The following is a 461,373-nucleotide window of genomic DNA, read 5'->3' as shown; positions in this document are numbered from 1 at the left end:
GAACAACTCCCGTATTTTAGGGTTGCTCAAAACAAGGATGCCTTCAACAATCATTACTTTTCTTGGCTGCGTAAGAATAGTCTTTTCTAATCGGGTTTCTTCAACAAAGGAATAAACCGGTTTTTGAATGGATTTATTTTGCTTTAATTGATGTAGATGTTCAATCAAAAGTTCAAAATCAATTGAATTCGGATGGTCAAAATTCACTTGACTTCGCTCTTCTTTCGTCATATGTGATAAATCATTGTAATACGAATCTTGAGAGATTACCCCAACAACGTTATCGGGTAATTCATTTACAATCTGATTTACAACAGTGGTCTTACCGCATCCTGTTCCGCCAGCTATACCAATTATAAGCATTCAAAAGAAGTTTGTTCAAAAGTAATAATTTGAATGTAGACAGACTTCTTGTTCCAACAAATAATAAACAAACAATTTAAGGGCAAATACATGCTTTTACAACGTCTGATTGGGTATCATATAACTACTTTTGCCGAATGCAATCTGAAAACCAAAAACCTAATTTTGAATTTGTAGCTCTCATGGCGTCTTTGATGTCTATAGTTGCTTTGGCCATTGATGCCCTATTGCCCGCAATTTCTGATATTGGAATCGCCATTAAAAGCGAAGACCCAACGGTAAATCAACTGTTGATTACCATGATTTTTTTGGGTTTGGGAGTGGGTCAGTTATTTTTCGGGCCACTTTCAGACTCCTACGGCAGAAAACCGATTGTGTATCTGGGTTTCATTGTATTTGCCATTGCTAGCGTTATCTGTTTATTTGCCCCTAATATTGAAATAATGGTTGTGGGGCGTATTTTTCAAGGTATTGGTCTTTCTGCACCACGTACAATAACGATATCGATTATTCGAGATTCATATAAAGGTGATTATATGGCAAAAGTTATGTCTTTTGTTGTGGCGTTTTTTATTCTTATCCCAGTTGTGGCACCTGCCATTGGAAAACTTATTTTAGATGAATTTGGATGGGAAGCTATTTTTTATGTTCAACTATTTTTTGGGTTGTTAGTGGCTATTTGGTTTTGGAAAAGGCAGAAAGAAACCCTCAAACCAGAATATAAAATTCCTTTTGCGGCTCGTGTTTTTATAGATGGTACAAAAGAGTTTTTGAAGTATAAGGAGACCATCGCTTTTACCATGATTTCAGGATTGGTAACTGGTGCTTTTTTAGTCTATTTAAGTGCTTCACAGCATATTTTTGAGAATCAATATGAGCAAAAAGAAGCATTTCCGTATATTTTCGCTGGGTTAGCAATTTCCATTGGTCTGTCTACCTTTCTAAACGGAACTTTAGTGCTCCGTTTCGGTATGCGTAAGCTATCCTTTATGGCGCTCTGTACATTTTGCATCATTGCATTGCTATATGTTATAATTTTTTGGGGGACCCCCAACCCAAGTATCTATATTTTGGTGACTTTTCTTTTTGGGCAGTTTTTCTGTTTGGGTTTTATGTGGGGCAACTTTCGTTCCATAGCCATGGAACCTATCGGCCATATTGCCGGTATTGGCGCAGCGATAAATGGCTTTGTCTCTACCTTACTATCTATACCTATTGCGACCTTGATCGGTTATTTTGTAGATGACACGGTTTGGCCGATGTTTTTAGGATTGGCATTGTGTGGGTTAGGGTCTTTTATTGTTTTTATGATGTCTAAGAAATTTAAAAAAACCGTAATTACATAGAGGGGGAGAAAACTACACCACTACAAGAATCGTTTGATGCCCCTGTTACCGAAGACAATACATTAGTTTTGCCCTCCATTTTTAAAACACCCATTAGGCCAAAAACCAACGCCTCTTTAAAATTAATGAGTTGTTTTGATGGAATAATCACTTCAGTATGGGGAAGTAATTTTTCACGAAGTGTTTCAATAAAAAAGTCGTTTAAGGCACCCCCACCGCAGACCAATAAGGTATTGACCTTCTTTTCCATATTTTCGGTGATAGCCAAGGCTATTTTGGAGGTATTATGCTGAATAAAAGTGTGCAATAAGTCTTCGACACTAGCCTTGGATTCCTCAATTAAAGGGATTATCTCTTTACTAAACCATTCATATCCAGTAGATTTTGGGAATGGAAGTTTATAGTATTCTAGTTTATCTAATTGAGAATGAAGAGTATCATTAAGCACTCCAGAGGCAGCTAACGTACCACCTTTATCATATTCCAGGTTTATTTTTTGCGTAATGTAATTCAACGGCATGTTTGCTAGGCCGATATCGTAGGCTATGCGTTCTCCATCTTTTTGAAATGAAATATTACTAATACCACCCAGATTGAGGCAGAAATTATAGTCGCTGAACAACAGTTCATCACCTATCGGAACCAACGGCGCTCCTTGACCTCCTAGTTTCACATCTAAAGAGCGAAAATCGCAAACCACTTTTTGTCTCGAGCTGTTGGCAAGCTCTTGCCCATTTCCGAGTTGAAAGGTGTATCCTTCCTCAGGTCTATGATGTGAAGTATGTCCATGACTGGCTATAAAATCAATATCTAAATTGTTCTTCTGAATGAATGCCTTTGCTTGCTCGCCCAGCCATATACCATAAGCTTTATCTAAAGCTTCGTGTGCTGAATCTGAAAGATATATCGCGTTTTTAAGCTGTAATTTCAAAGCTGGGGAATAGGAAATAGTTTCGGCCTCTAGAATTTTGAAGTTCCATAAAGTCTCAGTTTCTTGCCAAATATGACAATAAGCAATGTCTAAACCATCTAATGAGGTTCCAGACATCATACCAAGGATTTTATAAGTATTCATTATTACTGTAAAATATAAATGATTGATAAAGGTTGATGTTCTGAGTTCGTTACCTCTTTTACTTTCAGGATTTTCAAACTACTCTTTTCAAAAACAGTAGTCCAATCTTCAAAAGTTCTGGCATACCAAGAATGTCCTTCAAGAAAGTTGCCAGGTAGTCCTTTCCACGAATCTTTAAACCACTGCGATTGGTAGCCATCACCATTTTTTTCTATAAAAGTGGGGTGTAAGGTTTGTATAATTATCAGTCCCGTTTGCCGTAAATGGTTTTTCATATTTTTTAAAAGCAAAGCCATTCCTTTTTCTTGGTAAAGGCAGAAATTAAAAACAACGGCATCAAAAGGGTTTTCAGGAATAACTGCTCCATCCATGATATCTTCATAACTCATTTGATAAAAAGGCTCATTTCCTTTTCTTTTTGCCTCTAACAATAGTTTTTTGGTGCTATCAATACCGATAGCTATTTTTCCTAGAGCTGTCATTTCTCTGGTAAGCCATCCCTCACCACAGCCGCAATCCAAAATTTTGGAAACATTAAGTTCGGTCAATGTTTCTATTATAGCTTTATTCGTAAATTTTCTTGAAGGAATTTCATTGGCTTGAATTACCCTATTCCACTCTTCTGCATTTTTGTCCCAAGAATCTTGAATATCAGTTTTCATTTGCGATATTTTTAATATGTACGGGCAGTTTTCCTGTCGCTTTTAAATTCCCAGAAAAATGTGCTTTTGCCACATCTCGAAATTCCTTGAAATCTTGATATGCAACAACTACAGCCCGTGCATTTTTAATATTTATCTGATTCAGAACATAAGGATTGCCAAAAAGATAAAGAATAACATTTTTTTCAAGCATTACATCGTTCAGGAAGTTGATTTCTTCTTCTAAAAGACCAAAGCAGTTGGTTGGTTTAATTTGTGGAGGAGTCAACAGCACCAATATATTTTTCTTATCGGCTATTTCGGACTTTAGTTTTTCCAAATCCTTTAAAATTTCTAATGCTTCTTGATTGGAAGATCTTTTTAAAGCTAAAGTGTAATAATCAGTTTTATTAAAGGCTGCAATTTCTGCTTCTGTACCTTTACATAGTGTGATGCTTTTTTCAGCTATTGCTTTATTCAAGATGCCGCTATTGCTTAATTCGGTGATGGGATTTACTCCTTGCACCTTTGTTTTTAACCTCCATATTCTTTCAAAACTATCTTCAATTTGTTCTTCGGTTGCGTTCTGTAAAATAGCTGCAATACCTTCTGTAATGTTTTTGGGAAAACATAGAATATCATTGCCGGCATCAAAGGCCAACCATTCTAATTCACCTTTTTTAGGATAGTTTTTGGATACCGCATGCATATTTAAGGCATCAGAAATCACTACCCCACCAAAACCCATATCTTTTCTTAGAATACCTTTAATAACCTCTTTAGAAATGCTGGATGATATTTTTTTGCCATTGGTAAGTGAGGGGACCGATAAATGGCCAACCATTACCGAGTCTACTCCTTTGTCAATCAATTTTTGAAAAGGATATAGTTCGTTTATAATTAATTCAGCTTTGGATTTACTAATTAGTGGAAGCCCTAAATGCGAATCTGTCTCAGTATCTCCATGACCGGGAAAATGTTTTATACTGGTTAAAACTAGTTCACTTTTTGTTCCTTCAACATAAGCTAAAGCTTTTTCGGCCACTTTTTTTACATCTTCCCCAAAAGAACGGTATCCTATTACTGGATTATTTGGATTGTTATTGATATCTACACATGGTGAGAGATTCCAATGCACACCAGCCGCTTTGCAGTCTTTTGCTATCTGTTTGCCCACTTCAAAAATTAAATCATGGCAATTTTCTAGTGCTCCTAGTGTGATTGCATAAGGATATCGGGGTGTGTTCTCTACACGCATCGCCAAGCCCCATTCTGCGTCAATGGCAATAAGTAATGGATATTTAGCTGCTTTTTGGTAACGTTTTACTAGTCCTTGTAAAGTTTTAAAGCTTTCTTTGTTATGGACTACCTTTTTTTTGCCTTCAAAATTAGTAGCGGCACTTGCCCTACTATGAAAAAAACAAAGACTTCCAATGTTATTTTGTTTGATGAGTTTTTCTATCTGCTTTATTTCTGATTCGCTATCGTTTATAAAAACTGCGGGCATAAAAAGCTGTCCTACTTTTTCTTTGGTAGATAACTGTTTTTTTGCATTTATATAGTTGATAAAATCAGTCATCCGATGCTTTTGTTTTTTTACCAAAATCAGCAGGATATTTTATGAATTTCATCAAAAATACTGCCGGCAATGCTGCAATTACAACCCATACAAAGAAACCGCCATAACCCAGCCACTCTTGCATATAACCGCTTATCATTCCAGGCAACATCATACCTAATGCCATAAAACCAGTTGCAATGGCATAGTGGGATGTTTTTGATTTACCTTCTGCGACATAAATGAGGTACATTAGAAACGCGGCAAAACCGAAGCCATAACCAAATTTTTCAAAAACCACGGTAGCTGTAACTGCAATAATACTTGTAGTTTTGGTAATCGCTAAAATGGCGTAGAGAATGTTAGGAAGGTTTAAGGAAAGAATCATTGGAAACATCCATTTTTTAAGACCATCCCTTGAGATTAAAATACCTCCAAGAATACCTCCAATGGACAACATAATTACCCCGGCCGTACCAAATATGGTTCCCAATTGCTCGGTAGAATAGCCAAGGCCACCTTGTTCAGGACTGTCCAATAAAAAAGGGGCGGCCATTTTCACCAATTGTGACTCGCCCAAACGATATGTTAGAATAAAAGCTAGTGCTATGCCAATATTGGGTTTATCAAAAAAAGATTTGAATACTTCTAAAAAGCTTTTCGGTTTTTCTAGCAATACGTCCCCCGAAGTTTCATATTTTGGAGTTGCAAAAAAGTTGGAAACTGTTAATAGCAACATCAAAAAAGCCGCGGCGGTCATAGTAATGCTCCATGCTTTGGAATTATCACCATATTTATTTTCCAGAAAGCCTGCTAAAACAACAATCAATCCTTCTCCAGTAACCATAGCAAGCCTGTAGAAAGTACTTCGCATACCGACAAAAAAGGACTGTTTTTTTTCAGTCAACCCCAGCATGTAATAACCATCTGATGCTATATCATTTGTCGCCGATGCAAAAGCAGCCATCCAAAAACAGGCAAGTGTAGTAGTGAAGAACATATTGGTAGGTAAGGTTAGACCCACCCCCAAAAGGGCAATAGCTATTAGTAGTTGCATAACTAAAAACCATTTACGTTTTGTACTTTTTAAGTCTACAAAAGGACTCCACAAAGGCTTTAACACCCATGGCAAGTATAATAAACTTGTATAAAGCCCTATATCTTCATTGCTTACACCAAGTTTTTTGTACATGATTACAGAAACAGTAACCACCAGCACATAAGGCAGTCCTTGGGTGAAATAAAGTATAGGTACCCATACCCACGCTCCTTTGTCTTTTTTAATCATTTAGTTTACGTCTATAATCATAGGTTGGCTTTCAAAACCAAATTTATCCAATAAAGTTATCGCTATTTGTTTGTTCCCTTTAATTTGTTTTTTTGAAATTGAAAAAAAGTCGCTGCCATCCAAGAATTTTTTTAAAATCAATTTGCTCATCGGATAGTTGGGTAAGGGCTCTCTACCTGACTTATATAATAGCGCATATCTTTGGTTTTTCAGAGAAATGAAATTTAATCGAATACTGTCTTTTGTCACAGTATTTGAAAGGATTTTAGGTATATTATTTGCCTTCTCGCCAACAATTGGTGAGATTGGTGTTAGCGCTTCATGCATGTAAAAATTTCTTTTAAGTTTTCTTACAACATCTCTATTTTTCTGCATTAGACTTTTTGCACTAAAAAAGATATTACCCGACACTCTTTTCTTTAAACGTGACAGTTCTATCTGATTTGGAATTTCTTTTTTATTGTACCAAGCTTTATCACTATTATTTCGGATTTTATAAGTGCCATTACCCATGTATAGGTTAGTATTTTCGCTATTTTTTGCCCACCAATTTGTAATGGTTTTATGTGACGCTACAGGAAGCTCCATGCTCCAATAAGCCTGTGGTGCTATATAATCTATCCAGCCTTGTTTCAACCACAATAATGGGTCGGCATATAAGTCTTCATAAGTAGTCTGCCCTGCTTTTGTTTCGGAACCTCTCGGGTCGGTAGATTTGTTTTTCCATACACCAAATGGACTAATTCCAAATTGTACCCATGGCTTTTCTGATTTAATGGACTCATGGATATTCTTCACCAAAGAATCTATATTGCTTCTTCGCCAATCATACAATCCTTGGTTTGGTAAAGCATATTTTTGGTATGTAATTGAATCTTTAAATACCTCGTCCTTTATCTTATATGGGTAAAAGTAATCGTCAAAATGAATAGCATCTATATCATAGTTCTCGACTATTTCTTTCATTACAGAAACCAACTTTTCCCTGACTTCTGGTGAACCTGGATTATAGTAATATTTTTTACCATATTTTACCATCCATTCAGGGTGTTGATTAAAATCGTGCTGGGGACTTAAAATAGTAGTGTCTAAATCAAAAGTAGCACGATACGGATTTAACCATGCATGAAACTCCATTCCTCTTTTATGGGTTTCTTTTGTCATCCATTTTAATAAATCTTCATTGGTGTCAGGCGCTCTGCCCTCTTTTCCTGTAAGGTATCTGGACCAAGGGGCATATTTCGAATCGAAAAATGCATCTCCAGCAGTTCTTACTTGAACAATTGCGGCATTAAAATTGAGTTCATCATAAAAATCCAAGATTTCTAAATAATCTCTTTTCTGTTTTGTAACGATGTCTTCACCACTTTTCGGCCAATCAATATTTGCAACCGTAGCGATCCAAACCCCCCTAAACTCTGTCTTTGGTTGTGGTACAGATTTGTATGGAGAACAAGCAGACAGTATAATTATAAAAACAAAAAATAGTTTTTTTTTCATTTCTTCTAAATAATTAAAGAGCTGGTTATAAAATAACAGGCCTACTATTCACTAGAATCATGTAGGCCTGCTATAAAACTAAACTAAACAAATATTATAACTGTGGATCCGTCGGTGTATTTGGATTGCTGTTTCTCTCGGTATCGGGGTAGGGATAAAAATTCCTGTTACGCTCCTCAGTGTAATTCATCGCTGCTCCGCTTGGCGTAGGTCTGTTGAAACGTCTACTGTCCTCCAAACTTAAGCCTGTCAAAAATAATTCTGCTCTTCTATTTTGATATACTTCATTCAATAGCGCTTCAACTGTTGTAGCACCAGAATAGGCTGCAATGTTTGCATTTACTCCCAATGGGTCGTCATTATCAGTACGTACTTCATCGATTGCCGTGATAGCTGTGGCAGTGTCTGGATTACTTTTTCTTAAATTGGCTTCAGCTATTATTAAATTCATTTCATCTGGTATGTAGAGTGGAAGTGAGCCTGTATTTACGTTAAAAAAACCAGCTAAATCTTCGATGGGAAGTCCATTTTGGTTTGTTTCATCTAATGGCGTTAAATAAAAAGTAAGTCGGCCATCTGCAGCATCAAAAATAAATTCAGCTGGTAATCCAAAATTATCCCTTGGTTTAAAATTTGGGGCATCGTTTAAAAACACTCGACTCCAAATTGGGTTTAAATTCTGTGAATCATAGGCAAAAGTAGATGTTGAAGACTGGTCCACATCATTTGCAGCCATAATGGCTGCATCATAGTTGCCGGCAAAAAGATTGTATCTGGCCAACATGGCATCAATGGTATTTGCAATATCTATGTTGCCTAAAGTTACCTCTTCGGTAAATTCTGTAGAAACTGGAGTTGCAGAGATAGCTGACTTGGCTTCTTGTAACAGCCCTATTGCCGTTTCATATCCAGATTGTCTTGGTACAAATTCGGCATTGTTATCATTACTGGTTTGTACGATAACTTGCTCATAGTTCTGTGATAAGCTACCAATCGCAAGAGCTTTAAACAACTTTGCATGGGCAATAAGGCCACTTTGTGTACCTGGGTCAAGTTCTACATTTGCTGTGTTGGCCTCAATATCTTCGGCTATCTTAATAACTCTGAGCATAGTGGACCATAAGCCTTGAACGTTGGAATTAAAGTTTGGTAAGGCAGTTCCACCATCTTCTAACTCTATCATGTTTTGAAAAGTTGTTGTAATGCCTCCTTCTCTAGTTGTTATGGCAGGTGTTTCAGCAATCCAACGAACACCAGTTGTCGAGTATAATTGCTGAAGACCTACTGCTGCTGCCAATATTCCTTCCCTAGAAGAAAATGTTTGTTCGGCTGTTGCTGAATTAGGATTGTCAAAATCGGTTTCGCATGAGGTTAATACCAACAAAATTGCTGACATAACCATTGTAATTGTTTTATATATTTTGTTATGTTTCATCTTTTTGTTTTTAGAAGTTGACGTTAACGCTAAATTGATACGTTCGAGGAATTGGTACTCCTGCAAAATCGAACCCTCTTACTCCATTACTTTGACCAGCTGAATTTATTTCCGGATCCCAGCCCGAATAGTCGTCCCATGAAACTAAATTTCTTCCAATAAGACTCAATTTAATATTGTCTACAGATTTAAAAGGCGATTTAAAATCGTAGCTAATAGCAAGTTCCCTTAACTTTACAAAAGAACCGTCTTCAACAAATTCTTCAAAAATACCGGCTTGAGCTCCACCAAATCCCTTAGGTCTATTACCAAGCAATTCTTGACCAACGTTTGACCCACCTCCAAAAATAACGTTGTCCAAAAGTCTTCTATTCCAATTGAATACATCAAAACCTTGTACGGCATCAAACTGTATCCTTAATGAGAAATCTTTATAAGAAAATTCATTTATCAAAGAACCAAACCAATCCGGATTGGGATCACCGATTACTTTTGATGAAGAACCATCATCATTTGTTCCTCTAAAAGGATAACCGTTTTCGTCAAGAGAAATACTACCGTCAGCATCCCTGGCATAAAATTGTCGGTAAAAAACACCTAATGGTTCTCCTTCGATAACAAAATTGGTCGCAAAACTACCTGCTAGGGCGAATTGACCACCACCAGCGACACTGGTTACGGTGTTTTCGTTTTTCGAATATGTTGCGGTGACATCCCAAGTGAAATCATTTGTCTTTACCGGAGAACCTTTCAATAACAGTTCAATACCTTTATTCTCAAGATTACCTACGTTTTCAATTCTAGAACCAAACCCTGTAGAAGGTGCTAACTCTCTTGGTAAAAGAAGATCTGTCACATCTTGCTTGTAATATGTGAATTCTACACCTAATCTATTGCTTAAGAAGCCTGCATCAAACCCAAATTCAAATTCTTCTTGACGTTCGGGCGCAATATTTAAATCTCCCTGTTGTGTACTAGGTATTAAGCTAGGAGACCCATTTATCGCAGATGGATTCAATAGTGTAAAACGTTGAAAAGCGGACAGTGCGGTTAGATTACCTGCTTGTCCCCAAGAACCTCTTAACTTGAATACATTAAAAGCGTCACCAAAGGTTTCTTCCCAAAAACCTTCTTCCGAAAGAACATAAGATAAACTTGCTTTTGCATATAGTTGATTTCTTTCATCTTTTCCAAAAGTAGAGGCACCGTCCATTCGCAAAGCTCCGTTTAGGTATAGCTTATCCTTGTAGCTGAAGGATTGTTGAATAAAAGAACCCCAATACGATATCTGTGATCTACCTTCTCCTTGTGCTAAAATACTTCCGCTTTCAGCAGTTTCAACAATAGGAGGTAGACCATTAGCACTTATACCTACGCGATCAAACTCTTCATATTGCCATGACCCTCCGATTGTCGAGGTAGAAGAAATGTCTTCATTAATATCAAATCTATAGGATAAATTCAAATCGCTATTGTATTGAAAGTTATTGATATCTGAACGTCTTGCAAATCCGTCTCCGTTCGGAGAAGTATTATTTATTGGAATAAATGCTGTTGCAGATTGATTGAAATAGTCAAGCCCTAAAGTGTAATTAGCCGATAGGCGTTCCGTGATTTTTGCATCTAAAGATACGCTGGTAATAAATCGATTTGTTTTTTGACCAAAATCAAACCGATTTACAGCTTCTAATGGGTTTGTTCTAGGAACAAGTAGTGATGTTATCGGGAAAACACCAGATTCATTCGGAAAAGGATTAACGGAGTTATCACTAAAAACAAAACCAGTAATTGCACCATATGCAGAGTTTATACCACCGTTAGGAATATCCTGACTTTGACTACGCACATAATTTAAGCCTGCATTAATGGTCAACCAATCAAATGCTTTTTGGGTTAGATTGGTCTTAAAGCCAATTCTTCTAAAATCTGTATTTTGAATTATCCCTTCGTTGTCTAGTTGCGAAGCGGAAATAAAATAAGAAGTTTTATCGTTGCCCCCAGAAACGGATAGATAATTTTCCAATCCAAAACCAGAACCAAAGAACTCATCTTGCAGGTCATATCTAGTAACCGGAACTGTTTCTAAATCAGTTCTGTCAAATGGATTTACCCAAGCTAAAGGCGCGGTGTTGTAATCTATCTTTTTTCTAAGTTCGTTTACCCTGACGCTGGTAGAGAAGCTAAATCGGGGCTCTCCTGACTTCCCCTTTTTAGTAAAAATTTGTACGACACCGTTACTCGCTCTAGATCCATATATAGCTGCCGCTGCTGCACCCTTTATTATCTCAATACGTTCAACATCATTTGGATTTAGATCGGCAAGTCTATTTTGTGCATTCCCTCCTAAGTCAATAAGCTGGTTACTTGAATTACTTATTATAATACCGTCCACGATATATAGAGGATCAGAATTACCCAAGACCGTACTTGGACCTCTTAACCGGATGCTAATTCCACCTGCAGGGTCGCCGGAATTTTGTTGTACCAATGCCCCTGTGATTTTTCCTGAAATTGCTTGGTCAACCGCAGTTGCCCCGTTATTGACCAAGTCTTCGGCTTTTACGGAAGAGATAGCGTTACCCAATGTTCTTTTATTTACTCCAACAGTGTTTCCCGTAACGATTACTTCATCTAGATTAAGTAAATCTTCATTGAGCGATATATTGTTTGTGATTTCAATTGATGAGCCAATAGAAATAGGAGTTTTTTTGGTAGAATATCCCAAATAACTTACTATTAAAATATAATCACCAGGATCTAGGTTTGCCGTGAAAACGTAGTTTCCATCAAAATCTGTTACCGTACCATTGCTAGTGTTCTCGATAAAAACTGAAGCTCCGGGAATGGGACTTCCGCTTTCACCGTCAGTGACATTCCCCGAAAAGGAATAACTTTCTGTCTGCCCTAAAACAGATCCGCTAGTCAAAAAGAGCAGCACTAAAAGTAAGTGTAGCAACTTTTCTTTGACAAAGTTGTTTTTTTTCATAAAGTGTAGTTTTAATTTAAGTTCAATTAGAATTAAGATGTTAAGTAGGATTGTTTTTACAAAACATCTTCGTATTCTCTTTAAAAGTATGCAAAAAATTGCATCAATATTTTTTTTTGCAATATTTTTAATTAAAAACTTATCATATGCCCTCAGATTTGCAATATTTTGCAATATTTCGCATCTTGTGCATACCAACCACTATTTATAATGTTAAAAGAAGAACGCCACCAGATTATTTTGAACGAAGTTAGAGTTCATAATAGAATTTTATTGACTGATATTGCAAACCTTTTAAATGTTTCTCCTGATACTATTCGAAGAGACATTAAAAGCTTGCACGATAATAATAAGTTAAAGAAGGTTCATGGAGGTGCAGTTTCTTTGGGGTTTAATAACTACAATAATGCTTTTGAGGATATTTATGCTTTGGCTGAAAAGAAAATAATTGCCAAAAAGGCCATACAACTTTTAAAAGACGGTCAGGTAATTTTATTAAGTGGAGGGACGACCAATATAGAAATTGCCAAATTAATTCCACCAAGATTAAAATTAACATGTTTTACCCCAAGCCTCCAAGTAGCCATACAAATGCTTAATAAGCCACACATAGAAACTGTTTTCGTAGGGGGAAAGCTGTCAAATAATTCTCAAATCGCCATTGGTGGTAACGCTATAAATATGCTTGCTCGCATAAAAACAGATATATGTTTTTTAGGAACCAACTCAATAGGCTGTAGTGATGGCCTAACAGAGTTTGATTGGGACATTGTTCAAGTAAAAAGAGCTATGATAAGAACTTCTAAAAAAGTTATTTCACCTGCGATTTCTGAAAAACTGAATTCTACGCAACGTTATAAAATATGCGAGATAGAAGCTATAGATATTTTGATAACGGAGCTATTACCTTCAGATCGTATTTTGAAGCCTTTTTCTGATAGAGGATTGACAATTATGTAAAGAATTTATCGAAATAAAAGTGCTAGTCGAATTTGTAACGCACAAAACCCTCCATAGCTTCATATTCTGCCATGCCCAAAGCATTATATTTATGGGCTGTTTCTTTATTACGTTGCTCTGCCCGCTGCCAAAACTCACGCTCATCGTTCCCTGGAAACATAGCTGCATCTTTTTGCGACTGGTGCTTAAAAATGGCGCTTATTTTTCTTGCCATGTCTTTAGGTCCGATAGGCACGGTCATTTCCATATCGGAAATATCCCATTCTTGCCATGCCCCGCGATAAAGCCAAACGTAGCAATCCTTAATCCAGTCCACGCTATCTTCTACTAATCTATCCAAAGCCTTATATACAACTTGTAAACAAACCCTATGTGTGCCGTGCGGATCTGATAAATCACCTGCAGCAAAGATTTGATGTGGTTGTATTTTATTGAGCAAATCATAGGTGATTTTAATATCTTCTTCAGAATGCGGTTTTTTCTTGACCGCTCCGGTTTCATAAAAGGGCAAGTTCAGAAAATGCGCGTTTTCTTCAGGAACACCACAGTAGCGACATGCTGCCAGTGCTTCTCCTTTTCGTATCAAACCCTTAAACTCCTGTATTTCGGGGCTGTCAATTTGCCCTGGTGACTTATTACTTAAAAACTGGCGCACATTTCTAAAGCGTTCTTGCAACTGTTTATCCTCTTTTTCTATATCCGTAGCAAAATCTAAAAAACGAATCACTTCATCATCAAAGACCGCAATGTTGCCCGAGGTCTGATATGCAACATGCACCTCATGTTTTTGGTCCACTAAACGCAAGAGCGTGCCGCCCATTGAAATAACGTCATCGTCAGGGTGTGGACTAAAAATCAAAGAGCGTTTTTGATGCGGTAATTCCCGCTCTGGGCGTTGACTATTGTCAGCATTTGGTTTGCCTCCCGGCCACCCGGTTATGGTTCGCTGTAATTGGTTGAAGACCTTCAGGTTTATCTGTTCTGCCGAACCTATTTCTGCAACTAGACTGCCCATTCCGTATTCGTTATAATCCTCATTAGTAAGTTTTAGAATGGCTTTTCCTAGTTTTTCCGATAACCAAATTGCAGCTTTTTTGATAAGCTTCTCATTCCATTCACAATCGCCAACTAACCAAGGTGTCTTTACTCGGGTAAGAAAAGATGCGGAAGCTTCATCTAAAATAAAATCACAGTTGTTATGGTGTTGTAAAAAAGTAGCCGGCACAGATTCACGTATTTCACCTTCAACAGCTTCTTGTACAATTTGGGCCTTTCCCTCGCCCCAAGCCATTAATAAAATGCGCTTTGCGTTCATAATGGTACCGACCCCCATAGTCAAGGCCCTTGAGGGCACGTTTTCTTGACCAAAGAAATCACTGGCAGCGTCTAGTTTTGTGACACGGTCTAATCTAACCAGTCTAGTTTTACTATGCATTGAAGAACCTGGTTCATTAAAACCAATATGACCTGTTCTTCCAATCCCCAAGATTTGAATATCCAATCCTCCAGCATTAAGGATTTTCTTCTCATAATTTTCGCAATAGGTCCTTACCTGTTCTTTTGATACCGTACCGTCAGGAACATTTGCATTTTCTTTTTTAATATCAATATGGTCGAACAGATGCTCATTCATAAATCGTACATAGCTATGAATAGAATCGGGTTGCATGGGGTAATACTCGTCCAAATTAAAACAAATGACATTTTTAAAACTTAAACCTTCTTTACGATGAAACTTTACAAGAAAATCATAAACCTTAGTTGGGGTAGAACCTGTTGCCAAACCTAGAACAGCCATTTTACCTTGTTTTTGTCGTTCCCTGATTAATGATGCTATCTCTTGTGCCACATAAAGCGACGCATTTTCTGAATTACTATGAATCAGTGTATTTATTTTTTCAAACTTTTTTTGTTCGTCATTGGGTTTGACTACTGAATCTTTAGATGAGGTCTTTTGTGCCATTTTTTGATGTTTTTGAAATTGAAAACAGCACAAAACTACATAATTTTTCTATATTTTGCTGTTTCATGCCATAATAATTGCTGTTTTTTACTGTTTTAAAGAAATTTGCAACATATATCAGGATAAAAACAGCATGTAATTCAAATTACTATCTTTGACTTTTAATTCTTATTTGGGATAAATGCTAAAGGAAGAACGTCAACGGGTTATCCTTAATGAAGTTGAACTTCATAATCGTGTGCAGTTAATCGATATTGCAGAAAAGCTCAATGTTTCTATTGATACTGTGAGAAGAGATGTAAAGGAGTTGGATGCAGAAAGTCGACTTAGAAAAGTTCATGGCGGCGCAATTTCTTTAGGCTTTGCAGCCTACAGTCCCAAAAGAAACAGTGTTTATGCCTTAGATGAAAAAATTGTTATTGCTGAAAAATCAGCTACACTCTTAAAAGAGAACAGTGTAGTTCTAATTGATGGAGGAACTACTTGTTTAGAATTAGCCCGACTTTTACCGCCAAAGTTAAAATTAACCTGTTTTACTCTAAGCCTACAAGTTGCCATGGAGTTGCTGAACAAACCAAATGTTGAAATAATTTTTATTGGAGGAAAACTGTCTTCTGATGCACAAATAAGCTATGGAGGTAACACAATAAATAATTTGGCAGAGATAAAAGTGGACTATAGCTTTATCGGTACTGGCTATGTGGATACCGAATTTGGACTTACAGAATTTGATTGGGATATCGTACAGACCAAGAAAGCGGTTATCAAAGCTTCAAAAAAGACCGTTTTACTTTGTATATCTGAGAAATTGAACTCTCAACATCGATTTAAGACATGTTCTTTAAATTTAATTGATACAATGGTTACTGAATTAGAGCCAGATCATTTATTATTGAAAAATTTTAGGAACCAAGACATACAGCTTTTATAATATGGGTGAATACCAAAAGATAACAGAAAGAGCTTCTTTATATGATAATCTTGAAAGCATGAATTCGGAAGATCTATTGCAAAAGATAAATCAGGAAGATAAAAAAGTGGCCGATGCCGTACAAGATGTCATACCCCAAATCACCAAATTGGTAGATGCTTTGGTAGTACGTTTTGAAAAAGGGGGGAGGCTTTTCTACATAGGCGCCGGTACCAGTGGTCGATTAGGCATTTTAGATGCTTCTGAAATTCCACCGACCTTCGGTATGCCGCATGACAAGGTAATTGGTATCATTGCGGGTGGTGACGGAGCAATTAGAAAAGCGATTGAATTCGCAGAAGATAATACTTTACAAGCTTGGAAAGATCTTCAAAAGTTCGATATAAATGAAAATGACACCTTGGTCGGGATAGCTGCATCGGGCACCACACCCTATGTTTTAGGCGGTATTAAAGATGCCAAAGCAAATGGATTGTTAACGGCAGGTATTACCAATAATCCTGGGTCACCTCTGGCCAACGACACGGATATACCAATTGCTATAAATGTTGGCCCTGAGTTTGTTACAGGTAGTACAAGAATGAAAAGCGGGACTAGTCAAAAACTAGTCTTGAATATGATTTCTACCGCCTTAATGATTAAAATAGGTAGGGTTAAAGGAAATAAGATGGTAGATATGCAGTTGAGCAATAATAAGCTTGTAGATAGAGGCACCCGTTACTTGGTAGAGGCTTTGAATATGCCTTATAAAGATGCTGAAAAAGCATTGAAAAAGCATGGTTCTGTGAGAGCGGCAATTGCAGCAATTGGTTAATGCTTAGCTCTTATTTTTGCAACAGCCTCTTTTGTGACGCTCTTTTTGTTTTTATTGCCCCACGAGTTTTGAATGAAGTTCATAACATTAGCAACTTCAAGGTCGGATAGTTTTACTGCTTTCATTTTACGGTTATAGTTAACCCCATTTACAGTGATTTCCCCTTTTAGACCGAATAAAATACCGCGTATACTTGATTCTTGATTGTTTGCCAAGTAATCGGAATTTGCTAAGGGTGGAATACGCTTTTCTTTCCCTAAGCCATTTTTTCCATGGCATGCCGCGCACTTTCTGAGGTATATTTTTTCGCCTAAGACCATGCTATTTTTTAAACTCGATTGTGCGTAAAGATGTGAACATCCAAATAATAATAGAACCAATAACAGTTTCATTGATTTTTCGGGATAAGCTTGTAAACACCTTTTCCTTCAACACCAACATATATATACCCATCAGGCCCTTGTCTTACGTTTCTTACCCTTCCCAAACCATCCAAGAGCTTTTCTCGGTAAACTACCTTATTATTCTTGAGCTCCAATCTTTCCAAATATTGAAAGGCCAAAGAACCGACCAATAGGCTTCCTTTCCAACCTTTGTATTTTTCAGATGTTACAAATGTCATACCGCTCGGGGCTATGGATGGGGTCCATTGATAAAGTGGTTGTTCCATTCCGGGTCTAGAGGTCTCATCTGTTATTTTTGTCCCAACGTAGTTGATTCCATAGGTAATAATAGGCCAACCATAATTTCTACCTTTTTTGACAATATTTATTTCATCACCGCCTTTAGGGCCGTGTTCGTGGTTCCAAATGTCTCCGGTTATAGGATTTTTAACCAAGCCTTGCTGATTTCGATGCCCATAACTGTAAATAGCTTTTTTTGCCCCTTTTTCGCCTATGAATGGGTTGTCGTTTGGAATTCGACCATCATCATGAATTCGGTATATTTTGCCCCCGTCTCTGGTGATATCCTGCGGATTTACATCTCTGTTGCCCCTGTCTCCAATTGAAAAATAGAGAAAACCGGCATCATCAAACTCTAGTCTAGAGCCCCAATGCTGCCCTTTAGTAGTGTTGGGTACTCCTTTATAGAGTGTTTCTTTAGCAACCAGTTCATTGTTTTTTAGCTTGGCACGCATGATGGTTGTATTTCCGCCATTCCCATCGCCATCAGATGAAGAATATGAAAAGTAGATCCATCCATTATTCTCATAATCTGGATGTAGTTCAATATCTAAAAATCCACCTTGACCACGCTCGTAAATATTCGGTAACCCCTGAATTTGTGTCTTTTCTCCATCTTTAACCAAAATGAGCTTTCCACTCTTTTCTGTGATTAAAATGCTATTTTTTGAAGGAAATACCATACCCCAAGGGTTTTGTATTCCCTCAATGATTAATTCATCTGAAAATGAGTTAGTTACGGGGTTTTTAATGGTTTTATCCGTTGTCTGAGCACAAGATTGGGTGAGCAGTACAACGAAAAAATAGAGACAAATTGGGTGGTTTTTCATAATTTTAACGTTCTATGGATACTTTTTATAGTTAAAACGTAGTTATAAAGGTACCAAACTAGTGACTAATTGTATAAAATAGATTTTATTGTTTAGAAAATTATAAACTAAGAATGTAAGATCCCAAATCTAACTATTCTACCTTAACCTAAATTGACCTATGCTGCCCCAAACCACAAGGCGTCTTTTGTATGCCGTGCTACTGATACTGTTATCGGTAGGCACTATTTCTGCGGTTGCAAAAAACAATATCCCCACATTTTTTGATGCATTAACTTCTAAAGTTGAAAAAACTGAAGAACAGTCTGTAGCATTAGAGAGAGCAACAACCTATTATAAGTCTGAAGTTAGTACTGCGTCTGCTCCAATGTTTACTACTATTATTCAAGGAGCTGATGAAGAAGTAGCCTGTAGTAACAATGGTTTTACCATAGCCCGTTTTAACTTATGTGGTGATTCAGATGATAGAACGATATCGCTTTCAGGAGGACCTTATGGTTCGGTAGAATGGCAAATTTTAGGAGGTTCGTGCTCACCTGATATCAATGAAGATTGCCCGAATACAACGACCTCTTGTTATTCAACTGTCAGCACATCTCAAACTTTTAATATCGATGCAAGTTCGATTCCTGCTGCTTCTGGCGCAGAGTTTAGAGTCATTGCAGATGGAACACAGTATTTTTTTAAGGTCAAAAAGAGTACAATTACTCAAACTCATGTCAAGAGAGATTTTATTTGCGGGGTAGATGGGCGTATACAGATAACAAACCTTTCTAGTTCATATGAATACAGTATTGATGGAGGCGCTAATTGGCAGACTTCACCAATATTTGATGGTTTATCTCCTGCCACCTACAATATTACAGCACGTTTACAGAATACACCCAACACTTGTGAATACCCGTATGACCCAATAGTTATTGAACAGTTGGATATTAGTATGGATGTCGAGTTCGTTGATGCACAATGTTTTGGAGATACAGGTAGTATTACGGTAACGGTTAATGACGTGCCAGGCCCTTATAAGTATACCTTATTAGATGAAAATGGGGTTCCTCAAGAATTCACCACATTCATTACGACCAATCCATATACTTTTAGTGCTGTTGGTTTTGGCACTTATAGTGTACAGGTCGAAACTCAACAATGTATGGGTGACCCTGGAAATGGAATACCGCCACCTAGGCAAAATTTAGATATTAATGGCAATCCTATCAGCATTGGTGATGGTATAACGCCATTATCGGCTTCAACCGAGGTTAACGAAAGTTTAAGCGCTGAACCTTCATGCGGAGCGACGAGTGTAGCTATAATTGTTCGGGCATCTGGTGGTTCTGCTCCATATACGTTCACTGTAAGTGATGGTGGTACTTCTGCAGGATCCTTTACAACTGAGACGACATATACCGTAAACACTGCGGGTAGTTATGATTTCGAAATCACCGACGCTAATGGTTGTACCATAGATGCTTCCGCAAATGTTGTTGAACTAACCCCACCTGATGTTACTGCTAGTGGAATAGACGGCACTTGTACTAACGGAGGTGCTAAATTGGATATTAACGTAGTTGATGGAAAAGGATACAATCTATCATTTAGGGCTACCCCAACAGACCCTTGGAGTACTGATCCTTTATTGACTGTTCCCGCAGGTACGTACGCAAATATTGAAGTAAGATACCAACAAGGTAGTTTCGATTGTATTTATACGATACCGACTTCTGTAACCGTGAATTCCGTAGGTACAATTAGCGGTAACGCAGTTAAAATAGCTGATAGAACTTGTGATGGAAGTGGTGGAACAGTAGGTGGGATAATTGAGTTTCAAGGTCCTTTTTCAGGAGGCTCCGGTAGTGGTTACACGTTTAGTATTTCTGGTGATAGCCCATCGAACTTTACAACCCAAACGCTTTACAATAATTTAGCCCCCGGTACGTACACACCAATAATTAGAGATGGTGGTGGCTGTCGCTTAGAGTTGACACCGATCACAATATTAGATATTGATCCTCCAACGGCGTTGGCTTTCGTGCAAAGTGATACCAACTGTTCGGCCGGAACATCTGATGTGCAGCTAACGGCAACAAGCACGAATCCTATTGTGAGATATGAAATTATAAGCCCAGCTTATTTTGATAATGGAACAAACGATACGTTTGATGATATAAATGTGAACACTGCCTATGAATTCAGGGTAACAGATGACCAAGGTTGTACCTATACGGATAGTTTCACACCAGCTGTAATCAGTTCTATCCGTGCTAGGGTAAAATCTGGCGGAGATTTAAATGTTTGTACTGGGGCGGCTGATGGTGATGGAACTTTTATCATCGACGGTTTTGCGAATAATTATACCTTTAATATTGATGGTGGTACCGAGAGTGCCCCCCAAAGTGATTTGGAGGTTGATTTAAATGGCTTGGCCGCCGGCAGTTACGTTATTACCGTAACTGATGCCGATACGGGTTGTCAAGATACGGCAACACTAACGGTTCAAGAACCTACAACTCCCTTAACGCTAACAGGTAATGTAACACCAATGAGTTGTGCAAATGGCAATATTGGTCGAGTTATTGCTAGTGCAACAGGTGGTTGGGGAAGCTATAGTTATACATTGACTTACCCATTAGGAACTGTTGTTGGTCCCCAATCTGGAGTTACTTTTGGAGGTTTAACTGAAACAGGTACCTATACTTTGGATGTCGAGGATGCTGAAGGATGTACGGATACATTTACATTTGATTTAACTCCTTTAGATGCTCCTGTAATAGATTATGATGCAACAGCTTCAGATTTATGTTTTGAACCAGTGGCAGGAGCTACTCTTGGTGTACAAGTAACTACTGATGGTACTGCCGGTGCACCTTATGAATATCGAATAAATGGAGGAGCGTGGCAACCAAGTCCAGTTTTTTCAGGACTTTCTCCTGGTAATTACAATGTTGAGGTGAGAGATGCTAATAATTGCGGTGATACGATAAGCCTTAGTGTAAATCCTCAACTGCGGGTAAGTGCGAGTTTAGTGGCAGAAATACCTTGTGGAGGAGGAGATGGCACAATACAAGTACAAGTTAATGGAGGTTATACAACCGGGGCTGGAACAAAACAATATGAAGTAAGTGCTGATAACGGTGCCACATTTGGAACGCCCATTCCATTGACCGCAACAAGTTTTACTTATGATACGAATGCACCCGGAACATATATTTTTAGAGTTACTGATAACGAAGGATGTGTTGCTGAGTCCAATCCGTTTGTACTAGAACCACCTGTCAATATTGATCCTGCTTCAGCAGAAGTTTTTCCACCGGTTTGTGGAGAGACAAATAGTGGTAGGGCTATTATTACCCCAGATGCTACAAGTGGCGTAGCACCGTATGAAATCAGTTTTGATGGTGGCGCTTTTTCAAGTCAAACAAACTTTTCAAATTTAAATCAAGGGCAGACTTACAGCTATATAGTAAGAGATGCAAGAGGGTGTGAAACGATACCTCAAAATTTAACCATTCCGAATGCAGGAACTGCTCCTGATGCCACCGTTGGCGTTATTGATGCGGTCTGTAATGCTACCACGGATGTTATTGGAGGACAGATAGATGTTACCGCGGTAACCGGTGGCTCACCAGACTTCACCTATGTGTTACAAGATCAGTTTGGGGTAGAAATAGAAAGAATAGGACCGACATCTAGTACAACGGCCAGCTTTACAAATGTTCCTGTTGGTTCATATACTGTTTTTACCATTGATAGAAACGGTTGTATCGACCAAGATCAAGTAAGAGTTGATGATGGCGATTTAGATGTTATACCAGATGCAATAACTCCAATAACATGTGACCCAGGTGGTTTTACAAATACGGTTACCATTGTCGGCGGTGTTGGGCCATTCGATATCAGATTGGTTACTGATCCGCCTAGTACTTTTGTTCCGGTTAATCTTCCCCCCGATAGGCATACTTTTACCGGATTGCAATATGGGGTATCTTATACAGTAGAGGTTTTTGATAATGGCACGGGTTGTACACATATAGAAACTATAGACCCAATTGACGGACCTTCACCACTTGATGTTACAGCGGTTTCAACTCCTGGTTTCTGTGATGCTTCACGAAATGGACAATTGGAATATACCATTACTGGGTTTGCCCCCGGTGATGATTTACTGATTGAAGTTTATAATGTTGATGACGGTAGTCTGTTAACTTCTGAGAACCCGACAAATGTGACCACCATTCCATATGTAAATACTTTTGATACGCTGCCAGGCAATTATCAGGTGATTGTGACCAACCAAACCGATGATTGTAATGATGGAGCTTTAGTAACAATTGATAGAAATTTACCTGCTATATTTATCTTATCCGAGGAGCCTGCGAACTGTAATGCAGACGGACAGATAACCGTAGTCGGTTCTGGCGGGTCCGGTGGACCATATGAATTTGCCTTTGGTGCGACAGGTTTTGATCCAACAGGTTTATATTCGAGCACTACAACATATACCGGAGCGGCAGGAAGCTATGATATTTACGTTAGAGATGCCGCCGGTTGTACTTCATTTGATATCGCAACCATAATTCAGCAGCAGGCTGCCCCTGTACTTAATACTCCAGTGGTAGACAACCAATGCGATGTAACTGCAACAGTCTTCCAAATTACTGTTAGTACACCAAATACAACGGATACCCCTCGTTTCACAATTAACGGTACAACCCAACTTGGTACTTTAAACGGAGCGGTTTATGAGGCAACATTTACGGTCAATACGCCAGGAGATTATAATGTGTTTTTAGAAGATGCCGACGGATGTTCAAGTACCGGTATCGCCCAAGTATTTGAATTTTTATCCGCATCGGGCGGTTTTTTGGTAGAACCTTCTTGTAATAATACAGACGGTACAATAACAGTTACCACAAATGGTGGTAGTGGTAACTTTACCTATGAATTAAGAGATGGAGCAAGCAATCCGACCGGAAATACAACGGGGGCCATAACTGGTATTTTTACTGGTGTAGGTCCTGGAGATTATGAAGTTATGGTAACCGATGATATTGCTAACGACGGAAGTATATTTTGTCCGTTTTTAGTAGACGGAATTACTTTGGAGGCAGCGATACCTCCAGTTATTGCCTCAATCATTGAAGAAGATATTACCTGTAATGGCGATGATAACGGTAGTATTGATGTTATTCTTGCTGCTGGAACCGATGTTGATAATCCTATTACATACACTTTATATGAAACTGGTACAGCAACTGTTGTACAGCAGAATAATTCAGGGTCATTCTCAGGTTTGGTGCCTGATATTTACGATGTAGAAGTAGTTACGGCAAGAAATTGCGCTACAAGACAAAATAACATCGAAATAGAAGAGCCACCTACATTTTCTATTTCGGCAAGCGCTCCAGATTTCAATTGCGAGCCAGGTACAAATACCTACAGTTCTACCATTATTACCGCCACCATAGTAAATCCGGGTACGGGTACAGGCGGATATCAGTATAGTATTACTGGTTTTGAGAACTACCAGGCCAGTAATACATTTGAAATAATTGATAACGGTTCGCCACAGAACATTACGGTATATGCTATAGATGGCAATGGATGTCAAACGACTTTTACCTTGCCCACAATTAATCCACCTACCGATGTAGTACCATCCTTAAGTGTAGAAAGTGTTTTGGATTGTGCTAATCCAGAAAGGGTTCGAATAGATGTTACGGGCACTACTAATTTTACCATTGTGACCAATTCGGTGACATCGGTAGCAAATGTAGATGTAGTTGGTGCATCATTTGGTTTTGTTGATTTACCGGATGCAGGAGATTATCTGATTGAGATTATTGATAATATCGGCGGTTGTACCTATCCGTTACCTAAGCATGAAGTTGAAAATCCAATTATACCTACAATTCTAATTGCTGAAGCCCAACCCGTACGTTGTGCTGTGCCAGGCAATGATGGTGAATTGTCAATCGAAGTTACCGACTACACCGGAACATATGCATATGAAGTATTCGCTGTAGATAATCTTGGAAACGAGACTACTACCGGTATAACAGGTAATTTAGATACAACTAATAATCCAGAAACAATAACAGGGCTTACAGGGGGTAATTTTGTAGTAAGAATAACTTCAACCCAAGACCCATTTTGTGCTAACGTCAGTAATTTGGCAACAATTCGAACGCCGAACGGTCCTTTAGTGCCCAGTGCCATAGAAATTGGAAATGTTAGTTGTGCCGATAATGCAGGTAAGATAGAGGCAAACTTGACTGGAGGTTGGGACGTTTCTCCATATGAATACCGTCTTTTATTGGATTCAGATAATGACACTACCTATGAAACCGAAGTATTCACTTGGGGTACGGTCAACGAATTTGAAAATTTAGCTAGTGGTAATTATCGTGTAGAATATAGAGATATCGAGAGTTGTGATACATTTTTTGATATTACTTTAGACGCGATCCTACCGATTCAAGCAGGTATACGCGAACCACAAGCTTTGGTATGCCCAGATGGTAATAATGCGGTTTTAGAAGCCTATGACCCAACAACCGGTGATGTGCTGACTGCATTGGCCGGTGCCACTGGTGGAGTACCAGGTGCAGGTTACAAATATCAACTGATTTATTTGGGCAGTAATGATATCACCGATGAGATTTCACGTAGCGGATTGCAAGATTCACCAACTTTTACTGGAGCTGGAGGAGGTTTTATAAGTCAAGGATGGTATGCCATAGAGGTATCCTCGAGTTTCGGATGCGTCGGAGTAACCATTCCTTATTATGTTGACCCGCCGCCGCCGATTATTCCAAATTTAGTTCAGGTTCAAGCCCCTGGATGTGGTGGCCTAGGTCAGATGCGTTTGACCATCGAAAACCCAGAAGCAGGTTTTGAGTATGAATATAGACTTACGGATATTGCTGGCGGAAACATAGCCGATCCTTTTATTCGAATGGAAGATTCAGCAGGTAATGCCGCTACTTTTGTCATAATCGATGGCGGGCCAAGTTTCTATCAGTATGAGGTTAGGAAAATTAACGCTACCAATACCTGTGGAGTAATCAATTCAAACGGATTAACACTAGTTGATGCGCAGGATATTGATTTGGTCGTGAATCAACCAGATGATATTTCATGTGCTTCCGAAACCGATGGACGTATAGAATCTTTCTCATCGGGAGGAGTAGGAAACAACACCTATACGCTTTATCTAGGCGACCCGGTGGATGCATTTAACCCGTCAGCATCAGCGACCATAGTGGCTTCTAATGATTTTGGTACTTTTGAGGGACTTTCAGATGCAACAAATTATTACCTGGCCGTTACCAGTGGAACTACATGTCAAGATATTGAAGGGCCTTACGCAGTAACAAGACCGGCCCCAATTGTTTTTCAGGCCAACTCTACTTCAATAAGCTGTAGTGGTGAAAATGATGGTACGATAACCGTTGAGGTTACTAGTGGTGGAGAAGGTTTGCTACAATTTGCAATTGGTCCCAATTTTAATGAATTTTTTAGTGACCCAGACAATCCTACTACATATACTTTTGAGGATTTAGAAGGTGACGCAAACGGAAGAGAATATACTGTTCTAATACAAGACTCTCAGGGTTGCTCTGAATTAACAACAGTAATGGTCTATGAACCAGATGAGATACAGATTTCTTCGGTAGAGACTCCTGAAATTTGTCTTGGTTTTGCTGATGGAACAGCCCAGTTGACCATAACAGGAGGTACACCTTTTGTTGATGCCAATGGAGTGACATATTACGAAACCAGTTTAAACTCAAATGACGATGCCGATTTCGTGCGTAATGACAGTCTTCTCTTTGAGAACCTTTCAGGAGGTGAGACCTATGTGGTATTTGTGCGTGATGCGAATGGTTGTGCCGACAATATTGTAATACCTATTGAAATAGGGGTTGATATTATGGCAGAAGCTATTGTTGAATATGGCTGTGATGGAATTTTCCCGAATAGCACGGCGCGAGTAGAAATGCAAAATCAAGCTGCATTGGCAGAGGTATTATTTTCATTAGATGTCGATGATGTATCAGTAGCTTCTACCGAAAGAATGTGGGGTGATTTGCCGGCCGGTGACCATACCGTATATATCTATCATCCAAACGGTTGTACGACCATGGTAGAATTTACAATCGATTTCTATGAACCTTTGATGCTTGAAGTTCAAAAAACAGGTCCAGATGAAATTACGGCAATCGCCACTGGTGGTTTCGGCGGATACGAATATTTCTTCCAGGGCGAATCGATGGGAGCGGATAATATATTTAACGTGAACATAGATACAACAATCAATGTTAGGGTTGTTGATGAAAGAGGCTGTGTGGTTGAAATGGTCTTTCCTTTTGATTTTGATGGTATGGTAGATATACCTGGTTTCTTTACCCCGGATGGAGATGGCTTAAACGATTCGTGGTATCCAAGAAATCGCGAATTTTTCCCAAACATAGAGGTAATCATCTACGACCGTTATGGTAGGGTAGTGGCAACACTAGATCAAGTTGATAAGTGGGATGGAAATTATGACGGAGCACCATTACCCACAGGAGACTACTGGTACGTTGTTAATGCCAACGATAACGAAAAACAACAGTATGTAGGTCATTTCACATTGTATAGATAATTCTTTAAATCAAGTAACAATACAAGGTTTTAAAATTACCGTTTAAGTGATATTTTATACACTTCAAATAAAAACTTAACTGTTGTGTAATACTTTTGATTTATTTTGTAGGACAATACCTATAAATTAATTTAGCGACAATCTGCTTTAATGAAAAACAACTTATCCAAAGGCTCGCCCTCATTCTTGTTTGAAGAAAACACCAAAGTTTGTAAAGATTCATTGATTACACTTAATTTAATCCTCAATGGATTGGCTAGTGAAAAAAAACCATATCAAATTAATTACCATACCCTTTTGATGAGTTATTCGCTTTGGCAAGGCACCGACCTTGATGAATTTTGTCATAAACAAGCATTAAGTTATTTTCTATTTAATCCCCAAAACGATTCTGAAGTTGCCCGAGAAGCGCTTTTTATTGAAATAAGGGAATTTCTCGCTGGGTTTTCGAAAGTATAGAAATCGAATTATTCTTTCTATAATTTTATCAATAAAGTTTTCACTTTAAATAGTTATTTTTGCCTTCCTAATTTTGGAAAGTGGCCAACTTGATTTTATTCAAGATAAACTGCACCACAGCATATTCGGGGTGAGTTTAAAAGCCGCAGTACTTAACTTTGTTAAGTGATATTTAATTTATTTCGGGATGTGGCGCAGTCCGGTTAGCGTACACGGCTGGGGGCCGTGTGGTCGCAGGTTCAAATCCTGTCATCCCGACGAACCCACTTTTGGCAGTCATTATTACCCTGCTAATTTATTGATTAGCAGGGTTTTTCATTTTTTCTGCAATCATTTGATATCGTTTAAAACCACCTTTCTGGTGTGCAATTCGGTGTACAAAACTGTATACAATAAGTGCTAACTTTAAGTACCATTTAGAGCAATTTAGATGTAGTCTTTGAACAAAATTGTTTAACCAAAAGACTTACAAACATGCGTACGGAAAGCACATTAGGAGTGATTTTCTTCACTAGAAAAAAAAGAAGCAATCCCGAAAGATTGGACATCTATGTCCGGATCACGGTCAACAAGGAACGCGCAGAATTCAGTATTAAACGTGACATTGCGGTGTGCAATTGGGACATTTTTAGGTGCAGGGCCAAAGAAACCAGTGAAAACCTGATTTTATTCAACTGTTATTTGGATGATGTATATGCCGAAGTCCTCAACGCCCACAAGCAATTGCACTCGGAAAGGAAGCTTATCACAGCAAAGGGAATCAAACTAAGGTACTTTGGGGAAGACGAAGAACGAATGGGTCTGATGCAGGCCGTGGCCTATCATAACAGGAACATCAACAACGAGCTCAAACCAGGAACGTTAAAAAATTACTTTTCCACGGAGAAGTACTTAAAAGAGTTTTTGCAAGAAAAACTAAAGACCAATGATATTTATTTGGTACAGCTGAACTATAAGTTCATCGTGAACTTTGAAAACTATATAAGGACCTATAAGCCCAAGACGATAAGAAAGACCTGCACCAATAATGGGGTAATGAAACATATGGAACGATTGCGAAAGATCATCAATCTTTCCTTAAGAATGGAATGGTTGGAAAAAGACCCATTTAGAAATTATAAGCTCAGATTTATAAGAAACGAGAGAGACTATCTCACCGAAAGAGAACTAAAGCTATTGGAAGACACTTCTTTTATGACCCGAGGTCTGGAAACGGTAAAGGATGTCTTCTTGTTCAGTTGTTATACAGGGCTCTCATACATTGACATCAAAGAACTAAAGCCGGACCAAGTCTTGATAGGGATAGATGGTCACCAATGGATCTATACCAAAAGGGCCAAAACAAATGAAACGGTTAAAATTCCATTATTGCCCAAGGCCAAAGAAATATTGGAGAAGTACAAGGAAGAAATGCAACTAACAGGAGAATTGTTACCAGTGTTAAGTAATCAAAAGACGAACAAAAACCTAAAGGAAATCGCCAAGGCCTGTGCTATCCATAAGAACATAACCTTCCATGTCGCACGCCATACATTCGCCACAACGGTAACATTGTCCAATGGAGTACCCATAGAGACAGTTTCCAAGCTTTTAGGACATACAAAGCTATCCACCACCCAAATCTATACAAGAGTGGTACAGAAGAAAGTAGGGGAGGATATGCAAGAGTTGATGGAGAAGTTAAAAAATAAGAACAAGATTGAAAGAAGCACAGCCCCCAAATCCTTTAGATTAGCTTCTATATAAAAACCAAATAAAAAATCATTTTAATAATGTTGAAAAGAGGGGGTCTGGGGGAGACTCATAACTTCCTTTTTTGTGGATAACTTTGGTTTATTGAAAAAAGAATGGGGTGAACTCTCCCCAAATCTGGGTTAACGACCCAAGGTAAGTATTAGTCCCCATTCTTTCTTAATCCGGTTACAAGGACCAAATAGAATTTTAGGTAATACCTGTTAAAGGTTTTAGTCAAAGTAACCATTTTAAAAGCAAGATAAAGTTATGAAAATCAAAGAGACCATCGGTATCGATGTAAGCAAGTTGACCCTTGATGCCTGTATTCACTCGAATCAACAATCTTCAAAATTTGAAAATTCCAAAAAAGGTTTTGCCCTTCTAGTGAAATGGGCTTATATTAATAGTGAACATTCCAAGGAACATATTCTATTCGCATTTGAGCATACTGGACTGTACTCCGAAAAGCTCAACGAACACCTTACGAAAAAGGGAATACCCCATACCGTAATATCGGGATTGGAAATCAAAAGGTCATTGGGCATTGTCAGGGGAAAGGACGACAGGATAGATGCTGCAAAGATTGCACGTTACGCCTACAGGATGAGAGATGAGATAGCATTGTCCAAAGCCCCTTCAAAACAAGTTGTGACACTGAAAAAACTATTGTCCCTTAGGGAAAGGCTCATCAAACAAAGAGCGGGCTACAAAGCCAGTCTTAAGGAACAGAAGAAAGTGCTTGTTCAAAAAGACTTCAAATTATTGTTCAAAGTGCAGCAAAAAATGGTAGTGGAGCTCACCAAGCAGATAAAGACCATTGACCTAGAAATGGAATCCATCGTCAAAGCTGATACAGAGCTTTTGCGCATCTACGGCCTTTTACTTAGCATCAGGTGCATCGGAAGCCAAGCTGCAATGCTCTTTATCGTTCATACCGAAGGGTTCACAAAGTTCAAGAATGCAAGAAAGTTCGCTGCATATTGTGGAATCGCGCCTTACCCAAACCAATCTGGAACAAGTATCAGGGGAAGGACTAAGGTCAGTCCGCTTGCCAACAAAAAAATCAAGAGTTTGCTGAACATGTGCGCCATGTCATCCATTATCTACAATGCGGAAATCAGAAAGTACTATGACCTAAGGGTAGCGGCTGGAAAGAACAAGATGAGCACCATCAACATTATACGCAACAAACTTGTATCAAGGGCATTCGCAGTCGTCAATCGCGGCACACCATACGTTAACGTATATGGACATGCCTCTTAAACATTATTTTTCCTTCAAATCGCCCCCACTAAAAGACAGGGTGGGTTGAAGGAAAAATAATATCTCAAAAAAAGTGCTGATTTTATTTGGAAAGTCCATAGAATACTTACCAAAACTAAAAGCGCATGGTTCCTGTCCGGTTTTTTTAGTGTTCGGAAAGATAAGCGTAAAGAAAAAATCGGATAGAGCGCGACCTACTTTTTGAATGAAAGGCACTGAACAAAGTTTACAAATTTTAATAGCGTAGCGGATAAGGTTTGTAAAGCAAGAGGGTAACACGCTAAAGCGATGTTACGTTGTTCAAACCATTGATTTTCAATGAATTGAAAATAACATCAAAATAATTTTTGTTGCAAAAACTATAAAAAGAGCTGTCAGACCCAATAAAACCTCAAAAAAATTACTGTAATGGAAGATGGAAAGAAGAAAAAAAGTGAATTCTCGGCGATAAGCGTCAATCGGATTACAGCTGAAAGATATCGTGAGTTTTCAAAGAAAATATCCAAGTCTCATACGCTTACCTTGGAACTCATGATGGACTTCTTTGAGGGGGCTAAGATTTCCCCAAAGGACAAATATTTGATGGACCACATGGGATTTGAGCATCGATTGAACAAACGCTTTGATTATATAGAAGAGCTGCTACGAAGAATGGAACGGGAACAATTAAGACCGACCCATGATAAGCTAAAAAAGTTGTTTGAATACGCAGAAAATGAAGAAAGGGACAGAAAGGAGAGTTTAGAGTTTGAAAAAAGAATGTTTCAGCAATCCATCAAAAAAGATAGAATTACCCAATACGACAACTATATGCTCAAAGAAAACTGGAAAAATGAGCGAAACAAAGTATTGGAACTACTTAATAAAGTGAAGCTAGAGAAACCAAGATTTGGTAAAGCATATTTTAAATTGGAAATTGAACAAAGTGATTTGGAAGGTTTGAAGGAATCACTTAAACAAGAATTGTGATTTACCTCGCAAAAAGATAGGATGAAGTTTGGTAAGTATTCTATGGACTTTCCAAATAAAATCAGCACTTTTTTTGAGATATTATTTTTCCTTCAACCCACCCTGTCTTTTAGTGGGGGCGATTTGAAGGAAAAATAATGTTTAAGAGGCATGTCCATATACGTTAACGTATGGTGTGCCGCGATTGACGACTGCGAATGCCCTTGATACAAGTTTGTTGCGTATAATGTTGATGGTGCTCATCTTGTTCTTTCCAGCCGCTACCCTTAGGTCATAGTACTTTCTGATTTCCGCATTGTAGATAATGGATGACATGGCGCACATGTTCAGCAAACTCTTGATTTTTTTGTTGGCAAGCGGACTGACCTTAGTCCTTCCCCTGATACTTGTTCCAGATTGGTTTGGGTAAGGCGCGATTCCACAATATGCAGCGAACTTTCTTGCATTCTTGAACTTTGTGAACCCTTCGGTATGAACGATAAAGAGCATTGCAGCTTGGCTTCCGATGCACCTGATGCTAAGTAAAAGGCCGTAGATGCGCAAAAGCTCTGTATCAGCTTTGACGATGGATTCCATTTCTAGGTCAATGGTCTTTATCTGCTTGGTGAGCTCCACTACCATTTTTTGCTGCACTTTGAACAATAATTTGAAGTCTTTTTGAACAAGCACTTTCTTCTGTTCCTTAAGACTGGCTTTGTAGCCCGCTCTTTGTTTGATGAGCCTTTCCCTAAGGGACAATAGTTTTTTCAGTGTCACAACTTGTTTTGAAGGGGCTTTGGACAATGCTATCTCATCTCTCATCCTGTAGGCGTAACGTGCAATCTTTGCAGCATCTATCCTGTCGTCCTTTCCCCTGACAATGCCCAATGACCTTTTGATTTCCAATCCCGATATTACGGTATGGGGTATTCCCTTTTTCGTAAGGTGTTCGTTGAGCTTTTCGGAGTACAGTCCAGTATGCTCAAATGCGAATAGAATATGTTCCTTGGAATGTTCACTATTAATATAAGCCCATTTCACTAGAAGGGCAAAACCTTTTTTGGAATTTTCAAATTTTGAAGATTGTTGATTCGAGTGAATACAGGCATCAAGGGTCAACTTGCTTACATCGATACCGATGGTCTCTTTGATTTTCATAACTTTATCTTGCTTTTAAAATGGTTACTTTGACTAAAACCTTTAACAGGTATTACCTAAAATTCTATTTGGTCCTTGTAACCGGATTAAGAAAGAATGGGGACTAATACTTACCTTGGGTCGTTAACCCAGATTTGGGGAGAGTTCACCCCATTCTTTTTTCAATAAACCAAAGTTATCCACAAAAAAGGAAGTTATGAGTCTCCCCCAGACCCCCTCTTTTCAACATTATTAAAATGATTTTTTATTTGGTTTTTATATAGAAGCTAATCTAAAGGATTTGGGCTTGCAGCACGAAACAGAGTTTCGCTTGCTCATCGGTAAAGAAAATTCTTATTTGACCAAATGCTACCTCTTGGGTCTTGCATATGAAAAGTAGTGGGTTTAGCGCTACCTTTCATTCCGATTAGTATTTTGTTTCTAAAATGTAATAGTTTTCATCTTCTTAACTATAAACTACTATTTTTATATATACCTCGTAGGCAGTTCTTTATTTTATTTCGTTTAGCAATATTTTCAATATTGTCGTTCTAAACTTTTCTTTAAACACGCCAAAATGTCCAATTCTTTTAACTCCAAAATCAGTAGGTTTTTAATGAATTGATTTGATTTTTGATACAGATTGGCCATGCATTCTACCGCTTTTTTTGGTGCATAATCATCATCTTCAATACTAAATGCACTAATTTCAAGTTCAGTTTTATCATAGTATTTTAAATCTATTAACTTATCGCTTTGTATGTAATTTGGCTTTTTACCCCAATTTCGCCATTGGTTAGCCACATTTTTTGGTAGATTTTCCATTCCACTCAGCTTTTACTGGAGGAAATTACAATTCTTACCTACTTTATGGCAAGAGTACCCCACCAAACGAGATGATCCCGAAGTTTCTATTAAATGCGGTTGAATAAATCCGAACATAATAGCACCTAGTGCTTTATACCACATTAGTTCAACCTTCTGTATTTTTTTAAAGTCTTGACCAATAGTTCATGGGGTAAGGCATAGGCCTTATTTCCGTTGATTCCTTCCATATCATCAGCAGCCAACATAGCGTTGATGATCGCCTCTTCAACGGCTTGGGAAGTGGCCTCGAACAAGGGGGTCATTTGATCATTCGGAAGCGTATGAACCGTAGTCATGACCTCTCGGTCAAACGCCTTTTCATTAGCCGTGGAAAAAGCGATAAAGATATCACCGGATCCATTGCTTCCATAGCCTCCAACGGCCCTAATCCCCAATGGAACGCGTTGTGCTATCCGTTTTAACTGGTGGGGAAGCAAGGGTGCATCTGTTGCTACGACAACGATTATGGAACCATCTCCAGGTTGCCGCCTTGACTTTGGAGCATCTTTAAATACATAATTTAAGGTATCCCTTAATTCCTGACCAACGGGAACCCCGGCCACGGTCAAATTTTTCTTGGCACCAAAATTTGCCTGTACCAAGGCTGCAAGGGTATAGGTGCTATCCTTTATTTTTACTATTCTCGAAGAAGTTCCCGTTCCTCCTTTAAAACCTAAACACATCATTCCTGTGCCACCCCTTAGTTTGGAATCATGAAATCGATAGCGCACGGTTTTCGGGAACCCATGATAAAGAAGGAAAGACTTATGATTACGAAATGGTATACGAAGCCAATGCAGCCGATAATATTTTGACCACTGTTGAAGATTTTAGCAAACTTGGCAAAAACAAACCTATGGAGCAAATATGGGGGAAACTGCACCACACCCTATTGAAGACCCGCTAAATGCAAATAAAAGGCGCATAGAGCTAGGCCTCTTAGAACCTGTCGAAGTTTATGCTTTGTATCACGGTATCGAATACGATATACCTGAAACTGAAGATGTAAAAGTGGTTTATCTACAAGCACAATCCGATAATAAAAAATTTGAAGCATTCGCTAATCGGAAAATTGTGGACTCAGCTAATGCATACATTAGAAAAACAATAAAGTCTTATGGTGATATTTCAAATGAGCAACTCTATCAGGCAGCCGTTGGTTTAGCACAATTGAATAATGAACGTTCTGAACAGATGAGCTTAAAAATTTTGAAAGTTTTAATTTGGGAGAATGGGATTTTAGATTTGAAAGAATAAACCCTAAATCATTTAAAAATCTGCAAAATGAAAATGGCTGGCTTGAAGTTGAGAACTTGATGTCATTAAGTAAGCAAAGAAAATAATGGAGTTAATAACCGACTTATAAGCATTGCAACTCTTCGTTCTAAAACTCAAATTGAATTATATATCTTTAAGATCAGATAAAAATAATTCGTCAATGCACTCGCTTTATCAACACATTAATAAACAAGTACCTTTGGATGAAACCGCTTTCGAAAAATTACTATATCTTTTTAAGCCTTTCAATCTAAAAAAAGGGGAAAGCTTAATCGAACAAGGAAGTATTGTAAATCATCAATATTTTGTACTAAAAGGTTGTTTAAGGACGTTTATGATTGATTCAGAAGGTAAGGAGCATACCATACAATTTGCAACGGAAAATTGGTGGGTGAGCGATTATATATCGTACTATAAAAAGGTCAAGTCGCTTATGGTTGTTGAGTGTCTCGAAGATTGTCAATTATTGAAAATAAATAGAACCGATTTAGATGACCTCTTTGATCAGTTCCCATTAGTGGAGCGGTTCTTCAGAAAGCAATTGGAAAACGCATTCGTGGCATTTCAGATACGGATTTTATCAAGTCTTCACCAAACAGCGGAAAATAGATATTCCCTTTTTATTAAAAACTACTCTGACATTGAACAAAGGGTCAAAAACTATCAAATCGCATCTTATTTAGGTATTACACCAGAAAGTCTAAGTAGGTTAAGGAAACAACGTTTGCAGTCAGAAAAATAACCCCACGTACATTTTTCTTAACATACATCAATTTTTGAAATACATTCCGCGGTTAATTTTGTCAAAAAATAATAATTAAATTTTTTAGATAGATGAGAAAAGTACTATTCATTATTACAGCCTTTTTTACACTTACCGCCATTAATGCGCAGAAGCTTGAAAAAAAATGGGAAACTTCGGGCTTGGAAGCTCCTGAATCAGTAGTAGGATACAAAAGTTTTTACCTTGTATCTAATGTAGCTGGACAACCTGCTGAGAAAAATGGTCTCGGTTACATATCGCAACTCAATAAAAAGGGTGAAATAATTATCAAAAAGTGGTCCATTGGTTTTAATGCACCAAAAGGTTTAGGCATTCATGGCGAAAACTTATATGTAGCTGATATAGATGTAGTGGCGGTTGTAGATCTCAATACCGGAAAAATCAAGAAAAGATTCAAAGCAGAAGGAGCCACTTTTTTAAATGACATCGAAATAGCTTCAGATGGTGCAGTGTTCATTACGGATACCTTTGGCGGAAATGCAATTTATCGGATAAAGGATGGGGAGATTTCATTGTGGTTAAAAAATGACTTGTTGAATTATCCCAACGGACTGAAAGTCAAGGGTGATGAACTTTTTGTGTCTTCTTGGGGCGTGGTTACGAATCCGAAAACATTTGAGACCGAAGTTCCTGGAAAACTTTTGTCGGTAAACCTTAAAGATAAGAGTATAAAAACACTCACGGAACCTTTTGGCAATTTGGATGGATTGGGCATACTCGGTGAAGGCTTCTTGGTTTCAGACTGGATTACAGGTGAAATTATGACCATTGATAAAAACAATAAGACTCAGGTAATTCTAAATTTAAAACCGGGATCTGCTGACCTAGGTCTTTTCGAAAACCAAGAAATTCTTATAGTTCCACAGATGCTAGAAGGTAAATTAACCGCGTATAGCGTGAACTAGAAAAATAGCAGATAACGATTTATACATGTCAAATAAATCTCTTTAGTAATCAGAAGAATGAAACGGTTATGAGAAATTTTGAATTATATGTGCCCACTAAAATGATTTTTGGTGAGGGAGAAATCAAAAAGTTGGCCACCGAAGCGCCCAAAGATAAGAAAATACTATTGCTTTATGGAGGTGGCAGCATAAAGAAGAACGGTATTTATGACCAAGTAATCAAAGCGCTAAAAGACCATACCTTTATCGAGTTCTCGGGAATTGAGGCCAATCCTGAGTATAAGACCTTACTAAAGGCGTTAGAAATTATTAAAAGGGAGGACATTGGTTATATGCTAGCCGTTGGTGGTGGATCCGTTATAGATGGAACTAAATTTTTGGCATCTGCAGCACTTTATAATGGGGATAATCCTTGGGATATCCTTTCCAAAAAGATAAGGACTTTTAAAGGACTTCCTTTTGGTGCTGTATTGACATTACCGGCTACTGGAAGTGAAATGAACAGTGGCGCAGTGGTCAGTAGATCTGAAACCAATGAAAAACTGGTGATGGGCGGCCCAGGGTTGTTTGCTGAATTTTCAATTTGTGATCCGACGGTTGTTCGGAGTATTCCCAAAAGACAATTGGCAAACGGTCTTGCTGATGCCTATACCCATGTATTAGAGCAGTATATGACCTATCCAGCAGATGGCCCGCTACAAGACCGTTTCTCAGAAGGAATCTTGCAGACTCTATTAGAAATTGCACCTGAAGTCATAGAGGATCCCACAAATTACAGAGCAGCCTCAAACTTTATGTGGTGCTGCACTATGGCACTTAATGGTTATATCCAGAAGGGAGTCCCTACGGATTGGAGCGTCCACGTTATTGCACATGAACTTACAGCCATTTATGGCATAGACCATGCCCGTACTTTGGCCGTTATTCTTCCAAAGGCTTACGAAAAGAAATTTGAACAGAAAAAAGAGAAATTGGCCCAATATGCCGAGCGAGTTTTGAACATTCAAGAAGGTTCTTTAGAAGAAAAGGCAAGAGCAGCAATAGAGGGAATAGAAAAATTTTATAAGTCTCTTGGAATAGACACACGATTGAGAGATTATACGGATTCTTATGAGGGATTTGCTCAGCATGTAGAGAAAAGTCTTTTAGAACATGGATTAACTGCCTTGGGAGAGCATCAGGATATAACCCCAAAAGTAGCTGCCGAAATTGTGGAGATGTCATATTAAGAATTGGATATTAATAACCCTTGTTTTCTGTATATATAATCATTAATGTAGTTATTTTACAACGGAAATGGTGATAAATAGTTGATTTTGAATCATGCTATTACTATACGTGCTAGCTAGCAGTTATTGAATTAGTAATTGTGAAGAAATATGATTTTATCATTTTTATTTCGGTAGTACTCTATTTTTATGTTTTAATCATTTTGGCCAGTATCATTAACACCTGAAAGGAACTATTATTTATATAGATATGCAGAAAATAAGGTTTATTTAGTATAGTGCAGATCTGTTATAATGTTTCTTCCTCTATTTTATTTAAAGTGTGAATGGTGAAATGTTAATTTCATCTCTTCCTTATGTGCTATTAAGACTTTTGAAAAAAAGTAAAACTATGACAAGAGGAATTCATTTCGAATTGAATTGATTCCAGCATTTTAAAATAATCTAAGACATTCTATGCATATAAAAATTATGATGATTGTATAATTTAAATTGAAAGTTTTATCTGGAGTTTAAATATATTAAGAATATTATTTAGGCCTCTACCTAAATGTACAAAATCAAGTCGATGATTTTTAATAGGTATGTATAGGGCCTTTATGGGTCTTACCATCAATTTTTAGTGAATATAGAAAGACATTGTTCGTTATATCGAATTTTTGAAGATCGATAGACCCTTTTATTTCTTGTTTTGAAGAGATTCCGTCAAAAAGCGTCTCCACTACATTACCATAGTAATCCAATAATTCTAAAGTAGCAGGTGTTGATTTAGCGGTTTTGCAGGTGATAAGTACTTCATTTTCTTCTTTGTTGGTCTTGATAGAGATTGATACCTTTTTATCTGCTACAGTAATTTCGGCAAGTACATCAGAACTATAAAGTACCAACTCATCCACATTTTTGGTGTTGAAAAGCTTCACATAAATAGTTTCACTATTAATGAAATAACTCGTTCTTTTATTTGTCATGAGTTCCTCAGCACTTGAGCTTTGGTCAATTAAGTTTCCGAAAGAATGCATGGCAAAAGGTTTTTTATGTGGATAGGGTACTTTCAAAACAATCCAATTGCCTGGCGCGCTTTCCCATTCAAAGCTTAGGTCAAAAAAATTCATTGCTTCTTCACCCAGTTTAAGTTCATATACATTTTTGCCCGCCGTAAAAAGAGTAGTTCTATTGGTGGGCTTTTTTAGGGATGTCGTTTTGTGCGTGAAGTTATTGACAAGGTCAAGCGTATTAAAAGAATAGGAATGCTCATGAACAGGATCTAGAAGGCCATGACCGGTAGATATAATTAAAGTTCCGTATGAATCTCTAGGTGATTGATATATTTCTGCATTTTCGACCAAGGGCTTACTGTTGTTCGTGAGTAAAGGTGAATCTTGATGAAAAAGTAGATAACCTTTTTTCTTTTTAGGTTTAACATGGTGTGCATGGTGACTTTGGCTCACCTTATGGGTCATGGAACTTTGATTTGGCTTATTCTCTGATTTTTCTTCTTTAAAACCCTTTGTAACAATGATACTTTCTGGGTCTAAATTTCCAAAACCTAAAGTGGTGGTATTTTCTGAAGTGATTTCCTCAAAATAGTTTTCAGATGCAATTAGCCCTTCATAAAAAATACCGGTCTTATAATTACGGATTGTAATATTACTAAGTTTTGGGGCCGATTTCCCTAAAGAGTCGGTTGCCCAAATGGCTTTCGAATTTAAATCAGGATTCAGATGGGTACGAATGAATCTTGAATTTTGTACGTAGGCAGTTCCTGGGTAAATTCCGATTAAATTTTCTTTAAAATCATAATCGGAAAGCACAGTATTTTTACTTTTTATAATTGCTCCAACGGGGAAATTAACTATCGCATTGTGTGAAGTTCTCCAAATACCCAAATGATTAAAAGCATCAATAAATAAACCAATATTTTGATGTTCTTTGTTTGTTGAGCCATTAAGTTCAATACTATTATTGTTCAAAACAAAAAGCTTTGAAACCGTAGACCATTCTTTGTCTTTGGTAGGATTAGGCTTTTTTATGGCGATACCATTGGCGCTATTTGCAACTTTGACCTTATTTTTTTGAATAGACTGAAAGGGATTGCCAGCCAAAAGGGCATAAGCTCCTTTTTTGTTACTGTTGATTAGTAGATTGGATTCTATCTTATTTTGATATCCCTTTCCATTTTTTGAACAGATAATGGAGCTTCCGTTTGCTGAGATGAAAATATTGTTTTCAATACGAGCCGAGGTGTTTTCTAAAACCAGATCATCGCCTTTTGAATTGACAAAAACGGAATTTGATAAACTCGCTTTAGCTTCTTTATTGCCTTTCCATAAAAAGGCTGGTTCGAGAGAATCCCCCATGTTTTTAAATAGCACTCCCGATAGATTGACTTTTGACGCTTTTTCCAAACGTATCAAAGCTTTGACAGTCTTATTAACAGTTGATATAACAATGTTCTTAGCAAGTTGTTTTTCTTTACCAGCTCCGCTTGGATATTCTATTGATGGAGCGATAGCCGGGGGATTATAAAACAACAGATTTCCATCATTGATTACTTTTAAGCCCGATGAAAGAGTTCCCGACGAATGGATAAATGTTATCTGACATTTGTATTTTTTTTCTTTTTGTTCCGTTCCAATTTCAAAGGTGCCACCATCAATTACAATTTGGGCAACCTGAATTTCAATATCCTTAACATCAGCAACTCGCAAAACACCCTGGACGGTAATCTTTTCTAATGGCGAGGGATTCTTCTTTAAAATAAGCATCTTGCCTTTAGGTATCACCAACTCACTTTTGCCTTGAGCTTTTAAAAAGTGAATATTTAAAGTGATTAAAAGAGCAACAGATAAATAGCGAAATAATTTGATCATAATGCTCCTATTAAGGTTTAATGATTTTAATAGGTACTGAAATATCATCAACCCGCACGTTAAGGATATAAACTCCAGATTGCACGACTACATTCTCTAAGGATAGGGTATGATTACCCGAATCCCTTTCGCCTAAAAATAATTGCTTGGTTTTGCGGCCCAACATATCAAAGACTTCAACAGATAAAAACTCTTTTTGGTTTAGGGTATATTGCAGTACGGACGATGAAGTTAAAGGGTTTGGGTATACATTGATATCCCTAAAATAAAGGTCTGGGCTGTTGTCTGGCAGGCCATAGTTATTACCCGTTTTTTCTCCTTTCGGAATTAGATTTACCCACGAATACCCTGTTTCATCGGTCACCATTTTAACGTACACGGCTCCTTCATCAGCGTTAAAATAGTAAGAGGTCGTTGGTTGGTTGTCTAAATCTGTTAGAGTGTTGACCTTGGTTATCGGAAAATCATTTTCATCTAGAACCTCGACGCCCGTGTAAGGGAAAGGATGCTTAAAAATGGCCCATTCACCTTCTTTTTCCAAAACACTTCGCAGCTCTAGAAGGTTTCGTCTATCATCTATCTCCCATTGGCCCAAAATGGTGTAACGCTGATTTCCAAAAAAGCTATAATAGCGTTGCTTCGCTCTCTGCATTTTAGGAATACGGTGCTGATCATAATCACGTATCAAAGCAACTTCTTGCGGCAGGTCGAACCCAATATCGACCATTTTCAACTGCATGGCACCTTCAGCCTCTAAAATATAGGCCTGCCATTCTTCTCTATATTCAATAGCGTCATTGGCAAATGAAGAATAGGGGTGTGCAATTAGAACAGGTCGATTATAACCCGTCAAACTACCATCTTTATCTAAAAGAATAGAAGAATTTTCGTTTTTACCCTTACTTCCCCTAGTGCTCATCCATAGGGGCAAGGTTTCTCCTTTTACCTGAATATTTTCAAAAAAATTGTATTCTTTATGACCTCCATGCCCTATTATGGCCGCGGCCACTTTACCTTCTTCAACATCTTTATTGATATCTATAAAGGTCACATTGCTCAACTTGGGCTCTTTACTTCCGCCTTGGGCTATGGAATAGTATCCTGCCCTTCGGTCTCCATGTCTCAAGTGTCTGTTTTTGCCCCCTATTTCATTTTTTGATTTACCAATAACGAGGGAGTTTTGCACATAAGACTCCGATGATAAGAGTCCTATAGCATTGTCGGCCAAAATAAAATTATCTAGAGTGACATTGGTTATCTCGGTCCATGCCCCGCTCATGGCATTTTTGTAGCCTGTGAAGTTGTTAAAGGTCCACATCAAATCCCCATTATGAAAAGTTGTCATGAAAAAACCATGACCATGGCCTACTTGTCCATAAAGTGCGGTATTGGAAATTCCCTCGTTACCTAAGTTCCCTGGAACTGAGCAAGAATGGGCAACATTATCGTTGAATACAATTTCTCGGGGTAATAAGTCGTAGTCTCTAAATTCTTTGCCTCGACTACGAGTATCAAAGAAAAACCCAGTGCCGCGTTCAGAACCCGCAACATGATTGCCGATAAGGTTATTATGCGGGTTTCGCATCCAAAAACCACCTACCCTTTGCTCGCCTTGCGTACTTCCGCCAGCACCTTCTCTAGGAAAGGCAAAAAAGCCTTTGTCTGGTCTACGAACTAGCATAGCAAGATTGTTCTTAAAGGTATTGTTCAGCTCATTACCATCTTCTGCGGGTACAAAAGCATGATTTTGTATGTTAAAAGCAACAACATTTTCTACAAGTACATTGTCCGTTTGATGCAGTACGACCGCTCTTTGCATGCCATGGTGAATACTAGAGTTTTTTATATAATCACCTTCTCTGTCACCTGCGAGGTGCCAATGAAAATTATATCTCGCTTCTTTACCTGGTTGACCTGTTTTGGTAAATTCGACCCCTTCAACATGAATTGGTCCTGAGTCTACCATAACCATGATATGCGCTCCAAACCGGAGTTCGGCTGAATCATCTGCGCCTTGAATTCTTATATTTCGTGTCAACATCGCCACTTCGGCACGTTCATCAAGAATTTTTCCTTCATATTCTTGTAGTTCTCCGTAATGGACATATTGCAAAGCAGGCGTAAACGAAATGGAATTTCCACTAATACCGGTTATAGTAAGCTCTTCAGCCTCGTAGGGTTCGTAACCACTAGGGGCAATAGCAATTTTATCGCCTATCTGCCACCCTTTTGGTTCAAGGTCTAATGTGAGCGAGGTCGCCCCGACTTCAAGACTGCCTTCTAATTGGCCCCAACTCAATTTTGAGGCACTTGCGCCATGAATCTCTAAGGAACCGCCCATCATGGTGGTCAAAAAGCGGCCTCCCATGGTATTTACATCTTCCTCGGGTCCATTTAAGATAATAGTAGCTTTGCTCTGAAAAGGATTCTCTTTTGTTCCTATTTGCAGAAGGCCGTGCACCATTATCCATCTGGCGGTCAATGTCACATCGCTATCTTCAAAAATAAGTTTTCCATTAACGATTAAGCTACCAAGATTAGGAGTGCTGGTATCCAATATGATGGTTTTTCCATTGGGGATGACAATATTTTCGTTAGTTGAAGGAACTTTTCCATTGGGCCAAGAAGAAGGATTGGACCAATAAGTTTGGGCATAGCTGGTACCCACAACTAGAAGGATAAACAATAGGTTATTGAATAGTGAAAGTGCTGATTTACAGCTAGTAGATTTAGGTCTCATTATAATAGCATTTAGGTTTATTAACATAGAAACACCTAAAATCGGATAAACCCTACCAAATATTCGATGAACTGCACAAATTTTCATTTGATTTATACTTTAGGGCAGCCAAAACTCATTTGTTAAGTTGAATTTCAGTCATAAATAATTTAGTTCAGTATTATTTGGATTATTTTTTCTAGAATTTTCGGATAAATTAATAAATCAATCCTTTGACCTTTAATTACTGAGATTTGGAATACTACTTTTAATGAGAGAGGAGCTATGAAATAAGAAATATTTTCATCATTAATACTTACTATGTCGCAAGAATTGCATCAAGTTTCAGTGCCTCATCTAATCAATGATAATAATTTCTATGCTTTGAAAAAGCTTTCAGTTATTGAGGTTTTTTTCCGATAGGAAGTTAGTTATTCAATGAAAAAGTTATACGTTAAATTAAACACCTTTTTGAAAAAATAATAGTAAGATTAGTAAAAGAGAAACAAGAGCTTAACAAGCTAAAGCCCTAATATCTTTACAGTAATAGTGATATTTCATGCATTACTTTAACTAGCAGTTTAGTCTTTCATGGTTATAAGTTTAGTGTGCAAGTGTTTGTTTTAATACTGCTGCAATTCAAGTCGATTTATTTTACCGAGAGAAATGCCCAGGATGGAGTCATTAAAGTTCAGGAAAGAAAGATTTATATAATCTTTTGTGTATGATGCTTATCTAAAGGAATATGGACTAAATATTTTTTTGTAAAGCGTTTTTTATTTTTTCATTCTTGAATACTTCATTTGCTATGTCCTTCCCCCAAATCTGATAAGTGAGTTTAGAAGGGTGAACACCATCACTAAAAAAAGCATCCTTTTTTTCACTTAATTGAAATTTATCAATCCACCCATTTAAAGTAATTTTTCCTCCAAAGTAAAATACATCTTGAAATTGGTCTACGATTTTTTGCAATTCTTCCCCTAAAACTTCAACAAGATTTCCTACCGTAAATTTTATAAGTGGAGTAAATGCGGGAAATTCTTTTATTGGCGGCATGTTACAAAAAACTATAATTGCTTTTGGAAATTTTAATCTAATCGATACTATTAACGAACGAATTTCAACTTTCCATTTTGAAGGGCGATTAAGGGTAAAAGCATCATTGCCTCCTAATCCAATAACTATTAAATCAACTTGTTTCTCTATAATTTTTGGGATTATTTTCTTTTCTACTTTTCTTGCTGTGTATCCGCTACGTGCATAAACTTTCCATTTTATATTCGAATTAAATAACCGGGAAATTTCTTTTGCAAACGTTCCTGTAAATCCTTCTTCATGAGTTTGAACACCAACACCTGCAATCGTACTTTCGCCAATAGATATAATATTTAAATTGATATTTGTACTTAGATTGTATGCACATTCTCCCTCAATACCTTTGGCTTGAGGTAATTGCGGCACACTTGCTCTGATTCGTTTACCTTGGTAATACATGATAGGTAACAACGGAAAAGAAATTATTGCTCCTAAGAAATATTTAAAATTCATAAGTGATCTGTTTTATACTTACTGAGAGTTTGTTTATGAACTATTACCCAAAAGTGCACGATTAATTTCTGTAAAACAATATAGTGAATTGTAGAAATATCTTCTTCTGGGATTAAAATCTAAATTATCTATATGTTTTTTCAACTAGCTTTAGTTAATTTCATTGACCTTTCTATACTTTTAAATCTTTGTTTTTTCGAGAAGTCCGAGTTCGTTTAAAATAAAAATTAGTTCTTTTTCGGTATTGTTTGATCATTGCTTCTTTTTTTTAATCGGTGATGATGTTTGTTTGAATTTCTGATAAAGATAATGATGTCTTAACGGTAATTAATAAAATGTGAATATATGAAATAGGGCAGTATTTAGAACAATTAAGCCTATATTGCGTTTTAATTGATTGGTATTTGGTTTATAACTTCTCAGAAATTATATTTTGACTTACTAATTGCAATTCTAATTGAGGTTTTTTAAAAAAGTAATACAAAAATCAACAGTTAGATTAGCGCTATTTCAACTTCATCTAAGTATTTAGCCTACCGAAAGCCAGAAGATTGAAACAGAATTCAAACGTAAAGTATTAAGGTTTGAATAAAAGGTTAATGCTGTCTTTGTACTAGTCTGAAAAAGTCTTAATTTAAAACCTTATCTATAAACTCAGCCTTCTTAGATCTAGATACGTTCAAATGTTTTCCATTGGACATAAGCACTTGAGGCAGCTTGGTCATTATTATTTTATCTATATGCTTTTCATTAATTAGGTATGACTGGTGAATTCTTAAAAAATTAATGTTATGCTTTAATTTTTCTACATAAGACTTTAGCGTTTTTGAAACTGTTATTTTACGGTTTCCTGATAGATGAACGATACAATAGTTCTCATCCGCTTCAAAGTATATGATATCTTCAATATTCATTAGTTCTGTATACCCTTTGTGATAAAAGGCAATTCTCTTACTACCAGCCTTAATATTTAAAAGTGGAAGTATCATTTCCATTTGTTTTTTTTCGTTCCAGAAATCGAAAAAGCCCTGCAAACTGGCACTTAAGGCCTCAACGCTAACAGGTTTCATCATGAAATCGAATGCCTTCACTTTAAATGCATCAACTGCGAAACCCTCATGAGAAGTAATAAGAATTGTATGAAACTCGTTAAATTTTGTTTGTTCCAGAACATCAAATACCGAACCTGAAATCAAATCGACGTCTGATAATAGCAAATCTGTTTGAACTTGATTTATTTTTAGAACGGCCTCGTCTACATCTCTTGCCGACCCACAGATAGTTAATTTTGAAAATTTTGTCTCTACAGTATTTATCATCCAGTTTAATATAATGGGGTCATCTTCGATGATAAAACATTTTATCTTATCCATAATTTATTTATTCAGTTGTTATGTTACTACGGTATCAAATAATTATTAATCTTTTATGCAGTTAATTTGATTATGATTGAATTTCAGTATATCAGCCTTGAAATTGAATGAAGAATTATTAATAGGTGCCTTTTTTGTTATCTTAGAAACATTTTGCTTATTATTCGGAGAAACAGACTTGTGAAAATTATTCTGTATTTATTGTTATTGAAAAACACCTATGTTCTTTCTTACTTCTATATTTCTTACATTTAAAATGTGAAAAAGCTTAGATGTATCATTATTGATGATGAAAAAACTCCAAGAGAGTGGTTGGCAATAACCTTAAAAAAAAGTTTTCCCAATACTTTTGTGGCGGGCGTGGCTTCATCTTTAGCAACAGGTTTAGAACTTATCAAAACTACTAAGCCTGACATTATTTTTTTGGATATTGAACTTGGCGACGGTACTGGGTTTGATCTTCTAAAAGAGCTGGTTGAGTATAGTTTTGATGTTATATTTACTACTTCTCATGAAAAGTACGCGTTAAATGCAATTCGCGTTAGCGCTCTAGATTATTTGATAAAGCCTCTTGATATTTCTGATTTAGAAAGGGGCATAAAAAAAATAGAGGCAAAAAGAGAAACAAAAAATGGCTTACATCACCTAAAAATATTAAATGAAAATCTTGGAAGAGGCATTAGTCAAGAGAACAAAATTGCATTAGCGAGCATATCAGGGTTTGATTTTGTAAAAATTGCAGATATTATATACTGCCAATCTGATGTTAATTATACCATTGTTAAAACCGTCACTAAAGAAATTATGGTGTCAAAATCTTTAAAAACCTATGATGAATTACTCTCAGATTATAATTTTTTTCGCATACACCAGTCTTATTTGATTAATATGACGCATTTAGAGAAGTATCATAGAGGAAAAACCCCAGTGGTGATAATGAGTAATAAAGATCATCTTAATGTTTCAAGAAATAGAAAAGAAGAATTTCTGAATTTTTTAAAAGCAATCTCTTAAAAAGACAATCCAATATCATTGATTATTAGCTTACAACCGATGGATTGCTTGAAGTCAAAAATGGAATGGGGCTAACGTTACCATAGAGTTTAAACAAGATGTAGCGGCCTAGATGTTTAGTGTAAGGGTGCTTTTTCTGATAGCAGCTTTTTTCGATGGACGAAATTGGTAGGCCCCATAAACTTTATTTCGCTTCTAATGTTTTCTCCAAAAAAGGAAGTATTTCCAATCCATTGTCACTATTTGTAAAAAATACATAAGCAAATCTTTTTTCAGGCACCATCATATAATATCCTTGAAAACTAGGATTTATAACACCATGTGCGATTTTAGGCCATTTATGGTCTTTGACCTCATAAAACCCAGGCCCCATGAATCGAATCCATTCTCTGTTCGTAATGACTCATCTTGAGGCAGAACTACCTGTTCCCTAAACATTTCATCATAGGTTGCTACCGAGAGTATTTTCTTATTTAAAATGGTTATTAGAAAATTTGAAAAATCATCAATAGTAGCATGAAAGCCAAATGCGGCACCGAAATAAGGTAGTTCATCAGGAAGTCCTTCATCTATTTCATAACCACTATACCCCAATGACTTGTTCTGTTGCATGTTATCTGAAAGTACAAAGCCTGAGTTTTTAAAATCTAGGGGTCCATAAAACTTTTGATGCAATACTTTTTCTAAACCAGTTCGATCCGTCTGGTATAGGTGCGCGACCACTTCTGCTAGATACTCGTACCCTTCACCAGAATAATTAAAACTTGTACCGGGGTCAAAAGCTAAATTTAGTTTACCATCCTCATTTAAAAACCTCCAATTTGGCAATCCAGATGTGTGGGAAAGCACCATACGAGTGGTTATCAATTTCATTCTCTCATCTTCTATATCATCTAGGGGTAGGTACTCAAATAAGGGTTTATCTAAATCAATAGCATCGCGATCGACCATTTGCATAACAAAATAGGCGAATACTGATTTCGAAATTGATGCTGTCTCAAAAACGGTTTGAGGATCTACCGGTACTTGTAGTTCTAAGTTTTTATACCCAAAATAATTACTGTAGACCAATTTTGAATCATTAATAATTCCAACTCCAAGGCCAGCAATTTTCAAGGAATCCATTTTTTTTTGGATTCCTGATTCGAACAAGTTGATAGCCACTTTTTTGCCCTTGACATTTCGTACGTCACTTGTACAGCTTAAAAAAAGTACCGTTGAGATGAGTAAGGTCAATAGGGCTGTTCTATTATGTATTTCGTATTTATTATTCATTTAATTTGATTTTTATGGTGTCGTTGCGGGTCAAAAATTTTATTTGTACCTGGTTTTTATCTTTTGGGTATTGTGCAATAAAACTGATGTAAGTTTCTTTGCTTCGAATTTCACTGTACCGGTTAGCTAGTATTTGGCTTGAACTTTTCTCGACAGTACTATTGATTACCATATGGTCAATGGTAAATAGGCTATCCAAATAACGAAATCGACTGCATTTTTCTTGATATACTTTTTGAATATACGCATTGGAAATGGCGAAATTGGTATGGAACAGATAAGGTTTTCCTGTCTTGTATTCAACGATATTATTTTTTGAACACTCTAAGTCCAGTGTTTTATTAGCATTGATGAACATCAAATTTTGAGGGGCCCCAAGGGGAATTTTTTGAATATAACTCGTTACCTCTTCAAGGGTTTGAAAGGTCAATAATTTTCTTATCATGAAAGGAAGCGGTAATCCATTGGTATTTAGCTGGAGTTCCGGTAAGGAGTTTGTGGTTACCAAAAATTTTTGATTCATACCGCCAGTGCCAAGTATCCCAGGAAATCCATAAACTACCAATTGCTTGTTTTTTAGAATAAATGGTTTGTTGATTCTCAAAAAATCTGGTAAGTCCAGGTTGTACCCGATATAATTTGCCTTTTCTGTCATCAAACTAACATTCGTACAGCTTTGATAACCCTCAGAAAAGTATAAGATAATTTCCTCGGCCATATTAAAGCATAGCAAGTCTTTCGTAGGAACTTGGGCACCTATTGCCATGCCTTCAATTTCTTCTAAAAACTCAGGAGTGTATTTTTTGATGGCCTCAATAAATCCCGTATTCTTTTCAATATTTTCAAAGAGTTCTTCTTGTGATAAATTCAGTTCGTTTTCAATAAGTGCCCTCCAGTTTGCTATTTGTTTTTGAATATCGGTCTGAAGTTTCCTTCCTATAATTTTTCCTCTTGCGTATGGAGATTGTTCATATTGAATTATACTAAAGCTATTCGGTTTTGTTTCTGTTTTACAACCCAAAGAAAACACAGTGGCAATAAGCAAAACAGACAAAAATTGGATTTTCATTGTCAATAGATTATATAAGTTTAAATGGGTTTTTATAAGACTTCGTGAAGTATCTTACTTGTTTGTTGCTTCCCTTTTTTGTCTAGTTCAATAAACCATACGTAAGTTTCACAGTTTGCATGGGCAATATTGGTAGCGTCACATTTTTGGGTTGTACCTTTAATAAGGAAACCTGTGTTCGTTTCTTCGGCGGTATAGCCATAGTCGTTATAGGCATATCCGGATACCGTATTCCATTGTTCTTTACCTTCACTATCAACTTTTATTACATAGACATCATAGTTTCCCTTACCAAAAGAACTGGTTGATCCAATAATCAAATAGCCCCCATCTTTGGTTTTAATAAGGGAACTGGCCTTGTCATAAGACTTTCCTCCAAATTGTTTGGTCCAAATTTCATTACCATTTTCGTAGTTTTTGGTCAAAAGTATGGCTGAGGCTTTTTTTGCCGATGGTATGGTCGTGACCTGTATTGAGGCATTTTTTAGGTTGATTTTAGGTTGATTTTAGGTTGAAATATGAGATTTGTTTTTTTTGTGAATCGAACATTTTTTAAGCGATTTGTGGTCAGTAGGATTTCTTTGACCCGATTAAAAATATCACGCTTTATCATCAATTTATAATCAGAGACTAAGAAGTCATCGGGTGTAAGTATTTCAACTTTTTGAGGCCTTTTGTAATTTTTTTGACTAATAAAAATAGCGTTGTCTTCTTTTGTTATTTCAAATGAAATATTCAACTCTTCATTTTGATATTGCCCAACAAATGCGTCTAGCTGGTGACCTTGCAATTCCACTTCAGGCAGTTTTGTATGGATTCGTGGCTCGTTTCCAGGTCTGTAAAGTGAAAATTTTACCATGCCCCTGTTTTGGGTAAAAACAATCTTGATACTTGGTAAAGGCTCAACGGCATAATAACTTGTTTTTTCTTTAATAAGCTTAAAGGGATTGTTATTGTCCACTTGATAATAAAGGACGCCTTCTTTTTCTATGATTCGAACGATTTTACCTTTACTAGTTTTATACAACCCTGGAAGTTGATTGGAATCAATAGCCTCGATTTTAGGTATTTGAGCTAAATAATCATCTTTCTTTTTCAAATTGGTGCTGGACACCATTTTGGAAGCGATCTTGTCAGCAATCGAACCGCTCCAGATTCGACTATTACTGCTCATAACAAACACGCTCAGCTTTTCTTCAGGAAACCGAATGGTTTGTGCGTGGTACGAACCCGTGCCTCCAGAATGGTGAACGGCTTTTCGATTGAGGCGATCGGTAAGTTCCAATCCAAATCCGTAAGTAGTAATCTCACTATTTGGAATTTCTTTTTGACTTTTTTGTAATAGTTCATTATTTGTTTGTTCTGCATTTTGAATGGCTTTCTCGAATATCAGCTGGTCTTCGAGGGTTGTGAACAAGAAACCGTCTCCGTATAGATTCGTAATCATAGGAAATTGTTGCCATATGCCATTGCCCCAATCGGAGTATGGTAGTACTTGATTGGGTATGACCGCCATATAATTTTTTAAAAACTGCGTATTTTTCATTCCTAGTTCTTCAAACAATTGTTTCGAATAATCGTGAAAAGATACCTCGGAAGCAACCGCTACGATCTCAGTCAATAAAGTATAATTTGTGTTGCTATATAAGTATTCTGAACCCGGAGGGAAGTTTAGGTCATTCTGTTTTTCTATCAGTTCGATTACATCATCGTTATCCAATCCTTCTTGCCGCCACCATGGGTTTTGTTGTAAACTCATTAAATCGGCATAATCCCTTATACCGCTTGAGTGATTTAGAAGATGTCTTATCTTAATTGAATCGGTAATATTGGGATATAGTTTTGGGAAGTATTTACGAATATCATCTTCAAGACTTAGCTTGTTTTTTAGACTTAGTTTTAAGATGCAGAGTGCCGTAAACTGTTTTGCCACTGAAGCCACGTTTGAACTTGAAGCTGAATTCGCTTGTACCTGATGTTGTAAATTCGCTAGCCCACGAACACCTGAATAGATGACCGTACCGTTTTTAACGACACCTATAAATAAGCCTGGATCTTTTTCTCCAATAATTTCCGTTAGTAGTTTTTCGATTTCTGGGGAAGTTACCGTCTGAGAACATAAGACTGAGGTAATAAAAAGGGATACTAAAAAGAATTTTGTTTTCATAATAATCAATTGAATTAGGGTGTAAAAATCCAATTATCATTACTGTTTTGCGCTTCAAATCTTGATTTGAGACCTATTTTGAAACTGATTTTTCAATATAGTCTTTTGGAGAAAGGCCTGTACCTTTTTTAAAAGCCCTGTTAAAGGTCGCTTTACTATTGAACCCTGAGTCTAAAGCAATACCCAATAGTGTTGAACTATCATGTTCTTTTGCTTTTATTTTGTCTTTGACTGCTTCAATTCGATAATGATTGATAAAATCATTAAAATTCATCTGAAAACCCTTATTCACCACTGAAGAGATAATTTTGGTCGTGGTCTGTAATTCGTTGGCGACATCTTGTAAAGTTAATCGATGATTCTCATAAAGGCGTTTTTGGGTAATCAAGTCCGCCAGTTTTACCTTCCAAACATCAATATCTTTTTCTATTGAAGTGTCTTGTACAATTCCCTTTGATTTTTCTTGCACAAAAACATTGATTTCCCCATTTTTTCGATCTGTAAAAAAAGCGGATTTAACAGCATTGGTGTAGCCATTTATAGAGATGTAATAAAATACCAAAGAGAATAAAATATAATGCCAAAATTGACTACCAAACTCTCCCCAATCAGGATTTAGGATAAAAAACAATAACCGCAGCACCAAAATCCCCAAAAATGCCACCATAAAGCTTCTTATCCATCTGAACAAAATTGTTTCTGCATAACTGACCGTGTCGAATATCAATTTCTTATAATTCGCATAGTAGCGTAGACTATGTATTAAATAGATACTCATTGATAGTAAACCGGCGATTTGGTACCATGTTGCCAAATCTTTGTCTCGACCATCTGCGTAAAAATAATATTCGCTTAGTATGAATTTATCGGTGATAAAAACGACCAGGGAATAAAGGGAATAAAGAATGAAGGGTGAAAAATGGACCCAATCTTTTTTGGTTAGTTGAAAGGTCGTGTTGAGTAGGCTCTGGGTGTAAAAATATACTACCGGGCCAATTAATAAAACCTGCATAAATGGAATGAAGAACAAGATTTCCCGAGTGATTTTTTGGCTATACCAATTCGCATACCCCAGCATATAGGGGGTAATGTACATGGCGGACAAGAACAATAACAAACTAAGCCATTTAATGGATTTTTTGCCGTGAACGATACCTTTGATCAGCAATAACAATGAAAAGATAATCAGATGAAAAAAGAAGATAAGTAATAGTGAACTTTTTTGTCCGAAACTAAAAGGAAAATCCATCAATTAATTAAGATTATGAGATTTTGATTGATGCTTTTAAAAGTATCATTTTTTTTGAACTTGTAAAATAGCTTAAGATTAAGGTCAAAACCAATATTTCACCTCTTTTATGGGGTTTGAAATTTTACCGTTTTTTAGCTAGACTATGGCAATACCTGACTTTTATCGAATGTTTTAGTACTGGTGCAAAATGAATTTTCCTTTTCGCGTTGGCATTACAAATACTGGTTTCATGAGAAATCTTTTAAGTCTAGCCATGTACTTTACAATCTTGTAGTGGCGCAGACGAAGCGCCTAAAGAAGGTGACATGATGGACGATTCTGTAGATGATGTAGAATCTACAGACCAAGGAAACGAATGTCCCGACTCAACCGGTTTTGTTTTTGATGAACAGAATGGTATTATCTCCATTGAATTTGAAGACAACGATTTTCCTGAAGGTTGGATACTGAAGAATGATGTTACCGACGTTTCAAGGAGTATATGCAATAGGAGGGCAATCCAGGTAATGGAATGGTAACTTTTCCGGTTAAGATTACCAATATCAGAACCGATAGATTTATTTGGAAGTCTTTTTATAGAAAGGGGAACAATGGAACGGAGCACAACGATTCTTGGTTGCGGTTTCCTGATGCTAATGATTTCTTTGGAATGAAGAACCATGGTAGTGTAGCTTATTCGAACGGTTCGGGCAAAGAACCAAACCCTAATTGAGCTTTAAAAGAGGGTTGGTTTAGAGTATATAGAAGCAGAGACCATAATGAATTCAAGTAGCAGTCCAAAACTTCTGACAATGATGCCCATGATGTCTATGTTAGCTTTGAAACCACAGGAATCTACTTAATGAAAATCTCCTCGCGCTCAGACTTTCATGTGATAGATAGAATATTACTGCACCAAGCAGATATTTCACTAAATGAGGCCATCGACCAGGCAGATAATTTTAGTTCTATAGTAACCTATAACTAAAGTATTTGATTTAAACTTAATAATAGGCGTTGGAATATCTATGCCAAAATAGCACTGCAAAAGGTTACCTTAAAACATTATTGCGACTTTCTTCGGGTAAGCAACAAGTTCGATGTAAGAAACTTGATTTTCACAGAACAAAAAAGGTGGAATATTTTGGAAATTTAAGTGTTGATTTTCAATTCACTAAAAAATATTCCACCTGAAATTTCTCCTTTCAAAGTTACCGAAATTTTTGTTCCATAGATGATTTTTGCCTTGAATTCATGCCCTTCTGGCAAAAAAAGCCTCCTTGCCAACGACAAAAAGCGTATCAGGTCGTGCAAGGCGAGCCTATCTGAGGTAATGACCAGTGCTGTCCTATAGGGCTACAAGACCTTCAAGGACTTTTACAATGATCATGTGGCACGGTAAATTACCGAATACTTTGCAAAATTGGTCGGCTCCAACCGTATTGTGGGGCTCAAAAAGGAAAGTTTCATACCCTTGGCCATATAACTGAATACCTACGGGTTGGCCAACTGTAAGGGGATCAGTTTCGTGGACACCACGCCCCTGCGTATCTTTGATGGGAAAAGCATAGGTCAGCACAAAGTTTTCAGGGAACTGGCGAAAAGGGGACAATTTTCCCTGATATGGTTCTACGGATTCAAGCTGCACATCATAACAAATGACGAAGTGGGCATTGCCGACTTTATGCTTATCACGGGCAATGTGGACAACAGAAAACCCCTGCACTTTAGGGCGTTCGTAAAGAAACTCTTCGGGGACAAGTGTTACATATCAAAGGACCTTTTTACCGAACTCTTCGCTAATGGGGTGCACTTGGTCACCAAGCCGAGAAAGAATATGAAAACAAAACTGTTGACAACTAAGGAAGACGCATATCACTTGAGAAAACGGTCAATCATCGAGACCATCTTCGACCAGCTCAAGAACATATGCCAAGTTGAACATTCAAGGCACGGGGGCGTTGCAAACTACTTCAACAATATCTTCTCAGCCCTAATAGCTTTTAATTTCAAGGACAGAAAGCCGTCACTCAAAGTGAACTTTGTCGACACCAAACAATTATATTTGGCCATCTAGTTATATCGAATTCGCGTTAGTTTAATGATTTACGTAATAATATTTCAGGTAGCTAACGAGTTAAGTTCAAATTTTCATATCATAGTTAGCAAATAGTACATTGCAGCCAGATATACTATGATTACTAAGATTTCAGGAAAGATAAGCTTCAAATTCCCCCATATTTTTTTTGTTTTTTTATTTTCCATTCTGAAAGGGTTTTAGGATTAATTCAAACATGGTGTGTTTTAAGCCATAGTTTGTGTTGCAAGGCTTAAGTTTATTAGAGGAGCTTCGTAAACACATAAAAAATTCAAAGCTTTGTTAAATAATTTGAAAGAATCCTTAATATTCCGACGGAGAAAATTTATAATGCCTAGTGCATTATAATAGATGGCCAATTCAGAGATTGGATGAAGTTTATGGTCATATCCCATAATTATCTTTTTTCTATTTTTTCTAGTTCTAAAAATATTCCTTAATTCCCTCTCAACCTGATCGAAGATATCTTCAGAAAGCCTTACAAAACCTAAATTGTTTTTTATAGTTGTAATGGTCGCGGTCTCTAGGGTAAGTTCATAGATAATAGCTGAAACAATCTCTTCTTTGGAATTTTGCGTGATGAAGAAATTGTCTTCTAAATTTTGTTTTGATATCACCATAGTTCTAATTCTTAATGTGTTGTTCAAATTGATATTCATACACAAAAGAACAACGATACCATTACAGAATTAAACGATATCTACTATACGGTTACTTTACCATATTATTTGGGAAAAACTTGATTTCACAAGAACTGAATTGTAAAAATTGTGTTTTCATAAAATGAGGGATAAAGGATGAAATCACAAGATTATTCACCCTGATGAAACGAGTTTGTGCCTATTTTCTGAGTATGAAAATATAGAACACACCCTTGTTCGTACCCTAAATGGGGCATATTACGAACATAGACTTTTATTGGTTTTTTAGCGCAATAAACATGTTTATCGCTAGTATATTCATAAGCTATTAAATGGAACCTGTTGTGTATTTTGATAATCGGGCATTAAAAAAAGATAGGACAGTTACAAGATGCTTTCCTACTTTGAAACCAATTGAACTCAAACCTCATAAAAATCTCATGAGACCCATTATTAAACGCTCCTAAACCTTGGGTGTTCAAATCATAAGAATATCCCAAAAACCAAGCTTCATTTATTTGAAAACCTGCTAAGGCACTTATTGAAGCCCCGAATCGGTAGGAAGCACCAAAAGCAAATCTCTCATGGTATAAGAAATTGGTGGAGATATCAGTAGAAATAGGACTGCCTGATACTATTCTTGTTAAAATAGCGGGTTTAAACCTCCAGTAGTGATTTAAGTTAAAGTCATAACCTGAGATAAAATAAAATGTACGTCTTTCTCCAGCTTGCAGTCGGTCAGCACTATTGAAAAATTCAGTTTCCAAAATATTGGGGATGGACATTCCTAAATACCACTGGTCTGAGAAATAATATATTCCAGCTCCAAGGTTTGGGGAAAAGCCATCTTCAATATTTTCCTCAAAATTAGGATCATTGGAATTAAAAATTTGTAATTCATTAAAATTTGCATTTAACAGATTAAACCCCGTTTTGATTCCAAATGCCAACTTATTTTTTCTTGAAACCTGAATTTTATATGAGGTATCTACATTGAATAATTGTTCATTAACCGGGCCAATTTTATCATTTACGAGACTTATTCCCAATCCTAAACCTGATGTCCCTATTGGCGTGTTGATATTTAGTGTTTGGGTTTGTGGAGCTCCATCCAAGTTTATCCATTGTGTTCGATTAAATGCAGTAATATTAAACATTTCTCTCACCCCAGCATATGCGGGATTTATAATGTTAGTATTGTACATATACTGGGTGTACATCGCATCTTGCTGTGAAATAACCTTATGAAACGGAAATAATATTGCCACTTTTAAAAAAAGGATGATTGCTATTTTCTTCATGTAGGATTTTTGTTTTACTGGTTTCAAGTTATTGCCCAAACTTTTTATTTATATAGTTTAACGTAAGTTCGACATAAGAAACCTGTCACTTATTTGGTTTTTCGCGATTTATAGACTTATGTCAGGTTGAGCAGTCGAAACCTCTTTAAATGTATATTTTTTCAAGCCTTCGACTGCCTGCCCGTCCGTCCGGCGGGCGCTCAGGGTGACAACTGTCTGTTTTTGTCAACATTTGTTCTCTTTTGGACCGATTGTTACGTCGAACTCACGTTAGTTTAGAATTATCTTGATAAATACAGGTATCCACTTTTAACCCCAGTTTCTCCATTTGTATACTCATAATTCAGTATATAGAAATAAACACCTGTGGGTAATCCGTCTTTCACATTTATAGTAGCGCTACTTTGCGATATTCCTCTGAAAAAATTATCGTTTGATGTATAGTTTTTGGTTTCATATACTTTTTTACCCCATCTATTATAAATACGAAGATTGTTTTCCGTATTTTCTAATCCGGTAATCATTAATACATCGTTTACACCATCTCCATTTGGAGAAAATCCATTGTAGACAATTATCTCTTCATCTTCTTCAATGTCAGGAGTATCCACACCATCGCCGTCATCGTCAGGGTCGAGATAATCTGGGACGCCATCATTATCCGTATCGTCGTTCGATGGGTCTCCGTCTCCGTTGGTGTCCTCATCTGCCGTGTCCACGCCATCGCCGTCATCGTCAGGGTCGAGATAATCAGGTACGCCGTCATTATCCGTATCGTCGTTCGATGGGTCTCCGTCTCCGTTGGTGTCCTCATCCGCGGTATCCACGCCATCGCCGTCATCGTCAGGGTCGAGATAATCTGGGACGCCATCATTATCCGTATCGTCGTTCGATGGGTCTCCGTCTCCGTTGGTGTCCTCATCTGCCGTGTCCACGCCATCGCCGTCATCGTCAGGGTCGAGATAATCAGGTACGCCGTCATTATCCGTATCGTCGTTCGATGGGTCTCCGTCTCCGTTGGTGTCCTCATCCGCAGTATCCACGCCATCGCCGTCATCGTCAGGGTCGAGATAATCAGGGACGCCGTCATTGTCCGTATCGTCGTTCGATGGGTCTCCGTCTCCGTTGGTGTCCTCATCCGCAGTATCCACGCCATCGCCGTCATCGTCAGGGTCGAGATAATCAGGGATACCATCATTATCCGTATCGTCGTTCGATGGGTCTCCGTCTCCGTTGGTGTCCTCATCTGCCGTGTCCACGCCATCGCCGTCATCGTCAGGGTCGAGATAATCAGGGATGCCGTCATTGTCCGTATCGTCGTTCGATGGGTCTCCGTCTCCGTTGGTGTCCTCATCTGCCGTGTCCACGCCATCGCCGTCATCGTCAGGGTCGAGATAATCAGGGATGCCGTCATTGTCCGTATCGTCGTTCGATGGGTCTCCGTCTCCGTTGGTGTCCTCATCCGCGGTATCCACGCCATCGCCGTCATCGTCAGGGTCGAGATAATCAGGTATGCCGTCATTATCCGTATCGTCGTTCGATGGGTCTCCGTCTCCGTTGGTGTCCTCATCTGCCGTGTCCACGCCATCGCCGTCATCGTCAGGGTCGAGATAATCAGGGATGCCGTCATTGTCCGTATCGTCGTTCGATGGGTCTCCGTCTCCGTTGGTGTCCTCATCTGCCGTGTCCACGCCATCGCCGTCATCGTCAGGGTCGAGATAATCAGGGATGCCGTCATTGTCCGTATCGTCGTTCGATGGGTCTCCGTCTCCGTTGGTGTCCTCATCCGCGGTATCCACGCCATCGCCGTCATCGTCAGGGTCGAGATAATCAGGTATGCCGTCATTATCCGTATCGTCGTTCGATGGGTCTCCGTCTCCGTCCAAATCTTCATCATCATTGGTAACACCATCACCATCAGAATCAGAATCAAAAGAGGTGAAAATCACGGTAACAGGACTACCATTGGTTACAGGCTCTTGTGGGGTATTAAAATCGCTATCAATGTCTATGGTAGCAGTGACTATAGCAGTTCCTGAGATTAGACTTGTAAGTACCACGGTTGCCGCACCATCTGTATTTGTTAGGGCTGTCGTGGAATTAAAAACACCAAGATTACTATTGAATGTTACCGAAATACCTGGCATGGAAATATTGTTTCCATTGCTATCCCTTAACTGAACGGTTAAGGTCGCCCTTTCTATTCCGTTTGCTTGTCGCATGGTGTCAATACCGCTCAATAAAGATCCGTTTATTCCGGTATCGATTCCTTGTGTAACGAACTCCACTTGTGCATCATCAGCTATAGGGCTTCCACCGAGTGTCCCGGTGATGGTCACGGTCTCCGCAACGATGTTGGTCGCCGTTGCCGTATAGGTACCGTCATTGTTATCGGTCACCGCACTGATGATCGCACTACCCGTTGATGAGAGTACGACGGTGCCACCGCTCGATGTCAATGGGTTGCCGTTGGCGTCTGCGAGCTGTACGGTGATGGTACTGGTCGCTATACCGTCGGCCGTTACGGGACTGGTAGCCGTAATCGTGGTGTTTGGGTTCATTGGGTCAGCGCTATCCGCGGTAAAGGTGATATTGGCATCGTCCGTGATGTCGGTACCGTCGAGTGTCCCGGTGATGGTCACGGTCTCCGCAACGATGTTGGTCGCCGTTGCCGTATAGGTACCGTCATTGTTATCGGTCACCGCACTGATGATCGCACTACCCGTTGATGAGAGCACGACGGTGCCACCGCTCGATGTCAATGGGTTTGCATAGGCATCTGCGAGCTGTACGGTGATGGTACTGGTCGCTATGCCGTCCGCCGTTACGGGACTGGTAGCCGTAATCGTGGTGTCGCTGTTGGTGGGGTCGGCAGCACCCGCGGTAAAGGTGATGATCGCATCGTTGGCAATGTTTACGCCGTCGAGTGTCCCGGTGATGGTCACGGTCTCCGCGACGATGTTGGTCGCCGTTGCGGTATAGGTACCGTCATTGTTATCGGTCACCGCACTGATGATCGCACTACCCGTTGATGAGAGCACGACGGTGCCACCGCTCGATGTCAATGGGTTGCCGTTGGCGTCTGCGAGCTGTACGGTGATGGTACTGGTCGCTATGCCGTCCGCCGTTACGGGACTGGTAGCCGTAATCGTGGTGTCGCTGTTGGTGGGGTCGGCAGTACCCGCGGTAAAGGTGATATCGGCATCGTCCGTGATGTCGGTACCGTCGAGTGTCCCGGTGATGGTCACGGTCTCCGCGACGATGTTGGTCGCCGTTGCGGTATAGGTACCGTCATTGTTGTCGGTCACCGCACTGATGATCGCGCTTCCCGTTGATGAGAGTACGACGGTGCCACCGCTCGATGTCAATGGGTTGCCGTTGGCGTCTGCGAGCTGTACGGTGATGGTACTGGTCGCTATGCCGTCCGCCGTTACGGGACTGGTGGCCGTAATCGTGGTGTCGCTGTTGGTGGGGTCGGCAGTACCCGCGGTAAAGGTGATATCGGCATCGTCCGTGATGTCGGTACCGTCGAGTGTCCCGGTGATGGTCACGGTCTCCGCGACGATGTTGGTCGCCGTTGCCGTATAGGTACCGTCATTGTTATCGGTCACCGCACTGATGATCGCGCTTCCCGTTGATGAGAGTACGACGGTGCCACCGCTCGATGTCAATGGGTTTGCATAGGCATCTGCGAGCTGTACGGTGATGGTACTGGTCGCTATACCGTCGGCCGTTACGGGACTGGTGGCCGTAATCGTGGTGTCGCTGTTGGTGGGGTCGGCAGTACCCGCGGTAAAGGTGATATCGGCATCGTCCGTGATGTCGGTACCGTCGAGTGTCCCGGTGATGGTCACGGTCTCCGCGACGATGTTGGTCGCCGTTGCGGTATAGGTACCGTCATTGTTATCGGTCACCGCACTGATGATCGCACTTCCAGTTGATGAGAGTACGACGGTGCCACCGCTCGATGTCAATGGGTTGCCGTTGGCGTCTGCGAGCTGGACGGTGATGGTACTGGTCGCTATGCCGTCGGCCGTTACGGGACCGGTGGCCGTAATCGTGGTGTTTGGGTTCATTGGGTCAGCGCTATCCGCGGTAAAGGTGATATCGGCATCGTTGGCAATGTTTACGCCGTCGAGTGTCCCGGTGATGGTCACGGTCTCCGCGACGATGTTGGTCGCCGTTGCCGTATAGGTACCGTCATTGTTGTCGGTCACCGCACTGATGATCGCGCTTCCCGTTGATGAGAGTACGACGGTGCCACCGCTCGATGTCAATGGGTTTGCATAGGCATCTGCGAGCTGTACGGTGATGGTACTGGTCGCTATGCCGTCGGCCGTTACGGGACTGGTGGCTGTAATTGTGGTGTCGCTGTTGGTGGGGTCGGCAGCACCGGCGGTAAAGGTGATGATCGCACCGTTGGCAATGTTTACGCCGTCGAGTGTTCCGGTGATGGTCACGGTCTCCGCGACGATATTGGTCGCCGTTGCGGTATAGGTACCGTCATTGTTGTCGGTCACCGCACTGATGATCGCGCTTCCCGTTGATGAGAGCACGACGGTGCCACCGCTCGATGTCAATGGGTTTGCATAGGCATCTGCGAGCTGTACGGTGATGGTACTGGTCGCTATGCCGTCGGCCGTTACGGGACTGGTCGCCGTAATCGTGGTGTTTGGGTTCGTTGGGTCAGGGACACCGGGAACAAAATTCACTTCAGCAGGGCTTCCATTAACAACGGCAACTTCAGGTGTTGTTCCGCCATCATTATCATCATCTATTGTAGCGGTTACATTCACTGTTTCTGCGACCGTATTCGTAATTGTGATAATTGCTTGACCATTTATATCGGTCAAGGCCGTATTACTAGAAAGTACTGCGTTGCCAGTAACCTGAAAAGTGACTTGCACTCCACTAATCGGAAGGTTGTTTCCTACAGCATTTCTAAGTTGTACTGTAATAGCCTCAGTATCTAAACCATTGGCAATTGCACTTTCATCGTTAGAACGTATAAAAGAACCTGTTGTATGAACAGAAATGACATCATCATCGCGTATGATAGCATTGGCCGTATTGATATCAATACTTCCTATGGATACATTCGAAATGGTAGCGATTACAGTCTCGTTACCTTCAATCAAAAGATCTTCAATCACAGGTATAGAAATACTTGCTCCTATACCACCACCAAATGCCCCTGCAGAAGCTATAGAAAATGAAGTGGGTCCGGTATTGTAATCCGTTCCTTCAGTCGCTGTTCCTGAAAAGCTGATATCTCCGGTAATAGGGCTTCCGGAATCATTGGAAAGCCCTCCCCTTATACTTACATTAAAGCCTACGTTCGTTGTAACACCAATATTTCTTTCAATACCGTCAGTAAGTTTGTATATATAAAATTCTGGAATATCATCATTACTAATCGTATAGGTATGGGTATCTATAAAAGTACCATCGGCAACTTCTTTTAATACAAGAGCCCCTGAAGGATTGGATAGCGTGATGTTGATCGTTTCATCATTTTCTATGAACAAATCTGGTAAAATGGAGAAATTAATAGGGGTCACGCCATCTGCCAGGGCCAAACTACCCATCGAAATTGGATTTGTTGCGGTATATACCCCAGCCGGAATAATTACCGAAATTGTTTGTGGTAATGTTCCAGTTACGCCTCCTAATGTGTAATCAGTACCGATAGTCGCAGTTCCTGCATTATTGACCAAAATATCTATTGCAGTATCTACCGGTAAAGTACCTTCAATCAATAAATTTGGCAAATTTCCCCCGTCATCTTCAAGATCACTGGCTGTCGCCAATTCGAATTCAATGCCTACTTCTATTTTGAAGGCCAAGGTAAAAAAGGTGGCATCACCAAGGGCCACACCCGTTATTTCACCCGTACTTGACAATCTGCCCAGTTCTATGGCGCCAGAACTAAAATCACCTGTGGTGCTGGACAATAACACATAATCATCACCATATCCGTCAAATTTTAGGTTTGCATTGGTGACATTGCCCGTATTTGCTACTTTCCATTCTCTAGACACCCTATCACGGTATCTAGAAATATCCATTTCGGTAGTTTGTAAGGTCGCTGTAGCCCCATTATTACCTATAACTAGAAACTGCCCGTCCAGTAACGAAGTGTGGGAACCATTTGTATCGGTAAAATTGGTATCAGTTGAAAGGGTTACGATGCTTCCTTCATTTATTGATTTTGAAATTTGTTGGTCCAAAGCTTGGGCAGTTTCATTACCAATACCAAAAACATCATGCCAATCTGCTATGCCGTCATCTGCAATACCACCATTGGTGCCATCATCCAAATCAAATATTGATGCTCCTGAAGCGTTTAGGTAGTCGTTTACCGAACCGTCTAAGGTTATACCGTATTTTAAGGCCAAATAAGATTCTATTCGTTGCCTAGCCGTGCTTGAAATTGCGTCAATATCATCATTGTACACAATAATCTCTGAAATGGTGCCAGCGTAATTTTGCCCATTGCTTTCAATAGAGAAACCACCAATAGTGAAAGGTCCTGAGGATGTGCTTTTCAGGGAACCCTCATCAATCTCATTTGCGGTAATTTGAGAAAGTGTTATAGGCTCCTCTCCTGATTTTTTGCCTTGTATATAGATTGATTGATCTGATTCAAAATCTATAATACCAGACGTAATAAAAGGGTTGCTCCCAGGGGCGAATGGATCAGAAATCGCTGGAGTAGGTACTGTATTGCGTTTTCCGCCAAAATCAGTTGGGGTCTCTAAAGTAGTTGATAACCTGCCTTGAATCAATGAATATCGGGTTTCACTTTTTGTGCCAAAACCAAGCATTGTTCTAGATACTGTCGACCTTGGACTGGAAACAACAATAAGCGATAACCCCTCTTTATTGGCATAGATATAATCATCACCCAAAGTAAGGGTGTTTTGGCCGGTATTGGTAAAACGCATGACTGGGTTAAAGTTGACGTTTTGCGTGGCATCATCCCGATAAAGGGTTCCATTTGATGTAGGGTCGACACTTGTGGCGTCATTGGTGCGTACCCCAGAAAAATCTTTCCAAGACTGTGCCAATTCGCCATCTGAAGCCAAGACAGTACCCGTTTTGGTATCATTACGATCTGTAAAAACCCCATCATCAGCCTTTAGCCATAATGAAAGGCTATTAAAAACGCCGCCCGGAGCGACCCCACCTGAAATAAAGGTTACCTGTGCCGGGCTGCCATTTACAACAGCTATTTCTGGGGTGGCTAAAATATTATCGTGGTTGACCGTGGCCGTAATGTCAACGGTTTCTTGAACCGTGTTACTAATGGCTATAGAAGCAATGCCCTGCGCATTGGTAACGACTGTAGCAGGACCCGAGATGACGGCACTGCCCGAAACGCTAAAAGTGACCGAAATACCCGTGGTATTCAAATTAGTACCCGAATCATCTCTTAACTGTACTTGAACCACTTGGGTGTCGCCACCTTCTATACGGGCAAACTCACCTAAAGGATAGATAAAAGATCCATTGGTACCGGTACCTATACTACTAAAATTAATACCGATACCGCTATTGTAAGGTACAATGCTACCTGAATTCACTACCTGGGCCGCCGTACCATTAACAAAGGCACTATCCGTAAAGGAAAACTGCAAATTGTTTACATCATGGATGTCTTTATGGTCGAGGGCCATGCCCGTGAAATTTAAGGTGGCCTGAGTATCGTTATTCGATAAGGTGATCTGCGGTATTAAGCCCGTGGGTAGATTGGGCATGATGACTTCGGCACCAATATCCAATATATCATCATTATCGGTATCTTGAAAGGTATTTCCGTCAAGAATGATGACCATAGGCGAACTATCATTCACGAGGGTGCCGTTATCAGAGGTAATATCTTCATTGTAATTATCCAATTCCAATTCATATCGATCAACCTCCTTGGCAAAAAAATCAAGAATAAATAGGGCATCACCATTTTTGCTTAAATCAATTCTTCTAGAGCCAGGCGAATTTTGAGAGATATCCAAATTTAAAAGGTTATCGTATGTTGCTGAAGAAAGTTGATAGGGCGCGACTAGATCATAGGTAATCACCTCATTTATTATATTTCCAAAAAAATCCGTTGAAGTAACAGGAACAAAAAGCTGGGTGCCAGTTGTATTGAACTTGATGCCTCGTGGAGTAAAATTGTTCGGTATTGACATGCTTTGAACAAATACCCCGCTGCCAACATCATATGGTAAGGTGAGATTATATTCTGCAATACCTTTACCGGTACCTAAGTCACCAAATAAAAATAATTTTAAACCATCTTGACTAAAGGCAAGGTCTATCAAAGAAGAAATTTCAACAAAATCGGTGGTACTTAATAGTGCCCCAATGGTGTTGATATCGAACGGAGTACTCAAGGGATATGCCCTTACAAAATCAAGGGTATTCGTAGAATAAGAAACAAATAAGATAGTACCATCGGCACTGAATTCAAATTCTGTATGGTTGTCGCCCACATCTATAGCACCGGCGAAATTTGCCAATGAAACTGCATAGGGCGTGGCCAAGTCATATTGAGAAATGTCGGTAAAGCCATTCCTAATAAAAAAAAGGCGTAAACCATCGTTACTAAAGTTAAAACCAAATGTATTAGATGCGATAGGATAACTGTTGGTATAGGTAGCTTGATCTATATTAATGGCATCTTGCCCGCTGTAGATAAGGGTTCCTGATTGTGCACTATTTTGCCAAAAATTACAGGTACATAGTACTAAAAGAAGTAACAATCTTAGGTTTTGGGTTTTCATTGGGTAAAAAATTATCATATTTAGAACAAAGCTAGTTGGTGAACCATGTCTCAAGAAAAGCATATATATTATTTGGAAGAGCGTTATTATTATTTGGTTGAAATGTCCCATGTTTTGAAAAAGACCATTTTCAAAATAAACTGACTTTGAAATTGGTCAAACAGGAATGGCCATTCTATTTTGAGTGATATTTTTGACTTAAGCAAAGCGGCAACTACCTTCACTTTATCAAGCCTTTATTTCCATTGGATTATTTGAACATGAGCATATCCATACCCTATTTCATATCATGCGAGATTTTTACCTAGCCATACGGATTTATTGGTTGCAACAAAGTGTTCTTTGCATCCTAGGCGCTAAGTCTGATTTTCGGGTTTTGGATGCAGTATTATGGTATAAGATTAATTGTTCTTTCTACTATTTGTGTACTTTCTTCAACAATAGAAGAATCAAAATCTTTAATCAGGTATATAAGAATTGCAAGAATATACAGAATCCCCAATACCATAGATGACTTAGGGATGCCCCTCTTGGTTTTAATCATTTTCATTGTTTTTTTAATTAATATCAGTTTCGATTTAAATATTTGACATCCCTTAAGACCAAGACCGTGCCACTTAACATTTATTTAACATTTTAAAATTTAAATACTGATTATCAAATACTTAATAAATGAAAATAAATACGAAGACTCTAAAAAATATAAAAAACCCTAGTGCTCGTTGTTTATATGACCGAAAGATTTATGTAGTTTTTGGATGTTTTTATAAAGAAGCTCCCAAATAATAAATGTGTTGAACCAGATAATAAGCACTTGCTTTAAATAAGGTATTCCTGAAATATTTTTGTCGCTAAATTGCCACAATGGCCCATTTTAGTATACCATGAGGAATACAAAAACTACTGCAGATAAGACACTCTCCATTCAAGAGGTATTTTTATCGGAAAAGAACCGAAAAGAACTATTGCAAGTTATTTTTGAGACAATTCAACCCATTTTTCCTTTTGACCTTCCTGGGCTCTTTATTATTGATCAAATAAACAATGAGCACTATGAGTTGTTAAATGTTTTAGATACTTACAAGGGTATAGCCCACAAAAAAATATGCGAGAAAACATGCTCTCTACAAAGATTCGAACATAAAGGCACAGCTGTTGATTTTTTATCGCGCGGCGAATTTCCAAAACTAGGTTACATTAATAAAAGTGGGGCAACATGGCCGCACCCACAAGCCCAAGTATTGTATAAATTGGGTATTCAACAGGTAATAGGTATTGGCCTGCGCAACGAAGATACCACATTTGGCGTGCTCTGTTTTTCGAGTAAAAAACCAGACTTGTATTCTGATAAAGACTTTGCCCTAATGAAAGTCATTTCAAAACAACTGTGCAGTATATTAATACATATGGTCAAGAATGAAGAAGTTCTGCGACAACAAAGACAGACTGAACACTTGTTAAAAATAAGTGAAGCGGTGGCCAATATTGAAAGTGGTCCTAGGCTGGTAGATTCTATATTTAATATGGTTAATCGTTTTTTTCCTTTTGATGATGCCGGTTTATTCGCATTAGATTTACCAAACAAAAGGGAACGCGACTTAATCATTGATTATGATTATAACACAGCGACCTTAACCGATATTCAAAATTCTGGCCATGTTGGATGGTTGCCACTAAGTGAAATTACGATCTTCCTTGCAGAGAAGGTTGATGTGATTTCAACGGTAGAAGAGCTTTTTACTAGGTTTGAACATGCACATTTTGAGGTTTTACAAAAACAGGGGTATCGAGAAATTATTTCGGGACCCCTAAAAAATGGAAACAATCTTATTGGTATGTTATGCTTTTGGACCAAAAAACAAAGTGGTTTTAGTCGAGAAAGTATTCCTTTTTTTAAATCCATTTCTAATCTTATTGGGCCTGCATTGGGCGGTGTTTTAGCTCAGGAAGAAATCTTACGCCTTAATAATGAACTGCGCTTAGAACGTGATTATTTGATCGAAGAGGCAAAAGTAGTGCACAACTTTGAAGATATTATTGGTAACAGTCCTTTGATTTCGGAAGTGTTTGAAAAAATAAATATTGTAGCAAATACGGATGTTACCATCTTGGTCGATGGTGAAACTGGTACGGGTAAGGAACTGGTGGCACGCGCCATACATAATAGGTCACTTCGAAAAGATAAACCTATTATCAAAATTAATTGTGCGACGCTTCCAAAAGAGTTAATAGAGTCAGAACTTTTTGGGCATGAAAAAGGAAGTTTCACAGGGGCGAACGACCGTAGAATAGGCAAGTTTGAATTAGCCGATAAGGGTACTCTTTTTTTGGATGAAATCGGTGAGCTTCCCGTTGAACTCCAAGCCAAATTGCTAAGGGCTATTCAAGAAAAAGAGATTGAACCCTTAGGTGGTTCAAAAGTCATAAAAGTCGATGTAAGAATTATAGCGGCCACCAATCGCAATTTATTGAAAGAAATTGACAAAGGCCATTTTCGGTCTGACCTATTCTATAGGCTGAATGTATTTCCTATAAAGGTCCCGGCGCTTCGTGAGCGACAAGAAGACATTCCACTTTTAGCAGCTCACTTTGCAAATAATATGTGTTCAAAATTGAAAGTTCCATTTCACGGAATAAAAGAAAGTGCCCTGTTGGAACTTATGACCTATGATTGGCCCGGAAATATTCGGGAACTCCAAAACTTGATAGAACGCTCCTGTATATTGAGACTAAGTAATCGTTCGGATAAAAACTCAAAGTTAACACCTCGTATATTCGATGCCATGGAAGGCAACATCGCCCCAATACAGATGAAGAAAAAAAAGCAGGTCAGTCTAAAGATACTTCGAGAAAATGAGGAGAAGGAAAAAATATCACATGCCTTAGAACTTACAAATTGGCGCATAAGAGGAGAAAAAGGGGCCGCTAAAGTTTTGAAAATGAAACCAACGACCCTTGAATATCGAATGAAGAAATATGGCCTTGCCTGAAAAACGAACATCGATATGTTGCCCAATAAAGCGGGCTTTTCAATATCAATGCTATGAAACTACGCCCATTTCAAAAAAATTACTCTTTAAAAAGATAATCTTGATTTCTTAATACGATCGTGCGTTCCCCCTCTCTACTTTTTATCTCCAATTTGGCATCAATCCGCATGTAACATATCTTTAATCAACATTAATCCTATTCCCTTACCATTTTCGCCATTTGTACCTCTAGAACTAACATTTGAATGCCCTTCGAATAAGGAATTCAATTTCTTTCTCGGGATGCCCAATCCATTATCTTTTACGGTCAATTCTATTATTCGAACATCTTTGCGGACTATACGCAGAAATATTTTTCCGTCCCTTTCTAGAATATTTTAAGATATTGTTTGTCAGATTATTGACAGCTAATAGTAACATTAAGCTGTTTAAAGCGATTTTTGAGTCTCCCTGGATATATTGCTTTTACTGCTATTTGTCAAACTAGCCAATGTCGTGTGGTTATTTTCTACTATTTCCAGCTCCTATTATGATATTTTATTATCTAGTCAAGACCTTAGCTTGTTGTCGACCTGACTGCTGGCAAGTACCTTTTCTTTTTGAAAAAAACTCAAACTGACGGTTTGTTGATATCCGATTATCAAAATGTACAGCGGGTTAAATGACAAACCTTATGTCTAACCCATTTTAAATAACAAGCTTGATCCGCACCGATTGTCAAGATTTTAAAGAAGAGGGTCAGGCTATTGAAAAGACGCTTATGTTTTGTAATTGCCCTAAGCGAGGGAGTAAAATCAAACTATCTGATTTTTTAGTTTTTTTATTTCGACTTTATACGAAAAACACAAAAATTCATAAAATCCCCAAAAAAATTCAAAGTTTAAAAAGTCACTTCTAAATAACACTATTTATTGTAAACACCTGTTTATCAAGCAGTTAATTTTTTATTATTTCAAGATATAACTGTGGCATGGTATTAGGATAATAGGGTCAAACGGATAAGCAGTAACAATCATACACTTTTTAAAAACCGTATAAATAAACCAAGCCCAATAATAAATAAATAAAAATCTAAAGATGACACTATTTCAAATAAAAATGTATAAAGAGTTGGAAAGACTCTTTGAAGACATTACGACCAAAGACTATTTATTAGAGTTTGAAAAAGAACTTTTGATTGACATCATAAAGTGGTGTTATATAAGCACAGATGTTCAAATTAAAAGAAAAAATAAAAAAATTTCGATGAACATCATTGCTGATGTTAAGGAATATAAGAATAGTAAAGCTAATTTTGATTTGTCGACAATACCTTTTAAAATAAAATATGATAATCTCAATAAATTCATGAATTCTTGTTTAATATGTAATTCTCAAAGCTCTGCGTTCTATAGAAAGTGCTTAGAGCGTTATTATTATAAAATGGCTTTGACTACTATCGATGAAAGCGTATTAAGCAACTAGAACAATGCAAAGTTTTATCGTGTTCAATAAAGAAAAGTGTTCTATTTTTAGTGTTCTCAGTGTTTAGTTGAATGGAGAGAAACCCCAAATATGGCCTTGTGGCTTTTTGGGGTTTTTTGAACTTCTGATTTAGATAGCTTTTAGTTTTTCAAACCAAATAAATTACGATTCATGACGATTTTGTTTAAAAAAAACAATTGTATACGCCTATATTTTAAAAATAAAAAAAAAGGTTCAAATGTTTGACCCAAAAAAGAAGTATTGTTCTGGTAGTGGCGTATGTTTTAAAAATAATAACAGGCTTTTTATAGGCATTTTGTGCTTGTTCTTAGTTCAAATAAATTTTGCCCAAACCATCGTTTCTGGAAAAATAGTTGACATCAATAACGAACCATTACCATTTGTACATCTGCGCATAGAAAATACAAGTATAGGGACAATATCCAATGATTTGGGCCTTTTTGCCATCGTATCCAATTCGGCCAATAAAAATGTAACCATAGTTGCTTCAAGCCTAGGTTACAAGACCAAAGTTGTAACCTTAAATGCGGGATATCACATTCTTTCAATGAGCCAAGACATCATCGAATTGGTAGGGGTCACCTAGGGCCTAAAGATTATGGAAAAGAACTGATACAGAAAGCCATAAATGCCATTCCGAAGAACTATCCGGCGAAAAAAGAAAGGCACAGGGGCTTTTTCAGGGAAACCACCAGCTGGGAAAATCAAGAAACTCCTATTTATATTGCAGAGGCTGTCATTGAATCAAACAAAAATACTTATGCCAAAACCTACATGTCAGGAGATGTAAAACTGGTTGAGTTTCGTAAATATGAAAGCGAACAATTAGATTCGTTAACAGCACGTATTTATGCCGGAAGCCATCATATCCACAGATTTGATATTGTTGCCAGAAGAGCTGCTTTTTTAGGTAATCCCAATGGGTACAAGTATAAAATCAAAGATACTTTACGACAATATGGAAAAGATGTCTATAAGATTTCTTTTGAAAAGAAGAATAAAATATCAGGACACGTTTATATTATAGATTCTTCCTTTGCTATTTTGAAAGTAGATTTGAAAAAATACTCTTTCTTTAAACCAGCTATACACAATCGTCAATTTTTGAGTTATACGGTTGAGTACGAGTCGGACACGGCTAACATATGGAGATTTAAACGCTCACAGTACAAAACCGCTTTTAAGAAAAAGGGAAGGATACTAAACTTGGCCAGTGAATATGTCACTACTGAAGTTCAAAGTACTGAGGTCGGTATTCCGTACCGTGAAAAACTGGCATTCAGGGATGTTATTTTACAAGAATCAAAAGAATACAACACAAACTTTTGGAACAGCTATAACATCATTTTGCCAAATGAAGGTTCAGAGGCTTTATTCAAGTCTATTGACTATTCGAAAAAAGATGCGTACGGAAAACCGTTTACCAATAAAATAGATTTTTTTAGTCGCCTAAAACAAGAAATCGCTGTTACCTGGACATCTATAAACACTCGTCAATATGAATTTAATTATAACAATTCAATTTTAGATATTGAACAAAATGGTACGGCCACAAAAAACAACTCATGGGGTCTGGCATATTCGCTCTTATATCAAATTAAACCTAATTTTCTAATTGGTTATGGTGGCGATACCAAAATTTCTAAAACCGGAATCAGATCACATGACCTCATCATATCGGGCGAGTTCAATCTTAATCAGAACAAGCTACCAATTTTTATTTCTACTCGTTTGAATTTCGGTTATCAAGAAATAGATTATTTTATTCGAGGTTACCGTAGTGAAGAAGATTTTAAAATCAAAGGCAAATCGTTCAATAGTGATAAAACAAATGTATTTCTTTCTCAACAGGGTATTAGAATAAAGCCGAGTATATCTTTAAGTATAGAAAGTAATCGCAATTTAAGCTATTTTATAACTGTAGGTTATAATTTTCAATTAAATAAAAGAGTGGGACTCTTGTTTCAAGAAAATAACAATTTTCTTCTTTTTCGAAAAAGATCTTTTCTTGAAAACGGTCAAGAAAACCTTCTTATCCAATATGGTCAAGATAATTTGTTGGAAAATGTAATCACTATAGGCACAGGTATTTCTTTTTAGATTTTCACATGTTTTCTATTTGATAATTCTAAATCTACCCGTAGTAACCGATAGCATTTTGATGGAAATTGGTCAATTCGAGTGGTTTTTCTGAATTGAATTCAGAAAAAATGTATCGAGAATCAAAATTTTAGAACCAAAAACCCCGTTCGCGACCTGCTTGCCGGCAGGCAGGTACTTCTTCTTTTTTAAAAAACTCGAACTAATGGTTTTTTGATGTCCGATTATCAAAATGTACTACGGTTTAAATCAAACCATACTTTTTCATTCTATATTCTAATGTGGTGGGCTTTACACGGAGTATTTTTGCTGCTCCCCGCTCACCACGTATACGCCAATTGGTTCGCTCAAGTACTTGTAGTATTTTTTCCCTTTCACTTTGATTACGCCGTTCTTTTATTGATATCTGTGCAAAAGTTCTATGATCTACCCTATGCTGAAAAAAAATGGAATTATCCTCACCCATTGATTTGATCAAAGTGTTCTCTGTATCAAGGTCAATGTCATCAAAACTACCAATAAGACAAGCTCGTTCAACCACATTTTGTAGCTCACGTATGTTACCGGACCAATACCAGTTTTTCAGTTTTTCCATTGTATTTTCTTTAATTTCCAAATGGGGAAGATCATGCTTTATGCAGAATTTTTCAATGAAGTGTGTCACCAATAAGGGGATGTCGTTACTGCGCTCCCTAAGTGGGGGCAATGAAATTGGAAAAATATTCAGGCGATAAAAAAGATCTAAACGAAACCTCCCATTTTTAACTTCCTTTTTCAAGTCTTTATTTGTAGCCGCGATGATTCTTGTGTCTAATTTAATAGGTGAGTTGCCGCCGACCCTTTCAATTTCTTGTTCTTGTAGGGCTCGGAGTAATTTGGGCTGTAAGCTTAATGGTATTTCACCTATTTCATCTAGAAAAATCGTGCCATTATTGGCCAATTCAAACTTACCTATTTTTCGTTCTGTTGCACCAGTAAAACTTCCTTTTTCATGCCCAAAGAGTTCTGATTCAAAAAGTTCGTGGGGCAATGTGGCGCAATTTACATTGACCAATCTTTTATCTTTTCTTTCTGATTTTTCGTGAATTGCCCTGGCAATAAGTTCTTTTCCTGTACCCGATTCGCCTAAAATCAAAACAGTAACATTGGTCTGGGCCACTACCTCTATATTTCTGAATACGTCACTCATTTTAGAGTCGTTTCCAATGATTTTAGTAGACATAGAAGTTTCTCCTATATTTTTAACTTCGACTTCTTTTTGATGCATGGTGTTGTGTTTTAGGGCATTTGAAATTTTCTCTGTCGCTACTAAATCGGCAATTCTAAGTGCTGTAGGATCTGATATTTTCTTCAAGAGACGCAAATCACTATTATTATAAAACGCTTTTCTTCTAATTCCTAAAATGAGCATGCCTATCACTTCTGTATGGGTTTCGACGGGAACACAAGCAAATTCCCTCAATCCAACTAATTTCGTAGTTCGAAGAACATTTTTTTGGATATTTGATTTTGTGCCATCGGTCATGGCAATAATACCCGCTTTTTTCTCAAACCCGTCTTTATATAATTTTAACCAAATCCAACCATTGTTATCTTTGGTGTTTTGTGATATGGAAATAATCTCGTCATTGGTTTTCTCCTCTGATTTGGTCTTTGCCCAACCATAAACATTTTTATCGAACAAGGTTATGCTCATGTCATCGTATAACAATACACTTTTGATTTGTTCGGCTAGTGTTATAAAAAGATCTTCTTGGTTTTTTATTTCGAAAATAGCGTTTTTTATAGCTGAGATTTTATCATTCATATGTCGCTCTTCGAGGTATAGATCTCTATACAAAAGGTTGCCGAGTGCAACCGACAAATTGTAACATATAGATTTGAAAATCAAGCTTTCAGAGCCTTCATAAGCATCATAAGATTTGCTCCAAAGGCAAAGCATGCCAATTGGTTTATTACGATCAAGTAATGGTCTTGCTAAAAAAGAACGGTACCCCTCTTTATTCATATGTTTAAAATGGGGGTGTTTAAATTTTGAAAATAAGGCTGCTACCGAAATGTTGACAAAATCATGCTTAACAATCCACTTCACTGGTTCAGACAAAGGTTGCCAGCCTTGAAGGCCATCATTGTATATGGACGAAGCTGTTATTGATCCTTCGTACTCATAATCAATAATCAAATCACGTTCGATACTTTCTTCAATGTCTATTGCAAAAAAGCCAACATCGTCAAAGGGCAAAATTTTGTTTACTTCATCAAATATGATTTTTATCAAATCAGCATTGGTTTCAACTTTCGATATCTCTTCGTTGATATGCAATAGAATAGTATTTTGTTCTCTCGTGGTCATTTAGTTTAGATTAAATAAACGGACATTTAGCAACAACCCTTGAATGGCGAATGAACAAATATGGACTTACCTAAAAAGGCAACATCGACATATTGACCATAAAACGGTCTTTTCAATATAAACGCTATGAAACTGCGCGCTCTTCAAACAATTTCTCTTCCAAAAGGTGATTATGATGTCTTAATAAGATTGTACATTCGGTACCTTCCCCCTCTTTACTTTTTATCTCCAATCTGGCATCAATTGCGTGGAGCATATCTTTAATCAACATTAATCCGATTCCGTTGCCATTTTCACCATTTGTGCCTTTAGTGCTAACATTCGAATGGCCCTCAAACAAGGAATTCAATTTCTTTCTCGGAATGCCCAGCCCATTATCCTTTACAATCAATTCTATTTCTCCGGTATCTTTACGCACTATGCGGATAACTATTTTTCCGCCTTTTTTAGAGTACTTTATGGCATTGTTCATCAGATTATTGAGTGCTAATACCATTACTTCGCTGTTAGAGTCAATTTTGGGATCTCCTTGAATATATTGCTCTATACTGATATTCTTCAAATTAGCCAATGTTTTATGGTTGTTTTCTACCATTTGCAACAAAGAGCTTAAATCGACCATACTTGTCGTAAGGGTTTTCTTTTGATCGACCATCCATCCCAACAGTACCGAGGAAAAACGGTTAAGTTGTTTTGAAGTCTTCTCTAGGTCATCCATAAGTGCATGAACTCGTTCAAGGTTTCCCTCGTCCCAGTAATGCTGTACAATATCAATGCTCATACTAATATTTGCAATAGGTGATTTTAGGTCATGTGAAACAACATTTAATAATTGCTGTTTCCAGTCATACAACTCTTGCAGCCTGTCGCGCTGCAAACGTATCGATAAGTTAAGGCGCTCGATTTTTTTGTAGGCTAATTTCTTGGTCTTAAGGTTGATAAACATGAGAAAGGAAAGTCCGGCAAGGAAAACAAGGCCTAGCAGGTAAACCCCAATTTGCCTCCTTTGAGCATTCAACCTAGCAGATTGTAGTTCTACCTCCTTTTCTTGAGTCGCCAATTGGGCCTCTTTTTTTTCCGTGTTATACTTACCCTCCATCTCGGTAACCTTAAGAAGGTTTTCCTCTTTCGAAATAGAATCCTCTAACCGTTTAAATTCCTTGTAGTTTTCTAAGGCTTTACTGTGGTTCCCAACTTTTTCCCATATCCCACTCTCTATTTTGTAAACTTCGAACAACCTACGGAGCTTTCCATTGCCTTTTAAGCTTTTTGCTTTTTGGGTAATATCCAAAGCTTTTAAATATTTTCTTTGCGTGACATATAATTGGGCCAGACTTAAATAATTGGCAAAGATGGCATACCTATTATTCAATTTTTTCGAATTTTCAAGACTCTTTTTGTGAAAATGTAATGCTAGATCGTATTTCTTTTGACTAAAATAATAGCCGCCTAAATTTGATTGAACGTAAAGAAGGTCTCTTGGTTTTTGGGTTTTTTTTGCTATTTCCCAAGCCCTATTATAATATTCTTCCGGGGTTCCGATTTCCTTCAGCTTATAAAGTGAACGACCGATACTTACCAATGAAGATACCTGACAACTGTAATCCGCCAAGGCAATGTCCAGCTCCAAAGCTTTTTTAAAGTGGTCAACAGCATTATGATAGTTCTCAAGGAAAAAATGTAAAGAACCAATATTGTAATGCACGTTTTTTATACCTACAGAATCTTTCAGAGACACATACATATCAAGGGATTTGTGGTAATGCTCCAAGGCTTTTTCTGTATTGGATTTTTGAAAATAATTATTGCCCAAGTTTTTGTTGTTTTTGGCAATTTCTTTAAGGGAACCAATTTTCGTGTTGATTTTTAAAGATTTTTTACAATAATGAATTGCTGAATCTTGCAACCCCTTGAAGTAGAAGACCTTTCCTAAAAGGGTAAAAGAAGAAGCGACCCCTTGGTCATATGCTATTTTTTTGGAAAATTTGAGAGTAATTCTTAATAGGGAATCTGCGGTTGCAGGTTCATTTCGTAAAATTGAATCGGCCTTAGCTAGCATGTCGGTGATTTGAGTCCTATCTTGTCCTAACGCCAGGTTATGCCAAGCAATGCCAATAAAGAATATTAAAAAGAATTTAGCTATTGAGGTTCTTATGGTTAGGTCAGTTATCATATACCATTTATTTAATTTCTGGTTGATTAGGAGTAAATAAAGACCTATGGTACGATTGAATTTGGTAGTAATGAATGGAGAATGTACATTCTGTATCAATACTTGATTATTCTGCACCATTGATTGATTATTTACATTAAGCTCATAATGTATTTCATCAATTTTAATAGAGGAAAAGTACCCTGTACCAAATAGATCAGATAAGTAATACTTAAGGTATTAAGCAAGTTTATAACCAATTTTTTAACTAACTAATGACCTACGATAACTAATAACTTTTACACTTTGGTTTTACATCGGCCTACTTTAATTGTTGGTAAAATTACTTTGGTTGTTTAATGAAAAGATGTGACCAATATCACACGACAATGTTAATTATGTGTTAAAAAATAGAACTGCCTAAAGACATGTAATTGAATATCAGTAAATAAAGATGAGGTTCAACATAAGGGATTGAGATTTTTTTTACTGTTGGAGTTGTCTTTAAAACAAATTTATCAAATACGCCTTATTTGGAATACTTAGTATTAAACTCCATAGACATCTTACTTACAAGCCATTACAATTAGAAATTAGGGAAACAATGGTGTCATTAAGAAAACCCATCACATGCGGCTGAAAAGCTCAATCAAGCACTGATTCAAGCTTAACAAGGTTTACTAAATTAAGAAGATATTGTTCGTTATTGAATTGAGAGAATCTGTAAAATCAGATAAAAGATACTTGATAAATACTCTTATTAATATAGCAGCTTAATTTTTAGAAAAATATTCGGAGTAGTTCAATGTGATTTGTCCTTTTCCGGTTTTTATTATATTATTAGTTTCTAGTTTTTTTATTAATCTCGTAATAACTTCACGAGAGGTACTCAAATCTTGGGCAATTATCTTATGGGATATATGAACTGTGGGATTACTTTTCAAGGATGCCTTCGTACTCAGGTACTTTACTAGTCGTTGTTCTATTTTACAAAAAACGACTTCTCTGGTAGTTAGTAGTAGGTCTTCGAATATTCTTTGATAATTTTCTATAATTAACTTACAAAAAGCAGTGGATTTAGACATCCATTCTTTAACGCAATGACCGGGCAATATCAATACTTTTGTAGGTTCTTCTGTAATTCCTGAAAATTGAACGGGCTCCTCGCTAGAAATATGGTTGAAATTGAGAATACATGTCTCCCCAGGATTTATATAGTATAGAAGAAATTGAGAGTCAGCTTCTTCGGTATACATTTTTATAATACCTTCAACTACAATTGGTAAAAAATCAATGTATTTGCCTTGATGAACTAGTAAATAATCTTTAGGGAGTTCTTTTAATTCTGATTTTATAAGTATCTCATGATACAATTCGGAAGGTAAAGACGGCAAACATTTTCTTAAAGCGTCAACATTTCTTCTTTCCATAATCTCATTTGTTTAATAAAATAAAATTTTTTTTAAACAAAGTAAAGTTTTTTTATTAATAAATAATAAAAATTAACAATACTTTTTGTTGTAGATTTTATTTTGTAAAAAGCATTTCTACAATTATTTAATAAAAAAACGGACCAATATTTATAAGCTATTTTTGAACATTTCGATATAGCTATGCTTACGGTCGATTTATTGAGATAAGTTTAAAAGGCAATATTCCATAAAAGTAAAAGATGTTATTTTCCTTGTACTAAAAAAAATATCATCAATTTGAGTGCTAAATTTTATATCTAGTTAGAAAGTTGGTAATGCTATGAAAGCCATGTTGAGCAGCCAACTCCCAGTTGTGGTGATGGTAATCTGAAAAATCAAATCTTTTTAGATCATTTTACATTTACTTGTAAAGTATTCGGCAAACTATATTGTAGAAAACAAGCAACGGATAGGGTGTTTAATTCTTCTTTTACCTTCTCTATTGCAAAAAAAAAATCAGAAACCCTCAATTGAAAACAAAAATAGGATCCAATGATTTTCAATTTACTCCCAAATAGTAGATTATGGGTTTTAGATAATAAGCTGGAGTTTTTTTAAGTAGTCTCTGACAATAGTTTTGTTCATATATAAAGAAAGTTATATCAACGCTTTCGAGAATAAAAACCTATTTAAAAGACCTCATAGAATGAAAACAAAAATCGCAAAATACTATGTTCTTGGTTTATTTGTACTGTCAAGTTGCTCAAAAATTCCTTTAAATGATGACCCGATTTTAGGTATTTGGACGCTTGAACAGGAGTCTGTCGATGATAAAACCGGTTTATTTAGAAGAGAATGGATATTCAACGATGCCTACCTAGGTAGGTATCATTATTATGCTAACAATGTTATTATAATTGAAACCGATTATCGATGGATCAAAGAAGATACTTTGTATTATATCGACTATAACGACGCAGATGTACCGAATGAATATTTCCGTATTTCTGAAGAAGATGGTCACCAAGTCATCGTAAATACCGAGAATAAAGTAGTAGGCCGAAGAGAGCTTCAAAGATAACGATTAGATTATGTTTATGATTTCTAGTTATTGGGTTTGATTAAAAATATTAAATAAGATATATGGTCATTTCTTTTGAACACCTTCAACCTGGGGCATTATCTTGGATAAGTACCTATTGCAACCTATCATAATATATCAAGGATTACATTGGCAACTTCTTCAAGTTTTTCGTTCCCTTCACTTGATTGGAGGTCAAAAACTAAAAGTAAGATAAGTAGAATTAAATAAGCTCTATAGGGCATGTTAATGAAATTATTATTGAAATTTTTTAGACTTGTGAGAATCTTTTTGTGCTAATTTTCAGAACGAAAATAGAAGTACCCGTCAAATATTGGTGTATCACTTTTTGCAGTAAAAAGTGCAGTTAAATTAATTAATTAATCTTTTTTTGTTTTACTACCTCGATAGCGAAAATTCGATTTCTTGCTCTTGCGCGCTCTCAAAGTAGGAAAATTATTATGAAGTTACATGATACCTGCAAAAAGTATTGATATCTAGCGGGTTGTAATTTTGATATTTGCTCATCATTAATTCGTATTAAGCGCTTGATACGTAGAATTTTGATGGATGATATCAAAATGTTCTTCAAAAAGAATTCACTTTGAGTTCATTTCCAAATTTGTTCCATCAATCGTAGTGTATTATTTCGAACCCTTAGCAGAAGAACGATAGTCTTTAATGCTTTATGCAAGACAGAATTATCAATTCTGATTGAATCGCCTTTAATGATATGGCTAACACCTTTAATTAACAGGCTTTCTATGCAAAACTAAAATAAAATGAAAATGAAAAAATTAAAGTTAATATTTGTAACAGTCATGTCGCTAGCTGTTTTTTTTACAGGTTGTGACGGTGAAGACGGGCTTGATGGTACCGATGGTCAAGACGGAGCACAAGGTCCACCGGGAGCCGACGGTGAGGATGGCGAAGATGGAGCCGGTCCAATGATGGTAGATGCAGCCGCTTCATTATTGGCGAGCATTGAAACAGATGGCGGAGTACCCTATAATGCGAACAGCCCGGCACTTAGCTTTACAGCTGAGGAGAATGTATTTATACCAAGTGTTTTAGGTATCGATTATCGTGTCGATAGAGCTGTTGTGCCAGCAGGCCCTACAGTTAGATTACCAATGTTCCAAGGTTGGGAGACATTGCCCAACGGAGAGCGAAGAGAACTTTACTATATAATTACCGAAGCATCCGACCGGGGGCTAGCTAGACTACTAGGTATTATTTATGCCCCTAGAATGGCAGACGCAATAGGATCTGGAGGTGAGCAAACCGCTGAATGGAGTGATGATGGTAGGCTTATTTTTGAAGGGTCCGTAGATTTTTCCCCCACTAGATCTTTAACTCCTGGTGGAGCGGACGGACAATTATTTGGATTTCCTCCAGCGTCAGTTACTCCGGGTGCCGTTGCAGATGCAAATTGGTCATCTTACGTTGTTTTACCGGGAACAGATGTCATCATTAATGCACAACCAGTAGCAAACAGTACAGGTATACATGATAGAATTCCTAACCCAAACGGAAACAGTCAAGCAGATGAAGATGATTTTGACAATCCGAATTTGGCGATAGATCAAGCATCGGTTGTACTGCAACTTTTAGATGGATGGCACGATGGTAAGAAATTTTTCTTTCACATTGTGACCGATACCTCTGATCCGGGACCGGCTACAATCGAGTTGGGAGTGTATGCGCCGAGATTGGCACAACTACCAACATTTGGTCTGTTCCCGGGAGGCTCAATGCTGCCTTTTAGTCCTACGGCAAATGGTAGAACTACGGACAACGGTGATGGTTTTGGAGTACAAGGGTTAAATACGGCTTCACTAAGTGATAGGCAAGTACAGGATCCTACAAATACATTTCCGATTGACCCAAGAGATCCTGCTTATTCACCCATGTGGGACGCACATATTACAGAATTCACAGTTCCAGAGGCAGAACGGCCTATCTTAAGGAGTTTTGAGCAAGTAAATGATCTTTTGGAACAAGGCATTTTAATCCCCTTCAGAGGGAATGCAAACCCAAGTCCTTTATCAAACTCATTATCAGATTTATTGACTGCAACAGGTGCGATCATTAACTGTCCTGTAGTTACTCAGCCAGATGAAAGTGTCATTGGTACTCAAATTGGCTCACCACGTAATTAGTTCATTAGTATAAAATAAATTTGTTACCGAGCGCTGGTCTATTTTATATAGACCGGCGCTTTTATATTATGCTGTTCCCCCTCCTTTATTTTCTAGTATGCATATATTGTCAGAGCCTATTCATATAGCTGAAAACATCCATAATTTGAACAAAATTTCGCCCATATATAATTGACCTAAAATAGTTGAATATTGGTATTTATCTTTTGTATCGCCTTTTCGAATGAAGGTAATTACAGATTTATAATAGGTCACTTCGCGACTATTGAGGTGTTGTTTGTTGTGGGAAAAAGACCGTCATTTGACACCTCTATAAGACGAAATTAATTAATAGGTCTAAACTGCTTTAATGTCAAAATTCACATAATTAATTTAATAATCCCGTAAAGGAACTGACTGGGGTTCTACAATGCCGTTCACGAAGTGGTACTTTTTGTCGTAGGGGTATAAGGGCAACAATTTTAGGGATAGACTTCTCCATTGTATCTGCAATATTACTAAATCTGGGTTAGTCTTAGTGCTACCTAGTATAGCCTTTAGGCGCCGCAATTAGGACATTGATTTTGTTGGGGGTAGGTTTCTCTTTCTTGCGTATTTTATGTTCCAAGATATTCTTTTCTGCCATACCGTCATATTTTAACAGATATTACCGAATCTATTAATAAGTGCTGTATTATTTTTTTCAATGCAATTGGGTCGTACAACCGTTTTATATACTGTGCTTTGGCATGCAAAATGGTTTGTTTTTAATAGCACTAGAAATACTCTCAAAAACGCGCCGCCACGCCCAATGTTCTCGGTGTCAATTTTAAATCCCAGGACACTTTTTTTGAGTTGTCGTTATATTTCTCATCATATCTGCGATCTAGGTAACGGTCTATACTTTCAACGGTCGCAATACTAATGATAGCACTAAGCGCAACATCGGTCAGCCAATGTGCTCCTTCCCAAACCCTTGATATGGAAGGTATCGCACCTACCAAGTAAATACCACTTTTTACCCAATAGCTTTTAAACTGCTTCGCAATAGCATGTGCATTGGTCATGGCCAGCATCGCATGCCCTGAAGGGAAGGAATGGTACCGATTGTCCCTCGCGAACGGCACAAAATGATTCGGGGAAAAATTATCCCGAGGTCTTCCTCGACCTGCTGCCGATTTTAGTACCTGTTGCAAAAATCCAGCAGCCGCGGCGGAAGAAACCAATAAAACACCGGTTCTTCTTAGCTTTTCGTCCTTGATGGCCAATCCGGTAACATAGACCGCCCCGGTTAGCAGAAAGTTATTTTGGGGGCTACCGTATTCGTATCCGAAATCACTGATAGCTTCTGGAACATCATCCTTACGTTTTCTAAAGAATCGACTTGTTTCATCATCAGCAAAGTGCAACAAGGTCGTGCCGACGGCAACGGCCCCGAAAGAGGTCCAATCATCTTTTTGCCAATGTAAAGGGCGGCTGTAGGTATAGCCCATGCCTCCAAATATGCTGCCCATATCATGTTTCAAGTAATTCCAACGTGAATCCTTGTTTATGGTGTCTTTGGATTTATCTTGCCCGTAGTTTTGTAAATGAAAGGCTAGAGCGAATAATAAAATGAGTGCTATTTGACGTTTTTTCATTGTTCCTTATTTAAAAACTAAAACCAAAACCTACTTGAATAAGATTGCCTTCCGTTGAATTGAAGTAGCCTACGTTGAGCCCAAAATCATTGAGTCCCCCAAACCAAAGGCCACCACCTTGGGAGGTGTGCCAAACGTTGGAATCATCGTTCGACAGCCAAACGCGACCGTAATCGAATCCGCCAAAGATTCCCAATGTTATAGGTATTATGGCAGTTGGATATCGCATTATGCGTAATCTGAGATCGGAGCTTTGATAGAAATAGGATTTACCCGTAAACCGTTCATCCCTGAACCCCCGTAATCCATTAGTGCCCCCAATCGAAGGTGCGTGATAGTAAAGAAAGTTATCTCCGATATTCGTCTTGCCTTCCAGTTGGGTACTGAGCACTAAACTGCCTGAAGCGACCAACTTTCGTGTCAAGGACAAACTTCCCATGGCATAGCCAAAATTGATATTCGATATGTTGGTGTTGGCTTTATACCCTCCGGTTAGTTCAATACCGAAAGCCCTGGTCGGAAAGCTTATCGCATCTTCATTTCGATACCTCAAGGAAATTTCACCACCTAGATAATCCTGTGACTCAAAAACCAACGGATTAACATTATTGGGAACGAAAAAACGGTCGTTCAGTTGTCTAACCTCATAGTTCTCGTAGTTAGCAGAGAATTTGAAGAGACGCGTTGCGATACCCACTTGCAAGTTTAATTGTTTGAGTCTGGATCGGTAAAAATCTCGCCCAAGGTCGTTATCGTTATTCACAGTCTCATTACCAAAACCAAAGAAGTTATTTGAAAACCCATCACTGCTATAGCTTCCTTCCAATTCTAGATTGATGTTAGGGAATAGATTTGCAAATACACCCTTATAACTTAGTTGTACCGCCTCAAAATCAAAAAAGTAGTTACCGGCGAAGGTGTGCTGCTGCCGAAACGGATTACCATTGATACCGTTTACCGTGTAGGTGTCAGTAGCACCGATAAAAAATCCATCATCCGTTCTAAAGCCCGCGGTCGGAATGAATATGTTGTGATTCTCCTGAATGTTGCGCCAATGGAATAGATTGGTTTCATAATTGTCGGTCAAATGCCTTCTAGGGGTTTTTTTATCAAAAATTATTTCTTCGTATTTGTGGTCATAGACCTTAAGCCCTTTTTTGTTGCTTATCGAGAAGGAATCTTTGCCGTAGCCACCTATTAAGCGTATGAAGATTTCATGGTCGCCTTTGCCGTAAACCTTGAAGGTATCGGTATCGTTCAATCCGTAGAGCCATATTTCTTTTGTGTTTTTCTTTTCAAAAAGATATTCCTTGACTTTGGATGTACCATTTTTATTGGTCTTACCCGTTATCTTAATTTTGGTAATTCCATCGGGCATTCGCTCTATCTCAATTGTATCCTCTTTGTGTGTTCCATAAAGCACCGCCCTTTTGTTTAGGTAGCTACTATATTGGGATGCATACTCGTGAAGATCGGCAAGACGTTGTTTTAAACTTTTCTTTATTTGGTCAGAAGTGGCATCCTGCATTTCTGAGGGAAGTACGGAAAATGCAGCCTCGATATGGGCATCGCTAAGGTTGGCTTGCATGGCCTTGGCTTCCTCGATCCAAATTTCGGCACTGGTTTGGCTTAGCAAAACATTGTCTAACATATTGCCTTTGTCGTTCAGCCATTTCAGGTTTTTGATAATAGGTTCATAGGTTTGCCAAGAACGGATAAGTGGCGTAAACCATTTTAAAAAGGAGATAGCTGGCCCTTGAAATTTAGGAAAGGCATTGTCCCTATCTCTTGGTATGGCGACAAAGCGTTTATCGTTTTTGTTTACTTCGTATTCGGCCCAGCGGTATTGGTCGGCATGGCGGTCCCAATCTCCAATGAGCATATCGAAAAGACGTGCTTTTACGAACGAGCGTTCATCTACGGAATAGCTGTCGTTTTTTTGTAGCTTTTCCAACATATCTACCGTACTACTGAACTTTGTGATTTTACCGTCCGCATCTGGCAATGACCTTGTATAGGCTTCCTCATTTACCCAACCTTCGGAGGGCCTTTCTTCTATAAAATAGAGGCCATCGCCATACACCTCATTGAATTCGCCAAGTGCGTTTTGTTTAGGAACATAGAATATATTCGCATTGGCATGGTTGACCTTGGCCGCTTTTGCCAATGGACTAATGGTCAGTAGCATGTAGGGATGTGAGGTACTGAAGAAGTCGTAAATGATATTTTCAGTGGCCGTTCCTTCAAATTCATCGATGTTGTAAGCCGTACCGAAGATGTTCGATTCTAAGATGCGAAGGGCGTTTTTATCCAAACTGCGCATGGCATATTGCTTGCCTTGTTCATCTTCCAACCGTAATGTCCAAGACTGATGTCCACCACCTTTTTTTACGACTTTTAGACCACGGTATAATGTATCTAAAACCGCTACGGGCACTGTGGCCGATCTTGAAAAGTAGTCCCTGTATCTTTTGCCCCAAAGCATTTTGTAGAAAGCGGTTTTATCCAACTTTTCCTTCTCTTCATCGTCGAGTATGCTAGTAGTAATTTGTGTCTTCGGTGCGATTTCGAAATTCCAATCGGTTGGGGATGAGTGTTCAAAAGCTCCTTGAACGGGAAAGACCTCCGTTTCTCCGTCTTCGGAAATAAAGGTTACTGTAGAAGATCCGTTAGAAAAATAATCCAGACGTGCAAAACCGTTTTTAGAACTTGTATAAACGCCCTCGTACATCAACGTTCCCCCAGAGGTCGAGATGGAACCGCTAGAGCGGTTCGTCGCTTCTGTTTTTCCCAACGCACCGCTGATAACCTGGTGTGTGCCATTTTGTCCTATTAAGTACTGAAGGCTTTTTTCGTGCCCCGAAATAAAAGTTACCCTATCGGATTCTTGCGCTATATAACTCATGAGTACCCGAAAAGCATTGTATCTGGGATTGGATGTAAAATCGTCCGATAAGCCAGCAAGACTTTCAATATTCGTAATCATCGAACCAATAATGGGCAAGGGTAGCATTTGGCTCCCAAGGGTATATTCGCCCGAATAACGACCATTGCTGAATACGGGATGATGCGTGGCTATAATCAGGTTTTTGCCTTGGGCATCGTTGATATAGTTCTGCAATTGCTCTAAAAAACGTCTAGGCGAAACAATATCAGTGCAAGATTCGTTCATGCCTTTCACGGCATCCCAATCAGCGGTAAACCAAGCTGAATTGACCAATATAATATCAAGGGAATTATCGATACGAATCTGTTCCAAGGGGCATTTATCCTCAGAATCGACTCTTTTCCTCTTTTTGAGGTAATCCTCGATGTCGTCGATTTTTTTTATATCCCCACTTTTCCATTCATTGTCTCCCGGTAAAAAATAGGTTTTACCCTTAAAGTTTTTGATAAGTTCCAACTGCCTGTCGAGCAATTTATAGTCCTCGGAAACCTCGGTTGCCCCTTTTGTTATATTATCGCCCGTAAAAAAGAGCAGGTGATTTTTGTTGGCTTTCTCCAAGTGTTTTTCCAAAAGCTCAAGCGTTGCCGGACTTGCCCCTTTGGACTGATTTCCGAAACCACCTGCTATGAATATAGAACGTTCAGGGGCCTCCGTTTGCAATTGAAGCGGCACACTACTTTTGCGTATTTGTTCCTTATGTGTGGCGCAACTAAAAAAAGTGAATATGAGCGAGATAGACGCAGTCTTAAAAAAAAAATGTGGACTTTTTTTATTTTTCATTTTCTTGCTATTTTATTTCTGGTCGTTTGTGGTCATTATTTGAAATACAAAAGTGCACTACCTGTGTATATATCTAGACATTAGTGAATAGTACCTAATAATAAACTGACAATCAGTATATATATAGTGTATTTCGAAAGGTATGAAGATGAACCTTTTTTAGGGTAGTACTTAGTTAAGTATTGATAGTACTTTTGGGGATATTGGGGAAGCCGTTACATCGTTTCGAATGCGCTATGGAGCTTTTTTAATTCTGGGTTATCAACAATAATTTCGTCTTCTAGTTCTTTAGTATTTCGTTGTTTTTTTCCATAAAAATCTCTGTTGAGTTCGTTTGTTACCTTGATAACGTTTCTGTCCATGCTGATACCCGCGAACAACCCTCGACTTCGGGAATATGAATACACTTCGGTTGTAAGTTCATCGTTCGTTTTTGCCGATGAATTTCTCCCAACTGGACCAGCGGCTATGGAAATATCGCCACCAAGCGTAAAATCCGATTTTCCAAGATTTTTAAATGTGCTGGTTTTCGTGAAAACTAAAATCAAATCTATTTTTTGTACTCCTGCTTGAAAACCTAAACTGCCGCCTGTTCAAGGAACAAATATGGGATTGCTCCATGAACTGTTTTTCTGCTTGATAATGGCAATGCGTTTCCCTCTTTTCCACCCACAACGAATCTAGCGTTGAGTAGATTAGAGACAATAACCTAACCTTTGGCATCTTGAATGATTTCAGAGGGTATAGTATCTTCTATACCTCGTATGTCAAGAATTACCTCCACAACATCTTCGAGCTTATTGTTGGCCTTTTCTTGAGCGCTTGTAAAAAGGCCAATAAAAAAAATGAATATAAAGAGGCTTGTTTTATGTTTCATGGCTAATCTTTAATTGGGATGTTGATTTTAATCATAATTGAATTTCATAAATGAAGCTACATGATTCATCTAACGTTGAGGCAATCCTTTTACAGAATTTATAGCAATGTCAATTATTCAACCTTTTCAGGTTTTATTTCCTCGATTGCGGAAATCCAATCTCTTGCTCTTTTGCTCTCTGAAAGCGGAAAAATTTTAGTTTCAAGGCCAAGCAATTTCGTTTTTACAAAGGGTAGATGAAAACAGTCTTTATCATCGGCTACAATGGCTATCCGGCCTATTTTTTTGAAGTTTTTTAAATCGAAAATGAACTTTTCAGCAAGTGCCCAGCGTGTAATGTCTATATAATCACGGCACTCGCAATAAAAATTTATCTTTTCTGAGAACTTGCTTTTCTCTTTGAACAATGCTGCAATCCCCAAGATATCACGACGGGTCACAATACCTGTAGTAACAGTCATTAAGATGTGTTCTTCACTATGTAGAATTTTAATCATATCTATAACACATGAATATTTTTGATTTCTTCCTTTCGCAAGGTCTTTTTTACCGTGGAAATGGGGTGGGGGTGGGCTATAAAATCGGGCATAAAGCCAATGTTGGCAATTAAATTTTCGATGATTTGTTTCACTTCTGGTTTATCGCAACTGAAGGGCATTCGGTTCATCGTAGCCAGGTTCATATTACCTGTGCTATTTTTCAGTATTTCATAATTGTGGTAATAGAATGCTTTGGCCATAAAAGCGTTTGGAAAAAGTTTTTGAAGGTATCTGTGACTTTTTTGAACCGTAAATCCATTTTCCAAAAGTTTTTTCTCGTCTTTCAGACAGGGCCTTGTTGCATCTATAATAATTTTATCATTGGTAAGTGCAACCATCTTTATGGCTATGTTGGGAATTTCTTTAAAGGGCAAAGCCAATATAAGTATCTCGGCAAATGACGCGGTTTCATCCAAAGAACCAAAGGATGCATTGGTACCAATAGCATTCGTTAAGGCATGGAGTCGCTCTGGATTTCTGCTAGTGAACATGACCCTGTGCATATTCTTTACAAATAGCTGCCCTAGAATACTCCCCAATTGTCCAGCTCCAATGATTCCTATTTTCATCTTTCTTTTATTTAAATGGAATTATTTTTTTGGTTAAAACATTGAGGATCTTTACACTTGTGCAAAACACTAAAACAAAGATGAGTGCCAAATCTTTGAATTGTGAGAACAACTTCAAAAATTAAGATAAATAACCCTCAATGTTAACCTAACCAACCACTTAACTAAAGTTGAAATAAAGATAACAACGTATTCTTACGGTAAATAGGACAAATTCAATCATTTATAGCACTCCTTATATTTTAAATCGTACGCCGCTCCTAAAATAAGTGCCATTACTTTGATCCAATGATAAAATACTGTTCTTTTTTTCGTTCCTAAGATTCACATTTTTATGCAAAATATAGGAATCACGAAAGAAGAACTCATAATGCTTAATGAAATGAAATTCATATTGAAGACTCGCCAAAATAAGTGACATGTTAATACTTTCAGATATTCGACCATCATTGAGTAAAATCCCGTTCTGAATGTTAGCGGTAAACCCATCAAGTTCTGCGTTGACCTTTAACCGGTGCTTTTCGGAAAAGTGATATTGCAAATTGGTTCTTGGCACACCCAAATTATATGACCATTTAGGATGAAATTTCCGATAGTAACTTATAAATGGAAGAGGGTAAGGAAAACCACGATTTCCCGCATAAGATATACCGAATATGAGTCGGTAGGGTTTTTTCAAGCTTTCATCTTCCTTTCTATCTTTAATAAAAACAACTTCTCCTGATAAAACAGCGTCATCTAATGTAAGACTATTTGCTGAGAGGTTGGAGCTGAGTCCTGGGGCAAAACGCGCCGCGATTCTCCAAGTATTTTTTAATTTGTAGGTGTAGCCAAAATTAAAATCGAAAATCTGAAAACTATCTATCGATGATTTATCGAAAGCTTGTGGTTCTGGTCCAAAGGTCAGGTCAACATTGGCATATCCTATACCCAAAAAAAAGCGTTGCCCTTCTTTCAGTTTGAACGGATAATTAAAAAGTACCCGTGCAGCTTTATAAGTAAAACCCTCGTTATGGGAAGGTAACAAAGTATAATCTACTCGTGCTAAATCGCCAAGTTGTGAGAACATAACAATAGGACAAAGACCTATGAATGCTATGTATCTTAAAATGGCACCATGTGTTTTGGACTTTCGCATTTGTCAATTTCGTTCTTAAATTGAGTTTTTCTAATCGCAGTTAGGTATAGTGTTAACTTTACTGTAAAAAGTACCACACTTTTTTGAATATGGGCGAGGCATTTTATATTCAAATAAAAACTCCCCTGAATTTGGAGTTCAGGGGCTTATACGCCATGTTCTTGAAGCTACCTGTCTTTGACATTGTTGATGGCCAACCCTGTCAATGTGGTTGAAAGTGCTATGTGAATCATAATATTCAGCCAGTTGCCTGAAGGAATATGTACTAAAACCAGTGCCATAAGCATGGTAAACGCGAGAAAGGCATAGGCATAAAAGGTCTTTCGATTTATGATGACTAAAATTCCAGCCACCAACTCGAAAAGTGCCAATAGCGCTCCTACAAAGTAGGTGCCTGAATCACCTAAAAATGCTAAGCCGCTACTGGCGAGGAAATTTGCCATATTTTGAAGACCAACGCCACCTAAAAAACCTTCAAAAAATTTCTCTAGGCCACCCCATATAAAAAGTAGACCAAATCCTATTCTAATAATTAAACTACCTCAGTTCATATTATTTTTATTTTAGTGATTATTGTTTGATACAAAGCTAAAACGGTGTATAGGCCTTTGAAATGGCCATAATTCCTGTTGAATTATATATTTTTCCTATCTATCCAAATCGCTGTTTCAAAAACCAAGATTTCAATTTTTGAGTCCTAATTCTGTTTTCCTGAGTATTTCATCTTTGTTGTATTTCTTTTCCCAGTAGTCAGTTCTAGTGTCTTCAATTCGCGATGCTTTGGTGGTCATCAATTTTGATTCCATGCCCCATCCCTTTACAGTTTTGAAAGTCTCTTCCCAGCTTACTATTTTATATGGAAATTTGGTTTCAAAAGTGATGGATAGTTTTCTGGGTATAGAACTGTATTCAAGCTCGTAGGTGGTTGTGTTACTATTGTACAAAATAATGCCGCTGGCATTTTCTACCCTTAACTCATTATGAACTAACTCTTGTGTTAAAATACCTGGTATGATTTTAAAAATACCTTGGGGCAATCGTCTTGGATTTATTCGTATTTGATTCCAGATTTCATCTTCTAGAATATTCAATTCTAGGGATACCGATTTATTCTCTTCACCTTCAAAATAGGAATTGTAACCAACGCTGTAAGCCTCTCCCTTTAGTTCGGCCCTAGTAAGAAATTGTCCGCACCATTCTATATTGCTCGTAGTGACACGAAGTGTGTTCGGATGATTTGTTTGATCAATAGGGGTAAACACCGATTGCATTAGGGCATAATCGTATATCCCGGTTTTGAACTGTTTATTAAGGTTGAATTTTAAGATTTTTACCCTGTCAGTCGGTGATTTTTCCGGGTAGTCTAGCTTAACCAATTTTGATTTGCTAAAATCTTCAGTGACAAATACTGTAATAGCTGTTCCTTCTCTAATTTCGCCATAATGTGCTTGTTCAAGTTTGAAGCTTGTTAGTTCGGCCTTTCCGTCATACCAGTATTTTGAGAAATCATTTGAAGACGTAATTTCATGATGATCATGGTAGTTTTTATTTGCACTGTTAGTGTCTTTGACGCAATAGGAAATCGTTACAAGTCCTAATGGTATCAGAAATATTAAAATCTTATTCTTCATGATTATGTATTTTAAACTAAACCTCGATTAATCAAAGTTCAGCTAGATTTGTTTCGGCCCCTATTGACCTTAATGCATTAAAACTTTATTTCTGCCGTTAAAACAGTATGAAACAAAGTTTCGTCCAAACCACTAAGTGCTAAAAACCCCCTTGGTAAAATTAGGTTCGTTTCTATTTCAAGAGCTACAAAGTCATTTACGGTAAAGCCAGTTATGGTCCCGAATTGATGCCCAATAAAACGCGCTTCATTGGTTGAAGGATATTCCAGATTTAAAGACGGCCCGTATACACCATCTTCTCTAGAGAATCTCCAAAAGGCAACATAATCCAATTCAATTGAGAATTTCCCGATTTCTGTATTCATATAGGGATGAACATCTATAAGATTTGAGGGGCCAAAACGCGCCACTCTTCCGAAATAAGCGCTCCTCGGGTATAGCCCATCAAAGGTATTAAGTGTATTATCGTTATTGCTTTTATCCCCACTAATGGCCTCTGTCTTTAGGCCTACAATTATTTGTTCGTCAGATAATGTGATAGGATATTCAATATTAAATGAAGCTGTCCAAGCACTTATATTCTGTTCATCAAAACGACCTGCCTGATAAACAAACTCATTGTTGTAGTTCAATCCTTTCCATTCCCCAAAATGTCTTAGTCCAATGGAAACTCTGCTGTCATTGCCAGCTCCATTGTTCCAAAACTTGGTTACCTCTTCTTTAAATATTATATAGGTATCAGTATTTGTTTTTTTATTCCAGTATTGTGTCCAATATAGTACGGCAAGTGATTCTCTAAAATCCAACGCGTCATTATCAAAAAGCCCCTCTTCAGTTTGGACGGGAACCGCATAGAATGCCTTCAATGACGTATTTGTATCGGAAAAGCTGAGTTGTGCCATATCAAAAGATAGGCGTACATTTGGGCCTTCGCGTATATCTATTAACCTACCTGTTCCCAGTCTTAAATTTTGACGACCCATCAACACATTCCACCTCGTATTGAAATGATATTTCGCGAAGAATTGATTTACATTTAGTTCATCCTTATCTACTGGGGATAATTCGTCCTTACTATCAACTAAACTGGAATTCAATTCAGCGAAAATTTCAAATTTGTTGGATACTTTGAGATGGGAATGCGCTTGAAACCTATGCAAAAACCAAATATCATTTTGATCCTCTTCCGAAGAAAATTGCTCATTGATAAAAGCTTCTGCTTGAAATCGGTAACTTCCCCCAAAACTTAATGAAACATCCGAACCCAGGTCGATTTGTTTAATTTTTCCATAAATATTTTGGCTTTCATCTTCTAATGAAATAATATCATTTTGTCGTAGCAAACTAAAATCGAACTTCGCAGTGTTGTCCTGTGCTCTTGCGAAAACTGTTAATGAAAAAAACGCTACAACAGTGAAATATTTCATAGCCTTTAGAACCGTCTAATTAGCAAAACACCAGCGATTATAAATACTATCCCGACTAACTTTTGCCAATTAATCTCCCTAACTGGCAATCCTAATAACCCATAGTGGTCAAGAACCAAGGAGACCGTCATTTGACCTGCGACAACCAATACAAAGGTTAAAGTTGTCCCAAGCCTTGGCGCAAGAATGATTACGGCCGCAACATAGAAAGCGCCGAGTATCCCGGCAATCCAGACAACGGGTGAAACTGATTTTGTTAGAGCTATGGAGGAAAAATCGAATTTTAAAATGAATAGGTAAATAACCAACCCTACAGTTCCTATCAAGAAAGATGCAAATGCGGCAAAAATTGGTTGATGTACCGATTTTCCCAGTTGCACATTAAGGCCAGCTTGGAGCGGAAGAACCGCGCCCGCAATTATTGCGAGGAGTATAAGTAAAAACTGAGATTTCATTTTAATTGTTTTTTAAAAAGCGATGGTCAAGAGAGTACTTTCCCGCTCCCAAGAAAAAGATGAGCATATAAGAAAGGGAATACATTAACGGAACATCTTTAACTACCCAAGGATCAGCAATGTGTACAACAAAAAAGCCGATCAAGGTTATGCTGAGTATGGGTAGTACGGCCAAGCGAGTACCGAAACCCAAAATCACTAGTAGCGGACAGATAATATTTGCAAATAAAGCAATCCAAGTGCTAGCTTCTCCGCCAATCCCAAAAGGATCAGGTATGTGTTTTATAGTTTCTTCGTAATGAATAATCTTTTTTAAACCATGGGTATTTATCATAGATAGAGAAACCAAAACCCTAAAAAGCAGCAGTGCAAGATCTTTGGTTATAAAAGAGGTTTCCGTACTTACAATATTTTCTTTGAAGGTAGTTTTCATGATTGTTGTTCATTTAAAAGTATTTTAATGTCCTTGATAAGTCTATGGGTATCTTTTTGTTCAAGTCCATTGTAATATCCTCTTATTCTTTTCTGACCATCAATCAATACAAAAGTGCCATCATGAATTAGGTTCATTTTATTTGAATTACCGTCATTAAAAGCTCTTACCTTATAACCTTTCGATAATTCAAAGATGTCTTCACTATTGCCTGTTAACAGGGCCCACTTTTTAGTATTTATGGCGTAATCCTGACCGTATGCATTTAGCTTTTCTGGAGTATCATTTTTAGCATCAATGGTAAAAGAGATGATGCTCACTTTATCTTCATTTGAAAATTCATTCTCCACAAGTTTTAAATGCCTGGTCATTATAGGGCAGATGGTAGGACAACTGGTGAAAAAGAAATCTACTACTTGAATCTTATCATTAAAATGTGTTTGGTCAATCAATACTTTGTTCTGGTTTAAAAGTTTAAAATCAGGAGCCTTATAGAATATGGTATCCTTTGTAATAGGGTCTATGGCGGTCTCTCCCAAAACTGGAAGAGAAGCCGCTGCTAAACCGATTTCTTTTACTTGTTTACAACTCAATAGCACAAGGGCAGTTAAAATCACTAGACAGTTTAAATATGTAATTATAAAGTTTTTCATAACTACATCAACTTAAGGGTTACGTTATCGAGTTTTATTTTACCTTCAGGAATATTCCTATTAGGGAGTGGAACTGGTTCAAAGATTACATTCACCTTAGCTCCTGAAGCGATAGCTTCAGCAACTTCTTTTTCAATTTCAATCTGTAAATGCACTCCTGTGGCAAGAAAAAGGGAATCCAGATCTTGAATGGGTAATATGGTAAAAGTGCCTGTGTACTTACTTATCTCCTGGCCTTTATAAGTGTAATCAAAATATACCCTGGCGCAATAGGCATGATAGGGCAATTGAACACGAGTAAAGTGTATAACGATATGTGTTCTTTCCTTGTTGTTGAGTTCCTTATAGATGGCATTCATTTCTGATGAATGTGTATCCAATGGCATCACGGCATCATTTTCCGTTATACGACGGGTAGGAGTATCAATTTTTTCCAAAGGGTTTGAGCATACTTTATTAAAATCTAAATTTTCGAATGTATAGCCTAAGTCTTCGGTATTTAGTATTTCTCTTATCTTAAATTCAACAGGAGTGCCGTTGCCATCGGTTACATACAATTTTTTATCAAGCCATTCTTCGGCATCTGGTAGTTTATTGATAGTATCATAAGCCTGCCAAGCATTCCAAATTCGGTCGCAGTTACCATGATGGGCATAAAATATGGGGTCGAATCCAGATTCTGCGAATGTGGCCATTTGACCGCCGATCCAATTGTGAATATTATTGTGAAAGGTTTGTTCCGCTATTCCGTCAAGTTGGGGTTCTCCTTTCTTCTTTATCGCTGGATGACCACCAAATGTATAGTAATTCGCCGCTCTAAATGCTGCTCCGACATTCATAAAATCTAATGGAATCGTATCATCAGGACCAATTTCACGTGTCGCATTGGACAATGGGTTATCATCTCCCCAAAAATGCTCAGGAATTTTGTTCACTTTAGTCCAATCCCAATAATGCAATGCTAATTTAGGTTCTCCTACGGCCTTCTGTAATTTTTGTTCTAAAGACCACAAATAAAGTCGGTGCCATGGCCATACATACCAGTTGTAGTGAATTTGATTGGAGTAAATACTTGTAGCACAAAAAGTAGTGTGCAAAAGACCTTGGGCATTCCATCCCATAGGGTCAAGAGGAGAACGGGCTGAGCGCTCCTTCAAGATTCTCAATCCATCTTTTATTAGTTTTATTTCTGGATCGTTGATCGGAATATCCGCAATATTCTTTCTGGTAACAATTGAACTGGAAAACAAGCCGCTATCGCTCCCATTTCGCCTATAGTCTTGTGTTCTATCACCAACTAAAGATGAAGATATCAATGGAAATCCTAAAGCTGTTATGCCTGCCTTTTGTAAAAACGCTCTCCGGGAAGTATTCTTGGATTTTTTCATTTCTAGTTGAATTTAGTACAGCTATTTTACAGCTTGCTCTCCTTGGCTGGTATTTAAGATTCTTTGATAAACTGAAGGTCAATAACAAGCTTTACGGTATCGCTAACCACAATGCTTCCCGTCTCGGTAACAGCACCCCAGGTTAGGTTAAAATCCTTTCGATTGATTGTACCTGTAATTTCAAAACCAGCTTTTGTTTGTCCATAAGGATCGGTGGCAATACCATTAAAGTCTGTATCAAGTGTAATTTCCTTGGTAACATCTCTTATGGTCAAGTTGCCCGTAATTTTATCGCCATCAAAGCTTTTTGATTTGAAGGTCATTTCTGGGTATTCCTCAACATTAAAAAAGTCATCGGATTTTAAGTGTGAGTCTCGATCACCGTTCTTGGTGTTTATAGAATCTATACTGGCTCTGAAATTAAATGATGCTCTTTCAAAACTATCGCCCTCAGTCTCTACCGAGGCCTCAAAATCTTCAAAAGATCCTGTTACTGTAGAAATCATCATATGCTTAACCTTAAATGCAATTTCTGAATGTGCTGCATCTATATTCCATTTTGTTTTTACTCCTGTTTCCATAATTCTATGATTTGTAGGATGTGTACATCCAAATTATTTTTTCTTGTTTGATAATGAATTCACTTAAAAGGGAAGAGGTGCCAACATCATTATGTTGCTCCGCAATTTGAACTGTTTCCCGTTGAAGATGCAATAGGACCCTCAGAGCATTTATGATATCCTCCACTCCGTTAGTACCAGATACCATTTGTTATTTCGATTCTTTAATGAGCGCTCTGGTAAAATAATCTGAATAATTATGTTCGGGCAGACCGCCCAGGGCCAATATTCTTTCTGCAATCTCATCTATACTTTCGTAGAGATATTGATATAATTGCTCAAACCTTTCATGCAGTTCAAAAAAAGACTTCCCCTTTATTTTCCAATGATACCCCCTAACGTTTTGGTATAAAATGGAATAAGATGCAAGTAGGGTTGCTAGTTGACCATTAATTTCGATTATTGATTTCTTATCCAATCCAATATGATGTTCTTCAGTCATTTTTAGTTTGTTTGGTAGCCCCCATAATATTTTACTGGGGACCAATTCGGTATTACTTCGGGCAATTCAGGATTCAAATTCTTGAATTCTTTGTCACCAAATACTACCTTGCCACCCACAACGGTGAGAACAGATGTTAAATCATTAATTTGCTTTTCCGGTATGGTGAAATAATCGTCGGATAGAATTGCAAAATCCGCATACATACCATTTTCAAGTGTCCCTTTGACATTCTCTTCCTTGGAGACCCAGGCGCTACCTTGCGTATATAAATGCAAGGCCTCCTCACGTGAAAGAAGATTAGAAGGCTCTGCCAATTGAAAATCCCCGGCAGTCTTTCCGGTAACCAACCAATATAATGCTGGCCAAGGATTGTAACTTGCAACCCTAGTGCCGTCCGTTCCCGCTCCTACTGGAAGTTCCATAGCTATCATTTTTCTTACCGGCGGTGCTTGTTTTGCCTTTTCAGCTCCATAACGCTCTACAAAAAACTCACCGGCGTATGCCATACGCGCTTGTATGGCAACACCCCCATTAAGGGCTTTAATGCGTTTTAATTCACTTTCTTTAACAGTCTCAGCATGATCAAATAGCCACCTTTCCGATGCTAGCTTTCCGTTCGTTTCTTTATTCACATCCTCTAATACATCAAGCATATTGGCAATGGTCTCACCATAGGTCGCATGAATTCGAAATGGCCACCCCTTGTCTACATGTAACCGAACAATTCTCTTTAAGTCTTCTCTCCATGTGGGCCTGTCCTTCAGTAAAGGTTGTGGAGCAAGAAAATTTTCAAAGTCGCCAGCACTCCAAGCTAGAAACTCTCCACCGCCTTCCAACTCATAACCGTGATCTAAATGAATTTCTCCATTGTTGCCTACTTCATTGGCGGCCATCCAATCTAAAAACTCTTGATATTCTGAACCCTTATTTTGAGGGAATAGGTAATAGGATAGACGAATGGGCATTTCCCCTGAATCGGCAATTGTTTTTGTACCCGAATAATCTTTCGGGAATTTATGGCCTCCGCCACCCGCATCTATACCGCTGGTAATGCCGAAGCTATTAAGCTCTCGGTAAAAGTGTCTCGTGCTATTGACCATTTCAGCTTCCGATAATGGGGGTAATGCACCAATTCGGGCATATAAAATAGTGGGATTGGGCTCTGCCAGAAGTACCCCCGTCAGTTTGCCATTCTTATCTTTTTCAAAGCTGCTTCCCATCGGTGCCTTCGTGTTCTCATCAATTCCTAAAAGATCAAGTCCTGCTTGGTTCAACCATGCACGACTGTATAGAAAAAGTACATATGCAGGCACATCTCCAGTAGCTTCGTTGATTTCCTCGGGAGTGGGAAAACGTTTCTCGGCAAATTGGAATGGACTCCACCCACCAATAACTCTTACCCATTGTCCTTTTGGTGTTCTGGCAGCTTGCTCTTTGAGCATTTCCAATGCACGTTTTAGCGTTTTAACTCCATCCCACCGCAATTCTGTATTGAAGAATCGCCCACCCCTTGTAAGGTGTAAATGTGAATCATTAAGCCCTGGTATGAGTGTTTTTCCATTGGCATCGAGTAGCTGTGTGTTTACTCCTTTCAACTTTAAAATATCTAAAGAACTGCCTGTATCGAGTACTTTGCCGTCTTTGATCGCAATGGCTTCAGCAATAGTATTTCCTGAATTCATAATTGCGACTTTCGCATTGGTAACTATAAGGTCCGCTCTGTTCTCCTGCTTTGCTTCCTTAACATTTTTTGCGTCTTTACAACTAAAGGTGCAAACTATGAGCAAAAGAAGTATTCGTATATTTTTCATGCTAAAGATTTAGATAATACCCCCTTGCTTATTCTAACAAGGGGGCATTGTTATAATTTAATGTTCACTGCCACCTTCCTTCATCCAGTCACTCATTGTTTTGATATAATCTATGCCCAACCCATAGGCCCCACCGTATCTCTTAGAGATTTTTACCACTTCTGCATATTGATCACTTCGTGCCCAGTCTCTGTGTATCTCTAAAAGATATTGAAGAGATGTAATTGGTTTTACACCAGCTTGTATCATTCTTTTAATGGCCATATCGTGAGCTTCTTGAGAGGTTCCTCCGCTGGCATCGGTAACCACATACACTTCATAGCCGTCTTCCATGGCGGATAAGGATGCGGTAAGTACACATACCTCCGTCCATAAACCGGCAATTACCAATTTTTTCTTTCCCTTATCTGCTACGGCTTTTACTACTCGTTTGTCCTCCCAAGAGTTCATAGTTGTTCTATCTATATATTCCTTTTCATTTGGAAAATATTCTTTGATTTCTGGGAAAAGTGGTCCACTAAATGATTTTTCCGCTACTGTCGTTACGACAGTTGGGATTTCGTACAATTTGGATGTAGCGGACAGTAAGCCTGTATTGTTTCTCAACTCCTCTATGGGTTGTGACTCAACTGCGAAAGCCATTTGACTTTCGTGGTCGATCATCATTAAGGTATGATTTGTAGGATTCAATAACTCTTTAGAAGCGTTGGCCGGATCATTGTTGGGATTCGGATTGTATTGATCCCATTGAGCGAATATTGCAGCGCTCATTAATAATGCTAAGACTGTTACTTTGATAGTTCTCATTTTATTAGTTTTTATGTCATTATGACGATTGATAATTATGATTTATGTACTTATTTCATTGGGACTTCCATAAGAAGTAGTTCGGTATAGCTATTTGCCTTGATACTTAATTTTTCAATATCCCATATTCCTAATCCATCTCTTTCCTCTAAAGGTTGATGATTGATGGTGGCCTTCCCTTTCAGAACAAAGGCATAGACTCCATTTTCAATGGGTTTGTTTAAATCATGAGCGAGCTCTTTTCCTTCATCTAAATTCGTCATATGAAACCAGGCATCTTGATGAATCCATACACCAGCATCTTCTATGTTAGGAGAAACTACTTGTTGTAATTTATTCTTTCGATCAGCTATATCGAGCGTGATTTGGTCATATCTAGGAGTGACATTATTTTTATTTGGAAAAACCCAAATCTGTAAAAATTTCACTTTTTGGTCTGGGTTATTATTATATTCAGAATGCTGAATTCCCGTTCCGGCGCTCATTATCTGCACATCGCCAGATTTGATGACAGTTTTATTACCCATACTGTCTTCGTGCCTTAGATCGCCTTCTAGCGGAATAGAAATAATTTCCATATCCTTGTGAGGGTGGGTTCCAAATCCTTGAGCTTCCGATACGGTATCGTCATTCAAGACTCTTAGAAGACCAAAATTCATCCGCTCTGGATTGCGATAATTTCCAAAACTGAAGGTGTGTTTTGAATACAACCAACCGTGATCCGCCGTGCCCCGCGTGTCTGCTTTATGAAGTATTTTATTCATTGCTTTAAGTTGTTTACCATGTTAATGTTCTGTTTATCCTACAGCAGCAAGGCTTATTATATTTGAGTTGATACCGCTTGAAATTTCTCGTTCTCTAAATGTTGTCCTAAATCGCAATGGTGAAATGCCAAAGCTATTTTTAAAAAAACGTGAGAAATCATCCGGCTTGCCAAGCCCGATACGCATACCAATTTGTATCAAATTCTCATCTGACTCGATTAGCAATTTCTTGGCATATCCTAATTTTACGTTCATTATATAGTGATAAGGCGTTTGACCTGTGCTCATTTTCAACCTGCTTATTAAATCATATTTGCTTAACCCTGTTATACTGGCCAGACTGTCGGTATTGATTGAACTATTCATTTGGTTTTGGATGTAGGTCTTGATTTGGTTGACTTGAAATGGAGCTAGACATGCTTTTTTGTCTTTTTCTTCCAATAGGTCATGCTTGTAGATACTTTTTATCAGATATTCTGCTAAAGAGACAATCATATTTTTCAGATGGTCTTTATCTTCATGTGGAGAATGGAGCATTTCTTGAATAATATAAATGGCAAGCTGATTACTCACTTTGTTATCCAATAGGTGCTGTGAAGTAAATTTTTCGGGATAAAGAACATTCTCCATGATTCCGAAGACACCATTGCGCAGGCCTATGAGCAACGGTCGGTCAGTTTTAAAAGATTTTGTGGTCTCTAAATTGAAAAATGTACGAAACGTTTTTTCTTTTGATGCATAAGGGCCTTCTTTGTCTTTATCATTGATTAAAAACAAGACAACCGGATTACTGGGGAGAAGTGATGCCACTTCTTTGTTCGTACCCAAAATACTTTTTAAATCTTTAATGTAGTGCATAGCTGTTGCTTTTTAAAGGCACTTTAACCGGGTTAATAGAACTTGGTAATTCTTGATGCATAAACCTAAAAAGGTTTTAATTCCTTCCATCTATAGAAAGTCAAGTTTGTATTTCACTTTTGTTTATTTATTGTATTCCTTTTGTTGCAAAGGAGTGTCTGTTTTAGTTTGGTGCGGTTAAGCGGTAAGACGTTGTGCTTTTTTAAATTCTAACGGGGTCATCTGCTGGTATTTTTTAAAGAACCGTATAAAGTAACTAGCGCTTTCAAAGCCAAGGTTATACGCAATTTCCGAAACTGTATGATCGGTGTGCAAAAGATGGCATTTGGCTAAAAGTATGGTGCGTTCATCAATGATGGTCTTGGCAGATTTACCACTGGCCTTACGAATGCATTCGCCAAAATAGGTGGGGTGCATATGCAACATTTGTGCATACTCTTTAACCTTTAGCGGTTTCAACAATTCTCCTTTTGAAAGTTTTTTGTAGGAATCATTCAGCAAATCTAAAAAGCGGTTGTAGATATATTCCAAGGAGCCTTCAAGTGGTGCTTCTTCTTTAACATCCAACTGGTCGGCATACATTCTGTTAGTCTTTATCAGAAGCTCAAAAATCCAAAACTTTACCAATTCCTTACCATGTTTATCAGGGTTGTTGAACTCGTGGTATATATCATTAAAAATGGTCTGGAACGTATCGAGTTGCGATTTTTCGAGTTCAAATTTTCGTTTTACGTTCGTTATTAAGTAGTCGAATGTATTGATGAGATTTTTGTTGTCAACTGCTGTCAGTAGAAAATCTTGGGTAAAAACCACTAGAAAACCTTTCGGAGAAACTATTTTATTCCATGTTTTTACCTCACCCGGTTTTGAAAAGAAAATTTCATTCTTCTTTATACTGTAGCTATTAAGCTGGTTTACCTTATCTATTTGACCTTCTTTTAAGAAGTAAATCGTAAAAAAATCGCAAATGCGGGGAATGCTGGTAAAATTATTTGTGCCCTTGATATCTTCTAATCGACAAATGAAGAAATTACAGTTGTTGTCCAAGTCCGCATGTTCCGTTCTATTGGAAGGGGGCAAGATATAGTTGACAAAACTCTTTATTTTCAAATGCACGAACAGATTTATATTATTTGGCATGATTTTTTATTTTATTCTTAGTTATAAGGCATAACCATGCCAAGCCAAAAGAATCTATTTATAAATCATAAATAACTGATAAACAAATAGTTATATATTAAAAACTATTTGCATACATTTGGAAAGATTTTGTTTTCGTGATTTTTTCACGAATAAATATCCCGTATTTCGTGAAAAAATCATGAATAACATGCTATGAAAATAAAACCGCAAACCGCTTCTCAACTCTCTAAGCAACAATTGGAAGGCCTGCTTACTATTGGCGCGGAAATAACCACTACACAAAATAGTCAGGAACTTTTAAAGGTAATCTATGGGCAGATACAGTCCATTTTCCCATTTGAAAGCTCTGGATTATTTGTGATAGACGAAGCCGCTGATCAACATTATGAAATAATCGATGAAGAAATCTTGCCTGATGGTCTAGATTCATACCTGTGGAAAGAGGGTGGCTCTAATCAAGGACCTTTTCCACATAAGGGATCTGTGGTTGCATTCATCTTGAATCAAGATCCTCAGGTATATAATATTGAGCATCTGATTAAAGTATTTGACCACCCTCAATTAAAACCCATGTATGATGCCGGGCTTCGCGAAATGTTAGCAGGTCCCCTTATTTCAAGAGGCAAGAAAATAGGAATGCTTGCTTTCAATTCAACCAAAGATGATTCTTTTTCGGATACAGATTTGTTGATGTTTCAATTGCTGTTAGAACAAGTGGCTATAGCGGTAGCAAATATATTGGCGAACGAAGAAATAGTATTGCGGAAAAAGCAGACCGATGAACTGCTTGAGGTTACTTCGGCCATCTCTAACATTAACTCTGGGCCAGAACTTGTTAGGGCGATTATTGATAAACTACAGCACGTTTTTCCCTTTGATGATGTGGGCCTATTTCATCTGGACCTTGAAAACGGAAAAGAACGGGATTTAATCGTAGATTATGACTACGATACCCATACCCTTGCTACAAAAAGTATTCGAGATGCTGGCATTATAGGTTGGATGCCTATTCAATCTGGAACTATGTTTATTGTCGAAAATGGACCAATTGCCGTATCTGTCAAAGAATTTTTTGCAAAGGTTGACCATCCCCATAAAGAATTTGTTTTAGCGCAAGGGTTTGAACAGCTAATGGCAGGGCCATTAAGAAAGGGTATAAAAACAATAGGCCTTTTATACTTTTTTAGTAAGACCAAAAACTTCTTTGATGATAAGCTGCCGCTTTTTTCTTCCATAGCCGATCAATTGAGTTTGGCACTGAACAATATCTTGGCCAATGAAGAAATCATACGGGAAAAAGCTTTTAAAGAGACTTTATTGAGTATTAGTGAAGCGGCTACCAACATTCGTGATCGTGAGAATCTCTACCAAACTATAATGGGTCAAATTCTACCCATAGTACAGTTTGATGATGCGGTATTGTTAATACTTTCAGAAAATTCAAAAAATTGCACCCACATACTTACAATGGCTTCTGAAAAGCGAAAAGAACACCAAATTTATGGTCAAGCTGTTCGGCAAGCCCTTCCTGTCGAAAACAATGCTATAGAAGATTTTTTTAATGGGAACGGTTTTAAATGGTATCGACTTGATGAACTAATCAAAAAATATCCGAATGATCCAGGTTTGATCTTAATGCGTGATACAGATTTAAATCATACCCTGGTACTCAAGTTAAGAAGGTCGGGCGAAACATTCGGAATACTTCAATTTCATTTTGAGCAATATCAAGACGAAAACGCTTTTACTGACAGACTTTTATCCAATATTGCCGATCAGCTTGCGGTTGCGGTAAGTAATGTAATGGCCAATGAAGAAATCATACGAGAAAAACAAAAAACGGAAGAGCTTCTAAAAATCACAAAATCTATTGCAAACATTAGTTCTGGTCCAGAATTGGTTCGAGCTATTTTTAATAAGTTACAATCGGTATTTCCTTTCGATGATGCCGGGTTATTTCAAGTAGATTTTGATGCCGATTGTGAAAGGGATTTAATTGTTGATTACAATTACAAAGGAACACTTTCAGAAGAAACATATAAAGCAGGTATCGTTGGTTGGCTGCCCCTACATAAGTTAATTCGCCATTTTTCAGATAATGGGCCACTTATTATGAAGTGTTATGAAATGTACAAAAATTTTGAGCATCCTCATTTTCCGATACTACAAAAAGAAGAATTTCAAGAAATCATTGCTGGCCCTCTTATGCAAGGTGCCAAATCTATTGGTGTACTCTGTTTTTTCAGCAAATCTGAAAATTTCTTTAATACCAAAATGGACTTATTCAATTCAATAAGAGACCAACTCGGTTTAGCCTTGCAAAATGTGCTTGCCAATGAAAGCCTTCTGCGTCAGAATAAATGGCAAAGTCTAGAGAATAATCTGGCACGTACCATCATACAAGATGAGCCCTTAGAAATTATTTTTAAGCAAGTACTCGGCCTTTTAAGAGATAGTGTTCCCTTCTATTGTGCACACGTATTAATCAAAAATCAGGCAGATGGCACCATGAAAGAGCCCCATAATTTTGAATGGCTTGCCAAAGATGAAATCAGGTCGCTTTCCAATACAGATTTCACGGCCACTTATAAACTAGATATCAAGGCTTGGCTTGCTCTGCAGAAGTATCTGGGCCATTCGGAGCTTTTAGACACCCTACATCTTGTAGCTGACAAAAGAAAAGTTAAAATACTCGAATCTTTAAAAATTGATTCTTTCTTAAAACTCACATTGGCATTGAGCAATAAGAGCGAAATAGTCTTTATACTCTGTTCTAAACAACCCAATGCACTTACGACAGAGCATCACGATTTATTGGCATATCTAAAACAGACCTTAACCTTATCCTTTGATAATGCTTCTGCAAATGAGGCTGTAAAATCACTGTCAGAACAATTGGCGCTGGAAAAAGAGTACTTGAATACGGCTGTAAAAGAAGCCTACAATTTTGACCAAATGGTAGGTGAAAGTGATGTGATGCACTCGGTCTTTGACCAGGTTCAAGAAGTATCCTCGGTAGATGCCAATGTATTGCTACTGGGCGAAACAGGTACCGGAAAAGAATTGATTGCCAGGGCCATTCACGATAACAGCAATCGCCACGACCGCGTTATGGTAAAGGTAAATTGCGCGGCGATACCTTCTCAAATTGTGGAGTCAGAACTTTTTGGTCACGAGAAAGGTGCCTTTACCGGCGCGGTAAAGCAACGTATCGGTAAGTTTGAGCTCGCACATAAAGGCACCATATTTCTAGATGAAATAGGAGAAATGCCACTGGAACTACAGACTAAATTACTACGCGTACTTCAAGAAAAAGAAGTGGAGCGTTTGGGGAGTAACGAAACCATTAAGCTAGACTTTAGGCTTATTGCGGCGACCAACCGAAACCTGGAGGAAGAAGTCAGTAAAGGAAACTTTAGGGCAGATTTGTTTTATCGTCTTAGTACGTACCCCATATATATACCGCCTTTAAGTAGTAGGGATGACGATGTGTTTTTATTGGCAGATTTCTTTGGCAGGCAACTTTCAGAAAAAATGGGAATTCCGTTCAGAGGATTTACTTCCCAGACACGTTCGGCTTTTCTCAATTATGAATGGCCCGGTAATGTGAGGGAGCTTCAAAATATGGTAGAGCAGGCGTTCATTGGTCAAAAAGGAAAAGTGCTGGATATTTATCCAGGTAGGAATAGGGTCCCCGCCTTTGTGACAGCCAACTCTGAAGGAAAGCAGACCTCAAGTGCTTTTCCCATAAAAGAGTCCTTTGATATGGAGGATATCAAAAAAGAAAAAGATAAACTTGAACGAACTTATCTTCTACAGGCCCTTAATGAGAATAATTGGAAGGTAAGCGGTAAAAATGGGGTCGCTCAATTATTGGGGGTAAATCCTTCGACCCTAGAGTCACGTATGCGTAAATTGAATATACAGCGATGATTCTTTTACTATGACTTCTATTTTCAATAGCTAAATGTTTCTTATCTTCTGAAGATTTAAGACATAGATTTGAGTTTAAGATAAACAATACAATTGTGACAATAATCACAGAAATCGTAGTTGAATTTTGATAATTTCATAGCCAATAAAAAGCTCAAAAGAATTGTACTCAGAAAATGAAGTAGTACTTCGGAATACGTTAGACAAATTTGACATCCTCAACGATAAGGAGTTTTCAGAATTTTTGAATGTCTGCGTTTACAAGAAGTTCGCCAAAAAAGAATATATTTTAGAATCCAGCAATTACAACCACGGTATTTACTTTGTAATTTCTGGGGCAGTTGGCCTTTTTGAACTGATTGATGGTAAAGAGATGTATCAAAATTTCTTTTTAGAAGGTGAATTTGCCAACGAACTAAAAAGTTTGACTACCCAAACACCTACTACAAAAAATCTCATTGCCTTAAGCGATACAACTTTGTTTTATTTAAATAGGAAGAAACTTCTCGACCTCTATGAAAAATCGGTTACATTTGAACGATTGGGGCGCAAACTTCTGGAGCATATCTTGAACGGTCAAAATGAAATATCTTATGTTCTTCAATCCTTAAAACCCGAAGAGCGCTACGAATACTTAGAAAATAAAAGACCTAATCTACTAAGTTCCATTCCTCTTACCTATTTAGCATCTTATTTGGGCTTAGCTAGAGAAACCTTGAGCCGAATAAGGGCGAAAAAATAGCCAGCATCATTTTGTGATTTAAATCACAGATATTCTTTTTTCCTTACGATAGTTTTACCTCATAATTTAAACCCAAAACATTATGAAAAAATTATCGATAGCACTTTTGACTGTTATTTGCTTTGCCACAAGTTGTAAATCCCAAATTCAAAATAATTCAATGAAAACAGAAAAAGAAATAAAAAATGTAATAGAAACCTTTGTTAAGGCGGGCGAAGAAAGAAATGTTCAATTGTACGATGATATTTTGCATGAAGATTTTAGGGTGATTGCCAATCGATATCCAACGCCAGACAAAACTTCTATAATTCCGGCAGCAAATTATATCGCGTTAATTACTAAAAAGGTTATTGGTGGAACAAAGTACAAAGTGACTTTTAAAAGTATTGAAATTGCAGAACATTCTGCGACGGTCCGAGCTGAATTGAACGCAGAAAAAGGCGGGCAGTTGGTGACTTTTCTCTTGATTCAAAATCCAGAGAGCAAATGGCAAATCATTACAGATATGGTCGTGCAAACAAAATAACGATTTACTCTGAACAGAAAATAGGAAGTGATGAGCATAGTAATCATTGAAGTTGACAATTGTCAACATAATTTATCCGCTAACACGACTATTGTAAAATTGAGCGGTTTTTATAGATGAATCGGATTCAAAAAATTAAATCAGGAACGGATTTACTGACGCAAGGTTGAATGTACTTCCTGAACTTGCAGAGAGTATCGTATTTAGTAAAGGGAATCCTGATTGATTGTAATTACAGGTTTTCTGAATACAGACTATACAAAAGGGTCTGGTCTTAACCCGACCATGGCTAAAGCTGACTAGTTTCTTTAAACGATTTGCCAAACACTACAAATATTCCTATAGATTTTATGGGTGCACCTACCCTAAAACAGGCGATTCAATCAAAAAGGGTTCATTATCTAAAATGAACCCTTTTTTAGAAAATGAATCAGAAAAGACTTTTAGATCAAATATAAAGCCGTTTTCATGTAGGGCTTTATGCCAATTCAGAGGTGTCTAAAAGGAAATGCTCTAAAAACGGTACGGATTTCTATTTTTAAAACTAACATGATTACTGGAATTTGTGCCCATCCATTCCCATATTCAACCACTAATTTTATTCATAATATTAATTGGAACCTGTATTGCCAGGGGCTGAGGACATTTTATGAATATCGAGATACATAAATCTGAAACGCGGGGTGTAGCCCATTTAGATGGAATACAAATTAAACACACCTTTAGTTACAAGAATTATTATAACAAAGATAGAATAGCTTTTGGCGGCTTAAGGGTATTAAACGATTACACGCTTGCACCAGACAAAAGCCTGAAAAAACGGGCTTTGAAAAATATGGAGGTGCTCTCCATTGTACTTAGCGGAGAGCTGATCTATTCTGATTCAATGACCAATGAGCAAGTGCTGAAAAAAGGAAGCGTTCAAGCCATAAGTGCGGGTACTGGACTCGATATTTTAATTGGTAATAACAGCCGCAACAACGAAGTGAAGTTTCTTGAATTATGGGTATTTCCAGCGGTGGCCAATGTTGGGCCTAAAAACTTTAGTGATGAACTGCCATCCGAGTTGACTCGGAATGAACTAAAAGCTATTTGTACTCCAGGCAATAAAGTGGGGTCTATTTGCAAGAATTTAAATGCATGGGTCTATATGTTGCATCTGGATCCTAACGTGACACTGCAATACAACTTGAATAACACCGATGATGGTGTTTATGTATTTGTGATAGCCGGTAAAGTTTGGATAGAGGGTCATGAACTTTTGACACGTGATGGCTGTGCCATAACGAAGACCGATACGATTAGCTTTAAAGGCAAGGAGTTGACACAACTTTTGATTATTGAGGTGCCCATGAGATCGAGATAATGAAAAGGCAGCATTTGATTAGGAGCACCAAAAAGGGAAAGACATCAATTGAGCATGATTGTAATACTCGACTATTTAAAAATATAGAATCAGAATAATTATGAAATCAACAAAAAAAGCACAAGACGGTAAGGCGGAAGCAAAATTACCCGTGTCGGGATTTGAGATAGATGCCACAACAGCGATAGTCATTGTAGACCCTCAAAATGATTTTTTAAGTGAAAATGGAGTTGCATGGGGCGCCGTAGGAGCAAGTGTTGTAGAAAATGATACCATCAATAATCTTGATATACTCTTTAAACTGGGTGCTGAAGCTGGCATACATATTTTTGTGTCTCCGCATTATTATTATGAACATGATCATGGTTGGCAGTTTGAAGGTGCTTTAGAAAAGTTGATGCACGCGATAAAAATGTTCGACCGTGGCGACCAATTGAATGTAGATGGCTTCGAAGGTTCGGGAGCGGATTGGCTTCCACAATACAAAAAATACATTGCCGATAAAAGTAAGGTTACCGTAGTGGGACCTCATAAAGTCTATGGGCCTACGAACAACGATTTGATGCTTCAATTACGGAAGCAGCATATCAATAAAGTAATCCTGGCCGGTATGTCCGGGAATCTATGCGTGGAGTCGCACATGCGCGAATTGCTGGAGCACGGTTTTGAAGTGGCCATAGTTGGTGATGCCACGGCCTCTGCTAAATTACCGAATTTGGATGGAGACCAGGCCGCACAGACAAACTTTGCGATGATGGCCAGCCAAGTGTACACCACTGATCAGTTAAAAGCGATTATTAAATAATGGAAGCAGGTACTTTACATTCACTTGAACCTACAAAATGGGTAGCTTCTTATAGTGCACTGCTATCAAATTACGCGCGTTCGAGGGTACATGACCATTTGGTCATTGAAGATTTAGTACAGGAAACGTTTTTGTCAGGACTAAAATCGCAACATCGTTTTCAAGGGAAGGCCAAGGAAAGTACATGGCTCATCGCTATTCTCAGACATAAAATTATAGATCATTATCGAAGTGTTAATAGCCGAAAAGGGCAAATCAAAAAAGCGATGATCAGCGAGACTGATTTGCTCGAAAACTATAACCTGGAAATAACTCTAGATACTTTAGAGGATAATGAAACAATGAAAAATATTATCGCATGGGAACTGGAAGGTATTATTGACGATGGTTTTGACATTCTCACGAAGAGAGAAGTTGAGGTCATGAAATTAAAAATGAAAGGATACGACACCAAAGTGATTTGCGAAAGACTGAAAATGAGCAGAGAGAGCTTCTGGGTAACTACCTTTAGAGCCAGGCAAAAATTAAAAAAGTATCTCAATTTAAATTGGGCCATGATTTCTTAGAAAGTATTCGAAAGTGTATCATTCATATAATGTCTTTACAAAACCGCAATTTTTGAACAGCACCGTGAATTACTAAATAATAGGTTAATTAAAGTAGTCATCTTCGAAGTAGTATGATTTACCATCTTAAAACCATTGCATATGCAAACGAATACCCATCAAAATAGATTTTTACTAGTCGCAAAATGCGCTTGTGAGTATTTAAAAATATATACCCTTTTCTATGTGGTACGACCTATTTTTTTAGTGTTCGCGCAATGGCGAAAATCTAATCCATTACGTGAAACGAAATAATCGTAAACCATAACGGGCAATGTCAAAAAGTACGTTACATATTTTTCTCATATGCCAGCAAGATGAGGAAAGGAATAGAAGTTGTAGCGGAGAACTCCGCTTAATAGATAAAAGTTAGTTTTGATTGGTTTGGTTGCTAATAAGGGCTGTGGTGGCCCTTATTTTCTTTTCGGGAGTTATGTGCAATATCTGGGGAAATTAGTATAAGCCGAAAGGTCTTTGTTTAAAATACTTTTACACTAATGTTAAAACAGCTTAAGTAGATAATCAAACTAATCTGGAAATCGATGAGAGCCTATTATTTCAGATAATCTCTAATTATGGACTGATACGGGATACCGGCATAATGCCATATCTGACAGATTCAAACGAATTAGATTCTTAAAATAGTGAATGAATAAAAATTGTAAAGAAACCTAAAATCAACAACAATGAAAATAGCAATCAACGGAATGGGACGCATCGGTAGAGCTGCGCTCAAAGTAATATTAGAAAATAAAGATTTAGAACTGGTAGCGGTAAATGATATTATAGATATCGAGAACGTTGCTTACTTGTTGAACTATGATACCGTGTACGGAAAATATGAGCATAAAGTCACATACACCGGCACGGCATTGGAAATAAACGGAAAAACAATTCCTTTTTACAGCGAGCGCAATCCCGAAGAGTTGCCTTGGGAGGAACACAAGGTAGACTTAGTCATAGAAAGCACTGGTGTTTTTACGGGCTATGATGACGCAGAACGGCATATCAAGGCAGGAGCAAAAACAGTCATTATCTCGGCACCTACAAAAAGCGTAGAAGCACCCACGGTTGTACACGGTGTAAACACGGAAGCGGGGCATACTTCAGTATTTTCTTGTGCCAGTTGTACGACCAATAATATTAGCCCTATTGTTGAAATTTTAGGAAGGCGACTCGGTGTCAAAAAAGCCATAATGACGACAGTGCACGCATACACCGCTTCGCAAACCGCGGTAGATGGACCCAGCAAAAAGAACTTTAGAATGGGGCGTGCGGGAGCAGCTAATATTATCCCAACCACAACGGGAGCAGCCATTGCAACCACTAAAGCATTGCCAGAATATGAAGGAAAATTTGATGGGGTTGCCATAAGAGTTCCTATTCCAGTTGGCTCTTTGTCTGATATGACCTTTGTAATGGATAAAGATGTAACCGTGGAAGAGGTAAATGAGATTTTACAGGAGGAGGCAAAAACAGACCGATATAAATATGTTATTGATACTACTTACGACCCCATTGTATCATCAGACATTATAAAAAGCCCTTTTGCATCCACCGTAGATCTGAGTATGACCCGCGTCGTAGATGGAGATTTGTTGAAAGTAATGACATGGTATGACAACGAATGGGGCTTCACCAATCAAATGGTACGGCAAATTTTGGATATAAATAAGTCTAAACAATGAACAGGAAGGACATTATTCACTGTATGGTCAAAGATAATCGTAAACCGCCAAGTCGGGTCAAAAAAACGGATGCCGAATTGAAAGAACTGCTTACGCTCGAGCAATACCAGATAACCTGTAAAAAAGAGACCGAAGCAGCCTATTCCGGAACATTAAGTAGTATCTTCGAAAAAGGCGAATACCAATGTGTCTGCCTTGATACGCCCCTTTTTCATTCCTCCGGTAGATTCAACTCGAGTTCAGGATGGCCTAGTTTTACCGAGCCGATTGAAAAAGGTGAGATTAAATACGGGATAAACGTAAGTTTTGAAACGGTCTGGCTTGAAACGCTTTGTAATATCTGCTATGCCGATTTAGGCTATGTTTTTCTCGATGGCCCTGAATCTTTGGGACTGAGATTTTGTATCAATTCTGAAGCTATAAAGATAAAGAAATAACTAAGCTGGGATGAAAGGTATTTCCTCTCATGCGTCACATTATTAAAACAATAAAATGAAAAGAATTTTATCTATAGCGGTTTTCTTAATCAGTCTTTATACAATGGGCCAAGAGCACCATTTACATTCCGAACGAAGTACGCCCGATTATTTATCCGATAAAGAATTGACAAGAGTCAACTTATTCAAAAATGTATCCGCCAGCGTCGTAACGATTTTTACCAAATCAGAAGTAGTATCTGAAAGGGGTATTGGGCAGGGCGGAGGATTAGGCTCCGGTGTATTGATTTCCAATGAATGCCACATTTTGACCGCTGCGCACGTCGTGGCCGGAAGATCCGATATTAAAGTGAAGACGACCAATGGCAACATACGTACCGCGAAGGTGCTGTTTAGTGATAAATCTGCCGATGTCGCTTTATTGCAACTAGAAGTGCCTGACGGCCGTTTATCGCATGCAACTTTGGGTGATTCTGATGAGTTGGCCGTGGGACAAAGTATTTATGCAGTTGGAAGTCCATATGGTATGGAGAACTCTTTTTCGGCGGGAATCATTTCTGCTTTTCGAGGCTTCGATAGAATCTATGACGGCACAGTAAAAGTTGAGTTTATTCAGACGGATGCTGCTATCAATTCGGGAAATAGCGGAGGCCCGTTATTCAACTCTCAAGGCGAAGTAGTGGGTATTGCATCAAGCATATTAACGGTTTCGGGTGGGTTTCAAGGAATTGGCATAGCCGTAACCAGCAATACCGCTAAATCGCTGTTGTCCTTTGAAGATCGACCGTGGATTGGGGTTGATGGTGTCTTACTCCAAAAGGATGAGTTTGCCCTCCTGTTCAATCTAGATACCGAAGGTGGAATCTTAGTACAAAGTGTCGTTAAGGGAAGCCCTGCCGATAAAGCAGGCATACGTGGTGGTTCGATAAAGACTACTATCAATGGGGCCGAGGTTTTATTGGGAGGAGATATCATTACAGTGGTCGGAGGCCATCCCACTTGTCATATCGGTTGTATGGAAGAAGTTAAAGAAGAACTGTCAGCCCAAAAAACCTTGGAAATCTCTTATTTGAGAGAAGGCAAAAGTAGAACTACGGTACTCGATCTTTCGGATACAAAGCGTAATTTTTTAACAGTAAATAAAGAGACCAAGCACTAATTACTTTTTGTGCCTGGACTAGAACATGTTACGTGTAGTGTTTTTTGGTAACATTGTTTCAATTGAAAATGGTGCGCCTATGGCAATATATAAGCCGTGTTTCAATTCTTGAAATGAGGCTAGAAAATATTAAATTTTCAGTTGTTTAAGATTTTGTATTTGTACCTAAAATGAAAGCTCCCATATGGATTATAATTTTAAGAAAGCTTATTTTTCCATGGTATTGGGCAATTTTTATCATGGTCAACGTTTGGTGTGCAATCAAGATGTTTTATACGAAGAGTGTTAAATAATTTATACAAAAGTGTTTCAATCGTTAGCGTCTATGAATATACTATTTTTGAAAATAGGTTCTGAATGATATAATTTTCTTTGAGTATAATCTTTTCCAGTAGTTTATAAATTGTCATATTCAAATCGACTTTGTCTTTGTCACCGTAATCAAAGTCTTTTTGTTAAAACTTGTGGTTACAATACGTATCGTCTTTCCTCCTTTGCAGCTATGTCAATAGCATGGGAACTCAAAATATGGGAGGGGTGGAATGTCTGACACTATCTTTAATTCACCCAGATATTGGTCAATACGATGAATACAATTTTCTAAAAATTTAATAAATGGGTTTTGACAAAAGAATAATTCTAGAATTTCACACGTTATGGTACTGAAATTTAGTATCATCAGTTAATTTTTCATCCTTATCAAATCAAACAAAACATAAAAATTAGTTATGTATCATAAGCTTTCCATTATTATTATTTTATCTGTGATGGTTATTGTTTCCTGTTCTAGGGATAATTCGGGAATGGAGGAATCTTTTCGAATCGACGAAATTAATGGCCGTTTTAAAATAGAAGGGGCTTTACTACTTGAAAATGAAGTAGCTAAACACTACAAGGGTGTCAATGCCCTACAAACATTTGGTTTAGGAGATGCCGATCTAATGAGCCAGTGGAACGTCGAAATAGTTCGTGAATTTATAGGAAATTTAAGGGAGCAACCCATTTCGGGAGAACCTATACAAGCCAGTGACGGTGTATGGTACCATCCGTTAGAAGAAATTGTAGCTAATAATCGGAAAGGCAATAGAATAACAATTCTATGCCCTTTTGGATGGGTAAACGAAGAAGGGCAAAGAACACTTCTTACTGGTCTAAATCCCTCATCCCAATCGTTTTATGAGGATTACAAAAGTAAAATGAGGGCACTGGCAGATCATTTTAAAGATCAATCTGATGTGTGGTTGGAAATTTGGAACGAGCCATATCATTGGAACAATGAAAAGGGTTATAGTCACGATCTTTGGATAAATGATATGAAGGATATGGTAAACAATTTAAGATCAGTTGACGGCTTCCAAAATATTATCGTTGTCCCAGGAAATGAACAGGGGCAATCTGAAGATGCTATACTAGACAAAGGAAAAGAATTATTGAAAGAACAGTATAATATACTTTTTGACCTTCACGCTTATGAGAAGTGGCTTTTGAATAGCACAGAAAATGAAATTACCGATAGAATTCAAAATATCAATAATCAAGGTTTTGCCTTGATTATTGGAGAAATTGGAACTCAAAACGTTGGAGAAATTATGCCTGTACAGCACTTTTTAGACGCTGTTCAATCTACGGAAACCACTACGTTGGCTTGGCTTTGGAATCTTAATGCTGATGACAACAATGCACTACTCACCAATGAAGGCAAACCAAATGATAATGGTATTAATGATGGGTGGGGTCATAAGTTTTTAGAATTTCTTATCAATTGAACATCATTCATCTACGTCGCATAATATACAACCTACGGATTGATAATGAATTCAAGATAAATACTAGATATGTTTTACTCACTGAACAAATCAGAAAGTTACTTTTCTTTACTGCAATGGGGACTATAAAAAAGCCCTTATAGGTTTACTAAAGTCCGGCAATCAGATTGTTCGACTTTAAACCTTGGCTTGAGGTCAAAAAAGCATAATCAATAGCACTTTGTGAAAAAGAGGAATTTATTCAGCGAAGAATTTTCAAAGAAGTTCAAGACCGTCCATGGGTTCAACGGTAATTTCTTTAATGAATTACCGAAACGCGGTATCGAGAATATGACCCAGGGCCCCGTGGATTATGAAAAAAATTAAAGGTCAAAATGCATCCTTCACTTACACCTAAATTCTTTACTCGATATATCCAAAACTGAATAATAATGTTGTCGAATACCAATCTCCATCTTTTGAAATATCCAAATGTATTTTCAATTCTTCACAAAGTCGTTTTACAATTTTTTCACCTAGACCAAAACTATCTTTTTTGTCTTTTCTATGTCTATTGGATATCAAGTTAGAATTAATCTTATTTTTTATTAGAAGTTTGGTCTTATTATTGGGCGATTCAGCCATCTGAATTACAACCTCACTTCCGGGTTCTTGATATTTCTTTACATTTTCTAAAAGATTATCGAATATAATGGCCATGGCATCGTAATTACCTATAATAGTTTTATCTGATGTGATAGTACTTGAAATATCAAACTTCATTTCTTTAAAGTTTGCAACCCGCTCCTTAATAAGATCTTCAAGTCTTACTTTTTTAAAATTGGTGTTTTCTTCACTGTTCATCCTATATTTAAGTAAACTGAGCACAATTGAAATTCGGTTTGATAACTCAGATGTTGTGTCTGATATAGTTTGTATTAAAAAATTGGCTTGTTCATCACCAGTCGATTTCAACAAGTTCTTTAGATTGCTTAAACTATAGTACAATTGGTTCACCGGTTTTTTGACATGGTGACTCAAAATGAGTAGCATTGCCTCATATTCATTTGCATATTGTTCTAATTTAACATTGGTAGCACTTATTTTTTGAATCAGTTTCTGGTTCTTTTTTTTCTGCTTGATTGTTTTAAAAAAAAGGAAAAGAACCATTAAAAAACTAAGTAAAATGATAATGGAATAAACTAAATATACCCTATTGATTTTTTTTGCCCGTAAAAAGGCAGCTGTAGTTTGGTCAAGCTTAAAACCACTTTCAAATAACTGATCTTCATAATAGTTCAATTGGGCATTTAAAAAATAGTTGGTTTTAATCTGATTTTTTCTTCTTGAAGAAAACATAAGTGAGTCACTTTTGCTAACATATGAAGTATAAAGGCCCAGATTTTTCATTTTGAGTGCTGCCTCTTTCATTTTTGAATAAAATACTTTTTTCTGGCCAACAGTAAAAGTTTTAAGATTTTTTGAATTCGTATTGAAACGGTCAAGTGTGCTTTGCAATAGGTCAACACTATTACATTTGGGAATAGTGTTCATTAATCTTAAAAAATCACCTGTAGGTCCATTGATTACTGATGAATACATTGGTATGGGATCATCTACAGTGAACAGATTTTCATATTTTAAGTTTCTATTGGGGTCAGAAAGATAAATTTCCATCCATAAACGATTCTGAAAATCTGCTCTTTGGTTTGCATTGCTTGCCTTGATAAAATTTTGCATTCCTAGTTCTAAATTTCCTTTCTTGACTTCTATTATTCCTTTCTTTAAAAGAAAAAAACCGACTATTCCTTCGTGCCATTCACGCTCATTTGCAAGTACAAGGTCAATAATTTCTTCAGCTTTATCTAGACCAGAAGCTTGTATATATTCATTTACCAAGGTCATTACTGCATAAATGGTATTGATATCGTTGAACTGTTTATCTTTAATAATAACATCCCAAAGACCTTCAAGACCAGCTAAATAATCTCCCTTTTTAGTATTGTAGTTAGCTCTTAATAAAAGACACTTGTTGTTGGTACTATCTACTTTTAAACAGCTATCAAGGTATTTTAACTCTGAATCAAAATCTTCTTTTTCTCTATACAGATTTGCAATTTCAGCGAAGCTTTCAGTAATATTCACCTTTATTCTTGATTGGTGAGCCAATGAGACTGCTGTTAAAAGATGTTCTTCTGCAATATCAAAACTATCTTTTATTTGATATGATACACCTAAACCTATATGACTTTGAAAGAGCTCTGCATCTGAATTGGAAAGTTCTTTTGCTTTGGTATAATATTCAATCGCTTGATTAGAATTCCACTTTTTGAGGGCCAAATCTCCTTTGTAATGATAATATTTCAATTTTGAACTATCTGCTAAACGTAGTTCTGAAATTTTCCAAAATTGTTCTATTTTATTATTCAAACTGTCAATCCTATTGTTTTTAAGTGTTGGAATAGATTGATGAACTTCTTGAAGTAGGTCGTTAAATTGATAATCTTCAGCCTGTGATCTGCCTTTGAACAAAAAGGAAAATAACAAAACTATTAGCATACCTGTTTTCATAATCAACTATCTGATCGTTGATGGAAAATTAGCTTAAAGATGAGTAATTGGAAATATTCAATTATTATCAGGTCTGCATCTATTATTATTTGGTAAGCTCATAAAAGCTGGTAAGGTATTAAGGGCTCAACGGGTTTTCTGGCGAATAGAGACCCTTATCTTCTTCATTTTATTGTATCAGAGCTTTTAATTCTACAGAATAATAACAATAAAAAACCTATTAATAAAGACCTGTTTGATTTCCTTTTTACATGTAATTATTTAGAGGAAAGAAATAATTCTTTCAGAACAATTTTAAAACTCTATTATGAAAACATCAACATTAGTTACGATCTACAGACTTGAAAATTTGTTAAATACACAAAAAGAAAATAAAGACCAGTTTCGACTCCATCAATTACTCCATATTAACTTGATAAAAAGGTGTTATAATAGCTCTGATGTACTTATTGATTATGATAAGAAAAGAGTTTTCATGAATATTATTTTGGATAATACGGACAAAAGGAATCAAAAATGTAAAACTACCCAAAAGGTCATGCCTACCAATTTAAGATATGATAATTTAACCTCATTTTTAAAATCTTGTATTCTAGAAGATGACGCAAGCATAGAATTCTATAAATCTCAAATGACTGTTTTTAGGTCTTTAAAAATAACAACTGAAAAAACTGTCAAAATAGAAGAATCTCTAAATCAATAGAGAGATTAGATCAATATTCTTTCTAAAAAATGTGCCTCTAATAACTTAAAATGGAAATGCTAAGTGTAGAAAGTAATTCTGTTTTAGTCAATTCACACAAAATTATTTTTTAGCATAAACATGAAATTCTTGGGAATCATAATTGTAATAGAATTAAAAGCAATCCTTGCCAAAAAATAAGTCATTTATACCCGATAATAACTAGCACTACCATATGAAAAATGATGGAATTAGATTTATCCTATATTAATCTTAACCATCAAATAATGAAAAAAAATACACACCTAGAATATGCTGTTATTCTATTGTTTTATGTTCTCTCAATAGTATTTATAATATATAGTCGCAAAATTTAAAAAAATGTCATGAATGATAACAATATCAGTAATTATAAAGCTAAATCATTGTTCTTGCTTTCACTTTTTTTGATTTTAATACTGCTCCATTACTCTTTATATGGTCTCTGGTAATATGAATCCTAATTAAGAATAGGGCTATGATAATAGCAAAGATTAATAGGCCTAAATGAGAAGTGTTGAAAAAAATGCAGCCATGTTAGATGCAAATTAATTGGAAATAACAGATGTCCTAATATTTTATGAATCCTTGAATTGAATTTATGAAGACTTTTCTTGCTATATTTTACTTACTTCTTTTAGCTACTACAACAATTTTTCTGAGCCCGCTTTATGGACAAGAGAAGGAGTTGGGCTTAACACTAAAAGAAATAAAAAACAATGAAGATTATAAGAGATTGTCAAAACTTGGATTTTTGGATAGAGAGATATTTGAAGATTTGGGCAATACGAGTTTCTTACTGGGTGAGTACCAAAACGCAGCACTTTGGTACTATAAACGTCTAACCTTAAATGGCAACTACCCTATACAGAAGAATTTAAAAGAACGTTTTTTATTCGCAATTCAGAAACTGAACGGTTCTGTTGCTAATTTGTGGCAAGAAGAAAAAAAATGGCAAAACTCAATTAGAAAAGATTATTCCTCGAAAAGGAATCAAGTTTTAAGTAACGAAAAAATAAAGTATTGGAATAATACTGAGCAACCTTTTTGTGAAACGCCAAATAAAAAATTCATTTTCTTTTCCAAAAAAGAATATCAAAAACCTCTTACTGGTATTTTTTCTCAGAAGCAAGTGGTTTATAGATTATATAGGGCAGAATTAGTAAAAGACAGATGGTTTGCTATTGTGCCAATAACAATATGCCCACCATACTATTCTGTGCTACATCCTACAGTTTCTAAGGATGGAAAGATGCTATTTTATGCATCAAATATGCCTGGTACTTTCGGTAAATACGACATCTATGTTTCAGAAATACGTTCTAATGGGGATTTAGAAAACCCAAAAAATTTGGGGCCTAATGTAAATACCAAGAAAAATGAATTTTACCCCAGAGCTTTCGACGAAAGCAGATTGTTCTTTACTTCGAATGGGCAAAAGGGTTATGGAGGATATGATATTTATGCTACGAAAATAACCGCAAACAAAGTATCTAAATCACTCCACCTAAAAGCACCTTTCAATACCGCAGAAGATGATTTTATTGATTCTTTACCTATTGAGAATTCCCAACCTTTAAATAGTTTCAAAGAGCAAGCTCAAAGATGTGCTTTTCGACAATTGAGCAAGCGTATGTAGTATCGTTTGCTTGAAGCATAAATAAGACATTGTCTAAATTTAACATACAAAATCTTACCTAATGAAAACAGTCATATTCCTTATTTTATTAGTAGGTCTCTGGACTTTCGGGACACAGAGAGTCGGCGCTCAAGAAAAAAATAATAGAGACCTCTCTTTTAATAATACGTTTCACAATCAAATATACTTTAATAATTATTTAAACAATCCTACCTTATCCTTAGTAGGCGAGAATAAATCTTATCTAAGTATCATTCATAGAAATCAATATGCCACTTTTGAAAACAATCTTCAAAATTACTACATCGGGTTTAGTAATATTTTAAACGAAACAGCAGCCTTGGGTATAGGGGTGTTTAACCAAAAAGAAGGAGTGTTAAGCGGATTTGGACTGAATGCCAATTACGCGAAAACTGTAAAACTAGGTGAAAGAAGCAATTTGACATTTGGAACAAATATTACCTATTTAAGCAAGGGCGTTGATAGTAGTATTATCGTTGCAGCCGCGGATGACCCACTTCTACAGGGATCAGAAAAAGAGAATATACTTTCTGTAAAACCTGCAATCACTATAAGTTTGGGTAGATTTGATTTTGGATTATATGCCACCAGATTATTAGAGTATGATCAAAAAACAAATAACTTAATTTCTGGTTTTGATTCGCAAAATACCAGAGCAATGCTCCAATATAGACATTCTTTTAGTGCAGCTAGGGGAATGTTCAATAAGGCACGACTTATCCCAATGTTACAAATAGGTCAAAAGCAATCAAACGGACTTTCCTATAGAGGTTCCCTATTACTTGAACTTCCTGATTATGGATGGTTGCAATCTTCAATTGATGACTTTTATGGGTTTTCACTAGGTATGGGTGTAGGTATAAGCAAAAAACTTTCTCTTGGATATTTAATGGAGAAAGATATTGACCAAGTAGGCGCTAATTTGGGTTGGAATCATGAATTATCCCTTGCATATACTTTTAAGGACCAAATATCATCTGATTACATAAAATCGTCAAGCTCATCCGATGCCAAAATAGACAACATTGTTAAAAATTATGAAGAGCAAATTTTAAAATTACAATCTGAAAAAAATAGCCCCAAAGATTTAGAGACCAATTTAGCTCAACAAAATAGGCTGATTCTGGATGAATTAATGCAAAGGCAAGACTCCTTAGAGACCAAGCGAAATGAGTTATTCGAAAAAAGATTCGAGAATATCGTTAGACTTCTTAGAAATGAAATTGACCGAAAAACTCAGGTAACTTCTAACACTACCTCCAAATTTAGAGATGCTAAAAAATCACCTAGAACCTCAAAAAGTAAGATAGGGTCGAAGAAATTTGAAAGCCCAATTAAAGCAAATAAGGCTTTGCACAATAGAGAGGTGACCAATTCAAATCTAGTTGCAATGAAATCTGGTTTTTATGTTATTATAAATGTGTTTAAGACTAAAAAATACTTGGACGCTTTTATTGAAAATCAAAGAAAGAAAGAGATAGAGGTAGATTACTTTTTTAATAAACAAAATGGAATGAACTATGTTTTTATTGCATCATTTGATACTATTGATGATGCACATAATGCTATAGCTTCAAATCTTCAAAAAAAGTATCAAGGAAAAAAGTGGGTTATGGAAATATACAATTCAGAGCAAATAGTCAGCACAAATTTTAATGATTAAACCTTTTCTATCTGAGAAAATTAAGTTGTGTTAAAAAGAAGATGTTTCAATCTTTTCTAAATTTAGATTATAATTATAGAAACTGTATATTTTTTAATTTTGATATACACTAATGGCTACCAGACCTTTCATTAAAAGTTGTGTGGTTCGAATAGTAGTATTCTCTGTCTTACATTTAGTTTTTATCGCTCTTTATAAGAACCAATTACGGTTAAGCTATGCTTGCAGAATTTCAGGTCAACACGGTTCTATTTCTATCTAAGCGGGTTGTCTAAATCCCTAAGGTGTCTTCCGAATAATTCAAAATAGTGCTCAATAATAATTTAAAAGCACTAGCAAATAAAAGCCTTTTCTTTATAACCTTTCTTAGGCTTTACTTTGAATTCAAATGCTACATGTAATAGCAGAATTACACCCTTACTTTAATATTAACTATAACTCAAAAAAGATGGAAGATTCAAAACTAGTGAACAAATACATTAATGGGGATGAAAATGCCTTGGAAACCCTTATTTATAAATATGACAGAAAACTTTTTTCATTTATAAACTCTAAGATTAAAAACAAGGAGGTAAGCAACGATATCTTCCAAGATACTTTTATCAAAGCAATTAGAAATTTAAAGGGTGGAAAATATAGAGAAGAAGGTAAGTTTTACCCTTGGCTAAAGAAAATAGCCGGTAACATTATCATAGATTATTTTAGAAAACACAAGAGAATGTCAAAATTTGAATCTATTTGTGAGTATGACATTTTTGCAACAATTAGTGACGGCAAACCAACACGCGAAAAGAATATGATAGTCGGGGAAATAAATGATACCCTACATCTATTAATTGAAGAATTACCACTAGATCAAAGAAAGGTTTTGATGTTACGTATCTATGAAGGTTTTAGCTTTAAAGATATTTCGGAAGATTTAGATATAAGCATTAATACAGCACTTGGTAGAATGCGTTATGCAATAAGAAATTTGCGAAAAATAGTTGATGAAAAAAGTATTGTTTTAACGTTTTGAAATTTGTTGGAGAAATTATTTAACTTTAACATTAATCATGTAAAGCCATACTCTTTTAAGAAAGTGCAGATAAAGTCATTTAAGAATATATTTCAAATTAATCAAAATTTGAATTGAAATTGACAAAACCATTTTCATTTTCAACCTTATTTTCTGAAAGATTCATAATTGTAATTTGCCTTTTGCTAGTTTCAAACAGAACCTAGGCTAAAATATAGGATTCATTTCATAATTTTTTAGTTCAAACGCAATGAATGTTTTATTCTTTGCGTTTTTTAATTTCCTTAAAAGCCGCCATCTGCCTATCTCAATATAACGGAGAATTTATGTTTTGAAAGCTTATTGAGGTACGTTTTTGGCTTGGAAATCGAAATTGATGATTTAATAAAGGAAACTGATAACCTCCTCTATATTTTTGTTTTTAAGAAAACTTTGATTCCAGTTAGTTCAATTAAAATAAGTAGCAGTTAAACGCACTTCTTAGCTACATTAAATTAATGGATTTGTTAATTGGTCATTGGTATCCCAAATAGTCTTTATAACTCACCGAATACTAAAACTCACTTTTAATGCCCAGACTATAGTCATTAATTTGTAGTATAAATAAAAGAGACCAATTTGATGATAATAAACAACATATTAATTAACCTGCTTTGCAATTCCCAAATAACCAATTTTAATTGAACTATACCTACTTATGCATGGCAGAAACAGAATGGCGCCCTCCAATCTGTGACTCTAAACCCCAGATTATCAATTAAATCTGGGGTTTTTATGTGTGCATTAAATATTTAGTAAGTGGTTAATATCTTGACTATTTTTACTCTCTCAAGATTGTACCTTTAAATTCTGTAGAATTATTTAGAGTTTTAAAAATACTTTGATTATGTTTCTAAATCTATATAAACGTAAAGGTCATCTTTAAACGCTCATATATACTCTATGTTTTCTGTGAATTAAGTATTTTTCTCACAACCATGTTCTTTTCAAAAAGTATACAACGCATCTGTCATGCAATTTGTTTTAGTTGACGAGACCTTTTTGTAGCGAACAAATAAATATATTTTAAAAACAACAAAAAATAATAGCGACTTGAGGCATAACCCAAATCGCTATTTCATACTGATTGTATTGTAAACAGTTTTTATTGTAGTTTTTCCAATAAGATTTCAGCAACTAATTCTGAAGACGCAGGATTCTGCCCAGTTATTAATAAACCATCTTCAACTGCATTTGGACTCCAGTCAGCCTTTTTAGAATAAATTCCACCATTGCTTTTTAACATGTCTTCGACTAAAAATGGTACAACGGAAGTTAATTGAACAGCTTCTTCTTCTTTATTTGAAAATCCTGTTACTTTTTTTCCATTGACCAAAGATGTTCCATCAGTGTTTTTTGTGTGTTTAAAAATAGCTGGAGCGTGACAAACGGCAGCAACAGGTTTATTATTTTTATAAAAATCTTCAATTAAAGCGATTGAATTTTTATCTTCGGCTAAATCCCATAAAGGTCCGTGTCCTCCAGGATAAAAAACGGCATCATAATCTGCTTGATTTACTGTTTCTAATTTTATTGTTTTAGATAAGATTTCTTGAGTTTCTTTATCCTTATTAAACCTTACGGTTGCCGGAGTTTGAAAATCAGGCTCATTACTTTTTGGGTCAATTGGAGGCTGCCCTCCTTTAGGTGATGCTAAAGTAATTTCTATTCCTTCATCTTTTAATAAATAATAAGGTGCTGCGAATTCCTCAATCCAAAAACCAGTTTTTACTCCAGTATTTCCTAAATCCTCATGACTTGTCAATACAAATAATACTTTTTTCATTGTTGCGCTTTTTTCAGTGTTACTATTTAATTTTTGTTCAATAGGCTTACTCTCTTTCTTGTTTTTACCACAAGAAGAAAACATAGTAATTGCAATTAAAATTGTTGTTATTTTTTTCATTTTGAGAATGATTTGATTAAAAAAACAAAACTATATTAAAAAGAAGTCCTAAAAATTGATGTATGGTAATATTTACTTATGGTAGAACTCTTTTATAACTTAAACCTATTGTTGTAATTCCTAAAATAGGACGAGATAAGGTAGTCTTTACACTTTTATTTAATATTTGGATGTTCTCCACAAAAACTGGTCACTTACTTTACTATTTTTAAATGAATTTTCATCTTAAATAGTTTCAATATTTACATTGGTGTTGTAGGTATGGAAGATTACGATGTAGTCAACTATTCATTTCAAATGACTAAGATGTTTTGGGATAGTGATGGTACTTATTCCGGAAGTAAATTTCCGGTGAGTAGTTGAGATGAAGCCACTCATAAAACTGTCGGCATGGAGGTATCGAGAAATTTATTGTTTTTAGTTATCCCGAACTATCTGGTAAAGCAAGCCTCTCAGCAAATAAGAAAAATAAATACTATTAAATAACCTCCCTAGGTTTACCACGCACCTTTAATGTAGACTGCAAATTAACCGTCTTCTGTAGCTGGCTTTATTCAAATTCAATGGCTTCTCCATCATTCGGAATATATGTTTTTTGTAGCAGTTTATTCTTACTTAACTCATTGCTTAATTGTTTTCTTGTAGTAGGACAATGATTGACTGCCTCTAAATGATTTGCAATAACTTTCCCAGGAGCGTTTTGAACAAAACGAACAATATCTCCTATCGTCATCAATAAAGGTTTGAAAACATCAAATTGAGCTGATCCAGAAGCTACTACACTAATATTTGGTTGGTATTCTTTTAGAACTTTATTTACATCATCTGTATAAATTGTATCTGAGCTTAAATATAAAGAGGGTTGATTGGGTAATTTAATATAGAATCCCATTACATTACCTGCAGGTTTGGATATAAAGCCATAACCATGTTTCGCCGGAATACCCTCGATTGTTCCTTCAAGAAAAGGTGTTTGGCTCCAATAATCCACGGTTTGAGTTACATTTAACCCTCTCTTTTTAAGGGTGGCTGCATCTTTAATGCTACAAATGACAGGAGTTTCATTCTCTTTTAAGAATTTTTGACCTACTTTATCTAAATGATCTGGATGTAGATGCGTGATTAAACAATGAGTAGTTTTCTCAACAATTTTCATTGCATTATCTGGTAGATCCAGAATAGGGTTTCGTTGTGGTTTAAATCTAAAAAATGTAAACGGAGGACCAGCAGTGCCTTTTGAGCCTAACATTGGATCAATTAGAATAATCTTGCTATTGGTTTCCAAAACCATTGTTGCATTTCTTATGTGATGTATTTTCATCGTTTATAATTTTATTTATAAAGATGAGACTCAAAACAACAATCTCCATTGATTTGAATCAAGAAATACGCTTTCTAATTCTACTTAAGGTTTCCGGTGTAATGTTTAGATATAATGCAAGATGATATTGGGGTATTTTTTCTAACCAGCTAGGTTTATAAATGAATAGTTCTTTATATAATTCTTCAGCCGTTTTTGTAATTCTATTATATTCTAAAAGTTCTTTTTGTCGAAGTAATTTTTGAAACGATATATACATAAAAGATTTACCACATTCATATTTATCAAGTAAAGTACGAAAAGCTTCTTTTTCTACACTTATAAGTTCTATTTCAGTTATACTTTCTTGGTTTTTTTTTGTTTTTGCGTCATTGTTAAAAGAATATAAATCAGTAATGAATTGTGGTTTTGTATAAAAATTTATATTGGTTTCTTTATCAAGCGATGTATAAAATTCTCTTATAACACCACTGTTTAAAAATCGAAGCTGTCTTTCTTCCATACCATCGTAAAGAATACGACTTCCTTTTTTAAAAGTTTTTTTTTGGAATAGGGAAAGCATTTCTTGAAGACCATCTTTGTTTAAAGGATATTCTGTTTCAAAGAACTTTGATATTTCAATAAATTTTGAATTCATTTTAGCACTTCTAATAGATTAGAGAGTAGCCAACGTTAGTGGCTCAATATTTTATCTCGTTCAATATTTGAGTCCAAATTGAATTATTGAACCTTTCATTAAATACTCCAAAATGGCCAATTTTTTCGACCTCAAAATCATTGGGTTTAAGATAAATTGACTTCTTTGTTGCAATTTTATATTGCGTGGTCATCCATTGAACGGCATCCATCGGAGCAAAATTATCATCTTCAATATTGAAGGCAGTAACATCTGCCTTTATTTTATTGTAGTATGTATTCTTTATTGACGTATCACCAAGAATATAATTATAGTTCTTACCCCAATTTCGCCATTGATTTGCAACATTTTTTGGAAGATTTTCCATTCCACTAATTTTCTTAGATTTCAAATACCCAAACATGTTAAGCAGTAAAGGAAAAAGAATGTACCAATTAAGCCACATTTTAATTCTACCTAGACCCTTCCAAAACTTCCAGTAACCAGATTGTGCTGCTACTAAAACTATTTTATCTAACTCTACTGATGATTTTGAAAGTCCAATTAATTGGCCTCCAATGCTATGCCCAAGTATTACTTTTTTCGATTTTGGATAATGTTTTATTACATATTGGATAATACTTTCTAGATCATTTTTACCCCAATCTGCCGCATTATTTTTAAGTTTTCTAATTGGTTTTTTTAAGGAGCGGCCAATACCATTGTAGTCAAAAGTTACGACAGAAATACCGTGACGAGCTGTAAATTGAGCAAATTTTTGGTAATATTCTTGTTTAACACCAGTAGCAGAAGCAATAATTAATACGGAATCATTTTTAATACCTTCAAAAAGAGTTGCGGATAATATTTCAGAATTAGATAATATTTGAATTTCTTTCATTTTTTCTACTCAATTGAGAAAGACCTGCTAAACAAAGTACGGTATGCTTGACCAATTTGTTCTATGAGGTTGTTGCACATATTTATTTTTGACAGTGTCACCGAGTAACACAAGTCAACTTTAGCTAAATACAATCTACCCAAAAATATAGATAATAGCAAAACAATTCTTGGTGCTTTTGTTTAAACCGTCTAAAAAATTTTCACCAAAAATTCATTAAAATTTTCTCGTAATTCTATAATTTGTAATAGGGCGTTATATTATTTTTTAGAAGATACTCTAAGAGAATTTTAATTTACATAAGATTAATGTAAGATATTAATCAACCTTAAATTTGCAACAATTGGAAAACACAATTTAAAAGGAAAGAATTTAATTCTAATTTTTTAATTGTTGTAAGGAAAAAAGTGATTGTTCATTTGTTAATTGTGCGGTTTTTTAAAAGAAAGAAGAGATGGTGAGGGCAATATAATAAATCATTCTTTATACTTTTTAAAGATGCTTATAGTAGCCAAGATGATTACCAATACAACAACCAACAGTATAAGGTCAACTAGTATTGTTTCGGTATTTGCGGTATAAATCAGCATAACGATTTTAGTTTACAGTAGTTTCTTTAGTTGGTCATAGGTCTTTTTGTGGTAAGGCTGGGGTACACACTACTTTAAATCGTATAGAAAACCAAGGCAAGCACAAACTTGCCTTGGTATCTTGAAAAAGGTATCGGGGGCATACCTTTTCTCATAGAATGCTATTTACATTGTAATTATTGTAAATTGTTTTGGATAGTCGATATAGTTATGTTTTTCACTTCGCTACAATCGGTCAAGGCAAAATCTACAGTTGCCCCTGGTTTCGCATCAAACCCTATTGTTAAGTCGATGGCATCGATTGCTTTAATGGTGAGTTTGCCTGTACTTTCGATAATATTACCTGATAAGACGGTTCCCCCTGCCAAAACAAGCTCTTCATTAGAAATAGTTGCATAAGAACCCCGTAATTCTTCACAAAAAGAATTTAAATCAATTGCTTCTATAATGTTTTCTTGAATAAGAAAATCTCTTCTAAAAAGAATATTGTTAAAATCACCAACTTTATGTAATCTGAACTCTTCCATATTTTGTGACTCGCTATCGGCAGCCGTGGCTGTATAATCAAAAAACAGTTCTACGGTATTTCCTATAGCCATTTCGGGCACATCAAATTTGGCTACATCAAAATATAGAGCATCTTCAGACGTACTGGTGGTCAAAACATAGGTCGCTGGTGCCAATACATTGTTTGTCGTATTAGTGAGTGTAATTTTACCTGCACTACCTATACCCAACATCAACACATCAGGTTTTAAATCAAAACCGACATTGGAAAAATCTAATGAAATAGCCAATGATTCAGGCATTATATTAGTTGCGATTGGAGTACTTTTTTTCTCTTTCACAGTGCCTTTATGCACCAAGGTCACAGGGTTCCAAAACACTTTAGTATGGGACGGATGGAAAATGATGTCTTCATCTTTGTTCGTCCCATCGGTGTAATGGTACTCCGTTAAAAGCGCGGTGTGTCGGTCGAACTTGATGGTTTTTTGTGCCATTAAATCTCGATCTCTTAAATTGTCCTCATCGATTATAGCCAGAAGTTCTGGGGAATAAGCGCCTATTTCGGTATTGGCTTTCAGCTGTTGTTTGTAGAATTCGGCGGCAGCAAGAGGCAAGATGACCTGATTAAAGGCTGCATAGCGAAAATATTTTCCATCTACTAATACATTGGAGAACCCATTTTTTATATTGTACAACTGTTCTTGCAACCATATCACAAAACCATGGTCGATGATGCCATCTTGGTTTTCATCACGGCTCCAGGTATCCAGTATAAACTGTAGTTCTTCTTCATTGAGAATCACCCCTAGATCAACTTTTAAGTCTTTATCGCTGTCAACCCCTAGGGCTAGACGCGCTTTTGTAAGCACGATGTCAATGTCATAGGTTGTTTCTTTAATGGATAAGGTAGTTTCGTTATTAACGATAACTTTTGGGGTGATGGACAACTCAAAGTTCAATTGGGGAGCGATAAACACCGAACCATCGGTAACTCCATTTTCTGAGGCATAAAACGCTTTGAGTTTTGCTACGATATTGTTATAGATTACATTATCTTCCTTCCGTAGCATGCTCAACCATACATCGGTAGCATTTAACTCCTCTATTGTATTGTTCATGAACGTCTGTAGTTGGTATTGTGCTAGTGAGGCTGCCGCGTAGGTATACTGAAATAATTCAGCTTGGGGCACATTGACAACTTTATTGCCCACTACCAAAGCTTGTTTTTGGTGGGGAACGGCAAGGGCTTGATGAAACATTTTTAAGAGTACGCTTTTCGCATTAACATGATTTCTTTTTAAAATACTTTCGAAAAAATTGGCGTTTTTTAAACCCTCTTTTGTAATTACAATATCGGGCACCAATGACAAGGAGGAGGTTGATGTGCCCTCATTGCTTGATCGACTGCCACAAATTACATTGACACTGTCACAGTTATTATCAGGAAAATCATTGGGGTCATCTGGTGGGTTGGGAAAATTGAAGTCATCGGTATTATCTATAGGCAAACCATCTCCATTATCTCCATCACTGTCATTATTACCGCTGCCAGCGTTAATTGGTTCACCATTTCTTCTCAACCGAATCGTGTTATCAAATGCTTCTGCAATATTCTCTTTATATGCTGACTCTATATCCAATCCATTTACTCTGGCACGGTTTAATAAGTAATCTGTGGCAAGTGGGGCAAATCGGATATTGGGGTTTGAAGATACCCCAAGACCTAAAGGAAGGTCTTCACCATTAAATAAGCGAACGTTAAGGGCATTGACCTCTGCATCTAAGGCGTTATAATCAATTTGCAACCATAGCGTATGTTGGTCCCTACTTCTATTATCCCATATGTCAATATTTCGACCTAAGGTAGTACTAGATACACCATTATATTCCCATTCGTTATCACCGCCAGCACCATTATTATCTCTTCGTTCAATTTGGACGCCCCCATATTTAAAGGTATCCACACCAGAGTTTGCATAATCGGTACCCTTGCTTTTTGGATTCCCCGGAACTTTAGTCGTTGATTTGACATTGTTCAGTGGCTTTGATGAGGTTCCTTTGGGAGAAAGAATTCCAGTTAATTCCCTAAATTGATTTATTTTGACAACAGTTACGCTTCCAGCAACGTTTTCTAATAATTTTGATGCGTCTTCATTTTGAGCAACTCTTATACCAAAAGTTCTTTCCTCGTTGTCATAACCTTGTTCGTTGGCAAATTTGTTATATAGACTTGTTAGTTCCGTTGCAAAATTTATACCTCCAGCCGAACCAGTCTTATCGAACAAACCAATAAAAGCTTGTATAATATCTCCTGATTCTCCAATTAATGGTAAATCCTCATAAAGGAATCTGAGATCAGTGAGTTCGTCGGTTAGTTCTGAAAGTTCGGGAAGTGCAATGAGATTGTTCCAATTAAAATTGGCATAGCCTAATTTAGCAGTAAAGCCTGATATAAAGAAAGAAGGGTTTACCGGTTTCCCTGCGGCATCCAAATTTAACTCGGCTCCGGGTCTTGTGATACTTTTAAAGACATTTGAAATTACCGGAACATTTGTTTCAGCCCTGCTAATTAGGCCACCCGAATTAAAAAAATTATCATCTGTAATAAGATTGCCTCCAATATCAAAGAATTTTACGTCGTCACGGGCAACATTGCCCAGAGCCCGGTTTTGAATGGCATATGCCGTTCTTGAAAGAGCGATGATTTCTGGGGTGGCGTTGATACCCCTTTCATACCGTTCAAAGAATTCCTGTATATCAGGAGTTGTTATGTCTCCCTCAAAAGCAATACCATTTTTGCCATCATCAAACAAGTAGACAACACTATTACCTTTTCTATATCTAATACCATCCCCTAATACTCCTTCAGACTTTACATTTTCGAAACTAAAATCAATATTATATGCCCTAGCGCGAAAATACTCAAAAATCGGTCCTCGGGGATTGTCTTGTGCTTTAGCTGTTTGGAGGACTAAGAGACCAAATAGTAGAATGAACAGAGTTCTCATAATATTTATATTTTTCATAATACTCGAGCTTTAATTTTTAATAATTTTCTTGGTGATTCGTTCGCCATTTTCCAGTTCAATGACTACGAGGTACATACCGTTTGGTAAGCGTGCTACATCATGGGTGCTGCTATAGGCTGTTGACCTTAGTTGTGGCGCGCTCACCCTGCTGCCATTCATGGTGTAAAAAAATAACTGCTTAATGGCTCCTTGCTGTTCAATATTAACATTGAACTGCGAGGTGGTCGGATTGGGATAAACGGAAAGATTAAGCGCTAAGGTCTCTTCCTTTTGATCCACAACGGCTTCCAACACATAAATGACTTCTAAAGTCTTCAACGTTGCTGAAATGGGTTCCCCGGGGCGTACTTCGTACTGGGTTTTTTTTTCTTGTGCCTGTAAGGTGCCAATACTCAAAAGAAGCAATAGCACAAAGATGACCTGCACTAAACCCTTACGGTCTATATCGATTTGTATTTGTTTCATATTATTTGTTTTTTATGGGATGCAGCTACCTAAGCTTTATAGGGGCTACATCTCGAATGAAATATGTTAACCCGTTGTATATTTTGAATAAAAAGCGTCAATTCGAGTGGTTTTTCTGAATCCAGTTCAGAAAAATTGTATCGAGAATCAGAATTTTAGAACCAAAAACCTTGTTTTCGACCTGCCTGCCGGCAGGCAGGTACTTATTCCTTTGGAAAAAACTCGAACTGACGGTTTTTTGATGTCCAATTATCAAAATAAAGGGTTATTTTCTTTACTTTTTTTCAATCAGTTGGTCTACCTTAGTCATCAAAGCGGTTAATTGCTCTTGTTGCGCTGCTATTTTTTTCTCTTGCGCTATGGTATATAGGGTCAGTTCTTCGACCTTTTCCAATAAGGCCTTGTTAATCGTGGCAACTTCAAAACCTTTTTCTTGCGCTACTTGTGCTGCTGAAGGTACATTGGGCAAATGTTTGTTGGTTTTGATAAAATCTTCCAGCTCGCTTAAAGGACTTAGTTCGTAATCGGCTTCAAACACATAATCGGGCCAATTGTCGACAGATTGTATTTTCATACCAGTGGCCAAGGCCTTTCCCTCTACCGCAAGATTATACCCTACAGGGGCAATCGTATTGCCAATAGCAAGACGGGCTCCTTTAACTGCCAATACGTTTTCGTTCTCTAAAACGATTCTGGCATCATAATCAGCTTCCGCCGTATTGGCGACGTTATTAGAAAAATCAATGTAAGGGGTATCCCCTGTTCGTAATTCAATTCTGTGGTTGGTGCCATCACTGCCAAAGCGGGAATGAAAGTTGGCTTGGCCATTTTTTCCACGTGTGATGAATTCTTTGTCGGATCGTACATTGCCATTTACATGAAAACGTTCTAAAGGATCGTTTTGAAAAACACCAATATTGCCATTGGCTGCCATTTTCATTAACATACGTTGATTGGCAAATTTTTTGCCGGGTATACTGGTGTAGCCCCTAAAAATTAAGTCATTCCCTTCTTGACGCTGCAAGAAAAGTGCAGTCGCATCACTGTCGGCATTTTGTGAATCAAAAAGAATGTAGGGTGAGATGTCGCCCCCTTCCGTGGCCTTCAGTAATAACCCTAAACTCTTTGACGGAAGCTCTGCCCTAAAAGGCTGTGCATGCATCTCTGTTATCGTAAAAACAGCAAAGGCAGTAAATGCCAGAACGAGTTTTGAGTTGGTTGTAAATTGTTTTGTAAAGTGTAAAATTGATTTCATGATTTTTTAGTTTTAATTTGTTTAGAGCCAAAGATTGGTTTATAAATAGTAGAAGGCAATGATTTTGTAGGCAGCTACAAGATTCTGTGGTTGGTGACAAGGTTTTGGGATGAATGACAATTTTCTTGTCATTCATCCCAAAACAAACGATATTCTTAAAGAAAAGAAGGGAATATTGCGATTAATCAACTAAAGCTTTTAAAACACGGATTACTTCATCACGCCTGCTTCTCGAAACCGGAAGACTCAGGTCTTGGTTTTTAAAGTGCAATTTGCTATTGTTCACATTTCCGGTAATCGATTTTATTTGGGTCATATTCACAATATAAGAATTGTGGCTCCGTACCATATAGTCGTACGGAATTTGTTCTTCAACACTCTTTAATGTGAGTCGCATGAGTTTGTGTTGCATTCCCTCAGAGGTGTTAAAATAAAACTCAGAATAATTATCACTAGACTTGATGTAAAGCAGTTCTTCTACTGGTAAAGTAAAATTTTCATTGAGCAATTCTCCTTTTATGGTGAGTTGTTCCTTTGGTTTTTCAAATTCTTGAGAATCTTCCATATCTATGTTCGCCCCTGCATCAAGAGTTCTAGCCCTAAAAACAAGCAATGACGCCAACACTATCAACACTTCGATACCTAGAAATTTAATCCATAAAGGATTAAAGAAAGACAATTCATATTGCAGGGCATAGACCCCGAATTTGGCAAGGGCCAAACCACATACCAATGCGAACAACAAAAAGAAACCCTTGGTTTTCCAAGCAGTGCTAAAAAATGAGGTGAAAACTTCCGGTAGAATAAATACAATCAATAAAATAACCGATAGCGAGGTCAAAGTGAAAATGGCCAATTGCATGTAATAGATGCTATCATCAATCGTGAGCCAATTGAAAATCCCTGAAAGTATGCCGGCTACAATCGTAAAAAGTAAGACCGCGACCGTAAAATAGGTTTTTTTTAAAAGTGAGAATATGAAAATATTTTGAAACAAAACAATTAGATTTGATTTAATGTAATTGATTTTTTTCTGTTGAACAGAATAATTAACGCTATCAATTGTGCGGCCAAAAGCCCAAAAATGGCGATAACGATTCCACTTGACTTTTTATAGAGATTTTCTTTGAAATCAAAAAGATCGGCCTGTTCGTCAAACTGCTTGGCATACTTTTCTTCGAGAATAGCCTTTTTATCTTGATATTGTTCCTTATTGGCCTGAAGATCTAATAGAATGCTTTTATATTTAATAAGATTTTCAGTATTATTTTGATGGTCATAAAGCTGAATTAGGCTTTTACAAATATCTTCAGCATTGGAGGTGAACAACAAAGCTCTGGCATTTTTGAGCTCATCGACCATGATTTTTTCGGCGAGCGCTACCTTACCCTGTAATCCATATGTTTTTGCTCTTAAAAAAGTATTCCTGCTAAGAAGAAGCTTGTTCTTAAATACTTTTAATTCTATTTCTGCTTTTCCCAAAGCGGAATGGGCACCTTCATAATCATGCTGGCTTAAAGAATAAATGGCCTGGTTGTGCATTGTGCTGATTAATGCGCCATAAACTTTGAATTTTTTAAAAATTTGGGTAGCACTATCCAAATATGCTATTCTTAGATTTGAATTTTTTAAATATTGATGAATAACGGATAGGTTGGTGTAATTACTGGCCAAACTCGTTTTGGCATTTGGGTCTTTTTGTTGTTTAAAAATAGTATTGGCCTTTAACAACATGGTTTCTGCAAACTCCATTTCTTTGTTGTCTATATATACCACTGCCTTATTTGAGTAAATTTTGGCTAGAGCATATTCAGCATTTTTTTGTTGAAGAAAAATCTTTTCTGCTTTCCCATAATATTTTAAGGCTAACGAATGGTAGTCTAAAGCTGAGTAGATAAGGCCGATGGAACGTTGTGTTTTGGCCATTAATGATTTATACTCTTTGTCGGATTTGTCCAGGTCACCATTTGCAAGGGCAACTTTTACATTATTTAATCCTTCAAATGCGTAGGTCAAGGCTTTTTCATACTCACCGCTTATGAAGTAACTATCCGCTATTTTACGTTTAGCGTTGATGCGGCCAAAGGTATAACCTATACTATCGGCCAATGTCAGTGCTTCCATGGAAACCGCCAAGGCTTTTTTGGTATTGGAGCCCATATGCTTTCCGAAAGCATCGCAAAGCGAATCTACTTTCTTCTCGGCCTTTCTTATGAGACCTTTTTTTTCTGTATCTGATTTTGCCAAAGAAGAAATACTGGTCAAAGTGAAGATGCATAACAAAAATAGGATTTTGTTAAGCCTTGTTTTCTGAAAAAGCATTTTTAAGTCTGTTAATGGTCTAGAGGTTGAAAACAATATAGTTTGTAAAAATTGTGATTTTATTTAAGAATAACTTGAATTTGAGTAAAATAGACCTTTTTAATTAGTTAAAAATATGTTAAAATAAATAAAACGAAATAGCTTGGTTTAAACATAGCATATGCTATGCCCTATGCTAAAAAAGTATAGAAATAAATAAATCGGAGGAAATTATTAGAAGGTAAGCTCGAAGAAATACTAATAGATCCTGTGACTCGTTAATTATTCCTTTAACTTTTCCATGTTATTGTTGAAACCTAGAACTAAGTAGAAGGCTTAACCAAGACTATTTCTCGGAGATGAATTTTGCTGAAAAGCTTGGTGAAGAGAAAGAAAGATTCATATACCTAGGACTCAACGATCACGAGTAATAATTCTTTAGCCTTATTAAGATAAACAAGTAGGCCTAGAAGAAGAAAGATGAGCTACTAAACTGTCCGCTTAATACTTTTTAGAGCGTCTAAAGGATTTGGGCTTGCAGCACGAAACGAAGTTTCGCTTGCTGTTGAAGATTTTTTATTAATTAGAAGAAAAGTCATAAGAAATTTTGAATTATATATATTCGTGAAAAGGGTTTGGGTTGGATACAGTTTACTGAAATAAAGTTTTAGTTATATTTTTTGCTTCAAAAGCATAGAGGTATAGTCAAGGATTTTCAATTTGACAAATTAAAACCGAAAATATTGGAGATTAACATCGTTATTCTTTTATTCTGGAATCTGTATTCATCGGTATTACTTTTGGGAGTTTTCTAATTTTTACAAAAAGAATAAATCAAAAATGCAAATAGATTTTTTCCCTATGCAACTATAATAATTGTTATATGAAACATCTGGATACTAAATATTGGTTCTAATTTCAATAATTGATTGTTAAACGAAGACATGATTTAATTTTATAGTTCAGAATAAATTGTTCTTAGTTTTTATCACATTCTTTTATAAAGTCGCAAATGACACAAACATGACATCTAAATGTCGCCTATATAGTAACACTATGTTCATAGTTTTGTCTTAACAAAATTATTAATCAATGAAAAATCAATCAATAGGAAAAAACCTCATCTACCAGAGAAAGCTCAAAGGCTATTCACAAGAGGAGCTTTCTGCTAAGACCGAGGTTACAGTGCGCACTATTCAGCGAATCGAGAAAGGAGATGTAAATCCACATTTACAGACCATTAAAATGTTAGCTACCGCACTCGATATTAATGTAGACGAATTGTTGAATCTGGAAAACCCCAAAGAGGAGGCAATCCAAAAAAAGTGGTTGCTACTTTTACACGGTACCCCTTTATTAGGTTTTGTGCTGCCTTTCTGCAATGTTCTTTTTCCTTTGTTTTTATGGATCCATAAAAGAGAGGATAACGTCCTCTATGACAGGCATGGTGCCAAAGTAATTAATTTTCATATCACAGTTTTGTTATTATATGCAATAGCATTTGTGGCATTGCTGACCATAGAAAAATGGGGTTTTATCATTTTTATTTCGGTCGTCCCGCTCTGTATCTTGATTGTTTTAGCAAATCTCATCTATGCCATAAAAGAATATAAATGTTATTATCCATTGGCCATACCATTTCTAAAATTCAAGGAGAGTAAAACCGTAAAATACGTACTGCTGTTATTTACCTTATTGGCCTTTGCAAATTGCGTCCCGCAAAAGACCGAGGGAATCAGCCGTTTGGACGGTACCGAAATTTCAAAGGATTCTTTGACCAAAAAAATCAATCAGCTTGTTACCGATGCCCAAGTGCAAGGAGTGGCAGTTGCTATCTTCGATAATAAGCAACCCGTCTATCAAAACACCTTCGGATACAAAGATTTTCAGAAGAAATCAATTCTTACAGACTCTACGAACATTTACGGAGCTTCTTTGAGCAAAGCGGTTTTTAGTGTTTTGGTCATGAAATTGGTCGAAGACAATGTTATTGATTTGGATACACCTTTGGAATCATATCTTCCTAAAAAAATACACGAATATGAACCTCAAACACGTTGGCATGATAATTATTCTGATTTACAAACAGACAGTCTATACCATAAAATAACGGCCAGAATGTGCTTGGCACACACAACGGGTTTTGCCAATTGGCGATTTTTTGAATCAGACCGAAAATTAAGGGTGAATAATGCTCCGGGGTCAAAGTATGGCTATAGCGGCGAAGGTTTTGTTTATCTACAGGTCGTATTGGAAAAACTGACTGGAAAAGGACTGGAAGAACTTGCACAAGAAATTATCTTCGAACCCTTACAAATGAATAACTCTTCGTACCAATGGATACCAAGATTTGAAAAAGATTTTGCCTATGGTCATATGACTGATGGAAAAAAGTATGGCAAAGACATCGATAATGAACCAAGGTCAGGTAGTACCTTAGAAACCACGGCAAGTGATTATATCAAATTTTTAACGGCTATCTTGAATCAAGAGCTTCTTAGTAAAGCATCTTATGATGAGATTTTTAGCTCTCAGATTAGAATTTATTCTTTAAAACACTTCGGACCTGATGCGGCAACCACCACGACCAAGTACGATACCATTAATCTGAGCTGTGGATTGGGATGGGTCTATTTTGAAACACCGTACGGAAAAGCAGTTTCTAAAGGAGGCCATGGGGACGGATTTCAACATTATTCCATACTGTTTCCAGAATTGGGCAAGGGCATGCTGATTATGACCAACTCTGATAATGGGGAAAGCATCTATAAAGAATTGTTGGAGAGCGCCATAGCTGATAAATATACTCCATCAGAATGGTCCAACTACATTCCTTATGACAAGAAATAGTATTTGGTGCATAGGTTAACTTAATTAACACGTGTTCGATGTAACAGTCAGTCCAAAAGAGAACAAATGTCAACGAAAACAGACAGTTGTCACCCCGAGCGCAGTCAAGAGCTTGAAAGAATGTACCTTTAAAGAGGTTTCGACCCCGCTCAACCTGACATAAGTTCATAAATCGCGAGAAACCAAACAAATGACAGGTTCCTTATGTAGAACTCATTAGTAACCCAAAAGTCCTACTTGAGCAAACACGAAAGTAGCCTTTATACACCTTTAACCTAAAAAGGGTGCCAAATTTAATGTGGCACCTTATTCCCCAATAAAGCATTTAGTTTTGAACACAATCTTTGAACCGTATTAAAAATGAAAGTCAATTTAACAATATTTCTTACCCTACTTCTGTGTATCCAAACCTATTCTCAAAAAAGCAATATTATCTCTTATGGTATTGATTCTACAGATCTATCCGCAGAACACCACAATCTAAATACCTATAGGAGTACTATCAATTTTCCTCCCTTTATAGGGTGGAGTAGAAATGGCAAGAAGATGTTATTTAATGGTGGCAAGGTTATCTATGCCATGAAAAGATACAACTCAGAAATCAAAGAATATGAAAAATTTGACTCTTATCTAAGCTCGTACTTATCACCTGACCAACGTAAGTTTTTATATCTAGAAGATGAAGATGGCAATGAAGATTATCAGATTTTCCTATTTGATATTAAGACAAATAAAGCTATCGAAATATCCACGAAAGGGGACAAAAGTTATGACCCTTTCTGGTCACCAGATAGTAATCGATTGGCCTATAAGTCGAACAAAAGAAATGCTAAGGAAGTAGATTTATATTTTAAGTCCCTTACCAATTTAGATAATGAGAAATTAGTATTTCAAGACTTTTCAGATGACGGCCAACTATATGATTGGAGTGCCGAAAAAGGCTTGGTATTAGCGGCAAAGGTCATTTCTGAAAATAACAAGATGCTCTATCTTATCAATGATGTGTCTGGCCATAGTACTCAAATCAATTCGACCAAAAGTGATATTGCTTATTCAGATGCGAAATTTATCCCCAATCAAAACGCTTGCCTCATTGTATCAGATGAATTCTCAGAATTTCTGGAACTTACCCATTATGATTTGAACAAAAAAAGATTTAAGAGAATAACAAGCGATATTCCCTGGGATATAGAAGCATTGACCGTTGACGAATACGGAAAAATAGCGGCATTCAGCACAAATGAAAATGGGTTTTCAAAACTATATATTTTGGACCTGAAAACCTTGAAATATCAAAAGGTTGCTGATTTCCCTATTGGAATTCTCGATAATCTAGTGATAGCTAACAACGGAACAAAAATTGGGTTCAATTTTTATACCAGCACCTTTTATCGCAAAGTTTTCTGTTATGACATTAAAAACAAAACTTTAAAGCAATATGCGAGAAAGGGGAAATTACCTGTTGACGCTATGACTTTTGTAACTGCCGAACCTTTTACTTTTAAAAGCGTGGATACATCTAAAGGAATTGAAAATACTATTCCTGCTTTTATATACAAACCTCAAAGAAGTGCACAGCCCTCCCCGGTTTTTATCGACATTCATGGCGGACCAGAATATCAAATACGACCTCGATTCAATAGTTTTTACCAGTACTTGGTCAATGAATTGGGTATAACCGTAATAATTCCCAACATCAGGGGTTCGAATGGCTATGGAAAATCATATATGAAGGCTGATGACACCTGGAATCGAGAAAATGCCATTGCAGATGTTGGAGCGCTGTTGGATTGGATAAAGAATGAAAAAAACTTAGATGAACAGAACGTGTCAATTTATGGAGAATCGTATGGTGGTTATGTGGTCTTGGCATCATTGGCGAAATATCCGCAACGGTTAAAATGTGGAATCGATATTGTTGGAATTTCCAATTGGGTAAGTTATCTTGAAAATACCCGTGATTACCGCAGGGATTTAAGACGGGTAGAGTTTGGTGACGAGCGCATAGAAAATATGCGAAACTTTTTAAGCGAAATTTCTCCGCTCACCAATGTACAACGAATAGATTCCCCATTATTAATTGTTCAGGGGTTTAATGACCCTAGGGTAAACTACAAAGAGTCGGTTCAAATGTTTGAATCTTTAAATCAAAAAAACAAGGATGTATGGTTTTTAATGGCCAAAGATGAAGGGCATGGGTTTCACAAACGACAGAACTATAAACTACAACAAAATCTCATCATTGCTTTTCTAAAAAAACATCTTTTGAATTAATATTTCAAAAACTAATGGAATATAAAAATTTAAGCACCCTTAAGTCTAAAGATTAGATTTTGTCTTTGTGGTTTTTACCCAATTGCAAATGATGTGTTCGTAACTACTTAATTTTAATCCATTCATAGGGCTCACCCTGATTGACAATTAACTTTGTGGTATTTCCACTTTGGTCTTGAATAAATTCTAAGGTAGCTTTCGGTCTTGCATTTTTCAATAAAAAAGTATTTTGTGTCAATGAAACAAGTTCTAATCTGAACTTACCGACCATATCAAAAATTAGTTTTTTTTCTATTTCTTTAATTTCTACAATCTTTGAGCTACCGTCCGATGGCTTATATCTTCCCTTAAAAGAGTTTGACAAATCTTCGTTGATGTTGTTTGAAGCTAGTTCTTCACCCAGGGCCAACGTTGAAAGGTCTTCTGTAATTTCTTGAACTTTTGAATTTTTAAAATTGGATAAAACAACGACAAAAATGTCTTCATTGGGCATGTACATTAAAAATGAATTAAATGACGAAATACCACCACTATGCGCAAGCGTAGCATTGTTGCCCTTTAGTTGTAGATGATTCACAAACCATCCACCATAACCGAAAATTCCTTTGTTACCATTCTTTAAAATAGATGTGGTCGTAGCTTTTGTCAATAGTTCTTCACCTAGTAATTCGTAGTTGTATAAGGCCCGATGCCATTTATACATATCTTCGACGGTCGATAATAAAGCTCCGGCAGAATACGGAATCGTCATACTTCGATACGCTCCTTTTACGTAGTCGCCTTTTTCTAAAGCGTAACTAGTAGCCCGATTCGGAATAACCTTTGAATTAGCTCCATAATACGAATTGGTCATATCTGCCTTTTTAAAAATATGTTCTTCGATATACTGCTGATATGACATTCCAGATACATTTTCAATAATAGATCCCAATAAAAAAGTGCCTGAACTGCTGTAAGACGATCTTGTACCAGGTTCAAACGCCAATGGCTCTTCTTTAAAAAAGTCAATTACTTCACGAATAGTAAAATCTTTTCGCATTATAAACGGATCCGCAGAATCCATTTGCATATAATCTTTTATGCCAGAAGAATGTGTTAACAATTGTTCAATTGTAATTGAATAACCTTTGTTTGGAAAAGTGGGAATGTATTTTTGTATGCTGTCCGTCAATACGAGTTTTTCTTTTTCGACAAGTTGAAGAATTGCCAAAGCTGTAAACAATTTTGTAACAGAACCTATTTGAAATACCGTATTTGTTTCTACTGGAATTTGCCATTCTAAATTGGCCATTCCGAATCCGTTCTTGTAAAGAATTTTATCATTCTTTGAAACAAGTACCGCAATACCTGGCTGGTTCTCTTTATAGCGACTTGAAAGGTACCGCTCAATTTCCTTACTTATTTTTTTGTTTTCTTGACTGGTAGATTTAAAAGAAATCAACACCAAAAAAAGACAAGCTAAAATATTCTTCATTTGCTCTATTTTTTGCAAATGAAGCAAAAGAAGTATCCACGTGTCTACCCAAATCTAGATTTGAGAATAACTTTCACCCGTATTCTTGCTATGTTTTTGCAGAAACTCACTCGGTGACTGTTGTGTGATTGATTTAAAAGTTCGTTGAAATGTTGCTTGCGAATTAAAACCACACTCAAAGGCAATACCAGTTATCGTCAAATCTTCAAATTTTTCTTTTAGAAGTCTTGATTTAAATTTTTCAATTCTATAACCATTCACAAATTCATTGAAGGTTTTACCCTTATACTGGTTTAAAACTGTAGAAATAGTTTTCTGTTTAATATTGGTGTGTGTTACAATATCATTCAATTTTAGGGAGGGGTCCAAAAACAGCTGATCTTCTTCCATTACTTTCTGTAGAGCGGTCATAGTTCTTTTTATAGTTTCATGCGAAAGTTCATTAACATTTAGCGTTTTACGATAAGTGTTTACGCTGATAATAATTCCGTTGTTCCCTATCCAGTACACTAATATGATAAGCGGAATGTAAATAGGATACCAACCCACTAAACTTAACAAAGCATTAGACGAAAAGGGAATTATATAAGGTATTAGATGGATGAGCCATACTGCGGCAAATATCGAAAATCCGATAGTAAATCTTTTAGCCCGTTTTAGCACCTTCTTAGCCCTTTTATTCTCTTCATGGAGGCTTATTATTTTAAAAGTCAGATATATATAAATGGTTAGAGAAAGCCATCTAGGAATATCAACATACACTTGATACGTTTGAATAAAATTAGCCCACTGCGCATTACTTTTATGACTAAAAATACCTAACAAACCACCTGTAATATATATGGCGGCGGCTACATAAGGTATAAGATCCAATAAAGTACTATAGAAATGGACACGGTCTTTTTTTTCTAGTTTAAAGTCGGGGTATCCTAATGTTGATTTCACATAAAAATATACCAATGGGCCAATGGGCATTATAATGACCAAAGGAACAATAGCTTCTATAATATTCCATAGCATCGAAGCTTCTTCTATCGTTTCAAGAAGATAAATGTTTAGACAAGCCAATGAAATCAAAAAAATGAGCGCTGAAAGAATAGTATCCGCATTCTTGTGCGATTTTAAGTTAAACAGTACAATCGAGGTAATTAAACCCTGTATTGTACCAACTAACAGAAGCGTATTTAAAAAACTAAATGCCATCAAAGATTACTGAACTACTTTATTTGGATACTATAGATAGCATTCCTTTATTTCAATTTATATCAAAATTAGTGCCAACCAATCAACTGAGACAAAGATAATTTTTTGAAGCGCTTATATAGATTTTGGTCTTTAATCTAATTATCGTTTAGATACTTATGTACCATACTGATGGACATTGATTCCTCTCCCACGGCTGAAGCTACCCTATTCATAACACCACTTCGAACATCAAAAATGCCTGGCACGCTTGTTTCCAATAAATACGGGGTTTATTTTGCTTCCATTGAGCCTCTACAGAATTACTATCCATTACATCACGACCAGTTTTTCATAAATTCAGATAATGGAATTTCAGTTGGTTTATAGTTTTTCCATCCGTCTTTTAAACAGGACTTGGCCCTTGCCTTTTAAGCCCAAAAGCAAATCGTTCTAACCGGCTCTCCATCTTCGTCATTATAATGAACTGAACTTGATGTTGCAAATTCATCTTTGTTTTTCAATCCGCAAACTATTTCAGTTTCACATACTGCTTTTATGAACTTCTTATGTCTGTTTTTAACTGTCATATGATTTTGGAACATAGTTCTTTTTATTCAGGCAAGTATAAGATTGAGGAACCATCTTCCTTATAAAGAAAATCTCCTACACTTCCACAATCTGTTGTTACCTTTAGAGTAAAGGGATACTGAATTTCCATTTGGGAAAATTCACTGCTTAAAAGAATATGCCCCATTAGATTTTCCAATCCATATTTCATCTTTTCATTCCTCGTTATCACTAAAGGAGCTTTGTCATGGGAAGTTTGATAAAATTTTAGAAATGTATATTTTTCTGGCTTTAATAAAATCTCATTTTCTTTTTTTATACCATACTTATTTGTCCTTGTATCCTGGTATATTTCGAACTCATTTAATTTTTCTATTGTTTTTTGATAAAGTGCCTTTGAGGATTCGTTCATTAAAGGTTCATCTGTAATTGTCTCTTCAAACACAATTTCATCTGATACCTCACTATTACTACTAATAGAAAAAGTATTACTTTCAAAATCAGATTCCTTGAATATTCTTATCTTATTATCTTCTAGTACTGATTTGACATTTTCTTTATTGAACAATATCAAAATATTTTGAGATATCTTTTTTCTGATTTTTATATCTAAGTATGACAGGTTATTAAAGTAATCACCTTGACCTGTTAACAGATAGTATCTGTTCTTCCTTTTGGCGATGAAATACGCAATGGGATATTGCATGTATATTTCTATGTTTGTAAAACTTTTCTTCAACAATTTCTTTCCCTCTTTGTTAAGCAAATTAGCTTTATTCCCATTTTTTGAAATGAAGTAAACTTCACTTTTATTATTATCATCAAAATTAGTTTTGTGGCGGACATACTCAATTTTATCATAATCGAATTTCAATACTGTTGAGCCATCACTCCGTTTGATAATCCCGTATTTCCCATTAGACATTCCAACTAAATTGTCATTAGCATATTTTAAGTCATCCAGTTCAGCTGGGTATAGTATTTGCCTTTTGGCATTAATCAGCCCATACTTTGAATCGCAATTCTGAAATATTCTTTGTGAATGTAGCGCTGAGCCTATCAGTAGCCCAATTGAGATTGTAACTAAATGCTTCATTTTTTTATTATTTGTAACGTTCTTGTATAAGAAAAGTAGGGCAGTTGTAAGCTGTACTTTTCGGATGATTTAGAGCCGAATTTTTAAATTTTGTTATTTAATTTTTTTCGTTTTAATATACCAAATTTAAAAAATTTGGTACCTTGGTAAAATACGCATAGAACTTTTGATTAAGCACTTATTGCACTATTTTTCATACATTGTTGTGAGCTTGCTTTTACGCCCTCTTTCCCTTTGTATTTGTTAAATCAATTTCCTTTATTGTATTGTTTTTGCTCAAATTTAAAATCAATTCGATAATGTTCAGATAATCATACATAGGAATTGCGTTTGATTCGTCAAGGCTTGAATTTTGCAAATCGTCTAAAACTTCTAGGGTTGCTATATTTCCAGCATTAATAACTGTTATTCCGATTTCAAGTGAGTTCAAAGTTTGCCTTAAAGAATGTGCAACACCTCTTAGTCCAAATTTGGAAGATGAATTAGCAACTTCTGGACTTGGAAAATTGTCCAATCCTGATAAAGCACCCATTAAAATAATTTTCGAGTTAGTAGATTTTTCTAGATTTGGCAAAAGATACTTCACGATTTTAATTGGTGCAATTAAGTTTACTTTAATAACATTTTCAATATCGTTATCAGAACAGTTTTTAAAATCGTATTCCTTTGTAAAGGCATTATTTTCCCAAGTACCGCCTAGATATAAAAGTCCGTCAACTGTAATTCCCTTTAATTTTTCAGTTAAATTTACGATTTCTTCTGAATTACTTAAATCAGTTTTTATCCATTTACCAATATTAGGATTTCTACGTGAGACGGTATATAGATTTTCGCAATTGTCTGACAAATGTTCGGATACAGCTTTTCCAAGTCCGCTACTTGCTCCAAATACTATTATATTTCCATATTTAATTTTTGGTTCGAGATTTTTTTAAGCTTACTCACAACTACAGCGCTAAACATAGTTCTGTGATTTCAACGGAAATATAGCAAAATCCTTTTGAACAATCTGACAAAGCACGCGAATGCTACATCATCGGTATTGTGTATGGCTTCTTTGCGGGATTTAAGTTACGTTTATTCTGAAGAATGGAAATATACTTGTAAGAAATAAAATTCGATTAACCATCGGACCCGCAATGAGATATATACTTTGTTATGCACTGGTTTTTTATCATTCTAAATTCCACCAGAAGTACAAAATGTTCTCCTCATTTTGATCTGAACTTGCAAAATCTCTATTCCCTTTTGGAATTCCGTTTATTGCGTTTTGTAATTCAGTCAGTTTTTCTTTTTCGAACTGAATTTCAATTCCGAGAGACTTTCACTCGCTTTTAAGTGAACCGTAAAATTCCAACTTTAACAAATACTCTTCAGGACATAGTCTATATTCAGGGGCAGTCTTTCTTTTTCGAAACCAGTCTACATCTATACTTTCATTTTTAGTGTTTATAGGCTTATTAGTTAAAAAGCGATTATAATTTATCCAAACCACACCCTTAAATATATTAAAGATAATACCAAGGTTACTCTTGGGATTATGAATATGGGTTAAGTATGCCAAACAAAAAAGCCTATTAATTTTAGTATATTTGATTAGTAAAGATTACAACATTTTACATCTATTTGTATTTAAAATTGCAATACGGTGTATAGTATGAAATTAGCATAGTAATTAATTGACAGTCAATAATATATAGTTATTCCTTTAGGACTGTCATCCCGACGAACCGCCTTTTGGCGGACTTCATTGCCCTGCTAATTTATTGATTAGCAGGGTTTTTTATTTTTTCTGTACTCATGTAATTTTAATGACCACTGGTCATACATTTTTTACTTCGAAGAGTAATTTTAATTATCATAATGTAAAAAGTTCTTTTCATTCACAAAGTATGCCCTAACGTTGAGGTAAAAATCAAACTTTACTGCTGTTTATTATACTTCATTTTTCAGTTCTTTTTCTTCATTTTATGCAAGAAATATCCTAATTTTAATAAACCATTAGCTAATCTTTCCAAATAAATAAAGTTTGAGGTACGTGTGACCTTATTTTCATTGTTGTTTCTAATTGTTAAACCAATAGTAATACTGCTATTACCACTGTTTTATCTGAGTTGACAACAAAGAATATATTTTGTTTTTGAAAAAATAAACCTTTGGGTTATCTACTTCGTAGGTATTCATCGGTAGAATAACTAACAAACCATTTCGGTATTATGAAAAAGTTCCCCAAGACTAATCAGAGCAGTCTTTGTCGTTTAAGATTCTTACTTATTTTCTTTAGTGTTATAGCGATTCCATCACTTACTGCACAGACACCTGGTCAAATATATTCTCCAGCTTCGCCAAGTACTAATCCAATGGATCCAAACGGAGACGGTTGGATTACAGCATCTGGATCGGCATTCACCGGCGGGCATGAGCTGCCTGAATTTGAGTTGCCATTTATTGCGGTACCCGAGCTAACTCCAGAGCCGAACTCTGACCAACAGACGGGTGCTTCATGTGGGCCATCGGATATTATGGGAGATTCCGCCACCGGTTCTGCCGGAGGGTATTATTATATCTCCGACCCTGATGGTATACCTGATAACGGGGATGAATTAATGCTATTTAGATTGCGAATAGCCCGACAAGCCAATGGTGCCTTTGGGTATAGTTTTTTATTTGACACCGATTTTGCTTTTGGCCCCTCAGACCCTAATAGCGTAGCGGGAAATCCTGGTTTTGAAATTGAGGTTATCTATGGTAGTGGAAATAATAATGATGTTTTGGTCGAAAATGTAGACGGCACTACGAGCGGAACGAATATTGGTACCTATGACCCGGCGAGCAATAGTCAGCGCTCCGATGCGCTGAACACAAATCCTGGTTGTGCTGGTGACGACCCCATTTTTATTGATTGGTATGTACCACTTTCAGATATAGGCATTACCACAACACAAAATTTTAGACTGGCCGTGGCAACCGCAAGTTCGCCATCTTCTGCGCTAGGGGGCTCCGCTTCAGATGTCGCTGGAGTTGATGGTGGTACTATAGCGAGTGACGATGACCAATTTACAGCAGCTGTTTTTGCCTCATCTGATATTGATGGTGACGGTGTTACCGATGCCAATGATGAAGATGATGACAACGATGGTATTTTAGATATCGAAGAAACACCCGGAGGGGTTGATCCTAACGCTGATTCTGACGGTGATGGCGTGCCAGACTATCAAGATACGGATTTTCCAGGGTTTGTAGATTCGAACTCAGACGGCATCAATGATAATTTCGATACAGATTTAGATGGCATTGAAGACCATATAGATACTGATGCCGACGGTGATGGTTGTGCCGATGTTTTAGAGGCAGGGTTTACCGAGAGTACAACAACACCAGGCGAGCTGGCCGGAACGGGATACGATGCCAATAATGGACGTGTTACAGGTAACACCGACGGGTATACAGGAACAAATGCAGACGTAACTGATGCAGCAACATTTACGGCATGCGCCGCGCCACCTGCGGATACAGATGGTGATAGTATAGATGATGCTTCAGATTTAGACGATGATGGTGATGGTTTGGCCGATGCGGATGAATATGTTGATGGCAATAATGCTTTTGGAGATGAGGACGGTGATGGTATATTGAATTTTGAGGATACCACGGACGATGGAACCGGTGATGGCTCGACCACAGATTACACCGATGCAAACAACGATGGTATACCAGATGTGTATGATTTTGACGGTGATGGAATTCCTAATCATTTAGATTTAGATAGTGATGGTGACGGTATACCTGATAATATTGAAGCTCAAAGTACTGCAGGTTATATTCCCCCAAATGGAGATGCCGCTGCAAATGGTGGTTTAGATTCTGCCTATGGCAGCGGAATAGCCGCGGTAAATACCGATGGTACCGATAATCCAGACTTTTTAGATTTAGATTCCGATAACGAAGGCGGAAATGATACCGTAGAAGCTGGTCTTGTTTTAAATGGCGATGTTGGTACTAATGGCCTTGACAGCGCGGTAGATAATCCGGCTGATGACTTTTCAGACCCAAATGGAGCTTTCGATGACACACAATTGGATAATTTCCCTGATTCTGATGGCGACGTAGCGACCGGAGGTAATGTAGACTTCAGGGACAACTTTACGGGATCTATCGATTGTGGAATAATCAACACTTTATATCAGACCCGCGGGAATGGTGGAAACAGTACGGCCGAGGTCTATAGATTCAATCCCTTTATTCAAGAATATGTGCAAATTGGTACTTTGGAAGGGGTAACCAATGCTTCAGCTACAAATTCTGCTTATAACGCAGCTTCACAATTGGTCTATTCATTTCCTACAAGCGGTAGTAGTACGCTAAGAGTATATGACCCTTCGAATTTCAATTTTATCGGTCAAATAAATATAAGTGGTGCAGCAGCTGGCTCAACTTTTTCCCTTTTTGCTTTTGAGGATAAGGTGGGTTACATCAATGGAGGTAACATTGTCACCTTTCAGGTAGCGAACATATCTAGTTACCCAGCTACAATAACTGCAACAAATCAGCCTATTACCGGTACGTTTTCAGGAGCGGCGGACTTTGCCCTGTTAGATGGTTTTGTATATGGTATTTCAAGAACCAATGCTGGGGTAATACGGTTAACAAAAGTAAATTTGACATCAGGTTTTTCAGAACGTTTTGATTTAACCGAAGCCAATGCAACAACCAATACCGACCCAATTACCAGTAATTCGTTTGGTGCGGTCTGGCAAGACCGTGATGGCAACTTATACGCTTTTAACAATGGCAACGGTGATATTTACCGAATTACCGATGTTGCCAATGCAACTGATGGCACAGACTTTACAAAGGTATTTATAGCAGATGATTCAGGTCAAAATGATGGTTTTGGCTGCGAGATTCAGGCCAACCCACTGGATTGGGATGGCGATGGTGTTGATAATAGCATCGATTTAGATGATGATAATGATGGTATTTTAGATACCGCAGAAAACAACGGATTAAACCCAAATGCGGATTTAGATGGTGATGGGGTTCCCGCTTCAATTGATGATGACGATGACAATGCTGCAATAGGCAATGCTGATGGCAATGTGCAACCCGAGTTTGATGCAGACGGCGATAATATTCCCAATGCTTATGATCTCGATTCAGACAACGATGGTATTCCTGATAATGTAGAGGCACAATCTACCTTAGGCTACATACCACCGAGTGGAAATGTAGATTTTAACGGAATCGATATTGCTTATGGTGATGGGATCGATAATACGGAGGTAATAAACTCGGACGGCGCACTAATCAATAGCGACATCGTACCCGATTATTTAGATACCGATAGTGATAATGATGGTGATAGCGATACCTCCGAAGCTTTTGGAGGAACAACGGCTTCAGGCAATGATTCTGATTTCGATGGCATAGATGACAGTTTTGACAATGTGCCTGATGGCGTTTCAGCGGATGGTGCGGCACAAAACGGCACAACTCCTTCTGCTCTGCCCGATGCCGATGGCGATGTAAATGGCGGTGGTGATGTTGATTATCGCGATGTTAAAGATGCCGATGGCGATGGAGTGGTCGATACAGATGATTTAGACGATGATAATGATGGCATTCTAGATACGGAAGAACATAATGGCCTTGATCCATTTGGAGATGCTGATGGTGATGGAGTACCCAACTTTTCTGATGCCAATGATAATGGTACTGCAGGAGATGGTTCTACAACAGATTATACCGACACCAATGGAGATGGTATACCAGATGCCTACGATTTTGACCTTGACGGCTTACCAAACCATTTGGATTTGGAAAGTGATGGCGATGGTATTTATGATGTAATTGAAAGTGGTGCTGGTTTAACAGATGCTGATAACGATGGCCAAGTTGATGGCGCAACGGGTGCTAATGGAGTTCCTGATGAAGCGGAAGATGGTGGTGTTGACGGCGCAGGGGTAAGTTTTGTGCCTGTGGATACTGATACCGATGGTAGTCCTGATTTTCTAGATATCGATTCTGATAATGATGGTAATCCAGATGTTACCGATCCCAATAGAACAAATCCCGTAGCCCAAGACGATAACACAACGGCTGATATCGGGGTTCCGAGAACCATTAACGTGTTGGTCAATGATGACTTTTTGGTTGGCAGTACCATAACAGATTTAAATACCGGTAATGCCAACGGTACGGTATCGATAGACCAAGCAACAGGTGAAATAACTTATACACCGGTCTTGGCAGATAATAATTCCACCGTTACCATAAATTATCAGGTTTGTAATGGTAGTGTTTGTGATACGGCAACTCTTTTTGTTACGGTACCTGCATGTGTTGATACTGATGGCGACAACATTTGTGATGCTGATGAAACCCCAGAGACTATAAACGACCCATGTGAGCCAAGATCTAATCCAAATTGGCAACCTCAGGGCACCAATGATTGTGACAATGATGGTTTGACCGATGATGAAGAGACTACAGGTGTGGATGACCCTGGTACACCAGCAAACCCTAATGGAAATACCACAGACCCTACGCTTACCGATACCGATGGTGATGGAATTTCTGATGGTCAAGAAGCCTTGGATGGTACCGACCCTAACGATGACTGTTCATCCATAGGGGGTATTCCGTTGGCAACAGGTGATTGTGATAACGATGGCCTTATTAATGATGATGAGTTCATCGCCGGTACTGATCCTAACAATCCCGACACTGATGGTGATGGCATATTCGATGGTGATGAAGTAAACGTAGACGGCACCGACCCATTGGATGACTGTGACTCGAATAGAGGTACACCATTAGGAACAAGTGATTGCGACAATGATGGTTTGACCAATGATGAAGAAACAACAGGTGTGGATGACCCAGCAACGCCAGCAGACCCTAATGGCGAGATAACCAACCCTGACAATGCAGATACTGACGGAGACACTATAACTGACGGTCAAGAGGCCTTAGATGGCACGGACCCTAATAATTCGTGTGATTCGGTTGGTGGCGCACCGCTTGGAACAGCCGATTGTGATGGCGACGGTTTGACCAATGATGAGGAAACTACGGGTGTAGACGATCCTTCTACCCCTGCTGACCCTAATGGTAACACTTCAGATCCAAATCTAGCGGATACCGATGGAGATGGTATTCCAGATGGTCAAGAAGCCTTGGATGGTACAAATCCCAATAATTCTTGTGACTCGGTCGGTGGTACACCACTGGGCAGTGAAGATTGCGATGGTGATGGGCTAACAAATGATGAAGAAACTACGGGTGTAGATGATCCAAGTACACCTGCCAACCCTGATGGAAACACCACGGACCCGAACAGCGCTGACACCGATGGTGATGGAATTTCCGATGGTCAGGAAGCCTTGGACAATACAGATCCTAATGATTCTTGCAGTTCATTGGGCGGTACCCCTCCAGGTACGGCAGATTGTGATAACGATGGGTTGACCAATGATGAAGAAACTACAGGCGTAGATGATCCATCAACCCCAGCGAATCCTAATGGAGAAATCACTGACCCAGCAGTAGCGGATACCGATGGTGATGGTATCAGTGATGGTCAAGAAGCTTTGGATGGCACAGATCCTAATGATGATTGCGATGCCATTGGAGGAACACCGCTACCAGATAGCGATTGTGATGGCGACGGTAATCCGACCAGTACGGACCCCAATCCTGATACGGCGACCGCTGTCGACGACAATACTACGGCAGATGTTGGTATTGCAAAAACAATTGACATATTGTTTAACGATGACTTCTTGGCCGGTAGTACCATTACAGATTTGGGTACGGGTACGGCCTCGGGAACCATTGTTATAAATCAGGCTACAGGCGAGTTAACCTATACTGCAACGGCTGCAGAAGACAATAATACGGTCACCGTAAATTATGAGGTTTGTAATGGAACGGTCTGTGCCACGGCAACAGTGTTCATTACCATTCCTGCCTGTGCGGATGCAGATGGTGACAATATTTGTGATGTGGATGACCCAGCACCTAATGACCCCTGTGTTCCTATGAGTAATCCAGATTGGCAACCGGTCGGTACTAGTGACTGTGATGGTGACGGTTTAACCTACGATGAAGAGACTACGGGTATCGATGACCCAAGTACGCCTGCAAATCCAAGCGGTAACATAACCGATCCTATGCTTGCAGATACGGATGGTGATGGTATAAGCGATGGTCAAGAAGCTTTGGACGGCACAAATCCGAATAACGATTGTGATTCAATCGGCGGAACACCACAAGGAACCAGTGATTGCGATAACGACGGTTTAACCAATGATGAAGAGACTACAGGAGTAGATGACCCGTCAACTCCTGCAAACCCTAATGGAAATACTACAGACCCAAATCTAACGGATACTGATGGGGACGGTATTTCTGATGGTCAAGAAGCCTTGGATGGTACAGACCCCAATGATTCGTGTGATTCTGTCGGCGGTATGCCTTTAGGAACAAGTGATTGTGATGGTGACGGACTCACCAATAGTGAAGAGATTACAGGAGTCGATGACCCTAGCACCCCGGCCAATCCTAATGGTATTTCCACAAATCCAAATATCGCGGATACGGATGGAGATGGCATTTCTGACGGCCAAGAAGCCCTTGATGGTACCGACCCTAATAATTCTTGCGATTCGGTAGGCGGTACTCCCTTAGGTACAGCGGATTGTGATGGTGACGGTTTGACCAATGATGAGGAAACGACAGGTGTGGATGATCCTAGTACTCCAGCAAATCCTAATGGTAATACAACAGACCCTAATGTGGTTGATACAGATGGTGATGGTATTTCTGATGGTCAAGAAGCCTTGGATGGTACCGACCCTAATAATGATTGTGATGCTTTTGGAGGAACGCCACTTGGAACCAGTGATTGCGATAATGATGGATTGACGAGTGATGAGGAAACCACCGGTGTAGATGATGTTTCGACCCCTGCTAACCCTAATGGTAATACAACAGATCCTAATAATGCCGATACCGATGGTGACGGTATAAGTGATGGTCAAGAAGCCTTGGATGGCACAAATCCTAATGATGATTGTGACTCGGTGGGTGGCACACCATTGGCTACAAGTGATTGTGATGGAGATGGTAACCCTAATGGTACCGATCCGAACCCTGGGGTTGGAACAGCCGTAGATGACAATACTACAGCAGATGTGGGCGTTCCAAAGACCATTAATATTCTAATAAATGACGATTTCTTGGCGGGTAGCACTATTACCGACTTGGGTACTGGCACTGCTGCAGGAACAATAAGTATCGATCAAGCCACGGGTGAACTTACCTATACGGCGATTGCAGCTGAAGACGATTCTACGGTTACGGTGATCTATGAAGTCTGCAATGGTACAGTATGTGACACGGCTACCGTATTTATTAGTATACCCACTTGTGTAGATACCGATGGAGACAATATTTGTGATGTAGATGATCCCGCCCCTGCAGACCCTTGTATTCCAAGGTCTGATCCAAATTGGCAGCCTGTTGGCACAAGCGATTGTGATAATGATGGGCTAACCTATGCTGAAGAGACCACTGGTGTTGATGACCCTTCGACTCCTGCAGATCCAAATGGAAATTTGACCGATCCAGACAATATAGACTCTGATGGCGATGGTATAAGTGATGGTCAAGAAGCTTTGGATGGTACGGACCCTAATGATTCTTGTAGTTCTTTAGGTGGCACCCCTCTTGGCACTACAGATTGTGATAATGATGGCCTAACCAATGATGAAGAAACTATTTTGGGTACCGACCCTGAAAATCCTGATACCGATGGGGATGGTATCGATGATGGGCAAGAAGCCAATGTCGATGGCAGCGACCCACTGGACGATTGTAATTCAAACGGTGGAACTCCATTGGGCACAAGTGATTGTGACAATGACGGCCTTACCAATGCTGATGAGACAACTGCAGGTACAGATCCAAATAACCCTGACAGCGATGGTGATGGAATAAATGATGGCCAAGAAGTAAATGTTGACGGAACCGATCCATTGGACGATTGTGATTCGGTTGGCGGTATACCTTTAGGTACAAGCGATTGTGACAATGATGGATTGACCAACGACCAAGAATCGGCTTTGGGTACAAACCCAGATATAGCAGATACTGATGGTGACGGTATTGACGACGGTCAAGAAGTACTTAGCGATAACACAGATCCCAACGATTCTTGTGATTCTATTGGTGGTACACCAACAGGTGCTTCAGATTGTGATAACGATGGATTGACCAATGATGAAGAAACCAATGCCGGTACAGACCCTAACAATCCAGATTCTGATGGTGACGGGCTGACCGACGGTGAAGAGGTGAATAATGTGGATGACCCGAGTACGGGCGAATCTCCTAACGGAACAAGCGACCCATTAAATCCGTGTGACCCTAACAATTCGGATGCTCTTTGCGATACAGATGGCGATGGCCTAACGGATGGTGAAGAAATTGCTATTGGCACAAACCCGAACAATCCTGATTCTGATGGTGATGGACTCACCGATGGTGAAGAGGTGAATAATGTGGATGACCCGAGTACGAGTGAATCTCCTAATGGCACCAGTGACCCATTAAGTCCATGTGACCCTGATAATACGGACGCTTTATGCGATACGGATGGTGATGGACTAACGGATGGCGAAGAAATTGCAATTGGCACGGACCCTAACAATCCTGATTCTGATGGTGATGGTCTCACCGATGGCGAAGAGGTGAATAATGTTGATGACCCGAGTACAGGTGAATCTCCTAACGGAACAAGCGATCCATTAAACCCATGTGACCCTGATAACACGGACGCTTTATGCGATACGGATGGTGATGGACTAACGGATGGCGAAGAAATTGCAATTGGCACAGACCCTAACAATCCTGATTCTGACGGTGATGGTCTCACCGATGGTGAAGAGGTGAATGATGTTGATGACCCGAGTACAGGTGAATCACCTAACGGCACCAGTGACCCATTAAATGCTTGTGATCCTGATAATTCGAACGCCTTATGTGATTCTGATGGTGATGGCCTAACGGATGGTGAAGAAGCTATATTGGGTACTGACCCTAACAATCCTGATTCTGACGGGGATGGACTCACCGATGGTGAAGAGGTGAATAATGTTGATGACCCAAGTACGGGTGAATCACCTAACGGCAATAGTGACCCATTAAATCCATGTGATCCTGATAATTCGGATGCCTTATGTGATGCTGATGGAGACGGTTTAACAAATGGTGAAGAAGCCGTATTGGGCACGGACCCCAATAATCCGGATACGGATGGTGATGGACTTACCGATGGTGAAGAGGTGAATAATGTTGATGACCCGAGTACAGGTGAATCACCTAACGGAACAAGTGATCCATTAAATGCTTGTGACCCGAACAGTTCAAACAGTGCTTGTGATAGTGATGGAGATGGATTGACCGATGCCGAAGAAGCTACGTTGGGTACTGATCCTAACAATCCTGATTCTGATGGAGACGGTATCAATGACGGCCAAGAAGTTATTGATAACACTAATCCTTTGGATGATTGCGATTCTAGTGGTGGAACACCGTTAGGCACAAGTGATTGTGATGAAGATGGATTGACGAATGATGAAGAAGATGTAAATGGCAACGGTTCGGTCGACGAAGGTGAAACAGACCCAAATAATCCGGATTCAGATGGAGATGGTATCAATGATGGTCAAGAGGTAGCTGATGGTACAAACCCATTAGATTCATGTGATTCCATTGGTGGAACGCCACCGCAAGGTGCCGCTTGTGATATCGATATCGAGAACGATTTGGTTGATCCAAATCTGAATCAAGGCGCATTCATCATAAGAAATATCGAAAACTTCCCCGATAATACCGTTGAAATTTATAACCGCTGGGGTGTAAAGGTTTTCGAGACCAAGGGGTATGACAATAGAGGTAATGTTTTTACAGGTATTTCCAATGGTAGGGCAACGATTCAAGAGAATGATCAGCTACCTGTAGGGGTTTACTATTATGTAATAAAATATTTAGTAAACGGCGAAGGAAAATCCAGAGCAGGATATCTATACATCAATCGATAATAAATTTTAGCGTGAAAACCATGAAACATATATATATCACTTTAGTATTACTGTTTACGATTTCGGCCGGAATATATGGGCAGCAAGATGCACAGTATACGCAATACATGTACAATACCCTGTCGGTTAACCCTGCATATGCCGGTTCAAGGGGCGTTTTTAGCATAGCTGCATTACATCGTTCGCAATGGGTAGGATTAGACGGTGCACCTACAACACAGACCTTAAACTTTAACACCCCTGTTTCTCGAAGGGTAGGTATCGGATTGTCAATTGTAAATGATGAAATTGGTAACGGAACCAATCAAGACACCTATTTTGATGGTGCATTCTCATACACCATACCTACTTCTTATCAAGGAAAACTTTCCTTTGGTCTAAAGGCAGGAGGGCATTTTCTCAATGTAGATTTTAATCAACTTCGCAACTTTCAAGCCGAGGGGAGTGCAGGCGCTCCCCCAAACATCGATAAAAAGTTCTCTCCAAATTTTGGAGCTGGAGTTTATTATCATACGGATAGGTTCTATGCTGGACTTTCAGTACCCAACTTTTTGGAAACGGAACATTTTGATCGATTGGGGGAAACAGGGGGCTCCTCGTTTCTAGCACAAGAGCGTATGAACTGGTATCTGATTTCTGGGTATGTTTTTGAATTGAACCAAGATTGGAAGTTTAAACCGGCGGTTCTTTTTAAGGCGGTTCAAGGTGCTCCATTACAGGCAGACCTTTCCGCCAATTTTTTATTGAGGGATAAGTTCTCTTTTGGGGCCGCGTACAGATGGAGTGCTGCCCTCAGTGCTTTGGTGGGTATACAGCTAAGCGACCAATTCATGCTGGGCCTGGCATATGACCGCGAAACCACTGAGTTGGGCAATACCGCTTTTAACGATGGCTCTTTCGAGGTATTCTTGAGATATGAGTTTTTGACCCGGTATAGAAAAGTAGTAACCCCTAGATTCTTTTAAAATGACAAAACTAAGATATATACCTGCCCTACTCATCATACTTAGCATCGTCTCGGGAAATGCGCAGAAAAATGAAAAGGCCAAAAGGGCCAAAATCGATTATGAAGCTTTTGCCTATCAAGATGCGATTGGCACCTATGAAGATATGGTCGAAGCGGGTTACACCAGCCAAGAGATTTTTCAGAACCTTGGTAACGCCAACTATCTGAATGCCAATTATGAAGAGGCTGCCAAGTGGTACGGACAACTCTTTACTATGGATTCTGTACAGATCAAAGCCAACTATTATTTCAGGTATGCCCAGAGTCTTAAAAGTTTAAAGGAATATGAAGAATCCCATCAATGGATGGAACAGTTCATAAAAAGGTCCAAGGTTGACGGAAGAGCATCAAAATTTACAAACAACAGAAATTATCTAGAGGATATCAAAAAGCGTTCTGGGCGTTATGAAATATCATTAGCGGACATCAACTCTAAAAGTTCGGATTTTGCACCCTCGTTTTTCGGAAATCAATTGGTTTTCTCCAGTGCCAGGGACACTGGTATTGCCACACGAAGAATCCATGAATGGAACGATACTCCCTTCCTGAATTTATTTTCAGGAACCATGGATGAAAACGGTAATGCCGATAACCCAAAACGTTTTTCCAAAAAACTGAACGCCAAGACCCACGAATCTTCTACTGTATTCACAAAAGATGGAAAGACTATTTATTTTACCAGGAACAATTCTGATAATGGCAGACGATTCTCAAGGGACAAAAAAGGCGTTAGCAGGTTGAAAATCTTTAGGGCCGATCTTGTTGAAGGAGAATGGAAAAACATCGTAGCGTTGCCTTTCAATGGAGATGATTATTCTACGGCCCACCCCACATTGGACCGTGATGAAAAGAAACTTTTCTTTGCATCCGATAGACCGGGTACGTTCGGGGCTTCTGACATATGGGTTGTAGAACTATTCGATGACGGTAACTTTGGCGAGCCCGTTAACCTTGGGCCGGAAATTAATACCGAAGGTAGGGAGACCTTCCCTTTCATTACAGACAATGATATCTTATACTTTGCTTCCGACGGTCATCCCGGTCTGGGCGGTCTAGATGTTTTTGCTTCGGAAATACTGCCCAATCGACCAAAAGACGTACTGAACTTGGGAGAACCTGTAAATAGTGATGAGGACGATTTTTCTTTTATTATTGATACGGAAAGCAAAAAGGGATATTTTGCTTCGAACAGACCTAATGGATTGGGAAGTGATGATATCTATTCTTTTCAGGAAACCGAACCTCTGGTATTCAAGTGTATTTCGAATATCTCGGGTATTGTAAAAAATAGAAACGACGGCAGCATTTTGGCAAATACCAGTGTAGAGGTTTTTGGGACCAACGGTAATGTTATCACTTCCACAAAATCAAATGAAAAAGGGGAATTCTCGGCCGCTTTCGAATGCGATGGCAAAGATTACACTATTGTAGGTACAAAACGGGGCTTCGATGACGGTAAGACACAGTTCAACCTTAAAACATCGAAAGATATCAACAACCTGGAACTGTTGCTGAAACCTGAAGAAAAACAAGCAAAAGAAGGAACAGACCTTGCAAAATTATTAGAACTCAAGCCTATCTATTTTGACTTGGACAGATCAGCAATAAGACCCGATGCCATAGTCGAACTGGAAAAAGTTCGGGACTATATGCGTCAATTTCCAAAATCTAAAATTACTATTAAGTCACATACGGATAGTAGAGGAGATGATAGTTATAACCTGAGCCTTTCGAAAAGACGCGCTAAGGCTACATTAAACTATTTGGTAAACAAAGGCATAAGTTCAAGTAGGCTTAAAGCTAAAGGTTATGGTGAGAAGCAATTATTGAACAGATGCACGAATGGGATTGATTGTACAAATGAGGAACATGATATCAATCGTAGATCTGAGTTTATCATAGAGTAAGTGCTTTTATTATAATATTAATTCGTAACTAAATGATTGATTAATTGTAATTATTTGTCGTAAAAAGGCAATGGAGGAGACTACTTAATATGTAAGTGAAAAATGAAAATCATAGAGATAGATGTAATAGTAGCATTTCTTCAAATTATTTTATAACGCACTAATAACCTGCTAGTTTATAGATTAGCGGGGTTTTTATTTTTACTACTTGATTTTTAAACATCTCTTAATTATCAGAGTAGTTGAATTAAAGTAGAATCCACTGTAATTAAATCTGTTCCTTATAAACCCGCCAATAGTAGAATTTAATACTATTTCTATTCTAAAAATTTGATTCTCGATTAGGCAGATGACATTTTTTTATTTATTTTCATATAATAAAATTGTATTTCATATAATGAAACAAAATATTGTTGAGTTTCCCGAGATTTTAGATGATGCTGTAAAAAATGCAGCTCCCATACCACAATTAAGTGAACGTGCTGAGCTATCATTGGGTGACGCCTATGAGATTCAAGAAGCCGCAATTAACTTGCGAATGCAAAGGGGAGAAGTTCTTTCGGGTATTAAACTTGGGTTTACCAGCAAGGCGAAGATGGAACAAATGGGAGTCCATGATTTAATTTGGGGCAGACTTACCGATAAGATGGAAATTGAAAATCATGGATGTTTAGATAGTAAAAGATTTATTCATCCAAGAGCCGAACCTGAGGTGGCCTATCTTTTAAAAAAGGATGTTGATCAAAATGTGACGAACGATAATGTACTTGAATACGTATCTAACGTTGCTGCGGCTATTGAGATTATAGATTCTAGATACAAGAATTTTAAATTTTCTTTAGAAGATGTTATAGCCGATAATTGTTCTTCATCTGCCTATGTGCTTGGTGAGTGGAAAGATTTTTCAATTGATGCGTCAAATTTGGAAATTAAGATGATGGTAAATAATCAACTTGTGCAAAGCGGAAATTCTAAGGCAATTTTAGGTAATCCATTGAACTCGTTGTTAGAAGCTTTTCGTTTGGCAAAACAGTACAATGTTGATTTAAAGAAAAACATGGTTATTCTGGCGGGTGCGGCTACCCCAGCAGTATATGTGCATAAGAATGATGTTGTAGCAGTTGAGGTAGAGCAACTTGGCGTCGCAACATTGAAAGTAAATTAAAAATTTATGGCTGTTCTTAAAGAACTTAAAAGTTCCGTCGATAAAACCTTTGCGATACTGGAGTATTTTACGGTTGACCGAGCGGAGTGGAGTGTTACTGAACTGGCCAAAGAACTTGATGCAAGTAAGAGTACGGTTTATCGCTTTCTTTCAGATATGCAAAAAAGAGGAATTATGTATCAAGATCCAGTTTCTGGAAAATATGGTCTTGGGCTGAAACTATTTGAACTTGGTAATCGAGTTAGAATTAAATCTGCTTTTACAGATAAAACCCATCCTGTATTAATGGAGGTGGCAAAAAGTATTACTGAGACTGTGCATATTGCAGTGTTTAAAGATGAACAAGTGTACTATGTGGATAAGGTTGAAAGTCCGCAAGGTCTAAGAATTAGCACAACGATAGGGTCTTATAGTCCTGCACATGCGACAAGTTTAGGAAAAGTGCTCCTTGCTTTTTCTTCTTATGATGAAAATCGTTTTGTCCAAAGATTGAAAAGGTACACGGAAAATACAATAACCGAATGCGGGCAGCTGAAAGAAGAACTCAAAAAAATAAAAAAGGATGGCTATGCTGTCGATTATGAAGAGTTTGAAATAGGGTTGATTTGTGTAGCTGTCCCCATTCTAAATCAGAAAAATGAGATTGTCGCTAGTTTAAGCGCTGCAGGCCCCGCCAATAGATTTAAAAAAGAGGAACTTCCGAACTATGTAAAAAAACTGCAAAAAGGGGCTTTGCAAATCCAAAAAAATATAGGTGATTTTAAATTGAATATAACATGAAGGGACAAAACAATTCCAAAAAATACAGCACCATTCATTACCATGATTATTTGGAATTGGATAAAATTTTAGAGGCCCAACATCCGCGAAGCGAGGCAATAGGAGCCCCAGCGCATGAAGAAATGCTTTTTATTATTACCCATCAGGCCTATGAACTATGGTTTAAACAGATTGTTCATGAGTTGGCCTCTATCTTAACCATGTTCGGTAATGAGCAGGTAGATGAACGCAGTGTTGGTACCGTAGTTTCAAGAATAGAGCGTATCGAGAAAATAATGGATTTGTTGATTCAACAAATCGAGATTATGGAGACTATGACACCATTGGATTTTTTGGATTTTAGAAACTATCTTTTTCCGGCTTCAGGGTTTCAGAGTTTTCAGTTTCGATTGGTCGAAAGCTTATTGGGTTTGCCCGAAGAAGAACGCATTACCTATAATAATCACCACTATGCAGCTTTTTTTCCTAAAGAACAGCAAGAACGTTTAGATGCTATTTACGCGAATGGAACCCTATTTGATGCTATTGAGAAATGGTTAGAACGTACCCCATTTATACAATTTGGCAAATTCGCCTTTTTAGAAAGTTATGAAGTGGCCGTCGATAAAATGGTTAAAAAAGAACAAGAAGCGATAAAAACATCTTCATACTTACAAGAGGCAGAAAAGAAAATGCGTTTAAAAATGCTGGGTTCGAAAGACACTTATTTTCAATCTGTTTTAGATAAAAAAATCCATAAGAAGTTAAAGGCCGCAGGGGAGCTGAGATTTTCTTATGATGCTACCGTTGCCGCATTATTTATAAATTTATACCGAGACGAGCCTATTTTGCATCTTCCTTTTAAATTGCTATCCAAATTAATGGAAATAGATAGTAAATTCACCACATGGCGTTACCGACATGCGCAAATGGTATTGAGAATGCTAGGTAAAAAGATTGGCACAGGAGGTTCAAGTGGACATGATTATTTAAATGAAACAGCACAAAAGCATAAGTTTTTTGGAGATTTACACAACATTTCCACCTTGTTAATTCCCCGCTCTGAGTTATCCGATTTGCCACCAGATTTAAAACAAGAACTAAGTTTTTCTTTTACTGCAAAATAATAGCTGAAATGGAAACTATACAGAACTATATAGGGGGAATATTTAAAAACGCTAGAGCAGGGGCTGTATTAGATGTTTTTAATCCTGCAACCGGTGAAGTATATGCAACGGTTCCTGACTCTAAAAAGGAAGATATTGAAGAGGCGGTTTCTGCCGCTAAAAAAGCATACCCTTCTTGGTCTGCAACAACAGTTGAAGAACGACATGATTATTTGATGAAAATCAGTCAAGCTATTGAAGATGAACTAGAAGAACTGACCCTTGCAGAGTCTATAGATAATGGAAAGCCGCTTTGGCTGGCAAAAATGGTAGATATACCTCGTGCTGCAAGTAACATGCGGTTTTTTGCCACCGCAATCATGCAATTTGCCTCCGAAGCGCATGAAATGAACGAACAGGCAATTAATTATACGTTAAGAAGACCACTAGGGCCAGTAGCTTGTATATCACCTTGGAATCTACCTTTATATCTATTTACTTGGAAGATCGCTCCTGCTTTAGCTGCCGGGAATACAGTAGTGGCAAAACCGTCTGAAGTAACCCCGATGACGGCCTACTTGCTTTCAAAAATCGTCATCAAATCAGGATTGCCAGCCGGAGTGCTGAATATTGTGCACGGGCAAGGTAAAGATACAGGCAGGGTTTTAAGCGCTCATAAAGATATCAAGGCAATTTCTTTTACCGGAAGTACAAAGGTCGGCGCCGATATTGCAATGAAGGCTGCACCCTTATTTAAGAAGTATTCTTTGGAAATGGGTGGTAAAAATCCAAATATCATTTTTGCAGATTGTGATTATGACAAGATGTTACAAACCACGTTGCGCTCCTCTTTTTCCAATCAAGGTCAAATTTGTTTATGCGGTTCAAAAATTTTTGTAGAAAAGATTATCTACGAAAAATTTAAACGTGATTTCATTAAAAAAACGAAAGAACTCAAAGTAGGCAATCCGTTAGATGCTGCCACCAAAATAGGAGCTATAGTTTCTAAAGACCATTTTGATAAAATTATGTCTTACATTGACTTGGCGAAAGAGGAGGGAGGGGACATACTTGCAGGTGGAAATTCGGTACGGCCTACAGGTAATGAAAATGGATGGTTTATTGAGCCGACAATTATTGAAGGTCTACCTAGCAATTGTAGAACAAATAGAGAAGAAATTTTTGGCCCAGTTGTTACGCTAATACCTTTTGAAACTGAAGAGGAAGTTCTTAATATGGCAAATAACAATGAGTACGGCCTAGCGGCAACCATATGGACCGAGAATTTGAGTAGGGCACATCGTTTGTCAAATAAGGTTGAAGCTGGTATTATTTGGGTAAATACGTGGTTGCTAAGAGATTTGAGAACTCCGTTTGGAGGAATGAAAAATTCCGGTGTTGGTAGAGAAGGTGGTTTTGAAGCCTTACGCTTTTTTACCGAACCCAAAAACGTTTGCATTGCATATTGAAATAAAGGTCAATTTTTAAAAAATAACTATCATGTCTAAAACATTCAGCCCAATTAATTTTAAAAAGTGGATAGATGATAATCGTGAGTTTTTAAAGCCTCCGGTTGGTAATAAAGCTATCTATAATGAAGATTACATTGTTATGGTCGTTGGTGGGCCAAATTCAAGAAAAGATTACCATTTAAACGAAACGCCAGAATTCTTTTATCAGGTTGAGGGAGATATTGTTTTAAAATTGATGGTGAACGGTTCTCCTGAAGATGTGCATATCAGGGAAGGAGAAATCTACTATCTACCTCCAAACATCCCACACTCTCCTCAACGCGGTGCTAATACCGTGGGTTTGGTTATCGAACAAAAACGATCCGATGATATGATGGATGGTTTAGCTTGGTTTTGCGAAAATTGTGATAATGAGCTTTACAGAGAACCCTTTAAGCTAGATAATATAGAGACAGATATGCCAGTTATTTTTGATAGGTTTTATTCGAATGAAGAATTGAAAACCTGTGATAATTGTGGTACCAAGATGCAATCACCCAAATAAAGACTTATGAGAATTAACGGACATTCCCATCTTTTGCCCTATCCTGAACAAATACCGGCATATCTAAAAGAAAAAGAAATTTTTTGGATAGATGAGGATAGGCAGCATATGTTACAAAAAGGATGGAAACGTCCTGTAACGGATTCCAGTTTTTTCTTAGATGAGAAGCTACAATGGATGGACCGCAACAAAATTGATCATGCCGTAGTGTTGAATCTTTCACAATTGTATGGAAATGGGCTCCGTATTCGAGATATGAAATATGCCTTAAGATTTCAAAATGATTTTAATGCAAAAGTGCAGCACGATCATCCTACAAAATTTACTTGTGGCTTTGTTGTACACGCTGGCTTTATTGATGGGGCATGTTGGGAAATAGAGCGTTGCGTTGAAGAACTTGGCATGCAGGTATTGTGTTTGCCAACGCATTATATGGATTCTATAGGCACCTGGCGCGGAATTTTTGATAAAGAGACAGCACCAATTTTTGAACTGGCCAACAAATTTAAACTGGCCATTGAAATTCATCCATACGATGGAGAAAAATTTATTCAACTAGAAAACCAATCTTGGCGTTTTCACTTGGTTTGGATGTTGGCGCAGTGCGCAGATGCCTACCACTTTTACACTTTAGACGGTTTGTATGACAAGTATCCTGATATACGGGTTTGCTTTGCTCATGGTGGTCAACTAAATCACTTGAATATTGGCAGAAGAACACAAGGATTCGATGGTAGACCAGACCTTTTTGAAGGACAGTCGCGCCCAAGAAAAGCCCTAGGTCATCCAAATATTTATTTTGATACACTCGTGCATGATACTATTTCATTTGAGTTGATGGTACGCCGTCAAAAAGGAACGGATCAGTTAATACTTGGATTGGATGATCCTTATCCACTAGGGGAAATGGAGAGCGAAAAGCAATCATCGTACCCAGGTAAATTATTGGATTTAGCAGTAGAGGAAGCAATCATCACTGAAAAACAGCACGAAGAAATTTGGGATAAAAACGTTGCAAGATGGTTGTGCGGAGATAATATTGATGCCTTTTATAACAGAGTTAAGAAAAAGATATAATGAAGCATAGCTTGGCTTACGCTCAAGAACAAGATGCGCAAGACGAATTGGGTTCTTACAGGAAAAAATTTCATATTCCCAAACAAGAAAATGGAGCATTGCACACGTATTTATGTGGCAATTCTTTGGGGCTACAGCCAAAGATAACAAAGGAATATGTTCAACAAGAGTTGGATGATTGGGCAAATTATGGTGTAGAGGGACATTTAAATGCAAAGAACCCATGGTTGCCTTACCATGAGTTTTTAACCGAGAAGATGGCCAGAATAGTGGGTGCCAAGCCCATTGAAGTGGTGGTTATGAATACTTTGAGTGTCAACCTACATTTATTAATGGCGACATTTTATAGACCTACCAAAGAGCGTTATAAGATTTTAATAGAGTCCGATGCTTTTCCTTCCGATAGGTATGCAGTAGAATCACAATTAAAATTTCATGGATATCCAGATGGCCTATTAGAACTCAAACCAAGAAACGGTGAAACACTTCTAAGACCTGAGGATATTGAACGCAAAATTGAGACGGAAGGAAATGAAATCGCCCTAATTCTTATTGGTTGTCCGAATTATTACACAGGTCAGGTTTTTAATATTAAACGTATAGCTGAATTAGGTCACAATAAAGGTTGCATGGTAGGTATTGATCTGGCGCACGGCGCTGGTAATTTAAAGCTAGAACTACATGATTCCAATATAGATTTTGCAGCGTGGTGCACCTATAAGTATTTGAATAGTGGCCCTGGCAGTGTAGGTGGTTGTTTTATACACGAACGGCACGCAAGGTCTTTTGATTTGCCGCGATTTGCAGGTTGGTGGGGTCATGATAAAGCGACTCGTTTTGGCATGCGCGATGAGTTTAGCCCTATTGCCGGGGCCGAAGGTTGGCAGTTGAGTAATCCGCCTATTTTATCCCTGGCCGCAATAAAGGCCTCACTCGATATTTTTGATGAGGTAGGTATGGAAAAACTTCATAAAAAATCAATTCAACTTACAGGTTATTTAGAGTATTTATTGAACTATTTTTTGGAAAACGAGGTCGAAATTATCACTCCTAAAAATCCTGAGGAACGTGGTTGTCAACTATCCCTTCAGTTAATTAGAAAAGAAGGTAAAAAGGTGTTCGAAGCAATAACAAAAAGAGGTGTCATTGCTGATTGGCGTGAACCAAATGTGATCCGAATAGCTCCGGCCCCCTTGTATAACTCTTACCAAGACGTATATCATTTTGTTATGATTTTAAAAGAAGAATTAGATACTAACCAATGAAGGAGACTAAAAAAATAGTAATAGTTGGCGCTGGGTTGTGTGGTTCTTTATTGGCAATTCGCATGGCGCAAAGGGGGCATAACGTTGAAGTATACGAACGCCTGCCAGATATGCGAAAAACGCCTCTTGCCGGCGGTCGCTCCATAAATTTGGCGCTATCAGACCGTGGACTTAAGGCAATTAAGAGTGCTGGTTTTAAAGAAGAAATACTTGAAGAATGCATAGGTATGGATGGTCGTATGATTCATAGTATTAACGGAGAAGAACGTTTTTCAAGTTACAGCGGTAGGGAAGGGGAAAGAATAAACTCGGTTTCTAGAACAGGCCTCAATATTACCTTGTTGGATAAAGCCGATGAATTTGATAATGTGAACATCCATTTCGATTCTAAATGCAAACATATCGACTTAGACAACGCCGTTGCCGAATTTGTCGATAAAGATGGAAAGGCAATAACGGTTAAAGCCGATGTTATTTTAGGGACAGATGGAGCAGGCTCTATAGTCAGAAAGAGCATGATGGCAAGAACGCCCGAGCTTTTGTTCAATTATTCTCAGAATTTTCTTCGTTCAGGATATAAAGAATTAGAAATACCTGCTACTGATGAAGGCGGTTATCGAATAGAAAAAAACGCGCTACATATTTGGCCACGAGGTAAATTTATGATGATTGCACTGCCTAATTTAGATGGTAGTTTTACGGTTACACTATTTCACCCCTATGAAGGCGAAGGCGGTTTTAATACTTTGAACACTAAGGAGAAAGTAGTTGATTTTTTTAAGAAATACTACCCTGATAGTTTACAGCATTTCCCCAATTTGGCCGAAGAGTATTTTAATAATCCCGTCGGAATGTTAGGTACCATAAAGTGCTATCCTTGGCAGGCTTTCGGGAAAACTTTGATAATGGGCGACGCTGCGCATGCCATTGTTCCTTTTTACGGTCAAGGAATGAATGCTTCTTTTGAGGATGTGCGTATTTTTGACGAGACTTTAGATGAATGCAATGATGATTTTGAAAAGGCATTTCAAAAATTTCAAGAAATAAGGGTTCATAATACAAATGCCATTGCAGATTTAGCAGTTGATAATTTTTATGAAATGCAGGATAAGGTCTCTGATGAGATTTTTATTCGAAAACGCACCATAGAAATGAAATTAGAACAGACCTATCCCGACTATTATTCCAAATATTCTTTGGTTACTTTTCAAGAAGACCTACCATACCATGAGGCTATGATACGAGGTCGAAAACAAGATGAGTTGTTACTGAAAATCTGTTCGTCTGTAGACTGGGATACTATACCTATAGAGACTATTTATGAACAAGTGAAGCAGTTGACCATATAAAATAAAAAAATGGGCAGTAAAACGATTAAGGACAAAGCCAAACCATTAGGTAATTATCCGCATATGAAGAGGGTAGGCGATTATATTTTTGTCTCGGGCACGAGTAGTCGCAGGCCAGATGATACCCATATTGGGGCTACAAAAAAAGAAGATGGTTCCTGGGACCTCGATATAAAATTACAGACCCATGCCGTGATCAAGAATATTGAAGCCTTAATCCAAAATATGGATGCATCCTTAAAAGATGTAGTGGATATTACCACTTTTTTGGTAGATATGGATGATTTTAAAGGTTACAACGAGGTATACGGACAATTTTTTGATAGTACCGGGCCAACCAGAACTACAGTTGCCGTGCATCAACTACCACACCCTAACCTGTTAATAGAAATAAAAGCTTTGGTTTATAAACCCTTGCTGTAGTATAATACATTTAGTAATTTCTGTGGTTCTGTAAAGTATTGCTCAATTGTTCTTATTTGTTTATAAGCTTTAATAGCTTTTTGTAAGGTTTTGACCAAAAAACCTACTTTTGTAGTTACAGAATTTTAGAGGATATTTTAGTTATGTCAGAACAAATAGAAAGATTAAAAACATTAATTATAGGCTCTGGACCTGCAGGATATACTGCAGCTATTTATGCCGCTAGAGCAGATTTAAAGCCCGTAATGTATACCGGTATGGAACCAGGCGGACAACTAACGACTACCACCGAAGTAGATAATTTTCCAGGATATCCGGAGGGAATAGACGGACCCACAATGATGGTACAATTACAACAACAGGCAGAACGTTTTGGAACCGAAGTAAGAATAGGCATGGTGACTTCGGTAGACTTCAGCGATGAGATAGGAGGAATACATAAAGTTGTTGTCGACAATGATAAAACTATTGAAGCGGAAAGTATTATAATTTCTACTGGTGCCACTGCAAAATATCTAAATATTCCGAGCGAACAAAAATTGCGTGGTGGGGGCGTTTCTGCCTGCGCCGTTTGTGATGGATTCTTTTATAAAGGGCAAGACGTGGCAATTGTAGGTGCAGGTGATACAGCTGCCGAAGAAGCCTCGTATTTGGCAAATATTTGTAACAAAGTTACCATGTTGGTCAGAAAAGACCATATGCGGGCTTCAAAAGCAATGCAGCATCGTGTCAATAGTTTAGAGAACATAGAGGTACGTTACAATACGGAAGTAGATGAGGTTTTAGGAGATCAGGTTGTTGAAGGGCTTAGAATGGTCAATAATAAAACCGGTGAGAAAGAGGATATTGGAATTACGGGTTTATTCATCGCCATTGGGCATAAACCAAATACTGATATTTTTAAAGGTCAGATAGATATGGACGATACCGGGTATATTATTACCCAAGGCAAATCGACCAAGACAAATAAACCGGGAGTGTTTGCTAGCGGAGATGTGCAAGACAAAGAATATAGACAAGCGGTAACTGCTGCAGGAACAGGTTGTATGGCAGCTTTAGATGCAGAACGATATTTAGCGGAAGTAGGTTCAACGGAAGAAGTTACTGCCCGCTGGGATTAGGAATAACTTTTTTTGAAATAACAAGGCCGCATTATAGAGTGCGGCTTTTTTATTAGTCTATTCTTATATAGTTTTCTGAATGTACTCGTTTACCATCACCATCTAAAGTAATCTGACTAAAGGAATCCTCATTAAAAATAAGTTCAAATTCAAACACTTGAATACTATCCATCATATCCATCATTGTAGAAGAACCATATTCTAAGGTCTCAAAAAGCCTGTTTTTGGTAGTTCTATAGGAACCATAACCAAACCATTCTGCTGATACGGAAGGCACTATTCTGGTCCACATTACTTTATTGTTATTATACATTTTGATTTGACGGGCACCCGTACTTTCTTCTAAGATGGTATCGGTCACATTGACCCCATCATAGAGATAATGACTAGCCAATTCCCAAGTGCCATTGATAGATTTTTGTTCTTTAGATTCCTGTTTTGAATTGTTAGTGGTTGCTGATATGGTTACAAAAAGCAATAACAATAATCCAAATAAATTTCTCATAGGTAGAATTTAGAAGGAATAGTCAGTTATAGTTGGGTTCAATATATGAACGAAAATTCTTTCAAATATTGTAGTAAAGTTAATAAAATTTTGACAAATCAAAAGTAACCCATCTTAATGTGGGCCTTGTAATAGGTTTTGTTTAGCTATCGCGTTTTGTTCGCGGGCAAAAAGTAAAGCTAAAAAGTATGAAGCTTAATCGATACGCTTATAATTTTCTGAAAAAGTTCGGTTACCTTCTTCATCAATATTTATTTGGCTGTAGGTATCGTCTTTTAGAACAAGATCAAATGTAAACACCCGCATGGTATCCATAGCTTTCATCATTTCCGCATCACCATATTCAAGTGTTTCTATCAGTTGGTCGTCCGTAATCTTGTAAGACCCATAACCAAACCTTCCGTTAGGTTCTTCCGGTACATAACGCGACCACATTATTTTACCATTGTAATACATTTTAACTTGTCGGTAACCTGCTTCTTTTGGTAGAGTGTCCGATACGTTTTCGCCGTCATCATAATTGTAAAAGCTTTCCAATTCCCAAGTGCCTTCAATGGAATGATAATTAGGGTTAGGTTTGGCTGAGGTAAGCATGGTGAAAGACACGAGAACTACAAGTAAAAAAACGGAGGTGAGGAGATTTTTCATGGTCGATAGTTTTAAGTGAGCAATAAAGTTCTTTTAAGGTACAAAAAATTGTTAAACACTTAATTATGAAGCCAATAAATTGGACCAATAGCTTTTTTAGGCTACAGTAAAAACAAAAAACCTCAAGTTTAACTTGAGGTTTTTAGAAGGTTAGATCGGTTTGATGTTTTTAGTACTTATGTACACTGCCCGCAGCTGATTTTTTCTTTGAAACCTGTGCATCTCCTGAATATGAAATGTCGGCACCACTACTGGCATTGGCCGTTAAAGATTCTGAAACATTGACCGAAATATCAGAACCGCTACTTGCGTCAGCATTACAACGTTTGGTAAGTAAAGCTCGTGCCTTGATATCCGCACCGCTACTGGCATTAGCATAAAAAACTTCCGCACGGCCAGATATCTTTATATCGGCACCACTACTGGCATCTGCTTCAATTTCTGCAGCAACCACTTCAACCTCTATATCCGAGCCACTGCTTGCATCTAAATCAAGTTTTTCGGTTTTAATTTCATTTTGCGCGATAAGGTCTGCACCACTTGAACTTTTAAGCACTGTTATTTCTGGTAGAGAGACATAAATATTTTTAGTTGCCCTTCCAATATTTTCCAAAGTGTGCACTCTAAGTTTTCCCTCTTTGATATCGGTTGCAATAAGCTCGATTACATTTTCATCGGCCTCGACCAGAATCTTAAATTCATCACCTTGCGTAACAAAAACATCAAGGCCTTCGGCCGCGGATATTTCTGTAAACTCTTCCGTAATCTTTCTGGTTTCTTCGGTAACCACTCCATTTCCTTTTTTGCCATCACCAAAGCTGATATTGACGCATGATGAAGCAAATAGCGCCAAAACAAGGCCAATTGCAATTCTTACTAGTGTTGTCATGATTGTTGTTTTTTAGATTGATTAAAATTCGTGTTTTTGTTTGTTGTTTTTTTATAAAAGTCACCCAATTGTCGTATCGAGTGACCGAATTGTAATTAGTTTTTTTCTTCTGCCTTTATTTGAACGCCATCTTCATCAATTTTCATTTCAAAAGAATCTTGTTCGTCATTAATGTCAATGTCAATTCCGTCTTTATTAATGATTATTTTACCGTTTCCGTCATCGTCGTGATTCCAGTCTTGGTCATCTTCTTCAATAGGACATTCATGGCATTGTAACTCTCCATCGTCGCTCATTAACCAAGTATGATCTGCGATACTACTTCTGTAATAGTCACGATCATTTTTTGTACTACGACCAATATGTCTCTTGGTAGATTCATCGAATGAGATGTAACTTCCGGCAGGAATGTAAATGGTAGAGCGAACCTCTTGTTGTCTTGCTTTATTTGCTGTTGAGGTGGTCAAATAATCATCTAAAACAATTTCATTGCCTGAAACCGTATACCCATACGAAACCTCTTTTGCCTTATCTCTAGCTACTTGAAAGGTACTGCCATGACTATCTTTGCGCACATTTATGCGAACAATCGAATCATCTGACTTTTTAATATTAAAGCGCACATCATCGGATACTAAAATTGGGTTATCATTCTCATCATAAGACAATACCATGCGACCAAAGTGAATTCTATCTGAACCATACTCATATTCATTCTCTTTCATTCTAATACGTATAGTATCGTTTAAATCTGTAACTACTAACTCTGATTTTTCGTTAATACTGCCAACAGTCGCAAATTCTGCTGCCTGACGTATACCTAAAGCTGCTAAGACCCCAATTGAAATTAACCATAAGCCCAATAAAGAGAATTTTGCTATGTTTCCTATAGACTTTAGATTGGTAACCAAGATTTTTAGTCCTAGGTACAACACAAAGAAAAATGGAATACCAACGGCAAAAAACAAGAGCAATGAAATTAACCAAACCGGCGAACCAGTGGTATTTACTATTTCATAAAAGTCTACGCCTGGAAAATGTACCGCATCTATAATACCAACAGAGAATAGTGCAATAAATAATCCTATAAGCGAAGTGGCGCCAATTATGATCAAGAGTATGCCAATGAATTTACCAAATACTTTAAAAAAGAACATGATAATATCACCTATAGTATCAAAAAAGGTTTTGGAGCCGCTTTTAACCTTGTTGCCTACTTTTTCGTAGTCTACACTTTTGACTGCGTCAGAAACATCATCAAACCCCTCTTTAACTTTGCGTTCTATATTGCTGATGTTTATAGGCTTTCCCGTCATATCCAACTTCTGCGAAGTTGATGATGCTTCGGGAACCAAAATCCAAAGTAAAATATAGGCTATAAATCCAAAGCCTGTAAATACCGCCAAAAGGATAAAAATCAACCTGATCCATACAGCATCGAAACCTAAATAGTACTCAAGACCGGAACATACCCCGCCGATGTATTTTTGTTCTACATCGCGATATAATTTCTTGGCTTTCGTTTGAGATTTAGCTTCTGATGTTCTAGGCTGGTCTTCAAAGATATCTTCATCGACCATATAATCTTCAGGCTGCCCCATTATAGTGATTACCGCGTCTACTTCTTTTTGGGTAATTACCTGACGCTCGTTCTCCATTTTTTCAAGGAAAAGTTCGGCGACACGGGCTTCTATATCTGCTATAATTTCATCGCTTCCTGCGGTACCTGAGAATGATCGTTTTATAGACTCTAAGTAACGCCTAAGCTTATTATACGCCTCATCATCGATATGAAAGAGCGTATTTGCTAGATTTATGTTTACTGTCTTGTTCATTTTGTTGCTGATTGTTTTGTGTTGGTTACTAAGTTCACTGCGTTTCTAAGTTCATCCCACGTGCCGTTAAGTTCGTTAAGAAATAACTGGCCCGTTTCGGTGAGTGCATAATATTTTCGTGGTGGCCCAGAGGTAGATTCTTCCCAACGGTAGTTGAGCAAACCTGCATTTTTGAGCCTTGTAAGCAAAGGGTAGATAGTGCCCTCTACTACTAGCATCTTAGCGTCTTTTAAGGCTCCTAGAATTTCTGATGCATATTTATCCTTATCTTTTAAAATGGACAAAATGCAATACTCTAGAACCCCTTTGCGCATTTGTGCTTTTGTGTTTTCTATGTTCATAATTTTGTGGGTCTAATTTTGCCGAACCCGGTCCGGTGTCTGATTAACTGTTCGTTTTTGCCTCCGTGCCTATCCGCTGTGATGAGCAGCGGACACGGAAACGTTTTTTGGTTGATTGATGTTTTCGTTTTTTGATTGATGATTAAACTCCTTTTTTTATTTAATAAATTTTATAGTGAACGGGTATTTAAAAGTTTGACCTTCATTGGTTCTTATGGTGGCCAAAATGGTGTAAACGACATTCACAATGACGAGTCCGGCTTGTAGCACCCCAGTAATACCGGCGGGCCATAACCAACGACCAAACCGGAAATCGTCACTACTAATATGAATGTCTAGATTATTCAGGTTATTTAGTCTATTCAAGCTAAAAAAGTTTCCATCGAACAAATCGGGCAAGAATCCAACAAAAAACGGAATGCTGATTAAACCTGCCACGACAGAATAAAGTAACATGCTTATCTGAAAGTTTAAAGCCTGTTTTCCATTATAATCTACAAAACTGTATTCTTTTTTATTTGCTGTCCATAAAATAAGCGGAAAGATAAAATTGCCAAAAGGAACAAAATACTTCGAAAAAGTAGATGCGTGAATGATGGCAGATAAATTTCGCTCGTGTTTGGTTAATGATTCGGTCATGATTCGTTTTTTTACCCTGTTATGCCGCTCAGGATTGATTGATGATTTGTGTTGATTAAATAGCTAACCTAATAGCTTACCATGCAAATATATATCCAAAAGATGGTACTATGCAACACATAGTACTTAATATTAACATTTATTTAACATATTTAAATACTATATATTTTGAGTATTTTTGAAGAACTTATAAACTGAATATGGCTGTTAACACTAGTAAAATCAATACGTTTACGTTTTTTAAATTACCATCTGCGTGGTGGTGTGGTGTACGTTTAAAATATTTGGATGAAAAGAAAGCCGTAGCAACAGTTACCCATAGATGGTTCAACCAAAACCCTTTTAAGTCGATGTTTTGGGCCGTACAAGGCATGGCTGCAGAACTGACCACGGGTGCCATGGTAAGCGCTCAAATTAGGAATACGGGTAAAAAAATATCAATGCTCGTTCAAAATAATAATGCGAACTTTTCAAAGAAAGCAACCGGTAAGATTACGTTTACTTGTGAAGATGGTCATTTAATAGCCCAGGCCTTAGAAAGAACAATCGCAACTGGAGATGGACAAACCATTTGGATGAAGGCTGTAGGAGTAAATAAAGAGGGAATTGTGGTAAGCACGTTCAACTTTGAATGGACGGTTAGGCTAAAGAGTTAGTTCGAATTTTGGGCAATTCACAATCTTTTTAGTAATTTCAAAATCAATTGTAACAATAAATTGAAAATATAACATGGGAAAATTCGAAATTAAAACGGGTAGTTCAGGTAAAACAATGTTCAACCTCAAAGCGGGTAACGGTCAGGTGATATTAACAAGTCAGTCTTATGAAAGTAAAGATGGATGTAAAAATGGAATAGAATCCGTTAGAAAGAATTCTCAAGATGACGCTCGTTTTGAGCGTAAGGTTGCAAAAGATGGAAGCCCATTTTTTACTTTAAATGCAACGAATGGCCAAGTAATTGGTAAAAGCGAGATGTACTCCTCTAATGACGCCATGGAAAACGGAATTGCCTCTGTAAAGAAAAATGCACCCGATGCCGATGTAGTCGATAATTCTTAAATTATTTACAAATTAATAGTATGCAAAAAGCATCCGTCTGTGGCGGATGCTTTTTTTATTTTTTGGATAGTTCGATGTAACAATATTTAAAAATTTACAACTAACAATTATCAACAAAAAACATATATTATGAACGCACACGAAATAGATTACGAAATCTTTGGAGAAGAAATGCAGTATGTAGAGTTAGAGCTTGACCCTCAAGAAGCAGTTGTAGCTGAAGCCGGTAGCTTTATGATGATGGATACCGACATTAAAATGGATACTATTTTTGGCGATGGTTCTAATCAAGATAAGGGTGTTTTGGGCAAAATATTCTCCGCGGGCAAACGAATGCTAACCGGTGAAAGCCTTTTTATGACGGCCTTTCTAAATATAGGGCGGGGCAAAAAGAAAGTAAGTTTTGCTTCCCCATACCCTGGTAAAATTTTACCCATAGATTTATCAGAAAAAGGAGGAAAATTTATTTGTCAGAAAGATGCCTTTTTATGTGCGGCCAAAGGTGTTTCCGTTGGTATCGAATTTTCAAAACGTCTTGGACGTGGCCTATTCGGTGGAGAAGGTTTTATCATGCAAAAATTAGAAGGTGATGGTATGGCTTTTGTACATGCCGGTGGTACCATGGCAAAAAAAGAACTGGCTGCGGGCGAGGTCTTAAAAGTGGATACGGGCTGCATTGTTGGGTTCTCACACACCGTGGATTATAATATTGAATTTGTAGGTGGAATTAAAAATACCGTTTTCGGGGGAGAGGGGCTTTTCTTCGCTACTTTACAAGGTCCGGGTACGGTATACGTACAGTCTTTACCGTTTAGTAGATTAGCAGGTCGTGTTTTGGCTGCTATACCTAGAGGAGGTAAGGACAAAGGCGAGGGAAGTATTTTGGGCACTTTAGGAGATATTGCAATGGGCGACCGCGGATTTTAAAAATAGTTAGTTAAAAATTGGAGGATTTTTCACCCCTAAAAGAAACTTTAGGGGTGTTTTTTATTATGTTCGTTTTATGGATTTTAAAAACCAGATCAACTTTCTAAAAGCGCTTCAAAAAAATAATTCAAAAGAATGGATGGATGCCAATCGCAAATGGTACAAAGAGGTGCGCAATGATTTTATTGAGTGGTTAGATATGATAAATACCAAGCTTGCCGCCATTGATGACGAATATTATGACACCCCTGGTAAAAAAGGCATCAATCGTATCAATAATAACTTAATGTTCCACCCCAATAAACCAATTTATAAAGACCATTTTGGAGCAGGATTGGATAAACGCCCCAATACAGGAGACTTTTATATTGAAATTGGTATTGAACGTTGCATGTTTGCTGGAGGTTTATGGCGCCCTGACCCAAAGAGGCTAAGAAGTATTCGTGAGGCAATCGACTATGATGGGGAAGAGCTAAAAAAGATTTTAAACAAAGAATCCTTTAAGCAGACTTTTGGTGGACTTTACGACGATGTAAAATTGACGAATTCGCCTAAAGGGTTTTCCAATGATCATCCTCATATTGATTTATTGCGGAACAAAACCTTCGCCGTGGCCATGGAGTTTTCCACAAACGAAGTACTAAAAGATGATTTTGAAGAAATGGTAGTTGGGGTGTACAAAGAGATGCTTCCATTTCGCAGGTATTTGAATAAAGCCGTAACGGTATAACAGATAAAAAAAGATACTTGAAAAACGAGAAGATAAAGAATATTAAAAAAGAGTTGTTGTCAGATAACTGGTATACACTAAATAAGTTCACTTTTGATTACCAAAAAAGCGATGGTAGTTGGGAAACACAACATCGTGAAGCTTATGACCGTGGTAATGGTGCCGGTATTTTATTGTACAATACGCATAAAGGAACGGTTGTATTGACCAAACAGTTTAGAATGCCAACCTATGTTAATGGTAATAAGGATGGAATGATGATAGAAGTTTGTGCAGGTCTGTTAGATGGTGATAATCCTGAGGATTGTATCAGAAAAGAAACTGAAGAGGAAACGGGCTATAAAATTGACAATGTTCAGCGCGTTTTTGAAACGTATATGTCGCCAGGTTCAGTAACCGAAATTTTGTATTTGTTTATTGGCGCTTATGAAGAAAAAATGAAAGTTAGTGAGGGTGGTGGTGCTGAGAATGAAACGGAGAATATCGAGGTTCTAGAATTGCCATTTACCAAGGCGCTCGAAATGATAAAATCTGGTGAGATTTGTGATGCGAAAACCATACTCCTGTTGCAATATGCGCAAATCAATTCGTTATTTGGGTGAGTTTTTTACGACTACATAAAAGTGCTAAGAATAACTAAAATAGGTTTTGGTGGTGGCTGTCATTGGTGCACAGAAGCCGTTTTTCAATCGCTCAAAGGGGTGCATAAAGTAGAACAAGGTTTTATAGCAGGGGAAGATGAGAATAGTTCTTTTTCAGAAGCCGTAATCGTAAGCTACAATGCCGAAGAAATACCCTTAAAAGTTCTTATTGAAGTTCACTTACGTACCCACAAGAGTACCTCTGCCCATGCTATGCGAAGAAAATATCGTTCAGCTATTTATACTTTTAATGATGGTATGTTCGGTTATGCAGAATCATATTTGAAGGAACTGCAGTCTGATTTTGGCCAAAATCTAATTACTAAAGTTTGCCATTTTAAAGCCTTTAAACCCTCTCAAGAAGCGTTTCAAGATTATTTTTATTCCAACCCTGAAAAACCTTTTTGTGAGACGTATATATCACCAAAACTAAAAGTGTTGCTTACAAAGTTTGCTTTCTACGCAGATGAAAATAAAATCAATAGGCATCATGAAGTGAAGTGAGGGTCTTTTCTATTTGTAAACGTACTTCTTTAGAAGGAATCCTAAAATGGTTGTTCATGAAACTGAAGATGAAAATCCTTCCAGATTTGGTTTTTAAGTATCCACTTAAATTATAGGTATTCCCCATAGAACCCGATTTAGCAAAAATAAAATACTCGGTCGTTGAATTCGGTTTTTTAACCGTTCCATTACTGTTCCATGCGGGAAGCAAGTCAAACAAACGTTTTCTGTCTATTTCAGCATAAAGCTTATGCAATACGCTGACCATGGATTCTGGTGTAAACAAGTTATATCTTGATAATCCGGATCCATCTACCCATCGGGGTTCTTGTCTCAAATTAGAAAGGTGGTTGTCTAGAATAAAATTTCTCGTATTCTTAAAACTTAGGCTATCGGATAGGGTAGAAGAGGCTAAGAGCATTAATTGCTCAGCTATGAAATTATCACTCTCGTATAACATTCTTTTGAAGAGGGAATCAGTAGCAATACCATAGAGCACTTCATAAGGTTCGTTACTAGGTTTCTTTGAAAGATAGATTTCTCTTTTAAGACTTTTTTGAAGGAATTTTTTTGTTATTTCAGGGCTTGTTATGAAAGGTATTTGTAAAGTGTCTTTTAGAAACTTTGGTATGGTAAATTCATTTTTATGCAATGCCCGGAGCTTTGTTGGTTTGCTCCTTTTTATATGTTGGGCAAAATCACTTGGAGAAACTTCTAAGGTCTCGTCCTCATAAATCGTAACTACATTTCCATATAAGGGCATAGGCCCGAGCTCGGGGGAAAAATAGTATTGATAATCTTCCCAGGCCCATCCAGGTCCAAACGGACCATCTTCAAAATTATCTAGATAAAGCACTACAGGTTTTGGCGTATTTTTTAAAAAGGATAGTGCCGTACTATCCTTAAAATAAGGATGAAGCCAAGTTGGGTCACCGGTACCTTTTATATATATCGAATCATTGCTTTCAACATAATTTAGGCTTGGTATTTTATCGTTTAAAAGTTTGTTCGCCGCATACAAAGTAAAAAGTTTGACGGTACTAGCGGGTATAAAATATTTAGCGGAATTTTTGGCGATAATAGTGTCCTTTGTTTGGGGGTCAATCACCAAAAGACCTGTGAATTGCTCACTATATTGTTCGCGCTCTAGCTCTGCGGTTATTTGTCTTTTTACCTCAGGTAATCGTGCAGCGGTGCATGCCGAAAGCACTATAGATAATATTATCGGAAGCAAAAATTTACACATAACAGACTGGCTTAAAGCTATTTGAAAGATGTATTTTATCGACTTTAACAACAATTTATCCAATATTTAACTGTTATAATAATTCAAGATATACCTTTTATAGGTAACTTAGTACAGAACCTAATAACATAAATAATCATTTTTGACATTATGGCTAGAGCTATGTTGGAATACACCAAGACTGTCTTGCAAAAGGTTAGTTTTGATGCGAGATTATTCGCAAAAGAAGTGAAAAAAGCGATTTCTTTACTATTACCACAAGAAATTGAAGAGTTAAAAATCTGGTTAAAACAATTTATCGATGACAAACCAGAGTTACATCAAAGTTTATTATTATTAAAAGCATAAATAAAGCCACCCAAACGGGTGGCTTTTTAGTTCAATCGCGCAACCTTTTCAGAGAATATGCTTCTTACTAAAAAGATGTATGAAATATAGTTGTCTCTTTTTAATACTGTTTAGTTTAAGTTGTTCTGAAAGTGAGCTGCGCACGGTAGAACTTTCTGGCGTAAATATTATTGGAAAATGGCAGCTTGAAGCTACCAAGATAAGTCCTGGTGGGCCGGTCGATTGGTCTAATGTTACCGATGGACCTATTATAGAATTCAAGCCAAATGGTTTTGTGGAAGTAAGTAATTCTGAAAATGGGCAAATAGGTATTTACAAGATTGAAGAAGATGGTATTTCGATACGTTTTTCAGAAACCAACAATTATAGGGGCTCTTTACAAGAGGGAAAGCTTATTTTAGGTTTTATAGGGTGTATAGAAGAATGTTCTTTTCGGTATAAGCGGATCAATTAATAGTTTATTTATTTAAAGGACTTATAATTTTTACATCTTGAAAAGTGATTGCGCCACGAACTATTGAAGCTATTACATCTTTTAGGGCTTCGGTTATCTGAATTTTTAATTCACTTTTATGATAGATCAAACTAATTTCACGGGCGGGAGATGGTTTTTTAAAATGCTTTAAGTTTTTTTTCTTTTTGTCATCAAGCTCCAAAGTGTTCAAATACGGCAGTAATGTCATACCCATACCTTCATTGGAGAGATTTACCAAAGTTTCAAAGCTTCCACTTTCGATTTGAAAATGATCCGTGGTTCTATTTTTTGGTGATTTGCATAGATTTATGACACCATCCCTAAAACAATGCCCATCTTGAAGCAAAAGCACATCATTGATTTCCAAATCATCTGTGGCTAACTCTTTTGAACCGGAAAGGCGGTGATTAGGAGGTACATAACCTACAAAAGGTTCATAATATAGAGGTCTCTCTTTAATAAATTCTATCTCTAACGGTGTGGCCGCTATGGCCGCATCTATATGCCCATCTTGAATGTTTCTTATTAGGGTATCAGTGGCCTGTTCTTTTATGATCAGATTTACTTTGGGATATTTTTTAATAAAAGTGGGTAAAAACATAGGAAGCAAAGTTGGCATTACCGTAGGAATAATTCCCAGGGTAAAGTCACCGCCGATAAATCCTTTGTCTTGATCTACGATATCTTTAATACGTTCGGCTTCTGCTACAATATTTTTTGCTTGCGCAACTATTTTTTTACCAACTTCGGTAATAGCGATAGGCTTTTTACTTCTATCAAAAAGTAATACATCCAGTTCATCCTCCAGCTTTTGCACTTGCATACTCAAGGTAGGCTGGGTGACAAAGCTCTTCTGCGCTGCGAGGGTGAAATTCTGGTACTCGGCAACTGCTAAAACATACTGTAATTGGGTGATTGTCATTAGCTATAACTTTAAAGAATAAAAATACGAAAAACCATTGATAAAACTTATTGCAACCTCTAATAAGTATGAATATGTTCTAATGAAAAAAGCCCAGATAATTCTGGGCTTTCTTTAGTGATTGATGAATTTTTTAATGCTAAAACCTAATTGTTAAGTCCATATCTTCATTTGTAACTTCAAATTTTGCATCGGCGAATGTTGGTGGACCCATCACCATTACATTGTTTGACATTCCATAGTTTTCTTTTGGCATTCCATTAGCCTCAAAATCCATTCTTTGATTATTATTTTCGTCATGCAGCACCATAATGGCGTAAGTGCCTGGTTCTACGTTTTCGAAGCTCAATGTAATCGCGCCCTTTTTTGCTGTCTCCTTTAAATCGATAACTCCAGCTCCTTTCATAAATGTATCGGTGTTATGTAGTGAAGCCAATACGCTTCCATTATCGTTTAAAACATTTTCAATGGTCACTTTAATAGTAACAGTTTCTTGCTGGGCTTTAGCAGTAAAAGCGATAAGTAATATTCCTAAAGTAAGTGCTAAGTTTTTCATTTTTTTATTTGTTTTGATTGTTAATGACGAACCAAAAGTGCAACTAGGAGTTTTAAATTTCTAATGTGTATTACTGAACTGTAGTAATTTATAGATGAATTGTAATATGGTCTCATTTTTGTTACCTTATTTAAAAATTATAGCCATGAAGTCGGTCAACATTCAAAAAACACTTTTGGTATACTTTCTTTTTTTTGGTGTTAACGGATTTTGTCAAAATTCGTACTTCCCGAATACCACATTAAGAAGTCAAATACGAAAGACTGTTTGGAAAGAATTAAAGGAGCAAACCCCTCAGAAATATCGTTTTATGACAGGCTTGGTATTCAATTCAAACAATAGTTTTGGGATTTATGAAGATGCCGCTAAAAAGTATGGCTGGCAACCTTATGAGTTGCCGACGGTTGCAGCTTTTTATGATATAGTATTAAGGGAAACGGTTTCTGCCACCACTTTTACCGAAGATAAGGTCAAGGAAATTTACGAAAAAACAAAATCTGATTATGCTAAAGGCAGGATAGATGCTGGGCTAAGTTCAAGCCAAAAACAAGAAAAGTATGACGCTATGATTGTTAGGGCTTTATGGGTAGCCACTGTATTTGAGTTATCGAAAAAGAAAAGCACGGAAATACAAAAAATAGCGGCATCCTTATTAAGAAACTCTGGTGAGTTTACTTCAGAACCTTCTGAGGTTGATGATACTACAGTAGTAAAAGAAATAAATACGACACCCCCGACTGTTAAAAAGCCGTCACCAAATGGCAATACCACCGAAAAGGTGAATGACATTATACTGAGAACAGCAACCAAATATGGTTTAAATGGGGTATACGTAGCAAATGATGTGAGCGTGCTTTACAATAATGGAGATATTTTCACCAATCCATCCGAACCTTTGAATGGATTGAATATTGCCGAGTCAAAAAGAAAGAATCCGAAAAAATGGCGAAGATGGAAGAAACAAGGAAACATACTCTATGTTACCGATCCAAGAAAGAGAAAGACGTACGATTGGAAAAAATGGTTCAAGGTCCGTTCGGCTTCTAAGAGTTTCAAACTGTCCGGCAGGTATAATACTTCAGATGGGTTTGGAGGAGCAACCGTGATTAACGCCAGTACCGTTGTTTTTGACCAGCAAGGTCGATTCGCTTGGAAAACAATAAAAGGAGGCAATACCGATTGGAAGCCTATTTTCTCAAAGAGTACCTCTGCAGGTACTTATGAAATTGATGGATATACCATCACGTTAAAATATAATAATGGAGTGGAGGAAGCCTTTTTCTTTGGGCTTTACCCCAAAGATAATGAGCATTTTGTTATTGGTTCAAGTCATTTTGCTCCGACCAAGAACTGATTTAGAGTTCCAGACCCATTTGATAGTCCGAACGTTCGTAAGGTGTAGCTACTCCTTTTATTTCTTTAAAGCCTAGTTTCTTATATAAATTGATTGCCGGTACTAAAGAGGTATGCGTTTCAAGAAATAGTTTCTTGGCACCCAATTCCTTAGCTTTTTCAATGATGCAAGTAGCAAGTAAATGACCAATACCTTTTCCATGTACCTTTGGCGAAACACCCATTTTTGACAACTCATAATCATAGCCCGTATTTTGCATTTTAATAAGTGCGCAAACACCCACAGGTTTCTCATTTTGTAGCGCCACAGCAATGTAACCACCATTATCGATAATATGACTTTGAGGATTGTCTAGCGATTTGTAATCGGCTTCCTCCATCTTAAAATACTTCTCGATCCACCATTGGTTTAAATCTTTGAAAGCCCGACTATACATACTTTCAAAAGGCACAATGACAATATTTTTCTTGTTTGAAGTACGCACCTGCTAAGTAGTCAAGCTTTTTCTTTTGCCCACGATTTCGACCAGCCAATAAATCAGTTGACCTATTCCGCTAACGAATACAAAAAGTAAGACCCAAACAACCAATAAGTTGTTTTCTTTTAGATTGGGGTTTTGTACGGCGTGGACGATGTAAAAGATAAGACTGCCAAATGAAATTAAAATGGTCAAAATAATAAAGGCAAAAAACCAGACAATATTTCCAAAGATTAAAGAAGTGGAAATATTTCCATTTGCTTCAAAGTCTTCGATATTTGAGAATATGGAGAAAATAAATAAAAAGTAGACTATAAAAAATCCAAAGAAAACTATGATAGGGGTCAAGGCAAAAAAAGCTTGCCAAAATTTACTATTCAACATGATTCGTTTATTTTAAATTAGATTGCTTTTCAATATGTCTTGCAATTTCTTGTGCTGTTACATCTTTGGCATTTAAATTTTTAATTATCGCAGCGTGGTCTTGTTGCCTCGTTTGTGAAAGTTTAAAAGCGGCTTGAATATCTCTTATCTCAATTTTGAAGCCTACCACACCTTTTACTTGTTTCAAGGTCTTAGAAGACATATCATGCAGCGAAACGGGATTTTCAGACTCTTTTTCATACTTGTTCACCAGCTTATGTAACGATTGCATAACTTCTTCTTCGCTAAGAATTGATAATTTTCCATATACATGCACTGCGATATAATCCCAAGTTGGCACCTCTTCCTCGTTATACCATGATGATGAGATATACGAATGGGGGCCATTGAATATGCATAATACTTCGGGTTGCTTTTCAAATTCTTTCCATTGCGGATTCACCTTTGAAATATGGCTTACCAAAATAGCCTTTCCATCTTCATCATGATCCAACGCTAAAGGAATATGTGTTGCCCATGGTTTTCCATCCACTTGATTTACAAGAATACCAAAACTATTTTCTTGAATAAACTTTTTTACCTCTGCTATGTTTTCATTTTTGTAATAGTGTGGTATATACATACGGTTTATATTAGGCTCTAAAAGAAAATTCATATCAATATTAATGAAAAAGGCCCGACAAAATTTGCCGAGCCTTAATTTTTTTAATGGGTATAAGTTTAATTAGCTTCTTCCTCTAAAATAAAATTTTGAATGGTTTTGTTAGATGCTACTATTTGAACTTCCACCGTGTCGCTGGCTATATATCCTTCCAACTCGGTTATAGCCTTATAAGTTCCTTGGTTGAGACCCATGATCATATAATTTCCATCCACATCTGAAAATGCAGAGGTGTTTATAGTGTCTGCAACGATTACTGAAATTTGAGCTCCTTCTAGGGCTGTTTCCACATCCTCGGTTATTGTTGTGATTGTGCCGGCAAGGGTACCTGAGGTAGTAATGTTACTTGCTTTTATGACTGGTTTAAAATTGAACCCGTTGATACCATCAACTCTTTTCGTATTTCCTTTTGCCACAAAAGAGCGACTTACATCAAAATCTAACAGTAAATCTGAAGAAAGCCCGCCTGCGACGGTAAGGCCAGGCTTGATAAATACTTTTATACCACTCTGTTCACCACTTGGCACCTTTAAATCAAATGTTCTACCATCGGTCAATACCACATTTACACCTCTTACATATACCCTAAATAAATCATAGGTCCCGACAGGCACTTCTATATTGGCCAATTGTTCGGTAACACCATTGGTCAGTTCCAAAAGGTTGGTATCTATCTCATCTTCCATTAATACGACAAAAGAAGAGTCATCATTTTCTTCATCGTCATCAGATTGAAGCCTCGCCTCAATCTTGAAAATCGTCACATTTGCCTCGGCTACCAGAGCATACGGAAAAGGGGCGTCAGTTAAGCGTACACTTAATCTGCCTGTTTCGCTATTGGTATTTGAATCTTCTGAGCAGCCTATAAAAAGTAAGGCTGAAACCAGGAAAAAACTAAAAATTAAATTCTTTTTCATTTTACGTGTTTTAATTGTTTTTAAGAGGTTAAGTACTCTTTCTATTAAGGTTATGTATATAGAACAACCAAAAATGAAAATATCCTCATTAAAACTTGACTTTTTTTAGTTCTATCAGGAGTAAAGTATAATTTTTGAAGTAAAATTAGGAGCTCACAGCACCTACAAGAGTTAAAACTAGTCGAACTTATCTTTGTTCTCTTTCTTCATTTCTTGATATTTCGAATAGAGTCTAAAACCAAGTCGGGCAAATAGGATTATTGCAATAAGGGTAATAATATCAATTGTGTTCATAGCTTCTCTTTTTTAACAACTTTACCAAACCATTTTGCGATTACGTTTTCAGCGGGTTTAAAACGAGGGGAAAAGTCTAAATTTTTTGCAGCCCCCTCTTCGGTACTCCGGTGGTCCCATTGCCAAATATAAACTCCTGCAAACCAATCTTTACGCCATAGTTTGTTAAATAATGCCTCAAAAGCGAGCTGTTGGGTTTTATCAGATTTCTTGTTATATAAAATTCCAAAATTTGAACCCCACTCCCACGGCTTTATGGTAGCCGAAACATCACTTTTATATCCGACCTCGGTAAATAGAATCGGTTTTTTGTAGGTTAGGTGCAGTTTCTCAAGTTTAGCGATATGCCTGTCCCAACCTTTTTCTATAGTTTCCAAATCAGGACTTTTGTTTTTTGTAAGGGGAAAATAGGCCTGAATTCCTATATAATCTAAATCTCCCCAAAAATCGATATATTCATATTCGTCATGCCAATTTGCGGCATAGGTTAACTTCCCTGAATAAATTTCCCTTATTTTCTGTATGAGTTTTTTCCAGCGTTCGGGTTGTTTTTTTATCGATGTCTTAAGCTCGGTGCCAACACATAATAATTCAACCCCTGTATGTTCTGCGAAACGCGCATAGTACAACATATAATTTTCATATGAGTCGAACCAAGTATCCCATTCTGCGTCCGAGGCTAAGCTAAGATTCGCCCGCCAACCGCTAAAGGTCCATAAGTGTGGCTTTAATTGTACATGTAGCCCTTTTTCATGCATCGCCTTTATAGACTTTATAAAAACAGAATCTCTATACAGCCATGGGGCATCGGCGTCTACAGGTCTTCTAACGGTTTTAGAGGTTTCATCTTCTTGATCGATAAACGGAATAACGGCAACCCATTCTATATTGGCTTTAATAAGGGCATCGGTAGCAATTTCATTGTCTACCGAACCCCAGCCAAAAGTACTCATGCCACGATGCATTTTGTCTACGTCGTACAAAGCATTGGGCGCACCTTTGTTATTCATAAAATGTTCTGCCCAATCATAAGCATAGTTTTCGTTAGAATTGGCGAAAATCAAAGTTTTAAACACAATAAAAACGATAAGTACGGGGGAGAGAAACCGAATGGCCAATTGTTTAAGGGCAATTTTAGCACCTTTCTTTTTATAGGTTCTGATAAAGTATCTAATAATTAAGAAAAGAACTAAAGCCACTGCAAAAAGCATATGAATGGCTACAATAAAACTAGAATTTGACAAGAATTCGAGAAACAAACCGGCCGCCTCATAAAATGTTCGTTTGCCTCGTGAAATTATGCTTGTAACCAGTATAAAAACACCAAGCCATGTCAACAAATAGATGACAAGAGTATTCCGGATTTCGTTTTTTAATGATGATCGATGAAACATTGCCTTTTAAAGATACTGAAATAAGACGTTAACCTGTCTGCCCATCGCCATCAATATCTTTATTCAAATGTTCTTCTAAAGCGACCAATGTTTTTTTAAGCAAGGCTCTAGTTTTTTCAAGTTCAAGCTCTAAATGTGTAACGCGGTCTTCAATATTGTCGGCTTGTTGTTGTTGCTTTTCTAGTTCGTCTTGCTGCAATAAATCCCAAAATATACCCATATTAGTCCTGTTTTGTTGATGATTGACCAATTACTTCACCCGGAATTCTATCCTCGTAAATTGTTCCATTTTTTTTGTAAACGTAGTACGAGTGATTGTCGCTATCTAAAGCCACGGAATTTTCTACCTTTTCATTAATAAAATGAATTGCTGAACGGTCATCACAGGCGTAACCATCGGCTAATTTTCCTTCTAAAATATTTTTATGATAAAGCGGTCTTCGAGACTTTTCTGAGTTGTAATGCGGGCAATGGCTTTTCTTTATAAAAGCTAATCCTTCTACAATACTAAGTTCTACTGGCCGCGAGTCTGTAGTTCCGCCGCTGGTCCAACATAAAGAGCCTGCACTACCACCTCCCATCACGGTACCATGCTCATAAGCTTTGCGCAAGAGAACATCAATACCCTGGGCTTTCCATATAGCTAGCATGTTTAAGGTGTTTCCTCCTCCGACTACGATGGCATCCATTTTATTGATAATGGCCTCAAAGGTTTCCTTTTGGTCATAAGAGTTTATCCAAACCTTTAAAACATGAGGTTTCACCTTAATTTGGCTACAAACCTCATAAAACCTGGCAATATAGCCCTCATCATCTCCGCTGGCGGTGGGTATAAAACAAATGTTCGGATTTTCTTTTCCGGTCATTTGTGCCATATACTTTAAGAAAGGTACGGTATGGCGACCACTGCCATAAATTAATAACTGTCTTTTCATGAATACTAAAATAAAAAAACATTATTCGCCAGAAGCGCTGCGATTCTGGCCGTTTTTATTTCTTGAATTTCGACCTCGATGATTCTGATTTCTGGACTTGTTGCGATTTTTATTACGGTTTCTATTACCAGAGTTGTTGGGCTTTTTAACCTGTTTTGGATTTGCAGGTTCTTTAGAATCGTCAACATAAGGGTTCTCGGCAATTCGAGGTACTTCTTGCTTTATCAACTTTTCAATATCCCTTAAGTACGGTCGCTCCTCAACCTCACAAAAAGACAATGCTATCCCACTAGCACTTGCACGCCCCGTTCTTCCGATACGATGCACGTATGTTTCAGGTACATTGGGTAAATCGTAATTGACAACCAAAGAAAGCTCTTCAACATCGATTCCACGGGCGGCAATATCGGTCGCTACCAGTACTTTTAGCTGTCCTTCCTTAAAGGCACCTAAAGCTTTTTGGCGTGCAGTCTGTGATTTATTACCATGTATTGCCGCAGATTCGATATCCGCTTGGGCCAACTTTTTAACAATTTTATTGGCACCGTGCTTGGTTCTTGAGAATACCAATACAGATTCTTTGGTTTTATCTTGTAGTATATGCACTAAAAGTTTGGGTTTATCAGATTTGCTCACAAAATAAACACCCTGCTCCACTTTCTCTGCGGTCGCTTGTTGCGGTTTTATGGTCACCTGTTCAAAATCTCCCAATATTTTTCTTGAAAGTTCAACAATGGTTTTGGGCATTGTTGCAGAAAAAAACAGTGATTGGCGTTTAGGGGGTAGCTTGGCTATGATTTTTTTGATATCATGAATAAACCCCATATCCAGCATCTGGTCCGCTTCATCAAGCACGGCATATTCGATATCCTGTAGCGATATAAATCCTTGATTCATTAAATCTAACAGACGCCCTGGGGTAGCAATTAAAATGTCTACGCCATTTTTAAGGGTATTTACCTGCTTGCCTTGTTTTACCCCGCCAAAAATTACTGTATTCCTTAATCCGGTATGCCTACCATAGGCCGTAAAACTTTCACCTATTTGTATGGCCAGTTCTCGAGTGGGGGTGACCACCAAAGCCTTTATGCTTCTTCTTCGCTCTTGCTGATTTTTTGCAAGAAACAAATGATGCAAGATAGGAATACCGAATGCAGCGGTTTTACCAGTGCCGGTTTGCGCTACACCTAAAAGGTCTTTTCCTTTTAGTAAAATTGGGATTGCTTGTGATTGAATCGGGGTAGGATGTGTATAGCCTTCGGTTTCTAAAGCTTTTAGTATGGGTTCGGCAAGGCCGAGGTCTTTAAATGTCATATTATTTTATCAGTGGCGAAGGTACTGGAATTTGTAACAATCCAGTCGCATAAAATTACAGTTGGGTAATTCTTATTGCCCAAAGAACACATGTCTTTCGACTTTTGACCTGTCAATCAAAAACGATGAATATGAAAAACCAAATTACGTTTAGCCTTCTTTTTCTGATGGCCTCTGTCTCATCAGCACAACTTACCATCAATGGAACAGTCACCGATAAATCAAACGTGCCAGTGGCGGGTGCCAATGTGTATTTAGAAGGCACCTATGATGGTTCTTCTACCGACGATAATGGTAAATTCTCTTTTGAAACCTCTGAAACGGGCACACAAACCCTTATAATTTCCATGTTGTCCTATGAACCACATTACGAGATAGGCGATGTTTCTTATCTCAAAAATTTGAATATTAGGCTTTTAGAAGCGGTAAATTCGCTTACTGGTGTAACACTCACCGCCGGAACATTTGAGGCAGGCGACAATTCAAAAGTTTCCGTTCTTAAACCGTTAGACATTGTAACTACGGCAGGGGCAGCAGGTGATTTTGTGGCAGCACTGCAGACTTTACCAGGCACCAGTACTGTAAATGAAGACGGACGTTTATTCGTAAGGGGTGGCGATGCCGGTGAAACACAAGTTTTTATTGACGGTCTTCGGGTGTTTCAGCCTTTTAATGCGACGGCCAATAATATACCCACTAGGGGAAGATTTTCTCCTTTTCTATTTAAAGGGATTACCTTTAGTACCGGGGGATATTCAGCGGAATATGGCCAAGCCTTATCAAGCGTACTTCTAATGAACACAACCGATGTTCCTGATCAGGAGAAAACGGATATTTCAATCATGTCAGTTGGCGGGGGAGTGGGTCATACCGAAATTTGGGGTGACGAATCTTTGAGTTTTAATACCCAATACATCAATCTTGCACCTTATGAATCATTAATACCGTCTAATCAGGGTATTCGTTGGAACAGTCCGTACGAATCTATCTCTGGTGAGGCAGTCTTCAGAAGTAAAGGAGAGAAAGGTATATTCAAGCTTTACACGGGCTTTAACCACGCTAATCTTGACATTGAGCAAGAGAATATCAATTTTGAAGAATTTGTACGTTTTGAGCTGACGAACAATAACCTTTACTTCAATTCTTCGTACAAACACTTTTTTGCAAACGATTGGACTTTAACCTCAGGTGCGAGTGTCTCGTGGGATACGAATGAGATTGGCCTATTTGAAAACACAATTGATATCAAAGAAACCGGTTCACACCTAAAACTAAAATTGAAAAAGACTTTTAGTAACCGATTCAATCTTCAATTTGGCACTGAACTATTTAATATAGACTTTGAAGAAACCTTTAGAACGCCTGATGGCATGCAGTTTAAAAGTGCTTACGATGACCAGTTGCTAGCAGGTTTTGTAGAAAGTGATGTATTCTTCAGCAATAAATTTGCTATGAAATTGGGCGCCCGGGTAGATAATACTTCCGTTTTAAATCAATTTAATTTTTCTCCAAGAGTATCCTTAGCATACCAAAGCAGCGAAAATGGGCAATTTTCTTTTGCCTATGGCAATTTCTATCAAACCCCCCAAAGTAATATTCTTAGATATGATCAAAATTTAAATGTCGAGAAAACGTCTCATTATATTCTTAACTATCAATATGTCGCTAATGGAAAAACCTTTAGGGCTGAAGCGTACCATAAAGCTTATGATGGTTTGGTAAAATACAACACAGAAATGCCTCAATTTGATTCGCAGTTCAACAATTTAGGCGATGGGTATGCTAGCGGATTGGATATTTTTTGGAGAGATAACAAAAGCATTAAAGACTTTGATTATTGGGCTTCTTACAGCTATCTAAATACGAAACGAGATTTTAGAAATTTCAGGGAGCGTGCTACACCTAATTTTGCGCCTAAGCATAACATTTCAATTGTCACCAAAAAGTGGGTAAACAAACTAAGATCTCAAATTGGGCTTTCTTATAACTATGCTTCGGGCAGACCTTATGATAACCCCAATACAGCAGAATTTCTGGCTGAAAAGACTAAGGCCTTTAACAATCTTAGTTTTAATTGGGCCTATCTCATAGATCAGCAGAAGATTTTGTATTTCTCTGTAAACAATGTTCTAGGTTTCAATAATGTAAACAATTATCAGTATGCCAACGCCCCTAATGTTGATGGTGTTTTTGAAAGGCAGACGATTAGACCCGCAGCCGATAGTTTTTTCTTTGTAGGCTTCTTTTGGACCATTAGCACCGATAAAAAGAGTAATCAACTAGATAATCTTTAAACGACGGTTCATCCCTCAGAATTTACAGTTGGGTAATCCATATTGTTTAAAGAGATAATTCAGAATCATATTTGTCATGAAATCAATGTTTCATTAAAATCAATAATAAGAAAAATCAACAACTATAAAACTACAATACGATGAGAAGACTTACACTACTTTTATTATTTCTAACAATATCAAGTTTAAAGGCTCAAGATCAATATTCCAAGGGCATGCAAAAGGCAATGGAATTATGGTCCGAACAAAAGATTGTGGAGGCATCGAATATGTTCGAACGAATCGCCACGGCCGAAATGGATAATTGGTTGCCGTATTATTACGTAGCCATGGTCAATACAACGGCCTCTTTTGGTGAAAAAGACGAACAAAAACTAAGAATGCAACTGAAAAAGGCCAAAGAATATATTGATAATGCAAAAAACATTTCTCCTGACAACGCTGAAATTCTAGTGCAAGAAGCAATGATAAATACCGCCTGGATGGCCTTCGATGGGGCTACTTACGGAATGACGCTTTCAGGAAAGAATGTACAACTTTATCAAAAAGCGGCTGAACTGGCTCCAAACAACCCGAGAGTCGTGTTCGGAAAGGCAGAGTGGGATATGGGAACAGCACGCTATTTTGGTAAGGATACCACGCCTTATTGTAAAGATATTGAAAGGGCTTTACAACTTTTTGCTACTTTTAAACCAGAAACAGAATTTCATCCTAACTGGGGTAAAGAACGTGCTGAGCAGATTGCTGAAGAATGTAAATCATAATTTATGAAGAATTTTATTAAGGTTCTTAAGGTTTCGTTGATTATAACGGTCTTTATCTCTTTAATGAATATTTTCATTTTTAATGATGGTGATTATAGTATCGAAAATGCGATAAGGCAGATTATTATAAGCTTTATATTTTCACTAGCCCTTACTGCTGCCAACTCCTATTATTACGATGGTATAAGCTTAAAATACGATTGGGAAAAAGACCCTAAAAAACGCTTATGGTTCGGCGCAATAGGTTCTATAGTAATCACCATTGTTGTTTTTGCGATTCTCCGATATTTTCTAACGTTTTATTATACTGGTAGGTCATTGGGTGAGTTCATTGAAAAAGAAGAATTTACACCCTATCTGATAGCACTGATTATAACCCTAATCGCTTCGCTTTTTATACATGCCTTCTATTTTTACAGGGCCCTTCAGAAAAAGCAGGTCAAAGAACAAAAGATAATTGCAGGTACGGCATCTGCACGTTTTGATGCTTTAAAAAACCAGTTAGACCCACACTTTTTGTTCAATAGCTTAAATGTGTTAACCAGTTTAATAGAAGAAGATCCACATCAGGCCCAAAAATTTACCACTTCGTTATCAAAAGTATATCGCTATGTGTTAGAGCAGAAGAACAAAGACTTGGTAACGGTTGATGAAGAATTGAATTTCGCAAGAACTTACGTTCGGTTACTAAAAATGCGTTTTGAAGATAGTATCGTTTTTGAGATTCCTGAGGCATCTTCAGACCCTGAAGCTAAAATAGTTCCCCTCTCACTTCAGTTGCTACTCGAAAATGCGGTCAAACATAATGTAGTTACTTCGTCAAGACCTTTACGTATAAGCGTTTTTGAAGAGAATGGTAATCTTGTTGTAAAGAACAATCTTCAAGAGAAACAGGTCGTCAAAGAAAGTAGTGGTGTTGGTCTGCAGAATATTAGGCAGCGCTATGATATTCTCACCGATAGAAAGGTAAGTATAGACAAAAAAACTGATGAGTTCAGCGTTGCTTTGCCCATGTTGAGTAAAAAAGTATCCATACTCGAAACCCAAGAAACACATATTGAAGAAAAGCGCTACCTAAAAGCAAAAGAACGCGTAGATGCGATAAAAGGGTTTTACAGTAATCTTTTCGCCTATTTAATTGTTATACCCTTTCTGTGGTGGCTAAACCTTAGAACTACGGATTTCTTATGGGCGATTTTCCCTACACTTGGTTGGGGTTTTGGTCTTACCGCCCATGCTATGGAGGCTTTTGGCTACAATCCACTTTGGGGTAAAAAATGGCAAGAAAAGAAGATCAAGGAGCTTATGGATAAGGAGGATTTTTAAAGTTCAAGTTCAAAATCACAATCCATCCTTAAAAAAATACAATTCGGTCACACAGTTTTTTAAAACCCCCTATCTATTAAGACATTTGATATGTAATTAAAAAACATAAAAAGATGGAAAATAGAGACGACCTCAGATATCAAAAAGCAAAAGAGCGTGTGGAAGAAATAAAGGGATTTTACAGTAATCTAACGGCTTACGCACTTGTTATTCCCCTTCTGGCATATTTAAATTATCAAACCACGGATTTCCCATGGGTTATATTTCCGGCATTAGGTTGGGGTCTTGGGCTTTTATTTCATGGAATATGCGCTTTTGGTTATAATCCATTGTTTGGGAAAAGCTGGGAACAACGAAAAATTAAAGAATTAATGAACAGCGATGAGTTCTAAAAACTGTAACTAAACACTATTCATCTGGGTAACTATTCAGGTTAAAAACAATTATTATGGAATTCAATACAAATGACACTAAATATAGAAGGGTATTAGATAGAGTTGCCAAACTAAAGCGGTTTTATGGACAAGCTTTAAGAGGTTTGTTGGCGATTCTAATAACAGGTGCTATTAATTATTACCTTAACGAATGGAGTCATCCCTGGTTTTTATGGGTAGTTTTCGGCGTTGTAGTCTTGACCATTTTAAGGGCTATAAGACTTTTTGGCGCAACTATTTTATTCGGAAAAGACTGGGAAGAACAAAAAGTAAGACAATTCATGGAAAAAGATAATTTTTAAACTATTTGTAATTTTAATCAAAAGGGCAATCAAAACAAGTTAAAATGGAAACCAATAGAGCCGAAAGCAAATACCAACGAGCAAAAGAACGTGTTGAAGAGCTAAAAAAGTTCTACGGTCATTTAACCTCTTACATTTTGGTAATAGGCAGTCTAGCTGTATTAAACTATTGGGTCGATGGATGGCGATATATGTGGTTTTTATGGGCTGCTTTTGGCTGGGGTATAGGTATTTTGGCCCATGCTTCACGTACATTTAATCTCAACCCTTTCTTTAATAAAGAATGGGAGCAAAGAAAAATCAAGGAGTATATGGAAAAGCAGGAAGAACAGGAAAAATGGAGGTAATCATGAAAAATTATAATACGGATAAGTACGCTAAAGCAAAAAAGAGGGTGGATGAGCTCAAAGGATTTTATATACATGCCACCATTTACACGGTGATCAATGCTTTTATTTTAGTAAATATTTTTATACAAAGTGGATACAATGGCAGCGGTTTCTGGCAGATTGAACATTTTTTCACCTTGTTTTTCTGGGGTATAGGCTTGTTTTTTCATGCTTCAAAGGTATTTAGGTTAAATCCTTTTTTCAATAAGGATTGGGAGCAACGCCAGATAGAAAAGTATATAGAAAAAGATAAGGAAGAAGCTGATAAATTCACAAAATGACAACTGAAAATAAACCATCAATTAGTCCTCTCATTAGAGCAAAAGAGAGGGTGAGAAAACTAAAATCGTTTTATAAACATCTAACGGCTTATATTCTGGTAAGTGCCATGCTGCTTATACTTTCGGGCAGGGTGACATTTATTCTTTTAAGTAAAGAGGCGCTTGGCAATCCAGAGTTTTTAGAGTGGATTAATTGGAACCTTTTTGGAACTCCGATTATATGGGGTATAGTTGTGCTGATACATGCAGCTTCTGTTTTCATGAATAGTCCGTTTAAAAAGTGGGAAGAAAGGCAAATCCAGAAATTTATTAAAAAAGATAAAGAGGAAACTGAAAGATATCGTTAGTGCGCTATATTTATCGTTTAGCAAACCAATAGAAAGCTATAATGAACGTAATTGTAATAGAAGACGAAAAACCGGCGGCAAGAAGATTGGCCAGGCTATTGGCCGAACTTGATGTTCAAGTTTCTACAATGTTGCATTCGGTAGAAGAATCTATCGAGTGGTTTCAAAACAATGAACACCCCGAACTGATATTTTTAGACATTCAACTTTCAGATGGACTTTCATTTGAAATTTTTGATGTTATCGAGGTTAAAAGTGCCATCATATTTACTACCGCTTTTGACGAATATGCACTACAAGCTTTTAAGTTAAATAGCATTGATTATTTGTTAAAACCCATTGATGATGAAGACCTAGAAAAAGCGGTAAAAAAGTACCGTGATTTTAAGCCTGAAAAAGATAGAATTTCGGTAGATTTTGAAGATATAAAAAAGCTACTTGTAAACCCCTTGGAAAGGGAGTATAAAAAACGATTTACGGCTAGGGTAGGGCAGCACTTAAAAATCATTAACGCAGATGAGGTTGAATGTTTTTACAGCGAGAACAAAGGTACTTATGCCGCAACTATAGATGGTAGAAATTATTTGTTGGATACCACTTTAGAGAATTTGGAAGAAGAGCTGGCCCCAAAAATATTTTTTAGGGTAAGCCGAAAATTCTATGTAAACATTAACCACATTAATGACATTATTTCGTACACCAATTCAAGGCTTCAAATCAAGCTGAACCACTTTAAAGAGCAAGAAATCATCGTTAGTAGAGAGCGCGTCAAAGATTTTAAGCTTTGGTTAGAATAATAATATTTAAAATATTGATTTAAAACAGATTAAAGCTATCAATAGATTTTTCTTATAGTAGCTTTTTTTGAGATTTTTGCTACTTTTCATCAATACGATTGTCATCAAATGCAGAGGGCAATAATTTCGGTATTAATTTTATAAAGATAGGCAATAAAACGGCTCCTCCGGGCAATATAAAAATAGCTAATGAGGGAATAGATTTAAAAATATCCAGTAATTGTAATTGTATTTTTTTTCGCTCCTCTTCATTTAATTCTTTAGTGGTAGCTTTTGTCAATAATAAAACCAATTCTTTACTTTCAGACAATTCTTTCTTTAATCTTTTACTATTTCTTAGAATTATTTTACTGACATTTTTCGTCATTCCATCGTAGAATTTAGAAGCCAAATTGGTGTCCTTTAAATAGGGTATTTGTTCAAAATTTTCTTCAAAGAAAATCCGCACATTTTTTAATGCATTTTCGATGGTATTTTTTTCATGATTTAGGTCCTTCCCAAGACGGTCTATGTACTCTGATTCCGTATAGTCTAATGAGTGGTCTTCCCAAACGGTCAGGCAAGCGATATCGAGTAGGTATTTTTTTTCGCAGAAGGTAAAGTTAGTGTAAAGAATGTTTAGATCGTTATTTTCAAAATTTGCATTTTCGATATCAACATAGGTTAATGAAGAAGCAAGAAGTTGAATTAGTTTTTCATCTGACTTACGCGTTTTTTTAGAATTCAAGGCCTGATAAGCGATATTTACGGTCACATATTCCAACAGCTGCGCATGCCGAATCAAATTGGTTTTATCCGATAGATAGGCCCTAAATAACAAAACATCTATAAAAAGCAGTGAATTGGTGATGCTATTTCCGAATGCTCTGTTAAATATATTGCCATTCAAATAGATTCTTGAATCTATCAATTGCTCTAACTGGGCATCTGTCTTACTTCCTGTAAGTATTTTATTTAAAAAAGAAATTTTTCCTAGGTCTAGGGTATTGTAATAGCTAAATACAGTATTTACAAACTCTTCAAAATTAATGTTACCCGTATCAAAGCGATAGGAGTAGTATAGCGCGGATAACAGATTGATTTTTGCTACTTCGTCTTCAGATAATTTATGCTCCGTTTCTATAAATGAAGGTACGGCCAAATGCACACCATAAATAAACCCGTTTAATAAAAGGTCATCATAAAGGGCGTCAAAATCTTTGTAAGCTTCGGAGTATTCATCTGCTAAAGAGCCAAATTTAGAAATCCATCCTGAGGCTGAAGGGTTCATAAGGAAGGTTAATTAAAACTCAAAGAAAATGAAAATATAGGACTTCACCTACACTTCTATACAAAGTATATGATTCTTAGCTAGAATTTTCATTAAGACAATTTTAACATTTTAAACCAAACCCCTAACTGTGATGTCCCGTAGGTAGGGTTGTATTAATCTTCAAACAATTATAAGAAATGAAAAAAACAACTAAGTTTTTCACTGGTTTTGGGCTGTTGGCCCTCGCAACGGGCATTTTTGTTGCTGCAGACCACATTGACGCACCGGCTAGTATGGGAACAACAGCCGATATTGCCGACTATTTTGCGTTTGAGCCTACTATGGGCTCAGATAATACAGTTTTTATAGTTGACCTGCAGTCTAATGTAGTGGACGGATTGGCTTACGGAACATTTGACGAAGATGTTTTAACAGAAATAAACATTGATTTAGATGGTGATTTTACCGAAGACATGGTTATACAGGCTATTCCTCGAGATGGTAGAATGTATTTCTTTGGCCCTGTTACCCCTGATCAAACGGGGCTTAATAGTCAAGTTTTAGTAGACAGCCCTCTAGGCGATGTCGAAATCTCTGCTACTTCGGCTATAACAGAAACGACCTCAGAAGGTGTATCGCTTTTTGCAGGTCCACGACAAGATCCTTTCTTTTTCGACTTTTTCCGTTTTAATGAGGTTTTAGCTCCTAGCCCTATGGATAATAGCGGTTTTAATGTGCCGGGGGAAGATACTTTTGACGGCGCAAATACAATGTCCATTGCAATTGAAATACCGAATAGCATGATAGGTGAGGCTACTGGGACCAATGTAATAGGGCTGCCAGTTTATAAAACTTGGATAACGACAAACAGAAAACAGTAATTACAATCTAAAAACTAAGAACATGAAATTAAATAGTATAAAACACATATTTGTAGGGTTATTACTGTCTTTTGTAGTGGTAAGTTGCAATAATGATGATGATATGATGATGGATGACGACATGATGGTAGTAAGGCCAGATTTTTCAGGAACATTTGCTCAAGTAGACCATATGGGTCGTCCGGGAATCAATACGGTGTTAGGTGCCGACGGTGATGCAAAGGATGCACACAATATTTCAATTCCAGCAAATCAGGGAGCTGCTTTTCAAATGGCATACCAAGAACGTTTAGAGGCATTACATGATGCCTATGCAATAGCGTTAGGGCTAACAGCAGAAGATGTAGACTATGAACCTAATATTTTAAGCGGTATTCTTGGTTTTGATGTGACCGCGGAAATATTAACCAGTGTACTGGCTACCGATGTTTTAGAAGTTGCTCCAGATGCACAAACGGTTTATTTTGACGGCAGCGTACCTGTTGGTTTTACTGGCAGAAAATTACAAGATGATGTGATTGATATTTCGCTTATTCTTCTTTTTGGAGGTCGCGACGGTGCACGCTTTAATGGTGAAGGAGGTTTACCACAGTTAGTCACCGACGGTGTTGGGCTCACCGCAGATAATATTACTACTACATTCCCTTATATAGGGTCTCCTGAGTAAGATGATGTATGCTATGAAAAGGAGGTAGAAGGGGAGTTTTAAAGAACTCTCCTTCTTTTTTAACAACTAAAATTACTACAATGAAAAACATAGTTTATAGTATAGCTGTGCTACTTATCGTTTCTTGCAACGTTACAAATACAAAATTTGCGACCAATTCAAAAGACTACGAGGCCTATTTGTCTCCTAACCAAGTGGAAACAACTTCAAAACATTTTGAATTATGGAATTCAAAGATAAAACCGGACAGTGTTCAATTATTAAGTTTCTCTAACATTGCGGGCGAATACAATCGTTTCTTTAAAAAAACAGGTGAAATTACGTATTTAAAGAAAGCCGAAAAAGCTTTAGTGAAAGCCGTTGAAATTGCTAATATGAATAAAGCGGGGTATCGAAGAGCTTTAGCACGCAATTATATTTCACAACACCGTTTTAAGGAGGCACTCACACTTGCTGAAGAGGCTTCAAAAATTGGCGGAGGAAAAACGGAAACACAAAGCCTTCTTTTTGACGTTCATATGGAACTGGGCAACTACAAAAAAGCGGAAGCCTACTTAGACAGTATTAAAGACATGTCCAGCTTTGGATACCTCATCCGAATTGCAAAATGGAACGATTACAAGGGAGACCTTGATACCACTATAACTTTCATGGAAAAGGCCATGGCAAAAGCAGAATCATCTAAAAACAAAACACTTCTACTTTGGTCATATAGCAATATTGCCGATTATTATGGTCATGCAGGTAGAATAAAAGAATCCTATAATTATTATCTAAAAACATTAGAGCTCGACCCCCAAAATGCGTACGCTAAAAAAGGTATCGCTTGGATTGTCTTTTCCTATGAGAAAAATGGAAAAGAAGCACTTCGGATATTGGATGCGATTACGGAAAATTATAATGCTCCAGATTATTATTTATTAATGGCAGAAATTTCCGAATTCATGAATAATGAAGTGGCCGTAATAGAAAATATGGATAAATATTACACGGCTATTAAATCAGAAGCACATGCTTATGGAGATATGTATAATGCTTATCAAGTAGAATTTTACCTAAACCATACAGAGCAGTATGAAAAAGCATTAAACCTGGCCTTAAAAGAAGTAATGAATAGGCCAACTCCCGAGGCTTATGGCCTTTTGGCCCAAACATATTATAAAATGGGCAAATATCAGGCCGCCTTAGAGGTTGTGGAGAATCGTGTAAAAGGCAAAACCTTTGAACCGGCCATTTTATATCAGGCCGCCGAAATTTATAAGGCTAATAACCAGTTAGAAAAGGTAGATGCCTTAAAGCAAGAACTTTTAGGGGCTGTTTATGAATTGGGTCCCGCATCTAAAAATGAAATTTTAAGTTTATAAGATATCCGATTGTAGGATGTTTAGTTGTTTTTAAGTAGCTCTCCGATATTGTCGGAGAGCTTTTTAGGTTCTAATTTTAGTACTTGACCTGAGATATGTACCTTGTAAAAATGAGAAGCTATACTTTAGGCATTTTGACTTTAATTTTTGTTCTATTCGGCACTGCTATCTTTGGTCAGACGAATACCCAAGGTGTCAAACAAGATTCAATCAAGAATTTCAATCTTACCGCGCTACCCGTAGTCTTTTATCTGCCGGAAACAGGTCTAGGTTTCGGCGGACTTGGTATCGCCACTTTTCGATTTAAAGATGAACTTGAAACGAGCAGGCCATCATCAGCTCAATTAGGTGTGAGCTATACTACAAAAAATCAGCTACTTGTCTTTGCACCCTACGAATTGTATTGGGATAATGAGAAATGGCGTATTGTTGGTGAACTTGGTTTTTATAAATATTTCTATAATTTTTATGGGGTGGGTGTAAACTCAGACGAAGCGGATTTTGATACTTACGACGTAACTTTTCCCAGATTTCGATTTTCTATTCTCAAAGAAGTTTTGCCAAATATATCCTTAGGCGTAGGTTATGAGCTCGATATCTTCTCAAATTTAGGTATTACTGAAGGCGGAATTTTAGAGGCCTCAGACGTTATTGGCAAAGAGGGGAGAGGTACTGTATCGAATATTGGTGTTCAAGCTTTTTATGATTCTCGCGATAATATTTTTTATCCGACCAAAGGTTTTTTTATTCAGGGTAGTGTGTTTTCGGCAGCGAAGTTTTTGGGCTCTTCTTTCTCGTATTCCAAATTCAGTTTAGATAATAGGTTCTATAAAACTATTAAAGGGAAACATATTTTAGCGGCTAATCTTTTCATTGCGAATAACGGAGAAGGAACCCCGTTTTTTAATCTTAATTACTTAGGCTCTAACCGCACAAGAGGCTTTAATGATAGACGTTATCAAGACAATGCCGAGCTTAGTACGGTGTTGGAATATCGTTTTCCTATCTCAGGAAGATTTGGAGGAGCCGTTTTCGGCTCTACGGGAACGGTAGCTTCGAACTTCAGCGATTTGTTCGCTTCAAGATATCGCAATGCGGCCGGTTTGGGGCTTCGATACATTATAAACAAAAAAGACGGTATACGTATTCGTGTGGATTATGGATATACCGCAGAAGGTGGAAATCTTTATTTTACGATACGAGAAGCTTTTTAATTTAAAGATCAATAAAATTATCTAGTTCCAAGGTCCAATCATAGTTCTTATACGATAAGTCTACTCCTTTGGTATCTTTAATAATACCTTGTTCTTTCAATATTTTTTTGACACCGTTTTTACCGCCGAAGTCTCCTCTAAACCAGCTAAATAAAGAAGTTACACCAACTTCATTTTTAGACGCGTCATAATCGGAAGTTCTTTTTAAATATATCTCGGTACCTTTCTCCAATTGTTCTTTAATTCGCTTTGGGGTGTAAATAGCTACCGGCGGACAATCCTTTGCTCCGCAATTAAGTGCAAAGTGAATGCGGTAATCACGTTTGTTGACACGTAATTTTCGTTCAAACTTATCGGGAAACCAAGTTCTAAAATAACCTAGGCCCAGCTCCCATTGCGATTTTCTAATGATTCCGTGTTCAATTTTGGCAAAAGCCACGGTTTCACCCGCAATTGTAATCTGTTCTTTAGAAAAGAAATCTCTACGGTCATTATAAAATTCAGGGTTTTCTTTAAGAATCACCTGTATGTAAGCGTTGTAAATGTTTATCCAAAAGGCAAATTTTTGTTCATCCGTTTCTAAAGCATCACTTAATTCTTTTAAAGTGGTCGTGGCCAATTGCTCTTGAATACCCTTGGTATCTTTTCCGTCTCGAGCAAATTCTAGAAACTGCTCTGATAGCTTGTTAAAATCTGTGGTTTTTATGCCAGAATTTTTAAGGGGAGCCTCCTTAACCTTGCAGCAGCTTAGTAAGACTAAAAAAAGTAGGAAGATTACGTTATTTTTCATTTTATTTCTTGTTAGATTCGCTAATATGTACGGAAATTTCTTAGCTAAGGTTTTGTCGTTAAATATGTACCAATCTTTCACTTGTTCTTTTTCAAACCTTAAATACCTAAATTACGTAAATAGTTCAAAGCATTCTCAACAATGATCAGTGTAATTGTTCCTGCACATAACGAAAAGGTTAATTTAGAAGCATTACTGCCTAAATTATCACAGCTGGCAGCAGGGTTTAATGTTGAGGTTTTGGTCTGTTTATCAAAGGATAACGCCGATGATTCTCAAGCGATATTGGGTTTTGAAATGGTAAAATATCTCTGTTGCGAAAAAAAAGGGCGAGCCGTTCAAATGAATAAAGGGGCCGCGTTGGCAAAAGGAGAAATCTTGGTTTTTTTACATGCGGATGTAAAACCTCCGATAGATTTTTTCGCTGACATTAAACGAACCATTGAAAATGGAAACGATGCGGGATTTTTCTCGTATAAGTTTGATAAAGAAAGCTTCTTTTTAAATTTAAATGCTTCTTTTACCTCTAAAGACGGCATATTTACAGGCGGCGGCGACCAGTGTCTATTTATTAAAAAATCCGTTTTTGAAACCCTAGGTGGTTTTAACGAAAAGCAGGTGCTTATGGAAGACTTTGAATTCTTTAAAAGAATGAAAGCCCTGCAAGTTCCGTATAAAATCGTGAAAAATGACTTGGTGGTTTCCTCAAGAAAATACCAGAATAATTCTTACTTAAGAGTAAATCTCACCAACTTTTTACTCGTGCTTCTTTTTAGATTGGGTCTGGCACCCGAAAAGCTTAAAAGGTTGCACAATAGACTGTTACGTTTACCCTATCAACATAAGCCTCAGAAGATTTGAACTACATCATAAACGGAATTCAGCAGATTGGAATTGGGGTGGCCAATGCTAAGCAAGCGTTCAATTGGTATAAAAACAACTATGGTTTTGACCTTCTGGTCTTTGAAGATAGGTCAGAAGCTAAGTTAATGACGCAATATACCAATGATGAGGTTATGCAACGTTACGCGTTACTTGCTATGAATATGCGCGGCGGAGGCGGTCTAGAAATATGGCAATTTACAAATAGAAAGCCTTTGGCCCAGGCTTCCGATTTTAAATTGGGGGATTTAGGTATAAATATGATGAAACTGCGTAACGGAAACATTTCTGAAACTACTTATACCAAAGATTCTTGGGGCAATTGGATACAAGTGGTCAAAGATTCTTATGCGTTTTCTAAAGGTAGCGATGGAAAAGGAGGTGTTATGGGCGCCATGATAGGAGTTTCTGACATGCAAAAGTCAATAAAGTTTTACCAAACACTTTTTGGTTTAGATGCTATTGCTTTCGATGAGGTCGGTGTTTTTAAAGAGTTTGAAAACCTTCCAGGAGGTACACAAAAATTTAGGAGGGTATTGCTTGCCCGCAATAGAACTAGGGTAGGAGGTTTTGGAAAGCTTTTAGGGCCTTTTCAATTAGAATTAATATTATGTTTAGAGCGAGGGCCCAACAAAATATATAAGAACAGATTGTGGGGCGATTTAGGCTATATTCATCTGTGTTTTGACGTTTCGGGTATGGATGAGCTCAAAAAGAAGTCAGAACGTCTTGGACACCCTTTTACAGTAGATAGCGCCAATAGCTTTGATATGGGTGAGGCTTCCGGACGTTTCGGTTATATCGAAGACCCCGATGGCACATTGATAGAAGTGGTCGAAACCCATAAAGTTCCTATTAGTAAAAAACTCGGAATTTTTATTAATCTAAAGCATAGAACGCTCGGAAAACCCTTACCAAATTGGATTGTAAAAGCAATGCGAATTCATCGCAAAAAAAAAGATCTATAGGTTAGCTGCTTTTAGAAGTATTTCTAATCAAACCTATTCCTGAAAAGAAGAACAAAGCCCCTAAAATGCCATAAATCACCATCGCTCTGGTATTCTCACTTCCGTTTCCGTATAAAATGGCAGTGTAAATTAAACCACCTATACCTGCCAGTGTCAAAACTGTACCAAAAATTTTCTTTATATCCATGGCTGAAAAATACTAAAAATTATTAATTGGATTTTTATTTTCTGCGCTGTAGAGAAATATATTGCTACAAATCGTTTAGAAGGGAATTCATAGTTACGACCGTTGCAAATTCTTCATTGAGACTTGCCAATGCAGTTTGATGTATGAGCTCTGCATCGAAAACTTCGCCATTCAACCCGATTCTATCAAAAGTTGCGGTGGCATCTGAAACTAAATACGTTTTAAAATCTAAATTTCCGGCCATGCGAGTTGTGGTAGAAATGCAATGATTTGTTGTTAAACCAACGATAACTAAGGTAGAAATATTTTTTTCCTTCAATTGGTTCTCTAGATCCGTTCCAATGAAAGCACTATTTACATCTTTGACGATAAGCGGTTCATCTTGATTTGGTTTTATCAAATCATGTAACTCAAAGCCTGGCTTGGTAGGGTGTAAGGGAGAGTTAGAATCTTGAGAGCCATGCATTACATGAAATACAGGTAGTTTGAGACTACGCCATTTTTCAAGTAGCAAAGCACATTTTTCTTCAGCATCTCTATTATTTCGGTTTCCGCCCCAATGGGCTTCATTTTCGAATCCTTTTTGAATATCGACTAAAAGTAAAGCCGGTTTTTTTTGAGCTAAGTTCATCGTTAAGAGGCTACCGCCCCCAAGGTATAAAGTTGTTCTAAGGTTGGAGATTCGCTTCCGCCTTCTGGTTCTAGGGTGATACCGAATGCTTCGGTGTCATTATTGTTGGGCAATTCAAAAATACGAGCGGTATTATCGGAAAAATCAGCTAACAAACCGACACTGGTAGGCGTCAGAGGATTTAATTTTAAAGACCAAACTTGATAGGTGAATCCTGGCGGCGGTTCAGGTAAGCCCTGGGCATCTATATATACTTTTTGTTCTTCCGTATTCCAGTATGCTTTTGCAAAAGACGTTGGTGATGCTGCTTGGCCACCTAGACTAACAACGGTAACATTTTTATCTCTAAGTTCCTCGAGCATAGTTGATGTTCCTGCTACTTCTTCTCTGGCTTCTATGATTTGCTCTTCTAAAGTTTGCTTTTGTTGATTGGTAATTTCAATTTCCGATTTGAGTTTATCATTTTCGAGATACATCCAAATTAAACCTAGGGCAAAAATCAACGATGCTGCCCAGCCCAAATAGCTTGCCCAAGGTTTTGTTGACTTTTCTTTAGGGGCTATGGGTATTACTTTTTCAATGTCTGATTTAATAGCATCAAAACCGGTATTCGAAAGACCAGGAGATAGTTTTCTTGTTACCTCAAGAATTGAAGCCTCAATAGCTTCTACTTCAGCTTTAATTTCTGGATGGTTTTGCACGTTAGCATGCACCTCTAGGTTTTCTTCCTCAGAGAGTAAGCCTGCAACATAAAGTTCCAAGATACCTGATGCTATGTACTTTTCTATATCCATTTATTTGTTCATATTTTCTCGTATCTGAGAAATACAACTTCTATTACGTGTTTTTACCGTTCCAATTGGAATATCTAATTCTTCAGCGGCCTCTTTTTGGGTAAACCCTTGAAAATACAGTAAACTTATGATTTGAATACACTTCTCCTTAAGATTCTGCAGTAAACTTTTTAAGCCGATAGTATCCATTTTACTATTTAAATCTTCACTGCCCTCTAAAATATCTACGAAGTAATCTGTGCTTAGGTTTCTCTTTTGCTGCTTAAAGGATTTAGAACGCACTTCGTCGATAGCGGCGTTTCGTGCTATATTTAATATCCATGTAAAAAAACGACCTTTTGATGCATTATATGTATCTGATTTGTCCCAGATTTTCATGAACACATCTTGACATATTTCTTGGGCTCTTTCGGGTTCTTGTACTATGGTATTGATGACTCCCAATATGTTTTCTGAGTACATCGCATACAATTTTTCAAAAGCCGGGACTTCTTTATTTTGAAATTTTTGTATGATTAAATCCAGATCCATAGTGTTGTTGCACAAATATAAAAAAGGCTTCCTTTATGGAAGCCTTTTTTAAACGCTTTCTAAGTTCTTTTTTATTGGATAATACCGGTACATGCAACTCTTGCACCTGCTGCGCCACTGGGCTGCGAGGTAAAATCATCTACACCTTGGTGTACAATTACCGCTTTGCCAACAATATTTTTGGTTTCATCATCACATCCAATGCACCATTCGCTAGTTTCAAATTCGATACTGGCGTTTCCTTCCGCATCAGCGTCAAAATTTCCGATATCGCCTTTGTGGTATCCGCCTTCGGCGCCCCATGCTGCATGAGGTTGAAAAGTTGGATTCCAATGTCCTCCTGTAGACTTTCCGTCAGCTGAAGAGCAATCTGCTTTTTCGTGAATATGTATCGCATGTTCACCTTCGGTTAGACCTGAAAGGGAGGCCATCATTTTCACCTCACCATTTTCTTCGGTAAAGGTGACTTCTCCGCTAATACCGCTATCATTTTTAGGTTCCATCGTGAATTTAATAGTATTCACTTCTTCGGTGACCTCTTTCATTGCTTCCTTAGCTGCTGCAGCTTCTTCCGCTGCCTTTTTTCCATCTTCATAGCCTTTTTTGAAATCTTTACATTGGTATGATACCGTTATCAAAAGTACTAGTGTAGCTAGTTTTATGTTTTTCATCGTAAACGTTTTATAGGTTTGGCACTAATTTACAGAATATATCGAGAGCGTCCATAGTTTTCATAGCATCTAGATGTATTTAGAATAAAAAAAGACCATCGATAGATGGTCTTTTTACAGTACAATGACCGCTTTTATTTTGCTTCTTCAGGCATTAAGATGCCCAAGAAATAATTTTCGTCAAGGTAAGTTTTAGCAACTTTTTGTAAATCACTTGGCTTCAGCTTTTTTACTTTGTCTTCATAAGATAGCATAGCATTTGGGTCTCTATTTTCTTGGTGTGCGGTTAAGAGATTATCTAACCAAAACTTGTTGGTTTTAATGGCCTCTTTGCGTTGCACTAGATAGGTCTCCTTTACTTTTGCCATATCCTCATCGGAAACTCCTTCATTCTTGATCTTTTCCACTTCGGCCAAGGCTGCGGCCACAAGTTTGTCTACATTTTCGGGGCCACATGGGAATGAAATACTAAAGGTTAGATTTGAGAAGGATATTTTACTTAAACTACCTCGCGCACCAACACCATAAACACCACCTTCTTCTTCACGTAATTTCTCTACCAACTTAATGGTTAATACTTCACCTAGGGCAGCAACGGCCAAAGCCGTTTTACCATCATAAGGAATCTCTTCTTCCCAAACGATAGATACATTACTTTTAGGGTCTTTACCTCGGTTTACAATGTGTTTTTGAAATGCATCTTTTCTTCTGAACTTTGTGGGAACAAATTTTTCATTACTGTTCGTGCCAGGTAAAGAAGCCAAATATTTTTTGGCAAAATCTGCAACTTGTGCTTCAGCTACATTACCTACTAAGAAATAATGAAAATCTCCAGCATCTGCAAAGCGTTCTTGATATTTTTTATAGGCTAAATCATAGTCGGCTGCATCCATTTTTTCAGCAGTAGGGAAACCGGTATACCTAGAATTTCCTTCATTTCTGATTTTACCGATTTGATCTTGAAAATAGAACTGTGGATTGGCCATAAGGTTGCCTAAAAAGCTCTTTTGCTTCGTAATAAAGGAGTTATAGGCTTCATCATCTTTATTTAATGCAGTAAAGTATAGATGAACCATTTGAAATAAGGTTTCTAGGTCTTTAGGTGCAGCTGAACCTCTAAAATTTTCGCTAAAACTTCCAATAGAGGGTGAAACATTGGCAATCTTACCACTCATGAATTTATTGATGTCGGTTAAAGATAAACCGCCAATACCTGCTTGAGAAAGTCCACCGTTTGCGAAAGACGTTGCTAAAAAATCTTCATCGGAGTACAAACTTGTACCCCCCGGACTATAAGCTCTAAATAGCACTTCATCATTTTTAAAATCGGTTTTTTTATAGGTTAGGGTAGCGCCATTGCTAAGAACAAGTGTTGTAGTTCCTAATTTTTCATTCTGGGTCGTTTTTGAAATGGCACCTGGGGTCGGGATTTTTTCAATTAACTCATTTCTTACCGCCTCATCTTCGTAACCCTTGATGTCGGCAGTTTGAATTTCATTTAAAAGTGCCTTTACTTCTTCTTCGGTTACTTGTTTTAAGCCTTCTTTTTCTGGGCCTGTTAAAATAATAACCCGGTTGTCATCATGTAAAAAGTCATTGATCAAAGCCCCTATTTCTTCCAATTTTATAGTAGGCAGTAATTTTTTGGTCATATCAAAAGACCACTCGATACCAGGTATCGGTGTATTATCTAAATAGTTGCTTACATAAGACCCGACTATTCTACCGCTTTCTTGTTTATCCCTATCATTAAATTGTTTTTCTAGACGTGCTAAAAGACTCTTTTTTGCACGATCGAATTCTCCTTCTTGAAATCCGAAACGTTTGACTCTCTCATTTTCTTCTAAAATAGCACGGAGGCCTTTAAGTTGTCCGTCAGGACTGGTATTAGCTATGGATTGATATGCATTTTTAGTTCTGGCGAAGGTTCCTCCATAATATGAAAAACCAAAAACAAAAGGTGGATTTGCACTATTTCTCAATTCATTCAAGCGGTTGTTAATAAGCGTTGAAAATAGATTTTTCACCAGGGATTCTCGGTAATCACTAACCGTTTTAACCTCAGGAGCTTCGTACCTATCTTTGTACATTACCTGAACGCGACTGAAAGCAGCTTCTTTATCAGATGCAATGGCAATAAAAGTCTCTTCATGGTTGGGTAGCTCATAAGCTTCTCTCTTTACAGGGTTTTTTGCTTTCGAAATTCCAGAAAAATGGTCTTTTATTTTTTGTTCCATGGTTGTGACATCCAAATCTCCAACGGCAACAACAGCCATTAAATCAGGTCGATACCATGTATTATAATAATCACGAACATCATCATAAGAAAAATTCTCTAGATTTTCTTTGGTGCCAATAGGCAGTCGGTCTGCATATTTAGAACCATACATCATCTTAGGTAGCGTAACGCGTTGCATACGCTCATTGGCACCCAATCTAAGGCGTAACTCTTCTAAAACAACACCTCGTTCACCATCTATGGCTTCTTCAGACAAAGTGGTGTTATGTGCCCAATCTTCTAGAATTTGAAAACCTTTTTCAAGTTTCTCAGGGTCATCACTTGGGATAGGCAAAATATATACGGTTTCATCAAAACTGGTATAGGCATTCAAATCTGCACCAAACTTTACTCCGATACTTTGTAGGTAATCTACCAAGTCGTTTTTTTCAAAATTCTTAGTGCCATTAAAATTCATATGTTCCATGAAATGGGCCAAACCTAATTGGCGGTCCGTCTCCATAATAGAACCTGCATTTACAGCTAAACGTAATTCTACTTTATCTTCAGGTTTACCATTATTTCTGATATAGTAAGTTAAACCGTTATCAAGTTTACCAACTTTTACATTAGGATCGGTCGGTATATTACCTTCAGGAATGGTAGTGTTCGGTAACCCGGTATCGGTTTGAGCGAAAGCGCTAACAGCAAATAAAAAAACAAGGCTGAAAGCTTTTAAACATTTTGTCATGAATTAGCTTTTTAATTAGCTTGGAATATAAAGCTTAATTCTATAAAACTGTGAAACTTTGGGTATTTTTAAAGAGATTTTAGCATTTCTCTAGGGTCGCGAATACCACGTTTGAGGTTCTCACAAAGAAGCAGGGTTTTGTCGATTCGGGTCTGCTGATTTTTATAGCGCGCTATGGCGTATATAAGACCACGCTTTCTGCCGTCGGTAAGTGATTCAAAAATTTGATAGGCTTCATAATCACTAAGCATTACTGCTTCAAATTCTTCAGGAAGCTCAACACCATATTTAGAAGTGTCTTCAAAAAATTGTAGCTCAAAATAATCATTAGGAAAGACACCTAATTCTTTTTGATAGCGTTTACCGAACATCATGTAATGATTACCATTTCTTTTTTGAATGGCCCCATGAAACCAAATTTCTTTGCCTTGAAAACTTGCCTTTGCTTTTACTCTTTTTAAGTTTTTTTCTAGAAAAGGCTTAATAATATCCTCAGGAAGTAATAATGTGTAGAAACTTCCGGTTATTGAAATTTCAAAAACAGGGCTTTGCATCACGCAATGAGCTTGGTTATCACCTGAGTTTCACTATGAAGTGTCTTATGCACGGGACATTTATCGACAATCTGCATGATTCTCGCTTTTTGTTTTTCATCCAGATTTCCGGTTAATTTAATTTCACGTTCAAAAGTGTCAATTTTTGCCGTACTGTCTTCACAATTTTCGCAATCTTGGGCATGAGATTTACTATAAGAGGTATGAACTTCAACGTTATCAATTTGCCAACCCTTTCGTTTGGCGTACATCTGAATGGTCATCACGGTGCATGCAGAAAGGCCAGCTGAGACATATTCATATGGTGAAGGCCCAAAATCATTACCCCCAAAACTGGTTGGCTCATCTGCAGTCATATAATGATTGCCTACTTTAAGTCTTGTTGTAAAACCATCTTCGGCATCTAAACTGGCCGCAACTTGATGTTTTGTTTTTAAACTTTTATCCGGAATATCGCAATTGAGGTATCTTTTTGCCCATGCTGCAATGACATCGCCCACATAAGCTGAATCTTCTTTTCTTGTCAACAAATGGTCGGCGCCGTCTAAAGAGACAAAACTTTTAGGATGATGTGCGGCGATATAGATTTCTTCGGCATTTTTAATTCCCACGGTGTCATCTTGCGGAGAGTGCATAACGAGTAATGGCTTTCTTAAATTTTTAGCAGTTTCAGGTAAAGATTTAGTTTCCAGATCATCTACAAATTGCTTTTTTATTTTGAAATCTCGCCCTCCAAGATTGATTACGGCTTCGCCTTCTTTTTTAATTTCTTCGAGACCACTTTTTAAAAGATGCTTTACATGTATAGGATTGGATGGGGCACCAACCGTAGTAACGGCCTGTACAGAAGGAATTTCACCAGCTGCAAACACAACGGCCGCGCCACCTAAAGAATGTCCAATGAGCAGGGTAGGGGCGGTATAGTTTTCTTTTAAAAAGTTGGCTGCGGCAATTAAATCTTCGACATTGCCAGAAAAGTTGGTGTCGGCAAAATCACCATCACTTTCTCCTAAACCTGTAAAATCAAAACGCAATACTCCAAAACCGTTAGAAGTAAGAGATTTACTGATATTTTTTACTGCAAGCAAGTTTTTGTTACAAGTAAAGCAATGCGCAAAAAGCACAAAATTATGAGGGTGTCTATCTGCAGGCAATTCTAAACGACCAACTAATGACTGCCCTGCTTTATTTTTAAAACTTACTTTTTGGAGATTCATGATTTTGATTTTTTACGTAGGTCGGGATTAAAGAAGAATCCTATCTGAAAACGGTCAAAAACCGCATTGGAGAATTGGTTTCTAAGCCAACCTAGCTGAATACTACTATTTTCTGTGATATGAATACCAAATGCACCGTACAAGCGATTTTGACCAAACAAATTATCCTGTAAATTGATAAACAATTCATCATAAAAATTCAAGAAAAAGGTATCTGTAAGCGGGAGAGTTGCTTGAATTCGATATCGCGCACGATGTTCTGTTCTGTCCAAATCTATCTCAGGGTCACTAAGAATGTCTGTTTGTGAGATAAAACGTTGTTCCAATCGATAACGATGTTCAAAAAGGAATTCCCAAACTTTATTTTTTAGAATGAATTGCTGAAAAATACGATGTTCTAGGGCATTTGCATCTTTAGGGCTTTCTTCAAACGTGGAATCAGTATCGATATAGGCATAACCTAAAGTTGCTATTGCGTTTTGGTTGATATGATAATTTGCCCCGGTTCTAAGGAGTAGCTGATTAAAATTGCCAGATGTCTCGTAGTAACGAAATTGTGCTTCTGTATGCAGGCTCCAGCGTTCCGCTATTTTGTTCATGCCAAAATACATATACCAAATTCCCGTTTCGTTTTCCCCTGTTTGCTGCGCGTTTGCGCTAAGAGTCGCCAATAAAAAAAAGACCAATAATTTTCTCATATGATTGCCTAATAAATCACCCTCCTGCGGTATAAGGAGGGTGACGAATTTTCTCGTTTTTAAAAATATTAAATATCGCCGTCTTTGATAGGGGTTACTTTTTCACCCTTTAAATGAACATCTAAAAACTTTAAGACTTCACTATAGGCTTTAATTTGATTTTCTTTTTTTACAAACCCATGGCCTTCATCTTCAAACAGAACATATTCTACGGGAACCCCATTTTTACGCACCCCTGCTACGATTTCGTCGGACTCCACTTGAAGAACCCTTGGATCTTTAGAGCCCTGAAGTACAATTAAAGGTTTGGTTACTTTATCTGTATGGAATAATGGAGAGATTTTTCGCAAACGAACAGAGTCTACGCTATTTGGGTCACCCAATTCTTTATAAAGTGCCTCTTTTTGGGCTTCCCACCATGGCGGGATACTTCTTAAAGTTCGGATCCAATTGGTAACACCAAACAAATTGACCCCTACATTAAATTCTTCTGGAGCGTAGGTCAATGCAGCCATGGTCATGTAACCACCATAAGAACCCCCGATGATTCCAATTTTGTTCGGGTCTATTTCTGACTGACTAGCGAGCCAGTTTTTACCTTCTATGCAATCTTTTAAATCTTTATCACCATGATTTAAATCATCCATTTGATAAAAGGTTTTGCCATAACCACTGCTACCGCGGTTATTTACCGCTAAGACGGCGTAACCATGGACCATATATTGCAGAAAAGAATTAAAGCCTTGTCTGGATTGCCCCCCAGGACCACCATGCACCCAAACCAAAGCGGGAACTTTGTTTTCTGCGGACGCTTGGTGCGGCTTGTAATAAATTGCAGGAATTTCTACCCCATCAAAGGAAGGATAGCGAATTACCGCTGCATTTACCAAATCCTCTGGCTGTATTTCATCATTCAATACATCGGTAAGTTTCGCCTGTTTTTTACTTTCTAAGTCATAAACAAAAAGATTAGAAGGCGTATGTGAACCACCGGCATAGAAACGCATCGATTTTTCATCTCTAGAGAAGGAGACATTGGTGATATCCATGTTGTCAAAAGAGGGCAAATCAATATTTTCCCCAGAAGCGACATCCATTACTTCGATGGTGTTTTTTGCATCTTCATTGATATAGGTTACGCGATATTTACCTGAATCGGTAAAGTAACTACCCATAATATCCCAATCTTTAGACAACACCTTTTCACTTGTTCCATCGGCGATATTGTATTTCATTAGTTGTGCAAACTCTCCACCATCATCGGTCGTATAGTATAAAGAAGCTCCATCTGGAGAATAGTCTTGTGGACTATTGGCGCTCTGGTTTTTGTTTATTTTGGTCAATGCCTTGGTCGACATGTCATATAGAAACAAATCAGAGTCACTGGTATTAATGGGTTTTATAAGCGCTAAATACTTTTTATCGTCAGAAAGCCCCCCGATAAAATACCCATCTTCATTCTTATAAAGCATTTTTGGTGTAAAGGTTTCGATATCCATTTCATATAAATCGGTATACCTCGGGTCTCTTTTATTGGACGAAAACAAAAAACTTTTTTTGTCATCTGTCCATCCAGAGAAACCAGCTCTTGCCCCCTCAAAAGGAGTTAAATCTCTATGACTTCCGTCTTCTTCTCTAAGATAAATATGATAAATCTCGTCTCCATTACCATCCATACGGAAAAGCATACGTTCATCATTGGGGAAATAGGAGGTTGCAAATACAGAAGAACTGTCCGATTGACTAACAGGCAACATCTCTCCGTCTTCAGTGGAAACGGTATACATATTATAAATTCCGGAACGGTTACTTGAGATTAGTAATTTTGACTTATCAGGCGAAAAACTCCCACCGCCTACAGCTTCATTATCCATCATTTGTGCGATGGTATACGTTTTCATCGTGTCTGCCACAGATGGCGCAGCTTTTTCTTCTTTACAGCACCAGAAAAGAGTAATTGCAAGTAGTACTAAAATCGTTTTTTTCATGCGTTGTTTTTTAATTGATTGTAAATGTTTCTGTTTCCTTAAACGGTGACAGGTCTAGTGCTTCTATCGATTCACGATAGGCTTTCCATTTTTCATTGAAAAAGGAGTTCGTTTTATCCAAAGCGGATTTTAAATCATCTTCAGAGTATTTAATAAGGTCTTTTTCGGTTTTTGTAAGGCCAGATTTTCGTGTACCTACATAAAAACTGGCATTACCGATTCGCTGCATCACGTTGATTTCTGGATTACGGGTAATACCCTGTCTTTTATCCTCTTTACCAATATAAATTGCTACGACGGAATCGATAGCTTTAATAATAGCACCGGAAGCTTTTATTTGGTCTTTGTACTTGTCTTTATCCAAGGTTTTCATCTCCTTTGAGAATTTATTGGCCAAATCTTTGTTTTTGACCAACTGTTTTACCGCATCTGCTGCCGTTTGCGTGTAGCCTTCCAACTTTTTACTATGCTCGTAAACTTCATTTATAGAAGCTATTGATACATTGAGTCTCGGGTCGGTCTTTACGGTGACTCTTGTAGAATCGGTAGCTTCACCAAAGCTCACTTTTACTTTATAAGTACCAGGTTTCACTTCGGTTCCGCCTCTTTCACGTTTGTTTTTACTAATTTTTCGTGCAGGTCTGTCCGGCCCTTTTTCGTCCATGTTCCAATAAATTCTATGGAATCCGGCTTTTTCAGGCGTTTTATATTTTAGGGTTCTTATTAAACGGGTACCATCATAAAAATCGAACTGTACGGAATCCTTTTTCTGAACATCGGTCAATTCTTTTTTATTATCTGTTTTTTCATCTTCACTGTTTTCATCTTTATCCTTTTCGTCACCTTCTTTTTTATCTTCTTTCATTTCCTTTTTACCTTCCTTTAGGTAATAAGTAATCATAGCGCCATATTTTCTGTTTTCGGCATTGTATAGCGCATCTCCACCAAAACGACTGCCAGTAGGCTGCTGATAAGCTGCAAGATATCCATCAGGACTATCAAATAGTTTGATGTCTTTTTGTAAAATATTTTTGTTGGATGCCAATGCTCTTAAAGGGCGAATATCGTCTAGAACCCATGCCGCACGACCAAAAGTTCCAATCACCAAATCATGTTCTCGTGGCTGAATCACCAAATCTTTAGTGGAAACAGTTGGGAAGCCTTCCGTCCACTTTTGCCATTTGTTTCCGGCATCAAAAGAAATATAAAGACCATCATCCGTACCCAAGAACACCAAATTCGAGTTAACAGGGTCTTCAACAATCGATAAGGTATAGCTTTCCACGTCATTCGCATCAACAATACGTGTCCAAGTTTTACCATAATCTCTAGTTCTGTAAGCGTAAGGTGTATAGTTGAACCTACGGTAATCATTAGCTATGAGTAAAGCTTCTCCTTTATTTTTGGTGGAAGCTTTTATTTGAGGAATCCAACTTCCTGCTGGTAGCCCTTTAATATTTTTGGTAACATCGACCCAGTTGGCGCCTCCATTCTGAGTTACATGAACACGACCATCATCGGTACCTACCCAAAGCATATCTTTTTCAACAGGTGAAGGTTCTATGACTAGAATCGTACAATGGTTTTCTGCACCTGTAGCATCCATTGTTAGTCCACCACTTTCGCTCTGTTTTTGTTTTTCTGGGTCATTGGTTGTCAAATCTGGAGAAATAACCTCCCATGTCAAACCTTTATCGGTGGATTTATGTACAAACTGACTACCAAAATAAACTGTACTGTTATCATAGGGGTCTTGCCCAATACCGGCATTCCAGTTAAAACGAAGTTTTGTTTCCGCATCTGGTGGCGTAGGGCGAACGATGTAGTTGTTACCTGTTTTCCAATCGTATCTTGATACAAATCCTTGCTGGCTCATGGCATAACCAAATTGGTTATCATCTAAATCTGGTACTACATCAAAACCATCGCCAAAGGCAATCTCCTGCCAGTAGCTGTTGCGTATCCCTTGTGCTCTCCAAACATAGGCAGGCCCTCTCCAAGAACCGTTATCTTGCATTCCTCCATACACATTGTAGGGGTATTCATTATCTACATTAATGTGATAAAACTGTGCGACAGGAAGATTACCAATAAAACGCCATGTTTTACCGCCATCTTTGGTAATATTCATTCCCCCATCATTCCCGTCAATCATGAATTGGCCATTATTTGGGTGAATCCACCAGGCATGGTGGTCTGGGTGTACCCCGTTGTCCACGCCATAAGCCGGCATTAACTCCTTAAAGTTTTTGCCGCCATCTTCAGAAACGTTTACGTAGGTAAACACCGAAAACACCCGGTTTTCATTCTCTGGGTCTACATGAATATCTGAATAGTAAAAAGGTCTATTACCGATATCACTTTTATCATTTATTTTTTTCCATTTAAAACCGCCGTCCTCAGATTTGTATAGGGCATTCTTTTTCGCTTCGACCAAAGCATATACAATATTGGGCTTGTTTTTAGCTATGGTAATACCGATACGACCTAACTCGCCTTTTGGCAGGCCATCTTCATCAGTTAGTTTCTTCCACGTTTTACCGCCATCGTGCGTCATATGCAGACCACTGCCTTCACCACCAGATTTAAAGAACCAAGGATCACGTTTATGTTCCCACATGGCCGCGATTAATTTATTCGGATTTGTTGGGTCCATTACCAAATCGGCAACCCCCGTTTTATTGTTTACAAATAGAATTTTCTCCCAAGTTTGGCCGCCATCCGTAGTTTTATAAACCCCTCGTTCTGGGTGAACGCCCCAAGGGGAACCAATAGCGCCCACATAAACCGTATTAGGGTCCGTAGGGTCGATAACCACACGATGAATATGTCTGGTTTTTTCCAAGCCCATGGCTTTCCAGGTTTTACCACCATCCAAAGACTTGTAAACCCCAAAACCACCATTTAAACTGTTACGCGGATTACCTTCTCCAGTACCTACCCAAATAACGGAAGGGTTAGATTGTTGTATAGCTACGGCACCGATTGAGGCAGTAAGTTCTTTGTCAAAAATAGGATCCCATTTGATACCGCCCGAAGTAGATTTCCAAAGACCACCAGAGGCCGTACCTGCGTACATGACATCTGGATTTTCCGTGACCACGTCAATTGCGGTAACACGGCCACTCATACCGCCAGGGCCAATGTTCCGTGGTTTTAGGTCTTGAACAAGGTCCATTGTAAATTCTTGGGCAAATAGAGAAGTTGAAGCCAAAACTAGGGCTAGAAGTAGTAATTTTTTCATTATCGGAATTAGTTGGAATTAGTCGCCTAAAGATAACCAAAAGGCTAGTGCGATATCTTAAAAAGGTGTTAATAGAAATTTACACTTTCGAAGAGAATTGGTAACGAAAAAGGAAAGTTGACGTCTACTATATCAAATCGATCAAAACCGAAAAATCATGACGCTTAAATTAGGTCTAAATCGCCGTATTTTAATTACCGTACTTGTAACATTTCTAGTTTGGGGACATATCGCTTGGGATTATTTCCATGGTGGTATTCCTACTCACTACTTATTTCATAGCAAGGACATGCCCGGTATTCCCAATTGGATGGGAGGCTTAGTGCTTCCCTTTTTCACTTATTTTTTATTATACCGAATACATAAAAGAATTGATAGACCAAATAGTAAAGAGAAGTTACAGCAAGTTGTTTTGTCATTTTTAGCTTCGGCACTAGTTGCAATCTCTATAGCTATCTGTTTTATGAATGAGGTTGACATTATAGATTATATAATGGGTTCTTTATTTATTCTGGCCTTCTTTAAGCCCTTGTATAAAGCAGAATACTTGTTAGGTTGGGTTTTAGGTTCTTCATTTACCTTTGGAGCCATAATCCCCATAGCATTTGGAAGCCTTTTTTGCTTGTTCTTATTTATTTTTTATAAGGTGGGAATTGGGGTTGGTGATTTAGTAAAACGAAAATCTAAATAAGGCGGGTTCGATATAAATTCTTAGCACTTGTACTTTAAGCATCAACAAATATGGGCAATGTCACTTCGAGTTTTTTGACTTTACTCAAGATAAATCAAAATGGAGAAGCTTTTATAGATAGATGCTCTAAAGAGGTCTAGACTCCGCTCGACCTGACGCCGTGGGTTTATGCTTGCTTTTTGGTAAAAATTCCGAACAGTTCATTGCCTTGCCGTGGGGGAATGGAATTGTAACACCTTTCGAAAGTTACCGCGTTTAAATGTTTGGTCAAGTATTTTAGATAAAGCAATTTGTCCCCCCCAAAAGGACGTTTTTCCATATTTCCCGTAAGCGGAATATCAAACCAAAGGCCTACTAATTTGCCTGATGGTTTTAAAAGTGTGTTCATGTGCTTGGCATAGGCAAAACGCTTTTTAGCTGTGGGTAGAAAAGAACAGAAGAAGGTTTGCTCAAAGATGAGGTCGTACTGGTTTTTATGATTGAAAAAATCTTCTTGAAGCAATTGTTGACTTGGAAAATCTGGATTTCGCTTTTGAAAACGGTTTAGAGGAATTGGAGAGATATCCATAACAAACACATTGATAAAACCCTGCTGCCATAAGTATTCGGCCTCGTAGGCATTACCAGCTCCGGGAATTAGAATTTCTATGGACTTAGCTTCTAATTGGTCTATATAGGTTTTTAACGGTGTAGAAGGATAACCGATATTCCAACCTGTACGTTCTTCTTGGTAGCGCTGTGACCAGTATTTTTCTTCTTTAGTAGACAACAGTTGTTTTTGACTATGTAAATTACACATATATAAGAATTAAACGTACTAGTACGTTTAGCGAATTGATGGAGTATATTCAGCTAAAGCTGACCCATGTGGCTATACTTTGCAAAAAACGCAAAGCCCCGCCCCATGGAAAGTGTACTCCATCGCCGGGCTAAACCAAATCACTTTAATTGCTGCGCAAAGGCATAATTAGACAGCTTTAGCTGCGGTACGTGCGGAATGAAAACGTACGTCATCAAGAGCCTAAAAGTAATTTGGCCACGTTCACCCCGACGTTAGCTTTAATTTAGTCAATCCTCTAAAGTAAACTTTAAAGTTTACTTTTTTTGTTTTATGTAAACTTATGTATTTACATTTTAATATATTTGTAACTATATATGTTTACAAAAAGTTTTATTTGTAAACTCAAATATTTACATAAAATGAGGAGCAAGCAAAAACTTCTAATTGAGCAATTGGACCAAAAACTACAACCATTCTCAGAATCTAGAAAAGTCCTGGTCCCAGAACGTGGATGGATAAATACAATTCGGACCACACTCAACATGACTATGGCTCAACTTGGGACCAAGTTAAATATAACAAGACAAGGAGTAAGAAGAATTGAAGAAAGTGAAGCTAACGGTGGGATAACGCTTAACTCCTTAAAAGATGTAGCCAATGCAATGGACTTAAAATTGGTATATGCACTGGTCCCAAAAAATGGGACCATCAACGATTTAATACAAATTAAAGCGGAGAAACTGGCCCAAAAGATTGTGTTGCGGACAAATCAAAATATGAAACTAGAGGATCAGGGAATTGGAGATGAAAAGATAGCCAAAACTATAAATGAACTTGCTCAAGAAATAAAACGAGAAATGAGAAGGTCATTATGGGATTAGAATTCAACTATAAAGACGGACAAACACCATTAGAAGAAGAGGAAAAGGAAGGGTTGAAAATAAAAACAATTACAACCCAAGGCGAACTGGACGAATTTGAACAATTGAATATTGAAAAAGCGGTTGAATGGACTATTCATGCAAATTTGAAACGCGAAAAAATACTCACAGAAAAATTTGTCAAAGATCTGCATAAACGAATGTATGGAGATGTATGGAAATGGGCAGGTGAATTCAGAAGGACTGAAAAAAACATTGGTATTCCATGGATCCAAATTGCAGTAGAGTTAAAAAATCTATTGGAGGATACAAAATATTGGATTGAGAATAAAACTTATTCGCCAGAAGAAATTGCAATCAGATTCAAACATCGAATAGTTTCTATTCATTGTTTTCCCAATGGGAATGGAAGACATTCAAGAATGATGGCAGATATAATAATGGAATCAATATTTAAGAAAGAGATTTTTACGTGGCACCAATCAAATATGGTCAGAGCTGACGAAATAAGGAAAGAATATATAAATTCACTTAAGCAAGCTGATAATGGAAATATTAATCCATTAATTGAATTTGCAAAAAACTAAAGCCAACAAAGAACTGAGATAAAAAACAACTCTTTTCTAAATTAAATTGAAAAACAATAAACTTAACTAGAAAATCAATATTTCATTAATAAATAGTATCATTCTCTTTGGGGCTATACAAGGCTTTGCATTATGCTTGTTTTTCTCTTTTAAGAAAAAGGAAAACCAAAGAGCATTTATTTTTTATGCTTTGTTTCTTTTTTCGCTATCTTTTTTTAATCTGATTTATGCTTTTCACATTCTTGGTATAGAAAAGTTTGCAGGTATACCGGTAAGTTCATTTCCGTTTCCATATAAATACCTAATTGGAGTAGGATTTTATTTCTATATAAAATCCCAAGTATTCAAGGATAAAAACACAATTCTTAAAAAAGAATATCTTTTATTTCTACCAGCTTTATTTTATGGTGTTCTAAGAACGTATTGGTACGTGAATCTTCATACTGGTATAGATAAGGATATTTTTTTTAATGTATACAAAACAGGCTTTTTTGTTTACAATGAATTCGCATATTTAATTTTTAATCTTGTATTAGTCTTTTTTGGCATACGTTTCTTAAGAAGAAATAGTACAGAACTTAAGGGCTTACACAAGGTTCGGAAAAATTGGAATTGGCTACTAAAATTTTCTTATGTCTTCGCTGCATTCACAATACTGAATTTAATACATCAAGTTCTTGTTACTATCGCAGGTCTGCAAGATAATGGCCAACTTTACTTGATTATTTTGGTCATAAACACCATATATATCTATTGGGTTGGATTAGAATCACTCACAAAATCACAATTCTTATTTAACGAATTTAGCTTAAAGCAGCATAGCAATAACACCTCAAAATCATCACATTCTTTAGCTCATAAATTTGAAGATTATATAGCGAAAGAAGAAATATTTACTAATAAGAGTTTAAAGGTATCTGATTTTGCTTCCTTATTAAATGTAACAGAAAAAGAGTTGTCTTTATACATACACGAAACTTTTGATATGACGTTTTCTGATTATATCAACCAACAAAGAGTAGAAAAAGTAAAAAAACAGTTACAATCCGATGACCAAAAGAAATATACCCTTGTAGCTATCGCTGAAAATGCTGGTTTTAGTTCTAAATCTTCTTTTAATGCTGTGTTCAAGAAATTTACCGGATTAACACCTTCTCAGTACAAGTCAACACTTAAAAAATAATACGTCCAATATTTTTTTTATGGACATTCTTCCGCCTTTTTTTAATAGAAACAACCTATTCCTAAATTAGTTTTGTCTTCATAATAATAATTTTTTTATGAAAACATTACTTAGGATTACCTTACTTGGCTTTTTATTTATAACACTAAATATACAGGGACAAAATAAACTGCATACGGTTAAGGATAGCATTACATTTTTCTATAATGATTTATTCGAAAAACTAGAGACCAAATACCTAAAACGTGAGGAGGTAAATTGGAACTCCATAAAACCCTTCATTATTAACAATGCAACTAAATCGGAAAGTTTGTTTATTACGAGACTTTTAGATGATATAAATGAAGAAATATCATTTATTGATAATTATATACACTATAACAAGCAAGTCAAGGATTTTACTAACAGAGTCCAGCAACACTTCTTAAACCCTGATTTGGCTCTTAATATGCCCAATCAAAGTCTTATTGATTTTTACCAAGCAAGTCAGGATATTGATGCGAGACAGCCGGCTTCAACATATAAAGAACTTAAAAATTCAGGGCAAATTAATCTCATAAACAATTACGAATTAAGAACAAGGCTAATAAACTTTTATGAATCAAATTGGTCAAATTCAAACACAGCCAATTATCAAAACAGTTATAGAGAATATTTGAGAAGAAAAATGCCAAATAACATTCAAGAAGAAATTAGAATCAATTGTGGAGACATCATAATAGAAACAAAGAATAGTTTATCTATTAAACTTCCAGAAAATTGTCAAATAGTTCTTAATGAAAAAGAAGCAAACATCGTCTTAACAAACTTATTGAAGGATTCAGAACTTAAAAGTAACCTGAATTATCTTGCAGGTAACATACATTCAAAACTTACAATGGTAAATTCCATTCAAAGAAGATTAACAGAACTAAAAAAGGAATTGGAACAGAATAAAGAAAAGTAACGAAAGCACAACAATGTATACGAGATCAGACTTGCTATCGCTGTGTCCGGCCCATACACTTGGCCGTTATCTCAAAGCATTTTCAGCAATTTTTTCAAGCCGTTCTTCGATTTCTGTTTTCGTAATAACCTGTCCTTTTAAAATCACAGCTTGTATGGTTTTTAGCGCTTTTAAATCCTCTAAGGGGTTAGCTTTAAGCAAAACTAAATCTGCTACCAAACCTTCTTTTACTTGTCCAAAAGTGTCTTCCTTATCAAAGAATATAGCTGGGTTAAGCGTTCCAGATTTTAGAATATCCTTTGGAGTCATTCCTGAACCTAACATGCCATCAATCTCATGATGAATGGAAAAACCAGGAACGTTAAAAAGTTGCGGAGCATCAGAACCTAACAAAATTCCATGTCCGTTTTTATTTAATGCCGCTAACAATTGTTTTCTAATACTATCAAATTGCTGCCATTGCTCCACAGAAAAACTATTGTCCCCCATGTAACGCTCCTTAGTTTGTTTCCAATTTGCCAAGGTGGCTTTTGGCATATATTTCATTTCGGGTTGCTTTAATAATTCATCAGCAGTAATAGGTGCGAACCAACGTTCAAAAAGACTTTGTGTAGGTACTATCCAAACTTTATGTTTTTTGGAAAGGGAAACCAGTTCATTAATATTGGCAGTATTTGCTAGTGGTGTAAAAGCATAACCAAAGAAACCATTTGTTGTTGGGTCTACGTTTTTAGATTCAGGAACCAGACCTTCTAAAAAACCGTCGATATGATCAATAGAAGCATAATTACTTTTTAGGGCATGCCTAATACCAACATCTACTGGAACATGACCTGCAAAAGGGATTCCTACCTCATTGGCTGTTGTAACTACTTGGTCAAAAACCTCACGTTGTATACCAGGATGAATCTTTAAAAAATCGAAACCTGCTTTTTTGTAAGCCGTTACCTTATTGATAGCTTCCTCTTTGGATGTTACAGAATTTCCATTAAGGGATGGGCTAGAGGTAAAAATTCTTGGACCCAGAACTTTACCGTTTGCAACATCTTCGCGGAGCGTTAAATGGGTCTCATGACCGAGCATACCCCTAATTGTAGTAATACCATTGGACAGATAAAGAAAAAGAACTTCTTCTAACCGCTCTCTTGGGGTATTGGGTTGCGGAATATGGGCGTGCATTTCCGCAAGACCCGGTATTACATATCCATTCTTACCATTGACCACGTTTTGATATTGGTCTGCATTTGGGACTTCGGCTAGAATAGCTTGAATCTTTGCGGAATCGATGATTATGTGTTGGTTTCGAATCACTTCTCCATCAACAACATCCACAATATGAACATTGGAAAGTAGGGTTGCCGTAGGACTTACTTTTTGTTGCGACTGTCCGCAAGAACTTAAGATAATTGTTATGAGGAATAGTGTTGTTTTTTTCATTGGAACAATATTAGTTGTTATGTATCGCAGAAGCTAAAAGTGCGGCTAAATCTTTTTTGTTCAAAACCTGATTGCCTTTTATAACAAAGGCAAGGTTTCGGGTTTGGGTAATGTTCTCTAAAGGGTTGGCATTAAGTATGATAATATCAGCAATATTACCCTCTAACAAACGACCATAATCTGTGTCTTTTTGTAAAAACTGGGATCCTTTGTAGGCCGAATTCTGTATGGCTTGCAAGGGAGAAATGCCCACAGCGACCATTGCTTCCAATTCTTGATGTAAAGAAATTCCGGGGTAGGTGTACGAGTTAAAAGCGCCACTATCTGAACCTGCTAAAAGTGATACACCAGCATCGGACATGGTTTTTGCTAGTTTTCCAAAAAAAGCATCCAATTCTTTTCGGTTTTGAATGGTTTCTGGACTCGAATTTTTAACACGGTTTATTCTACCTTCATAGGTTTTAATGATACCACCGCCCATATACTTTAGATAATCATCTTGTGAGTGGTCAACTTCATCTAAATAACTCAATACTTTGCCAATATGAAGGGTAGGAATGGAGTATACTTGCTTTTCTTTCATTTTACTAAAAGTAGTTGCAGCTACTGCCTCGGAATAGGAAGCTTGCAAAGCTGGCATGGCCTCCCAAAAACCTATTTCCTTTTTACGTAGTTTTTCGGTAATCTGCGCTTCTTCTCTTGAACAGCCTTTCATGATATAATAAAGGTGCTCGATACCATCGATGCCAGCATCAATGGCATCATTTAATTCAACAGTAAAGGGCATATGACCCGAAGTAATAATTCCCCGTTTTTCGGCCTCAATAATTGTTTTTAAATAGGCGCTCTCACTGATGCGGCTATCATAGAGTTTTACATAATCTGTTGGTATGTTTTGTAAGGAGTCCAGTGCTTTCTTAATGTCATTATCATTTTCTACCACCAAAGAACCTGCCCAGGTAGCATTGGAGCCATCTAGTTTAGGACCTGAAGTAAAAATCGTTGGACCCAAGAGCTCCTCTTTTTCAATCGCTGCTTTCCATTCCATTACCGATGGGGTTAAATCGCCACCTGCATCACGAACCGTGGTAATTCCGTTTGCAATAAAAAGCTTTAATAAGTTTTTATTGGCATCGATTAAAGAATCACCACCTCGAAAATGCACATGATTGTCCCAAAAGCCGGGCAAGGCATATTTTCCTTTCGCGTTAATAATCTTAGTAGTTGTCTTGTAATAAGCTGGTTCTTCGCCTTTTGTAATGATTTGCGTAATGCGGCCATCGGTAATAAAAATATCTTTCTTTTCAATAGTGCCTGTTACAATATCGATAAGGTTTACGTTTTTAATGATGATATCAGACTTATCTGGCAACGGAGGGCAACCCCATAAAAGTAGACACCCCAAAAAGAGAAAAACGGTACGCATAAGATTTGCAAAAAAGAGTTGATTACAAGATAATGACTATCGGTTAATATAGCGACGAAGCCCAATAAAAACTAGAATAAATATGGAATACCCAATAAAAAAAGGTATGATGTATTGTTTAAACCCTAAGACCAACATGAGGCCTATCAATAACAATTGAAAACCAAGACCAAAAGTAGAAACAGCGGTCATTAGCCAATTGGGCAATTTTTTGCTCTCTGAAGCCTTTTTATCGAGGGTATAAATAATCTTATCAAAAGCACCGTAAAAAAAAGTGTAAAGCCCAAAAAGGATATCCACGTTTATTTGCTTTTCACCTTCCATAGCTATAGGTGGGTTATTTTCAAAAACCCTACTTGTAGTATCGCCATCGTGTTTGTTTCTGAGAATAACGTAATAATAATTATATAAGGTACCTTGTAATTGAATACCAACAAAAGCTAAGAGTGTGTAGAGTAATGAACTATCGGTAACGTACCAAATCGTTATTAAAAGGAGCAAGTTTAAGATGATGTCAGAAACAGAATCGAGATATCTGCCTGTGTATGACGGGGTTTTTTTGACGCGTGCCAATTCTCCGTCAGCCGCATCTAGAATGGATTTTAAAACCAAAAAGAACGCCGTTGCCCAATAATGCTGGTTTAAAATGCAGTAAATGGCAAGCAGACCACAAATAACGAAACCAATAGTAACATGAATAGGGGTAAAAGCAGTATTTTTTAGCGATTTTGCGATGATTACGGCTATTGGCCTGCCATAATCCGATAGGTCTAAAAACTGGTTTTCTTTGGGTAATTTTGACATTTGAGGCGCCTTAACAACCCTACAATAACGGAAACACGCTAGCTTGCACTTTTGCTACGACAAGTGCGAAAGTACTATTAAATCCAACAATTTTATGCAGCGTGTTGCGGGTTTTATAGTAATTTATTTAAGCCCGTTTTGTTTGAATCGTTTATTGATGCCCTAACTCACAACCACAACCTGGCACAGTAAAACTCTTTGAAGCTTCGTGCCATGGAAAGGCTTGGTTGTACTTGTTGTTTTCCCACCAAAATTGGCCTCGGTTTTCTTCTTTATTTCCGATTTCATTCATGGTGTCCGTATCAAACAAACGGCCATTCACCATAGTGTACCTTACAGTTTCGGTATTCTTAATATCTTCTAACGGATTTTTATCCAAAACAATTAAATCGGCAAGTTTGCCAACTTTTAAAGACCCAATTTCACCACCTGCGCCTATGTATTCAGCGCCATTTAGTGTTGCAGCCCTTAAAGCCTGCATATTGGTCATGCCACCTTGATGTAATAACCAGAGCTCCCAATGTGCGCCAAGCCCCTGTAACTGACCGTGAGCCCCTAAATTTACTTTAACCCCATTATTGGTCAATGCGGTCGCATCTTTAGAGACTAGAATATGTCCGTTTTCATATTCTTCATCGGGCACCATGGTCCGATGTCTAGAACGCGCATCTACCAACCCTCTAGGGGTATATTTTAGTAGTTTCTCGTTCTCCCAAACATTATCCTTTTGGTAGAACCAGTATTCTCCATTGAGTCCGCCGTAGTTGACAATAAGCGTTGGGGTATAGCCTGATGTACTGTTTTTCCATAGTTCGATAACGTCTTTGTATACAGGAGCAACAGGAATATTATGTTCCACTCCGGTGTGACCGTCCATAAGCATACTCATATTATGGTAAAAAGTAGAACCACCTTCAGGTACCACATTAATGCCCAATTCTCGGGCAGCTTGCATTACTTGTTGGCGTTGTTCACGCCTTGGTTGGTTATAACTCTTGACGGATTTGGCCCCATAGGCCTTTGTTCTACGGATGGAGGAACGTGCATCATCGAGGTTGTTAATAACGGCTTTAAAATCACCATCTGCCCCATACAATATGATACCGGTGGAGTAGAGACGTGGGCCTATCATTTCTCCAGTTTTAATCAATTCAGACATTGTAAAAATAGACTCTGAATTGGCCGAGGGGTCATGTGAAGTGGTAACCCCAAAAGCAAGATTGGCATAGAGTTGCCAGTGTTTTTGCGTGGTTAGTCCATATCTAAATCCGCCAACATGTGCATGCGCATCAACAATGCCCGGCATTATTGTTTTACCTGAAACATCAAATACTTTAGCATTATTCGGCACTGAAATATCAGAAGATGCTCCCAGTTGTTCAATTCGGTTTTCATTAATGATGATAGTTCCATTTTCAATAACCACATCACCTTCCATAGTAATGATTCGGGCATTGGTAAAAGCTATCTTTCCAGAAGGTTTATGATGTTTTAATTGAAGTCCAACTTTGATTCCTGTAGAATCGGGCTTTGCTACCTTTTCCGGAGAGCCTGGTAAAAAGGTATACCTGTCTTTCATGTTGTTTGAGAAATATTCGTCTCCCAAGGTCCACATAATTTTTTGACTGTCTTTCGACCAATGTAGATTGATGCCGGCATCTTTTGATAGCTGGGAAACAGGAACAAATTTTGAGTTGTTATCCAAATCAATGGTCTTGCCGGTCATTACTAGCGGTGCGATATATAGGCTTTATGTAAGTTGGTAAAGGCAATCCATTTGTTATCAGGACTCGGAACCAATCTGTTTGCATATTTAGATTTAACGTGGTTACGCGCTTCTTTACCGTTAAGGTCTACCGATTTTAAACTTTTGGTCAAATTACCAAAATAGGTGCCGCCAGTTTGATAAAAAATCCGCTTTCCATCTTTGGTAAACGTAGGGTACTCTCCTTCTTTTGAAACCCATTTCTGATTGCTTCCATCGCTGTTGATGGTATAAATGCCTGTTTTTTTGGTAAAGGTTCTTCCCTGATCGTTATTTCCGCCTTCTTTTCTGTAGGTGATTAGGTTTCCGGATGGGCTAAAACTAGGTGTTCTGTAAATACCCTTTTCTGTGGTCAATTTTGTTGAAGCTCCTCCAGTTACGGGCATCTTGTGGATGGCGCCCAGGTTTTCATCGTTCCAAGTAACAAAGACCAATTCTTTTCCATTAGGCGAAAAGGCAGGCTCGGCTTCAAAATCTGTATTACTGGTCAAACGTTTTGGTTTGCCATTAGGCAGTTTCTTGCTCCACAAATGCCCAACTGCTGTAAACACCAAAGTTTTTCCGTCAGGGGAAGTAACTGCATGGCGAATCACTTTGGCCTCAAAATTATCAGGCGCCACCGGGGAATTGAAATGAACGCGCTCTGCAATTTTGATGTTGTTTGCTACCTGAAACGGAATATTTGTGACTTCTAGAGAATTCACATCTATCTTATGTATTTTTCCACCACTCCAAAACACAATCGCTTTATCATCTGGTGTCCAGTTAAAATTTGGGTAAACGCCAAAAATTGCCCATGCCTCTTGTTGGTCTTTGCTTAAACCGTCAAAAAGTGGCCATTCTTCACCAGTTTCCAAATCATGTAAAAAGAGTACGGATTTGGTACGTACACGCTTTACAAAAGCAAGTTTTGAGCCATCTCTAGAAAGCTGAGGCCTAACTGCACCACCGGGACCGCCGGTTATGGTTATTGTTTTTCCTGTTTCAAAATCATAGCGCTTAATAACGTAGATTTGACTATTAGGATCCATATTGTATTGAAAATAGCCACCTGGGTATACATCTTCGCTATAATAGACATACTTGCCATCAGGTGAAACACAGGGCTCACCCAGATTTTGCTGATCGTTCTTTCGTTTGGTGATTTGAAGCCCAGAGCCTCCGGTGATATGATATTGCCAAAGTTCTCCTGCACCAAGAGAGCGCTGCGAAGTAAAGTGTTTGCGACCTATTAAATAATTACCATCTGGGGTCCAATACGCATTATTTAGCAAACGAAAACTTTCTTTGGTCACTTGTTTTGCATCTGAACCATCGCTTTTCATCACCCAAAGGTTATCACCGCCACCCGCATCTGAGGTAAAAGCAATATGTTTTCCGTCAGGGCTAAATCGTGGTTGTACCTCAAAAGGAATTCCGCTACGTAGTGCCGTTGCTTTTCCACCTGTTATGGGCATTTTATAGATATCGCCCAAAAGATCAAAGACGATTGTTTTTCCATCGGGACTAACGTCCAGATTCATCCACGTACCTTCATCTGTTGCAACTGGATAGTCTTTAAAATTAAAGGATTCCCCTGGGTTGGTAACATCCCATTTTTTATCTTTTTTCTTTTCTTCTTGTGCAAAAAGGCTTATCGATGTTAGTAACACCAAAAGGATACATATTCTTTTCATTATGGAAGTTAATTAGTCGACTAAAGATAGGGAAAAGGAGTCTTTAATTTTAAGTGCATTTCTTTATCCTTAACTTTAGGGAACAAATCAATTTTATGCTTGAATTACGACCAACCTGTGAAAATTGTGATAGCCCCTTACCACCCCATAGTGAGGATGCCATGATTTGTACTTATGAATGTACATTTTGTATGAATTGCGTGAATGGAATTTTAGAAAATGTCTGCCCCAATTGTGGCGGAGGTTTTGAAAAAAGACCGATAAGACCAAAAGAAGGATTGCTGAAGCACCCTTCTAAAGGAAACCGCGTATATAAGCCCGTTAATCTTAAAACATTTAAAGATTTAAAAGAAACGAATAAAAATATTCATCCAAAAGATAGGTAGGCCCACTATGAAAAAACCAAGTTGGATTTACCTCTTATTGTTGATTTTAGCGGGTGAAGCGGTATTTATTTTGCCTTTTGTACTCCCGAGGATATTTAGACCTACGGTTTTAGAAGTTTTTGAGTTGGGTAATGTAGAGCTTGGGCTTTGTTTTTCTATTTATGGCTTAGTTGCTGTTCCCTCATACCTTCTTGGTGGTCCTTTAGCGGATAAATTCCCTCCCCGAAAATTGATTGCTATCGCATTGTGGATGACCGCTTTAGGGGGAGTTTTATTTGCTACCTACCCATCTTTTGGAACATTACAATTACTCTACGGATACTGGGGCTTCACTACTATTTTTTTGTTTTGGGCGCCAATGATAAAGGCCACAAGAGTTTGGGGCGGCGATACTTCGCAAGGTAAAGCATTTGGGCTATTGGATGGGGGTAGGGGACTTACCGGATTTTTATTCGGGCTGCTTGGGGTGTTTATTTTCTCTCTTTTCTTGAAGAATGATGTGAGCGAATCATCTTTGGTCGAAAGACAGGAAGCATTTACTTATGTTTTATATACATCTGCTATCATAATAACGCTAATAGGCATATTGGTTTGGGTGTTTATGAAATCAGGCATTGATGAAAGAAAAATTTTATTGGAGCGTATAACCTTTGTGCAGATTAAAGAAGTATTAAGATTACCCTCGGTATGGTTGTTAATGGTAATTATTCTCTGTGCTTATGTTGGTTATAAAATTACCGATGTGGTCTCACAATTTGCAAATGAAGTTATGCTTTATAATCAGGTCGAATCAGCTCAAGTAGGTACTTTTCTTCAATTTTTAAGACCCACAACAGGCATTTTGGTCGGGCTTATCGTAGATCGATTTAAAATTACGTTTTGGTTGTTCTTAAGTTTGGTGCTTTGTATAGTGGCAGGTGTACTTTATACTTCCGGTAGTATTGCGCCTTCAACAACGATTTTATTTTTTATGGCAGTGGTTATTATCGCTATGGGCGTATATGCGGCACGGGCCTTGTACTTTGGTGTTATGAAAGAAGGTAGAATTCCACTTGTTCTTACCGGTACGGCAGTTGGTTTAATTTCTTTGGTAGGCTACACCCCTGATATTTTTGCAGGCCCTGCATACGGTTACTTTCTTGATACTTATCCTGGTGAACAAGGGCATCGATATGTATTTTGGATGCTTACCGGCTTTTCTTCAATAGGTGCTATAGCGGCATTTACCTATTATCGCTTGTATCAAAAATAATTATCGGGTATTTCTCGATTTCACCCCCTTCTCACATAGTGAAATTATCTCTGTAATTCGTTTTTGCCTCGTTTCTTCTCTTTTAGCTTGGTTTAACCAATACAGATAGCTCTTACGCTGTCCTTGTGTATAGTTCTCATAGTTTTCTAGAGCTTTTCGGTTTTGCTCAAATGCTTGTTGTAAATCACTTGGTATTACTCCATTCTCCACATCATCTAAAGCTTCCCACGAGCCGTTATCTTTTGCAATTTTAATAGCATTATATCCACTTTCATGAATAAGGCCTGCCTTCTCCAGTTCTCTTAAATGATTTTTATTCACTTTGCTCCAAACACTTTTTGGTTTTCTTGGGCAAAAATATTGTTTGCGTTTACCGTTGCCTAAACTCTTTACAGTGCTGTCTATCCAGCCATAGCAAAGCGCCACTCGCACGGCTTCTTCCCAGCGCATACTTGGCATTTCATGGGAGATTTTATAGAATATTAGATAAATACCCTCAGACAAGCTATAATTTTTTTGTAACCACTGCCTGAACTCTTTATCATTTTTGAAATAGAGTTCTTGCTTTTCCATTGACTAATCTTTTAAAGTTCTTTTTGTAGCTCATTAAAATAATGAAAAGCTTTAAGTAATCGGGAACCGTACCAAGAGAAGTATTCACCATCAACTAATTTAATGGTCACTTCAGGAAATTTTTTCTCTAATTCTTCTTTATGTATCGTTTTAAACGGAAAAGGTTCAGACGATAGTAGTATATAATCAAGGTTTAGTTTTGCCAAGTTTTCAAGTGTTATTTCAGGATACCTTTCTTTTTCGTGATAGACATTTTTTAGCCTGTTAAGAGTCAGCATCTCATTGATAAACGTACTGCTGCCAACAGCCATGTATGGGTCTCTCCAAATAAGATAGGCCGTTCTTTTGTAATGAAGACCTTTTATATTCAGGTTGAACTTTTGTAGTTGTTCATTTATTTGAGCACAAATTTCTTGAGCATTAGTTTCTTTATTGAAGAGTGTGCCGTATTGTACAATCATCTCCAGTGCATGTGAAATAGTCTCAACATTGGTAACATGGACGGGGAACTCTTTTTCTAAAGTGGAAACGATTTCTTGTGTGTTCTCCTCTTTATTACACAGAATGACATCTGGTTTTAGTTCTCGAATCGTATCGAAATTAACTTTTTTAGTGCCGCCAACTACTACTTTGTTCTTTCTTAGATGTTTAGGATGTACACAAAATTTTGTGACTCCGACCAATTGTTCTTCTAAGCCCAAGCGGACAATAGTTTTGGTTTGAGAAGGATTTAATGAAACGATACGACTTGGATATTTTTTAAAGCTGAGTGTTCTTTCAAGTTGGTCTTTAACTCTTAACGGCATAGTTGAATTTCAGATTGATATGCTAGAGGTTTTTTTCTTTTTGTATTTCGGGCTGATTATTTACCTTAAAATCAAAAATATCTTTTCTGCTATAGTGTCCGTTTACATCAAAATCCATTTTGCTATTTATAATCTCGTCTAAGTCCAACTCGGCCATCAGCAAATCGGCTTTCCCAAAAAGCGGACCAGCTAAAACTTTACCAAATGGCGATACTATAATACTGCCCCCGGGGCACATATCTTCCGGTTCACCTTGTGCTAAAGCCTGATATTCTTCGGGGTACATTGATTTTGTAAAATATTGATTGCACCCTAACACAAAACATCTTCCTTCAAGAGCAATATGTTTCATAGTGGCAGTCCATTCTTCTCTAGAATCAGCGGTGGGTGCGATATAAATTTCAACTCCTTTTTTAAACATAGACATTCGGGCAAGGGGCATATAGTTTTCCCAACAGATAAGCCCTCCTAGCTTTCCAATTTTTGTGTCAAAGCTGACCAGAGATTCACCTGCTGCTTCGGCCCAGATAACCCGTTCTGTTCCTGTGGGTTTTATTTTTCTGTGCACACCTAGCAAACCATCTGTAGGAGAAATATAGACCATACTGCAATACAGACTATTGTGCTTTTCCTGTTTTTCTGTAATACCTACAACCAAATATAAATTGTGCTCTTTTGCCAATGATAGCAATTTCGTCATCTCCTTACCATCAAGCGACATGCTGTTTTTGTAGTATTTGGCATATAATGCTTTGCCTTCGGCGGTTCTGCTGCCTACTCTGGCGCCAAACAAAAAGCCCCTGGGATACCCTGGAACAAATGACTCTGGAAATACAAGCAGATTACAACCCTTTGCAGCACCGTTTTTTATTAGTGCTTCCATTTTGTCCAACGTTCTTTCTTTATCAAAGAAAACAGGACTGTCTTGAACCAAGCCTACTTTTACCTTCATTTTTAGTGCATTAAAAGCTTAATAATCTTGCTTATTGGGGCTAATTCTTCCGTTTTTGTTGTTATAGATTCTAAAACACTACTTCCGACAATTTCAAATTGTTCTTGTAGCCTTACAATACATTCTTCGGCGTCTTTGATTTTTAGACCATTTGGAACCTGATAATAGGTTTTATTATAGTCGTTTGGTTCTAAGCAATCAAAATCGAAATGCAGGTATAAATGTTTAATTTCTTTATCCTTGAGGGTTTGAATTAATTCAGGAATGTTCAGCGTTTTTGGAGCATAAATATTTCCTTCATTAATTCTTAATTGCTCTGGTTCATCAATATCACGCAAGCCAACATAATGGATCTGTGATGCTAAAATTGTAGATGATAAGAGCGAATTCATATATGGTTCACCTTCACCTAATAAAGTTCGTAAAGGCATCCCATGAAAGTTACAGCTAGCAGAGTCACAAGGTTTATTGATGTCTGCATGGGCATCGAACCAAATGACCCCCAAGTTTGGATACTTTTTGTTGAGATAAGAGACAGGCACTATCTCTAAACCACAATCACCGCCTATGGTTTTTAAGGTATTTGGCTGCTCAGTTTTTAAAATTTCTTTGAAACGTGTTAGTTGTTCAACAATCGCCTCATAGTTATTGATGGCATAAAGCTGTTTTCCTTGAGGCCCTGCTTCAATTTTAGATAATGGTATCTCTAAAAAGTCATCATCGTTTAAAAAATTCAATACCGCTTTGGCTCCTGGTTCGATGTTCGTTCCAATTCCAGAACCTTGCCATTGCGGAAAATAAACCTTCATTAGAGTGCTTCGCTATCAATGTAAAAATTACGGTCTACGATGAGTTCTTTACCGCTAAATTCTTCCGTTTTCCAGTCAGCAGTCGGAAATAACCATTTTTCTTTTTTGTCAATCGCAACGCGAACGGGCATATCAAAACCTTTGATGATATCGGTATAGCGATATTTTAAATTTTTACCGTCGATTTTATACTCCAACTTCGGAATCATGGTTGTTCTTAAATATTGTTCAAAAAACTCGGTTAAATCTATCCCCGTTTCTTTTGATATATAAGACTCGATTTGTTCTGTGGTAACCGTTTGGTGATAAAACTCTTTATTTAGTCCCCTAAGAATTTGGCGCCACTTTTCATCATCCTCAATGAGCTGTCTTATGGTATGAAGAATATTCGCCCCTTTGTAATACATGTCGCCAGAACCCCGTTTGTTCAGGTTATAACGCCCAATAATAGGTTTGTCATTTCTTATATTGGCTCTGGTGCCAATAACATAATCTGCAGCAGCTTCTTTGCCAAAATGATAGTCTAAATATAGATTTTCAGAATAGGCCGTAAAACCTTCGTGCACCCACATATCAGCGATATCCTTATAGGTAATATTATTGGCAAACCATTCATGACCCGCTTCGTGTATGATTATAAAATCAAATTTCAGCCCCCATCCGGTACCAGAAAGGTCATTGCCTAAATATCCGTTCATGTACTGATTACCATAGGTTACGGAACTTTGGTGCTCCATACCTAAATATGGTACTTCAACCAATTTAAAACCGTCTTCATAAAAAGGGTAGGGGCCGAACCAGTGCTCAAAGGCCTCCATCATTTTTGAAGTTTGTGTAAACTGTTTTTTTGCCTTTTTTAGATTATCTCTAAGTACATAATAATCTAAATCCAGTTCCCCTTTTTCACCTTGATATTTTTCATCAAAATGGACATAATCTGCCAGATTAACGTTTACACCATAGTTATTTATAGGATTATTTACGAACCAATGATAAGTTTTGGTGTCACCGTTATCCTTTACCGAACGCAACCTTCCATTAGAGACATCCATTAGATTTTTAGGTGCAGTTACACTAATGGCCATACTATCAACTTCATCGTACATATGGTCTTTGTTTGGCCACCAAACGCTTGCGCCTAAACCTTGACATGAAGTAGCTATAAAATCATTGCCATTACCATCTTTTTTCCATGAGAATCCACCATCCCAAGGCGCGCGAACCGCTTCTTTTGGATACCCGGAATAGTATACTTCGATTTCGTTAAAATCACCTACTTCTTGTTTTTCATCTAGTAATACCAAATGTACATTGCCACTACTTTTAAAGGCCACTTCTTTTCCTTCACTGAGAATTTTTTCAATTTTCATAGGTGGCTGCAAGTCAATTTGCATCACTTGTTCCGATTTTAGCACTTTGTAGCGAATGGTATTTTTTCCTGAAATATATTTTTTATCAGGCTCTACTTCGATGTCTAAATGATAGTAATTCAAATCCCACCATTCACGTTCTGGGGTAATGCTACCTCTTAAATAATCTGCTTTGGTAAAACTTTTATCCTCTTGGGCAAGAAGGTTTCCAACGATTAAAAATGCAACTACTATTTTCTTCATTCTTTTATTTTATCTAAAAATTTTATTAGGAAAAACCACCATGCTTTCATGGCCGTCTGCTCCCACCGAGGCCACGCCAAAGAAGTAATTATCGATAACTATTCCATCAAGTGCGGCTTCTATAAGGTTGCCTACATATCTTGAATTATCCCAGGTAGGGGAAGTAGTCTCTCGCCAGTAAATTTTATATCCCTTGGCACCATCAACCTTATTCCATTTTAGTTTGGCAGAAGGTTCTACAATACCTCCTATTTCAACGGTTTCCGGTGCAGGTGGCGCCCATGCAATAGAAGCCAGATTAATGGCATTTACCGCTGTGAGTTTTTTTGCGTATTCAAAATTCACATGTTCCAACACATCTCCGTAGGCAATACCGTTTTCTACCCGAATATCTTGGTGCTGCTGTGTATAGTTTTCATGTGATTCCATGATTCTGATTCCTGCATACCCAGCATCGTTAAAAGGGCGATGATGTCCACCGCGACCAAACCTGTCTAATCTGTAAATCATGGTCGGGTTCATTTCGGGCATATACGTTTTTGTAGTTTTATGAACATAACGAGCAAGTTGACGTGAAATGCCATCTACCTCACCTCCATAAAAACGTCTAGCTCGGCGCTGTCTTTCGGTTTCGGTTGGGGGTACAGGCTCGGAGAAAATACGAAAGTCACGATTACTTACCACACCATCTACTCCTTTTATGTTACCGATCATATCGTTGTTGATAATACCAATAATGTCCCAACCTTTTTCCTTAGCGAAGGCAGCCAGCCCTTTGCCTCCAAAAAGACCCTGTTCTTCCCCTGATAGACCTAGATAAATGACGCTGCTTTCAAATTTATATTTTGAAAGTACCCGTGCAGCCTCAATCGTGCCGGCCATGCCACTTGCATTATCATTTGCCCCTGGTGAGTCTGACTCGAAGTCAGTAGGGTCGCTAACCCTTGAATCGATGTCGCCACTCATAATGATATATCTATTCGGATATTTGGTCCCCTTTTGTATTGCTACTACATTTACGACCCAGACATCTTTAATAATGCGTTGGTTCTCTCCTTTTTTAACGAGGTCTTTTTGATAAAAAACAGTAAGGCAGTTTGAGCAATCAGCAGAAATTTTATCGAACTCACTTTTTATCCACCTTCTCGCTGCACCAATACCTCTTGTTTCTGATATGGTATCACTTAAGGTATGTCTGGTACCAAAATTTGCCAAGGTAGTAACATCGCTTTCTATTCGTTCAGCTGATACGGCATTAATGATATCATAGATTCGAGAATCTGTTTGGGCCGTTAAATTTAGGCCGATAAACAATAGCCCGATAAAAAGTAGTTTCTTCATTCTAACTGATTTTAAATTTTTTGAAAAATAGATAGCTGTGTAGTGCGCAAAAAGGGCCTAGTAGGCTATAGATGATACCTGGTAAGCCAAAATTTAATCCAATTTGTACGTAAGCGACGCCTATTGAAAGCAGTGCCACTGCGACAAATATGGCGAAATGGCGCGTATAAAAAAGCAATGTCATGGCCTGCTCTAAATGTCTGGTCTTTTTAAATGCTCTAAAATACATTAGGGACAAACAAATAAAAATAAGCGCAAAGCCTATTCCGTAGAGCTCAAAGAGGCTGGCAAGTTTATCTGGAGTCATCCCCTTGGTCATAAACCAAGAATTGATTAATGATTTTAATGGAAATACGTAATATAATACAACAAAGAGCAAAACAGCGTTAATCGCAATAATGGTATTGTCCATATAATCCGTTCTTCTAAAAAAGTTATAATGGAGATACCAGAGCATTACAAGTACAAAAAAACTTACTGCAAAACTTATAAAGGACTTAAAATCTACTTCGATGATAGAATCAGAATTCTCTACGCCGAGCGAAACTACCAGCAGCGTTGCAGCAAAAGCAAAAACCGCATCACTGAAAGCTTCAATTCGAGAAATATTGTGTGCAAATTTCACCTAGGAAAATTACTGAATAAATGTGACTTTGGAAATTTTACCGTTTTCTACTTCATAAATAGCGACGGCGCTAAAATTTCTACCATTTGCGGTTATGTATTCTTCATCGATAACCTTGTTTCCGATGACTATTCGATTTATAATTTTACAGTTCAGGTCTGGAGTCGATTCAAAATAAGCTGCGTAACTTTCGCGCATTTTCTCTTGCCCTTTAAACAATTCCTTATCAGGAAAATTTACAACTATTACGGAGTTTGTATAGGTAGCCATAAAGGCATCAATATCTCGGGCATTATAGGCGTCTAACTGTTTTTGGACAATTTTAGCCGGCGATTCCTCAGCTACAAACGCTAGTCTTTTAGAATTTTCACTGACAGCAATTCGGCTTATGTTATTAATCTCTTGTTCTTTAAAAACTTGTATAGGCTCCCATTGTGCATCTGATTTTGGATGAATTCTTAGAATGGATTTATCATAGCCGGTTAGGATACTACCATCGTTCAACCAACAAATGTCCTCAGATTTTTGAAATGTATTTGCTATGTTTTGTGTCGCCCCGGTAATAGGGTTCAACGATTTTATTTGCCAAGCCTTACCCGTTTTACTCACAAAACTTATTAAATCAGAATTGGGAATTTTTGAAAGACTTCGACCTACATTTTTCTGAATAGTGTAATTGGTTTTATCCTTTAGGTTACTAACAACCAAATCCATTCTGTTTTCAATCAAAACGGTTGAAACTAAAATATGATCAGTATACCAAACGTGATACCCAACTTTCAGATCTTTTAAAATTGGTTTTGAATTTCCGTTTCGGATATCGTATTCATAAAGTCGTTGCAAGCCATCTAAATCTAAACGAATGGCAGATACGGCATTTTTATTCGGAATTTTTAATGGAGAATACTCGCTTCCCGTAGGGGTATCCGTAATCCAAGAACTAATGCTACCTGCTTCAATATCGAATAATCTAATATCCGTTTGATCTGACCTTGTAGAGGCAAACAGAATAGCTGTATCATTAAGAAAAGATGGCTGATTATCATAACCATCGTTGTTGGATATATTTTTTGGATTAGACAGAAGTACATTGTTGCCTTCAATGCTTAAGTCAAAAACATATACCTCAGTGCTAGGTTGGGCATTCAATAAAAACGAAAAACCTAAAACAAGGCACAACCCTATTTCTTTTAAAATCATTTTAAGACATAATTAATTGCGATGAAACCTCTAGTTACCATATGAAGATATCATTTTTTACGCTAACCACAGATTACTTTATTGTGAGCGCAACTTCTTTTATTTTACTTAAAAGCGCTGTTAGATGATGAATGGTCGTAAATGGATTCATTAAAGAAGTCCTGAGATAATGAACTCCCGAAAGTCTAGTTTGCACTAAGTAGAACTCTCCATCTTCTAATAGATTTTGGCGTATTCTTGCATTCAAATCGTTTAAATCTTTATCATTTTTTGAGGAGTCTAGATATCTAAAACAAAGAATATTGGACATGGGAGAAGCGGCTAGTTCAAAATTTGGGTCGGCAACAAGAATTTCCTCAAAGTCTTTGGCCAAATCATATTGTCGTGTCACATACTCATTGAATACTTTTTCGCCATAAAATTTAAAAAGAATGTACCAGTGCATACACATCATGGTTTTGGTACACTCAAAAGTCTTTTTACCACTATTTATCCAATCTTCTTCAACTTCATCATTTAACAAATAGTCAGCTTTTTGGCTAAAGGTATGCTGTGCATGTAATTTATTCTTAAAAAGCAGGGCTGTGGTAATAGTAGGCATTAACATCATTTTATGCCCATCGATGACCACGGAATCAGATTTTTCTATGCCACTTAGCAAGTGTTTATATTTATCTGAAAAAATAGCTGCACCTCCATGTGCGCCGTCTACATGAAACCATATATCTTTTTCACTGGCAAAATTGGCTATTGCGTTTAAATCATCATAAGCTCCTGTTGCCGTAGAAGGTGCGCTACCTACAATAGCAAAAACCTTAATTCCTTTTTCCGTTGCCGCTTGGTATGATACTTCTAATTGTGAAATATCCATCGAAAAATTGGTTTTAGATGGTATTTTTACAATACCTTTTTCACCCAAGCCCATAATTTTTGCTGCTCTGTCTATGCAGTAATGCGCCTGTTCACAAACCATAATACCTAAAGGCTTATTATAACCTTCATTCCAAATATCATGAGGAATTTTTGCTTTTCTAGCAGATAACAATGCAGTTAAGTTGGCCAAAGTTCCTCCGGAGGTCAATAAACCACTTGATTGGTCATCATAACCTATTTTATCACAAATAATACCCGTGACCACTTTCTCTATAGCAGAAGGTGCCATACCCATTTCATAAACCGCCATACCATTATTCAAAAGGGCACTTGTCATTGCCGTAAGCAAGGTTATTGGGGCCGGTGCGGATACTTGATGCCCAACATACTTAGGGTGATGTGTATGTGTTGTACGGTTCAGTATTTCAGGAAAGAAATCGTCTTCTTTTCCTTCTTTTAAAAAGGTTTTCCAAAATAGTAACTCTTTGTCAGGTGTATTCCAGGTTAAAGTTTTTGAGCTTTTACCGGTCGTAGTTTTGGAAATATGAGTAGTAATTTCTGTAAGTAATTTTTCTCCCTGCTTTTTAAATTCTTCGGGAGAATATAGTTTTTTTAATAAAGAATTGCCCATATCACAAAATTAAAGTCTTAGTCGCGGAAAGTAACGTATATATACAAAAAAACCGCCTTAATTAAAGCGGTTTTTACAGTCATTGTCTCGTGCTACTTGAAATGGTCAAATATGATAATTCTATTAATCAGTAATATTTATTCTATGAATTACTGTATATCTAAGTGCTTATTATTCTGTTTCAAAATCAATCTTAGCCTCAATATTAGAAAGGATGGTATTGGTATAGTTACCTTTGGCTGTAACATTAATTTTAATGGCGCGTTTTGAGTAAACACGCACAGTTACTTTGTCTGCATTATCAATAAGCACTACCCGAACCAATTCTCCCCAACTCCAAGCTGAAGCTTTTGCTTTGCCAATAATCATATAGGTGGCATCATCAATCTTTTCTGAAGATTCAATACTAAGACCCGCCTCTGTTGTAGCTTCTCGTGCGTATTTTACCATGTTTTTATAAGGGGCTTCGTAGGTTCTAGATTCCCCGGAATGTAATGGTGCACTACGTATTTTGTTAATCTTATTTTGTTGGGCGCTTGTAGTTTGTAGCCCTAAACCAAAAATTAGAAATAGACCTATTAAAATTAAATTCTTTGTCATTTTTTAAGTTTTTTAAATGTTGAAAATGAAGCGGCGTTTTATAACTGCTGATTATAGATTTATGAAGTTTTCTTTGAATTGTATTAACGTTTGCAATCCCCTGCTGCAATCATTCTAATGGTGGGGTTATAGGCGTTATCCCTAATAAGGATATCCTGACCTTCTTCACCTTCTTCGAGAGCTATTTTTGCATAGCCAATAAGGCTACAAAAATTGGAGAGCTTCTCGTTTTCAGATATGTTTATAGATCCGTTTCCAACGTTTTCAAGAACGGCTAGTCCAAAACTCGTTAAGCTGGGTTGAACCGTTATAACTATTTGATTAGCATAAGTTAAGTTGTTTGCTTCAAAGTTTTCTAAACTATTATTGTTTTGTAGCAATATGCCGTCACTTGTTCTAAGTTTAGGGAAACTGATTGTTCTAAGTTTATCTAAGTTAGTTACTCCAATAGAGCCTTCCTCAAGCGTATCGAAAGCATTAAAGATCGTTAACGCCGGATTTTGATAGATTCTAAGGCCATTCTTTAGAATGTTAATTTCATTAAACCCAGTTATTTCAAGAAGATTTGGATTTGTTGCAATCTGAACGAATTGTACATTTTTGAGATTGTCAAACCCTTTTATAGTTTCAAGATCTTTATTGCCTTCTATGATAAGTTCAATTTCCACACTTTCTAGAAGGGAAAAATCGGAAAGTTCATCTAAGCTATCATTATTAAATATGATAAGGTTTCTGGTACGCTTTAATTGGCTCAATGCGCTTAGGTCTTTTAGATTTTTGTTCTCCAATATGCTAAGGTCTCCTAGTATGGTCTCAAGATTATTTAGACCATTTAAACTTGATAAATTTTCGTTTTGATCAATCGTTACGAAATCACCAACCTCTCGAACATTTTCTAAACCAGCAAGGTTAGTTAAGCTGTTGTTTTCTGCTATAAACAGTTGTCCTCCTACTGCTGCTACATTAGCAAACACCGATAGATCGGAAATTGCAGGATTGTTTATAATTTCTAAATTCCTTTCAAGAGAATTACTCGCTTTAATGCCCTCTAGACTACTTAAAACGGTATTGTTTGCTATAGATATACCGATATTGAAATCACGGACACCTTGGAGTGCTTCAACTTGTTTTAAAACAGGATTGTTGATTATGGTTAAACTACTTGCGTTTATCAGATGATGTAAACCAGTTAAATCAAAAAGATTTGTATTGACTATTAATAGCCCTTTTTCGATATGATTAAGGTTTGCCAGTCCGGTAATATCAATGTTTTCACCATTTAATTGTAATGACCCGGTTACACGGGTATACCCTTCTGTGGAAAATATAGCTGCGGTTGCTTGATCGCTTATGACATAATCTCCCTCAAATACTTTTTCATACACTTTAAAACCACTTAAATCCGATAGGCTCGTTGCGCCTTTTGAATCGGTGGATTGTATTTGCCAGTAGTAAGTTTCTCCTGTTATTAGGCGTTCTAAAATGAAATTTTCCACTTCAATTTCTGTGGCTAAAACCTCTAAAGCAGTAGGGTCTTGACCAAACAACAAGGTATATTTTAAAGTATCGTTCTCGTCGGGATCCTTACCTTCCCAGCTAAGCATGACCTCCAAAAATTGCTGCACGACTTCATCATTTATAGGGCTAACAATTTCGACTTTTAAGGGTGCCGCATTATTTGCTCTTTCATCGTTTTCTTCAACAATTATTTCTGGTTCTGGAGCTATTGTAATTGTTTCTTCTTTTGAGCATGATAGGCATGCAAAGATGCCTATCATGATTGCTATATTACTTTTTTTCATTGCCTTATTAGTTTTGTTCTATTGTCCACACGTCATTGTAAGCTGCTGTACCATTATTATCACCGGCAATAACCCAGATTTTATTATCGAACACTACAGATGTATGGGAAGAGCGAGCACCAAACCCTAGATTGGAATTCGCTTGGATCCAATTAACACCGTCATCACTATACCATGCATCATTTGTTCTACTACTATTTTCTCTACGTCCTGCTATTAGCCATAGCCTATTATTAAATACCACAGTAGAGTGCAAAACACGCACATCAAATTCTGCCTCAGATGTAACTAAACTCCACGTAATACCATTGGTAGAACTATAAATATTCTTGCTAAAGCCTGCTATATACCACATTTTGTTTTGAAATACCGATGCCTTGAAGCCTCTACAACAAAAATTGGCATTGTCTTGAAGTAATGTCCATGTGACACCATCTTCACTACTCCAAACTTCATTGTCAGCAGTAGATGACGCATCTCGCCCGCCAATTAAAAACAACTTATTATCATAACTAAGAATTTGGGGAATGTACCGTGGTGTAAATTGCGCAGAGGCTGTAGCTTCCACCCAGTTTTCCCCATCTTCGGTATACCATACGTCATTTTTAAGACCTGCATCGTTAAAAGCAGATCGCCCACCTATTACCCACATTTTGTTATCAAAAATCACAGAGGCGTGTTCCCACCGTTTTCCAAAAGGTGCAGTTTCAGTTACCAAGGTCCAATTCTCTCCATCATCACTAGACCAGACATCGCTATAGGAGTTTCCACAACAGCCAACACCAGCAATTACCCACATTTTATTATTAAACACCACTGAGGTATGCCCGTACCTAATATTAAAATCAGCAGATTCAACAACTTGTGTAGCACTAGCCATACCGCGTGTTACAAAAGAACGTACTTCGCTTTCCGTTTCTCCTTCTTTACCGTCCGAAGCAATGATTTTCCAATAGTATCGGGTTTCATTTTCAAGATCTTGAGCTATGGTATAATTCGTACTAGATATGCCCTCTGCTATTTTGGTTGATGGGTTTGCATCGGTATCTAAAATAACATCATACGTAACCGCATCATTATCTGGATCTGAAACAGTGTTCCAAGACAGATTTGGTTTAAGAGGAAGATTTTGAGTATTGTCTTCAGGGGTAACCAGTACAGGAACTGTTGGTGCAACATTGGTTGAAAATACAAAAATTTCACTAGTAGATTCACCACCACGACCGTCTTTTGCAACTACTTTCCAGTAATAGGTAGTATCCAATTCTAAACTAGTCGTAAGTGTATGCGTTATTGGAGTTTGCTCCGAGCTAATAAGTGTGGTAGGGTCGGTAGTGGTATCTAAATAAACATCATAGACAACAGTATCTCCGTCAGGGTCTGTGGCTTGCTCCCATGTAAGTTCCGGTAGTAAGACGACACTTTTTAATTGATTTTCTGGCGTTTTTAATACAGCGGATAGTGGTGAGCTGTTTGGTTCTTCACTTGTAGTAAATGAAAATGTTTTCTCAGTACTTAACCCCTCTGAATCTTTTGCTATTACTTTACCAGAATATGAGGTGCTATAATCTAATCCATCTTGACTTATTGTTCTTTCCGAACTATTGGCAAGAATGTTGTTTCCATCTAATTCAACCGAGTAACTTACAGTATCGCCATCTGGATCTGTAGCTGTCGTCCAGTTTATAGTTACCGTATCTAAATTAACAGACGTAGTTATGGTAAAATCTCCTGGTGGTCTGTTTTCTGGTTCTGAAGAGGAATCTTCTTTACTACAGCCTAAAACGACTATTAGTGTAAAAATTGATAGAATCTTTTTCATTTTTGTTATGGTTTCTAATTATGAAGCCAAGGTCTAAAATGAAGGCAAGCGGCATATCAGTAAAAAGACGGAAAAAGATATATAGGGTTTACCCTAGGTTTGTGATAGTTAAGAGATAAGTCCTGCATTCATAGCCGCCTTTATGAGGCCTGCAGTATTTTTTGCACCAAATTTGGATAATAGGTTTGTTCGGTGACTTTCTATAGTTTTTATACTTACGAACAGTTTTTCCGCAATCTCGGCATTGGTGAATTCTTCAGAGATATGTTGTAGAATTTCCTTTTCTCGACGGGTCAGTTTAGGGATGGAAGTTTTAGGTTTTGCAACTCCTAAAGATTCTTGCAATAAGATATTTTCAATTGACCTTGGTAAAAACTGATTGCCCTTACTGACACTTCTTATAGCCTGGGTCAGTTCGTTTTTATTGGTGTTCTTTAATAAGTAGCTTTTTGCCCCGTTACGGAGCATGTTCTTTATAAATCCGGACTCGTTGTAATTAGAAACCGCTATGACATACATTTGTGGATACTGCTCCGTTAGAATCGCACAGAGTTCAATACCATTGGCCGTTTTTAAGTTTATATCTAAAAGAAGCACATTTGGCCTCATTTTTCGTAAAGCTTCTTGACATAAAACAGGATTGGTCCAGCTACCAGTTACCCGAATGTCATCAAACTCGGAAAGCATGGTCGCTAAACCTTCTAAAATCATTTCATGGTCATCTAAAATACCTACTTGAATCATGTGATATTAGCTTTGGAGAGGGTGATGGTGAAGGTACTTCCTTCACCCGAGGATTCTATGTTGAGATCCCCTTTTAAAAATGCAACCCGAGAAGCGATGTTTTGGAGACCGATTCCGTTTTGGGAGATTTTAGTGTCAAACCCCTTTCCATTGTCCTCAATGACCAATTGAGTGAATTCTTCGGTATGATTGAGTTGAACTAAAGTTTCCGTAGCTTCGGCGTGTTTTACGATATTGTTCAACAATTCCTGAACAATACGGTACAGGGCGGTTTCCTGTTCCGTTGAAAAGTTGGGGACCTGGCCAAAGGTTTGAAAATCAATGTCCATTTGGTGGGCCAGTTGAATTTTTCTCAAATGCTGCTGTATGGCCTCGTTGAGGTTAAAGTTCTGTAGGGATGGTGGCGCTAAATTGTGCGAAATGCGACGTACCTGATCAATGGCATTATCAAGCATGCCCAATGTATTTTCAACAGTCTCCAGTTCGCCTTTATTTAGTTTTTTGCGACCTAAGGAGTCAACCTTGAACTTGATTACAGATAAATCGCCATTGATACCATCATGCAGGTCTTGTGCCAACCGGATTCGTTCTTTCTCTTCACCGGAAACCAGTGACTCCAATCGAATGATTTCATGTTGGTTTTTGAGGTTCGTAATTTCTTGTTCCTTTCTTTTTTGGCCCTCTTTGTTCAACCAAAAGCTAACAGCTAAAATTATTGCCAAAACACCTCCCAAACCACCCCAAAGGGCCAATTGCCGCTGTTTTTCTGCCAGAGAAAGTTCCTGTTTTGCAATGGTCATTTGTTGTTCGGCAATTTCACGTTCTTTTTTTTCCGAATCATATTTAATTGAAATATCATTAATTCTTTCCTGAAGCTCAATATTTTCAAGGCTATCTCTGGTGAGATGGTGACGATCTATATAATCAAAAGCTTTTTTTGCATTACCACGTTTCGCTTCAAGAGCGCCATAGTAGTAGTACATAGTATTTTCTCCTGAGAGATTTCCTGACTTTTTGAAAATGTTTGTAGCATCATCCAACAGTTTTTCAGCTTGGTTTAGTTTCCCCGTTTCTATATAAACATTTGCTAAATCAGAAAGAGACCCTGCTATCGTTTGTTCGTTACCCATTTTCTTTCTGATACTCAATCCCTTTTCTAAATAAGGAACGGCACTTTCATAATTTTCATTAAGAACATGCACAATTCCAATATTTCTATATTGGTAGCCCATTAATCTCATGTTTCCAGTCAGTTCTGCAATGTTTAAAGATTTTTTAAAATAATACATTGCTTTATCTATGCTATCTTGCTCTTTTAAAGCAATACCCAAGCTATTATATGCTATTCCCAGATTGTTGGAATCTTTTGCTTTTATAGAAAGCTTTATTGACTTTTTATAGGTTTCCTTTGCTTTTTCATATTGGCTAGTTTGACGGAATACAATACCCATCCCATTCAATATTTTACCCTGTTGCTTAATATCTGTTTTATCCAAGTATGACAGGGATTTTACATAGTTTGAAATAGCACTTTCATATTGACTTAAGTATACGTTCAAAGAAGCAAGTTGATAGTATCCAGTGCATAAGCCACTACTATCGTTCTTACTTTCTTTATAGTTAATATACGTTTTTATAGGGGCAATTCCATCTGCATAATTACCATTCATTCTTGCTATAACAGCTTTGTTCAAAATGGAAGACATTTCCATTTCTTTATTGTTTAACTGGTTACTTAAAAAAAACAAAGAATCATTGTAAGTGGTTGAAAGTTCAATATCAATATTAATGTACTCTTTTGTTATTGCATCAAATAAGGAAAGTTTTTCGCCAATTGATTTGACATTTTTTAGGGCTTGTATGAGACTATCTGTCTTACGCTCTTGAGAAAAAAGCTGACTGAATATAGATAATGTTAATAACAAAAATATTTTAATTTTAAAACGCACGTTTTGAGTATTAAGTTGTTTATCAAAAGTAGAACACTTAAAAGATACGTTTTTACGGGTGAAATGCTAAAAATAAAATTAGGGTTAACCCTAGTGTTCTATTTAGACAAACCAATAAACAAAAAAACCGCCTCAATGGAGGCGGTCTCTTCAGCTTCTGTCTCAAGCTATTTGAATTAGTCAAAGGTATACCCATTATCGGCAGCGACTTTATCCGCAATTTGAGTGCGCAATGCTACTACGTTGGGTTGATTTGTATATTTCGTAAAACGTTTAAGGCCCATTAGCATCATTTTTTGCTCGTCACCTTCGACGAATGATACAATAGCTTCTTTTCCTTTTTGAACAACTGTGTCCGTAGCTCTATACAGATAAAGTTTAGACATTGCAATTTGGGTAGCCTGAGCTTCTTCACCAAAGCGTTTGGCATTCTTTTCGGTTCTCAGTATAGCGGATTCCGCTAAATAAACCTGAATTAAAATATCTGAAGCTGACATCAACAATTGCTGATGCTCTTCTAATTTAGGCCCAAACTTCTGTACTGCACTACCAGCCACCATCAAAAATACTTTTTTAAGCCTTTTGATTAGGTCTTTTTCTTCGGCGAAAAGTTCCGAAAAGTCCGGGCTATCAAAAGAAGGTATTCCCATTAGTTCTTCACCAACTGCTGTGGCCGGACCCAATAAATCAACATGGCCTTTCATAGCTTTTTTAACCAGCATTCCAACAGCTAACATTCTATTGATTTCATTGGTACCCTCGTAAATTCTAGAAATCCGGGCATCTCTCCATGCAGATTCCATCGGGGTATCTGCGCTGAAGCCCATTCCCCCAAAAATTTGGATCCCTTCATCAGTGGTTTGTTGCACGTGTTCTGAAACTGCTACTTTAAGAATAGAACATTCAATGGCATACTCCTCTACGCCTTTTAATTCGGCCTCTTGATGTGTATTTCCTTCAGCTTCTCTTATCGCGATTCTATCCTCAATATTTTTGGCAGCTCTATATGACGCTGATTCATCTACATAAACGTTGGTGGCCATATCAGCGATTTTCGCTTTTATAGCACCAAAATTCATAATAGGCGTTTTGAACTGAATACGTTCGTTTGCATATTTGGTCGCTTCATTAATCACCCTTCGTTGCGCATCTAAACAAGCGGCAGCTAGCTTTATTCGCCCAACGTTTAAAGCATTCATAGCTATTTTAAAGCCATTGCCACGCTCAGATAGCATGTTCTCAACAGGTACTTTAGTTTCGTTGAAGAAAACTTGACGTGTAGAAGAGGCATGTATACCTAACTTTTTTTCTTCATCGCCAAGAGAAATTCCATTTGATGGGTCATTCTCAACAATAAAGCCTGTAATATTTTTATCATCACCGATACGTGCAAAAACAATAAATAAGCTGCAAAAACCAGCATTGGATATCCACATTTTTTGACCTGATATCAGATAATGTTTACCATCTTCAGAAAGAACTGCTTTTGTTTTACCAGAATTTGCATCTGAACCTGCACCAGGTTCGGTCAAACAGTAAGCACCGAACCATTCGCCAGAGGCTAATTTTGGAACATATTTTTGTTTTTGTTCTTCTGTGCCGTACAAGGTAATGGGCATTGTGCCAATACCGGTATGTGCACCAAAGGCTGTGCTAAAAGAACCAGTTGCGCCAGAGATATAATCACAAACTAACATGGTAGAAACAAATCCCATTCCCATGCCACCGTATGATTCTGGAACAGCCACGCTTAGTAAACCAAGCTCGCCAGCTTTGCGCATGGTTTCTTCAGTGAAACCATAATCCTTATTTTCAAATCGTTCCCAATGCGCCCAAAGCTCCCTATCTACAAACTCCTTGGTGCTTTCGCGCATCATGCGCTGCTCTTCATTTAAATCTTCTAACGTAAAAACATCTTCACAGTTTGTTTCTTTTACAAGAAATTGTCCTCCACGAAGAATTTCTTTTTGCATTGTATCCGTACTCATAACTATTTTTTTATCTAATTCAAAAATTCAAAAATTCCAGCAGCTCCTTGACCAGTTCCAACGCACATCGTAACCATACCGTATTTTCCTTGCATATTACGTTTACGCATTTCGTCAAACAACTGAACAGACAGTTTGGCTCCAGTGCAACCTAAAGGATGCCCCAGCGCAATGGCACCACCATTTACATTAACGATGTCTTGGTTTAGACCTAATTCACGTATAACTGCTAAAGACTGCGAAGCAAAAGCTTCATTAAGCTCAATAAGTTCAATGTCATCTTGCTTTAAGCCGGCTTGCTTCAGCGCTTTGGGAACTGCGGCGACCGGACCTATGCCCATAATTCTTGGCGGAACACCCGCTGCGGCATAATTCACCAGTCTTGCAATCGGTTCTAGGTTTAGCTCTTTCACCATTTCTTCACTCATGACCATTACAAAGGCTGCGCCATCACTCATTTGAGATGAATTACCAGCAGTAACACTACCATTGGCGGCAAAAACAGGACGTAATTTGTTCAATACCGTTGTTGAAGTTCCTTTTCTGGGACCTTCGTCTTTAGTCACTGTATACTTCTTGGATGTTTTCTTGCCATCAGGCCCTATAAAGGTTTGTTCTACTTCAATAGGCACAATTTGCTGTTGAAAACGGTCTTCGGCTTGTGCCTTTAAAGCTTTCATGTGCGAGTTGTAGGCAAACTCATCTTGGTCTTCACGAGTCACTTTGTATTCTTGAGCTACTGCTTCTGCAGTATTTCCCATTCCCCAGTAGTAATCCTCATGACCTGCTTTAACAATGTCATAATTTAATTCCGTTTTATACCCCGTCATAGGTACTGAACTCATGCTTTCAGCGCCTCCAGCGATGATGCAATCTGCCATCCCTGCCTGAATTTTTGCTGTTGCAATACCAATAGTCTCAATTCCTGAGGAGCAGAATCTGTTTACCGTTACACCCGGAACATCAACAATGTCTAATCCCATTAAAGAAATCAAACGTGCCATATTCAAGCCCTGCGACCCTTCAGGCATAGCGTTGCCAACAATAACATCGTCTATCCTTTTTTTATCCAATTGGGGTAGCTCTTTCATCATGTGTTCAATAGTCTCCGCGGCCAATTCGTCTGTTCTTTTAAAACGGAATACACCTTTAGGAGCTTTGCCAACCGCTGTGCGATATCCTTTAACTATATATGCTGTTTTCATTTGCTATTAGTATTGAGTAAATAGATTTTAGTACTGAGTTATAGTTTCTGCTGAAATGAATAATTCATTTTTTGTAGTTCAATACAATTATCTATTAATGGTTGTACTTTTTCTTTAGTTAATAGTTTTAATTCAATTGTAAGTGTTAATTGGGTTTGAAGCTCATAAGCAGAGCCATTTGTTATACTCAAGAAATGTTTAAACTCTTTATTAGAATTTCTACCAGCCCCTTCAGCTATGTTAGAAGGAATTGATACTGAACTTCTTTTAATTTGAGAGACCAGTCCGTATTTTTCATCTTTTGGCAATTCAGAAATAAGCAAGTAGACCTTTTTTACGAGTTCTATTGCTTTTCTCCAAATTTTAAGATTTTCAACTTTGTGCATCTCAGTTCTTAATTACTCATTTCTCAATACTACGAAACTAGTTTCGCAATGGTTTACCAGTTTTTAACATGTGCTGAATACGCTCTAATGTTTTACGTTCGGTACAGAGCGATAAGAACGCTTCTCTCTCAATATCAAGAAGGTATTGTTCAGAAACGTAGGTCGGTTCAGATAAATCACCACCTGCCATAACATAAGCTAGCTTATTTGCGATTTTTTTGTCGTGCTCACTAATGTAATTGCTTGCTTCCATAGAATCAGTTCCAACTAAAAACATACCTAAGGCCTGCTTACCGAGTACCTTAACATCTTTTCTGGTTGGTGGTTTTGTGTAGCCCGCTTCAGCCATTAATTTAGCATGCGCTTTGGCAGTCGCGATTTGTCTGTCTTTGTTAACTACAACAATATCTTTTCCTTTTTGAAGAATACCTAGGTCATAAGCTTCATAGGCTGAAGTGGATACTTTTGCCATTCCAATAGTTAAAAAGTACTCTTGCAAAATATTTAATTCAACATCACCCTTTCTAAAAGAATCTGATGCTCGTAAAGCAAATTCTTTAGAACCTCCACCACCAGGAATAACTCCAACTCCGAACTCTACTAGACCAATATATGTTTCAGCTGCAGCAACTACTTTGTCTGCATGCAATGAAAGTTCACAACCTCCACCTAAAGTCATGCCATGTGGGGCAGACACCGTCGGAATAGACGAATAACGCATGCGCATCATGGTATCTTGGAACATTTTTATGGCCATATTTAGCTCATCATACTCTTGCTCGACGGCCATCATGAAAATCATTCCGATATTGGCACCAACAGAGAAATTAGCAGCCTGATTACCAACTACTAGACCTTGATAATCTTTCTCGGCCAAGTCAATGGCTTTGTTTAATCCGGCCAAAACATCGCCACCAATGGTATTCATCTTAGATTGGAACTCAACATTTAAAATGCCATCTCCTAAATCTTCGACAACCACACCGTTATTTTTAAAGACTTCTTTTGATTTTCTGATATTATCTAAAATGATGAAGGCATCCTGTCCAGGAATTTTAACCATCTCTTTTTTAGGAATATCATAGAAGTAAGTAGCACCATCTTTTACAGTGTAAAATGAAGTAATGCCTGTGGCTTTCATTTCTGCTACCCAAGAGGCAGCCTCTTGATTTTCAGCAGCAATAAACTCTAAACCTTTATCCAATCCTACAGCATCCCATATTTGGAATGGGCCATGTTCCCAACCGAAACCAGCCTTCATAGCGTCGTCTATTTTATAGAGGTCGTCGGTGATTTCTGGAATACGATGTGAAACATAAGCGAATAGCGCACCAAAACTCTTACGATAAAACTCCCCAGCCTTATCTTTTCCTCCACATAAAACAGCAAATCTATCAACTACATTATCAATAGTTTTCGTAAGCTCCAATGTTGCAAACTTTGCACCTTTTTTAGATCGATATTCCATCGTGTCCAAGTCAAGTGTCAAGATTTCAGTCTTACCCTTGGCGTCTTTTGATTTTTTGTAGAACCCTTGCCCAGACTTGCTGCCCAGCCATTTGTTTTCCATCATTGTGGAGATGAAATCTGGTAGGGAAAATAAAGCATGACGTTCGTCATCTTTACAATTTTCTGCAATTCCATTAGCAACATGTACTAAAGTATCCAAACCAACTACATCAACCGTTCTAAACGTCGCTGATTTTGGTCTACCAATAACCGGACCTGTAAGTTTATCGACCTCTTCAACGGTCATACCCATTTCCTTAACCGCATGGAAAAGGCTCTGAATACTGAAAATACCGATACGGTTACCGATAAAGGCTGGGGTATCTTTGGCCACTACCGAGGTTTTACCTAAGAATTGCTCTCCATAGCCGTTTAAAAATTCCAATACTTCTGAAGAAGTTTTGGGACCTGGAATAATCTCGAATAGTTTTAAGTATCGTGCTGGGTTAAAAAAGTGCGTTCCACAAAAATGCTTTTGAAAATCATCACTTCTGCCCTCGCTCATAAAATTGATAGGAATACCGGAGGTGTTCGATGTAATTAAGGTACCAGGAGTTCTATGTTTTTCTAAATTCTCAAAAACTATTTTTTTAATATCCAGTCTTTCTACAACCACCTCAATAATCCAGTCTACAGCAGAAACTTTAGCAATATCATCTTCTAAATTTCCAGTAGTGATTCTACCAGCAAATTTTTGATGGTAAATAGGAGAGGGCTTTGATTTTAATGCAGCTGTCAACGAATCGTTTACTAAACGATTACGAACTACTTTGTCTTCAAGAGAAAGACCCTTAGCTTTTTCTTTGTCATTTAATTCTCTAGGGACAATGTCAAGCAATAAGACCTCAACACCAATGTTGGCAAAGTGGCAAGCGATGCCACTTCCCATAATACCAGAACCAATGACGGCTACTTTATTGATATGCCTTTTCATTTATACGTGTTAATTAGTTGTTGTTTTTGAGTATATTTTTTTGTCTAAAATCAATTTATTGATAACCTCAATGGTATTGAAAAAACCCGTTAAATCTTCTTCTGAAATATCATCTTTTACGGCCTCATTAAATCGAAGTACTACTTCTTTCGAATCTTTTCTTTTCGCAAGCCCAAGCGATGTTAAATGAATTAACACGCCTCTACCATCATTCGGGTTGGGTCTTCTTTCGATATAGCCCTTTTCTTCAATACTTTTTAATATTCTAGAAAGACTGGTAGACTCCATACCCATTTTTGGCCCAAGCGCTGTACTTGGTGTTCCTTTTTTCGGGTCAATACTTAACAAGGTAAAACCTATTGCCATGGTGAGGCCATAGTTTTTAGCTTCTTCGTTATACATTTTGATAACTGCCTGCCAGGTTGCTCTTAAGGCATAGTCGATGGTTAAATCTTTCATAGAATAAAAATCGATACCAAATATAGGAAAATTTATTATGCATGCATAATAAATTTAAAGATGAAAATGGGTGTTTTGTATAAAGAGTACATTGAAACTTTAAGGCTTACCCGACCTCTCTTTTCCTAATTTCTTTATTAATTAGAAAAGCAAATAGCAACGGTAGTAAAACTGATGGGAATAACAATGCTGGTGTTATGGCTAGAAAGATACCATCTTTTCCATTTCCTATTCCATAAAGGCTTACCCCAATCAAAAAACAAAAAAGTATAACACCTACGATTGCAATTCCCAAGAGAACTCCCAGTAAGGTTTTTAGTTTTTTAGTAGTATACTTTTCAAAATCCATTAATGATTGTAAATATCGTTATACAGTTCGATGTACTTTTCTTTTACAATTTTTCTTCTAAGCTTCATTGTAGGTGTAAGATGACCGTCATCAATACTCCAAACATCGGGGGTAAGTCTAAACTGTTTTACTTTTTCCCATTTTGCAAAGTCTTCATTGGCCGAATCTATTTCTTCTTGAATTCTGTCTATAACTTTTTCATTCAGCACAATATCTGAATTTTCACCAACGGATATGTTGTTTCTTTCTGCCCAAGAATATAAAAATTCAAAATTAGGTTGTATCAAAGCAGCAGGCATTTTTTCTCCTTCGCCTACGACCATAATCTGGTCAATAAAACGAGATTGTTTAAATCTGTTTTCTAAAAGTTGAGGGGCGACGTATTTACCACCTGAAGTTTTGAACATTTCTTTTTTGCGGTCGGTAATTCTTAAAAATCCATCGTCATCTATTTCACCAATATCCCCAGTATGGAAATATCCATTTTTAAGAACCTCAGCTGTCTTTTCAGGGTCTTTATAATATCCCATCATTACGTTCGGTCCTTTACAAAGAATCTCCCCATCTTCTGCAATCTTTACTTCTACATCATTTATGATGCGACCTACCGAACCGATTTTCCAACCTTTGCTTTCTTCTTGATTTACTGAGATTACGGGAGAGGTTTCCGTTAAACCATAGCCTTCCATTACTGGTATACCCGCTGCACCAAATACTCGGCTTAACCTGGTCTGCAATGCTGCACTGCCAGAGACCATCGTAGTCAGATTACCACCGAGACCTTCTTGCCATTTGCTAAACATTAGTTTTCGGGCCAGACCTAGCTGTTTTTCGTACCACCAGCCATTTTGACCATACGGTTCATATTTAAGCCCTAGTTCAACGGCCCAAAAGAATAATTTTTTCTTGATGCCTTCGAGGGCGGTTCCTTTCGCGATGATGGAATCATATACTTTTTCAAGCAATCTAGGTACTACCGTCATCACTTCTGGTTTGACCTCTTTTAGATTGTCACTTATTTTATCCAAGCCCTCAGCAAAATGAATTTGAATACCGCAATACTGATATAAGTAAAGTATCATACGCTCGAAAATATGACAAACTGGTAAGAAGCTAAGGGAGCTGTCCCCCGCTTGGAAGGGAACTCGCTCTTTACTCGCAATAACATTCGATACAATGTTGTTGTGCGACAACATAACCCCTTTTGGTCTGCCAGTTGTGCCAGAGGTGTATATTAAAGTGGCCAAGTCTTGAGGTTGTACGGCAGCTTTTCTAGCCTCAACTTCGTCTTGATTACTGGTGTCTTTGCCTTTTTCTAATACTTTGCCCCAATTTTCACAATTGGGTAAGTCATCAAAGGAAAACACATCTTTTAATTTTTTCAGTTTACCACTAATGGCAAGTACTTTATCTAGAACTTCTTGGCAAGAAACAAAACAATATTTTGCTTCTGAGTGATTAAGCACATATTCATAGTCGTCTTCTGAAATTGTAGGATAGATAGGCACGTTTTGAGCCCCTACTTGTAAAATGCCAATATCACAGATATTCCACTCCGTTCTATTTGTCATCGAGATGATGGCAATTTTATCATTTGGTTTGACACCCAATCGTAATAAACCCCTGCTTATGGCATTTGCCTGATTTATGTACTCTTGGGAGGAGGTAGACACCCATCTCCCATCTATTTTGGATACTAGAGCCTTTTTTAAATTGAATTTTTCTAATTGATAATAAGGAAAATCGAAGAGTCTAGTTACCGTTTGCATACCAAGTTTCTATTAAGTAATTGCAAAATAGGGAAAGCAAGCGGGATTTTAAAATGACATCTCTAAAAACCAAGCCAAATAATTGCCAATCTTATGGTAAATGAAGTTTCATTCCTGCATGGGTGGCTTTAAAACCAAGTTTTTCATAAAAGTGCAATGCTTCAGGCCTCTTTTTATCCGTTGTCAGTTGAACAACATGGGCTCTCTTTTCTTTAGCTCTTGCTATTGCCCATTTAAAAAGTCGTTGACCAATACCTTTTCCCCTATGTTCTTCATGAATTCTAACGGCTTCAATTTGAGCGCGAATGCCTCCTTGATAAGTCAAGTATTGAATAAAAGAGAGTTGTAAAGTACCAATTACAATTTGAGATTCATTTTCTAGCACTACTAATTCTTGATTCGGGTCGGAAGCAATATTGTGAAATGCCTCGTAATAGCTATCCGGAAGCGGGATTTTAAAAATTTCCCTTAGCATACCTAATTTATCATTGGCAATCATTTCGACAATGGCGACAACATCATCTTTTTTTGCTGGACGAATAGTCATTACTTAAACTATTCTTGACTTGATAAATTTAAATTGTCCATTATGGTTGGATTCATGTTCGCACACATGAAACCATTTGCAGTAATTATTGGTCGCCCCCCACGGAAATTCCTTATCCACCTTCATCAACCAATCATCGTCACGTTTTTTAAATTCCGCTAGTGTAAAGTCACGAACCTTTGTCATCTCTTCTAAATAGTATTCGTATGGTTTGCCTTTTATTTCTTTTCTAGCTTTTGCGCCCAATCCTGAAGCAACTGACCATTTCTCGGAATCTTCTTTAGACCAATCGCCCCATTTTTTGTTTTCAAATGTGTGAATTTGATAAAAACGTTCCGTAGCTGCTAGGTGCATTAACATAGCCCCAATACTATTTGCTTCATCATCGACTAGATAATCAAGGTCTGAAATACTCATATTCTTAACCGGAGATAGAATAACCATGCGCATCCAATTCATCATAGAAACTAAAGTTCCTACCTGTGGTGTATAACCCTCTTTAGGGCCGACAATATTAATATCACTATCTTGGGTGAAACTTGGTAAAGGTTGTAAATGCGGCGCAGCCATCACCCCAGTGGTACCGAAAGCACCAAGAGTTAGTAATGATGATTTTTTAATGAAATTTCTTCTGTCTACTGTTGGTGATTGATTATTCATGTTTCTAGGTTGTTTGTTAGTACCTTCAAATTACGAATTTTCAACAACCCACTCCCTAGCATTAACAAAAGCTTGTAACCAAGGTGAAACTTTGTCGTCTTGCTTGTCTTTTGGGTAATGCGCCCAGTTCCAAGGAAAAATTGACCTTTCTATATGTGGCATGGTTACCAAATGTCTCCCCGTTTTGTCACAAAGCATAGCGGTGTTAAAATCGCTTCCGTTAGGATTCGCCGGATACCCTTCGTAACCGTATTTGGCAACAATATCATAGTTTTCTTCGGAGAGTGGCAGACTGAATTTACCTTCCCCATGTGAAATCCATACACCTAGCTTAGCCCCTTCAAGATTAGAAAGCATTACAGAATTATTCTTTTGAATTTCTACCGAAGTAAAATTACTCTCATGTTTTCCAGAATCATTGTAGGTCATCTTTCCGTGCGTTTTGTGCTCGGGATTGATGAGGTCCAATTCCATAAACAACTGGCAACCATTACAGATACCGATAGATAGGGTGTCAGGTCGTGCGAAGAAATCGTTGATGACTTTGTTCGCTTTTTCATTGTATTTGATAGCCCCTGCCCAGCCTTTTGCACTGCCTAGCACATCGGAGTTTGAGAATCCGCCCACAGCACCTAAAAACTGAATGTCTTCCAAAGTTTCCCGACCGGATATCAAATCAGTCATGTGAACATCTTTTACATCAAAACCAGCTAAAAACATGGCATTTGCCATTTCACGTTCGGAGTTACTTCCTTTTTCACGAAGAATGGCTGCTTTTGGTTTCTCAACTCCGCTTGAAGTGATGGGTTGTTTCCCGTTAAAGTTATCAGGGAAAGCATAGTTTAAAGACTGTACCTTGTAGTTGTTATAACGGTCTTTTGCCAAACCATTAGCCGTTTGTTTATTGTCCAATAAATACGAAGTCTTAAACCAAGTATCACGAAGGGAGTTAACATTTAAACCTATTTCTACCCCGTTATTTTTGAGACGTAGCTCTCCTTCTTCAATGACATGACCAAGTTTGTAGAAATCTAATCCAACTGATTCCATCAATTTTTCAGTGGCAGCATCTTTGGTCTGAATAACAAGGCCAATATTTTCAGCAAACAGCACTTTTATGACATCTTGCTCTCCCAATGGACTTAAATCGAGTTCAGCACCCAAATTATTGTCAGCAAAGCATAGTTCTAATAATGTTGTAATTAATCCACCAGAACCAATATCATGGCCAGCAAGAATGTGTCCGTCAACAATCAGTTTCTGTATGGTGTTAAAAGCTGTTTTGAAATAAGCCGCATCCATGATGCTTGGTGCTTCGCTACCAATACTGTTTAATATTTGACCAAAAGAAGAACCACCAAGTTTAAAGGTGTCTTTAGATAGATTGATGTAATAAATAGCTCCGCCATCTTTTTGTAAAACAGGTTCTACAATTTTAGTGATATCGTTGCAATTTGCAGCTGCCGAAATCACTACAGTACCAGGGGCAATAACCTCTTGGTCTTTGTATTTCTGCTTCATAGAAAGAGAATCTTTCCCAGTTGGTACATTAATGCCTAAGGCAATAGAAAAGTCCGAAATCGCTTGTACGGCCTCATATAAACGGGCATCTTCTCCTTCATTTTTACAGGGCCACATCCAATTCGCCGAAAGTGAAACAGACTGTATGCCATCTTTAATCGGTGCCCAAACTAGATTCGTTAAAGCTTCGGCAATACTATTTCTGCTTCCAGCAATCGGGTCTATTAGTCCTGAAACGGGTGAATGTCCAATACTTGTGGCAATTCCTTCTTTACCTTTAAAATCTAGCGCCATTACGCCAACATTGTTCAAAGGCAGCTGCAATGGGCCTGCACATTGTTGCTTAGCTACTTTACCGCCCACACAGCGGTCAACTTTGTTGGTGAGCCAATCTTTGCACGCAACAGCTTCTAATTGTAAAACTTGATTTAGATAGTCATGAAAATGCTCCAAAGAATAGCTAGCATCTTTATAATGTACTTCGACTTTGGAGTCTTCCATAATGGTCTTTGGTGAACTTCCGAACATATCGGAGAGTGCTAAATCCATTGGTTTTTCACGAGTTGTTTTAGACTCAAAGGTAAATCGATGTTCGCCGGTTACTTCGCCTACTTCGTACATAGGGGAGCGTTCTCGGTCGGCAATTCGTTTTAAGAGGTCTGTATCTTTTTCGCCAATGACCAAGCCCATACGTTCCTGACTTTCGTTGCCAATAATTTCTTTGGCAGATAGGGTAGGGTCACCAACGGGTAATTTATCTAAATCGATTTGGCCGCCAGTATCTTCTACCAGTTCCGAAAGACAATTCAAATGCCCGCCTGCACCATGGTCGTGAATGGAAACAATCGGATTATCATGGCTTTCTACCATGCCTCTTATGGCATTAGCTGCGCGTTTTTGCATTTCTGGATTAGAACGTTGTACAGCGTTTAATTCAATTGCGGATTCAAACTCTCCGGTATCTGCGCTAGAAACGGCTGCTCCACCCATACCAATTCGATAATTGTCACCACCAAGAATTACGATTTTATCACCTTTGTTGGGCGTATCCTTTAATGCTTGTTCCGCTTTGCCATAGCCAATACCGCCTGCTTGCATAATGACTTTGTCGTAACCTAGATTTTTATTGTCTTCATGGTGTTCAAACGTAAGCACAGAGCCTGCTATTAAGGGCTGCCCAAATTTGTTTCCAAAGTCCGAAGCTCCATTTGAAGCTTTAATCAAAATATCCATAGGGGTCTGGTAGAGCCATGGTCTTGCTGGAAAAGCATTTTCCCATTCCCTATTTTCTTCCAAACGCGAATATGCAGTCATATACACTGCAGTTCCCGCTAAAGGTAATGAGCCTTTTCCACCGGCAAGACGGTCACGAATTTCACCACCCGAACCAGTGGCAGCGCCATTAAAAGGTTCTACCGTAGTTGGGAAGTTATGTGTCTCTGCTTTTAACGATAATACGGAATCAAACTCCTGTTCTTCGTAAAAGTCAGGCTTGTCAGCAGTTTTTGGGGCAAATTGTACCACTTTTGGGCCTTTTATAAAAGCTACATTGTCCTTGTAGGCAGATACGATATCATTGGGATTTTCAGCTGATGTTTTTTTAATCAGTTTGAACAAGGAAGTTGGCATTTCTTCACCATCAATTACAAAAGTGCCATTGAAAATCTTATGCCGGCAATGCTCAGAGTTTACCTGACTAAAACCAAACACTTCTGAATCTGTAAGTTTACGACCAATATTTTTTGAAAGATTTTCCAAATAATCAACTTCGTCATCACTTAGTGCCAAACCTTCTTGTTGGTTATAAGCAGCAATATCATCAATAGGTAGAATTGCCTCAGGGATAACATCAATTGTATAAATATCTTGATGTAGCCCACTGTACTTTTGGAGTAGCATGGGATCAAAATCGGTAGAATTTTCCTCTACCGCTTTAAATTCTTCAATACGAATTATCCCTTCAATGCCCATATTTTGTGTGATTTCTGTGGCATTGGTACTCCAAGGGGTAACCATCGCGGCACGTGGGCCAACAAAAAAGGCGTCCAGAGACGCCGCGTTTATTTTTGGTTGGTTACCGAATAACCAAGATAATTTTTTTTCATTTTCAGAGGTGATTTCTTGAGCAGTTTGGACAGCGAAAACTTTAGTCGCAATATCCCCAAAGAAGTGAATCATAAGTGCCTATCTATTGTACAGATTAAGAAAACGCAAATTTACGATTTTTTACTCCTTTTAAAGTGAGAGTTTAAAACAGTTTTTAACTAAAGTTGTTGATAGTTTCTCAAGTCTATTTCTTCAATCTAATGCTTTGATAATTTGAATTGATTTGATGAACAATTCAAAATTTTGCGCTTTTTTATTACCAATTAAAAACCTGAGTTCTTCTAGGTTTGTTTTGTCAAAATTTGGAAAGTCTAATTTTCTACCACGAAAAGTTGGGTAGAGGTCGGCCAAGGTGAACTCTAAGCTTTGCCATTTGCCCGTAGTATTAAATTTAGTGATATAACTGTAATAATCGTCCCTATTAGCTTTAACTCTAAATTGATAGCTTTTTCCATCACCCTTGAGCTTAATAAGCAATTTGCTTGTGGGATTAATTTTTATAGTTTCCATGTTATAACGGACTGAAGAGAATCCGCCGTTATTTTCCAAAGAAACTTCTCCTGAAAATTTCCCATAACCATCATCGGTTACTTCGAAATTTCCTGAAGAACGCCCACCCATCACGACATCATCTACAACAAACCAATTTTTAACAGTAGGGTTTTCTTTAAAATCAACAATAGTTTGAGCGGACATAGTACTGGTTAAAATGAATAAGATTACTACTGATTTCATTAGTTTTTTGTGAAAATCATACAATGTTGCCAAGGTAGGTTATCCATATTTTTTTCTAATGTGAATCCTAGGCCTTTCAATTCTTTTACAGCTTGATTTTCAGTCATTTTGTGGAGTTTTTTGATAGGTACTTTGGCATCTTCACCGCGATATTCGATTAAAAATAACCTTCCATTATTTCGCATAGCCTTTTTTATGGATAGCATCATTTCATAAGGGAAACTCATTTCATGGTAGACATCTACAATAAGCACTTTATCCACTGAATCTGGTGCAAGATTCACACTTTTCTCGCTTCCTTTTACTAAGACTATATTTTTGAATTCTCCATTAACTCTTTTTTCTTTCATGGCAGCCAGCATCTCATCTTGAATATCAACTGCATAAATAGTTCCTTTGGAGGCTATCTTGGCCATTTTAAATACGTGGTACCCAGAACCAGCCCCAATATCGGCAATATTATCGGTAGCTAAAATGTTCATATTCTCAAGTAACTTCTCAGTATTTTCTTCCGCTTCACGTTCAGTACGCTCGAGCCAAGTCATACCTTGGTAGCCCATGACATGGGCAATTTCCCTGCCATGGTACCATTTTCCAATTCCGCTATAGTCACCTTTTTTGTAGGTGTAAATATCTTGTGCTAAACAATTTGCGCAGCTTAGTGCCAATAGAATACCAAGGGATTTTTTTATTCCGGTCATGTTAACGCTAATTTTCCTTGGTCAGGTTGTTTTCAAAGGTACTTAGCCTAGAGATCTTAAATACTTAAGAAAACTCTAAAATATCAATCTATTTTTTAGTTAGTAAAGCCATGTAAAAGCCGTCAAAACCATGTTCAGAGGCATAGATGTTTTGCTCTTTTTCAAAAGTGAAGTTTGAACCCTCTTCTGAAGCTAAAAATGACTGTACTTGTTCAGAGTTTTCTTCTGGCAATATGGAGCAAGTGGCATAGACCATCTTGCCGCCAGGCTTTACCATTTTAGAGTAGCTTCTAAGAATGTCACCTTGCACTCCTTTTATTTTATCTATAAACTCGGGTTGTAGTTTCCATTTAGAATCTGGGTTACGACGAATTACCCCTAAACCAGAACATGGGGCATCTAAAAGCAAACGGTCCGCAGAATTATATAATTTTTTAATCACTTTAGTAGACTCTATAGCCCTTGTATCTACATTATGAACTCCATTTCTTCGTGTACGAACTTTTAGTTTTTTAAGTTTACTCTCATAGATATCCATAGCAATAAGTTGCCCCTTATTTTCCATTAGCGAGGCTAAGTGCAAGGTTTTACCTCCAGCGCCGGCACAAGCATCTATAACACGTTGACCGGGCCCAACTTCTAAATATGGAGCGACGAGTTGTGATGAAGCATCTTGAACTTCAAATAATCCATTTTTAAAAGCTTGGGTTACAAAAACATTTTTGCGTACTACCAGTTTTAGCGCATCTTTGACTCCAGAAATAGTTTCGGTTTCTATTTCTTCGGCCTTTAAAGCTGCACGAAGTTTTTCTTTTGAAGTTTTTAAGGTATTGGTTCTGAGAATAACTTCGGCTTGGGCGTTTAAAGCGGCAATTTCTTTGGTCCATAAATCGTTACCCAGAGCTTTTGCGCCGCGTTCATCCATCCAATCCGGTATGGATTCCCTAAATTTTCGAATTTTGGATAACTCATCGAACCTACCTTTAATGCGTCGTTCGGGAGTTTCTTCTAATTGTTTCCAATCTGGCAGTTCAATACCTTTAAGCACGCACCAAACGGCAAAAAGGCGGAACAAGTTTTGACGGGAATAAGGTGCATTTACCTCAGCAATTTCAGTATACAGGCGCTTCCAACGAACAATGTCATAAGTAGTTTCTGCAATAAAACCACGGTCACGTGCACCCCAGCGCTTATCATAACGCAATACTTTTTCAATAACCTTGTCAGCATATTCATTTTCATTGAAAATCATGCCAAGGGCATCAATAACGGCAAATACCAAATTTCTGTGTAAACGCATGGTTTATAAATAAGGGTGCAAAGGTAGGGTTTGTTCCTTATTTTTGATACTATGAAAAAATACTTCTTTTTAATGATTTTTAGTGGCATTTTGATAGGCTGCCAATCTAAACCTAAATCAAATCAGTATACTGCTCTTGATATTGAAACAGTTTTTAAAGATTCTGTAAGTATACGGGCCATTGAATTTTTAGATGCCAATACCTTGGCTTTTGGCGGGAGCAACGGAATGTATGGCACGGTTGATATACCTACTGGAAAAGTGCGCACAAATACCATGAAATACCATACCAGTATTCCAGAATTTAGAGCAGTTGCGCATACATCAACGGATTTTTTCATGCTTTCTATTGGAAATCCGGCCTTGCTTTATAAAACTGGGGACAATGGCAAGATGGATTTGGTGTATATGGAAGAAGGTGAAGGCGTATTTTATGATGCCATGAAATTTTGGAACGATAAAGAGGGTATTGCCATTGGCGATACCATGAATGGCTGTTTGAGTATTATTATTACTAGAGATGGTGGTAATACCTGGACCAAAACCCCATGTGACCTGTTACCTGAATCTGAAGGTTTAGAAGGTGCATTTGCAGCTAGTAATACCAATATTGAAATTATTGGACCGCATACTTGGGTGGCCACTACTGGCGGTAGAATATTTTATTCGTTAGATAAAGGTGAAAGCTGGTCATCTAAAAAAACACCAATCATTCAAGATAAAGAAACCCAGGGCATCTATTCCATTGATTTTTATGATAAAAAAACTGGTTATGGTATTGGCGGTGATTTTACCGAACCTGAAGCGAACAAAGCCAATAAGATTCTGACTACCGATGGTGGTGCCGTATGGCTGTCCGTGGCCGACGGTAAAGCTTCCGGCTATAAAAGTTGTGTACAATACTTTCCGGGTTCTGGCGGACAAGATTTAGTTGCTGTTGGTTTTACCGGGATTGATTATTCCAATGATGGTGGAACTTCATGGAAACAACTTAGCGATGAAGGTTTTTATACGATTCGTTTCTTAAATGAATCTGTAGCCTACGCGGCAGGGAAGAATCGTATAGCCAAGCTTGTTTTTAAACAGTAGAAAAAAAATTAAGCGATTTTGGCTTTATTTCTTTTAGTGGTAAAGGACAATTCTTTTTTTACCCTTGTGTTCTTGAATTTGTAAACTCTTGCAACGGTATTTGTTTTCACAACGGTTGCCTTTTCTATTTTGATATCGATGACAATTTCGTAAGTCAATGTTTCAACCTTAACTTCTTTGCTAGGGCTTTGGGCCATAGCTGTCGCTCCGATGATGAAGAAGAAGATAAAAGTGAATACTGTTTTCATGACTTGGGTTATTTTTACATTGTAAAATTAACCCAGAGCCCTTGTTGAAGGCGATTTTGGTCGTTTAGCGATTTAAAAAACTCGTTGTAAAACAGTTGTTCAGATAAAGTGTATTTTATCTTCGACAAACGTTTTTAAATCAAAATACCACTTACCGAAACAAGCTGCATTTTGTCGTATATAAAAAAAGATGGAGCAACTTAAGTTGCTCCATTTTCTAATAATTTGTAATTCTAATCAAAAATTAAACATTGACTACAATGTAATTACGACCAGATTTTTTGTACCATATTCCCTTGTACTTATATAATTTTCTTCCATTTATAACAACAACTTTGTTACCTCTTGGTAGATTTCTCACTTTTACACCTAAAGGAGCCGCACAAACTACATAGTTTCTTCCTCTTGCTTTGTACCAGACCCCATCAGAAAAATAGAAGTTGGTTTTTTTATGGACAACCACTCGAGGTTTTTTGACTGTTTTTACAATTGTGCCATGTTTTGGATAGACCTTAACGACTGTTTTTTGTGCGCTTAGAGTAATCATTGCCCCGAACAAGGCCATTACAAGAAATAAGATTTTAAGACTTTTCATAATGTAGATTTTTATGGGTTTATGTATCTATGACCCTGATTTAAAGAGATGGTTTAATTAAAAAAGGGGCCAATTGGCCCCTTTTTTAAACGTTTTATCGAAACGTAAAAAATTATTGTCCGTTTCTTCTTCTGCGATATTGTTGGAGTAGTTTCTTTTTAAAGCCATCCTCTGCCTTGAACAATTTGATGATTTTCTTTGCAGACAGCACACCTTTCAAATTGGTAAGGTATTCGCTTTCCATTTCACGTTTTTTTACTTGTAAGTCTATAAATTTAGAAAGTAATTTTTCTGCTTCATCATCGGTAATAGCCGATAAATCAGCAAAATGCCCACCAAACTGCCGCCGCTCTTGAATACGGAACTCATCCATCTTTTCTTCGTGCGCATTATAAACCGGCCAAAAATTTTGTGCCTCTTTGCTACTTAAACTTAACTGTTCTGTTAAGTAAGCTACTTTTAAGGTTTTTATACGTTCTCTGCCTGGTCCCGGTCCTTGAGCCGAAATACTCAAAACCGTACACCATAAGGCAAGTAAGACAGCTATCTTATTCAAATTCATCATAATCTAAATTTAGGTCTTCAATTTCATCAGTGGTTTCATTCAAGTAATCTAGAATTAGTTCACCTTCCTCAGTATTATTAGCATCCGTAATATCCAATACGGATACGTTGTCAAGATTTATAACTTCAGCTAATTCATATGAGCTGAATTCTAAATCGGTTTTATCAAAATAAGCATCTATTTCATTAGAAGCCAAATCCTCAAAGTCAAACTTAGCCTGATTGCTATTTTGATTAAAGAAAACGACCATTAGCACAATTGCTGCTACCGAGGCCACTGCGTAATAGTACTTTCTATAAGAGTGTAATTGTACAACCTTAGGTTTCACCTTATCGGAAACAGTGCTATTGAACGTATCAAAATAAGTCTCAGGCAAGGAAAAGCCATCGTTTTTGGGAATATTGGATTCTTCCTTAGCGATTTTATCCATCAACCGTTCATTAAAGCTATTAAAATAGCCTTTAGGTGTTTTGTGTGGATTTTTGTGGTTCTTTTTCATTTCAATTATTAGACATTAATAGGTCTAAAAGGTTTAATCTGCTCTAAGATACGTTTCAATTTTTTTTACTGCTAAATGATATGATGCTTTCAGTCCTCCAACTGATGTTTCCAAGATTTCGGAAATCTCTTCATATTTCATTTCTTGATAGTATTTCATATTAAATACCAGTTTTTGTTTTTCAGGAAGCTTTGCCAGCGCTTTCTGAAGTTTCAACTGAATTTCTTCACCTTCAAAATAAACATCGGCCTGTAAATTTTCAATAAGGTGCTCTTGCAGTTCTTCGTTGCTTACCCCTAATTTCCGAGATTTTTGTTTTAAAAAACTTAAAGACTCATTGGTTGCAATCCGATACATCCAAGAATACAGCTTGCTTTCTCCTTTAAAACCTTCAATGCTTCTGTACACCTTTATAAAGGTGTTTTGTAGTACATCGTCGGCGTCATCATGGTTCAAGACTATTCTACGAATATGCCAATACAAACGTTCTTTGTATGCATCGACTAGCACCTCAAAGGCTTTTGCCTGAGTGTTTTTGTTTTTCAGTTCGTTTACTAAGGTCTGTTCAGCAATCAAAAAGCAGGATCGTTTCGTACTATGACTACTAAATTACTAAAAGGTTTAGTTTGATGCTTAAACACTTGTCTTTATTGGACCGGTAGATTAACCCATATTCTGCATCTGAACAAGTTTCTTGTAGCCTTTGCCAGACTTCATTAACTCATCATGCGTGCCTTGCTCCATAATCTCCCCTTTGTTCAAAACAACAATACAATCGGCACTTTGTATCGTTGAAAGACGATGTGCTATTACAATTGAAGTTCGATTGCGCATCATTTTTTCTAAAGCGTCTTGCACTAGACGTTCACTTTCGGTATCGAGAGCAGAAGTTGCCTCATCCAGAATCATAATAGGCGGGTTCTTTAAAACAGCCCTAGCTATGGATAGGCGTTGTTTTTGACCACCACTTAATTTATTGCCACTATCGCCAATATTGGTATTGTATCCTTCCGGCAATTCCATAATAAAATCATGGGCATTGGCAATCTTAGCGGCCTCTATGATTTCTTCATCAGTAGCATTTTCCTTACCTAGGCCAATATTCTTTTTAACGGAATCATTAAATAGGATGGAATCTTGCGTAACCAAACCCATAAGACCTCGCAGGGATTTCTTTTTGATGTTTTTGATATTTATGCCATCAATTAAAATTTCACCTTTATTTACATCGTAAAAACGTGTCACCAAATTGGCTATTGTACTTTTTCCGCTTCCAGATTGGCCCACTAGCGCAACGGTTTGCCCTTTTTTTACGTTTAGGGTGAAGTCTTTAAGTACATAATCTTCCTCGTATTTAAAAGAAATCTTGTTTAGATATATGCTTTCTTCAAACGTTTCTTTTGTTAAAGAATCTGATACATCTTTAATTGGATTTTCTGTTTCGAGAATATCTAAAACACGTTCTGCTGCCGCGTTTCCTTTTTTAACCCCATATGAAGCTTTACTAATTGCCTTTGCCGGAGTTAAAATGTTATAGGCAAGACCCATATAGGCTATAAAGGAAGAAGCATCCAAGGTTTTGTCCACTAAAACCATTTTACCACCAAACCATAGTAAAACCCCTATAACCAGTATACCCAAAAATTCACCGGTAGGTGATGCCAAGTTCTGCCTGTTCAACAAACTATTGGAAAACCTAAAGAAACGCTCAGTAGAATTTTTAAATGTTCTATAAAATCGAGATTCAGAATTGAATGCTTTAATAACTCTAAGACCGCCCAAAGTTTCTTCTACAATAGATAAGAATTCCCCCTGTTCTTTTTGAACCCTATCGGATTTCTTTTTTAAAGACTTTCCAATTCTTGAAATAATCATACCAGCAATCGGGATAAAAACAAAAACAAAAATGGTAAGCTTTGCGCTTATACCGAACATGATAAGAATAGTAAAAAGTATGGTAAGAGGTTCTCTTACTATTAACTCCAATACGGATAGGAAAGAATGTTGAATCTCAAGTACATCAGAGGTGATTCGTGCAATGACATCACCTTTACGTTTTTCAGAAAAGAAAGAGATGGGCAAATCCACAATCTTTTTGTACATATTATTGCGAATGTCTTTTAGTACTCCATTTCTAAGAAAAGTGATGAAAAACATCGCTAAATAGTTGAATACATTTTTAAAAAGAAACAAGACCAAGACCAATCCAACAACAAGAACGAGTCCTTTCATATCGTCATCACCTGAATACGCAGTTACACGATAATTAATATATTCTTGCAGGTAGTCCTTTAACCCTGAAAAGCCCTTATAAACAGGCTCTGCATAAACCTTTTGCTCAGGTTTAAAAAGCACATCTAACATTGGAATAAGCGCCGCAAATGATAGTGCACTAAACAAGGCGTAGAGAATATTAAAGAAAATATTTAGAAATCCGTATTTGCGATAGGGTATCGCAAACCGTAAAATCTTTTTAAAGTAGTTCATTCACTATAAATTCAGTTCAGAAACGATTCCCTCTAACTTGGAATCTAACTGCGAATTTACGGATTTAAAATCCTCGGCTTTGGTTAATGTTGTGTTAGTGCTTATGTAAAATTTAACCTTGGGTTCTGTTCCGCTTGGTCGCGCAGCAATACGCGTACCATCTTCTGTTTCATAAATCAAAACGTTGGATTTTGGTAGATCAATTGCCTTTTCTTCTCCAGTTTGTACATTTTTCGAAATCGACGTATTGTAATCTTCTATCCACAACACTTTTGAGCCTTGGACACTATCTACAGGGTTTTCTTTAAAATCCTTAAGCATTTGCTTGATTTCTTCGGCACCGCTCATTCCTTTTTTAGTAATAGATATCAATTTCTCTTTGTAAAAACCAAATTCTACATAAGCATCAATCAAATCTTTGTAAAAACTACTTCCATTTGCTTTTGCTTGGGCTCCAATCTCACAGGCGAGTAGGGTAGAGGTTACGGCGTCTTTATCACGTACAAAATCCCCAACCATATATCCAAAACTTTCTTCGCCACCACCGACAAAAGTCGATTTAGGAAAGTCTTTTATCATTTTACCGATCCATTTAAATCCTGTTAAGGCCGTTTTAAATTCAACACCATAAGCTTTTGCCATTTGCTCCATCATTGGCGTAGAAACGATAGTTGTGGCAATAAATTCATTGCCTTTAAAACCTTTTGCTTTGTATTGGTCCAATAAAAACTTGGTCATTAGCACCATGGTCTGGTTGCCATTGAGAAGCTCCATTTCACCATCTAGGTTGCGTACAGCAATACCTAAGCGGTCACTGTCAGGGTCAGTACCTACTACCATATCGGCGCCAATTTCTTCTGCTCTTGCAATCGCCATGGCCAAAGCTTCTGGCTCTTCAGGGTTTGGAGATTTGACCGTAGGGAAGTCTCCATTCGGTTCTGCTTGTTCTTCAATAACGGTTACATTGTTATACCCCGCTAGTTTTAAAACCTCTGGTATAGCTGTAATAGAAGTCCCGTGGATAGAAGTGAAAACAATTTTGAAATCATCTTTACCTGCTGCATTAAAATTTCCGTTTTTCACAGATTCATTAAAAAAAGCTTCATCAACTTCTTTGTCTATGGCTTCAATTAGGTTATGATTGGCATCAAACTTTATATCTTCAAAAGAGAGCGAATCAATCTCAGCAATAATCTCACCGTCTTCGGGGGGTACAATTTGTCCGCCATCCGTCCAATAGACCTTGTATCCATTATATTCTGGCGGATTATGCGAAGCGGTCAGTACAATACCCGCGTGGCAATTTAAATGACGTACGGCAAAAGACAGTTCAGGGGTAGTGCGCAAAGCGGAAAAACGAAAAACCTTGATGCCGTTAGCAGAAAGCACTTCGGCCACAACTTGCGATAAGGTATCACTATTATGACGGCAATCATATGCGATAACTACTTTAATCTCTTGACCTTTGTATGTTTTTTTTAGGTAATTGCTGAGTCCTTGGGTACTCTTGCCCAAGGTATATTTGTTGATTCTATTGGTGCCAACACCCATAACACCTCGCATACCACCAGTACCAAATTCTAGGTTTTTATAGAAACGTTCCTCAAGTTCTTGGGTATTGTTTTGTAGTAAATCTTGAATCTCTTTTTTGGTCTCTATATCGAAGAAATCAGTTAGCCAAGATTTGGCGGTGCTTAGAACATCCATTTGTATAGTTTTTTGGTGTTTTTAAAAGTACAAAGATTGTTGTTTTTCTTCTTTTTAAAGGTTGATTTTTTTAGAAATCGCATAAGTATTCTCATTTTTCTTTGAGCGTACCATGATTTCTCCTAAAAAACCAGCTAAAAAGAACTGCGTGCCAATAATCATTGAAGTTAGGGCGATATAAAATTGAGGTCTATCCGTTATTAATCTTCCTGTTTTATGGATAAAAAGCTTGTCTATGCCCAAATAAATAGAAAATGCAAAGCCTACAAAGAACATAAGAACGCCCAAGGCACCGAAAAGATGCATGGGTTGACGGCCAAATTTTGAAACGAACCAAATGGTCATCAAGTCTAAAAACCCATTTATAAAGCGTTCTGCACCGAACTTGGTAGTTCCATATTTTCGGGCTTGGTGCTGTACCACTTTTTCTCCAATTCTTTGAAAACCAGCGTTTTTGGCCAATACAGGAATATAGCGATGCATATCGCCAGAAACCTCAATGTTCTTGACCACCTTGCTATGATAGGCCTTTAAGCCACAATTGAAATCGTGCAATTTAAGCCCAGATGTTTTTCTGGCCGCCCAATTAAACAGCTTAGAGGGCATGTTTTTTGAAAGTACTGAATCGTAGCGTTTCTTTTTCCAACCAGAAATTAAGTCAAACCCCTCATTTTTTATGAGGTTGTATAGTTCAGGAATTTCCTCTGGATTATCTTGAAGGTCGGCATCCATGGTAATGACCACCTCACCTTGTGCCTGGGCAAAGCCCGCATGTAAGGCCTGTGATTTGCCGTAATTTTTAAGAAAACGTATGCCTTTTACCGAAGTATGTTCTGCAGAAAGTTTTTCGATGGTCTCCCAAGAACCATCAGTACTCCCATCATCAATAAAGATGATTTCATATAAAAAATGATTGGATTGCATGGTTTGCGCAATCCAATCATGTAATTCTATGAGTGATTCTTTTTCGTTAAGTAAAGGAATTACAATGGATAATTGCATTGTTGTTTTCTGGAATTCCTTTCAAAAATAGTACTTTTTGTTTAGTAAGCGGGTGCTTCTTTCTTGGCAATTAAACCAGTGATTAAGCCCACGACCAAACCGAAAAGAGCACTAAAAATTACACCGACAGCTAAAAAAACAGGAAAGAACTTATTTTGAATCTCCACACCTTGATCCCATTGTTCTTGTGTCATTTTAGGATTCTTTTCAAAAGCATCAACCTTTGCTATCTCGGTAGCTTTGGCCATATAATCCGGTTCTATAACATTTGATAGCACCAAAAAATAGATGGTTCCGATGACAGCCGCAATTAGGCCGACTCCAGCGCCAAGCTTCACTGCTTGCCCTATTTTTAGGAATCCTCCGTTGGCTTTTTTAAATTGAATAATTGCGATGATTACAAATAGAGCTAAAACTGCAAATTGCACCCCTTGTATAGCAAAACTGCGTTCATAATGCATATCCATTGAGAAAAGCATAACACCAAAGACAACGTTGACAAGACCGCCGATAAGGCCAAATTGTAGTGCGAACTTTCTAGTTTTAAGATTGTTTTCTTCCATTGTATAAACTTTTAGTTGGTTATTTACATGCTGTTAGTGACAACTAACTTGATTTTGTTACATCTAAAAGTACATTTTTTTCTTTTTTAGTAACTAGAAGTTGTACTATTCATAGAAATCATTAAATTTGCACCCTCAAAATATACGCCTGTCGGAATGGGTGTATGAAAACAAAAAATACAATGAAACAAGGTATACACCCAGAAAGCTATAGATTGGTTGCTTTTAAAGACATGTCGAACGACGATGTTTTTATTACCAAATCCACTGCGGAAGCAAAAGAAAACATTACCGTAGATGGTGTTGAGTACCCATTAATCAAGTTGGAGATTTCTAGAACTTCGCACCCTTTCTATACTGGAAAAACAAAACTTATCGATACAGCTGGTAGAATTGACAAGTTCAAGAACAAATACAAGAAATTCGATAAAAAAGAAAAGTAAGCCGAATAGTAGCCGCTTTCTAAAAAAATATAATTCAAACGTCCTTGATTTCTTTCAAGGGCGTTTTTTATTTTTACACCTTATGCCGTAATTATATATTAAGGGCGTATCACTTTAGCTAAAATGTGCACTATGAATTTTATCCTTTCCGACGGTCTCAATAGAAATGCTTTATTACCATTTACCTATACAAGGCCAGTGGCGGAAATTCGTATCGGTATATTGACCATTAGAGAAAAATGGGATAAATGGCTCAGCACTAGCTGTAGTTATCATACAGAAACTTATTTAGCACAAAAGTTTCCGATGCATTGTAAAAGTGAGAATACGGTCATCAGTGCTTCCTATTTACCCAATGCTAAACTGGTAGAACTAATAAAAAATTTAAAGAATAAGGAGGCTATTACATCTGATGGTGTTATTATCGCCTATGTCACCGATGACCCGAAAAAAGAGTTCAATCCTTCTGAATATAACACTAAAGTTTTCGAAGATGAACTGATTACGGTTAAAAACACATGGGATATTTTTTCTAAAAATCATGAGGCCATTACCGCTGATTTCGAATTACTGACCAAGGGAAGGAAAAGTCAGCCTATTGCCAAAAGTAATACCGTTATCAATGCAGCGCAGATTTTTTTAGAAGAAGGGGCAAAAGTGAGTTGCAGTATTTTAAACGCCGAAACAGGTCCTATTTATGTTGGTAAGAACGCTGAAATTATGGAAGGTAGCATTGTACGGGGCGCTTTGGCACTTTGTGATAATGCGGTTTTAAAAATGGGCTCAAAGATTTATGGGGCTTCTACTTTTGGCCCATATTGCAAGGTAGGGGGTGAGGTTAGTAATGCAGTACTGTTCGCCTATTCAAACAAAGGACATGAAGGCTTTCTAGGCAATTCGGTGTTAGGGGAGTGGTGTAATTTGGGTGCCGACACCAATACCTCTAACCTTAAAAATAATTACGCACCCGTGCGGCTATGGAGTTATGAAACCGAAGGTTTTGCCAAAACCGGACTCCAATTTTGTGGGCTAATGATGGGCGATCATAGCAAATGCGGTATTAATACGATGTTTAATACAGGTACCGTTATCGGGGTGAGTGCCAATATTTTTGGTAGCGGTTTTCCACGTAATTTTATACCGAGTTATAGCTGGGGCGGGGTCTCTGGCTTTACCGAATATCGAACCAATAAAGCTTTTGAAACTGCCACCGCTATGATGGGGCGCAGAAAAGTGAATTTTGATGCTACCGAAAAAGATATTCTAGAGCATGTTTTTGAGGATACGGCTAAGTGGCGGAATTATTAAGTTTTAAAAGGATTTAAAAATAAATTATTTCTCTTTCCAATTCTTTGCTTAATTCTTAGTTGGGCATGAATAATACATAATTCATTCAAGAGCATTTTAATCTATTTATGATAGCTTTTGAATCAAGAGTTACGGTTATTATTCTTATTTACGTCTACTTTTACCCTAGTGATTTTTTAAATAAATAATAATTTTCTTCACCAAATATTATGTGTCGGATTTGTAGTGGTCAAAGCAATATCAAATTGTTTTTTGCTGTTTTGGTATTTATACTGCCTATTTTACTGAACGGACAGCAACAGCGCTTGATTATCTTGGCAGATATGGGTAATGAACCAGATGAAATGCAGCAGATGCTACATATGGCTGTTTGTTCAAATGAGTTCGATTTAGAGGGGCTTATTGCAGTAACAGGAAAGTTTTTAAGACCAGAATCTAAATTAGAATATCGACGCATCACCCATCCTGAACTCTTTAATGATATTATCGACGCTTATGAAAAGGTGTTGTCCAATTTGAAAAAACATGCGGAGGGATGGCCTTCACCGGATTATCTCCGTTCTATCGTAGGTGCAGGACAGTCAGAATATGGAATTGATGGTGTTGGAGAACACAAGCAAAGTGAAGGGTCTAGGTTATTGGTGAAAGCATTTGAAAAGAACGATAATAGGCCCTTATGGATTGTGGTCAATGCAGGTTCAAATACCTTGGCTCAAGCACTTCAAGATTACAAAAAATCCCACACAAAAAATGAGTTGGATGCTTTGCTAGAGAAAATTTGGGTATTTGAAAATGGAGCGCAAGACAATGCGGGTGCATGGATTTGTAATCGTTTTCCCAATATTAATTGGATACGGAGTAATTATCAGACCTATGCTTATGGAGGCCCTGGGACAAAAAAGGGAGATACGACTTCTGAATTAGGTCCAAATTTTTTGGATGGATATGAAAACTCTTCATATGGCCAGTTAGCGTGGCTTAAAGAAAATGTTATGAAAAATCATGGCCCTTTGGGAGCATTATATCCAGAACGTCGTTTTACAGGGACAGACATATTGGGTTTTATGGAGGGTGGAGGTACTATACCTTGGATGGGTTTGGTGAATAAAGGTTTATCAGAAATAGGTCATCCATCATGGGGTGGATGGGGAGGACGCTTCACTGAAGTAAAAGTTGCAGATTTTTGGTCGCGCCACCTTGGTATTTATGAAGATGAATTGAAAAGCGCACCTTTTTACATGCATAGAGAAGTAAGCGATGTTTGGAAAAATGATAAAGATGGAAAAACATATTTTGGTGATTATGTTCCGGTTTGGCGATGGCGCGAAGCTATGTTCAATGATTTCAAGTGTCGTATGGATTGGTGTGTAAAATCTTTTGAAGAAGCCAATCATCACCCAAAAGCTGTTTTTAATGGCGATGAAGGAGACGGTATTCTATACTTAAAAGCTTTGCCTGGAGAAAAAATAATATTGGACGCTTCGTTTTCAAATGATGTGGATGGAGATGATTTAGAGTTTTATTGGTGGATTTATAAAGAAGCCGGCAATTATGCAGGTGAGGTGTTCATTGACGATCCAAAAAGTTCTAAAACCTTTCTTTCAGTTCCTTCCGGTGCCGCCTCCAAACAGTTACACTTAATTTTAGAAGTTAAAGATAAGAGTGATATAGCGCCGTTGTTTGACTATAGGCGCATTGTAATTAATGTGTCTAATACTTATGACCATTCATTGGTGCCTCAACAAAAAAAGGTGCACTAGGTCTTAATACAGAGTAACCAAATCTTCGTACAAAGCATTTCTAACGATCAATGTTCTCCGGTCAAAGAATTAACATTTAACTATTTACTATCTTTGCCATCCTTAAAAATAATAGGGCATAGATGAGCAAAAAAGTCGCTTTTTACACTTTAGGTTGTAAGCTTAATTTCTCTGAAACTTCTACGATTGCCAGAAGTTTTGAAGCTGAGGGTTTTGACCGTGTTGACTTTTCTGAATCTGCCGACATTTATGTAATCAATACTTGTTCGGTTACCGAAAATGCGGATAAACGTTTTAAAACCATCGTAAAGCAAGCGCAAAAAGCAAATCCTGATGCCTTTGTGGCCGCGGTAGGTTGTTATGCACAGTTAAAACCGGAACAATTGGCGACAGTAGACGGGGTAGATTTGGTCTTGGGTGCCACAGAAAAGTTTAAGATAACCGACTACCTAAACGACCTTTCTAAAAATGAGAGGGGCGAAGTACATTCTTGTGAGATTGAAGAAGCCGATTTTTATGTAGGTAGTTATGCAATTGGGGATAGAACACGTGCATTTTTAAAAGTGCAAGATGGTTGCGATTATAAATGCACCTATTGTACAATTCCGCTAGCGCGTGGCATATCACGTAGTGATGCTTTGGATAATGTGCTGAAAAACGCTTATGAAATAGCTTCAAAAGGCATAAAGGAAATTGTACTTACCGGGGTCAATATTGGAGACTACGGCAAAGGTGAATTCGGCAATAAAAAACACGAACACACTTTTCTAGATTTGGTAAAAGCGCTTGATGAAGTAGCTGGTATAGCGAGGTTGCGAATATCTTCTATCGAACCCAACCTCTTGAAAAATGAGACGATAGATTTTGTAGCCCAAAGCAATGCCTTTGTACCACACTTTCATATACCCTTACAAAGTGGAAGCGATGCTATCTTAAAGCTCATGCGCAGACGTTACCTTTCGAATCTATATGTAGACAGGGTAAAACGAATTAAGACCGTAATGCCACATGCGTGTATTGGGGTTGATGTTATCGTGGGCTTTCCCGGTGAAACCGATGAGCATTTTCTTGAAACCTACAATTTTTTGAACGAATTGGACATTTCGTACCTGCACGTTTTTACGTATTCGGAAAGAGATAATACCGTCGCTGCGACGATGGAGGATGTAGTTCCTAAAAATATCAGAAGTAAGCGAAGTAAAATGCTAAGAGGTTTATCCGCAAAAAAACGCCGGGCTTTTTATGAAAGTCAACTAAATACTACACGTACCGTACTTTTTGAAGGTGAGAATAAAGCCGGTTACATTCACGGGTTTACGGAGAACTATGTTAAGGTAAAGGCACCTTGGAATCCTGAATTGGTAAATACCTTACATAAAGTTGAACTTACCGATATCGATGAAGATGGATTGGTACGGTTTGAATTTATAGAAAGTACTGTAGAAATTTCTGGATATAGCTAAATTTCAGTTCGAGTGATTTTTGAGGAGCAAAAATAGTATCGAGAACAGGTTAGGATAAGGCATAAAAAAACCTCTCATTCGAGAGGTTTTAAATTTTTGTTAGATTCTGATTCCTACAGGAAGCATTTCTTTGTACTGCCTATTCTTTCTTAAGAAACCGGCGATGTGCGGACTTGTAGGTACCACACGTAAATTTTGCTCTTGAATGTGGTTAAGTACACTCTTGATAAAATTTTCTTTAAAGCCTTCTTGTGTAATTTCTTCCGGAACCACTAGTTTGGTCAAAAATACTTTTCGCTCTTGCGAAGAGTATTCAATTTTTGCTAAATGCCCATCAATTTTCACCTCAAATTGGCGTAAGAAACTGTTGTCCTTAATTTCCATATCAGTCATACAATTTTAGTTTTATTTTGGTGCTAGATAAAAAAATTACGAAATGCTTTAAATCGTAATTTTGCAATGATAAACAATGGTTAGGTTTGTATAAACAATTGGGGCAAAATACAAACGGATGACAAAAGTACTTAAAATTTGACTAAATTCCTAGCAAAATCGACCATCTGTACAATATGAGGGATAGTGTGATACCCATTTACCTAATGCCTGGGATGGCTGCAAATTCATCTATTTTTGATGGTATCGATTTACCGAAAGAACAATTTTCTATTACCAAGTTAGATTGGCACATACCTGAAAAGGGCATGAGTCTTTCGGCTTATGCCCAACAAATGTGCGCACAGATACTTCATGACGACCCTGTTCTTATCGGGGTTTCTTTTGGAGGCATACTGGTACAAGAAATGGCCAAACTTAAACCTGCCAGAAAAGTAATTGCAATATCCTGCGTAAAATCACATACTGAGCTGCCAAAACGTATGCTATTCGCAAAATACACCAAGGTGCATAAATTACTGCCAACAGGTTTAGTGAATAATGTGGAATTATTGGCTAAATATGCCTTTGGCGAAACCGTAACCAAGCGGCTACACCTTTACGAACAATATCTTTCTATTCGAGATAAGTATTACATTGACTGGTCTATCGACCAAATCGTTAATTGGAGGCAAGCTTCACCTCCCGAAAACCTTATTCATATTCATGGAGAGAAGGATGCTGTTTTTCCTATTTCGAATATAAAACATTGCATAAAAGTTAAAAATGGCACCCATACCATGATTATTCATCGGGCAAAATGGTTTAATGAACACTTACCTACACTAATTTTGGAATAAAACAGTTCTATTTTTGTATTATAGTAGTATTGAATTAATTTTTACTCATGAAACATCTTAAAAATATATTGGCCGGTATCGGGTTTTTGTTTGTTGTTGGAAGCCTAATTTATGCCGTTCAAGAAAAGCCTACCCAAAACGAAATGGTCTTAAAAGAACATCAAGAAAAGGCCAATAAAAATGTAAGTAGCGGTTATCAAATCACCGCCATTGAAATTCCCGAAGATTTAAATTTTGCCGGTGAAGCGGTACCTTTAAATGACCCTGAAATATTGGAGCGTGTTGATCGCGAGTTTTTGGTCAATACGTACTGGCAGTCTAATGCGCTATTATTAATGAAGCGCGCCAATAAATACTTTCCGATCATTGAGCCTATATTGGCCAAAAACGGAATCCCTGATGATTTTAAATATCTGGCGGTTGCCGAGAGCGGACTAACAAATGTAGTTTCACCAGCCGGGGCAACCGGGTTTTGGCAGATTATGAAAGCTACCGGAAAAGAATATGGACTTGAGGTAAACACCAATGTCGATGAGCGTTATCATATTGAAAAATCCACTCAAGTTGCTTGTGATTACCTGAACAAATGGAAAAATCGTTTTGGTAGTTGGACACTTACTGCCGCTGCTTATAATGCTGGGCCAGGTGGAATTCAGAAATATATGAACATTCAAAAAGTTGATGATTATTATGATCTGCTGTTAGGTCAAGAAACGGGGCGTTATGTGTTTCGAATTATGGCGATAAAAGAAATTATTTCCAATCCTGATAAATATGGGTTTGATGTCGAAAAAGATGATTTATATGATGCCGTACCAACTTTTACGGTAGAAGTAACTAAGCCCGTAGCTGATTGGGCCGATTTCGCTTCATTGTACGAAATCAACTATAAAATTTTAAAGCGACACAACCCTTGGTTGCGCGAAGCACACTTGAACAATGCTTCTGGTAAGAAGTATGTTATCGAAATACCTAATAAAGGCTATTACAGAGAGAGCAAGTAATGTGGGCTTACCTAAAAGATAACCTCTGGAGCATTCTTTTAGGAATTAACTATGTCTTGGTCATTATTTTCTCCATTCTTATTCTTTTAAAGAACAAGAATCCGGTAAAGACCCTTTCTTATATTTTTGCGTTGGCCATATTTCCATTTTTGGGCTTATTGGTCTATTATCTCTTTGGTCAAGATTATCGGAAATCAAAGATTTTTGAAAAGAAGTACATTCTTGACAACAACAGCATAAGACAATGGCGTAAAAAATTTCATTTAGATGCTGAAGAAAGAGAAGATTTTGAAGAAGAATATGGCGAGGGAATAGCCAAGATTTATGAGCTTCTAAGAAACAATGAAAGGGCAGTTCTCTCTTTTGATAACGATTTAGAGCTTTTGACCAATGGGGAAGAAAAGTTTGAAAAACTAAGGGCCGATTTGACCAATGCCAAGAACCATATTCATTTAGAATATTTTGTTTTGGTGGATGACGAATTAGGAGCGGAAATCATCAATTTACTTTGTAAAAAAGCTGAGGAAGGGGTCAAGGTACGGCTGATATATGACGATGTCGGAAGTTCTATTTCTTCAAAAACAAAAAAGCGAATGACACGATGTGGTGTTGACCATCATCCTTTCATGCCTGTAATATTTTCAAATTCTACCAGTAAGCTCAATTATCGAAACCATAGAAAAATTGTCGTAATAGATGGAGAAATTGGTTATTTGGGAGGAATTAACATTGAAAAAAAATATGATAATTCTTACGATAACGAGCGGTTTTGGAGAGATACCCATGTGCGATTGGTTGGTGGCGCCGTAGGTTCGTTACAGTCCTTATTTCTATTAAGTTGGGGTTTTGTGTCCAATGATAATTTAGAAATACAGCAGCAGCTATTTCCAAAGGTGAAATCGAGCACGAATATACCGGTGGCCGTTCAGATAGCCGCTAGCGGACCTGATAGCGATTGGGCCAATATCATGGAGGCTATCTTTTGTGCAGTGAATATGGCCAATGAGCGCATTTATATTACCTCACCTTATTTTATACCTAACGATTCCATTTTAACCGCCTTGACTACGGCAGCACGAAGTGGTGTTGATGTTCGTATGATAATTCCGTACGAATCTGATTCATGGCCAGCACAATACGCAACAGATTCTTATATAGCTCAATGTTTAAACTCTGGTATGCGTATTTTTAGGTACAAGAAAGGATTCGTGCATGCTAAAACCATGCTGATAGATGATGTGTTCTCCACCATTGGAACGGCGAATTTAGATTACAGAAGTCTATCTATAAATTTCGAGGTGAATGCTTTAATCTACAATGCACCGGTAAATGAGAAACTGGCAGCAGTTTTTCATAATGATTTAAAAGACTGCGAAGAGGTTGATGCAGAACGTTGGGAAGAACGCGGCCTATCTAGAAAGCTACAAGAATCTTTTAGTAGATTATTGGCACCTTTGCTTTAGATTTTCTTCATCTGCTGCTGCATAATCTTAATCTGTTCTGTTAGCATATTGTTTTTATCCAATTTCTTTGCTTCCTGCAACAATTGGGTTGCTTCCCTTTTTCTACGTTTTTGCATCGAGATTCCGGCCAAGCTTAATTTCGCCATAGCCACATCATAGTCCATAGTAAGCCCAAGTTTGAGTGCTTTTTTAAAGTACTTTTCGGCAGTGGTCAGGTTTTTCTGTGAGAATATAATTCCGTGTAAGTAATTATAATACCCTTGTTGTTTGGTGGTAAGTGCTGCTTCCGGATTCTTGATTTTTGTAAGCCATTTTTCAGTGCCCTCCATATCCTGTTTGCGCATTCTAAGGAAGGCCAACAAAATAATTTCATTTCTAAAGTAGAGGAAAATAAAAATCAAAGAAAGTAAAATGAAAAAGATACCGTTCCCGATATACCCCTCAATGAACTGATAAACGGCATAGCCTATAATTAGAACAGCTATAATTAGTTTTAGGTTTTTATTGAACATAGATTAGTTTTCTTGTAATTCGTAAGTAATTGTAGATTCAATGGTTGTAGGTATTTCAACATCGCCCATTTGAGACATTTTTGTAGTTCCCTCAGCGAGGCTTGAAATCATGACTTTTTGAATGAAACCGGTGGCCGAATTTGCCTGAATAGCAGTTTCTTGTGAACCACTAAGAGACATTATTGCGCCCGATTCTTCGGTGTTTAGTACAATAGCTGACGTACCGGTAATAGAAGTGATGTCGTTCTCTATTTTTTCTAATTTAAAGGTATTATTAGCGGATAGCTTTCCGGTATACGTATTTTCCCAAGTATCTCCGACGGCTACCTCGTTATCTGGATAGAAGAAGGTCATTTGCTCAAAACTCTTTGCCAACCCGTTAGAGCTAAATTCTTTGTCGAGTGATTTGCGCATGACATTGGTTGTGAATTCATCTTCTATACCTGCAGCAGAAATCATTTTAGTAATAAGTTCGTCACCACCTTCTACTGAAACGACCGAACCATTTTTGTTCATTCGCATGGCGAGCTCATGACCGATTAGAGAATGAAACATTTCTGACATAATATCACCTTCTACCAAAACGGAAGCCTTTACATCCATTAAAACACCTTGTATACTAGAATTTGATTTTAAGGCAAAATCTTTAAACATCAATATAAGGTCATAACCCTGATCATCGACTCCAACCACCTCAAAATCGTAAAGACCGGTTAAATCATTGGTCATTTCATGTGTAGTACCTTCAAGCTTTTGCGTGATCAACTGCTTTGCTTTCTGTTCTACTTTAAAAACCGAACCCTTTTCAAGATTATAGTTTAAAGTGCTTTGCGCCCCAACGGCGAACACAACTAAAAAAGATATTAGAAACGGTATTGCCTTATAATGTTTCATACTATTATTTTATTCTTTTACGGAATAGCAAAACTAACACAAACATTTTTTAGAAACCATTTGTCAAAGCAAAAACTCTTTGTATATTTGCGCCCGGAAATTGAGTATCCTTTAAGGATATTTTTATATAAACTTCGAAATGAAAAGAACATATCAGCCTTCAAAAAGAAAAAGAAGAAACAAACATGGTTTTAGAGAGCGCATGGCTACTGCCAATGGTAGAAAAGTTCTTGCTAGTAGAAGAGCAAAAGGAAGAAAAAAACTGACTGTCTCGTCTGAGCCACGACACAAGAAATAATGACTGTCAATAACTTTTAATTAAAGGTGCTACTTTTTCAAGTTTAGCACCTTTTTTTTGACCTATTTTTAAATTTTTAAACGAGTAACCCTTTCTAAAATGCCAAAAAGAGAAGACATTAAATCGATTTTGATTATAGGTTCTGGGCCTATTGTTATCGGACAAGCCTGTGAGTTTGATTATTCTGGATCACAAGCATTACGTTCGTTAAAAGAAGATGGAATAGAAACCATTTTAATAAACAGTAATCCGGCCACTATCATGACCGACCCGGTGATGGCGGACCATATTTATTTAAAGCCCTTAACTACAAAATCGATAATTGAAATTTTAAAAAATCATCCGAATATAGATGCGGTTTTACCTACTATGGGAGGACAAACGGCATTAAACCTTTGTATTGAGGCTGATGAAAAAGGAATTTGGGAAGACTTTGATGTTGAAATTATTGGTGTTGATATTGATGCAATAAACATTACTGAAGACCGAGAGAAATTCCGTGAACTTATGGGGAAAATAGGGGTTGGCATGGCTCCGCAGGCGACCGCTACCTCATTTTTAAAAGGAAAAGAAATTGCACAAGAGTTTGGTTTTCCATTGGTTATAAGGGCTTCTTTTACACTTGGTGGAGCGGGCGCCTCTATAGTGCATGACCCAAAAGATTTTGATAATTTGTTGAGTCACGGTCTAGAAGTATCTCCTATTCATGAGGTAATGATAGACAAGGCCATGATGGGCTGGAAAGAATATGAGCTGGAGTTGCTTCGTGATAAGAATGATAATGTAGTAATAATTTGTGCTATCGAAAATATGGACCCTATGGGTATTCATACGGGAGACTCTATAACCGTGGCACCGGCTATGACGCTATCGGACAGGACCTATCAGCGAATGCGTGATATGGCAATTCATATGATGCGCAGTATCGGTGATTTTGCCGGAGGTTGTAACGTGCAATTCGCCGTTAGTCCAGATGAAGAAGAAGAGATTATTGCGATTGAGATTAACCCAAGAGTATCCCGTTCGTCTGCACTTGCTTCAAAAGCAACGGGATATCCTATTGCAAAAGTGGCCGCAAAATTAGCCATCGGATATTCGCTTGATGAATTGCAAAATCAGATTACACAATCAACATCTGCTTTATTTGAACCCACCTTAGACTACGTGATCGTAAAAATTCCACGTTGGAATTTTGATAAGTTTGAAGGTTCAGATAGAACTTTAGGACTTCAAATGAAGGCCGTAGGGGAGGTAATGGGTATTGGGCGTTCTTTTCAAGAAGCTTTACATAAGGCAACGCAATCCCTTGAAATAAAGCGTAATGGATTAGGTGCGGACGGTAAGGGCTATAAAGAATACGATACCATTATCCAAAAATTGACCATACCCAGTTGGGATCGTGTTTTCGTGATTTATGATGCGATACAAATGGGCATTCCTTTAAGTCGAATTCATGAGATTACCAAGATTGACATGTGGTTCTTAAAACAATATGAAGAACTGCATTTATTGGAACAAGAAATCTCTAAATATTCTGTAGCTAATCTACCAAAGGAGCTACTGCTCGAAGCAAAGCAAAAAGGCTTTGCCGATAGACAAATAGCCCATATGCTCGATTGCTATGAAAGCGAAGTGCATGCAAAACGTACCGAACAAAACATAAACAGGGTCTATAAATTGGTAGATACCTGTGCCGCCGAGTTCAAGGCAATGACACCTTATTACTATTCTACCTTTGAAGAAGAAATAGAAACAGCAGACGGCACTAGATATGTGGCCAACGACAGCGTGGTTACGGACAAGAAAAAGATTGTCGTATTAGGTTCAGGTCCAAACCGAATAGGACAGGGGATAGAGTTTGACTACTGCTGCGTGCATGGGGTGTTGGCCGCGGCGGAATGTGGTTATGAGACCATAATGATCAACTGTAATCCTGAAACGGTATCAACAGATTTTGATACGGCCGATAAGCTTTATTTTGAACCGGTTTTCTGGGAGCATATCTACGATATTATTTTGCATGAGAAACCTGAAGGTGTAATTGTACAGCTAGGTGGGCAAACGGCACTGAAGCTGGCGGAAAAACTTTCGAAGTACGGTATTAAGATTATCGGCACCAGCTTCGAATCTTTAGATTTGGCTGAAGATCGCGGTAGCTTCTCAACCTTATTAAAAGAGAATAACATTCCTTATCCAAGATTTGGCGTGGCCGAAAGTGCTGATGAAGCCCTGCAGCTTGCTGATGAACTAGGCTTTCCATTACTAGTACGGCCTTCATATGTTTTAGGGGGCCAGGGAATGAAAATTGTCATTAACAAACAAGATTTAGAGGCACACGTAGTAGACTTGTTACGTAGCATTCCTGGAAATAAGCTGCTATTAGATCATTATTTGGATGGAGCGATAGAAGCGGAAGCAGATGCCATATGTGATGGAGAAGATGTTTACATCATCGGTATCATGGAGCATATAGAACCATGTGGCATTCACTCAGGCGATTCTAATGCGACCTTGCCGCCATTTAATCTTGGCGAGTTTGTAATGCAGCAAATAAAAGACCATACCAAAAAGATTGCCTTGGCTTTAAATACGGTTGGGTTGATCAATATTCAGTTTGCAGTAAAAGACGATATGGTCTATATAATTGAAGCGAACCCAAGGGCTTCTCGTACTGTACCATTTATAGCAAAGGCCTATAAAGAGCCTTACGTGAATTATGCGACCAAGGTAATGTTGGGCGAGAAAAAGGTGAAGGACTTTAATTTTAACCCACAACTAGAGGGTTATGCCATAAAACAACCGGTATTCTCATTTAATAAGTTTCCTAATGTGAATAAAAATTTAGGTCCTGAGATGAAGAGTACAGGAGAAAGTATCTTGTTTATTGACAGTCTAAAAGACGATGATTTCTACAATTTATACTCGAGACGAAAGATGTATTTGAGCAAATAATTGATAGAAGAACTCTAATTTAAAAACCCTTTGCAATTTTATATTGCAAAGGGTTTTTTTAGCTAATAAAAATAATTCTACTCTCCTTGGCCCAAAGAGAAACCTCTTTTGCCGTCGAACTCATATAGATTTTCTGTTTTAATTACATCAAAATCATTTTGGTGTAATTTAGATAGCAAAGCAATTACTTGCTCGTACTCTACATTTTCGTATTTGGGCTCTTTGGTTTGAATATTTGCGGCATTTGCCACAAAACGACATCTCCAATGGTCTGTGCAATAGGTCTCCTTTAATCCGTTCGGGAAGACCTTAACACCTCTATTGGTAATCATTTTTAGTTTCAGGTTGTGTGAATTAATACTACTTAATCCTTCTCCTATTATTTGTGGGTCATTTCCTTTCCAATCGATAAAGACATCAACACCAACTAGCTCTTTAGTGGATTCTTGTCTTTTGTATTCTGGAATAGTTATCGTTCCTGAACCTTTTGACAGTGTACTTACGGGTAAATTCTTAGGTGTTTTCCCTAGACGCTCAATAATGGCATCTGCAAACTCTTCTGTATTGACTTTTTTGCTACTTATGTTTTCTTGATATACATCCGCGGTATGGATTCCATCTTCCAAAGTCGACAACCAAGCGTTTTTAATCTTATCCGCAACTTCTGTTTGGCCAATATGTGCTAGCATTAGGGTAGCAGCGTTTAATAGTCCGGAAGGATTCGCAATTTTCTTCCCGGCAATATCAGGGGCAGAACCGTGAATTGCCTCAAACATCGCAACGTTCTTTCCAATATTTGCAGAGCCCGCCATGCCTACGGAACCTCCAATTTCTGCGACAATGTCAGAGATGATATCTCCGTAAAGATTAGACGTGACAATTACATCAAAATTTTCTGGAGCCGCCGCAATTTTAGCAGAACCTATATCTATAATTTGAGAGTTACTTTCTATCTCTGGGTATTCTTTGGCAATTTCTTTAAAAACAGTGTGGAAAAGACCATCTGTTAACTTCATGATATTGTCCTTAACCATACAGGTCACCTTTTTTCTATTGTATGCCTTGGCATACTCAAAAGCATAACGCACAATCTTTTCACAACCCGGTCTGGTAATTAGTTTAAGGCATTGTACTACGTCTTCGGTTTGTCTGTGCTCAATGCCTGCATATAGATCTTCTTCGTTTTCCCTGATGACCACAATGTCCATGTTTGGAAAATTGGTCTTCACAAAAGGATGTAGTGCACTTACCGGTCTTACATTAGCGAAAAGCCCAAGAGACTTTCTTAGCGTTACATTAAGACTTTTATAACCTTTGCCTTGTGGCGTAGTAATAGGGGCTTTTAAAATAACCTTGTTTCTTGAAATAGCATCCCAAGAGGCTTCTGTTATACCAGAGCTATTACCGGACAAGTAAACCTGTTCGCCAATTTCCATGGTCTCGGTTTCAATATTCGCTCCGGCCGCTTCCATAATTTTTAAGGTAGCCCTCATTATTTCCGGACCAATACCATCACCTTTGGCGATAGCAATCTTTGTGGTTTTGGCCGAAGACAAATTCTTTTCTGATGCTAATACAAAACTATTTTTCATATGACTTTGCTTTTGTTTTTACAAAGGTTAGAAAAACAGGTCATAAATTTTTATTTATATTTAATATGATATACATTAAATATTTTTATGTTAAAAAAAGTAGTGATTTTGTTTGTCGCCTTTGGTAACAAGAAGTTGAGTTACTAGCTGTTTTTCGAAGCTATGTGCCTGGAATAATAATGTCTCAAATTAAAGAAGAAAAGACTTATTTTTTACCTCAGTTCTTTGTTATTCACTGGTATTATTATTAATACAATGCGAGATTTCCTCGTTAATTCTGATTTCGTTTAATTACTGTCAAGGATGCTGGTCCTTCACCTGTTTTCAATATATAAGGACTTTTATTTATATTAAATCCATCGACTTCATAAACGCTTAAATGACTCGCTGTGGTTGACTGTACGAATAACATCTTACCATCTGGGCTAAATTCAATTCCTTGAGGAACGAATTCAACAGTTTGATAATTAAGTATTCGCATTGGCGATGATGTGAGGTCGACTAAAGCCAAATGACCAATGTATGGTCCGTCAATACAGGTCACGACGGCAAATCGTCCACTTGGATGAAAAGCAAGACTTTCGAGACCTTGTGCCACATTTTTGATAACCTCTGTAACTTTGGGTGGCGAGGTTGTCATATTAATATTTAGTATATCGTCAAGTGGTGGTTTTCCCGCAATACCAAGTCCATTTAAGACAAGAATTCGTTTTCCATCTGGGCTGAAACGAGGTGCGAAAGGTTGGTCAATTTTACCAATATTTTGTTGGATTTCGATTTCCGTGATATGTTGAATTGAATTATCAGATAACTTAAAAAGGTGCAGTTCCACAGGTGTCGAATAATCAAGACGTTCTGCTGCGGTTGCGATTATTGATGTTCCGTTCGGACTGATAGCAAAAGATGTAAAATATAATTCAGATGGTTCGCTTTGAGATATTAATTCAGGCTGGTTTCCATTCATCTGAAACAGGTGAAATTGATGGTCGCTAATTGCTATAACCCGTTTGTCATCAGGATGTGACATCACTTGCCAAGCGTGATTAGGCATTTCGAAAGTTTTTATAGTCGACAGTTTGTCCGTATCTAAATCTACAACAGTAATTATACTAGATTCGTCACTTACACTATTAGATGCTCCAAATGGATGATTTGGGATGAAAGCATAACGACCATTCGATATGGTAACTCCGTAAGGCGCTCCAGCAAATGTGTTTGGCGCAGCGTTTTCCACAGTTTTAGTAAAAGGTGGTCTGTCTGGCGAAAGTTCTATGACAGAAACAGAGTTTGGAAAATGTCTTGAATTATTCCATAAAGATTGAATTGAATTACCATCGTTGACACTGACTATGCGAATAGGTTCAGAAGATGTGATAAAAGGATAGACGTTACTTTTTTTATCTTCTTTAGTATTACAAGCAAAACAAAAAATAAAAAGACATATTAAAACAAGTAGTTTCAGAAAATTTACCTTTTCAGTTTTTTTGCTATTTGTAAGAAATTCATATATCATATTCTCTATTAGGTCAATTTTAGTCTACTTCTTCATAACGTTGTGATAAAAGTACTAGTTTGTTTATTTCTAATCTTGAATCACTCTTTCTCCCACTCCGTATGAAAAATACCTTCTCGATCTATTCGTTCATAGGTATGTGAACCAAAATAATCGCGCTGCCCTTGTATTAGGTTTAGCGGCAGGCGAGAAGAGGTATACGCATCAAAATAGGTAAGAGAATTTGAAAGCCCTGGTAACGGAATACCGTTCTCAGCTCCGTAACTCACCAATTCTCGTGCAGAACTAACTGTGCTTTGTACTTTTTGAACAAACGAGTTGGATAACAAAAGGTTTGGCAGCTTTTTATCTGCTTTAAAAGCATCGGTAATATCTGCCAACAGCCCTGCCCTAATAATACAACCTGCTCGCCAAATCTTGGCAATTTCACCTAAATCCAATTCGTAACCATATTCTTTACTGGCATCAGCCAATTGATGCATTCCTTGGGCGTAGGCCATGATAAAGGCAAAATAAAGCGCTTCTTCGGCTTTGCTAACAAAGTCAGCTTTATTTACTGCTTTGGGTGAAGGTCTATCGTATAATTCATCCGCTTTAATACGCTCATCTTTTAAGGCCGATATTTCACGCATGCTTACCGCAATATCAATCGTAGGAACAGGAATACCCAAGTCCATGGCGTTCTGAGATGTCCATTTTCCTGTGCCCTTTTGTTTGGCTTTATCAAGAATCATGTCCACCAAGTCCCCATCCGTTAAATCATCTTTTTGAGCTAAAATTTCCGACGTAATTTCAACTAAAAAAGATTGCAAACGGCCTTTGTTCCATTCTGCAAACGTATTATGCAGTTCTTGATTACTTAGTCCACCTGCTTTTTTCAAAAGGTCATAAATCTCAGAAGTCAACTGCATTAAACCATATTCTATGCCATTATGCACCATTTTAACATAGTTGCCTGCAGATTTTGGGCCTAGATAGGTTACACAAGGCTCGCCTTTATATTTAGCCGATACGGCTTCAAAAATAGGTTTTACATGCTGGTAGGCTTCACGTGAACCTCCAGGCATAATACTCGGGCCTCGCCGAGCTCCTTTGGCACCTCCGGAAACACCCGCGCCAAAAAAGTTTATACCCTTATCCTTTAAATAGGCTTCGCGCCTATCGGTATCGGTGTAAAACGAATTTCCACCATCGATGATGATGTCACCTTCGTCCAGTAGAGGCAGTAAATTTTCAATTACGGCATCCACTATTTTACCGGCAGGTACCAAAAGCATAATTTTTCGTGGTTGGCTTAAGGCTTCAACAAATACTTTTGCATCGGTCGTTGCATTTACCTTATCGACATCACCACCTTCTTCAATCAGGGCACTTACCTTTTCTTGATCTAAATCGTTCCCAAAAGCGCTAAAGCCATTATCAGCTACATTCAGAATAAAGTTTCGTCCCATTACCCCTAATCCTACCAATCCGAAATCGTATGTATTTGCCATGCTATAAGTTGTTATTAAGAAAGCATAAAGTGTGTTGTAGCACTTTAGCCGAACCTAAAATAAACCTTATATTCGTTACGCTCAAATAATCTATTGTGCTTTCTATGAAGAAAACAGAAAACCAAATGCTTGTGATATTTGGCGCCTCTGGAGATTTAACAGCTCGAAAGTTGGTTCCTTCGTTATTTAATCTTTTTAACGCCAATCAATTACCAAAAAACTTTATCGTCTTAGGAGCCAGTAGAAGTGACATGACAGATACTGCTTTTAGAAAGAAGGTCGTATTGGAGAGTAAGTACCTAAAAGAAAAATTCAAGCAGAAATCGGATAAGGAAATCGAAGAATTTGCCAATACCTTCTTTTATGAAGATTTAGGAAGCGATTACGATACCGATTACAGTAGGCTTAGAAAACGTGTCGAAGATTTGAACAATAAATACAAGACCGGTGGCAACATTATGTATTATTTGTCAACGCCACCTACTTTGTATGAACCTATCGCTAAGAACTTGGCCGATGCGGGATTGAACACGCAGAATAATGGTTGGAAACGTTTGATAGTTGAAAAACCCTTTGGCTATAGTTTGGAGACCGGAAAAGCTTTGAACGCCGGTTTACAGAAATATTTTACCGAACCACAGATTTACCGTATTGATCATTATTTAGGTAAAGAAACGGTTCAAAACCTTTTAGTGACGCGTTTTGCCAACAGTATTTTTGAACCACTTTGGAATAGAAACTATATTCACCATGTAGAAATCACAAATGCCGAGAGTGTTGGTGTAGAAAAGCGGGGTGGCTATTATGATAAATCTGGAGCTTTACGAGATATGTTTCAAAACCATTTGCTCCAAATAGTTTCCTTGATTGTAATGGAACCTCCGATTGGTGACCAACCGGAAGAAATTCGCAACGAAAAGGTAAAGGCCTTGAAATCGCTACGTATTATGAAAGATGAAGAAACCCTTCATGACCATACGATTAGAGGGCAGTATATGGCCTCTACAATTAATGGAGAAAAAGTGAAAGGGTATCGTGAAGAGGAGGGAGTGAGTGCTGATTCTACCACTGAAACCTACGCAGCTATTAAGTTTTTTGTAGATAATTGGAGATGGAAAGATGTGCCCTTCTATGTGCGAACCGCAAAGCGTATGCCTACAAAGGTAACAGAGGTGGTCATTCATTTTAAAGCACCGCACCACCAGATTTTTCAAGATTCCGGATTAAATAATAAGGATAATAAACTGGTGATACGTATACAACCCGATGAAGGAATATTAATGAAGTTTGGGGTAAAAGTACCAGGACAGGGCTTTAAGGTAGAACGTGCAAATCTTGATTTTTACTACTCAAGCTTGGCAGAAACACATGTTATGGAAGCCTATGAGCGTCTTTTGTTGGATGCCATGCAAGGTGATGCTACGTTGTATGCACGTGCCGATGAGGTAGAGGCAGCTTGGGAATTTGTAGATCCCATTTTAGAATATTGGAAAAATGGTAAAGATGTTCGTATGTATGGTTATGCAGCGGGGGTTTGGGGGCCAGAGAATGCCGATGAACTAATAGATGGTATCGGGTATTGGCGAAACCCAGGTGAGAATTTGGCCGACGACCCGGGCTATTGTGTGATTTGCTAGTTTCGGTAAGCAGTAAGAAGCAAGTCAATATAATGTCAGGTCGAGCCTTTCGGCTGAGCTCAAGATAAACTTAAGTCGAGACCTCTTAAAGCTAGTAATTTGGAAGTAAAGATTTATAAAGACAAGATTGAAGTAGCCCATGAATTCTGTAACTACTTTGCAGATTTGGTCGCTGATAAAAATGATTTCCATGTAGCGCTTTCGGGCGGAAGCACTCCAAAAATCGTTTTTGACGTTTTGGCTTCTAAATACGGAAACAAAATTGACTGGTCCAATATTCATTTTTATTGGGGTGATGAACGTTGTGTCGCACCAACAGATGACCAAAGCAACTATAAAATGACCCATGAACATCTGTTTTCAAAGATTGAGCTTCCGAAAGAAAACATCCATAGAATTTTGGGGGAGAACGAACCTAAGGGAGAAGCTATGCGATATAGTAATCTATTAGAAATTAATTTGGATAGGGTAGAGGGTATTCCACAGTTTGACCTTGTAATTCTAGGTATGGGAGATGATGGCCATACAGCTTCTATTTTTCCTCATGAGATCGATTTATGGCATTCAAAAGACCATTGCGTTGTAGCGACACACCCTGACTCGGGGCAGAAACGGGTTTCTATAAACGGAGCAGTTATCAATACTGCCAAAGAAGTTGTTTTTTTGGTAACAGGAAAAAATAAGGCCGAAAAAGTTGATGAAATTCACAATAAGAATGGAAACTTTAAGTCTTATCCAGCTACTTTAGTTGCACCTAAGTCAGGAAAACTAACTTGGTTCATGGATGAGGAAGCAGCAGGATCAATCTAAATCCATCTTAAGATTTTCTCCCTCTAAATACGCTATATAGTCATCAACTTTAAACTTTTGAGACTGGTATTTACTATCTCGGTCATAGGCAGATAGTTTGCGCTCTTTACTGCGGGCAAAACGTCGCATACCTTGTTTATCTTTGATTACTAAGCCTGGTATAGCAATACTTTTGCCAGAATCATCTTTGGCAACCATGGTAAAATAAGAAGAGTTGCAATGTTTGGTCTCCCCAGTAGTTATATTTTCAGATTCGACCCGAACACCTACTACCATTGAGGTTCGCCCTGTATAGTTTATGGAAGCTTTTAGGGTAACCAATTCGCCCACTTCAATAGGATTTAAAAAATCAACTCTATTTACCGAAGCGGTAACGCAATAGCGTTGCGAATGCTTGCTGGCACAGGCAAAAGCAATCTGGTCCATTAGATTTAAGATATAACCACCGTGCACTTTGCCCCCAAAATTAGAATGTGATGGAAGCATCAATTCTGTGATGGAAACACGCGACTCTTTAGCTGTTTTAAACGAAGGGTTTTTAGTTGCCAAAATGAGGTGATTTTTCTTGTTCAACTTCGGTAATAAAGTATTTGGTATCTCCTAACCAGAAAAAAGAGGAATAACGCTCTTTATAGGTCACTTTTACATATTGCCCTTGAAAGTCTTTGAGCTTTTCAATTACATCTTTTTTGTTGTCTTCGACCGAAAACTCAAAAATTTGTGCACCTGAAATACCTTGACTAATCTCTCCCTCCCAAGTTTTTACAATAACCCCTTTTCTACTGAATTTTATAAGTTCACCAGAACGGTAACCCTCACTAAAGGGAACATAATATACAAAAGCAAAATATGCTGCAATGCCAAATAGAATAACCGATATAAGTATAAATAGTATTTTTCGCATGTTACAATTCTAGTTGTGACTGTTCTTCTTCTGTATTAAAACCTGCCTCGTCGGTAGGCAGGTAATCTTCCTCGGCCCTTTTAAGAATAGGCTCTGGAATGGACTTTTTAGCCTTAGCGCCCATTTTTTTAAGTTTTTCAATGCTTGTGACAATATTACCACGACCTTCTACTAACTTATTCATGGCACCTCGGTATTCTGTTTTGGCCTCATCCATCTTTTTACCCACCTTGGTCAAATCGGTAACAAAACCTTCAAACTTATCATATAAAGCCCCAGCTTGCCTGGCAATTTCAATAGCATTTTTTTGTTGTTTCTCATTGTTCCACATCGTATCGATGGTCCTTAGCGTTGCTAATAGGGTAGATGGGGTTACAATTACAATATTTTGCTCAAAAGCTTTGTTGTAAAGCGAATTGTCTTGATTTATCGCAACGGCAAATGCAGGTTCTATGGGAACAAAGAGCAATACAAAATCTGGACTCTCCATTTCATACAGATCTTCGTACTTTTTGGCTGAAAGTTGTTCAACATGTTTGCGAAGCGAGTTGATATGGTCTTTTAAGTGACGTTCCTTTAGTTCATCGTCGGCGTTTACAAAACGCTCATAGTCGGTAAGGGAAACCTTGGAATCCACTACCATTTTTTTACCATCGGGTAAATGAATGATAACATCAGGCAAAACTCGGGTACCATCTTCTCTGGTAAAACTTTGTTGAACACTATACTCGCGGTCTTTTTCTAAACCTGATTTTTCTAAAACGCGTTCCAATACCAATTCACCCCAATTACCTTGCATTTTGCTATCTCCCTTAAGTGCTTTCGTGAGATTTTCAGCTTCTTGTGTTATTTTAAGATTCTGATTCTGTAGGTTTAACAATTGTTCTTTTAAAGCGGAATGTATGCTGATGTTTTCTTTTTGTGTGGCCTCTACCTTCTTTTCGAATAACTGTATTTTTTCTTGAAGCGGACTTAAAATCTGCTTGATGTTTTTTTGATTTTGCTCAGTGAACTTATTGCTTTTTTCATCGAGAATTTTGTTGGCCAAATTTTCGAACTCTTTGGTAAATTTTTCCTGTAGTTTTTCTACTTCCTCTTTTTGTTCGGTATTTACACGTTGCAAATTTTCATTTACTGCCTCTAGACGCACATAATTTTGACCGAGACTTTCTTTCTCGGCTTGTAAGTGCCTTTTTTCTTCGTTATCTTGAATCAATTTTTCATTTAAAGAAGAAATCGAAGACTGTAATTGTCTGTTTTCAGCTTCCAGTTCGCTTTGGCTCGACTTTGTTTTCAAACGTTGAATATAAATGCCAAAGGCAACACCTAGAACGGTTGCCAGTAGACCAATAAAAACATAAATTAATTCGGTACTCATAATGAATTTTGTAGGGTAAAGATAGTATTTATGTCATTCCGACAGAGCGTAGCGACGAGGAATCTAAAGATAGATTTCTCACACTTCTATCATTCGGTTCGAAATGACTTTAAAATGACTTATTCACTTTAAAAGACCCTGTTTTTTCATCAAAATGAATCATTTCAGGTGGGAATAAGTTAGTAAAACATCCTTGTTCAATGAGTTCACAGGGTGAACCAAAATGATTTTCTTTTCCGTCCAACACCAATATTTTATCGCATAATTGAATGGCCAAATCAATTTCATGGGTCGTAAAAACAATGGTTTTGTGATATTGATGCGCTAACTGTTGCAATAGTTTTAGAATTTGAACCTTATGGTATAAGTCTAAATGTGTTGTAGGTTCGTCCAATAAAATTAACGGAGTATCTTGTGCCATTGCTCTTGCAATTAATACACGTTGCAATTGTCCATCACTAAGTTCATGGCACTTTTTTTCTTTGAAGGATTCAAGTTCAAAATTCGAGATACTTTCAGTAATGTGCTTTTTGTCTTTTAAGGTTAAACTGCCTAACCAATTGGTATAGGGCTGTCTGCCTAGTGTAATTAACTCCGATATTGTGAGGTTTTTAGAAGCAATAGGTTCTGTAAGCACAAGACTGGTCTGTTTGGCAAAATCTAATGGAGAATAATCTTCAAGAGGTTGCTGTTCAATAAAAATATGACCAGCTAATTTTGGTTGAAGTTTACCCAAAGTTCGTAATAGGGTTGATTTTCCGACTCCGTTTACACCAATTATAGCACATAATTCTTTAGAATGTAGCTTAAAATTGATGTTGCCAGCAACTTCAATATTCCTGTATCCAATGGATAGCTTTTTGGCTTCAATGGTTATTTTTTGTTCTTCCATTAGAAAAATAGTTTTCGTTTTCTAACCAGCAACCAAATCACTACTGGAGCCCCTATTAGTGAAGTTATGGCATTAATCGGGAGTACGCTTGCGGAATTTGGTAATTGCGCAATGCTATCACAAATGAGCATTAAAATGGCACCATACATAAAAACGGCGGGCACCAAAACCTTATGTTCCATAGTGTTAAAGAGCTGTCGGGTAAGATGCGGTATAGCCAGACCAACAAATGCAATCGGGCCAGCAAAAGCGGTTATTGCACCAGCAAGCAAGCCTGTTGCGGTGATGATTATCAATCGCGATTTTTTTAAAGAAACCCCAAGACTTTGGGCATAATTTTCACCAAGTAAAAAGGCATTCAGTTTTTTTATGGATACTACACTTAACAGCACTCCAATAAAGACAAAACCAGCTAAAAGTAAGACCTGATTCCAAGAAAGGTTGCCTACGCTTCCATAAGACCAGAAAATAAAGCGTTGTAGCTGTTCTGCATCTGAGAAATAGGCCAATACACTAACAATGGCAGAAGTTACGCTACCAAACATTAATCCTATGATCAATAATGCCATAGTATCTCGAACACGATTGGCGACTAGCATTACCACTAATAGTACCAAGAAACTACCTAAACTAGCTGCAATAATCAGGGAGATATCATTGAGAAAGCTAAATACAGCCAAGCCACTTAAAAGTGAAGCACCCAAAAGTAGTATTGCTGCCCCTAAACTTGCACCTGAGCTGATACCCAAAACAAAAGGACCTGCTAACGGATTTCGAAACAGGGTCTGCATCAGCAATCCACTTAGCGCTAAACCACCGCCAACCAAAATCGCGGTAACGGCCTTGGGCACTCTATAACTCCAGATGATGTATTCCCAAGACTCAACGGATAGTTTACCACCAAACAGTGCTGAAAATGTCGCTTCTAAGGGAATGGAAACTGATCCAAAACTAATATTTAAAAACCACGAAACTAACAATAGACAAAGCAATAGAATAAATGAAAACCGATATGACTTCACTTTAGGCATTACTGTAACGGTGTAAAAAAGTATGGGTTATAATCAGGTAAGAGATCAGGATGAAAAATGTGGACTAAATCCTTTAAGACCAGATCAGGTCTTTGTGGAGCTAGTTCGTAATATAATAACCCGCCAGTGATGCCCTTGGTAGCTGCGAAAGTATAGATTTGTTTGTTTTTAAATGCGGAAAATTGCCCGTAGTGCGAATTGGCTTTGTTCATTTCTTCATAAGTCGTAAACTGTGATGGGGAAATCCAAAATTCGGCCTTGCTTCCTTTTTCTAGAACACTCTCTAGACTAAGGGATAGACTCCCTGAGCCAGTTGTTTCTTTCCACAAATAATTTACGTTGGAGTCTTCCAAAAATTTTGAAGCCCAGCTTTCTCCAGCTGGTAAATACCAAACGTCCTTGAAAAGTGCCCCACTTAGAACAGTTGGCTTGTTGTTCACTTTTTCGGCAATATTTTTCACTTTTTCATACTCCACAGCAATAGCATTAAAGATACTGTCGGCCTTTTTTTCTTGTCCTAAAAGAACACCAAAAAACTTGATCCATTCCGCTTTCCCTAAGGGCGTTTTCTCCATCCAATCTCCATTGAATATGACTGGAATGTTTGCTTTTTCCAAAACCTCATAAGAGCTCTTCTCATTATTGATACCAAAACCTACAATGACATCTGGCGCCAATTCAAGTACCATTTCTGTGTTTAAACTTTCATTAGCCCCCAATTCTTTAATTTTTTTATCAGCAATCAAAGCTCTGGCAGGCATTGAAGAAATGTATTTTGTATTTGGAAAACCTATTAACCTATCAAGACCATGCAAAGCTTCAATCGCAGGAATATGTGTTGTAGACGTGGTTATAAAATTTTTGATGGGCGTTACAACAACGGCGTCGTAAGCATTTTTAGGGTAGCTTACCACGGGCAGTTTTTCTTGCGGAATAAAAGCATATGAATAAGCTTTATTGGCCCCAGGCCAAGGCTCTGACACCGTTAAAATTGTGTAGTTTTCATTGGCTTCAATAGTAAAACCGGTGGCATAGTTCACCTTAGTCTTGGCAACCGTTTTTTGTACTGGAAGTTCTTTTTTCTTCTCGGTACAGCCAACGAAAATTATAACTAACAGAAGGTATAGGTAAAAGTTTTTGGTACGTTTTAGTTTCATGGTTTCAAATTTAAGCTTATTTGTTAGTGATAGAAATAAAATGGATATGGCTTTCACTGAAAAGGCCATAATCATTACTTTCGCATTGAATTTTGGTTTAAACAAGAATTTATCTTGTTTGATTAAAAGGGAATCCGGTGAAAAACCGGAGCTGTTCCCGCAACTGTAAGTATGTGCTGAACTTGATTCAGCATCTTGTTAATGACAAGCTGTTATTTTCTTCATGCCACTGTAGCGATTCGTATCGAGATGGGAAGGCAGAATAACGGACCGCAAGCCAGGAGACCTGCCAAATTCGCACAAACAATGTTAAACTTTCGGGATAAAAGTTTGCGTAAGGGTGACCTATCGCTTTTCCGAGCAACCAATTAAAAATGAACAAAAAGTATGTAATGTTTTGTGCCAGCTTATTGCTAGGTGCAATGTTGACTGCACAAGAGAAAGACTCGACCGCAGTACAAGAGCTAGATGAAGTTGTTATAAGTGACTCAAGATTTACTTTAAAACGCGAAAATTCTGGTAAGACAGTAATTAAAATCACGGCTGAGGAGTTGGAACGAAGTCAAGGGAGAACAGTTGCAGAAATTATCAACACCAAAAGTGGAATCGAAATTAACGGTAGCAGAAGTGTTGCTGGACAAAATTTAGGCTATTTTATCCGCGGAGGAAACAATAGACAAGTTTTGGTCTTAATCGACGGTATACAAGTAAATGACCCTTCACAAATCGCCAATGATTTTGATTTAAGGTTATTAGATTTAAATACCATTGAAAGTATTGAAATAATTAAAGGAGCGGCAAGTACTTTATATGGTAATTCTGCTGCTACAGCAGTAATTAGTATTAGTACAAAGAAAGCTTCAAAGGATAAGATAGCTTTGAGTGTAAGTTCAGTTATGGGTACTAATGCTTCTCAGAATGAAGACAATAAAACCATATCTAATTTTAATAATGCGGTAAACTTAAATGGTACACTGTCAAAATTTAGTTATGCTATAGGCTTTGCAAATCAATTCGCGGATGGACTATCTGCAGCTTCAGGAACAAACACCGAAGAAGACCCCTTTTCAAGAATCAATACCAACGTAAAACTAGGTTATGCCTTCTCAGAAAATTTTAATATTAAAATTTTCGGAAGTTTAGACAAGTACAACACGGCTATTGATGGCTTTCCAGCACCATTGTTTCAATTTGCAGATACTAATGATGAGTCAGTTTCAGAACAATTACGTTTTGGTATTAGCCCAGAATTAAAGTACAAGAATGGTAGTGTTACGTTAAATGCAAGTATAAGCAGTATTGATAGGGAAACGATTTCCGACTTTCCTTCTCAGTTTGAATCTAAAGGCTATATCGTTGATGTATTTAATAAATATGTTTTTGATGAAAAATTATATACCATAGTTGGTTTTAACTACCAAAAGAATGAGACGCTTTTCGCTGAAGAAGTTACTTATACAAATAGTGACCCATATGTAAATGTTGTATACGTCTCTGATTTTGGTTTTAACCTTAACGCAGGAACTCGATTAAATAACCACAGCGAGTATGGAAGTCAGCTTACTTATAATTTTAACCCTTCTTACACTTTTGAGTTAGGTAACGGATATGGTAAATTTTTAGGTTCTTATAGCACCTCTTTTATAGCACCTAGTTTATTTCAGTTGTTTGACGGTACTTTTGGAAACCAAGATTTGCAGCCAGAAGAAAACCGAACTCTGGAAGGTGGTTTTGAATGGAATCTTGGGAAGAAGTTTAGATTTAGTAGTGTCTATTTTAACCGAAATGAAAAAAATACGGTGCTTTTTACAACTATAGATCCGGTAAACTTTGTTTCTCAATATAGAAATGCGGAAAGTGATGCTAAAGTTCAAGGGGCTGAGTTTGAAATAGCTTCTGAGTTATTTAAGGACTTCAATTTTTCTGCAAACTATACCTTTACGGAGCTTAAAGAAGGAAATCGCGTACGTCTGCCTAAACATAGGGCCAACGCAGCATTAAATTACACATTGTCCGCTAAAACGAACGCTTCTGTTAATTATCAATATGTTGGCAGTAGGGAGGATACCGATTTTAGTACATTTCAGAATATCGACTTAAATGCTTATTCTTTAGTAGATTTTTATTTGGGCCACCGATTTAAAAACAATAAACTAAAGGTCTTTTTTAATATAACCAATATCTTCAATACGCATTATGAAGAAATTATTGGCTATACCACTCGAGGAAGAAATTATAGCCTAGGATTAAGTCTAACACTATAAAAAAAAGCGGCCACTCGGCCGCTTTTTAATTTTATTTATTACCTCTTCATCACATTAATTTCCTCATCCATAAGATACATCTCATTTGTGAATTGAGGAAATTGAATACCATCTTTAATAGCATTAAAATTAAAGGTCTCGTTCGAGAAGGATTTTGCTTTGCTCGAAGCTCCTGATATAATATCTAAAGTAGCTCGTAGAAGCCCTTCAGTTGGGTCGCCAAAAGGTTTAATGTCCGCTACAAAATCTGATTCCCGTACTAAGACATCAGGTTCAAACCCTAAGGTATAATCACTTTGATTTAAACTGTTGAAAATTTGAAATACAATAGGTTGCATTCCAACAGTGTGATTTGAATTCCTACTGTTTAAATTGGTAAAGGGAACTCCAGAATCCACTACAGTTATGGAACCTTCATTTTTACCCACAGTAGTTTCGCCTACATGAACAACTTGCATATAAGGTCTAAGGCCATTGATAATCATTTCACTTGCCGAGGCAGTTCTTTGCCCACCAATAACAAAAAGTCTATTTAAATTTGTTAATCTGTTCGCATTCTCAGTTCCTGTTTGATTACTAGTTTGTTTGTCATATAATCTTACTTCATCGAAAAAAGTAAATGTGAAACCTTCTTGAGCATCTCTTTTTTCATTATACTGGAGTTTGGCAAAGGCGTCATTATCAGCCTGTACTGTTCCATTAATCATGCTGGCCAGATAAGCTGATGTTAACACAGACCCCCCCCCGTTGTATCTCATGTCCAAAATAAGTTCATCAATACCTTCATTTTTAAAAATCCCAAATACCTCATTGAGTTCTCCATTGAAAGTATTTCTAAAACCATTGTATACCAAATAACCAATTTTTTTACCTCCCTCTTCAATAATATCATGATAATGAACAGGATTTTCTGTTATTAGCTCCGCTGTCATTGCAAACTCGCCCGTTATAGGGGCAAGTTGACCATTTTCAATGTTCGCTATCTCCAGTGAAATATTTGGATTGATAAAAAGATTGTTAATTGCAGAAAAATCATCTGAGGTCAGTTGAACACCATCAACTTTGTAAACTAAATCTCCTCTTTTTAGTCCAGCATTTGCCGCCGGGGAGTTAGGGACAACATATCCAATAAGAACTACAACATCGTTAGAGTTCTCATTTACACGAAAAACAGCGGGTCTTGGAAAATTAATGCCATAAGATTCTTGTATTCCCCTAAAACTGTTTAATTGTTCTTCAACATCACTAATGTACCAAGAAAAATCATCGACAACTCCCGGCTGAAACAGTAGGGAATTGAATAAGTCTTGAGGATTATCAAAACCATTTAAAAAAGTATTCAGTTCGTCAGTATTACTGAATCTATCATCCGCTAAATCCTCTTTGTCGCCCTGCCAGAAGTACCAATAATTAAGTCCTCGCCAGACAAAATCATTAATTTCATTTTGAAGTTCTACATTTCCAGGTCCTTGCGGTATTTCAGTTGGCGGATTATCATCATCTTTATTACAAGAGACTAATAATAGGGAAGCACCGACAAATAATAAAATAATTTTTTTCATAGCTTGTTTTTCGTTTTCAATGCAATTAGTATTCCAAAAAGTAATTATAACAGTAATTCTTTACTAACAACTTTAGTTTTAAAAACCCTAATTTACTTACAACTAGAGGAAATAAAAATTTTTTGTAACAAAATTCGTCATACGTCGTCTTCCTAGTATAAGCATCAAAAAAGTGCTTTTAACAACCTAACAACCAAAATGAAACAGAGTGAGTTTTTAAACTTGGTAATGCCTTTTAAGGATAAACTGTATAGAATGGCCAAAAGATTGCTGGTCTCTAGAGAGGAAGCCGAAGATGCTACGCAAGAGATTTTATTAAAACTCTGGTCTAAGAATGACGCGATGGCCAAATACAATAATGTAGAAGCCTTTGCAATGACGATGACAAAGAATTTTTGTTTGGATAGATTAAAATCGAAACAAGCTAGTAATTTAAAATTAGTACACAGTAACTATAGTGATGAAAGAACATCTTTACAACAGCAACTAGAAGCAGAAGATAGTGTTGATTGGGTGGAACGAATCATGGAAGAATTACCAGAACAGCAAAAAATGGTACTCCAGCTAAGGGATGTAGAGCAGTATGACTTTGAAGAAATATGCGAATTGTTGGATATGAAAAACACAGCCGTTCGTGTCGCCCTATCAAGAGCAAGAAAAACAGTTAGAGAAAAATTGATTGAAAAACATAACTATGGAGTTGGATAAGAACATAGAAAATTTATTGGAAAAGTATTTTGAAGCCGCCACTACGGTTGCTGAAGAAGAAACATTACGAACGTATTTTGCACAAGAAAGTGTTGCAACACATCTTGAACAATACAGACCGATGTTCAGTTGCTTTTCTAAAGCCAAAGAAGAACAGTACACCAAGCAGGTTCCATTAAACACTAGAAGAAACTTCAATTACAAATGGATTTCCGTTGCAGCAGTGGCCGTATTATTCCTTGGAATCTATTTTGGTCCTGAAAAATATCAGGATTACCAAGATAGAAAAGAGGCTGAGCTTGCCTATCAGCAAACAAAAGAAGCTTTGAATCTACTTGCGGTAAATTTTGGTAAAGGCACCGAAAAAATAACTTACCTAAAGGAGTTTGAAGCGACAACATCAAAAATTTACAACGACAATTAAAATTTAGAAAACATGAAAAAAAGTATATTAATTCTATTGACCGCAGTTTTACCATTAGCCGGATTTTCACAATCACTATTTGACAAGTATGAAGACTTAGAAGATGTAACGACAGTCGTCGTCTCTAAAAAGGCCTTTGAACTTTTGGCAAAAATGGATATTGACATGGAAGATAAAGAGTCTCAAGACTTTATGGATATTGCAACTAGCGTAACTGGGCTTAAAGTATTTACAACAGATAACAAGTCTATTGGAGATGATATGAAAGGTTCTGTGACGAAGTACTTATCCGGAAATAAAATGGAAGAGTTAATGCGTGTAAAAGACAAGGACGCCAATATTAAATTCTATATTAAAGAAGGTAAAGACGCAGACCATGTTAGAGAGCTATTAATGTTTATGACGGGTATTAAAGAAATAGAAGCTAACGGTAGAAAGTTTGAAACTGTTTTGTTAAGCTTAACTGGAGATATTGATTTGAATAAAATCAGTTCGCTTACAAACAAAATGAATTTACCTAAAGAGTTAAACGAAGCGGGTAAAAAACAATAGAACAACCATCAATCATTAAACACAGAACAATGAACAATTCAAAAAGGAATTGTTCATTGTTTTAATTCAATCAAAAAAAACAGAAATGAAGAAATTAGTTTTATCAATTATAGCATTAACATTCGCTACAAGCACATTTGCCCAAAAAGCCTTTGATAAGTATATAGATTCCGATAATGTTGGAACACTTACAATAAATAAAAGCATGCTAGGTATTGTAGCTAGTATGTCTGCAAACGAAAAAAGCAAAGAAGCTAGAGATTTTGTGGACCTTGCAGAGAATATCAATGAGATCAAGATTTATATCTCAGAGAATAGGGCTGCTTCAACTGATATGAAACAGACCGTAAAATCATATCTTAAAAAATCTTCAATGGAAGAGTTAATGCGTGTTCGTGATGAGGATGCCCAGGTAGATTTCTACGTTAAGAGCACTAATAACGATAACGTGGTGAGCCAACTCTTTATGTTTGTTACGGGCATTGATAGCAAAAGCGATAAGACACCAGAAACTGTGCTTGTTACCATGAATGGAAAAATTGAGCTCGACAAAATAGGGGCTTTAGTAAATAAGATGCAACTACATCCATCACTGAAAAAAGCTAGTGAAAAGGGTAAGTAATAACCAATCAAAAAACACAAAATGAAACAATTAGTAAAATATATGTTCAGCCTAGCTTTTGTTTTTTTAGCAGGCTGCTCATCGCAACAAAGTCTTCAAGAATATTATGTCGACAATAAAGAAAACCCGAATTTTATTTCTTTGGATATTCCCGCCAGTATCTTAAAAATGGATGAGGTCGAACTTACAGATAAACAAAAGAAAGCAGTATCATCATTAAAAAAGTTCAACTTACTTGCTTTTAAGAAGACTTCTGATAATGTTGCTGAGTATAAGCTAGAAAAAGCCAAGGTTAAAGAGATTTTAAAGAACGAAAACTTTATCGAGTTGATGAAAATCAATTCTGGCTATGGCAAAGGAGTCGTGAAATATTTAGGTGATGATGATGCCATTGACGAAGTTATCATTTACGGTGACAGTAAAGAACAGGGATTCGCTTTGGTTCGTGTGCTTGGCAAGGATATGAACCCTGCTGATGTTATGCAGCTGATGCAAGCGATCCAAAAATCTGATTATAAAGGAGAAGGATTAGGAGAAATAGGAAAATTTTTAAAGGGGTAAACCAAACTACCATTCTTTTAAAAATCCTGGACCATAGTTATGATTCAGGGTTTTTTTTGTTTAAAACAAATTCTGTTTGAAGTATTAGTGACCTTCTTAGTATTTTTAGTGTCATAGAAAATAGAACACTTTAAAAACCTAAAAATATTATGGAAAATTTATCAATGGAAACTATTATCGGATACATTGAAACATATGGCGTGCCGGTATTAAAAGCAATTCTAATTTATATTATCGGTTCTTGGATAATTAAAAAAATTGTGGGTGCAGTTAAAAAAGTTATGGCGAAGGGTACATACGACCTCTCATTGCAGAAATTTTTAACTAACCTTGTTTCTTGGGGGCTTAAGATATTTTTGATTATAACCGTTATATCTACGCTTGGAGTTGAAACCACCAGTTTAGCCGCAGTTATTGCAGCGGCAGGTTTAGCGGTCGGTTTGGCCTTGCAGGGTTCTTTGTCCAACTTCGCCGGAGGGGTATTATTGATGATATTCAAGCCTTATAAAATTGGAGACTTGGTCGAAGCACAAGGCGTTCTAGGTTCTGTAAAGGAGATTGAAATTTTCACCACTAAATTAATCACTCCACAAAATAAGTTGGCAATAGTACCTAATGGCGCCATGGCTAATGGAAATATCATAAACTATACTGCAGAAGGTAAAATGCGTGTAGACACAGTCGTTGGGGTCGACTATGGTTCTGATATTAAAAAGACCAAAGAAGTTCTTTTAGAAATGTTGAAATCCAATCCTAAGGTATTGCAAGACCCGGCACCATCTGTAAATGTCGAAGAACTTGCTGATAGCTCTGTGAACTTGGCCGTACGTCCTTTCTGTAAACCTGAGGATTATTGGGACGTGTATTTTGGAACTGTTGAAGGAACGAAAGAAGCACTGGATAAAGCAGGCATTGAAATTCCTTACCCACATGAAGTTCAAATCAATAAATAGATTTATATAGTAAAAGACCGCTTTTTTAGCGGTCTTTTTGTTTTGAGTAGTCATTTTGAAGGTGATATCTGGAATACTGACAACAAATCCTCCCTTTTCCTTAGACTCCGCTCAGGAAGACAGTTCGAAATTTATCAGATTAAATCCCTGTATAGTTAGCAGGAGTAATCTGCTTTAGTTCTTTTTTGATAGTATCAGAAACCTCTAGGGTTTCGATAAAATTAGCTATTGAAGCTTGATTGATTTTTTCGTTGGTACGTGTCAATCCTTTTAAAGCTTCATAAGGGTTAGGGTATCCTTCTCTTCTTAAAATTGTCTGGATAGCCTCTGCTACAACCGCCCAATTATTTTCTAAATCTTCTTCGAATTTATCAGCATTTAATACCAATTTATTTAAGCCCTTTAAAGTAGATTGAAATGCAACCAATGTGTGCGCAAATGGCACCCCTACATTACGTAAAACGGTGCTGTCAGTTAAATCACGCTGTAATCTAGAGATAGGTAATTTTGCAGATAAATGTTCAAATAAAGCATTAGCTAAGCCTAAATTACCTTCAGAATTTTCAAAATCGATAGGGTTTACTTTATGGGGCATAGCAGAAGAACCAACTTCTCCCTTTTTAATTTTTTGTTTAAAATAATCCATAGAAATATAAGTCCACATATCTCTATTTAAATCAATTGTGATGGTATTGATTCGCTTTAAGCAATCAAATAGCGCGGCCATATGATCATAATGCTCAATTTGAGTAGTTGGAAAGGAATGATGAAGGCCTAATTTTTCTTGTACAAATTCTTTTCCGAACGACCTCCAATCAATTGATGGGTAAGCGACTTGGTGGGCATTATAGTTCCCTGTGGCTCCGCCAAATTTAGCTGCCGAAGGAATGTCATTTAGTAAATCAAACTGTTGCTTTAATCGTTCTACGTAGACCTCAATTTCTTTTCCCAAACGGGTAGGGGAGGCTGGTTGACCATGAGTCCTGGCAAGCATTGGAATGTCATTCCACTCGGTTGCCAGACTTTTTAATTTTTCAAAAACCTCAAAATATACTGGCACATAAACATCGTTCATTGCAGCCTTTATAGAAAAAGGAACGGCAGTATTGTTAATGTCTTGTGATGTCAATCCAAAATGAATAAACTCTTTATGATCACTTAAACCCAACTCATCAAACTTCTTTTTAATAAAATATTCTACCGCTTTGACATCATGATTTGTAGTCTTCTCAATTTCTTTTATTGCCAAGGCATCTTCTGATGAAAAATTTTGATAGATTTTTTGAAGCGCAGAAAATTTCGAAGTGTCAAAACCTGATAGTTGTGGTAGTGGAATTTCACAAAGTGCTATAAAATATTCGATTTCAACCTGAACTCTATATTTAATTAGGGCTTCCTCAGAAAAATAATTTCCTAAAGCTTCTGTTTTACCACGGTAACGACCGTCAATCGGAGATATAGCGTTCAATTGATTTAAAGACATCTTACAATATTTAAGCGGCAAAGATAATTATCAGTAGTCAGTAATCAGTTGTTAGTTATAATATTTTTAATTTACTGCCTACTACCTAACGCTTTAAGAGCTAGTAGTGTTTTCTGCGCTCTATTTTTGTACCCAATAGTTCCCGAATGAATGGAATTTTCTAGAATGGGCTCCAGTTCAGGATGAATCCATTTAAACTCTGTTCCCAAATATAGTAAGCTTGTCATTGCAAATACCTTGGCAGCTACTTTTCGAGAACCTATCAACCAATCAAAACAGGCACTAACAATTTTCTCAAGAGAAGCTTTATCCAAACCTGCAATATACTCTGGGTCTTGTTTTTTATATTTTGCTAAAACCAATAACTCACAAACATGGGCAATTGGCCTAATACAAGATTCTGAATTCAGGTTTTGTAATCCATTGGTAAAATCTTTAGAATAGGGCAGTAGCAAGCTCAGGTTTTTGCGCATTAAATGGTCAAAAACCCAACTTGCGTTAAAGGTACCTTCTTTATCCTCTATCCAAATGGCCTGTATAAGCGTACCTACCAACTCAGGAAAATGAGCTAATTCACTGACCAAAAGCATAATCTTTTCTTTTGATAAACGACCTGAATTTAGTCTTGTATGTAGTTCATCAGCGGTCATTAAAGTGCGGAATTATTTTCTATTAATTTAGATACCAACATAGGAACACCAACAGAAGCATTTTCTTCAATGACTTTCAAATTGGTATAATCCGATGGGTTTACACTTGGTTTTGGGTCAATAAAATAAATTGGTATTCCTTGAGGGGCATAATTCGCCAAACTGGCCGCTGGATATACCTGCATTGAGGTGCCAATAATGATGAGAACTTCTGATTGAGATGTTATTTCTATGGAAGGTTCTAGCATAGGCACCATTTCGCCAAACCAAACGATATGGGGCCTAAGTTGATTTCCATTACTATCGGTATCACCTAAGTTTAAATCTATAGTCCAGTCCTGCACAGCGCTTTCATCAACAATGCTTCTAACTTTTAACAGTTCTCCATGTAAATGAAGTACATTGGTACTTCCAGCTTGTTCATGTAGGTTATCTACATTCTGTGTGATTATAGAGACTTCAAAATGACTTTCTAACTTTACCAAAGCATGATGTCCATCATTTGGTTTGACCTGTAATAATTGTCTTCTACGTTGATTGTAAAACTCGAATACTAATTCCGGATTTTTAGCAAAACCTTCGGGTGAGGCAACTTCCATGACATCGTGCCCCTCCCATAGTCCGTTGGCGTCTCTAAAAGTTTTTAGACCACTCTCGGCGCTCATTCCGGCTCCAGTCAATACTACTATTTTTTGCTTCTCCATAAATTCAAAATTAGCATTTTCAGTTTTTATTATATTGCCTTATGCAATTCGATCATGATTTGTTATCGTATTTAGAAGAATTTCTTTCTGAAGAAAGAAAGCAACGTTTTATGCAGGTACTCGCAAACCGAACCCGTTTTATCACAGTCGCAATTGAAGATGTTTATCAGTTGCACAATACAAGTGCTGTTATACGAAGTTGCGATGCTTTTGGTGTTCAAAATGTACATGTGGTAGAAGACCGGTTTGGAAAACGATTGGATAAAAATATTGCAATGGGCGCGGAACAATGGATAGATGTCTCACGTTACCAAACTACTGGTGATTGTATTCGTAGTTTAAAAGATGATGGGTATCAGATTATTGCCACTACTCCCCATAATAGTTCAAATCTTTTAGCGAACTTTAAGATTAGAACTAAAACGGCTTTATTCTTTGGTACCGAAAAAGAAGGATTAAGTGATGAGGTCTTAAAAAAAGCGGATGGGTTTCTCAAAATACCTATGGTGGGGTTTTCAGAAAGTTTAAATATTTCGGTTTCTGCGGCCATTATTATTCAAGAGCTTTGTGATGACTTACGTAAATCTAAGCTTCCATGGCAACTATCCGATATGGAAATTCTAGAAAAGAAGTTGGATTGGACTAAAAAATCCATCAATAATGTGGAAGGCATTATCGGTCGTTACTTTCAATAAATCATCTTTTTGTACATTTAAATAACCAATAAATAAAACAAGATGATGACATTTCTCTACATTCTTGGTGGCATTGTATTGCTTATTTTAATTTTAGGCATGATTGCGCCAAAAGCTTATGATGTATCACGTTCTGTGATAGTAAACAAACCGAAAAATGAAGTTTTCAAGTCTTTAAGATCTCTTAAAGAGCAAGAAAAATGGTCTCCATGGGAAAAGAAAGACCCCAATATGAAAAAAGAATTTACCGGAATAGATGGTGAAGTTGGTGCAAAGAGTGCTTGGGTCGGCAAAAAGGATGTAGGTGAAGGAGAACAAGAGATTACTAAGATTATAGAAAATAAAAGAGTAGAGGGAAAGCTCCGTTTTTTTAAGCCATGGAAATCTGAAGCAGATTGTTATTTCAATGTTGAAGATGATACAAGTTCTTCAACTAAAGTTACATGGGGGTTCTCTGGAAATAATAAGTTTCCCTTCAGTATTTTTATGTTATTCTTTAGTATGGATAAAACCGTTGGGAAGGATTTTGAGGAAGGATTAGCAAGTTTTAAGGCATTGATGGAAAAATAATAAGTTACTATGGAACAAAATTTAATAGGATGGGTAGAGATTCCTGTAACCAATATGGCTCGGGCCAGAGATTTTTATGAGGCTGTTTTCGAAATTAAAATTACCATTCAAGATTTTGGGGGTACCCTTATGGGTTGGCTCCCTTCTGAAAATGGAAAACCCGGTGCCTCAGGCTCTTTAATCCTGCAACCAGAGTGGTATATACCGAATCGCAAGGAAGGTGTACTTATTTATTTTTCTTGCGACGACTTGCAAAATGCGCTAGATAGAATAGAAAGTGCCGGGGGTAGAATCTTACAGCCCAAAACTAAAATTAGTGATGAAATTGGTTTTATGGGATTGTTTCATGATTCTGAAGGAAATAGAATAGCATTGCATTCACCCCCAGAATAGTCTATTGTTTTAGCCATTTTTTTCGATTTAAAATGACCTCTTTAGAGGCTTCATCATCAAGAGTAATTGCGTATTTAGGGTCTTTTGTGAGGGTTACTTCTGTTTTTTGCACTTTGCCCTGGCGGCTATAGGTTAGCCTTAATTTATCTCCGTTCTGAGTAGATTTTAAAAAATCAGAAAAGTTTGTTGAGCCTACCATTGGAATATCGTTGACAATTAAAATTACATCGCCTTTTTCTAATCCGGCAGTATAGGCAGGCGAATCGACTAGGGTATTATTGTTGATAGTATTTTTAGCTATAACACCTCCAAAATACCCCGTTTCAGTATCTTGGGTCATTTTTAAACCAACATTTGCAAATAGGGTTTTGTAATCTGGCATGTTACTTTGGTAGATGTAATTTTCAAAAAAATCGTCTCCAAAAGATTTTCCGGCATACGCATTTAAAGTGAGATGTAAGTCTTTAATGGTATAGGGCATCTCCTTTTTACCAAATTTGCCCCAAACCTCTTTAAAGAAATCGTCTAAATTCAAGTTCTTTTTTCTTAAAGAGAGATCTAAAGCAAGTCCAAGAACACTGCCATAAGAGTAATATGAAATAAAGGTGTTATTTCTATTTTGTGGGTCTAGAGAAGTTGCCGCATCTACAAATGGGGCCTGATAGCTCATTTCAATTGGGTTGAAAAACTTAGTGCCATTAGAGTTCCAGACATAATTAAAAGCGCCGTTTAATCCAGAAACATACTCTTCAGGCGTTATCAGACCGGCCCTACAAAGAATTAAGTTAGTGTAGTATGAGGTAAAACCTTCGGCAAACCAAAGTTCTCCGCTCATATCTACATTGTCAAAATCAAAAGGCTCCAACGATTTTGGCCGAATACGTTCTACATTCCATGCATGAAAGAATTCATGCGATACTGTGCCAAGGTTTCTTTGGAGTCCTCCATTTGCTAAAGTTCTTGTTGAAGTTAATATGGTCGAATTACGATGTTCCATACCATCTCCATTTACGTTAGGCATATAACAGGCTAAGAAAGTATATTCATCAAAGTCAAAATCCGGTAGTTCGCCAAAAACCTTTTCCTGTTCTTTTACAATGCGTTTTACACTTTCGAAGTATTGATTTAATTCATCCTCGCTGCCGTTATGGTGCAAAACAAAGCGTATGTTTTGACTTTTTCCGTTTGAATTTATTTCGAAAGCTCTAAGCCCATAATTACTTAGCTCTATGGGGCTATCCATAAAATAGTAAAGGTCGGGAGCCCAATATAAGTTCTCTTTTTGTTTTTTTAATTGCGTAGCAACTTTCCATTTATAGTCTTCGGGAGTATCAAAAGAAATTTCGATAGGGCGATTCTCTAACGAAGGGGCAAACATAAAACTTGCAGGAATGTTCAGATGTGCATGGGTTTTATCGATCTGTGAGTAGGTACCATCTCCGCGATTTGCAAATAAAGTATATTGAATGCTTACTTCTCCATCGTGACCGTAAATGTCCCATTGATAAGGGTTTGGCCTATGAAAAGAAATTTCTTTCCCCTTGCTATCCATTGCCTTAAAATCGTAAACGTTTTTTGCAAAGGAGTGAAAAGCGTACCTGCCAGGAGAACTATTGGCCATACGCACAGACAAGGTATCTGTGGTTATCTTTGGAAAAGTCAAAATGAACTCACCCTCGTGATGAACAGCATTATCAAATGAAACCTTGTAAGAATTGGTTTGGCCATTTAAACTTACAAAACAAAAAAGTAAGGTGGCCAAAATGGTTATTTTACGCATTGTTCACTATTTAAATAAGATTGCTTGATTTTACTCCATCAATTCCAAGAGTGCGGTATCAAAATCGTTTTCTAAAATAACTTTACCGTTTTTTACGACAACTTCGGTCTCGGAATAGGTATCGTATAACTTAGTGCCTTCACCAAAAAAACCTTTGACCCACAAAGATTTTTTGCCTTTGGGCAAGTCGAGGCCAACGGCTACTTTATCCTTATAATCACCATTGATGTACATTCTAGAAAATACGTATGGTGCTTTTGCCAAGCGCTTATGCTTACCGGCGCCGATAGCTGGGTGATTGGCTCTAAATTGCCCCAATTTTTGCCAGTGCTTATGAATTTTTTTAATCTTAGGAATACTATCTAAATCTTCCCAATTCATAAATGAACGCAAGGTGGCATCACCTTCTGTGCCTTCTATAATTAAAGGTCGAGAAGTCTCGTCACCATAATATACCTGTGAGGCTCCCGGAGTCAATAATAATACATTTGCCGAGTGAAAAGGTTTTTTACGCTCCTTATCAAATGGGCTTCCATCATCATGTGATGTTAGATAATTTACCACACTTTTTCCATTTAACTTGGTGTTAAGCAAGTAATTGTACTTTTTAAAAATGGCATCATAATCTTTGGCAGCGTCTGTTTTTAACTCAAAATTGATGAGGCTTTTGAAACCATTTTCATAGTAATCTACTTTTTTATCTCCAAAGTCGAACAGCCTACCTGAAGAAATGCCATAATTGTATACTTCGCCCACCATGTAAAAAGGATTATTATCCAATACTTCATCAGGATGCTTCTTTTTCCATGTTTCAAAGGCATAATCAGCTTCTTTTCTCAGTTCTGCCCATGCATTTTCATTGACATGCTTAACGGTATCTACTCGAAAACCATCTACCCCAAATTCATTAATGTAGTCGGTTAACCATTTTATAATGTAAAAGCGGGGTGCCCTTGGATATCCGGTTCTCTCGAAGAATAAATGCAGCTCATCCAATTCTTGGCTCAAGCGACCTTCTTCTTTCCATTTTGCAAGAAGTGCATCAGGTAACTCAACGGGTTCATCCGATTCCGTTAAAATATCGGGTAGGTTTTTGACCAGAGTACAGGCCGTAGTGTTTTCATAAGTAGTAAACTCACAAGGAGGCCCCGTTCTTACCCAATTATCAGGCCATACAGGGTCCATTTCGGTTACCGGGCCTGTGTGATTCAATACTACATCGAGCAATATTCTAATTCCCTTTGCGTGCGCGGTTTTTACAAGTTTTTTTAGTTCTTGTTTGTCACCAAAATTGGGATCGATGGCGGTCCAATCTTTTGTCCAATAGCCATGGTATCCGTAGGTTTTTCCGGTTCCCTCATCTACAACACCATGAACCTGTTCAACAACAGGGGTAAACCAAATGGCATTAATACCAAGGTCCGTAAAGTATCCTTCTTCTATCTTTTGGGTGATTCCTGCAATATCGCCGCCCTCAAAACCTCTTAATACAGCAGTAGAATCTGTTCTAGAGAAATTAACATCATTATCCGGATTTCCATTTTTGAAGCGATCCGTTAATAAAAAATAAATGTTAGCACCTTCCCAAAAAAATGGTTTGTTGTTTTCTACTGTTTCCTTCACTTCAGCAATTTCTTTTGACTCTTCAATAGCTGGCTTTTGAACTTTTTTACAACCAACAACAAAGCACAACATCGACAATGCGATAAGTAGTTTTTTCATCTTCAGGGAATTTGTTTAAAGCTATAAAATGCTTACGGAAATATAAAATTTATTTATATCGACATTAACCCTTGCAGTGAAGCTTTTAATATCTAATGATTTTAGGATTGGAACTACTTCCTATTCAGAACTTTATATTCTTCATAACAGCTGCTGATGGCGTCTAAAATCTGAAGGTCGTTTGCTGTGGTGATAAATGATTTGGAGTAATTGCAGTTGTTCAAAATGTCATCAATGTCCATTTTTTCTATTTGTAATAACTCGGTGAGTGTTTCTCTGTCGAATTTAGATGCCAGCAAATTGCGAATATCGTCGTCTTGTTTCATTTGCTGCAACTTTCGCATTTGACGTGGTTTTTTACCAAAAAGATTGCGCAATAAATCTGCAGGATTTAAAATAGCACCAAGAACTTTTGTGACGGCACTAGGGTTTTTATTACCGGCCTCATAACTCTTATTAAGTCCCGAGATACTATACTGGTATGCATCGTTGATGGGAAGATTTTTCACATCGATTTCGAGATATCCTGTTAACTGGTATGGTCTTACCGTAACCCCCTCTAGCGCAAAGGCTAGTTCGGTCAAAGAAATTTTGGTATCCTCAAATTTGAACATATCATTGGTGACCTTGACTTTTTGAGGTTTAAAACCTAAATAGGTGAGGTACAGCGTATCGTTCACCGATGCTGTTATAGTAAATTCCCCTTTTTTATTGGTAATAGTTCCTTTTACTTTATTCAGGTTAATAACATGAACGCTTTCTAAAGGAAAATCAGTCTGAGCATTTATTACTGTAGCTTGAAGCTCTTGCTCCATTTCGTTTTCTTCTTGGGCAAAACCGACAAAGCAGCATAACACTAAAACAAGGGGTAAAAGTTTCTTCATGAAGCAATTTTCTCCGCTAAAAATACGAAACAAAGAAAATAAAGCTAAGATTATATAGACATTTTGGGAAGCTCTTAACTAATAGAACCCCTTATTCTTTTTACTCTTGCTTTTACCTCCACCGCTTTTACCACCTTTAAAAGAAGAATTACGGTCTTTTCTTCCGCCACCGCCAAAACCACCTTTTTTGCGGTCTCTTCTTCCACCTCCACTACCTCTGTTTCGTCCGCCACCGCGTCCACTGCCTCCAGGGTTCTTTGAAACTTCAACGTTGACAAAACGACCATCGACTTTAAAATCTGAAAAGGTTTCTAAAATAAGTGGGGTAAACTTAGCGTCTGTATTGAAAAAAGAGAAAGTATCCTTGGTATCTACCTTGTAGATATCATCTTTATCCAAATCTAAAGTATCTCTTAAAAAGTCTTTTAGAGACATCCAATCATAGTTGTCACGTTCACCAACATTAATGAAATAGCGAACTGAACCGTCTTTTGGAATTTCGCCGGAATCACGAGATTCACCACGCTCTCTTTTATTAGACCTGTCATCTGAATTAAGATCTCTTGTTTTGTTATAATACGTAAAGAAGCGTGTAAATTCTACAGAAACTATTTTTTTAATAAGTTCGTCTCTATCTATTCCTTCAAGAACATTATTGATGGCGGGTAGATAAACATCAATCTCTTCATTGACCTTGGTTTCTTTAATTTTGTTAACCAAGTGATACAGTTGAATTTCACAGATTTGTATCCCGGTAGGGATTTTCATCTCCAAGAATTCTTGTCCGATTTTGCGCTCAATAGCCTTGATTTTTCGCATTTCACTACGCGTAACAATAACCATTGAAATACCAGATTTTCCGGCCCTACCTGTACGACCACTTCTATGGGTATAGGTTTCGATTTCATCTGGTAATTGGTAATTTATAACGTGGGTAATATCATCTACATCAATACCACGCGCGGCTACATCTGTAGCCACAAGCATTTGTATTTGTTTTTTACGGAAGGAATTCATCACCAGGTCACGCTGATTTTGACTTAAGTCACCATGTAGTGCGCCAGCATTATAACCATCTTCTATCAACTTTTCAGCGACCCTTTGGGTATCGCGCTTTGTTCTGCAAAAAATAACCGAGAAGATGCCTGGATTGGCATCTGCCAAACGTTTCAATGCAGGGTAACGGTCACGGCCACTGACAACGTAATATTCATGCTGAACGGTGCTTGCACCAGAGTTTTTTGCACCAACCGTAATTTCTTTTGGGCTGTGCATAAACTTTTTGGCGATAGTAGAGACTTCTCTCGGCATGGTTGCCGAGAATAACCACGTAGATTTTTCTTTAGGAGTATTGGAGAGGATATCTTTAATGTCTTCAAAGAATCCCATATTTAACATTTCATCTGCTTCATCAAGAATACAGTAGTCTATTTTAGAAATATCGACCATACCTCGCCCGATCATATCTTTCATACGACCGGGAGTAGCTACAACAATCTGAGCTCCCTTTTTAATTTGTCTCGCTTGATCTGAAATACTTGCCCCTCCGTAAATGGCAACGATGTTAACTCCTTTTTCATATTTTGAATAGAGTTGCATCTCATTAGTAATCTGCAAGCATAGTTCTCTAGTAGGCGATAATATTAAGCCCTGGGTAGTTCTGCTTGCTGAATCAATTTTTTGAATAAGCGGAAAGCCAAAGGCGGCTGTTTTACCCGTGCCGGTCTGAGCCAAGGCGACTAGATCAGTATCATCTTCTAATAAAATTGGAATTGCTTTTTCTTGAACTTCGGAAGGATTTTCAAATCCTAAATCTGTAATAGCAGACAAAAGGGACTTTTGAAGCCCCAAACTTTCAAATTTTGACATAATATTTATAGTAATCGCAAATATGTGTGTTGAATAGAGCGATTGTTTCCTATAAACCGAGGCTCATGACAACACCTGCCATACCGGCGGCGTTAAATTTTCGGCAAAGGTACTGTTAATTAATTTGTTAACCAGTATTTATTCAAATTACCATGATTATGGCTTAACTACTTTGCAGAAAAGAAATAAGTTTTTGAATGGCCCTACCACGATGACTTATCTCATTTTTAATTGCCAAAGGTAATTCAGCAAAGGTTTTTTGATAGCCGTTAGGAATAAATACTGGGTCATAACCAAAGCCTTTTTCACCCCGCTTGTCTTTGGCAATAGTACCTTCTACAATTCCTTCAAAAATATAGGAGTTTGAATCTATGTTCAAGGCTATAGCGGTCTTAAAGTGGGCCTTTCTATTTTTATTGCCTTCGAGGTTAGAAAGTAGCTTATCCATATTGGCATTGGCGTCTTTTGTTAAACCACCATATCTAGCGGTATACACACCAGGTTCGCCGTTCAAAGCATCCACTAGAAGGCCTGTATCATCAGAAAAACAGTTATAACCATAGTTTCTGGAAACAAAATCTGCCTTTATTTTTGCGTTTTCTTTAAGTGTTTTTCCTGTTTCTTCGATTTCATCAAAGCAATCAATCATATCTAATGATAAAAGTTTAATGTGTTTCGGTATAAGCTTTAGTACCTCTTCAAATTTATTTTGATTGTGGGTGGCAAAAACCAATTCCATAAGTTCCAACTATAATTTGATTGCTAAAGTAGTATTTTAGGGCCATGAAATTTAAAATACCACCGGCGTTGGTTGCTTTGATTTTTGGATCAGCCCTTTTTTTACTGGCCAAATACCTGCCAGTAGGCGAGTTTGAGTTTTTTGGCCGTGAAATTTTGGCCTTCGTTGTGCTTGGTCTAGGCTTTTTGGTAGTTAGTATCGCCATCATCCAGTTTTATAGAAAAAAGACCACCGTAGATCCTTTGAATCCAGAAAAGGCCAATGTTTTGGTAACCAGTGGGATATTTCGGTTTACCAGAAACCCGATGTACTTGGGAATGTTACTTTTTTTGATTGCTTTTGCCTTGAAGTTAAGTAATGCATTCAATACCTTGATTTTGGCTGGTTTTGTGTACTACATGAACCATTTTCAGATTAAACAGGAGGAAGAAGCACTCCTCAAAATTTTTGGAAAAGACTATAAGCTTTATTTAAAATCAACAAGAAGGTGGTTTTAATGACTTTTGAAATGTCGAAAATATCATTTTCGTTTTTTTAGCCGCTTTTTAATGATGATATTTTAGTGTTTTTGACGAATTCTGAAACAAAACATTTTTTTTTAAAGGTTCAAATCCCCCGTTGGATTTAATGTTTATTTTTAGCCTTTAATTGTCAGCAATAATGGTTGAGGAAGGAAGGAAATACGTTTTTGATTTTGATAGTACTTTAACTCGTGTCGAAGCCCTGGATGTATTGGCGGAAATGACGCTTAGAAATAAAGCCAACAAAGATGAAGTACTAAAAGAAATACAAGATATTACCAATCTTGGTATTGATGGTGACATTTCTTTTACAGAGTCTTTGGAGCGCAGAATTAAGTTACTAAACGCCCATAAAGATGATTTAGAAGGCCTTGTTTCGGAATTAAAGCAGAAAATCTCCAAATCCATTGAGGAAAACAAAGAGTTTTTTCAAGAATATGCTGATGATATTTATGTGATCTCTTGTGGTTTTAAAGAGTTTATTGACCCCATTGTGGCAGCTTATGATATTCCTTCAGAACGTGTGTATGCCAATACCTTTAAGTTTGACGAAGATGGAAACATTGTAGGTTTTGATGAAACCAATGTACTCTCTTCGCATAATGGTAAGATTGAATGCTTAAAAACCTTGAACCTTGACGGTGAAGTTCAGGTTATTGGCGATGGGTATAGTGATTATGTCATGCGAGAGGCGGGTATAGCAGATAAGTTTTTCGCCTATACCGAAAACGTTCATCGTGAGAAAGCTACGGAAAATGCCGATTTTATTACTCCTAACCTTAATGAATTTTTATTTGTGAACGATTTACCAAGAAAAGTATCATACCCTAAAAACAGAATAAAAATTCTTTTGTTGGAAAATGTGCATCCAGATGCTTTTGAAAATCTATCGGAAGATGGTTTCTCTGTAGAATTGGTAAAGCATAGCATTCCTGAAGAGGAGCTTGTTGAGCGCATTAAAGGAGTACATGTACTGGGTATTCGTTCGAAGACTCAGGTGACCGAAAAAGTATTGGAAGCTGCCGATAAATTGTTGGCTGTTGGGGCTTTTTGTATTGGTACCACGCAAATCGCCTTAGAAGCGGCAAAAAAGAAAGGCGTAGTTGTTTTTAATGCACCATATAGTAATACCAGGTCGGTGGTAGAGTTGGCAATTGGCCAAATTATAATGCTAAAACGAAGCATATTTGCGCGAAGTTCTGAAATTCACAGGGGACAATGGTTTAAAACTGCATTGAACTCTCAAGAAGTACGAGGCAAGAATTTAGGAATTGTAGGTTATGGAAATATTGGCAAACAACTTTCTGTCTTGGCCGAAGCCATTGGTATGCGAGTATATTACTATGATGTCGCTGACCAATTAGCATTAGGAAACGCTATTAAATGTAGCTCACTGGAAGATTTATTGTCGGTTTCCGATGTGGTTACCCTTCATATCGATGACAACAAAGCAAATAAGAATTTTATAGGTGAACGAGAAATTAACCAAATGCGCGATGGGGCAATTCTAATAAATCTTGCTCGTGGTTTTGTTGTAGACATTCCGGCCTTGGCAAATGCACTTAAAAGCGGTAAGCTTGGAGGTGCCGCGGTTGATGTTTACCCAGAAGAGCCTAGGGCAAATGGTGAATTTACAACTGAATTGCAAGGTTTAGAAAATGTGATACTTACCCCTCATATTGGAGGAAGTACGGAAGAAGCACAGCGTGATATTGCCGACTTTGTGCCCAATAAAATTATGGATTATATTAATTCTGGTAACACGGTCGATGCTGTAAATTTCCCCAACATTCGATTACCAAAACAAAATAAGGCGCATCGTTTTCTACATATTCATAAGAATGTACCTGGCGTAATGGCAAAAATCAATGAGGTTTTGGCGAAATACGAAATGAATATTACCGGGCAGTATCTTTCTACAGACCCTGAGGTTGGTTATGTAATTTCAGATTTAGATAAAGAATATAACAAAGAAGTGATTAAGGCCTTAAAAAGTGTTGAACATACAATCAAATTTAGAGTTCTTTATTAGTAGAAGTAGAATTTAGTAGAACAGAAGACTTCCTCATTTAGTTAATCAAAACGCCCACCAAGTAATAGAATCCAACCCCGATATACAGTAACCCGACAACAAACCATATCCAATATTTAGCGTTTGAGACCTGAGCATTTTCATTCGCATTAGTTCTATTTTTTTTAGCTATCCAAACGAAGAATGCTCCAACAAGTATTATAAGTATAAATTTAATCATGATGGTAGGGTTCGTTTCTAAGAATGGTAAAGGCTCTATAGATTTGTTCGACAACAAATAAGCGTACCATTTGGTGCGAGAAGGTCATCTTTGAAAGACTTATTTTTTGGTTGGCTCTTGAGTATACCTCATCACTAAACCCATAAGGTCCGCCAATTGTAAAAATTAGTTTTTTAATTCCGCTGTTCATACGCTTTTGTAGGCCGTCAGCGAATTCTTTACTTGAAAATTGCTTTCCCTTTTCATCCAATACTACAAGAATGTCAGAAGTGGTGATTTTTTTGAGAATAAGCTCTCCTTCTTTCTGTTTTTGCTGTTCTTCCGATAGGTTTTTGGCATTTTTCAGGTCAGGAATAATGTCGAGCTCAAACTTAATGTAATGACCGAGTCTTTTTACGTAATCTGCAATTAAGTTTTGCAATTCCGTATTATCGGTTTTTCCTATGGCGATTAATTGTATGGTCACAGACTTTTATTATTTTTTCAAAAGTAGTATTTGTATGCGACACTGTTTTCGATTCCGTTTTTAGTATTTTAGCTCAAATTCGATTGCAACAATGATTTCAGAAAAACAATTTAATAAAGAACTGCAGTTAATTATTGCAAATGCCATTCGCGAAGACGTAGGTGACGGAGACCATAGTTCGTTAGCATGTATACCTGATTCCGCCACAGGTAAAGCTAAGCTTTTGGTTAAAGATACAGGTGTGATAGCAGGTATTGATTTTGCAAAACAAGTTTTTAAATATGTTGATGAAAATCTAAAAATTGAAGAACTTTTAAAAGATGGCGATATGGTGGAACACGGAGATATTGCTTTTTATGTCTCCGGAAGTTCACAAAGTATTTTAAAAGCGGAACGTTTGGTTTTAAATGCAATGCAGCGAATGAGCGCTATTGCCACTAAAACGAATTTTTTTGTAGGTCTTTTGAAAGGTACGGGCACCAAAATTTTAGATACCAGAAAGACAACTCCGGGTATTCGAGCTCTCGAAAAATGGGCCGTTAAGATTGGGGGAGGAGAAAATCATCGCTTCGCCTTATATGACATGATAATGTTGAAGGATAATCATATCGATTTTGCTGGCGGATTGACTAAAGCAATCAACAAGACCAAGGCTTACCTAAAGGAAACCGGAAGGGATTTAAAAATTATTGTTGAAGCTAGAAACTTAGGAGAAATAAAAGAGATTATAGCTTCTGAAGGGGTTTATAGAATTTTAATCGATAATTTTAATTACGAAGACACTCGAAAAGCCGTTGCTTTAATTAACGGCAAGTGTTTGACCGAGTCTTCTGGGGGTATTAATGAGAAAACCATTAGAGCTTATGCAGAATGTGGAGTAGACTATATTTCTTCTGGGGCCCTAACCCATTCAGTTTATAATATGGATCTTAGCTTAAAAGCCGTTTAAATGTCCGAATCCATTGAGCAAAGATTAGATAAAATCCCGGTTGTTAATTTACTGGTACGTTTACTTAAAAAGGTAAAACTACCTGCTTTCGAAGGTCTTTCGCTTTATGATTTAATTGAAATTTACATTGTGGGCATTGTTCAGGGCACCCTATCTACAAGGGCCAGTTCGATTGCTTTCAGTCTTTTTATGGCGCTTTTTCCGCTTATGATTTTTTTTGTTACCCTAATCCCCTTTGTGGTGCCTTACGTGAGTGCCGGAAATGAAGGTTTTGACGCTCAGTTCCTTATTTTTTTAGAATCTTTTCTGCCCTCTGCAACCAGTGATTATTTTAGTGATATCTATCAACAAATAAAGGACCAAAAAAGAGGAGGTCTTTTATCCTCAGCTTTTATCATCTCTATCTTTTTAGTGGCGAATGGAGTGAACGCCATATTTAGTGGGTTTGAAAATTCTTATCATATAGAATTGACGAGAAATTTTTTTAGGCAGTATATCTATGCTTTAATGGTGGGTCTTTTACTTTCAATTTTGTTGATAGTAGGGGCGGTTGTTTTTGTTTATGTTGAATTTTACGTTGTAGAGTACACTTCAGAATATTTTGGAAAGGCATATGGATATGATGTAAAAGAAGGTGATTACCTAGGTATACAGGTTGCAAAGGTTTTATTCTTTATGCTCTTTTCGTACATAACAACGGCCATACTTTATTATTTCGGAACCGTAGAAGGTAGAAAAGCTCGCTTTTTTTCAGCAGGCGCCTTAATGACTACACTTCTGTTCGTTTTAACCTCTTACTTATTCGGAGTTTATGTTGAAAAATTTGCCCGTTACAACGAATTGTATGGGGCTTTAGGAGGATTATTAATTTTAATGGTGTTTATTTGGCTTAATTCTAATATTCTGCTATTAGGATTTGAATTAAATGCAACATTGTCTTCTATGAGAAAAAGTGTTGCCAGAAACTTAAAAGAAGAAAAAATTGAGAATTAGACATTGTTTTAGCCTAGTAATAGTATGCCTTAATATTCAATTGCTTTTCTCACAAAGCATTGTGGGCAAATGGAGAACTATTGATGACAGAAACGGAATTACCAAAGCTATCGTAGAACTTTATAAAGAAGATGGTTTGTTGCAGGGCAGGGTGCTTAAAATATTGGAAAAAGGAAAGGAAAATGCCCTTTGCATTAAATGTGAAGGAGAATTGAAGGATAAACCCGTTGAGGGAATGCAGATTATTTTTTCATTCAAAGAGACCGATAAAGGGGTTTATAAGGGTAAAAAACTTTTTGACCCAGAACAAGCTATGACTTTTCGAGGCAAAATATGGCTAGACCCAGATGACCCGGATAAGTTGAAGGTCAGAGGTTATCTCGCTTTTTTATATCGCACACAAACTTGGCTTAGGTTTCAAGAATAGTTTAACATGGAACATTTTATAGACGTTGTGCTTCCCATTCCCTTGGAGAAGCTTTTTACCTATAAAATTTCTGAGCAGGAATCAGATTTTTTAAAAGTGGGTATGCGTGTTGCCGTTCCTTTTGGAAAATCAAAGATTTATACTGCTCTGGTCTACAGAATTCATAATTCCCCTCCTCAAGTTTATGAACCAAAGGAAATTCATCAAATTTTAGACGATAGGCCCATTGTTACCGCTGTTCAATTAAAACATTGGCAGTGGATAGCCGATTATTACATGTGTACCCTTGGGGAAGTAGTGCGCAGTGCTTTGCCTTCTGCCTTTTTATTGGAGAGTGAAACCTTAGTTTTGCCGAATAGAATAGAGGAAATTGACGAATCGCAATTAAAGGATGAGGAATTCTTGATTTTAGAAGCCCTTCGACATCAATCTGCCTTAAAAATTAGTGAGATTGTAGCTATTGTTGACCGGAAAAATGTACTTCCGTTTGTAAACAAACTTGTCGAAAAAAGAGCAATCCAGCTAAAAGAGGAGATTTACGAGCAGTACAAACCTAAATTGGTCAGGTATGTGCGTTTAGGCGAGGCGTATGATTCAGAAGAAAAATTAGAGGAATTACTGAACAGTTTGACAAGGGCTCCCAAACAAAGTCAGGTTGTACTTTCACTATTTTCATTACAGGCCAAAACAAAAAAACCTATTAAAGTTACAGACTTAGAGAAAGAGAGTGGAGGTTCAAAAGCCGTCATAAAATCCCTTATTGCTAAAGGAATTTTAGATGAGTATCAGATTAAAACAGATAGGGTTGGTTATGACGGTTCTGGTCAAATACAGGGGCAAATAAGCCTAAATAACGAGCAACAAAAAGCTTTTGAAACAATACAAAACAGTTTTCAAGACAATAAGGTTTGCCTGCTTTATGGGGTAACCTCTTCGGGTAAGACCGAGGTATACATTAAATTAATAGAGCAGGTTCTAAGTGAAGGTAAACAAGCTCTTTATCTACTGCCTGAAATTGCACTGACTTCGCAACTTATCAACCGGTTACAGGCTTATTTCGGAAATAAAGTAGCGGTTTACCATTCAAAATACAGTATACATGAACGTGTTGAGACTTGGAACAATGTATTAAATCACCAAGAGAAAGCCCAGATTGTGATAGGGGCAAGGTCTGCTTTGTTTTTACCTTTTTCTAAGCTAGGTCTTATCGTTGTTGACGAAGAACATGAGTCTTCATTTAAACAGTTCGACCCAGCTCCGCGTTATCATGCGAGAGACGCTGCCATAGTATTGGCAAATTTTCAGAATTGTAAATGTGTTCTGGGTTCTGCAACGCCAAGCATTGAAAGCTATAAAAACGCAAAAAAAGGCAAATATGGTCTGGCAGAAATGAAGCAGCGCTATGGCAGTGTTTTGATGCCAGAGATAGAATTGGTCGATATTAAGGAGGCTACCCGTAAAAAACGTATGAAAGGTCATTTTTCGGAACGTTTACAAGAAACGATATCGGAAGCGCTAAATGAAGGTGAGCAAATAATACTATTTCAAAATAGACGTGGTTTTGCGCCGATTATAGAATGTACCGCTTGTGGTCATTCATCGCAGTGTCCGAACTGTGATGTGAGTTTGACCTATCATCAGTTCAAGAATCAACTTAGATGCCATTATTGCGGTTATTATATGGCTCTACAATTGGCCTGTGAAGCTTGTGGTAATAGTACTTTAGATAAAAAGGGATTTGGAACGGAACAAGTGCAGCAAGAATTAGAGCTACTTTTTCCTGAAGCTAAAGTAGGTCGTATGGATTTGGATACTACCCGTGGTAAATACGCTTATGAAAAGATAATTACTTCTTTTGAACAGCAAGAAATGGATATTTTGGTAGGTACTCAAATGGTTACCAAAGGGCTTGATTTTAGAAATGTAAGCCTTGTCGGTATCATGAACGCCGATAGTTTGCTGAATTTTCCAGATTATAGAGCGCACGAGCGCAGTTTTCAATTATTGACCCAAGTTGCAGGTAGGGCAGGACGGACAAAAAAGAGAGGTAAGGTTTTAATACAGACCTATAACCCCTATCACCAAATATTACAGCAAGTATCCAGTACGGATTATGAAAAAATGTATGAAGAACAGATTTACGAACGCGAACAGTATAACTACCCACCAGAGCTAAGAATCATCAAAATTACCCTTAAAGACAAAGATTACAACAAACTGAACGAAGCTTCGCAATGGTTTGCAAACTCTTTAAGAAATGTGTTAAAAGACACTGTTTTAGGCCCTGAATTTCCAGTAGTTTCAAGAATTAGACGCTTGTATCTTAAGAACATCATTTTAAAGGTGCAAAAAGAAAAGCCGGTGGCCCAAACAAAAAATAGCATTAAAAGAATTGAAAAGTCTTTTAATGCTATTTCACAATATAAGAGTGTTAAGGTAATCTACAATGTAGACCACATTTAACTATACGTTTGCCAGTGCTTCTGCAAGCTCTGTCTTTTTGTTTCTGCTTAAAGGTATCTGTCTTCCCCCCACTTCAACATTCTTACTGTTGAATTTCTCGATTTTCTCAAGATTAACAATATAAGATTTGTGTATTCTTAAGAACTTTTCGGCAGGCAATTGCTGCTCAAAAGATTTCATTGTTGAAAGAATAACAATATTGGCTTCATCGGTAACTAATTTTATATAATCACCAAGGGCTTCTATCCATTTGATATCATTAAGGATAACCTTACGTTTTTTGAGGTTGCTCTTTACAAAGATATGCTCCTCATCTTCATCAACTCTGTGGATTTGCTCGTATTTTGACACTGCTCTTTTAACAGAGGCTTCAAAACGCGCAAGTGTAATAGGTTTGTGTAGGTAATCGGTAACATCGTAATCGAATGCTCTTAGCGCATAATCCGGTTTACCGGTGATTAAAATTACCTGAGGTGGATTCTCCAAAGCTTCCAATAAGTCAAAACCACTAATAATAGGCATTTCAACGTCTAAGAAGATTAAGTCAACCTCATTATTCTTGAGGCCGTTTTTGGCTTCGATAGCGTTGCTGTACTCTGCCACTAATGCAAGATGTGGGTGATTGTTGACTAACTTCGCGACAGCCATACGCTGCATGGAGGAGTCATCTACAATAATACTTTTTAGTTTCATAAATGGGGTGATTTGTGGGGTTAAATCATCGGCAAATTACATAAAAAACACGATGAGATGCAACAAAAGATGTAAACATTGCATAATCTGTTGTGTAATTGGTAATAGACGTGATGTAGGGTTGTTTATGGTTCAAATTGTTAATAACTGTTATTGATATGTTTGCACTTATAACGAACATTTTTTAGATTTCTTGTGAATAGAAACAATTATGTTTACTTTTGCGCTCCTTAAATAAATATATAATATGAACCATTACGAAACTGTTTTCATTTTGAATCCCGTTTTATCTGATACTCAGATAGAGGAAACAGTTAAGAAATTTGAAGATTTCTTAATTAAGAGTGGTGCCAAAATGGTAGCCAAAGAAAATTGGGGGCTTAAAAAATTAGCCTATCCAATACAGAACAAGAAAAGTGGATTTTACCACTTATTCGAATTTGCAGCTCCAGGTGAGGCCATAGGTCCTTACGAGTTAGAATTTAGAAGAGATGAGCGTATTATGCGTTTCTTGACTGTAAAACTTGACAAGCACGCGGTTGCTTGGGCAGAGAGAAGAAGAACAAAACTTAAAACTAAGGCGTAACCATGTCAACATTACAACAACAAGCAAAATCAAAAAAGGATGGCGAGATTAGATATCTTACTCCTTTAAATATAGAGACGTCAAAACAAAAGAAGTATTGCCGTTTTAAAAAGTCTGGCATTAAGTACATCGATTACAAAGATCCAGATTTCTTAATGAAGTTGGTTAATGAACAAGGTAAACTTTTACCAAGAAGATTAACAGGTACTTCATTAAAGTATCAAAGAAAAGTTGCACAAGCGGTAAAGCGTGCACGTCATTTGGCATTGATGCCATACGTAGGTGATATGTTAAAATAATAAAGACGGAAAAATGGAACTTATATTAAAACAAGATGTACAAGATTTAGGTTTTAAGGATGATTTGGTTACCGTTAAAAACGGCTACGGAAGAAACTTCTTAATTCCACAAGGTTTAGCTGCATTGGCTACTCCGTCAGCTAAAAAAGTTTTAGCAGAAAATTTAAAGCAGCGTGCCCACAAAGAGAAAAAGGTAATCGATGAGGCACAAAAAGTTGCCAATGCTCTTAAAGAGTTAGAGATCAAGATTCCAGCAAAGACAGGTGCTGGCGATAAATTGTTTGGATCGGTAACAAGCATAGATTTAGCTGTAGCTCTTGACAAGTCTGGCCAAGCTATTGATAAAAAGTTTATCAGTATTCAAGGTGGTACCGTTAAAAGAGTAGGACCTTATAATGCGCAGATAAGATTACACAGAGAAGTTATTGTTGATTTCCCTTTTGAAGTTATCGCAGAAGCAAAATAATTCTCTTTTAGAGTATTAATGTATAAAGAGCTATGTTTTTCATAGCTCTTTTTTAGTTTACAGAAATGAAATACAGAAGATTATCTAAAGAACAGTTAGAAGAACTACACCCTGAATTTATTAACTTTTTAGCAACACAATCTATTACAGCAGATGAATGGGCCCAAATAAAAGCAAACAAGCCCGAGGTTGCAGAAGAAGAGTTGGACGTATTCAGTGACTTGGTATGGGAAGGTGTGCTTACCAAAGTCAAGTACCTAGAGAACATTTCAGAATTACAAATGCATCTCTTTGCCCTTACCGAAAAAGAAATGAAACTCCTTTCGGTAAAAGTGCTTAATCCAGAAATCGATTTGCGCACGAAAATCGGTTTTGACTGGTTTAAAAGAAACTTTCAGTCAGATTTCGTAGAGTACTTAACCGCATCAAAAGCATATTCTGAAGATAAAAACTTAGATAAATTTAATTTAATACAGCAAGGTGCCGTAATCACAAAAGGTGAGCTATACCAGTGGTTTGAGAACATTATAGATGTGAGTCCTACATAAAAAACCTTTTGTTTTGCTCTAGCATCATTTCAAAAAATACATTGCTTGGTTAAATATTGATGCCAAGATGTATTCACCTCGCAAACTCAAAGTTCTTTTAATTGCATTTATATGCACTCAAAATCTTTTGGCTAGTTTTAGCCATTTTCAGATTCAAGATTCTCTAAACCTATCATGGCATAATCTGGATGAAAGCGAAGCATATACAGCTCGGCATGAGAATTCTTTGGTGCAAGCCGGAAATAAATTTTATCTCATGGGAGGGCGAGAAAATGCAAGAACCATTGATGTATATGACTACAAATCGAATGAATGGACGGCTTTAGAAAACAATGCCCCAAAAAGCTTCAATCATTTTCAAGCTACTGTTTATGGCGGACTAATATGGGTAATAGGAGCTTTTAATACAAATGATTACCCAAATGAAATACCTGAAAAATATATATGGGCCTTTGACCCTACAACCTTAAAATGGACTAAAGGGCCTCAAATTCCAAGGGAAAGAAGAAGAGGCGCTGCAGGACTGGTAGTTTTTAAAGATAATTTCTATGTTTTGGCCGGAAACACGAAAGGCCATAATGGAGGTTTTGTACCCTGGTTGGATAGTTATAATCCAGCAACTGGTGAATGGAAAATATTGGAAAATGCACCAAGATCTAGAGACCACTTTTTCGGAGTGGTAATTGAAAATAACTTATACGCCGCAGGAGGTAGGCTATCTGGTGGGCAAGGAGGTACATTTATACCAACGATTGCTGAGGTAGATGTGTATGATTTAGAAAGAAATACTTGGAGAACCTTACCATCAAATCAAAATATTCCTACCCCAAGGGCGGGAGCTCCCACGGTGAACTTTAGAAGTCACTTGGTGGTTATCGGCGGAGAGGTTAAAGACCAAGAGGTTTATGGTATAACACGAACTGATGCCCTAGAAATAACCGAGGCCTATGATCCAAGATCTCAGGAGTGGTCGCGCTGGCCAGATTTAAACCATAAAAGACATGGAACACAGGCAATAGTATCTGGTGACGGTATTTTTGTTCTATCAGGGTCAACCAATTTAGGTGGAGGCAGGCAGCACAATTTAGAAGCTCTAGGTTCTAAAAAACCTGAAGGTAAAGCACTAATTTCGAGTAGACCAAAAACACCAAAAAAGATTAGAGCAAAAGGGCGGACTAAACTAAAGATTCCCATAACTCTTGACAAGGGCAATGTAGGCAAGTTTATTGTTAAAATCGATTTCTTTGGAATCGGGGCATCAGATTTTAGGTCTGAACATGATTATTGCGACCGACCTATCTTTATAAAACCTTATACAACCTTGCACATACCCATTCTATATTTAGGGAGTAAAAAAATAAAGCCAGCGACCGCAAAAATTTTATTTTCAGATAAAACGGTTGCAGAGGTTTTAATTAAATGATTTATCCTTTTACAGACTAAGTTGACCGCTAGTAGTTCAAGCTTTGGTAGGCAAGGGGGGGAGTCCTATATTTGCAGGATAGATTAGTTACATGGCACAAAAACCAAGCATCCCAAAAGGCACAAGAGATTTTTCTCCACAAGAACTGGCAAAGAGGAATTATATTTTTGACATTATAAAAAACCAGTTTGAACTTTTTGGTTTTCAACCCATAGAAACGCCAAGTTTTGAAAACTCGGATACTTTGCTTGGAAAATATGGTGATGAAGGTGATAGACTGATTTTTAAGATTCTTAACTCTGGGGACTTTATCTCTAAAGTTGACGATATCACTTATAGTTCTAAAAACTCAACTTCCATCGCCCCCAAAATTACGGAAAAGGCACTTCGTTACGATCTCACAGTGCCCTTTGCGCGTTATGTAGTGATGCACCAGAACGACATAGATTTTCCTTTTAAACGATATCAAATACAACCAGTTTGGCGTGCAGACCGCCCTCAAAAAGGACGCTTTAGAGAGTTTTACCAGTGTGATGCCGATGTTGTTGGTGCGAACTCCCTATTGCAAGAGGTAGAACTAGTTCAGCTGTATGATGCTGTTTTTAATAGTTTAGGGCTAAAAGGCACTATTATTAAAATTAATAATCGTAAAATATTATCCGGTATTGCTGAGGTCATAGGAGCCCAACATTTGTTGGTAGATTTCACTGTGGCTTTGGATAAACTTGATAAAATTGGGGAAGCCAAAGTAAAAGAAGAAATGCTGGGCAAGGGCATTTCTGAATTGGCTATACAAAAAGCGGCCCCATTATTCTCAATGTCAGGTAATGCAGCTGAGCAATTAAACCAACTGGAAGTTTTATTAACAGATTCTGAGATTGGACTAGCCGGAATTAACGAATTAAGGGAGATTATTAACACGGTTACTGAATTAGGACTAAAATCTGCAAATCTAGCTTTAGACGTAACTTTAGCGAGAGGTTTGAACTATTATACAGGAGCTATCTTTGAAGTTTCAGCACCAAAAGGCGTTCAAATGGGTTCCATTGGTGGTGGTGGTCGTTATGATGATCTTACGGGTATTTTTGGTTTAAAAGATGTAAGTGGCGTAGGTATTTCTTTTGGGTTGGATAGAATTTACCTCGTCTTAGAAGAGTTGGGTTTATTTCCTGCGGAGATAAACCAATCTTTACAAGTGTTGTGCTTAAATTTTGGAGAAAAAGAGAGTCTAGCCGCCTTGAAGTTAATCGGACAATTAAGAGAACAAGGGTTGAAGGCTGACTTATATCCGTCAAATACCAAAGTTCAAAAGCAATTTAAATATGCCGATAAACGCAATGTTCCTTTTGTCATTTTAATAGGTCAAAAAGAGTTAGAAACTGGCAAGTGTATTGTTAAAAATATGAAAACAGGCGAGCAAAGCTCATACAGTTTAGACGCTCTCGATGCAATAATCGATAGCTTAAAGCTTTGAGGTAATAGTTTTTATAATTTCGAAATACCTTTCTTTTGCAGATGATATAAGGCCTCCGTCTTCATTTTCTACTAAAAACTTAAATTCATTTAGAGAGACCCATTTTAAAGCCTCGACTTCTGAATCTTGTTTAGTGAGCTGAGTGTTCTCATCTAGTAGGTATAGAAAAATATGGGTGAATTCTCTATCCCAAATGCCATTGTCATGTTTTTTTTCCTTTTTTCGAATGCCTATTTTTTCAAGCTTATCTGTTTGAATCTGAATGCCTATTTCTTCTTCTACTTCCCTAAAAGCCCCAATTTCTGGACTTTCGCCAGCGGCAATATGACCAGCAACGGATACATCCCATTTTAAAGGATAGGTCTCTTTGTTTTTTCCACGTTGTTGCAGCAGTATTTTTCCATCTATAGTATAAAACCAAACATGAATGGTTGGATGGAATAAACCTTCTATATGTGCCTTGGATTTTAGTGCCGTTTCTCCGGTTGAATTTCCATTCTCATCAAGTATATCGATCAATTCATCCATGACAAATACCTTAATGATGAAGTCATTTAGTCTTCAAAATAACTAAAGGTTTCCCCATCTTTTATAGTCAACAATGTTTCATAAATCAGCCGGATAACATTTTCTACGTCTTCTTTGTGCACTGTTTCAACTGTTGTGTGCATATATCGAAGTGGTAAGGAGATTAGTGCAGAGGCAACTCCACCGTTACTATAAGCAAAAGCGTCAGTATCTGTTCCGGTTGCCCTTGAAGATGCTGAGCGTTGAAACGGTATTTTCTTGGCCTCAGCAGTTTCTAATATACGTTCCCTTAACTTTTGTTGAACGGCAGGGGCATAAGAAATTACTGGCCCCTTGCCAATCTGAGTGTCTCCTTGTACTTTTTTATCAATCATTGGGGTACTCGTATCATGGGTAACATCGGTGACGATGGCAACGTTTGGCTTTATGGTCTGGGTTATCATTTCTGCACCACGTAAGCCTATTTCTTCTTGAACGGAGTTTGTAATGTAAAGTCCATAAGGTAATTTCACCTTGTTTTCATGCAGTAAACGCGCTACTTCGGCAATCATAAAACCACCAGCACGGTTGTCAAGTGCCCTACAGACAAATTTGTCTTTGTTCAGTACGTGAAATTCATCAGGATAGGTGATGACACAACCCACATGAACGCCCATCTTTTCTACTTCTTCTTTGTCTTTGGCCCCTATATCTATACAGATATTGTCTAGTTTAGGTGGCTCCTCTTTACCATTTCTTCTGGTATGTATGGCTGGCCAACCAAAAACACCTTTAACAATACCATTTTTAGTATGTATGTTCACCCATTTTGATGGGGCTATTTGGTGGTCACTACCACCATTTCTAATCACATAAAGAAGACCATTGTCAGAAATGTAGTTTACATACCAAGAAATCTCATCTGAGTGACCTTCGATAACCACCCTGTATTTAGCTTCAGGATTTATTACCGCTACGGCAGTACCGTAGGTGTCCGTTATAAATTCATCAACATAGGGTTTTAGGTAGTCCATCCAAATTTTTTGTCCTTCCCACTCGTATCCTGTCGGTGACGCATTGTTAAGGTATTTTTCAAAAAATTTTAAAGACTTATCAGTGATAATTTTCTTTGAACTCATAGGTGTGTTTTGAGCTACAAACATAGTAATATTCACTTTTATTTAATAATATAACATTGCCATTATTATTACTTTTGACAAGGTTTTTGAAAACCTATGATTATGGTACGAGATGTATTTTCATTTCTAATGCTTTTTACTTTTTTCTTGGGCTTTTCCCAAGAAGAAAAAGAGCAGGATACTATTACCGACTATTACATTCGATTTGAAGGAGACTCTATTTTACAGAGCTCAATTCCTTTAGATGAAGTTTATATTTTTGGTAAACTTGAGTTCGCCGATAAGAAAGAGAAACTTAGATATTACATTCTAAGAAGAAAAACCATCAAAGTGTATCCCTACGCGAAGTTAGCTTCTGAAAGATTGGTAGAATTGAACGATAGCCTTACAAAAATCAAAAAGAAGCGTCAGCAAAAGCGATATACCAAGAAGGTACAAAAGTATATTGAAGGAGAGTTTTCTGCCGAGCTCAAAAAATTGACGCGTACCGAAGGTCAAATTTTGGTCAAACTAATTCACAGACAAACAGGTTCTACGGCATTTGATTTGGTAAAAGAGCTACGAAGTGGATGGCGGGCTTTTTGGTATAATACAACGGCAAAAGCCTTTAAGATAAGCTTAAAAGAAGAGTTTAGACCCGAAGAGGTTCATGAAGACTACCTTATCGAGGATATTCTACAGCGTGCTTTTACCTACGATAAATTAGAGCGACAAAAGTCCGTTCTTGATTATGATTTTGCTATGCTTAGCAATAAGTGGAAAAACGACTCCCCCAAAACCAAGGATTAGTCTTTTTTGCCAAAGACCGCATTCATAATAATGTTTACGGACCGAAAACCCAAGTATACAGCTAAAATTGCCACAATAATACCAACTATGAGTACAGGAATAAACAAGGGCTTATCGGTATTCTTAAAGGCTTGATATAAAATTATCGGGGCCAAAAACATTGTTCCTGCGGTTAACGCAAAAGATTTGATTCCTTTAACCAATAATTCTTTATCTGTTTTCATAGAATTCAAATTTAGCTAGAATACTTTATATTTAGAAAAACGAACTTATTTGTTGTTTTCTAATGGATCTAGCACTACTTCTTTTGGTGATTGTATTTATAGTTGTAGCTACGGTACGCTTTAAAATGCACCCAGTTTTATCACTTACAATAGCTGCCATATTTTCAGGATTTCTGTTAGGACTATCTCCTGACGTTATAATGAAAATTATCAGTGAAGGGTTTGGTAAAACACTATCCAGTATCGGGCTTATAATTGCCTTCGGAACTATAATTGGTGTTTTTTTAGAAAAAACAGGGAGTACCACAGTCTTGGCAAATACGGTTTTAAAATGGATTGGGCTCAAACGTTCTCCGTTAGCACTCAATCTGGCAGGTTTTATGATTTCTATTCCGGTTTTCTGTGATTCCGGTTTTATCATTCTTTCTTCTTTGAATAAAGCGTTAAGTAAGAAGACGGGCATTTCCGCTCTGGTATTTGCAGTTGCTTTGGCCACAGGCTTGTATGCGGCGCATGTTTTTGTGCCTCCAACACCTGGCCCATTGGCTGCTGCCGCTATATTGGAAGCGGATTTGGGTACTGTACTTTTATTGGGTTTGGTAGTTGCAATTCCGGTATCATTGGCAGGATATCTATGGGCAATTTTTATTGGGAAGTCTTTAAAGGAAAGCGCAATAATCACTAAAAAAGATGAAAAACCGATAGAGGAGAAAGAAGCCAAGTATGTTGTTTCTCCGTTTCAGGCGTTTTTACCCATAATTATACCTGTAATTCTTATTGCTTTAAAATCTATTGGAGACTATCCTACAAAGCCTTTTGGGGAGGAATTTTTTTTTAAACTATTTTCTTTTTTAGGAAATCCTATTGTTGCGTTGTTAATAGGTGTTTTTCTTTCATTTCCTCTGGCAAAATCAATAGATTCAAAAATTAAGAATCAGTGGATAACAAGTTCCCTAAAGCAAGCAGGACTAATAATTTTAATAACTGGTGCTGGTGGAGCTTTTGGAGCTATATTAAGAACAATAGATGTTAATGAACTAATCAATTTAGAATCAACATCAGGGTATGGAGGTTTATTGATTTGTTTTCTAATAGCTGCTTTATTAAAAACTGCTCAAGGGTCATCAACAGTTGCTATAATAACAACGGCTGCAATAATTGCCCCACTTTTAGAAACTTTCGGATTAGTCAATATCACCAACAAAGCTCTGGTAGTATTAGCCATTGGAGCCGGTGCAATGACCGTTTCACATATTAATGACAGCTATTTTTGGGTAGTTTCGCAGTTTTCAAATATGGACGTAAAAACTGCATTAAAAGGGCATACTATGGCAACCTTATTTCAAGGATTAACTGGCTTGGTAGTGGTTTTACTACTAAACGCACTTTTGTAATTACTCTATAACAAGCGATTCTTTAAACTCTTGAACGACGGCGAAGTAGCCCAAAGGAAAATTCTCAGGCCTTTCTACATTGTCAAAAATAGAATCGTTGTCTATACCCGTAATATCGAAAACATTACCTCTAACAGTTGCAGCTGGGGTTTCGAATACACCCCCTGTGTTTTCGGTCTGTACTAGTAGCAAATCCATATAATTATAAAATTGTTGGTCTGCACCCAGAATACTAATTTCTACCTCATCACCAGGTTCTAGGCTTTTGTCGTAGAAATATGAAAATTGAAATTCTTGGCCATCGATAAATTGATCATCTAAAGCTAGAAATTCATTAAAATCAAAATCAAAAATATAGTAATTGTCCTCATTCGGAGTGTCAGTAAATGTAACCAAGACTTCTTTATCATCTTCATCAAATAGGGTTTCGTTGCCTTGAACCAAATTGTCGATAGGTACTGTAGGAGTGTAGGTAGTTCGTGCAAAGTATCTATTGCCATTATGTTCCATAATTAATTGAAAAACCATGCCTGGTTCCAGAGAAGTAGTTCTAATACGTTGGTCTCTGTCAAAAGTTGGATCAGGAATATAAATTCCACTGCCCGGTTGTGATTCGGCCAATGAAGAACTAAAGACTTCTTCAAAAAGATTAGGGTCATCTTCAAGAGGAATACCATAAAAAATAATTGCACTGGATAATTCGGTAGGCTCGTTCTGTTCAAAAAAACTTGAGGTTTCGGAAACGCGTACTTCAACAGGTACAAATTCTTCGGTTATTTCAACCCTAAATACGGCGTTTACAATCAATCTAGATTCGGTTTGAGGCAAATCAACATCTACAACATCCTCACATGAAGTAATAAAAAAAGCCAGCAAGTATAAATATGATATCTTTTTCATGGTTAGAATTTGAAATTATAAGTGATTGAGGGAACAACACCAAATATTGAAGTTCTAATAGCCTCGTTTCTACCAGTGTCTTGATTTTGCCTAAAATTAATTGATGCTGCATTCATTCTATTGTATACGTTATAAACACTAAATATCCATTCTGATTGAAAACTGCGGTTTTTGTTCTTTTTAGGACTTAAAGTCGCGGCAATATCTAATCTATGATAGTTAGGCAGCCTTGTTTGATTGCGCAGTCCAAAAAACGGAACTACCAATCCTTCAAACTCGAATTGTCCTACTGGAAAGTTAGTAGGCTGACCTGTTTGAAAGATAAAATTAGAATTAAAGCTCCATTTTTCATTCAATTCAAAATTACCATACAAAGCGATATCATGTGTTTTGTCATAGGGGGTGTTGTACCATTCCCCAAAATTTATACCCGACTCTAGGTTAGACCTACCATTATCGACTACCGCGGGGCGACCAGGGGTTCGCTGTTCCGATTTTGAAAGTGTATAGGCCAACCAGCCTTGAAACCTACCTTCGTTTTTTCGTAATAAAAACTCCAGTCCGTATGCTCTTGCCTCACCGTTTAGGATAACCTGTTCAATAGCATCATTCGCAATTAAATCGGCACCATCTATATAATCGATACGGTTGTCTATATCCTTATAAAAACCTTCTACTTCAAGAGAATATTCGCCATTATTAACATTCTTGAAGTAACCAAGCGCATATTGGTCAAGTAACTGAGGTTCAATAAACGGTCCGCTAGGGGCCCAAACATCCAATGGAGTAGGGGAGCTTGTGTTTGACAATAGATGTAAATATTGAGCAAGTCTGGTATAGCTGGCTTTTATTGAGTTTTTCTCGTTTAAAGTATAGGCCAGCGATATTCTGGGTTCTAAATTTGTAAATGTCGCCAGGTTTGTACTTCTACCAGGGGTAATAGTATCAATAGGAGTGGCCTCTCTATAAACCAATTGAAAGGGATCAAAGAGCACGGGTTGGTTATTTTGATAGACAAATAGCTCATCTTGCCCGAGCCTATTAAAATGACTAACACGTAAGCCATAATTAATACTCAAGTTATCGGAGACTTTTTGCTCAACATCAACATATGCGGCCGCTTCGTTAGCATACTTTTTGGTAAGTTGGTCAGCAACAATACCTGATTCTGGGCTGTTGGGTATGATTTTACCTGGATTAAAAACATAATAGATATTGTTTAATCCGTAATTGATTTGAAGCTTATCGTTTATGTAATGTTTTAAATCATACTTTAAATTAAAATTCCGGATTCCCGAATCCCACTCGAAACCAACAAAATCCAACTCCAAGCCATAGAAATAGTCAGAATAGATTAATGATAAGTTCGAAAAGAGTTTTTCCGAAAACAAATGATTCCACCTAAAATTACCTACTGCGTTACCATATACGTTTACGAAACTGTCGTTAATACTAAATACATCTCTTCCGAAATACCCGGATAGATAAACGCTGTTTCTGTCATTTATCTTATGACTGATTTTGGTGTTGACATCATAAAAATAGGCCTTGTTATTCACATCGAATAGCGGAAGAAACAAGTGTGCGTAAGAAGCTCTTCCTCCTGCCAAGAAAGCGGTTCGGTCTTTAATGATTGGCCCCTCAATGAGCAGTCTGCTAGCAACGGCACCAATACCACCGGTTACTTTGGTTTCCTTACTATTGCCCTCTCTCTGAAAAATTTCTAATACAGAAGAAACCCTACCGCCATATCTCGATGGTATGCCTCCTTTGAACAGTTTTATGTCTTTGATCGCATCTGGATTAAAGACAGAAAAGAACCCAAATAAATGTGATGAATTAAAAATAATGGCTTCATCTAAAAGAATCAGATTTTGATCTACTGCTCCGCCACGAACATTAAAACCAGACGAAGCCTCTCCTGCGCTAGTTACTCCAGGTAGTAATAGCAGTGATTTGATAACATCGGCCTCACCCAGTACCACAGGTATTTTTTTGATAGTTTGCACCTTTAAAGCATTTACGCTCATTTGGGGCTTTCTAATATCTAAACGTTCGGCATCCTCTGAAACAATTACCTCCTCTAATTGTTCGGCTTCTTCTTCTAGTTTAAAATTGATTTTTTGATTCGTGTTAAGGTTAACCTTTTGAGAGATATCCTTAAATCCTAGATAGCTTACCATTACATTATAATCCCCCTGTGGCAGGGAAATAGAGTAAAAACCATATTCATTGGTGGTTGTGCCAGTGCGAAGTTCAGGTATCGCAACGGTAACCCCTATTAGAGTTTCATTACTTGAGGCTTCCGTTATGGTACCACTAATGGTAAAACGTTGTTGTGAAAAGGAAAAAAGAGAAAATAGCAGTGATACTAAAAGCAGTACCGAGCGAATTTTTGGCATTTGATTGATGATTTCCTTAAAAATAAGGAATAAAATACAGTCTTAAACTGTATGTCAAACCAAAAATCACAAAACTATTCTGCAATTGTTTTTAAAATTTCATTGAAGCTACTGCTAGGCCTCATAGCACTAGCAGCCTTTACATCATTAGGTAAATAATAACCGCCAATGTCAATGGGTTTTCCTTGGGCATCAATTAACTCTTTAAGAATCTCGCTCTCTTTTTCTTTAAAAATAGTATCTATTTTAGAGAACTTTCCCCTTAAATCTTGATCGTTGGTTTGATTTGCCAATGCCTCTGCCCAGTACATAGCGAGATAAAAATGACTGCCCCTTGTATCCAGTTCATTAACTTTTCTTGAAGGTGACTTATCATTATCCAAGAATTTTTCAGTGGCTTCATCAAGAGCTTCTGCCAAAACCTGTGCTTTTTTATTGTCGTTTTTCTCACCATAGTGGTCCAATGAAACTCCAAGCGCTAAAAACTCACCCAATGAGTCCCATCTAAGATGGCCTTCATCAAGAAATTGCTCAACGTGCTTTGGTGCAGAACCTCCGGCGCCAGTTTCAAACAGACCGCCACCGTTCATTAAAGGCACGATAGAAAGCATTTTGGCACTAGTACCCACCTCTAGAATAGGGAATAGATCGGTTAGGTAATCTCGCAGTACATTTCCAGATACGGATATGGTATCTTTTCCTTCTTTGATTCTTTTTAAAGTAAATAAGGTTGCCTCAGTGGGAGAAAGAATATGCAACTCAAGCCCAGAAGTATCATGATTTGGTAAATAAGCATTAACTTTTTTTATTAACTCTGTGTCATGAGCTCTTGTTTCGTCTAACCAAAATACAGCGGGTGTTTTTGAAGCCTTAGCTCTTGTTACGGCTAGTTTTACCCAATCTTGAATAGGTGCATCCTTTACTTGACACATTCTCCAGATATCACCTTCTTCTGCCTTATGTTCAATTAATTTCTCACCAGTTTTAGTATCGATTACCGCTACGGTTCCAGCTTCTTTTATTTCGAAAGTTTTATCGTGTGAACCATATTCTTCCGCTTTTTGGGCCATTAGTCCAACATTAGGTACGGTACCCATTGTTGTAGGGTCAAAAGCACCGTGTTCTTTGCAAAAGTCAATAGTAGCTTGGTAGATGCCGGCGTAGCTGCTATCAGGAATTACAGCTTTAGTATCTTTTGATGCGCCATTTTTATCCCACATCTGCCCCGAATTACGGATCATCGCCGGCATTGAAGCATCGATAATGATATCACTTGGTACATGCAGATTTGTAATTCCTTTATCGGAATTTACCATTGCTAAATCTGGCCCATGGTGAATGGTCTCTTTTATTGCTTCAGTAATTTCAGTTTTTTCCGTTGCGGGTAAACTTTCAAGCTTATCAAATAGACTTTCAAGTCCGTTGTTTGCATTAACACCTAGTTTTTTAAAGGTATCGGCATATTTTTCGAAGACATCGCTAAAATAAGTTTCTAAAGCATGCCCAAAAATAATCGGGTCGGAAACCTTCATCATGGTCGCTTTCAGATGAAAAGAAAGTAGTACATCATTTTCTTTGGCATCTTTCACTTCGTTTTTCAAGAATGTTTTCAAGGCATTCTTACTTAGAACGGTAGCGTCAATGATTTCTCCTTTTTGGAGCTCGATACTTGGCTTTAGTGTCGTCTTATTTCCGTTATTATTTTCTAGAACAATAGCAACTTCTTTTTCCTCATTTACGGTCAGGGATTTTTCATTAGACCTAAAATCCCCAGAAGACATTGTAGCGACATGGGTTTTAGAATCTTTGGACCAAACCCCCATTTTATGTGGGTTCTTTTTGGCGTAGTTCTTTATCGCCTTTGGTGCGCGCCTATCAGAATTACCTTCTCGTAATACAGGGTTTACGGCGCTTCCTTTTATTTTATCAAAACGAAGTCTTATCTCTTTTTCTTCGTCCGTTTTAGGTGAAGACGGATAGTTCGGAATGTTATAGCCCAATTTTTGAAGTTCTTCTATTGCTTCGGATAATTGAGGCACAGAGGCACTAATATTTGGTAACTTTATAATGTTGGCCTCTGGAGTTTTAGCAATTTCCCCTAAGTCCTCTAAATCATTGGAAATTCTCTGTTCTTCTTTCAAAAACTCTGGAAAAGAAGCAATTATTCTGCCAGCAAGAGAAATATCTCTAGTTTCAATTGAAATATTGGCGGTGCTTGTAAATGCTTTGACTATAGGTAGAAAAGATTGGGTTGCCAATGATGGGGCCTCATCGGTCTTGGTATAAAGTATTTTTGCCATTGCTTAGAATTAATTTTAGCGGTGCAAATATACGATTTTAGCTAAGGTTATTCTAAGGGAATATGAATGGAGTACAAAAACAATAAAAGCCATATCATCGTACGAATACTTTGATATGGCTTTTTGCAAACACTTCATAAACTTTAAACCGTATGTTGCCATCGCAGTTTCGGCCTTGGGCCACATTTAGGCAAGTGTTTCAACGTTTAGATTAACTTTGCTTTTAATTTTTCAATCAAACCACAAGAGTGTATCTGGTTATTGTTCTTTAATTTTTGTCATAAAGGAAAATCGCTCTTCCAATAGCACACAAAAACCATATTTGTCGATTTCTTTTGCCTGAGCACTGTCTATCGACAAGCTTATCTTAAGATTAGTAGTGTTACCAATTAAATTAAGCGAACAATATTTTAAAGAACGTCAACTTTAAAAAGAATCTAAAAATCTGTTACCATCTTTTTTAATTCTTAGATAAATGTACTGTTTATTTTGAAATGGTAGTATATTATAAGCAACTAAAAATCAACATATTATGAACTATGGTTGTTAACAATTGTTCATAAAAAAAGCATCCTTAATTAAAGGATGCTTTATGGTTTTATTAAAAGTAAGCTTAAGAACGAATTTCCTTAATCCTTGCTTTCTTACCGGTAAGGCCTCTAAAGTAAAAGATTCTTGACCTTCTAACTTTACCTCTTTTGTTTAATTCTATCTTTTGAAGTGCAGGCATGTTAACTGGGAAGATACGCTCAACACCTACAGTACCGGACATTTTTCTTATGGTAAAGGTTTCCGTCGCACCACTACCGCGACGCTGAATGACAACTCCTTTAAAGAACTGGGTTCTTGTTTTGTCACCTTCTTTAATTTCGTAGTACACAGTGATAGTATCACCGGAAGAGAACTTTGGAAATTCTTTCTTTTCTACGAATTCGTTTTCTACAAATTTTATTAGCGATTCCATTTCGAATCAATTTAAGTGTTTTTTAAAATCAACATTCACGACGTTCGTCAGAGGTTAACTTTAATGGAGTGCAAAAATAGTTCTTAATTTAAAACTGACAATAGTTTTGAGATTTTTTTAGCTTCATCTACTAGTTTTTCTTTATATGGTTTTTAACGAATAGCGAAAAACCAATTACAAAAATTACCGGGGGTATATTTTGGAGAACATTTAATAAAGCAACCGATTTAGCAACGGCTTCAGGGCCATTAGTAGCTGCTATGGTGGTCCATATGATATTCAATACGTAAAATAATATGGTAAGAATGCTTCCCGCTAACATTAATACGGTAGCGGTATTTTTAATCTTAAAGACTAGAACAATGCAAAATACCAGTAATAGTAATTGTGACAGGCCTCCTAAAATACCGCCTACAACATAAATAGGGTCAAAAGTCATATTATTCTAATAAATCAGGTCGTAAAGTTTCAGTTCTTTTTAATGCCTGTTCTTCTCGCCATTTTTCTATTTTGGGGAAATTACCGCTCAATAATACATCTGGCACTTTATGACCTTTGTAGTTTGATGGTCTGGTATAGACGGGGGGCGCCAATAGATTGTCTTGAAAGGTATCTGTTAAAGCTGAAGTTTCATCATTTAAAACCCCCGGAAGCAATCTAATTACAGCATCAGATAGCACAGCGGCGGCAAGTTCACCTCCGGATAATACATAATCACCTATAGAAATTTCTTTCGTAATAAAAAGATCTCGAACACGCTGGTCCACTCCTTTGTAATGGCCACATAGTATAATAATGTTTTTCTTTAGTGATAATCCGTTCGCCATACCTTGATTCAGGGTAGCACCATCGGGTGACATATAAATGACCTCGTCGTAGTCTCTTTCTTCTTTTAGTTTAGAAATACACTTATCTATAGGCTCGGCCATAAGCACCATTCCAGCCCCTCCACCAAATTGGTAATCATCAACTTGGTTGTAATTTCCTAAAGAGAAATCTCTTAGATTGTGCAAATGTACTTCCACGAGCCCTTTTTCAATAGCTCGTTTTAAGATAGAAGCTTCAAAAGGACTCTTAAGTAACTCTGGTAAAACAGTAATAATATCAATGCGCATGATAGGTACTTATATGGTGTAAAAGTAGGCTATTATTCAGGTTTTATGGCTGACCAAAAATAATGAAAATGTTTGCTGTCTTTTTGCCAACCTAATCTTTCATATAAATGTTGCGCAGGGTTTTCAACACCAGTTTCTAACCTAACACCTTTATAGGCCATGAGAAGGCATTGTTCTTTTGCTTTATTTAATAATGCCCGACCAACTCCTTTTCCTCTATGTGAAGGACTTACATATAAATCGTTTAAAATATAAAAGGCTTCCATTGATACAGATGAGAAAGAGGTGTATAGTTGGGTAAATCCAATAGGAGTATCCTTTTCTACAGCGATAAATAGAATAGACTCATTCAATTCTAAACGTTTCTCCAAAAAAGTAAAGGCACTTTTTTTGTCGGAAGTCTGTTGGTAGAACACCCGATATTCATCAAACAAGGTCACCACTAAAGGAATATGTTCTTTTGTGGCACGTATAATGTTCATGTAAATGGGTTAGGCCCCTTTTTTGTTTTTGTTGATTTCGTCTTGCAATTCCCGACTTATCTTTTGCTCTCTTTCCAGAGATCTTCTACGATGTTGTTCAAACTCCGCTTCAACATCAGCAAGCGCAGATTTTGCTTGTTGTGTTAAAAAGTTACTGTTTTTAAAACGGTAAATAAAGAATAACAAAAAGGCCAACAGACCAAAAATAATAGACCAGACAATAATTTTATAAGTACCCTTGGAGACCATGGCACCGAAAAAGGACATACTATCCTTTTCTTCGGTCAATTGATTGAGATTCTTTGTAGTCTCATCCAATTTGGTATTCAGAGAGCTTATCGAAGTTTCATTTTCTGCTATTGTGGCCCTAAGACCAATAATAGTGGCATTGGCGGTAGAAATGGAATCGAGAATATTCTTTCTGAGCGCTTCCAGTTCTAATAAACGAACAACCTCGTATCTTTTACCAGCTTGTCTGTAATTGGTAGACTTTCTAATAATGGTCTCAAATTGACCGCTGATACTAGTGTCTTCGTTTTTAGATGCAGTTTCGTCTTGGGCTTTAAGTGGGTTTATTGCTAATAATAATCCACCTAAGAGAATCATAATTTTTTTCATAGGAGTTCTACTTTTACTTTAGATTTAGAGCAAAACGAAGGTACACCAATAAAATAAATCACCAAAAAAATGAATTTATCTCTTTTTAAATTTATTCTAATAATAGGTATAGCGTCTTACTTTAGCGATGTACTTTGCTAGCCTAATTACCTGATGAGAGTACCCGAATTCGTTATCATACCAGATATAAAGCACAATGTTTTTGCCATCACCGGAAATTAATGTCGCTCTACTGTCATAAATAGAAGGTGCCGATGTACCTACAATATCAGAAGAGACCAATTCATTACTTAACGAGTATTTTATTTGTTCTACCAGATCACCTTCAAGTGCATACTTTTTAAGAATGGTATTTACAGCTTCTTGCGATGTTTTGTTTTTGACTTCTAAATTCAAAATAGCCAATGAACCATTCGGTACGGGAACACGAATAGCGTTTGAAGTCAATTTGCCTTCTAAAGAAGGTAATGCCTTTGCAACCGCTTTGCCAGCGCCCGTTTCTGTAATTACCATGTTTAAAGCTGCAGCTCTACCACGACGGTATTTTGAGTGCATATTATCGACCAAGTTTTGGTCGTTGGTATAGGCATGTATAGTTTCTAAGTGACCCTTTTTTATGCCCAAAGAATCTTCAATTACCTTTAAAATTGGGGTAATGGCATTGGTTGTGCATGATGCCGCTGAAAAAATCTTTGTAGTATCAGGGTCATATTCTTTGTGGTTAACACCGTGAACGATATTTGGAATTTCTTTACCTGGTGCGGTAAGCAATACTCTGTTGGCTCCTTTGGCTTCTAGATGTCTTGAAAGCGCTTTTTTATCTCTGAACGCTCCTGTATTGTCTATAATCAAAGCATTGTAAATACCATATTTGGTATAATCGATACTTTCTGGTTTATCTGCACTTATGATGTAAACCGTAGTGCCATTGATTAATAAAGCCTGTTTTTTAGAGTCGATTTCCACCGTTCCGCTGAATTGCCCATGAACGGAGTCGGTGCGCATTAGGGCAGCTCTTTTTTCTAAAACAGCATCACTTATTTCTCCGCGAGTGACAATTGCTCTTAACCTTAACTGGTTGCCCTTGCCCGTCTTGGCCATTAATTCTCTTGCCAATAAGCGGCCTATTCTGCCAAAACCGTATAAAACCACGTCTTTTGGTTTAATATCTTTTGAATCTTGCGAATCATTAAGCTTATCTAATACAAATGCTTTTACGTTTAAGTGGCTATTTTCTTGTGAATGGTATTCATAGGTAAGCTTACCAATATCCAGTTTTGCAGCTGGCATATTAATATCGTTTATGGCTCTTAAAAGCTCGACCGAATCAAAAATGGAAATCGGTTTTTGAACAAACTCTCCAGCATATTCATGCAAATTGATAATATCACTTACATTTTTATCGATTACCTGATTTTTAAAAAGCACTACTTCGATGGACTTATCATACCATAAATCACTTATCAACTTTATGAATTCGGTAGTAGCCTTTCGTCTATCTGCTTGAAATGCCAATTCTTTTTCGTAAGATTTAATATCACTCATAACTGGAGTACTGGTTGTTTAAATTTTTCGCAAAAGTAGTTATTTCAAACGTTTTCGTAAAAGGAATATTTGATAAATAAAAAGCGCCTCATTGGAGGCGCTTTTTTAGCTAATTGTTATTTGCTATTTATTGAAAAATAAGTCTTTCTCGTTCTCCGTCTTCGGTCATTAAAGTTATACTGGTAGAGCCATATCTTGATATTTTACTAAAAATAGCTTTGGCATCGTCAATATCGTTGACTTTATCATCGTCAACTTTAATAATTACCTTTCCTATCAAATCATAATTCACATATTGTTGTGGTACGTCAATAATTTTAACCCCTTCTTTAAGATTGTATTGTTTTTTGTCTTTTTCAGAAAGATTTTTAACCCGGAATCCCATTACAGGCATGTCCGCTGTTTGATTTTTCTTTAAGACAACAGGTAACACCATTTTTTTACCATTTCTATCTATAGTTACTTCAACCTCGTCCCCTGGGCGCTTAGCGGAAAGATATCCTGTTAACTCTGAGAATTTGGTAACCCTAACGTTGTCAACTTGTTTAATGACATCTTCAACCTTAAGGCCAGCTTCTTCAGCACCTGATTCGTCCGCAATACCAGCGATATATACCCCTTGAATCTCATTGATGCCAAGCTCCAAGGCTTGTTTTGAATTTTCTGGTACTGTATTTACTCCTAAAATTCCCTTTTGAACATTACCAAATTCCAATAAATCATCGACTACTTTTTTAGCAATATTACTTGGTACAGCAAACGAATAACCTACATACGAACCAGTTTGTGAAGTTATTGCTGTATTGATGCCGATTAAATCACCATTGGTGTTCACTAATGCACCACCACTATTGCCTGGGTTTACGGCCGCATCTGTTTGTATGAAAGACTGATTTCGCGCTACCGATAAAGAGCGCGCTTTTGCACTAACTATACCTGCGGTTACCGTGGAAGTTAAATTAAAAGGATTGCCAACGGCAAGAACCCACTCTCCAATTTTGGCATTGTCCGAATCTCCAAATGCTAAATAGGGCAGATTTTCAACATCGATTTTTAATAGCGCAATGTCTGAATTCGCGTCGGCCCCAACTACTTCGGCCTCGTAACTTTTATTGTTATTTAAGGTAACTTCAATTTTTGTAGCTCTATCAATAACATGGTTGTTGGTAACAATATACCCGTCAGGGGAAATGATAACACCAGATCCAGTACCTACTTGAGGTCTTTGGGTGGCTTCCGAGCCATAGAAGAACTGCGCTACGGGATTTCGTTCAACAAGTGTCATATTTTTGACGTGAACCACGGCATTCACAGTTTTTTCGGCCGCTATGGTAAAGTCTACCTCATTAATGCCGGCACCTCTCGCAGAAGTGCTAAGATTGCTCGTGGTCACAAATGAAGCGGTATTGTCATCTGATAAGTAATTGTAAGTTTCTTTTTCAAAAAATAACTTGTAGGCCCCTAAGGTTATTCCCCCGGCTAAAAGGGCAACTACGAATAAATTTGCTGTTCTTTTCATATTCAAAGTTTTATTTTAACATTTAGCTTTCCTAAAAGTAGTCGAAATTAAAAGTTCATTTTAACAGTTTAACGCTCTTTTAACTGCAAAAAAATCCTTAAAGAATATAGTATCTTTACCCGATGGATTTGGATTTGCAACTTCAATTTTACAAATATCAAGGCACAGGAAACGATTTTGTGCTTATTGATAATCGTCAGCAATTATTTCCCAAAAACAATACCAAATTGGTTGCTTTTTTATGTGACAGAAAATTTGGCATTGGAGCCGACGGACTAATTCTGTTAGAAAATGACGAATTGTCAGATTTTAAGATGGTCTATTACAATTCCGACGGCAATGAAAGCACCATGTGTGGCAATGGTGGGCGTTGCATTGTTGCTTTTGCAAAAAAACTAGGGGTGATTGAGAATGATACTACTTTCAATGCCATAGATGGCCTTCATGCGGCTACTATCAATAAAGATTTGGTTACCCTACAGATGATAGATGTAGATGAGGTCAAAGAGAAAGAGAAGTATATTTTTTTAGATACGGGTTCGCCACATCATGTACAAATTGTGAAAGACCTGGCTAAATTAGACGTTGCAAAAGAAGGCGCTAAGCTCCGCTATGGCATATATGGAAAAGAAGGTAGTAATATCAATTTTGTGTCCCCAGTAAACTCCAATACTTTTCAAATACGTACGTATGAACGTGGTGTTGAGGATGAAACTCTCTCTTGTGGCACTGGTGTTACGGCTGTTGCTTTAGCTATGCATAAAGCAAAAGTAACCGAACAAAACCATATTCATATAAATACAGAAGGAGGCAAACTACAGGTAACTTTTTTTGAAAATGAAGGAAAGTATACTGACGTATATCTTATTGGTGCTGCAAATTTTGTGTTTAAAGGAGAAATTTCATGCTAGGTCTAAAAGGTGAAAATATTTATCTGAGGGCCCTTGAAAAACAAGATCTTGATTTTTTATATCAATTAGAAAATAATACGGAGGTTTGGGAAGTTAGTGGCACATTAGCCCCTTACTCGAAAGGGGTATTGCAGCTGTATTTAGATAATGCCCATCGAGATATTTATGAGGTCAAGCAATTGCGTTTGTGTATCTGTAATACTGAAGACTTTGTTATCGGACTTATTGATTTATTCGATTTTGACCCAAAAAACTTGAGGGCTGGGGTAGGGATCATTATAATGGAAGAAAAGAATAGAAATAAAGGGGTAGGGGAAGAGGCTTTAGATCTAGTATCCAACTATGTTTTCACTACGTTGAATCTACATCAATTATACGCCAATATTTTAGAGACGAACGCACCTAGTATTCGGCTTTTTGAAAAGAAGGGCTTCCAAAAAGTTGGAATTAAAAAGGATTGGATTTTGACGGACGGAACCTTTAAAAATGAATTTTTATATCAAAAAGTAAAATCTTGAAGAATTTAAAAAAAGTAATTTGGGCAACTGCTATTTTAGGACTGGTGATCTGTGGCTACTTTGCCTACACTATTTATGGGGCTATTTTTTCACCAAACACCAGTTTTGATAACGAGGAAGCTTACATTTTTATTCCTTCGGATGCCACTATTGGCCAGGTAAAAGAGCAACTGACCCCTTTGTTAAAAGACTGGAGTACTTTTGAGGCGGTAGCACAACGCAAAGGATATACTTCAAATATAAAGGGGGGTAAATATGGGATTGCTAAAGGGATGAATAATAATGATATTGTCAATTCTTTACGAAGTAACAATATTGCTATAAAGGTTTCTTTCAATAATCAAGAGACTGTTGAAGCTTTGGCAGGTAGAATTGCCGCGCAGATTGAAGCCGATAGTATCTCTCTTGTAAAAGCATTTAATGAAGCTGATTTTTTAAGCGCGAACAACTTTAACGACGACACCAAACTATCGCTATACTTACCCAATACCTACGAATTTTTTTGGAATACAAATGCAGTAGGTTTTCGTAAGCGAATGCTTAAAGAATATAATCGTTTTTGGAATGATGAACGAAAAGCTAAGGCCGAAGCACTTGATCTTAGCCCCATGAAAGTATCGGCACTTGCAGCAATAGTGCAAAAAGAGACGGCTAAAGTAGATGAACGCCCAAAAGTAGCAGGGGTATATTTGAATCGCCTAAGAAAAGGTATTCCACTTCAGGCGGACCCTACAGTTATCTATGCGATTAAAAAAGAGACAGGAAATTATGATACCATTATTAAAAGAGTGCTTTACCGAGATTTAGAAATGGACTCTCCATATAACACCTATAAAAACAGCGGTTTGCCTCCTGGGCCCATTACAATGCCAGATATTTCTTCTATAAACGCAGTTTTAAATCCTGAAAAACATGAGTATTTATTCTTTGTTGCAGACGTTTCAAACTTCGGATACCACATGTTTGCCAAGACCTTGGCGCAACATAACCGTAATAAAGAGCAGTATATCCGATGGTTGAACAATCAGAGAATCAAGAGATAAGCTCGTTTTGGCGATTAAATCTCACCTGTTAACGTAATTTGGGTATGTTTTAAGAAAATCTTAGGAGCTTTAACATCAATCAACAAACTTCCCCCACTATATTTGCCCCCTCAAATTTAAATCTGCGTATTACCGTAGAAATTAAAATTTTGAATTATGAAAAGATGGATCAGTTTTTTAGGTCATCTGGTAATTATTGTGGTTTTGACCAGTTTTGGAAAAAACATAACTAATCAGAATGTTGAAGTTGTTATGCTTCCAGAAAGTGCAAGGGTAGTTGAGAACACTCATTTAGCATTTCCTAAGGCGCAAGAATCAACAGAGACGTATGACACAAACACTATTTTCTTAAAGAACGGTTTTCAGGGTTTTAAAGAGGCTATCGCTTTTAAAGAATCACAAGGACAATATGGTGTTGTTAATACTCTAGGATACTTAGGTAAGTATCAATTTGGTGCTAATACATTAAAACTGTTAGGAGTTCATGATACCAAGAAGTTTTTGAACGACCCAGTTCTTCAAGAGAATGTTTTTGAATTGAATGTCTCCAGAAACAAATGGATATTAAGAAGAGATATCAAAAGGTTTGTAGGAAAACGTATCAATGGAACGATTATTTCAGAATCGGGAATTGTAGCTGCAGCGCACCTTGCCGGAGCTGGCAATGTGAAAAAGTACCTTAGGTCTTATGGAAAGACAGACTTTTCAGATGCTTACGGTAGCACCATTGCTTATTATGTGAAGAAATTCAATGGTTATGATATTTCGATGATAAAATCGGTACATAACCCGAAAATTTAGCGCGATACGAGAACAATAGAAAATCCTGAAGCAATTTTTGCTTTGGGATTTTTTTATGCTTGAATAATAAAGATGGTAGGTCTTTTGTGCAAATCTATCGTTACTTTTCGCCAATCGCCGATAGATTTGGTGTATATCGTTTCGGTTTGAAGACTGATGTTGGCCGCTACACACAATTGTGTATGAGGTTGAAGTACTTTTAGTAGTTCGGTTAGTAGTTTATCGTTTCTATAAGGGGTTTCTATAAAAATCTGAGATTGACCGGTTTCTTTTGATCTACGTTCAAATTTTTTAATAACGCTTCTGCGCTCGCTGTTGTCTATGGGCAGATATCCATTAAAGGCAAAATTTTGCCCGTTCATACCACTAGCCATCATTGCCAATAAAATTGAAGAAGGCCCAACTAAAGGCACTACCTGAATTTTTTTATCATGGGCTATACGCACAACATTTGCGCCAGGGTCGGCAATTGCAGGGCAACCGGCTTCCGATAATAGTCCGACATCCAATCCTTGAAGACAGGGGCTAAGATAGTTGGGGAGTTCGGAGGGGTCGGTAAATTTATTTAAGGTCTCAAAATGTAGTTCCGGCTGTGATTTGTTGGCACTCACGGCCTTAATGAACTTTCTTGCCGTCTTTTCGTTTTCGGCGATGTAGTGGTCAATATTCTCTATTGCCCTTTTTATTGATATTGGCAAGACTTCAAGTGGAGGGCTGTCTCCCAAGGTACTTGGAATTAAATATAGTTTGCCAAAAGTGCTATTGGGGTTAGTTGTTTGCATTTCCGTTAAGTTTTTCAGCTATGGTATTGCAGGCTTCTTCAATAAGTCGAAATACATTTTCAAATCCATCGGAACCGCCATAGTACGGATCTGGAACCTCTTTTAGTTCACCATTAATTTCACTCAAAAGTAATTTTACTTTATCCCTTTGACTATCATTTGAAGTTTTGACAATTACATTAGCATAATTATTCTCATCCATAACATAAATAAGGTCAAATATCTCAAAGTCCGCTGAAGAGAATTTTCTGCAAGTTTGGGTTGAAATATCTATTCCGTATTTTTTTGCAACGGCTATAGAACGTTGGTCTGGCCTGTTACCCACGTGAAAGCCAGCTGTGCCGGCAGAATCAACATAAACAGTAGCAGCATTTGTCTTTGATTGTAATATACCCTCAGCCAATGGAGACCTGCAGATATTACCAAGGCACACCATCAAAACTTTGGTCATGCTTAAAGTGATTAGGTAAACTTCTTATTAAGGTCTTCAATGTACTTTCTGAACTGCTTGTCGGTTTCAGCTAGATTGTCAACTGTTTTACAAGCATGCAGAACTGTGGCATGATCACGTTTTCCAATCTGAGAACCTATGCTTGCCAAAGAAGCTTTTGTAAACTTTTTAGCAAAGAACATGGCCAATTGTCTCGCCTGTACGATATGACGCTTTCTTGTTTTTGATTGAAGCGTGGCAACATCCATTTCAAAATAATCGGAGACTACTTTTTGAATGTAGTCTATAGAAACTTCACGCTTTGTATTCTTTACGAACTTTTCTACGACCTGCTGTGCAAGTTCAAGAGTAACTTCTCTTTTATTGAATGAAGATTGGGCAATTAAAGAAATAATGGCACCCTCTAGCTCCCTGATGTTGGTTTTAATGTTTTTAGCAACATGGTCAATAATGTCATCGGGCATTTCAACACCATCTCTGTAAAGCTTGTTCTTAAGGATAGAAACCCTGGTTTCATAGTCCGGAGCTTGCAATTCTGCTGATAGCCCCCACTTGAAACGCGACAGTAAACGTTGTTCGATATCTTGCATATCTACCGGTGCCTTATCAGATGTTAAGATAACCTGCTTGCCATTTTGGTGCAAATGATTGAAAATGTGGAAGAACACGTCTTGAGTCCCCGATTTTCCTGACAAAAATTGAACATCGTCTATTAGTAAGACATCGATTAACTGATAGAAATGTATAAAGTCGTTACGAGTATTCTTTTTTACAGACTCAATATATTGCTGGGTAAATTTTTCCGCAGAAATGTACAGAACGGTACGTTCGGGATATTTATCTTTTATTTCAACACCAATGGCATGGGCCAAATGTGTTTTTCCTAACCCAACCCCACCAAAAATCAATAGTGGATTAAATGAAGTGCCTCCGGGTTTGTTGGCGACGGCCATTCCAGCTGATCTTGCAAGCCTATTTGAATCACCTTCTAAGAAATTCTCGAAATTATAATTAGGGTTTAATTGAGATTCAATTTTAATATTTCGTATGCCAGGAATCACGAACGGATTCTTTAATTCCGGATTTTTCGAAGTTATAGGAACATCAAGTTCTTGTGGCGCCATAGCTGAGCGATTTGAACTTGGTATTTTTTCGGTAAAAGGCTCGTTGTTACCATACTTGTTCTCCATCTTAATAATGTAAACCAGTTTGGCGTTGGCACCCAACTCTTTGGTCAACGCTACTTTTAAGAGCTTAACATAGTGTTCTTCAAGCCATTCGTAAAAGAATTTACTCGGTACCTGAATACTCAATGCGTTGTCGGTTAACCTAACGGGAATTATTGGCAAAAACCAAGTTTTGAATGCCTGCGGTTGGATATTATCTTCGATAAAAGCCAAACAGTTGTTCCAAACGGAAGATGCAGTAACACTCATAAAAATTGTTCCTTTGTTTGTTGGTTAGTATTATAAGTTTTAGAAAAACTTTAGATGTTTCCCTGTAAAAATAGGTGCGACAAATATGTGAACAAAAAACCTAAAAAAAAAATGATTACAGGTTGAATTTATACTTTTTTTTTCGCATGTTCCGGTCAGGAAATCAAAGCCTATAAATATATACTTTTTCAGTTAAAAACATGAGAAATCACAAACTTTCTTTTCGGGTACGATACGGTGAAACAGATCAGATGGGTATTGTCTATCATGGCAACTATGCGCAGTACCTTGAAATGGGAAGAGTAGAGTGGCTAAGGGATTTGGGCGTAACATATAAATCAATGGAAGAAAACGGAGTACTTTTACCAGTAATAAACTTACAATTAAAGTACTTAAAATCTGCCAAATATGATGATTTGATTACAGTAGAAACTACACTTCGAAAAAAGCCTATGGTGAAGATTGAATTTGACTATAAAATCTATAATGAAACTAGGGTATTGTTAGTTGAGGCAAATACGGTTTTGGCTTTTATGGATAAAGCGAAAAATAAACCGATGAAATGTCCCGATTATATTCTCGATAAATTGCATTTTTAATGAATTTTTGAAATGGAGATTTTATGAAGCTCGTCAAATCTTTTTTGAATCATTTCATACGCACCTCTTCTAACCGTTACAAGTAATTCGCAATTTAGTTCTAGCTTTTGAGATAGGATATGAACGTTATGTTGTTTTAAAATTCGCATTACAATATCCATTTCGGGGTAATCAAATACAATTTTTAATTGTACTTCAATCAGTTTTTCAGCAATTGAAGCTGATTCAATGGCCAATTGTGCCGATGTTTTATAGGCCTGTACTAATCCGCCAACCCCAAGCTTAGTTCCGCCAAAAAAGCGAACAACGGCTACTAGCACATTAGTGAGTTCAAAGGCCTGAATTTGACCATAAATAGGCATGCCCGCCGAGTTATTCGGCTCTCCATCATCATTGGCTCTATAAGATATGGTGTCAGTGCCTAGTTGCCATGCATAACATACATGATTGGCAGTATGGTATTTCTTTTTTAAAGCAGTAATGATGGGTTTCACCTCATCTTCTGTGTTGATTGGAAATACGTACCCGAAAAATTTACTTTTTCTATCCTTAAAAAGTACTTCATTTGAAGCTTTTGCTACTGTTTTGTAAGAATCTTTCTCCATTAAAATAGCGCTACCAATAAAATACTAATGACTGCTAAGACAATTCCGCCCCAATTTTTTGGGTTTAGTTTCTCTTTGAACAGCACGATACCTAAAAGTGTCGAGAACATAACAATAGCTACATTATTTATGGTAAAGACCGAAGCACTATTTAGGGTATCATGTTGAAGAGCACGTAATAAAAAGAAAATCGAAAAGTAATTGGGTATCCCAAGTGCAATTCCTCCCAAAACATTTCGAAAATTTACTTTAAGTGGAGCTTTTGAAGACTTTAGTATGATAAATAATAAGCCTGTAGTGGCTGCCGCGGCAAATACGGTGGCAGAAAATAGCGGAAACTCGGTGCTACTTAATTTGGTCTCCCTAAAATAATTGATACTTGCATCTATTACCCCGGAGCCCAAGAAAACTAAAACAGGAAGCAAAAGCGTTTTCTTTGAAAACGAAATCGTATTTTCTTTTACCGATGCAAAATAAACTGCTGCCAGTGCTAACAAAATACCAATCACTTTTAAGGTGGATAAAGACTCTTTGTAAGCTAAAATCCCTACAAAAACGGGTATAACCAATGACATTTTTGTAGCTACAGAGGCTACTGCCACCCCTACTTGCTGAGAAGTTTTTGCCATGATGTTAAATACAATGATGAAAAGTACTCCTAAAGCAAGCGTTCCCCAAAACCAATCTGAATGGTATACCTGGGTTACACTAATTTTTTCTTCATAAAATAATAATCCGGTACAGCAGGCCACAATGTAGTTAGTGATTATGGCATAAAGCGTCTGAATTTTAAAAACATCGAAAAGCTTGAAGATCACAAATATTAAGCTTGAGCAGAGTACACTCAGAATAAGGTCTAACATTTCAGTTTCGATTTTAATGAAGTAATATCTTCTTGACCAACATTTAAATGCCAGATTTTAATGCCTAATTCGGCGGCGGCATCTGTATTTTCTTTTGTGTCATCTACAAAAAGGGTTTCTTCAGTTATCAATCCGTTCTTTTTCAATACAAATTGAAATATTTCAGCATCTGGTTTTCGCATCCCCATTTCGTTAGAAAGGTAAAAAACTTCAAAACAGTTTTTAAAACTATTATATTTTGAGACTCCCATCTGTTCTTTAACATGATCAATATGAAGTTCATTGGTATTACTCAATAAAAACAAGCGATACTTTTTTAGTAGTGCCAATTCTTCAATAAATTCTAAACGATAATCGGGAAAATTCAATAAAATCCCGTTCCATGCGTCTATTAAATCTTCTCTTGTTGCTTTTGGAAATAGCAGTTGGGTTGTATTTAAAAAAGACTCGGTAGTAATCAAGCCTTTTTCATAGTCTTTGAACAATGTATCTAATTCTGGGGTTATTTCTTCAAACCCGAAAGCTTTCATGGCCCTTGCCGTCGCAGATTTGTCTAGGTTGATAAAAATATCGCCAAAATCAAGTATCAGGTTTTTAATCATTTTTAAGTATTCTCAAATTGTCCTCTAAAATTCGTTTTTCGGCTATCTGTTTTCCTGTTATACTTGGAGCTTTAATTCCATTTGCAAAAGTGATATTTCCTTTAAAAATTCTGGCTTCATCCCAAAGATTAGTATCAATAAAAGCTTGTAATGTCTGGGCACCACCTTCTACAAAAACACTATTTATTTCATGTTTGTAGAGTATATCGCAAATTTCTTTTGGTAAGTTTTTAAAGGTTGCAGTTTCATATGAGACACTATCGATAAATTTTGAAGTATCATTTATCGTAGTAATAATAATGGTCTTTACAGAACCATCGAATATGTGATAATTAGCGGGTATCTTTAAATCTTTGTCTATAACTACCCTTACAGGGTTTTGACCCTTCCAAGTTCTTGCAGTGAGCTTTGGGTTATCGGCTAAAACGGTAGTTGTTCCAACTAAGATTGCCTGCTCTTGGGTGCGCCATTTGTGCACCAGTTGTTTGGAATACGGATTGGTAATCCAATAGGGTTCGGGTTCTTTTTTACGGATGGCGTTAACCGGAGCGATAAAACCATTTATGGTTTCTGCCCATTTTAATATGATATAAGGTCTTTGTTTTTCTTGAGCACTTAAAAATCGCTTATGGTGCTCACGGCATTCCTTTTCTAAAACACCAATGTTAACTTCACAACCAGTATCTCTAAGCATTTCAATGCTCTTGCCAGCTACTTTTTTGTTCGGATCTTGAAGTCCGATTACCACTCGTGGAATCTTATATTTTAAAATGAGATTAACACAAGGTGGCGTTTTGCCAAAATGCGCACATGGTTCTAAGGTGACGTATAATGTTGATGCAGATAGTACTGCTTTGTTTTTTACAGCGTTGATTGCGTTCACTTCTGCGTGTGGCCCGCCATAAGGGCTGGTATATCCTTCTCCGATATTTTTTTCTTTGTGAATAATTACGCAACCGACCATTGGATTGGGAGCTGTAGTGCCTAATCCATTTTTGGCCAATTGGATACAGCGCAACATGTATTTTTCATCTATATTCACGTCATAAAAGTAGCATAATAAATTTCAAAATGCAGTCAGTCAATATTCGGGAAATAACTTTAAATGATAACCAAGAAGTTGCTAAAGTAATCCGTAAGGTTTTAGAAGATTTAGGTGTGCCCAAAGTTGGTACCGCGTATGCCGATAAAATGCTAGACACAATGTTCGAGGCCTACGACAAACCAAGGGCCACTTATTTTGTCTTAGAGGAAAACGGCGTTATCATCGGGTGTGCAGGTATTGCACAATTAGAAAATTATGAAGGCAATATCTGCGAGCTACAAAAAATGTATTTCTTAGAAAGTGCACGAGGTAAGGGCTTAGGTGCCCAAATGATTGAAACCTGCTTGGATCGTGCAAAATTCTTTGGCTATGAACAATGCTACATAGAAACCATGCCTTACATGAAAGCGGCCCAGAAACTATACTTAAAAAATGGTTTTGAATATATTGAAAAACCACTGGGGGACACTGGTCACTATTCCTGCCCTGTTTGGATGCTTAAAACCTTGACATGATCGTATCTGAAATCAAAAACATATTTCATCTTGAATTGGATGCCCTTTACCCTAAAGAAGAGGTAGCCACTTTTTTCTACCTTTTGTTAGAAAAACATTTGAGACTAGAGAGGTTCGCCTTGGTAATGCAGCCACAACTTGCTATTAGTAAAGAAGAAGAACAACCTTTTTTTGACGCACTGGCACAACTAAAACTTGAAATACCTATTCAATACATTTTAGGGGAGGCACACTTTATGGATGCAAACTTAAAAGTAAATAAAAATGTACTTATCCCTAGATCAGAGACCGAAGAACTGGTAACCTGGATATTGGAGGACGTACAAAACTTAAACCTTGGGCATATCAACATTTTAGATATTGGAACTGGGAGCGGTTGCATTGCAATTGCTCTTGCCAAAGCTTTACCATATGCTAAAGTAACGGCCTTAGATATTTCACCCGAGGCCCTTGGCTTAGCACAAGAGAATGCGATATTAAATACTGTTGAAATTGAATTTGTTCAAGGTGATGTTTTAGATGAGAGCCTCAGGCTCGATGCAAACTTTGATATTATTGTTTCCAACCCGCCTTATGTTCGAGAGCTTGAAAAAAAGGAGATTAAGAATAATGTTAAAAAACACGAGCCTTCTTTAGCTTTGTTCGTGCCTGATAATAATGCCCTTATATTCTATAAAGCAATCGCTCAATTTTCGGATACCCATTTGGTGAGAAACGGAAAAATTTATGCTGAACTCAATCAATACTTAGCTGAAGAAACCAAGGATTTATTTGAAGATGAAAATTTTTGTGACGTAAGCTTGAAAAAAGATATTTTTGAAAACACGCGTATGCTTCGTGGTATAAAAAAAGAACAATGAAAAGTGTTGTAGTGTTTTGTGGCAGTAGTGAAGGAGTCGATAAAAAGTACGCCCAAGATGCATTTGCGCTAGGTAAAGCTTTTGCTGAGTCTAACATCAAATTGATATATGGCGGCGCAAAAATCGGAATTATGGGCCAGGTAGCATCAGGTGCGCTAGCTAATAAGGGGGAGGTTATTGGAGTAATTCCAAAGTTTTTAATGAAAAAAGAAGTTTATCACCCTGAACTGACCGAGCTGATTGTCACCCTAGATATGCATGAGCGCAAGCTCAAGATGCACGAGCTATCTGATGGAATCATAATGCTTCCCGGCGGATATGGAACTTTAGAAGAGTTTTTTGAAATGCTTACATGGGCACAATTAGGTTTGCACCAATATCCTATCGGCATTTTAAATACAAACGGGTTTTATGATGCACTTTTAAGTATGATGCAACACATGGTACACCAAGAATTTGTAAAGCAAATCAATCTTGATATGATTTTGGTGGCAAGCACAATTCCTGATTTATTGCATAAAATGGCTGCTTACAAACCAATTCCAGTACCAAAATGGTTAACCAAAGAACAGACGTAATGAACGTTAAAGATAAAATAGAGAGCCTTCGCGATGAACTAAGAGAACATAATTACAACTATTATGTTTTGGACGATCCTACTATTTCAGATTATGATTTTGATATAAAGCTGAAAGAACTTCAGGTCTTAGAAGAGCAATATCCAGAGTTCTATGATGAATCTTCTCCTACTTTAAGGGTTGGTGGGGCAGTAACCAAGAATTTTGAAACTATAGTTCATGAGTCTAGAATGTACTCTTTGGATAACTCCTATTCTAAGGAAGATTTGGAGGATTGGGAAAAACGTATTCAACGTATTTTAGGAGATGTTGAGGTGGCCTTTACCTGTGAATTAAAATATGATGGCGCATCTATAAGTTTAACTTATGAAGAGGGAAAATTGGTTCGAGCAGTAACCAGGGGCGATGGATTTCAAGGTGATAATGTTACCGCAAATATTAAAACAATAAAATCGGTGCCACTTCAATTGAAGGGCGATTACCCAGCAAAGTTTGATATTAGAGGTGAAATCATCCTTACCCTAGAGGGTTTTGCCAAAATGAATCAAGAGCGTTTGGCCAATGGTGAAGAAGCCTATATGAATCCAAGAAATACAGCATCTGGCAGCCTAAAACTTCAAGACAGCGCTATTGTGGCTAAGCGCCCTTTAGAATGCCTGTTATATAGTATAGTCGGTAAGAATTTGAATTTCGACTCTCAATTTGACATGCTCGAAAAAGCACGCGAATGGGGCTTTAAAGTGCCCACCGTAGCGAAGCTCTGCAAAACTACAGATGAAGTAATGCAGTTTGTTGAAGATTGGGATGTTAAGCGTCACGATTTACCCTATGAGACCGATGGCGTAGTCGTTAAGGTCAATAGTTTAAGACATCAAGACGAATTAGGGTATACGGCCAAGGCACCAAGATGGGCAATGGCCTATAAATTCAAGGCGGAGCAGGTTTCTACTGTATTGAACGAGATTACCTATCAAGTAGGTAGAACAGGTGCGATAACCCCAGTAGCAAATTTAGAACCCGTTTTACTGGCGGGTACCACCGTAAAAAGAGCCTCTTTGCATAATGCCGATCAAATAGCAAAACTGGATATTCGTGAAGGAGATACGGTATTTGTTGAAAAGGGCGGGGAGATTATACCAAAAATAATTTCAGTAGATTTCACGAAACGCCCAATTGATTCCCAGCCGACTATTTATAGAACAAATTGCCCCGAATGCGATACAGTGCTGATTCGGAAGGAAGGGGAAGCTCAGCATTTTTGCCCGAATGACTCTGGCTGTCCACCACAGATTACGGGTCGCATTCAACATTTTATTTCGCGTAAAGCGATGGATATAGAAGGCTTAGGAGGTGAGACTGTAGAGTTATTGTTTAAAGAGGGCTTGATTAGCAACTATGCTGATTTATATACCCTTACTAAAGAGCAGGTTATGCCTTTGGAACGTATGGCGGAGAAATCCGCAGAAAATTTAGTGAACGGGGTAGCGGCTTCAAAAGCAATTCCTTTTGAACGTGTTTTGTTTGGATTAGGGATACGCTATGTTGGGGAAACCGTAGCAAAGAAACTGGCTAAAGCTTATAAAAATATTGATGCATTGATGGTAGCTACTGTAGAAGAGTTGGTGGCTGTTGATGAAATAGGTGAAAGAATAGCGGAAAGTGTGGTACAATTTTTTAGTGATGAAACCAATCAACGGATTGTTGAGCGATTAAAATCATATGGTCTGCAATTTTCGTTATCTGAAGAGCAACTACAAAATCAATCGGACACCTTAAAAGGAAAAACTTTTGTGGTTTCTGGAGTATTTGAAACTATTGGTCGTACAGAGCTTAAAAAATTGATAGAAGATAATGGAGGTAAGGTTTCTTCTTCCATATCTTCTAAAACCACCTATTTAGTAGCCGGGGCTAATATGGGGCCAAGCAAAAAAACAAAGGCCGAAGGGCTCGGGGTGCCTATTATTTCTGAGCAGGAGTTTTTGAACATGGTTTAGTAAAACTTGAATGGTATGGAATGTAAGAATTGTGGAAATGTCGCTAATGAATCTTACTGTCCTATTTGCGCTCAAAGCACAAAGGTTGACAGAATTAATTTAAAGGGTCTTTTGAATGAACTTTCAGATAGTATTTTTCAAGTTAATCGCGGATTTTTATTTACGATTAAACAACTTTTCACTAGACCCGGTCATAGTATACGAGAATATTTAGAAGGAAAACGAAGAAATCATTTTAAACCTATCGCATTTCTTTTCATGTTGTCTACGATTTACTTTCTTTTATCACGTTATGTTGATTTTGATACCATACTTGGATATTTTACGGAGGGTGCTTCGGCAGCAGTTACAGATTTATCAAAGGAATCTGTTGATTACGAAAAGTCAAATAGAATAGTTGCTACCTTAAATTGGTTGGCAGATAATTATGCTTACGCAACATTACTTTTTTTACCCATGTATTCCTTAGCGTCCTACGTTTCTTTTATGGGTTTAAAATTTAATTATTTAGAGCATGTAGCTTTAAATGCTTATCTGAGCGGACAACAGACAATACTCTATATTGTCTTTTTTACTTTACTTATATTTATTGATGTATACTATTTAGAAGTGTTACCGATATTGATTTCTATGGGTTACACGTTTTGGGTATTTCGTCAATTTTTTATTGGACTTAGCTTATCATCAGTTGTTTTACGAACGATATTAACTTATATTCTCTACTTCATATTTACTTTTGGATTTATTGTTGTGTTTTTATTAGTAAGAAGGTTATTTTAATTGTCATTCCTGCGAAAGCAGGAATCCACAGTTTATGATTAATTAGATTCCTGCTTTCGCAGGAATGACAAAACCACCTAATCCTCACAACTCTCACAATAGGTGTCATGTAAATAATCATCTTCCAAAAGCTGAAAGGTTACACCACCTTCATTGGATGCATTGAAAAGCCTACAGAATCGTTCTTTGTTTAGGTTAATGGCATTGAGCATGATGGTGCGATACTCAGGATTTTGAATGATTTCTTTATTCACCAATGTAAGGTTTAGATAGTAAAACAACAGATTTTCATCAACGTCTACGGTCTTCATTTTTGGTTGCAGTAAATTTTCGGCAGCCTTAAGGTCGGCATAATAGGTCAAAAACTGGGCAAGACTTAGGTAATCATAATCTTGGAGCGGAACGTTTTTATAATTTTCAACAATGTACTTAACGGACTTGTCTTTATTGACATAGTCGCGTTCACGCATAAACAGTTCACTTTTAATAATATGATAGTTCACTAGCATACGATTGATTAACTTTTGGTTAATGCCGTACTTTTTTAGGTTTAAGAGTTCGCTCTTAAAATTTTCCTGTTTTACGGGTTCTACATTATAGCGCCAAATACGCATTTTTAAGGCGGCAAGGTTATACTTGATTTTTTTATCCTTGGGGGCTAGCTTTTCAAGCGCTTGGAGTTCTTTATAGGCAATAAGAAGGTTTCTCTCATCTTTTAAATATCTAAAAGCCGAATTTTTATTGAAAAAAGGAGCATATTTAAGTTGCCTAGGTATTTCCATAGTGGATAATACATCCGGATTTGCTTCTTTGTCTTTTAAGCGTTCAAAAATCGAGTTTTGCAGGGTAGTTGCTTCGTCTAGATTGTCGTCACCAATTGCTTGATTAAATAAACTAATAATGACTTCTGTAGCCATATCCTTGTATTTATCTATGTGTTCCAATTCTAAACGAACAACTGCTTTTCTATGGTTTCGAAGGTATTTCTCTAATTCTTGTGCAGTGCTACCAGTTAGTTTTTGTTTTACCTCGGCTTTGGTCAGCGATTTAAAAGAATCAAAGTTCGTTCCGGTAATATCATTCAAGAACTCTACCCAGTTTTCAGATGTAGAAACTTTTGTTTCTATTGTGGGCTCTTGAAAAGCCTGCATGGCTTTCACTATGCTTGATGCCCTTTCTTGTTGTAGTTTTAGGTTACGTTCGGCATTGCCTTCTACTGAGGCATAAGCCTTTATATCAATTTTTTTGATATTGAAATCAGTTAATCTGAGCGAATCGTAAAGGGGTTTTATATCCTCTTGAGAATAGATAGATTTATTCTTTTCAAAAGGAATGGTAAACGTGAGTGTTTTTTGTTTGAGCGAATACTGGTCATCGTTCACTTTGGCACTTAACTTGGTCTTGTAGATTATAGAGTCTAGATACATGCCCATATCCAACAAATCCCATTGGTAGGATTCTAGGTTGAAAATAGTGTAGTATTGACAAAGGTTCTTATCTGTTAAAAAGAGGATGTTAAATTCAACTTCTTTAGTCTTGTATGAATCTGGCAAGCGTCCGACCCGAGCTCTAAATTTATTGTTCTCAGCTGGGCGAAGGGTTTTTTTTAACTCAGGGGCGTAAACTGGTTTTAGAAGTTCACCCCGTATTTGCTGTAACTCTGGCAGTACTTCGAGACAACCATACCTATCTTTTGAAACGACATCTACGGCAATACCATCACCTGCGTTTTTAAACAAGAGGTTAAACCATTTCTTATCGTTCACCTCAAAATAGAGCGTATTGGTTTTGTCCATCTTAATTGAAAAACCTACTTCCTTGGGTTTTTGGGCAAAGGCCTGAAAGCACCGTTGACAAACAATGCTTCTCTCGCCTTGAGGAAATTGAATATCAAAAGTTTCTTGCGAAAAACCATTTGTGCTTAGTGCTAAAAAGAATAGCGTTAATTTGAGGTAATAAGGTTTCATAGTTAGTTTTTGGCGTCTAGATAAACTTTTACTCTTCTTTCGGCATTCTCCTTAATATTCATGTAGTAGAAATTGATATCTGCGATATGGTAATTTTTACTTCGATATAAAAAGCTCCAAGGAAACTTTGGTTTTGTTGCCCATAGAATACCCTCGCGAACTTGAGCGTCTACACGTCTTGGAAGTATTCGATTAAAATCTCTGAGTACAGCCCCCAAGTTTTGGTTTTTTGAAACATAGGTAGTATCCGTTGTCCAGTTTAAAGGATTGGTGACCAGAATAGAATCGTCGACAGGTCTGTCATCTGGAATGTAGTTTCTTTTGAAGGTTCTCCACGAAATAAAGCAGCCCAGTTCGGTTGCGCTTTCACAAGGAAAAATAGTTTTGAAATAGTCCTTGGTCACTGGCATGCCAATGAGGTATGCAGCTACTAATTGCTGCTGTAACGATGTGTTATCAAAAAATTCTTTGATTAGCGGTCCTGCATGGGTTGTTCCTTGACTATGTCCTGCAATGATTACGGGCCTACCATTATTATAGTATTTAAGGTAGTGTTCAAAGGCATTTTTTACATCGTTGTAGGCCAATGCAAATGCTTTTTTTGCTGATTCTTTATCAGATGTGCTATAGCTAACCAGATGTGCTTGCCGATAGCGCGGCGCAAAAACACGTCCGGCAGCATTGAATGCGCTGGCTTGAAATAGAATGGTAGACGCATCGACCTGGTTATTTAATTCTTTATTTGATATACTTGGGTTCCAAGGAAGATTTTTCCCTTTACTTCTATATATTGTTGGATGGATAAAAAAAACATCTGCTTTCAAATTTGATGATGCAGTTCTGTCAGACCCTGGAATTTTATCTGCGTTATCCCTTTTATCTGGATGGGCGGCCCAGTGATTCAGGTTTGAGTAGTCAATTTCTAAAACCTCAGGGCTGCTATAAGTTGCAGAAGGACCATAAGTCTTACAAGAGGTGAATTGAAATAGAACAAATAGAATAAGGAGTAGCGAATATCGAATCATATCGCCTAATTTAGAGAAAGATTTTTGAAGTTGAAATGAAAATAGCCTTCAACCGTAAATGATTACAAACACGACAAGAAGATTTTGGTATGTACTACTATCAAGCTTTGCCTTTTTAGTACGCTATCGTTATTTTAAAAAATGGTTTTGGGCGCCGATGCTCATTTTACTTTTGGGTTTTGTGGTGCCTCAGAAAATGATAATTCCCGTAGAGAACGCGGATTTAAAAAGTTGGGATGAAAAATCTTTTTGGGCCTACCCGTGGGGGAGTTCTATTACGCATAAGGGGATTGACATTTTTGCGGAAAAAGGAACACCAGTTGTGGCATCTACTAACGGAATTGTAGTGTATACCTTTGACGGTGGAAAAGGAGGGAAGTCCGTTATGGTTCTAGGCCCCAAGTGGCGATTTCATTACTATGCACATTTAGATAGAATTGAAACTTTTCCTCTGAAACCTTTGAAAAGGGGTTCGGTTATTGGTGCCGTTGGCGATACCGGAAACGCGAAGGGCAAGCCACCACATCTACATTACGCCATTACGACCCCCTTTCCATATTTTGCCTTATGGGACGATAATGCCGTGCAAGGCTGGAAAAAAATATTTTATTTGAATCCTGATATTTGGTTGCGGCCTTAACTTTATAAAATGACACCTCAGAATTACGATGATTTTACAAGAACATTGACCGAAGAAATGCCGGATACAGAATGGTCTTGGGCACTACAAGCTCTTTGGTATGCCTCAAATAATGATTGGGAAGCATCTCATGATATTGCCCAAGACCTTCATACTCCGATAGGTAGTTGGATTCATGCTTATCTACACCGCGCAGAAGGGGACAAGTTTAATGCCGATTACTGGTATGGGCGGGCTGGCAAACCATTTCCTAAGCTATCTATTCAAGATGAGATTAAGGAAATTATAGAATCACTTTTATCGAAATGATTTAATGTTCTCGGTAGCTAAAATTTACTCTCCGGCCTGCAGATTTAATTCTCCAACAGCTTTTCTAACATCATCTCCCCAGATAAACAAACGATTATAAGGTTTTACTTTATAGTAGCGTTGCGGATTATAGATTTTTAGGCTGGTCATGTCAACACAATAACGTTGCACCCAGCTACTTTCATTAATAAAAAAGCCTTCTGATGCTTTAGCCTTTTTACACTGTTGATGCAGTTTCATGCACATTCTGTATTCATATGCGGTAAGCATTTTAGAATCGGCCCAAGCCCCAAGGTTATTTTCAAGGGCATTTTTTGTTCCTAACCTCGCCAGAAGTAGATCTGAATTCTTTGGTAGATTCGGGTAAATTAGTATGGAAGAGGCCCAGCCAGACTCTAACAATAACAGATTGAATGTTTTTCGTTCATCCGCGGTAACCGATGAAAGCTCAGTTTTGGTATAACTGGGGGCAACGTAAGCTAGAAGCCTGCCATAACGATCAAAATGCTCATCTGCGGATCGTACAAAAAGACTACGGTTGGTTCCGTTTGGTTTTTGTAATCTTTGGTTCATGAGCTGTCTAAAAAACTCTTTGGCCGCAAGACCTTGTGTAATCTGTAAAGTACCGGCATTATTAAGTTTTGGCAGCAATAGGGCCTTCAACCCAGAATCTATCCAAGAATCAAAATTGCCGCTTTCCAAAAAGGTTTTTAGCTCACCCAATTTTGCATTTGCGGTAGACTCACCCCCTAAATAACTTGTTTCTGGGGTGTCTATGCCTAACATGCGAATGGGCATTCTAACATAAGGGGTATCTCCGTCCGCAGGATCCCCAGATTTACTCTTCTTGCCCAGTTGGTTGAGTTCAATGCCTTTGGGATCCCAAAAAATAGGTACTTCTGCCATATTCAGATGCTTTTTTAATTAAGAATTTTAAGTTAATGATAATCCTACAGAATCATATCAAAAATGTGTAGTTGTAAACTAAACTTGTATGAAAGGGAGTAAGTGATGAATGAATAAATGTTGCAAATATAACATATTGTTTATTTTTAAACAATTAATGTTAATTATCTTTGCTGAAAGATTGCTAGGATATTAATTACCTTTGTGTAAATGCGCAAGTTCAAATGATATTCAGGGCAATTCAAGATAAATTTAAAGTCAAATCCGGACTTAAATATTTAGAAGACGAATTAAAAAAACCTAAACCGTTTAGTAGTCGAAAAGCTGGTGTTACCTCAATAGGATGCATCGTTGATATGGATAAATTTCCTGACCCTGAGGCATTCAACAAGTTGATAAGTGATTTTTCATTACAGCCAAATGGGGTGAAAATTATTGGCTATAAAAAAGATGAAGCCGCGCATTCGCCATTCGGAATTCAGTTTTGCACTGATAAAGATTTAGGATGGAACGGTACAATTGAAAACGGGTTTGTTTCAGAGTTTGTTGATAGGGAGTATGATGTGCTTATTAACTATTATACAGATGATAAGCTTGTACTAAACTTATTGACGGCGCGTACAAACGCTAGAATAAAAGTTGGTTTTCCTTCGGTGGATACGAAATTGAATGATTTAATTTTTGATACCGCTGTAAGCAACTTTGATGTGTTTAGGGCAGAGTTGAAAAAATATTTAAAGGTTCTTAACGAATTATAGTAATGGAAGCATTGATGGGTACAGGTGTGGCATTGGTTACTCCTTTTAAAAAAGATTTTTCAATAGACACTAGGGCTCTAGAACGTATTGTTGAGCATTGCATCGCTGGAGGTATAGATTATTTGGTGGTTTTAGGAACCACGGCAGAATCTGCGACCTTGTCTAAAACCGAAAAAGAACTCGTTAAGAAGACTGTAATAAACGCTAATGCAGGTAGGTTGCCCTTGGTTGTTGGTATAGGTGGAAATAATACTGGGGCAATTATTGAAGAATTGGCCGAATCCGATTTGGAAGAATTCACGGCGATACTTTCTGTTTCACCCTACTACAATAAACCTACCCAAGAAGGTATATATCAACATTTTAAGGCAATTTCCAAGACATCTCCCATCCCTATAATTCTTTATAATGTACCTTCTAGAACCGGCAGTAATATGTTGCCCGAAACGACCCTAAGAATAGCTCGGGACTGTAATAATGTCATAGCCATAAAAGAGGCTTGTGGTGATATGGTACAAATAGATGCCATTTTAGAGCAAAAACCAACTGATTTCATGGTGATTTCCGGCGATGATTTTACCGCTTTGCCAACTGTTTTGGCAGGTGGGGCAGGGGTGATATCAGTTTTGGGACAAGGACTTCCCAATTCTTTTTCAAGATTGATTCGGTATGGTTTGCAAGGCAATTCGGATGCAGCTTATGAAATCCATCATGCCCTTCTCAATGGGATGCATCTAATTTTTGAAGAAGGTAATCCTGCTGGAATTAAAACCATATTTGAACATTTGGGGATATGCGATGCTCATGTGAGATTACCATTGATGGATGCAAGCCCAGAATTAAAGGTAAAAATCAAGCACTTTTTAAATACTTTGGAAACCGCTGAGGTTTCGCATAGTTAAATCTTCGCTAAAACTATTGGTATTGCCTTTCTGAGGGCATATGTTTGTGCGTGCAACTATTTTTTTTATATCCATTGATAATCACTAATTTTGCCAAATATTTTTGACAATGAGGTCTATTTTACCTTTACTTTTTTCTGTTATCTTTTTAGTTTCATGTAATGAGTACCAAAAGGTACTCAAAAACACGGATATTAAGGCTAAGTATGATATGGCCGAAAAGTTCTATAATGAAGGGGATTACAAACGCGCTAAAAGACTGTTTGAACAAATTGCACCTAAATACGTAGGTAAACCCCAAGGGGAACGTGTAATGTTCTTCTTTGCCAACACGTATTTCAAAACAGGTGATTACTACTTGTCCGGTTACCAATTTGAGAGGTTCATCAAATCCTATCCAAAGAGCGATAAAATTCAAGAAGCGTCTTATTTAGGAGCTAAAAGTTATTATGAGTTGTCACCTAAGTATAGTTTGGATCAAACGGACACTGATAAAGCCCTTAGTAAACTGCAAACGTTTATAAACACCTATCCTGAATCTGAGTTTTTTGCAGATGCTAACACCATGGCGCAGGAATTGACCACGAAAAAAGAAAAGAAGGAGATAGAGATTGCAAAACAGTTTGATAAGTTGGGGGAATTTAATTACCCCATCTTGGTTTCGGCAATCGCTGCCTTGGATAATTTTATTGCTGACAACCCAGGTTCTGAGTATCGTGAAGATGCTTTTTACTATAGGGTAAAGGCCTCAGCTAACTTGGCATTCAATAGTACACCGCAGCGTATGCAAGAACGTTTGAAAGAAGCAATGGAAGCCTACAATGCCTTAAAGAAATCCTATCCTGAAACAAAGTATGACAAAGAGGCTACAAATCTCTACGAAAAAATAACAAAAGAATTAGAAGGCTTTCAAGAGAACGCCAAATAAGATTTATAATAGAAAATAAAATGAACGATTTAAAAAACACCAAAGCTCCGGTTACTACTGTAACTCATAATAAAAACGAGTTCGACGAGAAAACCGACAACATATATGAAGCTATTTCTATAGCTTCTAAAAGAGCGATTCAAATCAACTCTGAAATCAAGAAAGAACTCTTAGAAAAATTAGAGGAGTTTGCTACTTACAGTGACAGTTTAGAAGAAGTTTTTGAAAACAAAGAGCAGATTGAAGTCTCTAAGTTCTATGAGAAACTTCCTAAACCACATGCACTTGCCGTTCACGAATGGTTAGAAGACAAAATTTATTATAGAAACACTGAGAAAGACGCTTAGTTATGTTAAGTGGTAAAAATGTCCTTTTAGGTATTACCGGAGGGATTGCTGCTTATAAAACAACCTTTCTTGTTAGATTACTTATAAAAGCTGGCGCTACGGTCAAAATTGTAATGACCCAAAGCGCCAGCTCTTTTGTTTCTCCGCTAACACTTTCTACCCTCTCTAAGAATCCGGTTTTATCCGATTTTGTAAACGAAACCGACGGAAGTCTATCATGGAACAATCATGTAGACTTAGGTCTCTGGGCAGATGTTTTTTTAATTGCCCCGGCAACTGCGAACACCCTTTCTAAAATGGCAAATGGTACCTGTGATAATCTATTGCTTGCTACCTACCTTTCTGCCAAATGTCCTGTTTATTATGCTCCGGCGATGGATTTGGACATGTACAAGCATCCTTCGACCAAAACTTCTTTAGACAAGCTGCAAAGCTTTGAAAATGTGATGATTCCGGCTGAATCTGGAGAATTGGCAAGTGGACTGGTAGGCGAAGGCCGTATGGCCGAACCGGAAAATATTATTTCTTTTTTGCAAAAGCATCTAGCTGAAGGATTACCGCTATATAACAAGAAAGTTTTGATTACCGCTGGGCCTACACATGAGGCCATCGACCCTGTTCGTTTTTTAGGAAATCGTTCTTCTGGTACTATGGGCTTCGAATTGGCTAAAAGAGCAGCTGATTTGGGTGCTCAGGTCTTTTTGATTTCCGGTCCAACAAGTTTATCAGTAGCGCACGATGGAATTGAATTGATTAGGGTTACAACTGCTGAAGAAATGTATACTGCAGTTCATAAATATTATTCAGAAGTAGAAGTTGCGATAAGTGCAGCTGCCGTTGCCGATTATCGCCCTAAATCAATCTCAGAACAAAAAATTAAGAAACAAGGAGAAGGATTGCAGATTGACTTAGTGCGAACAAAAGACATTTTGTTATCAATGGGCGAGCAAAAGAAAAATCAATACTTGGTCGGTTTTGCCTTGGAGACCGAAAATGAAGAGGCAAACGCGAAAAATAAGTTACAACGTAAAAATTTAGATGCCATTGTTTTGAATTCTTTACAAGACAAAGGAGCAGGTTTTGGCGGAACCACGAATAAAATAACCTTCATTGATAAGAATTCTAAGGTAAAAGCGTTTGAATTAAAGACAAAGTCTGAAGTTGCCACAGACATCTGGTCAGAAATCATTATAAGAATTCATGGGTAGGTATTTTTTCTTTTTGAACTGTTTGCTTTTTTCGTCCATAGTCATTGGTCAAGAGTTGAACTGTGAAATTACCGTAAACGGTGACCAAGTCTTACAAACACGCCCTGAAGTGTTTAAAACCCTCGAACGTTCTTTGAACGATTTTGTAAACAAAACAAAATGGACCAATCGTACTTTTAAAGAAAACGAAAAGTTGAACTCCAGAATGTTCATTACCATTACTAAAGGAGAAGGTGACCGTTTTGATGCTACGATACAATTACAATCCTCTAGACCGGTCTATAATACTTCATATGAGACGCCCATTTTCAATTATAAAGACAATTCATTCAACTTTAGGTATCAAGAATTTCAACCCCTAATATTTAACACCAATAGCTTTGATTCTAATTTGGTGGGGGTGATTTCGTATTATGTCTATATTATGTTAGGTTTAGACGCTGATACATTTTCTTTACAAGGTGGCGACGATTATTATAGACAAGCACAGAATATTGTGACCCAAGCTCAAGGCAGTAATTTTGCAGGTTGGTCGCAATCCGCACAAGATAATAGAACCCGCTTTGATTTAGTGGATAATTTACTTTCTAATACCTTTAGGGAATATCGCATTGCCATGTACAACTACCATCGAAAGGGTATGGATATTTTAGGAGACAATAATAGTACCGGTAAGCAGGTGATTTCAGGTAGTTTGCGTTTATTTGAAACGCTTATCAAAAGAAGACCTAATGCATTCTTGATTCAAACCTTTTTTGACGCTAAATCTGAAGAAATTCAAAATATTTTCTCTGATGGTCCTAAGGTCGATATTGTGAAACTTAAAGAAACCCTGAATAATGTAGCGCCATTTTATTCCAATACTTGGAGTCAGATAAGCTACTAGTATTTTTTTGCTTAGAACATATATCTTTGCGTTCTAAATTAACACACATTGCTTACGCACCTTTCTATCAAAAACTACGCTTTAATAGACGATTTAAACGTTTCGTTTACTAAAGGGTTTACTACCATTACCGGTGAAACAGGGGCTGGAAAATCTATCCTTTTAGGAGGACTTTCATTGGTTTTAGGAAAAAGGGCGGACTTATCTTCTTTAAAAAAGAAAGAAGAAAAATGTATTATCGAGGCTTCTTTTGAAATCGCGCGCTATAATCTGGGTTCATTTTTTGAGACTCATGATTTAGATTATGAAAATCAGTCAATTTTAAGACGTGAGATATTGCCCAGTGGCAAGTCTCGTGCTTTTATTAACGATACTCCCGTTACCTTAGATATTCTTTCTGGTTTAGGAGAACGCCTGGTAGATGTTCATTCTCAGCATCAAACCTTGCGCTTGACTGAAAATGACTTTCAGATGAAAGTTATCGATGCCCTAGCGGAGAATGCCCAAGACTTAGAAAACTATTCTTCAAAACTAAAAGTCCATCAAAGCATCTTAAGGGAATTGCATGAATTGCTTGATTTTCAAACCAATGCGGACAAAGACCTAGATTACAACAGTTTCTTATTTAAAGAATTGGAAAGTGCTCCTTTGCAACCCGGAATACAAGAGACCTTGGAAACGGAGTATGAACAGCTCAATAATGTCGAAACGATACTCGAGCAATTATCCAGCGCGTATCAACTTTTTAATTCAGAACAGGTAGGTATACTAAACAGTGTTGCCCAATTGCAACAAGCAACACAAAAATTAACGGGTTTTGGAAAACAGTTCGAGCAGATAAACGAAAGGGTGCAATCAATTGCCATTGAAGTTGCAGATATTGCCAGTGAGTTAGAAGTGCAGCAAGAGACGGTAGAAGCTAACCCAATGCGCTTAGAAGAAGTGAATAACCAGTTACAGTTATTACATAACTTGTTTAAAAAACATCAAGTTGCATCTGTCGAAGAGTTACTGATAATAAGGGAAGATTTAGAAGTTAAAGTTGATGCATCTGTTAATATCGAGTCTAGAATTAGAGAAAAGCAAAATGCCGTTTCAGAAAGTGAAGACGCTTTAAATGCAATTGCCAAAGAAATTGGTGAAAGGCGTAATGCTATTATTCCGAAGTTGAAATCATTGCTTCAAGAAAAGCTTGCGGCTTTGGGTATGGCCTCGGCAACCTTTAAAATTGCTATTACACCAGCTGAAAATTTCAAATCAAACGGTAAAGATGAGCTTACCTTTCTTTTTTCCGCAAATAAGGGCAGTACCTATGGTGAATTAAAGAAGGTAGCTTCCGGAGGTGAGCTTTCTCGAATAATGTTGACCATAAAATCAATTTTGGCAGAATATGAACATTTACCCACTTTGATGTTCGATGAAATTGATACTGGGGTTTCTGGAGAAATTTCTAATAAAATGGGCGAAATCATGCAAGAAATGAGTTCAAACATGCAGGTATTCTCTATTACTCATCTTCCTCAAGTGGCGTCTAAAGGAGTGTATCAATTTAAGGTTTTTAAAGAAGAAGGTGACGCTAGCACAACAACGCATATGAAACGGTTAAGCCAAGAAGAGCGGGTAAGTGAGCTGGCAGAAATGCTGGGAGGAAAATCTCTTTCTAGTTCTGCTATAGCCCATGCAAGGGAGTTGTTGGAGTCTAATAGTTAGTCTAACCATTATTTGGTTTCGCACAGCTACTAAATCAATACCCAAATTGTTATCTTTGCCGCCTAAACCAACAATAAAAATACATGGGGTATAATTTGTTAAAAGGAAAAAGAGGAATCATTTTTGGAGCATTAGATGAAAATTCTATTGCATGGAAAACCGCTGAACGAGTTCATGAAGAAGGTGGTACTTTTGTTTTGACCAATGCGCCAATCGCTATGCGAATGGGCCAAATAAAGACTTTAGCGGAAAAAACGGGCTCAGAAATTATTCCGGCTGATGCTACCAATGAAGAAGATTTAGAAAATTTGGTTTCTAAATCGGTGGAAATTTTAGGAGGTAAGCTGGATTTCGTTTTACATTCTATTGGTATGTCTGTCAACGTTAGAAAAGGACGTGCATATACAGATGAAAAATATGATTTTACAACCAAGGGTTGGGATGTTTCTGCACTTTCCTTTCATAAAGTGATGCAATCACTCTACAAAGCAAATGCTATGAATGAATGGGGTAGCATAGTGGCCTTGACCTATATGGCGGCGCAACGCACTTTTCCTGACTATAACGATATGGCTGACAACAAGGCTTATTTAGAGTCTGTGGCACGTAGCTTTGGATACTTTTTTGGTAAAGAGAAAAAGGTGCGCGTAAATACAATTTCTCAATCGCCAACACCAACAACTGCTGGGCAAGGTGTTAAAGGCTTTGATGGCTTTATCAGTTATGCCGAAAAAATGTCTCCTCTAGGTAATGCCACTGCAGGCGATTGTGCAGATTATACCATTTCCTTGTTCTCTGATTTAACCAAGAAGGTGACCATGCAGAACTTGTTTCATGATGGTGGTTTCTCTAACACCGGCGTTAGTCAAGAGGTTATTGACGAGTTCACTGAATAATACGATTTAATTTTTTTGAAAGCCATCCAGAATAGGATGGCTTTCGTATTTATATACGTATGCTTGATTTAAGTTTTTCATTCATCATTCCTGTTTACAATAGACCTGATGAGGTTCAAGAATTACTGGAGAGCCTTTCAAAGCAAGATTTTGACCGCTCTTTTGAAGTTGTCATAATTGAAGATGGTTCTACATTAAGTTCTGCCAGTGTTATAGAGTCCTTTAAAGAGCAGCTTCAGATTTCATATTATGAAAAGGATAATACCGGTCCTGGAGATTCTAGAAACTATGGTATGCGACATGCAAAAGGCAATTATTTTATTGTTTTAGATTCAGATTGTATTATTCCTCCACAGTATTTAAAAGAAGCAACGAGAGAGCTCGAAGATGAATTTGTGCATTGTTACGGTGGGCCTGATGCTGCGCATGAGTCATTTTCATTAGTTCAGAAGGCAATAAATTACGTAATGACCTCATTGTTTACTACTGGTGGTATTCGCGGTAACAAAAAAGCTCTGGATAAGTTTCAACCGCGTAGTTTTAATATGGGTATTTCTAAAGAAGCTTTTGAGGCGACACAAGGTTTCGGTAATATTCATCCAGGTGAAGACCCAGACTTAACATTTAGAATTTGGAAAGCGGGCTATACATCACGTTTGTTTCCTGAGGCATTCGTGTATCATAAGCGCAGAATAGATTGGAGCAAGTTTTATAAACAAGTTCATAAGTTCGGAATGGTTCGACCGATTCTAAATAAATGGCATCCAGGCACTGCTAAGTTGACCTATTGGTTTCCAACTTTTTTTATTCTAGGATTGTTGTTTTCGATTATACTTTATGCCATGGCGTTTTCATGGCCTTTATGGTGTTATAGTATCTATTTCGCTTTAATTTTTATAGATTCTCTTTTAAAGAATCGCAATTTAGCAATTGCATTACTTTCAATTTTTGCAACTCTAATCCAGTTTTTTGGTTATGGTTGGGGTTTTTTAAAGTCGACCTTCTTGCTTAACTTTAACACTAAACCGGCCGAGGAATTATTTCCAAAGCTATTCTTTAAGAAACAATAGAGTTGTGCTAAAAAAAATCCTAGGTGGTCTTAATCAGAGAAAGGTAAAAATATTCCTTTTGTTTTTGGCATGTTCTACTTTAGCTTGGAGTATTAGCAAGTTATCCGAGTCGTATGAGTCCCGTGCAAATTTCGAATTGGTGTATACAAAATTTCCAGATTCTCTTTTATTAAATACAAAGGAAACTGATTATGTAGTTGCTAAAATTAGGGCGAGCGGATTTCAGTTTTTGGGATATGGCATTACCAAGGGAAAAATTAGAGTTAACCTGCAAGAAGTGAACAATGAAGACAATGATTACTTTTTAACGGACACGGAATTAAAAGTGCAGTTTGAACGCCAGCTTTCGAACACCGTATCTTTACTAGAACTTGAAAAAGATACTTTTTTCATTGATCTGTATAAGGTAGCGACAAAAGAAGTGGCCATTAACCCGAACATCACTATTGATGTAGCTTCAAACCATATTTTAGATGGAGGATTAATTTTAGAGCCTAAAACGGTTTCCATTAAAGGCCCTGCCAAAGAAATTGCTAAAATAAACGAGGTTTATACAGCGCCATTGGTTTTAACAGGATTGTCAAATGATTTTTCGGAGAAACTGCTGTTGATAAAGCCTGAGACTACCGATAATACCATATTGCTTCAAGAAGTTGTTGAGGTTTCAGGTAAGATTGTAGAATTTTCAGAAAGAGCCTTCGAGATTCCTTTAAGTTCGGTTAATATCCCAGAGGGCTATCGAATTAAAACCTTTCCAAATAAAATAGAACTGGTATGCAAGGCAAGTTTAGAAAGTTTAAAAACTATGAAACTTTCTGACTTTGAGGTAGTCGTCGATTACAATTCTTTATTAAATAAAGAATCAAAATACCTAAACGTTCAGCTTAAGCGAACACCTGCGAACATCTATTCGGTACAATTATTGACCGGCAAAGTTGAATTTGTTTTAGAAAAACTATGATTGTAGGTTTGACAGGAGGTATTGGAAGTGGAAAAAGTACAATAGCTAAACTTTTTAAGGAATTGGGAGTTCCGGTATATGATTCTGATAAAGAGGCTAAAAACCTCATGAATACTTCGAAACCCATCAGGGATTCCTTAATAAAGCTATTAGGGAAAAAAGCTTATAAGGGAAAAGTATTGAATCGCGATTATATTTCAAGTAAGGTTTTCAAAGATGACGATCTGCTATCTCAACTTAATGCAATTGTTCATCCTAAGGTAAAAAAGCATTTTAAAGATTGGTGTGCAGAACAAGACGCCCCTTACGTAATACAAGAAACGGCGCTCATTTTTGAGAATAAGGCCCAAGGTAATTATGATAAAATAATATTGGTTACCGCCCCTGTGTCTGTTCGAATAGCAAGGGTCATGGATAGGGATGAAGTAGATGAAAGTGCCGTTTTAGATAGAATACACAATCAATTGACCGATGAAGAAAAAAGCGGAATGGCCGATTATCTTGTTGAAAATATTGATTTAAAAAAGACTTCTGAAAGTATAAAACAAATTCACGACCAACTACTGGCGGAAGCCAATTAACCGCAGAATTTTAACATTTTTGTTAAGGTTAGGTTAAACGGGAAATGGTCTAAATGTTAAATTTCTAATTTTACCATAATGAACAAGAAGCGTTTTGTTCTTCTCGTCATCTTAATGAGCCTCTCGCTTATTGGAATCATCTCTGTTCAGGTCTATTGGATCAAGCAGTCTGTTGAAGATAAGGAAGAGCAATTTTCGAATGCGGTTGAAGATGTTTTAGATAAGGTTGCGGATAGGGTAGAAAGCAGGGAGAGAAGAGATTATAATGATAGAGTAGCAACCTACGTTGATAGCGCCAAGGTGCCTCGGTCGTCGCAGTATAAAAGCATTTTTTTTGTTGACCGAGATTTAAATTCTGATGAGCTTAGATTTTATTCTCATGGAATTTTAGAAGAGGATTATGGAACCTCTTCAATGTTCTTTGACAATTCTGGAGATAGTGACTCTACCTCGATAATAAATTTATCGAGTAAAAGAACAACAACGGTCCTTAAAGAAGAATTTGGTTTGGACGGCAAAAGATATGCCTTGACACCAATCCAAAAAATGGAAAGAATAGGGGGGCTTACCCAAATGGAGAAAGCTGCCTTTGATGATGTTTTTAGGGAGAGGGCTAAAAAAGTACCAATACATGATAGGGTCTCTAAGCAAGAAATTGAACTTTTATTGAACAGAGAGCTTGAAAATAGAGGTATCGATATTGATTTTGAATATGGAGTTTACAGCAGTGGTTTTCCTACTAAAATAAAGTCTAAGAAATTCAAGTTTAAAAACACCTCAATTTATGACACGCCCATTTTTAGGGATAGTGAAGGCGTTACAGATTTTGCTTTATTGATTTCTTTTCCTAATAAAAAGAAATTCCTAATGGGTAGCATTATGACCATGGCCGTGTTGTCATTGATTTTTGTTTTGGTAATCATAATTGCCTATTCAAGTGCCATTTATCAATTGATACAGCAAAAGCAGATATCTGAAATAAAATCTGATTTCATCAATAATATGACACATGAGTTTAAAACGCCTATTGCTACGATTAACTTGGCTGTTGAGGCAATAAGAAACCCGAAGTCGATTGATGACAAAGATAAAGTACTGAGGTATCTTGGGATGATTAGAGATGAGAATAAAAGAATGCATGCCCAGGTGGAAAATGTATTACGAATATCCAAGCTTGAAAAAAATCAATTGGACATTAGTAAAGATAGGGTAGATGCCCACGACATAATAAATGATGCCATAGCCCATGTAGAATTGATTGTTGAAGATAGGGGTGGTTATGTGAAAACGCATTTAAAGGCAGAAAGGTCTGATGTTTTGGCAAATGAAATGCATTTTACCAATGTAATTGTCAATGTATTGGACAATGCGGTTAAATATTCTCCAGAGGCACCAAAAATAGATGTCTTTACAGAAAAGGCGAAAAATAGCATTATAATAAAAGTACAAGACCAAGGCTCAGGTATGAGTAAGGTCGTGTTAAAAAAAGTTTTTGAAAAGTTCTATAGAGAACACACAGGTAATATACACAATGTAAAGGGTCATGGTTTAGGCTTGGCATATGTGAAGAAAATAATTGATGATCACCAAGGTGAGGTTTATGTTGAGAGTGAAAAAGGAAAAGGAAGCACTTTTTATATTAAACTACCTTTAATTTAAAAAAATATGGAAACGGAAAACAAGAAAATACTTTTGGTGGAAGACGATCCAAACTTTGGAATCGTTTTGAAAGATTATTTGCAGATGAATGATTTTGATGTTGTTCTTGCAAAAAACGGAATGGAGGGTTTTGAAAAATTCAAGAAAGATAATTATGATGTCTGTATTTTAGATGTTATGATGCCTTATAAAGATGGTTTTACACTAGCTAAGGAAATTCGAGAAAAGAATGAAAATGTGCCTATAGTATTTCTGACCGCCAAAACAATGAAAGAAGATGTTCTTAAAGGATATAAGGCGGGCGCGGATGATTATTTAAATAAACCATTTGACTCTGAGGTATTATTGATGAAACTTAAAGCAATACTTCAGAGAAAAGCCTCTAATACCCTAGCAGATAGCAAGCAGTTCGAATTTAAAATCGGAAACTTTCATTTGAATTCTAAACTTCGTTTTCTAAAATACAAAGAAGAAGAGCCTATTAAGCTCTCACCTAAAGAGAATGAGTTATTACGACTTTTGGCCTTACATGAAAACGATTTGATGCCTAGGGAATTGGCCTTGACAAAAATATGGAGAGACGATAACTACTTTACTTCTAGGAGTATGGATGTTTATATCGCCAAGCTTCGTAAATACCTAAAACGTGACGATGTTGTTGAAATTTTGAATATTCACGGTGAAGGATTCCGTTTAGTGGTAAAGGTAGAAGGCGAATAAAACAGGATTTTAATTTGAAATACAGAAACCGCCAAAAGGCGGTTTTTTTTATACTATCATATAAAGAAGTGAAACGGCCACCATTCCCGTCATAGCTAAAATTGTGGTCATCATCGTCCAAGACTTAAAGGTTTGTTTTTCAGAGATTCCAAGGTATTGGCCAACAAGCCAAAAACCACTATCGTTTACATGAGAGAATATACTTGCCCCAGAAGCAATGGCAATTACCATACATGCTGATTGAATAGAGCTTAAATCTGCATTTATCAATAAAGGGGACACCAATCCAGCAGCAGTTATCATTGCTACCGTAGAAGACCCCTGAATTATTCTAACAATTGCCGCACTAACGAAGGCAAATGCCAGAATCGGAAAACCTACATTGCTCAATGAAGTAGCTAAGAGTTCTCCGGCCCCAGTATTGGTCAATACTTGTTTAAAAACACCCCCTGCACCCGTTAAGAGAATAATGGTGCCTGCCGGTGCTAAAGACTTTCCCGTAATTTTAAATAATTGCTCCTTCGTGTATCCTCTTCTAATACCAAAAAAATACCAAGCCAAAAAATTTGCAATGATAAGTGCAGAAAAAGGATGCCCAACAAGTGCTATAAAATTTAAAACACTTTTATGTGCTGTACCGAGAATACCACTGGTAGATACCGTATTAAGAAGAATTAAAAGAATAGGTATGGCTATAATGAGCAGTGTTAATCCAATATTCGGTAATGCCACATTTTCATCTTTAACAACTTCTTTTGGAGCTTCAACATGTATTTTTTTTGAAATGCGTTTTCCGAAAATTAAACCACTAACCAAGGCCGTGGGTATGCCTACTATAAAACCTACCAAGATAACCCAACCGAGTTCAGCGCCTATAATGTCAGCTACCGCTATTGGACCGGGAGTAGGGGGTATAAATGCATGTGTAATTGCCAAACCTGCTAAAAGCGGAATAGCGTAAAGCAATAAAGACTTTCCTGTTTTGCGCTGTAAGGCATAAATCATCGGAACTAAAATGATAAATGCGACATCAAAAAATACCGGAATGGCAATTAAAAATCCAGAAACTACCATTGCGGCAGGGGCGTTTTTAATTCCGAATTTCGAAATCATAAAATTTGCAATAGCTTTTGCACCACCAGAAGCTTCTAGAATGGCTCCGAACATTGCGCCTAAACCAACAACGGTCGCAACAAAACCAAGTGTGTTCCCCATTCCTTCTTGTATCGTCTTTATAATCTGAGAAGCATCTAGGCCAGCTATTAGACCAACAACTATACTACCCACCAACAAAGCTATAAATGCATTGATTTTTAACCTTAGAATTAAAAACAAAAGAATGGCAATACCTGTCAGCACAGCTAAAATCAAGTTGGTTTCTATCATTGTAGTTGATTTAAAATATCGTTTATAATTTCGTCTGGTCGTTTGCTTATTGCTACAACAATTTGATTTGTTGGAGGTTCTAAGGTCGCAAATTGAGATTTTAGAAGTTCAAGCGGCATAAAGTGCCCTTTTCGATTTTCAAGTCTCGATTTCACCTCTGAATACGTTCCGTTTAAGTATACAAAGACCGTTTCCGACTCAATACCATTGCGTAATTGCTTTCTATATTTTTCCCTTAAGGCGGAACAGGCTATTACTGCCCCTCGTGTTTTATTCTCTATGGCGAGTTTATTAAGTTCGGCCAACCAATTGAATCTATCATCATCATTTAGTGCATTGCCAGAGGCCATTTTTTTTATATTTTCTTCTGGATGGTAGTCGTCTCCATCAAAAAAAGGCATATGGATTTCTTTTGCCAAGAGTTTTCCGATTGTTGTCTTTCCTGTTCCCGAGACACCCATCACAAAAAATATGGTTTTACGCATGAAAGACTGCTTTTAAATGTTTTTTAAAACTATCTAAAATAGCATTTTGTTCAGCATCAAAAGCTACCCAAAATATACTTGTATTTTTACGATACCATGTAAGCTGGCGCTTGGCAAATCTTCTCGTGTTTTTTTTGATTTCTTCAACAGCTTTATTCAAAGAATATTTACCATCCATAAAATCGAAAAGTTCTTTATAACCAACAGTTTGTAAGGCGTTAAGGTTTTTGTGCACATGCAACGATTCGGCTTCCTTTAGCAATCCTTCTTGTATCATTGAATCTACCCTTCTATTTATTCTATCATAGATTACCTCTCGTTCAGCAAGAATACCGATATAAGCCGTTTTGAAATGGCGTTCATTCTTCTTTTGTTTTAAAAATGAGGAGTATGGTTTTCCTGTACCGATACATATTTCAAGACTACGAATTAATCGATGAGAATTTTCTAAATCTACTTTTTGATAGTAATCAGGGTCCAATTCCTTCAATTTATTCTGTAAATACTTTATTCCTTTGTTCTCAAGGTCGGTTTTAAGTACTTTACGTATGTCATGATGCACTTGCGGAAAATCATCAAGTCCGTTGACTACGGCATCAACATAAAGTCCGCTGCCCCCAACAAGGACAACTACGTCTTTGGTAAGGAACAGCTGATTTATACATTTCAGCGCATCCCGCTCAAAATCCCCGACGGAATATGGTTCGAAAATTCTTTTATGCTGAATGAAATGATGTTTGACACTTTCTAGTTCTTCGAAGGACGGAACCGCAGTTCCGATTTGCATTTCTTTAAAAAACTGTCGGGAATCTGCCGATAAAATCTCTGTATTATAATGCTGTGCTAGGGCAATAGCTAGTTTTGTTTTTCCTATTGCTGTTGGTCCAACAACAGCTATCAATAGTTTGGCACTCATAATTCATCTCCGCAATTATAGCAATGCTTGGCATTATCTCTGTGACCTTCAGCGGTGCACGTTGGGCATGCTTGCGTATTTGTATGCACGACACTCATATTATTTTTGTTCTTTTTGCCATGTTTTGAAAACTCAACAGTGACAATACCAGTGGGTACTGCTATAATGCCATAACCTAAAATCATAATAATAGTGGCAATGAACTGACCCAAATTGGTTTGCGGTGCAATATCACCATAGCCAACGGTGGTCAGAGTAACAATGGTCCAATAAATACTTCTTGGAATGCTAGTAAATCCTGCTTCGTCGCTCTCAATAAGATACATGACCGTACCCATAATTACAGAAAGAATCAAAACAACATAGATAAAAACAGCAATTTTGGCTCTACTGGCCTTTAAGGCAGCATTAAGTTGTGAAGCCTCCCCTAAAAACTTAACTAATTTTAGAATACGAAATATACGTAATAGTCTAAAAGCCCTGACGGCCAATAAAACTTGCGAACCGGCGAAAATATAAGAAAGATATAGCGGTATGGTCGATATAAAATCTATTATACCATAAAAACTAAAGATGTACTTAAAGGGCTTTTTAATACTTATAATTCTTGCGATATATTCAAAAGAAAAGAAGATGGTAATTATCCATTCAAAAGTCGCTAATAGACTATGGTATTTTGCATCAATCTCGTCAACACTCTCAAGCATTACCAGTAAAACGCTGACAATAATTAAAAAGAACAATACAATATCAAAGTATTTGCCGGCAGGTGTATCAGCTTCATAAATCACCTCATGAAGCCTATGTCGCCATCCAGATTGTACCTTGTGTTCTTTCAACGATTATTGGTTTAGTTCTATAATTTTTATTCGGTTCCGCTTGCGCAAATAAGACTCTATGATGAAAGTTGAATATTCATCACCTTGCATTGGAGTAATTATGGATTCTAAGATATGAATATTATTTAGTTGATGATTTAAATCTACAAATGCAATACCGCTCAAACAACCGTTCTTAATTAAGATTGCACTTTGTTCGCCAAGTTCTCGCCCTCTGTCTAAAACGATAACATCTCTATTGTCGATACTGTATTTTTCAAAGGCCTCTAAGACTTTATTATTATCTCGTATTTCGGTCAGCTCGAATTCATCAATGACTTTAACCAAAAAATTTTGTGTAGCCCGCATGCTATTGAAACTCCCTAAACGCTTGGCCTGGCCATAGGCCCTTTCAGGCTTTAATGATAGAAGGCCAGAGGCACTCTCGAATGCATAAATGCCGTGTGAGAACCCCTTACGTCTTCTTTTGTCGTTATAGGTCGGACTATTTTTTTTTATCTCATGATGCTCTTTGAGCAGGGCAATAAGTTCACTGCCAGTCTTTTCAAAGGTGACTTTCTTGGTTTCTTTTTGAAGTTTTCTGGCAAGTGAACCAACATTGGTGAAATGTTGATTTACTCTCTTTTTTATATTTTTTGACTTCCCAATAAAAAGTATTTCTCCATTCTTGTCGTGCATATAGTACACCCCCGTTTCTGAAGGAAGCACATCTACAATGTCTAACTGTTTGGCAGAAAGTTCTCCTAAAGTCTCTTCTCGTATTACCTCTGTGATAATGGTTTTATTCGAATCTTTGTTCAGGAGTAATTTAAAAAGCTTAAGCGTTGCCAAAGCATCGCCGTTTGCCCTATGTCTATCACTAACTGCGATCCCTAAAGAACGTACTAGTTTTCCAAGACTATGTGATTCCGCTTCAGGAATCAATTTTTTTGATAAATCTACCGTACACAATGTTTTTCGCTGAAAATCATAGCCTAGCCTACGGAATTCAGTGCGCAAGATGCGGTAGTCAAATTGCGCGTTATGGGCTACAAGAACGGCATCTTCGGTTATCTCAACAATACGTTTGGCAACCTCGTGAAATTTTGGGGCCGTAATCAACATTTTATTGTTTATTCCGGTAAGATTAACCACAAAGGGTTGAATGTCTCGCTCGGGATTAATAAGGCTAATAAATTTATCGACAACCTTATGACCGTCAAAACGATGGATTGCAATTTCCATTATGCCTTCCTCATTATATTTTCCGCCAGTGCTTTCTATATCCAGAATGGCATACATGAACTTTGCAATTGTGTTAAGAATAATTTCTGGCTCCAAAGATACTACTTCCTACACGCACCATAGTGCTTCCTTCTTCAATGGCAATTTTATAGTCGCCGCTCATGCCCATTGATAAGGTATCTATATGGGTAAGTTGCTGTTTTAAGTTATCAAATGTCTTTTTTAAAGACTTGAACTCTTTTCTGATTTGACCAGTATCATCCGTAAAAGTCGCCATTCCCATTAAGCCTTTAATCTTAATATTTTCCATGGATTTAAATTCCTCGGAATCAACTATTTCATAAAGCTCCTTTTCGTCTAAGCCAAATTTGGTATCCTCTTCCGCTATATGCATCTGTAGAAGACAATCAATGGTACGATTGCATTTAGCACCTTGTTTGTTAATCTCTTTAAGTAGTCTAAAACTATCTACCCCATGCACCAAGGAAACAAATTCTGCCATATACTTGACTTTATTGCGTTGAAGATGGCCAATCATATGCCAAGCTATATCTTTTGGTAGTGTTTCCCATTTTTGAGTCATCTCTTGCACTTTGTTTTCGCCAAAAACACGTTGGCCTGCATTATATGCTTCTAACAAGTCTTCATTAGGCTTTGTTTTCGAGACAGCAATAAGGGTCACCTTGTCTGGAATAGAGGTTCTTATTTCATTTAAGTTTTTTGTAATTGACATGTAAGATTTTATATTTCGTAAATTGCTAAACCACTTCTTAATTTGGGCTCTATATAGGTGCTTTTGGGAGGCATAACCAAACCAGCATCAGCAATAGCTTTTATTTCATTTACCGTAATGGGCACCAAACCGAACCCAACTGCAAAATCACCATTGTCAATATTATTTTTCATTTTAATGAGGTTATATTTTCCATAACCATAGGCGATTCGTTTGTCATTTCTTAAGTCCGAAATTCCCAAAACAGGCTCTAAGATAGTTTTATAAAGAATTTGGGTATCCAATTCACTTAAAGCATCGGAAAATTGATATACTTTTTTGCGCAGGTAAAGCGAATAAAACTCACCGTCTAAATACATGCTAAAGTGGTGTTTTTTGCTTGGTTTGTATATACCGTCATCTCTTTTTTCAATGCGATAATAAGTATCTAATTGAATTAGAAATTCTTCCTTTGAAAGTCCATTTAAATCTTTGACCATACGGTTGAACTCATAGATTTTAACTTCTGACTCCGGAATCAAATAGCTCATAAAAAAATTATAGGATTCCTTACCCGAATGATCTTTATTTGCTTTGCTAGAAGCCTGTGCCAAAAGACATGAAGAAGCACTTCGATGATGCCCGTCAGCAATATAAAGCGCATCCATTTTATAAAACGCATCTTCTATGGCCGAAATAGTCTCTTTTTTAGAGATTTTCCAGAGTTGATGCTGAACTTTATCCGTTGTGGTAAAATTATAAATCGGAACCTTTTGCACTTCTCTTTCTAAAATACTGGCGATAACTTTATCGTCTTTATAGGTCATTAAAACAGGTTCGGCATTGAAACCAACCGTTTTAAGATAGTCTGCAAAAAGGATTTCCCTTTTTTCAATGGTATCTTCGTGTTTTTTGATAATGTTATCCTTATAATCTTGAACACTGGTTGCACAAAACAGCCCTAGACTACTAAAATTTTCGTTGGTTATTTTATAGAGGTAAAGACTCGGGGCTTCGTCTTTTTCAAAAATGGCATCCTCAAGAAACTCCAAATATCTATTATGCACAAGTTTGAAACGCTCTTTACCCGAAATGGATTTATCGAATTTAAATCCTGGATTAATAATGTGTAAAAAGGAGAAGGGATTGAACTTTAAGATAGACTGAAGTTCTTCTTCTTGATATTCTTCATACGAACAAGAAGCTACAAATGCCACTTTATCCCTAGCTGGCCGTATAGCTTTAAATGGTTTTATCGTAGCCATTTACACTAGCTAAATTGAGATGATACTTTTTCTGCTTTCCTTGATTCCGCATAATCATAAAAACCTTCCCCTGACTTTACGCCCAATTTACCAGCCATGACCATATTTACAAGAAGGGGACAAGGCGCATATTTTGGGTTTTTAAATCCTTCATACATTACATTCAATATTGATAGGCAAACATCTAAACCTATAAAATCTGCTAATTGCAAGGGCCCCATAGGGTGGGCCATACCCAATTTCATTACGGTATCAATTTCATTAACACCTGCTACGCCATTGTATAAGGTTTCAATAGCTTCGTTGAGCATGGGCATTAAAATTCTATTGGCCACGAACCCTGGATAATCGTTTACTTCTGTAGGTGTCTTGCCCAGTTGTTTAGAAAGTTCCATAATGGTATTTGTGACTTCATCGGAAGTACTATAGCCTCTTATGATTTCCACCAGTTTCATGATAGGCACGGGATTCATGAAATGCATTCCGATTACTTTATCGGGGCGTTCGGTAGCCGCTCCTATTTGTGTAATAGAAATCGAAGAGGTATTGGTCGCTAAAATTGTTTTAGGGTCACATATTGTATCGAGTTGTTTAAAAATATCAAGCTTGATATTCAGGTTTTCAGTGGCTGCTTCAACAACTAGGTCAGTTTCGTCGACTCCACTTCTCAAATCGGTAAAAGTGGTAATGTTTGAAAGTGTATTTTTCTTGTCATCGTTTGATATCCGTTCTTTTGCCACCATTCTATCCAAATTTTTGGTGATAGTCGCAATCCCTTTGTCCAACGAATCTTGAGAGATATCTACTAGATGTACTTGTAGTCCATTTTGGGCAAAAACATGGGCGATTCCGTTTCCCATTGTTCCAGCACCTATAACAGCTATTGTATTCATAAAAATAGTTTGTATTTATTTCCGCTAGTGCGGGAGTTTTAATTTTTAAAAGCCTCTATCACCTGTAAAGCAACCCGCAGGGCATTTGTGCCTTGGGTAAGGGAAACTATAGGCTCTGTATTGGTATTTATGGCGTCAGCAAAAGTCTCCAACTCATCTAGAATAGCATTGTTGGTATCTATTTCAGGATTTTCAAAATAGATCTGTTTTTTTACGCCTTCGGCATTCTGTAATATCATATCAAAGTCACCGGGACTTTCTGGTGCATCTTTCATTTTAACTACTTCAACTTTTTTCTCCAAAAAATCTACTGAGATATAGGCATCTTTTTGAAAGAAACGTGATTTTCTCATGTTTTTGAGTGAAATTCTACTCGCAGTTAGGTTAGCCACACAACCGTTTTCAAATTCGATACGTGCATTGGCAATGTCTGGTGAGTTGCTAATAACGGAAACTCCACTTGCGTTTACGCGCTTTACATTTGAGCCAACAACACTTAAAATAGCATCGATATCATGAATCATTAAATCTAATACTACGGGAACATCAGTACCCCTAGGATTAAATTCGGCAAGCCTGTGTGTTTCAATAAACATTGGATTCTGAATCTTGTCTTTTACTGCTATAAATGCGGGATTAAAACGTTCAACATGCCCAACCTGGCCTTTTATGTTATGTTTTTTAGCCAAATCCACCAAAGATTCAGCCTCTTCCAAAGTATTTGTGATGGGTTTTTCTATAAAGATATGTTTTCCTTTTTCAACGGCTTTCTTAGCACATTCATAGTGCGATAGGGTGGGCGTTACAATATCTACAACATCGACGTTATCTATTAATTTATTGATATTATCGAAATAAGAATATCCGAATTCATCACTAACTTTTTTCCCGTTAATTTCATCTGCATCATAAAAACCAATTAGTTCATATTTTTGAGATTGATGGAGTAATCTCAAATGGATTTTCCCTAAATGGCCGGCACCAAGAACACCAACTTTCAACATACAATCGAGTTTCTTCAAAAATACGGATATAGCATCAATTTGCGATAGCGTTTTGCGGAAGTTAGCCCAGAACTTTTTAAATTCGTGAACCAAACTAAATCATGCAAGATACTTTTAAACATAGGGGGATGCGCAATAAGCTTGCCGAAATTGTTGCATCCCAAGGTGTTACCGATATAAAGGTTTTGGAGGCCATTAAACAAATACCAAGACATTTATTCTTAGACAGTAGTTTTGAAGCACATGCCTATCAAGATAAGGCTTTTCCTATTGGTGCGGAGCAGACTATTTCTCAACCTTATACCGTGGCCTTTCAGACGGAACTTTTAAAATTAAGACCAAACCATAAAGTATTAGAAATAGGAACAGGTAGTGGCTATCAAACCGCGATCTTATTAAATTTAAAAGCAAAAGTCTATACTATTGAACGCCAACAAGAGCTCTTCAAAAAAACAAAACTCTTCTTTAATAAAATGGGCTATCGCCCGAAGAAAATTATTTTCGGTGATGGTTATAAAGGCCTGCCCGAAGAGGCACCTTTTGATGGTATTATCGTTACTGCTGGCGCGCCCTTGGTGCCTAAACCCTTGTTATCTCAATTAAAAATAGGCGGTAGATTGGTCATTCCTGTTGGAGTAGATGAACAAGTAATGACCTTGTTTGTTCGTAAATCTGAAAAGGAATTTGAAAAAAAGGAATTTGGAAATTTTAGATTTGTTCCTCTTTTGGAAAATAAAAATTAAGTATTAAAGCTCTTTTTTAATCGGGATAGATTACGCTTACTCTCTCGGTCTTTAATGGTTTCACGCTTATCATATTCTTTTTTTCCTTTAGCAAGACCTATATTCATTTTTGCCAGTCCTCTATCATTCAAAAAAAGATTGATAGGTACAATAGTATTGCCAGAAGTAGTGACCTCCCTCCGTAGTTTTTTAAGTTCTTTTTTATTTAATAGAAGTTTTCGTGTGGCTTTTGGTTTATGATTATAGTGTCCACCATAGCTGTACTCATCTATCTGCATGTTTACTACAAAAAGCTCGCCCGCATCGTTAAACTCACAAAAACTTTGTGATAATGAAGCTTTACCCAGTCGTATCGATTTAATTTCGGTACCGCCCAAAACAATTCCCGCCGTATATTTATCCAAGATTTCATAATCGAACTTGGCGCGCCTGTTTTTAATATTTATTTTTTTTTGCATGCCTTGCAAAAATAAGAACTCTAAAAGTATTGCACCTATTTTTGTAGTTATTAAAGCTTGTTTTACGACATACATCTCATGAAAAAAACTATTCTTTTATTATCAATAGTAGTATTGGCGTCTTGCGCCGAAACCACAGACAAAAAACTAACAGCACAAGAGATTATTGACAAGGCCATTGCAGTTAGTGGTGGAGAATTACATAGTACGAGAAAAGTTTCCTTTGTTTTTAGGGACAAAAAATATGTGTCTGAAGTAATGGACGGAAAGAAAATACTCAAACGGATTACTTATGCGGATTCGCTTCGCATTACAGATGTGAAAACTCACAATGACTTTCAACGTTTTTTTAATGATAGTTTAATTACCATATCGGATTCTATAGCAAATAGATATGCGAACTCCGTAAATTCTGTTCATTATTTTGCCAGACTGCCTTTTGGATTGAATGATGATGCCGTAAAAAAGGAACTTTTAGGAGAAATAGCCATAAATGATATCTTGTATTATAAACTAAAAGTTACATTTGACCAAAACAATGGTGGTGAAGATTTTGATGACATCTATCTGTATTGGTTCAACAAAAGCACTTTTAAACCAGACTTTTTGGCTTACGAGTTTCATGTAGATGGAGGAGGCATACGCTTTAGGCAGGCCTATAATGAGCGCTATGTTGAAGGAATACGCTTTGTTGACTATAACAATTTAAAGCCTAAAGAAAAATCTGTTTCTATCTTTGAAATGGATAGCCTATTTCAATCAGGTGGATTGGAACTACTTTCGAAAATTGAATTAGATAGTATAAAGGTTAGTTCATATTGAGTCTAATGTCCGTAGCCACGCTATCAACAAAGCGAACTATAAAAAGACTGCCATTGTCGGTATCATCCATAGCTTCATATTTTTCAAAACCAAGTAGTTTGTTTACCAACGCCGGCGTGGTATTACTGTGACCGACTATCAAGACATTTTTGCTTAGATTTTTTTCTTTCAAAGCCTCAATATCAATTTCGCTTGGGTTGTAATAAGTAACATCAATATTTTTTTTAACCGAAGTAGGAGCAGCTGTCATAGAAGTGCGCTCATAGTTGGTCGAATATATGATGTCTAAATCAATCGGTTCAAAAACCTCTGCCCATTTTATAGCCCTGCCCAAACCATCTTGATTTAATTCAGGGTCTTTATTGGTGGGGTCTGTTCTGTCTTTTTCCGCATGCCGTATTAAATAAAAGGTTGATATAATCGGGTCTTTCACGGGCTCTGCGTTTTTATTGTTGCAGCCTAAAAAGATTAAAAGAGAAAGAATTCCTAAATAAAAACCAAGTTTAAGAGATTTAATGGTTTTTAAAGAAAATAGTTTGTGTAAGCTGAGCATAGTTTTTATTTTTTAATTTCTTTTTGAACCAAAAGTTCTAAATAAGCCATTGTGTTCACTAAGTATTTTCTATCCCTTGTCATAGTAGCCATAGCAACAGCGCCCTGAAGTATCGTGTAAAGTTGTTTGGCAAATTGTAAGGGAGGAACAGGAATTTTCATTTCATCAGCTTTAACGCCATTTTCAATAACTAAAGCAATTTTACCTTCAATCTCTTTTATAGTTTCTTTGTTAGCGGCCACTAACAACGAATTATTATGTTGTGCATCAACACCAATATTTAAAATGGGACAACCGCCCATTTGCATGGTGAAAACATCGTACTGCCTGTAGAAATTTATGAGGGCATATACTTTATCTAACGAGTCCCCATTCGCGTCTAACAAATCATCAATCTTACCCAACAGAAGGTTTCTGTTATACTTGAAGGCCTCTAAAGCTAAAGCTTCTTTATTTTCAAAATTACCATAAATAGCGCCTTTCGTAAGCCCAGTAGCCTCGGTTAAATGACTCATGCTAGTGCCAACATAGCCATGTTTGTTAAAAATGGGAGCCACAGTTTCTATAATATACTGTGTAGTGCGTTCGGCTTTGGTAGACATGAATACTGGTTTGTTACTAGCTAATATAGAAAAAATATATACTGCATGGTATTAAAAAGGTCATCCAATTGGGATGCCCTTTGAAAAGAAACTAAATATTGTAATTAATCGACTAGTTCATTCTGATTTCTAAATACTAGCTTTTCATCGAATGAATCTATTAGAATTATACTCTCACTTTTAATGGTTCCCGCTAAAAGCTCTTTGGAAAGTTTGTTCAAAACCTCTTTCTGAATCAAACGCTTTATCGGTCTGGCACCATACTGCGCATCAAACCCTTTGTTACCTAGGTAAGCGATTGCTTGGTCTGTGGCATCTAGTGTGATGTTCTGCTTAAGCAGCATTTTTTTGAGCTGGTCTAATTGAATACCAACTATTTGCTTGATGTTTGCCCTGTTCAGTGGGGTAAACATGATGATGTCATCAATCCTATTTAAGAACTCTGGACGAATGGTCTTTTTTAGAAGTCCCAAAACATCAACTCTAGCTGCTTCAGTAGCGCTGTGTAAATCGCTATTATTTTCAAATTTCTCTTGAATAATATGACTTCCCATATTACTGGTCATGATGATTATACAGTTCTTAAAATCTGCAATACGCCCTTTATTGTCGGTAAGCCTACCCTCATCCAATACCTGTAACAATATGTTAAAAGTATCTGGGTGGGCTTTTTCAATTTCATCTAAAAGGATTACGGAATAGGGTCTTCTGCGCACTGCTTCGGTCAATTGTCCACCTTCATCATAACCCACATAGCCTGGAGGTGCTCCGACGAGCCTGCTTACTGCATGACGCTCTTGATATTCGCTCATATCTATTCTCGTCATTGCGTTTTCATCATCGAACAAATATGCCGCTAAGGTTTTTGCCAATTCGGTTTTACCAACTCCCGTAGTACCTAAGAACATAAATGACCCAATAGGTTTTTTAGTGTCTTGCAAACCAGCTCTACTGCGTCTTATTGCATCAGATACGACTTCGATAGCCTCTTCTTGACCAACAACTCTTTTACGAAGAACATCCTCTAGTCGCAATAACTTTTCACGTTCGCTCTGAAGCATTTTTGTTACAGGAATCCCAGTCCATTTGGCAACTACCTCGGCAATGTCCTCATTTGTAACTTCCTCTTTTATAAGGGTGCTGCTTTTTTGTTGTTCTTGTAACTCAAGATTAAGCTTATCTAACTGTTCTTGCGCTTCTTTAATTTTTCCATAACGTAATTCAGCCACCTTGCCGTAGTCACCATTTCGTTCAGCCCTTTCAGCATCAAGCTTATAAGCTTCAATATCTTGTTTTGTCTTTTGAATATTATCGACAACGGTTTTTTCGCTTTCCCACTTGGCAAAGATTTCATTTCGTTGTTCCTTAAAATTGGCCAACTCTAGATTCAAGGCTTTTAACTTTACGCTATCATTCTCTCTCTTAATTGCTTCAATTTCAATTTCGAGTTGCATTATTTTTCTATCCAGCACATCGAGTTCTTCTGGTTTGGAGTTGATTTCCATTCGTAACTTCGATGCCGCTTCATCAATTAAATCAATAGCCTTGTCCGGTAAAAAGCGATTGGTGATGTAACGTTGTGATAGCTCAACAGCTGAAATCACCGCCTCATCTTTAATACGTACTTTATGATGTGCTTCATATTTTTCTTTGATACCCCTTAAGATTGAAATCGCACTTTCTGTATCGGGTTCATCTACAACGACTTTTTGAAAACGTCTTTCTAATGCTTTGTCTTTTTCAAAATATTTTTGATACTCGTCCAGAGTGGTAGCGCCGATAGCACGTAATTCGCCCCTAGCCAAAGCAGGTTTTAAAATGTTAGCGGCATCCATAGCACCTTGACCACCACCAGCACCCACTAGGGTATGGATTTCATCAATAAAGAGAACAATATCACCATCTGAAGAAGTTACTTCTTTAATGACAGACTTTAGGCGTTCTTCAAATTCGCCTTTGTACTTTGCACCAGCAATCAGTGCCCCCATATCCAAAGAATATATAATCTTTTCTTTAAGGTTCTCTGGCACATCACCTTGAACTATTCGATGCGCTAGGCCCTCTGCAATGGCTGTTTTGCCAACACCAGGCTCACCAACCAACATAGGATTATTTTTTGTTCTTCTTGAGAGTATTTGTAGAATTCTTCTTATTTCTTCGTCTCTGCCAATAACAGGGTCTAACTTTCCAGAATCGGCAAGGGAGTTTAGGTTTTTTGCATATTTATCCAAAGAATTATAAGTGTCTTCGGCACTTTGTGAAGTTACTCTTCCACCTTTTCGTAGTTCTTCGATTGCTTTTGTTAGGTCTTTTTCCGTAACTCCGTTGTCTTTAAGAATCTGACTTATTTTACTTTTCGATTTAAAAATTGCCAGAACTAAATGTTCTATGGAAACATAATCGTCATCCATTTTTTTTGCAATGATAGAAGCTTCGGTTAAGGTCTTGTTTGCCTCCCTTGAAAGCATAATTTCACTACCGGAAACTTTCGCATAGCTTTGCAGTTCTTTTTCTAATACCTGATTGATAAGGGTCGCATTTACATTGAGTTTTTTCAAAATAAATGGCAAGACATTTTCATCTATCTCGGTTATTGCCTTAAAAAGATGTTCGTTTTCTATTTGTTGATGCCCAAAACCTTGCGTAATTTGCTGCGCTTGTTGAAGGGCTTCTTGTGATTTTATAGTAAAATTGTTAAAATTCATTTCAATTATTTTGAAATGGAAGGGCAACAACCTTACCAATTAAAAAGTCAGTCAAAATGACGTTAAAGCATTGAAAATAAAGGACATTTTGTCTGTATCTGTAAGTAATGCTGTTATTTTCGACCTAATCAAAAAAATAAGGTATGGGTTTATTTGGAGGTATTTTTGGTGGCAGTTCGGAATCTAAAAAGGAGGATAAAATTTTACCATGGATTCCGCTTCAGTCAATTGAACAACTGAACGAAATTGAAATAAAATCAAAAGGGAAAGCACAGGTAATCTTTAAGCATTCGACTACCTGTGGCATTAGTAGAATGGTTCTAAACATGTTTGTGGATAATTATGAGTTTAAGGAAAACCAGTTGGATCTCTATTTTTTGGACCTTCATACCCATAGGGATGTTTCGAACGAAGTGGCGATAAAGTTTCAAGTAATTCATCAATCACCACAATTACTGATCGTCAAGAATGGGGTTACTGTATCTCACGTATCACATGGTTCGATTTCTGAAGTAAATTTAGAAGACTATATATAAAAAAAGCCCGGGAAATTCCCGGGCTTTTAATTTTAGTTGAAACTGTGTTTTCGCACTACATTTTTTAATCGGGCTTTTAAATCTTCCCCCGCATCATAAACCATTTGTTCGTTGCTTGGAAAAGAAACTGCAGCTAAATCAAGAAAGGCAATAAGGTCATTGTCTAAAGCGCGTCTGTCGCCATCGTAATTTGCATAAATATGTTCAAATACAAACTCACTTGAAATAGGGTAGGAGTTAATTTCTTGACCATTTTGTAAGTCTGTAAAGCTTACTCTAGCCCCAATCTGAGCGCTTTTGAACTGCGTGAACTGGTAAAAACTACATCTTACTTTTTTGAATCTTTCAATCTTAATATCGTTTCCTAAACTGTCTTTGGCAACATTGCCATTGGCATCTAAAACATAATCATAACCGTCTCTAATCTCTTTTTCTTTAATGATTTGTTTCTCATTTGTCTGTTCAGGTGAGATGTTTATCTCTCTAAAATCTAAATTCATTGCATAGTCATATTTTATAGACTCTAAAGGATTTGTGTGAAACTGGGTCCAAAAATTGTCTATGCCGTAAGAATTAAAGTCAAGTAATTCTTCTTCTAAACGCTCTGGAATTATCTGTTGCGTATCGTTTTTAAGTTCAATTTTAACATAATCCAATCCTTTTTGGTACGCTTCCTCCATTTTTGCTGCAGTATTGCCATAACCAGGATTGATATCGTTTAAATATTTATAACCATCATACGCTTTTCTAAAATCATATTTATTACGAGCATTTTTTAGTAAATCCGTTGCATTGACGTATAAATATTCAGATAATTCAGCTTTAGTATCTAGAATTTTAGAATCATAGTTTTTAAAATTGAACGCTGCCTCTCTGTCTTCATCATAAACAGGCAATGGCAGAAGCGGTCTAATTCTATTTTGCATTTTCTTTAATTGCAAATATGTTCTGTAAATAGTTTCTAAATTGGCAGGGTTACCATCTTTTTCTAAAAAAGATATTCTTTCAAGCTCTCTTTGTTTGTTTTTTGCAAAAGCTTCTTCCAACAATAGCACATATTGTTGATGCCCTTTTTTTGTCTTGTTATCCGAGAGTTCTTTTATGGCCTTGTTCATAGCCGTAGTATAATTACCGCTATTTAAAGCCTCTTGTGTTTTCTTGACTCCTCCGCAGGCAGCCAAAGCTAACAATGTCATAATGAGTAAAGATTTTTTCATGGCTTTTGATTTAATGGTTTAGGCATATATTTTCAATAGCTATGCCAAAATTGCTTTTTTGATAAACGTTAAAGAGAGGCATGTAGTATATTTTATATATAATTAATTGATAATCAATTTTTTGTAATAGATTTGAAATTGTTAATTTTTGTTGGATAAAATCACAGAAATATGTTTTTACAACTACTATAATCATTACTTCAATTTGTATTTTTGCCCCTTAAATGTTTATAAAATGCAAAGAGACGAGCGCATCTTCAACCTTATTCAAGAAGAAAAACAACGACAGACCCGTGGTATAGAACTAATAGCTTCTGAAAATTTTACAAGCCCGCAAGTAATGGAAGCAGCGGGTTCTGTATTGACCAATAAGTATGCTGAGGGTTACCCTGGTAAGCGCTATTACGGCGGTTGCGAAGTTGTTGATGAAGTTGAGCAATTGGCGATTGATAGGGCCAAAGAGCTTTTTGGAGCGGTCTATGCGAATGTGCAGCCGCATTCGGGTTCTCAAGCAAATGCCTCTGTTTATCATGCTTGTTTGAAACCTGGTGATACAATTTTAGGTTTTGATTTATCTCATGGAGGTCATTTGACGCATGGTTCACCAGTTAATTTTTCAGGAAGGTTATACAATCCTGTTTTTTATGGTGTTGATGAAGAGACCGGAACATTGAATTATGATAAGATTCAAGAAATAGCTGAAAAGGAAAAACCAAAAATGATTATTGCAGGAGCATCAGCATATTCAAGGGATATGGATTTTAAGCGTTTCAGGGAGATTGCGGATGGCGTTGGTGCGCTACTATTGGCAGATATTTCGCATCCATCTGGTTTAATAGCCAAAGGTATTTTGAACGATCCTATTCCTCATTGCCATATTGTTACCACTACTACCCACAAAACCCTTCGGGGACCAAGGGGCGGACTTATTTTGATGGGTGAAAATTTCGAGAATCCTTTTGGAATACGACTTAAGAACGGAAACTTACGTAAGATGTCCGCTTTGTTAGATTTGGCTGTTTTTCCAGGAAACCAAGGAGGGCCTTTAGAGCATATTATTGCTGCCAAGGCGGTTGCTTTTGGAGAAGCGCTTTCAGATGATTTTTTACATTACATGATTCAGGTCAAGAAAAATGCAGAGGCAATGGCAAAAGCTTTCATGGCAAAAGAGTATAAGGTAATCTCTGGTGGTACCGATAATCATATGATGCTAATTGATTTAAGAAATAAGAATATTACCGGTAAGGACGCAGAAAAAGCTTTAGAAAAGGCTGATATTACCGCTAACAAAAATATGGTTCCATTTGATGATCAATCACCATTTATAACTTCGGGTGTGCGTTTTGGAACGCCTGCTATTACCACTCGTGGATTAAAAGAGGAAGATATGGAAACCATTGTAGCCTATATTGACGAGGTTCTTCTCAACGCAGAGAACGAAAAAATCATACAATCGGTTAAAGAAAAAGTTAATACTTTGATGGCGGCTAAGCCTTTGTTTAATGACTAGTTAGGAAGAGGAATTTTTTTGGGATAGTTTTTTATTCTTTGTTCAAAAGAAAAAAGTCTCCATCAATGATGGTTTTGTTTTTCAGGTCGTAAACCAATGAGTCTTGGTCTACTTCTGAATGAAAATACATACCCCAATAGCTAAAATAACTTGTTCTAATTTTAGCTTTGGCCCAAGATATGGTGCTGTTTTCTTCTGAAGTTTCTTCAAAAACAGGTATGAAAATCTCATAGGGCATTTCGGTAAGACCCCTCGTAAAATGCACAAAATTTTCACTGACCGAACTCAAGATAGCGCATAGTTGGTCTGTAATATCCTGATTCGGAATCTTTGTGATAAATATTGAAGTGTCCTTAAAATGTATAGCGATTTCCTCAACGATTATTTCAACTTGGTTTTCATCTTGTAAATCCGCTACGGCCAATTCAAAACCTGAATATTCAAGGTCGGTACTATTTTTACAAAAACCTCCCCAATTGCCGCTATTTAAATGGAATAGGCTTTCGGTGAGCCCAAAATTACAGTTCAATCCAATAATCAAGTGATACTTAGAGTCGGTTTTAGAAGTATCTAATTTTACGGATGCTTCAGCAAAAAAGTATTTTTCAAGACTTTTCTTGAAGTACTCAATTCCGTTTATCCCTAGATAGTCTTTAGAAGTATTCCCTTCTTTGTTGGTATTGGTATTTTGGTTTGATTGCATCCAGCTTAATTCGTTTAATAAAGTTAATTCGAATTTAGCATAAGGAGCTGTAGTAAAACCATAAAAAAATTGTGGTTTTTCCATAATTAACCGCTATTTATGTTAATATTATGTTAAAAAAAATGAAATAACAGTATTAGGTATTGAAGTGTGAAAAAACATCGATGAATGGCATTTTATATAAACCCTCTATTTTTAGCCGCTAAAATTAGCGCTAAATCGTTTTCTTTTTCCGTTCCGAAAAGTGATTTAAGATGCCTTTTTCTATTCTCTATTGAAGAGGCTGATAGTTCTACATGTTGTTCTAAATCTTTAGTCTTTGTGCCTATTGATAAATGATACAATATCTTTTTATCATTATCATCAAGTGAAATGGTTGTAGACATCCTTTTTCTAATGGCGGCTAAAGCTTTTGATGAATAATATGGAGGTTGAAAGGTCACGGTCTTTACTGCATCTTCTAAAGACTTTGGGTCAATATCTGTTTTCACCATGTAACCATCTGGGTCTACCGACTTCAAAATACTATTTATTCTGTGGTTATCACTAAACGAGGACATAAAAATAACCTTGGATTCAGGAACCAATTTTCGCGCCAATATGCCCAGGTCTTCACCAGTATGTGGTTGGTTTTCGTTAGGAGGGTATAATTGCACATCTAAGAATATGATATCATACTTAAAAGAGTTTACGGATTCTTCGATTTTTTCTCTACCACTTTTAAATGAATTTGCCGTATCTACAATAATAGTATGGTCATCAAAAGAAATTCTTTCAAGAATAAACTTGTAGCCCAACATGGTCATTTCGTGATCATCGATTGCTAAAATTCGTAATGTCTTCATAAAATTCTACTTTATGCTTCCAAAGCTTTTCTTTCTTCGGATATTATTGTCTCTTTTGTTCTTAATTCAGGTAAAGGTATTCTAATCTTAATTTCCGTCCCCGTGCCTAAGCCACTCTTTATTTTAAGATTTCCGTTGATTTTGTCTATCCTAGAGGTTATATTTCTTAGGCCAATACCTCTTTTACCTTTTTTAACATTAAAACCTACACCATCGTCTTTAATTTTTAAAATAATTTCATTGTCCTTAGTATTCAAGCTTACATTTATTTTAGTACATCTAGAATGTTTTATACAATTTTGTATGCACTCTTGAATTATTCTATAGGTATTTATTTTAATGTCTCCGTCAAGCCTATCCCAATCAAAAGATTCTGTAAAATCAAATAAAATCTCAATTTTTGATGATGAACTTGCCGTTGTGATTAAATCTTGAACAGCTATGATAAAGTTATTGATTTTTTTGTAAGCGGCATTATTTAGTTCGTGAGAGATTGTTCTCATCTCTTCTTCCAATTCTCTTAGTTTTTCTATTAATTCTGCCCGTTGCTCTATTGCCGATTCGTCATTTCGTTCGTTTAAGCCACTTAATATTAGGCGTACACCGAGCATTTGACCTAAAATACCGTCGTGTATTTCCTCAGAAATACGTTTCTGTTCCAATTGTTTACCTTCTTGAAATTTGCCTTGTTGTGAAAGCATTAGATTATAAATTTCTTGATTACTTTCTTGTTGCGTTTGTTGGAATTTAAGTCTCTGATTATTTGACCTTTGAATTATGATTACAATTGTTCCAAAACCCATAAGTAGCAAGGCAATACCAAGACCTATTAATGTTTCTTTTTGCTTGGACAGGGATACATTTTCTTCTATTACCTCATCGGTTTCCATTTCTATTCGCGCAAATTTATCTTGCATACTTCGCTCTTGTGCCTGTAACTGCTCGCTAAGGCTTATGTAGGCATTACCATATTCTGCACTATTATTTCGGTCTGTTGCATTTAAAAATTTTAAGGAACTCAGTAGACGGTCATTGTTGGAAGTTTCTTCGGCAATTTTTTTCGCCTTCAAGGCATTTTCAATTGCTAAATCTATTTTACCTTGCTTCGTTAAAAGTTCTGCATAATATTGATAGTTTCTGGCTTGATCGGAAACATTATTGATACTATCCAAAATCATATTAGATTTTAAGTATTCATTTGCCAATTGATCGAAGTCTTCAGAACCGTTTTTAAATTTTGCGTAAGCCAGACCACTTATCGCTTTTGCATATGATTTTTTTCTTTTTTGGTAAAAACTATCTGTATTTATTAATTCTTCATAATATCTAATTGCCTCGGAATAATCTCCTTTACGAAGATTGGTAGATGCCATATTGTTAAGGTTTATGGCCTTTTGTGCGTACTTTTGCTTTTCTTTCGAAAATTGGATATACTCTTTTGCTTTTTGATGATATTCCAAAGCCTTGTCATACTTGGCCATTCCATTTTGAGTGACTGCAAGAACATTGTATGAACTAAATAATTTTTCTTTAGCATTATTTTTATCATAAAATTTTATGGCCTTTACGATATCTTTTTCAGCACCTACGTGATCTTTGTTTTTGTCCTTTAGAACAGCGGAAGAGTATAAAACCATGCCAGGATAGTTTTTAGAAGTCGAATCTAAATCTGTCTTTAAAAACAATGTATAGGCTTCTTTATAATGATATAGAGCACTATCGGGTTTAGTATTTCGAAAGTATTTCGCTAATTCTAAATGGGCTTCTCCGTGGGACTTAAAATCTTTAATCTCTTGTGATATATCACTAAGTAATTTATTTTTTTTTCTAAAAGAAATGGTATCTCCTATTTCTTTATATGCCATAGAAAGTTGAGATAACAGTCTTGTTTTGATTAAATTATCAGGATATTTATTAATACTTAGCTCTGCCTGAGCTAATATCTTCATGCGTTCAGGTATGGAAAGAGAATCAATAGTAATAGCGGTTTTGATTAAAACAGATGTGCTATCGATGACTTTGACAGAAGAGGCATTATTCTTTTCGTATTTTGGAGAGCAACTAAAATATGTTATGGATAAGAATAAAAGGATTTTCCATTTCATGCATGTAGTATAAATCGTATAAAGAATAGATTCACTACTTACAAGATACAAAAAAACCCCAAATATTAACATTTGAGGTTTTATATTTTCTTAATTAATTTTTAACATTCACCATCCTCACATCCATATTCATCATCATCTGTTGCCTGTATTAAAAGTTGCTCTTCTTCGGTAGTGCTTTCCGTTTCACAAGAGTAAAAACCTACTGTCATAACTAAAATCGCCAAAATACTTAATACTTTTTTCATGTGTTCTTGATTTTATAAGTTAATATGATTGCTTTTAAAAACTGAAGTAAAAGTATATTTGGGGCGCTGAACAGGGATAACGAAAATATCTTACTAGTAAACTGCCTAGTTTTATTAGTAAACTGCCTAGTTTTATAAGAATTTTCTTAATTAACGTGTTGAATTGCGTTATTGGAGAGGAGGGTTTGCAACTCGTCAATTTTTGTTTTGTAGGATTTAGAGAACGGAATTTCCCTCGAATTATTTCTTAACGTACAAATACATTTGCCGTAATTAATTCTAGATACATACTCACTATTTAATATATAGCTCTGATGTATTCGAATGAAGTTGGTTGGTAATGTTTCTTCAAAAGACTTTAGGGTCTTATAAGCACTAACCTTATCTCCATCGGTGAGAATAAAATCGGTAGCATTATTGTCGGCTTGTAGGTATAAAATCTCACTGGTATCCAAATAATGAAAATCGCGATACGTTTTTAAACAAATAGTACTTGGAGTTTTTTCTTTTGGACGTTGTCGCCTTAGTTTAAAAATTGTCTTACGAACATCAAACTCCGTGTAAGGAAATAACCAGTAATCAAAGAAACCCTGTTTTAGGGCATCATAAGCATATTGCTTGGTTTCTGAATACCCAATAAAAATAGGCATTTTGCGAATATATTGATGTAGCTCGCCTATCATTTTAATAATGTCGCTTGCATCACTTTTTGTTAGATTTACAAAAACTACATCAGGTAAATATTTTAAAATCATGCTCATGCCATCATAGTGATCATGAACTATATTCGTTAGTTCAAAATCACTATAATCACTCAAATGTGCCTTTAGTTTTAAACAAGAAGGTACTTGAGAATCTATTACGGCATAGAGATAGCTCATACATAATTTGTTGATAGCTAAGGTAATAAGGGATTTTTAATATAGATTGGGTTTTTCCCTTAAAAAAACTATGGTTTTTCTGCAAAAGGCGCTTTAAAGAATTGATTTCAATTTTGTTCTATGTACTCGTAAGCACCTATATCTGGTAGGTTTGTTCTGTTAAACCCTAGAATGTCCGTTGGTAATAATTGAGCAGCTTCCATATTTCCGTTATCAATAGCTGCCGAATTTTGCATTAAGGAAAAATTATTTTCTAAACTATTTTGAAACAGTAGCTCTTCGTTTACCAATATTGAATCGAAAAGAAGTGCATTGTCAAAATCGTACAAGGGGTCATCATTGAACTCATTCGAAGTATCGGAAAATTTCAATGCACAACTGGTAAAGTTATATTGAAATAAAGCTGAATCGTTCTTTAGAAGACTTAACTCTATAGACCGGTTACCATCAATAATAGAATTTGAAAAATTGGCACCTATCAAATCTGAGCTTATAATTTCACCAGAACCAGTTTCTTCAAAGTTGGTAATTACTAAACTGGGGACATTCCTAAAACTGTTCCGCCAATAATTTGCTATGGTACAGTGGTTGAAATTGTAATCACCACCAAGACTAAGAAAAGCGGATACGGATCCTGAATTACCCAAAACCAGGTTGTTTGCATTTATTTTACAAGATTTAGTGCGTAGATTAAAACTTAAACTATTGTAAACTTGGGTGTTGCTTACAGTTAGATTTGAATTGGTAAAATCTCCATTCCCTTCAACTAAAAGGCCTACTGTAGCATTTTTGATGGTTAAATAATTTAGTTGATTATCAATGCTACCTCTTGTCAACCAAATAGTTCCCCATTGACCGGGGATAGCTGAAAATTCTGGCTCTAATCTGTCTCCTTCAAATATCACTTCATTTTCTAATAACTCTTGATCCGTACTCAACATTCCATTAACTAGGATTGAAGCTTCCGGACTTACCAGTAACCCTGAATTTTTATGAAAATGAACCCTTGTTCCAGCTTCAAACGTTGCTACTCTTTCATTCGGAACTGCTGCATAACCATAAACCACATAAGGTTTCTCGTTGTTAAAATTCAATTCATTATCCTCTAGAAAAAAACCTTCTATTCTAATTTCATTTCCCTCGTCATTAATTCCTAAAAGTAAAGATTCGGTTGAACCATCGGCCAATTCCCTCGGGTATAAAAAAACCGCATCTTTAATCAGGGTAACCAATTCTACTTTTTGTGTATTGCCCGATGCCCCGAATTGAATAGCATCGGTATATAAAAATTCATTTTGATTTACTTGATCATGGGGAATAGTAACTTCAACGAAAATGAACAAACTGTCTTTGGCCAGCAATGGAACATTTTCAAAGGTTTTACCAGCGGCACCATCTACATTTAAACGATAATTGCTTTCTTGACCATTTTCAAGACTTATAGTTGGAATCTGTATATCATCATTTGAGCGATTATATACTTTTAAGGAGTAGGTACTACTACCGATATTTGCGAAAACAGTGTCTAAGAAGACAGTGTCTTTCGAGAATTCTAGATTTCCTGCTGAGGGTTTAAAATCAAAGTCTTTTCTGCATGAAGAGCCTAATGCCAATGAGACAGTGAATAAAACTATTATGATATGTTTTAGTCTAATTTTTTTCAAGAATCTAAAAATAAGTTCTTAATGGTATCAGGTACGCGTATGGGTTTTAAAGTCTGAGAATGTAATAGACACCACTCTGTTATAGATTTAACCAACACTTTTCCCGTTTTATTGTTTGCCATTTCTACTTCCCTGAAAGAAATGGGGCCTTTGTTAGTTTTAATATTGGTTGTGATTATGATTTCGTCGTTAAGCTTAGCAGAGTCATAATAGGTGATGTCATGCCTTCTAACCACCCAAATAAAGCCCGAAGCAAGTTTTTTAGATACTGCTTGCCAATGTTCTTTTGATATCTGCTGAATCCATTCTACGTAGATCACGTTATTAACATGGTTTAAGTCATCTAAATCTTTTTGAGATACTTTTTTTAGTATGGTATAACTGTTCATATCACTTTTTAATGATATTGACCTCAAACAACTTATCCCAGTTTTTACCTGTAACGAAAAAGGTTTTACGTGTTGGGTGATAGGCTACTCCATTAAGTACGTCTAGTTGTGGGTGTTGCGTTACTTTTTTCTTTAGACCTCCAAAATTTATCACCCCTTCGATAGCACCTGATGTGGCATCAATAATCATCATGCTTTCTTTTTGCCACACGTTGGCATAGATTTTTCCGTTTACATATTCCAATTCATTGGCCTTGTTAAAGATAGATTTATTGGTCACGGTTTCGATAAAATCTATCTCTGTAAAGTTTGTAGGGTCTAGAATCCATATTTTTTCGGTTCCATCACTTTTAAAAATTTTTTGTCCGTCATTGCACAATCCCCAGCCTTCTTTACTCTTTCCATAGCTAAAAGTTTCTACCTTATTTAAATCTGATTGATTGTAAACGTAGCCAATACCGCTTTGCCAGGTTAATTGTAGCACTTTATCATTTATTACTGTTATTCCTTCCCCAAAAACAGAATTGTCTAAATCTACATTTTGTAGCACTTTACCCGTTTTAAAATCAATTTTTCGGAGCACAGATTGACCCTTACGACCGGTGCCCTCATATAAGGTATCGTTACTAAACTCCAAGCCTTGCGTGAAAGAGGTTTGATCATGGGGAAAAGTGTTCACGATTTCATAAGTATAAATTTCAGGAGGTTTTTCTGCTAAAACCTTTATTTTTTTGGTTATGTCTACAGAGGTATCATCGTAGTCTATTTTGGCGATTAAAACTTTGTTGCCAAGTTTTTCAATATTAAAAGTTATTTTTCCGTCTGTGACAGGAAGAACTTTTCCATCAATTACATATTCAACTTTAGAAATGGTGAAGTTTTCTTTATTCTGTATTGAAATACCTACTTTATCATTTTTTTGAAACTGCTTTTTTTGACCTTCTAACTGAATATCAAATAGTTTGGTAGTGTCTTTTGAACCACCGCAGGCAATAAAAAAAACAGCAGTTATACTTACAAGAAAAACCTTCATGTATATTTTATGTTTCATGGATTAAATATGCTGCAAATTAAGCATGTCTTGTGATTGCAACAAATTTAAAAGATTGTATATTTGCCCTTGGCAAGTCCTACACGACCAGCTCCTGCAAAATCCCCCAGGGTGGGAACGCAGCAAGGGTATGCGGTCGTAGCGGTGCGATGTAGGTAGCTTGCCTTTTTTTGTACCCAAAAGTGAACCAAAGGCTTTAAGTTTTCTCTATTTTTGCATCATGGATAGAAAAGTAGTTTTGGTTACTGGTGGGTCTTCCGGAATAGGCAAGGCTATAGGTATTTACCTTACAGGAAAAGGCTTTAAAGTCTATGGAACCAGCCGAAATTTAAAAAAACAAGAGGGTTTTAAAGAATTTGAATTACTTGAACTTGATGTGACCAAAAGTGATACTATCTCGGCTGCCATAAATAGAATTATAGAAAAGGAAGGAAAGCTCGATGTGCTTATCAATAATGCAGGTGTTGGTATAACAGGGCCTATTGAAGAAACCCCAATTACTGAAATAAACAAGGCTTTTGATACAAACTTGAACGGACCTATTCGTATGATTCAGACGGTTCTGCCCCAAATGAGAAGTCAAAAAAAGGGGTTGATCATAAATATAACCTCAATTGCAGGAAACATGGGCTTGCCTTATCGTGGTATTTATTCGGCCAGTAAAGGAGCTTTAAGTCTTGTAACTGAAGCTTTAAGAATGGAAACCAAAGACTTTGGCATACAGATAACCGATTTAGCTCCCGGTGATTTTGCTACCAATATAGCCGCCGGGCGTTATCATGCACCTGCAAATAACAATTCTTTATATCCATCATATGCCAAAGTCTTAGATATGATAAATACTGATGTAGATGGGGCACAAGACCCGATTGTAGTCGCAAAGAAAGTACATTCAATTATTATTAAAAATAATCCGAAGGTTCATTATAAGGTTGGCGTGTTTTTACAAAAATTTTCCCTTTTCTTGAAGAGTGTATTACCGGATACTTTGTATGAAAGATTACTCTTAAACCATTATAAATTGTAGTTTTACAAGAATTAAAAACTTAAAAAAGAACGAATGAAATTTTTTATAGATACAGCAAATCTTGCACAGATTAAAGAAGCAGAAGAATTAGGTGTTTTAGATGGTGTTACCACGAACCCTTCTCTTATGGCAAAAGAAGGTATTACCGGAACGGATAATATTCTTAAGCATTATGTGGATATCTGTAATATTGTTGAAGGAGATGTTTCTGCAGAAGTTGTATCAACTGATTTTGATGGTATGGTAAAAGAAGGGGAGGCCTTGGCCAAGCTTCACGACCAGATTGTGGTGAAAATACCTATGATAAAAGAAGGAGTTAAGGCATTAAAGTATTTTTCTGATAAAGGAATTAGAACCAATTGCACTTTGGTGTTTTCAGCTGGTCAGGCGTTATTGGCCGCAAAAGCAGGAGCCACTTATGTTTCACCTTTCTTAGGAAGGTTGGATGATATCTCTACCGATGGATTAAACTTAATTGCAGAGATTCGACTTATTTATGACAACTATAATTTTCAGACCGAAATATTAGCGGCATCTATAAGGCATACAATGCACGTAATTGATTGCGCCAAGCTTGGTGCAGATGTGATGACCGGACCCTTATCTTCAATTGAAGGTCTTCTAAAACACCCTTTAACAGATATCGGTTTAGAGAAGTTTTTAGCAGATTATAAAAAAGGAAATTCTTAGACTTTAAAGAATCTTAATAAGATAGATAAACCTTGGCTATTTTGCAGTCAAGGTTTTTTGTTGCCCAACAAATGGGTTACGGGTAAACACATTGGCGAAAGCATCCACAATAACCGTATCTTTCGTAATAACACATTTGCTAAGGTTATTGATAATTAATGATTCTTGTATTTCACCAAAATCAAAACTTCTGTATTGAAGCTTCTTGTCGATAGCCTGTTCATTGAGCATCGACAGCCATTTGTCTTCAGCAGTTCTAAGGTTGATTCCGACATAACGGTATTCAGGGTGCTGTTTTTCTAATTTTTTTACATGCCGTAGAACATTTCTAAAATGCCGTTTTTGATCTCCTGTCCAGAAGTAAAAAACAGTGTGATTATTTTTCGAAATATCCTTCATATGAACAGTATCACCTTCTACACTCAAGATGGCTAAATCAGGAATACTTTCTTTGGGCTGAAGGGCCTTTATGCCATTATATAGATGATTTATTTCTGCAATATGCGCCTCATTTTCAGAAAGTTCTTTAAACTTGTCTATAAACTGGTTACATTCATTATTTACCTCATGAACCTTCAATAAATAATCCATGGCAACATTTCTAAAAAGGTTATTTCTTAAATGTTCTTCTTTTACCAAACTGTCTATCAAGTGCATTTTATGTTTATTTAAATGCAAATGGTCTTTTGAAGACATTTTTTTCTCCATACCACAATTTTGGGCACAGACCATATAAGAGAGGTTGCCAAATCTATTATTTACGTAATTATAATAGGGTCTAAAATACGTAAGCTCTTTAAGATTGATATTTAGATTTTTTCGATAATCGTAAAAGCTTGAATCTAGTCTATGAATTGTTTCTTCACCAGATTTCTTCTTGTGAATAAAAGGATATTTTTCTTTGTAGATATAACTGTTATAATCTATTGAGGCCTTGGCCATGTCAAAAGCTCCTTTAGAAATGGTTTTATCTATGTTAAGCGTATTTAATTCTTCCAATTTTTGAAGACGCAAAGAATCTATTTTACCGCTAAATTTTTCAGGATCTAATGCGTAGTAAGAGTAAACAAGTTGTTCTTCATCTTCATAATTCAAGAACATTTCTAAAAGAAAGTTATTGACCTCTTCATTTGAACCGGAAAAAACCAATGACTCGTCAAAAGCAACCGTATTTAGGCGTATAATCAAACTATCCCCTTTTTCGAGATAAACATATTGCAGTTCTGGGGTGTGATCAAAGTGATGCAGCCCTTCTTCTATGTTCTCTAAAGAAAAAGAAAATCTATTGTTAGTATCAAGTTTTGCAGAGTCTACTACGGCGTCATTTTTATACAAAACGACATAATCACTGGTTGGGTTAACAATTTCACCTGCAAAATAAACCGTATTCCCAGTATCGGGGTTATAAGCGCAAGAGGCTAAAAAACAAAATGTTAGGTAGAGTAAAGCTCTTTCCATAAATTATCTTATCGTAACAAATCTAATAATCCGTAGAAAGGTGCGCTGTTAATGGCTAGTTAAATGTTGTAAAACCATACTTTTTTTAGGTTTTTCCTCAAGTAATACAGTTGGTGGGGGGGATTAATTTTGTCTATTTTTGCAAAAAATTAATTGAGAAATGCTTTCAGTATCTAATCTATCTGTTCAATTCGGTAAAAGAGTTTTGTTTGATGAAGTCAATGTTGCTTTTTTAGAGGGCAACTGCTACGGAATTATAGGAGCCAATGGAGCGGGTAAATCTACTTTTTTAAAAATATTAGCCAATAAAATCGATCCAACTTCTGGCCATGTTCATTTAGAACCTGGCAAGAGAATGTCTATACTCGAGCAAAACCACAATGCTTATGATGAGTTTACTGTTCTAGAAACTGTGGTTATGGGCAATAAACCTTTATTTAAAATTAAAAAGCAGATTGATGCCTTGTACGCCGATTATACCGATGAAAATGCCGAGAAAATAGGGGAGTTGCAGGTACAGTTTGAAGAAATGAACGGCTGGAACGCCGATAGTGATGCCGCGGCGCTATTATCAAACTTGGGCATCACCGAAGACTTGCACTATACCACCATGGCGGATATGGACTCTAAATTAAAAGTAAGGGTATTACTTGCTCAAGCGCTTTTCGGTAGTCCAGATGTACTGATAATGGATGAGCCCACCAATGATTTGGATTATGAAACTATAAGTTGGTTGGAGCACTTCTTGGCTAATTATGACAATACGGTTATTGTGGTTTCACACGACAGACACTTTTTAGATGCTGTCTGTACGCATATTGCAGATATTGATTTTGGCAAGATTAACCTTTACTCGGGTAATTATACATTTTGGTACGAGAGCAGCCAGTTGGCGTCTAGGCAACGTGCACAGCAAAACAAAAAAGCTGAAGAAAAGGCTAAAGAATTGCAAGAGTTTATCGCTCGTTTCAGTGCGAACGTAGCTAAGAGCAAGCAAGCCACTTCTCGTAAAAAGATGTTGGATAAATTAAAGGTAGATGATATCAAACCCTCTAGTAGAAGATACCCAGCAATCATTTTCGATAGAGAGCGAGAAGCGGGAGATCAAATTTTAAATGTTGAAAAACTAACCGCCAGTTCTGAAGATGGTGACTTATTGTTCGCTAACATAGACATTAACCTTGCTAAAGGGGATAAAGTTGCCATTATTTCTAAAGATTCTAGGGCTACGACCGCTTTTTATGAAATTATTGCTGGAGATAAAAAAGCTGATTCTGGAAAGTTTCAATGGGGCATCACCACCACACAATCGTATTTGCCAGCAGATAATGAAAAATATTTTGATGCCAATATGAATTTGGTAGATTGGTTGCGTCAATGGACAAAAACGGAAGAAGAAAGAGAAGAGGTTTACGTAAGGGGGTTTTTAGGAAAAATGCTCTTTAGTGGAGAAGAGGCGCTAAAGAAGTCGACCGTGCTTTCAGGGGGAGAAAAAGTACGTTGCATGTTGAGTAGAATGATGTTATTACGTGCCAATGTATTATTGTTAGACGAGCCCACCAATCATTTAGATTTAGAAAGTATAACCGCATTTAACAACAGCCTTAAAAACTTTAAGGGTACCATATTAATGACTACGCATGACCATGAGTTTGTTCAAACTGTGGCTACAAGAGTTATCGAGTTGACGCCAAATGGCACTATCGATAGGCACTTGACCTTTGATGAATATATGTCGGATAAATCCATCAAAGAGCAGCGCAAAAAAATGTATGCTGTAACGGTCTAACTATGCGTTGAAATATTTACTGTTCCAGATTGCCGGGTTAAAATTTTTCCCCTGTGCAAAACCATAGTAGATAACAATTGCACCGATTGTTTTGAACATAAAGAAAAATAAAATCCAGAATTGTGCATTTGAACCTGATTTGGAAAACAACCCATCAGGAACCAAAAAGGTGGCAAAATAGCTGACTATCAAGGTGGTTATGGTAAGATTGACCATACCCCTAAAAGGCCAAACCAATAACTTTCTTAAAGGATGCAGGTCGTTGCCCCATTTGTGGATCAGATAATAGTAACCGTTGCCTATTGGGGCAAATAAAAGTGGGTCATCCTTATCTTCAAGTTTGAATAATTTTGATGGTGCCATCATTTTAAAACCTTCTAAACTTATTCCGTGGGCTTTTTCTAGGTGTTTAATTTTAGATATCGCGCTTTGCGGAATTTCTCCTTTAAAGTATTTAGAGTCTAAAAAACGCAATCGATAATCAGTACAGATTTTTTTGATTTGTTCAATGTGATAGATTCTCTCAGTTTCTAAAAGTTCAAAATCAAATGCATTTTCAACATTTTTTGAAGGTTGAGAGAGACGATTTTCAATTTCGCTTTCTATCTCAAAATCTTTTTCTAAGAGTTGCTGCACTTCCAATAAAATGGTATCGTTAGAAACCAATTTGTTTTTGGTACGCAGTAACTTATCCTCAATATCAGTTTTGGGAAGTATCATCTTTTTCTAGCTTTTTTTTCAAAGTTAGTCAAATACAATTTTTATTTCCGAAGCGGTACAAATATCAAAAAGTTAATATTTTGTTAATTTCTATGAACTACATGGTTCATGCCCCCAAAATATGAAGTAAAAAGCTATCTTACCGATGTTTTTGGTATTTCATCGATGAATAGCAATAACGGCATAGAACGAAACACTAAGTATTTTTAAATGAAATTCCCCCAAACTGTCACCTGCTTTGTTGTACTATTTGTTACCGTTAACTTTGTATTCTCCCAGAATAAAAGTCTTGCTGCCATACCTTCTGGGGTATATGTCCCAAAGGAAAACACCAATATCAAAGAAGCAATAGCGACTGACAATCACAAAACCTTACTAGCGGCCTATAATGCTACGGATTTAAATGATTTGTTAGAGGAAAGTGGACCATTCACCATTTTTGCCCCATCTGATAACGCGTTTTCGAAACTTCCAAAAACCAAGCTTGAGGCCATGCTCAATGCCGACAACAAGAATCAATTGAAATCAGTTTTAAAATATTACATTGTTCCTGGAAAACTTACAGCTTCTAGTATTCTTAAAGCTTTGTGTAGGGGCAAAGGAAAAACGACTTTCACAACTATTCAAGGCGATAAGATAACCGCTACAATGCGTGGCATTGACATTATTTTGACAGATAGTATGGGTAATTCTGCTATGATAACTGTAGCTGATTCTACCAGGGGTAACGGTGTCATGCACGAAATCGATAGTGTTATCTTGCCACCAACAAGAATTTAGCAATTTATCTTAACGCTGCTCCCAACTGCTCAACGTAGACATTCTGCAGCTTAGACATAATTTTATCTATTTGTTTATCTGTTAAGGTCTTGGAGGTATCTAGCAGCGTAAAACTTACAGCATAGGACTTTTTGCCCGCAGGTAAGTTCTTGCCTGTATAAACATCAAATAAATTTACTTTTTTCAAAAACTTCCGCTCGGTTTTAAATGCGATGTCGTGCAAATCTTTAAATGGTATTTTTTCGTCCAATAACAATGCAAAGTCCCGATTTACTTCCGGAAATTTCGGAATTTCTTGATAAGAAATACTATTGCTTGCAGCAAATGATTGTAGTAAGTCCCAATTAAAATCAGCAAAAAGCACCTCACTTTTAATACCAAGCTTGTTAACAAAACTTTTGTTGGCAATACCTAATGATACGATTGTTTTACCGTCTTTTTCGAAAGCTATGCCCTCGGTTAATAGTGCTTCCTTAGTTTCTACTTGCCGATACCCTTGAACTCCAATTCTTCTCAAAATTGCCTCTGAAATACCTTTCAGATAATAAAAACCTGAAGGGGTGTTGGGCATTGACCAATTGTTTTCGAACTGATTACCGGTAACAAACAAAGACAGATGGGTATCTTCTTGAAACCCATTGTTATGTTTCAAATAGGTCTTACCAAATTCAAATAATCTTAAATTCTGCTTTCTCCTATTTTGATTATGCGCAATAGCAGTTAAACCAGAAAATAACATGGATTCTCGAAGCACTCCTAAATCTGTACTTAAAGGATTTAGCATAGTGACATTGGAATCTTCTTTATCAGATTCGTTAGGTACCAGACTGTTGGTCATAATTTCGTAAAAACCTCTAGACGCCAACAGGTCACCGATTACATCTTGTAATTTATGATTTTCGAATTTTGAGGTTCGAGCGATAGAGGCTGTAAATTTTTCTTTGTAATCTATGTTGTTGTACCCGTAAACCCTTAAAATTTCTTCAATTACGTCGACTTCTCTTTGAACGTCGGTACGGTAAGAAGGAATGGTAAGCCCTAAACCAGATTCTGTAACATTATTTACCTTGATTTCAAGTGAGCTTAGAATAGATTTAATTTTGTCTTTAGGTATTTCTTGACCTATCAATTTATAAATCTTTTCAAAAGTTAAAAAAACTTGGAAATCATCTTTCTTTTTTGGGTATAGATCAACAATATCGGAGGTTATTTCTCCTCCGGCGACCTCTTTAATCAATAGTGCTGCACGTTTTAAGGCGTATTCAGTAGTCTTAATATCTATTCCTCGTTCAAACCTGAAAGAAGCGTCGGTATTTAGTCCGTGCCGCTTTGCGGTTTTTCTTATGGAAACAGCATCAAAATAAGCACTTTCAAGAAAAATAGAAGTAGTATCTGCGGTGACACCTGAATGTTTGCCGCCAAAAACTCCTGCAATACACATCGGTTTTTCGTTATCGCAAATCATTAAATCATCTTCATGTAGTTCTCTTTCAACATCATCAAGTGTGGTAAATTTGGTACCCTTTGGTAATGTTTTTACTACTACTTTATTTCCTTTGACTTTTGCAGCATCAAAGGCGTGCAAAGGCTGCCCTAATTCATGTAAAACATAATTGGTAATGTCCACCACATTGTTTATGGGCGATAAGCCTATAGCTTTTAATCTGTTTTTTAACCAAGTAGGCGATTCTTGTACCAGAAGATTGCTGATGGTTACACCGCAATACCTTGGAGCGAGCTCATTATTTTCTACTTCTACATCAAACTTCAATGAACGATTATCAATAGAAAATGTACTGGTCGATGGCGTTATAAGTTCCTTGGTTATTTCTTGTTGCTCTAGCCCGGCCTTTAAATCTCTTGCTACACCAAAATGACTCATAGCATCAGAGCGGTTGGGCGTAAGACCTATTTCGAGCACCTGGTCATTCTCAATCTCAAAAATATCTTTGCAAGGAGTTCCGGGTTTCAATTTCTCATCGAGAACCATGATTCCATCATGACTTTTTCCGAGACCAAGTTCATCTTCCGCACATATCATCCCGTGACTTTCCTCACCTCTTATTTTACCTTTCTTTATCTGCCAGGCTTCATTTTCATTGGTATAAAGTATAGTGCCTATGGTAGCAACTGGCACTTTTTGACCTGAAGCTACATTCGGCGCGCCACAAACGATTTGAACAGGATCTTGCTGGCCGATATCAACAGTTGTTAATTTAAGCCGGTCGGCATTCGGGTGTTTTTCGCAGGTAAGTACATGGCCTACAACAACTCCATCAAGGCCTCCCTTAACAGATTCAAAATTGGAAATACCTTCAACCTCGAGTCCTAAATCGGTTAAAAGTTCTCCGGTTTTTTCTGCCTCCCAGTCCAATTGCAAAAATTGCTTCAACCAGTTATACGAAATCTTCATTGGTCAGTTTTAAAGTTTGCAAATATAAAACATTGCCAACTCACATTCAATCTACTTTCTATGCAAAGATTTCGGTAAAAATGTAAGTAGAGCCATATTTTTTCGATATAATTGAAAAAAATATGAGTTGATGAAACGATTGTCTATTTTGATAGTGCTCTTAAGCGTAATTAGTTCTTGTAAAGAAGAAAAAGAGGTAAAATTAAGCGAAGGGGAGTGGTGGGCCAATATGAAGGTCGCCGAAGATCAACAATTGCCTTTTAATTTCACTTTAACGGAGAATGCAGGTAGCTTTGCCATGGAGGTAAGAAATGCCGATGAAAGAGTACTTATAGATGAGTTTGAATTTTATAAGGATTCGATTAAAATTCAGATGCCAATTTTTGAAGGATATATTGCAGGGAAATTTTCCGAAAATGAAATAAAAGGCAATTTTATTAAAGAAAGTTTAGATCGGGTCGTACCATTTCACGCAAAACTTGGGGACAGACCTCGTTTTAAAGTATCAGAAAAGCCTAAAGTAAATTTATCAGGAATATGGGAGGTTAACTTCGATTTTGATGGCGAGAGTCCTTACCCAGCAAAAGGAATTTTCACCCAAGAAGATGATAAGGTAATAGGCACCTTTAGAACGAATACAGGTGATTACAGATACCTAGAAGGTGTTGTAGATGGAAATGAGTTAAAACTATCGACTTTTGATGGGGCTCATGTTTTTCTTTTTAACGCTACAGCAACAGATTCAACTTTAGGGGGCGTTTTTTACTCTGGCAACCATAGTATTGAAAACTTTAAAGCGAGGCGTAATGAAGCTTTTGAACTCGCTGATGCAAATACGTTAACATATATAAAGGAAGGTTATGAAAAGCTAGATTTTACTTTTCCGGATGCGGATGGGAAGTTTACCAGTTTGGCAGATAAAGAGTTTGCCAATAAGGTGGTTTTAGTACAGATTATGGGTACATGGTGTCCGAATTGCTTAGATGAGACCAAGTTTTACGTTGATTATCTTAAGAACAACCCAAACCCTGATTTGAAAGTCATTGCTTTGGCTTTTGAATATGCAAAAACAAAAGAAAAAGCGTTTGAAGGTATAGACCGTTTAAAAAAGCGGATTGGGGTTCCTTATCAAATATTGTTGGCCCAATTTGGTAGCTCCGATAAGGTGTTGGCCAATGAAAAATTACCTATGCTTAATCATGTATTGTCTTATCCTACCACCATTTACATAGATAAAAAAGGAAATATACACAAGATACATACAGGTTTCAACGGTCCTGCAACTTTAGAAAAACATGAAGAATTCAAAAAGGAATTTAACGAGACACTAACGGAATTGTTAAGTGAGTAATTTAGATAATCGTTGATTTTCCTAAACCAATATTTTCATCGTTGATGTTAAGATCATCATCATTATCTACGATATTGTCTGCAATAAAATCACCAACATGATTTGTTCCGTAGTTGCTTTTTTCATCTAAATCGGGAGTAACAATTCCTTTTTGTAATGCTTTGTCAACTGCTTCGCGAATAGCCATTGCTTCTTCAAAGAGTTGAAAATGTTCTAAAAGCATTGCAGCCGAAAGAATAGATGCAACAGGGTTGGCAATATCTTTGCCTTTTGCTTGCGGATAAGAACCATGAATTGGCTCGAAAAGGGCATTCTCATCTCCTATGGACGCCGATGCTAATAAGCCTATAGACCCACCAATTACACTTGCCTCGTCTGAAATAATATCACCAAATAAATTTTCGGTGAGCACGACATCAAATTGATTCGGATTTAAAATAACCTGCATTGCCGCGTTATCTACAAAAAGAAAATCTAATTCTACTTCTGGATAGCTTTCACCAATTTTAGTAACCACCTTGCGCCAAAGCCGAGATGACTCCAATACGTTAGCCTTATCGACAAGGGTAAGTTTATTTCGTCTGTTCTTTGCCGCTTTAAAAGCTAGATGCGCAATTCTACTTATTTCTTTTTCAGAATATTCACATAAATCTGAAGCTATAGTGCCTTCTTCATTCAACTTTTTTTCTCCAAAATATATTCCACCGGTTAATTCACGATAAATGGTGAAATCAGTACCAGAAATAATTTCTTCTTTCAAGGGAGACTTGCCTATTAAGGTCGGAAAAACCTTTACAGGCCTTACATTGGTGTAAAGTCCCAATTCTTTGCGCAATTTTAATAAGCCTTGTTCTGGACGAACTTTTGCCTTAGGATCATTGTCATATTTTGGATCCCCAATAGAACCGAACAGCACAGCATCGGCATCTTTACAGAGTTGTAAGGTTTTATCTGGTAAGGGATTGCCCGTTTTATCAATAGCAATTGCACCTACCGGAGCTTCTTTATACACAAAGGTATGGTTAAAGGTTTCTTCAACAGCCTGTAAACATTTCACAGCTTGGTTTAACACCTCTGGTCCAATACCGTCTCCAGGTAATAAAGCTATATTTAGATTCATTTGATTTATTGGTTTTGCGCTTCAAACGCCTCAATAGTCTGTTTTTTACTCATCAAAAAGTCGATGTCATCATAGCCATTTATTAGGCACATCTTTTTATAGGAATCAATCTCAAAGGATTCTTTTAACTCAATTGCTTCTAAACTTAAAATTTGATTTTCCAAATCGACTATGACCTCGGTTTTCGGATTTTTCGTTAGATAATCTAAAAGCTCGGTCAACTTTTCTTTTGAAATTTGAATTGGCAGTAATCCATTATTTAAGGCATTACCTTTGAATATATCGGCAAAATAGCTAGAAACAATAACTTTAAAACCATAATCTTCTAAAGCCCATGCGGCATGTTCTCTACTAGAACCACAACCAAAATTTTCACCGGCTACAAGAATTCTTCCAACATAATTCCCGTCATTTAGTATAAAGTCTTCCTTAATACTTCCATCTTTATTGAAACGCCAATCTCTAAAAAGATTTTGACCAAAACCAACTTTGCTCGTAGCTTTTAAAAAACGGGCAGGAATTATCTGATCGGTATCCACATTTTCTATTGGAAGTGGTATCGCGGTTGAAATTAATTTTTTAAACTTTTCCATTATACTGCTTCAAGTTCGGTTACATCCACAATTTTTCCTTCCACGGCAGTTAAGGCCGCCACCAATGGACTGGCCAATAGGGTTCGAGCTCCTTGACCTTGTCTTCCTTCGAAATTTCTGTTTGAAGTAGAAACACAATATTCTCCTGCAGGTATTTTATCATCGTTCATACCCAAACAGGCAGAACAGCCAGATTGCCTAATCTCAAAACCGGCAGTTTCAAATATATCTTGTAGACCTTCTTCTTTTATCTGTTTTGCCACCTGTTGCGAACCAGGCACTATAAGGGCGGTCACGTTGCCTGCTTTTTGTTTTCCTTTTATATGTGCGGCCGCTAATCTAAAGTCTTCGATCCTTGAGTTTGTACAACTTCCGATAAACACATAGTTTATAGGATGATTAATTAAAGATTGCCCCTTTTTTAAGCCCATATAAGTAAGTGCTTTTTCGAAAGAGGTGTCTTCAATTTCAGGAATGTTCTCAGTTATTTTAATACCCATACCAGGATTGGTACCATAAGTAATCATAGGTGCAATATCCGACGCATTAAAATGATATTCCGTATCAAAACTAGCATCTTTATCCGTTGGCAATGTCTTCCAATACGTAACTTTTTTATCCCAATCGTCTCCCTTTGGTGCAAATTCTTTGCCTTTGACGTATTCAAATGTGGTTTCATCCGGCGCTATCATGCCACCACGAGCACCCATTTCAATGCTCATATTACATACGGTCATGCGCCCTTCCATACTCATATTTTCAAAGACGTCACCTGCATATTCTACAAAATGACCGGTACCGGAATTCGTTCCGAGTTGGGCAATAATGTATAGGATGACATCTTTGGGCAATACGTTTTTATTAAGTTTTCCATTGACGGTAACGCGCATTTTCTTTGGCTTGTTAAGCAAAAGGCACTGACTTGCAAAAACTTGTGCCACTTGACTTGTACCTATACCGAATGCAATTGTGCCAAACGCTCCATGTGTAGAGGTATGGCTGTCACCGCATACCATAGTCATACCTGGTTGTGTAATACCAAGCTCTGGCGCCATTACATGAACAATCCCTTGATATTTATGTCCTAATCCATATAGGGTAACACCATGATTTGCACAATTTTTGGTTAGCATCTCTACCTGTTTTCGCGATAAAGCATCCTTAATTGTTAGGTGTTGATTTAAAGTGGGTACATTGTGGTCTGCGGTCGCGACTGTTTTATCAGGTCTTGCTAAGGTAATACCGCGTTGTTCCAATTCCGCAAAAGCTTGCGGACTAGTTACCTCGTGAATCAAGTGCTTATCAATGTATAAAATTTGGGGGCCGTTTGGGACAGTTTCAACTACGTGAGCATCCCAAACCTTATCAAAAAGTGTTTTCTTCATTAAGCAAGACTTTCTAATTCTATATTGCTGGTTTCAATAATCTCATGAATGTCAGAATCTACTATTTCTTTTTTAACATCAGCAAATTTTAGAAAATTGTCATAGACTTCGTCTAACTGTAATTTTGTTAATTCGTAACCAACTTTCTTAGCTCTGTAGGCCAGTGCAGCTCTTCCGCTTCTTGCGGTCAAAACTATTGAAGATTCACTTACGCCAACATCTTCAGGATCTATTATTTCATAAGTAGCACGATTCTTTATAACACCGTCTTGGTGAATACCAGAACTGTGGGCAAATGCGTTTGTACCGACGATAGCTTTGTTCGGTTGAACGGGCATTCCCATTTTTTGTGATACCATACCGCTAGTCTCAAAAAGGAGCCTAGTGTTTATATTAGTATCTAAATTTAGGTCAGGGTGCTGCTTTAAAATCATAACAACTTCTTCTAATGAGGTGTTTCCGGCTCGCTCTCCAATTCCATTAATCGTACATTCTATTTGTCTTGCTCCGTTTATGGCCCCGGCAATGGAATTAGCAGTCGCCAAACCTAAATCATTATGGCAGTGACAAGATAAAATGGCCTTATCGATACCAGTGACATTTTCTTTTAGATACTTGATTTTTGCCCCATATTCTTCTGGTAGACAGTACCCCGTTGTATCGGGTATATTCAGCACGGTTGCCCCCGCCTTAATAACGGCTTCACAGACTCTTGCCAAATAATCATTATCGGTTCTTCCAGCATCCTCAGCAAAAAACTCAACATCTTCAACAAATGATTTTGCATATTTTACGGCTGCCACAGCTCTTCTGATAACCTCTTCTTGAGAAGTTTTAAATTTATATTTGATATGCGATTCTGAAGTCCCTATACCGGTATGTATTCTCGGTCTTTTGGCATATCGAAGTGCTTCGGCGGCAACTTTAATATCTTTTTCTACCGCACGTGTAAGGCCGCAAACCGTTGCGTTTTTGATAATCTTGCTAATTTCGTTAACGGAGTTAAAATCACCAGGGCTTGAAATTGGAAAACCGGCTTCTAGGATATCAACACCTAACTCTTCTAGTCTTTCGGCTAGAACCAACTTTTGTTTGGTATCTAACTTACAGCCAGGAACCTGTTCACCATCCCTAAGGGTCGTATCAAAAATTTGTACCTTATCTTTACCCATCATTTTGCGTAGTTTTAACGAATCTATACGAAGATAAAATACAGTAGTTCATGAACTGAATAGACCTGTATTCCATTACAATGTTAAATAGTTTTTCGAATAGGTTAAAATGCTGTAAAACAATTATTTAAACGTTTTATTTTACGATGACAAATACCCAAAAGGATACCTTATTTGTTCTGGTTAAATCACTTTCAAAATCTGAAAAGCGCCAGTTTAAGCTTTATGTTGGTCGTTTGGGGGTAAATACGGATGCTAAGTTTTTGGCATTGTTCAATTTAATGGACAAAATGCGTGTCTACAGCGAATCTCAAATTCTGGATAGTGGAATTGTAAAAAAAACGCAGCTCTCTAACCTAAAAGCCCATTTGTACAAGCAAATTTTGGTGAGTTTACGACTGAATCCGGTAAATCAGAATATCAGGGTGCAAATACGGGAACAATTGGATTTTGCCACAATCTTATATCAAAAAGGGCTTTATAAACAAGCATTGAAGATTTTAGATAAGGCAAAACATATTGCGATTGACAATGAAGAAAAAAATGTTGCTTATGAAATCGTTGAGCTTGAAAAGATAATAGAGACTCAATATATCACTAGAAGTATACCTGATAGGGCAGACGAGTTAGCTTTGCAGGCAAAAGAACTTTCTGCTCATAATGTGATGACCAGTAAATTGTCTAATTTGTCTTTACAGTTATACGGCATGATGCTTAAAGTTGGTTATGTCAGAACCGATGAAGACCTACAGGAAGTAACGGATTACTTCGAATCACATTTGCCCGATTACGCCATAGAATCATTAGGTTTTCGTGAGAAGCTTTGGCTTTATAAGGCCCATTTATGGTATAGTTTTTTGACCCAAGACTTTTTATCATCATATAAATACGCCAGCAAATGGGTGGACTTGTTTTATGAGAATGAAGAAATGATTCATTTGAACCCAGTTTTCTTTTTAAAAGGAAACCATTATCTCCTAGAATCGTTGTTCTACGTAAAGTATCGCTCTCAATTTAAACAGACTTTGGACAGATTGGAAAAAATGACACAGAATTCTGATTTTCCAAAGAATGATAATATTTCTTCATTGGCATTTTTATATATCAATTCAAATAAATTAAATCTTCATTTTTTAGAAGGCACCTTCGAAAAAGGCCTATATCTGGTAAATATCGTTGAGTATGGTATCAACAAGCACAAAGACCGAATAGACCAGCATCATATCATGCTTTTATATTACAAGATTGCATGTTTGTATTTTGGAAATGGTGATAATAAGAACTGTATTGTTTACCTAAAGAAAATTATCTCTAACAAAAACCTTAAGATGCGTGAAGATCTTATGTGTTTTGCACGTGTTTTGAGCTTAGTTGCCCATTATGAGGCGGGTATGGACTACCATTTGGAAGTTCAGCTAAAAAGCACGTACAAGTTTTTATTGAAGATGAACGATTTACAGGCGGTGCAAAAAGAAATGATAAAGTTCTTAAGAAGCTTAGGGGACATTTATCCGAATGAACTCCGCAATGAATTTTTAAAACTTCATAAAGAGCTCAAAAAATACGAGGACCATCCTTATGAAAAACGCGCATTTTTATATTTGGATATCATTTCTTGGTTAGAAAGTCATCTATATAATAAACCTGTCGGGCAAATAATTCGTGAAAAGGCCTTGACGATTACCCGATAGAGCAGCACTACTTCTTGTTTTTGTAGTGTTTACCTTGTTTTAGAACTTTGTTTTTATATCCTTTAAAATAAATTGGTACGGCTTCATTTTTCCCATTCTGCACTACAAAATGTAAGTGTGGTTTTGTTGTGTATCCTGTATAACCAGATAAACCAATATACTGACCAGTTTTTACGTAATCCCCAGGCTTTACAAAAACACCTTGCGGTTGTAGGTGGTCATAGTGCCCTATGGTTCCATCTTCATGAAAAATCGCTATAGTATTAGCTTTGTATTTTAGTTCTTCACCGCCATGCTCGGTATACTTGTCTTGGGTTTTTATAACAATACCTGCCCTTGCCGCATGAACTGGGGTGCCTTCGGGCATTGTAAAATCTATTGCGTAAAAAGATGTTTTTTTATCATGAGATACGCGACCAAAATTTGCTTGTATAATTTCATAGGCTTTTCCCTTTTCAAAAGGTAGGGCGTACAAATGTTTCGTGTCCTCAGTTAAATTTGCATCGCCCAAATTTCCTTTAAATTCAATAAATTGTGAATAATCAATAGCAGTAGTATCAATCACAAGGTTTAGAGGTACTGCAATGGTTTTAAACAGTGTATCTCGTTTACTGACTAGAGTAGCTTTGTTTACCCTTATTCTACCTTCCATTTCTAAATTTGGGGTAGTTTGAATTGTGATAGGAGCATAGTAGTTGTTTTCTAAATGAAAGAAAACAGAATCTGCGGTAATTTCATTAATGAATCGTATACCCTGATCTTTTCGTTGCCCTTTCACCGTTAACGAAATTAAAAGACAAAAAAGTGCGGTTTTTGTGAACTTGATGTTAAGCATTGAAATCTCTCTTTAAAATCTTCTATTGAGAGATACCGGGAGTACCTAGATTCATTTGAGGAAGAAGTCCTTTTGAAAATTCTTCAAATTGATTGTTCTTAGCTAGTTCACGAACTTTTACAGGGTCAAAATTGCCATTAAAATATAGAAAAGACCCGGTCGCATTGTCGTTGTTATAGATTAAAATCTCTTTTACAACATCGCGTTTTTCGCGTATAGAAACCACATTACGCTTTAATTCATCATTTTTACGGAACACTTCTATGAATGAACTACTGGCAAAATTGTTCATTTGCGTATTTAAAAATCTGGTTTGAGATTCAGTTTTACTGGGAAATTGCATGTATCTCAAATCACGGGTATTCCCTACCAGTGATTTCATTTCAGGCGATATCTCGCTTACCAACGTAAACATAAACTGTGGTACGCGTATGGCCGTTACCTGATTATCATTTTTGTGGGCTTCGTAAAAACTGTCTATAGAATTATAACTTCCACATGAGTTTACTAAAATTAGCGGTAGTAATAAGATGAGCTTTTTCATGATATGTGTTTGCTTAAAAATAGGTAAAATTTAAAGACAGGAGTTCCAAATGGGGTCATTTGGAGCGGGAGCCGTAAATTCAATTGATTCTTTTTTTACAGGATGCTCAAATGTTAGACTTCTAGAGTGTAAATGAATACTTCCGTCTTTATTACTGCGCGCAGCGCCATATTTTAGATCACCTTTAATAGTACTTCCAATTGCTGCCAGTTGGGCGCGAATTTGATGGTGCCTGCCTGTCTTTAGATTAATCTCTAACAAAAAATAATTGTCCAGTTTCGTATGCAATTTGTACTCAAGTAGTGCTCTTTTACTACCCGAAACCTCTCTTTTATGAGCATAAGATTTATTCTGTTTAGAATTTCTAACTAGCCAATGTATTAGCGTATCTTCTTCATTATCGGGCGCTTTATCAACCACAGCCCAATAGATTTTTTGTGTTTTTCCCTCCGAAAATAGTTTATTCAACCTAGGCAAGACTTTTGAAGTTTTTGCGAATACTACGATACCTGAAGTTGGTCTGTCTAGACGATGCACAACACCTAAGTATACATTACCGGGCTTGTCATATTTAATTTTCAAGTATTTTTTTACTACTTCACTTAATGGGGTATCACCCGTTTTGTCCCCTTGTACAATATCACCCGGTCTCTTATTGATAACAATAATATGGTTATCCTCAAAAAGTACTTGCAGGTTTTTTGCTGAGGACCTAATCTTTATTGCCATAAACCGCTGATTGCTTGCAAATTGTTTTATTGATAACCTTAGCTGCTATCTTACTGCCTATCAAAGAAGGGTGGAAACCATCAGCACCATAGTATGAATAATCATTTGTTTTGTCGAAATGCATTTTCCAAACGGCACCGACAGGAGCTAAAAGAGCTTCATTGGATGTTGCCGCGTGTATATGATTTTTGATAACATCATCATAAGTGTAGTAGTATTGCTTTGAAGGCCATACCATAAAATAGACCATTTCGGTTCCATTATCTTGACAAAGCTTTTTGATTTTTGCACCATCTTCAAGTAACATTTTTTTTCCTTCGGCCTGCGAGGAAGGCCCCTGCTGAACTACTACGAAATCATAATTATTTTCAGCTATCAATTTTTGAATATCACCATCATTCAAATGATCAATTAAAGCATAATTTGGATAAGCAATCATGGTCATTTCTAGCCTTATATCTTGAAGAAGTGCTTCTTTTTTCACTAGCTCAGGTAAATTATTAGTATAAGTAAGGCTATTACCAATAAAAAGAACCTTTAAGTTTTGATAAGGATTGTCTACAAATAATGCTTTTGAAGCAATACTAAGTTGAAAATTGCTAATTAAGAGAAATAGTAAAAAGAATCTTCTTTTAAGCAGCATAAAGACTTAGATTAATACTGTTCTTCTTCGTTCGGAAAATCTTTACTTTTTACGTCATCTACATATTGTGAAATGGCGTTGCCCATTTCTTCGTAAAGGTTCATGTAGCGCCTTAAAAAACGCGGATTAAATTCATGGGTCATTCCCAAAACATCATGCACAACCAAAACCTGACCGTCTACGCCATTTCCTGCACCTATACCGATCACGGGAATAGAAACACTTTCTGCAACTTCTTTAGCTAACTTTGCGGGTATTTTTTCTAATACAATACCAAAGCAACCTAGTTTTTCTAAAAGCTTTGCGTCAGCTTTTAATTTTTTTGCTTCTGCATCTTCTTTTGCGCGAACGGTATATGTTCCAAACTTATATATTGATTGGGGAGTCAAGCCCAAATGTCCCATAACAGGAATTCCAGCTCCTATGATTCGTTTAACAGAGTCTTTTATTTCTTCGCCACCCTCAACTTTTACGGCGTGCCCGCCACTTTCTTTCATGATGCGTATTGCAGAACGCAGAGCCTCTTTAGAGTCACTTTGGTAGCTTCCAAATGGAATATCAACAACAATCAAGGCTCTATTTGCGGCCCGCACAACAGAACTGGCATGATAAATCATTTGGTCTAATGTTATGGGCAGGGTAGTCTCATGACCGGCCATAACGTTACTAGCAGAATCGCCAACTAGAATAACATCGACATTGGCCGAATCAACAATTTTGGCCATAGAATAATCATAAGCTGTAAGCATAGAGATTTTCTCTCCGTTTTGCTTCATTTCAACCAGTGATTTAACGGTTACTCTCTTATACTCTTTCTTGGCTACTGACATTTCATACTAATTTGAAGGCTAAATGTAAGCAGTTTTTGTCATTCCTGCGAAAGCAAGAATCTATTTCTTACCTTGTAGCTTGCATACAACATAAAATCAGAAATAGTATCAAATGAAACTTACAGGCCTTTTTAGTTTGCTTTTTTTAGTGTGTACCTTTTGTAATGCGCAGCGTTCAGAGACCGAAGCGGTTAAACAAGTAGTTGAAAGATTTTTCGAGGGCTTTCATAAGCAAGATTCGGTTATAATGAAAAGTGTTTTAGCAAATGAAGTTGTTTTACAAACTACGGGGCGCAATAAAGAAGGAAAAACACTATTTCGGAATGAAAAAATCAGTAAGCTCATTAGCTCAATAACCAGCATACCCGATAGTGTAGCCTTTGAGGAAAAGCTAACTTCTTGGTCCATACAAGTGGATCGAACTATGGCCAATGCCTGGGTAGGTTATGAATTTTGGTTGAATGGTAATTTTAGCCATTGCGGCATTAACTCTTTTCAAATGGTGAATTTTGATGGTGATTGGAAAATTATTTACTTAATCGATACTCGAGGCAGGTCAGGGTGTATAGAAGATAAAGGCTAAGGGTGTTTGTGGAGCCGTTGCCACAATTTAGCATTAGGTTTTAAATATTTAGGCTTGGCCATTTCTTTTTCCCATTTTCTAGAAATAAAATCACTAGCCTGTATTCTAGAATCTACTTTTTTAAAGACAGGGTTTGTTTTCCACATAGATTGGGCCGACCAATTTGCATTGATATAGCCAAATGCCTTTATCACATCCGAGTTGTGATGTAAGGTTTCTAGAAAAGGCACAAACCATTTTGTCCAAGCAGTTTCAGCTATTTTAGGATTGGTAAAACGCGTGTCAAAATATAAATTACCTTCTTCAAAGACAGGCGCAGCTTCTGCAATGAATACTGGTTTTTTATGTTTTCGGGCGAAGGTTAACATTTCCTCATCTGGATTTCCAAAATAGGAATAACCACACCAATCTACAAGGTCATCTCCAGGATACCATTTTTCCAAAATACCTTGATTTGAACCTGAGCCTTTAGACTGCCAGACAAGGGCTACGTTGGTAACATTCATTTCATTAAAAATGGTGTAAATTCTTTTCCAGGCTTTTAAATAATGTCGTTTGTTATAATGATTCCATTCCCAACCATCGAATTCATAACCAATTCTTAAAAAAACTGGGCGTTTACCCAAACTTTTAATCCACATTCCTAATTCTTTAATATAGCTATCTCGTTTGCCATTTGCTACTTCTTTTTCATCGTTTACTAACGATAAACCGATAGAGACTAAACTGTTTTTAAAATCAGAATCCTCTAAGATACATTGAGCACAATTATCCCCAGCTCCCCAATTGAAAATAGTTTTAATACCCTGATTACGTACATTTGTATAAAGGGTAAAGCCCGTTGGAACATCAAAATTATCACAATACCCATTGGCGTAATTATCCAAACCGCCAATTGCACCCATATCCTGACCAATAAAAAAGAGATACTTGCCTTCGGTCGGTTCAAATTTTGAGGTTTTTCTCTCTAAATTACTATCACTAGGTTGCGTATAAATTAATTGCGGTAAAGCACTTAACCAAATAGTTATGATTAATTTCAAAAACTTCATGGGTTTCTATATTCCGTATAATTTTTTGGCACTTTTAATCTGTTCTTCCTCAGTAGTCTCTGGATATAAAATATATTTAGGAGCAATAATTTTTTTAACCTGTAGAACTTTGATTTTTGTAATTGTTGCAAAAGGAAATTTACCATTAGTCATCTTGGTCAATATCTTTTCCATTTCCAAAAATTCTAGATGTGTTTTATCAATGATTTCTGCTTCCCCCTTAATTTGAAACCCTTTTTGTAATAGAATATCTATAAAGCTAATACATACATTTGCGTTTTGCTTAATATTTTTTACAGTTTGTGGCGAAGCAATATTGGCCACAATAATTTTATCCTTACCATAGTGGTTAAATATTTCTTTTGGAGAGACGTTAGGGATGTTATCTTTTGATACGGTTGCGAGCCAACAGAGAACGCTTTTGTCTATAGCCGCTTTTATTTCTTTGGTTAGATTCATCTAACAATCACTTAAAAATACACCAACCGCTAAGCCACCCTCAGAAGTCTCTTTGTATTTACTGTTCATATCTTTTGCTGTTTCCCACATGGTATTTACGACCTTGTCCAATGGTACTTTTGCCGATGCCGGGTCCGTGTCCATTGCAAGTTCTGCCGCATTGATGGCTTTAATGGCCCCCATGGAATTACGTTCAATGCAAGGTACTTGCACCAAACCTCCAATAGGGTCGCAAGTAAGCCCTAAATGATGTTCCATGGCAATTTCAGCAGCACATAAAACTTGCTCTGGTGTGCCTCCCATCAATTCGGTCAAAGCTCCTGCTGCCATAGCTGAAGAAACCCCTATTTCAGCTTGGCATCCGCCCATAGCTGCGGATATAGTGGCACCTTTTTTAAAGATGCTGCCTATTTCACCGGCTACCAATAAAAATCGCTTGATATCATCAAAGTCACCATCATGGTTTTCTATGACCAAATAGTACATCAATACAGCGGGTATAACCCCCGCACTACCATTTGTAGGTGCAGTAACAACTCGCCCTAAAGAGGCATTTACTTCGTTTACGGCCAAAGCAAAACAACTGACCCATTTTAAAATCTGTCTGAATTTTACTTCGGTTTCCCTTATGGTTTTCAGCCAATCTAAAGGGGTAGAATAGGGGAGTTCCCCTTTGAGTTTTTGGTGAATGTCAAATGCCCGCCTGCGAACATTTAATCCCCCTGGCAAAACACCTTCGGTATGGGAGCCAGTATACATGCACTCTAACATGGTATCCCAAACATGTTTGATACCATTATCAATTTCAGCATCGCTTTGTAATGAGCGTTCATTCTCTAAAACTATAGCTGAAATCGGTTTGTTTTCTTGTGTGCAAAAAGCCAGAAGTTCTGCGCCTGTTTTAATAGGAAAGGGAAAACTTTTGAAAACGGCTTTGTTCTCTTTAGAGTTTATACGCTCTTCCTTAACCACAAAGCCTCCGCCAATAGAATAATAGGTTTCAGAACTTATCTTACCATCTTTTAAATAAGCCTTAAACTCCAGACCATTTGCATGAAAAGGCAAAAACGTTCGTTTAAAAATGATATCCGAATCGAAATCAAACGCTAGCTCAAGTTCCCCTCCAAACAGTATCTTTTTATGTTGCTTTACAACTGTTATAAGTTCTGGAATTTGTTTTGTAGGTATTGTAACAGGGTCCTTTCCCAGTAAACCAAGAACTATAGCAGTATCGGTAGCATGCCCTTTACCGGTCAATGATAATGAGCCGTATAGAATTACTTCTATTTTTTGAACATTTCTAAAAGTATTTGCTTCTTGTAGTTCAGTAATCCATCTTTCAGCGGCTCTCCATGGTCCAAGCGTATGCGAACTTGACGGACCTACGCCAATTTTGAGCATGTCAAAAACACTGATACATTCCATTGGTTGGGTTTGTTTTACCAAATATAGGTTGCAAAAACAGAAGTACCATTAACTTTTTTCATACAGTTTCTGACAGCTTGTCATATTTATTGTAATGGCATAATCATTGACATTTGTAGAGGGAGTGCAAAAAAGTAAATATAAAAGCATAACTATATAAACATGAGTAAAATAATCGGAATAGACTTAGGGACAACCAACTCTTGTGTTTCCGTAATGGAAGGTAACGAGCCCGTTGTAATCCCAAACGCAGAAGGTAAAAGAACAACACCATCTGTTATTGCATTTGTGGAAGGTGGAGAAATTAAAGTAGGGGACCCTGCAAAACGTCAGGCGGTTACCAATCCACACAAAACCATTTATTCTATCAAAAGATTTATGGGGAACAAGTTCTCTGAGTCTTCTAAAGAAGCTAAAAGAGTACCTTATAAAGTGGTTAAAGGAGACAATGATACGCCACGTGTAGATATCGATGGTCGTATGTACTCTCCGCAAGAATTATCTGCCATGATTCTTCAAAAAATGAAGAAAACAGCAGAAGATTACTTAGGGCAAGATGTTACAAGAGCTGTAATAACAGTTCCAGCTTATTTTAACGATTCGCAAAGACAAGCGACTAAAGAAGCTGGTGAGATAGCAGGTCTAACAGTTGAACGTATTATAAATGAACCAACTGCTGCATCATTAGCGTACGGTTTAGATAAAAAAGATACAGATCAAAAAATTGTAGTATTCGATTTTGGTGGTGGTACACATGACGTGTCTATCTTAGAATTAGGCGATGGTGTTTTTGAGGTATTATCTACAGATGGTGATACGCATTTAGGTGGAGATGATGTTGACCAAAAAATTATTGATTGGTTGGCAGAGGAGTTTAAGAAAGATGAGTCCATGGATTTGCGTGAAGATGCTATGGCATTGCAAAGACTGCGTGAAGCTGCCGAAAAAGCAAAAATCGAATTATCTTCTTCTGCGCAGACCGAGATTAACCTGCCATACGTTACGGCAACAGCATCTGGGCCAAAGCACTTAGTGCGCACTTTGACGAAAGCCAAGTTTGAGCAACTAATCGCTGATTTGGTAAAACGTACTATTGAGCCATGCCAGACTGCTTTAAAATCTGCGGGACTTTCAAAAAGTGACATTGATGAAATCATCTTAGTAGGAGGTTCTACTAGAATACCTGCAGTACAAGAAGCTGTTGAAAAATTCTTTGGAAAGAAACCTTCTAAAGGTGTTAATCCGGATGAGGTAGTGGCCGTAGGTGCTGCAATTCAAGGTGGGGTTTTAACAGGAGATGTAAAAGATGTATTGTTATTGGATGTTACGCCACTTTCACTTGGTATTGAAACTATGGGTGGAGTTGCTACAAAATTGATTGAAGCAAATACAACAATCCCAACAAAGAAGTCTCAAGTTTTCTCTACCGCGGCAGATAATCAACCTTCGGTTGAAATTCACGTACTGCAAGGAGAGCGACCAATGGCAGCGGACAATAAAACTATTGGTAGATTCCATTTAGATGGTATTCCCCCAGCGCAACGTGGTGTGCCACAAATTGAGGTGACCTTTGATATTGATGCGAACGGAATTATTAAAGTTTCTGCAACGGACAAAGCGACTAATAAATCTCAAGATATTCGTATTGAAGCGTCTTCTGGACTTACCGATGAGGAAATCCAAAAAATGAAGGCTGAAGCCGAAGCAAATGCAGAGGCCGATAAGGCAGCAAAAGAGACTGCGGATAAATTGAATGAAGCCGATGGAATGATTTTTCAAACAGAAAAGCAATTGACCGAGTTTGGTGATAAACTATCTGACGATAAGAAAAAACCAATTGAGGAAGCTTTGGAAGAGTTGAAGAAAGCTTACGAAAGTAAAGATTTGGCCGTAATTACGCCTGCCTTGGACAAAATTAATGAGGCATGGAAAGTAGCTTCAGAAGAAATGTACAAAGCACAAGCAGATGCTGCGCAAGCAGGTGGTGACCCAACTGCAAATGCAGGTGATGCCACTGGAGGCGAAACAGCAGAAGGTGATAATGTGGAAGACGTAGACTTCGAAGAGGTCAAGTAAGCAGCGAACAATTTTTATAAAACAAAATTTGTGAGTCGCTTATGCTGAGCTAATCGAAGCATCTTAAAAGGATTGGATGATACAAAGCCCTGATTCTAAGTCAGGGTTTTTTTACCGGTATAAATTAGAGGGCAGCGAACAATTTTTGCAAAGCAAAGATTTGTGAACCTCTTATGCTGAGTTAATCGAAGCATCTTCAAACTATATAAATTAAAAACCCGCAATGTAAGTTGCGGGTTTTTTGTTAGTATTATATTGCTCTTAAGATGCCTCGAGCATACGAAGCTTTTCTAAAGCAGCAGATTTTGAGTTCACATTGAGTTTGAGATAAATGTTTTGAATATGAAAATTAACGGTACTTGGCGTAACGTATAATTTATCGGCGATACTCTTATAAGTAGCGCCTTGCCCTAAGTATTCAACAATCTGATTTTCTCTTTTAGATAGCGATTCATATTTCTTTTTCTGAAACATTTCTACTACGGTACGGGCAACATCATGACTTAAGGCAGCACCGTTGTCTTTAACAGAGTTAAGTGCTTCGAGCAATCTGGCGTTGGTGACCGGTTTTGTAAGATACCCATTTGCACCTGCTTTAAAGGCCTTTTTCACGATATCAAAATCATTTTTTACACTCAATAGAATTATCTTGATCGCTTCGTCTTTCTTTCTGAAATATTGAATTCCTTCAATTCCAGAAATACCAAATAACGATACTTCTGAAAGAACGATATCAGGTCGGTATTTTCGATAATTCTGTAATGCGTCATGCACAGATTTAAATGCGCCTACGAGCTTATAATCGTAAAAGGTTTCAAAATACTGCTCATACTTTAGGTGTGAGCTTTGATCACCGTCGATAACGATGACACGTAATGCTTCTGTTTTCATATGAAATAAGATTTGGGGTTGTACTCATTATTCGTGTTTAAAAATTTACAATACCGATAACCTGCCCATGTATTAGATAGGTCTTATCGAATATGTTGTTCGCGTGGATAAAATCAAGGTATTTGACCTTGAATTATAGGTGGCAAACAAATTATCTTTGAATTATTAGAGGAGCATTAATAAAACATAATAGCGAAATAAAGCGACTATAGTTTTAAAATGACCAAAAAGCAGAAATAGCGTTAGAGCTATACCTTTATAAGAATAACTAAAGGATGCTTCTCTCTGTGAATTTGAAAAATTGAAATAGTAAGATTTTTGAAGAGGTAGTAGTAAGACTTCATATTGTAGGTTTTACGGGGTTTAAAAGCATTTGGGTAACTTTTACATCGGCAATATAGAAATTTTTTCTGAACTGTAAAAGAAAATTGTAGGATTTTTCTTTCAAAATAATATTTATGAACTATTCTGAAATAGAAAAAAGGGTTGATTACCAGTCAACCCTTTTTACAAAAGCATCTGCCACTATCTTACAATTAATGGCTAAAAATCAACCCCGATTAGTAAGCTCTTGTTAATTATTCTTCAAAAGTAATATCTGCAGTTGCAGTATTCAGCGGATTATATACTTCCATAATCCACTTGTCTTCTTGATAGGTTCCGGCAAGGTCATTACCATAAGCATCAGCTGCTTCACTTTTAGATTTGAATCCTGCCAAATACACATAATGCAACCCGTTTTCTTTATTGTAGAATTTCTTGGCGTTCAATCCCTTTTTCTTTAAGTTGTCCATGAAAGCGTTTAAGTATTTTTCATTCTTAAACACATTGGCAATCATATAGTATCCAGATTCAACTCCAACGACATTTGAACCATCTTGAGATTTTATAGGTGTTTTTTCAAACAGGTCCGTTCTATAATTTGCCCTGTAGTTTTTCTTAGTTTCGTTCGTGTTTTCGGCTAAACGTGAATTAGCGTATTTGGTTTGTTTTTTAGGCTTTGGTTCTTGGTGGTCTTGTTTGATTTCATGTCTAATTAGTCTCACCATGGTTTCAAAACGCTTTTCAAACATTTCATCTCGCGCCTTTTCGATAGAGTCTTGTCTTAAGATCAGTTCATCAAGAATTAGTCTATTTTCATAAGCTACAGAGTTTTCATCTACCAAGGCAGGAGCACCTTTAGTTAATTCTTTTTTAAGGTTTAAAATCTGTTCTTCATAATTTTTTACTACTTCATCGATTCTGGCATCTTCTGATTTATTTTCTGCAATATTTACATCAATCCCGACTCCGCGTAAGTCATCATCAAAAGAGTAGGCTAATGAAAGCTCATGGTTCCAACCCAGATTATCGCCAACTTCGGTAAGGTTCTTTTCCATAAGATAACCAAGTGATAATTTCTTGTTTAAGTTTACCCCAATACCGGAAGAAAAACCATAAGAATCATCATAAGTGGTCTGAAACCAGCCAAAAGAGGGAAGGTCTAAAAGCACTGCCCCAGTGTATGACAGTTCTCCGTTGGCATTGGCACCTACCTGTACCATTGGCATTAATCTACCGTTAGCCAATAAACCTGTAGCTCTTTTGAAGGTATGGCTGTATTGAAAGGTACCCGTAATACTTTCTAAGCCCATATTGGTTTCTAGTTCATTTGCTGTTTGGTTGTATACCACCAAGTCTCTAAAGTAAAGTCCAAAATCGAACTTGTTCAATGATAAATTAATACCCGGTTCAACCGTTACCTTATTTTCTTTTCGAGCATCTTGAATCAAAGGGTCATTCTCATCTGCTACCACTCTGTTTTTTGCCAGTCCTTGGCTTAGGTAATTTACGTTTGTACCAAAGGCCAATGCACTTTTTTCTCCTAATTGTACTGCTGTTGCATAATTGGCATTAAAACCGAATTCTTCTATGATACCAGACCATCTTCCGTAGACCCCCAAGCCTAGTGCCGTATTCTTATCTAGCTTGTTACTAAAGCCTAAGTAATAATTCTGGTTATTGTTTTCGTAAGCTGCGTATTGATTACGTAACAATACATTTAAATATGATTTGTTTTCACGCACTAATGAGAATGTAGGATTTATTAAGAACCTATTAAAGAATAATTGATTATGAAATGGGCTTTCTACATTGTATTGATTAGAGCTTTCCGTTTCTTGCGCCAACATGTTTTCTGAAGCTAGTAGAGCAATCAAAAGCAGTAGGCTAATTTTTGAATATTGTTTTAAAGAGTTCATCTTTTCGGGGTTTAAAGTGAAACTGGTAATTTCTGTTGGAGCACGTTGTAAGCATGCTTTGTCTCCATTTTAAATAAATGGTAAAGAGCTCTTGGTTAGGCTTTAATTTGCCTATTCCTCAAAAACGGTAGATGAATAATCAGTATCCTTGTCATTATTTAAGGCTCGCATAAGGCCTTCTTCGCTTTTTTCGACTAATGAGGCATCAACGGGTTTGGCATAGCTAATGGCAATTTGGCTTATCTTGTTTTTCTTGCCTCTATTGGACATTACATAACCCATTCCTTTTTCAGGTACCAAAGCCAATGAAAAATCATCAGACGAGCTATTTATGGTACTACCAAGGTTTACCGATTCTGTTAAGGTGTTTTGGGCTACCTGTACTGCGAAAAGGTCTAGCCCGCCATAGCCTTTTCGGCCTTCAGAGGCAAAAAACAATAGGGTGCCGTTTTTAAGGTTAGGGTAGAGGTCGTTCTTTTTGGTATTTACTTTTGGGCCCAAGTTTTTCGCGATTCCTACACTGCCATCGGCTTTGATATCTGATACATAAATATCATATTTTCCGAAGGTGCCCGGCATGTTAGAGGCAAAGAACAAGCGCTTGCCGTCAGCCGAAACTGTTGGATGTTTAGCAGAATAGTATTTCGGACATACCGCTACTTTTTGAATGTTTTTCCACTCACCGTTCACATTACTGGCTTTATACAATACGTGGACCGGTTCTTTTTTTGAAAACACCCCAAACTCTGGTTTTAGATAACTAATTTGACTAAAATAGGCGGTTTTTCCGTCTCTAGTAATACTCATTTCCGGAGTAAACCCTTCTTCGTTTAAAGAAGATGATTTAGTATTTTGCGCTATTGCAGGAATGTCTATTTGCTGCTCAGACATACTTTTTTCAATGCCATAATCATTTTTTATGGCTGTAGCCCAATCTCTTTTTTCATTTGTAGTGTTGCCCTTTAGTTTTTCTTGGGCATATTCATAGCGCTCTTGGTAACTGCTACTCAAACTACCGATTTGAACACTGTTCTGTAGTTTTTCGTACCAAAAAATGGCAGCTTCATAGTTTTCGGTAAGAAAGTTTACATTACCAAGGTCTTGAAAGATTTCAATTTCAGAATAACCTTGTTTCAGAAGTTCTAAATAATCATCGATTCTTTTGTCTGCCTCGCTTACTTTACGTTGAGCGTTTAGATTTAAGGCGAATACTAATCCGATTAAGACTAAAGTCAATTTGTTCTTGGGGGAAGATTTCATAGCATTAAGATTTAGGACGTTAATACAGTACAAATATCAACATAGAATTTCACCCCATACTTATGAATTTTTCATAGGTTTTGCTTTTTAACGGTCTTTTCTGTCTTTAAGCGAAGTTATTGCTAACATGAGTAGACTAATTGGTCTATACGTGAATGTAGTTTGCCCTATAAATGTGTCTTTGAAGAATCTGAAACCAACCTATTTATTTCTATTAGTTCAGCATTTGTCAAATCACGCCATTTGCCAATAGGTACATCTAAATGCACATTCATAATACGAACACGCTTTAGTTTTCTTACCCTATAATCCAAATGTTCGCACATTCTTCTAATTTGTCGGTTTAGCCCTTGCGTTAGTATTATTTTAAACTGTTTCTCTGATAATTTTTCAACTTTACACTTTCTGGTAACGGTATCAAGAATTGGTACTCCATTCTCCATTTTAGCGATAAAATCGCTTGTTATAGGCTTATTTACTGTTACTAAGTATTCTTTTTCATGATGATTTCGCGCCCTGAGTATTTTATTGACAATATCTCCATCATTGGTCATAAATATCAAACCCTCACTTGGCTTATCTAATCTACCTATAGGAAATATGCGTTTAGGGTAGTTAATAAAATCTATGATATTATCTTTTTCCACTCGTGTGTCCGTAGTACATACAATACCAACAGGCTTGTTAAAAGCTAAGTATACTGGTTTTTGTTTGGGGTCAGAAATTGACTCCCCATCTACCTTTACAATATCTCCTTCCTTTACCTTAGTACCCAATTCGGGAATTTTTCCGTTAATGGTAATCCTATTTTGCTCAATAAGCTTATCCGCCGCCCTTCTGGAGCAATATCCTACTTCACTGAGATATTTGTTAATTCTAGTTTCTTTCACTTTGTAAGACTACTCGATTATTAGGAGATAAAGATAAAAACAAAAAAGCTCCACAAGGGTGCAGCTTTAAGGTTGCGGAGAAAGAGGGACTATCTAAATTTTCATTTTTATAATATTTATAGGGCTTAGGGGCTGTTTTGATTTCTATGTCTACCGAAATCACTCCTTTTTAATAAAAATTTATGAATTTTGGAAGGTTTTATGAGTTTCGTTTACAAATTCATATAAATAATCTCAAATTAAATTTTACTAAGTAGGTTGTTTAAACTATTTCAAATTGAAAAGAAATAAGTTTCCATTATATTGGTATAATGTTTCGACCGTAATCATTTTGTGGACTTATATTTGGTGCCAAAATCTTATCTCACGGAGCTTCAGTAAATCCAGAAAGATTTTTTTACAATAAAATACCTTTGTTATCCATCTTTGATTTTTTACAGTGTTTAAATGGCCTGAATAATATAATACCATGAAAAGGAGACGCAGAAATGTTAAGTATGTCCATTATTAGCGCTTGGCCTTTTAAAAACATGATTGTTCTTAAAAGAGTGCAAAAAGATATAAACCAACTATCTGATAAAGAAAGCTTAGTGTTTGCAGACGCCATTTTTAGAACCATCAAAATATATGACAAGCTATTTGAATGTTCTTTTCCTCATTCTAACGGAATTCATCAAGCATCAACCGATAACAAACCTAACGTTCTTTGGCATTGGCACATAAGTTTTTATCCACGGCTAATTAGAAGGCTGCAGTAAAAAAGTTTATGGTTGGTTATGAAATGTTTGGTTCACCACAACATGATATAACAGCACCGGAGCAGGCCGCTGACAGATTAAGAGCATAATTTTAATAATTTGGCTATTTATTTATAGTTGAGTTTGGCCCACCCTCATTCTACTGAAATTTTAATAGTCTTATACAAGACACCACAGGATGCCAAGACATATGATTCTCAATATATTAGTTGAATTGAAATTTTATGTTTCCATTAAACTATCCAAATCATCTATTTGATTAGGATTTTTTAGTGAACAATTCTAATCTTTAAACTCAAAGCTATGCTAACAAGGGGAATCGGCAAAATAAAAACAGCTACAAATTTACCTTTAATATTAATTAGTCTTGCACTTGCATTCATGTCATGTGAAAAGGATAATGATAATGAAAGTACAGGAGGTGTCCAACAACCAACTTTTGAAACACAGGAAATCGTTTTAAATGTAGAAAATTATAAGCATCAATTTCTTGGGGCAGGAGTATCCATAGGATTATTTATGGGGCATCATTATAGTATGAATGATGCTGCTCAAGACGAGGCAATTCAAATGATAGCAAAAGATTGTAATATGAAATTTTTACAAGATTATATTGAAATTTATCCTGTTGATGACCCCCCTTATTTTGATAGAAGAGCAAATTACATAAAAGCAGCCAAGGTGTACAGGCCCGAAATTGAATTCTCTTTAGTTGGAAATAAATTCCCTGATGATTTAATGCAAGAGATTATTGTTGATGGAGAGGTTTTACAGGTGTTAAACACAGATGACCCTTTAATTTACGATCGATTAGCACAGTGGTTTTTTGCGTTATTTAAAGGATTTGATGAGCGTGGTGTATCTGTAGAAATCCTAAATGTCGTTAACGAACCTGATTTAGACAGAACCTTTAGAAAATATCATTATGGGCTAAATGGAAATACAAAAGAAGCTGTGGCGCGTATCTTTAAGTTTGCCGTACCAAAGTTTAAAGAAATGCTAAATGACCCCTTAATCAATACTACAGGAATGCCAATTCCTTTAATTATGGGGCCTAGTACTATTTCTACAAATGGCTGTCTTGATTATGTGAATTTTTTTAAAAGTGAACATCCAGATGCGTGGAGCCAAATAGATATAGTGGCTTTGCACCAATACGAGAATGGAGTTAATACGCAAACGTTTGCGGAAATTGTGAGTGCTATTGAAGGTAAACCTTTGTATCAATCAGAAACACATGCTCTAAGAGGTGATGGATTGAATTACGTTTATGCGGATAGGCCATTAAAAGGGGCGCTGTCAATGTCAAACTTATTTGGTACTGCAGTTAGAAATGGGGTTAGTTCTTGGTTTTATTTTGAGAATAATTATCCGGACGAATTTCACCCTGGTGGGCTTATTCGTGTCAAGTGGGGAGCTGCAAATCCGGTGCCATACAAACACTATTATGCTTTTAAACAATTAACCTCTACACAACCCAAATTATCACATGTTTTGGGTTATGAAAATGTTTTCGGCAATAGCTCAGAGGTAACCGCATTTAGAAAGATGGGACAGGACACAATTTATTTAAATTATACCAACTACTCCAATAAGAACAGAGAAGTTTCAGTAACTCTAAACAAGGGCGACTCGGGTAGATTTAACATTGATAGTTATTCGCTCACCGCTACTGATGAGACAAATAACGGAGCACTGCTTGCTTCTGAAAATTATGAAACTCCATTAGAAACTCTTACTTTCTCTGTGAATAAGTTTTCTGTAAATACACTTAAAATTTCTATAGTTGATTAATAATGGGTTGTAGTTTTAGACCATTTAAATTGCTAAAACTAGCTAAATTGTAGATATAGTAATTCTGATGATAATCAATAAAATAAGAAGTGTTTCAAAATTAATTATTTGTGCTATAATATGTTAAGATAAATCTACTAAGGAAAGGATGCTAATAACATTGCAGCAATACATATTTGTGATTTGACTTAATATCAAAAACTTTGAAAAGCTGATAATCGTATTATCTTATCAAGCAATTTTTATTTTTTAGTTTAATTCAGTATGGAGAACTTATAATGTTATGAAAATACAAGCAAATAGACTTTCAAAGCCAAAAATTCTGGTCAATAAAGTAATACTTTTGCTTATTGGATGGTCATCAACAGACCAATCAAAAACAACTATCATATAGAGTCAAAGGACAAAACTATTTTAATTCATCTAAATACAGAGCGAAAAATTGATTCTGTTTTGGCATTAATGAAGATAGACCAAAAAATTACTCAATTGGTTCAATGCTCAATATCATATTGGAGCCTTCCATTTGTGAAACATAGAGGATTGTTATGGAAAACATCTGACTACAAATTCCATTAATTTTCGGCTAAGATGTCATTCATGATTATAAAACCATTTTCCCTGTACCTTTGGGAGAAAGGACAAGTTGGGATTTAGATATCATTGAAAAGTCAGCATCTATGACGTCAAAAAGAGGTTTTCGCTTCGGGTTTAAATTGGGCATTTACACCAATTTTAGACACATCAAGAGATGTGCGCTGGTCACATATTATTGAAGACTCCGGTGAAGATATTTACTTAGCTGCAAAAATTGGAGTTGTAAGAGTTAATGGTTTCCAGGACAATAGTTCGAAAAATTTCAATGCAATTGCGACTTTCTCTAAGCACTTTGCTGGCTATGGTTTTGGTGAGGCTGGTAGGGACTTAAATAGCGCTAATGTTGGTGAACATGAGTTACACAATGTTATATTAACTCCATTTAAAGCTGCTGCAAAAGATGAAGTGGCTACATTTATAAATGCCTTTAATGATATCGATGGTATTCCTGCGATAGGTCATAAAGTTTTACAAAGAGAGCTTTTAAAAAGCCAATGGAATTGGAACGGTTTTGTAGTGTCAGACTGGAGAGATATTCGGGAGATGCAAGCGCACGGCTATGCAGTCGATAAAAAGCATGCATCTGAAATTGCCTTAAATGCAGGTAGTGATATGGATATGGATATGGATATGGAATCTTATGCCTATGGGGCTTCTTTAAAGGTATTGATAAACGAAGGTAAAGTCTCTCTAAAGCTTATTGACAATGCTGTAAAGCGCGTATTGCGTATTAAATTTCAACTAGGCCTTTTTGTTGATCCTTATAAATATTGTAATGAGAATCGAGAGAAGGATTTCTTATATACCACAGAACATTTAAAGATAGCTAGAGATGTTGCTAAAAAATCTATTGTTTTACTAAAAAACGACAAAAATCTTTTGCCTATTTCTAAAGCCACCAAAAGTATTGCTGTTATTGGACCTTTAGCAGATAATAAGGACACTCCTTTAGGCAACTGGAGAGCTGAAGCGGTTTAATTCTGCTGTTTCATTGTTAGAAGGGGTAAAGACTGCCGTAGATAAAAACACAATTGTTTACTATGAGAAAGGGATTGATTTAACTATTCCGACCATTGAACCAGGTGAGAATCAGTTTTTACATTCCATAAAATTTAATACCATCGATAGGTCTGGCATAAAAAAGACGGTTGAAATTGCCAAAAAGGCTGATGTCGTTTTATTAGCTATTGGTGAAGATGCTTACCAATCTGGTGAAGGTCGCAGTCAGACAGATATTGGGTTTGAGGACTACAAATTGAATTATTAGAAGCAATAAAAAGGCTAATAATAATATTGTTATAGTTTTAATGAATGGCCGTCTAATGGATTTAAGTTATCTATCGCAACTCGTGCCAACAATTTTAGAGTGTTGGCGTTTAGGATCTGAATCGGGTAATGTTCAATTTTACACAGCTAATAAAAAGTGGGAAGCAGAACCGGGTCAATTTAATGTTTTCGTGGGTGGAAAATCAGAAACAAAACTAAAAGAAACTTTTAAAGTTATAGACTAGAGCTATAATCCTTCGAGGTTTAATTTTAAAAGTCACTTAGAGTTAATTAGATAACTATTTTTTTAGCTTTTGTTCTTGTTAAAGTAACGACTAAATGCTATAAACAAAATTCCACAAAATAACCAAGCAGGTAGCGTAACAAAAGATAAAAACACATCAAATTGTATTGAGATAAAATAGAATAGACCAAAGCTTATTGCCCATGCCCAAAACACGGATTTATTGAATGAAATATTAGCCGTCTCTGCATAATTTTTAATAATTCCTATTTTTTTATGAAAGAAGTGTTCAAAGACAATTACTGCACCAAAAGGAGCCAAAATAAAGCCATATAATGCCACAAAGCCGAGAAGTTTCATTGCAAACGCAGGAAATAAACCAGCGATTGTCGCGATAGCACCTGCCAAAAGGGTAACCTTTGCTGTGGACAATTTTGGTAGTATGGCTTGAAATGCCAATCCTGCTCTGTAGATAGTTGGATTTGCTGTGGTCCAACCAGCTAAAACAACAGCAATAATACCGAAAATACCGATAGCATTATGTGCTAATGGTCCAGGAGCTACTGGTGGAGCTTCACCGTTATTTAAAAAACTTAGTGCTTCTGGTGATTTTAAATAAACTGCATATAATAAGGCAGCGGCTATCCAAGCCATGTAATGTCCAACATACATTCCTGCGGCTGTTGCCCACCCTGCTTTTGCCTTTTTAGCAAATCTAAATACAGATAAATCGGACATACCGACGTGCATAGCGGCATTGGCGAACCAAGACCAAATAACAACGTGCCAAAAGGTAAATTTAATCTGTCCAGGAAAAGGTTCAGAACCCTCACCCCAAATATTCCAAAAATCAGAAAAACTAGTGACATCTAATTGATTTAAAGCTACTATTCCACAAGCAATAAATGCCAGTACAATTATTGGTGACATCCAGTTAGCGGCTTTCGTTACTGTATCATAGCCACGCGCTGCAATTATAGAAATAACTGCACCAATTAAAACCACAATAACAATCCAAGTAATACCATTTGGCATGGTATCGGTTAACTTTGGCATTGGCATATCAAATGGAATGCCAACGGCCGTAGCGGATACGGTTATCATGGAACCTGCTAAAAAGCAAAACAAAATGCCATTTGCAAGATTATAAACGGTAACCAAATTTTTGCCGCAAATCTTTTCTAATTGAAAATATAAAGTGAGTCTGTTTTTAACAGCGATTTCAGCTGTTAAAAATCGCCAGCTTATAACAGCTAAAAGATTTCCGATTAATAAACCAACAATAAGATCGAAGGCACTAACACCAGCTGTTAAAAACAAAGGACCAATCATAAATTCGGTGCCTGCAGCATGTTCTCCGGCGTACATACCTATGAAGCTTTTCCAACCTTTAAGGTTGGATTTTGGTACAGGGGTTCTTTCAAATTCTCCTCCAGCAATATCCTCAATCATCTCCTCTTCAATACTTACTTGACTCATATAGTATGGTTTAATTGCTTATCGGTATTCTAAATAAATCATTTTATTAAATAATATGGAAAATCTGTTGTTTTTTCGCAGCAAAGTTGTTCCATAACTTGTTGTAATTCAGTTTTTAGTAGGGATATGGTATGATTGCCTCCTTGTTTTCCAAGAGCGGCTACTCCATACATAAATGATCTACCCATAAAAGTAAATTTTGCTCCACATGCCATGGCCCTCGCTACATCTGAACCTGAACGAATTCCGCTGTCCATCATCACTTCTATCTGATCTCCATATTTTTTCGAAATTATAGAAAGTGGTTTAATACTCGCCTGGCCAGCGTCTAACTGACGACCTCCGTGGTTAGAAACTATAATGCCATCGATACCTAACCTTATAGCCTCTTCAGCATCATATTCTGAAGCCACACCTTTTAGAACAAGTTTACCTTTCCACATATCGCGAATTGGTTTTATTTTTTCTTCATTTAATCGACCAGAAAAGGTTTCGTTCATGAATTTTCCTAATTGTTTCAAATCTAACCCTTTTGGCATATAGGGTTTCAAAACCTCAAAATTTGGAATGCCGTGTTTTAGAGTTTGTAAGCTCCAGTCTGGTCTGCCAAATGCTTGTAGAATATTGGTTAAGTTCATTTTTGGTGGCATTGCAAGCCCATTTCTAATATCTCTAGGTCTAAAACCAAACGTCGGTACATCACAAAGAATTACTAAAACAGGACAATGAGCTGCTTCTGCACGCTTAATAATGTCATCTCTTAATTTATTATCTGTTGGATGATATAATTGAAACCATGCTTTGCCTTCTGTGAGTTCGCTAGCACGTTCTATACTAGTAGTAGAAACTGTGCTTAACACAAAAGGAATATTATGTTCAAAAGCAGCTTTAGCTAAAATTTCTGGTGCATTAGGCCACATTAGACCCTGTAATCCCACAGGGGCAATACCGAATGGCGCATTATATTCTATACCAAACAACTTGGTTTTAAGTGAAGAGCCAGCATGGTATCTTAAATAGTTGGGCCTTAATTGAACTTTCCTTAGTTCTGAAGTGTTTCGACGTATATTGACATCTTCATTGCAGCCACCATCTAAATATTCAAAAGCAAACTTTGGAATTTTTTTTTCAGCTCTCCTTCTTAAGTCATCAACAGAAGGATAGCGTGTGTCAATTTGTAATGCCATAATTTATTATATAATAAATGGAACATGTTTTTTTAATGAATAATTTTTTTTGAGAAATTTTGAATTCAACTTCTTATCCGAAATTGAAATAGCGGCACCAAGAGCAGATCCTAATGAGGCGTCGGTTGTTCGTAATTTCTTCTCTCTAAAGTAATGAGATAGTAGTTTAATATATAAATCGTTTTTGCTAAACCCACCATCAATATAAATGCGCTTTATATCACTTGTGCCAATCACTTTTTTTATACTTTCAATTTGAAGATTAACTAATTCAATCATTAATTGGTGATAAGCATGGTCATATTTATCAAACGCTAAATTTGTTTTTTTAGGTTCATATTCAACCGAGATGCTTTCCCATTTAAAGCATGGTTCAAAATCTTTTATAAGTTCGTAATATGTGTAGTAATTGAATTTAACATGTCTATGATAATCTTCTGATACGCCATAATAGGCATCGAGTTTCTGAACCTGAACTTTATATTCATTACCCAAAAATAATTGACTGGTCTCTACGGGTTTGCCATTAATACGCATATAATTAATTGTAGCTTGATTTCCTTTATCTTTTAAAATATCCTGTCGCTCTGCAAAGGGATTAAAAACGATGCTCCAAGTGCCCGTTGAAACTAAAGCAAACTTTTTCTTGATGCTTCTCACATAGGGTAAAAGTGCGGCAGAACTATCATGGATGCCAACGCCTATTTTAATGCGTTTACCATTGTAATTCATATTAATGCTGGTTTCTGCAGAAACAATCGGCGGTAATATTTTATTAAGATTTTCAGCATAAACCCATTTATGGTAGTCTTTTTTATTATAATCCCACAATGCAGTATGGCAACCAATACTTGTATATTCACTTAAAGGAATGCCTGTGAAAACATAACTTAGATACTGTGGAAGATGTAAGGAATATTTTATTTTTTTGAAAACTTCTGGTTTTGCATACTTTAACCAATACAATTGAAGCCCAGAATTTAGCATATTTAAATCCGAACATCCTGTAGTTCTTAAAAATTCTTCTTTTGGTCCATGTGTTTTTAAAAATTTTTTGATTAAATTTTGATCTATTGGTTTTATGTAATTATAAAGGGGTGTTAAAGGTTCCCCGGTTTCATCAATATGAACTAAACTCGCACCATAAGATGAAAAATTAACGGTTTTTACTTCATATTTGTCACTTTTTAAAATTTGATTAAAAACAGTCTTTAGCCAATTTTGAAGTGCGGGTAAATTTTCAGTAGGAAAACCATCTTCATCTTCAATTTCATCAAAGTGAAAATATTCTTTATAGACTTGCTGAAAATCTTTATCAAAGAGAAAGAATTTTTTATTTGTTTTTCCGATATCAAAAATTGCCGTAACTTTTTGTTGCATACCCTTAATTTTAAAGCCCAGTAGCCACTGTATGTTTTCCACGTTCTTTAATCAATTCATTTCTTATATCTAGGGAACGATAGGCATCTATTGGACTTAATGCTCCGCCAGAATTTAATCTAGCACGCTCAATTAATGGTCTAACATCTGTGCGATATGCAGATTGAAGAATTTCTTGACACTGAACGACATCATTAATTAACTGCGCAGCTCTCAATGAATCTTGATCTATTAATAGTGCTTTTGCATAGGCTTCTTGAATGGCTTCAAGGGATTGAATTAAATCTTCAAGAGGATCTTTTATGTTATGACTTGCATCAATCATCCAAGATAATTCTGGATTTTGAGGATTATTTTTTATCCCATATACCAATTCATTAAAAATTAGGAATAAGGCATAAGGTTTAATACTGCCAACCGTTAAATCGTCATCGCCATATTTACTGTCGTTAAAATGAAAGCCACCTAATTTGCCTTTTAGCATTAAGGTAGATACAATCTGTTCAATATTGCTATTAGGTAAATGATGTCCTAAATCTACTAGTGATAGTGCTTTTTCTCCACATTCATTTGCTAACATAAAAGAGGTGCCCCAATCTTGAATTACAGTACTATAAAAATTAGGCTCATAAGGTTTATATTCAATAAGCATATTCCAGTCGCTTGGAAGGTGTTTATAAATTGATTTTAAACTGTCTTGAGTATGTTGTAATGCAGTTTGATAATTGTTTTGACCAGGGAAACTAGAGCCATCTGCCAACCAAACGGTTAAGCTTTTGGACCCCAATTTGTTTCCTATGTCAATAACATCAATATTATGCCTTATGGCTTGTTCACGCACAGCTCTACTTGTATTACTTAATGAGCCATATTTATAACTTTCCTTAGCGCCTTCTTGATCTTGAAATGTATTAGAATTAACGGCATCAAATCTAATATCTAAGGATGTGGCTAATTCTTTTATTGCATTATAATCGTTTGAAGCATCCCAAGGAATATGAAGCGATACAGCACCAGCGGTTTGTGTAAGCGCATGAATAATACCAATATCTTCTATTTTTTGTTCCAAATTAGAAGGTTCGCCATGGTAAGAGAATCTCCCAAAACGCGTTCCACCAGCACCTAACGCCCAACTTGGTATGGCAACCTGAAATTGAGATAGTTTAGAAATGATTTCTGAAACATTATGATCGCTTTTAGATAGTTTATGGGCTAAAAAAGTATAATTCTCATTATGATTTTTAAGCTTGTTATTATTTGTGTGTTGTATGTGTTGATCGTTTAGTTGCATTTGTTATCGTATTTCTTTTTGGGAATAAATATAATTTTACAAAAGAAACTTCCATAAATATGGGTATTAATCTATGGAAGTTATTATAACTAAAAGTAATTGTATTCAAAACAATTATCTTACAAAAGCATTGGCCATGCCACCATCTATATTTACAATATTCCCTGTCGTTTTGGTCAAAATACCCACTAATGAAAAGACACCGTTGGCGATATCATCGGGTGTAATGATTTCATTTAATAAATTTCGTTTTGCATAAAAAGCAGGTAACTCTTCTACGGATATGCCATTTGCTCTTGCGCGTCCTTCTGCCCAAGCACCTTCCCATATTTTACTGCCTACTATAACTCCGTCTGGATTTACAGTATTTACTCTTACCTTGTCTTTTCCTAGTTCAGCAGCGAGTAAACGCACCATGTGTTGTTGTGCAGCTTTTGCTGTTCCATAAGCGACATTATTAGGGCCTGCGACCAATCCATTTTTACTAGCAATAGAAATATAGTCTCCCCCTAAATTTTGCTTTCTCATAATAGCAACAGCTTGTTTAGCTAATTCAAATTGTCCTTTTACTAAAATATCTTGCAGAATATTCCAATCTTCATCGTTAGTATCTTCTAAAGGTTTGGAAATGGCTAATCCAGCGCTGTGCACTATAATATCCACACCACCAAATTCAACACAAGCTTTATCAAAAGCTACAGCAATAGAGTGTTTGTCAGTTACGTCGCAAACAGCAAAAGTAGACACATCTCTTTTGTAGGTCGCATTTGCTTCAATTAATCGATCTTCGGCAATATCTGTTAGTACTACATTCGCTCCTTCTGCAGTTAATTTATCTGCAATGGCTTTACCAATTCCTCCACCAGCTCCTGTAATTAAGGCTACTTTACGAGATAGAGGTTGTTCTTTTGGCATTCTAGAAAGTTTAGCTTCTTCTAATAGCCAATACTCAATATCAAACGCTTCTTGTCTTGGTAAAGATGTATATGATGAAATGGCTTCAGCTCCGCGCATCACATTGATGGCATTTACATAAAACTCGCTAGCGACTCTTGTTGTTTGCTTATCTTTTGCAAAACTAAACATACCAATTCCCGGATAAATGATAATTACAGGATTGGCGTCACGCATCGCCGGACTGTTGTCTTTCTTACACGTGTTATAATAGGATGCATATTCCGCTCTGTAAGCTTCAAATGCAGGTTTTAATTTTTCTAAAATGGCATCACCATTTGATAGGTCTTCATTTTTATCTAGTTGTAATACTAAAGGTTGAATTTTTGTGCGTAAGAAATGGTCTGGACAAGATGTGCCCATGGGAGCCAGTTTTTCTAAATTATGACTATTAATGAATTCTAAAACCACATCACTATCTGAAAAATGACCAATCATTCGATTTTCGGAAGAACATAAACCTCTGAGAAGAGGCATTATTTGAGCGGCTTTGTTTAAGCGTTTGTCTTTGGGCAAACTTTCAATTTTCTGTCCGCCAAAAACACTTCCTTGTTCCTTGATTTTTTCTTCGATATAATTAGAAGCTATTTCTATAACTTCGAGACTGTTCATGTAACACTCAAAAGACGTATCTCCCCATGTGAATAAACCATGGCTACCTAAAACAATACCTCTAATACCTGGGTTTTTTTCTAGACATTTTTCCAATTGCAATCCTAGATCAAAACCTGGACGTTGCCATGGTACCCAACCCATTGTGTCTCCCCAAATTTCTTTTGTTATTTGTTCGCTACCTTCTGCTGAGGCAATGGCGATAATAGCATCTGGATGTAAATGGTCTATATGTTTAAACGGTAAAAGGCCGTGCAACGGAGTGTCTATTGAAGGAGTTTTACTATTTATGTCGTAAATACAGTGGTTAAATAAACCTACCATACGGTCTTCATCATGTAAACCTTTATAAACATTTTTAAGGTTGCGTAAGCGATTTACGTAGAGACCAGCAATACCAGCTCTTGTTAATGTGCCTATATCTCCGCCAGAACCTTTAACCCACATAACCTCAGTATCTTCATTGGTTAGAGGGTCTTTTTCAATTGTTTTGCAGCTGGTGTTGCCACCACCATAATTGGTAATGCGCAAATCGGTTCCCAAAAGGTTGGAGCGGTATAGAAATAAAGCCACTTGATCCTCATTGAAGCTATCTGCGTGGTCTTGGTCCCATAGATAATCTACATATTTAAATTTTTTTAAAGCGTTTTCCATTAATAAGGCGTATTTATATCTCATCTAAATTAAATACCTAACTTTAAATTTCTGTCCTGCACTGTACCGTTAAGATTTTATGTTGCTTATTTTTAGGCAGGAAAAATTATATCATTAGATTCATTTAAATTACATAAACGAAAGAATATATGGGCGTTTTTGAACAAATAGCCATAGACCCTAAATCTAGAAAACCTAAATATCAACAAATTGTAGATAACATTCTCTATAATGTATCTCGAGGACATCTTAAAATGGGACAAAAAATACCATCTATAAACGGTTTGAGCGAGGAGTTTTACCTCTCACGGGACACAGTTGAAAAGGCCTATAACATTCTGAAAAAAAGAAAGGTTATAAGTTCTATTCAAGGAAAGGGTTATTACATTTCACGAACTGAACTTTTGGCGAAAATAAATGTTCTATTTCTTATCAATAAATTAAGTTCATATAAATTAAAAATATATAATGCTTTCATAAACCAGATGGGAGGTGATGGGCACACCGATCTTCACATCTACCATTGTGACGAGTCACTTTTTTTGAATCTAATGGAACAAAATATTGGTGCATACGATTACTACGTCATTATGCCTCACTTTAAAACAGATGATCTTAAACATACAAGTTATACACCCGAAGTGTTAAAATCTATAAAAAGAATCCCAGTAGAGAAGCTTGTAATTATGGATAATAACAAATTGAGCTTTGAACGTAACGTTATCGAAATTTATCAAGATTTTGAAAACGATATTTACGAAGCTTTAAAATCTGGTATTGAAAAAATAGCACGTTATGGAAAGATTATATTAATTTATCCTGAAAAAGCAGTATATCCATATCCAAAACGAATATTACATGGATTTAGAAAGTTCTGCATCGAGAATCATATAGAGTTTGATATTATCGATGAAATTTATGATGAAATTATACTTAAGAAAGGGGACTTATTTATTACTATTGAAGAAAGTGACCTAGTAAAGCTTGTAAAGTGGATCCGAGATCAGGATATGACCTTAGGAAAGGAAATTGGTGTGATTAGTTATAATGATACTCCGTTGAAGGAACTTCTTGGAATCACTGTAATTACAACCGATTTTGATGCTATGGGAAGACAAGGCGCAGAGCTCATTATAAACCAAGAAAAAGCCAAAATTAAAAATCCATTCTATTTTATTGATAGAAATTCGGTTTAACAATTGATTTATCGATAGAAACAAAGAATTCTAAATATATTGAATTAATTCACTCGTTATCCCTTTTCTCTTCTGTTCATTATTCAATACTGCTTTTACAAACAACAGTTTGTTCTAACCTACAATTATCGTTGTCTAATTAATCCGTAATAAAAAACGGCACCAAAGATTTTAAATCATAAGTGCCGCTAATAAACTAACTAACTGCAAAATCTAATAATTATGTACTGTTTTAAGACTATTAACAGGGATACCAAATTATCTAGTTCAACGCCTTAGGCAAACCCTTAAAAGTCAAATAGTGATTTATACCTGTCCAGTTCTATTAATAATTTTCTGGAGTAACATTGGCAAAACTATATCCTAAATAAATGTCATCGATTTTCGCAGTAGTAGCTCCTCCGTTAAATTTAAAACCAATTCCCTGCCAGCCACCATTAAGTTCAGGTACAGCAAAAGATACTGCCTCTGTACCGTTTGAAGGTGCGGTACCAGGGGTAGGATTGACAAACACTCTAACCAAATCGTTCTCTGCGGTTCCATTAGTTTCAATTTTGGCAACTACCCATAGAGGACCATCGTTTACAGTAACATCTGTTGAGTTAACATTGTTAAATGGTCCAAAAGTCATTATCCCAAGAGGAGCACCAGGGCTTATGGTTTTACCGATACCCAAAAATTGACCATTTCCGCCACTTCCGCCAAAGCTTTCCGAGTCATTATCAACCAGCATGACCACTAATTCTCCAGTGTCGCCGCTTGCACCATCAAACTCTGCTTGAAAAGCAAACCAATACGTACGGCCATCATCCACAAAAGCTTCTGATAGTAAGCGTTTATAACGAGTAGCACCAACACTTGCATCAAGTAATAATGAATTTCCTGAAGTCACTACTGGAATTGTGCTATTATCAATTCCTCCAGAAACAACATTTACATCACCTCCTGTTAATTTAGACCAAGGTCCGGCCCATCCGTCGGTATCAGTACCTTGTCCTTCTACTGTTGCATTAACTGTATAGTCATCGAACGATTCAACTATCGGCGGTGGGAGATCCATATAATTTTGAGGTGTAACATCCTCAAACGTATTTCCAACATATATGTCATCTATCTGAACAGTTGAAGCATTTCCTCCACTGTATTTAAAACCAATTCCTTGCCATCCACCATTAAGTTCAGGAGCGTTAAAAGTCACTACTTCTGTTCCATCCGCAGGTTGAATGCCGGGAGTTGGATTTACAAACAATTTTACCACATCGGGATCAGCGGTTCCATTGGTCTGTATCTTAGCTACCAACCATAGTGTGCCGTCAGCTGTAACTGTTGTTGCCTCAACGTTATTAAATGGCCCAAAGGTCATAATACCTAGAGCACTTGGGTTTATAGTTTTACCTATACCCAAAAATTGTCCATTTCCTCCCCCTGCACCAAACGCTTCAGCATCATTATCTATCAACATGACTTGTACCTCACCGCCATCTAGATCTGTGTTCTCAAATTTTGCCTGAAAGGCAAACCAATAGGTATTTCCGTTATCCGCATATGGCGTCGAGAAATTACGTTTGTATCGTGTGTTAGTACCACTTGCGTCCAATTGCAGAGAATTCCCAGAAGTCACCACTGCTATATCATTATTGATAACGCCCCTAGGAACTACATTGACATCATCGCCAGACAATTTAGTCCATGCTCCTGACCATCCGTTCATAGCTGAGCCCTGTCCTTCTAAGGTAGCATCAGCATTATAGCTGTCAAATGATTCAAAAACTACAGCTGGTAGCGGTGGCAAGGGTTCATTAACTGTTACTGCTCTTTTGAACTGATCTTCTCCTGAACTGTTCGCGGCAGTCAATACAACAGTGTACGTACCACCTTGTTGATAAGTGTGGATTGGATTTACTTCAGTTGACGATTGCCCATCCCCAAAATCCCAGCTATAACTTTCAGGATTATCCACGGACCCGTTTGTAAACTTAACCGTAAGGTCGGCAACGTCAAACGTAAACAATGTGTAGGGTGTATCTACAATAATATTATCGTCATCGCATCCAAACATAATAACTAATGATATAATGGAAAAAAGGATTAACGCGGCATTAAATTTTGTTTTCATATTGTTATTTTTTACTCAATAATCGAAATTCAAAAGCTCCATCGCCTATCTGTTTGGCAGGTAGACTTGAACCGTAATTAAATTTATTTTTTTAAAAGTTCTCTGTTCCTATAGCTATCAGACATGATTTGTTGCAGTCTATTAATTAGCACTATTACTTCACAGCTCAGTTTAATTACCAGCCTGGATTTTGTGTAAAACCAAATTCCTCTACTTGACCAAAGGGAATACCCAATACAGTTCTAATATTGATATAGGCTTGGTCTGGAACTGTAGTTTTTTCTGCTTTTTGTTCTATACCATGAGCGGTCATAACCTCAACGGCCTTGCCCGTACGCAGCAAATCGAACCAGCGGTGGTTTTCGAAAGCTAGTTCCCTTCGCCGTTCGTCAGCGATGGTCTGCCCCAAATCTGATAATTCTTCGGTGTTTAAACTTGAATCTGGCATAGATCGGCTCCTGACCTGTAACAATAGCGGTAGAGGGTCACCTCCTCCAGTTTCTTCATAACACTCCGCCAACATCAATAATGCATCGGCGTAGCGGAACATCGGGAAATTAACATCTTGTAATCCATCATCTTCAAAACCATAATTGAATTTGCTCATCCAAGGTTCTATAGTCGTACCATTATCATAAAAAGAGATATTATGAACAAAGCGATCATCATCTGAATCGTATAGATTGATGAGGTCTGTCGTGGGTTGGTTTTGTCCTGCTCTCGAACCGGCAGGACCACTATCGCCCAAAATGTCGTTGCCACTATTAAAAGGAACAAACCTAGATACAAAATTAGAGGCTTGTCCTAGAGCAAAAGAATATTGTATTTCAAACACCATTTCACTGTTATTTTTATTGTCTGGCGCAAAAATATTGGCATAGTCAGCCTGTAAAGAATAACCTAGACCTTGCATCTCTTCCAGCAATGTTTCTGCCATTTGAAACTCTTGTAGAGCCATATGCATTTTTGCCTTAAGCATAAGTGCCGCTCCGCGAGTAGCCCGACCACTTTCAGTATTTTCTGGATTAGGCAACAAATCGATGGCTTCTTGTACGTCCGCTAAGGTGTTCATGTATACATTATCTACAGGGATCCTTTCCAGAAACTCGTCTGATAAGATTTCCTCTGGGGAATCTCCTGCTGAGGTAACATAAGGAACATCTCCAAAAAGTTGTACCAGATTGAAATAGAACCAGCTGCGCAAGAAAAGGATTTCTCCCCTTCTCACATCCTTAGTGGCTTCATTGTTAAAAGTCACATTATCTATGTTCTCCAAGGCAAAGTTAGCTCTAGAAATACCAGAATAGCTCGTGTTCCAATACCCTGAAAGATTGGGGTTGGCCGAGAGCATCAGAAAATTGTCAACATCTTCATTGTTAATTCCACCACGATCTGCGGGATTAAACTGAAAACTAGAGTTGTCAGATCTATTTTCGCCGAAACGCCAATGACCTCCATTCATTAGTCCACGGTTAGTGTTGTAGATTGCCGCTATCGCCTCGTTGACTTGATCTTCTGTTTCAAAGAAATTCTCAGGAGTTTGGAATGTTTCAGGTTCCTCATCCAAAAAGTCGTCGCACCCACTAAAAGAGACAATAATCGTTGATGCTATGATAAATCGTATCGCTATATTTTTCATTTCAATAGTTTTAGAATGTAACATTAAAGCCAAGTGTAATAATTCTCGAAATCGGATACGCTCCGTAATTTACGTTTCGAACTAAAGCCGTATCTGCTGAACGGTTAATCTCAGGATTACCCATATCATATTCTGTAAACAAAAAAGGATTTTGAATACTGGTATATATTCTAGCATTTTTGAAAACGTTGCCTGCTGCATTACCACTAAGAGTATAGCCTAGTGTAATGTTCCTGACCCATAAATAATCGGCATCGTCTACAGAGAGGGAGTTAGGTAAGCGAAAGTTTTGTCTACTTCTTTCACTTGCGGTTCCAGGAATTGTAGTTGTTGTAGGATCATCACCTGGTCTCCAACGCTCTAACTGTCTTCTATCCACATTGAATACTCCATCTTGATTGCCATTGTATTGATTTGTGCCATTGAAAATTTGTTGGCCAACCGCACCCGCAAAGACGACTCTTAAATCCAAATTTTTATACTTGAAATTATGCACCATACCATAAATAAAATCTGGATTTGGATTACCTATGATTACAAAATCTTCTTCATCGCCTAATACACCATCACCATTACCATCCTCAAATTTAAGAGACCCTTCCACGGCACCTGGATACTTTGGTACGCTAGCGTCCTCAATTTCAGCTTGGGTGAACAAACCAGTCACATTAAACCCTCGGTAGAGTCCCACTTCTTCGCCAACTCTAGTTTCGGTAAATGTTCTGGCAATTGCTCCTCGTCTAATAAATCCTGATTCTGCTGCGAGATCGAGTACTTTACTGCGATTTCGGGTAAAATTAAAGTTCGCGTCCCATTGAAAATCCTTTCCGCCTAGTACATTCTTTAGTCGAAGTTCAACTTCAAGACCTTTGTTTTCAATACTTCCTAAATTGGTCAAAATACTACCAAAACCTGATGTTGATGGTAATGGAAGTCCAGAAAGAAATCCTTCGGTCTCAATATCGTAGTAATCAACACCTAAGAAAATTTTATTATTCAAAAAACCAAGATCTAGGCCTAAATTAAGTTCTTTGGCCTCTTCCCAGGTCAATAAGGAATTGGGAAGTGCTGAAACAGCGCTACCAGGCGCAAGTTCTCCCCCAAAAAGATAATCTGGTCCACTTGTAATTGATCCCTGTGCTTGAAAATTCCCAATGTTGGCATTGCTACCACTAATACCATATCCACCTTCCAATTTAAACTCTGAAACAGTACTTTTTATACTTTCCCAAAACAGCTCGTTCGATACACGCCATGCGGCCGCAACCGAAGGAAAATTACCATAACGGTTATTGGCTCCAAATTTTGAAGAGCCATCCCTTCGTATGGTACCCGTTACATAATACTTGTTCTTGTAGGCGTAATCTAACCGACCCAAAAGTGAAACTAAGCTATTTCCTCCTGCATTGCCACCACCGCTAAAATTATTCACGTTTTCTGGATCCGTATTACCAAAACTAGGAATCGTAATCGATTCATCAATAAGATTAACAGCGTTGATAGTTGTATTATCAAATCTATTTTTTTCCATCGTAAAACCAATTAAGCCATCAATTTTGTGGTCATCTGCAATAGTGGTAGAATAAGTAAGGGTGTTTTGCCAGGTCCAATTGAAATTAGTTAACTCACTTATGCCCGCTCGTGCTTGTCTTGTACCCAACAAATTGGGCGTCAATGCACCAGCAGATGGAAAATCAGAAGGTTCGAAGAAAATATTTCTCCTATCCGTGTTCTGAACAGATCCAAACGTTCTAGCGGTTAATCCTTCTAGTAAATCTACCTCAATATATGATCCTGCTATTAATTGGTTTGTCCGTCGATTGTCTTCCCTAGCGGTCAGCAAATAGACGGGATTCACATTGTAAAATGCAATTAAATCTCCGTTAGATACATTGGTCAATTCACCATTTTCGTCTATTACAGGTGCTGAAGGATCTGTCCATCTTGAAAGTGGCACTGCACCGAATATATTGAAATTATTACCTCCAGCATCTGTTCTGCCACCTGTAGCAATGGTTTGTGTAGGTGCCAAGTTAATACCAAATCGGATTTTATCGGTCACGTTTACGTCAATATTAGCACGAATGCTATATCTTTTAAAATTGGTGTTTATCAATGTACCATCTTGGTTCAAGTAATTAGTTGAAATATTATATCGAACATTTTCCGAACCACCGTTGACACCTATATTGTATTCGGAAATTGGTGCGCTTCGAGTAATCTCATCGAACCAATATGTACCTTTTCCCAAATCGCCAAGAGCAATCAAACGGTCTAACTCAGCCGTCTCATTTGGGCCTAATGCACCTACAGTAAAAAGCCTATCCTCAAAAGATTCTATTCTGAATCGTCGTAATTCTTCCGCATTTAAGACATCGGGTTGTTCAAATTCTGGAACAGATTGAAACCCAGTTGAAGTACTAAAAATTATAGTAGGTTTACCTATTTTGCCCCTTTTGGTTGTAATGATTATAACGCCATTAGAAGCACGTGAACCATAGATGGCTTTTGCTGATGCATCTTTTAATACACTAATAGACTCTATGCTATTCGGGTCGATGGAACTGAGTACAGAGTTATTACGTTGGCTATTAACATTCCCTAACGGAATCCCATCAACCACATACAACGGTGCGTTGTTGGCTCCTGTGGAGGCAACGCCACGGATTAGGATTTCAGGTCCTCCTCCTGGTGCACCATTTTGACGCAACTGCACTCCTGAAACCTGCCCTGAAAGAGCTTGTTCAAAAGTAGTGATAGGTTGTTCTGTGATACCATTGGCATCAATTGTAGAAACTGCACCAGTCAAGTCTTCACGTTTCCTAGTACCATAACCTATAACTACAACATCATCCAAAGACTGCACATCTTCAATCATTATTAAATTGATTTTAGTCCTACCATTAATAGCTATTCTCTGGGTTTTGTAACCCAAATAAGAATAAGTAATAATCTCATTAAGATTATTTACTTTGAATTGATAATTTCCGTCAAAGTCACTTTGCGTACCGAGATTGGTTCCTTCAATATAAATGTTGACTCCAGGTATCGGAAAGCCAGATTTATCCTTAATGTTTCCAGAAACAGAAGTAGGACTCTGCTGGGAAGATACATTAAATACCAAAAACGAAAATAGTAAGAGAGTTAACCAAATTTTTGGATATACCAAGTAGTATATTTTTAATTTCACCATGTTTTAGTTGTTAGTTAATAAACTATTAAGGATTTGTGAAATTTTTAAATTTTAATCGATTTCAATAATTAAAACTTATAAAATTTTATCAAGTCTGCAACCAAATTAATTTGATACTGTAAAATAACCATCCTGCACTGTACTGTAGATATTATGGACTAAGGTCAGGAGTATATAATGTACATAAATAACATAAGTAAGTTATGATTTATGTTAGTCAATAGTTCAAGATAGTACAGGATAGTTTAGTTTTATATTCTCGGTAATTTTTACAACTTACTAAACTAACATAACCTTAAAATAGATTTCCCGATTTGGTTTAGTTTTTAAAATTTCATCCAAATCTGGCATTTGATTTTGATTAATTGAGAGTTGATAATTAGCAATAAATTGGTCGATAAATCTAAGTTGGCAATGTTATAGAAATTTGGCATCAGGGTAGTATTTTAGTTTTAATGTTTCATTTTTGAACCAATTATTTAGTAGGTCATATAATATATAAATAGAGTTCTATGGTTATTAAAATCTATAAAAAAATGACAGCTAGATTAGCAATATGTGTTTTATTTATAGGCTTGCTCATTACAGTATCATGCAAGAATAACTTTAACAAGATTAACGAGGATTTAGGTCAATCACTTATTGGCCTACATTGGATGCCAAATGTTATTAAGGCTAAAAATCAAAAAGATACTATAAATGCTTGGACAGTCTACCGAAAAGATATAACTATTAATTCAATTCCAGAGCAAGAGACTAGCATTGCTAAAATACTAGTTGACTCAAAATATTGGCTTTGGGTTAATGGCAAATTAATAGTACGCGAAGGTGGTCTTAAACAAGGACCATCACCTAATGAAGTTTATTATGATCAGGTTGATCTTTCTAAAAACCTCAAGCAAGGAAAAAATTGTATAGCCATTTTAGTGCAGTACTTCGGTAAAGATGGTTTCAGTCATAAGAATACTAAAATTAACGGTTTGGCTTTTCAAATTGAAACAAAAGAATACAACATTATAGCAGATACAACTTGGAAAGCATGGCCGCATAAAGCATTTGGTGAAACAAAACAATTGAATCCCAATTGGAGATTGCCGGAGTCTAACACTCATTTTGATGCTAATAAAGGCAATTTCGATTTTACAACCATAAATTTTGATGCCACTACCAAGCCCAATGCTCTTGTTGTTAATGATATTCAAGAATCAGCTTGGAAGAATCCAGTGTTACGTCCAATACCTCAATGGAAGGATTTTGGTTTAAAACCGTATCTCAACAATCCTGAATTGCCACTAATGTCAAATGGCGATACTTTAAAACTAAAATTGCCATACAATTCGCATATCACGCCATACTTTAAAATTAATGCCATAAAAGGTGAAACCATAGGAATTAGAACTGACCATTATCGCGGAGGCGGGCCGCCAAATATAAGAGCAGAATATATCACCAAAGACGGTGTCCAAGATTACGAAGTATTGGGTTGGATTAATGGCGAAGAAGTGCATTATTTTTTTCCAAAAGGCATAGAAATCTTAGACGTAAAATATAGAGAAACAGGATACGATACTGAATTTGTAGGACAATTTTCTTGCGACGACTCTTTTTACAATTCATTGTGGAACAAAGCCTTACGAACGCTTTATGTGACCATGCGCGATACGTATATGGATTGCCCAGACCGCGAGCGTGCGCAGTGGTGGGGTGATGTGGTTTTAGAAAGCGGCGAAGCATTTTATGCTTTAGATAGACGGTCAGACGCATTGACCAAAAAAGGCATCTATGAGTTAATGAACTGGCAACGAAAAGATAGTACTATTTTTTCACCTGTGCCTGCGGGCAATTGGGAAAATGAGTTGCCAACACAAATGCTTTCTAGCATTGGTGCTTTTGGCTTTTGGAATTATTATTGGCAAACTGGTGATGAAAGAATAATAGCAGATAATTACGATGCTATTACCAGATATTTAGCTGTTTGGAAGCTAAAAGAAGATGGTACCGTGAAGCTTAGAAAAGGAGGTTGGACTTGGGGTGATTGGGGTGATAATAAAGATATGGTACTCTTATTTAATAGCCAATACTACATGGCATTAGACAGTTATGCCAGAATGTCTGAGCTTCTTGGAAAAACAACTGAGTATGAAGCGACACTCTCAAAAATGACAACTTTTAAAAAAAACTACAATACCCAGTTTTGGAACGGGACAGCATACAGGTCAAAAGACTATAAAGGAAAAACAGACGATAGGTCACAAGCTTTATCTGTAGTAGCTGGTTTGGCGGACGACGATAAGTATGAAGCTATTTATACCTTTCTGCAAACAGAAAGACATGCAAGTCCATATATGGAAAAATACGTTATTGAAGCACTTTTTCAAATGGGTTATGATAATTTTGCTTTACAAAGACTTAAAGACCGATTTTATAAAATGGTAACTCATACCGAAACGAGCACCTTATGGGAAGGCTGGGGTATCGGTAAACAAGGTTTTGGCGGTGGCACAACAAACCATGCTTGGAGTGGCGGTGGACTCACTTTATTGTCACAATATGTGGCTGGTGTTTCACCAACTTCTGCTGGTTATAAAACATTTCAAATTAAACCACAATTAGGATTTTTGAAAGAAGTAAAAGCTGTGGTGCCCAGTATTAAAGGTAACGTTAAAGTTGAGCTAGAAAACAAAGAGATATATAAGCTCAAAGTTGAAATTCCAGAAGGGACTAAAGCAACAATTTATATTCCTTATACATTCAGTCAAATCAAAGTGAATAATATTGAAATGGATCCAAACGAATTGGAAGAAGATTATCAACTTTTTAAATTGGAATCAGGTAAGTATACATTCGAAGGAAAAAGACAATGAAATGAATATTAAGAAATTTAGATAAATGAAATTCTCTTTAAAATATACTCTTTTTACCCTTATATTAATTTCTGTTGTAAGTTGCCAAGAGCAGAGTGCAATTAAAATAGAGGCACTAATTGTTGAATATCTCAACAATCCCGTTGGCATTGACAAAACAAACCCTTTGCTAAGTTGGAAGTTTACTGCCAATATTTAAAGATGAAAAACTTGCCGAAAGAGGCGTTTTGTGGCATTTACCACATTACAACCACCAAGGCAGCAAACCGTTTTCAGCTTACAGAGAAGGCGATTGGAAAATAATTTACTTCTATGAGGATAATAGTTACGAATTATATAACCTAAAAAAAGATATCTCTGAAGAAAATAATTTAATAAATAACCACCCAAAGATTCTTGAAGACTTAAAAATTAAAATGCATGCGATGCTTAATGCATTGGACGCTAAGTATCCTGAGCCAAATCCATCTTATATTAATGAGGATTAGAATTAAAAAGTTTAAGTCTACGCTGTAAATCTTGAGATGGATTAGGCTAGTCTAAAATAAATTATTACATAAAACGATTATAATTAAATGATAAAAGGAGGATTATTTTGAATGGGTTTAGATACCTATTGGGATCAGTTTGAAGACCTATAGAAACGTTTGATAGGCTACCAGAGTGCAGTTCAAAAAAATATCGAAGGTTTCGGTGTTAAGGTAATCAATGCTGGCATATTAGACCAACCCGTTAAAGCAAATGAAGTGGCAGTTAACTCGAATGAAGAAAATGTGGATTGTGTTTTTCTTTTCATATCAACACATTTTCTCATATCACAGGATTTAAATTTTACTAAATAATTCAAGATGTCCTTTAATTTCTTAATTTAAAATTCTAAAAATTGATGTATGGTAAAAAATCGAATCCTCTCCTTTTGGTACCCTCTTATAATTGTTCTATTATTAATTTTTTGTACAAGTGGTTGTAACAAATCCAGACAGAATGAGCATGAAATACTGATTGATTTCAATAAGCCTTCCAAAGAATTAAAGGTTTTCTGGCACTCAACCGGATTTTCCCCTGCTCAGCTTATTAACAATCCCGCAATGAGGGAAGTTCTGAAAGATTTCGGAAGACTTCCACGCAAGGGCATAAGTTATATCAGGCCTCATTATCTATTAAGCCTTGTATCCGTAGACGATATGAATTCTGAAAATCCCAATTATAATTGGTCGAGGTTGGATTCTGTATTGGATCAAATTGTGGGCAACGACTTAAAATTGATATTTGAATTAATGGGTATACCCCGAAAATCATTAGGAAGACAAAACGATTCCGCCATATCCTACGAGTTTGACAATTTCAGAGATATGAAACAAATTTTTCTTTGGAAGCGAT

At 37.2% G+C, this 461,373-nt stretch carries 394 protein-coding genes, 1 tRNA gene, 1 other RNA gene, 5 pseudogenes and 1 riboswitch (2 of these 402 only partly in view); of the genes and pseudogenes, 168 read left to right on the top strand and 233 right to left on the bottom strand.

Annotated features, from left to right (window positions below):
* Nucleotides 1-363, bottom strand: partial view of a uridine kinase gene (gene udk, locus ACZ1GR_RS04140; RefSeq protein ID WP_472610969.1) — the 5' portion only. It extends 246 nt beyond the left edge of the window; the window shows 363 of its 609 coding nt (coding positions 1-363); the start codon lies at nt 361-363; its stop codon lies beyond the left edge, outside the window.
* 137 nt (nt 364-500) lie between these two features.
* Between udk and ACZ1GR_RS04135 the strand changes: the two genes are divergently transcribed.
* Nucleotides 501-1,709 carry a multidrug effflux MFS transporter gene (locus ACZ1GR_RS04135; RefSeq protein WP_472610968.1) on the top strand — a complete coding sequence of 403 codons (1,209 nt, stop codon included), beginning with the start codon at nt 501-503 and terminating at the stop codon, nt 1,707-1,709.
* Here the strand turns inward: ACZ1GR_RS04135 and ACZ1GR_RS04130 are convergent.
* The 7 genes from ACZ1GR_RS04130 to ACZ1GR_RS04100 form a co-directional block, all read right to left on the bottom strand.
* A complete protein-coding gene (locus ACZ1GR_RS04130; RefSeq protein ID WP_472610967.1) occupies nt 1,702-2,784 on the bottom strand; it encodes an anhydro-N-acetylmuramic acid kinase in 1,083 nt (360 codons plus the stop codon). The genes ACZ1GR_RS04135 and ACZ1GR_RS04130 overlap by 8 nt on opposite strands.
* Nucleotides 2,785-2,786: 2 nt before the next feature.
* On the bottom strand, nt 2,787-3,446 hold the full coding sequence (locus tag ACZ1GR_RS04125) for a class I SAM-dependent methyltransferase (protein WP_472610966.1): 660 nt from the start codon (nt 3,444-3,446) through the stop codon (nt 2,787-2,789).
* Nucleotides 3,436-5,004: a glycoside hydrolase family 3 protein gene (locus tag ACZ1GR_RS04120; protein WP_472610965.1), complete on the bottom strand. Its 1,569-nt coding sequence runs from the start codon at nt 5,002-5,004 to the stop codon at nt 3,436-3,438. Before ACZ1GR_RS04120 ends, ACZ1GR_RS04125 begins: the two co-directional genes overlap by 11 nt.
* Nucleotides 4,997-6,271 (bottom strand): MFS transporter, encoded by a 1,275-nt coding sequence (locus ACZ1GR_RS04115; RefSeq protein WP_472610964.1) that lies wholly within the window; start codon nt 6,269-6,271, stop codon nt 4,997-4,999. Before ACZ1GR_RS04115 ends, ACZ1GR_RS04120 begins: the two co-directional genes overlap by 8 nt.
* On the bottom strand, nt 6,272-7,771 hold the full coding sequence (locus ACZ1GR_RS04110; protein WP_472610963.1) for a glycoside hydrolase family 10-like protein: 1,500 nt from the start codon (nt 7,769-7,771) through the stop codon (nt 6,272-6,274).
* Between the two features lie 94 nt (nt 7,772-7,865).
* Nucleotides 7,866-9,206, bottom strand: coding sequence for a RagB/SusD family nutrient uptake outer membrane protein (locus ACZ1GR_RS04105; protein WP_472610962.1), 1,341 nt, complete (start codon nt 9,204-9,206; stop codon nt 7,866-7,868).
* Between the two features lie 10 nt (nt 9,207-9,216).
* Nucleotides 9,217-12,192: a SusC/RagA family TonB-linked outer membrane protein gene (locus ACZ1GR_RS04100; protein ID WP_472610961.1), complete on the bottom strand. Its 2,976-nt coding sequence runs from the start codon at nt 12,190-12,192 to the stop codon at nt 9,217-9,219.
* 210 nt (nt 12,193-12,402) lie between these two features.
* Here ACZ1GR_RS04100 and ACZ1GR_RS04095 point away from each other — a divergent pair, with 210 nt between their 5' ends.
* Nucleotides 12,403-13,152, top strand: a complete 750-nt coding sequence (locus ACZ1GR_RS04095) for a DeoR/GlpR family DNA-binding transcription regulator (RefSeq protein WP_472610960.1) — start codon at nt 12,403-12,405, stop codon at nt 13,150-13,152.
* A gap of 22 nt (nt 13,153-13,174) precedes the next feature.
* Here the strand turns inward: ACZ1GR_RS04095 and nagB are convergent, their stop codons facing one another.
* A complete protein-coding gene (gene nagB, locus ACZ1GR_RS04090; RefSeq protein WP_472610959.1) occupies nt 13,175-15,115 on the bottom strand; it encodes a glucosamine-6-phosphate deaminase in 1,941 nt (646 codons plus the stop codon).
* Nucleotides 15,116-15,296: 181 nt separating this feature from the next.
* Here nagB and ACZ1GR_RS04085 point away from each other — a divergent pair, with 181 nt between their 5' ends.
* Together ACZ1GR_RS04085 and murQ are read left to right on the top strand one after the other, a co-directional pair.
* On the top strand, nt 15,297-16,046 hold the full coding sequence (locus tag ACZ1GR_RS04085; protein ID WP_472610958.1) for a DeoR/GlpR family DNA-binding transcription regulator: 750 nt from the start codon (nt 15,297-15,299) through the stop codon (nt 16,044-16,046).
* A 1-nt stretch (nt 16,047) separates the two neighbouring features.
* The gene (murQ, locus tag ACZ1GR_RS04080) at nt 16,048-16,860 is read left to right on the top strand and encodes an N-acetylmuramic acid 6-phosphate etherase (RefSeq protein ID WP_472610957.1); all 813 of its coding nucleotides are present in this window, start codon (nt 16,048-16,050) and stop codon (nt 16,858-16,860) included.
* Here the strand turns inward: murQ and ACZ1GR_RS04075 are convergent.
* Together ACZ1GR_RS04075 and ACZ1GR_RS04070 are read right to left on the bottom strand one after the other, a co-directional pair.
* On the bottom strand, nt 16,857-17,252 hold the full coding sequence (locus ACZ1GR_RS04075) for a c-type cytochrome (protein ID WP_472610956.1): 396 nt from the start codon (nt 17,250-17,252) through the stop codon (nt 16,857-16,859). The two genes, murQ and ACZ1GR_RS04075, sit on opposite strands and share 4 nt — an antisense overlap.
* A complete protein-coding gene (locus tag ACZ1GR_RS04070) occupies nt 17,249-18,373 on the bottom strand; it encodes a PQQ-dependent sugar dehydrogenase (RefSeq protein WP_472610955.1) in 1,125 nt (374 codons plus the stop codon). Before ACZ1GR_RS04070 ends, ACZ1GR_RS04075 begins: the two co-directional genes overlap by 4 nt.
* A 160-nt stretch (nt 18,374-18,533) precedes the next feature.
* Here ACZ1GR_RS04070 and ACZ1GR_RS04065 point away from each other — a divergent pair, with 160 nt between their 5' ends.
* From ACZ1GR_RS04065 to ACZ1GR_RS04040, 6 genes are all read left to right on the top strand, one after another.
* Nucleotides 18,534-27,020: a T9SS type B sorting domain-containing protein gene (locus tag ACZ1GR_RS04065; RefSeq protein WP_472610954.1), complete on the top strand. Its 8,487-nt coding sequence runs from the start codon at nt 18,534-18,536 to the stop codon at nt 27,018-27,020.
* A 150-nt stretch (nt 27,021-27,170) separates the two neighbouring features.
* The gene (locus ACZ1GR_RS04060) at nt 27,171-27,479 is read left to right on the top strand and encodes a hypothetical protein (protein ID WP_472610953.1); all 309 of its coding nucleotides are present in this window, start codon (nt 27,171-27,173) and stop codon (nt 27,477-27,479) included.
* Between the two features lie 183 nt (nt 27,480-27,662).
* Nucleotides 27,663-27,737 (top strand) — tRNA-Pro (locus tag ACZ1GR_RS04055).
* 216 nt (nt 27,738-27,953) lie between these two features.
* The gene (locus ACZ1GR_RS04050; RefSeq protein WP_472610952.1) at nt 27,954-29,225 is read left to right on the top strand and encodes a site-specific integrase; all 1,272 of its coding nucleotides are present in this window, start codon (nt 27,954-27,956) and stop codon (nt 29,223-29,225) included.
* Between the two features lie 255 nt (nt 29,226-29,480).
* The gene (locus ACZ1GR_RS04045; RefSeq protein ID WP_472609952.1) at nt 29,481-30,476 is read left to right on the top strand and encodes an IS110 family RNA-guided transposase; all 996 of its coding nucleotides are present in this window, start codon (nt 29,481-29,483) and stop codon (nt 30,474-30,476) included.
* A gap of 408 nt (nt 30,477-30,884) precedes the next feature.
* Entirely contained in the window at nt 30,885-31,445 is a 561-nt protein-coding gene (locus tag ACZ1GR_RS04040; RefSeq protein ID WP_472610951.1) for a BfmA/BtgA family mobilization protein, read from the top strand.
* Between the two features lie 141 nt (nt 31,446-31,586).
* Here the strand turns inward: ACZ1GR_RS04040 and ACZ1GR_RS04035 are convergent, their stop codons facing one another.
* The 3 genes from ACZ1GR_RS04035 to ACZ1GR_RS04025 form a co-directional block, all read right to left on the bottom strand.
* On the bottom strand, nt 31,587-32,582 hold the full coding sequence (locus ACZ1GR_RS04035) for an IS110 family RNA-guided transposase (protein WP_472609952.1): 996 nt from the start codon (nt 32,580-32,582) through the stop codon (nt 31,587-31,589).
* Nucleotides 32,583-33,098: 516 nt separating this feature from the next.
* A complete protein-coding gene (locus tag ACZ1GR_RS04030) occupies nt 33,099-33,386 on the bottom strand; it encodes a hypothetical protein (RefSeq protein WP_472610950.1) in 288 nt (95 codons plus the stop codon).
* Nucleotides 33,387-33,529: 143 nt separating this feature from the next.
* The gene (locus tag ACZ1GR_RS04025; RefSeq protein WP_472610949.1) at nt 33,530-34,159 is read right to left on the bottom strand and encodes a P1 family peptidase; all 630 of its coding nucleotides are present in this window, start codon (nt 34,157-34,159) and stop codon (nt 33,530-33,532) included.
* A gap of 136 nt (nt 34,160-34,295) precedes the next feature.
* Here ACZ1GR_RS04025 and ACZ1GR_RS04020 point away from each other — a divergent pair, with 136 nt between their 5' ends.
* The 4 genes from ACZ1GR_RS04020 (at nt 34,296) to ACZ1GR_RS04005 (ending at nt 37,624) form a co-directional block, all read left to right on the top strand.
* Nucleotides 34,296-34,685, top strand: a complete 390-nt coding sequence (locus ACZ1GR_RS04020) for a hypothetical protein (protein ID WP_472610948.1) — start codon at nt 34,296-34,298, stop codon at nt 34,683-34,685.
* A gap of 181 nt (nt 34,686-34,866) precedes the next feature.
* Nucleotides 34,867-35,448 carry a Crp/Fnr family transcriptional regulator gene (locus ACZ1GR_RS04015; protein WP_472610947.1) on the top strand — a complete coding sequence of 194 codons (582 nt, stop codon included), beginning with the start codon at nt 34,867-34,869 and terminating at the stop codon, nt 35,446-35,448.
* 92 nt (nt 35,449-35,540) lie between these two features.
* Entirely contained in the window at nt 35,541-36,395 is an 855-nt protein-coding gene (locus ACZ1GR_RS04010) for an SMP-30/gluconolactonase/LRE family protein (protein WP_472610946.1), read from the top strand.
* A 68-nt stretch (nt 36,396-36,463) separates the two neighbouring features.
* On the top strand, nt 36,464-37,624 hold the full coding sequence (locus ACZ1GR_RS04005) for an iron-containing alcohol dehydrogenase (RefSeq protein WP_472610945.1): 1,161 nt from the start codon (nt 36,464-36,466) through the stop codon (nt 37,622-37,624).
* Nucleotides 37,625-38,199: 575 nt separating this feature from the next.
* Here ACZ1GR_RS04005 and ACZ1GR_RS04000 read toward each other — a convergent pair.
* From ACZ1GR_RS04000 to ACZ1GR_RS03985, 4 genes are all read right to left on the bottom strand, one after another.
* Entirely contained in the window at nt 38,200-40,494 is a 2,295-nt protein-coding gene (locus ACZ1GR_RS04000; RefSeq protein ID WP_472610944.1) for a G8 domain-containing protein, read from the bottom strand.
* 10 nt (nt 40,495-40,504) lie between these two features.
* Complete coding sequence (locus tag ACZ1GR_RS03995; protein ID WP_472610943.1) at nt 40,505-43,234, bottom strand: G8 domain-containing protein; 2,730 nt, start codon at nt 43,232-43,234, stop codon at nt 40,505-40,507.
* Nucleotides 43,235-43,963: 729 nt separating this feature from the next.
* The gene (locus tag ACZ1GR_RS03990; protein WP_472610942.1) at nt 43,964-44,761 is read right to left on the bottom strand and encodes an SGNH/GDSL hydrolase family protein; all 798 of its coding nucleotides are present in this window, start codon (nt 44,759-44,761) and stop codon (nt 43,964-43,966) included.
* A 629-nt stretch (nt 44,762-45,390) separates the two neighbouring features.
* Nucleotides 45,391-46,134: a LytR/AlgR family response regulator transcription factor gene (locus ACZ1GR_RS03985; RefSeq protein ID WP_472610941.1), complete on the bottom strand. Its 744-nt coding sequence runs from the start codon at nt 46,132-46,134 to the stop codon at nt 45,391-45,393.
* A gap of 258 nt (nt 46,135-46,392) precedes the next feature.
* Here ACZ1GR_RS03985 and ACZ1GR_RS03980 point away from each other — a divergent pair, with 258 nt between their 5' ends.
* Entirely contained in the window at nt 46,393-47,148 is a 756-nt protein-coding gene (locus tag ACZ1GR_RS03980) for a LytR/AlgR family response regulator transcription factor (protein WP_472610940.1), read from the top strand.
* A 309-nt stretch (nt 47,149-47,457) separates the two neighbouring features.
* On the opposite strand, the gene ACZ1GR_RS03975 is transcribed toward ACZ1GR_RS03980, so the two are convergent.
* From ACZ1GR_RS03975 to ACZ1GR_RS03955, 5 genes are all read right to left on the bottom strand, one after another.
* The gene (locus tag ACZ1GR_RS03975; RefSeq protein ID WP_472610939.1) at nt 47,458-48,423 is read right to left on the bottom strand and encodes a serine hydrolase domain-containing protein; all 966 of its coding nucleotides are present in this window, start codon (nt 48,421-48,423) and stop codon (nt 47,458-47,460) included.
* On the bottom strand, nt 48,416-49,492 hold the full coding sequence (locus tag ACZ1GR_RS03970) for a C45 family autoproteolytic acyltransferase/hydolase (protein ID WP_472610938.1): 1,077 nt from the start codon (nt 49,490-49,492) through the stop codon (nt 48,416-48,418). The genes ACZ1GR_RS03975 and ACZ1GR_RS03970 overlap by 8 nt, the downstream gene beginning before the upstream one ends.
* Before the next feature lie 32 nt (nt 49,493-49,524).
* On the bottom strand, nt 49,525-49,917 hold the full coding sequence (locus tag ACZ1GR_RS03965) for a hypothetical protein (RefSeq protein WP_472610937.1): 393 nt from the start codon (nt 49,915-49,917) through the stop codon (nt 49,525-49,527).
* Between the two features lie 59 nt (nt 49,918-49,976).
* Nucleotides 49,977-51,659 (bottom strand): serine hydrolase domain-containing protein, encoded by a 1,683-nt coding sequence (locus tag ACZ1GR_RS03960; RefSeq protein ID WP_472610936.1) that lies wholly within the window; start codon nt 51,657-51,659, stop codon nt 49,977-49,979.
* Between the two features lie 73 nt (nt 51,660-51,732).
* Nucleotides 51,733-52,908: a helix-turn-helix domain-containing protein gene (locus ACZ1GR_RS03955; protein WP_472610935.1), complete on the bottom strand. Its 1,176-nt coding sequence runs from the start codon at nt 52,906-52,908 to the stop codon at nt 51,733-51,735.
* Nucleotides 52,909-53,216: 308 nt separating this feature from the next.
* Between ACZ1GR_RS03955 and ACZ1GR_RS03950 the strand changes: the two genes are divergently transcribed.
* From ACZ1GR_RS03950 to ACZ1GR_RS03940, 3 genes and pseudogenes are all read left to right on the top strand, one after another.
* Complete coding sequence (locus ACZ1GR_RS03950; RefSeq protein WP_472610934.1) at nt 53,217-53,429, top strand: hypothetical protein; 213 nt, start codon at nt 53,217-53,219, stop codon at nt 53,427-53,429.
* Nucleotides 53,423-53,623, top strand: a complete 201-nt coding sequence (locus ACZ1GR_RS03945; protein WP_472610933.1) for a hypothetical protein — start codon at nt 53,423-53,425, stop codon at nt 53,621-53,623. The genes ACZ1GR_RS03950 and ACZ1GR_RS03945 overlap by 7 nt, the downstream gene beginning before the upstream one ends.
* Nucleotides 53,624-54,073: 450 nt before the next feature.
* A pseudogene (locus ACZ1GR_RS03940) lies at nt 54,074-54,967 on the top strand (IS982 family transposase).
* A gap of 227 nt (nt 54,968-55,194) precedes the next feature.
* Here ACZ1GR_RS03940 and ACZ1GR_RS03935 read toward each other — a convergent pair.
* The 3 genes from ACZ1GR_RS03935 to ACZ1GR_RS03925 all read right to left on the bottom strand — a co-directional run bounded on the left by ACZ1GR_RS03935 (nt 55,195) and on the right by ACZ1GR_RS03925 (nt 65,716).
* Complete coding sequence (locus ACZ1GR_RS03935) at nt 55,195-55,608, bottom strand: hypothetical protein (RefSeq protein ID WP_350290941.1); 414 nt, start codon at nt 55,606-55,608, stop codon at nt 55,195-55,197.
* 386 nt (nt 55,609-55,994) lie between these two features.
* On the bottom strand, nt 55,995-56,930 hold the full coding sequence (locus ACZ1GR_RS03930) for a PorP/SprF family type IX secretion system membrane protein (RefSeq protein ID WP_472610932.1): 936 nt from the start codon (nt 56,928-56,930) through the stop codon (nt 55,995-55,997).
* Nucleotides 56,931-57,211: 281 nt separating this feature from the next.
* Nucleotides 57,212-65,716, bottom strand: coding sequence for an invasin domain 3-containing protein (locus ACZ1GR_RS03925; RefSeq protein WP_472610931.1), 8,505 nt, complete (start codon nt 65,714-65,716; stop codon nt 57,212-57,214).
* Nucleotides 65,717-66,600: 884 nt separating this feature from the next.
* On the opposite strand from ACZ1GR_RS03925, the gene ACZ1GR_RS03920 reads away from it, so the two are divergent.
* A complete protein-coding gene (locus tag ACZ1GR_RS03920) occupies nt 66,601-68,706 on the top strand; it encodes a sigma 54-interacting transcriptional regulator (RefSeq protein ID WP_472610930.1) in 2,106 nt (701 codons plus the stop codon).
* A 158-nt stretch (nt 68,707-68,864) separates the two neighbouring features.
* Here ACZ1GR_RS03920 and ACZ1GR_RS03915 read toward each other — a convergent pair whose 3' ends face one another.
* On the bottom strand, nt 68,865-69,059 hold the full coding sequence (locus ACZ1GR_RS03915) for an ATP-binding protein (protein ID WP_472611791.1): 195 nt from the start codon (nt 69,057-69,059) through the stop codon (nt 68,865-68,867).
* Nucleotides 69,060-69,783: 724 nt separating this feature from the next.
* Between ACZ1GR_RS03915 and ACZ1GR_RS03910 the strand changes: the two genes are divergently transcribed.
* The 3 genes from ACZ1GR_RS03910 to ACZ1GR_RS03900 all read left to right on the top strand — a co-directional run bounded on the left by ACZ1GR_RS03910 (nt 69,784) and on the right by ACZ1GR_RS03900 (nt 72,291).
* Nucleotides 69,784-70,170 (top strand): hypothetical protein, encoded by a 387-nt coding sequence (locus ACZ1GR_RS03910; protein WP_472610929.1) that lies wholly within the window; start codon nt 69,784-69,786, stop codon nt 70,168-70,170.
* A 238-nt stretch (nt 70,171-70,408) separates the two neighbouring features.
* Nucleotides 70,409-70,777, top strand: coding sequence for a carboxypeptidase-like regulatory domain-containing protein (locus ACZ1GR_RS03905; RefSeq protein WP_472610928.1), 369 nt, complete (start codon nt 70,409-70,411; stop codon nt 70,775-70,777).
* A gap of 188 nt (nt 70,778-70,965) precedes the next feature.
* The gene (locus ACZ1GR_RS03900; RefSeq protein WP_472610927.1) at nt 70,966-72,291 is read left to right on the top strand and encodes a hypothetical protein; all 1,326 of its coding nucleotides are present in this window, start codon (nt 70,966-70,968) and stop codon (nt 72,289-72,291) included.
* A 244-nt stretch (nt 72,292-72,535) separates the two neighbouring features.
* On the opposite strand, the gene ACZ1GR_RS03895 is transcribed toward ACZ1GR_RS03900, so the two are convergent.
* The 3 genes from ACZ1GR_RS03895 to ACZ1GR_RS03885 form a co-directional block, all read right to left on the bottom strand.
* The gene (locus ACZ1GR_RS03895) at nt 72,536-74,644 is read right to left on the bottom strand and encodes a sigma-54-dependent Fis family transcriptional regulator (RefSeq protein WP_472610926.1); all 2,109 of its coding nucleotides are present in this window, start codon (nt 74,642-74,644) and stop codon (nt 72,536-72,538) included.
* A gap of 124 nt (nt 74,645-74,768) precedes the next feature.
* Entirely contained in the window at nt 74,769-76,817 is a 2,049-nt protein-coding gene (locus tag ACZ1GR_RS03890; RefSeq protein ID WP_472610925.1) for a tetratricopeptide repeat-containing sensor histidine kinase, read from the bottom strand.
* A 752-nt stretch (nt 76,818-77,569) separates the two neighbouring features.
* On the bottom strand, nt 77,570-78,226 hold the full coding sequence (locus ACZ1GR_RS03885) for a Crp/Fnr family transcriptional regulator (protein ID WP_472610924.1): 657 nt from the start codon (nt 78,224-78,226) through the stop codon (nt 77,570-77,572).
* Nucleotides 78,227-78,914: 688 nt separating this feature from the next.
* On the opposite strand from ACZ1GR_RS03885, the gene ACZ1GR_RS03880 reads away from it, so the two are divergent.
* Both ACZ1GR_RS03880 and ACZ1GR_RS03875 read left to right on the top strand, forming a co-directional pair.
* The gene (locus tag ACZ1GR_RS03880; protein WP_472610923.1) at nt 78,915-79,289 is read left to right on the top strand and encodes a hypothetical protein; all 375 of its coding nucleotides are present in this window, start codon (nt 78,915-78,917) and stop codon (nt 79,287-79,289) included.
* A 788-nt stretch (nt 79,290-80,077) separates the two neighbouring features.
* Nucleotides 80,078-81,451: a hypothetical protein gene (locus tag ACZ1GR_RS03875; protein ID WP_472610922.1), complete on the top strand. Its 1,374-nt coding sequence runs from the start codon at nt 80,078-80,080 to the stop codon at nt 81,449-81,451.
* 767 nt (nt 81,452-82,218) lie between these two features.
* Here ACZ1GR_RS03875 and ACZ1GR_RS03870 read toward each other — a convergent pair.
* The 21 genes and pseudogenes from ACZ1GR_RS03870 to ACZ1GR_RS03770 all read right to left on the bottom strand — a co-directional run bounded on the left by ACZ1GR_RS03870 (nt 82,219) and on the right by ACZ1GR_RS03770 (nt 102,352).
* Nucleotides 82,219-83,070 carry a phosphatase PAP2 family protein gene (locus ACZ1GR_RS03870; protein WP_472610921.1) on the bottom strand — a complete coding sequence of 284 codons (852 nt, stop codon included), beginning with the start codon at nt 83,068-83,070 and terminating at the stop codon, nt 82,219-82,221.
* A gap of 10 nt (nt 83,071-83,080) precedes the next feature.
* Complete coding sequence (locus ACZ1GR_RS03865; protein WP_472610920.1) at nt 83,081-86,797, bottom strand: metallophosphoesterase; 3,717 nt, start codon at nt 86,795-86,797, stop codon at nt 83,081-83,083.
* Between the two features lie 215 nt (nt 86,798-87,012).
* Nucleotides 87,013-87,378: pseudogene (locus ACZ1GR_RS03860) on the bottom strand (lipid-binding SYLF domain-containing protein); the annotation flags it as partial.
* Nucleotides 87,379-87,506: 128 nt separating this feature from the next.
* Nucleotides 87,507-87,674, bottom strand: a complete 168-nt coding sequence (locus ACZ1GR_RS03855; protein WP_472610919.1) for a hypothetical protein — start codon at nt 87,672-87,674, stop codon at nt 87,507-87,509.
* 113 nt (nt 87,675-87,787) lie between these two features.
* A complete protein-coding gene (locus tag ACZ1GR_RS03850; protein WP_472610918.1) occupies nt 87,788-88,171 on the bottom strand; it encodes a SpoIIAA family protein in 384 nt (127 codons plus the stop codon).
* 2 nt (nt 88,172-88,173) lie between these two features.
* The gene (locus ACZ1GR_RS03845; RefSeq protein ID WP_472610917.1) at nt 88,174-88,782 is read right to left on the bottom strand and encodes an NADPH-dependent F420 reductase; all 609 of its coding nucleotides are present in this window, start codon (nt 88,780-88,782) and stop codon (nt 88,174-88,176) included.
* 235 nt (nt 88,783-89,017) lie between these two features.
* On the bottom strand, nt 89,018-89,920 hold the full coding sequence (locus ACZ1GR_RS03840; protein WP_472610916.1) for a DUF6268 family outer membrane beta-barrel protein: 903 nt from the start codon (nt 89,918-89,920) through the stop codon (nt 89,018-89,020).
* Nucleotides 89,921-90,087: 167 nt separating this feature from the next.
* The gene (locus ACZ1GR_RS03835; RefSeq protein ID WP_472611790.1) at nt 90,088-90,450 is read right to left on the bottom strand and encodes a DoxX family protein; all 363 of its coding nucleotides are present in this window, start codon (nt 90,448-90,450) and stop codon (nt 90,088-90,090) included.
* 153 nt (nt 90,451-90,603) lie between these two features.
* Nucleotides 90,604-91,551, bottom strand: a complete 948-nt coding sequence (locus ACZ1GR_RS03830) for a septum formation inhibitor Maf (protein WP_472610915.1) — start codon at nt 91,549-91,551, stop codon at nt 90,604-90,606.
* A gap of 77 nt (nt 91,552-91,628) precedes the next feature.
* Nucleotides 91,629-92,978: an alginate export family protein gene (locus ACZ1GR_RS03825; RefSeq protein ID WP_472610914.1), complete on the bottom strand. Its 1,350-nt coding sequence runs from the start codon at nt 92,976-92,978 to the stop codon at nt 91,629-91,631.
* Between the two features lie 5 nt (nt 92,979-92,983).
* A complete protein-coding gene (locus ACZ1GR_RS03820; RefSeq protein ID WP_472610913.1) occupies nt 92,984-93,433 on the bottom strand; it encodes a DMT family transporter in 450 nt (149 codons plus the stop codon).
* A 1-nt stretch (nt 93,434) separates the two neighbouring features.
* Nucleotides 93,435-93,866 carry a DoxX family protein gene (locus tag ACZ1GR_RS03815; RefSeq protein WP_472610912.1) on the bottom strand — a complete coding sequence of 144 codons (432 nt, stop codon included), beginning with the start codon at nt 93,864-93,866 and terminating at the stop codon, nt 93,435-93,437.
* On the bottom strand, nt 93,863-94,519 hold the full coding sequence (locus ACZ1GR_RS03810) for an SCO family protein (protein ID WP_472610911.1): 657 nt from the start codon (nt 94,517-94,519) through the stop codon (nt 93,863-93,865). Before ACZ1GR_RS03810 ends, ACZ1GR_RS03815 begins: the two co-directional genes overlap by 4 nt.
* Nucleotides 94,520-94,521: 2 nt before the next feature.
* Nucleotides 94,522-95,907 carry a tyrosinase family protein gene (locus ACZ1GR_RS03805; protein WP_472610910.1) on the bottom strand — a complete coding sequence of 462 codons (1,386 nt, stop codon included), beginning with the start codon at nt 95,905-95,907 and terminating at the stop codon, nt 94,522-94,524.
* A gap of 53 nt (nt 95,908-95,960) precedes the next feature.
* A complete protein-coding gene (locus ACZ1GR_RS03800) occupies nt 95,961-96,488 on the bottom strand; it encodes a YceI family protein (protein ID WP_472610909.1) in 528 nt (175 codons plus the stop codon).
* A gap of 190 nt (nt 96,489-96,678) precedes the next feature.
* A complete protein-coding gene (locus tag ACZ1GR_RS03795; RefSeq protein WP_472610908.1) occupies nt 96,679-96,969 on the bottom strand; it encodes a Dps family protein in 291 nt (96 codons plus the stop codon).
* Nucleotides 96,970-96,971: 2 nt separating this feature from the next.
* Nucleotides 96,972-98,783 (bottom strand): amidohydrolase, encoded by a 1,812-nt coding sequence (locus ACZ1GR_RS03790; protein ID WP_472610907.1) that lies wholly within the window; start codon nt 98,781-98,783, stop codon nt 96,972-96,974.
* Between the two features lie 57 nt (nt 98,784-98,840).
* Complete coding sequence (locus ACZ1GR_RS03785) at nt 98,841-99,590, bottom strand: hydrolase (RefSeq protein ID WP_472610906.1); 750 nt, start codon at nt 99,588-99,590, stop codon at nt 98,841-98,843.
* Nucleotides 99,591-99,640: 50 nt separating this feature from the next.
* Nucleotides 99,641-100,354, bottom strand: a complete 714-nt coding sequence (locus tag ACZ1GR_RS03780; protein ID WP_472610905.1) for a pirin family protein — start codon at nt 100,352-100,354, stop codon at nt 99,641-99,643.
* 33 nt (nt 100,355-100,387) lie between these two features.
* Entirely contained in the window at nt 100,388-101,212 is an 825-nt protein-coding gene (locus ACZ1GR_RS03775) for an AraC family transcriptional regulator (protein ID WP_472610904.1), read from the bottom strand.
* A gap of 177 nt (nt 101,213-101,389) precedes the next feature.
* A complete protein-coding gene (locus ACZ1GR_RS03770; protein ID WP_472610903.1) occupies nt 101,390-102,352 on the bottom strand; it encodes a helix-turn-helix domain-containing protein in 963 nt (320 codons plus the stop codon).
* Nucleotides 102,353-102,547: 195 nt separating this feature from the next.
* Between ACZ1GR_RS03770 and ACZ1GR_RS03765 the strand changes: the two genes are divergently transcribed.
* The 10 genes from ACZ1GR_RS03765 (at nt 102,548) to ACZ1GR_RS03720 (ending at nt 115,382) form a co-directional block, all read left to right on the top strand.
* Nucleotides 102,548-106,288: a sigma 54-interacting transcriptional regulator gene (locus ACZ1GR_RS03765; protein WP_472610902.1), complete on the top strand. Its 3,741-nt coding sequence runs from the start codon at nt 102,548-102,550 to the stop codon at nt 106,286-106,288.
* Between the two features lie 163 nt (nt 106,289-106,451).
* Nucleotides 106,452-107,030, top strand: a complete 579-nt coding sequence (locus tag ACZ1GR_RS03760) for a Crp/Fnr family transcriptional regulator (RefSeq protein ID WP_472610901.1) — start codon at nt 106,452-106,454, stop codon at nt 107,028-107,030.
* A gap of 160 nt (nt 107,031-107,190) precedes the next feature.
* Nucleotides 107,191-107,556 carry a nuclear transport factor 2 family protein gene (locus tag ACZ1GR_RS03755; RefSeq protein WP_472610900.1) on the top strand — a complete coding sequence of 122 codons (366 nt, stop codon included), beginning with the start codon at nt 107,191-107,193 and terminating at the stop codon, nt 107,554-107,556.
* Nucleotides 107,557-108,205: 649 nt separating this feature from the next.
* Entirely contained in the window at nt 108,206-108,922 is a 717-nt protein-coding gene (locus ACZ1GR_RS03750; protein ID WP_472610899.1) for a pirin family protein, read from the top strand.
* A 100-nt stretch (nt 108,923-109,022) separates the two neighbouring features.
* Nucleotides 109,023-109,727, top strand: a complete 705-nt coding sequence (locus ACZ1GR_RS03745) for a cysteine hydrolase family protein (protein ID WP_472610898.1) — start codon at nt 109,023-109,025, stop codon at nt 109,725-109,727.
* Complete coding sequence (locus ACZ1GR_RS03740; RefSeq protein WP_472610897.1) at nt 109,727-110,293, top strand: RNA polymerase sigma factor; 567 nt, start codon at nt 109,727-109,729, stop codon at nt 110,291-110,293. Before ACZ1GR_RS03745 ends, ACZ1GR_RS03740 begins: the two co-directional genes overlap by 1 nt.
* Before the next feature lie 725 nt (nt 110,294-111,018).
* The gene (gap, locus tag ACZ1GR_RS03735; RefSeq protein ID WP_472610896.1) at nt 111,019-112,020 is read left to right on the top strand and encodes a type I glyceraldehyde-3-phosphate dehydrogenase; all 1,002 of its coding nucleotides are present in this window, start codon (nt 111,019-111,021) and stop codon (nt 112,018-112,020) included.
* Nucleotides 112,017-112,457 (top strand): peptide-methionine (R)-S-oxide reductase MsrB, encoded by a 441-nt coding sequence (msrB, locus tag ACZ1GR_RS03730; RefSeq protein ID WP_472610895.1) that lies wholly within the window; start codon nt 112,017-112,019, stop codon nt 112,455-112,457. Before gap ends, msrB begins: the two co-directional genes overlap by 4 nt.
* Nucleotides 112,458-112,512: 55 nt before the next feature.
* Nucleotides 112,513-113,616, top strand: coding sequence for a S1C family serine protease (locus tag ACZ1GR_RS03725; RefSeq protein ID WP_472610894.1), 1,104 nt, complete (start codon nt 112,513-112,515; stop codon nt 113,614-113,616).
* Nucleotides 113,617-114,344: 728 nt separating this feature from the next.
* Entirely contained in the window at nt 114,345-115,382 is a 1,038-nt protein-coding gene (locus tag ACZ1GR_RS03720) for a cellulase family glycosylhydrolase (protein ID WP_472610893.1), read from the top strand.
* A 402-nt stretch (nt 115,383-115,784) separates the two neighbouring features.
* On the opposite strand, the gene ACZ1GR_RS03715 is transcribed toward ACZ1GR_RS03720, so the two are convergent.
* Nucleotides 115,785-117,932 carry a GHKL domain-containing protein gene (locus ACZ1GR_RS03715; RefSeq protein ID WP_472610892.1) on the bottom strand — a complete coding sequence of 716 codons (2,148 nt, stop codon included), beginning with the start codon at nt 117,930-117,932 and terminating at the stop codon, nt 115,785-115,787.
* A gap of 307 nt (nt 117,933-118,239) precedes the next feature.
* On the opposite strand from ACZ1GR_RS03715, the gene ACZ1GR_RS03710 reads away from it, so the two are divergent.
* The 4 genes from ACZ1GR_RS03710 (at nt 118,240) to ACZ1GR_RS03695 (ending at nt 122,994) form a co-directional block, all read left to right on the top strand.
* Nucleotides 118,240-118,635, top strand: a complete 396-nt coding sequence (locus ACZ1GR_RS03710; RefSeq protein WP_472610891.1) for a hypothetical protein — start codon at nt 118,240-118,242, stop codon at nt 118,633-118,635.
* Nucleotides 118,636-119,254: 619 nt separating this feature from the next.
* A complete protein-coding gene (locus ACZ1GR_RS03705) occupies nt 119,255-120,292 on the top strand; it encodes a TolB-like translocation protein (protein ID WP_472610890.1) in 1,038 nt (345 codons plus the stop codon).
* Between the two features lie 61 nt (nt 120,293-120,353).
* Nucleotides 120,354-121,976 (top strand): PorP/SprF family type IX secretion system membrane protein, encoded by a 1,623-nt coding sequence (locus ACZ1GR_RS03700; protein ID WP_472610889.1) that lies wholly within the window; start codon nt 120,354-120,356, stop codon nt 121,974-121,976.
* Nucleotides 121,977-122,424: 448 nt separating this feature from the next.
* Entirely contained in the window at nt 122,425-122,994 is a 570-nt protein-coding gene (locus ACZ1GR_RS03695; protein ID WP_472610888.1) for an RNA polymerase sigma factor, read from the top strand.
* A 1,144-nt stretch (nt 122,995-124,138) separates the two neighbouring features.
* On the opposite strand, the gene ACZ1GR_RS03690 is transcribed toward ACZ1GR_RS03695, so the two are convergent.
* The 9 genes from ACZ1GR_RS03690 to ACZ1GR_RS03650 all read right to left on the bottom strand — a co-directional run bounded on the left by ACZ1GR_RS03690 (nt 124,139) and on the right by ACZ1GR_RS03650 (nt 135,945).
* Nucleotides 124,139-124,939 (bottom strand): type 1 glutamine amidotransferase domain-containing protein, encoded by an 801-nt coding sequence (locus tag ACZ1GR_RS03690; protein WP_472610887.1) that lies wholly within the window; start codon nt 124,937-124,939, stop codon nt 124,139-124,141.
* 550 nt (nt 124,940-125,489) lie between these two features.
* A complete protein-coding gene (locus ACZ1GR_RS03685) occupies nt 125,490-126,260 on the bottom strand; it encodes an MBL fold metallo-hydrolase (RefSeq protein ID WP_472610886.1) in 771 nt (256 codons plus the stop codon).
* 58 nt (nt 126,261-126,318) lie between these two features.
* Nucleotides 126,319-126,897, bottom strand: coding sequence for a Crp/Fnr family transcriptional regulator (locus ACZ1GR_RS03680; protein WP_350288037.1), 579 nt, complete (start codon nt 126,895-126,897; stop codon nt 126,319-126,321).
* Between the two features lie 43 nt (nt 126,898-126,940).
* Nucleotides 126,941-127,777: an alpha/beta hydrolase family protein gene (locus ACZ1GR_RS03675; RefSeq protein ID WP_350288038.1), complete on the bottom strand. Its 837-nt coding sequence runs from the start codon at nt 127,775-127,777 to the stop codon at nt 126,941-126,943.
* A 766-nt stretch (nt 127,778-128,543) separates the two neighbouring features.
* Nucleotides 128,544-131,882: a hypothetical protein gene (locus ACZ1GR_RS03670; protein WP_472610885.1), complete on the bottom strand. Its 3,339-nt coding sequence runs from the start codon at nt 131,880-131,882 to the stop codon at nt 128,544-128,546.
* Nucleotides 131,883-131,912: 30 nt separating this feature from the next.
* Nucleotides 131,913-132,368 carry a T9SS type A sorting domain-containing protein gene (locus ACZ1GR_RS03665; protein WP_472610884.1) on the bottom strand — a complete coding sequence of 152 codons (456 nt, stop codon included), beginning with the start codon at nt 132,366-132,368 and terminating at the stop codon, nt 131,913-131,915.
* A 274-nt stretch (nt 132,369-132,642) separates the two neighbouring features.
* Complete coding sequence (locus tag ACZ1GR_RS03660; RefSeq protein ID WP_472610883.1) at nt 132,643-133,623, bottom strand: hypothetical protein; 981 nt, start codon at nt 133,621-133,623, stop codon at nt 132,643-132,645.
* Nucleotides 133,624-133,804: 181 nt separating this feature from the next.
* Nucleotides 133,805-134,620 (bottom strand): LytR/AlgR family response regulator transcription factor, encoded by an 816-nt coding sequence (locus tag ACZ1GR_RS03655; protein ID WP_472610882.1) that lies wholly within the window; start codon nt 134,618-134,620, stop codon nt 133,805-133,807.
* A 5-nt stretch (nt 134,621-134,625) separates the two neighbouring features.
* On the bottom strand, nt 134,626-135,945 hold the full coding sequence (locus ACZ1GR_RS03650) for a hypothetical protein (RefSeq protein WP_472610881.1): 1,320 nt from the start codon (nt 135,943-135,945) through the stop codon (nt 134,626-134,628).
* A gap of 1,071 nt (nt 135,946-137,016) precedes the next feature.
* On the opposite strand from ACZ1GR_RS03650, the gene ACZ1GR_RS03645 reads away from it, so the two are divergent.
* Nucleotides 137,017-138,774, top strand: a complete 1,758-nt coding sequence (locus ACZ1GR_RS03645) for a serine hydrolase (protein WP_350288044.1) — start codon at nt 137,017-137,019, stop codon at nt 138,772-138,774.
* Between the two features lie 360 nt (nt 138,775-139,134).
* Nucleotides 139,135-141,048: a S9 family peptidase gene (locus ACZ1GR_RS03640; RefSeq protein WP_472610880.1), complete on the top strand. Its 1,914-nt coding sequence runs from the start codon at nt 139,135-139,137 to the stop codon at nt 141,046-141,048.
* 103 nt (nt 141,049-141,151) lie between these two features.
* On the opposite strand, the gene ACZ1GR_RS03635 is transcribed toward ACZ1GR_RS03640, so the two are convergent.
* The 5 genes and pseudogenes from ACZ1GR_RS03635 to ACZ1GR_RS03615 form a co-directional block, all read right to left on the bottom strand.
* Nucleotides 141,152-142,522 (bottom strand): serine hydrolase domain-containing protein, encoded by a 1,371-nt coding sequence (locus ACZ1GR_RS03635; RefSeq protein WP_472610879.1) that lies wholly within the window; start codon nt 142,520-142,522, stop codon nt 141,152-141,154.
* Nucleotides 142,523-142,576: 54 nt separating this feature from the next.
* Nucleotides 142,577-143,725, bottom strand: coding sequence for a helix-turn-helix domain-containing protein (locus ACZ1GR_RS03630; RefSeq protein WP_472610878.1), 1,149 nt, complete (start codon nt 143,723-143,725; stop codon nt 142,577-142,579).
* 317 nt (nt 143,726-144,042) lie between these two features.
* A pseudogene (locus tag ACZ1GR_RS03625) lies at nt 144,043-144,096 on the bottom strand (hypothetical protein); the annotation flags it as partial.
* 221 nt (nt 144,097-144,317) lie between these two features.
* Nucleotides 144,318-145,370 carry a hypothetical protein gene (locus ACZ1GR_RS03620; protein ID WP_472610877.1) on the bottom strand — a complete coding sequence of 351 codons (1,053 nt, stop codon included), beginning with the start codon at nt 145,368-145,370 and terminating at the stop codon, nt 144,318-144,320.
* A gap of 217 nt (nt 145,371-145,587) precedes the next feature.
* The gene (locus ACZ1GR_RS03615; protein ID WP_472611789.1) at nt 145,588-146,265 is read right to left on the bottom strand and encodes an SDR family oxidoreductase; all 678 of its coding nucleotides are present in this window, start codon (nt 146,263-146,265) and stop codon (nt 145,588-145,590) included.
* Nucleotides 146,266-147,586: 1,321 nt separating this feature from the next.
* Between ACZ1GR_RS03615 and ACZ1GR_RS03610 the strand changes: the two genes are divergently transcribed.
* The 13 genes from ACZ1GR_RS03610 to trxB all read left to right on the top strand — a co-directional run bounded on the left by ACZ1GR_RS03610 (nt 147,587) and on the right by trxB (nt 170,671).
* Nucleotides 147,587-157,477: a T9SS type B sorting domain-containing protein gene (locus tag ACZ1GR_RS03610; RefSeq protein WP_472610876.1), complete on the top strand. Its 9,891-nt coding sequence runs from the start codon at nt 147,587-147,589 to the stop codon at nt 157,475-157,477.
* A gap of 20 nt (nt 157,478-157,497) precedes the next feature.
* Complete coding sequence (locus tag ACZ1GR_RS03605; protein WP_472610875.1) at nt 157,498-158,442, top strand: PorP/SprF family type IX secretion system membrane protein; 945 nt, start codon at nt 157,498-157,500, stop codon at nt 158,440-158,442.
* Nucleotide 158,443: 1 nt separating this feature from the next.
* Nucleotides 158,444-160,390, top strand: coding sequence for an OmpA family protein (locus ACZ1GR_RS03600; protein ID WP_472610874.1), 1,947 nt, complete (start codon nt 158,444-158,446; stop codon nt 160,388-160,390).
* A gap of 397 nt (nt 160,391-160,787) precedes the next feature.
* Nucleotides 160,788-161,555, top strand: a complete 768-nt coding sequence (locus ACZ1GR_RS03595) for a 2-keto-4-pentenoate hydratase (RefSeq protein ID WP_472610873.1) — start codon at nt 160,788-160,790, stop codon at nt 161,553-161,555.
* Nucleotides 161,556-161,561: 6 nt separating this feature from the next.
* Nucleotides 161,562-162,335 carry an IclR family transcriptional regulator gene (locus ACZ1GR_RS03590; RefSeq protein ID WP_472610872.1) on the top strand — a complete coding sequence of 258 codons (774 nt, stop codon included), beginning with the start codon at nt 161,562-161,564 and terminating at the stop codon, nt 162,333-162,335.
* Entirely contained in the window at nt 162,332-163,441 is a 1,110-nt protein-coding gene (locus ACZ1GR_RS03585) for a tryptophan 2,3-dioxygenase family protein (RefSeq protein ID WP_472610871.1), read from the top strand. Before ACZ1GR_RS03590 ends, ACZ1GR_RS03585 begins: the two co-directional genes overlap by 4 nt.
* An 8-nt stretch (nt 163,442-163,449) precedes the next feature.
* Complete coding sequence (locus ACZ1GR_RS03580; RefSeq protein WP_472610870.1) at nt 163,450-164,889, top strand: aldehyde dehydrogenase; 1,440 nt, start codon at nt 163,450-163,452, stop codon at nt 164,887-164,889.
* 31 nt (nt 164,890-164,920) lie between these two features.
* Nucleotides 164,921-165,436 carry a 3-hydroxyanthranilate 3,4-dioxygenase gene (locus ACZ1GR_RS03575; protein ID WP_377766593.1) on the top strand — a complete coding sequence of 172 codons (516 nt, stop codon included), beginning with the start codon at nt 164,921-164,923 and terminating at the stop codon, nt 165,434-165,436.
* A 6-nt stretch (nt 165,437-165,442) separates the two neighbouring features.
* Entirely contained in the window at nt 165,443-166,513 is a 1,071-nt protein-coding gene (locus tag ACZ1GR_RS03570) for an amidohydrolase family protein (protein WP_472610869.1), read from the top strand.
* Entirely contained in the window at nt 166,513-167,778 is a 1,266-nt protein-coding gene (gene kynU, locus ACZ1GR_RS03565; RefSeq protein WP_472610868.1) for a kynureninase, read from the top strand. Before ACZ1GR_RS03570 ends, kynU begins: the two co-directional genes overlap by 1 nt.
* Nucleotides 167,775-169,127, top strand: a complete 1,353-nt coding sequence (locus ACZ1GR_RS03560; protein WP_472610867.1) for an FAD-dependent oxidoreductase — start codon at nt 167,775-167,777, stop codon at nt 169,125-169,127. Before kynU ends, ACZ1GR_RS03560 begins: the two co-directional genes overlap by 4 nt.
* 9 nt (nt 169,128-169,136) lie before the next feature.
* On the top strand, nt 169,137-169,550 hold the full coding sequence (locus tag ACZ1GR_RS03555) for a RidA family protein (RefSeq protein WP_472610866.1): 414 nt from the start codon (nt 169,137-169,139) through the stop codon (nt 169,548-169,550).
* 143 nt (nt 169,551-169,693) lie between these two features.
* Entirely contained in the window at nt 169,694-170,671 is a 978-nt protein-coding gene (gene trxB / locus ACZ1GR_RS03550) for a thioredoxin-disulfide reductase (RefSeq protein WP_472610865.1), read from the top strand.
* A gap of 52 nt (nt 170,672-170,723) precedes the next feature.
* Here the strand turns inward: trxB and ACZ1GR_RS03545 are convergent, their stop codons facing one another.
* The 6 genes from ACZ1GR_RS03545 to ACZ1GR_RS03520 form a co-directional block, all read right to left on the bottom strand.
* Nucleotides 170,724-171,176, bottom strand: a complete 453-nt coding sequence (locus ACZ1GR_RS03545; protein WP_472610864.1) for a hypothetical protein — start codon at nt 171,174-171,176, stop codon at nt 170,724-170,726.
* 195 nt (nt 171,177-171,371) lie between these two features.
* A complete protein-coding gene (locus ACZ1GR_RS03540) occupies nt 171,372-171,824 on the bottom strand; it encodes a hypothetical protein (protein WP_377766586.1) in 453 nt (150 codons plus the stop codon).
* Nucleotides 171,825-171,993: 169 nt separating this feature from the next.
* Entirely contained in the window at nt 171,994-172,713 is a 720-nt protein-coding gene (locus ACZ1GR_RS03535; protein WP_472610863.1) for a head GIN domain-containing protein, read from the bottom strand.
* Nucleotides 172,714-172,808: 95 nt separating this feature from the next.
* On the bottom strand, nt 172,809-174,548 hold the full coding sequence (locus ACZ1GR_RS03530) for a PspC domain-containing protein (protein ID WP_472610862.1): 1,740 nt from the start codon (nt 174,546-174,548) through the stop codon (nt 172,809-172,811).
* A complete protein-coding gene (locus ACZ1GR_RS03525; RefSeq protein ID WP_377766583.1) occupies nt 174,545-174,889 on the bottom strand; it encodes a PadR family transcriptional regulator in 345 nt (114 codons plus the stop codon). Before ACZ1GR_RS03525 ends, ACZ1GR_RS03530 begins: the two co-directional genes overlap by 4 nt.
* Nucleotides 174,890-175,045: 156 nt before the next feature.
* Nucleotides 175,046-175,528 carry a DUF4870 domain-containing protein gene (locus ACZ1GR_RS03520; protein WP_377766582.1) on the bottom strand — a complete coding sequence of 161 codons (483 nt, stop codon included), beginning with the start codon at nt 175,526-175,528 and terminating at the stop codon, nt 175,046-175,048.
* A 200-nt stretch (nt 175,529-175,728) separates the two neighbouring features.
* Here ACZ1GR_RS03520 and ACZ1GR_RS03515 point away from each other — a divergent pair, with 200 nt between their 5' ends.
* From ACZ1GR_RS03515 to ACZ1GR_RS03490, 6 genes are all read left to right on the top strand, one after another.
* On the top strand, nt 175,729-176,184 hold the full coding sequence (locus tag ACZ1GR_RS03515; RefSeq protein WP_472610861.1) for a DUF4442 domain-containing protein: 456 nt from the start codon (nt 175,729-175,731) through the stop codon (nt 176,182-176,184).
* A 73-nt stretch (nt 176,185-176,257) separates the two neighbouring features.
* Nucleotides 176,258-176,587 (top strand): YegP family protein, encoded by a 330-nt coding sequence (locus ACZ1GR_RS03510; protein WP_472610860.1) that lies wholly within the window; start codon nt 176,258-176,260, stop codon nt 176,585-176,587.
* 129 nt (nt 176,588-176,716) lie between these two features.
* A complete protein-coding gene (locus tag ACZ1GR_RS03505) occupies nt 176,717-177,514 on the top strand; it encodes a TIGR00266 family protein (protein ID WP_472610859.1) in 798 nt (265 codons plus the stop codon).
* Between the two features lie 76 nt (nt 177,515-177,590).
* A complete protein-coding gene (locus tag ACZ1GR_RS03500; protein WP_472610858.1) occupies nt 177,591-178,244 on the top strand; it encodes a DUF2461 domain-containing protein in 654 nt (217 codons plus the stop codon).
* A gap of 17 nt (nt 178,245-178,261) precedes the next feature.
* Nucleotides 178,262-178,846 carry a GDP-mannose pyrophosphatase NudK gene (nudK, locus tag ACZ1GR_RS03495; RefSeq protein WP_472610857.1) on the top strand — a complete coding sequence of 195 codons (585 nt, stop codon included), beginning with the start codon at nt 178,262-178,264 and terminating at the stop codon, nt 178,844-178,846.
* 21 nt (nt 178,847-178,867) lie between these two features.
* Entirely contained in the window at nt 178,868-179,389 is a 522-nt protein-coding gene (locus ACZ1GR_RS03490) for a peptide-methionine (S)-S-oxide reductase (RefSeq protein ID WP_472610856.1), read from the top strand.
* Here ACZ1GR_RS03490 and ACZ1GR_RS03485 read toward each other — a convergent pair.
* Entirely contained in the window at nt 179,364-180,635 is a 1,272-nt protein-coding gene (locus tag ACZ1GR_RS03485) for a D-alanyl-D-alanine carboxypeptidase (RefSeq protein WP_472610855.1), read from the bottom strand. The two genes, ACZ1GR_RS03490 and ACZ1GR_RS03485, sit on opposite strands and share 26 nt — an antisense overlap.
* Nucleotides 180,636-180,785: 150 nt before the next feature.
* Here ACZ1GR_RS03485 and ACZ1GR_RS03480 point away from each other — a divergent pair, with 150 nt between their 5' ends.
* Together ACZ1GR_RS03480 and ACZ1GR_RS03475 are read left to right on the top strand one after the other, a co-directional pair.
* On the top strand, nt 180,786-180,983 hold the full coding sequence (locus ACZ1GR_RS03480) for a hypothetical protein (RefSeq protein ID WP_472610854.1): 198 nt from the start codon (nt 180,786-180,788) through the stop codon (nt 180,981-180,983).
* A gap of 79 nt (nt 180,984-181,062) precedes the next feature.
* A complete protein-coding gene (locus ACZ1GR_RS03475) occupies nt 181,063-181,437 on the top strand; it encodes a lipocalin-like domain-containing protein (protein WP_472610853.1) in 375 nt (124 codons plus the stop codon).
* Between the two features lie 4 nt (nt 181,438-181,441).
* Here the strand turns inward: ACZ1GR_RS03475 and ACZ1GR_RS03470 are convergent, their stop codons facing one another.
* Both ACZ1GR_RS03470 and ACZ1GR_RS03465 read right to left on the bottom strand, forming a co-directional pair.
* A complete protein-coding gene (locus tag ACZ1GR_RS03470; protein WP_472610852.1) occupies nt 181,442-182,380 on the bottom strand; it encodes a LysR substrate-binding domain-containing protein in 939 nt (312 codons plus the stop codon).
* A 139-nt stretch (nt 182,381-182,519) separates the two neighbouring features.
* Nucleotides 182,520-182,936: a DUF2141 domain-containing protein gene (locus tag ACZ1GR_RS03465; RefSeq protein WP_472610851.1), complete on the bottom strand. Its 417-nt coding sequence runs from the start codon at nt 182,934-182,936 to the stop codon at nt 182,520-182,522.
* 145 nt (nt 182,937-183,081) lie between these two features.
* Between ACZ1GR_RS03465 and ACZ1GR_RS03460 the strand changes: the two genes are divergently transcribed.
* Entirely contained in the window at nt 183,082-184,290 is a 1,209-nt protein-coding gene (locus ACZ1GR_RS03460) for a hypothetical protein (protein ID WP_472610850.1), read from the top strand.
* Between the two features lies 1 nt (nt 184,291).
* Here the strand turns inward: ACZ1GR_RS03460 and ACZ1GR_RS03455 are convergent, their stop codons facing one another.
* From ACZ1GR_RS03455 to ACZ1GR_RS03420, 8 genes are all read right to left on the bottom strand, one after another.
* Entirely contained in the window at nt 184,292-184,774 is a 483-nt protein-coding gene (locus ACZ1GR_RS03455) for a GNAT family N-acetyltransferase (RefSeq protein WP_472610849.1), read from the bottom strand.
* Between the two features lie 3 nt (nt 184,775-184,777).
* The gene (locus ACZ1GR_RS03450; RefSeq protein ID WP_472610848.1) at nt 184,778-185,152 is read right to left on the bottom strand and encodes a hypothetical protein; all 375 of its coding nucleotides are present in this window, start codon (nt 185,150-185,152) and stop codon (nt 184,778-184,780) included.
* Nucleotides 185,153-185,159: 7 nt separating this feature from the next.
* Nucleotides 185,160-185,774, bottom strand: coding sequence for an FMN-binding negative transcriptional regulator (locus ACZ1GR_RS03445; protein WP_472610847.1), 615 nt, complete (start codon nt 185,772-185,774; stop codon nt 185,160-185,162).
* A gap of 98 nt (nt 185,775-185,872) precedes the next feature.
* Nucleotides 185,873-186,730 (bottom strand): DUF4382 domain-containing protein, encoded by an 858-nt coding sequence (locus tag ACZ1GR_RS03440; RefSeq protein WP_472610846.1) that lies wholly within the window; start codon nt 186,728-186,730, stop codon nt 185,873-185,875.
* A 290-nt stretch (nt 186,731-187,020) separates the two neighbouring features.
* Nucleotides 187,021-188,268: a glycoside hydrolase family 113 gene (locus ACZ1GR_RS03435; RefSeq protein WP_472610845.1), complete on the bottom strand. Its 1,248-nt coding sequence runs from the start codon at nt 188,266-188,268 to the stop codon at nt 187,021-187,023.
* 178 nt (nt 188,269-188,446) lie between these two features.
* The gene (locus ACZ1GR_RS03430; RefSeq protein WP_472610844.1) at nt 188,447-188,638 is read right to left on the bottom strand and encodes a hypothetical protein; all 192 of its coding nucleotides are present in this window, start codon (nt 188,636-188,638) and stop codon (nt 188,447-188,449) included.
* A 1-nt stretch (nt 188,639) separates the two neighbouring features.
* Nucleotides 188,640-189,353, bottom strand: coding sequence for a Type 1 glutamine amidotransferase-like domain-containing protein (locus ACZ1GR_RS03425; RefSeq protein ID WP_472610843.1), 714 nt, complete (start codon nt 189,351-189,353; stop codon nt 188,640-188,642).
* A gap of 21 nt (nt 189,354-189,374) precedes the next feature.
* Complete coding sequence (locus ACZ1GR_RS03420) at nt 189,375-190,667, bottom strand: DEAD/DEAH box helicase (protein WP_472610842.1); 1,293 nt, start codon at nt 190,665-190,667, stop codon at nt 189,375-189,377.
* Between the two features lie 131 nt (nt 190,668-190,798).
* Between ACZ1GR_RS03420 and ACZ1GR_RS03415 the strand changes: the two genes are divergently transcribed.
* The 9 genes from ACZ1GR_RS03415 to ACZ1GR_RS03375 all read left to right on the top strand — a co-directional run bounded on the left by ACZ1GR_RS03415 (nt 190,799) and on the right by ACZ1GR_RS03375 (nt 197,601).
* On the top strand, nt 190,799-192,961 hold the full coding sequence (locus ACZ1GR_RS03415; RefSeq protein ID WP_472610841.1) for a TonB-dependent receptor: 2,163 nt from the start codon (nt 190,799-190,801) through the stop codon (nt 192,959-192,961).
* A gap of 140 nt (nt 192,962-193,101) precedes the next feature.
* Nucleotides 193,102-193,725 carry a tetratricopeptide repeat protein gene (locus ACZ1GR_RS03410; protein WP_472610840.1) on the top strand — a complete coding sequence of 208 codons (624 nt, stop codon included), beginning with the start codon at nt 193,102-193,104 and terminating at the stop codon, nt 193,723-193,725.
* 3 nt (nt 193,726-193,728) lie between these two features.
* Nucleotides 193,729-195,051, top strand: coding sequence for a 2TM domain-containing protein (locus ACZ1GR_RS03405; RefSeq protein WP_472610839.1), 1,323 nt, complete (start codon nt 193,729-193,731; stop codon nt 195,049-195,051).
* Between the two features lie 113 nt (nt 195,052-195,164).
* Nucleotides 195,165-195,443, top strand: a complete 279-nt coding sequence (locus ACZ1GR_RS03400) for a 2TM domain-containing protein (RefSeq protein ID WP_472610838.1) — start codon at nt 195,165-195,167, stop codon at nt 195,441-195,443.
* Nucleotides 195,444-195,499: 56 nt separating this feature from the next.
* Nucleotides 195,500-195,787: a 2TM domain-containing protein gene (locus ACZ1GR_RS03395; protein ID WP_377766554.1), complete on the top strand. Its 288-nt coding sequence runs from the start codon at nt 195,500-195,502 to the stop codon at nt 195,785-195,787.
* A 44-nt stretch (nt 195,788-195,831) separates the two neighbouring features.
* Nucleotides 195,832-196,134, top strand: a complete 303-nt coding sequence (locus ACZ1GR_RS03390) for a 2TM domain-containing protein (RefSeq protein ID WP_472610837.1) — start codon at nt 195,832-195,834, stop codon at nt 196,132-196,134.
* On the top strand, nt 196,071-196,457 hold the full coding sequence (locus ACZ1GR_RS03385; protein ID WP_472610836.1) for a 2TM domain-containing protein: 387 nt from the start codon (nt 196,071-196,073) through the stop codon (nt 196,455-196,457). The genes ACZ1GR_RS03390 and ACZ1GR_RS03385 overlap by 64 nt, the downstream gene beginning before the upstream one ends.
* A complete protein-coding gene (locus ACZ1GR_RS03380) occupies nt 196,454-196,804 on the top strand; it encodes a 2TM domain-containing protein (RefSeq protein WP_472610835.1) in 351 nt (116 codons plus the stop codon). The genes ACZ1GR_RS03385 and ACZ1GR_RS03380 overlap by 4 nt, the downstream gene beginning before the upstream one ends.
* A 41-nt stretch (nt 196,805-196,845) precedes the next feature.
* Nucleotides 196,846-197,601, top strand: coding sequence for a LytR/AlgR family response regulator transcription factor (locus ACZ1GR_RS03375; RefSeq protein ID WP_472610834.1), 756 nt, complete (start codon nt 196,846-196,848; stop codon nt 197,599-197,601).
* 79 nt (nt 197,602-197,680) lie between these two features.
* On the opposite strand, the gene ACZ1GR_RS03370 is transcribed toward ACZ1GR_RS03375, so the two are convergent.
* The gene (locus tag ACZ1GR_RS03370; protein WP_472610833.1) at nt 197,681-198,871 is read right to left on the bottom strand and encodes an LETM1-related biofilm-associated protein; all 1,191 of its coding nucleotides are present in this window, start codon (nt 198,869-198,871) and stop codon (nt 197,681-197,683) included.
* A gap of 179 nt (nt 198,872-199,050) precedes the next feature.
* On the opposite strand from ACZ1GR_RS03370, the gene ACZ1GR_RS03365 reads away from it, so the two are divergent.
* The 4 genes from ACZ1GR_RS03365 to ACZ1GR_RS03350 all read left to right on the top strand — a co-directional run bounded on the left by ACZ1GR_RS03365 (nt 199,051) and on the right by ACZ1GR_RS03350 (nt 202,979).
* Nucleotides 199,051-199,734: a DUF4331 family protein gene (locus ACZ1GR_RS03365; RefSeq protein ID WP_472610832.1), complete on the top strand. Its 684-nt coding sequence runs from the start codon at nt 199,051-199,053 to the stop codon at nt 199,732-199,734.
* A 22-nt stretch (nt 199,735-199,756) separates the two neighbouring features.
* Nucleotides 199,757-200,401 (top strand): DUF4331 family protein, encoded by a 645-nt coding sequence (locus ACZ1GR_RS03360; protein ID WP_472610831.1) that lies wholly within the window; start codon nt 199,757-199,759, stop codon nt 200,399-200,401.
* Between the two features lie 80 nt (nt 200,402-200,481).
* The gene (locus tag ACZ1GR_RS03355; protein ID WP_472610830.1) at nt 200,482-201,765 is read left to right on the top strand and encodes a tetratricopeptide repeat protein; all 1,284 of its coding nucleotides are present in this window, start codon (nt 200,482-200,484) and stop codon (nt 201,763-201,765) included.
* Between the two features lie 110 nt (nt 201,766-201,875).
* The gene (locus ACZ1GR_RS03350) at nt 201,876-202,979 is read left to right on the top strand and encodes a BamA/TamA family outer membrane protein (protein ID WP_472610829.1); all 1,104 of its coding nucleotides are present in this window, start codon (nt 201,876-201,878) and stop codon (nt 202,977-202,979) included.
* A 1-nt stretch (nt 202,980) separates the two neighbouring features.
* On the opposite strand, the gene ACZ1GR_RS03345 is transcribed toward ACZ1GR_RS03350, so the two are convergent.
* Nucleotides 202,981-203,769, bottom strand: a complete 789-nt coding sequence (locus ACZ1GR_RS03345; protein ID WP_472610828.1) for a DUF547 domain-containing protein — start codon at nt 203,767-203,769, stop codon at nt 202,981-202,983.
* A 141-nt stretch (nt 203,770-203,910) separates the two neighbouring features.
* Here ACZ1GR_RS03345 and ACZ1GR_RS03340 point away from each other — a divergent pair, with 141 nt between their 5' ends.
* On the top strand, nt 203,911-204,630 hold the full coding sequence (locus ACZ1GR_RS03340) for a TIGR04283 family arsenosugar biosynthesis glycosyltransferase (RefSeq protein ID WP_472610827.1): 720 nt from the start codon (nt 203,911-203,913) through the stop codon (nt 204,628-204,630).
* Nucleotides 204,627-205,619 carry a VOC family protein gene (locus tag ACZ1GR_RS03335; protein ID WP_472610826.1) on the top strand — a complete coding sequence of 331 codons (993 nt, stop codon included), beginning with the start codon at nt 204,627-204,629 and terminating at the stop codon, nt 205,617-205,619. Before ACZ1GR_RS03340 ends, ACZ1GR_RS03335 begins: the two co-directional genes overlap by 4 nt.
* 1 nt (nt 205,620) lies before the next feature.
* Here the strand turns inward: ACZ1GR_RS03335 and ACZ1GR_RS03330 are convergent, their stop codons facing one another.
* The 11 genes from ACZ1GR_RS03330 to ACZ1GR_RS03280 all read right to left on the bottom strand — a co-directional run bounded on the left by ACZ1GR_RS03330 (nt 205,621) and on the right by ACZ1GR_RS03280 (nt 219,103).
* A complete protein-coding gene (locus ACZ1GR_RS03330) occupies nt 205,621-205,806 on the bottom strand; it encodes a hypothetical protein (RefSeq protein WP_377766541.1) in 186 nt (61 codons plus the stop codon).
* 64 nt (nt 205,807-205,870) lie between these two features.
* A complete protein-coding gene (locus ACZ1GR_RS03325; protein WP_472610825.1) occupies nt 205,871-206,437 on the bottom strand; it encodes a cysteine hydrolase family protein in 567 nt (188 codons plus the stop codon).
* 2 nt (nt 206,438-206,439) lie between these two features.
* Entirely contained in the window at nt 206,440-207,231 is a 792-nt protein-coding gene (locus ACZ1GR_RS03320; RefSeq protein ID WP_472610824.1) for an anti-sigma factor, read from the bottom strand.
* Nucleotides 207,232-207,762, bottom strand: a complete 531-nt coding sequence (locus ACZ1GR_RS03315) for an RNA polymerase sigma factor (protein WP_472610823.1) — start codon at nt 207,760-207,762, stop codon at nt 207,232-207,234. It abuts the gene before it with no gap.
* A gap of 71 nt (nt 207,763-207,833) precedes the next feature.
* Entirely contained in the window at nt 207,834-208,433 is a 600-nt protein-coding gene (locus ACZ1GR_RS03310; RefSeq protein WP_472610822.1) for a superoxide dismutase family protein, read from the bottom strand.
* A gap of 134 nt (nt 208,434-208,567) precedes the next feature.
* The gene (locus ACZ1GR_RS03305) at nt 208,568-211,402 is read right to left on the bottom strand and encodes a M16 family metallopeptidase (RefSeq protein ID WP_472610821.1); all 2,835 of its coding nucleotides are present in this window, start codon (nt 211,400-211,402) and stop codon (nt 208,568-208,570) included.
* A 68-nt stretch (nt 211,403-211,470) separates the two neighbouring features.
* The gene (locus ACZ1GR_RS03300; RefSeq protein ID WP_472610820.1) at nt 211,471-211,956 is read right to left on the bottom strand and encodes a YdeI/OmpD-associated family protein; all 486 of its coding nucleotides are present in this window, start codon (nt 211,954-211,956) and stop codon (nt 211,471-211,473) included.
* The gene (locus tag ACZ1GR_RS03295; protein WP_472610819.1) at nt 211,956-213,173 is read right to left on the bottom strand and encodes a bifunctional alpha/beta hydrolase/OsmC family protein; all 1,218 of its coding nucleotides are present in this window, start codon (nt 213,171-213,173) and stop codon (nt 211,956-211,958) included. Before ACZ1GR_RS03295 ends, ACZ1GR_RS03300 begins: the two co-directional genes overlap by 1 nt.
* Entirely contained in the window at nt 213,170-213,871 is a 702-nt protein-coding gene (locus tag ACZ1GR_RS03290; protein ID WP_472610818.1) for a DUF2490 domain-containing protein, read from the bottom strand. The genes ACZ1GR_RS03295 and ACZ1GR_RS03290 overlap by 4 nt, the downstream gene beginning before the upstream one ends.
* Before the next feature lie 68 nt (nt 213,872-213,939).
* The gene (locus ACZ1GR_RS03285) at nt 213,940-215,859 is read right to left on the bottom strand and encodes a S9 family peptidase (RefSeq protein WP_472610817.1); all 1,920 of its coding nucleotides are present in this window, start codon (nt 215,857-215,859) and stop codon (nt 213,940-213,942) included.
* A gap of 10 nt (nt 215,860-215,869) precedes the next feature.
* Nucleotides 215,870-219,103 carry a WD40/YVTN/BNR-like repeat-containing protein gene (locus tag ACZ1GR_RS03280; protein WP_472610816.1) on the bottom strand — a complete coding sequence of 1,078 codons (3,234 nt, stop codon included), beginning with the start codon at nt 219,101-219,103 and terminating at the stop codon, nt 215,870-215,872.
* A gap of 157 nt (nt 219,104-219,260) precedes the next feature.
* Between ACZ1GR_RS03280 and ACZ1GR_RS03275 the strand changes: the two genes are divergently transcribed.
* Nucleotides 219,261-219,794, top strand: a complete 534-nt coding sequence (locus ACZ1GR_RS03275) for a hypothetical protein (RefSeq protein ID WP_472610815.1) — start codon at nt 219,261-219,263, stop codon at nt 219,792-219,794.
* Between the two features lie 166 nt (nt 219,795-219,960).
* On the opposite strand, the gene ACZ1GR_RS03270 is transcribed toward ACZ1GR_RS03275, so the two are convergent.
* A complete protein-coding gene (locus ACZ1GR_RS03270) occupies nt 219,961-220,593 on the bottom strand; it encodes a methyltransferase domain-containing protein (RefSeq protein WP_472610814.1) in 633 nt (210 codons plus the stop codon).
* A gap of 401 nt (nt 220,594-220,994) precedes the next feature.
* Between ACZ1GR_RS03270 and ACZ1GR_RS03265 the strand changes: the two genes are divergently transcribed.
* The 4 genes from ACZ1GR_RS03265 (at nt 220,995) to ACZ1GR_RS03250 (ending at nt 224,172) form a co-directional block, all read left to right on the top strand.
* A complete protein-coding gene (locus tag ACZ1GR_RS03265; protein ID WP_377766529.1) occupies nt 220,995-221,456 on the top strand; it encodes a mobile mystery protein A in 462 nt (153 codons plus the stop codon).
* Nucleotides 221,447-222,043, top strand: a complete 597-nt coding sequence (locus tag ACZ1GR_RS03260; protein WP_472610813.1) for a mobile mystery protein B — start codon at nt 221,447-221,449, stop codon at nt 222,041-222,043. Before ACZ1GR_RS03265 ends, ACZ1GR_RS03260 begins: the two co-directional genes overlap by 10 nt.
* A gap of 190 nt (nt 222,044-222,233) precedes the next feature.
* Nucleotides 222,234-223,226 (top strand): helix-turn-helix domain-containing protein, encoded by a 993-nt coding sequence (locus ACZ1GR_RS03255; RefSeq protein ID WP_472610812.1) that lies wholly within the window; start codon nt 222,234-222,236, stop codon nt 223,224-223,226.
* A gap of 97 nt (nt 223,227-223,323) precedes the next feature.
* Nucleotides 223,324-224,172: a hypothetical protein gene (locus ACZ1GR_RS03250; protein ID WP_472610811.1), complete on the top strand. Its 849-nt coding sequence runs from the start codon at nt 223,324-223,326 to the stop codon at nt 224,170-224,172.
* A gap of 66 nt (nt 224,173-224,238) precedes the next feature.
* On the opposite strand, the gene ACZ1GR_RS03245 is transcribed toward ACZ1GR_RS03250, so the two are convergent.
* The 5 genes from ACZ1GR_RS03245 to ACZ1GR_RS03225 form a co-directional block, all read right to left on the bottom strand.
* Nucleotides 224,239-225,609: an amidohydrolase family protein gene (locus tag ACZ1GR_RS03245; protein WP_472610810.1), complete on the bottom strand. Its 1,371-nt coding sequence runs from the start codon at nt 225,607-225,609 to the stop codon at nt 224,239-224,241.
* 10 nt (nt 225,610-225,619) lie between these two features.
* Complete coding sequence (locus ACZ1GR_RS03240; RefSeq protein ID WP_472610809.1) at nt 225,620-227,035, bottom strand: amidohydrolase family protein; 1,416 nt, start codon at nt 227,033-227,035, stop codon at nt 225,620-225,622.
* 36 nt (nt 227,036-227,071) lie between these two features.
* Nucleotides 227,072-227,839: a CDP-alcohol phosphatidyltransferase family protein gene (locus tag ACZ1GR_RS03235; RefSeq protein ID WP_472610808.1), complete on the bottom strand. Its 768-nt coding sequence runs from the start codon at nt 227,837-227,839 to the stop codon at nt 227,072-227,074.
* Nucleotides 227,840-227,990: 151 nt separating this feature from the next.
* Nucleotides 227,991-229,565, bottom strand: a complete 1,575-nt coding sequence (locus ACZ1GR_RS03230) for an amidohydrolase family protein (protein WP_472610807.1) — start codon at nt 229,563-229,565, stop codon at nt 227,991-227,993.
* A gap of 2 nt (nt 229,566-229,567) precedes the next feature.
* Entirely contained in the window at nt 229,568-231,280 is a 1,713-nt protein-coding gene (locus ACZ1GR_RS03225) for a hypothetical protein (RefSeq protein ID WP_472610806.1), read from the bottom strand.
* Between the two features lie 95 nt (nt 231,281-231,375).
* On the opposite strand from ACZ1GR_RS03225, the gene ACZ1GR_RS03220 reads away from it, so the two are divergent.
* Entirely contained in the window at nt 231,376-231,666 is a 291-nt protein-coding gene (locus tag ACZ1GR_RS03220; RefSeq protein WP_472610805.1) for a DUF1272 domain-containing protein, read from the top strand.
* Nucleotides 231,667-231,673: 7 nt separating this feature from the next.
* Nucleotides 231,674-232,918 (top strand): MFS transporter, encoded by a 1,245-nt coding sequence (locus ACZ1GR_RS03215; protein ID WP_472610804.1) that lies wholly within the window; start codon nt 231,674-231,676, stop codon nt 232,916-232,918.
* Here ACZ1GR_RS03215 and ACZ1GR_RS03210 read toward each other — a convergent pair whose 3' ends face one another.
* From ACZ1GR_RS03210 to ACZ1GR_RS03080, 27 genes are all read right to left on the bottom strand, one after another.
* Nucleotides 232,919-233,491, bottom strand: a complete 573-nt coding sequence (locus tag ACZ1GR_RS03210; RefSeq protein WP_472610803.1) for a YdeI/OmpD-associated family protein — start codon at nt 233,489-233,491, stop codon at nt 232,919-232,921. It lies immediately after the preceding gene.
* A gap of 11 nt (nt 233,492-233,502) precedes the next feature.
* Complete coding sequence (locus tag ACZ1GR_RS03205) at nt 233,503-234,297, bottom strand: ABC transporter substrate-binding protein (RefSeq protein ID WP_472610802.1); 795 nt, start codon at nt 234,295-234,297, stop codon at nt 233,503-233,505.
* A 22-nt stretch (nt 234,298-234,319) separates the two neighbouring features.
* The gene (locus ACZ1GR_RS03200) at nt 234,320-235,249 is read right to left on the bottom strand and encodes a carbon-nitrogen hydrolase family protein (protein ID WP_472610801.1); all 930 of its coding nucleotides are present in this window, start codon (nt 235,247-235,249) and stop codon (nt 234,320-234,322) included.
* A 2-nt stretch (nt 235,250-235,251) separates the two neighbouring features.
* Nucleotides 235,252-236,058: an arginase family protein gene (locus ACZ1GR_RS03195; RefSeq protein ID WP_472610800.1), complete on the bottom strand. Its 807-nt coding sequence runs from the start codon at nt 236,056-236,058 to the stop codon at nt 235,252-235,254.
* Nucleotides 236,058-237,671 (bottom strand): M1 family metallopeptidase, encoded by a 1,614-nt coding sequence (locus ACZ1GR_RS03190; RefSeq protein ID WP_472610799.1) that lies wholly within the window; start codon nt 237,669-237,671, stop codon nt 236,058-236,060. The genes ACZ1GR_RS03195 and ACZ1GR_RS03190 overlap by 1 nt, the downstream gene beginning before the upstream one ends.
* Nucleotides 237,672-237,680: 9 nt before the next feature.
* Nucleotides 237,681-239,012, bottom strand: coding sequence for a M28 family peptidase (locus ACZ1GR_RS03185; protein ID WP_472610798.1), 1,332 nt, complete (start codon nt 239,010-239,012; stop codon nt 237,681-237,683).
* A 1-nt stretch (nt 239,013) separates the two neighbouring features.
* Complete coding sequence (locus tag ACZ1GR_RS03180; protein ID WP_472610797.1) at nt 239,014-239,637, bottom strand: TMEM175 family protein; 624 nt, start codon at nt 239,635-239,637, stop codon at nt 239,014-239,016.
* A 9-nt stretch (nt 239,638-239,646) separates the two neighbouring features.
* Complete coding sequence (locus ACZ1GR_RS03175; RefSeq protein WP_472610796.1) at nt 239,647-240,837, bottom strand: nuclear transport factor 2 family protein; 1,191 nt, start codon at nt 240,835-240,837, stop codon at nt 239,647-239,649.
* Nucleotides 240,838-240,910: 73 nt separating this feature from the next.
* On the bottom strand, nt 240,911-242,341 hold the full coding sequence (locus tag ACZ1GR_RS03170) for a pyridoxal phosphate-dependent decarboxylase family protein (RefSeq protein ID WP_472610795.1): 1,431 nt from the start codon (nt 242,339-242,341) through the stop codon (nt 240,911-240,913).
* 171 nt (nt 242,342-242,512) lie between these two features.
* Nucleotides 242,513-242,941 carry a hypothetical protein gene (locus ACZ1GR_RS03165; RefSeq protein ID WP_377766509.1) on the bottom strand — a complete coding sequence of 143 codons (429 nt, stop codon included), beginning with the start codon at nt 242,939-242,941 and terminating at the stop codon, nt 242,513-242,515.
* Nucleotides 242,942-243,024: 83 nt separating this feature from the next.
* Complete coding sequence (locus ACZ1GR_RS03160) at nt 243,025-244,743, bottom strand: receptor L domain-containing protein (RefSeq protein WP_472610794.1); 1,719 nt, start codon at nt 244,741-244,743, stop codon at nt 243,025-243,027.
* Nucleotides 244,744-244,750: 7 nt separating this feature from the next.
* Nucleotides 244,751-246,565, bottom strand: coding sequence for a Kelch repeat-containing protein (locus ACZ1GR_RS03155; RefSeq protein WP_472610793.1), 1,815 nt, complete (start codon nt 246,563-246,565; stop codon nt 244,751-244,753).
* Between the two features lie 108 nt (nt 246,566-246,673).
* The gene (locus tag ACZ1GR_RS03150) at nt 246,674-247,309 is read right to left on the bottom strand and encodes a response regulator (protein WP_472610792.1); all 636 of its coding nucleotides are present in this window, start codon (nt 247,307-247,309) and stop codon (nt 246,674-246,676) included.
* Nucleotides 247,306-249,234 carry a tetratricopeptide repeat-containing sensor histidine kinase gene (locus ACZ1GR_RS03145; protein WP_472610791.1) on the bottom strand — a complete coding sequence of 643 codons (1,929 nt, stop codon included), beginning with the start codon at nt 249,232-249,234 and terminating at the stop codon, nt 247,306-247,308. The genes ACZ1GR_RS03150 and ACZ1GR_RS03145 overlap by 4 nt, the downstream gene beginning before the upstream one ends.
* Nucleotides 249,235-249,434: 200 nt before the next feature.
* A complete protein-coding gene (locus ACZ1GR_RS03140) occupies nt 249,435-251,246 on the bottom strand; it encodes an acyl-CoA dehydrogenase family protein (RefSeq protein WP_472610790.1) in 1,812 nt (603 codons plus the stop codon).
* 14 nt (nt 251,247-251,260) lie between these two features.
* Nucleotides 251,261-252,451 carry an acetyl-CoA C-acyltransferase gene (locus tag ACZ1GR_RS03135; protein WP_472610789.1) on the bottom strand — a complete coding sequence of 397 codons (1,191 nt, stop codon included), beginning with the start codon at nt 252,449-252,451 and terminating at the stop codon, nt 251,261-251,263.
* Between the two features lie 38 nt (nt 252,452-252,489).
* Entirely contained in the window at nt 252,490-252,837 is a 348-nt protein-coding gene (locus tag ACZ1GR_RS03130) for a four helix bundle protein (protein WP_472610788.1), read from the bottom strand.
* 37 nt (nt 252,838-252,874) lie between these two features.
* Complete coding sequence (locus tag ACZ1GR_RS03125; protein WP_472610787.1) at nt 252,875-255,280, bottom strand: 3-hydroxyacyl-CoA dehydrogenase/enoyl-CoA hydratase family protein; 2,406 nt, start codon at nt 255,278-255,280, stop codon at nt 252,875-252,877.
* 9 nt (nt 255,281-255,289) lie between these two features.
* Nucleotides 255,290-255,739 (bottom strand): MarR family winged helix-turn-helix transcriptional regulator, encoded by a 450-nt coding sequence (locus tag ACZ1GR_RS03120; protein ID WP_377766500.1) that lies wholly within the window; start codon nt 255,737-255,739, stop codon nt 255,290-255,292.
* A 106-nt stretch (nt 255,740-255,845) separates the two neighbouring features.
* Nucleotides 255,846-256,088 (bottom strand): hypothetical protein, encoded by a 243-nt coding sequence (locus tag ACZ1GR_RS03115; RefSeq protein ID WP_472610786.1) that lies wholly within the window; start codon nt 256,086-256,088, stop codon nt 255,846-255,848.
* Nucleotides 256,088-257,857 carry an AMP-dependent synthetase/ligase gene (locus ACZ1GR_RS03110; protein WP_472610785.1) on the bottom strand — a complete coding sequence of 590 codons (1,770 nt, stop codon included), beginning with the start codon at nt 257,855-257,857 and terminating at the stop codon, nt 256,088-256,090. Before ACZ1GR_RS03110 ends, ACZ1GR_RS03115 begins: the two co-directional genes overlap by 1 nt.
* Before the next feature lie 91 nt (nt 257,858-257,948).
* On the bottom strand, nt 257,949-258,404 hold the full coding sequence (locus ACZ1GR_RS03105) for a GNAT family N-acetyltransferase (RefSeq protein ID WP_472610784.1): 456 nt from the start codon (nt 258,402-258,404) through the stop codon (nt 257,949-257,951).
* A 3-nt stretch (nt 258,405-258,407) separates the two neighbouring features.
* Nucleotides 258,408-259,064, bottom strand: a complete 657-nt coding sequence (locus tag ACZ1GR_RS03100; protein ID WP_472610783.1) for a DinB family protein — start codon at nt 259,062-259,064, stop codon at nt 258,408-258,410.
* 30 nt (nt 259,065-259,094) lie between these two features.
* Nucleotides 259,095-262,763 (bottom strand): phosphoribosylformylglycinamidine synthase, encoded by a 3,669-nt coding sequence (gene purL / locus ACZ1GR_RS03095; RefSeq protein WP_472610782.1) that lies wholly within the window; start codon nt 262,761-262,763, stop codon nt 259,095-259,097.
* 120 nt (nt 262,764-262,883) lie between these two features.
* On the bottom strand, nt 262,884-263,426 hold the full coding sequence (locus ACZ1GR_RS03090; RefSeq protein ID WP_472610781.1) for a CIA30 family protein: 543 nt from the start codon (nt 263,424-263,426) through the stop codon (nt 262,884-262,886).
* Nucleotides 263,426-264,127, bottom strand: coding sequence for a class I SAM-dependent methyltransferase (locus ACZ1GR_RS03085; protein ID WP_472610780.1), 702 nt, complete (start codon nt 264,125-264,127; stop codon nt 263,426-263,428). The genes ACZ1GR_RS03090 and ACZ1GR_RS03085 overlap by 1 nt, the downstream gene beginning before the upstream one ends.
* 88 nt (nt 264,128-264,215) lie before the next feature.
* Complete coding sequence (locus ACZ1GR_RS03080) at nt 264,216-265,427, bottom strand: RsmB/NOP family class I SAM-dependent RNA methyltransferase (protein ID WP_472610779.1); 1,212 nt, start codon at nt 265,425-265,427, stop codon at nt 264,216-264,218.
* A gap of 51 nt (nt 265,428-265,478) precedes the next feature.
* Between ACZ1GR_RS03080 and ACZ1GR_RS03075 the strand changes: the two genes are divergently transcribed.
* Nucleotides 265,479-266,516, top strand: coding sequence for a WD40/YVTN/BNR-like repeat-containing protein (locus tag ACZ1GR_RS03075; RefSeq protein ID WP_472610778.1), 1,038 nt, complete (start codon nt 265,479-265,481; stop codon nt 266,514-266,516).
* Nucleotides 266,517-266,524: 8 nt separating this feature from the next.
* On the opposite strand, the gene ACZ1GR_RS03070 is transcribed toward ACZ1GR_RS03075, so the two are convergent.
* The 9 genes from ACZ1GR_RS03070 to ACZ1GR_RS03030 form a co-directional block, all read right to left on the bottom strand.
* Nucleotides 266,525-266,764 (bottom strand): hypothetical protein, encoded by a 240-nt coding sequence (locus ACZ1GR_RS03070; protein WP_472610777.1) that lies wholly within the window; start codon nt 266,762-266,764, stop codon nt 266,525-266,527.
* Nucleotides 266,765-267,008: 244 nt separating this feature from the next.
* The gene (locus ACZ1GR_RS03065; RefSeq protein ID WP_472610776.1) at nt 267,009-267,359 is read right to left on the bottom strand and encodes a DUF6515 family protein; all 351 of its coding nucleotides are present in this window, start codon (nt 267,357-267,359) and stop codon (nt 267,009-267,011) included.
* A gap of 112 nt (nt 267,360-267,471) precedes the next feature.
* On the bottom strand, nt 267,472-267,924 hold the full coding sequence (locus ACZ1GR_RS03060) for a hypothetical protein (RefSeq protein WP_472610775.1): 453 nt from the start codon (nt 267,922-267,924) through the stop codon (nt 267,472-267,474).
* Nucleotides 267,908-268,423: a hypothetical protein gene (locus ACZ1GR_RS03055; protein ID WP_472610774.1), complete on the bottom strand. Its 516-nt coding sequence runs from the start codon at nt 268,421-268,423 to the stop codon at nt 267,908-267,910. The genes ACZ1GR_RS03060 and ACZ1GR_RS03055 overlap by 17 nt, the downstream gene beginning before the upstream one ends.
* 33 nt (nt 268,424-268,456) lie before the next feature.
* Entirely contained in the window at nt 268,457-268,999 is a 543-nt protein-coding gene (locus ACZ1GR_RS03050) for an RNA polymerase sigma factor (RefSeq protein ID WP_472610773.1), read from the bottom strand.
* Between the two features lie 87 nt (nt 269,000-269,086).
* Entirely contained in the window at nt 269,087-270,910 is a 1,824-nt protein-coding gene (locus ACZ1GR_RS03045; RefSeq protein WP_472610772.1) for an ABC transporter ATP-binding protein, read from the bottom strand.
* 3 nt (nt 270,911-270,913) lie between these two features.
* On the bottom strand, nt 270,914-272,617 hold the full coding sequence (locus ACZ1GR_RS03040) for a phospho-sugar mutase (RefSeq protein ID WP_472610771.1): 1,704 nt from the start codon (nt 272,615-272,617) through the stop codon (nt 270,914-270,916).
* A gap of 54 nt (nt 272,618-272,671) precedes the next feature.
* Nucleotides 272,672-273,619, bottom strand: a complete 948-nt coding sequence (locus ACZ1GR_RS03035) for a glycosyltransferase family 2 protein (protein ID WP_472610770.1) — start codon at nt 273,617-273,619, stop codon at nt 272,672-272,674.
* Between the two features lie 41 nt (nt 273,620-273,660).
* A complete protein-coding gene (locus ACZ1GR_RS03030) occupies nt 273,661-274,182 on the bottom strand; it encodes a DUF4199 domain-containing protein (protein ID WP_472610769.1) in 522 nt (173 codons plus the stop codon).
* 182 nt (nt 274,183-274,364) lie between these two features.
* Between ACZ1GR_RS03030 and ACZ1GR_RS03025 the strand changes: the two genes are divergently transcribed.
* The 4 genes from ACZ1GR_RS03025 to mtaB all read left to right on the top strand — a co-directional run bounded on the left by ACZ1GR_RS03025 (nt 274,365) and on the right by mtaB (nt 279,156).
* Entirely contained in the window at nt 274,365-274,625 is a 261-nt protein-coding gene (locus tag ACZ1GR_RS03025) for a type B 50S ribosomal protein L31 (RefSeq protein ID WP_472610768.1), read from the top strand.
* A 132-nt stretch (nt 274,626-274,757) separates the two neighbouring features.
* Nucleotides 274,758-275,933, top strand: a complete 1,176-nt coding sequence (locus ACZ1GR_RS03020; RefSeq protein ID WP_472610767.1) for a GlmU family protein — start codon at nt 274,758-274,760, stop codon at nt 275,931-275,933.
* Between the two features lie 209 nt (nt 275,934-276,142).
* Complete coding sequence (locus ACZ1GR_RS03015) at nt 276,143-277,693, top strand: DUF1593 domain-containing protein (RefSeq protein ID WP_472610766.1); 1,551 nt, start codon at nt 276,143-276,145, stop codon at nt 277,691-277,693.
* A 122-nt stretch (nt 277,694-277,815) separates the two neighbouring features.
* Nucleotides 277,816-279,156, top strand: a complete 1,341-nt coding sequence (gene mtaB / locus ACZ1GR_RS03010; RefSeq protein ID WP_472610765.1) for a tRNA (N(6)-L-threonylcarbamoyladenosine(37)-C(2))-methylthiotransferase MtaB — start codon at nt 277,816-277,818, stop codon at nt 279,154-279,156.
* A 99-nt stretch (nt 279,157-279,255) separates the two neighbouring features.
* On the opposite strand, the gene ACZ1GR_RS03005 is transcribed toward mtaB, so the two are convergent.
* Nucleotides 279,256-279,549, bottom strand: coding sequence for a GNAT family N-acetyltransferase (locus ACZ1GR_RS03005; protein WP_377766478.1), 294 nt, complete (start codon nt 279,547-279,549; stop codon nt 279,256-279,258).
* Between the two features lie 176 nt (nt 279,550-279,725).
* Between ACZ1GR_RS03005 and ACZ1GR_RS03000 the strand changes: the two genes are divergently transcribed.
* From ACZ1GR_RS03000 to cls, 3 genes are read left to right on the top strand one after another with little or no spacing between them, the layout of a single operon-like run.
* Entirely contained in the window at nt 279,726-280,388 is a 663-nt protein-coding gene (locus ACZ1GR_RS03000; RefSeq protein WP_472610764.1) for an alpha/beta hydrolase, read from the top strand.
* A 47-nt stretch (nt 280,389-280,435) separates the two neighbouring features.
* Complete coding sequence (locus ACZ1GR_RS02995; protein ID WP_472610763.1) at nt 280,436-281,392, top strand: lytic transglycosylase domain-containing protein; 957 nt, start codon at nt 280,436-280,438, stop codon at nt 281,390-281,392.
* Nucleotides 281,392-282,855 (top strand): cardiolipin synthase, encoded by a 1,464-nt coding sequence (gene cls / locus ACZ1GR_RS02990; RefSeq protein WP_472610762.1) that lies wholly within the window; start codon nt 281,392-281,394, stop codon nt 282,853-282,855. Before ACZ1GR_RS02995 ends, cls begins: the two co-directional genes overlap by 1 nt.
* On the opposite strand, the gene ACZ1GR_RS02985 is transcribed toward cls, so the two are convergent.
* Both ACZ1GR_RS02985 and ACZ1GR_RS02980 read right to left on the bottom strand, forming a co-directional pair.
* Nucleotides 282,852-283,367 carry a DUF2892 domain-containing protein gene (locus tag ACZ1GR_RS02985; protein ID WP_472610761.1) on the bottom strand — a complete coding sequence of 172 codons (516 nt, stop codon included), beginning with the start codon at nt 283,365-283,367 and terminating at the stop codon, nt 282,852-282,854. The two genes, cls and ACZ1GR_RS02985, sit on opposite strands and share 4 nt — an antisense overlap.
* A gap of 3 nt (nt 283,368-283,370) precedes the next feature.
* Nucleotides 283,371-284,261 carry a DUF6263 family protein gene (locus ACZ1GR_RS02980; RefSeq protein ID WP_472610760.1) on the bottom strand — a complete coding sequence of 297 codons (891 nt, stop codon included), beginning with the start codon at nt 284,259-284,261 and terminating at the stop codon, nt 283,371-283,373.
* Nucleotides 284,262-284,400: 139 nt separating this feature from the next.
* Between ACZ1GR_RS02980 and rpmH the strand changes: the two genes are divergently transcribed.
* Together rpmH and carB are read left to right on the top strand one after the other, a co-directional pair.
* On the top strand, nt 284,401-284,559 hold the full coding sequence (rpmH, locus tag ACZ1GR_RS02975; protein WP_339333718.1) for a 50S ribosomal protein L34: 159 nt from the start codon (nt 284,401-284,403) through the stop codon (nt 284,557-284,559).
* Between the two features lie 99 nt (nt 284,560-284,658).
* Nucleotides 284,659-287,511, top strand: a complete 2,853-nt coding sequence (carB, locus tag ACZ1GR_RS02970) for a carbamoyl-phosphate synthase large subunit (RefSeq protein ID WP_472610759.1) — start codon at nt 284,659-284,661, stop codon at nt 287,509-287,511.
* A 77-nt stretch (nt 287,512-287,588) separates the two neighbouring features.
* Here the strand turns inward: carB and ACZ1GR_RS02965 are convergent, their stop codons facing one another.
* The 3 genes from ACZ1GR_RS02965 to gndA all read right to left on the bottom strand — a co-directional run bounded on the left by ACZ1GR_RS02965 (nt 287,589) and on the right by gndA (nt 292,109).
* Nucleotides 287,589-289,103 carry an NADP-dependent isocitrate dehydrogenase gene (locus ACZ1GR_RS02965; RefSeq protein WP_472610758.1) on the bottom strand — a complete coding sequence of 505 codons (1,515 nt, stop codon included), beginning with the start codon at nt 289,101-289,103 and terminating at the stop codon, nt 287,589-287,591.
* 271 nt (nt 289,104-289,374) lie between these two features.
* The gene (locus ACZ1GR_RS02960) at nt 289,375-290,616 is read right to left on the bottom strand and encodes a WD40 repeat domain-containing protein (protein WP_377766470.1); all 1,242 of its coding nucleotides are present in this window, start codon (nt 290,614-290,616) and stop codon (nt 289,375-289,377) included.
* An 80-nt stretch (nt 290,617-290,696) separates the two neighbouring features.
* Nucleotides 290,697-292,109: an NADP-dependent phosphogluconate dehydrogenase gene (gene gndA / locus ACZ1GR_RS02955; protein WP_377766469.1), complete on the bottom strand. Its 1,413-nt coding sequence runs from the start codon at nt 292,107-292,109 to the stop codon at nt 290,697-290,699.
* 104 nt (nt 292,110-292,213) lie between these two features.
* Between gndA and zwf the strand changes: the two genes are divergently transcribed.
* A complete protein-coding gene (gene zwf, locus ACZ1GR_RS02950; RefSeq protein ID WP_377766468.1) occupies nt 292,214-293,746 on the top strand; it encodes a glucose-6-phosphate dehydrogenase in 1,533 nt (510 codons plus the stop codon).
* 99 nt (nt 293,747-293,845) lie between these two features.
* Entirely contained in the window at nt 293,846-294,556 is a 711-nt protein-coding gene (gene pgl / locus ACZ1GR_RS02945; protein ID WP_472610757.1) for a 6-phosphogluconolactonase, read from the top strand.
* On the opposite strand, the gene ACZ1GR_RS02940 is transcribed toward pgl, so the two are convergent.
* From ACZ1GR_RS02940 to ACZ1GR_RS02915, 6 genes are all read right to left on the bottom strand, one after another.
* A complete protein-coding gene (locus tag ACZ1GR_RS02940) occupies nt 294,548-295,042 on the bottom strand; it encodes an acyl-CoA thioesterase (protein ID WP_472611788.1) in 495 nt (164 codons plus the stop codon). The two genes, pgl and ACZ1GR_RS02940, sit on opposite strands and share 9 nt — an antisense overlap.
* A 52-nt stretch (nt 295,043-295,094) precedes the next feature.
* On the bottom strand, nt 295,095-295,460 hold the full coding sequence (locus ACZ1GR_RS02935; protein WP_377766466.1) for a 6-phosphogluconate dehydrogenase: 366 nt from the start codon (nt 295,458-295,460) through the stop codon (nt 295,095-295,097).
* A 1-nt stretch (nt 295,461) separates the two neighbouring features.
* Nucleotides 295,462-296,838 carry a DNA recombination protein RmuC gene (locus ACZ1GR_RS02930; RefSeq protein ID WP_472610756.1) on the bottom strand — a complete coding sequence of 459 codons (1,377 nt, stop codon included), beginning with the start codon at nt 296,836-296,838 and terminating at the stop codon, nt 295,462-295,464.
* A 109-nt stretch (nt 296,839-296,947) separates the two neighbouring features.
* Entirely contained in the window at nt 296,948-297,730 is a 783-nt protein-coding gene (locus ACZ1GR_RS02925) for an ABC transporter ATP-binding protein (RefSeq protein WP_472610755.1), read from the bottom strand.
* Nucleotides 297,730-298,761 (bottom strand): iron chelate uptake ABC transporter family permease subunit, encoded by a 1,032-nt coding sequence (locus tag ACZ1GR_RS02920; RefSeq protein ID WP_472610754.1) that lies wholly within the window; start codon nt 298,759-298,761, stop codon nt 297,730-297,732. Before ACZ1GR_RS02920 ends, ACZ1GR_RS02925 begins: the two co-directional genes overlap by 1 nt.
* Entirely contained in the window at nt 298,761-299,918 is a 1,158-nt protein-coding gene (locus tag ACZ1GR_RS02915; protein ID WP_472610753.1) for an ABC transporter substrate-binding protein, read from the bottom strand. Before ACZ1GR_RS02915 ends, ACZ1GR_RS02920 begins: the two co-directional genes overlap by 1 nt.
* Before the next feature lie 76 nt (nt 299,919-299,994).
* Nucleotides 299,995-300,226, top strand: a riboswitch (cobalamin riboswitch).
* A gap of 66 nt (nt 300,227-300,292) precedes the next feature.
* On the opposite strand from ACZ1GR_RS02915, the gene ACZ1GR_RS02910 reads away from it, so the two are divergent.
* On the top strand, nt 300,293-302,182 hold the full coding sequence (locus tag ACZ1GR_RS02910) for a TonB-dependent receptor plug domain-containing protein (protein ID WP_472610752.1): 1,890 nt from the start codon (nt 300,293-300,295) through the stop codon (nt 302,180-302,182).
* 38 nt (nt 302,183-302,220) lie between these two features.
* Here ACZ1GR_RS02910 and ACZ1GR_RS02905 read toward each other — a convergent pair whose 3' ends face one another.
* Nucleotides 302,221-303,744, bottom strand: coding sequence for a S41 family peptidase (locus ACZ1GR_RS02905; protein WP_472610751.1), 1,524 nt, complete (start codon nt 303,742-303,744; stop codon nt 302,221-302,223).
* Nucleotides 303,745-303,942: 198 nt separating this feature from the next.
* On the opposite strand from ACZ1GR_RS02905, the gene ACZ1GR_RS02900 reads away from it, so the two are divergent.
* From ACZ1GR_RS02900 to ACZ1GR_RS02875, 6 genes are all read left to right on the top strand, one after another.
* Entirely contained in the window at nt 303,943-304,452 is a 510-nt protein-coding gene (locus tag ACZ1GR_RS02900; RefSeq protein ID WP_472610750.1) for an RNA polymerase sigma factor, read from the top strand.
* Complete coding sequence (locus ACZ1GR_RS02895; protein WP_472610749.1) at nt 304,439-304,876, top strand: hypothetical protein; 438 nt, start codon at nt 304,439-304,441, stop codon at nt 304,874-304,876. Before ACZ1GR_RS02900 ends, ACZ1GR_RS02895 begins: the two co-directional genes overlap by 14 nt.
* A 12-nt stretch (nt 304,877-304,888) precedes the next feature.
* Nucleotides 304,889-305,428, top strand: a complete 540-nt coding sequence (locus tag ACZ1GR_RS02890; protein WP_377766457.1) for a DUF4252 domain-containing protein — start codon at nt 304,889-304,891, stop codon at nt 305,426-305,428.
* 85 nt (nt 305,429-305,513) lie between these two features.
* A complete protein-coding gene (locus ACZ1GR_RS02885) occupies nt 305,514-306,050 on the top strand; it encodes a DUF4252 domain-containing protein (protein WP_472610748.1) in 537 nt (178 codons plus the stop codon).
* A gap of 21 nt (nt 306,051-306,071) precedes the next feature.
* A complete protein-coding gene (locus tag ACZ1GR_RS02880; protein ID WP_472610747.1) occupies nt 306,072-306,611 on the top strand; it encodes a DUF4252 domain-containing protein in 540 nt (179 codons plus the stop codon).
* A gap of 149 nt (nt 306,612-306,760) precedes the next feature.
* Nucleotides 306,761-307,564 carry a mechanosensitive ion channel family protein gene (locus ACZ1GR_RS02875; protein WP_472610746.1) on the top strand — a complete coding sequence of 268 codons (804 nt, stop codon included), beginning with the start codon at nt 306,761-306,763 and terminating at the stop codon, nt 307,562-307,564.
* A gap of 139 nt (nt 307,565-307,703) precedes the next feature.
* On the opposite strand, the gene purB is transcribed toward ACZ1GR_RS02875, so the two are convergent.
* The 3 genes from purB to ACZ1GR_RS02860 all read right to left on the bottom strand — a co-directional run bounded on the left by purB (nt 307,704) and on the right by ACZ1GR_RS02860 (nt 310,401).
* Entirely contained in the window at nt 307,704-309,047 is a 1,344-nt protein-coding gene (purB, locus tag ACZ1GR_RS02870; protein ID WP_472610745.1) for an adenylosuccinate lyase, read from the bottom strand.
* 71 nt (nt 309,048-309,118) lie between these two features.
* Entirely contained in the window at nt 309,119-309,697 is a 579-nt protein-coding gene (locus tag ACZ1GR_RS02865; protein ID WP_472610744.1) for an adenylosuccinate lyase, read from the bottom strand.
* Complete coding sequence (locus ACZ1GR_RS02860) at nt 309,697-310,401, bottom strand: SIR2 family NAD-dependent protein deacylase (RefSeq protein ID WP_472610743.1); 705 nt, start codon at nt 310,399-310,401, stop codon at nt 309,697-309,699. Before ACZ1GR_RS02860 ends, ACZ1GR_RS02865 begins: the two co-directional genes overlap by 1 nt.
* 41 nt (nt 310,402-310,442) lie before the next feature.
* Between ACZ1GR_RS02860 and ACZ1GR_RS02855 the strand changes: the two genes are divergently transcribed.
* From ACZ1GR_RS02855 to ACZ1GR_RS02845, 3 genes are read left to right on the top strand one after another with little or no spacing between them, the layout of a single operon-like run.
* Nucleotides 310,443-311,096, top strand: coding sequence for a TrmH family RNA methyltransferase (locus ACZ1GR_RS02855; RefSeq protein ID WP_472610742.1), 654 nt, complete (start codon nt 310,443-310,445; stop codon nt 311,094-311,096).
* A gap of 42 nt (nt 311,097-311,138) precedes the next feature.
* Complete coding sequence (locus tag ACZ1GR_RS02850; protein ID WP_472610741.1) at nt 311,139-311,666, top strand: SRPBCC family protein; 528 nt, start codon at nt 311,139-311,141, stop codon at nt 311,664-311,666.
* A gap of 9 nt (nt 311,667-311,675) precedes the next feature.
* Entirely contained in the window at nt 311,676-312,059 is a 384-nt protein-coding gene (locus tag ACZ1GR_RS02845) for a VOC family protein (RefSeq protein ID WP_472610740.1), read from the top strand.
* A 1-nt stretch (nt 312,060) separates the two neighbouring features.
* Here ACZ1GR_RS02845 and ACZ1GR_RS02840 read toward each other — a convergent pair whose 3' ends face one another.
* From ACZ1GR_RS02840 to ACZ1GR_RS02820, 5 genes are all read right to left on the bottom strand, one after another.
* On the bottom strand, nt 312,061-313,839 hold the full coding sequence (locus ACZ1GR_RS02840; RefSeq protein WP_472610739.1) for a M61 family metallopeptidase: 1,779 nt from the start codon (nt 313,837-313,839) through the stop codon (nt 312,061-312,063).
* Nucleotides 313,840-313,869: 30 nt separating this feature from the next.
* Nucleotides 313,870-315,561: an alpha-amylase family glycosyl hydrolase gene (locus ACZ1GR_RS02835; protein WP_472610738.1), complete on the bottom strand. Its 1,692-nt coding sequence runs from the start codon at nt 315,559-315,561 to the stop codon at nt 313,870-313,872.
* A 113-nt stretch (nt 315,562-315,674) separates the two neighbouring features.
* Nucleotides 315,675-316,445, bottom strand: coding sequence for a carboxypeptidase-like regulatory domain-containing protein (locus ACZ1GR_RS02830; RefSeq protein ID WP_377766445.1), 771 nt, complete (start codon nt 316,443-316,445; stop codon nt 315,675-315,677).
* 78 nt (nt 316,446-316,523) lie between these two features.
* Complete coding sequence (locus ACZ1GR_RS02825; protein WP_472610737.1) at nt 316,524-318,314, bottom strand: DEAD/DEAH box helicase; 1,791 nt, start codon at nt 318,312-318,314, stop codon at nt 316,524-316,526.
* 163 nt (nt 318,315-318,477) lie between these two features.
* Nucleotides 318,478-319,053, bottom strand: a complete 576-nt coding sequence (locus ACZ1GR_RS02820; RefSeq protein WP_472610736.1) for a non-canonical purine NTP diphosphatase — start codon at nt 319,051-319,053, stop codon at nt 318,478-318,480.
* A gap of 44 nt (nt 319,054-319,097) precedes the next feature.
* Between ACZ1GR_RS02820 and ACZ1GR_RS02815 the strand changes: the two genes are divergently transcribed.
* Together ACZ1GR_RS02815 and serA are read left to right on the top strand one after the other, a co-directional pair.
* Entirely contained in the window at nt 319,098-319,550 is a 453-nt protein-coding gene (locus tag ACZ1GR_RS02815) for a methyltransferase family protein (RefSeq protein ID WP_472610735.1), read from the top strand.
* A 163-nt stretch (nt 319,551-319,713) separates the two neighbouring features.
* Nucleotides 319,714-321,606, top strand: coding sequence for a phosphoglycerate dehydrogenase (serA, locus tag ACZ1GR_RS02810; RefSeq protein WP_377766441.1), 1,893 nt, complete (start codon nt 319,714-319,716; stop codon nt 321,604-321,606).
* 212 nt (nt 321,607-321,818) lie between these two features.
* On the opposite strand, the gene rlmH is transcribed toward serA, so the two are convergent.
* Nucleotides 321,819-322,292: a 23S rRNA (pseudouridine(1915)-N(3))-methyltransferase RlmH gene (gene rlmH, locus ACZ1GR_RS02805; protein WP_472610734.1), complete on the bottom strand. Its 474-nt coding sequence runs from the start codon at nt 322,290-322,292 to the stop codon at nt 321,819-321,821.
* Nucleotides 322,293-322,383: 91 nt separating this feature from the next.
* Between rlmH and nadC the strand changes: the two genes are divergently transcribed.
* Genes nadC through priA form a run of 4 tightly spaced genes read left to right on the top strand, consistent with a single transcriptional unit; the run spans nt 322,384 to nt 327,124 of the window.
* Nucleotides 322,384-323,241: a carboxylating nicotinate-nucleotide diphosphorylase gene (nadC, locus tag ACZ1GR_RS02800; protein WP_472610733.1), complete on the top strand. Its 858-nt coding sequence runs from the start codon at nt 322,384-322,386 to the stop codon at nt 323,239-323,241.
* Nucleotides 323,242-324,234, top strand: a complete 993-nt coding sequence (locus tag ACZ1GR_RS02795; RefSeq protein ID WP_472610732.1) for a YihY/virulence factor BrkB family protein — start codon at nt 323,242-323,244, stop codon at nt 324,232-324,234.
* The gene (locus ACZ1GR_RS02790; RefSeq protein WP_472610731.1) at nt 324,224-324,661 is read left to right on the top strand and encodes a DUF2147 domain-containing protein; all 438 of its coding nucleotides are present in this window, start codon (nt 324,224-324,226) and stop codon (nt 324,659-324,661) included. The genes ACZ1GR_RS02795 and ACZ1GR_RS02790 overlap by 11 nt, the downstream gene beginning before the upstream one ends.
* A 6-nt stretch (nt 324,662-324,667) precedes the next feature.
* Complete coding sequence (gene priA / locus ACZ1GR_RS02785) at nt 324,668-327,124, top strand: replication restart helicase PriA (protein ID WP_472610730.1); 2,457 nt, start codon at nt 324,668-324,670, stop codon at nt 327,122-327,124.
* Here priA and ACZ1GR_RS02780 read toward each other — a convergent pair whose 3' ends face one another.
* Nucleotides 327,125-327,817, bottom strand: a complete 693-nt coding sequence (locus ACZ1GR_RS02780; protein ID WP_377766434.1) for a LytR/AlgR family response regulator transcription factor — start codon at nt 327,815-327,817, stop codon at nt 327,125-327,127.
* Between the two features lie 247 nt (nt 327,818-328,064).
* Between ACZ1GR_RS02780 and rpsF the strand changes: the two genes are divergently transcribed.
* The 6 genes from rpsF (at nt 328,065) to hisS (ending at nt 332,613) form a co-directional block, all read left to right on the top strand.
* Nucleotides 328,065-328,403: a 30S ribosomal protein S6 gene (rpsF, locus tag ACZ1GR_RS02775; protein WP_377766433.1), complete on the top strand. Its 339-nt coding sequence runs from the start codon at nt 328,065-328,067 to the stop codon at nt 328,401-328,403.
* A 2-nt stretch (nt 328,404-328,405) separates the two neighbouring features.
* Nucleotides 328,406-328,702, top strand: coding sequence for a 30S ribosomal protein S18 (rpsR, locus tag ACZ1GR_RS02770; protein ID WP_377766432.1), 297 nt, complete (start codon nt 328,406-328,408; stop codon nt 328,700-328,702).
* A 13-nt stretch (nt 328,703-328,715) separates the two neighbouring features.
* Nucleotides 328,716-329,168: a 50S ribosomal protein L9 gene (gene rplI, locus ACZ1GR_RS02765; RefSeq protein ID WP_472610729.1), complete on the top strand. Its 453-nt coding sequence runs from the start codon at nt 328,716-328,718 to the stop codon at nt 329,166-329,168.
* 65 nt (nt 329,169-329,233) lie between these two features.
* The gene (locus tag ACZ1GR_RS02760) at nt 329,234-329,716 is read left to right on the top strand and encodes a DUF6495 family protein (RefSeq protein WP_472610728.1); all 483 of its coding nucleotides are present in this window, start codon (nt 329,234-329,236) and stop codon (nt 329,714-329,716) included.
* Between the two features lie 127 nt (nt 329,717-329,843).
* Complete coding sequence (locus tag ACZ1GR_RS02755) at nt 329,844-331,139, top strand: Kelch repeat-containing protein (protein WP_472610727.1); 1,296 nt, start codon at nt 329,844-329,846, stop codon at nt 331,137-331,139.
* 91 nt (nt 331,140-331,230) lie between these two features.
* A complete protein-coding gene (gene hisS / locus ACZ1GR_RS02750) occupies nt 331,231-332,613 on the top strand; it encodes a histidine--tRNA ligase (protein WP_472610726.1) in 1,383 nt (460 codons plus the stop codon).
* Here the strand turns inward: hisS and ACZ1GR_RS02745 are convergent.
* Entirely contained in the window at nt 332,602-333,141 is a 540-nt protein-coding gene (locus tag ACZ1GR_RS02745; protein ID WP_472610725.1) for an NUDIX hydrolase, read from the bottom strand. The genes hisS and ACZ1GR_RS02745 overlap by 12 nt on opposite strands.
* A gap of 26 nt (nt 333,142-333,167) precedes the next feature.
* Nucleotides 333,168-334,259, bottom strand: a complete 1,092-nt coding sequence (locus ACZ1GR_RS02740; protein WP_472610724.1) for a M42 family metallopeptidase — start codon at nt 334,257-334,259, stop codon at nt 333,168-333,170.
* Between the two features lie 102 nt (nt 334,260-334,361).
* Here ACZ1GR_RS02740 and ACZ1GR_RS02735 point away from each other — a divergent pair, with 102 nt between their 5' ends.
* Nucleotides 334,362-335,048 carry a DUF4294 domain-containing protein gene (locus tag ACZ1GR_RS02735; RefSeq protein WP_472610723.1) on the top strand — a complete coding sequence of 229 codons (687 nt, stop codon included), beginning with the start codon at nt 334,362-334,364 and terminating at the stop codon, nt 335,046-335,048.
* Here the strand turns inward: ACZ1GR_RS02735 and ACZ1GR_RS02730 are convergent.
* The gene (locus tag ACZ1GR_RS02730) at nt 335,045-335,272 is read right to left on the bottom strand and encodes a DUF6095 family protein (RefSeq protein WP_472610722.1); all 228 of its coding nucleotides are present in this window, start codon (nt 335,270-335,272) and stop codon (nt 335,045-335,047) included. The two genes, ACZ1GR_RS02735 and ACZ1GR_RS02730, sit on opposite strands and share 4 nt — an antisense overlap.
* Before the next feature lie 62 nt (nt 335,273-335,334).
* Here ACZ1GR_RS02730 and ACZ1GR_RS02725 point away from each other — a divergent pair, with 62 nt between their 5' ends.
* The gene (locus ACZ1GR_RS02725) at nt 335,335-336,666 is read left to right on the top strand and encodes a GntP family permease (protein WP_472610721.1); all 1,332 of its coding nucleotides are present in this window, start codon (nt 335,335-335,337) and stop codon (nt 336,664-336,666) included.
* Here ACZ1GR_RS02725 and ACZ1GR_RS02720 read toward each other — a convergent pair whose 3' ends face one another.
* The 10 genes from ACZ1GR_RS02720 to ACZ1GR_RS02675 all read right to left on the bottom strand — a co-directional run bounded on the left by ACZ1GR_RS02720 (nt 336,667) and on the right by ACZ1GR_RS02675 (nt 348,511).
* Nucleotides 336,667-337,566, bottom strand: a complete 900-nt coding sequence (locus ACZ1GR_RS02720) for a DUF4249 family protein (RefSeq protein ID WP_472610720.1) — start codon at nt 337,564-337,566, stop codon at nt 336,667-336,669.
* A 2-nt stretch (nt 337,567-337,568) separates the two neighbouring features.
* Nucleotides 337,569-339,968 carry a TonB-dependent receptor gene (locus tag ACZ1GR_RS02715; RefSeq protein ID WP_472610719.1) on the bottom strand — a complete coding sequence of 800 codons (2,400 nt, stop codon included), beginning with the start codon at nt 339,966-339,968 and terminating at the stop codon, nt 337,569-337,571.
* A gap of 74 nt (nt 339,969-340,042) precedes the next feature.
* A complete protein-coding gene (locus ACZ1GR_RS02710; RefSeq protein WP_472610718.1) occupies nt 340,043-342,268 on the bottom strand; it encodes an NADP-dependent isocitrate dehydrogenase in 2,226 nt (741 codons plus the stop codon).
* A gap of 613 nt (nt 342,269-342,881) precedes the next feature.
* Nucleotides 342,882-343,232 carry a 50S ribosomal protein L19 gene (gene rplS / locus ACZ1GR_RS02705; RefSeq protein WP_377766419.1) on the bottom strand — a complete coding sequence of 117 codons (351 nt, stop codon included), beginning with the start codon at nt 343,230-343,232 and terminating at the stop codon, nt 342,882-342,884.
* 130 nt (nt 343,233-343,362) lie between these two features.
* Complete coding sequence (locus tag ACZ1GR_RS02700; protein WP_472610717.1) at nt 343,363-343,671, bottom strand: hypothetical protein; 309 nt, start codon at nt 343,669-343,671, stop codon at nt 343,363-343,365.
* Between the two features lies 1 nt (nt 343,672).
* Nucleotides 343,673-344,347 (bottom strand): tRNA (guanosine(37)-N1)-methyltransferase TrmD, encoded by a 675-nt coding sequence (gene trmD, locus ACZ1GR_RS02695; protein ID WP_472610716.1) that lies wholly within the window; start codon nt 344,345-344,347, stop codon nt 343,673-343,675.
* Nucleotides 344,348-344,379: 32 nt separating this feature from the next.
* Nucleotides 344,380-344,829, bottom strand: coding sequence for a GNAT family N-acetyltransferase (locus ACZ1GR_RS02690; RefSeq protein WP_472610715.1), 450 nt, complete (start codon nt 344,827-344,829; stop codon nt 344,380-344,382).
* Nucleotides 344,830-344,838: 9 nt separating this feature from the next.
* A complete protein-coding gene (locus tag ACZ1GR_RS02685) occupies nt 344,839-345,447 on the bottom strand; it encodes a tRNA (guanine-N1)-methyltransferase (RefSeq protein WP_472610714.1) in 609 nt (202 codons plus the stop codon).
* Between the two features lie 96 nt (nt 345,448-345,543).
* Nucleotides 345,544-346,992: a glyceraldehyde-3-phosphate dehydrogenase gene (locus ACZ1GR_RS02680; protein WP_472610713.1), complete on the bottom strand. Its 1,449-nt coding sequence runs from the start codon at nt 346,990-346,992 to the stop codon at nt 345,544-345,546.
* 127 nt (nt 346,993-347,119) lie between these two features.
* Nucleotides 347,120-348,511 carry a S1C family serine protease gene (locus ACZ1GR_RS02675; protein WP_472610712.1) on the bottom strand — a complete coding sequence of 464 codons (1,392 nt, stop codon included), beginning with the start codon at nt 348,509-348,511 and terminating at the stop codon, nt 347,120-347,122.
* Nucleotides 348,512-348,645: 134 nt separating this feature from the next.
* Here ACZ1GR_RS02675 and dapF point away from each other — a divergent pair, with 134 nt between their 5' ends.
* From dapF to ACZ1GR_RS02655, 4 genes are all read left to right on the top strand, one after another.
* Nucleotides 348,646-349,422: a diaminopimelate epimerase gene (gene dapF / locus ACZ1GR_RS02670; protein ID WP_472611787.1), complete on the top strand. Its 777-nt coding sequence runs from the start codon at nt 348,646-348,648 to the stop codon at nt 349,420-349,422.
* Nucleotides 349,416-349,940: a GNAT family N-acetyltransferase gene (locus tag ACZ1GR_RS02665; RefSeq protein ID WP_472610711.1), complete on the top strand. Its 525-nt coding sequence runs from the start codon at nt 349,416-349,418 to the stop codon at nt 349,938-349,940. Before dapF ends, ACZ1GR_RS02665 begins: the two co-directional genes overlap by 7 nt.
* Nucleotides 349,937-350,983, top strand: a complete 1,047-nt coding sequence (gene mltG, locus ACZ1GR_RS02660) for an endolytic transglycosylase MltG (protein WP_472610710.1) — start codon at nt 349,937-349,939, stop codon at nt 350,981-350,983. The genes ACZ1GR_RS02665 and mltG overlap by 4 nt, the downstream gene beginning before the upstream one ends.
* Nucleotides 350,984-351,139: 156 nt before the next feature.
* Nucleotides 351,140-351,784, top strand: coding sequence for a lysozyme family protein (locus ACZ1GR_RS02655; RefSeq protein ID WP_472610709.1), 645 nt, complete (start codon nt 351,140-351,142; stop codon nt 351,782-351,784).
* A 53-nt stretch (nt 351,785-351,837) separates the two neighbouring features.
* Here ACZ1GR_RS02655 and ACZ1GR_RS02650 read toward each other — a convergent pair whose 3' ends face one another.
* The 3 genes from ACZ1GR_RS02650 to dnaA are packed head-to-tail and all read right to left on the bottom strand — an operon-like array spanning nt 351,838 to nt 354,453.
* A complete protein-coding gene (locus tag ACZ1GR_RS02650) occupies nt 351,838-352,566 on the bottom strand; it encodes an SAM-dependent methyltransferase (protein WP_472610708.1) in 729 nt (242 codons plus the stop codon).
* A complete protein-coding gene (locus tag ACZ1GR_RS02645; protein ID WP_472610707.1) occupies nt 352,553-353,017 on the bottom strand; it encodes a low molecular weight protein-tyrosine-phosphatase in 465 nt (154 codons plus the stop codon). Before ACZ1GR_RS02645 ends, ACZ1GR_RS02650 begins: the two co-directional genes overlap by 14 nt.
* A gap of 11 nt (nt 353,018-353,028) precedes the next feature.
* Nucleotides 353,029-354,453: a chromosomal replication initiator protein DnaA gene (gene dnaA / locus ACZ1GR_RS02640; protein ID WP_377766407.1), complete on the bottom strand. Its 1,425-nt coding sequence runs from the start codon at nt 354,451-354,453 to the stop codon at nt 353,029-353,031.
* Between the two features lie 200 nt (nt 354,454-354,653).
* Between dnaA and ACZ1GR_RS02635 the strand changes: the two genes are divergently transcribed.
* Nucleotides 354,654-355,052 (top strand): acyl-CoA thioesterase, encoded by a 399-nt coding sequence (locus ACZ1GR_RS02635; protein WP_472610706.1) that lies wholly within the window; start codon nt 354,654-354,656, stop codon nt 355,050-355,052.
* Here the strand turns inward: ACZ1GR_RS02635 and ACZ1GR_RS02630 are convergent.
* Genes ACZ1GR_RS02630 through ribD form a run of 4 tightly spaced genes read right to left on the bottom strand, consistent with a single transcriptional unit; the run spans nt 355,049 to nt 358,164 of the window.
* The gene (locus ACZ1GR_RS02630) at nt 355,049-355,657 is read right to left on the bottom strand and encodes an IMPACT family protein (protein WP_472610705.1); all 609 of its coding nucleotides are present in this window, start codon (nt 355,655-355,657) and stop codon (nt 355,049-355,051) included. The two genes, ACZ1GR_RS02635 and ACZ1GR_RS02630, sit on opposite strands and share 4 nt — an antisense overlap.
* A complete protein-coding gene (locus tag ACZ1GR_RS02625; RefSeq protein ID WP_472610704.1) occupies nt 355,657-356,520 on the bottom strand; it encodes an EamA family transporter in 864 nt (287 codons plus the stop codon). The genes ACZ1GR_RS02630 and ACZ1GR_RS02625 overlap by 1 nt, the downstream gene beginning before the upstream one ends.
* Nucleotides 356,514-357,122 (bottom strand): HAD family hydrolase, encoded by a 609-nt coding sequence (locus tag ACZ1GR_RS02620; RefSeq protein ID WP_472610703.1) that lies wholly within the window; start codon nt 357,120-357,122, stop codon nt 356,514-356,516. The genes ACZ1GR_RS02625 and ACZ1GR_RS02620 overlap by 7 nt, the downstream gene beginning before the upstream one ends.
* Nucleotides 357,115-358,164: a bifunctional diaminohydroxyphosphoribosylaminopyrimidine deaminase/5-amino-6-(5-phosphoribosylamino)uracil reductase RibD gene (ribD, locus tag ACZ1GR_RS02615; protein ID WP_472610702.1), complete on the bottom strand. Its 1,050-nt coding sequence runs from the start codon at nt 358,162-358,164 to the stop codon at nt 357,115-357,117. Before ribD ends, ACZ1GR_RS02620 begins: the two co-directional genes overlap by 8 nt.
* Before the next feature lie 29 nt (nt 358,165-358,193).
* Here ribD and ACZ1GR_RS02610 point away from each other — a divergent pair, with 29 nt between their 5' ends.
* Genes ACZ1GR_RS02610 through ACZ1GR_RS02590 form a run of 5 tightly spaced genes read left to right on the top strand, consistent with a single transcriptional unit; the run spans nt 358,194 to nt 362,894 of the window.
* Nucleotides 358,194-358,682 carry a GNAT family N-acetyltransferase gene (locus tag ACZ1GR_RS02610; RefSeq protein WP_472610701.1) on the top strand — a complete coding sequence of 163 codons (489 nt, stop codon included), beginning with the start codon at nt 358,194-358,196 and terminating at the stop codon, nt 358,680-358,682.
* Nucleotides 358,679-359,542, top strand: a complete 864-nt coding sequence (gene prmC / locus ACZ1GR_RS02605; RefSeq protein ID WP_472610700.1) for a peptide chain release factor N(5)-glutamine methyltransferase — start codon at nt 358,679-358,681, stop codon at nt 359,540-359,542. The genes ACZ1GR_RS02610 and prmC overlap by 4 nt, the downstream gene beginning before the upstream one ends.
* Complete coding sequence (locus ACZ1GR_RS02600; RefSeq protein ID WP_472610699.1) at nt 359,539-360,120, top strand: LOG family protein; 582 nt, start codon at nt 359,539-359,541, stop codon at nt 360,118-360,120. Before prmC ends, ACZ1GR_RS02600 begins: the two co-directional genes overlap by 4 nt.
* Entirely contained in the window at nt 360,120-362,114 is a 1,995-nt protein-coding gene (gene ligA / locus ACZ1GR_RS02595; protein ID WP_472610698.1) for an NAD-dependent DNA ligase LigA, read from the top strand. Before ACZ1GR_RS02600 ends, ligA begins: the two co-directional genes overlap by 1 nt.
* Nucleotides 362,115-362,129: 15 nt before the next feature.
* Nucleotides 362,130-362,894, top strand: a complete 765-nt coding sequence (locus tag ACZ1GR_RS02590) for a DUF3667 domain-containing protein (protein WP_472610697.1) — start codon at nt 362,130-362,132, stop codon at nt 362,892-362,894.
* A 77-nt stretch (nt 362,895-362,971) separates the two neighbouring features.
* On the opposite strand, the gene ACZ1GR_RS02585 is transcribed toward ACZ1GR_RS02590, so the two are convergent.
* Nucleotides 362,972-364,861: a hypothetical protein gene (locus ACZ1GR_RS02585; protein WP_472610696.1), complete on the bottom strand. Its 1,890-nt coding sequence runs from the start codon at nt 364,859-364,861 to the stop codon at nt 362,972-362,974.
* A gap of 2 nt (nt 364,862-364,863) precedes the next feature.
* Complete coding sequence (locus ACZ1GR_RS02580) at nt 364,864-365,886, bottom strand: DUF3089 domain-containing protein (protein ID WP_472610695.1); 1,023 nt, start codon at nt 365,884-365,886, stop codon at nt 364,864-364,866.
* A gap of 58 nt (nt 365,887-365,944) precedes the next feature.
* On the opposite strand from ACZ1GR_RS02580, the gene ACZ1GR_RS02575 reads away from it, so the two are divergent.
* The gene (locus tag ACZ1GR_RS02575; RefSeq protein ID WP_472610694.1) at nt 365,945-366,526 is read left to right on the top strand and encodes a M23 family metallopeptidase; all 582 of its coding nucleotides are present in this window, start codon (nt 365,945-365,947) and stop codon (nt 366,524-366,526) included.
* 9 nt (nt 366,527-366,535) lie between these two features.
* Nucleotides 366,536-366,835 (top strand): hypothetical protein, encoded by a 300-nt coding sequence (locus ACZ1GR_RS02570; RefSeq protein WP_472610693.1) that lies wholly within the window; start codon nt 366,536-366,538, stop codon nt 366,833-366,835.
* A gap of 24 nt (nt 366,836-366,859) precedes the next feature.
* Here the strand turns inward: ACZ1GR_RS02570 and ACZ1GR_RS02565 are convergent, their stop codons facing one another.
* Nucleotides 366,860-367,741 carry a thermonuclease family protein gene (locus tag ACZ1GR_RS02565; protein WP_472610692.1) on the bottom strand — a complete coding sequence of 294 codons (882 nt, stop codon included), beginning with the start codon at nt 367,739-367,741 and terminating at the stop codon, nt 366,860-366,862.
* Between the two features lie 224 nt (nt 367,742-367,965).
* Here ACZ1GR_RS02565 and ACZ1GR_RS02560 point away from each other — a divergent pair, with 224 nt between their 5' ends.
* From ACZ1GR_RS02560 to ACZ1GR_RS02500, 13 genes are all read left to right on the top strand, one after another.
* Nucleotides 367,966-368,499 carry a DUF6913 domain-containing protein gene (locus ACZ1GR_RS02560; protein ID WP_472610691.1) on the top strand — a complete coding sequence of 178 codons (534 nt, stop codon included), beginning with the start codon at nt 367,966-367,968 and terminating at the stop codon, nt 368,497-368,499.
* A 2-nt stretch (nt 368,500-368,501) separates the two neighbouring features.
* Nucleotides 368,502-369,401: a 4-hydroxy-tetrahydrodipicolinate synthase gene (gene dapA, locus ACZ1GR_RS02555; protein ID WP_472610690.1), complete on the top strand. Its 900-nt coding sequence runs from the start codon at nt 368,502-368,504 to the stop codon at nt 369,399-369,401.
* 109 nt (nt 369,402-369,510) lie between these two features.
* On the top strand, nt 369,511-370,329 hold the full coding sequence (locus ACZ1GR_RS02550) for an outer membrane protein assembly factor BamD (RefSeq protein WP_472610689.1): 819 nt from the start codon (nt 369,511-369,513) through the stop codon (nt 370,327-370,329).
* A 20-nt stretch (nt 370,330-370,349) separates the two neighbouring features.
* Nucleotides 370,350-370,676 carry a DNA-directed RNA polymerase subunit omega gene (locus ACZ1GR_RS02545; protein WP_377766389.1) on the top strand — a complete coding sequence of 109 codons (327 nt, stop codon included), beginning with the start codon at nt 370,350-370,352 and terminating at the stop codon, nt 370,674-370,676.
* Between the two features lie 2 nt (nt 370,677-370,678).
* Entirely contained in the window at nt 370,679-371,884 is a 1,206-nt protein-coding gene (gene coaBC, locus ACZ1GR_RS02540) for a bifunctional phosphopantothenoylcysteine decarboxylase/phosphopantothenate--cysteine ligase CoaBC (protein WP_472610688.1), read from the top strand.
* A complete protein-coding gene (gene porD / locus ACZ1GR_RS02535; protein WP_472610687.1) occupies nt 371,877-372,770 on the top strand; it encodes a type IX secretion system protein PorD in 894 nt (297 codons plus the stop codon). Before coaBC ends, porD begins: the two co-directional genes overlap by 8 nt.
* A 48-nt stretch (nt 372,771-372,818) precedes the next feature.
* Nucleotides 372,819-374,480, top strand: coding sequence for a DNA repair protein RecN (recN, locus tag ACZ1GR_RS02530; protein WP_472610686.1), 1,662 nt, complete (start codon nt 372,819-372,821; stop codon nt 374,478-374,480).
* 83 nt (nt 374,481-374,563) lie between these two features.
* Nucleotides 374,564-375,376 carry an enoyl-ACP reductase FabI gene (locus ACZ1GR_RS02525; RefSeq protein WP_472610685.1) on the top strand — a complete coding sequence of 271 codons (813 nt, stop codon included), beginning with the start codon at nt 374,564-374,566 and terminating at the stop codon, nt 375,374-375,376.
* Nucleotides 375,377-375,435: 59 nt separating this feature from the next.
* Nucleotides 375,436-376,446, top strand: a complete 1,011-nt coding sequence (locus tag ACZ1GR_RS02520; RefSeq protein WP_472610684.1) for a glycosyltransferase family 2 protein — start codon at nt 375,436-375,438, stop codon at nt 376,444-376,446.
* 4 nt (nt 376,447-376,450) lie between these two features.
* Complete coding sequence (locus ACZ1GR_RS02515; protein ID WP_472610683.1) at nt 376,451-377,407, top strand: CdaR family protein; 957 nt, start codon at nt 376,451-376,453, stop codon at nt 377,405-377,407.
* Nucleotides 377,404-377,988: a dephospho-CoA kinase gene (gene coaE / locus ACZ1GR_RS02510; protein ID WP_472610682.1), complete on the top strand. Its 585-nt coding sequence runs from the start codon at nt 377,404-377,406 to the stop codon at nt 377,986-377,988. The genes ACZ1GR_RS02515 and coaE overlap by 4 nt, the downstream gene beginning before the upstream one ends.
* 78 nt (nt 377,989-378,066) lie before the next feature.
* Complete coding sequence (locus tag ACZ1GR_RS02505; protein ID WP_472610681.1) at nt 378,067-379,647, top strand: sensor histidine kinase; 1,581 nt, start codon at nt 378,067-378,069, stop codon at nt 379,645-379,647.
* 6 nt (nt 379,648-379,653) lie between these two features.
* Nucleotides 379,654-380,367, top strand: coding sequence for a response regulator transcription factor (locus tag ACZ1GR_RS02500; RefSeq protein WP_339333927.1), 714 nt, complete (start codon nt 379,654-379,656; stop codon nt 380,365-380,367).
* A 48-nt stretch (nt 380,368-380,415) separates the two neighbouring features.
* Here the strand turns inward: ACZ1GR_RS02500 and ACZ1GR_RS02495 are convergent, their stop codons facing one another.
* The 9 genes from ACZ1GR_RS02495 to ACZ1GR_RS02455 are packed head-to-tail and all read right to left on the bottom strand — an operon-like array spanning nt 380,416 to nt 389,091.
* On the bottom strand, nt 380,416-381,753 hold the full coding sequence (locus ACZ1GR_RS02495) for a GntP family permease (protein ID WP_472610680.1): 1,338 nt from the start codon (nt 381,751-381,753) through the stop codon (nt 380,416-380,418).
* A complete protein-coding gene (locus ACZ1GR_RS02490) occupies nt 381,750-382,238 on the bottom strand; it encodes a gluconokinase (RefSeq protein WP_472610679.1) in 489 nt (162 codons plus the stop codon). Before ACZ1GR_RS02490 ends, ACZ1GR_RS02495 begins: the two co-directional genes overlap by 4 nt.
* On the bottom strand, nt 382,231-383,154 hold the full coding sequence (gene miaA / locus ACZ1GR_RS02485) for a tRNA (adenosine(37)-N6)-dimethylallyltransferase MiaA (RefSeq protein ID WP_472610678.1): 924 nt from the start codon (nt 383,152-383,154) through the stop codon (nt 382,231-382,233). The genes ACZ1GR_RS02490 and miaA overlap by 8 nt, the downstream gene beginning before the upstream one ends.
* Entirely contained in the window at nt 383,151-383,993 is an 843-nt protein-coding gene (locus ACZ1GR_RS02480; protein ID WP_377766377.1) for an ion transporter, read from the bottom strand. Before ACZ1GR_RS02480 ends, miaA begins: the two co-directional genes overlap by 4 nt.
* A 3-nt stretch (nt 383,994-383,996) precedes the next feature.
* A complete protein-coding gene (locus tag ACZ1GR_RS02475; protein ID WP_472610677.1) occupies nt 383,997-385,274 on the bottom strand; it encodes an exonuclease domain-containing protein in 1,278 nt (425 codons plus the stop codon).
* Between the two features lie 16 nt (nt 385,275-385,290).
* Complete coding sequence (locus tag ACZ1GR_RS02470) at nt 385,291-385,950, bottom strand: YggS family pyridoxal phosphate-dependent enzyme (protein ID WP_472610676.1); 660 nt, start codon at nt 385,948-385,950, stop codon at nt 385,291-385,293.
* A gap of 8 nt (nt 385,951-385,958) precedes the next feature.
* Nucleotides 385,959-387,194 (bottom strand): DUF1015 domain-containing protein, encoded by a 1,236-nt coding sequence (locus tag ACZ1GR_RS02465; protein WP_472610675.1) that lies wholly within the window; start codon nt 387,192-387,194, stop codon nt 385,959-385,961.
* Between the two features lie 5 nt (nt 387,195-387,199).
* Nucleotides 387,200-388,087: a 3-hydroxyacyl-CoA dehydrogenase family protein gene (locus tag ACZ1GR_RS02460; protein ID WP_472610674.1), complete on the bottom strand. Its 888-nt coding sequence runs from the start codon at nt 388,085-388,087 to the stop codon at nt 387,200-387,202.
* Between the two features lie 38 nt (nt 388,088-388,125).
* On the bottom strand, nt 388,126-389,091 hold the full coding sequence (locus tag ACZ1GR_RS02455) for a Gfo/Idh/MocA family protein (RefSeq protein ID WP_472610673.1): 966 nt from the start codon (nt 389,089-389,091) through the stop codon (nt 388,126-388,128).
* A 101-nt stretch (nt 389,092-389,192) separates the two neighbouring features.
* Here ACZ1GR_RS02455 and ACZ1GR_RS02450 point away from each other — a divergent pair, with 101 nt between their 5' ends.
* Complete coding sequence (locus ACZ1GR_RS02450; protein ID WP_377766372.1) at nt 389,193-389,834, top strand: protein-L-isoaspartate(D-aspartate) O-methyltransferase; 642 nt, start codon at nt 389,193-389,195, stop codon at nt 389,832-389,834.
* Here the strand turns inward: ACZ1GR_RS02450 and smpB are convergent.
* The gene (gene smpB / locus ACZ1GR_RS02445; protein WP_472610672.1) at nt 389,831-390,292 is read right to left on the bottom strand and encodes an SsrA-binding protein SmpB; all 462 of its coding nucleotides are present in this window, start codon (nt 390,290-390,292) and stop codon (nt 389,831-389,833) included. The two genes, ACZ1GR_RS02450 and smpB, sit on opposite strands and share 4 nt — an antisense overlap.
* 78 nt (nt 390,293-390,370) lie before the next feature.
* Here smpB and ACZ1GR_RS02440 point away from each other — a divergent pair, with 78 nt between their 5' ends.
* On the top strand, nt 390,371-391,114 hold the full coding sequence (locus ACZ1GR_RS02440; protein WP_472610671.1) for a DUF6503 family protein: 744 nt from the start codon (nt 390,371-390,373) through the stop codon (nt 391,112-391,114).
* Here ACZ1GR_RS02440 and ACZ1GR_RS02435 read toward each other — a convergent pair.
* The 3 genes from ACZ1GR_RS02435 to clpB all read right to left on the bottom strand — a co-directional run bounded on the left by ACZ1GR_RS02435 (nt 391,101) and on the right by clpB (nt 394,974).
* Nucleotides 391,101-391,667: a SixA phosphatase family protein gene (locus ACZ1GR_RS02435; RefSeq protein ID WP_472610670.1), complete on the bottom strand. Its 567-nt coding sequence runs from the start codon at nt 391,665-391,667 to the stop codon at nt 391,101-391,103. The two genes, ACZ1GR_RS02440 and ACZ1GR_RS02435, sit on opposite strands and share 14 nt — an antisense overlap.
* A gap of 5 nt (nt 391,668-391,672) precedes the next feature.
* Nucleotides 391,673-392,269, bottom strand: a complete 597-nt coding sequence (locus tag ACZ1GR_RS02430) for a TetR/AcrR family transcriptional regulator (protein ID WP_472610669.1) — start codon at nt 392,267-392,269, stop codon at nt 391,673-391,675.
* 104 nt (nt 392,270-392,373) lie between these two features.
* On the bottom strand, nt 392,374-394,974 hold the full coding sequence (clpB, locus tag ACZ1GR_RS02425; protein ID WP_472610668.1) for an ATP-dependent chaperone ClpB: 2,601 nt from the start codon (nt 394,972-394,974) through the stop codon (nt 392,374-392,376).
* A 143-nt stretch (nt 394,975-395,117) separates the two neighbouring features.
* Between clpB and ytxJ the strand changes: the two genes are divergently transcribed.
* Entirely contained in the window at nt 395,118-395,510 is a 393-nt protein-coding gene (ytxJ, locus tag ACZ1GR_RS02420) for a bacillithiol system redox-active protein YtxJ (protein ID WP_472610667.1), read from the top strand.
* A 32-nt stretch (nt 395,511-395,542) separates the two neighbouring features.
* On the opposite strand, the gene ACZ1GR_RS02415 is transcribed toward ytxJ, so the two are convergent.
* Nucleotides 395,543-396,727, bottom strand: a complete 1,185-nt coding sequence (locus ACZ1GR_RS02415; RefSeq protein ID WP_472610666.1) for a hypothetical protein — start codon at nt 396,725-396,727, stop codon at nt 395,543-395,545.
* 235 nt (nt 396,728-396,962) lie between these two features.
* Here ACZ1GR_RS02415 and ACZ1GR_RS02410 point away from each other — a divergent pair, with 235 nt between their 5' ends.
* Nucleotides 396,963-398,237: a serine hydroxymethyltransferase gene (locus ACZ1GR_RS02410; protein ID WP_472610665.1), complete on the top strand. Its 1,275-nt coding sequence runs from the start codon at nt 396,963-396,965 to the stop codon at nt 398,235-398,237.
* 31 nt (nt 398,238-398,268) lie between these two features.
* Here the strand turns inward: ACZ1GR_RS02410 and ACZ1GR_RS02405 are convergent, their stop codons facing one another.
* The 8 genes from ACZ1GR_RS02405 to ACZ1GR_RS02370 form a co-directional block, all read right to left on the bottom strand.
* Nucleotides 398,269-399,024, bottom strand: a complete 756-nt coding sequence (locus ACZ1GR_RS02405; protein ID WP_472610664.1) for a hypothetical protein — start codon at nt 399,022-399,024, stop codon at nt 398,269-398,271.
* A gap of 92 nt (nt 399,025-399,116) precedes the next feature.
* Nucleotides 399,117-399,785, bottom strand: coding sequence for a response regulator (locus ACZ1GR_RS02400; RefSeq protein WP_472610663.1), 669 nt, complete (start codon nt 399,783-399,785; stop codon nt 399,117-399,119).
* A gap of 11 nt (nt 399,786-399,796) precedes the next feature.
* Nucleotides 399,797-401,890 (bottom strand): ATP-binding protein, encoded by a 2,094-nt coding sequence (locus tag ACZ1GR_RS02395; protein ID WP_472610662.1) that lies wholly within the window; start codon nt 401,888-401,890, stop codon nt 399,797-399,799.
* 101 nt (nt 401,891-401,991) lie between these two features.
* Complete coding sequence (locus ACZ1GR_RS02390; RefSeq protein WP_472610661.1) at nt 401,992-402,138, bottom strand: hypothetical protein; 147 nt, start codon at nt 402,136-402,138, stop codon at nt 401,992-401,994.
* Between the two features lie 146 nt (nt 402,139-402,284).
* Nucleotides 402,285-403,019 carry a LytR/AlgR family response regulator transcription factor gene (locus ACZ1GR_RS02385; RefSeq protein WP_472610660.1) on the bottom strand — a complete coding sequence of 245 codons (735 nt, stop codon included), beginning with the start codon at nt 403,017-403,019 and terminating at the stop codon, nt 402,285-402,287.
* A 107-nt stretch (nt 403,020-403,126) separates the two neighbouring features.
* On the bottom strand, nt 403,127-404,683 hold the full coding sequence (locus ACZ1GR_RS02380) for a choice-of-anchor Q domain-containing protein (RefSeq protein ID WP_472610659.1): 1,557 nt from the start codon (nt 404,681-404,683) through the stop codon (nt 403,127-403,129).
* A complete protein-coding gene (locus ACZ1GR_RS02375; RefSeq protein ID WP_472610658.1) occupies nt 404,680-405,072 on the bottom strand; it encodes an acyl-CoA thioesterase in 393 nt (130 codons plus the stop codon). The genes ACZ1GR_RS02380 and ACZ1GR_RS02375 overlap by 4 nt, the downstream gene beginning before the upstream one ends.
* Before the next feature lies 1 nt (nt 405,073).
* The gene (locus ACZ1GR_RS02370) at nt 405,074-406,105 is read right to left on the bottom strand and encodes a glutaminyl-peptide cyclotransferase (protein WP_472610657.1); all 1,032 of its coding nucleotides are present in this window, start codon (nt 406,103-406,105) and stop codon (nt 405,074-405,076) included.
* Nucleotides 406,106-406,193: 88 nt separating this feature from the next.
* Between ACZ1GR_RS02370 and ffs the strand changes: the two genes are divergently transcribed.
* The 3 genes from ffs (at nt 406,194) to fsa (ending at nt 407,840) form a co-directional block, all read left to right on the top strand.
* Nucleotides 406,194-406,292: signal recognition particle sRNA small type (gene ffs, locus ACZ1GR_RS02365), an RNA gene on the top strand.
* Between the two features lie 51 nt (nt 406,293-406,343).
* Nucleotides 406,344-407,150, top strand: coding sequence for an SDR family oxidoreductase (locus ACZ1GR_RS02360; RefSeq protein ID WP_472610656.1), 807 nt, complete (start codon nt 406,344-406,346; stop codon nt 407,148-407,150).
* A gap of 33 nt (nt 407,151-407,183) precedes the next feature.
* Nucleotides 407,184-407,840 (top strand): fructose-6-phosphate aldolase, encoded by a 657-nt coding sequence (gene fsa, locus ACZ1GR_RS02355; RefSeq protein ID WP_472610655.1) that lies wholly within the window; start codon nt 407,184-407,186, stop codon nt 407,838-407,840.
* A 36-nt stretch (nt 407,841-407,876) separates the two neighbouring features.
* Here the strand turns inward: fsa and ACZ1GR_RS02350 are convergent, their stop codons facing one another.
* On the bottom strand, nt 407,877-409,298 hold the full coding sequence (locus tag ACZ1GR_RS02350) for a transaldolase (RefSeq protein ID WP_472610654.1): 1,422 nt from the start codon (nt 409,296-409,298) through the stop codon (nt 407,877-407,879).
* Between the two features lie 160 nt (nt 409,299-409,458).
* Here ACZ1GR_RS02350 and ACZ1GR_RS02345 point away from each other — a divergent pair, with 160 nt between their 5' ends.
* Nucleotides 409,459-411,087, top strand: coding sequence for an ABC-F family ATP-binding cassette domain-containing protein (locus ACZ1GR_RS02345; RefSeq protein WP_472610653.1), 1,629 nt, complete (start codon nt 409,459-409,461; stop codon nt 411,085-411,087).
* Here the strand turns inward: ACZ1GR_RS02345 and ACZ1GR_RS02340 are convergent, their stop codons facing one another.
* The gene (locus ACZ1GR_RS02340; protein WP_472610652.1) at nt 411,088-411,807 is read right to left on the bottom strand and encodes a hypothetical protein; all 720 of its coding nucleotides are present in this window, start codon (nt 411,805-411,807) and stop codon (nt 411,088-411,090) included.
* Between the two features lie 210 nt (nt 411,808-412,017).
* On the opposite strand from ACZ1GR_RS02340, the gene ACZ1GR_RS02335 reads away from it, so the two are divergent.
* A complete protein-coding gene (locus ACZ1GR_RS02335; RefSeq protein WP_472610651.1) occupies nt 412,018-412,587 on the top strand; it encodes a fasciclin domain-containing protein in 570 nt (189 codons plus the stop codon).
* Between the two features lie 4 nt (nt 412,588-412,591).
* Here ACZ1GR_RS02335 and pheT read toward each other — a convergent pair whose 3' ends face one another.
* The gene (gene pheT, locus ACZ1GR_RS02330) at nt 412,592-415,000 is read right to left on the bottom strand and encodes a phenylalanine--tRNA ligase subunit beta (RefSeq protein ID WP_472610650.1); all 2,409 of its coding nucleotides are present in this window, start codon (nt 414,998-415,000) and stop codon (nt 412,592-412,594) included.
* A 130-nt stretch (nt 415,001-415,130) separates the two neighbouring features.
* Between pheT and ACZ1GR_RS02325 the strand changes: the two genes are divergently transcribed.
* The gene (locus ACZ1GR_RS02325) at nt 415,131-416,351 is read left to right on the top strand and encodes a peroxiredoxin family protein (protein ID WP_472610649.1); all 1,221 of its coding nucleotides are present in this window, start codon (nt 415,131-415,133) and stop codon (nt 416,349-416,351) included.
* Between the two features lies 1 nt (nt 416,352).
* Here the strand turns inward: ACZ1GR_RS02325 and leuB are convergent, their stop codons facing one another.
* The 4 genes from leuB to ACZ1GR_RS02305 are packed head-to-tail and all read right to left on the bottom strand — an operon-like array spanning nt 416,353 to nt 420,621.
* Complete coding sequence (gene leuB / locus ACZ1GR_RS02320; protein WP_472610648.1) at nt 416,353-417,471, bottom strand: 3-isopropylmalate dehydrogenase; 1,119 nt, start codon at nt 417,469-417,471, stop codon at nt 416,353-416,355.
* Nucleotides 417,472-417,476: 5 nt separating this feature from the next.
* Nucleotides 417,477-418,064 (bottom strand): 3-isopropylmalate dehydratase small subunit, encoded by a 588-nt coding sequence (gene leuD, locus ACZ1GR_RS02315; protein ID WP_472610647.1) that lies wholly within the window; start codon nt 418,062-418,064, stop codon nt 417,477-417,479.
* Nucleotides 418,064-419,449, bottom strand: coding sequence for a 3-isopropylmalate dehydratase large subunit (gene leuC / locus ACZ1GR_RS02310; RefSeq protein ID WP_472610646.1), 1,386 nt, complete (start codon nt 419,447-419,449; stop codon nt 418,064-418,066). Before leuC ends, leuD begins: the two co-directional genes overlap by 1 nt.
* Nucleotides 419,449-420,621 carry a 2-isopropylmalate synthase gene (locus ACZ1GR_RS02305; protein WP_472611847.1) on the bottom strand — a complete coding sequence of 391 codons (1,173 nt, stop codon included), beginning with the start codon at nt 420,619-420,621 and terminating at the stop codon, nt 419,449-419,451. The genes leuC and ACZ1GR_RS02305 overlap by 1 nt, the downstream gene beginning before the upstream one ends.
* 146 nt (nt 420,622-420,767) lie before the next feature.
* Here ACZ1GR_RS02305 and ACZ1GR_RS02300 point away from each other — a divergent pair, with 146 nt between their 5' ends.
* Nucleotides 420,768-422,312 (top strand): hypothetical protein, encoded by a 1,545-nt coding sequence (locus ACZ1GR_RS02300; RefSeq protein WP_472610645.1) that lies wholly within the window; start codon nt 420,768-420,770, stop codon nt 422,310-422,312.
* A gap of 7 nt (nt 422,313-422,319) precedes the next feature.
* Here ACZ1GR_RS02300 and ACZ1GR_RS02295 read toward each other — a convergent pair whose 3' ends face one another.
* From ACZ1GR_RS02295 to panB, 5 genes are read right to left on the bottom strand one after another with little or no spacing between them, the layout of a single operon-like run.
* Nucleotides 422,320-423,147, bottom strand: coding sequence for a M23 family metallopeptidase (locus ACZ1GR_RS02295; RefSeq protein ID WP_472610644.1), 828 nt, complete (start codon nt 423,145-423,147; stop codon nt 422,320-422,322).
* Nucleotides 423,148-423,169: 22 nt separating this feature from the next.
* Nucleotides 423,170-423,691: a DUF4252 domain-containing protein gene (locus ACZ1GR_RS02290; protein WP_472610643.1), complete on the bottom strand. Its 522-nt coding sequence runs from the start codon at nt 423,689-423,691 to the stop codon at nt 423,170-423,172.
* A gap of 30 nt (nt 423,692-423,721) precedes the next feature.
* Nucleotides 423,722-424,420, bottom strand: a complete 699-nt coding sequence (locus ACZ1GR_RS02285; RefSeq protein ID WP_472610642.1) for an RluA family pseudouridine synthase — start codon at nt 424,418-424,420, stop codon at nt 423,722-423,724.
* Nucleotides 424,404-425,063 (bottom strand): SGNH/GDSL hydrolase family protein, encoded by a 660-nt coding sequence (locus tag ACZ1GR_RS02280; RefSeq protein WP_472610641.1) that lies wholly within the window; start codon nt 425,061-425,063, stop codon nt 424,404-424,406. Before ACZ1GR_RS02280 ends, ACZ1GR_RS02285 begins: the two co-directional genes overlap by 17 nt.
* An 11-nt stretch (nt 425,064-425,074) precedes the next feature.
* Nucleotides 425,075-425,893, bottom strand: a complete 819-nt coding sequence (gene panB, locus ACZ1GR_RS02275; RefSeq protein WP_377766338.1) for a 3-methyl-2-oxobutanoate hydroxymethyltransferase — start codon at nt 425,891-425,893, stop codon at nt 425,075-425,077.
* Nucleotides 425,894-426,005: 112 nt separating this feature from the next.
* On the opposite strand from panB, the gene ACZ1GR_RS02270 reads away from it, so the two are divergent.
* Nucleotides 426,006-426,476 carry a nuclear transport factor 2 family protein gene (locus ACZ1GR_RS02270; RefSeq protein ID WP_472610640.1) on the top strand — a complete coding sequence of 157 codons (471 nt, stop codon included), beginning with the start codon at nt 426,006-426,008 and terminating at the stop codon, nt 426,474-426,476.
* Here the strand turns inward: ACZ1GR_RS02270 and ACZ1GR_RS02265 are convergent.
* The 3 genes from ACZ1GR_RS02265 to ACZ1GR_RS02255 are packed head-to-tail and all read right to left on the bottom strand — an operon-like array spanning nt 426,473 to nt 429,412.
* A complete protein-coding gene (locus tag ACZ1GR_RS02265) occupies nt 426,473-427,528 on the bottom strand; it encodes a glycoside hydrolase family 26 protein (protein ID WP_472610639.1) in 1,056 nt (351 codons plus the stop codon). The genes ACZ1GR_RS02270 and ACZ1GR_RS02265 overlap by 4 nt on opposite strands.
* A gap of 6 nt (nt 427,529-427,534) precedes the next feature.
* Complete coding sequence (locus tag ACZ1GR_RS02260; RefSeq protein WP_472610638.1) at nt 427,535-427,987, bottom strand: pyridoxamine 5'-phosphate oxidase family protein; 453 nt, start codon at nt 427,985-427,987, stop codon at nt 427,535-427,537.
* A complete protein-coding gene (locus ACZ1GR_RS02255) occupies nt 427,988-429,412 on the bottom strand; it encodes an L-serine ammonia-lyase (protein WP_472610637.1) in 1,425 nt (474 codons plus the stop codon).
* A gap of 162 nt (nt 429,413-429,574) precedes the next feature.
* On the opposite strand from ACZ1GR_RS02255, the gene dnaK reads away from it, so the two are divergent.
* On the top strand, nt 429,575-431,488 hold the full coding sequence (gene dnaK / locus ACZ1GR_RS02250) for a molecular chaperone DnaK (protein ID WP_472610636.1): 1,914 nt from the start codon (nt 429,575-429,577) through the stop codon (nt 431,486-431,488).
* 261 nt (nt 431,489-431,749) lie between these two features.
* On the opposite strand, the gene ACZ1GR_RS02245 is transcribed toward dnaK, so the two are convergent.
* The 4 genes from ACZ1GR_RS02245 to rluF all read right to left on the bottom strand — a co-directional run bounded on the left by ACZ1GR_RS02245 (nt 431,750) and on the right by rluF (nt 436,769).
* Nucleotides 431,750-432,379: a response regulator transcription factor gene (locus ACZ1GR_RS02245; protein ID WP_472610635.1), complete on the bottom strand. Its 630-nt coding sequence runs from the start codon at nt 432,377-432,379 to the stop codon at nt 431,750-431,752.
* Between the two features lie 578 nt (nt 432,380-432,957).
* Nucleotides 432,958-434,619, bottom strand: a complete 1,662-nt coding sequence (locus tag ACZ1GR_RS02240) for a PorP/SprF family type IX secretion system membrane protein (RefSeq protein WP_472610634.1) — start codon at nt 434,617-434,619, stop codon at nt 432,958-432,960.
* Between the two features lie 111 nt (nt 434,620-434,730).
* Nucleotides 434,731-435,879 carry a TolB-like translocation protein gene (locus tag ACZ1GR_RS02235; RefSeq protein WP_472610633.1) on the bottom strand — a complete coding sequence of 383 codons (1,149 nt, stop codon included), beginning with the start codon at nt 435,877-435,879 and terminating at the stop codon, nt 434,731-434,733.
* Between the two features lie 167 nt (nt 435,880-436,046).
* Complete coding sequence (rluF, locus tag ACZ1GR_RS02230; protein ID WP_472610632.1) at nt 436,047-436,769, bottom strand: 23S rRNA pseudouridine(2604) synthase RluF; 723 nt, start codon at nt 436,767-436,769, stop codon at nt 436,047-436,049.
* 488 nt (nt 436,770-437,257) lie between these two features.
* On the opposite strand from rluF, the pseudogene galT reads away from it, so the two are divergent.
* From galT to ACZ1GR_RS02205, 5 genes and pseudogenes are all read left to right on the top strand, one after another.
* Nucleotides 437,258-437,616: pseudogene (gene galT / locus ACZ1GR_RS02225) on the top strand (galactose-1-phosphate uridylyltransferase).
* A gap of 214 nt (nt 437,617-437,830) precedes the next feature.
* On the top strand, nt 437,831-439,321 hold the full coding sequence (locus tag ACZ1GR_RS02220) for a glycoside hydrolase (protein WP_472610631.1): 1,491 nt from the start codon (nt 437,831-437,833) through the stop codon (nt 439,319-439,321).
* Between the two features lie 702 nt (nt 439,322-440,023).
* Nucleotides 440,024-440,638: pseudogene (locus ACZ1GR_RS02215) on the top strand (glycoside hydrolase family 3 N-terminal domain-containing protein); the annotation flags it as partial.
* 3 nt (nt 440,639-440,641) lie between these two features.
* A complete protein-coding gene (locus ACZ1GR_RS02210; RefSeq protein ID WP_472611846.1) occupies nt 440,642-440,896 on the top strand; it encodes a glycoside hydrolase family 3 C-terminal domain-containing protein in 255 nt (84 codons plus the stop codon).
* Between the two features lie 13 nt (nt 440,897-440,909).
* Entirely contained in the window at nt 440,910-441,185 is a 276-nt protein-coding gene (locus ACZ1GR_RS02205) for a hypothetical protein (protein ID WP_472610630.1), read from the top strand.
* A gap of 306 nt (nt 441,186-441,491) precedes the next feature.
* Here ACZ1GR_RS02205 and ACZ1GR_RS02200 read toward each other — a convergent pair whose 3' ends face one another.
* The 5 genes from ACZ1GR_RS02200 to ACZ1GR_RS02180 form a co-directional block, all read right to left on the bottom strand.
* Nucleotides 441,492-442,907, bottom strand: a complete 1,416-nt coding sequence (locus ACZ1GR_RS02200; protein WP_472610629.1) for a purine-cytosine permease family protein — start codon at nt 442,905-442,907, stop codon at nt 441,492-441,494.
* 38 nt (nt 442,908-442,945) lie between these two features.
* Entirely contained in the window at nt 442,946-444,094 is a 1,149-nt protein-coding gene (locus ACZ1GR_RS02195; RefSeq protein ID WP_472610628.1) for an alpha-hydroxy acid oxidase, read from the bottom strand.
* Nucleotides 444,095-444,100: 6 nt separating this feature from the next.
* Nucleotides 444,101-445,474, bottom strand: a complete 1,374-nt coding sequence (locus ACZ1GR_RS02190; RefSeq protein WP_472610627.1) for an FGGY-family carbohydrate kinase — start codon at nt 445,472-445,474, stop codon at nt 444,101-444,103.
* 10 nt (nt 445,475-445,484) lie between these two features.
* Nucleotides 445,485-446,765: a sugar isomerase gene (locus ACZ1GR_RS02185; protein WP_472610626.1), complete on the bottom strand. Its 1,281-nt coding sequence runs from the start codon at nt 446,763-446,765 to the stop codon at nt 445,485-445,487.
* A gap of 114 nt (nt 446,766-446,879) precedes the next feature.
* Nucleotides 446,880-448,985 carry a bifunctional aldolase/short-chain dehydrogenase gene (locus tag ACZ1GR_RS02180; protein ID WP_472610625.1) on the bottom strand — a complete coding sequence of 702 codons (2,106 nt, stop codon included), beginning with the start codon at nt 448,983-448,985 and terminating at the stop codon, nt 446,880-446,882.
* A gap of 149 nt (nt 448,986-449,134) precedes the next feature.
* Here ACZ1GR_RS02180 and ACZ1GR_RS02175 point away from each other — a divergent pair, with 149 nt between their 5' ends.
* The gene (locus ACZ1GR_RS02175) at nt 449,135-450,181 is read left to right on the top strand and encodes a GntR family transcriptional regulator (protein ID WP_472610624.1); all 1,047 of its coding nucleotides are present in this window, start codon (nt 449,135-449,137) and stop codon (nt 450,179-450,181) included.
* Nucleotides 450,182-450,506: 325 nt separating this feature from the next.
* Here ACZ1GR_RS02175 and ACZ1GR_RS02170 read toward each other — a convergent pair whose 3' ends face one another.
* The 3 genes from ACZ1GR_RS02170 to ACZ1GR_RS02160 all read right to left on the bottom strand — a co-directional run bounded on the left by ACZ1GR_RS02170 (nt 450,507) and on the right by ACZ1GR_RS02160 (nt 457,129).
* On the bottom strand, nt 450,507-452,297 hold the full coding sequence (locus ACZ1GR_RS02170; RefSeq protein ID WP_472610623.1) for a PKD domain-containing protein: 1,791 nt from the start codon (nt 452,295-452,297) through the stop codon (nt 450,507-450,509).
* A 175-nt stretch (nt 452,298-452,472) separates the two neighbouring features.
* Nucleotides 452,473-453,936 (bottom strand): RagB/SusD family nutrient uptake outer membrane protein, encoded by a 1,464-nt coding sequence (locus ACZ1GR_RS02165; protein WP_472610622.1) that lies wholly within the window; start codon nt 453,934-453,936, stop codon nt 452,473-452,475.
* 10 nt (nt 453,937-453,946) lie between these two features.
* Nucleotides 453,947-457,129 (bottom strand): SusC/RagA family TonB-linked outer membrane protein, encoded by a 3,183-nt coding sequence (locus tag ACZ1GR_RS02160; RefSeq protein ID WP_472610621.1) that lies wholly within the window; start codon nt 457,127-457,129, stop codon nt 453,947-453,949.
* Nucleotides 457,130-457,665: 536 nt separating this feature from the next.
* Here ACZ1GR_RS02160 and ACZ1GR_RS02155 point away from each other — a divergent pair.
* From ACZ1GR_RS02155 to ACZ1GR_RS02140, 4 genes are all read left to right on the top strand, one after another.
* Nucleotides 457,666-459,993 carry an alpha-L-rhamnosidase-related protein gene (locus ACZ1GR_RS02155; protein WP_472610620.1) on the top strand — a complete coding sequence of 776 codons (2,328 nt, stop codon included), beginning with the start codon at nt 457,666-457,668 and terminating at the stop codon, nt 459,991-459,993.
* 25 nt (nt 459,994-460,018) lie between these two features.
* On the top strand, nt 460,019-460,192 hold the full coding sequence (locus ACZ1GR_RS02150; protein ID WP_472610619.1) for a hypothetical protein: 174 nt from the start codon (nt 460,019-460,021) through the stop codon (nt 460,190-460,192).
* Nucleotides 460,193-460,220: 28 nt separating this feature from the next.
* The gene (locus ACZ1GR_RS02145; RefSeq protein ID WP_472610618.1) at nt 460,221-460,481 is read left to right on the top strand and encodes a hypothetical protein; all 261 of its coding nucleotides are present in this window, start codon (nt 460,221-460,223) and stop codon (nt 460,479-460,481) included.
* A gap of 402 nt (nt 460,482-460,883) precedes the next feature.
* Nucleotides 460,884-461,373, top strand: the beginning of a protein-coding gene (locus tag ACZ1GR_RS02140) for a GH39 family glycosyl hydrolase (RefSeq protein WP_472610617.1). Its footprint extends 1,157 nt past the window's final position; 490 of the gene's 1,647 nt are visible here — the first part of the coding sequence; it begins with the start codon at nt 460,884-460,886; its stop codon lies beyond the right edge, outside the window.

Source organism: Croceitalea sp. W27, from assembly GCF_055693185.1.
Note: the sequence above shows the minus strand (reverse complement) of the source record. Positions and strands in the feature narration are given on the sequence as shown.

Coding starts and splice junctions, on each gene's coding strand:
- ACZ1GR_RS04065 (WP_472610954.1), top strand. CDS start 18,534: ATGCTGCCCCAAACCACAAGGCGTCTTTTGTATGCCGTGCTACTGATA.
- gap (WP_472610896.1), top strand. CDS start 111,019: ATGAAAATAGCAATCAACGGAATGGGACGCATCGGTAGAGCTGCGCTC.
- ACZ1GR_RS02875 (WP_472610746.1), top strand. CDS start 306,761: ATGGAAAATTTATCAATGGAAACTATTATCGGATACATTGAAACATAT.
- ACZ1GR_RS03135 (WP_472610789.1), bottom strand. CDS start 252,451: ATGAAAACAGCATATATAGTTAAAGGATATCGCACAGCGGTTGGCAAA.
- ACZ1GR_RS03000 (WP_472610764.1), top strand. CDS start 279,726: ATGAGGGATAGTGTGATACCCATTTACCTAATGCCTGGGATGGCTGCA.
- ACZ1GR_RS03405 (WP_472610839.1), top strand. CDS start 193,729: ATGAAGAATTTTATTAAGGTTCTTAAGGTTTCGTTGATTATAACGGTC.
- ACZ1GR_RS03500 (WP_472610858.1), top strand. CDS start 177,591: ATGGATTTTAAAAACCAGATCAACTTTCTAAAAGCGCTTCAAAAAAAT.
- ACZ1GR_RS03865 (WP_472610920.1), bottom strand. CDS start 86,797: ATGAAAAATAAAAAAAGTCCACATTTTTTTTTTAAGACTGCGTCTATC.
- coaBC (WP_472610688.1), top strand. CDS start 370,679: ATGTTAAGTGGTAAAAATGTCCTTTTAGGTATTACCGGAGGGATTGCT.
- ACZ1GR_RS02435 (WP_472610670.1), bottom strand. CDS start 391,667: ATGCTCAGCTTACACAAACTATTTTCTTTAAAAACCATTAAATCTCTT.
- rplS (WP_377766419.1), bottom strand. CDS start 343,232: ATGGAATCGCTAATAAAATTTGTAGAAAACGAATTCGTAGAAAAGAAA.
- ACZ1GR_RS03075 (WP_472610778.1), top strand. CDS start 265,479: ATGAAAAAATACTTCTTTTTAATGATTTTTAGTGGCATTTTGATAGGC.
- ACZ1GR_RS02585 (WP_472610696.1), bottom strand. CDS start 364,861: ATGAAACCTTATTACCTCAAATTAACGCTATTCTTTTTAGCACTAAGC.
- ACZ1GR_RS02760 (WP_472610728.1), top strand. CDS start 329,234: ATGAAATACAGAAGATTATCTAAAGAACAGTTAGAAGAACTACACCCT.
- ACZ1GR_RS02360 (WP_472610656.1), top strand. CDS start 406,344: ATGGATAGAAAAGTAGTTTTGGTTACTGGTGGGTCTTCCGGAATAGGC.
- ACZ1GR_RS02675 (WP_472610712.1), bottom strand. CDS start 348,511: ATGAAAAGAACAGCAAATTTATTCGTAGTTGCCCTTTTAGCCGGGGGA.
- ACZ1GR_RS03240 (WP_472610809.1), bottom strand. CDS start 227,035: ATGCGTACCGTTTTTCTCTTTTTGGGGTGTCTACTTTTATGGGGTTGC.
- ACZ1GR_RS03315 (WP_472610823.1), bottom strand. CDS start 207,762: ATGGATCTGGATTTAATCATACAAAAATTTCAAAATAAAGAAGTCCCG.
- hisS (WP_472610726.1), top strand. CDS start 331,231: ATGGCACAAAAACCAAGCATCCCAAAAGGCACAAGAGATTTTTCTCCA.
- ligA (WP_472610698.1), top strand. CDS start 360,120: ATGAACGTTAAAGATAAAATAGAGAGCCTTCGCGATGAACTAAGAGAA.
- ACZ1GR_RS03930 (WP_472610932.1), bottom strand. CDS start 56,930: ATGAAGAAAATAGCAATCATCCTTTTTTTAAAAGTGGCAATATTATTT.
- ACZ1GR_RS03595 (WP_472610873.1), top strand. CDS start 160,788: ATGAAACAAAATATTGTTGAGTTTCCCGAGATTTTAGATGATGCTGTA.
- purB (WP_472610745.1), bottom strand. CDS start 309,047: ATGTCTTTAAATCAATTGAACGCTATATCTCCGATTGACGGTCGTTAC.
- ACZ1GR_RS04070 (WP_472610955.1), bottom strand. CDS start 18,373: ATGAAAAACCACCCAATTTGTCTCTATTTTTTCGTTGTACTGCTCACC.
- ACZ1GR_RS03290 (WP_472610818.1), bottom strand. CDS start 213,871: ATGAGAAAATTATTGGTCTTTTTTTTATTGGCGACTCTTAGCGCAAAC.
- ACZ1GR_RS04005 (WP_472610945.1), top strand. CDS start 36,464: ATGAGAAATTTTGAATTATATGTGCCCACTAAAATGATTTTTGGTGAG.
- ACZ1GR_RS03310 (WP_472610822.1), bottom strand. CDS start 208,433: ATGAAAAACATAAAACTAGCTACACTAGTACTTTTGATAACGGTATCA.
- ACZ1GR_RS02645 (WP_472610707.1), bottom strand. CDS start 353,017: ATGACCAAAGTTTTGATGGTGTGCCTTGGTAATATCTGCAGGTCTCCA.
- ACZ1GR_RS03105 (WP_472610784.1), bottom strand. CDS start 258,404: ATGACTATTCGTCCAGCAAAAAAAGATGATGTTGTCGCCATTGTCGAA.
- ACZ1GR_RS03740 (WP_472610897.1), top strand. CDS start 109,727: ATGGAAGCAGGTACTTTACATTCACTTGAACCTACAAAATGGGTAGCT.
- ACZ1GR_RS03420 (WP_472610842.1), bottom strand. CDS start 190,667: ATGACATTTAAAGACCTCGGCCTTGCCGAACCCATACTAAAAGCTTTA.
- ACZ1GR_RS03745 (WP_472610898.1), top strand. CDS start 109,023: ATGAAATCAACAAAAAAAGCACAAGACGGTAAGGCGGAAGCAAAATTA.
- ACZ1GR_RS03140 (WP_472610790.1), bottom strand. CDS start 251,246: ATGAGTACGGATACAATGCAAAAAGAAATTCTTCGTGGAGGACAATTT.
- ACZ1GR_RS03325 (WP_472610825.1), bottom strand. CDS start 206,437: ATGAACTTAGCTCAAAAAAAACCGGCTTTACTTTTAGTCGATATTCAA.
- ACZ1GR_RS03620 (WP_472610877.1), bottom strand. CDS start 145,370: ATGAAGCATTTAGTTACAATCTCAATTGGGCTACTGATAGGCTCAGCG.
- ACZ1GR_RS03840 (WP_472610916.1), bottom strand. CDS start 89,920: ATGCGAAAGTCCAAAACACATGGTGCCATTTTAAGATACATAGCATTC.
- ACZ1GR_RS03525 (WP_377766583.1), bottom strand. CDS start 174,889: ATGAACATAGAAAACACAAAAGCACAAATGCGCAAAGGGGTTCTAGAG.
- ACZ1GR_RS03610 (WP_472610876.1), top strand. CDS start 147,587: ATGAAAAAGTTCCCCAAGACTAATCAGAGCAGTCTTTGTCGTTTAAGA.
- priA (WP_472610730.1), top strand. CDS start 324,668: ATGGAACATTTTATAGACGTTGTGCTTCCCATTCCCTTGGAGAAGCTT.
- ACZ1GR_RS03805 (WP_472610910.1), bottom strand. CDS start 95,907: ATGAAAAAATCCAAGAATACTTCCCGGAGAGCGTTTTTACAAAAGGCA.
- zwf (WP_377766468.1), top strand. CDS start 292,214: ATGAAGAAAACAGAAAACCAAATGCTTGTGATATTTGGCGCCTCTGGA.
- ACZ1GR_RS03725 (WP_472610894.1), top strand. CDS start 112,513: ATGAAAAGAATTTTATCTATAGCGGTTTTCTTAATCAGTCTTTATACA.
- ACZ1GR_RS03200 (WP_472610801.1), bottom strand. CDS start 235,249: ATGAAGGTAAAAGTAGGCTTGGTTCAAGACAGTCCTGTTTTCTTTGAT.
- pheT (WP_472610650.1), bottom strand. CDS start 415,000: ATGAAGATTTCGTATAACTGGTTGAAGCAATTTTTGCAATTGGACTGG.
- ACZ1GR_RS02820 (WP_472610736.1), bottom strand. CDS start 319,053: ATGGAATTGGTTTTTGCCACCCACAATCAAAATAAATTTGAAGAGGTA.
- ACZ1GR_RS02890 (WP_377766457.1), top strand. CDS start 304,889: ATGAAAAAAAGTATATTAATTCTATTGACCGCAGTTTTACCATTAGCC.
- ACZ1GR_RS02235 (WP_472610633.1), bottom strand. CDS start 435,879: ATGAAATCTTCCCCCAAGAACAAATTGACTTTAGTCTTAATCGGATTA.
- ACZ1GR_RS02935 (WP_377766466.1), bottom strand. CDS start 295,460: ATGCGAAAAATACTATTTATACTTATATCGGTTATTCTATTTGGCATT.
- ACZ1GR_RS03260 (WP_472610813.1), top strand. CDS start 221,447: ATGGGATTAGAATTCAACTATAAAGACGGACAAACACCATTAGAAGAA.
- ACZ1GR_RS02965 (WP_472610758.1), bottom strand. CDS start 289,103: ATGAAAAATAGTTTTGTATTAGCATCAGAAAAGAATTTGTCTTCGGCC.
- ACZ1GR_RS03130 (WP_472610788.1), bottom strand. CDS start 252,837: ATGCACAAAGTTGAAAATCTTAAAATTTGGAGAAAAGCAATAGAACTC.
- ACZ1GR_RS03460 (WP_472610850.1), top strand. CDS start 183,082: ATGAAGTCGGTCAACATTCAAAAAACACTTTTGGTATACTTTCTTTTT.
- ACZ1GR_RS03485 (WP_472610855.1), bottom strand. CDS start 180,635: ATGTGTAAATTTTTGCTTCCGATAATATTATCTATAGTGCTTTCGGCA.
- ACZ1GR_RS02815 (WP_472610735.1), top strand. CDS start 319,098: ATGAAATTTAAAATACCACCGGCGTTGGTTGCTTTGATTTTTGGATCA.
- trmD (WP_472610716.1), bottom strand. CDS start 344,347: ATGCGCATTGATATTATTACTGTTTTACCAGAGTTACTTAAGAGTCCT.
- ACZ1GR_RS03670 (WP_472610885.1), bottom strand. CDS start 131,882: ATGAGAACTCTGTTCATTCTACTATTTGGTCTCTTAGTCCTCCAAACA.
- ACZ1GR_RS03830 (WP_472610915.1), bottom strand. CDS start 91,551: ATGAAGAATAAGATTTTAATATTTCTGATACCATTAGGACTTGTAACG.
- dnaA (WP_377766407.1), bottom strand. CDS start 354,453: ATGAGTGTTACTGCATCTTCCGTTTGGAACAACTGTTTGGCTTTTATC.
- ACZ1GR_RS03055 (WP_472610774.1), bottom strand. CDS start 268,423: ATGAAAAAGAACCACAAAAATCCACACAAAACACCTAAAGGCTATTTT.
- ACZ1GR_RS02400 (WP_472610663.1), bottom strand. CDS start 399,785: ATGAAGACATTACGAATTTTAGCAATCGATGATCACGAAATGACCATG.
- ACZ1GR_RS02350 (WP_472610654.1), bottom strand. CDS start 409,298: ATGGAAAGAGCTTTACTCTACCTAACATTTTGTTTTTTAGCCTCTTGC.
- purL (WP_472610782.1), bottom strand. CDS start 262,763: ATGATTCACTTCTTTGGGGATATTGCGACTAAAGTTTTCGCTGTCCAA.
- ACZ1GR_RS03800 (WP_472610909.1), bottom strand. CDS start 96,488: ATGGAAACAGGAGTAAAAACAAAATGGAATATAGATGCAGCACATTCA.
- ACZ1GR_RS03430 (WP_472610844.1), bottom strand. CDS start 188,638: ATGGGTATATTTTGGGATTTATTGCAGCAAGACGAACTAGAAAAGCAA.
- ACZ1GR_RS03970 (WP_472610938.1), bottom strand. CDS start 49,492: ATGAAAATCCAATTTTTGTCTGTTTTGCTTATTGCCACTGTGTTTTCT.
- ACZ1GR_RS02285 (WP_472610642.1), bottom strand. CDS start 424,420: ATGGCAATAAAGATTAGGTCCTCAGCAAAAAACCTGCAAGTACTTTTT.
- miaA (WP_472610678.1), bottom strand. CDS start 383,154: ATGAGTGCCAAACTATTGATAGCTGTTGTTGGACCAACAGCAATAGGA.
- trxB (WP_472610865.1), top strand. CDS start 169,694: ATGTCAGAACAAATAGAAAGATTAAAAACATTAATTATAGGCTCTGGA.
- ACZ1GR_RS04115 (WP_472610964.1), bottom strand. CDS start 6,271: ATGATTAAAAAAGACAAAGGAGCGTGGGTATGGGTACCTATACTTTAT.
- ACZ1GR_RS04135 (WP_472610968.1), top strand. CDS start 501: ATGCAATCTGAAAACCAAAAACCTAATTTTGAATTTGTAGCTCTCATG.
- ACZ1GR_RS02905 (WP_472610751.1), bottom strand. CDS start 303,744: ATGAAAAAAATTATTTTATTATTTGTCGGTGCTTCCCTATTATTAGTC.
- ACZ1GR_RS03790 (WP_472610907.1), bottom strand. CDS start 98,783: ATGAAAAATATACGAATACTTCTTTTGCTCATAGTTTGCACCTTTAGT.
- ACZ1GR_RS03645 (WP_350288044.1), top strand. CDS start 137,017: ATGAAAAATCAATCAATAGGAAAAAACCTCATCTACCAGAGAAAGCTC.
- ACZ1GR_RS03070 (WP_472610777.1), bottom strand. CDS start 266,764: ATGAAAACAGTATTCACTTTTATCTTCTTCTTCATCATCGGAGCGACA.
- ACZ1GR_RS04050 (WP_472610952.1), top strand. CDS start 27,954: ATGCGTACGGAAAGCACATTAGGAGTGATTTTCTTCACTAGAAAAAAA.
- ACZ1GR_RS04120 (WP_472610965.1), bottom strand. CDS start 5,004: ATGACTGATTTTATCAACTATATAAATGCAAAAAAACAGTTATCTACC.
- mtaB (WP_472610765.1), top strand. CDS start 277,816: ATGAGCAAAAAAGTCGCTTTTTACACTTTAGGTTGTAAGCTTAATTTC.
- ACZ1GR_RS03060 (WP_472610775.1), bottom strand. CDS start 267,924: ATGATGAATTTGAATAAGATAGCTGTCTTACTTGCCTTATGGTGTACG.
- ACZ1GR_RS02500 (WP_339333927.1), top strand. CDS start 379,654: ATGGAAACGGAAAACAAGAAAATACTTTTGGTGGAAGACGATCCAAAC.
- ACZ1GR_RS03680 (WP_350288037.1), bottom strand. CDS start 126,897: ATGAATTCAAAATTTATTGAAATATCAAAGTTCTTTGAAACAGAATAT.
- ACZ1GR_RS02910 (WP_472610752.1), top strand. CDS start 300,293: ATGAACAAAAAGTATGTAATGTTTTGTGCCAGCTTATTGCTAGGTGCA.
- leuD (WP_472610647.1), bottom strand. CDS start 418,064: ATGGAAAAGTTTAAAAAATTAATTTCAACCGCGATACCACTTCCAATA.
- ACZ1GR_RS02295 (WP_472610644.1), bottom strand. CDS start 423,147: ATGCTTAACATCAAGTTCACAAAAACCGCACTTTTTTGTCTTTTAATT.
- ACZ1GR_RS02265 (WP_472610639.1), bottom strand. CDS start 427,528: ATGAAGTTTTTGAAATTAATCATAACTATTTGGTTAAGTGCTTTACCG.
- ACZ1GR_RS02245 (WP_472610635.1), bottom strand. CDS start 432,379: ATGAAAACAGAAGCATTACGTGTCATCGTTATCGACGGTGATCAAAGC.
- ACZ1GR_RS03630 (WP_472610878.1), bottom strand. CDS start 143,725: ATGGCATTTAGTTTTTTAAATACGCTTCTGTTAGTTGGTACAATACAG.
- ACZ1GR_RS03555 (WP_472610866.1), top strand. CDS start 169,137: ATGGGCAGTAAAACGATTAAGGACAAAGCCAAACCATTAGGTAATTAT.
- ACZ1GR_RS02590 (WP_472610697.1), top strand. CDS start 362,130: ATGGAATGTAAGAATTGTGGAAATGTCGCTAATGAATCTTACTGTCCT.
- ACZ1GR_RS03275 (WP_472610815.1), top strand. CDS start 219,261: ATGACGCTTAAATTAGGTCTAAATCGCCGTATTTTAATTACCGTACTT.
- ACZ1GR_RS02885 (WP_472610748.1), top strand. CDS start 305,514: ATGAAGAAATTAGTTTTATCAATTATAGCATTAACATTCGCTACAAGC.
- ACZ1GR_RS02370 (WP_472610657.1), bottom strand. CDS start 406,105: ATGAAGGTTTTTCTTGTAAGTATAACTGCTGTTTTTTTTATTGCCTGC.
- ACZ1GR_RS02450 (WP_377766372.1), top strand. CDS start 389,193: ATGCAAGATACTTTTAAACATAGGGGGATGCGCAATAAGCTTGCCGAA.
- ACZ1GR_RS02720 (WP_472610720.1), bottom strand. CDS start 337,566: ATGAAAAAGATATCATATTTATACTTGCTGGCTTTTTTTATTACTTCA.
- porD (WP_472610687.1), top strand. CDS start 371,877: ATGGGTAGGTATTTTTTCTTTTTGAACTGTTTGCTTTTTTCGTCCATA.
- ACZ1GR_RS03330 (WP_377766541.1), bottom strand. CDS start 205,806: ATGGATATAAAGAAAATTTTTGGTACAGTTTTGACACTGGCAGGTATA.
- smpB (WP_472610672.1), bottom strand. CDS start 390,292: ATGCAAAAAAAAATAAATATTAAAAACAGGCGCGCCAAGTTCGATTAT.
- ACZ1GR_RS02195 (WP_472610628.1), bottom strand. CDS start 444,094: ATGGCATTACAAATTGACACACGCTATCCTTCTGTTGATGACTTAAGA.
- ACZ1GR_RS03850 (WP_472610918.1), bottom strand. CDS start 88,171: ATGATTAAAATTCTACATAGTGAAGAACACATCTTAATGACTGTTACT.
- ACZ1GR_RS02395 (WP_472610662.1), bottom strand. CDS start 401,890: ATGAAATGGAAAATCCTTTTATTCTTATCCATAACATATTTTAGTTGC.
- ACZ1GR_RS02475 (WP_472610677.1), bottom strand. CDS start 385,274: ATGTATGCCATTCTGGATATAGAAAGCACTGGCGGAAAATATAATGAG.
- ACZ1GR_RS03650 (WP_472610881.1), bottom strand. CDS start 135,945: ATGCTTTTTCAGAAAACAAGGCTTAACAAAATCCTATTTTTGTTATGC.
- ACZ1GR_RS02740 (WP_472610724.1), bottom strand. CDS start 334,259: ATGAGTTCAAAGAAAATTATCACTGATAAGTCTTTAAAATTTTTTGAA.
- ACZ1GR_RS03705 (WP_472610890.1), top strand. CDS start 119,255: ATGAAGACTTTTCTTGCTATATTTTACTTACTTCTTTTAGCTACTACA.
- cls (WP_472610762.1), top strand. CDS start 281,392: ATGTGGGCTTACCTAAAAGATAACCTCTGGAGCATTCTTTTAGGAATT.
- ACZ1GR_RS03160 (WP_472610794.1), bottom strand. CDS start 244,743: ATGAAAAAAAGTAATATAGCAATCATGATAGGCATCTTTGCATGCCTA.
- ACZ1GR_RS03810 (WP_472610911.1), bottom strand. CDS start 94,519: ATGAAAAACTTTATAATTACATATTTAAACTGTCTAGTGATTTTAACT.
- ACZ1GR_RS03635 (WP_472610879.1), bottom strand. CDS start 142,522: ATGAAGAATATTTTAGCTTGTCTTTTTTTGGTGTTGATTTCTTTTAAA.
- ACZ1GR_RS02745 (WP_472610725.1), bottom strand. CDS start 333,141: ATGGATGAATTGATCGATATACTTGATGAGAATGGAAATTCAACCGGA.
- ACZ1GR_RS03825 (WP_472610914.1), bottom strand. CDS start 92,978: ATGAAATATTTCACTGTTGTAGCGTTTTTTTCATTAACAGTTTTCGCA.
- ACZ1GR_RS03355 (WP_472610830.1), top strand. CDS start 200,482: ATGAAAAACATAGTTTATAGTATAGCTGTGCTACTTATCGTTTCTTGC.
- ACZ1GR_RS02655 (WP_472610709.1), top strand. CDS start 351,140: ATGAAAAGATGGATCAGTTTTTTAGGTCATCTGGTAATTATTGTGGTT.
- ACZ1GR_RS02665 (WP_472610711.1), top strand. CDS start 349,416: ATGCTAGGTCTAAAAGGTGAAAATATTTATCTGAGGGCCCTTGAAAAA.
- ACZ1GR_RS04035 (WP_472609952.1), bottom strand. CDS start 32,582: ATGAAAATCAAAGAGACCATCGGTATCGATGTAAGCAAGTTGACCCTT.
- ACZ1GR_RS03080 (WP_472610779.1), bottom strand. CDS start 265,427: ATGCGTTTACACAGAAATTTGGTATTTGCCGTTATTGATGCCCTTGGC.
- clpB (WP_472610668.1), bottom strand. CDS start 394,974: ATGAATTTTAACAATTTTACTATAAAATCACAAGAAGCCCTTCAACAA.
- ACZ1GR_RS02825 (WP_472610737.1), bottom strand. CDS start 318,314: ATGTCAAAATTTGAAAGTTTGGGGCTTCAAAAGTCCCTTTTGTCTGCT.
- ACZ1GR_RS02255 (WP_472610637.1), bottom strand. CDS start 429,412: ATGGAATGTATCAGTGTTTTTGACATGCTCAAAATTGGCGTAGGTCCG.
- ACZ1GR_RS04100 (WP_472610961.1), bottom strand. CDS start 12,192: ATGAAAAAAAACAACTTTGTCAAAGAAAAGTTGCTACACTTACTTTTA.
- ACZ1GR_RS03960 (WP_472610936.1), bottom strand. CDS start 51,659: ATGAAAACAAAATTCTTTTTAGTATCCCTTTTTATTACCTCAGTCTTA.
- ACZ1GR_RS03265 (WP_377766529.1), top strand. CDS start 220,995: ATGAGGAGCAAGCAAAAACTTCTAATTGAGCAATTGGACCAAAAACTA.
- ACZ1GR_RS02440 (WP_472610671.1), top strand. CDS start 390,371: ATGAAAAAAACTATTCTTTTATTATCAATAGTAGTATTGGCGTCTTGC.
- ACZ1GR_RS02795 (WP_472610732.1), top strand. CDS start 323,242: ATGTCCGAATCCATTGAGCAAAGATTAGATAAAATCCCGGTTGTTAAT.
- ACZ1GR_RS02240 (WP_472610634.1), bottom strand. CDS start 434,619: ATGAACTCTTTAAAACAATATTCAAAAATTAGCCTACTGCTTTTGATT.
- ACZ1GR_RS03090 (WP_472610781.1), bottom strand. CDS start 263,426: ATGAAATCAGTAGTAATCTTATTCATTTTAACCAGTACTATGTCCGCT.
- ACZ1GR_RS02725 (WP_472610721.1), top strand. CDS start 335,335: ATGGATCTAGCACTACTTCTTTTGGTGATTGTATTTATAGTTGTAGCT.
- ACZ1GR_RS03220 (WP_472610805.1), top strand. CDS start 231,376: ATGCTTGAATTACGACCAACCTGTGAAAATTGTGATAGCCCCTTACCA.
- ACZ1GR_RS02690 (WP_472610715.1), bottom strand. CDS start 344,829: ATGAACATTATACGTGCCACAAAAGAACATATTCCTTTAGTGGTGACC.
- ACZ1GR_RS03925 (WP_472610931.1), bottom strand. CDS start 65,716: ATGAAAACCCAAAACCTAAGATTGTTACTTCTTTTAGTACTATGTACC.
- rpsF (WP_377766433.1), top strand. CDS start 328,065: ATGAACCATTACGAAACTGTTTTCATTTTGAATCCCGTTTTATCTGAT.
- rpsR (WP_377766432.1), top strand. CDS start 328,406: ATGTCAACATTACAACAACAAGCAAAATCAAAAAAGGATGGCGAGATT.
- ACZ1GR_RS03410 (WP_472610840.1), top strand. CDS start 193,102: ATGAGAAGACTTACACTACTTTTATTATTTCTAACAATATCAAGTTTA.
- ACZ1GR_RS02180 (WP_472610625.1), bottom strand. CDS start 448,985: ATGGAAAACGCTTTAAAAAAATTTAAATATGTAGATTATCTATGGGAC.
- nadC (WP_472610733.1), top strand. CDS start 322,384: ATGATTTCAGAAAAACAATTTAATAAAGAACTGCAGTTAATTATTGCA.
- ACZ1GR_RS03690 (WP_472610887.1), bottom strand. CDS start 124,939: ATGAAAAAAATAACAACAATTTTAATTGCAATTACTATGTTTTCTTCT.
- ACZ1GR_RS02580 (WP_472610695.1), bottom strand. CDS start 365,886: ATGATTCGATATTCGCTACTCCTTATTCTATTTGTTCTATTTCAATTC.
- ACZ1GR_RS03570 (WP_472610869.1), top strand. CDS start 165,443: ATGAGAATTAACGGACATTCCCATCTTTTGCCCTATCCTGAACAAATA.
- ACZ1GR_RS03710 (WP_472610891.1), top strand. CDS start 118,240: ATGAAAACATCAACATTAGTTACGATCTACAGACTTGAAAATTTGTTA.
- ACZ1GR_RS03675 (WP_350288038.1), bottom strand. CDS start 127,777: ATGAAAGAAATTCAAATATTATCTAATTCTGAAATATTATCCGCAACT.
- ACZ1GR_RS03120 (WP_377766500.1), bottom strand. CDS start 255,739: ATGAAAGATTTAACCATCGACTATGCCTTAAGAGCAACCTGGCAGGCA.
- ACZ1GR_RS03340 (WP_472610827.1), top strand. CDS start 203,911: ATGATCAGTGTAATTGTTCCTGCACATAACGAAAAGGTTAATTTAGAA.
- ACZ1GR_RS03445 (WP_472610847.1), bottom strand. CDS start 185,774: ATGTATATACCACACTATTACAAAAATGAAAACATAGCAGAGGTAAAA.
- panB (WP_377766338.1), bottom strand. CDS start 425,893: ATGTCAGTAGCCAAGAAAGAGTATAAGAGAGTAACCGTTAAATCACTG.
- ACZ1GR_RS03600 (WP_472610874.1), top strand. CDS start 158,444: ATGACAAAACTAAGATATATACCTGCCCTACTCATCATACTTAGCATC.
- ACZ1GR_RS02505 (WP_472610681.1), top strand. CDS start 378,067: ATGAACAAGAAGCGTTTTGTTCTTCTCGTCATCTTAATGAGCCTCTCG.
- ACZ1GR_RS02385 (WP_472610660.1), bottom strand. CDS start 403,019: ATGAGCTATCTCTATGCCGTAATAGATTCTCAAGTACCTTCTTGTTTA.
- ACZ1GR_RS02850 (WP_472610741.1), top strand. CDS start 311,139: ATGATGACATTTCTCTACATTCTTGGTGGCATTGTATTGCTTATTTTA.
- ACZ1GR_RS03660 (WP_472610883.1), bottom strand. CDS start 133,623: ATGAAATCAATTTTACACTTTACAAAACAATTTACAACCAACTCAAAA.
- ACZ1GR_RS03575 (WP_377766593.1), top strand. CDS start 164,921: ATGTCTAAAACATTCAGCCCAATTAATTTTAAAAAGTGGATAGATGAT.
- ACZ1GR_RS03425 (WP_472610843.1), bottom strand. CDS start 189,353: ATGAAAAGACAGTTATTAATTTATGGCAGTGGTCGCCATACCGTACCT.
- ACZ1GR_RS02375 (WP_472610658.1), bottom strand. CDS start 405,072: ATGAACAGTTATACCATACTAAAAAAAGTATCTCAAAAAGATTTAGAT.
- ACZ1GR_RS02190 (WP_472610627.1), bottom strand. CDS start 445,474: ATGCAACAAAAAGTTACGGCAATTTTTGATATCGGAAAAACAAATAAA.
- ACZ1GR_RS02460 (WP_472610674.1), bottom strand. CDS start 388,087: ATGAATACAATAGCTGTTATAGGTGCTGGAACAATGGGAAACGGAATC.
- ACZ1GR_RS04085 (WP_472610958.1), top strand. CDS start 15,297: ATGCTAAAGGAAGAACGTCAACGGGTTATCCTTAATGAAGTTGAACTT.
- ACZ1GR_RS02550 (WP_472610689.1), top strand. CDS start 369,511: ATGAGGTCTATTTTACCTTTACTTTTTTCTGTTATCTTTTTAGTTTCA.
- ACZ1GR_RS03920 (WP_472610930.1), top strand. CDS start 66,601: ATGAGGAATACAAAAACTACTGCAGATAAGACACTCTCCATTCAAGAG.
- ACZ1GR_RS02895 (WP_472610749.1), top strand. CDS start 304,439: ATGGAGTTGGATAAGAACATAGAAAATTTATTGGAAAAGTATTTTGAA.
- dapA (WP_472610690.1), top strand. CDS start 368,502: ATGGAAGCATTGATGGGTACAGGTGTGGCATTGGTTACTCCTTTTAAA.
- ACZ1GR_RS03210 (WP_472610803.1), bottom strand. CDS start 233,491: ATGGAAAAGCAAGAACTCTATTTCAAAAATGATAAAGAGTTCAGGCAG.
- ACZ1GR_RS03195 (WP_472610800.1), bottom strand. CDS start 236,058: ATGAAGGTTTATTTTCCGCAATGGCAAGGTTCTGGAATTGGAACGAAC.
- ACZ1GR_RS02635 (WP_472610706.1), top strand. CDS start 354,654: ATGAGAAATCACAAACTTTCTTTTCGGGTACGATACGGTGAAACAGAT.
- ACZ1GR_RS02855 (WP_472610742.1), top strand. CDS start 310,443: ATGCAATTCGATCATGATTTGTTATCGTATTTAGAAGAATTTCTTTCT.
- ACZ1GR_RS03890 (WP_472610925.1), bottom strand. CDS start 76,817: ATGATAACTGACCTAACCATAAGAACCTCAATAGCTAAATTCTTTTTA.
- ACZ1GR_RS03205 (WP_472610802.1), bottom strand. CDS start 234,297: ATGCCGTTAAGAGTTAAAGACCAACTTGAAAGAACACTCAGCTTTAAA.
- ACZ1GR_RS02710 (WP_472610718.1), bottom strand. CDS start 342,268: ATGGCAAAAATACTTTATACCAAGACCGATGAGGCCCCATCATTGGCA.
- ACZ1GR_RS03950 (WP_472610934.1), top strand. CDS start 53,217: ATGATGGACGATTCTGTAGATGATGTAGAATCTACAGACCAAGGAAAC.
- ACZ1GR_RS02735 (WP_472610723.1), top strand. CDS start 334,362: ATGGTACGAGATGTATTTTCATTTCTAATGCTTTTTACTTTTTTCTTG.
- ACZ1GR_RS04015 (WP_472610947.1), top strand. CDS start 34,867: ATGCACTCGCTTTATCAACACATTAATAAACAAGTACCTTTGGATGAA.
- ACZ1GR_RS03765 (WP_472610902.1), top strand. CDS start 102,548: ATGAAAATAAAACCGCAAACCGCTTCTCAACTCTCTAAGCAACAATTG.
- ACZ1GR_RS03280 (WP_472610816.1), bottom strand. CDS start 219,103: ATGAAAAAATTACTACTTCTAGCCCTAGTTTTGGCTTCAACTTCTCTA.
- ACZ1GR_RS03185 (WP_472610798.1), bottom strand. CDS start 239,012: ATGAAGAAACTACTTTTTATCGGGCTATTGTTTATCGGCCTAAATTTA.
- ACZ1GR_RS02845 (WP_472610740.1), top strand. CDS start 311,676: ATGGAACAAAATTTAATAGGATGGGTAGAGATTCCTGTAACCAATATG.
- ACZ1GR_RS02780 (WP_377766434.1), bottom strand. CDS start 327,817: ATGAAACTAAAAAGTATTATTGTAGATGACTCCTCCATGCAGCGTATG.
- ACZ1GR_RS04075 (WP_472610956.1), bottom strand. CDS start 17,252: ATGAAACTGTTATTGGTTCTATTATTATTTGGATGTTCACATCTTTAC.
- ACZ1GR_RS02715 (WP_472610719.1), bottom strand. CDS start 339,968: ATGCCAAAAATTCGCTCGGTACTGCTTTTAGTATCACTGCTATTTTCT.
- ACZ1GR_RS03020 (WP_472610767.1), top strand. CDS start 274,758: ATGAATTTTATCCTTTCCGACGGTCTCAATAGAAATGCTTTATTACCA.
- ACZ1GR_RS03110 (WP_472610785.1), bottom strand. CDS start 257,857: ATGCAAACGGTAACTAGACTCTTCGATTTTCCTTATTATCAATTAGAA.
- ACZ1GR_RS03895 (WP_472610926.1), bottom strand. CDS start 74,644: ATGACCACGAGAGAACAAAATACTATTCTATTGCATATCAACGAAGAG.
- ACZ1GR_RS03545 (WP_472610864.1), bottom strand. CDS start 171,176: ATGAGAAATTTATTTGGATTATTGTTATTGCTTTTTGTAACCATATCA.
- ACZ1GR_RS02290 (WP_472610643.1), bottom strand. CDS start 423,691: ATGAAAAAGCTCATCTTATTACTACCGCTAATTTTAGTAAACTCATGT.
- ACZ1GR_RS02340 (WP_472610652.1), bottom strand. CDS start 411,807: ATGATACTTCCCAAAACTGATATTGAGGATAAGTTACTGCGTACCAAA.
- ACZ1GR_RS03005 (WP_377766478.1), bottom strand. CDS start 279,549: ATGACTGATATGGAAATTAAGGACAACAGTTTCTTACGCCAATTTGAG.
- ACZ1GR_RS02980 (WP_472610760.1), bottom strand. CDS start 284,261: ATGAAACATTATAAGGCAATACCGTTTCTAATATCTTTTTTAGTTGTG.
- ACZ1GR_RS02995 (WP_472610763.1), top strand. CDS start 280,436: ATGAAACATCTTAAAAATATATTGGCCGGTATCGGGTTTTTGTTTGTT.
- ACZ1GR_RS02560 (WP_472610691.1), top strand. CDS start 367,966: ATGATATTCAGGGCAATTCAAGATAAATTTAAAGTCAAATCCGGACTT.
- carB (WP_472610759.1), top strand. CDS start 284,659: ATGCCAAAAAGAGAAGACATTAAATCGATTTTGATTATAGGTTCTGGG.
- ACZ1GR_RS02305 (WP_472611847.1), bottom strand. CDS start 420,621: ATGGGTAAAGATAAGGTACAAATTTTTGATACGACCCTTAGGGATGGT.
- ACZ1GR_RS02700 (WP_472610717.1), bottom strand. CDS start 343,671: ATGACTTTTGACCCTATTTATGTTGTAGGCGGTATTTTAGGAGGCCTG.
- ACZ1GR_RS02570 (WP_472610693.1), top strand. CDS start 366,536: ATGACACCTCAGAATTACGATGATTTTACAAGAACATTGACCGAAGAA.
- ACZ1GR_RS03880 (WP_472610923.1), top strand. CDS start 78,915: ATGAAAACAAAAATCGCAAAATACTATGTTCTTGGTTTATTTGTACTG.
- ACZ1GR_RS02650 (WP_472610708.1), bottom strand. CDS start 352,566: ATGCAAACAACTAACCCCAATAGCACTTTTGGCAAACTATATTTAATT.
- ACZ1GR_RS03215 (WP_472610804.1), top strand. CDS start 231,674: ATGAAAAAACCAAGTTGGATTTACCTCTTATTGTTGATTTTAGCGGGT.
- ACZ1GR_RS03985 (WP_472610941.1), bottom strand. CDS start 46,134: ATGGATAAGATAAAATGTTTTATCATCGAAGATGACCCCATTATATTA.
- ACZ1GR_RS03235 (WP_472610808.1), bottom strand. CDS start 227,839: ATGTCAAAATTACCCAAAGAAAACCAGTTTTTAGACCTATCGGATTAT.
- leuC (WP_472610646.1), bottom strand. CDS start 419,449: ATGAAGAAAACACTTTTTGATAAGGTTTGGGATGCTCACGTAGTTGAA.
- ACZ1GR_RS03390 (WP_472610837.1), top strand. CDS start 195,832: ATGGAAACCAATAGAGCCGAAAGCAAATACCAACGAGCAAAAGAACGT.
- ACZ1GR_RS03085 (WP_472610780.1), bottom strand. CDS start 264,127: ATGACCGGAATAAAAAAATCCCTTGGTATTCTATTGGCACTAAGCTGC.
- ACZ1GR_RS03375 (WP_472610834.1), top strand. CDS start 196,846: ATGAACGTAATTGTAATAGAAGACGAAAAACCGGCGGCAAGAAGATTG.
- ACZ1GR_RS03945 (WP_472610933.1), top strand. CDS start 53,423: ATGGTAACTTTTCCGGTTAAGATTACCAATATCAGAACCGATAGATTT.
- ACZ1GR_RS03560 (WP_472610867.1), top strand. CDS start 167,775: ATGAAGGAGACTAAAAAAATAGTAATAGTTGGCGCTGGGTTGTGTGGT.
- ACZ1GR_RS03910 (WP_472610929.1), top strand. CDS start 69,784: ATGACACTATTTCAAATAAAAATGTATAAAGAGTTGGAAAGACTCTTT.
- ACZ1GR_RS02860 (WP_472610743.1), bottom strand. CDS start 310,401: ATGGAGAAGCAAAAAATAGTAGTATTGACTGGAGCCGGAATGAGCGCC.
- ACZ1GR_RS03025 (WP_472610768.1), top strand. CDS start 274,365: ATGAAACAAGGTATACACCCAGAAAGCTATAGATTGGTTGCTTTTAAA.
- ACZ1GR_RS02410 (WP_472610665.1), top strand. CDS start 396,963: ATGCAAAGAGACGAGCGCATCTTCAACCTTATTCAAGAAGAAAAACAA.
- ACZ1GR_RS02260 (WP_472610638.1), bottom strand. CDS start 427,987: ATGAATCTAACCAAAGAAATAAAAGCGGCTATAGACAAAAGCGTTCTC.
- ACZ1GR_RS02625 (WP_472610704.1), bottom strand. CDS start 356,520: ATGTTAGACCTTATTCTGAGTGTACTCTGCTCAAGCTTAATATTTGTG.
- ACZ1GR_RS03585 (WP_472610871.1), top strand. CDS start 162,332: ATGAAGGGACAAAACAATTCCAAAAAATACAGCACCATTCATTACCAT.
- ACZ1GR_RS02325 (WP_472610649.1), top strand. CDS start 415,131: ATGAAACGATTGTCTATTTTGATAGTGCTCTTAAGCGTAATTAGTTCT.
- ACZ1GR_RS03270 (WP_472610814.1), bottom strand. CDS start 220,593: ATGTGTAATTTACATAGTCAAAAACAACTGTTGTCTACTAAAGAAGAA.
- ACZ1GR_RS02160 (WP_472610621.1), bottom strand. CDS start 457,129: ATGGTGAAATTAAAAATATACTACTTGGTATATCCAAAAATTTGGTTA.
- ACZ1GR_RS04125 (WP_472610966.1), bottom strand. CDS start 3,446: ATGAAAACTGATATTCAAGATTCTTGGGACAAAAATGCAGAAGAGTGG.
- coaE (WP_472610682.1), top strand. CDS start 377,404: ATGATTGTAGGTTTGACAGGAGGTATTGGAAGTGGAAAAAGTACAATA.
- ACZ1GR_RS03715 (WP_472610892.1), bottom strand. CDS start 117,932: ATGAAAACAGGTATGCTAATAGTTTTGTTATTTTCCTTTTTGTTCAAA.
- ACZ1GR_RS04000 (WP_472610944.1), bottom strand. CDS start 40,494: ATGATCAAATTATTTCGCTATTTATCTGTTGCTCTTTTAATCACTTTA.
- leuB (WP_472610648.1), bottom strand. CDS start 417,471: ATGAATCTAAATATAGCTTTATTACCTGGAGACGGTATTGGACCAGAG.
- ACZ1GR_RS03365 (WP_472610832.1), top strand. CDS start 199,051: ATGAAAAAAACAACTAAGTTTTTCACTGGTTTTGGGCTGTTGGCCCTC.
- ACZ1GR_RS03515 (WP_472610861.1), top strand. CDS start 175,729: ATGGCTGTTAACACTAGTAAAATCAATACGTTTACGTTTTTTAAATTA.
- dnaK (WP_472610636.1), top strand. CDS start 429,575: ATGAGTAAAATAATCGGAATAGACTTAGGGACAACCAACTCTTGTGTT.
- ACZ1GR_RS03955 (WP_472610935.1), bottom strand. CDS start 52,908: ATGGATTTTCCTTTTAGTTTCGGACAAAAAAGTTCACTATTACTTATC.
- ACZ1GR_RS02620 (WP_472610703.1), bottom strand. CDS start 357,122: ATGATTAAAAACCTGATACTTGATTTTGGCGATATTTTTATCAACCTA.
- kynU (WP_472610868.1), top strand. CDS start 166,513: ATGAAGCATAGCTTGGCTTACGCTCAAGAACAAGATGCGCAAGACGAA.
- ACZ1GR_RS04010 (WP_472610946.1), top strand. CDS start 35,541: ATGAGAAAAGTACTATTCATTATTACAGCCTTTTTTACACTTACCGCC.
- ACZ1GR_RS03815 (WP_472610912.1), bottom strand. CDS start 93,866: ATGAAAACTACCTTCAAAGAAAATATTGTAAGTACGGAAACCTCTTTT.
- ACZ1GR_RS03885 (WP_472610924.1), bottom strand. CDS start 78,226: ATGGAAAGAAGAAATGTTGACGCTTTAAGAAAATGTTTGCCGTCTTTA.
- ACZ1GR_RS03685 (WP_472610886.1), bottom strand. CDS start 126,260: ATGAAAATACATCACATAAGAAATGCAACAATGGTTTTGGAAACCAAT.
- ACZ1GR_RS02985 (WP_472610761.1), bottom strand. CDS start 283,367: ATGTTCAATAAAAACCTAAAACTAATTATAGCTGTTCTAATTATAGGC.
- ACZ1GR_RS03465 (WP_472610851.1), bottom strand. CDS start 182,936: ATGAAAAACTTAGCACTTACTTTAGGAATATTACTTATCGCTTTTACT.
- ACZ1GR_RS02545 (WP_377766389.1), top strand. CDS start 370,350: ATGAACGATTTAAAAAACACCAAAGCTCCGGTTACTACTGTAACTCAT.
- ACZ1GR_RS03845 (WP_472610917.1), bottom strand. CDS start 88,782: ATGAAAATAGGAATCATTGGAGCTGGACAATTGGGGAGTATTCTAGGG.
- ACZ1GR_RS03480 (WP_472610854.1), top strand. CDS start 180,786: ATGGCTAGAGCTATGTTGGAATACACCAAGACTGTCTTGCAAAAGGTT.
- ACZ1GR_RS03665 (WP_472610884.1), bottom strand. CDS start 132,368: ATGAAACAAATACAAATCGATATAGACCGTAAGGGTTTAGTGCAGGTC.
- ACZ1GR_RS03995 (WP_472610943.1), bottom strand. CDS start 43,234: ATGAGACCTAAATCTACTAGCTGTAAATCAGCACTTTCACTATTCAAT.
- ACZ1GR_RS03990 (WP_472610942.1), bottom strand. CDS start 44,761: ATGAATTTTAAATATTTCTTAGGAGCAATAATTTCTTTTCCGTTGTTA.
- ACZ1GR_RS02220 (WP_472610631.1), top strand. CDS start 437,831: ATGCTAACAAGGGGAATCGGCAAAATAAAAACAGCTACAAATTTACCT.
- ACZ1GR_RS03605 (WP_472610875.1), top strand. CDS start 157,498: ATGAAACATATATATATCACTTTAGTATTACTGTTTACGATTTCGGCC.
- ACZ1GR_RS02170 (WP_472610623.1), bottom strand. CDS start 452,297: ATGAAAACAAAATTTAATGCCGCGTTAATCCTTTTTTCCATTATATCA.
- ACZ1GR_RS02150 (WP_472610619.1), top strand. CDS start 460,019: ATGAAATTCTCTTTAAAATATACTCTTTTTACCCTTATATTAATTTCT.
- ACZ1GR_RS03785 (WP_472610906.1), bottom strand. CDS start 99,590: ATGAGAACTATCAAAGTAACAGTCTTAGCATTATTAATGAGCGCTGCA.
- ACZ1GR_RS03100 (WP_472610783.1), bottom strand. CDS start 259,064: ATGAATAATCAATCACCAACAGTAGACAGAAGAAATTTCATTAAAAAA.
- ACZ1GR_RS04040 (WP_472610951.1), top strand. CDS start 30,885: ATGGAAGATGGAAAGAAGAAAAAAAGTGAATTCTCGGCGATAAGCGTC.
- fsa (WP_472610655.1), top strand. CDS start 407,184: ATGAAATTTTTTATAGATACAGCAAATCTTGCACAGATTAAAGAAGCA.
- ACZ1GR_RS02455 (WP_472610673.1), bottom strand. CDS start 389,091: ATGTTGAAAGTTGGTGTTCTTGGTGCCGGCCATTTAGGGAAAATCCAT.
- ACZ1GR_RS02915 (WP_472610753.1), bottom strand. CDS start 299,918: ATGAAACTAAAACGTACCAAAAACTTTTACCTATACCTTCTGTTAGTT.
- ACZ1GR_RS02685 (WP_472610714.1), bottom strand. CDS start 345,447: ATGAAAAAAATTATGATTCTCTTAGGTGGATTATTATTAGCAATAAAC.
- ACZ1GR_RS02610 (WP_472610701.1), top strand. CDS start 358,194: ATGCAGTCAGTCAATATTCGGGAAATAACTTTAAATGATAACCAAGAA.
- ACZ1GR_RS03540 (WP_377766586.1), bottom strand. CDS start 171,824: ATGAAAAATCTCCTCACCTCCGTTTTTTTACTTGTAGTTCTCGTGTCT.
- ACZ1GR_RS02270 (WP_472610640.1), top strand. CDS start 426,006: ATGAAACTTACAGGCCTTTTTAGTTTGCTTTTTTTAGTGTGTACCTTT.
- ACZ1GR_RS04130 (WP_472610967.1), bottom strand. CDS start 2,784: ATGAATACTTATAAAATCCTTGGTATGATGTCTGGAACCTCATTAGAT.
- ACZ1GR_RS02960 (WP_377766470.1), bottom strand. CDS start 290,616: ATGATATATGAATTTCTTACAAATAGCAAAAAAACTGAAAAGGTAAAT.
- ACZ1GR_RS03870 (WP_472610921.1), bottom strand. CDS start 83,070: ATGAAAAAACGTCAAATAGCACTCATTTTATTATTCGCTCTAGCCTTT.
- ACZ1GR_RS03700 (WP_472610889.1), top strand. CDS start 120,354: ATGAAAACAGTCATATTCCTTATTTTATTAGTAGGTCTCTGGACTTTC.
- ACZ1GR_RS03345 (WP_472610828.1), bottom strand. CDS start 203,769: ATGAAAAATAACGTAATCTTCCTACTTTTTTTAGTCTTACTAAGCTGC.
- ACZ1GR_RS03975 (WP_472610939.1), bottom strand. CDS start 48,423: ATGAATAATAAATACGAAATACATAATAGAACAGCCCTATTGACCTTA.
- ACZ1GR_RS04020 (WP_472610948.1), top strand. CDS start 34,296: ATGGGGGAAACTGCACCACACCCTATTGAAGACCCGCTAAATGCAAAT.
- ACZ1GR_RS03905 (WP_472610928.1), top strand. CDS start 70,409: ATGTTTGACCCAAAAAAGAAGTATTGTTCTGGTAGTGGCGTATGTTTT.
- ACZ1GR_RS03250 (WP_472610811.1), top strand. CDS start 223,324: ATGAAAACATTACTTAGGATTACCTTACTTGGCTTTTTATTTATAACA.
- ACZ1GR_RS03520 (WP_377766582.1), bottom strand. CDS start 175,528: ATGACCGAATCATTAACCAAACACGAGCGAAATTTATCTGCCATCATT.
- ACZ1GR_RS02865 (WP_472610744.1), bottom strand. CDS start 309,697: ATGACCGCTGATGAACTACATACAAGACTAAATTCAGGTCGTTTATCA.
- ACZ1GR_RS02525 (WP_472610685.1), top strand. CDS start 374,564: ATGGGGTATAATTTGTTAAAAGGAAAAAGAGGAATCATTTTTGGAGCA.
- ACZ1GR_RS03855 (WP_472610919.1), bottom strand. CDS start 87,674: ATGAAACATAAAACAAGCCTCTTTATATTCATTTTTTTTATTGGCCTT.
- ACZ1GR_RS03045 (WP_472610772.1), bottom strand. CDS start 270,910: ATGAACTACTTTAAAAAGATTTTACGGTTTGCGATACCCTATCGCAAA.
- ACZ1GR_RS03750 (WP_472610899.1), top strand. CDS start 108,206: ATGAATATCGAGATACATAAATCTGAAACGCGGGGTGTAGCCCATTTA.
- ACZ1GR_RS04110 (WP_472610963.1), bottom strand. CDS start 7,771: ATGAAAAAAAAACTATTTTTTGTTTTTATAATTATACTGTCTGCTTGT.
- ACZ1GR_RS03125 (WP_472610787.1), bottom strand. CDS start 255,280: ATGAAAAGGCATATCAATAAAGTAGCCGTCATTGGTTCTGGTATTATG.
- ACZ1GR_RS02345 (WP_472610653.1), top strand. CDS start 409,459: ATGCTTTCAGTATCTAATCTATCTGTTCAATTCGGTAAAAGAGTTTTG.
- ACZ1GR_RS02880 (WP_472610747.1), top strand. CDS start 306,072: ATGAAACAATTAGTAAAATATATGTTCAGCCTAGCTTTTGTTTTTTTA.
- ACZ1GR_RS03510 (WP_472610860.1), top strand. CDS start 176,258: ATGGGAAAATTCGAAATTAAAACGGGTAGTTCAGGTAAAACAATGTTC.
- ACZ1GR_RS04095 (WP_472610960.1), top strand. CDS start 12,403: ATGTTAAAAGAAGAACGCCACCAGATTATTTTGAACGAAGTTAGAGTT.
- ACZ1GR_RS03505 (WP_472610859.1), top strand. CDS start 176,717: ATGAACGCACACGAAATAGATTACGAAATCTTTGGAGAAGAAATGCAG.
- ACZ1GR_RS03175 (WP_472610796.1), bottom strand. CDS start 240,837: ATGATTTTAAAAGAAATAGGGTTGTGCCTTGTTTTAGGTTTTTCGTTT.
- ACZ1GR_RS03775 (WP_472610904.1), bottom strand. CDS start 101,212: ATGCACTACATTAAAGATTTAAAAAGTATTTTGGGTACGAACAAAGAA.
- ACZ1GR_RS02830 (WP_377766445.1), bottom strand. CDS start 316,445: ATGAAGAAACTTTTACCCCTTGTTTTAGTGTTATGCTGCTTTGTCGGT.
- ACZ1GR_RS02165 (WP_472610622.1), bottom strand. CDS start 453,936: ATGAAAAATATAGCGATACGATTTATCATAGCATCAACGATTATTGTC.
- ACZ1GR_RS02415 (WP_472610666.1), bottom strand. CDS start 396,727: ATGAAAAAATCTTTACTCATTATGACATTGTTAGCTTTGGCTGCCTGC.
- ACZ1GR_RS02300 (WP_472610645.1), top strand. CDS start 420,768: ATGACAAATACCCAAAAGGATACCTTATTTGTTCTGGTTAAATCACTT.
- ACZ1GR_RS03225 (WP_472610806.1), bottom strand. CDS start 231,280: ATGAAAAGAATATGTATCCTTTTGGTGTTACTAACATCGATAAGCCTT.
- ACZ1GR_RS04045 (WP_472609952.1), top strand. CDS start 29,481: ATGAAAATCAAAGAGACCATCGGTATCGATGTAAGCAAGTTGACCCTT.
- ACZ1GR_RS03400 (WP_472610838.1), top strand. CDS start 195,165: ATGGAAAATAGAGACGACCTCAGATATCAAAAAGCAAAAGAGCGTGTG.
- ACZ1GR_RS02405 (WP_472610664.1), bottom strand. CDS start 399,024: ATGGAAAAACCACAATTTTTTTATGGTTTTACTACAGCTCCTTATGCT.
- ACZ1GR_RS03230 (WP_472610807.1), bottom strand. CDS start 229,565: ATGACCGGCAAGACCATTGATTTGGATAACAACTCAAAATTTGTTCCT.
- ACZ1GR_RS03720 (WP_472610893.1), top strand. CDS start 114,345: ATGTATCATAAGCTTTCCATTATTATTATTTTATCTGTGATGGTTATT.
- ACZ1GR_RS02185 (WP_472610626.1), bottom strand. CDS start 446,765: ATGCAACTAAACGATCAACACATACAACACACAAATAATAACAAGCTT.
- ACZ1GR_RS03580 (WP_472610870.1), top strand. CDS start 163,450: ATGGAAACTATACAGAACTATATAGGGGGAATATTTAAAAACGCTAGA.
- ACZ1GR_RS02495 (WP_472610680.1), bottom strand. CDS start 381,753: ATGATAGAAACCAACTTGATTTTAGCTGTGCTGACAGGTATTGCCATT.
- ACZ1GR_RS02940 (WP_472611788.1), bottom strand. CDS start 295,042: ATGCTTCCATCACATTCTAATTTTGGGGGCAAAGTGCACGGTGGTTAT.
- ACZ1GR_RS03470 (WP_472610852.1), bottom strand. CDS start 182,380: ATGACAATCACCCAATTACAGTATGTTTTAGCAGTTGCCGAGTACCAG.
- ACZ1GR_RS03795 (WP_472610908.1), bottom strand. CDS start 96,969: ATGACTGAAGAACATCATATTGGATTGGATAAGAAATCAATAATCGAA.
- ACZ1GR_RS02840 (WP_472610739.1), bottom strand. CDS start 313,839: ATGCGTAAAATAACCATTTTGGCCACCTTACTTTTTTGTTTTGTAAGT.
- rpmH (WP_339333718.1), top strand. CDS start 284,401: ATGAAAAGAACATATCAGCCTTCAAAAAGAAAAAGAAGAAACAAACAT.
- murQ (WP_472610957.1), top strand. CDS start 16,048: ATGGGTGAATACCAAAAGATAACAGAAAGAGCTTCTTTATATGATAAT.
- ACZ1GR_RS03755 (WP_472610900.1), top strand. CDS start 107,191: ATGAAAACAGAAAAAGAAATAAAAAATGTAATAGAAACCTTTGTTAAG.
- nagB (WP_472610959.1), bottom strand. CDS start 15,115: ATGGCACAAAAGACCTCATCTAAAGATTCAGTAGTCAAACCCAATGAC.
- ACZ1GR_RS03640 (WP_472610880.1), top strand. CDS start 139,135: ATGAAAGTCAATTTAACAATATTTCTTACCCTACTTCTGTGTATCCAA.
- serA (WP_377766441.1), top strand. CDS start 319,714: ATGGTTGAGGAAGGAAGGAAATACGTTTTTGATTTTGATAGTACTTTA.
- ACZ1GR_RS02920 (WP_472610754.1), bottom strand. CDS start 298,761: ATGCCTAAAGTGAAGTCATATCGGTTTTCATTTATTCTATTGCTTTGT.
- ACZ1GR_RS02925 (WP_472610755.1), bottom strand. CDS start 297,730: ATGGAAGAACAAAAAATAACCATTGAAGCCAAAAAGCTATCCATTGGA.
- ACZ1GR_RS02730 (WP_472610722.1), bottom strand. CDS start 335,272: ATGAAAACAGATAAAGAATTATTGGTTAAAGGAATCAAATCTTTTGCG.
- ACZ1GR_RS02680 (WP_472610713.1), bottom strand. CDS start 346,992: ATGAGTGATATTAAATCTTACGAAAAAGAATTGGCATTTCAAGCAGAT.
- ACZ1GR_RS03030 (WP_472610769.1), bottom strand. CDS start 274,182: ATGGAAGAAAACAATCTTAAAACTAGAAAGTTCGCACTACAATTTGGC.
- ytxJ (WP_472610667.1), top strand. CDS start 395,118: ATGGGTTTATTTGGAGGTATTTTTGGTGGCAGTTCGGAATCTAAAAAG.
- ACZ1GR_RS02200 (WP_472610629.1), bottom strand. CDS start 442,907: ATGAGTCAAGTAAGTATTGAAGAGGAGATGATTGAGGATATTGCTGGA.
- ACZ1GR_RS04060 (WP_472610953.1), top strand. CDS start 27,171: ATGAAAAACAACTTATCCAAAGGCTCGCCCTCATTCTTGTTTGAAGAA.
- ACZ1GR_RS02335 (WP_472610651.1), top strand. CDS start 412,018: ATGAAATTCCCCCAAACTGTCACCTGCTTTGTTGTACTATTTGTTACC.
- ACZ1GR_RS03350 (WP_472610829.1), top strand. CDS start 201,876: ATGAGAAGCTATACTTTAGGCATTTTGACTTTAATTTTTGTTCTATTC.
- prmC (WP_472610700.1), top strand. CDS start 358,679: ATGATCGTATCTGAAATCAAAAACATATTTCATCTTGAATTGGATGCC.
- ACZ1GR_RS03385 (WP_472610836.1), top strand. CDS start 196,071: ATGGGAGCAAAGAAAAATCAAGGAGTATATGGAAAAGCAGGAAGAACA.
- ACZ1GR_RS02520 (WP_472610684.1), top strand. CDS start 375,436: ATGCTTGATTTAAGTTTTTCATTCATCATTCCTGTTTACAATAGACCT.
- ACZ1GR_RS03590 (WP_472610872.1), top strand. CDS start 161,562: ATGGCTGTTCTTAAAGAACTTAAAAGTTCCGTCGATAAAACCTTTGCG.
- ACZ1GR_RS03245 (WP_472610810.1), bottom strand. CDS start 225,609: ATGAAAAAAACAACACTATTCCTCATAACAATTATCTTAAGTTCTTGC.
- ACZ1GR_RS03040 (WP_472610771.1), bottom strand. CDS start 272,617: ATGGATGTTCTAAGCACCGCCAAATCTTGGCTAACTGATTTCTTCGAT.
- ACZ1GR_RS03360 (WP_472610831.1), top strand. CDS start 199,757: ATGAAATTAAATAGTATAAAACACATATTTGTAGGGTTATTACTGTCT.
- ACZ1GR_RS03035 (WP_472610770.1), bottom strand. CDS start 273,619: ATGCAATTATCCATTGTAATTCCTTTACTTAACGAAAAAGAATCACTC.
- ACZ1GR_RS03190 (WP_472610799.1), bottom strand. CDS start 237,671: ATGAAGAAAATAGTAGTTGCATTTTTAATCGTTGGAAACCTTCTTGCC.
- ACZ1GR_RS02600 (WP_472610699.1), top strand. CDS start 359,539: ATGAAAAGTGTTGTAGTGTTTTGTGGCAGTAGTGAAGGAGTCGATAAA.
- ACZ1GR_RS03165 (WP_377766509.1), bottom strand. CDS start 242,941: ATGACAAAGAATTTAATTTTAATAGGTCTATTTCTAATTTTTGGTTTA.
- gndA (WP_377766469.1), bottom strand. CDS start 292,109: ATGGCAAATACATACGATTTCGGATTGGTAGGATTAGGGGTAATGGGA.
- ACZ1GR_RS03530 (WP_472610862.1), bottom strand. CDS start 174,548: ATGAACAAGACAGTAAACATAAATCTAGCAAATACGCTCTTTCATATC.
- ACZ1GR_RS04105 (WP_472610962.1), bottom strand. CDS start 9,206: ATGAAACATAACAAAATATATAAAACAATTACAATGGTTATGTCAGCA.
- ACZ1GR_RS03320 (WP_472610824.1), bottom strand. CDS start 207,231: ATGGATATAGAAAAGTACATAGCATCAGGTATCTTGGAACTTTATGTT.
- ACZ1GR_RS02155 (WP_472610620.1), top strand. CDS start 457,666: ATGACAGCTAGATTAGCAATATGTGTTTTATTTATAGGCTTGCTCATT.
- ACZ1GR_RS02280 (WP_472610641.1), bottom strand. CDS start 425,063: ATGCTGCTTAAAAGAAGATTCTTTTTACTATTTCTCTTAATTAGCAAT.
- ACZ1GR_RS03155 (WP_472610793.1), bottom strand. CDS start 246,565: ATGAAAAAGATTCTATCAATTTTTACACTAATAGTCGTTTTAGGCTGT.
- ACZ1GR_RS03285 (WP_472610817.1), bottom strand. CDS start 215,859: ATGAAAAAAACGATTTTAGTACTACTTGCAATTACTCTTTTCTGGTGC.
- ACZ1GR_RS03780 (WP_472610905.1), bottom strand. CDS start 100,354: ATGAATAAAATACTTCATAAAGCAGACACGCGGGGCACGGCGGATCAC.
- msrB (WP_472610895.1), top strand. CDS start 112,017: ATGAACAGGAAGGACATTATTCACTGTATGGTCAAAGATAATCGTAAA.
- ACZ1GR_RS03370 (WP_472610833.1), bottom strand. CDS start 198,871: ATGAACCCTTCAGCCTCAGGATGGATTTCTAAATTTGGCTCTTTAGCA.
- ACZ1GR_RS02175 (WP_472610624.1), top strand. CDS start 449,135: ATGGGCGTTTTTGAACAAATAGCCATAGACCCTAAATCTAGAAAACCT.
- ACZ1GR_RS03415 (WP_472610841.1), top strand. CDS start 190,799: ATGAAAAACCAAATTACGTTTAGCCTTCTTTTTCTGATGGCCTCTGTC.
- ACZ1GR_RS03015 (WP_472610766.1), top strand. CDS start 276,143: ATGTGTCGGATTTGTAGTGGTCAAAGCAATATCAAATTGTTTTTTGCT.
- ACZ1GR_RS02630 (WP_472610705.1), bottom strand. CDS start 355,657: ATGGAGAAAGATTCTTACAAAACAGTAGCAAAAGCTTCAAATGAAGTA.
- ACZ1GR_RS02490 (WP_472610679.1), bottom strand. CDS start 382,238: ATGCGTAAAACCATATTTTTTGTGATGGGTGTCTCGGGAACAGGAAAG.
- ACZ1GR_RS03440 (WP_472610846.1), bottom strand. CDS start 186,730: ATGAAAAAGAATTTAATTTTTAGTTTTTTCCTGGTTTCAGCCTTACTT.
- ACZ1GR_RS02390 (WP_472610661.1), bottom strand. CDS start 402,138: ATGAAAAAAGTATTAAGTATTTTGGCGATTTTAGTTATGACAGTAGGT.
- ACZ1GR_RS03170 (WP_472610795.1), bottom strand. CDS start 242,341: ATGGGCAATTCTTTATTAAAAAAACTATATTCTCCCGAAGAATTTAAA.
- ACZ1GR_RS03380 (WP_472610835.1), top strand. CDS start 196,454: ATGACAACTGAAAATAAACCATCAATTAGTCCTCTCATTAGAGCAAAA.
- ACZ1GR_RS03935 (WP_350290941.1), bottom strand. CDS start 55,608: ATGGTGATATCAAAACAAAATTTAGAAGACAATTTCTTCATCACGCAA.
- ACZ1GR_RS02575 (WP_472610694.1), top strand. CDS start 365,945: ATGATTACAAACACGACAAGAAGATTTTGGTATGTACTACTATCAAGC.
- ACZ1GR_RS03450 (WP_472610848.1), bottom strand. CDS start 185,152: ATGTTGAATAGTAAATTTTGGCAAGCTTTTTTTGCCTTGACCCCTATC.
- rplI (WP_472610729.1), top strand. CDS start 328,716: ATGGAACTTATATTAAAACAAGATGTACAAGATTTAGGTTTTAAGGAT.
- ACZ1GR_RS03115 (WP_472610786.1), bottom strand. CDS start 256,088: ATGGATTTTGAAAAGTATACTACTAAAAAACTAAAAACCTTACTGGGA.
- ACZ1GR_RS02930 (WP_472610756.1), bottom strand. CDS start 296,838: ATGAGTACCGAATTAATTTATGTTTTTATTGGTCTACTGGCAACCGTT.
- ACZ1GR_RS03305 (WP_472610821.1), bottom strand. CDS start 211,402: ATGACAAAATGTTTAAAAGCTTTCAGCCTTGTTTTTTTATTTGCTGTT.
- ACZ1GR_RS02835 (WP_472610738.1), bottom strand. CDS start 315,561: ATGAAAAAACTACTTATCGCATTGTCGATGTTGTGCTTTGTTGTTGGT.
- ACZ1GR_RS03300 (WP_472610820.1), bottom strand. CDS start 211,956: ATGCAAAGCCCTGTTTTTGAAATTTCAATAACCGGAAGTTTCTACACA.
- ACZ1GR_RS03395 (WP_377766554.1), top strand. CDS start 195,500: ATGGAATTCAATACAAATGACACTAAATATAGAAGGGTATTAGATAGA.
- ACZ1GR_RS04030 (WP_472610950.1), bottom strand. CDS start 33,386: ATGGAAAATCTACCAAAAAATGTGGCTAACCAATGGCGAAATTGGGGT.
- ACZ1GR_RS02565 (WP_472610692.1), bottom strand. CDS start 367,741: ATGGCAGAAGTACCTATTTTTTGGGATCCCAAAGGCATTGAACTCAAC.
- ACZ1GR_RS03695 (WP_472610888.1), top strand. CDS start 122,425: ATGGAAGATTCAAAACTAGTGAACAAATACATTAATGGGGATGAAAAT.
- ACZ1GR_RS02900 (WP_472610750.1), top strand. CDS start 303,943: ATGAAACAGAGTGAGTTTTTAAACTTGGTAATGCCTTTTAAGGATAAA.
- ACZ1GR_RS03535 (WP_472610863.1), bottom strand. CDS start 172,713: ATGACAACACTAGTAAGAATTGCAATTGGCCTTGTTTTGGCGCTATTT.
- ACZ1GR_RS02465 (WP_472610675.1), bottom strand. CDS start 387,194: ATGGCTACGATAAAACCATTTAAAGCTATACGGCCAGCTAGGGATAAA.
- ACZ1GR_RS03900 (WP_472610927.1), top strand. CDS start 70,966: ATGTCAGGAGATGTAAAACTGGTTGAGTTTCGTAAATATGAAAGCGAA.
- ACZ1GR_RS02430 (WP_472610669.1), bottom strand. CDS start 392,269: ATGTCTACCAAAGCCGAACGCACTACACAGTATATTATAGAAACTGTG.
- ACZ1GR_RS03295 (WP_472610819.1), bottom strand. CDS start 213,173: ATGAATCTCCAAAAAGTAAGTTTTAAAAATAAAGCAGGGCAGTCATTA.
- ACZ1GR_RS03820 (WP_472610913.1), bottom strand. CDS start 93,433: ATGAAATCTCAGTTTTTACTTATACTCCTCGCAATAATTGCGGGCGCG.
- ACZ1GR_RS03150 (WP_472610792.1), bottom strand. CDS start 247,309: ATGATTCAAGTAGGTATTTTAGATGACCATGAAATGATTTTAGAAGGT.
- ACZ1GR_RS03770 (WP_472610903.1), bottom strand. CDS start 102,352: ATGCCAAATAATATAAATCTGTTCGTGCATTTGAAAATAAAGAGTTTT.
- ACZ1GR_RS03065 (WP_472610776.1), bottom strand. CDS start 267,359: ATGAAAAGTCTTAAAATCTTATTTCTTGTAATGGCCTTGTTCGGGGCA.
- ACZ1GR_RS03475 (WP_472610853.1), top strand. CDS start 181,063: ATGAAATATAGTTGTCTCTTTTTAATACTGTTTAGTTTAAGTTGTTCT.
- ACZ1GR_RS03875 (WP_472610922.1), top strand. CDS start 80,078: ATGAAAAAATTAAAGTTAATATTTGTAACAGTCATGTCGCTAGCTGTT.
- ACZ1GR_RS02470 (WP_472610676.1), bottom strand. CDS start 385,950: ATGTCAATTACAAAAAACTTAAATGAAATAAGAACCTCTATTCCAGAC.